The organism is Sphingobacteriales bacterium, from assembly GCA_016711285.1.
Classification (GTDB): domain Bacteria; phylum Bacteroidota; class Bacteroidia; order Chitinophagales; family UBA2359; genus JADJTG01.
This window is the reverse complement of record JADJTG010000002.1, coordinates 1-461,373: the sequence shown is the minus strand read 5'-3', so window position 1 is coordinate 461,373 and position 461,373 is coordinate 1. Positions and strand designations below refer to the sequence as shown.

Here is a 461,373-nt window from a genome sequence, read left to right as displayed (position 1 = left end):
TCAAAAAGCTAAGGCGTGGACAGCGGGCAGAAAAAACTGGCGCAAACAAACAGCACAACAGTTGCCCCCAAAAACCGCCACCCTCCGGCGTGTGTGGGTGCATTGTGCTTCTTTGGGAGAATTTGAACAGGGACGACCCCTCATTGAAAGCCTTACGCAACATTATGGCAGCGATGTAGAAATTATCCTCAGTTTTTTTTCGCCTTCGGGCTACGAAGTGCGCCGCAATTACCCTTTGGCGGCGGCAGTGCTTTATATGCCCGCCGATACTGCCGCCAATGCCCGCGATTTTTACGACCTCGTGCAGCCCGACCTTGTTGTTTTTGTGAAATACGAAATATGGTATTTCTTTTTGCAGGAGGCACACCAACGGCAAATTCCGGCAGTGCTGATTTCGGCTTATTTTGACAGCAGCAAGCCTTATTTTAAATGGTACGGTGTTACTTTGCGCAAGGCATTGCATTTTTTTGATAAAATATTTGTACAAAATGAAAACTCTCTGCGGCTTTTGCAGCATATCGGCATTGCGCATTGCCAAATTGCTCCCGACACCCGCTTCGACCGCGTGGCTGCCACTGCTGTTTCCCACGCTGCCGAGTTGCGCTGGCTCGCCGATTTTAAACAAACTCAACCTTTGATAGTGGCGGGGAGCACCTGGCAAGCCGATGAAGCGGCTTTGGTGCTATGGAGCGCACAAAAGGAAGCTGCATCTTGGAAAATTCTTATCGCTCCGCACGAAATCAATGAAAAAGAAATAGTTGCTTTGTGTGAGGTGTGGCAAAACAGGGGCGTTGTGCGCTATACACAATTGCAGGCAGCCGACCAACCAGAGGCTTTGCTCGCCCGCGCTCAGGTGCTGATATTGGATACTATCGGGCTGCTGTCGCAATGCTACCGCTATGCGGATATAGCGTATATCGGCGGCGGATTTGGCAAGGGAATACACAATATTTTGGAGGCGGCGGTTTTTGGTGTGCCTTTAGTTTTTGGCAAAAAGTACCAATCTTTCAACGAAGCGGTGGAGTTGGTGGCGGCGGGAGGTGCAGTGGCGGCAGCTACTCCCGAAAATGCCGCCGTCCTGCTCGGCGAACTGTGTTGCCACGAACCAAAAAGGCGGCAAAGGGGCAGCATCAATGCCCAATATGTGCAACAACGGCGCGGCGGAACGGCAATTATTATGCACTATATACAGCAATTATTGAAAAAATAAAGGCGGTGTATGTTTGGGAAATTTAATAAACTCCGTACAAAAAAAAGATTTTGTAGTAATATGTTGCTACAAATTTTTCAACAGCTCCGTCAGCAAAATGGATAATTGCGCATCGGCTTGGTTGGCGGTATCTACTATTTCCTGAATATCATTGACGGGTCTGATGCGATCGGGGTCGCAATTGTTGGTGAGTATCGAAATTGCGAGGCAGGGTATTCCTAATTGTTTGGCTACAATGGCTTCGGGAACGGTACTCATTCCTACGGCATCTGCTCCGGTGAGGCGCATAAAACGATATTCTGCTTTGGTTTCAAACTGGGGACCCAATAAAGCTACATAAATGCCCGAAGGGAGTTTTATTCCTTTTTCGGCGGCTATATCGCTTACCTTTTTTCGGAGTACTGCGCTGTATGGCTCGTACATATCCACAAATCGCTCGCCAAAATCATTGATATTGGACAGATTCAAAGGCGAATCGCTCATGAGATTTATATGGTCTTCGATGAGCATCAGGTCGCCTCGGTTGAACGCCGGATTAAGCCCGCCAGCGGCATTGCTGATTAATAAATTATCAATACCAAGTGCGTGCATTACGCGCAAAGGATAGGTGACTTGCGCAGCCGTATAACCTTCGTATAAATGAAAGCGACCTTGCATTACTATCACTTTTTTGCCTGCAACAGTGCCAAATATTAAATTGCCCTCGTGAAAAGTAACCGTAGAAAGTGGAAAATGGGGAATTGATGAGTAGGGGATTATCTGTGCTTGCTCTATTTGTTGCACTATCCTGCCTATTCCGGAGCCTAAGATAATACCGGCAGCAGCACCCTCAAAACCGCGTTCACGCAAATAGGCTGCACTTTCTTGAATGTTTTGTAATGTAATCATGGAAAAATTAAAATAATGTATTGGGTAAGATATTTTTTTTTAAAAACACACCTTACCGCGTTTTTGAATTTAGATTTAAAGCCGCCACTATTGACAGAATCAATGACAATGAATTGATATGCCTTCAACTTTTTCAAAGAATATCTTCTTTTGCTCGGTACTTATTCTATATCACTGCGGCTTTGGGGTATATCGTTTCCGCAACAAAAAATACATCGCCAAACCAGCTGCTACCAAACCAAGTGCAATAATCTGCGACAGCGACAAATGTAGCCCCAACACATCATAGCGTGGATTGACCCGTATGGCTTCGATGCTGAAACGCTCTATGCCGTTGAAGATGAGATACAGCGCAAACAACAGCCCGGGATAAGGCGTGAGTTTTTTGCGCAAACGCCACAAAAGGGCAGCGATAAGCAGACCCAGCGCAAATTCGTATAAAGGGGTAGGAAATACGGGCGGCTGCAACACAAAACAATACTCGCCTTCGCAGTTCGGAATGGGTACGCCCTCTTTGGCTACATTGTGCGGATAATCAAAAGCCCATAACCATTGCGGCAAAAAAGCGGGTTTGGCGGCGGTATTTACAATGCCCCAGTCGCCATCGCCGGCAAAGTGGCAGCCGAGCCGCCCAATGCCATAAGCCAAAATTAAGCCGGGGGCGGTAGCGTCCATAAAGCGCAGCAAAGGAATTTGTTTTTTGCGGGCAAAATAGATGAGGGCGATGGTGGCAAAAATAAGACCGCCGTAAAAGGTAAGCCCCGAAAACGACAAAAGGCTGCCGAGGGGGTCGCGCACGAAATCGTTCCAGTTTTCGAGGCTGGAAAATACCTTGGAACCCAACACGCCAAACAAAGCCGCTATCACTACTATATCCATCACGCGCTGGTGCGGATATACCATTTCCTGTACTTGTTGTGGGCGGGGCAGGGCTTGGCGGTTTTTGTCGTAATAAAAATAAGCTCCCATCGCCACGGCACCGATGATACCCGCCCACAGATTGCCTTGGGTGTTGGCAATAAATTGTTCGGGTGCGCGGGTAAATGCGCTGAGGTGCTGCACTATCCAGCCCAATTTATAAAACAGCACAAAACCCACCACACTTTGGAGCAATACCTCGTGCCATTGCGCCCGCACGCCTATCAGGTGGGTTTCTTTTACGGCTTTGAGCAAACCCGCATCTTCCAAACGCCGAAACTCTACATACAATAAATAGGCAGCCGCCACAAAAGAAAGTGCCATCAGGAAGCCAAACACTTTGAACAGCGACAAAAAAGGCAAATCAATGCCGAAGGTGTATTTGAAAAATTCGTAGAATGATGCGTACATAAGCCGAAACAAGGGTAAATGGAAAGCGCAAAGGTAGCAAAATTAAGCTTATTGGCGTATATTCGGGTGTTGAGAAAGTTGGAAAGCCTGAGCAGTAAAGTTTTTTTTTGCCCTTTGAGTGTTCAGCATATATTTACCTCTGATGAGCCGGATAAAAAATTTTCGTGCGTAGTTTTTACGCTGACTGCTAAGGGTTTTGGGGGGTGGCATTCGGGCGGGTTTTGGAGTGCAAAGCTGACAAACTGCACTGAACTTGAATAGAAGCACAAAGTTCCAATTTTGCATGTCACTCGCCATTGAGCCAAATGTGTATTATCGGCAGAACTTCTTTTTGTCAGTTGAGTATTGGTTCCATAAAACAGTCTAAAAATTCTTCTGTTACTCCTTTTAGTTTTCGTCTTTGGCAAAGTGCATAAAGTTCTTCAACTGCCGAATATGTAAAATATCTTGTGTCCAAGTCTCTAAACTGTGGTTTATTAGCTTCCTTAATTACTTTGTCTCTGTCTTCGTCAGGTGCAACAATTACATATCTTGTCGGGAATGGTGGAAATTTGTCTTTGAAGTTTTTCATTCTGCTAAGTCCACTTGTTACACCTGTTGAATGTTCAACTTCCATAACTGCTGGCATAAGTTTTCCATTCTTAAACCAAATGCAGTCAATCAGTAAAGCTGCTTGAATTGCATCGTCATAAGCTGTCATTAGTTTTTCGTCTTTCAATGAAGCAATAACGCCATCAAATTCTCCAATTCTTTTGTTTTGATATAAAATACCTTTGTCATTTTGAGCAATCCAAGTTCTAAAGTTTAGTTGCTTCCCGATAAAATAAAGTGCTATTTGGATTTGAGCGTGTCGTCTTTGTATATCAAGATTGATTTCTTGTCGCTCAAACGTATCAGGTAAAACAAGAGAGTCATAAAATGCGTCTAATGCTGGAATTTCAGAAATTACAATATCCGTTTCCATTTTGACTAAAACACCAAGTCTGTGCGGTGCGTCAGGATTCCAAATTAAATGCTTGTGTCCGTGTTTGATTGTTGTGTGTCCGCCCTTGTTTTCAATTCTTCCGGGATAGCAAAAATAAAATTCAGGTGTGTGTGCCAAAAGTGCTTCAAAAACACTTCTTGTATTATAACTTGCTCCTAAAATTCTGTCGATATTGATTGGTTGATTAACATTGAAAGCATTTGCAACTCTCCAAATCAATTCACTTGAAATACTCTCAACTTTTTGATTTGCTTCAGTTTCTCCGGCAAAAGGATTCCACCTTTTAATTCTTATCGGACCTTCAGGCAAGTCAGCTCCTTCAATTCTTATTACTCCCTTTGTTTTCGGGCTAACGTAATTGTAAACCTGTTTTTTATCTAACTGGTTTATGTAAGCCACAAGGTTACTTGCTGATAGTTTCCGCATATTTTAATTCTTCTGATTTAATTTTTTCAATAAAAACACTTATCGTTTCTGCAAGTCCTTTTGCAGCAAGATAAGGGACACCATTGCCAATGGTCTTAAACATATTTGATAATGAAATATGCTCTGGTATAATAAAATTCTTTGGTAACGATTGTATAGCTAATGCTTCGGCTGCTGAAATTCTTCTTGGCTTGTATGGGTGTAAATGAACTTCATTGTTTCCGTATGCTGCTGTTGGGGAATATCTCCAACGGTGAAGCCTTTTATATGACTTTTTTAAATCGTCTCCTTCTTGGATTGATAAAAATTTTGAAAGTCCGGCTCTTGGCTGAAAATAGTGTTCAGCGTTTGGGTGATTTTCTACATCATTTTTGTCAAACCAATATTGAACTGTTAGTTTTTTGTCAATTCCTTTTGGGAATGGTTTTTCTTGGTTGTTTAAAAATGGTTCTTGTTTTGGCCAATTTTTGGAAAGTATTTCTTTTGCTGTGTAAATAGTTTTAGCGTTCCAATCAAAAGATTTTAGAATAGGTGAGCCGTTTAATTCCATTCCTAAATCACTCAATACATTTCGTTTGAACCCAATTAGGATTATTCGCTCTCTGTCTTGCGGTGTTCCAAATTCAATTGCGTTGATTAGCTTTTCTGTCAAATAGTAGCCGTTTGAAATAAGTTTTAGTTTTACTTCATCAAAAAATGCTCTATGCTTTTTTGTTCTGTAAAGTCCTTTTACGTTTTCAAACAGGAAAAAGTCTGGTTGGTTTCTTACAATTAATTCTATGTAGGTTTCTGATAGTTTACCATTCTCGCCTGCAATTCCTTTGTTTTTTCCACCAACCGAAAAGTCAGGACAAGGCGGACCACCAATAAAACCAACTAAGTCAAAGTTCTTTTTTGATTCTTGTATGTTTTTTCTTAGTGTCTCAGCTTTTTCATTTTCAAGAAATGCACATATGTCGTCCGTGCTGTGTCCAAATATTGGTTCTTTTATTTTAAGTCCTTTCCTTGAAGCCTTGTAAACTTCCATAAAAGGTTTGTGGTATTCGTTGACAAAAACAGTTTCAAAGCCTTGAGTTGTCTCGAAACCCAAGTCAAGGAAGCCTGCTCCTGCGAAAAAGGAAAAGATTCCAATTTTTGTTTTATCGTTGTCTGTCATAAGGCAAATTTACAATTTATATTCTGTCTTTAGTTCGTTTGCACTGTCGTTTTTTAGTCTTGCTACCCCTCAATATTGCATATATCTTCTTATTATTCTCTGAATTGGGTTTGTTCAAAAAGCCTTTTACCTTTGGCACTTTGTGTAAAAAGGTGCATTAATACCTCAGTTTGCGAAGATACATATACATTCTTATTCTTTAAATGAAAAAATAATCTGTAAAAAAACAAAATGCCCCCAACACCTGCGCCGGTGTCGGGAGCATTTAAGGATTGAGCATTTATTGATAAAAAAAATCAGGCGTGTACGCTGATGCTTACTTCATCGCTCCATTGCCCTACGGGGTGGTCGTTTTGTATATAAATGGCTTTGTATTTCCATACGCCGCCTTTGAGGGGCAGGGGGTGGGCATCTAAATAGTGGGGATTGAGGTCGGTGGCGGCGTATTCGTAGCCTTTGCCCTCGCCTCGGTCGGCGTATATTTGTATGCCCTGATGGTTTTCCTTTTTCCATTGCACCTCCGGCTGTCCGCCTGCGCCGAGCCGCACTTTGAGCAGCGGGCGAAAATCGCTGCTGCCGTTGTCGCTGCTCTGGGTGCCTTCCAAACCCAAGTCGTTGCCATCGGCGATGGTGTAGGCGATATGGCTTTTGATGCGCTTGCCGATGCTGGCGGCGCGTTTGAACACACCCGGCAGCACTACCGGTGGCGCAGCCGTAGTGGGCGGCGGTGTAGGAACAGGCGATGCGCTCGCGCCTGCCGCTATGCCGTCTCGCACTTCATTTTTGTACTCTATCACTTTGCGCACATACTCTTCGGCTTTGTTGCGATAGTCGAGCCAATACGAAAATTGCAGGGCTGCCGCTTGCATATCGCTCACCTCGGCAGCCGTAATGCCGTATTTGGCGGTGTAGCCGTTGAGTTTTTGGGCAAAATTTTTGAGCCAAAGGTCTTTTTCCGAATCAATTCGGGGAATAAATGAAATCTTACTCATAAAAAAATCTTTTAAAAAATAAAAAAATGGTTTTAGTACGGTGTAGAGTAGTGGAATTACCAAACACGCCACTGTATAACGCAAAAAAAACAGGCTGCGTATTTTGTAACGGTTGTTTTTTTTGTTAAAATGTAAAATAACGACATTTGAGGTGCTACTGCCGCTGCCGTGGGTACTCCAACTTTGATAAAATTTGGAATATTGTCAGAGTTAAATACTGCGGCTTATGTCGTGGGCAACCCCAACTTTGACAAAGTTGCAACTTTGTCAAAGTTAAACAGTGCCGCATTTACCATTTGCGGTGCCGCATTTACCATTTGCGGTGCCGCATTTACCATTTGCGGTGCCGCATTTACCATTTGCGGTGCCGCATTTATCATTTGCGGTGCCGCATTTACCATTTGCGGTGCCGCATTTACCTTATGCAGTGCCGCATTTACCTTATGCAGTGCCGCATTTACCTTATGCAGTGCCGCATTTACCATTTGCGGTGCCGCATTTACCATTTGCGGTGCCGCATTTACCATATGCGGTGCCGCATTTACCATTTGCGGTGCCGCATTTACCATTTGCGGTGCCGCATTTATCATTTGCGGTGCCGCATTTACCATTTGCGCTGCCGTATTTACCATTTGCGGTGCCGCATTTACCATTTGCGGTGCCGCATTTACCATTTGCGGTGCCGCATTTACCATTTGCGGTGCCGCATTTACCATTTGCGGTGCCGCATTTACCATTTGCGGTGCCGCATTTATCATTTGCGGTGCCGCATTTACCATTTGCGGTGCCGCATTTACCATTTGCGGTGCCGCATTTATCATTTGCGGTGCCGCATTTGTCGTGGGATACCCCAACTTTGACAAAGTTGCAACTTTGTCAAAGTTAAGCACTGCCGTATTTGGCGTGCTTAGAAACAACATCAATTCGCTTATTATTCCGTTTTTTCATTTACCCTTATATCATCAATATCCGCCGAGTATTGCCAATATAAATGGAACAATAATATGGGTAATGCTGAAATCGGATAAAATATGCGCACCTTTTGGGCAGAGGAAACTCGGAGTAGCGGTATTATTTGGGTATGATAGTTCTGAAAAATTCGATTTTAAAGGTGGAACACCGCAGACGTAAAATCTTTATAGAAAAAATAATACCCAAAATCCGAGAACCCCTTTCGGGACGATGTAGGGGGCTGTATTGGAAAAGGCGTTTTTTATTTTTCTATCTATATATCAGCCCTGACGGGCTTTTTATACCCGCATTATGAATACGCAACAAATAAATTGTTTTTAGTAGAATGTTGGGAGTAGGGATTTATACAATTGCGGCAAACGGTTTGGGGCTTGGCGTTCGGGCGGGGTTTGGAGTGCAAAGTTTCAATTTTGTACTAAAATTCAATAGAATTACGGTTGTTGGATTTAGCACTAAACCCGCCATCTTTAAAAACCCTTATTAGCTGATTGCTCCTTTGTTTTCAAGGTTTATTTCTGTTTTATATTCTGTTCTTGGCTCCTCTATAAGGAATAAATCAAATTCTTTTTTATCGTTGAAACCTCCAATTTTTTGTTTGTATGTTAATGCAGTTTTAGGATCTTCAATTTCAAGTTTTCTATTTTTACTGATTGCCAAAAAATCTTCTTCTTGGTCAATTCCTAAAAATCGCCTATTTGCCAAATTAGCGGCAATACCTGTTGTCGAACTACCTGCAAACGGGTCTAAAATCCAAGCGTGTGGCTTTGTCGAAGCCAAAATTAGTCTTGTCAAAACCGACAAAGGTTTTTGTGTTGGATGTTTTCCGCAAGATTTTTCCCAAGGTGCAATGGCTGGCAATTTCCAAACGTCTTTCATTTGTTTGTCGCCATTGAGTTGTTTCATTAGTTCGTAGTTGAAATAGTGCGGAACTTTTTCGTTTTTTCTTGCCCAAATGATTTGTTCTGTTGAATATGTAAAATAGCGACAAGAAAAATTTGGCGGTGGATTTGTCTTTTCCCAAGTGATTACGTTCAGGATTTTAAAGCCCAATTCATTGAGAATTTGCCCAACCGAAAAAATGTTGTGCATAGTTCCGCTTATCCAAATGGTAGCATCCTCTTTCATTTTGCCACGAACCAATGAAAGCCATTTTCGGTTGAAATCATTAATAAATTCAAAGCCTTCGGATTTGTCCCATTTTCCTTTATTTACACTTACAATTTCTCCGCTTTGAATGGATAAACCATTGTTAGATAGAAAATAGGGTGGATCGGCAAAAACCATATCAAACTTGTGCTCAAATTGAGGTAAAAGTTCCATTGTATCTCCGTGAAGAAGATAAAAGTCTTTGTCGGAGGATTTGAAATAGGGTTTAAGCATTCAGTAATCGAAACATTGATTGAAATTCTTCAAGCGAACTTACTATTATTTTATCATTAAAACCCTCTTGAATGTCAGTCCAGCGAATTAAAGCATCATTTTCTTTAAAATCAAAAGTTGGGTCTAAATTTACAATTAACCCGTAGTATTCCCATGTAGCTGTGTCGTTTATAGAGTCAAAATACTCATAAAGTGATTTGATAGCTGTTGGTTTGTGGTCTGAATATTTTATTTCTATTTTCATGCTAAACATAATTAAGTTACTTTTGCAAATATACGAACAATTTTTTAAAACACACAATAAGTGTTTTTATGGCTGAAAATATTTTAATATCTTTCGGATTGAAGTTAAAGAGTTTGAGGCAAAAAAAATGCCTTACACAGGAGCAATTTGCGCAATTATGTGGCTTACACAAAAACTATATTGGGATGCTTGAAAGGGGGGAGAGAAATCCTTCTTTAATAAATATAGACATCATTGCAAAAGGACTTGAAATTTCTATATCAGAATTGATGAAATTTTAATCTTGTGAATTTTATCCCTACTTGACAAGTAATGTATAGGAAATAATCTCTTAAACCTTGAAAATGACCTGATACTAATATGCTATTCGTCAAGTTTGATTATTTCTTTGATTAATGATTTTCTTGCGTAAAAGGCTCTACTTGTTGAACCATGTCCTGCACCTTTCGTTCGTGCTTGTATCCATTTTCCATCTTTACCTGTCAATGATGAAAAACCTTTTTCTATACATTTATTGCGTATAAACTCATAATCTGCTTCTATTTCTTGAATAAGTGTGTTGCTTTCCAAAAAGTCAAATGATTGCACTTGTAGGAGTACAGACTTTTCATTATGTTTTCCATTCCACGAAACGGCACAATAAACTAGTGCTTTTAATTTCTCCCAACAATGACTTTTAAAAAAGGGTGTTTCCATCAGGTTGATAGGATTTATCATGGTGATTGCAAAGGTTTCTTTTGGAGTCCAAACTCCCTTTATCTTATAAAAAGCACTTGATTTAAGTTCAAAACCAAGTCCATTCGGAGCTTGTTTATTGTCATTTGAAAGTCCAGCTAAATGTTCGAGTGTTAAACCTTTCCACCCTTTATTTTGCTTCCCATTCAAATAAGGAGTAATGTCAAATTTTTTTGCCAATTCGGATAAATCTTGCCCTATATATTTTTCAAGATTTCGAATAGCAATTATTCTGGTAACCATTTGTTTTAATTTTAAATTGTAATAAAGGTTTTTTTTGTTTTGTTGGTAATAAGTAGCTCAGTTAATTCCCCTCTTTTCTCTGGATTTGCATTTATACTTCTCCTTGCATCTACTCGTTGGATATTAAAATCAGCATATAGGTCGTCAAAGAAATTATCATTACTATTTTTTCCTTTAACATCTGAATTACTCAGAATCCAAGTGTGATTTAATGTGTCGAGTTTGTTACAAAAATCTCTCAAACGAATTTGTTCGCTATCGTTAAATTCGTCTTTTGCATACGAATTAAAACTTGATGTTTCACTTAATGGTTTGTATGGTGGATCGAAATAAAATAGCGTATTTTGTTCAGCAAAATCAAGTGTTTGCTCAAAGTCTCCGCATAAAATTTCAACTTTTTGCAATGCTTCGCTTACCGCCAAAATATTTTCTTTGTCGCAAATGGTTGGTTTTTTATAACCGCCCATTGGAACATTGTACAAATTTTTGCTATTCACTCTATACAAACCGTTAAAGCAAGTACGATTAAGAAAAATAAACAAAGCGGCTTGTCCGCTTAGTTCTTCTTTTCTTGTGTTGTACAATTCTCTTTTTTCGTAGTAATAGCGTTTTTTATTGTCCTCGTTTCCTTCCAAAGTGTGATATTGGTTCTGCAAAATTTCGAGTATTGAAATCAGTTCTTTTGGATTTGAAGCGATTGTTTTATATGTATTTATTAAATCTTCGTTGATGTCGTTAATTACTGCTTTTTTTAGGTTTGGAAAGTTATTAATCATCCAAAAAAGAATAGCACCGCTACCAACAAAAGGTTCGATGTATGTGAAATTTTTCTTCGTTATGTTTGTCGGCAAAGTCCGTTCAATGTCGTTAATGAGTTGTGTTTTTCCACCTGCCCATTTCAAAAAAGGTTTTGCTATTTTATTCTCAGCCATTCTAATTTTTATTCAATTAGAGATTTTAAATTTACAATAAAATTTTCGGTTAGCGGTCGGTTTAGAATTTAGATTTTGTTCAAATATTGAATTTTTGCACGGTCGTTTTGGGGTGTCGGCAAACAACCTTCTGTCAGCATTTTGTATGGATTTATTATATCCACAAAAAACAAAAAAAAGAAAGGTGGCTTTTAGGGGCGATGCTTTTATAAAAGAAAACGCTCGCTGTTGCGAGCACCTCGTACAGGTGTCGGGAACAGCAAAATATCAAACAAAAAAAAACAAGGTTACGCCGCGTTTTGTCCTTGCTCGTGTATCACTTTCGCAAATACTTTTACTAATTTTTCGGCGCAATGCTCCCAAGTTAGTTTTTGTAAATCCTTAAAGCTTTCTTCTACAATTTTGTCTTTAAGCGGCTCGTTTTCAATGAGTTCTACAATTTGCTTCGCCATCAGGTTGATGTCCCAAAAATCGGCTTTGAGGGCGTGCGTCATTACTTCTGCCGCACCCGACTGCTTGGAAATTACCGTAGGAATACCAAATTGCGCCGCCTCCAACGCCGACAACCCGAAAGGCTCCGACACCGAAGGCATACAATACACATCAGCCATAGCGAGTAGTTTGTTTACTTTTTCGCGGTCTAAAAATCCGGTAAAATGAAATTTATTGCCCACCTGTTTGTACGCTCCGCCTTCAATGAGGCGTTTGAGGCGGTCGCCGTCTCCTGCCATCACAAAGCGCACCTTGTCGGTTTTGTTGATTACCTTTTCGGCAATTTCCAAAAAAGTTTCGGGTCCTTTTTGTCCGGTAATGCGCCCCAGAAACAACACTAATTTTTCGGGAAAACGCTTCGGCTCATGAAAAACCTTCACCGGATCTACGCCATTGTGAATGGGATAAATTTTGCGCGATTGTATGCCCAAGTATTTGTGAATGATAGTGCCGGTGTAGTAGCTCACGGGCACGATGGCATCGGCAATTTCCATCGCATATTTTTCTACATCGTAGATAAAGCCGCGCCCTTCGGGACCGGCGCGGTCGTACATCAGGGCGTGGGCGTGCCACACGAGGGGTTTGCCACTGATTTTTTTGATTTCTGCCCCCGCCAGCACCGTCATCCAGTCGTGGGCGTGTATTACGTCAAAATCCAAATGTTGGGCGAGTTTGGCGGCGTATTTGGCAAAGGCATACACCCGCTGCTGCACCGACTTGTCGTAGAGTTCGCCCTGCTTAAAAATCTCCAATTCGGCGAGCATCTCCTGCTCATTAATATCCTCAAAGCCGCCGCCGTGGAGCTGCCGGCGTTTGGGGCGACTGCTCTGCTCTATTACAGGCATTTGGCGTTGAGTAGTGCCAAAACGCACCACTTTTTTTTCTTCGCTCCAGTCGTTGTAGGGGTCTATGTTTATCGGAATTTCTTCTACTTTGGCAAAAGTTTCGTAGTGGTCTAAGATGCGTACATATTCAAAATCCTCTTTTTCTTCTACCCAGTGCTGCACCATTTCGCCGCGCAAATCCTGCGGTTTGAGGTTGTTCAAACCGGTGAGGGTGATGTTTTGGAGTTGATATTCGGGGTCGGAGCGCGGAATGATGATGTGCAAATCGGCATATTTTGCCAAGGCTTTCGCCATACCGAAGCAGGCGATACCCAAACCGCCGTTGATGAGGGGCGGAAACTCCCAGCCCAGCATTAAAACTTTTAATCTTTTCATTAAAAAAACGCCATTTTGATGAAAAAGTACGCACAAATAAAAGTATTTTTTATATCAAAAAAATAACTTTTATATCAAAGCACAAAATTAAAAATTAAAAAGGAATTATTTAAAAATCAAAATAATACTTAGCGTATTATTTCAAAACGATTTTGATTGCGCATCTGATAAGAAACATTGTTTTTTTGTTATAGAAGCTATAAATAGCAGCCTCTTTTATTAATAACGAATCGGCGGAGCAGACACATAAAAAAAAGCACCGTGTAAATTAAATAATACACGGTGCTTTTCTTACGGTTATTTTTTTTACCCTTAATTGCCCAAATACGATTTGAGCAATTTGCTGCGGGTCGTTACGCGCAATTTGTTGATGGCTTTGTCTTTAATCTGCCGCACGCGCTCGCGGGTAAGCCCGAAGCGGTCGCCGATGTCTTCCAAGCTCATACTATGCTCCACACCAATACCGAAATACAATTTGATAACGTCTTTCTGGCGTTCGCTCAAAGTGCTCAGGGAGCGTTCTATTTCGAGGCGCAACGACTCCAAATAATCCAAGCCTCTGTCGGTGCGCGGCGTGCCGGTGTTTTCGAGTACATCGAGGAGCGAGTTGTCTTCGCCTTCCTGAAACGGCGCATCTACGCTCACATGGCGCGCGGCAACCCCCAAAGTGGTTTCTACTTCGTCCGATTCAATTTCGAGCACATTCGCCAATTCTTCGGGCGAGGGCTCGCGCTCAAACTCCTGCTCCAATGCCGAAAACGCCTTGTTGATTTTGTTCAGCGAACCCACTTTGTTCAGCGGCAGGCGCACAATACGCGATTGCTCCGCCAAAGCCTGCAAAATGGACTGACGAATCCACCACACCGCATACGAAATAAATTTAAAGCCTCGCGTTTCATCAAAACGCTGCGCCGCCTTAATTAAGCCCAAATTGCCCTCATTGATTAAATCGCTCAACGACAAACCCTGATTCTGATATTGCTTTGCAACCGAAACCACAAAACGCAAATTGGCTTTTGTCAATCGTTCCAACGCATCTTGGTCTCCCGCTTTAATCCGCTTTGCCAACTCCACCTCCTCTTCCGGCGTGAGCAAATCCACCTTCCCAATTTCCTGCAAATATTTTTCCAGCGACTGGCTCTCGCGATTGGTAATGGATTTAGTTATTTTTAGCTGCCTCATAATAAAATCTCAAAAAATAAATAAAAGTGACAAGTAATGAATGTATAATAATAAAAAAAAACACAATCCGGTATTTTTTATATAAAAAACACCTAAAAAAAGTGTTAAATCATAAAAGTTTCGCAAAAGTAACCTACAACTTACAAAAAATTAAAAAAACTTTTACAAAATAAAACCATTTTTGCCTTTTCATGACTGAATAGCAACGTTACAAGGGTATTTTTAGTTGCGAAAATTGATTTTTTTTAAAAAAAATATACTTACTTATACAAAAATACATTTTATTTTATATCATTGCGCTTTGAAAATTGTACTAAGAAATGTCCAGACAAAAAGTAGTTTTTGAGTATTACGTGCGTTCCTCGCCCAGTATTTTATATAGTTTTCTCACCACCCCCGAAGGTTTATCGCAGTGGTTTGCCGATCATGTGGATAGTTTTGAAAATGAATATACCTTTTATTGGGACGGTAGCTCCGAGCAAGCCGAGTTGTTGGATTGTGAAGAAGATGAATTTGTGCGTTATCGTATGGAAGATTGCGAAGACGATGAATATATAGAGTTTCGCATCGGCAAAACCGAAATTGGCAATGATACGATGTTGTACATTACCAAGTTTCTGAACAAAAATGAAGTAGCCGATGAAAAACTTTTTTGGGATATTACCATTGATAAATTAATGGGTAGTATCGGCGGCAAAAATTAATTTTCTCCCGCTTTTTTCTCCACACCACCACGCCATTTTTGTATGTTTTTTGTATGATAATGCCTGCTGATATGCGGGCTTTTGTTGTCGCTGTCATCGTCAGCGTTTTTTTTGATGTGCTTGTTTTTTTATGTGTATTTAATTTCAAAAAAAAGATGAAAGAAATTAATATATCGCTATCCCTGCAAATTTTCGACAAAATCGGAGATTTTAATATACAAGAGCAACAGCTCATTCAAGCAGCGCAGGTCGCTTGTAAAAACGCCTACGCGCCTTACTCCAAATTTCAGGTGGGCTGCGCCGTATTGCTCGCCAATGGTGCCATTGTGAGTGGCAATAACCAAGAAAACGCCGCTTATCCGAGTGGCTTGTGTGCCGAGCGTGTAACCCTGTTTTATGCCTCTGCCAACTATCCCGATGTGCCGATGTTGAGCCTCGCCGTTACCGTAAATTACGAACAACTCCACTTAGAAGATTTTGTGTTTCCGTGCGGAGCTTGCCGGCAAGTAATCGCAGAGTATGAGCATAAATCTCAACAGCCACTGCGCATTATTTTGGTAGGAAAAAACGAATATGGCGTGTTGCGCTCCGGTTTGGATTTATTACCTTTCTTGTTTTCGGGAGATATATTAAAAAAAATAAAGTAAGACACATACTTGTTAAAAATATGGTATTTAATGCTTAATATTGCCTTCATAACATTTTACAACTAAACAGACACTAAAAATAATGAAACTGACTACTTTATTTCTTTCGTGCATTTTTGGTTTGAACACTTATTTTGTTGCCAACGACAAGCCCATTCAGGAGCAAAGCGACGATAAAGTGATAGAGCAAATTTACCATAAAGAGTTGCTTTATGGCAGCAGCTACGAAAACCTCCGCCATCTGTGTAAAAATATCGGACACCGGCTCAGTGGCTCGTCCGGAGCCGCCGCCGCCGAAAAATGGGCGCAACAAACCCTGAGCCGCCTCGCCGATACCGTGTATTTGCAACCTGTGAGCGTGTCGCAGTGGATACGCGGCAGAAAACAAACTGCCGAAGTAGTGTTGCAAAATAATATTATGCGCAGCCTGAAAGTATGCGCTTTGGGCGGCTCGCCCGCTACACCCACACAAGGCGTAAAAGGCGAATTGCTTGTGGTGGAGCAGTTGAGCCAGTTGGCGGCTTTGGGCGAAAAAGGTGTGAAAAACAAAATCGTTTTTTTCAACCGCCCGATGAGTGCCACCAAAATTGACCCTTTTGATGCTTACAGCGAAGCAGTGGAGCAACGTGTAAACGGACCTGCCGAAGCCGCTAAATATGGAGCTGCCGCCGCCATCGTGCGCTCTATGACCCACAAAAAAGACGACTATCCGCATACCGGAATCACGATGTACCAAACCAATTTCTCTATTCCGGCAGTGGCTATCAGCACCGTAGGTGCTGATTTTTTAAACGGAATTGGTACGGATAATAAAACAAATGTGAGTATCAATTTGGAATGTGCCACCAAAGGCGAAGTGACAGCAAATAATGTAGTGGCAGAAATTAAAGGCTCTAAATTTCCCAACGAAATTATTTTGGTGGGTGCGCATTTGGATAGTTGGGATTTGGGCGAAGGCGCACACGATGACGGTGCGGGCGTGGTGCATGTAATGGAAGTGCTGCATTTATATAAAAAGCTGAAAATAAAACCTTTGCGCACGATTCGTGTTGTGTTGTTTACAAATGAAGAAAACGGCGGACGTGGGGCAAAAAAATATGCCGAAGAAAGCAAACGCCGCAAAGAAATGCACATCGCTGCTATAGAATCGGACAGAGGCGGCTTTGCGCCGCGCGGCTTTGAGTTTGATGGCAATGATTTAGTGCGCAACCAATGCCTGAGCAAAGTGCAATCGTGGAAAAACCTATTTTCGCCCTATCGCCTCCACCATTTTGAAGCAGGCGGCGGCGGTGCTGATATTGATGTTTTGCGCGAGCAAAATGTGCCGCTTATCGGTTTTGTTCCCGACCCACAGCGTTATTTTGATTATCATCATTGCGAAACTGATGTATTTGAAGCCGTTAATAAAAGAGAATTGGAATTAGGAGCAGCCAGCATTACATCTTTGGTGTATTTATTGGATAAATATGGACTGAAATAGTATTTTTCAGTTTTTAAAAAACGGCAATAAAAAACGGTAATAAAAAAAGCGGCAACTTTTTTCAGGAAAGTTGCCGCTTTTTATTTTCTTCAATAAGCTGATTAATCAGCTTTCCATTTTGGCAAACGCCCCGGAATATAAGGTGCGCCTTTTTGTTCTAAATTTCCCGCTATGGTATCTATTTGTTGGTCGGTGCTTTGCAAAAGTTTGTAGGCTTCGTTGAATTGCTTTTTCACAATTTTCATTGACTCTACATAAGTGCCGGGCAACTCGCCGCTTACATAAAACAAATTGTACAGCATATTGTCAAAACGACCCTTCAAGCCGGGCAATGTTTCAAACTCGCGTTTTGCCAAAGAGCCGTCTCCGTTGAACTGCATTTCCAGCGTTTGCAAATTGTTTTCCACCTGTTTCAGCCCTTCCAACTCTGCGAGGGCGGGCTGTGCCGAGCGTTGGGCTGCCACTTTGAGGTGTTTTACTTTTTCGCCCAGTTCATTGCGGTAGTTGTCGGCGGCATCAATGGTGCGGCGCAGTTGTGCCAACTCTTTGCTAAATGTTTCGTATTCTTTTTGTTTGGCGGGCAAAGTGCGCTGCATCAAAGGATAAATACGGAAAGGTACGGCTTCGCTCAAAGCCTCGCTTTTGCCGTTTTTAATGAGGAGCATTTGTACGGTGTAGCTGCCCGGTATTGCCAGCATACCGCTTTGCGGCGGGTCGTATTTGTCGGTTTCTGCCGCTTGTAAGGTGGTTGGTGAGGTCATCTCGTGGCGGAAATCCCACGAAACTCTTCCCATTCCTTTTTTTGCAGCACCCCGCAAAGAACGAACGGTATTGCCTGCATCATCTTGTATCACAAACAGCAAATAAGGGGCTTCTTCGTTGTCTTCCAAGCGCAAGCTATCGTTGGTAGGGTAGGAGATAGTGCCATTTTTTTTCAAAATTTCGGCTTCGCGCTCTTTGCGCAATTTTTTAATGCTTTTATAATCATCTTTTACAAAATAAGTAAATACTGCACCTGCCGGCGGATTGGGAGCTACATAAAAAGCATCGCCTTTGTCGCCTTTTCCTTTATCGCCCAAAGGATAACGTTCCAAATACATAGGCGCATCTTTTACAGAAAAAATAGTTCCTTTTTTGTCAAAATCCTCTTTTTTGAGCGTTTGTAAAACAGAATAATCATCTAATACATAAAAACCGCGCCCAAAAGTAGCCAGCACCAAATCATTTTCGCGCTGTTGGATAGCGATGTCTTTAACGGCAATGGTGGGCAAGCCGCCTTTCATTTGCAGCCAGCTTTTGCCGCCGTCTAATGTGAAAAACACCCCAAATTCAGTGCCTGCAAACAACAAATTGGGGTTTTTGTGGTCTTCGGCGATGCAATACACCGAGCCGCGCTCCGGCAGATTGTTTTGTAGTGCCGTCCATGTTTTTCCTTTATCTTTGCTGATAGAAATATAAGGTTTGAAATCGCCGTTTTTGTGGTTGTTGAAAACAGCATATACCGTATTTTCATCATATTGCGAAGCCAGCAAAAAGCTGATATAAGTATTTTCGGGAATACCGCCAAAACGCTCATATTTTGTCCAGTTTTTGCCGCCATCTGTCGTCACTTGAATCAAACCATCATCAGTACCTGCATAGAGGATATTTTCGTTTTTTGGCGATTCGCTGAATGAAACGATATTGCCGTAGTACGAGGTAGATTGGTTTTTTGCTACGGCATCTACGCTCCACACTTTGCCCATAACGGGAAGTTTGTTGCGGTCGGTTTGGCGGGTGAGGTCGCCGCTGATGGCAGTCCACGAGTCGCCGCGATTGTCGGAGCGAAACAGGCGGTTGGCGGCGTAATAAATGCGTTCGGGGTGGTGATGACTGATGGCGAGCGGCGAGTCCCAGTTCCAGCGCAAAGCAGCATCGCCCTCCATTTCCTGCGGTTTGATGTCAATAATTTGACCGCTTTTTTTGTCGTAGCGTATCAAGCCGCCGTATTGCCACTGCGAATACACAATGTCGGGGTTGGTGGGGTCAATGGCGGGCTCAAAACCATCGCCGCCTACGGTAACAAACCAATCCCAATTGGTGATGCCCGATGCGCTGAAAGTGCGCGAAGGTCCGCCGAGTGTGTTATTATCTTGTGTGCCGCCGTAAATGTTGTAAAAAGGTTCGGCATTGTCCACCGCCACACGATAAAATTGTGTAATGGGCAAATTGGTTTTGAAATTCCACGTGGCGGCGGCATCGTAAGTTTCGTATAAGCCGCCATCGCAGCCTACGAGCCAGTGTTGCGGGTTGCGGGGGTCTATCCACATAGCGTGGTTGTCCACGTGTTTGGTTTTTTCGCCTACTTTTTTAAAAGTTTTGCCGCCGTCGTGACTCACTTGCAGCCAGGTATCCATTGAATAGATGCGCTCGGCATTGGTGGGGTCGCATATAATTTCGCAATAATAATTGCCGGCAGTGCTGTGGCTGCTTTGTTTTTCCCAGCTTGCCCCGCGATTGGTGGAGCGATACAAACCTTTACTTTCGTTGTCGGCTTCAATGAGGGCATAGAGCAGGTCGGGATTTCCGGCGGGTATTGCCATAGAAATACGTCCTACATCGCCGGCGGGCAAGCCGCCTTTGAGTTTGTCCCACGTTTCGCCGCCGTTGGTGCTTTTGTAAATGGCAGATTCGGGACCGCCGCTGATATAAGTCCACACATGGCGGCGGCGTTGGTGTGCGGTGGCATACAATACATCGGGGTTGTTGGGGTCAATATGAATTTCATTGAATCCGGTATTTTCGCTCACTTCCAATATTTTTTTCCAGTTTTTACCGCCGTCTGTGCTTTTATAGATACCTCTATCGCCGCCTGCCGACCACAGGGGTCCGTATGCTGCTACATATATAGTATTGGAGTTGCGGGGGTCAATGGCAATTTTGCCGATATGTTCGGAGTTTTTTAAGCCCATATTGGTAAAACTCTTACCGCCGTCTTCTGATTTATAAATACCATCGCCGTAAGCAACAGAGCGTTGGTTGTTGTTTTCGCCACTGCCTACCCACAGCACATTGGGATTGTTGGGGTCGAGGGTGAGGCAGCCGATAGAGAAAGAGCCTTGCTCATCAAAGAGCGGCTCAAAAGTAGTGCCGCCGTTGCTGCTTTTCCATACGCCGCCCGAAGCTGCTGCAACGTACCAGATATGTGGTTGCGTGGGGTGAATGGCGAGGTCGGAGATGCGACCCGAGGTAACTGCAGGACCGATGCTGCGAAAATTGAGTGCGGAGTAGGTGTCTTCATTGACAAAAGGCTCTTTCGGAAGTTTTTCGTCTTTCTTTTCATCTTTTTTTTGTGCCCAAGCCGTTATTGTAGCACCTAACCACAAAAAACATAGTATTTTTTTGTACATAGAAATAGATAGTGAATGATGATAAAATGAATAAAAGCCAAAAATAATAAAAACTTGTATGATGTTTTGTGTTTTGTTACAGTGCAGTACGATGGTACAACCAAGCAATAGGCAATGAATAAAAACCGTTCATCGCCCAGTTGTCGTAAGATGTTTTGATTTCTGCTTGTAAAGCCTCAGAAAGCGGCATATTTTTTTTGATACTTTCGTTTTTTTCTTTGACTGCTTTTCTGAAAACACCCAAAAATTTATCTAAACTTTCATCTTGAAAATCATTGTAGCGCATATTCTGTGATAAATTATGCAGCCATGTAGCGGTCATTTCGTAATCGGCGGCTTCAAAAAATAAAATACATTCTATCAGTTTTAAATAAAATTTTGTGAGCCGGTCTATTTCTTGTGCTTGGATAATTTGTATGGTTTGCAGGACTGTTGTTTTATCTTTTATAAAAATAGCGTACCATATTTGAAAAAAACGAATGCGTAACTGATAAGGATTTTCCGCTAAATGGTTTTGTACGCTTTTTAAAATACGGGCAGCAGTTTCAAATTGAAAACTTTTCAAACAAAAACTCAACATATTCAGCCGCGAAAGTGTGAGCAAGGCTCTGCTTACTGTATTTTCGAGTATATCGGAGAGAGGTAGCAGTTTTTCCAAAATTTCCTGCGCTGTTTGATAATCTTTTTGCAGTATATATAATACAAATAGGTTGGAATAGGTGCTGAATTTATCCGCTTGCAGCATGTAGGAGTGCTGTTCTTCCAAATATGCAATATTTTGCTTTATGTATTCGGTTTTGCCGCTGCGCTCTGTGTTGTCGTATATTTTTCGTTTGCGCTCTATATAGGTCAGATAGGGGTTGGCTTCGCTGCTGCTGCCGTCGTGGTAAGGCGGCAACAAAGGGGATAATTCCAAAGGTGCCAAACGACTTTGAATACCGAAATTGAGGGCGGTGATGATTACATTGCGCTCGGCGATATAACTTTTCAGGGCTGTTTGATAATGTGGTGTTTGTGCTTGGAGGGCTTCATGAGCTTGCTCGTATCGCTTGGCTTCTTCCAGCGAATCCACCATGTGGTAGCGCAACAGGCTATTGCTGAGGTAGAGATAATGCCAATAATCAAAATTTTCTGCACAGGTTTCTAATTCTTCTTTGAGCAGTTGCTCATAAAACTGCCACGAACTGCGCCGATGCAGAGCTTGCAGCAATAAATGCTGGCGCAGCCGCAAACTGTGTGGATTGTCGTGGTGCAGCTGCTTGTCAATTAAAATGACTTTGATTTCATCATTGATTAAGCGGAACAAATTGCGCAAATTGGTGGCGGCTTTGGGGCTATATGGCGTTTTGAATATCTGTAAAACCAATTCTTCGGACGGTGGCAAATCGTTTTGTTTGTCGTGTGCCGTCATTATTTTTTGGAGCAGCAACTCTAATTTTTTATTGCCTTTGTCGGCTATTGTTTTTTTGAGCAGTTTGCGCTCATCGGGCAATAAAATTTCAATGAGTTTGAGTGTTTTCAATTTTTAGTATAAATATTTGATAATGAATTATTTATGTATAAAAAACTGCTTTATTTTTATCACAAAGATACTATTTTTATTTTGTATATGGTGCAGATATGCTGTTACTTTGTAAGCGATAATTAACAAGCAATTTTTTATCACTTTATTTATTTACTTTCAAAACAAAAAAATTTATCATGAGAAACATTTTAAAACTATTTTTTATTCTCGCTTTTTGTGGAATTTATCTGCAGGCGCAACAATACAACATTGTTGTGGATAATGATTACAATTACAACTCAGACATCAGCTACGGTGCCTATATCACTAATACCAAAAATAATACCTACACTACCTACGGCATATATAATTACACATATAATGACGGATCTGGGGATTCTTACGGTATTTACAGCCGCAACTTCTCTTACGGCACTGGCACACCCTATGCAGGGTATTTTACGGGTACTTATAATACCAACGTGCCAACAGGCTATGGTATTTATGCCTCTGCCTCAGGAGCAACTAATAACTGGGCAGGTTATTTTGCAGGCAGGGTGGGTACTTCGGGGCGTTTTATTGTGGATTCAAATTTGGATAACAACAAAGTGATTATTTGGAACGACGGAAACCCTATATCTTCTACCAGCACCAACTGCTATAGCTTGGGCGTAGATGGCGGTAATTTTAAATTTAATGTCCCTATTTCCAGCGATGTATTCACTTTTAACCACGGCGATGTAGCAGGAGGATCACTTACTTATATAAAAAGGTTGCAAGCGGGCGCGGCGGGAACAGTTGGCTCGGCGGCTGTGGGTGTTAATTGGATTAGCTCTGGTTCGGTAACTTACAATATAGATGTAAGCGGTGTCGGTTATATTACAAACGGTGTTTGGACAGCCTCTGACCGCAATTTCAAAAAAGACATCAAAAAGTATAGCAGTGCTTTAGAAACCATCAGCAAACTACAAGCCTACACCTATCAATACGACCGAAGCAAAGCTCCCGAATACAACTTTGACGAGCGCGAACATATCGGTTATTTGGCGCAAGACCTCCAAAAAGTAGTGCCGCAAGCCGTGATGGAAGATGGCAAAGGCAAAGGTTTTTTGGCGGTGAATTACGATATGCTTATTCCTGTAATTTCGGAGGCGGTGAAAGAGTTGGCAAGCGAAAGAGATGCCACCAAAGCTGAAAACAGCGAGTTGAAGGATAAAATAAGCGCGCTTGAAAGTGAAATGACAGAGTTGCGTGCAATGGTGCAAAAAATGAACGCTGCTATGCAAAACTGCTGTCTGAGCGACAAAACCGAAACAGGCTCTTTGATTAACAGCAACGGCAATTACAGCAATGCCGCCCGTTTGGAGCAAAACGCACCCAACCCTTTTTACAACAAAACCATTATTCAGCACTATGTGCCCGAAGAAGCCGGCAATGCACAACTTCAAATTACCGCCCTTGACGGCAAAGTAGTAAAGAGCATCAACCTTAACAAAGGATTTTCTACTACTACCATTAGCGGTAGCGAGTTGGTAGCAGGTACTTATTTTTATACACTCATCATAGATGGCAGCAATGCCGCCACCAAAGAAATGATTTTAACCAAATAAAAATTTTTACTACCTACAAAAGAAAACGGGCACTTCTTTATATATTTAGGAGTGTCCGTACTTTTTTAATGCTATCTTTCTGTTTATAAAAATCCGAACAAGCAATGAAAACCATTTTTTTCTCTTTTCTTTTCTTTATTTCGCAAATTGCCCTTGCCCAAAGCGGCACTACGGGCACAGGTAGCGTATTAGTAGGGGCTACTACTCGCACCTACACTTATTATTTGCCCCTTAATTTTGACCCCGCCTGCTCGTATCCGCTGCTGATTGCGTACCACGGTAGCGGCGGCACCGGCAATAGTATGAAAAACTCCACTGATTTTGAAAGCATCGCCGATGCCGAACGCTTTGTAATAGCTTATCCCAACGGTACTTGCTCCGGCAATCAGTGGAACACCAACTGTGTAGCTTGCGCCAATGATGATATTGCTTTTACGCAACAACTGCGTACCAAATTCAACACTGACTTTAATATTGATTTGAATCGTGTGTATTTGGCGGGACATTCCAACGGCGGCTTTTTTATTAATTATCTCGCTTCGCAAAACAGCACTGGTATTGCAGCGCGTGCCGTGGTAGCGGGTAATTTGTGCGGCTATTGGAATCCTGTACTTACTGCCGGAATCCCGTATTTGCACATTCACGCCATCAACGATCCTGTTGTTCAGTACTATGATGACGAACTTTTGTTTTGGTGGGGGGCGGGGGCTTTTTTGGGGGGGGGGCCCCCTTCCCCCTTCCCCCCCGCCCCCCGGGGGGTAGTTTTTCCAGGGGCATCCCGGTGCTCCCGACGGCGTAATTGATTGGCCCGTGACCTATTTTGCTTATAGTTGGAATTTTGCCGATGTAGCTTGTAGCGGCTATACCATTGCCGCCAATACGCCTGTCACCGGAACGGATAAAATCACCTTTAACAACTGCCAAAACGACAACGAAGTTGTTGTTATCACTTCCAATGCCGCTTCGCACGGCTGGAATATCGGCGTAGCTGCACTCAATACCAATCAGGAAATCTGGGATTTCGTGAAGCAATACGACATCAACGGCTACAACCCTTATACGCCGCCTTCTTGTAGTGCTACGCCGCCTGTGGTGGATTATGACCATATCCGTATTGACCAGTTTGGCTATCGCCCCAATGACGAGAAAATCGCCGTTATTCGCCAAGCTGCCACAGGTTTTGATGCACCCGACAGTTTTGTACCCGATGCCACTTACGAGGTGCGCCGTCAAAGCGATGATGCGGCGGTGTTTTCGGCGGCTATTACTGCTTGGGGCGGCGGCGTTGAGCACACGCAATCGGGCGATTATGTGTGGTGGTTTGATTTTTCCGCACTCACCACCGCCGGCGAATATTATATCTACGATACCGCCAACAACATACGCTCCGAAAGTTTTTGGATACAAGATGAGGTATATAATGATATAATGAAAGAAGCTCTGCGTGTGCTGTATTATCAACGCTGTGGTACGCCCAAAAGCGAGCCACATGTGCCTGCACATTGGAGCGATGCTGCCTGCCATGTCGGAAGCGGGCAAGATTACGAAGCCTTAGATATAAGCAACCCTGTACCTTCTACTGCCAAAGATGTAAGTGGCGGCTGGCACGATGCCGGCGACTACAATAAATATGTACCTTTTGCTTATGCACCTGTGCATCATTTGCTGCTGGCTTATGAACAGAATCCCACTGCATTTGGCGACAACAATGATATTCCCGAATCGGGCAATGGTGTGCCTGATATTTTAGATGAAGTAAAATGGGAATTGGACTGGCTGTTGAAAATGCAAAATACAGGTGGTGGCAGCAATGATGGCGGCGTACATATTAAAGTGTCGGTAGATAATTGGCAAGCCGCTTCGCCGCCGAGTGCCGATGCAGCTGCACATTTTTATGGACCGATTCATTCTGCTTCTACGCGCACCGCTTGCAGTATGCTCGCGCACGCTGCCGTAGTGTTTGCAAGCATTCCTTCTATGACGCAATACGCCGACACTCTCCGTAATCGGGCTATTCGCGCTTGGAACTGGACGGTCGTTAATCCTTCAATACCTATTTACAACAATGCGGGTTTTCAAAGTGCCAACCCTGATTTTTTTACTTGGAATCAAAGTGAACACGATTATTGGCATCAATCCATAAAAACCTGTGCAGCAGTATATTTGTACGCTGCTACTGCCAATACTACTTATCGCACATATTTCAACAGTAACTATACGGCATTGCACCCCTACGCTTGGACCTATTGGTATCCTTTTGAGCCTGTTTTTAATGAAACAATGCTGTATTATTGTAATTTATTGGGAGCAACGAGTACTGTAAAAACCAATATTAAAAACAATTGTATCACTTCGGTGAGTGCCAACAATGCTGATTTGCTGCCCGCTTTTGTCAATCAAACAGATGCTTATCGCGCCTATCTCAAAGACGGCGACTATGTGTGGGGCAGTAATACGTTTAAAGGTCAGGCGGCGCATTTGTTTCAAAATATGAATTATTATGGTTTGGATAGCGGAAATGCTGCAAATTATGATAATGCGGCTGCCGGATTTTTGCATTTCTTCCATGGTATCAATCCGCACGGCTACGCATTTTTGACGAATATGGACGCTTTCGGGGCAGAAAAATCGGTGAATGAAATTTATCACAGTTGGTTTGGCGACGGCACTGATTTTGATAATGCACAAACTTCTTTGTACGGACCGCCGCCTGCTTTTATGCCCGGCGGCATTAATAAAGATTATGCACCCGATGCTGCTTTTTATGGTGCGCCCTACAACGGAACTGTCGCCGACCTCACGCCGCCTTTGAACCAGCCTATACAAAAAAGCTATCGCGATTGGAACACCAGCTATCCCGAAAATTCGTGGGAAATTACTGAAATAGCAATTTATACACAGGCAGCGTATATCAAATTGTTGTCAAAATTCATAGTGCCTTCTGTTTGCTTGCCCGACTACAACGATGGCAGCACTGTTTATACCGGCAGCGGCAGCACCAAAATTGAAACCGCCGACTACATTATTTCGGCGGCGCAAGTGGGCAGCAGCTACATACTTACTTACGATGCCGCTAATTATATTGATTTGGCAGAGGGATTTTTGGCAGAGGAAGGTTGCGATTTTCATGCTTATATAGACGGTTGCGGCGGTGCTAAAAACGGCACTTTTAATAATAATGATAATGCCCAAGACGAAGCCTTAATGAATATAAATGCCGGAAATGCCGCCGCTATTTATCCCAATCCTTTTGAAAATATTTTTGTGCTGCAACTTCGCCAACCTGCTGTTTTGTTGCAGATTTTTGATATACAAGGAAAATTGATACTTCAACGCAATGCACCCCAATGCGGGGAGCGTATAGATGCTGCCGCTTTGAGTGTCGGTTTGTATATGGCAAAAATAAATTTTGAAGATGGCTCTGCATATAATGTAAAAATAATGAAACGCTGAAGAAGTGTATCAATTTACTTGTTTTGATTAGTAAGGCTGCTCCTTTCCATCGGAAAGGAGCAGTTTTTTTTGCGTATTCTGAAACAGCAAATGCGTAATTTTGTGCGCAAATCATATCTGTACTTTTTACAATGCACAATATTTGGAATCCACAACTTGACCAACATAGTCAGGTTTTTGTACAACGTTTCGGTGCGCTCAATGCCGCCCAAATCAACTGGAAGCCCACCCCCGACCAATGGAGTATTGCACAAAATATTCAACATCTCATCATCATCAATGAAAGCTATTATCCGGTGCTGGAGTCCTTGCATCAAAACCGCTACCGAGTGCCTTTTTGGGGTAAAATCGGCTTCTTGACATCGTGGTTGGGCAAGGCGATTTTGAGTAGTGTGCAGCCCGACCGCCGCCGCAAAATGAAAACTTTTACGATATGGCAGCCTTCCGACAGCAATTTGCCCGCCGACATTGTGCAGCAATTTGTGCAACACCACGAACAGCTCAAAAAAAATATCGCCGCAGCCCTGCCTTTTGTTGAAAAAGGTGCTGTTATTGCTTCGCCTGCTAACCGCAATATTGTGTATAAACTCGCAGATGCCTTTGATATTATCACCATCCACGAACAACGGCACTTGCAGCAAGCCTCAGAAATATTGCCTTTGATACCGTCGGTTGCCTGAAAATTGTAGTAATATTTAGAGCGTAAAATAATTGTGTAGAACAAACATAAAAGGTGATTTTTGAGGAATTATTTATATACCGCAGACGTTACAATATATAGAACAAAGACTGAAATTATCATACTTTATTCCTCCGCCATTCCTGCTCTTATTCTTTATTATCGGCTAAAAAGAAAGTCGGTTCATTGCTGTTTGTGCTTTTATAAAAAAAGATACAACAGTCGGTAAAGAAAAATGAGCATCTGAAATTTTAGCAAATTATTATTTTATTTTTTCTTATAAAAACACTTATTATTTTATGTCAAAATTAAAGAGTCAATTACAGCAGTTAGCTAACGAACGCAATCAGCCTTGTGTGAGCATTTCGCTCAATACACATCGCACCCACCCCGAAAATGCACAAGATGCTATCGTATTGAAAAACCTCTTGAAAGAAGCGGAAAACCGTTTGGTGGAAGAATTTGGTAAAAGACCGGTAGCGGATTTACTCGAAAAAATCAATCAGGTGGAAGGCTCTATTGATCATCAGTACAATTTAGACAGCCTACATATTTTTCTTTCCAACGATACGCAGGAAATTATCCGCTCGCCTTGGAATACACACGAAAATATTGTGCATATTTCCGACAGTTTTGCAGTGCGGCCGGTTATCAAAATGTACAATCGCAGCGAAAACTATTTATTGTTATTGCTTTCGCAAAGCGGCGTACACCTTTACGAAGCTCTTGACGATACCATTGTACACGAAATTGCCAACGAAGATTTTCCTTTTTCCGAAAACCGCCACTATACCACCCACTCCGACAAACGCAGCGATAGCAAATATATGGACGACCTCCTGCGCGAGTTTTTTAATAAAGTGGATAAAGCGGTATTAAAAGTGCAGCACGATACAGGTATGGACGTGGTAGTTATCTGCACCGAAGATAATTACAGCCATTTGATGCATGTAGCCGACAAAGCCTCTGTTTATCACGGTTATGCACCTATTAATTATAACCATATTGCGCCGCACCAAATTGCTAAACAAGGCTGGGAACTTATCAGCAATTTGCAACGCCAACGCCGCAGCGAAGCTATCGCCGAAATGAAACAAGCCGTAGCTCACGGAACTGTACTGACCGATTTGCAGGAAATATATCAGGCGGCTTTAGATGGTCGCGGTGATTTGTTGATTGTACATCAGGATTTTATGCAGCCTGTGCTGATGCAAGATGACCGTAGTTTTGAACTCGTTGATGATGTAACTGCTCCTGATGTAATAGACGACATTACGAGTAATATTGCTTGGGAAGTGCTGGAAAAGAAAGGGCGTGTAGTATTTACTCATCAGGACGAAATAAAACAATTGGGCAATATTGCACTCAAAACCCGTTATTAAAATAAATAAATCAGGTTTTTTTGATTTTTAACTTATTTTTGCTGCATTATTATTCTTGTATTATCTCAAAAAATTTTAAAAAAATGAAAAAAAACCTGTTTCTTTTATTATTATTGGTTCTTGTATCGGTAGCGGCTTGCAAAAAAGATGACGATAAATCTCGTACAGAAATGCTTACCGGCACTTGGAAAATGACCGCTTCTACCGTGAGTCCGGGTATTGTTATTGGTGGTACTACTGTTACTGATATCTATGCGCAAAACGATGCCTGCTCCAAAGATGATTTAATGATTTTTAAATCCGACAAAACATTTACTTTTGAAGAAGGTGCTACCAAATGCGATGACACCGACCCGCAGGTAATTGATAGCGGAACGTGGACATTCAATGCCACTGAAACGGTTATTTCTACTAATAGCACAACTTGGGGAATTGCCGAAGCAACTATCATCGAACTCAGCGACAGTAAGTTGGTAACTTCTTCTATTTATAACGATAACGGTATTAACTATACTTATACCGACACTTACCAAAAACAATAATTCGCGATACTTTTCGTGTTGTGAATGATTGAAATAAAAACAAACGCTCCCAATCTGTATAAGATGGGAGCGTTTGTTTTTTATAATAACTGCGCTTCAAACAAATCGGCGAAATGAGTTTTTAGCTGCTGTTTTATTGGCTCGGTTTGCAGTGCCGTACTGCCGAGTTCGTGGTGCAGCGATGCCACGCTTTTGTCGGCGATGCCGCAGGGTACAATACCGCCGAAATACGCCAAATCGGTGTTGATGTTGAAAGCCCAACCGTGCATCGTTATCCAGCGGCTACAGCGCACCCCCATAGCGCATATTTTACGCGCACGAGGCGTATTGGTATCCAACCACACCCCAGTTTCTTTGGCACTGCGCCCGCCCTGCACACCATAGTCGGCGAGGGTGCGGATAATGGTTTCTTCCAGCAGCCGCATATAGCGATGAATATCCGTAAAAAAGTTTTCCAAATCCAAAATCGGGTAGCCCACCACCTGTCCGGGTCCGTGGTAGGTGATGTCGCCGCCGCGATTGCTTTTTACGAAGGTAATACCGCGCTGCTCCAATTCGGTGCTGCCATAGAGCAGATGCTCCATTTTGCCGCTTTTGCCGAGCGTATATACATGGGGGTGGTTGCAGAAAATGAGATAATTGGGAGTAGGGGCTTGTTGGTGCGGCGGCAGCAGACGGTTAGCGGTTTTAATGGCGACAATTTCCTGCAACAGTTGCTCCTGTCGTTGCCAAGCCGTTTCATAATCCGTCAAACCCCAATCCTGAAACTGAATATTTTTGTTGATAATTGCGTTCATATTCTGAAAATATACCAATCAGAAATTTTTTGAGTAGTGTTTAGTTTTGAATGATAAGTGATTAGTTAAGTACATTATTTTCAACGACTTATATCCCTGATTATCATTAAATGTTTAACATTACCGATTTTTGTTTTTTTTAAAATACCGGAAAGAAGCAACCGGATTTTTTAAAAAAACGTATTGACCTATAATAAGTTGCAAAACAAACTGATTCTTGTGCTTTTCATTGATAGTTTTTTTAAAGCAAAGAATATTAATGCTAAAAATAAGGATTACTGTTACATAATTATTTGAAGTGATGAATTTATATATTTCAAAAACAGCCGTACAAGGCAAATTTTTAATTCCTTAACTACAATTATTAGGATACATTTCAAGATTGACCTTGAAATGTACCCTTTCTTTTTATGAGAAGTATTTTATTCTTTATTGTAATAAATATTTTTTTTACCTCACCTACAGAAGCGCAACAAACTTGTCATATAGATGATAACATTCCAACAAACTACTTGGTAGATACTGCTTGTGTAGGCGATACTATTCTATTTGAGTATCTTTATGATGAGACATTGATTATTAACCCTACTTTTAATTGGTCAGGGTTGTTAAGTTGTCTTCCAGAATTAATAAGCATGTCCTCAGATTCTTCCACTATTGTTGTAATGGCTACTCAGCCATACGACTACTTAAATGCTACGGCTCAGGGTTGTTATGGTATATTGGCTATACCTACCGTGGATACTCTTTGTGCCGTATTTCCTGTTATTAGAGTCATTCTCTGCCCCCCAGAAAGTGGCTTTATAGCTATGGACAGGCAGCTATGCAGTGGTGAATGTGTGGAGTTTGTGGCTCAAAGTTTGCACGCACCCGAAGTGTTTTATTGGGAGTTTGAGGGCGGCAATCCTTCGTTTTTCGTAGGTCGTGAGCCACCGCCCATTTGCTACGAGCAGTCGGGGAGCTATGGAGTTTCGTTGGCGGTGGGCAATGGTGCGGGTGGTGATACGATGTATATGGCAGATTATATCGAGGTATTGGAAACACCTGCCATCGCACAAGCGGATACCCTTTATGTTACCGTGGCACAAGGCGATGCTATTACCTTAGCAAGTTGTGGTATTGCTGCTTACAACGCTTGGTATCAGGAGCCGCAGGAAGCCTTGCTGTGCGAAAACTGTGATGTTTTTTCGTGGCAGGTATATCAAAACACCTTATTGCGCTGCGATATTTATGATGACAGCCTTTGCAGGTCATCTTGTTATTATGCACTTCAGTTAGCGGAGGTATTAGATGCCTGTGATGTGCCTACCGGTTTTTCGCCCAATGGAGATGGTATGAACGATACTTTTTATGCTATGTGTCGTTTTGCAAATGTAATCCGCCTGAAGATATACGACCGTTGGGGTAAACTTGTATATGCGGGAGTAGGGAATACTGCTGTATGGCGTGGCAATTATGAAAGTGGCGAAGCGGCAGAAATGGGCGTGTATAGCTGGGTATTGGAATATGAGCAGGTATCGGACAATGCCATCAAAACCAAAGCGGGAGCGGTGACATTGATACGATGAGGGTTTTCTAAGCACTTATAAAAGCTCGATGAAATGTGCCAATGCGGTCGTAATTTCGCGGACATCGGTAGCGTTTTGTACGCCTGCCGCCGCTTTGCCGCCCGCCCTTCAAAGCTCCTGCCTGCTCTAATAATCCCCGCCTTCGGTAACAACAAAACCATTATCTTTTGCGCATAGTTGCTATTTTGAAGTAAATGTATATATCTTTGCACCCGTAATCCATTTTGATTCCTTTTGTTGTACTGTTTTTTATGGGCGAAAGGATGATGAATGTGTTATCTAAGTCACTGGTATTTTAATGATACTGTATTCTTTCGGTATCGGTAAAATATTATTCATTTAACAATTCAAACATCTTTTTTGTATGCTCTTAAAAGAAATTTTACGGCAGCGCATCTTGGTATTAGATGGTGCCATGGGTACAATGATACAACGCTACGGCTTGCAGGAAGCTGATTTTCGTGGCGAGCGTTTTGCACAGCACTCCAAAGACCTCAAAGGCAACAACGACCTCCTCTCGCTCACCCGCCCCGACATTATCGCCGCCATTCACAACGAATACCTCGCCGCCGGTGCCGACATCATCGAAACCAACACCTTCAGCGGCACGCGCATCGCTATGGCAGACTACGCTATGGAAGATGCCGTATATGACATCAACTTCCACAGTGCCCGCATTGCCAAAGAATGTGCCCTCGCTTTTACGCAACAAAATCCCCACAAGCCGCGCTTTGTGGCAGGTGCTATCGGACCCACCAACCGCACCGCCTCCATCAGTCCCGATGTGAACCGCCCGGGCTTTCGCGCTGTCACCTTTGATGAGCTGCGCCACGCCTACTACGAGCAAGCCTGTGCCCTCCTCGATGGCGGTGTGGATATTCTCCTCATTGAAACCGTTTTTGACACCCTCAACTGCAAAGCGGCTCTTTTTGCCGCCGGAGAAGCCCTGCGCCACAAAAATAGCACAGTGCCCATTATGGTCAGCGGCACCATTACCGATGCTTCGGGGCGCACCCTTAGCGGGCAAACTATTGAGGCATTTTACTACTCCGTGCAGCACGCTAATTTGTTGAGTATTGGTATCAACTGCGCTTTGGGAGCTTCCGACATGCGCCCCTATTTGCAGTCTTTGTCCAAAATCGCCGACTGCTACATCAGTTGCTACCCCAATGCGGGCTTGCCCAATGCCTTCGGCGGCTACGACGAAACGCCCGCCCACATGTGCGGCATCATAGAAGAGTTCGGCGAAAGCGGCTTTTTGAACATCGTGGGCGGCTGCTGTGGCACTACCCCCGACCACATCGCCCATATAGCCGAGCATGTGCGCCACTTGCCGCCGCGCTCTATTCCGAAAGTAGCCCCCTATTTGCATTTGAGCGGCTTGGAAGCACTTACGCTTACGCCGCAAACCAATTTTGTAAATATCGGCGAGCGCACCAACGTCACCGGAAGCCGTCAGTTTGCGAAGCTCATCAAAGAAGATAAATACGAAGAAGCCTTAGTAGTAGCACGTCAGCAGGTAGAGGGCGGCGCACAGGTGATAGATATTAATATGGACGAGGCGATGCTCGACAGTGAGCAGGCAATGGTTACTTTCCTCAACCTCATAGCCTCTGAGCCAGATATTTGCAAGCTCCCCATTATGCTGGATTCTTCTAAATGGAGCGTCATTGAGGCGGGCTTAAAATGTTTGCAGGGCAAAGGAATTATCAATTCTATTTCATTAAAAGAAGGCGAAGCCCTTTTTATTGAACACGCTACCAAAGCACGCCAATACGGAGCAGCCGTAGTGGTGATGGCTTTTGATGAGCAAGGACAAGCCGACACCGTAGCCCGCAAAGTGGCAATTTGTGAGCGCAGCTACAAAATATTGACCGAGCAAATAGGTTTTCCGCCGCAGGACATCATCTTTGACCCCAATATTTTTGCCGTTGCCACCGGTATTGAAGAACACAACCCTTATGCCCTCCATTTTATAGAAGCCACGCGCCTCATCAAAGAAAAAATGCCCCTGTGTAAAGTGAGCGGCGGCGTGAGCAATGTTTCTTTTTCGTTTCGCGGCAACGATATAGTGCGCGAAGCCATGCACTCGGCATTTTTGTACTACGCCATCAAAGCGGGTATGGATATGGGCATCGTAAATGCCGGAATGATAGCCGTGTATGACGAAATTCCAAAAGAGTTGCTGGAGCGCGTAGAAGATGTGATTCTCAACCGCCGCCCCGATGCTACCGAGCGTTTGGTGGAATTTGCCGATACGGTGAAGGGGCAGGGTAAAAAACGAGAAACCGACCTTTCGTGGCGCAAGGGCAACGTAGCAGAACGCTTGAAATATGCTTTGGTGAATGGTATTGTGGATTTTATTGAAGAAGACACCGAAGCCGCTCGCCAACAGTACGAAAAACCCCTCCACATCATAGAAGGACCGCTTATGGACGGTATGAACGTGGTAGGCGATTTGTTTGGTTCGGGAAAAATGTTTTTGCCACAGGTGGTGAAAAGTGCGCGGGTGATGAAAAAATCAGTGGCTTATCTGCAACCTTATTTGGAGCAGGAAAAAAACAGCGGCAACAGCACTGCCGGCAAAGTATTGCTCGCTACCGTAAAAGGAGATGTACACGACATCGGCAAAAATATAGTGGGCGTGGTGCTCGCTTGCAACAACTACGAAGTAGTGGATTTGGGCGTGATGGTGCCTTTGCAGAAAATTTTAGATGCTGCCGAGCGGGAAAAAGTAAACGTAATTGGTTTGAGTGGATTGATAACCCCCTCCTTAGATGAAATGGTGGACGTAGCCAAAGAAATGCAACGCCGCCAACTCCATATCCCGCTGCTTATCGGCGGTGCTACTACGAGCAAAACACATACCGCCGTAAAAATAGCTCCGCAATACAGCGCACCCGTTATTCATGTATTAGATGCTTCGCGCTCGGTGCCGGTGGTGAGTAATCTGCTCAACAACGATCCGGTTTTTTTGAAAGACATTGCCGCCGACTATGAGCGTATCCGTGTGCAGCAAAGCGATAAACAGGCATTTAAACAATACCTGAGCCTCGAAGAAGCACGCCGCAACAAATGGGCTTGCGACTGGCAACAGCAGTCTATCATCGCCCCTGCCGCCTTGGGCATACAGGTGCTGAACAATTATGATTTGGCAGAACTCGCGGCTTATATCGATTGGACTCCCTTTTTTGCAAGCTGGCAGCTTTTTGGTAAATATCCCGCTATTTTAGATGATGCCGTGGTGGGTGCAGAAGCTACTCGTCTTTTGGGAGATGCCAAAAAGATGCTGCAACGCATCATGGACGAAAAATGGCTGCAAGCCAACGGAGTGGTCGGCATTTTTCCGGCAAATAGGGTGCAAGATGACGATATTGAGGTGAAAAAAGACGGACAACTCATTCTGCTGCATCATTTGCGCCAGCAAAACAAAAAAGCGGCGGGTTTGCCCAATCTGTGCCTCGCCGACTTCATCGCTCCCGCCGATAGCGGCAGGCAGGATTATATCGGTGCTTTCGCTGTAACGGCGGGCATCGGTATTGAAGCGCACATTGCGCGTTTTGAGGCAGCACACGACGATTACAGTGCCATTATGCTCAAAGCCCTCGCCGACCGCCTCGCCGAAGCCTTTGCCGAGCGACTGCACGAGCGGGTACGCAAAGAATTTTGGGGCTATGCCGCCGCCGAAAATTGGAGCAATGAGGAATTGGTACAGGAAAAATACAGTGGTATTCGTCCGGCTCCTGGTTATCCGGCTTGTCCTGAACACAGCGAAAAACGCAGCCTTTTTGATTTATTGGAAGCCGAAAAACACACGGGTATTCAGCTCACCGAAAATTTTGCGATGTATCCCACTGCCGCCGTCAGCGGCTGGTATTTTGCGCACCCCGAATCCAAATACTTTGGCATCGGAAAAATTACGCAGGAGCAGGTTGGCGATTATGCGCAGCGCAAAGGCATCAGCGAGGCACAGGCAGCGCGTTGGTTGTCGCCTTTATTGGCGGAGTAGTTTTTTTTGATGGAGTAGGGAAGGGGCAACCTTTGTTACCGACTATACCCGCCTTTTGGGTAGCTATACTTAGCTTTTTGGTAGCTGCACCTATCTTTGGGGTAGGTGCAGCTACTACTAAAACAAATTATTGATGGCGTATTTATGATGCGGCTATAAAAAGCCTGTCGGAGTTGCTGTATGGGTAGCGTGCCTGAACAATACATCTACTTCGGATTTCTACCGCCCAAAGTGTACACATATTTTATCTGCTTCTATGCTGAAATGATTTGTTTGTTGCGTATTGATGAAACCTATATGCTGAGGTTCACCTGCTTTTACCCTATAAATAACAAAACACAGATGAAACAGATGGAGCAGATAAGCACAGGTTTTTATCCGTGGAAACCCGTTCAATCCGTCAAATCCGTGTTCAAAAACGAGATTTAAGCACCAACAAGACCAACACCATAAATTATTTGCCGTAAGTAGTGGTTAGTTTTTAGTGATTAGTTTTTAATTGACATAAGTATCTGATTATCAATACTTATTTATTTTGCTTATAGGCATATTTTATGCGATTTTAATATTCGTTATTGCGTTTAGATAGCCTCACTTAGCTTTTTAGTAGCTGCACCTAGCTTTTTGGTAGGTGTACTTAGCTTTTAGGTAGGAAGACCTACCTTTTTGCTAGGTAGTACTTAGCTTTTAGGTAGGAAGACCTACCTTTTTGCTAGGTAGTACCTTGCTTTTAGGTAGGAGGACTTAGCTTTTAGGTAGGTGTACCTACCTTTTTGCTAGGTGGTGCCTACCTTTTTGGTAGCTGCACTTAGCTTTTAGGTAGGAAGACCTACCTTTTTGCTAGGTACTACCTTGCTTTTTGCTAGGAGTACTTAATTGATAGTTAGCTGCACCTATATTTGGGGTGGGTAAGCCTCTATACTTGTTTTATCGGCGTAGAATTGTATAATATTTATCACCCCAGGTGTCTTCTTCCGAAGTAGTATTTACCCTGTATTTTTGCGAAAGTGCTGCTATCCCCAGAGGCGGGTGCGGCTGTTGTTGCCAATACTCCAACCAATCTGCTCGCTCTACTTTTGCACCGCTTAAATCCGCATCGCTTAAATTCACTTCTCTTAAATTCGCATCGCTTAAATCTGCACCGCTTAAATTCGCATCGCTTAAATCCGCACCGCTTAAATCCGCACCGCTTAAATTCGCAAGACTTAAATTCGCCTCTCTTAAATCTGCACGGCTTAAATCTGCACGGCTTAAATACGCACGGCTTAAATACGCACGGCTTAAATTCGCACGGCTTAAATTCGCACGGCTTAAATTCGCCTCGCTTAAATTCGCACCGATTAAATTCGCACCGATTAAATTCGCACCGATTAAATTCGCAAGGCTTAACTTTGCACCGATTAAATTCGCAAGGCTTAAATGCGCACGCATTAAATCCGCACCTCTTAAATCCGCACCTCTTAAATCCGCACCTCTTAAATCCGCACCGCTTAAATCCGCACGGCTTAAATCCGCACCTCTTAAATCCGCACCTCTTAAATCCGCACCGCTTAAATCCTGATGAGAAAGCGATAGAACCCCTGATTTTTGTATTCCGCAAAGCCGCAACAGGTTGGCGTATATTTGTTTGTTTTCTTTGGGTATATAGTTTTTTGCTTCTATCGGCAGGTTGTTGAGGATACTGATATAGCCGTAAAATACAGCGGTGGCGCGGCTCAGGGGTTCGTCCTCCTCTTCGGCTCGGTAAGCAAATAAAAATTGTTTTTTCAGGCAATCGGGCATATAAGCTGCCAGCCTTTGCGCCAAAAGTTCATTTTTTTCTTGTGGAGCTATTGCCATTATTTCCTTTAAATAGTCGAGCATTTCTGCTGTCAGGGGGCGGTCGGCAAAAATGGATTGCAGGGTTTCAAGGGCTTTAAGAGGGGTATCAATAACCGCGTCTCCGCTGCTTTTTTCATCTAAAAATCCTTCTTCACCTATCGCCCGCCATATTTTTTCGGCAGCGAGGTATTCCTGCAAAGATTTATGCAAAAATTCCACCATATAATTTTCCTTGTCTTGTTCGCTGTATTCACTTTCGTGCAGATAAAAAGTCGTCATCAGCCCTTGCAAGCCGTCTGTTATACCTTCCTTGCTCAAGATAACTATCAATTTTTTCAGGCTTTTCGCTTCCCCTTTTTGTATGCAGGCATCTATTTCGCTTTTCAGCAAATAATCGCGCCGTTTTTTAAACATCAGAAAAGCGAGGTCTTGCAGGCTGTGGCGCAGCAAATCTTTTTTATTGCTTATAGCTTTTAGATGCTCTATTTGCCCCTCTCGTGCCCATTTGCGCTCGGTCAGTTGGTCGAATAAAAGGCGATAAATATCGGCGCGTTTTATATTGCTGCCTTGTGGCACTTCTTTCAGGGTGGCTATCAGGTGCAGCAGAATAGGCTGGTCTATGAGCTCGCGGATATGTTCAAATGTTTTTTTGTCTGCGTGGTATTGCTCCAAATGCGCTTCGCTCAGGGCAATTTCGGGGTGGTAGTAGCGATATTTCTGCAACCAAGCGATTTGTTGGTGCTTATCCAAGCGCGTTAATTGCAAAACGATAATAGGGCGTTGGCGCAGTTTTTCCAAATCTACATAGCCGTAGCGCGAAGTGAGCACTAAGCGCAGGTCGCGATTTTCTGCCTCTGTTTGCAGGGTCAGCAGCAATTGAGCGATGTCTTCGTGGCGCAGGTCGTGGCGCATTTGCAGTTCATCTAAGCCGTCTAATATCAAAACGGCTCTTTCTATCTTTGTTTCCTTGATGTCTGTTTGCGACACGTTTTGTACAAAATTTTCAAATACGGCAACGGGGTTGTTTTTGAGTAAAGATATATCGCTGATTTTTCGCAGAGGCACAAAATAAAGTGGCTGGGGCAAAGGCTGTTGCTCGCTGAGAATATCGTGCAGGAGGCGTTTGCAAAAGGAACTTTTACCCTGCCCCGGGTAGCCGAGTAATAGTATTACCCGTGCTGTTTCCATCTCTCGGCTGGCTTTCCAGGTGGGTTTTTTTCCTTGCAGCAGTGTATATACCAACTCATGGAGCGGCTCTTGGGCGGGTTGAAAGGATTCTTTATAAAACTCATTTTCTGAAGCCTTGCTTTGTGCGCAGCAATGTTTAAAAATACCGCAGCGGGGTTCTATATAGAGGTCGGCGAGGCGCAGCCCTTTTGGGTCTTCCAATACCTGTTCGTAGTATTTTTCCCGCCACTTTGCTTCATAGCGTTTGCGTTTATGCCGCTCTAAAGCAACTACCTGTACGGGGTTGTTAAGGTACTTCAATAATTCGCTGTATTGGGTTTCGTGTTCATACAGGAGGTTGTATATATTATAGCGCAGGTTTTTTTGTATAAAGCTCTCAATGCGCTTTCGGGTTTTTTCGTCAATTCCTGAATTTTGCAAAAGCTCGCTGAAATAGGGAGCGCAAAAACTTTTAATAAAATCCTGCTCCTGAATCTTATCCCAATCCCAAGTATCAAGGTCGATGGGTATTTTTTTTAAAGCGGCTTTTTGTGCTTGTGCCTGATATTCAATATCTTTAAAGGTAATTACCTGCTCTGCATCACTGGCAGATACAGCTTCTTCAAAGGTTTTGGTATATGCCAAAGCGAACAAAATTTTTGCAGCTTCTTCGGGGTCGTGTATGATGGCGCTATGCTTGATGGCAAAGGAAATGATTTTGCCGAAAGGGAAGGCACTTAATGGTCCCTCCTCGGCAATCAGCGTTTCCCAGGGTATATTGCCAATGAGACCCTCGTCGGGGTTGGTAAAAATACCGTGTTGTAATCCCAACCAAGCAGAAATGCGGTTGAGTTGCTGTTTTAAAACAGACATATCTATAATTGTTTAAAGGCTATGGTAACGGATTCAAATATTTATACAGACAAATATAGGTATATTTCCTAATAATCCCTCCTACTCCCGCACGGGCAATTGGTGGGTGCGTATAATATTCGTTATTTTGGTGAGCAAGGCGGAGCGTGCGCCGTAGGTTTCCTGCAAAAGTTCTTCGGTAAAAGTCGTTTCTTTTTCGCCCACCGCCACCAAGCGGCGATTGAGGAGCAGCACCCAATCAAAAAACTGATACGCCGACTGCAAGTCGTGGTGTACCACAATCACGGTTTTGCCGCGTTTGCACATATCGGTAATGAGGGCGAGGATAGCCGACTCGCTGCTCGCATCTACGCCGGCGAAGGGTTCGTCCATCAAATACAGATCGGCTTGTTGTGCCAGTGCGCGGGCAATAAATACGCGCTGCTGCTGCCCACCCGACAATTGTGCAATCTGCCGTCCGGCAAAAGGGAGCATATCCACCTCCTCCAAAGCGCGTTTGGCGATGGCGCGGTCGTCGGCATTGTATTGCCACCACCAGTTGCCGCGCCGGTAGCGTCCCATCAGCACAATATCCATCACGCTCGCCGGAAAATCCCAATCTACACTTTCGCGCTGCGGCACATAGCTCACACGGCTGCGCACCTGCTCCAAGTTGCTGCCAAACAGCTTCACATAGCCGCTTTGCAGTGGCACTAAGCCCATCATCGCTTTCAGGAGCGTAGATTTTCCTGCTCCGTTGGGACCAATAATGCCGATGAGCTTGCCCACCGGCAACGAAAAATCAATATTCCACAATACGGGTTTTTCGTGATAATTGACCGTCAGGTCGTGAACTTCTATGCTGGAGTTTTCGGAAAGTATCATATTGAGCAATTGTAAAAAATATTTAATGATAAAGAGTTGTTATAAAATTTCGCAAACTAATACTTTGCGTTTCTGCGGCTTTGCGTGATAATGAACAATAATTTTGTTCTTTTATCTGTATTAGAGTAAAGAAGCAAGGTGAAATGTAAAAATTATGGTATTAATACATTTTTTTTTCATTTTTGCAATCAAAAATACATTCGTTCATCAATATACGCGGTGTTTTTCAACAATTTCCCATAAAAAAAATAAATTCGTACTTTTGCAGCAGGTGTCGTCATCTGATGAATCGGTTTTCAAAAGCATTTCAAATTATTCTTGTCCGCCGCATATTTGTACGATATTTTTACAAAAAAAATGAGTGTTCTGTATCCCTATTTGCTGCAAAGTCGCCGCCAACACAAAAAACATTTGGCGGTACTCATTGACCCCGACAAGGCGGAACTGCCTTTTTTGGATCATTTGTTGAAAGAATCCCTTGCTGCTTCTGTTGATTTTTTCTTTTTGGGCGGCAGCTTGGTGATGCAGCATCAGTCGGAGCATATTGCACGCTACCTCAAAAGCCGTTGTACGATTCCGGTGGTTTTGTTTCCGGGAAGTGTGCTGCAAGTACACGATGCCGCCGATGCTTTGCTGCTGCTGTCGTTGGTGTCGGGGCGCAACCCCGATTTGCTCATCGGGCAGCAAGTAACCGCCGCGCCCTTGCTCAAACAAATGCAGCTTGAAATCCTCTCTACTGCCTATCTGCTCATTGATGGCGGTCGTCCGACAACGGCATCATATATCAGCCACACGCAACCCATTCCGCACGATAAGCCCTCTGTTGCGGCTTGCACGGCGATGGCTGCCGAAATGTTGGGAATGAAATTGGCGTATTTGGATACGGGCAGCGGCGCACAGCGCAGCGTGTCGGCGGAGATGATAGCGGCGGTGCGCCACGCCGTAGATGTACCCCTGATAGTGGGCGGCGGTATTCGCACGGCGGCAATGGCACAAGACCTCTGCCGCGCCGGAGCCGATGTGTTGGTGGTGGGCACCGCCTTTGAGGAGCAGCCGCAACTGATAGGCGAGTTGGCGGCGGCGGTGCACAGTTTCAATCAACAGGGCAGCGAGGTGTGGATATAGCATTTGCCGACAGATTTTTTGCCAGTGCTTGCTGATGAATGGTTGCTTAAATACATCATTATCATTAACTTATGCAATTTTATTTACCTTGAATTTGTGCGAGGAGGGCAGCGCGACACAAATTCCTTAAAAAACAAGTAAACAAATCATGAAATTATTTCAGATTCGTAATTTGCTCTTGGCTTTTATGGCAGGTTTTGCGATAGGTGTGGCGATATATTACACCATCAACTCCAAAAAAAATAATTTATTGACTTCCGAAGAAGCGGCGGCGGTAGAAGCGGACGATACTCAAAAAGCAAAAATGCTCCTGAAATATGCCCAAACACTGTTGGGTACGCCTTACAAAAACACCGGCAACACACCTGCCGGCTTTGATTGTTCGGGATTTACGCATTATGTATTCAAGCAAAACGGTATTCTTATTCCGCAAGGCTCTTCGGAGCAAATCAAAGTGGGAAATTTTGTAGATAAATGCAAGGCACAGGCGGGCGATATTGTGGTATTCACCGGAACAAACCTGAGCCAACGCACCCCCGGACATGTGGGCATCGTGATGAAAAATGAGAATTGCCTGCTCACCTTTATTCATGCTTCGTCCAATGGCGGCGTAAAAATAAGTACCACCGAAGAGGGACATTATCAGGAGCGTTTTTTGCAGGTGCGCCGCGTGATAGGCGTGTTGAAAAAATAAAGCGTTAAAAATTTGTAATGTATGGTATAAGCAGTTATATTCGCTGAACTGTTCAAGTAAAAAAGGGATAGTGAACAGAGTAGTCATTATCCTTTTTTTATTGAGGGGTAAAAAATTTTTTTCACCAAAATAAAACAATACAGATGAAAGCAGTTTTTACATTTCTTTTTGTCGTTTTTGGCTGCACGTTGCAAGCGCAATCACTGTTTAATCGTGAAATACAGGTAGGAGCGCGGGTGCTTGCCGCCGATTTTGATGCGCTTAACAGTTCTTTGGAGACAGCGGGTTATCCTGCCTTGGATAAGGGTATCGGCGAATTTGTAGTAGGGCTGCATTGGAAGGGCAGCAGCAAATTATCTACAAAAATAGAGGCTTTCAGAGGCATTGCCACCACCCGAAACCGCTTCAGCGAGCGCAGCAATACCGTTTTTAACAGCTATGGTATTCAAAATACTTTTTATTATCATATTCCGCTTCAAAAAAACGGCAAACTCACATTAAGCCCCGCTTTGGGTTGGGGATTGCGCTATTATACCTTGCAGGTATCGCCTTCGGGAGCACTTCATTTCAACGCCGCACTCAGTAATCCGCCCGATGCCCTGCATTTTACCAACTTCAGTCATTTTGGCGAAGCGAGCCTCCATCTTCGTATTGCCGAAGTATTGCGGCTTTCTTTTCCGGGTATTTCCGGCAAAACCCTGCATTTCGGCGTAGAAATATCAGGCGGCTACCGCCTCGACAGCAAAGGCAACTGGAAATACCGCCAAGCCACACAAATAGCGATGCCCGCCGCACTGCAAACAGGCGGTATGTATGCCGCATTGAAATGGTTGGTATATTAGTGTTTGTTGTGCTTCCGGCTTTGGCAAAATATCCAACTTTGTCAAAGATAAAAGGCTGAAAAATGCTTTTTGTATAAAAAGTGTATATTTGCCTTAGAAATCAAGACTTTATTTCATGAGTGCGGAAGAACTGAACGAACCCAACCTGAACAATACCCCTAACAGCGAAGATACTTTATTTTCGGATACCAAAGCGGTGTCGGGCTTGTATCAGGATTGGTTTTTGGATTATGCCTCTTATGTGATTTTGGAGCGTGCTGTTCCTGCTTTGGAAGATGGTTTAAAGCCCGTACAACGCCGCTTGCTGCACGCTTTGTATCAAATGGACGATGGTCGCTTTCATAAAGTTGCCAATGTTATCGGTCAGACGATGCAATACCACCCCCACGGCGATGCTTCTATTGAAGAGGCTTTGGTGAATATGGGGCAAAAAGATTTGATGATAGATACACAGGGCAACTGGGGCGACCCGCGCACCGGTGACGGAGCCGCCGCCGCCCGCTACATCGAAGCCAAATTGTCAAAATTTGCCCTTGACGTATCTTTCAATGCCGACATCACCGAGTGGCAGCTCTCCTACGATGGGCGCAAGCGCGAGCCTATCCATTTGCCCGTAAAATTTCCTTTGTTGCTGCATCAGGGCGTAGAGGGTATTGCGGTGGGGCTGGCAACCAAAGTGCTGCCGCACAATTTTTGCGAACTGTTGGAAGGTGCTATTGCCTTGCTCAAAGGCGAAAGTGTACAGATTTACCCCGATTTCGCCACCGGCGGCTCTATTGACGTGAGCAACTACAATGACGGCTTGCGAGGCGGCAAAGTGAAAGTGCGGGCAACTATTGAAGAATTGGACAAAAAAACGCTCGTTATCCGCGATTTGCCCTACGGCATCACCACCGGCGCACTCGTTGAAAGCATTTTAAAAGCCAACGAAAAAGGAAAAATCAAAATAAAACAAGTCGTTGATAATACCGCTAAAGATGTAGAACTCCAAATAAAATTAGCTCCCAACATTTCGCCGAGTGTCACCATTGATGCCCTCTATGCCTTCACCGACTGCGAAACCTCCATTTCGCCCAATGCCTGCGTTATCAGCGACGACAAGCCTTTGTTTTTGGGTGTATGCGAAATGTTGCGCCTCAGCACCGAGCACACCCGCGAACTGCTCCGTCAGGAATTGGAGATAAAACTGCAAGACTTGCGCGAAGCGTGGCATTTTGCTTCTTTGGAAAAAATATTTATAGAAAAACGCATTTACCGCCAGATAGAAGAATGTGAAACGTGGGAGAGTGTGCTTGAAACCATCAAAAAGGGTTTGAGCAAATATGTGGTGCCGCCTTCGGAAAAGCCCCGCTCCAACGACAGCCGCCTGCGTCTGCTGCGCGACATCACCGAGGAGGATTTGGTGCGCCTCACCGAAATAAAAATCAAGCGCATCAGCAAATACGACAGCTTTAAAGCCGATGAAAATATGAAAGCCCTTGAAGCAGAAATGGAAAATATCCGGCACCATTTGGCAAATCTTACGGCTTATACCATCGCTTATTTTAAAAACCTACTCAAAAAATACGGCAAAGGACGCGAGCGGCGCACCAAAATCAAGGGCTTTGATACCATTGCCGTGCAGCAAGTGGCGGCGATTAATCAAAAATTATATGTGGACAGAAAAAACGGCTTCATCGGCTACGGCTTGAAAAAAGACGAATGGGTCTGCGATTGTTCGGATATTGATGACATTATTGTTTTTCGTAAAGACTGCCGCTTTTTGGTGACACGCATCGCCGAAAAAACTTATGTGGGCAAAGATATAGTGCATGTGGCGGTGTGGAAAAAAAATGACGAGCGCACCGTGTATAATATGATGTACGCTGCCCCCGAATTAGGAAAAAACTTTGCCAAACGCTTCGCCGTTACCGCCATCACGCGCAACAGCGAGTACGACCTCGCCATTGGCACCACCAAACCCAAGCTGCTCTATTTTACCGCCAACCCCAACGGCGAAAGCGAAATTGTAAACGTACAATTAACCCCCGAAAGCTCCGCAAAAATCAAAACATTTGATTTCAGCTTCGGCGAAATGGCAATTAAAGGACGGCAAAGCCAAGGGAATTTGGTGAGCAAATACGCCATTCGCAAAGTGGTGCAAAAAGAAGTGGGAAAATCTACGCTCGGCGGGCGCAATATTTGGGTAGATGAAGTATCGGGCAAGCTCAATACCGAAGAGCGCGGCAAGTTTTTGGGCAATTTCAATACCGGCGATTCCGTGCTGCTGCTCTACAAAGACGGTAGCTACGAACTCTCCGACTTTGACCTCAACCGCCGTTTTCCGATGGAGAACCTCCTCGTTATCGAAAAATTTAATCCCGACACCGTTCTTTCGTGCATTTATTGGCATGGCGAGCGCAAAGCCTATTATGTAAAACGATTTAAAATAGAGACTAGCACTTTGGGGCAGCGGTTTGTGTTTATTTCCGAAGAACCCAAATCGGCTTTGGCATTGGTGAGTACGGCGGCAGTGCCGCAGGTGCAATATCACTACAACAGAGGCGCGAAAAACAGCCCCGACGAAAGCGACACTGTGCGTTTGGATAGCTTTATAGAAGTGAAAGGGTGGAAATCTTTGGGCAATAAATTGAGTTTGTATAAAGTAGTAAAAATCAATGAATTAGAGTCTTTGGAAATACCCGAAAGCGAAGAGATTGCGGCAGTGGGCGAAATGCAGCAGCCCGAAACAGGCGAGGAGTTGCTGCCGCACACCGAAGCAGCCGACAAAGACGCAGCCGCGACACCGCCACCCGCCGCCGACAAAAAGAAAGCCTTTAAAGTAGGCGAAAGCGTAGAGTGGGATATAGACAGCAGCGAGCAAGGTTCTTTGTTTCAAAACACCGAACTGAAAGCAGGAATTAAGGCACAGTTTCGCTCTGCATAAGGCAGAGACGGATATTTGTATCATTTACGAACTCTTAGGGCATTTCAGCACTAAGATAACTGAAAGATATACCCATACAAAGGCTTCAAAGCTCTTTAGAGCGTCTGATGAATTCTAAAAATGCGGGGTTTGGGTTGTGTGAGTGGATGGTATTTTAACTCAAAAAACTTCTAAATTTATATCTCAATGAAATTAGTTACTTTAATTATTACGCTTTTGTTTTCGACTTTATGTTTTTCACAAAAAATTACATCAGATAATTATTATGACTTTTATTATGACGTTTATAGTAATATAGAAAATTTGAAGGGAGTGCGCTTAGTAACAGCTTGGCTCAATAAAATTGAAGCCTCTCAAATATTAGTCGAAGAAATGAAAAATGCGGGGTTTGAATCGATTGATGCTTTCTCAATTGTAAAAGTAAGTGAAAACGAATACGTTTTGGCAATTTGTTTTTCTGAAGAATCAAAAATTGGATTTGTTTATGAATCTGTACACGGAGGAACTCCTGAAAAACAAAATAGAAAATTAAAAAGTTTATCCAAAGGATATGACTATATGGAAATAATCGACGATTTGAACGGAGATTCCTATGCTGTGAGAATAAAAGTATTGCCTGAAAACTTACAAATTATAAAAGAAGATATTTATTGGTATCAATATACTGATAATCCTGATGATGATCAATATTTAGTTACTAAAAAAGATATGATAAGTATTTTTCGAGATGACATAAAAAAGCAAATATCAAAATTTAAAAAATAAAAACATCCGCTAACAGCAGTTTGGTAAAAGGCGGGTTCAGTGCAAACCTAAATATTTGTGCTTCGAAACCCGCCCGCCCGCCAAGCCCGAAAACGTTAGGGGCAATACTAGAAAACCATAGCGAAATAGAATTTAAAACAAAAACAAACAAAATAATGAATACACTAAAGTATCTTTTAATCTGCTTGACAATTATAATTCAAATGATAATTATAACTCAAAGTTGTAGCGGACAAACTACACCAAAGAAAGAAATTTATAATGAAGACTTTAACTGGACAATTATAATACCCGAAAACTTTCAAAATGTTAGTGCGGAAGAATGGACAAAAATGCAAAACGAAGGAGCGGATGCAATCGAAAAAACTTATGGTGAAAAAGTTGTAAATCAAACAAAGACAATCTTTGTATTTAAAAGTGACCAGTTAAATTATTTTGAATCTAATTACCAACCTTTTGACATAGAAGTTGATGGCGATTATTTAGAATCTTGTAAAAACGTAAATAATATCTTGTATGAGGCTTTTATAACACAAATGCCTGATATGAAAATTGACTCAATATCTACTATTGAAAAAATTGACAATTTGGAATTTCAGACTTTTAAAATTAAAGTGGAATATCAAAAAAAAATGACATTGAATGTTTTAATGTTTAGCAGACTTTTTGACAAAAAATGGTTTTCAGTAAATATTATGTATGCTGACAACAAAAAAGGAGAACAAATGCTCGAATCTTGGAGAAAATCAAAATTTAGTAAATAATGTAGAAAAGTACTGCCACTAACACGGGCTTTGAAAAAAAGCGGATTCAGTGCTAAATTCAACAACCGTAATTCTATTGAGCTTTAGTACAAAATTAAAACGTTGTGCTCAATTAAAAAAAAGAAAAATGAACAGATTACAAATAGCAATACTTTTGGCTTTGACAATTAGTACTATTGCCTGTGGACAAACGAAAATACCTCCATCAGAAAACCAATCTGAAAAGGCAACAGATTGGTTTTCTATAATGGAAAATAAATACGCAATAAAGTATCCGTCCAATTGGGAAGTTAATAAAAGTGGACAAATGGGAACAAGTTTTATTTTGTTTAGCCCATTATCAAATGAATCAGATAAATTCAAAGAAAATGTAAATTTATTAATTCAAGATTTAACAGGATACGATTTGAATTTAGACCAATATGTAGAAATATCAGAAGGTCAAATCAAAACAATGCTAACAGAAGGTCAAATCATTTCAAGTGAAAGAAAAAAGAAGGATAAGCAAGAATATCAAAAAGTGATTTATACAGGCAAACAAGGCATTTATGATTTGAAATTCGAACAATATTATTGGGTGATTGATAACCAAGCTTTTGTACTTACATTAACAGGTGAAAAAGAGGAATTCGATAAATATCAAGACATAGGTGAAAAAATCCTAAACAGCTTTGAAATAAAATATATACAAGACCGTTAAACGCTATTAAAAAAACGACAGCAAATGAAATCAAGAATAAACATTTTGCTTTTAACCCTTATTGGACTCTTCGGACATCTTGAAAATGCCTATTCGCAGACTGACACGACAAAAAACAAGGTATTTGGTGCCTTTTTAATAATGCCAATTGAATTTCCAGTTATTGATACGAAAGAAATTAACCAACAATTGACTGCAAATGGCTTTCCTCCTGCAAACTATTCTACAGCAAATATTGGTATTGGTTTTCAACTTTATACAAACAGAGTTATTACGACATTTTCATTTAACAAGACAACAAAAAAAGACGACAATGATACATCTTTGACAGAGGTTGAATATCGTTCAACTTCCTTCAATGTGGGTTACGCTCTCACAAAAAGCCAATGGTTTTCCATTTATCCGTACTTGGGTTTTAAAGGCTCAGGGCTTAATTACCTATACAGAGAGAAAGTTCCTAACCCAACAACATTGGGAAAATATTTGCAGACTACGCTCAATTACAAAGAAGTAACAAATTCAAGAGCACATCTTGACTTGGGAATTGGAATATCTCATCAATGGTTTTACTTAGTGAATTTTAGATTTGGATACTTAGTGCCACTTGAAAAATCTAAGTGGAATATTGACAATAATCAAACGACATTGACAAATTCACCAAACTCGAATTACAGCTACTATTTCACCTTGACACTTGGGCTTGGCAACATTGCAAGTGATAAAGATTTAAGGCGACATTACAACAGGCAATGAAAAGAATAACGACCGCACAACACAGGCTTTGCGTCAGGCGGGCTGATGTACAAAATTGAACATTCGTACTTTGATTTTTTTACTTTGGTAAGCCCGAAGCCGTTATTGATTATTAAAAATTTATAACTTTCAAAATAATTGTAATTAAATTCAAATAATAATTACACAGAAAGATTAAAAACACAAAAAAAGCGTTATATTTGCAATGACATTTATCTTATTTTTTTCAAACAAATAAACATTTATTTTAAAATGAAAAACCTTTGTACTTTTTTACTTGCATTTGTATTATTTTCAGTTATGACCGGCTGTGGGAAAGATGATGAAAAATCCGGTTGCAGTGGTGTGCTAAATAATGGCGGAACGCTAGAAATAGATGGCGAAAAGCTTAACCTTTCAGCAGCACAACTTTTAATATCCGGTGGATTTGAAGGAGATATCTACTTGTTCCAAGTCGGAGGACTTACTGATAACTGTGAAACTCTTAAGGTACTTAGTTTCACGGTAGAAATACCTACAAATTCGAATTTTGATGGAAATTACACCATACAAGGTTTCTTTGGTGCCAATCTAAATGACGTTACAAGTGTCAATATAACTACTTCTAATGTAACAAGTGGACAACAGTCTTTAATTGAAGTTAGCTCCGGCTCAATGACTGTAAATAAGCTTGCAACAAGAGAATATGAAGTAGATATGTCGGGCACTTTGACCGGTGGGGGAAGTGTAGATGTATCTTTTAAGTCGAAATTTTAGGTGGTAGTGTAATAAAGAATTGGTGATTTAAAACTATCAGGGTAGTATTTTACGAATTGTATAAGTTAATAAGTTATTCCGAAAAAATTTTTCGGAATAACTTATTTCTATTTTAACCGACCTGAAAGCCCGTACTGTGGAAGATATTATCTTCGAAACTCGCCCGAATGCCAAGCCCAAAACCGTTGGTGGCAATTTTAAAGATTAAACAAACTATTAAGAATTAACTTGAAATAAAATAAATTAAAACTAAATTATATGCTTATGAATGAATTGAGCCCGAAGCAAATGCTTAAAAATACAAGAACTATATTTTTTGTATTAATTGCTGGACAATTACTCTTTCTAACGGTTGTTTTATTTATAAATTTTTTTATATATAAAACTAAGCTACAATTTAACCTTGATTTTACAGATCCCTTAATTCTTATGGCGATTATACTAAGTTGCATTTCAATACCAGCTGGTTATCTACATACTAAATCTTTATTTAAAAAAATCGATAAAAATGAATTACTTGAAGACAAGTTAATTAAATATCAATCAGGGCTAATTATTAGATTTGCCTCCTGTGAAGGAATTGGGTTGCTTTGTATTTCTTTTTTATTACGGGATTCTAATGCCTTCTTTCTAATTATCCTAGTGATTGCATTACTTGTTATGATCCAATATTTCCCAACACCTGAAAAAATTGGAAATGAAATTAACTTGACTCCTTCTGAAATTGACAAATTTTCTGAATGAAAAACTATCCGGTAAGAAGCGATATGTGGGCTGTACGAAGCACGCCCACATATCGCTCTAAACCGATGTATAAAAATCTTCGCTGCGTTCCGTCTTTTTATTTTACCAATAATCCCGCACCAATCAACTTTTAGGCGAAATGGCACGAAAAAGTGTGGCGGCAAATACTATCTTTGCGGCATATCCTCTTTTTTTTATATTTGCAGTGCAATGTCGCTTTCCATTCTGCTCTTAGATAATTTTGATTCTTTTACGCACAATCTGGCGGATTATTTTTGCAGGTGTGGGGCGCAGGTGCGCGTGCAGCGCAACGACTGTACCGTGGCGCAGTTGCAACGCTACGATTTTGATATGTTGGTATTATCGCCCGGTCCTGATGTGCCTTCGCAAGCGGGTTGTATGATGGAGGCTATCGCGGCTTTTAAACAAACGCACCCCATTTTTGGCGTGTGTTTGGGTATGCAAGCCCTCATAGAGGCTTTTGGCGGCACTATCAAAAAAATAAACCCGCGCCACGGTAAAAGCGAATGGATAGAGCACAAGGGCGAAGGTATGTTTGCGAATATCGCCAATCCTATGGAGGTGGGGCGTTATCATTCGTGGGCGGCAGCACAAGTGCCCGAAGCCTTCGAAAAAGTTGCCCACGCCCGCAGCGATGCCGCGCTGATGGCAATTCAGCATCGCCATTTGCCCCTTAGCGGCGTGCAGTTTCACCCCGAATCGGTACTGAGCCAAAAAGACGGCGCAGGCTTACAGCTGATACGCAATATCATCAACCAAAACTACGAATATCCCAAAGTTCCTTTATAAAAACAAAAAAGCAGATTACAACAATAAATCCGTAAAATGAGTAACTTTGCGATGGAAGATAAATACACGGATAAGGCTGATTATCACAGCTTTATTTTATTGGTGAAAACCTGTAAAAATCCGTGTTTCCGAAAAACAACGATACATTAATAAAAAAAAATTGGCAAAGTCGTCTATCAACTTACCCTTAAAGACTTACAATATTTTATGCAGTTTAGCGCACTACAAATCAATCAATTATTGCAAGGCACTATTGAAGGAAACCCCGACAGCGTAGTATATACGGTTTCAAAAATTGAGGAAGGAACAAACGGCAGTTTGTGTTTCTTGGCATCACCGCAATACGAACCTTATTTGTACCAAACTCAGGCGAGCATTGTCATTGTAAGTCAGGATTTTCAGCCCAAACAAGCCGTAGCACCTACACTCATTCGCGTAGCCGACCCGCGCGGCAGTTTTGCCTCTTTGCTCAAATGGTATGAACAACTCCAACAGCCCGCCCCCGAAATCAGCAGCCACGCTACTATTGATGCCACGGCACACATCGGCGAAAATGTATATATCGGTGCAGGTGCTGTGGTGGGCAAAAACGCAAGCGTAGGTGCGGGCAGCCGTATTTATCCCAACGTTTGGCTCGGCGAAGGTGCGCAGGTGGGCAACAATACCATTTTATATGCAGGTGTAAAAGTGTATCATCGCTGTACCATCGGCAACGATTGCATCATACATGCCGGCACGGTTGTCGGCAGCGATGGTTTTGGTTTTACGGTGAACCCTCAGACCGGAGCTTACGAAAAAATGCCCCAAATCGGTAATGTGATAATAGAAAATGACGTAGAAATCGGTGCCAACTGCACCATTGACCGTGCTACGATGGGGGCTACCCGCATACGAAGCGGCGTGAAATTAGACAATTTGATTCAGGTGGGGCACAATGTAGAAATCGGCGAAAACACCGTCATTGCGGCACAAACAGGTATTGCGGGCAGCACCAAATTGGGCAAAAACTGTATGGTGGGCGGACAAGTGGGTTTTGGGGGGCATATTGTAGTTGCCGATGGTTCTAAATTCGGTGCAAAAAGCGGTATTTCAAAATCTATTGAGCAGCCCAATCAGGCGTGGAACGGTGTTCCGGTTCGCGGGCATCGCGATTCACAAAAAGATTTGATTAATATCCGCAAAATTGGGGATTTGGAACAGCGTATCGCTGCTTTGGAAAAACTGATAGCTCAACAGCAATAAAAAAATGTCAATTAGTGGTTTTTAATTCCCCCTCTAACCTGTAATTCAACTTTGTCAAAGTTGAAAAAATTGTCTGAGCCTTGATTTTCATAATTAAATGATTTTTAGGATTTTTTAGAGGTAGCGGGTTCATCATTTGGGTCATACGAAGTTCCAACTTTGTCAAAGTTGAAAAGTCGATAAAACTTCCCTCCTTCAAAAGAGGTGGGAGCCACATAATGCCCCTACCCTCGCCTCCCCTTCCCTCCCCCCCCCCCCTCCCCCCCCCCCCCCTCCTCCCTTTGACCCTCGTTGAGGGTGTCCGCAATTGCTCCTATCTACGGATGCTGCCCCGGACACCCAAGAAGCCCTGGCAAAGGGGAGCAGAAACAAAATTTGGTGAAAGGGGAGAGAAAGAAAATGAAGCACCAAAAATTTTAGAGGCATTGACAAAGACTATTTTTTGAGCAAAGTAGCCAAAGCCTATATGAATTTGGTGGGAGACGGTACAACGGGCATTTTTTGTGAAGATAGTTTAGAGTTGCCTCAAAATTGGCGTTCAGAAACGCGCAATAAAATCCAATTAGAAAGTTTTGACATTCTTTTGACAAATCCGCCTTTTGGTTCGAAAATTCCCGTTGTTGGAGAGGAAAAATTAAAACAGTACAAGTTTGGTTATAAATGGAAATTTAATAAAAAAACTAATCAGTGGGAAAAAACTAACCAAGCCAAAGAAAAAGAAGAACCACAAGTTTTGTTTATAGAAAGATGTTTGGACTTGTTGAAAGACGGTGGAAAAATGGCTATGGTTTTACCCAATGGTATTTTAGGAAACGAACAAGAGGAATATTTGCGTGATTATATTCTGAATAAGGGGAATTTATTTGCGATTGTAGAATTACCTTTTGAAACATTTAGTCCTAATGTTACTATCAAAACAAGTGTGCTTTTTATCCAAAAAGGTAAAAAAAATATCAACGACTTATTTATTTCAATCAATGAAAACTGCGGACACGATAAAAAAGGCAGACCAACAGGCACAGATGACATTCCTAATGTAGCCTCATTTTTCAACCAAAAAACAAGTAATGCGAATAACTTTTTTATCAATCATTCTTTTTTAGAAAAAAGTTTCATTGCAAAACGGTATTTACAAAAGCACGTTAATAATTTGGCTAAAATTTATCAGGGACAATACCCTGTTATTGAGTTAGGAGAAATTATTAAAACAGTACATAATGGGGCTAATATCGAAGGTGCATCTATTTATGTAGAAAAAAAACAGGGTATTCCTTATATTTTAGTAAAAAGCATTACCAAAGAAGGGATTGATTTTGAAAATCTGAAATATATCAATTACGAATGAAAACGAACAGAGATGTTATTAAAAATAGAGTTTCAGAAGACACTATTTTAATGACGAGGGCAGGAAATGCAGGTTGTGCTAATATTCCGCCTGATTTAGTTGGAGGTGTTGCATCGGGTTTTCTTATTAATATTCACGTAGATTTGACAAAGTAAATCCTTATTATTTGGTTTCTTTTCTTAATTCTGATTTTGGACAACTTCAATTAGAACGGGTTTCAAGTGGCTCAATTTTACAAAGTATTCGTTCTTCTGATTTAAGAAAGATTAAAGTGATTTTACCGCCAATTGAAATTCAAAACCAAATTGGCGAAAAAATAAAGAAATCTGTTTTAGCCAAAGCGGAAAGCAGAAAAAACATTGAAGACGCTAATCTTGATATCCAAAAACTTGTGTAATTATGAAAACAGTCGTAAATCAAAAACTTGTAAAGTTGAAAACAAAATGGCGGGGTGTTATTACGCTTTCGTATCACACAACTATTCATTTTACTATGAGTAAAAAATTGGGTTGGCGACAATGGGGTGCACCGACTGAGGATTTGTGGGTATCTCAACCTATTGTGGAAAAAATTTGGCAAGAATATTTAGAGGCGCAAGAAAGTTAATTATTACCATTCTACACTTGCGAGAGGAAAGATTGAAACAAATTGCTATTCCTATTTTAAGCAACGAGTTAGTAAGCAGCATAAGTCAATCTATCAAAACAGCGTTTGAACTAAAAGCAAAACGTAAAAAATTGATTTTAGAAGTGTTGCAAGAAATTGATAATGAGTACGAAAAATACACATAAAAACATCAGGTGACATTATGTTTGCGAAAAGGCGGGCTAAATGTGCGTAGGGCAAGGAAAGTGCTATTAAATCCCGCCCTTCGCAAACATTTTTCCGCAATTTGCTCAATTCTCAATTCTCAATTCTTTATATATCGGCGGCGGCTTCCTGCTCCATTTGCCGCTGATACATTTGTGCATAAATGCCCTGCTGTGCCAAAAGTTCGCTGTGTGTGCCTTGCTCGGCAATTTCACCATTTTCCAGCACCAAAATTTTATCAAAATTCATCAAAGAAAAAATACGGTGCGTGATAAGAATAGTGGTGCGCCCTTCGCTGTACTTTTGCAAATTCTGGATAATCTGCTGCTCGGTTTGCGCATCTACCGCCGACAGCGAATCATCTAACAGTAAAACAGCGGGATTTTTAATCAAAGCCCGCGCCAGTGAAATGCGCTGTTTTTGCCCGCCCGACAAAGTAACTCCTCTTTCGCCCACCATCGTTGTTTCTTTTTCCGGCAAATCCTGTATATCTTTCCACACTACTGCTGCTTCGGCGGCGGCTTGTATGAGCGAGGCGGCGGCTTGCGGCACTCCAAAAGCGATGTTTTCTGCTACCGTATCCGAAAACACAAATACTTCCTGCGGTGTATAGCCGATTTGAGTGCGCAAAAACGGAAGGTCAAAATCGGGCAAAGCGATACCGTCAATGCGGATAGTGCCTACTTGCGGGTCGTAGAGGCGCGCCAATAAGTTGGCAAGGGTGCTTTTGCCGGAGCCGGTGCGCCCCACTATCACCATACGCTCGCCCGCTTTCAGCGAAAAAGAGATGTTTTTCAAGGCTGCTATGCCGGTTTCGGGATAGGTGAAACTCACATTTTTAAATTCAACATCGCCGCGAATGGGAACGGCAATGCTGCCGCCTGTAATTTGCGGGGCTGTTTGCAAAAATTCATTGATGCGTTTTTGCGAAGCGGCAGCCCTTTGCACCAAAGAAGCCACCCAACCCAAAGAAGTAACAGGCCAGGTGAGCATACCTACATACAATACAAATTCGGCGATATTTCCGGCACTGATAGTGCCCTCAATTACCTGCAAGCCGCCTATATAAATGGTGAGTAACGTACTGATGCCCATTAATATCAACATCATCGGTGCATAGAGCGCATCGGCACGCACCAAATCCATTGTTTTTTGGCGGTAGGCGAGGGCTTCGGCAGCGAAGTGCGCCGTGGTAGCTGCTTCTTGCGAGTAGGCTTTCACTACCCGTATTCCCGAATAAGTTTCCTGTGCAATGGAATTGAGCCGTGCTATTTGCTCCTGCATACGCTCGCTGCGGCGATTGATGAGGTTGTTGATAAAATAAATAGAGACCGACAAAAAAGGTAAAGGCAGCAGCACATACATTGTAAGGGTGCTGTTTACGCTGAACATGGTGCCTATCACCATTGTAAATAATACAATGGTATTGGTGAGATATAAAATTGCCGGACCCAAATACATACGCACGCGCCCCACATCTTCGCTCACGCGCGACATTAAATCGCCGGTGCTGTTGATTTTATAAAAAGTGCGGTCGAGTTGTTGATAATGCGCATACATATCGTTGCGCAAATCGCGCTCAATGAGGCGCGACATTACTATCAGCGTTTGGCGCATCAGATACATAAAGCCGCCGCGTACCAATGCCAATACCAACACCGCTACACCAAACAAGCGCAAAATACCACCAAGTGTATCATAAAGCCGACTTTGGAGGTGCATATCGTGAAACTGGCGGTAATACAGCAAATTATCTTTGAGTAAATCAAAGGCGGTGCGGATAATTTGGGGCGGATAGATGGCGGCTATGTTGGAAAGTGCCACAAACAAAATTCCGAAAAAAAACCGCCATTTATATCGCCAAAAATAGTGGTTGAGGGCTGCTAAGTGTTTCAAGACAGGGCGGGAGTGAAATTGTTGGTGCAAAAATAGTTAAAATTACGGACACATAGAGATTGCTGTTTATTTTCGCTTTCTTGGAAAAAGCGGCATTGTTTTCTTTATAAAAAAAATAAAATTGAAAAAGGTTGAGCAGGTTGCTATTTTTTGGGTGGAGAGAGAAATTTAAAGTAAAAATATTTGTATGAAAAATAATCTATATATTATAAATAAAATATATAATAAAAATATAGGTTTTAAAAATTTTGGTATGATTTATGGTTAGGGCTATTCATGTGAAAACGCTGACAAAATCTTTACTACGGCATCAGCCTGTAACTATCAGTTGGATAATGATACTGATATGCAGCCTGATATTGTGGTTATTGCACCTTGAGATGAAGTGTCCAAAAGATGTATCAGGTTTAAAAAATTTGATTGCAAATGAAACCAATGAAGTAAAAAACCGCCTTAATCTTTTAGCCACCAATCATCTTTTTATTGAAAAACTCAGCACCGGTACTTATACTTACGAAGATTTTGTGCAATTACGCAAATTGCCCTTTGATGTATTTATTGCCCGAAACGATAGTATTGTATTTTGGAGCAAAAACCGCAGTGTTATCAGTGCCGAGGACATAACAAAGCTGTCGCCCGAAGGTTTTGTGAAGCTCAAAAACGGTTACTTTTTTATTGCCAAGCACACCATTCCTTCTTTGTCGTTGGGGCATATTGATGTAGTGGGGGTTTTGCCCTTGCAAAATAAGTATATCATAGAAAATCAGTACCTCAAAGAGATTATCAATCCTGAGTTGGCGTATTTAATACCTTGCGCACAATTTACGGAAACGCCAAGCTCCGAAGACTCCAAAGCCTTAGACCCTGAAGAACAACGTATTTATTTGCAGGTATCGTCAGAAGTGCCGCCACCTTCCAAATTTACTTGGTTGGTTTCATTATTGCTCACTTGTACGCTTTTGTACTGTTTTTGGCAAATTATTTTAGTTATTCGCAGACGCTATGGACTGATGCTTTCTTTTACTGTTTGGGTGGGGATTTTATTATTGGGGCTGTATAGTATGGCTCGTTATGATTATCCCATAGTAACTGCCGGTTTGAGCATCTTCAAAACTCCGCTTTTTCAAATAAAAAGTTACGACCTTTCATTCGGGCAGGTTATTTTACTACTGATTACTTTGGGTTTGATGAGCTTGGGCATGAGTAATTTATTTCCCTGGGATTGGATACAACAGCAAAAAACAAACGTTCGCTGGTGGGTGATGTTTGCGGTATGCGCTATATTTTTTGCCTTAACCGCCGTCTATTTGCATTGTTTTTACTACCTGCTCTATTTTTCCGATACTTCGCTTTCAGCCGATAACTTTATATTTTTAAATACATTTTCTTTATCGTTGTTTTTTACCCTTGGTTTTATTATTTACACACAAGGAATACTCACCCATGTGATTTATACGCTGTATTGGATAAACAACAAAAAATGGAATGTTTTACTTACCATCTTGCTTATATCTGCATTGCCTGCTTTGCTAGTATTATTTGTATGCCATAATTATTTATCCGTAGCATATTTGGTGAGTTGGTTGATGATACTAATGATAATAGTGGTGTATCAGCAGCGCAGACTACTTTCGGGAATCAGTAGCTTTTCGCAAAAATTTTTATTGTTTATGTTGGTATTGGCGGTTTTTTGGAGTGGTTTTTTGGTGAGTATCAAATATAAAAAAGACGACAAAAGTTTTAAAGAATATGCACAGGAAGTATTAAGGCAGGAAGACCAGGAAACGGAGTGGCATTTCAGATATGCTACTGCACTCAAAATTATTGACGAAGACACCTTGTTTCATTTGCTGCAAGCCCCCCCCCGAGAAGATACCCTTTTGATGGAATACGTCAAAAACAAATACCTGTCCTCGTATCTCAAAGATTATTATATTAATATGGCGGTATTTGATGCGGCAGGTAAATATATCAGTGGCGATACCATTTATACTTTTAATGAAATCAATGCAAAAATAGCTGCCGGTATTCAAATGCGCTTGGCGGTGGTAGATAACAATAAATCAGGCGATACACAAAGTACGAGTATTTTAGCACCTGTAATTGATGATGAAGGTAAATATAACTATCTTACCAAATTGCCTATTTTTCTTGAAAACGGCATTGGTGGTTTTTTGGTGCTGTTTTTTGAGCGCAACGTAAAATCCAGCCCCAATGTATATCCCGAGCTGCTGATAGCCGAGCGTTTTCGCAATCGCCCCGAATATCTCAATCACGACTATGCCGTTTATCGCAACCGCGCCTTGCTCTTTTCGCGCGACAATTTTAGCTTTTTTCCAAAATGGCTGCCTTCTATGTTTACCAACAAAGACATTAAAGAAGGAGACGTACAAAACGGCGATATTCAATACCACTACCGACACGTTGGCAAAGCCACCACAGTTGTTGTCAGCAAAGCCGCATTCAATTATTTTGATAAGCTCTCTTTTTTCTCCTACACCTTATTTATGTGCTTGTTGGGCTTATCTTTTTTTCTGCTTTTATCGCTTTTGTGGAATGATGATACGGGTAAAAAAATATTCAAACAACTCTTTTTCTCATCATTAACACGCCGTATCAGTGGAGTTACTTTGATGGTGGTGGTATTGTCGTTTGTGGCAATTGTATTTGTAACGGTATTTTATTTTTCCAATCGCTCCCTGCTCATCAGCAAAGAAAAACTGCTGCAAAAGCAAAATACCATCGGCTTGTTGATTGAAGAAGAACTCAATACCAATGCCGACTGGCTCAAAAATGCGGAGAAAGTAGGAAATACGCTTTTTAGAATATCCGAATCGCAAAATGCCGACATCAATCTTTATATGCCGCAGGGCTATTTGATTAATACCTCGCAGCCGATTATATTTGATGTGGGTATCATCAGCAAGCTCATGAATCCCGAAGCATTAGAACGCTTGCGCAAACGCTCCGAGCCGCGTATTGTTATTGACGAAAGCGCGGGCAATTTAAAATATCTTTCTGCCTACAAAATGCTCTACAATGCCGCAGGCAAAGAAGCAGCTATTGTTCATATACCCGATTTTGCACAGGAAAAAAACCTCAAACAAGATATTTCGCGCCTCATAGGTGCATTGATTAATGTGTATTTGTTGGTGTTGGTAGCGGCGGCGGTTTTGGCGGTTTTGGTATCCAGTCGCCTTACATCTTCGTTGAAACTCATCGGCGAAAAACTCAAACATATCCGTATCGGGCAGGAAAACGAAAAATTAGAGTGGCCGCACCACGACGAAATCGGCGATTTGGTGCAGCAATACAACGCCGCCCTCGACCGCTTGGAGCATAGTGCCAACCAATTGGCATACAGCGAGCGGCAGTCGGCGTGGCAATCTATGGCGCGGCAAATTGCTCACGAAATCAAAAATCCGCTTACGCCGATGAAATTAGCCATTCAGCACCTGCAACGTGCCGAGCGCGAAAACCACCCCCAACTCCGCGATATGATTCAGCGCGTGAGCAATAATCTCATTGAACAAATAGACCATTTGGCATATATCGCATCTGAATTTTCTTCTTTTGCTAAAATGCCCCAGCAAAAATTGGAGGTATTTGATTTTAAAGAAGTGCTGCTCGGTGTTATTGATTTGTATAAAGAAAATACTTCTCAGAGAATTTTGCGCATTTTGCCCGAAAGTCCGGTACTCATTGTCGCCGACAAAAACCAACTGCATCGGGTATTTCAAAATTTATTGCGCAATGCCCAGCAAGCTATCCCAGAAAATCGTCAGGGTATCATTATTGTAAAAATGCTCCGCGAGGGCAGCTATGTGGTAGCCAGTGTTACCGACAATGGGGTGGGTATCAACGAGGAGCAAAGCAAGCAGGTGTTTGTGCCCAACTTTACGACCAAAAGTTCGGGAATGGGTTTGGGATTAGCTATGAGTAAAAATATCATAGACAGCCTGAAAGGAAAAATATACTTTGAGTCGGAGGTAGATAAAGGAACTACATTTTTTGTGAAATTACCCCTCTATCACTCCAACGGCGGCAGCAACGGAAAACATTAAAAAAAGCAAGGGCTACAAGAACATCATCAAATCCATTTTTCTTTTATCCAGATATGCGCCTTTAAAATGCCCGCCACGCTGAGGCTGTCGGTGATATATCCGTTCATTACCATATTAAAAACCTCTTCAAAGGGCAGGCGGCGCACTTGCAGCAATTCGGTTTCTTCGGGCTGTGCCGCACCGAATTGCAGGTCTTGGGCAATATACACCGTTCCAAACTCATCAGTGACCGAGTTGGAAGTATGTATATCCAAAAGCGTAGTCCAGCGGTGAGCAGTGATGCCGGTTTCTTCCAAGAGTTCGCGCTGTGCCGTAGCGAGCGGGTCGCTGTGCAAAGGGCAGCCGCCTTCGGGAATTTCCCACGAATACTGCTGCAAAGGATAGCGATATTGCCCCACGAGCCAAGTGTGGTATTCGGCATCTAAAGGAATAACGCCGATTGCCCAGTTTTTGAAATGCACTTTGCCGTAAATACCCGCTCCCCCCGCCGGATTGAGTACCGTTTCGTGGGTTACTTGTATCCAGTTGTTGTCGTACATTTCCTGTACCGAAAGAGTTGTCCAAGGATTGTTCATTGCAGGGGCAAAAATACAGATTTTAATACATAAAAAACAAAGCAAAAGTGAACTGAAAATTATATTTTTTCCCCTCAGAAAAACTCACCTATAAACAGGGATATGGAGCAGATAAATTGATAAAAACAGATGTAAAAAATGTATATATTTTTAAAAAAGTGTTAAAAAACGGGCAAAAAGTGCAATTTTTTCTTCAAAAATTTTGGTGCTATAAAAAATAACACTAATCTTAGCCCTCGCATTTTTGCAGAAAACGAGGAAATTGAATAGAAAATATCATTGACAGTATGCAGAAAAAAAATATGATTCAAACCATTTTACGAATGGTTTTCTTGCTTTTGCCTTTATCAATTTTTTGCCATTCCTTTTACTACCCCTTCTACTTTTTCAAACCCCGCTTCAGCCTCTTCATCATCTATTTATCAGGAACGCATTGCAAGTATTGCGAGTGCAATACCCTTGCAGTACAACGCAGCCGTAAAAGAAGAGATAGAAAAACTCTTACAATACCGTAACGATTTGGCAATTACCATCGGCAGGCGTAATGTGTATGCACCGGTTATAGAGAAAATTTTGGAAGAAAACGGCGTACCCAAAGAATTGTCGGCTATTCCGTTTTTAGAGTCCAAGTACAACCCCGATGCCGTAGGCAGCGGAACGGTGGGGCTGTGGCAATTTGTTGCCGGCACTGCCCAACTGCACGGATTACAAGTAAGCGAAGCCGTAGATGAACGCCGCGACCCGCATTTTTCTACACAAGCTGCCGCCGCATATTTTTCCGAACTCTACGATATATTCGGCGATTGGGAATTGGTGTTGGCAGCCTACAATTGTGGTGCTTATAAAGTAAAACAAATTCTTAAAAGCCACCCTTCTGCCGGTTTTTGGGAAATTCGCCATTTGCTACCTTCCGGCACACAACACTATGTGCCGCGCATCATTGCTTGTATATATGTATCAAAATACTATGCCGAGCACAATATTGAACCGTACTATTATGATGTTAATCTGAAATACGGCGAAGAAATAGAGGTTTATACTAATGGTAATATCAGCGATATTGCACTTTCTTACAATGTAGATGTAGAAGATTTGATGCGTGCCAATCCCGCTTTGATGACGCGCAACATTCCCGACAGCGTGTTGCCTTTGCGTATTAAGTTGCCTTATTATCAGTCGGTGCAAGATTGGTTGCTCTCTGCTACCAAGCCTGTTCCCGAACCCGTCATTATCCCGCGCGAAATGCCCCTGAATGTGAGCAAATTAGACTCCATAGCAGTAGATATTATCAAAACACCCCGCAAAAGCACCGCGCATCTTTTTAAAGATACCAGCACTAAAGGACCGAAACAATAAAAAATTACTTTATTGCTTTTTTTAATACGGAAAACGACTTGTTGCTTTATACAATAAGTCGTTTTTTTGTTTTTTATGGGTAAAATGATGTGTTTTCCTGAACGCTGTTTATAAAATACCCACTTTTAATGTGCCGCTATTTGATATTTTATTGATTTTAAAAATTACTTCAAGCCGCTTTGCTTATCTTTGGGCTTATTTTTTTTAATGGAGTAAAATGAAAAAAAATGCGGCTTTATGGTTGTTTTTGTCGGTGATAGCGTTCTTTTTGCTACATCGCTGCAAAAATGTTGCTGCTCCTCCCGCAACTGCCGCCGCTTCGCCTTATCGCAACCACGCCGACACCGTGCGCTATGTAGGCAACGAAACCTGCCGCACCTGCCACACCGCCCACTACGACAGTTTTGTGCAAACAGGTATGGGGCAGTCCTTTCATTTTGCCACTCCTCAAAAAAGTGCTGCTCAGTTCGGTCAGCATATTCTGGTGCGCGATACGCTCCGCCAACTCAATTATTATCCTTTTTGGCGCAACGATTCTTTGTTTGTGCTGGAGTTTCGTTTGGAGGGCAAAGACACCACACACCGTTTGGAACAATATATTCAATATATTGTGGGTTCGGGACAACATACCAATTCGCATATTTATAATGTAAACGGGTTTTTGCGACAGGCTCCGGTTACTTTTTATACACAAACGCAACGCTGGGATTTAGCCCCGGGTTTTGGAAGCGGTTTTAATTCGCGTTTTAGCCGTATTGTAGGGCAGGAGTGTATGAGTTGCCACAATAGTCACGCTGCTTTTGTGCAGGGCTCTGAAAATAAATTTGATGCAGTGCCTTTGGGTATCGGCTGCGAGCGATGCCACGGTCGCGGTGGTTTGCATGTGCAAGAAAAAATGGCGGGTATTGTGACGGATACCTCCCAAACCCCCGATTACAGCATTGTAAATCCCCGTCGCCTGCCGCGTGAATTGCAAATGGACGTTTGCCGCCGTTGCCACGCACAGGGTGTGACGGTGCTGCAAGACGGAAAAACATTTAGCGATTTTTTGCCCGGAATGGCTTTAAGCTCGTGCCAAGATGTGTATTTGCCGCACTACGATGGTGCACAAACTCAACTGATTATGGCGGCGCACGCCGACCGCCTGCAACTGAGCAACTGCTATCGTAAGTCGGAAATGACCTGCCTCAATTGCCATAATCCGCATATCAGCGTAAAACAAACACCGCGTAGCACGTTTAATACCGCCTGCGAAAAATGCCATAATAGCAGCAGCAAGCCCCTTTGCAGCGCACCCGAATCTGTGCGCCAAACGAGGCAAAACGATTGCTCCGGCTGCCACATGGAGCAAAGTGCTGCCATTGATATTCCGCATGTGCGCATACACGACCATTTTATACGCAAGCCGCTCACCGCCGCCGAAAAAAATAATATCGGGCGTTTTATAGGATTGGCTTGCATCAATAATGCACAGCCGACCGATTTGTCCAAAGCACAGGCGTATTTGCATTTTTACGAGCAATTTAACCACGAAACACAGCATTTGGACAGTGCGGCTTATTATATTCAACGTTTGCAGGTGGGCAAAGCAGAAGAGCGTAGTCGCCGCCAATTATTGCAAATACACGAAGCCTATTTGCGCGGCGATATGAAAAAAATCATCGGTTTTGCCGCCGACCTTTCGCCGGAAATCCTGCAAGATGCGTGGACGGCTTATCGGGTGGGGGAGGCGTTTTTGGAGCAGCAGCAGTGGCAGCGTGCCGAAACTTATTTGCGCCGCGCTGCCGAATTGTTGCCATATCAGTTGGATTTTCAGATAAAATTGGCAGTGGCTCTACAATATATGCAACAATTGGAGGCGGCAGAGGCGATATTATTTCGTGTGATAGCGCAAGACCCTATGCAAGCCGCCGCACACAATAATTTGGGATTTGTGTATTTTAATCTCGGAAAAACCAAACTCGCCAAACAACATTACGAACAAGCTCTGCACCTACAACCCGATTATGTGGCTGCCTTATTGAATTTGGCTGCGTGGTATGCTTATGAGCAGGAAACGCCGGCATTAAAAAAAATTGTTGAGCGCATTTTGCGCATTGAGCCGCACAACGAAAAAGCCTTGGCTTTGAAAGGGAGTTTGCGGTAAATTTAGCATAATCCCCAAAATTAAGGTTTAAATAGCGTGAGTTGTGTTCAGAACTTCCATTGGTCTGAACCCTGATTTTTAGGATTAGGGGATAGACAGGATTTTTTTGTTGCCCACCACTTTGACAAAGTTCAAAAATTTGTCAAGGTTAAAAAGAGGTAAGTTAGCCGAGTTCAGAGGTAAGTTAGCCGAGTTCAGAGGTAAGTTAGCCGAGTTCAGAGGTAGGGGGGGGTACTTATAGGGGTAGGGGGGGGTACCCCCATAGGTACCCCCCCTACCCCTCGACTACCCCCTCCAACAATAGGTGCGAAAATTGCGAGTTATCAATATTTGCTTTATAAATAAGGAGTTTTTGAGAAAATAACTGTTCCCAATCGTCTATTTTTGGGTGGGGTAGCGCACCAATGCCCAAAAAATGCCTCCGCCCCGAAAATTAGGTGCAAAAACAGCGAAATCCTGACATAGCTTTGCGCTTTTGTACATTTTTTAGGTTGTTATCAGCCTCACTTATTAATTTTAAAAAAGTATTCATTCAAGAATGATTTAGTACAGGTTGCTCACCAATGCACGGCTCTGAAAGGATAGTAATTTTGTAATTGCAGTGTTTCGTCGTTGATGTTGAAGATTTTGACCAATGCAGCCACCTCCCACGCCCAATATCCGAAAAAAGAATTTACTTTGGTGCGCAAATGGGTATCGTGCCAAGGGGCATCTTTGTGTCCCTGATACCATTTTTTATCCAAATAATTTCTGATAAAAGCGGCACTCCTGTCTTTTCCGTTGAGGAGCGGAGCTAAGTGGCTATAAGGGCTTTTTTGTATAAAATTGCTTTTGTATGCGCCCATCGTATTAGGCAGTCGGTAATGCACGAGGGTGCTGATGAGCAGGTCGTTGGCGTGGTCTCTTTGCAAAATGGCGATAATTCGGAGGAGGTCGGCATCGCTGATATTGTACAGAATGGCGAAGGAGAGCATCCATATTATTTGGTCGTACATCGCATAGCTTCTGTGGAAGCCCTCCCAGCGAAATCCAATTTCAAAGGCGGTGATACTTTCCAAAAAACTATTGCTGATGTTTTCTTTGCTGTCTCCCGCCGAGTATTGGGCGATGGGTTTCGCGATAGAAGAGTAAAATATCATATCATTGATAGAATCAATCTGCTCTTGAGAGTATTTGCCGCTTGCTATATAGTTTTTTCCGAGCGCAATTGCCTCATCAACCTCATTTATTAATTTTAAAAAAGTATTCATTCAAGAATGATTTAGTATAGGTTGCTCACCAATGCACGGCTCTGAAAGGATAGTAATTTTGTAATTGCAGTGTTTCGTCGTTGATGTTGAAGATTTTGACCAATGCAGCCACCTCCCACGCCCAATATCCGAAAAAAGAATTTACTTTGGTGCGTAAATGGGCTTCGTACCAAGGGGCATCTTTGTGTCCCTGATACCATTTTTTATCCAAATAATTTCTGATAAAAGCGGCACTCCTGTCTTTTCCGTTGAGGAGCGGAGCTAAGTGGCTATAAGGGCTTTTTTGTATAAAATTGCTTTTGTATGCGCCCATCGTGTTGGGCAGTCGGTAATGCACGAGGGTGCTGATGAGTAGGTCGTTGGCGTGGTCTCTTTGCAAAATGGCGATAATTCGGAGGAGGTCGGCATCGCTGATGTTGCACAGAATGGCGAAGGAGAGCATCCATATTATTTGGTCGTACATCGCATAGCTTCTGTGGAAGCCCTCCCAGCGAAATCCAATTTCAAAGGCGGTGATACTTTCCAAAAAACTATTGCTGATGTTTTCTTTGCTGTCTCCCGCTGAGTATTGGGCGATGGGTTTCCTGATAGAGGAATAAAACATCATGCGATTGAAGGAATTGATTTTATCCTGAGAATATTTGCCGCTTGCTATATAGCTTTTTCCAAGCGCAATTGCCTCATCAGCCTCACTTATAAATTTTAAAAAAGTATTCATGGTGTTATTTTTTTTTAAATATATGATGGATAGGTTTTGCATTTTTATCTAATACTTTTAATATGGGTTCATACGTTTTTGATACACCTATTAAAACGCCTATATAATCAGCCCCTATTGCTAGTGCCTTTGCCTGACCAAATTCAATATCTAAATTATAATCAATCCACACATCGGTCATTTGAGAGCTACCGCTGGCGGTTTTGGCGGTATCTACTTTGGGGTTCCATTTGGGGTTTTCTTTGGTGTTCATTTTTACTTCAACGATAACATATTTAGGCGGCTGATTTGAAAATTGATATACACCATCAATACCCTGCCTTATTGGAGTATCTAAATCATTTATTCTATTAATAGAGATATATTTTAGTTTCCCCGTTTGTGTGCCTATCTGAAAAGTATGATTTTCCAAAAACCATCTGGCTTTTATTTCCGAATAGCTGGCATAGCGTGTTTGGTCGTTAGGGTGTCGTTTGCTGCCGTCAGGTTTTTCATCTAGTTTTATTTTACCTTTATCTACATCGTCTAATATTCTTTTTTCCGATGCTAAACCAAAAATCTCTCGTAACCATCTTTTGATAGCGTCATTAAATTCATCAATAAACTTACTTACTTCATCTGCTCCTTTTATCAAGATACCAATAAACCCATTAATGGTTTGGAAAAAGAGTTCTGCAACTTCTTGGCTTTCTTTTTTTATGGGTTTTGTTATTTTGTTAGCATTAGCAATAATCTCTTCCAATAAGTCCACTACTTTTTCTGATTTGGAGGTTTTGCTAAGTTTGGCAATTTTGAGTGGAGGTAATAAAAATTCTACAATATTAAAAACGATATAACCCTCGTAATAATTAAGCTCCGTGGTATTTAGATTTTGTAGTTTTTCATACAATTGCTCCGGCAGCTCATAATAGATATATTGTTTTAGTTCTATAAAACTAATAACACCTTTTTTTATTACAGTTTTCCAATCAAGATTAGCTAATGCTTGTAATACATTGTCCAAATATTCTGAAACTAAAGATTTATAATAACCTTCATTTTTTTGGTAGCTGTTGTGTAGTTTTACCCCCTGAAATAATAAATTAAGCAACGTAAAAATATCACTAATCAAATCCATTAAACCATTCCATAAGCCACATATAAAAGCCCATAAATTTTCTGCTTCTTCTTTTATTTCTACTATTTCGATGATTATATTTTCTATGATTTTGCCAAAACTTTCAATAATATTAATTGCCCAATTCGGTAAAATTGTATTATTATTTTTAACAAAATCTTTAATCTCATTGTGTTTTTGATATAAATAGGCTACAATATTTTTCTCTAAAAATTCTAATGAATATTCACTATGCCCCGAATTCCATGTTTTTTCATCTATTCTGATTTTTTTTGAAAAAAAGTCTGTAATAGTATCAAGTGCTGAAATTCCAATATTAGTAATACTATCAATAACAAAGTTTTCTATTGAATTTATTGTAGAAACAACTTTATCCCAAAAAATTTTTCCTGTTGAGATAGTTTCAAGTAATTCTGTAATTTGCTCTTTGGAAAGAATATATTTATCCTGTGTCCATTTATGTGCTAATATACTTTCTGCATATTGTTTTGCATTTTCTCCTGCTTTTATTAAAAATACATTATCAGAAAAAATATCATTTTTAGGAATTTCAAGAAAAATAGCAATTTCATCTTTATCAATAGCAGTCTTCTCATAATTTTCTAATAGATATGCTCCATCATGCGAAATAAAAAGTCGGATATTTGCTAATTTGGTATCAAAATCTTTTTCATAGTCACCACTCCTATTCTTGTCTTTATAGGCGATACCGTCAAACATTTTTTTTATATAGTTTTCAGTATCATTTTCATTATCGTTTGGAGCACCGACATAAACTATAAAATTTTTTCTAAATTCTACTTCTTTGAAATTGGAGAATTTATTAATTGCTAGTTCCTCTAAGGTGTAAGACGACCACTTAAATTCGCTTTTAAAGTGGGGAAATTTTGGGAAAGAAATTTCTAATAGTTTGTCTGCTAAAGTCATCTTCAAAAAATGGTTTATTCATAAAAGTTATTTTACTGTATTCAAAACAAATATATTCTATGCCCTCTTTATTTGTTTGTTACAAATGTATAAAATAATAGTAAAATAAAAAATGAATTTTCAATATTTTTGTATAATTCCTACAAAAGGAGCTATTTTGCAAGCATCATTATAATAGAGCGATAATTTACAGTATGTTTCATAAAAAACGCCCCAAAGAACGCACTTTTCTGTATGGCAGGCAGCCTTTGGCAGAGGCTCTGCGCGAAGGTAAAAATATTGATAAAATTTTATTAAAAAGCAATATTAGCGGCGAGGGGTGCAGGAGGTATTGCAGTTGGCAAAGCAACAGCAGGTGATTGTGCAGCGCGTACCGGTAGAAAAACTCAATGCCCTCACCGATAAAAATCATCAGGGTATGCTGGCGTTTTTGTCGCCGATACAGGTGTTTCGTTTGGAAGATATTTTGTCGCAGGTGTATGAAGCGGGCGAAATGCCTTTGTTTTTGCTCTTAGACGGCATTACCGATGTGCGTAATTTCGGGGCGATAGCGCGCTCGGCTTTGTGTTTTGGCGCACACGCTATTGTGTTGAGCGAGCGCAACAGTCCTGCTATCAACGAAGATGCGCTCAAAACTTCGGCGGGGGCTTTGTTGCAGTTGCCCGTATGCCGCGAAAAATCCCTGCGCGATGCCATTATGCTGCTGCAAAAAAACGGCGTATTGGTGGCGGCTTCTACGTTGGCGGCTGCCGAGCCTTTGCATCATTTGGATTTAAGCGTGCCGATGGCTTTGATATTGGGTGCAGAAGACAGCGGTGTACAAGAAACTCACCTCAAAATTGCCGATTATTTGGTAAAAATCCCCATTGCGCCGCATTTTGATTCGCTGAATGTAGGTGTGGCGGCAGGTGTGATGCTGTATGAGTGTGCGCGACAGCGCGGTTTTGGCGGTATTTAAAAAATACTAAAAAAAAGCAACACACCTTTTACATATCCAAAAAAGGCAACATCTCTATATTGATTTGCTCGCGTAGTAGTTTCAGTTTTTGGGCATACTCCTCCAATTTCTGTTCGCGCTCGTTTTGTGGTTTCCATTGCTTCACGGGCAAAGGGTTTCCCGCGCCGTCCACCGACACAAATACGATCACGCAGTGCGTCTTTTTTTCATAATTCAGTGTTTGGAAATCTTTTGAATACACATCAACGGCAATATGAATACTCGTGTTGCCCGTATAAATCACATAAGCATCAATTTTTATTACCTCGCCGATATTGATAGGCTTATAAAAACGAATCCCGCCCACATAAACGGTTACGCAGTAGGTCTCTGCCCAAGTGCGGGCGCAGGTATAGGCGGTTTGGTCTATCCACTTCATCACCACGCCGCCGTGAACTTTTCCGCCAAAATTTACATCGCTCGGCTCGCTGATAAACTGAAATGTAATGCTATGATTGTTCATTTTTTGATACAAATAAGAGATTTAACGGTGGTTAATGCTTAAAAAAAGCAAAGGCTTTTTCCGTAAAAAAACAGAAAAAGCCTTTGAAATAGTTTTTTAAAAAAAATATTAAAATCCGAATTGTCTGAGATTTAGCCACGAAGCACCTTCCCACAAAAAGGCAATAATAAACCAAATGAAAAAGAGGGTAGGAGCTAAAAGTGTAATTACCATAGCGCGGGTTTCGTAGCGGACGTGCATAAATTCAGCCACGATAAAATAGGCTTTGAGCAAGGTAGCCGCCACAAAAAATGCGTTCATTACATATTTGTTGCCGCCTGCAAAAACCAAAGCAATCCCTACTTCCAAAATAGTAATGATAGTGAGCCAAAGTGTTGCTCTCCATACGGCACGCACCTGACTTTTGTAATCTGAATCGCTGAGAGTATGTGACATAAAAGGAATAATTTTAAAAGAAAAAATAAAGAGAATTACGGATAAAATAAAAATACTGTAAGGTTATTTTATAAAAGATAGAAAGCTAAGAATACAAATACCCACACTAAATCTACAAAGTGCCAGTATAAGCCTACTTTTTCTATCATTTCATATCCATTGTGGCGGCTTCCAAATTCGCCGTTGGCAGTATTGACGAAAGCCCAAATATTGAGTACCACGCCGCTAAATACGTGAAATCCGTGAAATCCGGTAATCAGAAAAAACAACATACCAAATGCCTGCGGACCGAAAGGATTTTTCCAAATCGTCATACCTTCGTGTATCAAGTGTGTCCACTCCCACGCTTGGCACCCCAAAAACGCTATACCGCCTACAATACCACCAATCATATATTTCATTACACCGGCTTTGTTGTTGCGATGCCCCTCTATCACTGCCAATACCACAAATACTGAACTCAAAATCAGAATAAAGGTCATTACGCTCACAAATCCCAGTGGCACATTGGCGTGTCCCATTCCCGGAAATGCGCTGAACACCTTATTGGGGTCTGCCCAAGTCGGTGAGCTGAAACGCAAAGCTCCGTAAGAAATCAATAAAGAAGCGAACGTAAAAGCATCAGAAAGAAGGAAATACCACATCATCAGCTTTCCATAAGAAATGTTAAAGGGCGAACCGCCACCGTTCCAGTCGGGAGTTTGGTGCTGGTCTTCGTGATGAACGGGGTGTAATGCTGCGTCAGAAGCCATAAAATCTAAAATCGTATTGATTATAAGTTAAATAATAGCTGTATAAAAATTTCTGCAGGTATTTTTTGTGCGAATACCCAGCACAAAGTTAAAAAAATCTGCTTTGGACGTAATACTTTATCCAAATATTTTATCAAAAAAATACCTATGCTGCATTTAACCACAAAAATCCGAATAAATACAGCCACAAAATATCTACAAAATGCCAGTAAGTCATTAATAATTCAATACCCAAAGTGCGTTCGGGGTTATCGTGAACGATGAGTTGTTCCACAGGACCCCACCAAAACGCTCTGAAAATAAAAATCAATAATAATACCAAACCGCCAAGTAAGTGCAGGGCGTGTGCTCCCGAAATAACATAAAAGAACGAACCGGAAGGGTTGCCCCGCAAGCGAATACCATAAGAAACCAACTCTTGCCAGCCCAGATACTGACACAATAAAAATCCCATACCCAACAAGAATGTTCCTACTAACCAATAGCGATAAGTGCCGTAAGATTCTTTTTTAAAATATGTATATGCTACATGAATGGCAATGCTACTCGCAATAATGATGAGCGTGCTTATCCAAAAAACAGGGGGAATTTTGTAAGTAACCCAGTTGCCCTGTGCTTTGCGCACGATGTAGGCACTGGTCAAACCCGCAAACATCATAATCATACTGGCAATACTCACCAATAGTGTGAAGCGTTTGGGGTGAATGCGGCTGTTGTATTCGGTAATTTGATGAGGGTACGACATATTTTTTATAGTATTTAGAATGAGCCGATATTAAATAAAAAAGAACTTATCCAATAGAAGGGCGATTTGTGTAAGGGGCAAATACAACAAAGAGGTGAGCATTACCCGAAGTGCGGCTTTTGCCGTGCAGGTGCGGTATAATTGTATGGCGGCTGCTACAAACAAAAAGCCCAACAGCAGCATACTTATCAAGGAAAACCAACCTGCAAAACCGATATAATACGGTACAAAAGCATAGATGCACAAGGCTATGGTACAAGCCAGAATATTGAATGCCGTGCTGCGGTTGCGGGCATCGTAGTGGGTGGGCAATAACTTGAAACCGGCTTTTTTGTAATCATCGTAGCCCATCCAGCCGATAGCCCAAAAATGCGGAAACTGCCACAAAAACTGAATGCCGAACAAAATGTAGGCTTCGGTGCTGAGGCTACCCGTAGCGGCTGCCCAGGCAATCAGAGGCGGCATGGCCCCGGGGGAATTGCTCCCAAAAATACCGCCACCGGCGACAAACGTTTGAAAGGAGTATAGATAAAAGCGTAGAGTACCAGCGACAAAGCCCCCAATGTGGCGGCGAGTTCGTTGAAAAAAACAGCCAAAATGGAAATACCCACTGCCCCGCAAATGCCCGATACCAAAATAGCTTCGGTGGTGCTCATGCGTCCTGCTGCCAAAGGGCGTATGGCGGTGCGTTTCATGAGGCGGTCGTAGTCTTTTTCCAAAATTTCGTTGAGACCATTGGCGGCGGCAGTGACTAAAAAACCACCCAAACACAAACACCACAAAGCGGCGGCATCTACCTGTGGGCTTGCCATCAGAAAACCGAAAGCCGCCGAGAAAACTACTGTCAAATTCAAACGGAATTTGATAAGCAGTCCATAATCCCGCAACTTTTCAAACAAAAGTGCGAAAAATGAAGAGGTGGGGAGAGAATTTCCTTCGGTACGCATCAAAACAGGGAAAAGCAGTATTTGAAGCGCGAAGGTACACTTTTATCGGCAATTTTTTAAAAAAAGCCGCCTTTTTTATGGTTTGATTATTTTTTTGTGAGAAAAGATAAGGAATGAATATTTGAAAGGAAGTCTTGGTTAGATGTGTATAAATAAAATAAAATCAACTGTTTATATTCAGGTTTTTCAAAAACTCATCTACATACTTCAGGTATTCGGAAACGCCCATTTGGTCAAGATCTTTAGCAGAAAATTTATATTTACCATATTGCCCGATTAATTTTTCGGTAAAATCGTTATAATGACTCCGTATAGCAGAAGCAGGTGACAAAGAATGAATCACTTTTAAGTCAAAAAACCAATTGCGAACTTTAAATACTAAGGTTTCTGCATCGGCTTCGTGACAACGACAATCACAGCCTGCCAAGTCTGAAAGTGCTTTTTGAGTGTCGTAATGTTTTTGTTCTAATACTAAAATTTTTTTCTCCCGATATTTTTTGTCACTATGATAATCTCTGCAACCCATATCCAAACCCAATTCAAACGACATATTGAGCCGAAAATATTCGCCCCTTTGGTTCGCCACTGCGCGGCTCATATCGTGAATACTGTATTGAGAAGCTTCTATGAGTTCTTTGATTTTGGAAAGCCGAAGTTCGGCGGAATCTAAGCGCTCCAAAGCCAAACGCGGACAAAACCCAATATATCTAAGCGTGAATAACAAAACATTAAGCAGAGGTTGGTACTGCTTATCAAAAGGACAGTTGATAAAAATATTTTTTTCAAAAGTTGCCATAAAAGTTTTCTTTTATTGATGCAAAATTGAAAAAGGCAAAATTTTTATAAAATGTCAAAAGTGCAGATTTTCGGTTTTTACAAAAAAACCTTTTTTACTCCTCTGCTTTTATCCACTTTTCTACCCTTCCGTTTTCCTGATGAATGATTACATCATTGCCGCTTTTTAAATAGTCCTTTGCTTCTTTAATTGCTTCGCTTTTTTCATCAAACACTTTTAATACCCTATCTGATATTTCTTTTAATATTGCCCAGCCTTTATTTCTTTTGATAACATGTATGCGTTTGGGGGCAGTTTGCTCAGGAGGGGTTTCGTTGGATAAGACTACCGTACTCATATTGTTTTGTAGGATAGATTTTTAAAAAAAACAAAATTAACTCAATAAAATGAGAACTGCTAAGTTTTCTGTTTTTTCTTTTTGGCTGCCGGAAACAGCACATTGTTGAGGATAAGGCGGTAGCCCGGTGAATTGGGGTAAAGGCTGAGGTCGGTTTCTGGCTCGCCCACAAAGTGCTGATAATCTTCGGGGTCGTGACCGCCGTAGAAAGTCCAAAATCCGTAGCCATATTCGCCGTGAATGTAGCGTGCCTCTTGGTTCATTTTATTTTCGCCCATTACCAAAGAGCTTGATTTTACCACCTTATTTTTGAAAGCAGTGGTTTGTCCCATAAATCCTTTTACTACTTTGGTGTGGCATTGTGTGAGCATGGTAGGTACGGGATCCCATTTTGCCGAAAAATCAAACAAGGTGAAAAAATCTAAATTTTCGGGGATACTGCGATTTTCCGAAACATCTATATTGGAATACTCGTAAGTGAGCGGGTCTTTGACGAGGGTGAAGTTTTCAAAAGCGAAGCAATGTTGAAAATCCAATTTTTCCTGTGCATTGGGGTCGGCACCGTCGCCGTCATAAATACGGTCGCAGATGTCCACCCCCTGTGCCGCCAAAGCAATGTCGTAAGTGTCGGTTGCGGAGCACATCGCAAACATAAAACCGCCGCCCGACACATAATCGCGTATTTTTTGAGCTACGGCTAATTTCATTTGCGATACTTTGTTGTATCCCAAACTTTTAGCTCTTTCTTCTTCATATTTTACCTGCTCCATATACCAAGCCTGATTGCGGTAGGAGCGGTAAAATTTTCCGTATTGTCCGGTAAAGTCTTCGTGGTGCAAGTGCAGCCAGTCGTATAGCGGCAATTTGTCGGCGAGTACCTCGTCATCGTACAATTTATCAAAAGGGATTTCGGCGTAGTTGAGTGCCAGTGTCACAGCATCGTCCCAGGGTAAATCGGGGTGACGCGGTTTTTCGGAAGGCGTATAAACGGCGATTTTAGGGGCTTTTTCTAACTTCACAATATCCATATTTTCCGAAGGGTCGGCGATTTCGAGCAAAATGGACGAATAGGCAGCATCGGGAATTACTTCGGTGCTGATACCGCGAATTTTGCACTCGGCTTCAAACAGACGATTGTAGCCCACCGCAAAACTGCCCCCGCGATAATTGAGCAACCAATCTACTTCCATGCCTTTCGCCAGCAGCCAATACGCCAAACCGTAGGCTTTGAGATGATTGCTCTGGCTGTCGTCCATCGGAATTAACAGATAAGAGGCGCGCGCCTGCACACTCCACAGGAGCACAAATAGGAGAATCCAACTATTTTTTTTCACTTTTCTTTTTAATCAAAAAAATTATCAAAATAAAAAAACTGCTTTTTTAGGCTGTTGCAACAATCCTTTCAGCAGCACTTGTACAACGATTGCAGCACAAAAATAGTGCAATATATTGCACCTTCCCTAATAATCCTGTGTGTTAAAGGTTGTTAAGATAATTTTTGAACCTAAAAAATGTTAAAAAAATAATTTTCAGGAAACTTTTATTTGCTTTATAGTTTCCTAAGTGTATCTTTGCAGCCGCAAAAAAAATATGGATCCTACACGCTCAAAAATTATAGAAGCAGCTACGCAGTTTTTTATGCGCTACGGCATCAGAAATGTAACGATGGACGAATTGGCGCAGTGTATCGGTATTTCCAAAAAAACGCTGTATTTGCATATCAGCGATAAGGAGACGCTGCTGAAAATAGTATTAGATGAGTTTTTGCAGCAGGAGCGTGCAGAAATGCAGCGTATAGAAAACAGCAACGAAAATGCCATTCAACAGATGCTCGCCATTGCCGATTATGTGGTGCGCCAACTGAAAGCTTTGAATTTGAATGTAATGTACGAACTCAGAAAATATTATATAGAATTGGCGGAATCCTTTCAAAAACAACATCATGCTTTCATCAGTCGCCTGATTCAGAATAATATCGTGAAAGGAATAGGGGAGGGCTTGTACAGAAAAAACATCAAACCGAACCTCATTACCCGTTTTTATATTGCCAAAGTACGCAGTATTCTGGAAGATGAAGGCTATGCCGAACAAGGTTTTGCTGCTGCCGATGTATTTGGCGAATTGTTTATTTATCATATAATGGGCATTGCTTCGGAGGCAGGGCTCTTGTATTTAAAAGAAAACAAGCAATGTTTCACTTCTTCTTCTCATCATCATTCAAATCCCGTTCATAATAAATAAATAATGACACGCAATATTGTTTTATCCATCGGCATATCGGTGCTGCTGTGGCTAAGTATGTGGAATGGCGGCGGCAATGCCTTTGCTCAAGGCGGAGCGGTGCGCACTTTTACACTCCCCGAAGCACAAAAATATGCCGTAGAGCGACACCTGACGCTCAAAAACTCCCAACTCGACATTGAAATTGCCCGCAGTCGGGTGCGCGAACTCAAAGCTATCGGTTTGCCGCAGGTCAATGGCACGGCGCGCTATTTGTACAACATCAAGTTGCCCGCACAATTAGTGCCCGCCGATATGTTCGGTTTTCCGTCTGCTTTGCCCGTACTCAACGACTTCGACGGCGACCCCGCCACCTCGGATTATATTTATTTTCCGCAAGATACCACCAACAATTCCGAATTTACAAAGCTCACTTTCGGTACTAAAAACAACCTCAATTTTGGTTTGGAAGCCAGTCAGCTTTTGTTTGACGGCTCTTATTTGTTAGGACTCAAAGCGGCGGAATTGTATGTAGAGCAAGCTGAAAAAAGCGCACTCAAAACCGAAAGTGATATAAAAAATAATGTGCGCGATGCTTATTTGGCTGCTTTGCTGATACAGGAAAATATCGCTATTATAGATAAAAACATAGAGGTATTGAACAAAACGCTCTACGAAGTGAGCGAAATGCAAAAAGCGGGTTTTGTGGAACAATTAGATGTGGACAGGCTGCAACTGACGGCTTCCAATTTGCGAGTACAACGCCAAACTTTGCAGCGCAGTGCCGACCTCTTGATAGATGTGTTGCAATTTCAGATGGGAATGTCGCTGACCGACCCCATTGCGCTGACCGACCGTTTAGAAAGTTTTTTGACAGAAGCCGATGCACTCCTGCTCATGGATTATGCCTCACTTTGGAACGAAGCCGACAAAAAGCGCATCGAATCGCAGTTGTTGCAGTTGCAGAATACTTTCAGGGAGATGGAGATAAAACAAATAAAATTAAAATATTATCCGAGTGTGGCGGCATTTTCGCAAGCCAACCTCTCCTATCAGGGCGACAATTTCAATGTATTTAAAAAAGATAAATGGATTAGTTCTATGTTGGTGGGGCTACAGGTGAATGTACCGATTTATGACGGCGGCTCTAAAAAAGCGCAACTCGCCCAAAAAACCATCATACAACAACAATCTTTTAATCAGGAAAAGTTTTTCAAACAAGGTTTGCAGTTGGAGCTTTCACAAGCGCAAAGCAAATTGAAAACCGCCCGCGAAAGCCTCAAAATCCAAGCAGATAATGTAGTGTTGGCGCAGCGTATTTATGATACCACGCTTATTAAATACAGAACCGGAGTAGGTAGCAGCTTGGAAATAACCGATGCCGAAAGCAAATTATATCAAACACAAGGTTTGTATTTGCAAGCAATGTATGATGTGGGAGCAGCTAAATCTGCTTTGGAAAAAGCTTTAGGAAGATAAAATTAACTTAAAAGTGTCTTTTTAAATTAAAATTAAGTTAAAATAAATATAAAAATATGAACGCATACATAAAGCCGTTTTTAGTGTTGCTGTTGTGCCTGAGTGCGGCATCTTGCGGCAACAATCCTGCCGAAGCTACCGGCGACAACAAATCAGGGCAGCTGGAGGCATTGAAAAAACAACAAGCCGACCTGAATCAGCAAATCAGCAGCCTCGAAAAAGAACTCGGCGTGAGCAGTGCCAACGATGCCGGTGCCGCCAAGCAAAGCTCTATTGAAGTGACGGATTTGCACCCGCAGTCGTTTGTGAGCTATTTGGAGGTGCAAGGCTCGGTAGAAGCCGCCGACAATATCGGAGTTAGTCCGCGTCAGCCCGGCATCATTGAGCAAGTGAGCGTGATAGAAGGGCAGTCGGTGAGCAAAGGACAATTACTCGCCACCTTAGACGATGCTTTGTTTCAGCAGAGCATTCAGGAGTTGCAGACCAATCTGGAATTTGCCCGCACCATTTACGCCAAACAAAAATCGCTGTGGGACAAACAAATCGGTACAGAAGTACAATACCTCACCGCCAAAAATAATGTAGAAACCTTAGAGAAAAAACTCGCCACACTACGCGAGCAGGGCGAATTGTATAAAATATATGCTCCTATCAGTGGTATCATTGACCAAGTGAACGTAAAAAACGGCGAAGGAGCGATGGTAGGAATGCCCGTTTTTCGGATTGTTAATATGAAGGATTTGAGCGTAAAAGCCGACATCGCCGAAAACTACGCCGCCAAAATCAAGCAGGGTGCGGCGGTGGAAGTGTATTTTCCTGATATTCAAAAAAACGTGAGTGGCAAAATTACCCGTGTTTCCAACGTTATCAACGGCATCACGCGCTCATTTGAAGTAGAAGTGAAAATTCCGGCAATGGCGGAAGTGCGCCCCAATATGATAGCCATGCTCAAAGTAAAAGATTATGCAGCCAACGCCGCTATCGTGGTACCCGTGAACACCCTCCAGACCAGCGATGACAAAAGCTATGTGATGGTTGCCGAAAAACAGGCAGACGGTTCTTACCTTGCAAAACGCCGTATGGTGGAAACCGGAACAATTTACGGTAATGGAGCAGAAGTGAAAAAAGGACTGCAAAGCGGCGATTTGCTCATCAGCACCGGTTATCAGGATTTAGCCAACGGACAAGCGGTGAAGTTTTAGGCACGGCAGACAAAAAAACGATGGACACATTTGCTTGAAATATTTTTTAAAAAAAATTACCCCTCGTTTTTTGTTCTGAAAGTTGTACAGCATTACAACAGCATTTTACAATTAAAAAAATCAATCCAATGGACATCAACAAAACCTTCAAAGAGTTTTTACCCACCTCTTGGAGCATAGATAATCATACCACTATTTATATTATTACCATATTTGTTGTGATATTTGGTTTGTCGGCTTACAACAATTTGCCCAAAAACCAATTTCCCGATATTGTTATTCCTACCATGTATGTAAGTACCATTTATCCGGGTACTTCGCCGGCAGATATGGAAAATTTGGTGACACGCCCCATCGAAAAAGAAATTAAATCTATTTCGGGCGTAAAAAAAATTACTTCCAACTCCATACAGGATTTTTCCAATGTGATTGTGGAGTTCAATACAGATGTGGAAGTGGCGGTAGCCAAACAAAAAGTGAAAGATGCAGTGGACAAAGCCGCTTCCAAATTGCCGCAGGATTTGCCCGCCGCCCCCAATGTGCTGGAAATGGACTTTTCCGAAATTCCCATCATGAACATCAATATTTCCGGCGATTACGATTTGGATAAATTAAAACACTATGCCGAAGATATTCAAGATGAAGTAGAGCAATTTAAAGAGATTACCCGCGCCGATATGATTGGTGCTTTGCAGCGCGAAATTCAGGTGAATGTGGATATGTACAAAATGCAGGCGGCGGGGGTATCTTTTCGTGATATAGAAAGTGCTATCGCTTCCGAAAACGTAACCATATCGGGTGGCTTGGTAAATGTGGATAATATGAAACGCGCCATTCGTGTAAAAGGGCAATTCAACGATGCCAATATCATCAACAACTTAATTATAACCTCCGGACAGGGGGCTAAGATTTATTTGCGTGATATTGCCCAGATTAAAGATACTTACGAAGAAAAAGAAAGTTATGCGCGTTTCAACGGAAAAAATGTAATTACGCTCAATGTTATCAAGCGAAGTGGCGAAAACCTCATCAATGCCTCCGACAAAATCCACGCTTTATTGGAAGAAATGCGCGCAACCACGCTGCCGAAAGATTTGGAGGTGCAAGTAACCGCCGATATGTCGGAAAATACCCGCACGACCCTCGCCGACCTCAACAATTCCATCATTATCGGTTTTATTTTGGTAACGTTGGTGCTGATGTTTTTTATGGGTGTCACCAACGCTTTTTTTGTGGCTTTATCAGTGCCTTTGTCGTGTTTTTTGGCATTTATAGTAATGCCCGCCATTGGTTTTGAGCTGAATATGATTGTGTTGTTTGCACTTTTGTTTGCTTTGGGAATCATTGTAGATGATGCCATTGTGGTGATAGAAAACACCTACCGCATCTACGACCACGGCAAAGTACCCGTTGTGAAAGCTGCAAAAGAAGCAGCAGGCGAAATTTTTATCCCCGTTTTTGCAGGCACACTCACCACACTTGCGCCTTTTATTCCTTTGGCATTTTGGGGGGGCATTATCGGCAAGTTTATGTTTTATTTGCCCGTTACGCTCATTCTTACCTTATTGGCATCGCTGATTATCGCTTTTATCATTAATCCGGTATTTGCGGTATCTTTTATGCGCCCCGAAGTGGATATGAACGATGCCGCCGCCCGCCGTCAGCATTGGCGCAGGGTAGCAATGTACGCTATTATTATGCTGTTATTGGCGGTGTTGGCGCAAGTATTTGGTTCGGTAGGTGTGCGCAACTTTGTGATGATGTGCCTGTTGTTGTACATCTCTTATCAGCTGTTTCTCAAAAAAATATTGTCTGCTTTCGAGCACGGCGTTATTCCGGCTTTGGTAAATGTGTATGAGCACGTGCTGCGGTTTACTTTAAAAGGCTGGAGGATTTACGGCGTGATTTTGCTGACGATCTGCTTGTTTTTCTTTTCCATCTTCTTGGTATCGGTGCGTGCGCCGGCGGTAGTGTTTTTTCCACAGGGCGACCCCAATTTCATTTATGTATATCTGAATTTGCCCGTAGGCACCAATCAAGCCTACACGGATTCCATTACTCAAATTGTGGAAAAAGAGGTGGTGAATATTGTAGGAAAAGATAACCCGATTGTAGAAAGCGTAATTGCCAACGTAGCAGTGGGTGCTGCCGACCCGATGAGCGGCGACCGCAGTGCGGCTTCCAACAAAGCGAAGGTGAGTGTGTCTTTTGTGAAATTTGCCGAGCGCGGCGGTCAAAGTACACGCACTTATTTGGATAAGCTCCGCACCCAACTCAAAGATATTCCGGGTGTGCAGATTTCGGTGGATCAGGAGCAAAACGGACCTCCTGTGGGTGCGCCTATCAACATAGAGGTAAGCGGCGAAAATTTGGAAGAACTCCAACAAACCGCCAACCGCCTCAAATATTATTTGGTAGATACCATGCGCATCGGCGGTATTGAAGAACTGAAAAGCGACTTCATCAGCAACAACCCCGAAGTAATCGTTGAAATAGACCGCGAGCGGGCTGCCCGCGAGGGCGTTTCTACCGGACAAATCGGTATGGAATTGCGCACCGCCATTTTTGGTAAAGAAGTTTCCAAATTCAAAGATCAGGAAGATGAATTTCCCATTCAACTGCGCTATGCCTTCGACCAACGCAACAGCTTAGACCGCCTCATCAACCTCAAAATATCTTTCCGCGATATGAACACGGGGCGTTTCAGACAAGTACCACTGTCGGCGGTAGCCAACGTAAAATACAGCAATACCTATGGCGGCATCAAGCGCAAAAACCTCAAACGTGTTATCACGCTGGCTTCCAACGTACTGAGCAGCCACAACGCCAACGATGTCAATGCGCAGATTACGCAGGCGGTAAAAGGGTTTAAAATGCCGCGCAGCGTAGAGATAGACCTCACCGGACAGCAGGAAGAGCAAGCCGAAACCTCTGCCTTTTTGGGTAGAGCATTATTAATTTCTCTGGGATTAATTTTTATTATTCTCGTTACCCAGTTCAATTCTTTCAGCAAAACACTGATTATTTTGAGCGAAATTATTTTCAGCGTTATCGGCGTACTCATTGGTTTTTCGCTCACACGCATGGAAATCTCTATCGTAATGACCGGTATCGGAATTGTCGGTTTGGCGGGTATTGTAGTCAAAAATGGTATTTTGATAGTGGAATTTGCTGATGTACTCCGGCAGCAGGGCTACTCCCTCCTTGAAAGTATAGTAAATGCCGGAAAAACTCGCCTCAAACCCGTATTGCTCACCGCCGCCGCCACTATTTTGGGGTTAGTGCCTTTGGCGGTAGGCTTAAATATTGACTTTGTTTCGCTCTTTACCAAATTAGACCCCAAAATCTTTTTGGGCGGCGACAGCGTAGTATTTTGGGGTCCGCTCTCGTGGACAATTATCTTCGGTTTGAGTTTTGCCACTTTTATCACTTTGGTGGTAGTGCCGGCGATGTATCTTATCAGCGAAGGCATCAAACAAAAATGGAGTAAAACGCCACCCATTGCGCCTGTAGCCAACCCCGAACAATAAAGATATTTTTGCTGCTGCCGTGCAATCATATTAAAATATGTACGGAAAAAAGCGGTGACTGAAAAAATATTCTTGTAAAATAAACTCCTTTGGAAGTTCAAAACTTCCGAAGGAGTTTTGTTTTTATTGAATTGGAGGGTAGGGTGTACACCCGTGGCGCGGCGGTGCCTACGCCTGGCACTGCGAGTTCTACGCCGGTGATGCAAAAGTGCAAGACGGCGTTGCAACAGTGCAATACGGCGTTGCAACAGTGCAATACGGCGTTGCAACAGTGCAATACGGCGTTGCAACAGTGCAATACGGCGTTGCAGCAGTGCAATACGGCGTTGCAGCAGTGCAATACGGCGTTGCAGCAGTGCAATACGGCGTTGCAGCAGTGCAATACGGCGTTGCAGCAGTGCAATACGGCGTTGCAGCAGTGCAATACGGCGTTGCAGCAGTGCAATACGGCGTTGCAGCAGTGCAATACGGCGTTGCAGCAGTGCAATACGGCGTTGCAGCAGTGCAATACGGCGTTGCAACAGTGCAATACGGCGTTGCAGCAGTGCAATACGGCGTTGCAACAGTGCAATACGGCGTTGCAGCAGTGCAATACGGCGTTGCAGCAGTGCAATACGGCGTTGCAGCAGTGCAATACGGCGTTGCAATACGGATTAAGTCCTGCGAGGTATCGAGGATTAGTCGGAAATTGGTCGTTTTAACTTTGTCAAAGTTCGAACTTTGACAAAGTTGAGAAGTTGAGATAAAAAAACTTCCCTCCTGTGAAAATTGGAAAAAATTTATACCTTTCAAAAAAATAATTATATTTGTTATAAACAACGCTCAGGGAAGCGTTGAGGTAAAATGATAGTGCTTAGTGTTGAATGATGAATTGTTAGTTAAGTGGTTTTCATTTTCAATAGATTATATCATTCGTTATTGTTCAATATTAAACACTACTGCGTAAATATTAAAGTATTGTTCCGTCCGTTCCACGATTATTCTAAGGTAATGCAGTGTTTTAAAAAACTATTGCCTTTTAAAAGAAAGAAAAAAACTCAACTGCCGCAAGATGTTGGGACATATATTTATTCATTAACCATTTAATTTTTTCATCATGAGAAAAAACATTGAGCCTGCCGTGCTGCTTTCGGGGAAAGAAGCGGCGAATAAACACATTTGTTTTAGTTTTTATATAGTAAAAAGAACACTGCGTACTTGCTCTGCGGTATGTAATTTGCAAAGACTCATAGCTGCTATGGTTGTGCTGCTGCTGTTTGGGAGAGTGGCTTGGGGGCAAAATGGTTTTTGCGGAGGAGTAGATCCGGTAAATTTTAACCAATCGGGCATTGGTGTTCCTATTAACCATACCTTGCAGAACTTTTATCCTTACAAAGACCATACCCCTATTATTACGCTGAATGTTCGTTTGATAGTAGTACAAGATGAAAACGGCGAAAATAATTTTCAGGAAGATAATGAGGAGCATCTGGCATACCTCAATGCCTTAGTGCCGCACCTGAACAATGTGTATAGCAATTTTGTAGCTCCCCCTGATGCTGCCTGTGGTGAATTTATTACCGGCGATAGCAAAATACGCTTCCATTTAACAGGTATTAATTTTGTGCAAGATACCATCGGCAATACACTCAGTTGGAAAGATGAAAATGGTCATAAAAACAACCTTGATTACCACATGGAAAGTGGATACAGCATTAATAAAGAAACAGAAATTAATGTTTTTTTTGTAGAGAAACCTTGTACGTCTATTCCTAATCTCTGTGGAAGTCATCAAGGCATAGCACCGCGAGATTCTAAACAAAATATTTTTATGGTGATGGAGGGGCAGTTTAAACGAATCAATGAAGACAACGAAGACCCGACTGCATTGGCGCAGGGTTGGACTTTTCCGCACGAATTTGGTCATGTATTAGGCATAAATGATTTAATAGCCGGACAGGGTGAGCCTCTCCACGATTTTTGCAATAATTTTATGATATCTCAAGCTGCCGGAGCACATAATTTTATCACTACGGAGCAACTGGCAAAATGGCACCGAGCCTTGCGATTTCCGAAAAGTAATGTGGGAATAAATGTCAGTAATTTATATAAATATGCACAGTCTTGTATTTACGAAGATAAAGATTTTATAGTAAGTGAAGATGCAATTTGGAACTACCCTGTGATATTATACGAAAATTTAGTGATAAAAACCGGTGCCACGCTCAATATAAGTAATAGTTTGTATATGCCCGAGAACGCAAGAGTGATAGTAGAAAGAGGAGCCAAACTCATCATAGACGGCGGCATTATTACAAAAAACCCGCAATGCAAAAAACCCTGGGAAGGCGTAGAAGTATGGGGCTACGCTTGCGATGATGATTTTTGCAACCCCTTAATCGCACAAAACCCCGCTTATATCACCGACCTGCTCTCTGGCAACCCCAATGCCGGAAATTTTCCAAATGAAGCTGCCGGTATTGTATTGATGAAAAACGGTGCCACCATTGCCAACGCTTTCACGGGCATCAGCACCCAACGCAGGGGAGGCAATTATCCCGACCATTTTGGCGGTATCATCTATGCGCAGGACAGCCACTTTTACGGCAACCAAAAAGCGGTGGAGTTGCTGCGCTATGATTACCCCAATATCAGTAAATTTATCAATTGCGATTTTAGGTCTTATACGCCTTACTTCAATCTGGACGATAATTTAGCGACTATAAGCTGGTCATATCTTGTGAATAATGATAATGATAATTTTTCTTGGTATAGAGGCATCACCATGTGGGCAGTGAAGGGAATAGAAATAATAGATTGTACCTTTGATTTTCTCTGTCCTACAAATAATACAAACAAAGGGGCTATTGTGAGCTATGCCGCTTCTTATACCATGAGAGGTGGTGCCGTGATGTATGCTCAAACAGGTGTATTGGCAGAAGCAGACAACCATTTAGGACTCGAAACCAAAATTTTTGATAAGGTGCGTTTTGTCAATAACCATACAGGCATTTATAATATTGCCGCCAACGATTGGAAAATACAAAACTGCACCTTCGAGCGCGTACCTGAAATAACAGCCGACACCGACCTGCCTTTTCCGTTTGCGATAATTTACTATTTGGGATTTCCCGACTTAAAAGACGACATGCAATATTACTATACCAACGACCCCGTAGGTATTTGTATGCACGGATATAGTTCTTTTAGGCTCGAAAACAATACCCTGAGCAATTTGGAAGAAGGCTGCACCATCAATCATTCCGATGCCCTGCTGTTTAATCAGCAAAAAGACGTTGAACACAATATATTTAATGATTGTAAAGGCGCGCTTTCCTTTTTGGGCAACAACGACTATGCCCAAACCCATTGCAATGTGTTCAATTCCTCCGATTTCGATTTATCGTATTTATACAGCAGTATCCAGCAAAGTGCAGGTAAAATACCTAATCAGGGAATATCAGACGAGAACGACCCTCAAAACTCCCAAGCCGCCGCCAATAAATTCTCGGAAAGTTGCACCAACCCCTCCACACATATTTATACGATGCCCTACCCGCTCACCGAAAAATTTGACTATGTGACATATAGTGAGGTAGAAGGAGTCAATCTGCGCTATGTGCCCACCTGCGATGAGGGCGCGAATTATGCGTTGAAAAATATTGAAGGGCAAACTCATAATCCCGACTGTTTTCCCGAAGATGCCGACCTCATCAATGGCGGCGGCGGTGATGGCGGCGGTTTGCCCCCTCCTTGCGCCGGACTCAGCCGCGACTGCTTAGAGGAACACCTGCATCAAATACAAGAAATCAAGGAACTCATAGACGGCGGCAGCACTGCGCATTATATCCAACAAATAGAACACGAAGCCGCCCACCCCGACACGCACACGGCACTCTTGCATACAAGCTCCTACCTCAGCCCCGCCGTATTACTGGCTTATATCCGGCACCCCGAAGTGAGCCAAGAAAATAAATCCGAATTATTGTTTGCCAATGCCCCTTTGAGCGAGGTGGTATGGCAGGAGGCAGAAAAATATTTGGACGAGCACGATTATAAAACCCTTTATGAGTTACAATATTCGGGTGTTTTTTCGCCTTGGCAAACGCTGCAACAAGCGCTACAACAATTGTCACAGGGCAAAGCGCGGATTTTTGCTGCACTGATGCAGGCGGCAATCGAGAAAAAAGATGTAAACGGCTGCTTAGATCTCATCAAAGCAGACGAACAAAACCCCGATGCGGGCATCTACCGTATAATGGTACTCTTGCATTTTGGCGAATACCAAAAAGCGCGAGATGAGATGGAGCAGTTGCCCGAAGACAATGCGCAGCAAAGAGCCGAAAAAAGTGGTGGAATTGCAGGGCGAATGGGTAGCCTACCAAAAACTCGATAACAACCAGATAGATAACCTCAAAGAATTGTCGGGTACTGCTTTTCGGTACCGCGCCGACGCGCAGGCTTTATTTCGCCATTTGCAAGCCGACAATACCCTCCCTTTGCCCATCTACCCTGAGCGCGGCAAAATTGCGAAAACAGCCATCGGCGGCAGCACGGAAAAAAATACCGCAAACTTGGCAAGCTATCTAAGCCCCAACCCCGCCACCGATAAGCTATTTATCCACAGCCCCGAAGCCCTCACTAATATAGCAATATACAACACACTCGGACAGCAATTCCCCCTCTTAGAGGGGGCAAGGGGGAGTACAAATTCCCCCTCTGAGAGGTGGTTAGGGGCAGTAAATGAAACGCAATTCGGAGCAGAAAACGAGGTCTCCGTTGCGCACCTCACGAGCGGCATCTACTTTGTGGAAGTGCGCACGAAGTCAGGTAAAGTAATGACGCACAAATTTGTGAAGCAATAAGGAGCAGCCGTCTGAACCGTGATTTGCGGAATGAAGAACACTGAGCGCAGCCGAAGTGAGCGCAGCCGAAGTGTAAAAATCACGGTTCAGACAATTTTTATCAAACAATAAAAACAACAGCAATGAACTATAAAAATCAGGGTCATCCGAAAATCCCAAAAATCACAGTACAGGTGCTGCTATTCGTGCTCTTGCTGCTACAAGGTTTGCCGCTTAGGTCACAGAGCAACTACACTTTTTCGGAGCATTATGGTGAGTTCAAAGCCTCCGACCACGGCACCAATATATTTTTAACCGACAGTTCGTATATCATAGAAAACCGCAAAGTATGTTTTGGTTTCAATGGCGCACCCGCTTCCTGTGCTTCCCTGCTGTCGGTGGCACACGATGGCATCTTTGAATGGGAAAATACGCAAGACTATTTTCCGAATGCTTTTAATTTGAGCTACAATTCCATAAGCCCTGCAGAGGGCGGGGGTTATTGGCGTTGCGGCTCCTACTATTTGGCGGCAGATATACAGATAATGCTACAGCGGCTCAATGCAAAAGGCGATACCCTCTGGACGCGGCAATACGGAAAAACGGACAGCACGGAGTCGGGCGATGGTGTGGTAGTAACCCCCGAAGGCAACCTCTTAGTATTTGGCTACAGATATGTACTTGGGGGAGGTGGGGAGTGAGTGTATTGATGAAATTAGATACCTTGGGCAATGTATTGTGGGAGCGCACCTACCACATCAGCAGCGATGATAAAACGAAGGCGAGTCATTAATTCTGATTACATATCGGTCACGACGGCAAATATTATGCGGTAGGCAATATCAATCGCCCTTGGGCGAGTTGCAAAGAAAACTTTGTATTGCGCATCGATACAGCGGGCTATTTGGAGCAGGCAGACTCGGTTTCGTTTCGCCATTCCATTGTACCCGCCCAAGATGGGAACTATTGGTTTGATAGTAGCCGTCGCCACCCTTTAGACAGTATTACGGTATTTATGTCAGTTCGTTATCTTGCCTATTTGGGCAAGCTGAGTGGTGCCAATATGCAGGATACGCTGTGGGTGCTGCAACTCAACAGTTTTGAGGGTTGGGGCACGGGGAGCGAAACGCCGGGTATTGCAGATATGCTGCCCACAGCAGACGGCGGCATCTTATTGGTAGGCAGCCAGCGCAACATAAAAGACCCTCAGGAGATTTCACCGTCAGAAGCGGGCTGGCTGTGCAAATTCAGTGCGAATGGCGAGAAGGAGTGGGAGCGTACCTATATGCCGAAGTTCAACCCTTTTGAAAATTTTTACACGGGTTCCGTATTGATGAAAGCAGTAGCCACACCCGATGGGGGCTATGCGGCTTGTGGGGAGTGTTCGTATTACGATGTAATAGAGGAAAAAATCAGTGCCGATGTATGGCTGCTGAAAGTAGATGCTCAGGGCTGTTTGGAGGATTGGTCCTGCGAGAGCGAGTATTTATATTTGGGTGGTGAAGCAATAGACATTGAGTCGGTGGAGCAAGCGCAACTTTTGAGCATTGCTCCCAACCCCGCCACCGATAAGCTATTTATCCACAGCCCCGAAACCCTCACCAATGTAGCAATATATAACACCCTCGGACAGCAATTCCCCCTCTTAGAGGGGGCAAGGGGGAGTACAAATTCCCCCTCTGAGAGGGGGTCAGGGGCAGTAAATGAAGCGCAAAAGGGAGTAAACGAACTTTCCGTTGCGCATCTTCCGCCGGGCATCTACTTGCTGCGAGCACACACCCAATCGGGTAAAGTAATGACGCACAAATTTGTGAAGCGATAAGGAGCAACTGTCTGAACCGTGATTTGGGGAATGAAGAACACTGAGCGCAGCCGAAGTGTAAAAATCACGGTTCAGACAATTTTTATCAAACAATAAAAACAACAGCAATGAACTATAAAAATCAGGGTCATCCTAAAATTCCAAAAATCACAGTACAGGTGCTGCTATTAGTGCGCTTGCTGCTGCAAGGTTTGCCGCTTTGCGCACAGAGCAACTACACTTTTTCGGAGCATTATGGTGAGTTCAAAGCCTCCGACCACGGCACGAATATATATTTAACCGACAGCTCGTATATCATAGAAAATCGCAAAGTATGTTTTGGTTTCAATGGCGCACCCGTTTCCTGTGCTTCCCTGCTGTCGGTGGCACACGATGGCACCTTTGAATGGGAAAATACGCAACATTATTTTCCCAACGGGTTTGTATTGAGCTACAATTCCATAGCCCCTGCGGAGGGCGGGGGTTATTGGCGTTGCGGCTCCTACTATTTGGCGGCGGATATACAGATAATGCTACAGCGGCTCAATGCAAAAGGCGATACCCTCTGGACGCGGCAATACGGAAAAACGGACAGCACGGAGTCGGGCGATGGTGTGGTAGTAACCCCCGAAGGCAACCTCTTAGTATTTGGCTACCGATATGTACTTGGGGAGGTGGGGAGTGTGAGTGTATTGATGAAATTAGATACCTTGGGCAATGTATTGTGGGAGCGCACCTACCACATCAGCAGCGATGATAAAAACGAAGGCGAGTCATTAATTCGATTACATATCGGTCACGACGGCAAATATTATGCGGTAGGCAATATCAATCGCCCTTGGGGCGAGTTGCAAGAAAACTTTGTATTGCGCATTGATACAGCGGGCTATTTGGAGCAGGCAGACTCGGTTTCGTTTCGCCATTCCATTGTACCCGCCCAAGATGGGAACTATTGGTTCACGGGTAGCCGCCGCCACCCTTTGGACAGCATTACGGTTTTTATGGCAGTTCGTTATCTTGCCTATTTGGGCAAGTTGAGTGGTGCGAATATGCAGGATACGCTGTGGGTATTGCCACTCAACAGTTTTGAGGGTTGGGGCACGGGGAGCGAAACGCCGGGTATTGCAGATATGCTGCCCACAGCAGACGGCGGCATCTTATTGGTAGGCAGTAATTATAATATAAAAGACCCTCAAGAGATTTTTTCATCACGAACGGGTTGGTTGTGCAAATTCAGTGCGAATGGCGAGAAGGAGTGGGAGCGTACCTATTTACCGAAGTTCAACCCTTTTGAGAATATTTACAGCAACTCACGGTTGATGAAAGCAGTAGCCACACCCGATGGGGGCTATGCGGCTTGTGGGGAGTGTTCGTATTACGATGTAATAGAGGAAAAAATCAGTGCCGATGTATGGCTGCTGAAAGTAGATGCTCAGGGCTGTTTGGAGGATTGGTCCTGCGAGAGCGAGTATTTATATTTGGGTGGTGAAGCAATAGACATTGAGTCGGTGGAGCAGGCGCAACTTTTGAGCATCACGCCCAACCCCGCCACCGATAAGCTATTTATCCACAGCCCCGAAGCCCTCACCAATGTAGCAATATACAACACCCTCGGACAGCAATTCCCCCTCTTAGAGGGGGCAAGGGGGAGTACAAATTCCCCCTCTGAGAGGGGGTCAGGGGGAGTAAATGAAGCGCAAAAGGGAGTAAACGAACTTTCCGTTGCGCATCTCGCCAGCGGCATCTACTTTGTGCAAGCATACACCAAGTCCGGCAAAGTATTTACCCAAAAGTTCGTGAAGCGATGAAAAAAATCCCAAAAATCATTTAATCCGATAAATCAGTGGTTCAGACAATAAAAATTTACATAGCACTGAAAAACCTAAAAAAACACCGACACTTGTGAGGTATCGGTGTTTTTTTAGGTTTACTTTTTCGTTTGCTAAAAAACCTTGATAAATTTTCCGTTGTTTTGCTGCATATATCGTATGCTGGTAGCTGTATATTGATACAAACCTGCCGGCAACGCACTGAGGTCAATTTGTATAGTCGGAGTTGCCAATATTTTGCGCTCGTACACCACTTGCCCCAAAGTATTATTGATAGTAAAAATTATTTCTTCCTCGTTCATCGGGGCAGCGATACGCAGGGTATGGTCGTACACCGGATTTTGTAGCACACGCCAGAAAGTCGTAGCTGCCGCCTCATTGATACCCACTGCTGTGGTAAGTTCTATGCTGCGGGTGATGCTGCACCCCCAATCATCAGTAACCGTAAGTGTATAAGTACCCACACCTATATTATTTAGGTCGGCACTCGTGCTGCCGTTGTTCCATTGATAAGTATAACCTGCCGCGCCGCCCGAAACTTCAACCGCAATAGCACCATCGGCAGCAGTGCTGTTGCTGGGATAAGAAGGAACAAAAGCAATTGCCATACCATTGCTCAATTCGCGCAAGCCGTCGAAAAGGTCTTTTCCGGTGAATAAAGAAGGCATCACACAACCGCCGTGGTCGAGGTTGTCGCCCAAGCTCATTTTTACCACATTAGTAGAGCCGTTGGCAATCATTTTGTCATAAGCCACTATGGTATTTTGATAACTCACCTGATCGTCGCCTTTGCAATAGCACAATACCATCGGAGCTTCGGGAGTCCAGTCATACACGTCATTATCGCGCAGGGCTTTGCGGAAAGGGTGGTTGATGTCGTTGATAAATGCTTCCAACTGCTGAGGCTGTATCATATTTTTTGGCACAGGCGTACAAAGGTTGTTGATATAACCCATAGAATGTTCACCGTCAAAAAGAGGGGGCAGCAGCGTATCGTAAGGGCTTACCAAAAAGTCGGATACTTGCTCATATAAATCGCCATACACACTTTGATAGGCAAAAGCCACATAAGGCAAATAGCCAGGGGTGGCATAAGGTGTATCGGCGATGAGGTATTGCGTTTGTGCGCCCGAAATATCGTAAGGTCCCGACATGGGCGCAGAGGCTGTTACCGTAAATTCATCGCCGTAATACAACTGAAGTTCGCGGTGCAAAGCCATAGCAGCGTGCCCGCCCTGCGAGTAGCCGAAAATAAAAAGTTGTTCGTTCATCGGAAAGGCTAAGGTTTCGGACAGGGAACGGGTGGCACGCAACATATCAATGGAGGCGGAGGCTTCGGAGTGGGCGTGTACATAAGGATGCAGCCCGGGCGAATCGCCTAATCCTAAATAATCGGGCATTGCTACTACATTGCCCATCGCCGCAAAAAACATTCCGATATACATTTCGCTAGAACCATAAGAAGGGGCATCTTGGCGGTGCGCAATAGTGCCGTGCAAATATGTTGTTAAAGGTACAGGGCATACATAACCCTGCGGCACTGCCAAAGCACCGCTGGCTTGTGTAATATCAGTACCCTGCGCATTGAGAGTTTCATAATGAATGCGATATATTTTTACCGGATACTGCAAGTTTAAAATAGCAGAGGGCAAGTTCCACTCTTGGGCGATGCTGTCCATATCCGCCAAAGAAAAATCGTGTAGCAATTCATAAGAAATTTCCTGTGCCCGCAGATGCTGTGTTAATAAAAGCACTAAGAAAATATAATAGTTGTAGTGTGTTTTCATGGTATAATTGTGTTGAAGTACAATAAAAGATATATTTAAATTCGGCGTAACAAATAAAATAAAATTGCAGTTTTTAGTAAAATAATAAAAATTATCTACTTATAAAGGAACTTTTTAAGCAATGATTAAAGTTTTTACTATTAAAGTTTTAAAAAACACACAAAATCTTATTATTTCACAAATTACAAATAAAATTTTAACACAACAAAAAAATGGGATTATTTTCATTCATTAAAAATGCCGGAGCAAAAATTTTCGGCTCTAAAGAAAAAGCAACTCCGACTGTTGCTGCACCTACCGCACCTGCTGCTCCCAGTCAGGAAGAGTTGGACTCGCGCAAAGCCGACCAGCTTGTCAATTTGATAAAAGGATTGGGTTTTGAAATTGATAATTTATATGTAGCTGTTGAAGACGATACAGCCACTATCGTGGGCAAAGCGGGTTCGCAAGCCGATAAAGAAAAAGTGATTTTGGCCGTAGGGAATGTAGATGGTATAGCTACCGTTGACGACCGCCTTGAAGTAGAAGTAGAAGAACCGGTTGCTGTGTTTTATACCGTAAAATCCGGCGACTCTTTGTCAAAAATTGCGAAAGCGCACTATGGCGATGCCATGCAATACCCCGCTATTTTTGAAGCCAACAAACCGATGCTCAAACACGCCGATGAAATTTATCCGGGTCAAGTGTTGCGTATCCCTAATTTGGCGTAATTTATTGTAAAATAGTGCTGTATTGCAGCAGTTTTTCTATATAATAAAAACTCCCCTTTGCTAACTACAGTAAAGGGGAGTTTTTTGTTTATCAGGGTGCAGTCTGTTCTACAGATACTGTACCCACCGTGCTGCTGTTCCATTGCACGGTAATTTGGTGAGTGCCCTGCCCCGAAACAATCGTTCCGCCTGTCACCGTCCAGTTATAACTCGTTCCGGCAACGGCAGGAATACTGTAAATAGCACCATTATTGGCACATATATTTTGCAGCCCGCTAATGCTGATGCTCGCAGGAACGTTGGCAGGAAAAGCATTGCAGATTTCCAGAGCCACCCTTGCGCCCGACTCCAATGCGCCATGCACCGTAGAAGGGTGGTTGTTGTTGGTTGCTTCGCCCGCAAAAAATAGTTTATTGCTAACGGCTTGCGCCAAAATCTGGCGTTTGGAAGTGCCTGTCGGCGGTGCTGAACTGGGATAAGTACCAGCTATGGGATAAGAATATGCCCCGCGAATAAAAGGTTCTTGCCACCAATCCATAATGATTCCATCTACATAATTATTGCTCGCCACATTACCGCCAAAGATACTGTTGAGTTCTGCCAAAGCAATATTGATGGCGTTGCTGCCTTGCGCACTCATATATTCGGCACGCTCGCCCATTATAAAACAATTAAGGATATTGTTGGTAGCCCCTGTTTTTAATTTTCCCGAAGCCCAGGCGAGCGTAGTATTACTTTTGCACAATACATCAAACATTTGAGCCGTATTCCAAAATGCCGAACTGAATTTTAACCATATTTTCATACCTGCCCCCATTCCTATACCATTGATAGCTGCTGTTTTATTGGAGGGCAAAGCGGGCGTAAAACTGATGTCGCCGTCTTGCAGAATAGTCAAAGGCACTGCCACCACAGCAGCATTGCCTACATAATTTGCACCATTTTGGTCGGTAACCACCACGCCGTCACTGCTGTAATTTACGGCAACTACCTGCTTGTTATATTGAATATTGGATAGTATGTTATTAAAATACAAGGTATCTAAAATATTCAGATAAGCAGCGTCTAATACATAATCATTTGTGCCGGTGAGCCACAAATAATCCTGAGCAGCATAGCCGCGCATGCTGAGTTGGTCGAGCGAAGTTCCATGCTCTGCACCTATGTATGTTTCATAAAAATGCCAGGTGCGATGCCCGGGTGCTATATTCCAGACATTTTGCAAATATTCTGCTACCGTTATATCCGGACCCGAATAATTCCATACGGCATCTATAATTTCCCACACCTGCAAAATATCGGGGTCATCTGTTTCGGAATCCCAAACAGTGGTATTGTCAATCGTATATAAAGTATCTTGCTGACCTACGGATTTGAGCCAGGAGGAATTATAAGTATTGATGTCTTTGTACAAAAAAGAAGGTGGGTTGCCGTTTTGATTGCCGTTGCCGTGTACAAATTCTGCTCCGAGTTCTACCGGAAAATTTCCAAAGCCGTTGATATGCCGCACACGCCCGCCGTGTCGGTCAGAAGCCTCCAACACAGTAACCGTGCCGCCTGCCTGTACAATACGATACGCCGCATATAAACCTGCTACACCTGCTCCTATCACAATAAAATGTCCGCAACATTGGCTGCTTGTAGTTTGTGGTGCTGCCAACAAACGTGACGGAGCTAAGGCAGCAGCCGGCATCATCAGCGACAAATAGCGCAACAAATCCCTTCTTTTCATTGAAAAAAGCTATTATTTAATATGAATAATACAAGATGTTTTTAATAAAGAATGCTAAAAGCACAGCAAATTTAGTTTAAAAATGTATGATGTGTACTTGTTATAAAGTTTTATAAAACAATGTTTTATCTTTATATACATACTGATTTCATATCAATATTTTTTTGAACACTGATTTGACGGATTGAACGGGTTTTTACGAATAAAAAATGTTTTGCTTTTCGGCTAAGGCGCACTTTCTTCTACCGTCACCGTTCCTGCTGTGCCGCTGTTCCATTGCACAGTAATTTGGTGAGTGCCCTGCCCCGAAACAATCGTTCCGCCTGTTACTGTCCATATATAGGTATGTCCGGCGGTAAACGGAACATTGTATGTTTGTTGCTCGCTGTTGCAAACTTCCAAAGTGCCGCTGATAATAGGATTGGGGCGGTTGGCGATATTATCCAATAAGGCTTGGTATTTGGGTGCGGTGTTCATATAAGGTGGAGCTATATCAATATCGTTGAGTACGCCCCACGAGCCATATACACTTTCTTGCGGGGCAGCAAGGCTGAAATTGGTAGCCAAACGGCAGCCCCAAGTGCGAATGGTATCGTGTACTTCGTTGTACAAATCATACATGGAGGAGGTGTATTGTGCGTCCCACATCGCTTGCTGATAATCGTAAGGAATACCAAATACATTGCCTACAAAATGTTGTCCGCCTTCGTAGGTTACTACTTCTTTTCCAAACAAATGCACCTGATTGTAGTCGTTTTTAAATAAATACAGATTTTGCAGCCAAGCATTGCGGGCATTGATGATGATGTCTTGCGGCGTTGAAGTTGCCGTTAAAACCGGATTTCCTGTGGCTTCGTGGTCAAGCCCGAAATAATGAGTAGGTGCGCCATAATCCCATTCGTCTTGTTTGAGTTGCGACAAAATCTGTTCGTTGAGATAATTAAAAGTTACCTGAATACCCAGCACACGCTTCACGCGGTTTTTTTGAACACCAAATACATTGTGCCATATTTCAAAAGCATTTGTTGCTTTTTCGGCATAAGCACGTCTGTAGTTGAGGTTCGTAGGGCGATTTTGGTCGTTATAGTGCGCCTGCAAAAAAATCCAATTCCATACTTCATTGCTGTATTCCAAATAAATATTCAAATTCGGATTGAGGTTGTCTTTAAAGAAAGTTGCCATTTGTGTAATATAATCGTTGTCGGCGGCGTGTGGCACACAAATCCACACGTCTTTTTGGGTTTGGTTGGCTAATTGTATCATCATTTCGTAAGGTACGCCTGTGTCGGTGGCATAAGTGAAATAATCAACCGAAGAACGATTCGCCCAGGTTGTTACCGGATTATTATTGGTGTGTCCCCAATCCATGAACCGCAGTACGGAAAAAGGCTCAATTTTATCCAAAAAAACCTGATAAAAAGGGGCATTGTTGAGGTCGGCAAATTCATCGGCGAGGCGCAAAAGGCGTATATTGCGAACGTGATTTCCGAGCGTGGAAGATAAAATTTCAATAAAAATATTATTATTTCCCAATAAATTGAATTGTATTCTGCCTGCTGTACTGCTGCTCACACTCACGCCACCACCCACCTGAACCGTTCCTGTGCCGTCATAGAGCAGCACATATTCCTGACCCATCTGTAAGTTAGTACCTGTTTCGCTTTCTGATGAAATAACATAGCGCAGCACCGTATTGTTGCCCGCAGGAGTGGTTTGCGGAATATGAGTAGGGTAGCCGTTGGTATCAAAAATCATATCGTCTAAAATATCGGGAACATACCAGCAAAAACAAGTGGTAGTAAAAGGAATAGGTTCGGGGCGTATCTGTTTGAACAAATTTTTCATAGGTCGCTCTACACCCCAATCTGCAAAACCGCTCATATTCGTTCCGATGTCCATAGCACAGATATTGGGCTGCCAAGTGGTGCAGGTGCTGCTGTCTGTTGCCATATGCAGTTGAAAAGTGTCGGTACAGCCGGCTGCATTGTTTGCCGTAAAAGTATAAATTCCGGTTGCCAGATTCTGATATTGGTTGCCATTGGTAACGGGCATCTGTGTATTGGTTGCATTGTACAACTGAAAATTTACGCCATTAGCGGCATTTACTGTAATGCTGCCATTATTGGTGCTACACGAGGGCATATTTTGTACCGTAAATGAAGTTTGACAGGGATAGGTGTTGTTCTCGTCTAAAATTGTAATTGTTTGATAAGCAGTATGTTGTAGTCCCAAATTATCAGTAACGGTTAAAGAAGCATTGAGCATACCCAAGTTGGTATAAGTATGCGATACATTTACTCCGCTTGCTTCGGGTGAGCCGTCTCCAAAGTTCCAAATATAAGAAAGTGTCTGCCCTTCGGGGTCGGTGGAGGTACTGCCGCTAAAATTTATCGTCAAAGGGGCTTGCCCTGATGAGGGCGTAGCAACGATATCAGCCGTTGGCGGCAGATTTACCGAAATGGTGTTGTCGGGAGCTGCGCAAGCGTAAGAAGTAGCAAAGCGCAACTCATCAGCTGCTCCACTGTTGGCATTATCACCTAAATATACCGCCACGCCTCGGATAATATTATTAGCACCACTGCTTTGGCTTATTGTAGGCGAAGCCGGAATATTATTGCCCAAAGTAGCAGGATTCACAAATAAAGCCACTTGGGTATTGTTGGTAGTAAAAATCAGGCGCAATACCATAAAAGCAGCAGTGCTTATGGTTATCGGCACGGAGGTAGGATAATAATTATCGTTGATGCGCAAAGTCCAGCGGCGTTGTCCGCTTACATCAGATTGTGCACTGCCGAAATATCCCACCGCAATATGTTGTGTGGCGCAACCCGAACACCAGCCAATATTGCCGTCATTGTGCAAATCTATCCAAACCTCTTCGCTGTTATTTTCATTTTTGCGCAACAAAAAACTCGTCCACAAAGTATCACCCTCGCTGAGTGTGCCGATACCATTGTTGTCGGGAGCTACATATTGCCCAAATGCGCCGCCGTCGTCGTCATCTAAGAGCCTGCCGGTGGTGAGGTAGGAATCGCCGCCACTGATAGAGTTGCCCATTGTTTGGAGTGCGCCGAAAGCCAGAGAGCCACTACCACTGATTTGATAGCCGGGTATGGTGTTGTTTTCGTTTTGGGTTAGCCAAGGCATCGCCCAGCCCGTGCCACCGTTGAGTGTGTTCAAAGCGGTATTGGCGTTGTGATGGAAGCCGTCATAAGCTAAGTATGTACAAGTTTGTGCGCAAAGATTTGAACCGACACAACAAAAGACAACTATCCATACATAATAGAAAGAGATAATGAATCTGAACATATTGATTTTGAAAGTTAGTGAAACAATGAAAAAAATTAGATCTTCAGCGAATATAAATAAAACAAACCAATAAATCAAAAGGTAGGGATATGAAAAAGTACAATATTGTTCAAGATAACATACACTTGTAATATGTGAGCGCATGGTAATATTTCATACACTGAATAAATAATATATTTAACAATGATTTTTATTTTATAAATAATTGATTTTTAATCATTTGTGATGTTTTTTTAAAATTTTATTCTTACCTGTCCGTATATTGCTTTGTAGATTAGGCATAGTTTTTACTGAATAACGGGGAAACAAGAATTTTTTGATTAATCAACTCTTGAAATCCTCATGCGAAAATTTACTTATGTACCTATAATATTGGCATTTTTAGTTCATTTTTCTTTGCAGGCTACTAATTATTATGTCAGCCCTTATGGTGATGATTATCTGAATAACGGAACTTCTATTTATACGCCATGGCAAACACTTCAAGTTGCTAATCAGCATAATTTTGAGCCTGGCGATACCTTATTTTTGGAAGCCTATAAAACTTTTTACGGCACGCTCAAACTCAACCTAAATGATAGTGGTACACCCGAAAACCCTGTTGTTGTTACTACTTACAACGGCAGCGATGCCGCAGCGCGTGCTACCATTTTTGCAGGCGACAGTTGCGCTGTTTTAATCAGCGATATGGAGGGTATTCATTTAAAAAATATTATAGCGCAGGGCAATGGTTTATACACTTACAAAATGCCCGGTATTCATGTTTTTAATACTTTGCCCAATAATACCAAATTGAGAAATTTTAGGTTAGAAAACTTGGAAATTTTTGGCTTTAAAGATGCGGGTATTCGCATAGAAGCGGCGGGATACGACAACTCGCGAAGCGGTTTTATAGATTTTGACATCGTAGGTTGTTCTTCGCACGACAACCTGCACGCCGGTATAGAGGTGATTAACCGTTGGAATGTAAATGCAACGGATTGGTGCTCTTCGGATTTTTATATCGGTTATTGCAAAACGTATAACAATCGGGGTATCACCGACTCGTGGCAGCACTCGGGCAGTGGCATACAAATAGGCGGTGTAGATGGCGTTGTAATAGAATATTGCGAATCGTATAACAATGGCGAAAACAACAATTGGCCCTCCGGACCTGTTGGCATTTGGGTGTGGGATACCAACAATGCCCTCATTCAATATTGCGAGTCGCACCACAACAATTCTACTACCATTGACGGCGGCGGCTTTGATTTTGACGGCGGCGTTACCAACTCTGTGCTTCAATACAATTATTCGCACGACAACTATGGACCCGGCTATCTGATAGCACAGTTTTGCGAAGCACGCCCTTTTTACAACAATATTATCCGCTACAATATATCCGAAAACGATGCCGAAAACTCCTATTATTCCAGTATTCATTTGTGGGCTTGCGATGCCGGCACTACCACGGTTCATAATGTGGATATACACAATAATACTGTATATAAAGATGCTGCCACTACTTCGGGTACAGGCGGTGCGATAGAAATTCAAACCGACCATTTTTATGATACCAAAGTATTCAACAATATATTTATTACCAATGGCACTACCGAAACCGTCAAAAGCCGCCTCAATGCCGATGTGAAATTTTGGGGCAATAATTATTGGGCTGCCGATGGCAATTTAGTATTTTATATGCGCTGGGATAAAATTTACCACTCGTTGGAAGAGTGGCGCAACGGTGTTTTTCAGGAGCGTTGGATAGATGGTACAAATACCGGATTTAATGTCAATCCATTGCTCTACGATGCAGGCGGCGGCGGCACAGTGGGCAGTCCGGAACTTTTGAACACCGGCTCCGGTTTGTGGCAATATTATTTGCAGCCGCTATCGCCGCTCATCAATCAAGGAGTCGCTATTTTTGATTATCTCAATATTGACGATGGCAATCAAGATTACTACCGCAATGCCTTACCCACCGACCAAACTTATGATGTAGGAGCGTATGAGCGCGGAGCTATGCAGGAAGCCGAAGCCTTGTTGTTGCAAATCAGCCGCGATAGTGAAATTGTGCCTTTGGAGGGGCAGGTTAATTTGACCTATACGCTCACCAATTTGGGTACAACAGCTGTGGACTCCGTCATTATCAGCGATTTGCTGCCTTTGGGCGTGCAATATTATCTCAAAAATAATCCGCAGGGCATCTATGATGCTGCTACCGACACCTGGACGTTGATGCAGAGTATTGGAGCAGGAGCAGAGGTTACGCTCAACCTCACCGCCGTTGCCAAAACAGAAGGCATACATAGAATAGAAATGGACTCTTTGGAAGTGGGCGGACAGATGTATCAACTCAACAGGCAGGGTACTTGTATTACTACCCCCTACAAAGTATGCAACAATGAAGTAATTTCAATAGAAGTAAGTGCGCCGGACGGAGCTAATCAATATCAGTGGCATCAGCTCAATGAAACCACGCAACAATACGAAACCATTGCCGGAGCTACTGCACAATACTACACTATTACGGCGGTGGGCAGCTACCGTTATACGCTCAATGGTGCTTTTTTAGATACCAACTGTACCGACAGCAGTTGTTGTCCCATAATCGTCAGCGGCGAAAATTGTTGCAACAGTTGCTACAAAATTGACTTTATGCGCGATTAAGAACACTACAAATTATAAATAATAAAGACCATACACCGCTGAACGGGCGAGTATGGTCTTTTGAATGGGAACAAAGAAAAATGTTTTGAAGATTAACTTTGAATCTCTGCTTGATAAAATTCCGAATTTAAAAGAAAAATGTTTTGAAGATTAACTTTAATCCCCCCATTTGATAAAACTTGGATTTAAAAGAAAAATGTTTTGAAGATTAACTTTAAATTCCCATCTAATAAAATTTTGGCTTTAAAAGAAACATCTTGATTATTATTTTTAGCGAAAAATGATATTGTAATAATCATGCTACAAAGTTCATTTTATATTTTTTTTAAAAAAAACGGAATAATATTTAATTTTGATATTTTAAGTAATATATTTTATATTGTAAAGTGTTGATTATTACTAAAATATAATTAATAAATTGAAAATTTCAAATGAACTTTACCGACTTATTCATTCTTTAACACAGAACGAAAAACGACATTTTTCTTTACACGCTTCTTTGCAGACAGGCGGCGAAAAAAACAACTATCTCGCTTTATTTGACGTTTTGGAGCGGCAGCAAAATTTTGAGGCTGCCGCCAAGGTGCTTCAAAAATCAAAAAAAGCAGCATGGAAAAAAAATTTTCCTCTTATACAGCAATATCTCTACAAAAACCTACTCAAATCTTTAGAGCAGAGCAACAGCCACAAATACATAGACCTGCGCCTGAGTCATCTGCTCAATCAGTGCAGAATGTTGTATCATCGCGGGTTGGTACAACAATGCCTGAATTGGCTGCGTAAAACGGCGGCACTGGCACAACGCTACGAGCGATTTTTGATATTGTATCAGGTATATGAGTTGGAAACCTCTCTCCACATTAATTACAGCGTAGAGGGATTAAATGAAACCATACAGGAACTGCACGATAAAAGGCAATATTGCTTGCAGCAACAGGCGATACAGGAGCAACTTTTTTTATTGAAAATGCAGATTTTTACTTTTTCCAAAAAATCATTGCAGGTACGCAATGAGCAGGAACAGGAATATTTGTACCGCCTCAAATTACAAATGGCTGTTTTTGAAGAAGAAAACTCTGAACGTTTCTCTTTTTATGCACGCATTCATTTGCTTTCTTTCAACGGCGTTTATTATTTTTTGATGGGCGACTATCAGTCGTCTTTTCAAGCCAGTCATCAAGCATTGCAGCTATGGCAGCAACAGCCGCATTTTATCACCGAAGATTTGTATTTATATTTGGGTGTTATCAATTCTTTTTTGTTATGCAGTCCTTTTCTGGGAGCTTATCAAGCGATGGAGGAGTGCTTGGAAACCTTACAAAAAATAGAATCGAACCACAATAAAGATTTGCAATTACGCCAATTTTTGATTTATCATATACATAGTTTTGTGCTGCTCACCCAAACCCACCACTACACAAAAGCCCTTGATTTGCTCCATACTACACAAAGCGGCTTGGAGCGCGATGGCGCAAGGTGGGCTTTGAATGGAAATTGCGTTTTAAGGTGATGTTTGCCAATGTATTGTTTATCAACCAACGCTACAACGAAGCCTTAGATGAAGTATCTGATATTTTGGAAATGAATGCCAAAGGATACCGCGAAGATTTGAATGTGAGTACGCGCATGCTACAGTTGTTGTTGCATTTACAATTAGGTAATGAATTGCTCTTGGACTCTTTGCTGCGCAATACCTACGAGGGTTTGCGCAAGCAGGCGCAACTCTACGAATTGGAGCGCACCTTTTTGCGCTATATCAAAAAATACCTTCACGCAAGCCTCAGCAGCGATAAACTCCGCAAAGCAGACGAGCAACTGCTCAAAGCCTTGAAAATTTTGGAGAAAAATCCTTTTTTTGAAAAAGCACTCTACTACTACGATTGGATATATTGGTTGGAGCAGCGTATCGCAGCAATGGCAGCGGTTCATAAAAAATAAAAAAACCGTTTTTTATTATCAGGGGTCAATAGCACCACTGTTGTTGCGGTTGTATTTGAGCAGACGGCTTTTCCATTCGGGGTCGCGGACTTCGCCGTTGGCATCGGAATGAACAAGCCGCATGTCGTTGCGCATCAAATCATCATCACTAAACACAAAAATTACGTTGTTCTGGCTTTTTATTTGGTAATACTGCCAAATTTCGTAAGGCTTTATATCGCGTTCAAAATCAGCGAAATCAACGGAATTGGGCGCACCGTATTGTAAATATACCCTGCCTCTGTCGGTTTCAAAACCATTATAAATGGGTCCGGCATATTTGCTTTCTACATAATCTACTTCTTTTTTGTAGCGTAAAAAAGCAGTTTCGGGATTGTAGGCATCGCGTTGTGTCCAAAAATTATACAAAAAATTGCGCTGATATTGTATGTCGCCGTTTTTTTTGAGGTTGATGATAATGTCGCGCTCATCGGGGCGGGCAATGGGGCGCAGCGAGCGCACATAAAAAGTAACCTGCTCATCGCTGAGGCTGCTCACGAAAGTATGTGCCGTGTTGAGTTCGTTGAGTTGCTCCAAACTCACGCTTTCGTGTGTGTGGTTGCGGTAAAAGGCGGCGCGGCGACTGCACAATACTTCGTTTTGGGCATTGCGTACTTCGAGCAGCAATTCGTTATTGTCAGAGCTGAGGTCGGCAACATTTACCTCGCTCAACAGCGCATTGACAGGTGCTGCTTTTGGCGTTTTGAGCCGCCGATATTATTAATAGCCAAACTGGAATCTTTGCGTACCACCTGATACGTCACCACATAATCCTGCGCATTGGCGGCTTGGTGGCTGTTGTAAATTTCGGCATAAAAACTCAATTTCGTAAAACTGTCGGGATAATACGGAAATACATAAGGCACCATTTCTATGCCATTGCGTACAAAAGATTTTTTGGACTCGGGTGTTTCTTTTTGATACACTTCCAAAAATAAAACATCCGACACCGACACCGCATTGGCAGGATACGCTTCAACGATGAGGTCGCTTTTAAAAGTTCTGCTGTCGGCAGCCGTTCCGTTTTCGTCGCCTACCTGCAAATGCAGCGTATAAACGCAGCGGGCAGGGTGTAGCGTTTGATGTCCACCAAATTGATTGCGACTTATCGGCTTCGGCAAAATTGGGGCTGTACAATATATATTTGTCGTAGGCTTTTATTTGTTCGCCCTGCTCCACCCACAATGCAATGTTGGCGGCTGCCTTTTGCGAGCCGTCCGTTTGGGCGGCGGTATTGAGGCTTTTAGCCGGCACGCTGATATAAATTTCTATATACGAACCCACTTCGGGATTGTAAAAAACATTGTAAGAATACACCACTTCTACGGCTGCTGCCCACTGCGCCGACAAAAAGGCGGCACAAACGAAGATGGCAAAGAATATTTTTTTCATATTGTTGAAAAATTTTTTGAGAAAAAATAAAAACAAACAAAATGTAAAAGCACCCCGTGCTGTTTACAACACGAAATTACACCATCTTGTTGGGAATAAGTGCATATTGCTTAAAATGAAATGTCATGGAAATTTAAAAAAACACATTTTGAGTTATTTCTTGCCTTTGTAATAGCAGCCGCGGCACTAAAAATAGAGATTTTCGTTTGTTTTTTGCCTATCACAATAGCAGGAGTTAAGTGTGACCATTCTCCGCACACTTTGTCTAAACAGCAACTTATTTTTATTTTAAACCAAACTATGTATTATTATGAAAAAATTAACACCACCCTGCCCCCCCGCATTGCGCTATTAGCGAGTTTTTTATTGATGTTGTTATTCGGTGCCTGCCAAAAGCCCGAAAATGACGAACTGTTGTCACCCGAACCCACTACGCAATTTGACAACGGAAAATCAATGGCGACGACAACGACTGCGCCCTCTATCAAAACTTTGAAGCCGAATTTTGCTGGAAATTAGAAATCAACAACGGCGGCAACCTCATCACTTATTTCAACGACCCCAGCAATAGTTGCCGCGATTGCGTGGGCAAACCTTTATCATCAATGGCGGCGGCAAGCAATACACCGTGCAGCCCTACAGCCGCCCCGATGCAGGCGTATTTTTGGTAACAGATGGCTCTACCCGCTATCTCTTATCCAATACCACCTCGGCTATATCAAGCAGGTAAAAAGTAGTACCGCCCCAACAAAAACCTGAGTGTGGTATATCGTGTGGCGCAGGAGGTGCTGAAAAGCAGCTACAATATGTCGCAGATAGGGAGCAAACTCGGCAGTGCGGCGCAGCCTTTTCTGTTGAGCGATGGTACGCTGAAACTCAACGTGAGCAGCAACTTTTCCGGCGACAACCTAAACACCCTGAGCCGCTACGAAATAGGCAATATGTGCGAAAACCAAAAACGCAATGTGGTGAATTTGTATATGGAAAAATTGGGCTTTACGAGTGCGAGCAGTACCTATACTTATGAGTATATGATAAATGTGGCTTTGAGCAATTGCGGATTTAGTTGCAGCGGCAACGGTTTGCTTTCGGTAGCAAGTGCCTGCGCCGACCCAATTTGTGTATTCAACGGTATTATGGGGCAAATAAATGCGGACAATACCACCGACCAACAGAAAGTACAACGCGCTTTTTTGCAGTATGGGTTGGGTAATATAGCTGAAAATGATCCTTTTTAAACAATAATCCTATTTTCGTTGGCGAATTATATGACTATCTGATTGCTAGTTTAAATAGCGAATCTTGTAATTCTAAGGAAATATTTTGTCGCCTTACTATGGTCTTGAAAGAGATAGAAAAAAAACCGACAGCATTAGTACAGAGTTGTTTAAGTAATCCTCTTTATACAGATGATTGGGTAAGTTTGTCTTTATTTAACCCATTAGATGTAGCGGCAGTAAGCGATAAATTAAATTCTATGAATCAAAATACTTGGTTAAATGGTTGGATTCAAACTTTACAAAATGCAACTTATGGACCTATTGTACCTGTAGAAGATGTGGGGATTCGCATTAAAAGAATTGTACCAGTTGTAAATTTGGATTTTTTTGGCATTAAAATTACACAACTCCCAAAAACGATAATGGTATCACAATGACTCCAAGTGAGTTTTTAGAATATATACGAAAAAATTGGAGTACACCTGAAGTAATCGGCGAAAATAATGATTGTTATAATTCTATACCTCCACAAGGGGGCAGTTTTTGTACAACGCAGGTTATGAAACTCAAGAACAAAGTAAATGGTTATCTAATAACCCCTTGGGTACTATTTTTACAATAGAGATGGCAGATGATGGCTCGGTTATAGCATCTGATTATGCTTATGGTTGTTGTTGGGTATTTGCTACCTATGGTGCTCCTGGATTAGCTGCTTGGCAAAATTCTTTAGATGGTTTTCATCCCGTAAGTGGAAATAGGCGTTTTGGTTTGCGAGATAATGGTGATGGAACATATACATTTTTCACACAAGGAGTAGATAGATTGACAGGTTGGTGGCATATTCTTGCTGATGCAACACCTTTTGTTAATGCTTTTGATGATGCTGATCAGTTATGGGTGTGTTTATTGGGGCATATAAAAGAAATTGTAGAGGAACGTCAAGGAAGTGTTTCCAATGTTTATGAAATACAAAAATGCCGACCTCTCCTGCCCGAATACAACGAATTTTTGTATGAAAGATGTAATGATGACCCCGCCGATTTGTTTGAATCTCCTTGCGGAAATTGAATATCCAAATTAAAAAACACTTTTTTATGATGGGGTCAGGATATTTTATAATGATGGCACTCTTTGTTTATCTTATAGAAATTATAGTATTGAGTATCTTTTTTTTCTTTTCAAAAAAAATAAAAACACTTATTCAATTTGTATTTTGGGGTGGTTTTTTACCACAAATACCATTTATAATTTTGATAATATATTCTATATTTTTAGCTTGTCAGCTTTCTATGGGTTTAGAAAGAAAATCCTTATCTAATACTATTGAAGAATTGTTGTTGTATGAAACATTAGCAAACTGGGGAGGTATGTTTTATGGTTTGGTACATTACTTTATTTTTGTAAAAAGATAAAGAATATATGAACTCCCCCCCGCCGCCTGAAAAACACACCTTCGGGCGGCGGTTTTTTTGTTGTAGCAACTCCCCAAAAAAGCCGTGACCACTCCCCCGCGCACTTTGTCTAAACAACAACTTATTTTTAATTTTAATTTTTAAACCAAACTATGTATTCTTATGAAAAAATCAACACCACTCTGCCCCCCGCATTGCGATTGTAGCGAGTTTTTTATTGATGTTCTTATTCGGTGCCTGCCAAAAGCCCGAAAATGACGAACTGTTGTCACCCGAACCCACTACGCAATTTGACAACGGCAAAATCAATGGCGACGACAACGACTGCGCCCTCTATCAAAACTTTGAAGCCGAATTTTGCTGGAAATTAGAAATCAACAACGGCGGCAACCTCATCAGCTATTTCAACGACCCCAGCAATAGTTGCCGCGATTGCGTGGGCAAACCTTTTATCATCAATGGCGGCGGCAAGCAATATACTGTACAGCCCTACAGCCGCCCCGATGCAGGCGTAGATTTTTTGGTAACAGATGGCTCTACCCGCTATCTCTTATCCAATACCACCTCCGGCTATATCAAGCAGCTAAAAAGCAGTACCGCCCCAACAAAAACCTCAGCGTGGTATATCGCGTGGCGCAGGAGGTGCTGAAAAGCAGCTACAATATGTCGCAGATAGGGAGCAAACTCGGCAGTGCGGCGCAGCCTTTCTGTTGAGCGATGGTACGCTGAAACTCAACGTGAGCAGCAACTTTTCCGGCGACAACCTCAAACACCCCTGAGCCGCTACGAAATAGGCAATATGTGCGAAAACCAAAAACCGAATGTGGTGAATTTGTATATGGAAAAATTGGGCTTTACGAGTGCGAGCAGTACTTATACTTATGAGTATATGATAAATGTGGCTTTGAGCAATTGCGGATTTAGTTGCAGCGGCAACGGTTTGCTTTCGGTAGCAAGTGCCTGCGCCGACCCAATTTGTGTATTCAACGGTATTATGGGGCAAATAAATGAAGATAATCCTGACGACCAACAGAAAGTACAACGCGCTTTTTTGCAGTATGGGTTGGGGTTGAGTGCAGAACAAATAATAGAGTTCGCATCTACTCCAAATTATAATCTTTTTTTTGAAATAATAGGTTTAAATATGGATCCGTGCGAAAAAATTAACTTGATGGATAAAATAGCTTTGTATACTTTGAATCCAGAACTTATTCCTGATGTAGATAATTTTATTCTTCCTGATCCTAATATTACTCCAATAGAAGTACCCGTTATTGATAATGGCATAACAATATTAAATATTCAAGGACAACAAGATGTGTGTGTTAAAGCCAAACAAATTGCAGAGACCGTAAATAGGGGGAATACAGAGGATTTATTGTCAGGGTTGAATGGCAACGATACTGGTATCATCTCTTTTGGCAATAATGATTTAGATGCTGCTTATTTAGGGACTGAAATGAAGAGTTTATTTACTATCTTTTCTATGGGACCTTTGCAGACAATAGGTTATGATCTTATAGATTATTTTTAACCAACACAAATAGTAATAATGAGTATGTGAACCTAACATTTTCACAAAGGGTAAGTGAAAGTAATGTAATGAAAACATTCGTTAAGAGGGTAGCAGAGCGGTTTGCTGATGAACTAAGTTCTTGTGATAATAGTACGAGTGATGTATTTTTTATTTGTGATAACGTTAAAAGGAAGACCCTTTATATATACAACGTCCCATATTTAATGGGTATTATCATAGAGCTAAGGGTCTACAGATTTTACTTAACGATACAGAGCAAACCAAAGTATATTTAGACAGTTCGATTGCATAGACAATACGCAATGGCAGGCAACTTTGCTTTGAGGTGGTGGATCATTTTGGCTTAGATAGAAAGGGATAAGCTTGTTTATCAAGGGTATAATGACAGTTTTGCTGCGTGGTGGAGGCTACAGCATACCTTAGGAAAAGTTCCATTTAAAACAAAAGTTATTGTAACAGCTCAAGTACAAGGAGAATGGTAAAAATACTCATTATAAAGATTTGCTTATGGTGGTTTCTATTATTTGCAGTGTCCTTTTTTGCGAGTTGTTGTTCAGAGGTTTCGTCTCCTTTAATAATAGAACCGCTTATAATTAAACACCTTACTCACCGCGACTCTATCAATAATAAAAGTTATATTGATAGGGGAAGGCTGCCATTTAAAACCAGCTATTATTTAGTCAGTAATTTTACTAATAAGCAAGAAGTCGTCTTAGATAGTTTTGCCTGTGCAAACAAACCAAGCGAACAAGACATGAATAGATATCAGAATATTGAAATTCTGTTTTTCGCAAAACAGACATCACCAACAATGTTAATTTAAATGAATTGCCCGGTTATTTTGACGATTATACTGAGCGATATGATTTTTATTTGTTCTTATTATTGGGGTACCAGATCATCTTGTAAACCAGATGTTCATTATAGTGGAAAGAGCAAAAACGGTTATACTTGGTGGAATCTTTGGTTTGTAAAATTAGTAGATAGACTAACTATGCGGATGGGTGGAGGGAGTAAATATGTAGGTGTGCCTTTTGAGTGTTTGTAATACCAAATGAAGTTGTTTAGAGTTTCATAAAACAGGGAATAAGAGCAGAAAAAAAGGCATAATTTAAAAAAAATACACTCATTCTGTTAGATCTTTGTGGTTACTAAATCATAAAAAAATCAACAAAGATGAGTGTACTAAGCAAAGATATTGTAAAAAATGGATAGTTCCGCATTTAATATTGGGTAGTCGGGGTCCAAAATCAAGATTCCTATAGAAGACATCGTTATGGCTATTCTATATCGCTTAAAAACAGGCTGTCAGTGGCGAGAATTACCGATGGGATCCTTTTTTTCTGTTGCTGATTTTAGTTGGAACAGTGTGTTTCAACATTTCAATAATTGGTCAAAGTGGGTTGTTGGCGCAAGGCTTGGGTAAATTTGCTCCGATCTAAGTGCCAATTTTTGGATATGTCTAGTGTTGAATTTGATGGCAACCATACGCCCGTAAAGCGAGGCGGACAAGCGGTGGGGTATCAGGGACGAAAAGCCTGCAAAACAAGCAATAGCTTGTATATGTCAGATAAACAGGGAATTATGTTGGCAATGGCGAGTCCGCAAGAAGGACAACATCACGACTTGTACCAAATAGAAGCCCTTTTTAAAGAAGTATGTGCTATGTTAAAAGAGGCGGGTATCTCTTTAGAAGGGCTGTTTTTAAATGCAGACCCCGGATTTGACAGTCTGTCTTTTTCTAAAGCCTGCGAACAAGAAGGCATCTTTGCCAATGTCAAACCCAACCCGCGCAACGGTGCTAACAAAAACGAAGAACCCTATCAAGACGGAACGCACATCTTTGATGAACAACTTTATAAAAATAGGTCGGTTATTGAACACGCAAACGCTTGGATGGACAGTTTTAAAGCCCTTTTAATCCGTTTTGAAACCTCCTCCCGAAATTGGACTTCACTTTCACTAATTGCTTTTATTGCTATTTTTATTCGCAAATTGGTCAAAAAAAATAAACTCTAAACAACTTCAATAAATATCTAAATGACTCAGTATGTAGAAAAAACCAATCTTGTATATATTAAATGTGATATTATTCCTAATAGGTAATGGTTTTATAACAACTGATTAATTATCTTAGCGCAATAAAAACAGTATATGATAATAGAGATAAAAACTTGCCGTGATTGCAGCCCAAAATATAAGAAAAAACGGACACTGCAAAACAACAAAAAGCAGAAATTTCATTGCAAAGCTTGTAATAAATACGGTACGTTAGAATTAGAGGAAAAATGTAGCGAATCGCGAAAACAAGAGATTATGTCAGCCTATTTAGAGCGTCCGAGTATGCGAGGCATTGCTCGTGTTTTTTCATATATCTCGTAATACGCTGAGAGCTTGGCTGATGGCAGCGGGACAGGAGCAGCGTACCATAGAGGAAACGCTGCACGATGTACCCACCACAGGAGATATTTTGGAGTACGATGAATTACAACATTTTGTAAAAAAAAAACACAAAAAAGGTGGTTATGGACAGTAATTAGCCGTAAAACTCGCAAAATCATTGCATACTTCATTGGAGACCATAGTTTAGAAAGTTGTAAAAAACTTTGGGAAAACATACCTGAGCGTTTTCGTTTCCAGCAAAGTTTTAGTGATTTTTGGGCTGCTTACAACTTTATTTTTGAACAAACAGGACAACATCAACTCGTAGGTAAAGATACTGGACAAACCAATCATATGGAGCGTTGGAACAACACCATTCGGCAGACTTTTGGTAGGCTCACGCGAAAAACATTGTCTTTTCTAAAAGCGATTTTTTCAATGACATTGTTATCAGGCTTTTTCATCAGATACAATATTGCCAAATCACCAACAGTTAATTAAAAACCATTACCCGCAAATTGGTCAAAAAAATAAACTCTAAACAACTTCAATAAATATCTAAATGACTCAGTATGTAGAAAAAACCAATCTTGTATATATTAAATGTGATATTATTCCTAATATTATTGATAATATCAGCCACTTTGAATAAGAGAATTGAGCCTGTGGAACGACTATGTCTAATAGATACTTTAATGGTATAAAAAATAATTCCGCCCCCCGCCGCCCGAAAAACATACCTTCGGGCGGCGTTTTTTTTTAGCTCTGCATATCGGGCAACTGCGCAAAAGTACGGCACTTGCGCACAAAAAACTGCCACAGCACCGAACGGCGATACAACCCCTTTTCGTTGGGTGCAGCCAAAGCGTAGCGGCGGCGCAAGTGGCGGAGTTCCTGCCGTTTGCGCCACTGCTGCGGCAGCGACCCCACCGCCCGCCACACCGCTTTCACAATAGCAAATGCCGCCTTTCCGTTGCCTTTTACCAATTGCTGTATTGCCGCCAACATATCCAATTTTAAGCGCAAAGGCAGCACCCACCACAAACGGCGGACGGACATATTCTTGAGCATCATCGCCCAGTTGTTCCGAAAATTGAGATATGTTTTAAAAGGATTTGCCGCTGCCAAAGTGCCGCCGCCCACATGATACACCACCGATTGCGGACATACCGCAATGCCGTAACCCGCATTTTTGAGCCGCCAGCAAAGGTCTATTTCCTCCATGTGTGCAAAAAAATCGCCGTCAAAACCGCCCCACCGATGATACAACTCGCTCCGAATGAACAAAGCGCAACCGCTTGCCCAAAAAATTTCAACGGCATCATCATATTGCTGCCGGTCGTATTCGCATACTTCAAAAATGCGCCCGCGACAAAAAGGATAAGCCAATATATCCAAAAACCGCCTGCTGCTCCGGCATATTCAAAGTGTTGGGGAGCTTGTTGTGCCAGCACTTTGGGTTGGCAGGCGGCTATATGCGGCTGCGTGTGGAGCATTTCGAGCAAAAGGCTCTAAATAATGGGGGCTTACTTCCACATCGGAGTTGAGCAATAAATAATAAGGCTGTTGAATTTGTTGTAGCGCACGGTTGTAGCCTTCGGCGAAGCCGTAGTTGTTTTCCAAGCATATACATTGCACTTGCGGAAAATACTGACGCAGCCACACCACCGAAGTATCAGTAGAAGCATTGTCGGCAACTACTATGGCGGCATCGCCGCTATGCGCTACTACGGAAGGCAAAAAAGTTTCGAGCCATTTTTGTCCGTTCCAGTTGAGAATAACAACAGCAATATCGGAGAGCGCGGGCATTTTTTTACAAATAAAATTTTTAATAAGTAGTAGTACAAAAATAGTTTGTATTTATAAAATGACATAAATAATTGATAATCATATATTTATGCTAACTAAAAACTAAAAACTAATCACTCACAACTATTTAAATGGTATTCCGCTCAATAATTTTGTGATAGCGGCAAAGCTACTAAAAATAACAAGCACACCGCACAATATCTTTGCACGGCTTATTAGCTTTTAAGCTAAAAAATTAGCATTTTTGCAATTCAATTTGTTGATATATGCTTTCAAAAGACCTTTTGTTGCGTGCGTTTCGCCTGATGGCTACTGCTAAAACACTCTCGCAAGTGTATGAAGATAATTTTAAATTGGTATCAAAATACGTGCACGCCACTTCGCGCGGACACGAAGCTATCCAGATTGCGATGGGCTTGCAGTTGCTACCCAGCGATTATGTATATCCCTACTACCGCGATGATGCGCTTTTGCTTGCTATGGGGTGTAGTCCTCAACAATTGATGCTTCAGATTTTTGCTAAACAGGACGACCCCTTTTCGGGCGGGCGCACTTACTATTGTCACCCCAGTCTCCGAGATACCGACAAACCTCAAATTCCGCATCAGTCATCGGCAACGGGTATGCAGGCAATTCCGGCGACAGGTGCGGCGATGGGCTTGCGCTACAAGCGTGTGCAGGGATTGGAAAAAAACATAGATGCAGCCCCCTTGGTGGTTTGCTCTTTGGGCGATGCTTCTGTTACCGAAGGCGAAGTGGCGGAGGCTTTTCAAATGGCGGTACTCAAAAAACTGCCAATTTTGTATTTGGTGCAGGATAATCAGTGGGATATTTCGGCGTATGCCCCCGAAATTCGCGCTATGAACGCCGCCGAATATGCAGCTGGTTTTAAAGGTTTGGAAGCACGCTCTATTGACGGCACTGACTTTGAATTGTGTTATCGCACCGTAGCCGATATGCTCGCCACCATTCGCCGCGAACAAGTTCCGATGTTGTTGCATGCGCGTGTGCCTTTGCTCAATCATCACACGTCGGGGGTGCGCAAAGAGTGGTATCGCCACGATTTGGAAGAGCAGCAGCAGCAAGATCCTTTTCCAAAAATGAAGGCTTTATTGAAAAAAAATAAAATAAAAACTGCCGACCTCGAAACAATAGAACAAGAAGTATGGACGAGTGTACTGGCACAATTTGAGGCGGCTCAACAAGCTCCCGACCCGCAGCCCGAAACTTTAACACATCATATTTTTGCTCCTACCTCTATTATCCAAGAAAACGGCACGCGCAGCCCCGCCGACAAAAAACCTACCGTGATGGTGGATTGCGCACTTTTTGCCATTGAAGAAATTTTGCAACAGCACCCCGAAAGTCTTTTGTATGGGCAAGATGTGGGCAGACGCTTGGGTGTATTTCGCGAAGCAGCTACTTTGGCTGAAAATTTGGCGATGAACGGGTATTCAACACGCCCATTCAGGAGGCATTTATCGTAGGCAGCACCGTGGGTATGTCGGCGGTGGGATTAAAGCCAATAGTAGAAGTGCAATTTGCCGATTATATTTTTCCGGGTATCAATCAATTATTTACCGAAGTAGCGCGAAGTTGTTATTTGAGCAACGGAAAATATCCGGTGTCGTGCATTATCCGCGTGCCGATAGGTGCGTATGGCAGTGGCGGTCCTTATCATTCGAGCAGTGTAGAGTATTGTTGCCAATATTCGCGGCATTAAAATTGCTTATCCGAGCAATGGAGCCGATTTGAAAGGCTTGCTCAAAGGAGCTTTTTATGACGGTAATCCGGTCGTTATTTTTGAGCATAAAGGTTTGTATTGGAGCAAAGTACGCGGCACTGATGCCGCCAAAACCATAGAACCCGCCGAAGATTATATTATTCCTTTGGGCAAAGCCAATACAGTGTTGTACGCCGATGCGGAGCAGGTGCGCCGCGGCAATTCTTTGGTGGTGATTACTTACGGAATGGGCGTACATTGGGCACTCAATGCTGCCGAGCAGTTTGCAGGGCAGGTGGAGGTGCTGGATTTGCGTACTTTGTGCCCTTTGGACGAAGTTGCTGTTTTGGAGGCGGTGCGCCGACACGGAAAATGTCTGCTACTCACCGAAGAAGCCCGCAACAACAGTTTTGCACAGGCTTTGGCGGGGCGCATTGCCGCCACTTGTTTTGAGTACTTAGATGCAGCTCCTCAAACTTTGGGTGCTGCCGAAGTACCCGCCGTTCCGCTGAATGCTACTTTGGAGGCAACGATGATTCCTTCGGCAGAGAAAGTAGCCGAAAAAATCAAGGAAATGCTGGAGTATTAAACACAAAGTTGTTATTGATTGTTTTAAATGAAAAATGTAATTTTCTGTTTATAAAAAATTGATTTTTAATGCTTTATTATAATATTTATTTGTAATTTTTTAATAGACATACTGTCTTACTTTTCCTGATTTTGGCTAAACCATCAGACATATTATCTCGTATTTTTTCGCTTGGCGGCTTGCTGTATGTGAGCGATAAGGCGGCGTATTTTTTATTTTTCTGTTTGGCTTTTAATGTATGGTTGGTCAATCGTTTGTCTGAAAATACTTATTTTATAGATATTCCGCTCAATACCGATTTAATCAATATTCCCGATACCTTGATATTGAGCCGCACTTTTCCCGAACAATTGGAGGTGCGTGTAAAAGGAAGCGGCTACGATTTGCTGAGAAGTTACTTTAAATTGCGGGGCAAAACGCTCGTGTGGGATTATGCACAATTTAAATCGCGTGCGGCATTTCCGGCGCAGGAGTTGTTGGCATCTCAAGCCGATTATTTGGAAAATTTGGAAGTGATAGCCATATCGCCGCCCGAAATAGAGCTGTCGGCAGAAAGAAAAATATCAAAAATACTGCCCATTGATTTCAGATACCAAGTGCAATTTCGGGGACAGTATCGTATGCGCTACGACCGCCCTTCATTTACACCAACTTCGGTGAAAGTAAGCGGCATAAAAGTATTGCTCGATACCTTGCAAAGCATCGCCACCGATACGGTAATGCTGGCAGATGTGCGCTCTACACAAACAGGGCAGGTATCTTTGATAAAACCCTTAGCAGGCAACCTGCAATTGCAGCAGGAACTTGTGAACTATGAAATAGTAGTAGAAGAATATACCGAAAAAAAATTAGACCTTCCCATTAGCGTAAAAAATTACAAACAAAAAGGAGAATTGGCATTGTTTCCGGCTACTGCTTTGCTCTCTTGCTTAGTGCCTTTGTCGGAATACAACAAAACAACAGCAGCCTTATTTAAAGTAGAAGCCGATTTTTCAAACATACAACCCCAAGACAGCGTCTTGCATTTTAATGTTACCGAATACCCCGCCTTTGCCCGACAGGTCAATATTTATCCGTCCAAATCTCAGTTTTTTATTTTAAATCCCTAAAAAAATAAAACAATATGAAACAAATAGGCATTACCGGCGGTATGGGTAGCGGTAAAAGCTGGATAACTAAAGTATTTGCACAGTGGCGTGTGCCGGTGTATGATGCCGACAGCCGCGCAAAATATGTGATGCAACACGATGCCCTGCTGAAAATACAATTGAAGGAGTATTTTGGTGAGGCGGTATTTGATGCACAGGGAAATTTGCAGCGTGCTTATTTAGCGAATATGGTGTTTAAAGATGCAGCGGCACTCCGACAGCTCAACAGTTGTGTACACCCCGCCGTGCAGCGCGATTATGAAATTTGGGCAGCGATGCAAAGAAAACTCCGAATGCCGTATATTCTTAAGGAAGCGGCTTTGCTTGTAGAAAGCGGCACTTATCGCTATTTAGATGCACTGATTGTAATAACAGCCCCGCTCGATTTGCGCATAGCCAGAGTGCTGCGCCGCGACCCTGCACTTTCGCAAGCCGATGTAGAAGCCCGCATTGCCCGCCAAAGCAGCGATGCCGAAAAAATCGCCCATGCTCAGGCGGTGTTGGTAAATGACGAAACAACGCTGCTGCTGCCGACTATTGTAGAGTTGCACCGACAATACAGCCAATAGTGGCAGTGTTTAGTTTTGAATGATGAGTTCTTAATTAAGCGCATTATTCTCCATTCTCAATTATTTTCTTTTTTTTTACTCCAAAAAAGCCTCTACATAGCCTTCCGGCAATTCAAAATAAATACTTTTGCTGCGGCGGTTAATATCTGCAATCTGGTCGGGGTGCAGCGCAATGGGCAAGAGGTGTTCACTCATACGCACTTGTGCTATTTTTTGCTGCGGCAATTCTTCAATGCTTTCTACCACTCCCAAAAACGTTTCGCCGTTATACGCTTTATAACCTTCTATAAAAACAATTGCGCCTCTATCGCCGCCTTTAAACCGCGCACCGCCGCCACCTCCACCGACACGCTGCACCCTTTCAGGGCATCGGCGGCATTTTTGTCTTTGCTCTCCTCCACCTGCAAAATCGCCCCTTGCGGAATGGCTTGCAGGCGTTGCACCATATAAGGAATAGGCGTACCTTTTTGCTCAATATACACCACTTTTATTTTTGATAAAAAATCCATTATGTATGGTTCAACATACAATTTTAGTTCGCCTTTGAGGGCGTGCGCTTTTTGAATATAGCCGATAGGGTGAAACTGTTCCATATTTTTCAGATAAAATATAAGATTTTCAGATAAAATATAAGATTTTCAGATAAAATATAAGATTTTCAGATAAAATATAAGATTTTCAGATAAAATATAAGATTTTCAGATAAAATATAAGATTTTCAGATAAAATATAAGATTTTCAGATAAAATATAAGATTTTCAGATAAAATATAAGATTTTCAGATAAAATATAAGATTTTCAGATAAAATATAAGATTTTCAGATAAAATATAAGATTTTCAGATAAAATATAAGATTTTCAGATAAAATATAAGATTTTCAGATAAAATATAAGATTTTCAGATAAAAGCGAGGTTCAGATAAAATATAAGATTTTCAGATAAAATATAAGATTGACTGATTATAAAATGCAAAAATAGGATATACATTTGAGCAAAAGCGATATTTTTTGAGCTGTAAAATTGCCATTGCAAAAACTTTTATTATCAAAAATTACTGTATTGGTTTTTATAAAATATCATTGGCTTCCCTCAAATTTGATGGTAGTTTTCTGAAAAAAAATGCCGAATATTGCACTGCTTATTTTACTTCCATTTACTTCTTTGTATCGCTTATGCCTGTATTCTCACATCTTCACTGCCACACTCAATATTCTTTGTTAGATGGTGCCGCGCCCATCAAAGATATGGTTGCCAAAGCCCAAAAAGATGGTATGCCCGCCGTGGCACTCACCGACCACGGCAATATGTTCGGTGCTTTTGAGTTTGTAAATGCTGCACAAAAAGCAGGTATTATTCCGGTGGTGGGCTGCGAATTTTATGTAGTGGAAGACCGTTTTCAGCGCACTTTTACCAAAGAACAAAAAGATAAACGCTATCATCAGCTATTACTCGCCAAAAATCAGGAAGGCTATCGCAATTTGTCAAAATTGTGTTCTTTGGGATTTATTGAGGGTTTGTACGGCAAGTTTCCGCGTGTGGATAAATCGCTTATCAAGCAATACAAAGAGGGTTTAATTGCAACTACCTGCTGCATCGGTGCCGAAGTGCCCCAAGCTATTATATTCAAAGGGGAAGCTGTTGCCGAGCGCGTTTTTTTGGAGTGGTTGGATATTTTTGGCGAAGATTATTTTATTGAATTGCAGCGTCATAATCTGAAAGATATTGACGGAACGGGCATCAGTCAGGAAGATGTGAATCAAGTGTTGTTGAAATGGAGCAAAAAATACAATATTCCCGTCATTGCCACCAACGACTCGCACTATGTTGATGAAGCCAACGCCGATGCGCACGATATTTTGTTGTGTGTGAATACCGGCGACAAACGCAGCACGCCCGTTGGCGAAGGCAAAGGCTACCGTTTTGGGTTTCCCAACAATCAGTTTTTCTTTAAAACACAGGCACAAATGGAAGTCCTTTTTCAAGATGTGCCGCAAGCCTTAGATAATACCAATTTAATTATAGACCGCATCACACCGCCAAAACTCAAACGCGATGTGCTTTTGCCCAATTATATATTGCCCGAAGGTTTTGCTACGCAAGATGATTATTTGCATTATCTGGCTTTTGAAGGGGCAAAGAAAAAATACGGCGAAATAGACAGCACGTTGGAGGAGCGTTTGAATTATGAGTTGAGCGTGATAAAAGAAGTCGGTTTTCCGGGTTATTTTTTGATAGTGCAGGACTTTACGAATGCGGCGCGTGCTATGAATATCGCCGTAGGACCGGGCAGGGGTTCGGCGGCGGGTAGCGCGGTGGCTTATGCCATCGGCATCACCAACATTGACCCCATTCGCTACAATCTGCTCTTTGAGCGTTTTCTGAATCCCGAGCGTGTAACAATGCCCGATATTGACATTGATTTTGACGATGAAGGGCGCGACAAAATTATTGATTATGTGGTGAAAAAATATGGCGAGCGACAAGTGGCGCAAATCATCACCTACGGCACAATGGCTTCAAAATCAAGTATCCGCGATGTAGGGCGCGTGTTGGATTTGCCACTGCCCGAAACCGACCGCATCGCCAAATTAGTACCCACCCATTCCGATTTTGATTTGACCGACTACTTGGAAGGCGACACCGAAAAACTCAAAGAAAAACTCAAAAACGAACAGGCAATGGAGCATATTAAAATGCTGCGCCAAATTGCCGAAGGCAAGGACCTCAGAGCACAGGTGCTGCGCGAAGCCAAAACCCTTGAAGGCTCGGTGCGCTCCACCGGACTGCACGCTTGCGGCATCATCATTTCGCCTTCCGATATTGTAGAGTATATTCCGGTATGCACCAACAAAGAATCTAACTTGTTGGTAACACAATACGACAACTCTTTGGTAGAAAGTGCGGGCTTGCTCAAAATGGACTTCTTGGGCTTAAAAACGCTCACCATTATCCGCGATGCCATTGAGAATATCAGCAAACAACACCAAATTCCGCCCATCAATCCCGATGAAATCCCTTTAACGGACGAAAAAACCTACCAACTCTTTCAAAACGGCGATACCATCGGCATCTTCCAGTTTGAAAGTCCGGGTATGCAAAAATACCTGCGCGACCTCAAACCCAACAATATAGAAGACCTCATCGCCATGAACGCCCTCTACCGCCCCGGACCGATGGAGTTCATTCCTTCTTTCATCAACCGCAAGCACGGCAGAGAAACCGTAGAATACCCGCACCCCTGGCTCGAAGAACTCCTGCAACCCACCTACGGAATTATGGTGTATCAGGAGCAAATTATGCGGGCTGCCCAAATTATGGCAGATTATACACTCGGAGCAGCCGATATTTTGCGCCGCGCCATGGGAAAGAAAAAACCCGAAGAAATGGCAAAACAACGCAGCGTTTTTTTGGAGGGAGCGATGAAAAAAGGGGTGGCAGAAAAAAAAGCCAACGAAATATTTGATATGATGGAGCGTTTTGCGGCCTATGGTTTCAATAGAAGCCACTCGGCGGCTTATTCGCTGCTTGCATTCCAAACCGCCTACCTCAAAGCACATTATCCGGCAGAATTTATGGCGGCGGTGCTCACGCACAATAAAGACAATACCAAAGACCTCAACTTTTTTCTTACCGAATGTAATAATATGAATATCACGGCTCTTGTTCCCGACCTCAACGAGAGTGCTTTGCATTTTACCGTGAATAAAAAGGTCAGATTCGTTTTGGCTTGGCTGCCGTGAAAGGAGTAGGAGAGGCGGCGGTAGAAGAAATTATTTCGGTGCGCAACGAGGGCGGCGCATTTAAAAATGTATTTGATTTTGCAAAGCGGGTGAACTTGCGCACTGTCAATAAAAAAAGTTTTGAAAATCTGTGTGCCGCCGGAGCTTTTGACAGTTTTGGATTGCCGCGTGCTCAATATTTGGCAGACAACAACGGCAGCAACGGCATAGAAACCATTTTGCGTTACGGCAATACCCTACAACAGCAAAAAGAAAGCGCGCAAATATCTTTGTTCGGAGGTGGCAGTGATCAGGATATTCCCGAACCCAAATTGCCGCAAGTGGAGGAGTTCGGCTTGATAGAAAAACTCAACCGTGAAAAAGAAGTAACCGGCATTTATTTGTCAGGACACCCCCTGCAACGCTATCAGCGCGAAATAAACTGCTGCTGTAATTGTACCTTAGACGAATTAGACAATTTTCATCAGAAAGAAGTGCGCTTTGCCGCAATGGTGACAAAGTCACAGCACCGTGTATCGGCGGGCGGTTCAAATTACGGCACTTTTACTGTAGAAGATACCAACAGCACTTTGCACCTGAATTTGTTTAAAGAGGATTATCTCAAATACAAACATTTTTTTGAGGAAGGCACACTCTTGCACATTCGAGGTATGTATCAGGAACAAAGATGGGGGGGCGATGCTGCCAAATACGAAGTAAAAATCAACGAAGTACGGCTTTTAGATGATGTATGGCGCGATATAAAACATCTTACTTTACACATAAATTTGCACGATATACAAGAAAGCTGGCTGCAAACAATGGATAATTTGTTTGAAAAATACGCCGGAAATCTGCAAGTAACGATAGAGATAGTCGACGACCGCCAGCAAATACAACTGAAATCGCCGCAGCGCAAACTCGCCTATCACCCCGAATTATTTGTACAATTAGACCGTATGAAGCAGATAGCTTATGCGGTTAAAGTGAAAGAATAAAAAAAAAGAAAAACACAAAAAACGTATCTTTCTTTTTCATCGCTTCACGAATTTTTATCGTCTGAACCACTGATTTATCGGATTAAATGATTTTTGGGATTTTTTTCATCGCTTCACAAACTTTTGGGTAAATACTCTGCCTGACTTCGTATAGGCTCGCAGCAAGTAGATGCCGCTGGCGAGGTGGGCAACGGAAAGCTCGTTTTCTGCTCCGAATTGTGCTTCATTTACTCCCTTTTGCGCTTCATTTACTCCCCCTGACCCCCTCTCAGAGGGGGAATTTGTACTCCCCCTTGCCCCCTCTAAGAGGGGGAATTGCTGTCCGAGGGTGTTGTATATTGCTATATTAGTGAGGGCTTCGGGGCTGTGGAGCGTGAGGCGGTTGGTGGCGGGGTTGGGGGAGATGCTGAAAGTGCCGTTGTTGTCGTTGTTTATTTCGTCTATGCCTACAGTCCAGGGGACGATGTGGAGGCTGTCGCAGTCGGTGGGGGTGCAGGTATTGCCGAGGCTATCCAACTTGACGACCCAGGCAAATTGTGGCGGCTCATACTGAAAGCCACAGGCTACAAAGCCGCCGTCTGCGGTGCGCTCTATGTCTTTTAAGTATGTCATTTTATCGGCATTTACGGTCAGGAACTTCTGCCACAGCACCTCGCCCCATTGGTTGTGTTTAATAATGCTCGCTATTCTCTCATTCAATTCATTATCTGTAGAGGCTACTCCAATATAATCGTTATTTGCTAACATCAAAGGCTGTCCATGAAAAGAATTTACGCCATATTTTAATTGTGTATCATATTGTGTATCATATACAATGCTGCCGTCATCATAGCGCAGGTGGGCAATGTACATTGTTGAGGGTTTTACCTCAACCAAAGTGCTGTTTCCAAAGCAGCCGTGCAACAGAAAGGTGCTGTCGTTGAGTGGAGCTACTAAGGCACCACAGTCCCAATTATCGGCTTTTCCTATTTTCTTTTCCCATTGCATATTTCCGAGGTTGTCGGTTTTTAGGAGTTGCATATCGGTGTTGCCGTCCCATTCGGGTTCTGTTCGCGTGTTGCCCGAAAGCACATAGCCTCCGTCTGGGCTTTCTATGACGTTGAATGCCTGAGAAAAATACCCTAAATCGTATTGTTTGCGCCACTGTATAAATCCATACTGGTCTGTTTTGATAAGTGACATATCATAACCGTCATAACTCGCCCCTGCTATGGCATAGCCGCCGTCTTTGGTGGCTATCAGTTGCCAAGGAAAGGCGTTAAAATCGTCATAAATTTGCTCCAACAATAGATTAGCTTCGCTGTCGTATTGTGCAAAACGAGTAGTTTGGGTATTACTGGCTCCGTCCACTAATAGAGTATGAACTATGATCAAATTTCCATTACTATCTTGTATCATACAATTAGGTCCGGGTAAACCACTAAGATTAGTGTCTGTATATACATCACGCAACCAAATTTGATTGCCGTTTTTATCTATGTGGGTAAAATATAAACTTCTGTGAAACGCATTAGAGTTGTCCGTCCAGTTTCTTGTACCTGCAAAAATATAGCCTCCTTGTGAGGTTTGTTCTATCGGAAAAGCTAATAAGCTGTTATTGCCGTTTGTATCAGGACTATAAATTTTATTAAAAAACACTGTCGTATCTGCCCCTTCCTGAGCCGGAGCAATCACAGAAAAACAGGTGCTTATAAATAAGGCAAGCGTAATAGCGATATTGTTTTTCATATAGATATCAAAAGAATAAAAAAAGAAATAAAATACTTTGGGAGTAAAACCTCCCAAAGTATTTGTGCAACATTTATCTTACAATACTCAATTTATTAACATGGTTAATGCCTTCTATTTGCAATAGATATATTCCTATGGGTAAAGCACGAATTGAAACAGGGTTGTTGCCTGTTTCTAAACGAACCTTCATCATCGGTTTTTTATTCATATCGTAAATAGTTAAGTTCGTAGCTTCTTTACCATTCCACTCTATATATACTACATCATCGGCGGGGTTGGGCACTATATGGTACTGTGCCGGTGCGGCTGTATCGGTGGCATCGGTGTTTGTATTGCTTTTGCCCGCCGTGCTGGCTGTTTTTTCTACATAGCGCACATATTTGGCAGTGCCGTATTGCACCAAAGCTGCCTCGGCTAAGGCGGTGGCGTAGGAATGGTTGCCGCTTGCCCAGGCTTGCAGTTTTTGGAGTTCCTGCTCGGCAGAGCCGATACCCTGTTCCAATTTCAGCATAGATTGCACCACATTTTTAAATTTGCCGTTGGCGGTGCTGTTGGGCAACTGGTTGAGTTTTTGGTCGCTTTTGGTGTATTCGGTTTTTTCCAAATACTCACCCGCCAGCACTTTTTTGCTCAGGTCGTCGTTTTTGCACTCCAAAGCCAAGCGTGCGGCTTCTTTGTCGCCGCTATTCAGGAGGTAGAGGAGCATGCGGTCGTCAAGTTGGTCGCAGATAAGTTCTTCAAATTCTATTTTGCAATTAGGGATAAAATTATTGCACTGTTCCTCAAAAACTATATTATTCCCTATCTCAACAACATTGTCAGTTTTAGAACCGGTGGCATAGCGAAAAACTAATTTTGCGCCCAAATTTTTGATATGGGGCAGGCTGAGGTCGTTGTGCCAGTCGCAGACGAAAGGAGTGAGTGGTTGAGTAACAGTGATAGCTTCACAACTTCCCTGCGGGGGCAGCACGGCACCTGCTGCGAGATACCAGTCGATGAGGGGGTTTTCTTGGTAGGAGTTGCAATTGAGCTGCACCGATTCGTTGCTGCCTATAAATTGCGTACCTACGCCAAAAGCCCCGCGCACGATGTTGTTGGTAATATAGGCACGCATGGTGCGGTTGGGGTCGGTGTAGGTGCATTCGCGCACAATAATACCCCGGCTGCCTTTGGTATTTATGGGGTCGTCGTCGTTGGCAGTGGGCGAGCCTTGCAATACTATCTCGTTTTCGTGCACCTCTGCACCAAAGGAGTTCCACAGATGAATACCATAGCCGGCATCTACGCTGTTGGTGATGTCGCCGGAGCTTATTTCATATACAGCGGTGGGTACTTCTTGTATCATATTCCTCGTGATGCTGGTCATTGGGGCGGTATTTATGGTAATGCCATGGTGGCAATGGCGCAGGGTATTGGCGGTAAGGGTAGGTGCCAATACAGAAGTAAGCGTACCAAATATATCCATTCCCTGATAAAGATTATTTTGCTCGTTGCCTTCTATCCAAACGGGGGTGTTGAGCGAAAAGATGCCGTGCCTCGCTTATCTTTCCAAAGGGCAGGTCCGGCTTCAAAGGTATTGTTGTTGATTTCAATACCCTCACCGCTGCGGCGCAAAGATACCCCTACATAGTTTGCACTGGTTTGGTTGTTGTTGAAGGGTTCTAAGAACTCAAAAAGGCTGCCGAGTACAAAACTTTGGTTTTGTGCATTGGTTTTGCTGCCGACATACCGGCGCAAATCTACTCCTGTGAGGCAGTTGCGGAAGGTGGAGCCATTTACTTGTACGATGCCGCCGCCGCCATCTTTTATGGCATTAGGTGAAAATTGGACATAGGCAGTTTGTACGCCGGCGATGGCATTTTCTAGGGTGGCATTGTTGAGTATAGCAATACCATGGTTGGGGGTGGTGCCATTGGTGTTATAAGTGAGGGGGTGGGCTATGAGGGGGTCGCCATCTACGATGATGCCGCGCCAAGGTTCGCAGAAACTGGTCAGTAAAGCACCATTTACGTTGAGCCTTCCGCCCTTCATCACCGTAATACCTGATTGTTCGTTGGCGAATACAATGTTGGTGGGTGCGTTGTTATCTCCATTATTTATCGTGAGTACTCTACCCGCAGGTACGGTAATCACTCCTTGCACCAAGTGGTTGCTGTTCCACACTTCATCTTGTTGCAATGTGCGGGTAGTTTGCAAATAATCGCCCAGATAATCTTTTATGGTGATTGCTTCGTTGGTACTCGTAGCGGGATCATCAGGGATAATTGCCGTGCTTAATAAACCTTCGGGCAAGGCGCAGTGGTCTTTTACTCTCAGTGACATAGCAGGGCAGTTGTCGGTAGGGGTAGATTTGCATATGAATTTCCCCATTTCTGCTAGCTCATCAGTATGGAACGTTGCATCCCACTTACAATCGCTGTGTACCATATCAGTATAAAGATTGCAGTAATAATCATAGCCGTAGGAGGGCAAGTTGAGTTGTAGTTCAATAGGGTCTACTTCGCCATACCAGTCGTTTTCTTCAATGCAATTTTTATTCAATATAATAGTATGAATAGTGCCGTCAATATCTCTAAAACGCGGTTCTGATTGCAGAAAAAAGTTAAAATGTACAGGACCTGCATTTGAATAGCCCTCTACATTTTCCGTTTCGCCATCTTTCATTATATCTATCACATAATTACCCTCTCCAAAATGTACACCGCCGTTATCTGTCCATTCTTCTGGAGTGGCTGCAAAAAAACAAATTGCTTGTGGATAATCATTATAATTGGCAGAATTATCTAAAATAAAGGTATTACTATTGATATTTACGGGGATGGAGCAAGCGGGATTGATTATTTTGATACAAGTATGTGGGTCGGCACCGTAACCAGCTTCGCAATCTTCATTAGATCCGCCTAATCGGAAAAGGCAACCGCTAATATTGATACCACAATCAGTGCAGTTGGGCGGCATAATGTATACACTGGTGGTGTTCATCGTAATACCCGTGTAAGCTCCGCATTCAAATACACAATTGGTTATATTAATAGTGGGGTCGTCGTTATCATCAGTGGAAAAATGTTGCCAAGTGGATATGGCTCATCTTTACTGCGCAAGGCAGAAATGGGCAGATTAATTTGAGTAAGGCAATTGTTTTTGAAAATGCAGTTGCTGATGGTGACATTGTCAATTTTATCGGATTCGTCTGTTTCGGGTTCCAAATCAATACCGCCCTGCGAAAAACCAGTAGTGCCTTCAATGATGCAATTGGTGATATTCAAATCATCTACATTTGATGCTCCGATACCGGTTCGGGCAGCACGAAAAATATGACAATTATCAATGGTGATATGTTTAGGCATATAGGGTTTTTCTATAATATCAGGATTGATTGCTGCTATCCAAACAGCGTCGCCCTCCAAATTGCGAATGGTCATATTTTTGATGGTAATGTATTCACACTCATTGGCAATATCAAAAGCAAAACGATTTTCACAAAAATCACTGGCATCAATGGATATCAGGTCTCTTTGCATATCAATAACAGAACTGCCTATTCCTGCTCCCTCAAAGCTAATGTGAGAACATTTGACCAAGTGAAACAAACCATTATTGCAGTCCGATAACATGTAGGCACAGGGCAAACATTTATCGGGGTTATCAACAAGGTAATCATTCATAAAAGGAGTATAGTCTGTTACAAACCAACAAGCATTATATATAGCAGGGAAATTATCTATGTCATTGGCAAGATCTATCATATTGGTACCGCAACCCTTGGCAATTGCTTCCTTAATAAGATTCAAATCAATGGTAATGGGATTTCCGTAAGGGTCAGTGACATCGTGCCAAATTTCGTTTTCTTCATCATAATAAGCAAAATTTTCTAAGATGGGGAGCGGAGACATCGTCAAATCAAAGGCATTTGGAGAAACATCATCTGTATGTGTATGAAGGGGGGAAGCCAAATAATCTAATTTTTCTTCAACCGCTATTAAACAATCCATACCATACATATAAGGATACAACTCGGAACGGTCGTAATAGTAATTGGCATATCTTTTTTTCAATTGTCGTAGCGCGAAATTTGGAAATTCAGGTGTATCCGCAATGGCATTGATGTATGCCAATCCATCGCAATTAGTAGATGTATTGCCTGTTGCACCGTCCTGACACATAGCAACTACAGGGCAATCGGTGCAGGGAATACAATCGTTACCGTCGTCTTCGTCACAGGTAGAAGGGTTGCATTGTCCATTAGTGCAATAAATATCTGCCGCGCAATCTTCGGGGTTTAAAAGTACGTACCAATTCATATTCGGATAAGTGCTGAATACACAATCTAAATAAGCATTGAAACTTTCTATGGTTTTGTTGGGATCAGCTAAAACAGTTTCAAATTGCCCATATCCAGCATAATTAAGACAGGTGTCATCGGGGATAGTAGGGAAAGGATTTGGTTTTTGGTAAGCTCCACAGGTATTGGGCAGAGCATTTAGAAGTGCTACGATACGGTCATATTCGCTACATTCGGAGACAGGCTCTTTGCACATAGCGGGTACGCAGTAATTTGTTGAGTAAAAGATGTCCTGTTGGAGGTAATTGATAAATTGACTACATTTATTAAAATTCTGTAAATAAAAACAGGATCTAAATCCGTAATCACCTCCTATATAGCGTGCTACTTTATAGAGTTCATAAGAAGCGGCAGCATTGAGGGCATCTAATTCGGCATAACTTAAATAGGGGTCTTGCATGCCTTGAAAAACATTTCCATCATAAAAACACAGATCGTTGTATATAATAACACCTGCATCTATTTGTATTATGATGTTATGTTTGTCGTTTAAATGTATGGGCTGAAAGTAAAGATGTTTAGTATCGTTATCAATGTTGGCTACATCTGTTGGGTCAGTAATGCAGGTGTTCTTTTTGCAAGATTTTCCGACGGGTAATCCATCAATCAAAACAGTCCCCCCTCCGGCGGCATTGGCTTCATCAATTAAACTCAAAAAAGATTCTTTTATTTCCGCAGAAGTAATAATGCTAAGGCCTGGATAATCACTTGCTAAACGATTAGATAGCACATAATTGTTCTGCCCCCAAGCCACTTTACCAAATATCAGCAACATAGCCATAGCAGTTATGAGCCTTTGCGGTTTCCATAATGCAGAGCAGGTACGCAGTACCTTCCCCAAATTATGACAAATAAAATGAATGTGTTGCTGCACTATCGCCTTCCTCGAAAGCAGCGCGGCGGGTTGTTTGTTTTTTCTCATAACGAAAAAAAATTAAATGGTTAAGAAATAAATTAATATACGTCCCAATGCCTTGCGGCAATTGAGTTTTTTCTTTCTTTTAAAAGGCAGCAGTTTTCTAAGCACTGCAATTACCTTGTAATAGTCGTGGAACGGACGGAACGATACTTTAATATTTACTCCTCATTACTGCTTACTCACCCTAAGTCTCAACGCTTCCCCGAGCGTTGTTTGCAACAAATATAATCCTTTTTTTGAAAGGTGCAAATTTTTCTTTTAGTTTTTTCACCGCCCAACTTTGTCAAAGTTCGAACTTTGACAAAGTTATGACAGAAGCCAATGACGAACCCGCTACACTTTAAAAAATCCTGTTAATCCTTTAATCCTGAAAATCAAGATTCAGACGATTATTAGGCGCAGCACGATATATACCGAGGGTAGCAATTCTTTAGGTGCAGTACGATACCTATCCTGCCGAGGGTAGCAATTTATTAGGTGAAGCACGATATATATCCCGCCGAGGGTAGCAATTCTTTAGGTGCAGTACGATACCTATCCTGCCGAGGAAGGAGTGTAAAATAAACTGTGCTATTGGTAAAAAATAGGGTTATTTAAATGTGAATTTGAATACGGTCTGGGAACATAATTTTAAATTGAACAATGGCGTACTTAAAACAGGTACTTAATTTGTCCCAGTTTCTTTGTCAGGATTGAGGGGGTATTTGATACCTCATTTTTCTTACAGTTTAGCCAGTTCCAATTCAGCCGATTCTTTATTGGCTGCCTGATAAATGGGTCTTAAATCCTGCATAAATTCTTTATGGTCTTTATTTTATATTACTCTGTGCAAGCGAAAATAGCAGAAAAAATATTTACATACTCCGTTTCTCGTATTGGTTCATCATCTGAACACTATGCACTAAGGCTGCGCCTGCTTTTATCGCCGCCGCCACATGCACTGCCTCCATCATTTCTTCTTTTTCAATGCCGCGCTGTAAGCCGTCGGTGGTGTAGGCATCTATGCAGTAGGGGCATTGCAAAGTGTGTGCCACCGCCAGAGCGATGAGCGATTTTTCGCGCTCGCTCAATGCGCCTTCTTCAAAAACTTCGGCGTAATAATCAAAAAACTTTTTGCCTAAGCTTTCGCTCCATCGCGAAATGGCGGAAAATTTTTTTAAATCTTTCGGGTCGTAATAAGTACTGTTGCTCATGGAGTTGTTTTGGGGTGAAATAAAGTATAAAAACGCTGCAAATATACGGGATGCCGCCATTCTGTGTATAAAAAAGCATATATCAAACCATATTCTAAGGCAATCAGCGGCATATTTTCCGCTACTCCATATTGCCGATATGCCGAATAACTCAAAAAAACCGCCCACGACCACAACAGTGCGAAACGATAGCGCGTAAATAAAGACCACAGCAGCACATTGGCTACATACCAGGGGTGAATAGTGCTGCTCTGAAAAAAATACAGCGACACTGGCCACAGCTGCGCCGATATGAGCAGGGGCAGTGTGCGTGTTCCGCCCCGTGCCGCCGATAGCAGGATAGCCGCCGCCGTGAGTACGGGTAATATTTGACCCACCGTGCCAATGATATTGTAGCCTTTGTACCAATATCCGAGTGTTCTGATGATATAATAAAAACTTGCATTGAACTCAAATTTGACGAACCACAAAGCGAGCGTATGCCAATAGTGTTGCAAGGCAGCGGGGTGCAGAAATGGGAGTGCAAGGGCAACATTGACGAGGAAGATAAGGGCACAAAAAATACCAAATTTACGCCACCGACCGAAATAGGGCGCAAGGAAAGGCAGACAGAGCAGTGGCAACAACTTAACCGAAATCGCTGCTCCCAGCAATGCCGCCGCTTTGCGCCACGCCCCCAACGACAAAGCCCACAGCGCGGCGAGCCACGCACAGAGCATCAGGCTTTCAAAATGGGCGTTGGCGGATATTTCGAGGAGAATGAAGGGATTGAGGAAATACAAAAAAATGGTGTGCGGCGGCAGACGGAGTTGTTGCAGGAGTTTTTTTCCGAAATAATAAATGCCCACATCGCTCAGGAGCAGTATTATTTTCATTGCCAATAGAGAAGGGAGTGTTTGCTGCTTGCCGATATACACACATAGGGCAAAAACATATTGGTGCAAAGGCGGATAATTAGAAAAATTATTGGCACTCAGCGCACCCATTTTGGCGTATAGCTCGTGGGCGGCAGGAAATAAAGCGAGATTTTGCTGTAATAATTGTGCGGGTGTGTGGAGGTAGGGATTGATGCCGCAGAGGAGGAGGTTGCCGTCCCATAAAAAGCGGGCATAATCTTGGGAAAGGGCAGGTAGCGACCTCAGCAGCAGGCAGCGAAACAGCAGCCCCGCCGCCCACAAAAAGCGCGTTTCTGTGATACCCCATTTCCGATAAGCCCAGAGTACCGCACCGAAGAGGGTACTATAAGCCGCCAGCAGCCGCACCCACTGCCAACGCTCCACACCATAGCCCAAATACAGCAGCAGTAGTGTTGCCACCGACAGAAACAGTATTTTTTGGAGCAGGGAAGCGGTGTAGTGCATAGGGTGGCGATATTTATAAATATTACCGCAAATCGGCAAACTGTTGCTTCCCGCTTGCCGATTTTTGAATAATTGCCTCACTTGCGGCGATGCGCTTTTTTACTTCCAAAATACTTCAGATTTAATAAAAAAAACAGTGTCAATCCAATAAAGCATATCGTTGGGCATCAATACAATACATTTTTATCATGTAAATCTTCCAAGATAATTCCCAAATCGCTATGTAAGTTTGGCTCGTTTCTTTGAGCCACTGCACTTGTTGGCGTTCTTTTTCTAAGGTAATCGGCGACTTGCTTGGATAGATTTTCCATAGCAAACTTCGCCCGCTCCGAAAAGTATATTTTGCAGTTTATATTTTAAAACAACACCATCTCACAAAATGAGATGGTCAAAACATACGTATTCATTTTTATCAACAATAAATTATATAAATACATCTTATTCAAAAGTAGTCACAATTTTTTCAATGTTCAAACTATTGGCCATTGCACTGAAAATAAAATAATATTCTGATTTATTTTTATACAATTCTTCATGCGTACCGCTTTCAATACATTCTCCTTGCTTTAAAACAATTATTTTAGAAGCATCAATAATTTGCGAAATGCTGTGCGATATAATAATTACAGTTCTGTCTTTTTTTATGGCATCAATACTTTTTTTAATTTGCTCTGTAGCAATGGCATCTAAATTGGCAGTTGGTTCATCTAAGAATATTATAGGTGGATTTTTTAAGAACAATCTTGCGATTGCTATTCTCTGCTGTTGTCCTCCAGACAGCAAGTGTGCATCTGCATCGTACCCCAAAGGAAGTTCAATGATTTGTGAATGGATATAAGCTTTCTTTGCAGCTTCTATCACCTGTTCTCTTGTTGCGTTTTCAAGACCATAAGCAATGTTTTCATGAATTGTACCTTTGAAGATGTGGTTTTTTTGCAACACCAAACCTATTTTACTTCTCAGGTAATGCGTATCGTACTCGCTCAAATCTATGCCATCTAAATATATATTACCTGATTGCGGTTCATAAAACTTATCCAACAAATTGATGATGGTACTTTTTCCTGCCCCACTTAATCCAACTAATGCAGTAATTTCATTGGGATTTATAGTTACATTAATATTTCTTAATGCCTGATGTCCATTGGGATATATAAAATTGAGGTTTTTTATTTCAAACCATCCATTTACTTTTTCGGGTCTGTATTTTCCTGTTATCTCCTTGTATTGTTCAGATTCTATAATGTCAAAAAATCCTTCGGAATAGATCAGTGCATCATTTACTTCATCATATATTCTATGTAATTGTTTGATAGGAGCGGATACATTGCCAAATAACATAATATGGAACATAATCGCACCCAATGACATTTGGTTATTAAGTACAAAATATGCGGTCAAGACAATTATAATAATTACGCCAAATTGTTCTATAAAACTTTTTATACTATCAAAAACAAAACTGATTTTTCGGGTTTTCATTTGATTCTCTGTCATGTCAAATTGAATTTGTTCGTGTTTTTTGGCTTCCACTTTCTCGTTTACGAAACTTTTTATCACCGTAATAGATTCAATTAAATTGATAATTCTACTGCTTTTACTTTCACGGTATTTACGCATATTTCTGCGAAACCCACTCAGTTTATTGGCTTGAATACTACTTACATAAAAATAAAATGGCACCATGATAAGCCCCACCAAACCAACATATATATTGGCAAAAAACATTACACTAAGTGCTACAATGGCGTTTGCAAACAAAGGCAAAATATCAATAAAAAAATTTTGAACCAATCGTGTTAAACTCGAAATTCCCAGATCTATTCTTGTCTGGAGTTTTCCACTGTCATTTTCAGGGGCATTATAAAAATCCAATTTATAGGTCAATATCTTTTCTACTATGGATTGAGATAAGTCTCTGCTGATAAATATTCTCAGCTTTTCTCCATAGAATTTTTGTCCAAATTGAATTAAAGCGTTCAATATTTCCTTTGAAAACAAAATCAAACTAATAAACAATAATAAGGTAAAGCCAGCTTTCAATGGCTTTTTATCAACCATCAAATTATCAATAGAATCTACGGTATAGCGCAAAATAAAAGCATTGACTTGTGCAGCAAATGACCCCAATAGTGTTAGTAAAAGGGTGAAAATAATGATTGTTTTATAGGGCTTTATAAAAGGTGTTATTTTTCTTAGCAGTTGGAATATAGACATATTTTTTAAAGTCTTTCTGATAATTAAAGGTCAATCGTTCAATCAAAGAACGAAAGCTGAGCCTTGCACAAATATACCCAATCGAAGCCGTTCAACCCCGCTTTAGACATTCCCATTTTTGTAATATTACTATTGGTTCATTATTTCTCCAATTGTGTATGAAAATTTCGGAAAAGGGCCAAAATAGAAATACTTTTGCCCAAATTTACAAAAATGTTCAATAGAATACACATTTTTTAACCTTGCAATTTTGACCCACTTTTGACAAACGCCTATTAGCTGCTGCTTTTTTTCTCAATATCTTTTTTTAATTTTTGTATTGTTGCCTTGATAAACATTTCCTTGTCTTTTTTTATTTCTTTTAAAGCCGCTTTTTTATTTTTGTCTATTTCGTAATATTTATCTGCCCAAAAACCTATTTCTATAATTATAGGAAGTAAGTCTATTCCTTTTTGTGTTAGTTTGTAAAGTACTTTTGCTTTGCTTTCTGGGTGTTCATATTTTGTTATAATTCCGTTATCCTCCAACATTTGCAAACGAGTAGCCAAAATATTGGTAGCTATTTTTTCTTCAGCTTTTAAAAAGTCGCCATAAGTACAGGGTTGGTTTTCTATTAAATCTCTCACTATAAGCAATGACCATTTGTCGCCCCAAATATCAAGAGAACAACTTACCGGACAATTCGATCTTTTTTTTAGTTTCATAAAATAATTTTTAAAAACAACTTGCAAATTAAAAGTTGTTTATATCTTTGTACTTGCAAATTGAAAGCAAAATTAAATACAATAATTTGATAAAAAAAATGAAAGCATTTGCAATAAATCGTTATAACAAAACAGATAAACTTCAATTGGTTGAAGTAGAAATGCCAACAATAAAAGAAAACCAAGTATTAATACAAATTTATTCGGCGAGTATCAATCAGTTGGATTCAAAACTAAAAAGTGGTGAATTTAAAATGATTTTGTCCTACAAATTTCCATTGATTTTAGGGCACGATGTGGCAGGAATTGTTACCAAAGTTGGTTCAAAAGTGACCAAATTCGAAGTTGGTGATGAAGTATTTGCGCGACCAAGAGATTTTTCTATCGGAGCTTTTGCCGAATTTATAGCCATCAATGAAAATGATTTGGCACTGAAACCAAAAAATATTTCAATGGAAGAGGCTGCATCTATTCCATTGGTTGGATTAACCGTTTGGCAAGCATTTGTAGAAAAGGCAAATCTCCAAAAAGGTCAAAAAGTATTTATTCAAGCAGGTTCTGGTGGTGTTGGAACAATTGCTATTCAGTTGGCAAAACATTTGGGTGCAACTGTCGCCACAACTACAAGTGCAGATAATTTTGATTTAGTAAAAAGTTTGGGTGCTGATGTGGTAATTGATTATAAAACACAAGATTTTGAAACTTTGCTGAAGGATTACGATTTGGTGCTAAACAGTCAAGACGAAAAAACATTGGAAAAATCTTTAAATATTTTAAAACCCAAAGGCAAAGTAATTTCAATTTCTGGTCCGCCCGATGTGGTTTATGCCAAAGAAGTTGGCTTGTCGTGGTTAATGAAAATTGCCATACGTTTGTTGAGTTTCAAAATAAAACAAAAAGCAAAAAAATTAAATATAGATTATTCGTTTTTGTTTATGCAAGCGAATGGAAAGCAGTTGTCAGAAATTGGAACATTGATAGAAGCAGGAAAAATTCGCCCAATTATTGACAAAGTGTTTCCATTTGAACAAACCAATGAAGCTTTGACGTATGTAGAATCTGGTCGGGCAAAAGGGAAAGTAGTAATAAAAATCAGATAAAAGTTGTATGTTTTTGGTTGTTTATTAGGCGCGGTTTTGGGCTTGGCAAAGGTGGGGTTTTTGAAATACGAAATGTTCAATAGAATGTACATTCTTTAACCTTGCAATTTTGACCCAATTTAATACCGATGTTGGATGTTCGTTCATTTATTCTGTTCCATTTTTTTTATCACAAAATCCAATTGGCTATCATATTTTGTTTTTAGGTCTTTTGGTTCAATTTGTATTTCAAAAGCAGGTTTAATTCCTTTTAAGTCATTTCCAACCTGTGGTGTTCTCATTTTATATTGAAAAGTAGGAATCCAAACTAATGTTTTAGAATAGGGTAAAACAAATGCTTGTCCACCCGAATTGCTATAATTGCTTCCTTGTGAATATTCTCCATAAAATGTTCCAATTTTATATTCTCTCATCAATGCTAATAAATGTCCTGTCGTAGAAAAACAGCCACCATTTATTAATACACCGATTCTTCCTTTATAATAATTTGGTTTGTTTTCCTGTTTTTCAAACCACCAATAATCAGTAGAGTCCGTTTCAGTGTAACGATGTAATACCAAATAAATATCTAAATGACACAGTGTGTAAAATCTTCTATTTTGTAATGATGTGGCTGATATTATTGCTAATATAAGCCACTTTAAATGGAATTGAATTAGTAAAATAACTATGCCAAATAGATATTTTAATGGTATAAACCGTTTTTTAATGTAGTTTCTGCAATATTGATTTCTTGAATATTGTCAGGATATTGAGCATAATGTTTCCATTCTTTTACGCTAGTAAATTTTGCACCTACATAATCAAAATAGTAGTAAGGCTTATTCACTAAATAGGAAAACAAATAGTTTGCTATTTCAGGTGCGCCACCACTATTATCTCGTAAATCAATAATTAGATTTTGGATTTTTAAACTATCAAGTCGGTTAAAGAAATTATCTAATTGCGTTTCTGCAATTTTTCTATCTGCTTCATTATAGCTATTTTCAAAAGAATGAAATTTTAATATAGCTGTCTCATTGTCTCTAAATTCTGTGGAAAGTGGCTCAATATGTTCATTGATATATTTTGTGAAAGTTTCATAACTGACTCCCTGCAAAGAGATTGTTTTTTTCTTCTTGTTTATATCCAAATATTCAATAGTAAAATGTTCTGTTTGATTGTAAATGAAATAGTAAAAAGGAAAGTTTTTTAATCGTGTGTTTAACCCCGTTTCATTTCTTGCTTCAAGATGAATATACTTTTGAATTTCATTTAGTACAGAATGGATATCCTGTCTATTAATTTTAAGAATTTTTAAACCCAAATAATCTTTCTTTCCTTCAGTTGATTTGCCCAAATAATAGTTGTCCCTAATTTTATAGATACTGAAAGGAAACACTAATCGTTCATTCAGTAAAGAAATAATTTGTGTTCTGTCAACTGCTGTATGTCCATCTTTGATTTTTGCCATTAGTGTGGCAGTTAGTTTAAAATACTCTACAATAGAAAGGTCTGAATTAATTGAATTCTTTAAACTCAAAAAAGTTTTGTCAAATTCATTTTTTGAGCAGAACATAAATTGTCCTGGATGAATGGTATTTGTCAAATTATACAGTTCAGTAAATTCAGCTATAACACTATCTTTTTTCAATGTTTTGTCCAACAAATTGTTCTTTACTTCTGTTTTTTGTCCAAAAGAAAAGTTGTTTGTAAAAAGTAATAATGTCAATAAAAATTTAAATACGACGTTAGCCGTTGTTTTTTTCTCAATTCTCAATTCCATTATTGGTAAATATCTGCTTTTTATCGAACTTTCAAGTCTCCCAATTACTTCAAAGCCAAATTTTTTGTAAAATTTTTCAGCATTTGGCTCTGCATCAAGAGTTATTTTGTTTATACCTAAATGTTTTACTTTTTTTTAAAAGTCGTTCATTAGGATTTTGCCAAATCCTTTTCCTATAAACTCCGGAAGAATAAAAATATTATCAAGTTTTATAGTTTTTTCGTCAATAAAAAAATAGGAATAATATCCAATAATTTGGTCGTTTTGAACAAGTTTAAATACCTTGTTTTTTTCAATATAGTCTTTTGTAATAGTCAATAAATGCTCCCATTTTTTCAAAACTTCTTCAGAAAATCCCCAATAAGCTTTTGACATTTTTGTTATCGTTGTCAATAGCTCATTATCAGCAGGTTCAGCTTTAAGTATATCCATTTTTTATACAGTTTATTGTTCATCTGTTTCCATATTATTTCAATTTCCAAGGCGGGTTTAATCTGTTTTCACCTGCATAGTATAATATCAAATGGTTATTGTCAATGTCTTTCAAATGTGCTTCACGCCATAACCAATTTTTGTCGTTTGGCATTTCGTCAAATTCAACTCCCTTGCCCAATAGTTCGCTAACATATTTGTCAAGATTGTCACACTCAAAATAAATGTGAATTCCGTTTCCTGTTGATAGTTTTTCTACTCGTTGTATTGAAAATGTTGAAGTTCCGTCTGGACATTCAAATCTTGCATAATGAGGTAGCGATTTTACTATTAGTTTCAGTCCAAGTGTTTCATAAAAAGGTATAGATTTTTCGAGGTCTAAGGAAGAAATTGTAATTTGATTTAAGTTCATCTTTGATTACTTTCTGTTTATAAGTGTCAGTTTTCAAAATAACAGCTAACATTTTAGGCTTGCTGAAGGTGAGGAATTAGAAGTACAAATATTCAATTTAGCACCAAAATTCATTAGAAGTACAATACCCTAATTTAGTACAAATGCCCCACTTTTGACAAACTCTTGTTGGTGGCTGGATTTTATTATCTTTAGTCTTGGTGTTCAGAAAATAAATAAATTCGTTGTTTTGCCATTTCCGTTTTAATACTACTATAATATGCTGGTTCGTTGCTCATTTTTGTCACATCATATTTTCTTAAACGAACAATTGCTTCTAATTTTTTTGAATCCATCGTTTTATCTGTTGTTTTATAAAATGAAAGCTGTAGGATAAATCCTTGGGGTCTTTTAATACAAAATTGGCTATGATTGTATGCTTTTTTAAATCTTGTGTACTTGTACTGTCCAAATCTTCAATTGGTATTCCATAATTTTCAAATTGTGGAAAATTTGAACTGTTCAGTCCTAAAAAAACTGTATATAAAATATCATTTGCATTAATATCTACAATATCGTTCTTGTTGCAAAAGCCAAACAATGGAATTTCAATAGTTGCAAGTTTTTGAATACCATAAATATTTTTATAAAGCCTAATTCCTTTAATTGCTTTTTCACTATTTCTATCATAACAATATCTATTGTTTTGTTTGTTTAGAAATAATTGAAACTCTTTATCTGTAACTTTATAGCCAAACTCCAACATAGATTTACCTTTGCTATCGTATGTTTCAGTATCCCAAGTTAAAAAGTAGGCAGTAAAAGAAGTTTTATTTTTTAAAACAATTTTTGCTTTAAAAATTACGGGACTAATACTTGCAGTTACCTTCGTAAATGAAAAAATAGTCAGTAAAAATAGTATGATTATATATTTCATTTTTTAGTACAAAGGTTCAATAAGGTACCAAATGCTCAATTTAGCATTACTGCCTCCATTTTGGCAAATCCGTATTATAGCCAGTGTTTTTTGTTTTTTATTTTACTAATAGTATTTTTCAATTCCCAAATAGTCTATTAATACGAAGAATACTTTATAAAGAACTACACCCAAAATACCTGATAGTCCGATACTAATTAAAATCAAAGTAGCAAAATACGCCAATTTTGGATTGTTGCTTGACCTAAAAATAGGTAAAATCCAAAAGGAACAAAAATCATAAATATTAGAATTCTAAATGCTGGACTTAATGCCCAAACTTTACCTTCAATTAAATATGATAAGCAAATCAGTCCAAAAATTGAAACTAAAATATAAGTCCAAAAATGACTTCCATAGGGGTTATTTCCTTCATTCTATAAAGTTTGAAGCAATTAATCCATGCAAATATTGAAAGTCCAAACGCACCAAGTAAAAAAGGTAAGATGATTATCCCCATAATTTTATTGTTTTGTTAATTAATGTTTAAAGTTCAGTTTGCTGTTCTGTTTTCAGGTTTCAAGATTTTGTTTTTTAAGTCAAGGCTTGAAAAGGTCTTTTTAACCGAAAGGTAAAAATGTAAAGATAAAGACATTTGTGATGAGTTGTTAGTTCAGTGTACATACTACCAAATCAAATTACGCCTTATTAATACCCTTGCCTTTTTGTATTTATTAGTTTCGATAAAATATTATTTTGAAGAAAAAACTCCAAAATCCACGAAGTGTTTGGTCTCAAGTTACATTATGATGATTTTCAAGGCGGTAATTTGTTATTAATTTTTTATAGTTGTTGCTAATAGTTTCGCAGCTTAACATTCGGGGGGGATTATGGGTACAAAAAATCAACAAGCACAGAACTTGAATAGTAGCTCCAAGTTTGCACATCGCCACGCCTAACACAAAAAAAACTTGTTATATGCGGTTTTTCTTCTTATTCGTCTGTTTTTTCGCTATTTTCTGGTCTGTTTTATACTTCTCTCTCGTTTTCACTTTCCAAGGTGCGTCAATTTCCCAATCTCCCGCCATTATGCAACCGAATGGCATAATCTCGTCAAGCACTTCTCCAAGTCCAAATTCTCGCATTTGTCGTTTTACCATATCAGCATTTTTGTAAGCACTTGGTAATTCAGAAATGTCAATATTATTAGAGAAAAAGCGAATGTCTAAACCTTGCGTTTCTTCGTGAAAGATTTGTTCAATTGTCTTATGAGAGTTGTTTTTCTTATGTCGTCCACGACTAATATTTCGACCTGCTCCGTGAGGTGCAAACCCTAAATTGTTGGCTGTTGTGCTGCCTTTTACGATTAAAACGGGTTCGCTCATATTTAATGGAATAAGTCGTAAACCGTCTTTGCTGTCTGGAACAAACTTGTCGTCTAATGGCGTTGCACCTTTGGCGTGATAGAACAAATCATTTTCCTTAAACACAAAATTATGCTCGTTCCAAAACCTGTCGAATGGGTCAATTCTCAACCCTTGAGTTGTTGCATTGTGAATGGTTGTGTGGTTTAGTTTTGTCCACTCTCTAACCAATTGCAATGCTTCCCAATAAGCTTTTCCTTCATCTGTTTCGAAAGGAATCCAAGCATTTTTCTCGGCTGTTTTTGGTGAAATTTCTTTTCTGAAATATTCAGCCACTTTCATTCCTTGTGTATAAAGGTTTGCACCAAAGCCACGACTACCGTGGTGGGTAACCATCACTGTTTCTCCTGTCTTTTTTGAAATACCAACAAAAAGAAAATGATTTCCGTCTCCTTGTGTCGCCAAATGCGACTTGGCAAAACTTAAACTGCGTTCTGAGTTCAGGAATTTGTTTTGTAAAATCTTTTCTTCAAAGTCTTTTGGTAATACTGAATATTCTTCACGTCCGCCACCACCGAAATGGGTTACGGAATGAGCCATATCCAATACAGCCTTTGGCGATAACATTCCAAAATTTGTCATCATCACAGAACAGCAAATATCTGCACTGTGCATTGAAGGGTGAATTGCGTTTTTCGCAATTACAACACCACCAACTGGAATTTGTCCTTCTCCTGTCGGGCAAGCGTCTGGCATAACTGCACCACCAATCAAAGTTGGGGTTTTCATCAGGTCTTGCATGGTGTCAAGAACCATTTTTACATTGTCCACTTCTTCTTCTGTCTCGGCTCTTATGTTTTTATAAAAGTCAATAGGCTCAGAATGTGGGTCAATATACTTAGGTCGAACCGACTCAATGTAGTCCTTCAATCTATCGCCACTAAGATTATTTTGATTAGCATAGTCAATTACGTCTTTGAACCATTTGCTTGGTTTAAATCCTAAGTCTATTATGTCTTTTCCTGTTATCATTTTCTCATTTATTGTCTGTTTGTTGTATTGGGTTGCGGTCTGTTAAAATCGCATATAACGAATCAGTTTCTTGCGATGTGCGGACGTTAGGAGCATTTCCGTAATTCCATTGTTTGAGGAAAGTTTTTTTATTTACCATTAATACTTTATTTGTATATTACAAATGTACAAAGCATTTCATTTTTGGACTAAAATAATTTTTTAATTTCTTATAACGATTTTGGGCTTTGCGAAGGTGGTGATTTACACTACTAAATTTTATACGAAGCACTGAACCCGCCACTTTTGCCCTGAAACTGTTTTTTTCTAAAAGAAGTTTGATTTCATTTGCGTTTCTCTCCGAATACTCCGCTGCATTTTTTATTCTACTTTTAATCGTAACTAAATTTCCAAAGATTAAGCTTATTGTTGCAATGCGTGTTCGGGGCAATCAATTCTCAAATCGCTTTCAACAAGTTGGTTTTCCAATAGTTTACAGTAATGAATACCATTGTTATATTGGTAATTCAAACAAGTAAAACACATTCGTTGAAGGGTAATAATACCCGATTGATTCAAGTCATAAATTATTTTTAGCAATCCATTCAACATTGTGGTTTTCTGCTCTTCCGTCAGCTTTTCTAAGGGTTGCTCAAAAGACGAAGCAAAAAAAGATGCTTTTTTCGCTGTTTTTCTCCCTTCTGACGTTAGCGAAAGAGAATAGCTTCTAGTGTCGGCTGTGTCTATTTCTTTAGCGACAAAACCTTTGGCAAGCAGCACTTTTATGCTATCGCTAATGGTGGCTTTGGTCATATTGAACTCATCTGCCAAATAGCCCACCTTGCATTTTTCTTGAGAATGAAAATGAATAAAAATCAGAATCTGAATTTGTATTGGACTTAGCGAATTTTCTTTACTTTCATTCCAAAGTAATACCCGAAATACTTCTGAAATTCGCTCAAGTGCCACTACAATTCGACTTTCAACCTTTTGGTTTTGCTCGCTTAAATTAAAAGGGGAGTATTTCATTTAATTACAATTTTCCATTTCAATAATAAAGTAACCTTTTTGTTTAATTTCTGTTTCCCATTGAGGTTTGATGTTTTGGATGTGACAAAACCTGCACTCTTTTGATGATAGGGCTTGCCCGTCTTGTCTTTTGGTTTTTAAATATTCTTTGCCATAACCGTAAATAAGGGCAGTGTCATTAATTTCTTGTGGTGCAATGATGTCGAAATGCATCACAGTACCGTCTTTTTTAGTTACATAGGTGTCCCAAACTGCTACTTTCATTGTATTTATGATTTTTGCTGGTAAAAAACAACAAAACAAAACTGCTGTAATTAACCGCTTCAATTATTAAATTAGAATTAAAGCCCTGCAAAGATAGGAATCCTAACAATGCAGGGCAAATTTTTTAACCTTTTACGTCAGCTATAGACGCTCCATAATTGATGTGAAGGACATTTCCGTTTGGAGTAAGCAATGCGGGTACAGATTTCACACCCGCTTTTTCTGCTTCTGCAATTCGATTGCGGTCTTCGCCAATGTGAACGATTTCTACATTATCGGCACCAATTAGGTTTACGATGTCGTGCTCTGCACTGACGCACACAGGGCATCCTGCGTGATAGAAAATTGATTTTGACATTTTTTAATGATTTAAATGGTGGTGTGGCATTATTGCTAAGGTAAATATAGTAAGGATTCCTAACAATAAAAAATACTACGAGCATATTTTTATGATACCCAAAATTCATCTGCCCATTCATTTTGTAAATCTATGGTATGAACCAATGATATTTTTTCCAAATCTTGTGCAGTAGCCACCTTTTGAATCTCATTAAAAAGCACTCTTTCTTCAAAACGAATGTGCTTTTCAAGTTCTTCTTCAATTAGGCTTATTGATTCTAATGACGCTTCAGTACTTTCAAAAAGACCTTTCAGTTTTCGGTGCTCTGCTTTGGCTTGTTTTATAAGCGAGTGATCATTACCCAAAATCGAAAAAACATAAGTTTCTTCCATTTCAAAATGATGGGATAAATGATTTTTCCAGTACCAATCTGTGTAACGCTTTATTCTCTCTATCGCTACGTTTTTCTTAATTCCTGTTCTTATTTTCCAACAAAGCAACAAACCGTAATGGTGTTCTCGACTTAATGGCTTTAGTGCTTCTATTCTTTTAATAGAATTAGGCATTTGATAATTGTTTTTCAAGCTCAATGGCTCTTGGAAACAGAATATTGTTTTCCAAATGAATATGCAAATGTAAATCCTGTTCAAATTCTTTCAACAATGCAAATGTCACTCGATAAGTATTGCAGGCATCCTGCGGTGGCGTGTAATTATTGCTTAATTCTTCAATTTTTCTAAAACGGTCGCCTTCGGTAGTGTGTTCATTCATCATCATTTGAATGGGGTTTTGAATGGTTCCGAAATGTGGAGTTTCAAGTTTTATTTTTTCTTGTTTTGCTTTTGCCATTTTGCGCATATAAGGAAACAAAACCAATTCTTCTTTTTTCATGTGCATCGCCAACTCACCGGCAGTTGCATTAAAATGTTCATTTATTTCAAGCAATTCAGGATGGCGACTGCCGTGTACGCGACAAATTTTTGCAAGGTATGGTTTTATCTCTAGTGTTTTTCTTCCACATAACGATGATGCTTTTTTTCGATGTAATCTGCCAATAAATTAATAGGCCAAGCTTGGTAATCAATATTGCCTTCTGATTGCGATTGCAACAGTGCATTTAAATCTGAAACTACCGATTTTTCATTTAAATTTTTTGCCTCGCAGGCATCATTAATGGTTCTATTTCCTTGACAACAAAAATCGATTCCATATTTTTTGAATACCGATGCGGTACGATAGTCTTGTGCTACCAATTCTCCAATGATGCTATTTTCTTGAATGTTCATACTTTTTTGTTTTGAATGTTATTTCCCCAATTTGTTATTTCTTCAGTAGTCCAAAGCGTTGGGAAAAATTTACGCTGTTGGAATTTTGGATGTAAATATTTTTTCCATTCACTGCCACCTGTGGCAGCTTTACTTTCGCCTTTTGAATCAAGATAATGTTGTGCAGTTTCCAAATGAACTAAAGGCCAAGCCACATTATATAAATGGTCAAATTCTCTTAGTTTATCTTTCAATGTATTAGAGCAATTTGTCATTTTTAGGAATTTATCCTCTAAAGTTATCCCTTTTGTTTTATTTGCTAAACCGATTAAGCATTCCAAATACTTTTCTTCAAACTGACGTAGTGTTAGCGATTTTTCTCCTGTAATTCGATTTAAACCTGCATCTTTCCAATAGATGTGTTCGAAATATTCGTTAATAGAGGGATGCGCTCCAATTCTCTTTTTACCTTCTTCGTTAATTAGGTTTTCTAATCGAGTGCAATAAATTTCTATCAATCGAAAAGTAACTGATTGGAATCCACTTGCAGGAGTAAGCGTGCTTCTGAATGTATTATAGTCCTCATAATTCATTCCGTACTTCATCACATCAAATGAGCCGATGAGCATTTTGGTGTAACGGTTTAATCGTTCCAATTTTTCTAACCAAATTGTCTCTTCAAATGGCTCATAAACCAATTGTTTAATCTCGTGTACCATCATTTTTAAGAATAATTCTGTGACCTGATGGTACATAATAAAAATCTCTTCGTCTTTAAAGTTTGTACGTGGCCTCTGTAAAGAAAGCAGCGTATCTACTTCCACATAATCCCAATAGTTGATGGGTTTAGCGTGTAAAAGACCTTTAAGATAGGTTTCCGAATTTTCTCCTAATTGCTGATATTTTTTTTCAATATCATTGATTAATTTTTCTTTGTTCATATTGATTTATTTTTAAAAAGTGATATTCCAAAAATGGACAAGCAAGCCACCTTGATAATTTCCATACCTACATAGTACAATTGAAGGTTAGGTGCTGCGGGAATTTGCGCTTTAATGTGCCTCTCTGGTCTTGTATCTAGTGCAGGTAACGTCCAAGTTGTTTGAATGATGAGTAAAATCAGTGGAATAAAATAGAGTAGGCTATTTACTGATAAAAAAATGCTTTTTGATAGAATTAAATTTAACAATATAGCAATTGCCAAAACCCATTCTACTTTGTTGAGTGCGCTAAAAACCAATCTGCCAATACCAAGTCCTAATTGAACTGTAATTCCCGGTGCTCTAAACTTGAGCCAAGCTTCCATAAAACTAATAGCACAAACAAATCCTATCCAAAGAAATGTTGCAATAAGTGCTATAGGCATTTTAACTGTTATCATAATAAAGGTATAGTTGGGTTATTTTTATAATATTCAATTTTGGAATGAAACATCTCTGCCATTCGTTGTCCTTGCCACTTAGCTCTTTCCGCTTTTGTGCCGCTAAAATGTTCATCTACTGTTGCATAAAACAATTCGAGCCATTGGTCAAAATGCTCTTTATCCACAGGCAATTTAGCGTGTGGCACAAATGGACTTCCATAATAGGTATGTTCGTCCAACAAAACCGTTTGCCAAAAGCGATACATTTTTTCAAGATGTTGAGGTCAGCGGTCTTGAATTTTATTGTTGAAAATATCTTTTAGTTTTTCGTCATCACGAATTTTTCCGTAAAAGTCATCGACTAAAAGTTTAACGTCTTCTATGTTTGATATGTCTTTTTTCATTTTTTACAGACTAAAATTTGTAATGAAATAATAAGCTGCCCAACCTAAAAATGCAATCAACAAAATCCATAACCAATTAGGGATACTCTGTGGCGTTTCACTGCCTTCAATGATGAATTTTTTAGAATCTCCTTTATCGTAGGCATTTATCATTAAAGGTAAAGTACCATCTACAACAGCATTTTCTGCGATGCCTTCAATGGCGATTGCCGGACCATTGCGTACAATAAACTTTATTTTTCGAATACCTTCTCTTCCAGTTGTTGATTTGCTAACTAATTTCAAAGTATGCTCTCCATCTGTCAGTTTTCTTGTATCCAAATCAAACTGTACCGGAGCCATAAGTTCGGCAATGGGGTGGGAATCCTCATCCACAAACACTACGATTTTACTCTTTTCTTCTTTCATCTTATTGATAACTTAAGATTGATTTTTTAATGTGGTTGGCTTCTTTTTCTCCAGGCTTGATTATATATTTTATAGAATAAATAAATGTAATCACTGTTATTAGAGAGATAATGGCGATTATCACCCAATCCCAATTACTTTGTGGTCCTGCACCGTGGGTTAATCCTTGTGTAATTTTAGGTTGTTGTTTTTCGCAAACAGGACAAGCAAAGGCTGTTACCTGTACCGTTATTAATAGTACACTGACGAGAATATGTTTTATGTTATTTTTCATTTTTCCAAAAATTGTTTGCCTGAGCAATAGTTTGAAATTCAATAGCAATCACATTTGCAGATGCAATGAGTTGGGCTGTGTCATTGGCATAATCATTTCTTAATTCACTATCCGTTTGAATAGCGGCAATACTTTTTCTTGCCATTTTAATAGCCAATTCTCTACCTTCTTGTGGTGTTTTTGTGAGGAGTGTTTCAAGCCAAATTTCTTTCACATCTATAATTTTATTTGTTTGAAGTGATTTTTACAAAGTCCATTATTTTTTTAACTTCTTCAGGTGTAACGGTTTTGGCATTATTGCCCCAGCTTATTTTTTCGTGATTGATGATGGCAGTTACTTCTTCGGGAGTTAGGTTATTATCTGTTCCTACTGCATTCATTACGGCATATTCAGGTCTTGCATCATAGCCAAGCATTATTATGTTTACAAAAAGTTCCAAATTGTCCCCTAAAACGATTGGACTGCCTTTCAATGGTGGGAAAGCACCTTTTAACCCTTCGCCATTGGCTTGGTGGCAGTTCATACAATTGTTGGTGTATAATAATTTGCCGTCAGGTAAATTTGTATTGTTGCTTGTGCTTGCTTCTGGTTTTACATCTTTTTTGTATAAAAATTCCATTGGAGTATTTCCATCGGGTAGGGAAGTTTGTTTCAAGCTTTGCAAATAAGCTACAAGATTCAACGCTTCTTGTGTAGCGACAATTTTTCCATTGATGCCTTTTCGGTATGGGTCAGGTACAACCACTTCCACTTCATTTTTACCTACTTCATTTTTTACATCAAAAAGCCAAGGGTAGGCAGGCATTATTGATTTTTCAACTACAGCCCTTGGTTGATAAAGGTGCAATAAATTCCAAGCCATATTTGCTTGTCGTGTCCCTATGTTAGTCAAATCGGGACCAGTTCTTTCAGTTCCCATTAAGGTGGCAGTGTTTCTCCAAAAATCTGTTCTTGTATTGCCTGCATAATCAGCTGCAATACCGGGTCTGCTACCCCAAACTTTATCCATATCAATATTACGTACTTGTTGGGTATGGCAGGCTACACAACCATTAGCGATAAAACTTTGTTTGCCTAGAATGGCTTCTTGGCTCAATGGCTCATAATTTGGTAGCGTTGCATTATTTTCTTGGTTTCTAATTGCAGGCATTATAGCTACCAAGAAGGTTAAACCAACAAACAAACCTAATGCTGTTCTGAATAGCGTTTTATGATTATTAAAGAATTCCATTTTCTAATCTCGTTAATTTGTAACAGTCTGTTTATCTAATTCTTGTTTAGCTGCCAAAATCTCTATAGGTGATTTTGGTATTTCGATTTCTTCACTTTTACGAACCATAATACAAAAATTGTAGGCAAACAAAATATGAGAAAGCCACATCAAGGAGCCGCCAATCGCACGCCAAAGCCAAAAGGGAGCCATCAACTCTACACTTTCAATAAAAGACTTTGTGCCTTCCATCCACATCAAACCTCTAAGGGTAGAACCGTACATTAGTGGAAATGTGTAGAATAATAAGCCAATTAAAGCCAGCCAAAAGTGTGCTCCCACGGTAATTTGCGGAGGCTCTTTGCGGTGAGTCTTGGCACCACTGTATAGATAATACCAAATATATGTACTAAATAGTCCAATCAAAATATTGAAAAACATAGTCAAAACTGCATATATTCTTAACCTCATTTGAGGTTAGATTTTGACAAGTTTTTGTAATAAAATCACTGACTTGATTTAAAGAACTGCATAAAATATTTGTAAATGATCGTTTAAATTTCCACCATACTTTTTCTGCAGGATTAAGTTCCGGCGAGTATGGAGGAAGAAAAATCATTCCTATATTTTCTGGAATATTTAGTTTTTTAGCCTTGTGAAAGGCAGCATTATCCAAGACTAAAATTTTATATTCCGATGGTCTATGTTTTGATAATTCATTCAGATAAACTTGAAAAGTTTGTGCATTGCATAAAGACATTTCCATCAAGAAATTATCCCCATCCAAAGGGGAAAATGAGCCAAAAAGATAGGTAGATTTAAAAACTTGATGGTAAGGACAGATAGGTTTTATTCCTTTTGAAGTAAGTATTTTCCCATTTCTTGTAAACATTCCAAATCTTGATTCATCTTGAAAATATAGATTCACTGTTTTGTATGGGAAACTTACTGAAAGTAAAAGGTTTATACACTTTTGATGGAAGTTTTTTAAAAGCCTCCACTGCCTTTTCTTCTTTTTGACATAGACTTTTTCGGGCAACTTTTATTTTGGTATTAAAGTTTCGTTGTACATATTTCACCAAAGTAATATACTTCATATCTTTGTGTAATTCAGTATTTACCCAGTTTAGTAGTTCTGTATAACCTACAATTCCATTGCTGGGGTTGGTCAATAATTTTTCTAATTGCTCTCGTTCATTGTCCTTTATAATGGAAGGTTTAAAACCAATTCTTCCATGCTTTAAAAACGCATCTAAGCCTTCTTTTGCATAGATATTTCTCCATTTTAATACGGTGTTATGATTTATTCCTGTTAAATCAGAAACTTCTCTTTTTGAAATTCCGGTATGCTCATGCTTTTTTAACACAATAAGAATATTTATTCTTTTTGCAATAAGTGGAATACTACGCCTTTGTAAAGATTTAAGTTCTTTGATTGTTTCTTTGATTTGAATAATTTTAGGAAAAGACATATATAAATATTTTATAGTTCAAAATTAATAAAAAATCCATTTCGCAAATATTGGACTATATCTGTTTTATAGATGGTATAAACCCCCAAAGCATAAAGCAAATAATACCATACATCGTTAAATGCGAATGAGCAACAGTAAAATCAGTGAAGTGCCAAACCAAATTGGTAAAGCGGAACGCTTCTGCTGTACCTTGAAGTGAGCCTGTGAAATAGAATATGATTCCAATCAAATAAAATGGAAGGGTATAGCTAACTGAAAGTTTATTCCAAGCTCCATTAAAAGTCATCAAGAAATTGGTTGTTCCTGCTACAACAGGGATAATCATTCCTGCGCTTCCTACAATAGCAACTGTTTGAAGCCACCAGGGAATAGCACTAAATATAAAATGATGTGTACCAATTAAAGTATAGAAAAGTATTTGAGCCCAAAAAGCTAATATTCCTAAGCTATATGAGTAAATGGGTTTGTTGAGTTGTTGGGGTAGGAAATAATACATCAATCCAAGATTGAAAAGCATAAACCACATTCCCACGCCTTGATGCATATAATAACCTTGTACAATAGTTTCTCCTAATCCATTTTGCCAACCAGGCCAATAAGCAACAAAGGCTATTACCAATAAGAACATCATTGCCGAAATAATGTACCAGTTGGACACATAGATTTCTTTCGTAGTCCTTTTAGCTATTGTTTTGAAGAAATTTTGTAAGGAAATTATGATACCTATTCCAAATAGTGCCATTACAGGCCAGATGTATTCTCTGTATTCGCCACCGCCATTATTGATGCCGCCATTAAAAATATACTTCCTATAATTACCGAGATATTAATAAGAATAAGAGAATAATAACCTGGTTTTAATACTTACAATGGGTACTTTGCTAACACGTGGAATTACATAATAAGCCAAGCCCATCATTGCTAGTGAAGCCCAACCCCAAAAAACAGCGTTCGTATGCACAGGGCGTAATCTCCCAAAACTCAACCAACTGTAATGGTCAACATCAGGAGCCACGAATTTTATTCCGAGATATTCTCCAATAGTTGTTCCAAGTAATAGCCAAAAAGTGGCACAACCTAAGTGCCATAAGATTAATTTGGACAAATCAGGTTCAATATAGGGTCTGGGCTGACTTTTCTTTTTCAACTCAACAAATCGTAAAGATTCAACTTGGCTAATGTTATTAATTAAACCTCTACTGTCATTAGCTTCTTTGTTTCCAGATAATTCACTATTTGAAAGTGAAAATTCAAGCTCTTTTTTTATTTGTTCAAATTTTTCTAACTCATCAGGTCCTAAGCCTCGTAAATATTCATAAAACTCTTCTAATTCTTTTTTCTTGTGATAATAATTTATTGCCGCATAAGCTTTAATGATGACTATAAATGCAGCGACCAATATTGGAATTAATATAAGAATTATTGTAATGATAATTCCGGACTCGCTAATTATGTTTTTCGTTTCCATTTCTTAATTATACTGGATATTATTGTCCACTATTATTTCAAATTTTTTTACCTTTTCAAAAATGTCAATCCATTTTTATAATCAATCGCTAATAAATTTACTGTAGTTGTTTCAAGCATTTTCTTGAGTTCATCACGAATAACCTTAAATTGGTTATGCACAGGACAAGGTAATTTTTCATTACATTGTTTTAAGCCCAATCCACAACCTTTGTAGATATTGTCTCCATCAATAGCAAACACAATTGTGCTTAGTTTTACGTTATCTAACTCTTGTTTATTCATATAGAAGCCGCCCCTGGGTCCTTTGTCAGAATTAATAATGTTGTTTCGTGTAAGTTGCTGGAGAATTTTTGACGTATAAGCAATCGGAGATTCAATGGCTTCAGCTACTTCTTTTAGGCTTACCTTATTTCCAAGTTTTGACTGTTCAGCAATAAATATGGAAGCCTTAATACCGCATTCACAAGCCTTTGAAAACATATTCTAATTTTTGATGGAGCAAAGATAAACATTTTTTTTAATAGTGGATATATTTGTCCACTATTTTTTTGAGCGGGTTATATAATTACTCAAAGTCGTTCGTTTTTTGTTTCTTAAGTCGCTTTGCTTAATTGATTATTTTGCAAAACTTGGTGGGTCTCTATATAGTCATAATCCAATAACTCGAAAATTGTTTTTGGCTTTTTTGTTTCTAATTGAATTGGTTTTAAAGGATATACACATTTTGGTATGATATTTTCGTTATTAGAAATATGAAACTCCATAAAAATGCAAGCCTGACCCCTAAAAAGCGGCAATAAATCAAGGATTTGTACGCAAGTGGTAATTATACTCAAACAGAATTAGCCACTCAGTTTGGTGTTACCCGAAAAACTATTTCAAAATAGATTCATAGTCCGTCAGTTGAAGATAGTAGTACCATTGTCCTCATCAAGGAATCAATAATTTAACTCCAATGCAAAAAGCTAAAGAACAGCACCCAGTTTGGTATAAAATCGCAATGAGTACAATTTAATAAATTAATTCACTCTACTGACTACAGATATTGTTCAGCAAAGACTGTAGTTTAGGGATCTTGCCTTTGTTTTTTGGTGATTTTTCTCAGATTTCATTGCTTATATATCTTTCATTGACGTTTTCCTTTCATTTTGTACCTTGTAATGTCTTTTGACAATTGAGTATCTTTATTAAATGCAACCAACTCGTTTAAAATACTAGGATTTGTAATAGCCAGTTCTGAAATTATTTCGTAAGCCAGTTCTTTGGTTTGTATAGCTATTAGGGCATCTTTTTTGTGTTCATATTTCAAGGCTTTTAGAAACACTGGTTTATTTCTATCATTGGTTTCATTTCTATAAATTCTATCAATTTCTTTCGACAAAATTTGTATATCTTCAATATTTGCAAAATAATTATTGATACAATTGAAACTATCTTTTTGCGCTCGCCAGCCAGCAAGTAGGGTATCCTGAGCAGATGATTTGTCTTCCATTTTATGACGCAAAAGCAAGGAGGCTTTTACATATTGGCCGGTGGTTTTGTAATTTTCTACAACATAATTATAATGTTCAATGGCTTCTTTTCGGTTATTGATAGACTGGTACAAGTCACCCACTTTTTCGTACATCTTCAAGTCTTTATATAGGCTAATTGCATCAGAAATCATTCTCCCTTTTTCGTAGCAGGAAGCAGCTTTTTCCTTATTATTCATATATTTTAAATACAAAGCAGCTGCTTCGGGATACAGCTTTCCGTCTTCCAGTGTATTTGCCGCCATTTGGTTATTTTTCAACAATTTCATATAAACAAATGCAGCTTTTTCAAAATTTTTATCCTTAATAAAATTGGTTGCTGCTTGGTAATACTGTTGTCGCAATTTAGCCATCGAATCGTCTTGCAAAAGCACGTTTCCACTACCTCTTGCCCCGCTATTGCCAAATAATTTAAACGATTTCCATCGTTGACTCAAACTAAACGTGCCTTTGTCTCCGCCTCTATTTGTGCCTTCGCTATCAATCGGGATGGCATATTTTAATGCCTCTTCGGGGTCGCTATTAAACAATTGCATCAACTTTTCCATTTCTGAAAGATTTCGTTTTTGCAATTCTTCAAAATCATTTTCTAACCTTTCAAACAGCTTACCGCTAGAGGGAAGTATATTGGCCAAATTTAAGACCATAGTTGTAAACCAATTTGATTTTTTGTGTTGCTTTACGCCTGCTCCTGATTCAGAAGATATAAAAACCGATTTTAAAAGACGGTATTTTATCTTTTCTTGCCAATTGAGCGGCTTTTCAATAAAAGATTCCTTCATAGGAAATGAGTTCTTCTCCAGGTTCTGTAATTGTTCTTCTGGAGGTAATGCTTTTAATTCAATTTTCTGAACGATTTGAGGGCGAAAAGCAGTAATATGAGGCTCTGAAATTACATAGTTTTGCGGCACTGGGATTTCTAAAAAAGCTAGCCAATCAATTGGGTTTTCTAGTTCAAATAAACCAAACTCTGGATGAAAAATGTGCTGACATTTTGCAAATAAAATTGCTATTTCGGAAGGATTTAATTTTGGAAATAAGATAGAAAGTTCGGGTATAAATAATCTATCATCAATGCATTGGCAATACTGTACATTCTGTAAATTAAAATTGTTTGAAATGACTTGCTTCATATACACAAAACAACCCCAAATAGAATCTCCACTTGTATCAGCACTCGCAAAAACGGGAAACGTATTTATATCCACCTCTAAAATCCCAAGCTGATAAAGCCATTGTTTCATATCAGTGCCTTTAATCAATATACCTTGTAGAGGATAGGTATTCTTTGAACAAGGGTTAATTCTTAGATTCATTTTGCACTATTTGGGTTATAAATTTTTGAATATAGTTGTCATAAAATTCGTGGGTAGAAATGATTGTTTGCTCTTTTTATTTCCATAAAAAATCTATCTTACAACCAATATCTCGTAGTTCTTTTATCATTTTTTCGGCATCGTCATTTTTCATATACAATGCAAATTGAATCGGTGCGGTATCTATAATTTCTTTTGCATCCTTTGAGCCTATGCCACTATAATTTTTTAGAATTTTAATCGCAGTTGTTTTTTCGAGACCGCTAGACTGGAAACGAAATGTGAAATATGGGATACTATAAAAATAATCATTTCCTGCAAAATATTTTTCTGTAGCTACCCCTAAAGCAATATCTATTGTCGAAGATATATATATTGCAGGAATAGCCGCATTGCTACTTATTAGCGTAAAAAAGCCGTTTTCATTAAAAGATATTTTGGAACCTTCGTTAAATACAAAGGCTTTTTTTGTAGAATCGAATTGAGCCTGCACTTTAGGCTTTATACTTCTTCTATTGTAATGGAAAAATTGCAGGTTTTGTATTTCATACTTTAATTGTAATTGATGAGCGTTGAATACCAGCCTATTCTCTTCAGTTATATATACCTCGGTAAGTTTTTTTAGTACATTCAATACTAACCCTTGAGAAACAGCATTCAAATTGATACGTTGTTTTTGCCTTTCATTATAAGAAGGATAGAAATCAGTACTAATAAATTCTTGGCTTTCAATTTCAATAATATTAGTCATAAAATTTGGGCTAAAGGTATATATATACTGATTTCTAACTAGGAAAGTAAACTGTTCTTTTAAGAATATAAACTCATTGAACTGTGTAGATTTCCATTCACTAAAATAGACTTTGGCATATTGCAATGTTTCTAAATCTGTAATAATAACCTCTCTATTTTGCGGATTGAATGAAAGAAAAAGTATTATTCCTTTATCTGTTTTCCCAAGTTCGTATTTGCTATTTGTGGGTACATTTTTCAAAACCAATTGGCAACCCTTTTTGTTCGAGTTATTTCCAAAATTTACAATCCTAAAGAGGCATCTATTAGAAACAAAGTACACTTCGTTTCCAATAGGAATCGATCTGCCTCTTTTATTAGGTAAAGGGAGCAACAATGGGTAAACTTCATTTAATTCTGGTTCATAGGGAATATGTTTTGGCTCAGAAGGTTTTGGTGATTTTTTCCAAAGTTTTCCTAAATGCAATTTAATGTTTTGCAAATGTTTGAAGGCATTGTTTTTGTTTTTATAAAAGCAAATGTCTCCTTCTATATTAGTTGTAATGATATATTTGAAAAGGGAGTTATTTTCTGCTAATAGTTTAGCTATTTCAGGATATTTAAGACCCTCGGGAGTAGTAATATAAAATATTTCTAATTGCTTGTTTTGTTTATTAGATTCCAAAAAAGTGGCAATCCCTTTATAGGCATTCAAGCCAATAGCAACCTGTTGTAACCCGTCTATAACATTGCTGGCTTTTTCGTACTTCAGTGGTAGAAAAGTATCTCCAACCAAAAACAACTTGCTTTCGCTCTTTGATTTTGGATGTTTGGAAATAGCCAAACTACAGGCGTAGCTTAATATTTTTGGAATGCCCCAAGTTTTCAATGAAATATCTATCAGAATAATTCTTTGCAATTTATCGGTAATCGGTGGCATTTCTCTATGTAAATACAAGGCTTCATTATTGGCCAATCGTGACATAAAAAGCAAGTCATCATTTGCAAATTCAGATACTAAAAGTTTATTGAAATCACCTTTGTTGGATAAATCTGACACTCCGCCCAAAGCTTGTTCGCTAGGATGGGCATTAAAAATAGGAACACTAAATCCTGCCCAAATAGGTTTTATTAATGCGCCTATTTGAAATGTTTGCGAATTGGCCATCAATTCTTCTACAAAATCTTCGTAGATTACATCGGTTGCAGATCAGTATCTAATTGTGGGAATAAGGCTTCTTCAATTTCGGGCAAATCGCCCATTGCATCTATTATAGTCTGAATGCTTGTAAAATTTCGGGAGAGAATCTGTAAAACCTTAATATCTCTTGCATAAATATTTTCAGTCAACGCTTTTGACTTTTGAAAGCTCGTCCTTCTTTTTCTCTCTCTAATAACATTTACTATACCAATTGATGTAGCATAATTGGCTCTATTGTGCGCATTTTCAAAAATGGTTGTTAATAGTATTTGTTTTCTTTTACCTATTTTATATTCATTGGGTAGGGATTGCAAATTGCTAAGAAAGATAAAACTTTCCTTTAAATATAAATCAGTGTACAGCTCTTTAAATTTTGATGAGGATAATAATTTATACACAAAATCTAAAGAATTATCTTCCGTTTTATTGATTGCTATCATCGCCAATAAAATAGCCCCAAAAGAAGGCAATCCTTTTTCGGCAAGGGAGGTTAAAATAGGTATTAGTTCTTCTGTATAAGTAATTGTGCTCCCTCCATTGATAGACAATACTTCGGCTTCATCCTCCCAGAGCCAAAAATATTTCTCATAAGATCGAAAATAATCATTGGCATTCATATCAATTTATTTTAAGGGTTTGTTTCCAGGAGGAGATGGATAATGGCTTAAGCATCATTCTATCAATCAAACAATAACTGTCTTCTGAAGTCCACCAAATCCATTGAGATTGGTTGAGATTGAGTTTTATTTCTATGAATTTTTCCAACAATGGAAATTCAAAATGAAGCCCCACTGGAAAAATGAAATTACCTTTTTGCCAAAATGTTTTGCCGTCAACAGGCAGCATAGGTTCACCAAATATTAATGCATTTTCATTATCGATCAATACCCATTTCAAAGGGTTTAAACGAATAGCCGAAGCATTTACAATGTACTTATTTGAGGTATGAATATTTACCAATAGAACAGTGGCCTTTTGTTCCTGTTCAGTGGATATAAGTTTAATTTCTAATGATTGATGAATTCCAAAAAAATTGTGATTGAAATTAGACAATTCAATGCTCAATGCCCTTTCTATTGGTGTCCATAAAAGATTAGGCATTTTTCTGAAGGGCAAAAGACTTCCCTTAGGAAACAGTAAATTGTCTTTATTTACAAATGTTTTTGTAAATGGAATAGACAGCAATTCGGCTGAGGATAATTGCCATTCTGAAAAATTTTTTATCCAAATATAGTTTCCTTCGGTAGCTATTTTCAAATTGTCCCAATGCCTTATTTGTCCCAAATGTTCCTTATGAACCGACTCAATTTGTACTAAATGGTCTGTAAAATTTTCTGCCATAAATTTTCTATTTCAATTTGAATGTATTGCTTTTGCTCCACATTTTTAATCCAAGCACACCTATTTTGTACGTAACGAAGTTTGTCTTTTATTACATTTTGTTCTTCATAAGTTAAAGTATTGTTTTGCCATTTATCTTTTAAATACTGTACTTCTTTCATTACTTCCTCTGGATTTGGAGCTTTGTTTAAAAGTGCCTGTGGGTGGGATTTTTCCTCCTCCTCTTTGTCAATTATATTATTAATAATGCCTTCCAGAATTTCTATTTGATCTTCGGTATCCCAAATATATTTCAGTACCCACATATCGGTTTTTATTGCTTCAGTTCGGCCACATATTAATGCACTTGCTGCTATTAGATTTTGTAATTTTACAGCTCGCCTGTCCGAAACTTTAATGCCTGTATTTCTCAAAGAATGTACAATATCAATATACAATTTTCGGATAGGAGTTAAATCTATATTACGTGCTTGTAATTGTAGGGATCTTATCTCATTGGATGTAATAGTCTGTATTTCTCTTTGACTATTATTTTCCAAACTCCAACCAGCCAAAAGCACATCGTGCAACTTATCTGGATCTACATAATCACATTTAGCCCTTATTAAAAATCGGTCAAGCAACGCATTCAAGGACTCCTCTTCGGGCAATACATTGCTAGCCCCTACAAACATTAATGTGGGCAACTTCTTTGTTTCTTTACCTCGCCTAAATATTTTTTCGTTCAATGCCATCAACAAACTATTCAAAATAGCACTATTGGCATTAAAGATCTCATCCAAAAAAACCAAAGAAGCCTCAGGCAACATACCTTCAGTATTAGTAATGAGTTCCCCTTCTTTGAGTTTTCCGAATATCAAAGGGTCCAAAAATTTCATTGGGTTCGGTAAATCGTGTCAATAGATATTCAAAGTTTTTTCCATCTTCGATACATTGCGATAGCATTTTTACAATGGCACTTTTAGCCGTTCCAGGAGGACCAAGAAGAAAAGCATTTTCCTTGCAATCAAGGAAATACCTAGCAAGTCAATAATCTCATCTTTACCAATAAATGCATGCTTTACATAATTTAGCACCGCATTGAGTTTATTTAAATTTTCCATTTAATTAATCTGATTTCTTAAATTCATTCCAATATTTATCGGTATAATTACCAAGTGTTGCTCTAACCTTTTCAAGCATTTGAGGCAATTCAGCCCGTTTTCTATCTTTTTTTTCAATCACTCTGTCAATATACAATTGTTCCAAACAAGGATTACTAAAAATCGGATCAAAATCTAAATTGTCAAGCGTTAATATTAATCCAATTCCAGAATAATGCCATTGGTTTAAAATACTTTCAAGAATGGGAATCACCTTATCCTCAGGGTCTATCAGTTTGGCTTCTGATAAAATTTGAGGTAAAAAACGCAAACATAAATCCGCCGAAAGTATAGCTTCTGTAGTAATTGGCTGTGCAAATAAGGGCAATAAATTTGTTAATTCTGCTACTTGATGCTCTCGGTACAATAAAATTTGGCAAGCGGTATAAATTGTTTTTGCTGCCCACAAAGCCGATTCTGCATTGTATTTGGGTGTAGAAAAAGGATGATTTTTAGACTCAACAAAAAATTCAATTTGCAGAAATTCCTTTACCAACGCTTCATCATCTGCATTAATATTAAGCAACTTATCGTACAAAATAATTTCTTCATTTGTTCGAAGTTGATAAATTGTCTCGTAAAAATAGTGAGGCATAATATTCATTTCTTTTACACAATATTAATATCAAACAAAGATCCAACTTTTGATTGCCAATACATAAATTTTTTTGATATTATACCCAATAAAAATTGCTTCAGCAGTTTGTTTTGTGTTTTGTTTCCGTTCCATTTTGTTTGTTGGTAAATGGATCAAACCCATTATTAAGTTCTATATTATCAGGAAAGAGTCGAAGCCCTTTACTGTAAATGTCTGTTGCTGCATCAAATGCACGGATAGTTTCGTGTAAATACTTTCCATAATCAATAAAGTAAATAACTTTAGATGAGTCAATTTCAATTGCCCTTTTATAAAATTTCCAAGCATCTTTTTGTGCAATAAAAGTAAAATTTGCAGTCACGTTTGCGTGTTTCCAATAGACCTCTGCACTGTCTTTATTAGTTTTTAGTTCGCTTTCATATCGGTTTTGTTCGTCATCAAATAGTTTACTGTTTTTTGATAAGTTGTCCACCTGTCCGTTTACTATTTGTCCAACTAAAATGATTAGTAGAATTCCGAAAATTTTGATTGTTTGTGTCATTGTCTGTGTCGTTAATAAATGGCTGAAATAAGTTCTTGACTTGGCGATGTGGCGGAAGTATTACACTAAAATTCAATAGAATTACTGCTGTTGAACCTTGCATAAATGTTTCATAGAAGCACTTCACCGCCATTTTGCCGAATCGATGTTGTGCGTATGTGCTTTTATTCTACTTCCCATTTCCCCGTTTCTTTTGCAATGTCAATTAGTTTTTGTCCAAATTCAGTCATCAAACCTTGTTCGGTCATTCTAATTGCTCTTTCTTTATTCCGTTTTCCCCATTTGCTTTTTGGGTTTCTTGGTGTAAATTTTAAAAAACAACTTTCTTTGTCTCGGCTTTGTGCTTTACTGTCTACCCAACCAAAACAAAGTGCATTCTCAATAGCATCGTGCCAATGTACACTTGGTGTTTTACTTGCTTTGTGGTAAACAATAAGCCAAATTGATTTTTCAGTCTGACAGTTTTCTTTCAACCATTCACGCCATTCAGTTAAAGAAGTTGCATAAAATGTCAGAACTCCGTCTTTAAGCTCCATTCCTTTTCTCTAAAATTTCTAAATAATGTGGATTGGTCATAATTCCCAAAATATTTCCAAAAGGGTCTATAACAGAAGCTGTAACAAAACCGTTTCCTCTGTCAGTAATTGGCTGAAAAATTTTCGCTCCTAAAGATTGTAGTTGGTTAAATATTTCTTGTAAATTGTCAACGTGCCAATAAACTGTTACACCCGCTGGTTTGTCACTAATATTTTGTGGTGCAAATTTACTGTCTATTATTCCAAGTTCTTGCTGATAATCTCCTATACGAAATTCTGCATATCCTGGAACTTTGAAATAAGGCTCTATTCCTAAAAAATTTGTGTACCATTCAATTGCTTCATTATGATTACTTGCATAAAAATTTATTGTCGATATACCTTTTAATTGTTTTTTGTCCATTTGCTTATTTTTTTATTTCTGTTAGGTTCTGTCAGCATTACGCACAACGGTTTGGGGCTTGGCGAAGTGGGGGAAATCGAAGCACAAATGGTCAGTTTTGCACAAAAGTTCTATCGAAGAACTACCGTTGATTTTAGCACTGTGCAGTTAGCAGTAGTGCTTCTTTTATGACTTCTTGTTGTCAATTAAATGATTGCTTAAATTCTAATGGTGTCAAGTCTGTTTTCTTTTTGAAAAGTTTATTGAATGATTGCGGAAATTCAAAGCCTAATTGATACGCTATTTCGCTTACAGACAAGTTGGTTGTTGACAATAATTCCTTTGCTTTTTCAATTAGTTTCTCGTGTATGTGTTGTTGTACGGTAAGTCCTGTTAGATTTTTCAGCAAATCACTTAAATAGGTAGGTGACAAATTAAGCTGGTCAGCAATATTTTGTACAGTTGGTAATTTGGTAGTATTTGCATCAAAATAGTTGTTCAGAATTTCCTCCATTTTTAACAAGGTATCATTGCCTATGTTTTTTCGTGTTAGAAATTGTCGGTTATAGTACCTGTCAATATGCACCAATAACAATTCAATATTTGCTATCAAAACATCTTGGCTAAATTTGTCCAAATTGTTTTGACATTCTTGCTCTATGGATTTGAAAATATTTAAAATGATTTGCTCTTCTTTTTCCGACAGAAATAAGCCTTTATTGTTTGAATAAGAGAAAAATCCGTAATTGTGAATATTTTTCGCAAGCGGATAACCTCGAATAAAATCGGGATGAAAAACAAATTTATATCCTGTTGTCTTTATATATTCAACATTATCCGAACTGAAAACTTGGTTTGGTGCCGTAGCTACTAAAGCTCCACCGTCATAGTCAAAATCTGTTTGTCCATATTTAAACCTGCAATTCATACTTCTTTTAATGGAAACGGTATAAAGATTATCAATATAGTGTTTCCAAAAAGGCGCATACGCTTCTACCAATTTAATTTCTTCTAAATTAATGATGCTGATTAAAGGATGTAATGGTGCAGGTAAACCACACAATTGATGAAAGTGTGCAACAGATTTAATTTTAGCGATATTGTTTTCTTGATTCATTTCTACTTTTCTAATAATTATAATTCAAATTTACTATTTTTTTAATGGAGCTTCAATTCCTGAAATTGCTTGTACAGCAGGCGGAAATCTTTCACCAAATATTTGTATGGTATTTAATTCTTCATTAAACGCTTTCCAATCTGTTGAGAACAATTTCACATTGTCTGCTCCAATATTGTCCATCAAATGAGCCATTTGTGTAGTTCCTGGAATTGGCACTATCCAAGGTTTTGAGCCAACAACCAAGCTAACGAAATTTGTGCAAGTGTTACTTCTTTTGCATCACTCCATTTTTTACCAGATTTATTAATGGCATATTTTTAGCAATATTTTCGGGTGTAAATCGAGTGGTTAAACCTCTAAAATCTCCTTGTGCAAATCGCGTGTTTTCATCAATTGCTCCTGTTAAAAAGCCTACACCAAGTGGACTCCAAGGAACAAATCCAATTCCTAATTCTTCACACATTGGAATAATTGCTTTTTCTGCACCACGCCACAAAAGTGAATATTCATTTTGTATGGCTGTGACTGGATGTTCATTGTGGGCTCTTCTTATGGTTTGTTCGCCAGCTTCAGAAAGTCCGTAATGCAATACTTTCCCTTCTTTTATCAAATCTTTGATTGCCCCAACTACATCTTCAATTGGCACATTTGGGTCAACTCTGTGTTGATATAATAAATCAATTCTGTCGGTACGAAGTCTTTTCAGCATCGCTTCTACAACAGTTTTGATATGCTCGGGTTGGCTATTCTGCTTGCCGGTACGCTTTCCGTCTTCGCCAATTTCAAAACCAAATTTTGTTTCTATTACAATTTTATCTCGAAAAGATGCAGTTGCTTCGCCCAATATTTTCTCACTTTCAAAAGGTCCATACGCTTCAGCCGTGTCAAATAATGTAACACCGTTTTCAAATGCCTTATGAATGATATTGTGCATTTCTTTTCGGTTTGGAATGGTGGTTTGATAAGTTCGCCACATATTTTGTACGCCCAATCCGATAGCTGAAACTTCTAATTTCCCCAATTTTCTTTTACCTGATAAAATTGGTTTTTTATCATTTGCATTTGCTATACTTTCTGTTTTTACATTCTGTGTAAAAGCATTTAGCGGAAGCAATGCACTACCAGCAATTGCCAGTCCTGTCGTTTTTATAAGATCTCTTCTGTTCATAATGTTAGTTGTTTAACTTTCGTTCGCTAATCCATTTTACCATATTTGGGTCTCTGTGGTCAAAAAACAAACTGGTTTTATTGTCCAAAGTTTGAATTGTTTGCATTTCTGTTTCAGAAAGTACAAAATCAAAAATATTAAAATTTTCAGCCATTCTTTCTTTTCTTACCGATTTTGGAATGGCAACCACTCCTCTTTGTGTTAGCCAACGAAGTATAACTTGTGCAACAGATTTATTGTATTTTTCAGCAATAGTTTTTAAAATTTTATTGTTGAAAATATCATTCTTCCCTTCTGCAAAAGGTCCCCAAGATTGAATTTGCACATTGTTTTCTGTCATAAATTGTTGTGCTTCTATTTGTTGATGGAAAGGGTGGGTTTCAATTTGATTAACTGCTGGAACGAAACCACTATTAATAATCAAATCTATTAATCTGTCTGAATGAAAATTGGCAACTCCAATAACTTTAATTTTTCCTGCATTATACAATTCTTGCATTGCTTTCCACGATCCAAAAACATCGCCATAAGGTTGGTGCATAAGGTATAAATCCAAATAATCTAATTGAAGTTTATCTAATGACTTTTGAAAAGCAAGTTTTGTTTTTTCATAACCCATATCTTCAACCCAAAGTTTGGTTGTTATGAAAAGTTCTTCTCTAAAAACTCCACTTTTTTTAATAGCATTTCCAACGGCAACTTCGTTTCCATAAGAAGCCGCAGTATCAATTAATCGGTAACCTGTTTCAATAGCTTCAATAACCGCTAGTTCGCATTCTTTTTGGTCAGGAATTTGGAAAACTCCAAAACCTAATATTGGCATTTCAATTCCGTTGTTTAATGTTATGTTTTGCATTTTTTAATTTGTTTTAAAATTGATAATGCAAATGTCCGACAACTAAATTTTTAAAAGTGTCCAAAATGGGAAATGTTGTATCCAAAATTTATTTTCAATTTATGTCTAACGGTTTTGGGCTAGCCGAAGATGGGGAATTTGAAATACGAATATTCAAATTTACGACAATGTTCAATAGAAATCGAAGATTCAGCGAAGCTAATTCCAAATGCTCAACTCTGCTATTCTGCCCCACTTTTGGCAAACCTATGTTGTGCGTTCGTTCTTTTATTTGATGCTATTTTTTTAATATTTATTTTGAAAATACAACTACCTATGATTCTCTTTATCAAAAGTTAGTTTGGATATTTTGAGTGCTATGAGATTAATTTTTGCTCTAATTCCAATACTTATTTTTTAAAAACTGTTTTACCTTCTTTGATCGATTCTACAATTTTTATTTTATTAATATTCAAAGGATTTACTTTTAGAGGATTTTGATCCAATATCACAAAGTCAGCGAATTTACCTTTTGTTAGTGTTCCTTTTGTATTTTCTTCAAAGTATTGGAAAGCAGCCCAATCTGTCAATGTTTTTAAACCTTCATAGGGTGTAATCCTTTGATCTGGTCCCAATATTGCTCCAGACCTTGTTATTCTGTTTACAGTAGCATCTAATACCCGCATAGAATTTGGAAAAGTAACAGGTGCATCGTGATGTGAAGTTAAGTTAATCCCTGCATCTATGACATCTCTACAAGGTGAAATATAATCGGCTCTCGGCTCTCCCAATACAGAATTTTTGTGCCAATCGCCCCAATAAAATGTGTGCATTGGAAATAGTGATGCAATCATTTTTTGGCGTACCAAATCAGGAATTTGATCTTTTCTTAAAGTTTGACCGTGTATTACTACAGTTCTATGGTTTGGGTAATCAAAATTTTTTTCAGCCAAATCAATCGCCTTAATATATTGATCAATGGCCGCATCACCATTAGTATGACATAATAATTGCCATTTGTTTTTAAAAGCCATTGCTACATAATCATTTGCTTGTTGGTCGGTCATTACGCCTTGTCCTTTATACTCTGCATTTTCGCCTTGTGGTGGTATGTGATATGGGTGCGACAACCAAGCTGTTTTGCCTTGTGGCGAACCATCTAATGTTAATTTTACTCCGCCAATTCTGTATTTATTCTTATATTGATGGGTTGCACTATAATATTGGCTTTTCATTGCTTTTTCTACTCCCAATGCAATATCAGGATAAGAAACTATGTCTAAATAAAATTTATGATTGTTGGCAGCAACTTCCAATTGCTCCATTTGTTGAAGTGTTGTTCTACCATCTTGCACAGTTAAATATCCATTTTGAGCATATTCAATCAAAGCTTTTTCGAGAAATAGGTTATTTACTTCTGCATCACCTTTGCCAAGTATTGGAAATAGTATTTCAAAAGCAGCGGCTTCTTCTAATACGCCATTTGGTGTGCCATCGGTATTTCTACGGTATTTTCCACCAGAAGGGTCTTTGGTGTCTTTATTGATTCCCAACATTTTCATAGCAAAGGAATTAATAACTGCAAGATGACCAGATTGATGTATGATGATAATGGGTTCGGTTGTGCTTACTTTATCCAAATCAGTTGCTTTGGGATGGTCTCCTTCTTTTAGTTGCGAATCATCATAACCGTTGCCCATAATCCAACCGAATTTTTTAATTATCATTTTGCCATCAGGTGTTACTTTATATTGATTCAAAGCATTGATAATGGAATTAAAATCTGCAGATAGACCATCAGGCGGCGGCAGTAAATTTGCAATTGATGCTGTAAACCCAACATTTACAAAATGACCATGCCCATCTATAAAAGCTGGTAATAATGTTTTTCCTTTTAAATCGACCATACTGTGATTAGCACCTGCTAATTTTAAGGCTTCGGCTTTTTTGCCTACATAAACAATTTTTCCGTTTTTGGCAACTACTGCTTCTGCATACTCTGGCATTTTGCCTTCCATAGTTACAATATCACCATTGTAATATATGGTAGCCTTTTGTTGACTAAAACTTTTTATTGAAAAAAGCAGTAAAAAACTAAATAATAATTGTTTTAAATTTAGATGCTTCATTTTAAGGTTTTATTTTTTTTAGTTATTTAATCTTAATGATGTTGGTTTAGAATGACGCACAACGGTTTGGGGCTTGGCGAAGTGGGGAAATCGAAGCACAAATGTTCAATAAACCACTAATGTTGATAGTAGTACGAATGTTCAAATTTAGCACTTCTGCCCCCATTTTTGCAAAACCCTCGTTAGCTGTTTGTTGCTTTTGATTTGTATTCGTGTTATAAGTATCTTTCATTTATAATTTTAATATGGTGTAGAATATGTCCCATCATTATCAAACCTAAAGCTCTTGCACTGAAATTGTGAGTAACACCATTTCTCAGAAATTTACTTTGTTCTTCTGTAATATTCTGAAAGAGCAGATTTGAATTTCTTCTGACTACTTGAAATTCCTCAAGCAAACTTTTCATAGTTCTTGAAGTTACATCAATATTAGAAGCATATAAATTGTCGTCCATACTATGTAAAGGCGTTTTGTTATCTCCTCTCAAACAAACGAGAGCTCTATATGCAAATACTCTTTCTGTGTCAATAATATGCATTAAAACTGCTTTTATTGTCCACTTGTCAGTTCCATATTTATAATTATGCTTTTCAAATGGAATACTATTGAAAAAATCAATTGTAAACTTTGTGTTTTTTATAAAGATTTCTTGAAAATCTCCTAATTCAACCAAGTCAATATAACTTTGAAAATAAGGTTATATTCTATTTCTTTTGGTCTATTCATTTCGGTTTCCTTTTTATAATTTTATGAGGATTATTGTCTTATAATGACAGCTAACGTTTTCGGGCTTTGCGTTCGGGCGGGTTTCTGGACACGAAACCGTCTAACCTACATTGCAAAGCCCTTTACGAGCGATTGGTAGAGAAAGGAAACAACAAAAAAGCAGCCCTCATAGCTGTATGCAACAAGCTCTTAAAATTAGTTTTTGGTGTAGTAAAAATCAAATCCCTTACAGCAAAAATTATTTAGAAATTTCTATGTAATTTTCTTGGTTTTTTGCACAGTTCGTTATGTGGCGTTATTTGATTTATCTTTCAATTTCTTAAGTTTCTGTAATAGATTTTCGTATTGATATACTGCTTTTAGAATTTCTTTTGTAAATTCTAAAGAAACTTCAATTTCATCTTTACCTATTTCTGAAAATGTCTGTGCTTCAATATGAGCCGCATCATTACCTAAAAGTCGCAACTCATTCATTCCACTTAATAATTCTTGAGGAATCAGAATCTTGCTACCTAGTTCTTCTAATTTTTTAAATAAGTTTTTACCTGTTGCACCTCTGTCAATACAAATTTCTTCAAGAGTTTTTCTAATCATTATAGCAGAGGCAATAAAGCAAGAGTTTGAGTGACATTTAATTGCTTCTTCAAATGCGTTCAATACTTTTTTAGGTATATTTTCTTTGTCAAATGGAATTGTTTTAGTTGGAGAAGTAATTAGTACGTTTTTGTTATTGTCAGATATGAAGAATAAATGCCCTTGACATTTTTCATTAGGACATTTTCTTATACCCAAAAAATTTTCAATTATATCAATATTTTTACCTAGGTGTTGTTCGTATTCACTATGATAAGTATGGACATCGTGACCTGCGATAGGGATAAAAGTTCCAAAGTGTCCGCAGTGTGGACATTGTGTAGCAATGTTTGTTGTGCTATCGTTTTTTGTGCTTGTAAAAGTAATTTTCATATAGTTCGGTCTTTATAATGCCACATAACGTTTGGCTTGCTGTCGTGCCGCCGTGCGTTGGGTTTGCGGGCTGGCTGTTCGGCGGTATGGACAGCAAGCCTTTGTTCTGCGATTTGTTAAATTCTACTATTTTTCAAATTTCGGATACTTGAATCTACTCTGTCTAACTCCTTTTGTAGTCCATTATCATAGATTTTTCTCACAATATTGTTCAATGAACTTTCTTCTTCCGTGATTTCCAATTTCTCTTGCTTTGTCAGGTAATTCATAAATAAAAGTACGGTTTCTTTACGTTTTGCCAAATTTCTTTTATCATACCCTTTGTCAATAGGGAAAGCTTGTCGTATCTTGCTATATTCATCGGCATCAAAAATGGGAGTATCTTGAAGAACTAAATCAATGTACCCAAAATTGCACACTAAAACTGTAATGTAATATACTCCTTTATATGAAACACAAATATTTTGTTCTTGCTGTAATTCAATATCAACTTCTCTATCTGATGTGCTATCATCAGTTTCTATCATTCTGTATTTCAGTAAGTCATTGAGTTCGTCAATTATTATACTATTTTTATAACCCATGTTCGTGAACTTTTCGACAAGTTGGCTTACGGGCAATAATTTTTCGGAATAGCCTAAGTGCTCTGCTCTGTCTGAAAGGTATTTTATTATTTTATACTTTAAAAAATGACTTCTACTGCCATAAACAGGATTAAAGATGTTGTTTACTTTGCTACGTTTTTGATTATAGTATTTCTTATTTTCTAATGCAGTGGATTTCAAAAATTCCCAAAAAGGAATAGGGTTGGGAGCATTTGGTGAAACTTTTTGCCTAATCACATACTCGCTAACTTTTGTGTGTCCTGATAATAAGAAGTGTTTGAAAATCTCTAACCCTTCACGTATATTAGGGTATGTAGTTGCTTCAAGGAAATCCAGCATTTTAAAGTTTTCCTCTCCAAACAATGATTGTTTTACACTCAACAAGAAATCTCTAACAGAATCATTATCTATTTCAAGTGTTAGGCTATTGCCAACATTTCCTATTGTCTTGCCTTCAATTTTTAGGCTTTTAAGTGCATAATCTATTCTTTTTGCAAAACTTCTTTGTACGGCGGGGCAGTAACGTGATAGACATTACTAGCGAAAGCATCAAACGGAGGTTGATTACGCCATTGATAATAATACCCCTCACGCAAAGAGATAATTACCCCACATTTTGCCTTTCGATTTATACTTTGAGCAAAAAGAAATGCCTTCCTTTGAATATTAAACTCAAATTGGTCTGCATTGTCAAGCACAAGACACAACCGTAAAGCCCGTTCTCGAAGTAAATATTCAGAAACCTTGATAAAGTGATTTTCTGTATTTTGAATACTTGTTTCTAAAAAACCATTAAGAAGTTGGTTATACCTTTCAGTATTCGCTTTCTTATCATCTACCCAAGTCCCTTCGTCGTTTCTCTTTATCTCTGTTATATAAATCCTTTTCAATACTTTTTGGGTATGCAACTCAAATTCGGGGTAGTTTTCATACAAAGCATTTAAGGCATCCTTTGTTACAACTTGGCTTATCCGAGTAACATCTTCTTCCACATATCTCCTAAAATCAATGTAAACAAATGGTCGTTTCTTCAAAAAATCGGCTGAAAATGATACTTTGAATAAAAAGTTGATGAACGTGGTTTTTCCTGCGCCTTTTGAGCCAACAATAATTATAGGTCGAGGCGGCTCAATATCTCTCAATCCAATCGGATGTGTTTCTAATTCCCTCTTTATTTGTCCAGCCAAGTTTTTAGTATTTCTTACTGGGCTAACTTCGGCAAGTTTGGGTGGTCTATCCCCAAATAATTTTTCAATGTCATCCTTATTTTTTTTAATCTCTTCGTTTTCAATAAAACATTCTTCGATGAGTTCCCTGTTGTCTAAAACTTCATATTTATATATCTCACTAAAAACTTCATTTAGAACAGGATTTAAGTTAGAACTCAGGTCATTTCTGACAAGTTCTTCATCTTTATTTGCAAGAGATGATAATATTGTTTGCCCCTTTGTTTCATTTTCATCAAATAATACTATGCTGCCCTTTTCAACTATTGCAAATTTAGAAAGCAAGTTGTAAAATTCTACGAACCTATTCTCAATATCATCTATCCCGTTAAAAATGATACATTTATTCTTCTGCCAATCTGTTCCGTCAGAATTTATGAATTTAGAAATTATAAATTGCCTACCATTTGAAATTATACCAAACTGCAATCCCACCTCAAATAGATATTGCCTTATTTGCATTACAACATCAGGATTCTGCCCTTTAAAAGTTCCAAGTGATAAGTTTTTGTGTCTGATGGGCAAAATAAATTCTACAAATTGTTTTTTTGCTTCTATTACAAACTGAAAGCCCGGTATAGAAAATAAATAGTCATAATACCCGACCTCAACGAATTTTTCACGGTCAATATCATTTTCAGACCAGCCGAGTACATTTTTACACAAGTCGTCAAGCAACTTAGACCGAGTATCAGCCTCCGTAAGGTCGCTATTTTTATAGCCCTGATACGCGGTTTTAAAAACATCAAAACTTTGTTTTGCTTGGTCGATATTTATCATTTTATCTTTTTTTGATTTGTTGTATTTGAGGGTGTCACATTTTGCCAATAATGCCTTAGTAGAAGGATTCGGATAGGATTTTATGCCTATCTTTTTGCCTTCGTCTTTATAGTGCAATGGAAAAATCTGTAAGCTTTGCATAGTATTGGCTTTACTATGATAAAGGTAGGGAAATATTATTTTATATGTATCTGTTTTTTTTTTAATTTCTGTATTTCTGATTTTTTCCAAAAAAAACCTGACATTGTTTCTTTGTACTTTTCTAATCAAAAAAATGCTGCTTTTCTTTCTTTTTTTTAATAATGTTATTATATACATGACCCTCGGCATATTTACAATACTTATTCTGTTTTTTTGTAATATAAATACTTGGTGAGTGCTGCTCCACGCCCAATCACCCCAACTTTGACAAAGTTATAACTTTGTCAAAGTTAAAAAATGCCTGCATTTGTCGTGGGCATTGTTGCATTTGTCGTGAGCATTGTTGCATTTACCTTTTGCATTGCCGCATTTACCTTTTGCATTGCCGCATTTACCTTTTGCATTGCCGCATTTACCTTTTGCGGTGCCGCATTTACCTTTTGCGGTGCCGCATTTATCATTTGCGGTGCCGCATTTATCATTTGCGGTGCCGCATTTATCATTTGCGGTGCCGCATTTATCATTTGCGGTGCCGCATTTATCATTTGCGGTGCCGCATTTACCTTTTGCGGTGCTGCATTTACCTTTTGCAGTGCCGCATTTACCTTTTGCAGTGCCGCATTTACCTTTTGCAGTGCCGCATTTACCTTTTGCGGTGCCGCATTTACCTTTTGCGGTGCCGCATTTACCTTTTGCGGTGCCGCATTTACCTTTGCGGTGCCGCATTTACCTTTTTGCGGTGCCGCATTTACCTTTTGCGGTGCCGCATTTACCTTTTGCGGTGCCGCATTTACCTTTTGCGGTGCCGCATTTACCTTTTGCGGTGCCGCATTTACCTTTTGCGGTGCCGCATTTACCTTTTGCGGTGCCGCATTTACCTTTTGCGGTGCCGCATTTGCCTTTTGCGGTGCCGCATTTGCCTTTTGCGGTGCCGCATTTACCTTTTGCAGTGCCGCATTTACCTTTTGCAGTGCCGCATTTACCTTTTGCAGTGCCGCATTTACCTTTTGCAGTGCCGCATTTACCTTTTGCAGTGCCGCATTTACCTTTTGCAGTGCCGCATTTACCTTTTGCAGTGCCGCATTTACCTTTTGTAGTGCCGCATTTACCTTTTGTAGTGCCGCATTTACCTTTTGTAGTGCCGCATTTACCTTTTGTAGTGCAACTTTGACAAAGTTCCAACTTTGTCAAAGTTAAAAAACTGTCGCTTATGTCGTGGGCGGTGCAACTTTGACAAAGTTAAAAACTGCTGCCGCCGCAAACACTCCAACTTCATCAAAACTAAAAAACTTTGTGTGCTTTCATTTCCTACAACGATTATTCCTTTGTATAGTGAATTTTAAAAAATCATCTGCTACCTTTGCAGCGATAATTTAATATTTATTTAATACTTCTTTAATTGTACGAATGAATTTGCTTCGCCCTGTAAGAACACGCTACGCGCCTTCGCCTACTGGTTTTCAGCACATCGGAGGTTTGCGCACAGCCTTGTATTGCTATCTTTTTGCCAAAAAGCATCAAGGAACTTTGGTGCTTCGTATTGAAGATACCGACCAAAAACGCTATGTGGCAGGAGCCGAGCAATATATTTTAGATGCGTGCCAGTGGGTAGGCATTGAGTTTGACGAAAGCCCCATTGTAGGCGGTGCTTTTGGTCCGTATCGCCAAAGTGAAAGACGGCATATTTATAAAGAGTACATAGCCATACTCCTGCAAAACGGCGGTGCTTATTATGCCTTTGACAGTGCCGAAAGTTTGGAGCAACTCCGCCAAAGCCACGAGGCAGCGGGCGGCTCTTTTACCTACAACGCCCTCAACCGTCTGCAACTCAACAACAGCCTCACGCGCTCCGCCGATGAAGTGGCTGAACTGCTGCGCAAAGGTGCGGATTATACGGTGCGCCTCAAAACTCCCGAACAGCCCGAAGCCATCACTTTTTATGACCAAGTGCGCGGCGAGGTGACTTTCCAAAGCAGCGAAATTGACGATAAAGTATTATATAAATCTGACGGCTGGCCTACTTATCATCTGGCAAATGTAGTGGACGACCACCTGATGCAGATCAGCCATGTGGTGCGCGGCGAAGAGTGGCTTTCTTCTACGCCTTTGCATGTGTTGCTTTACCGCTATTTTGGGTGGAGCGATACCATGCCGCAATTTGCACACCTGCCTTTGCTGCTCAACCCCGGCGGGCGCGGCAAACTCAGCAAACGCCACGCCGACCAGTTGGGATTTCCGGTATTTCCTTTGGCGTGGAGCAATGCCGCCACCAGCGAAAGTTCCAACGGCTTCCGCGAAATGGGTTTCAGACCCGCCGCTTTCACCAATTTTTTGGCTTTACTCGGCTGGAACGATGGTAGCGAGCGCGAAATTTTTAGTATGGACGAACTCATCGCCGCTTTTGATTTGGAGCGGGTACACAAAGCGGGTGCAAAATTTGATTTTGATAAAGCCAAATGGTTCAATGCCCAATATCTCAAAAATACACCCGACGAAATACTGACAGAAGACCTGCTGCATGACAAGCAGGCGCAGGGCAAAAGCAGAGCTTTTTTGCAGGAAGCTATCGGTATGTATAAAGACCGCCTCACATTTTTGCACGAATTTTGGGAAAATACCACTTTTTTGTTCGAAGCCCCCAAAACCTACGACACCGAAGCCCTGCGCAAATCGTGGAAAGACGATACCGCCGAACATTTGAGCCAACTCAAAAACCGTTTTGAGCAGTTGCCCGTTTTTGATGCCGCTTCTGTGGAGCAATGTATCAAAGATTATGCTGCCGAAAAAAACATTAAAATGGGCGCACTGATGCCGCCTTTGCGCTTGGCACTCACGGGCATAGGCGGCGGAGCTTCTTTGCCGCATATCGCCGCTTTGATAGAGCGTTTTGAGGTGGTGAAGCGTATAGATAACGCGCTGCAAAACTGGCAAAATTTGTTGTAACTGTTTTTAAATATTTATCTAAATAGCTCATTTTAAATACTTTATCCCTTACTTACCGAACTTCTACTTTCATACATGCTCACTTATATTGATTGGATACTCATTGTTGCTTATTTGGTGATTTCTTTGGTCATCGGTTTAAGATACAGCAAGCAGGCAGGTAAAGACCTCTCTTCCTATTTTTTAGGTGGGCGCAATTTGTCGTGGTGGTTGGCGGGTTTGTCGATGGTTGCCACTACTTTTGCCGCCGATACGCCCTTAGCCGTTGCCGAAATTGTAGGCAACAACGGCATTTCGGGCAATTGGCTGTGGTGGTGCTTTTTGTCGGGCGGTATGCTCACTACTTTTTTCTTCGCCAATTTGTGGCGGCGTGCGGAGGTACTCACCGAAGTAGAACTCATAGAGTTGCGCTATGCCGGCAGAGCCGCCGCTTTTTTGCGCGGTTTTAAAGCAATTTATTTGGGGCTTTTTATGAATATGCTCATCATTGCGTGGGTAAATGTGGCATTGATGACGATATTGCAGGGAATTTTCGGCATATCTCAGCAAGCAGCCTTGCTATATTGCGGTGCTGCGATGCTGCTCACCACTTTTTATGCTTCTTTGTCGGGCTTGATGGGCGTTGCCGTTACCGATGCGCTGCAATTTGTGATAGCGATGCTGGGCTGTGTGGTGTTAGCGGTATGGGTGGTGAACTCGCCCGAAATCGGCGGCATTGACGGACTGATAGCAAAAGCTCCGGCAGGCAGCCTCAATTTTTTGCCCGTTTTGGGGAGTAGCGATTCCAATATAATGTCGTTGAGTATGGCAGCTTTTGTGGCTTTTTTCGGTATGATGTGGTGGGCGAGTTGGTATCCGGGGGCAGAGCCGGGTGGGGGCGGTTATGTGGCGCAGCGTTTTATGAGTGCCAAAAACGAACGCCATGCAGTGCTGGCGACTTTGTTTTTTCAGATGGCGCATTATTGTCTGCGCCCTTGGCCCTGGATTTTGGTGGGTTTGTGTGCTATTTCTTTATACAATATTCCCAACAATGTAAAAGATACCGCTTTGCGCAGCGAAATACAACAATTGCAACAAAGCTATCCCGCCGTCAAAGATGAAGTATTTATAAAAGATGCCGCCGCTTTAGATGCTTTGGCGCAGAGCAATCCCGCTATTGCTCCGGCAATTCCGCAAATCAAACAAATCAGCAGTGCCTTACACACACAGGCAGCAAATGACAAAGATTTGCAAGAAGCCCTCACTTTTACCCAAAATAAGCGGCTGGGCTACATTTATGCCATGAAAGATTATTTATCCGCCGGCTGGTTGGGCTTATTGTTGGTGGCATTTTTGGCAGCTTATATGAGCACCATTGCTACACAACTCAATTGGGGAGCGGGCTATTTGGTCAATGATTTTTATCATCGCTTTGTCAATCCCAACGCTTCGCAAGCTGCTTTGATAACGATGTCGCGCTTGGCAACTTTATTGCTGATGGGTTTGGGCTTGCTTACATCTTTATATGTGGAAAGCATTTCGGGAGTATGGCAATTTATGATGGAATGTGGTGCAGGATTGGGTTTGGTATTAATTTTGCGATGGTATTGGTGGCGTATCAATGTATGGAGCGAAATTACGGCAAGTATTGCGCCTTTTGTGGCTTATGCTTTCTCTAAGTTTATCTTAAAATGGGAATTTCCGTACAGTTTTTTCTTTACGGTTTCATTCACCACCATCGCTTGGCTCACGGCTACTTTTCTTACTGCCCCCGAACCCAGCGCACATTTGCTCAATTTTTACAAAAAAGTACGCCCCGATGGAGCTTGGGCTCCGATGCGTGCCCTCACGGGAGCTTCCGGCGAATACTCGCGCAACAATCTGTGGTATTTGGGTATGGCGTGGTTGGCTTCGGTAGTGATGATATACGCTATTTTGTTGCTCACCGGAAAACTGATTTTTAAGCAATGGACGGTCAGTATGCAGTTGGCGGGAGTAGCAGTGGTAGCTTTTATCGTCTTACAATTTGCTTTGGGCAAAACACGCATCTTGAAGTAGGTTACACCATTTGGTTGATATATTGTGCGTAAAAAAATAATATTTCCTCCTTTTGTGCCATATCGCAAAAGGCTTTTTGGAATAGCCCTGCTTTGCTGGTCTGTATGGTTTTATACCGCCTGCAAAGAAGAGATACCCGCGCCGGCAGCAATGATTGCAACTGCCGTTGAAGAAATACCGAGCGATAAAATAAGCTTGGGTAAGTATTTTTTTTACGACAAACGGCTTTCTACCGCCCAAAAAACAGCCTGCTCCACCTGCCACGCTCCGCATTTTGCTTTCACCGATGGCTACCGCCGTTCTTTTACGCCTACCATGGAGCGCACAGCACGCAACAGTTCCACGCTTATCAATAGCGGTGCTATGCAGTTTTTTAATTGGGCAAATCCCGATTTGCAGCGTTTTGAACAACAATTCCGTCACCCGCTTTTTATCAATATTCCTTTGGAAATGTTGGAAAAAGCTGCCGATAGTACCTTCATTTTGAAACGTTTTCAGCAAGATGCCGTATATCAGCAGGCAATCCGTCAATTATATCCCGACAACAAAGACACCCTCTCGTGGGCGATGGTTTTTGATGCTTTGGCGGCGTTTTGCGGCAGTTTGAGCAGCTACGCTTCGCCCTACGACCGCTTTTTGCAAAATGGCGATAGCTCCGTATTGAGTGCGGCGGCGTGGCGCGGCAAGGCTTTGTTTTTTTCGCAGAGGCTGCAATGCGCCACCTGTCATAGCGGCAATAATTTCAGTGCCGCCACCCTTGCCGCCGCCGACCACAACACCGCCTTTGCCAATATCGGAACGGCAGGGGCAGACGATGCGGGCGTGGCAACCAAAAGCGGCAAGCCGCAGGACAAAGGGCGATTTCGGATTCCTACTTTGCGCAACCTTTCTTTTACAAGCCCCTATCTGCACGATGGCAGTGCCGAAACCTTAGAAGCCGCAATAAAGGCGCATCAACCACTTGCACGGCAGCCGTATTTGGATAAACGCCTGCCCGCTTTTGCGCTCACCGATGCAGAACAACAATCTTTGGCAGCCTTTTTGTACGCACTCAATGATAGCACTGTTTTAAATAATCCGGCTTTTCAAAAGCCTTCTTATTTTTCGCAAAAAAACGAACAAAACTATTAGCCGGAGTTTATCTTTTATTTGATTGAAGTTATTTTTTTATTTATATATATCAAAATGTCAGTTCATTATTTTTTCGGTAAAAAAAACACAGCCTGTTTTATTTTTTTAAGTTGTTGTTTTATAATAGCGGCGAGTACGCTATCATGTGAAAATAAAAGCACCTCCGCTGCCACCTATTCGGGTAATTTATTAGAGGCTCGCAAACAGCACGTTGCAGAAGTATTGGCTTCGGAAACACCCATTATTACCTTGGATAAATCTGTAATAGGGGCAGAGGCATATCAGGCACAAACCATTGCGCTCGGCAGCAGCGAGTTTAAAAAGAATTTGTTTGACAGCAAACACACTCCTTATAAAAATGAAATTTTTCAGGTACGCCCTTTGGCAGCTTCCGACCGCGTGAGTGCCAATGTAAATTGTGGCGATGGTACTTGTTACAAAGTGGAAATGTATAATTACGCACTCAATATCACTACGCTTGCCATCATTGACCTCAAAAAAGAACGTGTCTTGCGTACCATTGAGTACCCCGATATGCAGCCTGAGCTACCCGAACACTTAGTAAAATTAGCGGTATATATCGCCAACGAATCGCCGGAAGTGCAGGCGGCGGTGGGCGGCAAACCCAACGAAGACAAAGCCATTATGGAGCGCACCAAAACCGCCCTCAACAACAGCCGTTGTGAGCGTTCGCAGCATTTGTGTGTAGCTCCTACCTATGTGCTCGAACCCAAAGCATTATGGGCTATCGTGGATTTGACCGATGAAAATATGGTGGGTACGCGCTGGACAGAGGTGGGCAATACCGGCTTGCGCATCACAGAACGCCGCTTGCAAAACGATTTTATCACCGAAGAATACTGCGAAAAAGAACATACTTTGGAGCGAGACGGCTGGACACTGAAATATATGATGACCTCCTCTGATGGATTGATGATATATGATGCAGCCTATAAGGGTGCATCTGTCATCAACAGCCTCAAATTGGTGGATTGGCACGTCAATTATTCCAGAACCGAAGGCTTCGGCTACAGCGATGCAGTGGGCTGCCCTTATTTCAGTTCGGCAGCGGTGGTGGCAGTAGAAGCTCCCAACATTCAGCCTTTGGTACAAAAAGGCGACACGGTAGGCTTTGTGATAGTGCAAAGTTATTGGAGCGAAGGTTGGCCCGCGCCGTGCAACTACAATTATCAGCAAAAATTTGAATTTTATAAAGACGGCAGTTTCCGTCCGGCGGCGGCGAGTATAGGCAGAGGCTGCGGCACAGACGGCATTTACCGACCCGTACTCCGTATTGCGCTGAATGGCGCACAGCAGGAATTTTCGGAGTTTGAAAGCGAAAATAAATGGAAAAAATGGCAAAAGGAACAATGGAAATTACAAGATGCCGCCACCCCTTTGTCGGAGCAGGGATTTCAGTATCAGGTGCAGCAAAAAGGAAAATGGCAATACGCCATAGAACCCGGCAGGGGGCAGTTTGATGACGGCGGGCGCGGCGACCAAGCATTTTTATATGTCACCAAAGACAACCCTCAAAAAGAGGAAGGAACTATGGATTTGCCCACCATCGGTCCTTGTTGCAATACCGATTACCGCCAAGGTCCCGAAAAATTCATCAACAACGAATCTGTTGAGCAGCAGCCTCTTGTGATTTGGTATGTACCTGAAATGCACAACGACAATGCACCCGACGAGAGTATTGCTGGGCAGAGCGCGTGCCTGAAAACGGAATTTTGTAAATAAAGTTTATCCCTGCTATTCGGGTGCGAAATTTGTGTATCAACCTTTGTAAAAAAAACTGCCAACTTTTTCTTTTAAAATGTATTATACCAATAATATGAAATGGTTTGTAATGCTGCTCCTATTGGGCTGCAATACTTGGAACGGAACAGTAGCTGTCGCACAACAAGAATGTGCCGGAGTTCCGAAATTTATCACCAAATTTGGTTTCAACCCGCAATCTACGGCATTGAGTACCGATGAAAAAAACATCATCGGTTTTGCCATAAAGGATACCAAAAATCCCCGCCGCCCACCTTTTCAGCACGAAACCTGGGACGATGCCGGCACAATGGCGAATATTGTACGCGACCCCGAAGGCAATTGTTTTTCTTATCCTGTTCCTTCTGTGAATACGCTCACCAATCCGCCCCTCAAACAAAATATATTGTATCGTATTGATAGTAATACAGGCATAATGGAACCTTTTATAGAATTACCCGCCGGAGCAAAAAAATCTGCCGAAAACCCTTTTGGCATTTTGGGTACTACCTACGATTGCCATACAAACTATATATATGTAGCTTCGGTATATCACTCCGACCGCAAAAATGAGCGCGGCGTGATTTATTGTATAGATGTGAAGCAGAGAAAAATTGTGGATAAGTTGGAAAATATAGATGCGATAGGGCTATTGGTGATGACGGGAGGAGGGCTTAAAAAATTACTTTTTGGAAAAGCACGCAGCTCAGAAGTGTGGAGTGTGGATTTGACAATGGACGGTAAATTTGCAGGAAACCTTGCGAGTGAATTTACTTTGGATAATTTGGGACCGCGCGGCGACGACCGTGTTCGCAAAATAAAATTTGACCCGCAAACCAAAGATTTATTGATATTCGGTACAGAATTTTATTATACTCTCATTGCACCCAGCAAAGACCAAGCCGCTATTTATCGTTTTCGCTTGAACACTACCAACGGGCAGTGGCAATTTGCCGGTATTGAACCCTAATAACAACGAACAACTATGCCGATTACACCGCACCACGAATTGGGGAAGCAAGGAGAAGCGGCGGCGGTTGCTTTTTTAGAAAAAAAAGGTTATCGTATCATTGAACGCAACTGGCGACACCAACGCAACGAAATAGATATTATCGCGCAATACGGCGATACACTGTTGGTATTGGTGGAGGTGAAAACACGCGCTACCGATTTTTTCGGTTTTCCTGAAACGATGCTCACCGCCGCCCAGCAAAATCGCCTCGCTCAGGCTGCTGCCGCTTATATAGAACAACAGCAATGGCAACACGAACTTCGCTTTGATATAATGGCAATTACACAATTGCCGCAATATCCTCATTGGCACATTCATCACATAGAAGATGCTTTTTATCCGAATAGTTGGCAATAATCTGCTATCTTTGTACGGTTTGCCGCCTTTTGTGATATGTTGAAAGACCTTGAACGCATTTTTCGTCCTTTATTGCTGCCCGAAAACAAAGCGCAGCGATATACCGCCATTATTATCTGCTTCTTTTTATTGTTGGTAGTATGGCGTGCCTGCAAATTTTGGGATACTCCGCCACCCATTGATCTATACAATGCCCGTGTGGAAACTCTGCTGCACAACCAGCAGGTTTCGGCATTTCGCCGCTTTGAGATGGCGGATAGTCTGGAGCAATTTTACGAAAAAAATAATATCGGTTTCTCTGACAGCGACTTGCTGCCTGTCGTAAAACAAAAACGCAGTCAGATACTCAACAACCAAGTAGATTGGCTCATTGATGCCAACAGCGAACTCACCCGCAATGATACTTCTTCTTTTGAAACACTCTTTCAGCAAGCGCAATATTTGCAGAAAAAAGCTGATTTTTTACACTTAAAAGTAAAAGAGCGCAGCCCCGAAATTGTGCGTATCAAAGAGAGTTTGGGCGTATTGTATCGCAATTTTGAGGTGGAGCGCAGCGAATTTATGCGCCTCACTCATTTGATTGACGCACTGGCAAGTGCCGATGAAAAAATCGCTGCCGCCAACGACTATTTACAAAAATATCCCAATGCCAAAGCCCGCAAAACCGTACTCGACATACGCGGCGAGTGTGCACTCAAAGCTTGCCGCGAATTATTGCTGCAAAACCCGCAGCGTATGGATTATTTCAATCAGGCATTGAGCAAAAGCGAACAACTCAAAACTTATTTTACCCGTTCAAGTCAGGATTCTGCTTTGCAGGTCATCACCGATTCGCTGAAAACACAACAAGGTGTGTTTCTTGTGGAGTGGTGCAGAAAAGGTGATATGGCTCCGGTGCGGCATAGCGTAAAAAATAGTACGGTGGCGCGTTTGTTGGATCAAGCGGCTTTTTGTGGTGAGTTGAAAAAATCGCTGTATGTTGCTTCTTTCGCTGCCGAATTAGACCGCCTCGCCGCCTCCAAAAAATTGCGTGCCGACAGTGTAGCTCTGGTGTATATTCGTCAGTTGGAGCGCACAACAGCCCAGGATTTCAACGAACTGAGCAATACCTTAGCCGATGCCTCCAAGATGTCGCAAAGCCTCAGTGCCGCCCAAGCCCGCCAAGAAGCTCAACAACTCATCAGTCGTTTGGAGCAGCAACGCGAAAATTTGTTGGTGACAGACTGTGAACAAAAGCTCAAAGGAATTGAAAAATTATCTTTGTACAGTATGAATAAGTTGGTGGCAGAATATGAAGATAAAAAGAAAAAAATGCTCACTACCGCCGCCGCCATAGGTCGCTGCGAAACCTGCATTGCCACCATGCGCAATCAGCGCGAAAAACTCTTGGATAAACTGTTAGATGATGAAATTGCGAAGCAAAAGAAAGATTTTAAGCAGGAATGTATTAAATATTTGGAAAAACAATATGCTTCTTGCAAAAATGCTTCAAAATTTGCAGACTTCGTGGGCGAGAATATAGAAAAAGGCAAAGCCATAGAAGTGAGCGGCGGCAGCAAACAAACCTTTAAAGTATTGTACAGCATTGATGCCAAAAACGGCAAATCGTGTCAGGCTGCCCGCCATAAAGCCTTTGTGGAATTTGAGGTATTTTTGGATAATGCCAAGGGCGTGAGCAGCGTACAAAGTGCCAAAAGTTTACCGAAGAAATAAAAAAAGCGTCTGAAACAAAAAATGCTTCAAACGCTTGATAAATTTGCTATAGTGCTATGTTGTGAACCTGAAGGGAGTCGAACCCCTAACCTTTAGATCCGTAGTCTAATGCTCTATCCAATTGAGCTACAGGTCCTACCGTATTATCTCCGAATTACCTTCGTTTTTTTCGGTGGTGCAAAGGTATAATAGTTTTTTTATCTGAGCAAGATTTTACAGAATTATTTTTATTTCTTGTTTAGAGCTATTCATCTTCTTTGTCGCCGGCAATGGCATCGCGCATGTTGGTATCGGCTTTGATGTTTTGGAGGCGGTAATAATCCATCACACCCAAATTGCCGCTTCTGAAAGCATCGGCGATAGCCTGCGGAATTTGCGCTTCTGCCAAAATCACCTTCGCCCGCGACTCCTCTGCCATAGCGCGGTTTTCCTGCTCTGAGGCTATCGCCATGGCGCGGCGTTCTTCGGCTTTGGCTTGTGCGATATTTTTATCGGCATTGGCTTGATCCATCTGCAACTGCGCCCCTATGTTTTTTCCTACATCAATATCTGCAATATCAATGGATAAAATCTGAAAAGCTGTTCCTGCATCTAATCCTTTTTCCAACACTACTTTTGAGATAGAATCGGGATTTTCGAGCACCAATTTATGAGAAAGGGACGAGCCGATAGAACTCACAATACCTTCGCCCACCCGTGCCAGAATAGTAGCTTCGCCCGCACCGCCCACCAAGCGTTTGATGTCGGCTTTCACAGTTACCTGCGCTTTTACAATGAGCTGAATACCGTCTTTTGCCATAGCAGATACATTGGGCGTGTGTATTACTTTGGGATTTACCGACACCTGCACCGCTTCCAGCACATCGCGCCCTGCCAAATCAATGGCTGTCGCCGACTTAAAATCGAGGGGAATATTAGCTTTGTCGGCAGAAATGAGCGCATTGATTACTTTATCCACGCGCCCGCCCGCTAAATAGTGTGCCTCCAAAGCATCGCGGTCAATGTGCAGCCCCGCTTTGGTGGCGTTGATGAGGGCATTGACGATGGTGGTAGGCGGCACTTTGCGCAAACGCATCAAAAAAAGCTGCATCAGTGGCACACGCACCCCCGAAAAAAGAGCAGAAATGTACAATCCCAAAGGGATATAGTGCATAAATACGAAAAAAAGCAAAAATGCACCGATTGCAATAATAAGGGTGAGGATACTCATAGATACTTGTTATTATTTTTTTTGTAAAAATTATGAAAATATCGGGAACACGTTGAAGCAAAAAAACAATGCCTATTTCTCTACTCCGCCACTTCATAAGGCAACTCAAACACAAAAGTAGAGCCTTTGCCCAACTGACTTTTGGCTACAATGCTGCCGCCCTGTAATTCTACTAACTGCTTCACAATGCTCAAGCCGATACCAAAGCCGCGAGTGGCATCGCGAAGCTCGTTCACTTGTTTGAAGGTTTCAAAAATCTGCTGCAAACTCTCCTGCGGAATGCCCACACCGCTGTCGCATACCGTAAATTCTACGATACATTGCTTGCCTTTTTTTCTTTTTAAATTGCTTTTTACCGAAATGGTGCCTTTGGGCGTAAATTTTAGCGCATTATCGAGCAAATTGTATAAAATCTGCGACAATCGCGGCGCATCGCCTTTGAGGAGGCGCGGAATGTCGGAGTCGTATTCGAGGGAGATGGGAACATCGTGTTGTTTGGATTTGTATTCAAATACGGCAAACAGAGAATAAAGGGTTTGTTCCAAAGAAAAAGGGCGCAACTCCAAGCGGAAGCGGTAGCTTTCGGAGCGGGCAAAATGCAACAATTCGTTGAGCATATTGTCCAAGCCGCGCGTGGCATCGTTGAGGGCTTTGAGATAATCTAAGGCTTTGTCGCTGCTGACGTGTTTTTTGAGCAAATAGGCAGTGCCGATAATTTCGGTGAGGGGCAGTTTGATGTCGTGCGCAATTTTGGCGAAATAATCGTGGCGCAGCTCCTGCATTTTTTTCATAAATTCTATTTCTTCTTTATAAGTGGCGGCTTCTTCATCTAAGGAATGGGAGGAGTTTTCGGACTAGCTTTTTTCAAGAAAACAAAAAATGCGGTTGTGGGTTTTTGCGATTTTAATGGTAAAACGCTGTCTTTTTCCGAATTGTGGCAGCAGCACGCGCTCTAAAAAAAGGGATTTTCCTGCCGTCATTTGCTCTATATCGCGGCGCAATGGAGTTAATGGTAATAATACATCGTAAATAGAGGTGAGCATCATCTCCGCCACATTCATCAGCGCATTGTTGGATTCCAACAAATTGCCTTCCGGCGAAGCTACAAATATCTGGGTAGTGCTGTATTGAGCAGCTACTTTATCATCTTGAACAGTAGTAAAAGGGGAGTTTAGTTTAGAAGATGGCACTATACGGTTTTTTTTAAACTTTCAGAAATCAAACAACAACACAATATTAAAGAATTAAACTCAGTTTGTTGCTATTTTTATCAATAAAAAAACTTTTTAAAGCCAAAATTGATATAAAGAATACATCACCGACACCTCTGAGGTGTCGGTGATGTAGGATTTTTTAAAACATTTTCATACCGTCCAATACGTCCATCACGCCTTTTACGGCGTTGGCAGAAGACTGGAGTAATGCTTTTTCGTCATTGTTCAAATCTACTTCAATGATGCGCTCGATACCGTTTTTGCCCAAAACAACAGGCACACCCAAATAGATGTCTTTCAGTCCATATTCGCCCTGCAACCAAGCGCAGCAAGGAAAAATACGGCGTTCGTCTTTGGCGATGGCTTCTGCCATTTGTGCGGCAGCAGAGCCGGGGGCATACCACGCCGAAGTACCCATGAGTTGTACCAATTCGCCGCCGCCTACTTTGGTGCGTTCAATGATGGCGTTGAGGCGGTCGGAGGCGATGAGTTCGGTGACAGGAATACCGGCAACGGTGGTGTAGCGCGGCAGTGGCACCATGGTGTCGCCGTGTCCGCCCATCAGCAGGGCTTGAATGTCTTTGGGCGACACGTTGAGTTCGCTCGCCAAAAAAGCGCGATAGCGGGCGGTGTCCAAAATACCCGCCATACCAAACACGCGGCTGCTGGGCAATCCCGAAGCTAAATAAGCGCAATAGGTCATTACGTCCAAAGGATTGGAAACTACGATAATAACGGTATTGGGCGAGTATTTGACGATTTGCTCTGTCACTGATTTCACGATACCGGCATTGATAGAAATCAAATCATCGCGGCTCATACCGGGTTTGCGTGGCAAGCCGGAAGTGATAACCACAATATCAGAGCCGGCAGTGGCGGTGTAATCGTTGGTAGCACCGGTGATGCGGGTATTGTACATATTGATAGGGGCAGTTTGCCAAAGGTCTAAGCCTTTGCCTTCAGAAATTCCTTCTTTAATATCTAACAAAACTACCTCTTTGGCATAGTCGTTTTGAGCAATTACTTGAGCACAAGTAGCACCCACATTACCCGCACCGATAACAGAAATTTTCATGTTCTTTTTTTATGTTTTTTATGATAAATAGATAATTTATATGTTGAATAAATACAGCACAAAGGTAGGAAAATTTTTGCTGCTTACCTATCAAAAAAAGGACTTTTAATTTGCTGCTCAGAGGGATACAGACTATGAATGAAAATCTGCTTGTTTTTTTGCAGAGCGAGGTAGTATTTTAAACCCAAGAAGCATATAGATGACACAGATTAGGTTGATTCTATCCAATGAAAACAGCAAAAGACCTAAAAAATCTGTGTTCTTATACCATTAAAATATCTATTTGGCATAGTTGTTTTGCAGAGTCGTATCAAAGACAACTCAGAGTCATATCAAAGACAACTCGAGTCATATCAAAGACAACTCGAGTCATATCAAAGACAACTCGAGTCATATCAAAGACAACTCGAGTCGTATAAAAGACAACTCGAGTCGGATAAAAGACAACTCGAGTCGTATAAAAGACAACTCGAGTCGTATCAAAGACAACTCGAGTCGTATCAAAGACAACTCGAGTCGTATCAAAGACAACTCGAGTCGTATCAAAGACAACTCGAGTCGTATCAAAGACAACTCGAGTCGTATCAAAGACAACTCGAGTCGTATCAAAGACAACTCGAGTCGTATCAAAGACAACTCGAGTCGTATCAAAGACAACTCGAGTCGTATCAAAGACAACTCGAGTCGTATCAAAGACAACTCGAGTCGTATCAAAGACAACTCGAGTCGTATCAAAGACAACTCGAGTCGTATCAAAGACAACTCGAGTCGTATCAAAGACAACTCGAGTCGTATCAAAGACAACTCGAGTCGTATCAAAGACAACTCGAGTCGTATCAAAGACAACTCGAGTCGTATCAAAGATAACTCGAGTCGTATCAAAGATAACTCGAGTCGTATAAAAGTAGGCGCAGCCTATTGGTCGTCTGTATTGTCGGGGTGGGATTTTTTGCCGTGTCGGGCGAAGCGCACTCTCAGTTGCTCGTAGAGGGTATCGGTGCCCGGAATGCCCGCTTTAGCCGCTGCTGCCAAAAAGTGGTAGGTGGCGAGGGCTTGTAGGTAGGCTTCGGAGCCGGCGAGCATTTGGGTATCGCGGAGTTTTTCCTGAAGTTGTGAGCAAAGGAGCAGTAATTCATCTAATTGTCGGTAGAGGGTAAAATCTTGCTGCATCTCCTCTACTTTGAGGTAATCAGGCAAGAGATTGGGGTTGTTGTGTGCCACCAATAAGCACTCCTCCACAAAGGCGGCGTTGGTGGTATTTATTTTGGGAAGATTCTTGCGCTCCTGCACGGTGAGGCCGATGAGCTGCAAGAGGCTGTTGAGTTGTTGGAAAGCGTTTTTAGCCGTTGATAAATCGGCTTGGCTGAGGGCAGCGGCATTGAGACGGTTGTTTTGTAAATTGCTCATAGGGCGAAGAAGTGGTTTTTTTGAAAGAATACGTTTATTGGTTTTATAGCGTAAGATTTAAAACCCCACGCTAAGAATGAATGACTATTAAAACCCGAAAATTAGAAAAAAATTGTGGTAATGTTAAGCATTGAATGATAATCTGTGACATAAGTCACTGAAAATAATGCCGCTTGGTTGGGCATTCATCATTCAAAACTAAACACCACCTTAAAACTCCCCACACCTACCAAAAAAACATTTTACAAAACAATGACAAAAAAACTGCTCCGAAATTTGGAGCGTTGAAAAAGATGCGGTTAATTAGTGCCGTTATTATATTTTTAAAAAAAACTTTGCGCCTTAGCGTCTTAGCGGTAAAAAAAAGCTACTAACCGCAAAGATAAATAACAAAAACAACTCTGCGCCTTAGCATCTTAGCGGTAAAAAAAGCTACTAACTGCAAAGATAAATAACAAAAATAACTCTGCGTCTTTGTGTCTTAGCGGTAAAAAAAAGCCACTAACCGCAAAGTCGCAGAGCCGCAAAGAGAAAGAACATAAAAGGCGATATTCTCAATTCTCAATTTTTCCTTATGAATACTCAACAATTTTTATTACTCCCACGTTGGCTGCTGCCGCTTATAGTATGGATATTTACATTATTTACACCGCCGCCCGAAGCCCGCGCCCAAAATACCGCCGAGTTTGCGCCAGTGGGGGCGAAGTGGTGGTATGTACACTACACACAACCTTTTGGACCTTCTTCCTTTAATGATGCTTTTTATGTAGAGTCTCAAAAAGATACCCTTATTAATGGAATTACCTGTCAATACTTAACATCTTCAAATCCTGATGTTTATAGCATTATTTTGCAGGCAGAAAATGGTATAGTGCGTTTTTTTTACGAGGGACAATTTTACGAAATTTATAATTTCAATGCAGAAGTGGGCGATACTATTAATTTGTACAGCTTTCATAACGAAGCCATCTATAAAAATATACTATCTTCAACAGAGTGGGGGCAGCCGCTACAAGGGCAATTTTATGTAGAGAATATTTTTGAAGAAAACGGAGTACCAGCGATGAAAATCAAGTTTCTGAAATGGTTAAATGCTCCCGATAATTATCAATATCCTATTGATTGGAAAGATACAGTTTATTACAATTTCGGTTATTCTTCCTTTATTATACCGACTTATAATATAGATATTGCCGAAAATCATACTTGGTTTGAAATCAATTGTTATGAGTATGATGATATTTTATTGTACAAAAACCCACTATATAATAGCTATCCCTGCGATTATACTGTATCGAATCCGACTGTTTCTGATTTTTATACAAAAATATATTTTATCAATAGAGAAATGTTATGGATAGATACAGACAGACAGGATATGACCTATTACATATATGATACAGAAGGGCAGCACATCAGTAGTGGTATTGTAGAAGATAAACATATTTATATCGCTTTTCCGAATGGATTATATTTTTTGTCATTAAAAGATAAAGAGAATATATCGGTATATTGCACTGAATTTTTTGTATTTTAATATTATTGAAAAACAAAACTTAATTACTCAACCAAGCAAGCAATATGTATATTCCGCGTTTTAACGAGATGAACGATGAAAGTGAGCTTGTAGAATTTATGAAGAAATTTAGTTTTGCCACCATCGTCACCGCCAAACAGCAAGTGCCCACCGCTACGCATTTACCGTTTTATATAGAGCAACGCCCTGAAAATATCGTATTGGTTGCTCATTTTGCAAGAGCGAATACCCAGTGGCAGGATATAGAAAACAATACAGTATTGGTGATATTCAGCGAGCCGCACGCTTATATTTCGCCCACACATTACGAAAAAGAACTGAATGTGCCGACTTGGAATTATGTAGCAGTACACGCTTACGGGCAAGCAAAAATTATTACGGAAACGGAGGCGGTGTTTCAAATACTTGAGAAAACCATACTTACTTACGAAGCCGCCTATCAACAGCAATGGCAGCAGTTACCCGAAGATTATAAGTTGAAATTATCCAAAGGAATTGTAGCCTTTGAAATGACGGTAAATGCACTGGAAGGCAAAAAGAAAATAAGCCAAAACCGAACAGCAGCAGAGCAGGCGAATATTATTGCTTCGCTTTCAAAAAGTGCCGACAGCAACGAAAAACATATCGCGGATTATATGTTGAAAGAACAAAATAAGATACAATAAAGGATATTTATGGTTATCATGATGTGTTTTAATAGACAATAAACTATTTAAAATAAAAACTAATGCTTTAGAATCACCGCTCCGATAGCGGGAATTTGTATAGCGGGTGCATTGCGTTTGCTTAATCCTTTGAGGTTGATTTGTTCGCCTTCTACAATAACGGTGTATTCTTTGTTTTTATAAGTTTCGGGTATCATCACGGTTATTGCCTTTTTGCTGCCGTTGAACAGCACCGAAATATTTTCCCATTCGTCGTTGTTGGCGTGGTTATGCAGCGTATAGGCTACCACCTGAGACGGCATATTTTGCCAAAAACGCAGATGTTTTTGTATCATAGCTTGGTTTTTCAGGCGAAAAGCAGGGTGGGCTTTGCGCAGAGCAATGAGATTTTTGTAAAAAGAAAATACATTTTTGTAAGTGCGCTTGCGACTCCAATCTATTTGGTTCACGCTGTCGGGCGATTGGTAGGAGTTGTGCTCACCGCCTTTGCTACGCAACATTTCTTCGCCGGCATGCAACAACGGCACTCCCTGTGAAGTAAGTACAATAATTTGTGCCAACAAATCCATTTTGATACGTTCTTGTTCGGGGGCATCGGGAGCAGATAGCAATAATTTATCCCAAAGCGTGTGATTATCGTGGCAGGAGCAATAATTGATACATTGATACGGCTCGGCAGCCCAAGCTTTTTTGGAATAATTCACTTGCTCGTAATTAATTTGCTGATGCGTAGTAGCCGCCACGATACCGAATTTCAAACTCTCTTCCAAGCTGTCTTTGCCTTGCACAAAGCCCGGGTCTGTTTCGCTCCACCACCCGCCTTTGATGGCATCGCGCAAATCATCGCTGAAAGCGGCAATGCGCGGCAGCTCGTGGGTATCACTTTTAAGACAACGCTGCTCGGCAGGCAGTGTGCTGTCGCCGCCCGTCCAACCTTCGCCATAAATAAAAATAGTGGGGTCTATTTCGTCCAATGCCGCCCGCACCGCCAACATCGTTTCTTTATCCAACAATCCCATCAAATCAAAACGAAACCCATCTATATGATATTCCTTTGCCCAATACACCACCGACTCCACAATCAGTTGGCGCACCCTAGGCTGCTCGCTGGCAATTTCGTTGCCGCAGCCTGAACCGTTGCTGTAAGTACCATCTTCTTTAAAACGATAATATTGATGAGGAGCTAATTGCTCAAAGAGCGCATCATCGTTGCGGTAGGTATGATTATACACTACGTCCATCACCACCCGTAAGCCGTTTTGATGCAGGGTTTGTACCATTTGTTTCATTTCGTGAATACGCACCGCAGCATCGGCGGGGTCGGTAGAATAAGAGCCTTCGGGAGCATTGTAATTGACAGGGTCGTAGCCCCAGTTGTATTGTGCTTCGTGGAGGCGGCTTTCATCAACAGAGCCGAAATCAAATACCGGAAGCAGATGTAAATGAGTGATGCCCAATTCTTTAAAATGAGCCAATACGGTGCTTTCACCTTCGGGGCTGCGAGTGTCGGCTTCGCATAAGCCGAGAAATTTTCCTTTGTGCTGTACGCCCGAATTGGGGGCGATACTCAAATCGCGTACCTGGGCTTCGTAGAGGATAATGTCGCAAAAATGGGATAAGGGCGGTCGGCGGTCTTGTTCCCAGCCGATGGGGTTGGTGGCGGCGAGGTCAATGATTTGCGCCCGCATACCGTTTGTTCCTACTGCTTTGGCATAGGGGTCGGGTACTGCTTGCCCCCAAGAGCCATCGGCGTATTGAGCTTGAAAGGCATAATATTTTCCTTTCCAGTCGCCTTTCAGTTGCAAGTGCCATACGCCATTTTTTCCTTTTTTTAAATGATGCTCCGCAAATGCTTCTCCGGCTGTTCCTGCTTCGTACAACAACAATTTTAGTGCCCGCACTTCGGGCGACCATACGCTGAATGTGCTTGATTTGACATGGTATTGCAAACCTAAAGGTTCATTTTCTTTGTCAGAAAAATAAGTGTGTAAAAGAGCAGGGAAAGAAATACTTTTTAACATAAACAACGCTGCGAGCAGTAAAATCATCTTATATTTTTATATATTTTGTACAATTCGGGATAAAAGTAAAAATTAGTACGATAAAATCCTTGAAAATTTATTACTTTCGCTTACATTTTAATGATACCCTAAAACCCTAACCCTGTTATTTATGAGAAAAAATTTATACTTTATTATTTATTGTCTGTTTATTGCGTTTTTGAGTAATATCTATTCTCTTCAAGCTCAAAACGGTTCTTGTGCCGGTGCAGCACCTTTTTGCGGCGATGAAGGTGTCACTTATCCTGCCGGCGTAAACAACGGCAATATGCAGCCTTCGGGCAATAGTTATTCGTGTGGCGGCGGCTCTTGGCAAACGCTTTTTACACAGCCCAATGCCGCCTGGTTTTATTTTGAAATTTCGGAATCGGGACCCATCATTGTTACAATGACCAATACCAACAACGTAGATGTAGATTTTGCTTGCTGGGGTCCGTATAGCAATTTGAATAATGCTCTGAGTAATTGCGGTTCTTTGCCCGGTGCCGCAGATTGCAGCTATAATCCTCAAGCCACAGAAGTGGTGAATGTAACCGGACAAGTAGGCGATATATTTTTGTTGATGATTACGAATTTTTCTAATCAGCCCACACAAATAATCGCCGACCAAACCAATTTGGGCGCAGCAGGAGCAGGGGCAACGAATTGCAATATTTTAAATGAATGTAATTTAATTATCAACAACAGCCCCAATATTGAAATATGTAACAATGCAGGAACGGTGCAATTGACTGCCTCTTATACAGGTGTGCCGCAAGATGTAGCCACTTGGCATTGGACGAGCACTTCTGCTGCCGGTACTGCTGCACTTGGCGGCAATGCCAATCAACAGAACCCTACACTTACTATTTCGCCTACTTTTTCGGGTACTATGGGCTTTACAGTTACATTAGATGATGATGTGTGCGACCCTATGACCGATAATTTAATTGTAACCGTGAACCCTACCCCCAATCCGCAGCCGCAATCGCTTACGGCTTGCTCCAATAATCCGGGCGGCGCAAATGCTAATTTTAACCTTTTGCAACTCAATGCCGCACTGACGGCAGGTGTGCCGGGCGGTACGGTGAACTGGTATCAAGGACCGGGTATGAGTAACCCTATCGGTAATCCCGGATCTTATACTACAAGCGGAGGTACTATTGTGGCGCAAGTGAGCAGTGCCGACGGTTGCTCCAAAACCGTAAATGTAACCTTAACCGTCATTCCGAAACCTACCGCCACTAACCAAACTTTGTCAAGTTGCGAAACAAGTCAGGGTTCGGGCGTGGGTACTTATAACCTGAGTAGCCTTAGCGCAAGCATCGGCAACGGGGCAGTGTCCTTTTTTGCCGGACCCGGCACTACTAATCCCATCAATAATCCGGCTGCTTATGTGGGACCGCCGGGGTCAATAGTGGCTATGGTGGCAAGCAGCGACCCCAATTGTTTTAACACCGCCATCATCACTTTAACTTTAACGGCTGCTTTAGATTGCGATGATGGCGTGTGTGCCAATGGTGTGGAAACGTGGAATGCCGCTACTTGCAGTTGTCAGGACGGACCCGACCCTGCTCCCGAAGAGTGTGCACAGTGTCCGCAAGTGACCAATGCCCTTAATGCTACCCAAGACCTTTGCGAAGGCGATGCACCGAGTTTGGCGAGTTTGACCTCGCAAGTGAGTTATACTGATGCTTTTTCGCAGTTTGGTGGTTTTCAATGGTATCTCAACCCCAACCTCTCTACGGCTTTGCCCGCAGGATATACGGTCAGTACCAACGAGAATTGTAATCCGGGTTTAGTGACTTTATATTTAGGGATTAAATGTAATTTGAACAATACCGTAAGTCAGGCGGGTCAGGTAACACTTTCAATTTATCCCGATTTTGATGCTTCGCTCTTGCAACTCGACGATGGTGAACAATGCGTAGTTCCTACACTTACTTCGCTGTGTGCCAATTATGATATTAGTGCCAGCACCGGCAGCAGCTTGCAACCGGGCGATGCCGTGCCGCCGGGTACCAGCGGAACGGTTACATTTACAATTTCCTACAATGGTCAAAATTGTTTTGCGCCACAAACACAGAGTGCCCCTTTTTCTTGCCCTGATTGCCCTACTATCTCCAATCCTTTTATGGGCAGTGTGAGCATCTGTTCCAACGAAGCACCCGTATTGGCTGATTACGAAACACAAGCCTCCGGTAGTATCATTGACCCCGATGATACTTTTTCCGATTTTCAATGGTATAGCGATGCTGCACTTGCCACTCCTGTTAATTTTAGCGCATACCAATACAACGGCAACTATTGCAACCCCGAAGAAACCACCATTTATTTAGGGATTATCTGCACGCTTACACCCGAAGCGATTCCGGCGGGCGAATTACAAATGACCATTTATCCGAGCAGTATTTCTTCGGGAGCCTGGACCAATTTGCTCAATATTACCAACAACGAATGTGAACCGCCCAATATAGAATTTGATTGTGGAGCGGCAGGTACACAATTAGTGGCTACGCCGGTTCCGGGTACGGTGCCGCCGAGTGTGGGACCCGGCGAAAGCGGCACGGCTCAATGGGTTATAACAATGGCAGGCAGCGATTGTTTGGAAGAAACTTATTCGGTAGATTAGAATTGGCCCGAGGAGCCGACTTGTACGGCTTTGTTGAAAGGGATAGAAGAATTTGTAGAAAATTGTAGCGGTAATGTTATTGACTTGTTGCAATATGAAAGTGGTATTCAAATTTATGATAATTGCGTGGAATTGATAGGAGAGCCTTGTTTTAATGGCTTCGCTTGGTTTGAAAATGAAAGCCTTACGATGCCTGTAGATACTTTTGCCGAAGCCCCTTTTAATCCAACCAATAGTTTTACACACCCCAATCCGGGTTCGTGCAGCCCCGAAAATATTACTTTGTATGTCGGGTTTTATTGTACGCTGGACGGTTTTGTGAGTGGTCCTTATTTTGCGGGTACGCTCACTATCAGCACCTTTCCTTCTTATGATGAGTCTTTGATAACTGTACTCAATGAAGGCGATTGCGATAATTTTCCGCCGAATGTGGTGTCGCAATGTTTGGGCTGGACAATAGAGGCAGACGACAGCAATCCTGATGACATTAAACCCGGAGAGTCGGGCGACTATTTATTTAATGTGGTACAATATAATCTAACCGGAGATGAATGTTTTAACGAGCCTTTTTCAGTGCCTTACGAGTGCCCGCCGATATGCGAAGAATTTGATTTGCTCAACAGCGTTCCAGCAACAGCGTGCAACGGCGACACTATTACACTCAAAACTACCGTGAGCACTATTGAAGATACGGCTATCATCAACAGTGATTATTCTGTGCAGTGGTATAAAAACGGTACTGCCATCGCCGGAGCTACGGCTCTGAAATATGTAGCTACTTTCAATGCTGTAGGTTGTGATCCTGTAACAGATTGGTATTCAGTAACATATACTTGTATTAAGCCCGGAAATTCCACCATTACGCTCAACGCCGACACTGTTACTATTTATCCCGAATACGACCCCGACTTTATTGAAGTGGCTCCTTACTTTTTATGCGAAGCTCCCACTATTGAAGTCAATTGCGACAATTATACAGCTACTTTGGTTGCTTCGCCCGATGCCATAGGTGCAGGCGATTATGTGTGGGAAATTTCTTACAGCGACACCACAGGTCAAAGTTGTTGGAATGAGGTATATGAAGTTTCTACTTTTTATACTTGCACTTGCCCCACTATTCCAAATAATTACAATGATGATATAGCCATTTGTGCCGACGATGTTTTAAATTTAGGAGCTATTTCTAATCTCTTGCCCGACCCCATAGGCGGCGATGATGTCACTTATGGCGGTTATGCTTGGTTTTTAGATGCTGCCTATACACAACCTTTTCCAAATAATTACGGATATAACGGCGACAACTGTACGGCTTTTAAAGATACATTATATGTGGCTTACCAATGTGCGGCTGCCGGAATTGATACGCTTTTGTTGCCCGCCGGTGTGTTGCAAGTTACTATTTATCCGCCTTATGATGCAACATTGATGAGCATTGATACTGCCGAATGTGAAGTACCGCAATTATTGAGCAGTTGCAGCGAATACCTCATCGCTCCCGTTGATGTACCCACAAGTGTAGAACCCGGCGATACGGGCGTAGCCGTATTCCAGATTCAATATGGCGATGCACCGACTTGCTGGACAGAAACTTATCCGGTTGATTATTACTGCCCCTATATTCCGGTATGCCCTTTGATAAATACGCCACTTGACGAAACGCTGGCATTGTGCAGCACTTCGGTTTTTGATTTTTCGGATTATGAAGCAATGATAGACAGCAGCGATATTGACAATACAGGCATTGAATATTTGTGGTTTACCAATGCTGCGCTTACACAGGTAGCAGGCAGCGAAAGCAGTTTTCAACATTCGGGAGCAGATAATTGCGAAGCCGAAAGTATCACTTTATATATCGGTTTGCGCTGTAGCTTGCAAAATGAACTCATTCCGGCAGGATCATTGCAATTGGTGATGTACCCCGATTATGATGTCTCTTTTATCACCCCTTCGGCTGCCGGAGAATGTACGGTGCCGAGTATTACGGTTAATTGCGATAATTATATCATTACGCCCGACCCCGCCAACATCACACAATTTGAACCCGGCACTTCGGGTACTAACAGCTGGACGATTTCATTTGACGGCGGACCGAACGACAATCCTTGTTTTTCAAATGTTTATACGCTGCCGTATCAGTGTCCGCCTTGCCCTGAAGTGAGTGTAAGCTCCGTGCCGCAGGATATTTGTAGTGGCGAAAGCATCACCTTACAAGCAACTGTTACACCTGCCAACGCTATTTTTGGCTTGGATTATGAAGTACAATGGTACGATAACGGCGCGCCTATTGCCGGAGCAAATACTTTATTGGAGGTGATTGATTTGGAAAATGAAAATTGTGACCCCGAAACACATATCTATACTTTGCAGTTTACTTGTCTTTTCCCGATTACCGAAACACAAAGTATTGATGTAGGTACGGTACTTGTAAATCCCGCATACAACGATACTTTTGTTACTTTGAGTAATACCGCCGACTGCGAAGCCCCCACACTTACGAGTGCTTGCGACAATTATACCATCACGCCCAATGCTAATAATGTAAATGTTGTATTACCCAATTCTTCGGGTACTAACAGTTGGACGATTACTTACAACGGTAGTAATTGTTTCAGCGAAAATATCAGCGAGGATTATGAATGTCCGGCTTGCCCAACTGCTACGGCGGCAGCCCCTCCTACAACGGTGTGTAGCGGCGAAACAATTACTTTATCTGCCGTCATTAGCCCCGCCGATGCTGTATTGGGGCAAGATTATGCTTTGCAATGGTTGGATAATGGTGTGCCGAGAGCCGGAGCAACCACCGCTGCTTATGATATAAATACGATGAATAATACTTGTGATACCGAAACACACAACTATACTTTGGCATTTAATTGTTTGTTTCCAGAAAATACAACGACCGATATAACAGCCGGAAGCGTGATAGTAACACCTGCTTATAATGCTGATTTTATCAATACAAATAATGCGGTATGTGCAGTACCCACTTTAACAGGCACTTGCGATAATTATTTTATTGTACCACAAAATGTGCCTGCCGCCGTATTGCCCGATGAAAGCGGAACGGCTGTATGGCAGATTTCTTATAGTGGCAGCGATTGTTGGACAGAAGATGTAAGTATAGATTATGCCTGTGCTTGCCCCACTGTCACCACACCTGCCGCCGGAACGCTCACTTTGTGCAATGGCGAACAACCTGATTTAGCAACATTGGCAGCACAGATACAATTCACAGACCCTGCCAACCTCACCACTTCCGTACAGTGGTATTCCGATGCCACTTTAACGACACCGTTCGCGCCCGCTTTATTGGCAAATACCGCCTGCGACCCCTTGCAAGTGACAATATACGCCGGAATTACATGTTTTTCGGCTACACCCACACCCATAGCGGCTGGACAGGTAGCAATTACTGTTTATCCTTCGTTCAATGCGAGTTTTATTCAAAAAAATGCTGGTGATTGTGCCAATCCGATATTGAGCAGCACCTGTAATCAATATGTTCTTACGCCGGATGTCGGCAACAGTAACAATACCACTATACCCGGCAATAGTGGTTTTTGGAACTGGACCATTACTTATAATGGTTCTGATTGTTTTTCGGTGCAGGATTCTGTACCTTTTGTATGCGGTGCGGTTTGTCCTACGGTGTCGTTGGGCAGTATTCCTATTTCTTTGTGCAATGGCGAAATCCTGTCTCTGTCTGCAGAGGTAGTGCCGTCAGGTGCGGTTTTGGGTACTGATTTTGAAGTACAATGGCTGCAAAACGGACAACCTGTTGCCGGAGCTAATGACTTAACTTATCAAGTGCCGCTTACAGCAAGCGGTTGTAATTTTACTGCTTATACTTTTGAATTATTATTTACTTGCCTCAATCCGGGTGCGCCTGCTCAGACTTTTAATGTAGGCACGGTAAATGTTTTTCCTGATTACGACTCCGCATTTATTAATGAATATAATACCGCCTGTACCGTTCCGCAAATTGAAGCTACTTGCAGCAGTTATTCTATTAATGTAGTCAATGTACCTGCACAGGTATTGGCGGGTGATAATGGAACAGCGACTTGGCAAATTACTTACAACAATAATAATTGCTGGACGGAAACGTACAGTGTTGCTTATGATTGTCCTTTTGTTCCGGGTTGTCCGCTTGTCACTAATCCATTAAATGGAAATATAAATTTGTGTATAGGCGAAAGCCCCGATTTTGCGGCATTGAGCAACCAAATCCAATACAACGACCCCGATAATCTGGCGGGTACTATCAATTTTTATACAGATAATGCTTTGACAAACATAGCAACTGCCGCCGCTTATACTTATTCGGGAGATGGCTGTGCACCTCAAAATGTAACGCTGTATGCGGGTTTACAATGCAATGCTACTACACCCACTGTGCTGGCGGCGGGTTCGGTGTTGCTCACTTTATATCCCAATTACAATGCTGATTTTATTTCGGAAAATGCGCCGCTTTGTGCCGTTCCTCAAATTACAAGTTCTTGCAATAATTACAGCATTACTGCCACTAATGTACCCGCACAGGTATTGGCGGGTGATAATGGAACAGCGACTTGGCAAATTACTTACAACAATAATAATTGCTGGACGGAAACGTACAGTGTTGCTTATGATTGTCCTTTTGTTCCGGGTTGTCCGCTTGTCACTAATCCATTAAATGGAAATATAAATTTGTGTATAGGCGAAAGCCCCGATTTTGCGGCATTGAGCAACCAAATCCAATACAACGACCCCGATAATCTGGCGGGTACTATCAATTTTTATACAGATAATGCTTTGACAAACATAGCAACTGCCGCCGCTTATACTTATTCGGGAGATGGCTGTGCGCCTCAAAATGTAACGCTGTATGCGGGTTTAGAATGTAATGTAGCTACGCCAACGGTACTGGCAGCGGGTTCGGTGTTGCTCACTTTATATCCTGATTACAATGCTGATTTCATTTCGGAAAATGCGCCGCTTTGTGCCGTTCCTCAAATTACAAGTTCTTGCAATAATTACAGCATTACTGCCACTAATGTGCCCGCACAGGTATTGGCAGGCGATAATGGAACGGCGACTTGGCAAATTACTTACAACAACAGCACTTGCTGGACGGAAACTTATAATGTAAATTACAGTTGTGCCGCTATTCCGCTTTGCCCTGTTATTACACAATCATTAAACACATCTGTTGAACTTTGCTACGGTGCTGCTCCCGACTTTGCAACATTGAGCAATCAAATTCAATACAATGATCCTGATAATTTAGCCGGAAATATTATTTTTTACAGCGATGCTGCCTTGAATAATGTTGTCACTATTTCCGATTATTTACATTCCGGCAATAATACTTGTAATACAGAGAATATAACTTTGTATGCAGGTTTGGTATGTGAAAATACACCGCAAAGTATTATTCCGGCGGGTTCTGTTACTTGTTTGCTGTTTCCTGAGTACGATGCTTCGCTTTTGACAGCTCAAAGCGGCAATGATTGTGAAGCCCCTACTTTAAATACAACTTGCCCTAATTACATCATTACGCCTTCGCCGAATAACGATGATGACATTCAAAACGGTGAATCGGGGAATTTTAACTGGACTATTACCTACAATGACGGCGTAAACGGACAGAGTTGTTTTGAAGAAAATTATACCGCTCCCTATACCTGTGGCGAAGTATGTCCGGTGGTGAGCATCAGTGTAGCTGCTCCTGCTACAGCGTGTAGCGGCGAAACCATAACGATGACGGCTGCTATTAGTCCGGCAAATGCAATAGCAGGTATAGATTATAGTTTGCAGTGGTATCAGGGTAATTTTCCTATTCCTTTGGCGAATGGTTTGCAATATGCGGCTATTGTCACCAATACCGATTGCGAAACATCGGCATTACAGTTTTCTTTACAATATACTTGTTTGAATCCGGGTGCTCCGCCGCAAACATTAGATGCAGGTACTACAATTATATATCCTGATTACAACCAAAATGTTTTGCAGGAAGTACAAGTTGCTTGTCAAGTGCCGCAATTAAACAGCACTTGCAACAATTATATTATTACGCCCGTTGATGTACCCAGCAGCGTAAACGCCGGAGATAGCGGTACGGCTGTTTGGCAGGTGACTTATGAAAGTTCGGGTTGTTGGTCAGAGAATTACAGCTACGATTATAATATACCCCTCACTTGTGCCACTTGCCCTTCTGTTACTACACCTATCAGCGAAGACGTGTCGCTGTGTAGTGGTACAGCCCCCGATTTGCTTGCCGCCGCCGCTAATCTTGTTTTTGATGACCCCGATAATACGGCGGGAGCAGTGCAGTGGTTTAGCAATGCCGCTTTGACTACACCTGTCACTGCTGCTGACTGGCAACATTCGGGCGGCGATAATTGCGAGGTAGAAACTGTGACACTTTTTGCTGCTTTACCTTGCAGTGTGCCGCCTGCTTCCTTGTTGTCCGCCGGAACAATCACACTTACTTTGTATCCCGATTTTGATGCGGCTCTGCTCACAGAAACAGAAGGCGACTGCGAAGCCTCTTCACTCATCAGCACTTGCGCTAATTATATCCTCACGGCGGCATCTTCCAACATTAGCGGAACAGTACAAGCCGGCGAAAGCGGTATCAACACTTGGACGGTTACTTTTAGCGGCAACAATTGTTTCAGTGAAGAGATAGACGTATTTTACAGTTGCGGCGAGGTGTGTCCTCAGTTAGCCGATATTGATTTACAAAATATTACTTTGTGTTCGGGCGAGGCGATCATTTTAAACGACCTCGTGTCGGTGCTGCCTGCTACGGCGCAATTAGGCACAGATTATAGCCTGCAATGGTATATCAACGGAGTAGAAGTAAGCGGAGCTACTGCTGCTGATTTTAGCTATACACAAACCACCAATACTAATTGTGAGCCGGAAATACTCAATGTTTCTTTGAAATTTACCTGTTTGGTACCGGCGGGCAATGCTCCGCAAACAATATCAGTGGCGCAGGTGTCTGTTTATCCTGCGTTTAACAACGAATTGCTCATCAGTGGAGACGGACAATGCCAACTGCCGCAGTTGTCGTCATCGTGTGCGCAATATCAAATATCTATCGTAGGTACGCCGCCTCAAGTAGCGGCAGGCGATACAGGAGTGGTGCAATACAACATTACCTACGCTGCCAATGCTTGTTTTAATGAAATATTGAGTCTCAATTATTTGTGTCCCGAAATTCCTCCGACTAAGGAAATTTATATCCCTACCGCTTTCAGCCCGAACAACGACAATGTAAATGATATATTCCGTGCTTTGAGCAATTACCCCCTCAGCGAGTTTAATATGATGATATACAATCGTTGGGGTAATTTAGTATTCAGCAGCAACGACATTAGTATCGGCTGGAACGGCTACACAGCAACCGATGAAAACGATATGGAGGTTTTCGTTTATTATTGCAATGTTACTTTTGATGATGGCGAAAAGAAAACCTATAAAGGCAATGTGACTTTGGTACGTTAGCCTTATATTACAGATACACACACATTAATTGTATCCCTTTTGACAATACGTTTTTATTCGATAAAAATGTAGAAAATGCCAAGGGGATACAATTTTTTTTGATATTTAAAGAAAAGATTTTTAAACATATCCCTTATATATACCGATTAATACTAAATCAATATCTCTAAATGACACAGTGTATAAAGTTTTCTATTCTGTAATGATGTGGCTGATATTGTTACGAATATCAGCCACTTTGAATGGGAATGGAGCCTGTAAAAAGACTACGCCAAATTTTAGGGCAGCAGCAGTGAATCAGGATTTTCGTATAAAGTAAGCTTTACAGAGCCTTTTTCAAAATGTTGTACCGCCTTCCATGAATTAAAAAGTATTTCTAATTCTTCATCGCTAAATTCATTGATAACATTGGAGTATAAAATATAACGAAAATGTTGTAGGTTTTTTTCTTTAAAATCGGCATAACGCAGAGTATCCGTTTGTAAATGTGTGGCTTTTTTTGTATTCATCAATGGAAATTGTGTGCCGATGCCTTGCGGTGATATTTTTTTTTGGCGTATAATATAATCATACATTTTTTCTTCTGCGTCAAAAAAAGGTATATACGCCAAATGCCCGTCCCACGCTTTGGATATAGTAGGTGGATATATCCAAAAATGACCACTTAACGGCAATACAACAATGAAAATCAAGAAGAAAGTGCGCAATACCGTATGGCGGATTTGTGGTAAAAAATGTAACATCAGCAGTGCCCACAACAAAAAAAACGGTATAAAATAACGCGGAATAATGGGATTACTGCGGGTGATATTGATAAGTGCAAATAAGAACATAGGAGCGAAAAAAATCCACATCAGAAAGCAAGCGGCAGAGCTGATGTGTAAGCGGCGGCGCAGGAAACGATACAAAAAATACAACCCCAATATCCAGAACGCTATGCGCCCGTAATCCAAAAAACGCCACACTAAAACTACCGACTGCCGCAATATGGTAGCCGCTCCGTTCCATGTATAGTGCCCTCCCCAGGAAGTGGAGGCACTGTTGAATAAAAACCACCCGCGCTGCTGCCAATGATAGGCATTGTACGCAATGGTAGCCGCAGCAGCAGGCAAATAGGGTAATAAAACGCCGAATAAACGCCGCCATTGAAAAGTACGCGACTGGTACAAAAAAATCAACTGGCTCACAAAGAGGAACACACACAAAATTACTCCCCTGAAATTAATCAGTGCCATCAGTAGGCAGGCGACATACAAAGGCGCGTTTTTTTGCCTCAAAATAGCATTTAACCCCCAAAAATAAGCCGCACACAAAGGGATTTCGGTATTAACCATTGCACTTTGAGCCAAAAGTGTAGGTTCGGTGAGTAAAATCAGCAGACCAAAAAATTGTAAATTTTGAGGTAAAAAATATGCCGAAAACCGCAACCACTGTACCGCCAACAACAACAGAAAGGGCAGCACGGCGATATGGCTCACAGCTAAGGTTTTGCCGAAAATTTTCCACCACGCCGCCATGTAATAACCCCAAAACGGCGGGTGTCCGCAGTCTAAATCGGGCGGCAGCAGCAAATACCCGAAACCTTGCTCGTGATACCATTGTCCAAACTTTGAACTCAACAATACATTATCCCAAAAAAAAGGAATATTTAAACACAAAAGCGTCAGCAACACATAAAAAGCAAAGGCTATCGCCAATAGTTTTTTTTGTGTAATATTCCACGATACAGGTATCGGTGAAAATTTGCAACGGACACCGGAAGACACTATATGTAAAGAATTGATTTATTTGAAATGGTATAAAATTTTTATTATCAATTATTTATAAAAAGTTAATTATTTGTTGTCTTCAATATCTCCAAGCAGCGTATCAGTGCATCTTTCCAGTGTGTGGGGTGTATGCCAAAATCTTTGCGCAAGGAATCTAACGACAGCAAACTGAACAAAGGGCGCGTGGCGGCGGTCGGAAACTCGCTGCTTTTGATGGGATTTACCGGACAAGGAATACCGCTTTGGCGCATAATCTCATCGGCGAAATCGTACCACGAAGCCACGCCGGCATTGCTGAAATGCACAATATTTCCCTGCTCGTATAATGCTTTTTTTTCCAACAACTGCAAAAGTGCCACCGCTAAATCGGCAGCATAAGTGGGCGCACTGATTTGGTCGCTTACGATATGGAGGGCGGGGCGTTCTTTGCCCAAGCGGAGCATGCTTTTTACAAAATTATTGCCAAACACCGAATACACCCACGAAGTGCGCACCACCAATGTACACGGATTGTTTTCCAATACAGCCAGTTCGCCGGTTCGCTTGCTGCTGCCATATACGTTCAAAGGGTTGCACACCGAAAAAGGCTCGTTGGCACTGCCGTGTGTGCCGTCAAATACATAATCGGTGGATACATACAACAAAGGAGCAGCCCGCCGCGCACAAGCCCGCGCAATAGCGGCAGATGCTTCGCCGTTGATTCGGTACGCCAATTCGCTTTCGCTTTCTGCTTTATCTACTTGTGTGTAGGCGGCACAATGAATCAGCGCATCAAAAGGAGTGTGATGAAAAAAAGATTCAACGGCTGCCGTATCAGAAAGGTCTATATCGCGGCGTGCCACAAAATGAAAGCGATATTGCGGATATTTTGCAGCGATATTCTGCAACTCCTGACCCAACTGACCATTGGCTCCGGTAACAAGAACAATAGAAGGCATGAGCGTATTTTTTTGCCTTCAAAGGTAAAATTTTTTTTGAAACACAAACTACAAACGCTCCAATGCCGAAGCAATATTGCGGTCGTTGGAAAGATGCGGTACTTTATTTTGTCCGCCCAATTTGCCGATACTTTTCATATAATCCTGAAAAAATCCCTTGCGCACCGCTTTTATTTTTAAAGGTTGTAAAATGCGTCCTTCAATCAAATCGCGGTAATAAATGTTGCGGCGCATCAGGGCGGCATCTAAGTCGGCGGCAAAAGCGGCGGTTTGTGCGGGCGGCGTATCAAATTCTATCCACCACTCGTGATGGGGCAGTTCGCTGTTGCTGCTTTGCACCTGCGGAGCTACCGTAAATTCGGTTATGCGTACTTGATGCTGTGCGGCGGTGCTTGCCAAAGCACTTTCCACTTCTTCGGCAATGACGTGCTCGCCAAAAGCCGAAATAAAATGTTTGGTGCGTCCGGTGACAACAATACGATAAGGATTTTTTGAAACAAATTTTACGGTATCGCCGATATTATACGCCCACAAACCCGCATTGCTACTCAAAATCAGTGCATAATTAACACCTATTTCTACTTCGCCCAAGTGCAGACGCGTAGGATTTTCGTTAAAAATTTCGTCGGCGGGTACAAATTCAAAGAAAATTCCGGAGTAAATATTCAACAACAAACTCTCCTCTTGTTGGCTATCCTGATATGCAATAAAACCCTCCGAAGCCGGATAAGTTTCTATGTAGCTCACTTTGCCGCCTATGCTTTCCTGCATTTTGGCGCGATAAGGCTGAAAATTTACGCCGCCGTGCACAATAACCGACAAGTTCGGAAAAATATCTTTGATACGTTTGCCGTTGCTTACTTCGTGGAGGCGGTCAAAATACATTTGTACCCAAGGCGGAATACCACTGATAAGGCGCATATCCTGATGCAAAGTTTCCTGCACAATGGCATCTAATTTGAGTTCCCAGTCTTCAATGCAGTTGGTAGGATAGGAGGGGAGCTGATTGCGGCGCAAATAAGCGGGAATATGATGATTGACAATGCCCGAAAGCCTTCCGGTAGGAATATCGGCTACAGCGTGCAAAACGGGTGAGCCGGACAGAAAAATCATTTTTCCGTTGATAAAATCGCTGCCTACGCGATGCACCTGAGCCAAAAGCGCATTGCGTGCGCCGTTGATATGATTGCTGATGGAATCGCGGCTGATGGGGATATATTTAGTACCCGAAGTAGTACCCGAAGTTTTGGCAAAATATAAAGGGCGGTCTTCCCATAAAATATCTGCCTCGCCGTTCAACATCATCTCTATATAAGGCTTCAGAGCTTCGTAATCACGAATGGGTACTTGACGTTTGAAATCCTTGTAGGTGCGGATATGGCGAAAATTGTGGTCTTTGCCGAATTGAGTATCGCGTGCGCTGTCGGTGATGTCTTCAAGTACTTCGTGTTGCAAAGCTACGGCTTGTCGGTGGTAGTTTTCCAAGCGGCGTGTAGTGAAAGCGGCAAAAGGTTGTGCCAAAAAAGATTTTATGCCCATAGAAAAAGCGGTACAAAAATATATCAATGGTGTAAAAATAAAAAAACGCAATAATCCCTTAAAAAGTTGCCAATTTTTGCAAATTGCTTTGCGGTATAGCCTTAAAAAATGTTTTTTATACAATAAATGAGGCATAACAATTTGGGGCTATTTTAAAAAAACGTTAAAATTCAGTATCAAATGCACTATAATATGATAAGGCACTATCTTTGTATAAGATTTGAGTAAATGATATCGTTAAATAGGTTATTTATAATAAAATTGATGCTTATTTTTTGATTGGATATAAAAAAATGTCGGGAGTATTAAAATATCAATACCTTTGCGACCGATTTACTGATAAAAAAGTTTTTTTTATTTATATCTAAAAATATCGCGCTTTAATCTGATTACACCGTATGCGGGTTTTGTGGTATATTATATTATTGTTGTTGCAACTGCAATCCGGTTTGATATTTTCCTTTTCAGAAAAGTCAGAGCAGGATTTGTGTGGGGTTCTATCCAATCAGACGCAGCTTTCGGATAGTTCGGAAGAGCAATACCGCGATTTAGTTTCGTTTTTTACTTTTGTTCAAACTACGGACGAGGAAGAAAATGAAGACGATGATAAGGAACAGCATCTTACCTGTGGCAATAATTTGCCACTGTCGGCAGCAGTAATTGATGCTTATCCGTGGTCTTTTGCCAAATGGCAGACTGCCATTTGCTGCTGTATTTTTCCGCCTGATTTTTGCACGGCATTTCTTCTCAATACGCCCATTTATATTTGGTTGCGTAATTTTCGCTTGTGAGGTTTTTTGAGCAGGCTGTTTTTCTTTTATTTTTATGGTAATTTTTTTGTGGCTATTGCATACAATAGCACTTGTATAAAGTTGTGCTATGCCTTTTGCGGAGCATAGCTTCAGGTAGAAAAAATATCAATACCTTAAAGAAAAAAAATAGCCCTTTCTCTCTCTTCTTTTTATTGGCAAATGTATAAGTTGCAGCACCTTTTTGCGAGCAAAAGGGGGCAATTCAGTCGCAATGCTTTGTATTTGCTTTTTTATCTCTTTTTATTTTCAAAAACTTTTTTCAAAGCGTGTGCAATGCTGTTGGACAAAAACGCATGATTCGCTTTCGTGCATTGCGCAATTTTTTTAGTGATTTTTTTATGGCTAATCCTTCTTTAAATAATATATCTTCTGCCAATACTACGCCTAAAATTTTGCCAAAAGATGGCTTGGCGGGCTTGCAGGAAAATTTTTCTACCGATATAGTATCGGGTTTTATTGTGTTTTTATTGGCATTGCCACTGAGTTTGGGTATTGCCAAAGCATCTGATTTTCCGCCTTTGATGGGCTTGGTATCAGCCATTATCGGGGGTATTTTGGTGAGTTTTCTGGCGGGTTCGCGCTTGACCATCAAAGGACCTGCCGCCGGTTTGATTGTAATTGTGGTGGGTGCAGTGAGCGACTTCGGCGGCGGCGAAACTGGCTGGCATTTAGCATTGGGAGCGATGGTTGTAGCGGGCATTATTCAAATTTTATTCGGTGTATTCAAATTTGGAAAATTGGTGGATTTCTTTCCACTTTCTGCCGTACATGGTATGTTGGCGGCTATCGGTATGATTATCATTTTGAAACAAATACCGGTACTTTTAGATGTAGATCCGGCAATGGCAAAAGGTAAAGACCCTTTTGAATTGCTGGCTTCGCTGCCCGAATTTTTTAGTCACTTAGACCCCAAAGCCACCGCTATCGGTGTAGTGAGTTTTTTGGTGATGATGTTTTGGAACGATGTGGCGAAGGGCTTTCTGAAAAAAATTCCCGCTCCTCTCATTGTACTGCTCATCGCCATTCCCGCCGAATTAGCGATGGATTTTCAGCATACCGAGCCGTCTTATGCGTTGGTACATATTGGCAATTTGCTCGAAAATATCAAAATCAATGTGGATTTTTCGGGTATGCAACAAATGGGACTGTTTATTAAATATGTGGTGATGTTTGCTTTGGTGGGTTCTTTGGAGTCTTTGCTCACAGTGAAGGCGATAGATATGATGGATCCTTACAAACGCAAATCCAACGCCAACAAAGACCTCATCGCCATTGGTATCGGCAATACTTTGTCTGCCGTTTTGGGCGGTTTACCTATGATTTCGGAAGTAGCGCGTAGTTCAGCCAATGTAAACAACGGTGCAAAAACACGCTGGGCAAATTTCTTTCACGGCTTTTTTATTTTGGTTTTTGTATTGTTGGCAGCACCGCTTATTGAGTTAATTCCGAACACGGCATTGGCGGCTATGCTTATCAGCGTGGGTATCAAATTGGCGCACCCCAAAGAGTTTATTCATATTTTTGAAATAGGAAAAGAGCAACTTGCTATCTTTTTGGTAACTATTTTCTTTACACTCTATGAAGATTTATTGGTAGGTATAGCGGCAGGTATTTTGCTAGAAATCATCATTCATGTTGCCAATGGAGCACCTTTATCCAATTTATTCAAAGTACCCGCTACGGTATCTTTCAACGATGGTACTTATTTGGTAGAAGTAGATAAATGCGCTATTTTCTCCAATTATCTCGGACTGAAATCAAAATTAGAAGCCATACCTTCCGGTCAGCATATCGTTCTCAATTTCAACAACACCTGCTTAGTGGATCATTCGGTGATGGAGAGTATTCACCATTTTGAACATAACTATCAGGAACATGGCGGCATTTTTGAAATAGTGGGTTTAGAAGAACACGAACCACTTTCCAAACACAAACGTTCGGCACGCAAAAAGAAATTAGTTGTAACCCAATAAAAATATATAAAAAAACATGAAAAAATATATAATAACGGGGTGTCTGATGATAATGTTATTGCTACCTTTGGTGATGAAAGCACAAGCTTCGCCTTTGCACCAGTATTCCGACAACGTGAATGCTTGGCTGATGTATTTCGGCGACCATAAAGTATCGGACAAATGGGGCGTACACATAGAGGCACAATGGCGCAGAAACGACGTGCTTGAATATTGGCAACAATTGTTGTTGCGCACGGGTATCAATTATCATATCAACCCTTCCGTATTTGCTACTGTGGGCTATAGCTATGTAAACACCTATCCTTATGGCGATTTTCCGGTGAAATCAACTTTTCCCGAACATCGGATATGGGAGCAACTTCAGATAAAAACACCACTCAACCGCATAGAGTGGGTGAGTCGTTTTCGTTTGGAGCAACGTTTTTTACATTTGCCCTATCTTAATACATCTACCAATATCTACGAGCCAAATAAAGATGCCACTTACATCAATCGCTTTCGTTTATTCAACCGTTTTTCCTTGCCTTTTAAAGGAAAAACTATCAGCGATAAAAATTTTTATGCTACTGTATATGACGAAATCCTGATTAGTTTCGGTAAAAATGTAGCAGCAAATATGTTTGACCAAAACCGCCTATATGGAGCAATCGGTTACAAAATTCCGAAAATAGGCAAGTTAGAAGTCGGTTATTTGTTACAAACAATTCTGAAAAGCGATGGCATCAAAATGGAAAGAAACCATACGCTTCAGGTGGGTTTATTCTCTAATGTAGATTTTTATAAAAAGAAAAATAATTAAATTGCATGAAACACGAAATGCAAGGGGGAGAAATTTTTGATTTGGAGCAGGTACTGCACGAATTGAAACATTATCTCCCCAGCCAAATGACCCTAAAAGATTTTATTCACCACAATTCGCTGCACGCTTTTCAGCAGAAAAAATTTTATGAAGGCATTTTTCGCTCTTCTAAATTATTCGGCTACAAAGTGACACTGCAATTAGATGATTTTCGCCAGTTGTTCAAATTAGGCAGAATCAAAGAAGGAGTAATTGACCGTATTATTATTGAACGAAAAGGCAGCGAAAACCTGGAACTATGGGCAGAGCGCGTATTGATAAAAAAATATGACGAAAACATAAAACCACGCATCGGATTGCTGCGAAGTAATTGGAAAAAATATTATAAAATTGACTTGGATACTTTGGTTCACTCCCTATTATACAGAATTTTGTGTGGATATTTAGACCAAGGAATTGCACTTTGGGATTTTCCGGTGGAGAAACAGGGATTTTTGGAAAGTGTTTGTTTTATGGAACAACAAAGTGTGAGCAGTTTTTTTAAATGTAAAAAAGTAAGGAATATGTTGCAAGAAAGGTCTTTGGGTATCAAAGACCTCTTGCAGCGTATTGTTGGCGATGAGCGGTATTATGAGCAGTATTTGTTTGATATGGCGTTTAGTCATCGCGGGTGGAGTGGTATGGTGGCAGTAGTGGAAGATAATGACAACGCTCTCCTTATCAAAAAGCCCATTTCTTTGAGCGATTTGATTCATTTTGAATTGTTGTTGGAAATAGACCGTTTGACGATGATATTGGGCGAAAACTGGCAGCCACTCGCTACCAAAGTGCAAGAGCCACCGGTGGATATTTTTGCGCCTACGCCACTCACCGAATTAGACGAAGTGTTTAAAATATGGCAAGATGCTTTTGAGTGGAGCTATTATGATGAAGTAATTCAGGGCATTAAAACCAATATCAACACACCCAAAAACATACCGCCACCCCGTTTTCAAGCCATTTTTTGCATTGATGAGCGCGAGTGTTCCATTCGTCGCCATTTGGAGTATGTAGCCCCGACTGCGAAACGTTGGGCGCACCCGGATTTTTCGGTGTTGAGTTTTATTTCAGACCGCAGGGCGCAAAATTTATGGATAAATTGTGTCCGGCTCCCGTAACTCCGCGCTATCTTATCAAAGAATACGATGTGTCCGCTCACCGCCACAACGATATAATGTTGTCGAGCAGCAGCCACCATTTTCTAAAAAGCTCTTTGGCTACGCTGTCGTTGGGGGTTTTATCTTTGTGGAAATTGTTTCAAGGTACTTTTTTTCCTAAAATGAGTCCTTCTATTTCCGATGCTTTCGCACACATGCACCCACACGGAAAACTTACCGTAGAGAATAAAAGCCTTGATGATGTGGAAGAGGGTTTGCAGGTGGGTTTTACCATCGCTGAAATGGCTGAACGTGTAGAGAACTTTTTGCGTGGCATCGGTTTGATAGGGGCGTTTTCCGAACTAATTTATATGGTATCGCACGGCAGCAGCAGTGCCAATAATCCGCACCACGGCGCACACGACTGTGGGGCGTGTAGCGGTCGTCCGGGCTGTGTCAATGCCCGTGTATTTGCAATCATGGCAAACCACCAGAAAGTGCGTGCCGTATTGCGCGAAAAAGGTATTGATATCCCCGACTCCACCCGCTTTATCAGCTCTATGCACGATACATCGAGCGATTTAATAGCCTACTATGATGACGATATGCTCAGTGCCGCACAAGCCTCCCTGCATCGCGAAGCAAAGGCGGCTTTTGAAGCAGCTTTGGATCTGAACGCCAAAGAACGGTCGCGCCGTTTTGCCTCCATTGATACCAACCAATCCATCAAGGCGGTGCGAAAAGCCATACAAGACCGTTCAGTATCGCTTTTTGAGCCGCGCCCCGAATTAGGACACGGTACCAATACGCTGGCTATCATCGGCAGACGCAGTGTTACGCGGGGTTTGTTTTTAGACCGCCGTGCTTTTTTAAATTCCTACGATTATCGTACCGATCTGGAAGGCAAATATTTGCGCAATGTGATGGCACCTATCGGTGTGGTATGCGGAGGCATCAATCTGGAGTATTATTTTTCGAGAGTGGATAATTTGAAATTGGGCTGCGGAACTAAACTGCCGCACAATGTGATGGGCTTGGTGGGTGTAGCCAACAGCAGCGATGGCGACTTGCGCCCGGGCTTGCCCTGGCAAACGGTAGAACCCCACGATCCTGTGCGCTTGTTGGTGATAGTGGAACATTTTCCGGAGGTGGTATTGCAGGTCATTAAAAGCTCAGATGCCATGTATGAATGGTACAAAAACGAATGGGTACATATTGCAGCCCTGCACCCCGAAACGCAAGAGTTTTTCTATTTTAAAAACGAATATTTTATGCACTATCACGCCGAAGCCGCAGACCTGAAAGCGGTGGAAAATGTGCATCATTTCTTCGAAAAAGCTCCGGCGATGCTCACCAATCATATTGCACACGCCACTTTTGAAAATCTTCCTATTTACCAAATTGATAGTAATATATCCACTACTACAGCACCATGAACTTAATGTTGTCATTGTTTTTAATACTGCCTTTTATGGGCTTTTTGGGCAGTTTATTATTCAAAAATCATCAGGAAAGAGCTATTGCGGGCATTGCCATTGCTATCAGCGGCGCACAGATGCTGCTGGCACTTGTTTATGCCTTTTACTGGTTAGTGCAGGGGATTCCGTTTTACGAGCAGCATTTATTGACCATTTACCAAAATCAGGATTTTAAATTTGGGTTAGATGTTTTTTATGATAAAACAACGGCAGTTTATACCATCGTGGCTGCTGTTATTATATTTATCATCAGTGTATTCAGCAAAACCTACATGCACCGCGAAAGCGGATTTAAGCGTTTTTACAACCATGCTTTGTTGTTCAATATCGGTTTGCATACGCTTTTGCTGGCGGGTAATTTTGAATTTCTGTTTTTGGGTTGGGAAATAATGGGTATCAGTTCTTTTTTATTAATCGCTTTTTACCGCGACCGTTATTTACCGATCACGCTTTTATTTTGGAGGCAGTGGCAGATTATCCCACGCGCACACTCATGGTGGGCTTGCTGTTTTTGGTGGCTGCCTCCGTGAAGTCGGCGCAATTGCCTTTTTCGGCGTGGCTGCCTCGTGCTATGGAGGGTCCCACGGTGTCCAGTGCACTTTTCTACGGTTCTTTGTCGGTGCATATCGGCGTATATTTGCTGTTGCGCGTTTATCCGGTGTGGGAACCTGTGATGTTAGTAAAAGTATTGGTGATTATCATCGGATTGAGCACGGCGATAGTAGGCTCTATGATAAGTCAGGTGCAGGCTACCGCCAAAACACAAATAGCCTACTCCTCATTGGCACAAATCGGGCTGATATTTGTAGAAATTGCTTTGGGTTGGCATTATTTGGCATTGTTGCATTTTGCGGCAAATGCTTTTTTGCGCACCTATCAGTTGTTAGTATCTCCTTCTGTGATGAGCTATTTGATACACGAACAATTTTACAGCTATAATCCCAATAAAGCGCAGCTTTTTTCTTTTTTACCCAAAAAACTGTACTACTCTTTGTATATGTTATCGGTAAAAGAATACAATTTAGATACTTTGTGGTATCAATATATGTGGTTGCCGTTTAAAAAAGCGGGAAGATCGCTACATCCTTTGCGTAGCACCTTTGCCGAAATTATTTTTATTGTATTAATGGTGTTGGGTGTGGTGTTTTATCTGCTATATCCTACCGATGCAGCGTATCAATACACCTTTATTGCGGCAATTTATGGAGCTATCTCCTTGATTTTGGTGCTGATAGCCGCTACTGAGCGTTTTTCGGCTATTCGCGCCTGGATATATGTGGCGATGAATCAGGTGTTTTTTATGCTGTCTATTGTGCAGCAGCACCGTTTTCATTTCACAGATATCGTTTTTTATTTAAGCGGAACGGTCGGTGCTTTTGCGGGTGGGCTTTTGGCGTTGAACTGGGTAAAAACCAAAGAAAATACCATACGCCTCAACGAATTTAACGGACATATTTATGAGCATCCGAATTATGCTTTGTTGTTTTTGGTGAGTGCGCTTACCATTGTCGGTTTTCCTATTTCACCCACTTTTCTGGGTTTCGACATTTTGTTTTCTGAGATAGAGTTCAGCCATCGGTTGTTGTTGGTACTTAACTGTCTCACCTTCGTAATACTTAAGATAGCGGTATTGCGTATTTATGCGCGAGTATTTTTAGGGCAACACGTCAAAACCTATCACGAAGTTGCTTTCAGAAGTTCTTAGAAGATTTTTTATGTTATTGTGCGTTGTTTTTATTGTAAGTTGTTTTTAAGTGAAAAGTGCTGCTTTCGGGCAGCACTTTTTCTTTTTTTTTAGAAAAAATATTTTTTTATACACTGCCCTTGTTTAAATTTATAGAGCTTAGGCAAAAAAACGACCATTTAAAAAAAACAAAACCACATCAGGTTTTTTCAAAAAAACCTGATGTGGTGCGTGAAAATTTTATAAAAATCTATCTAAAAAAATAAAAACGCTTTATTTGATTAAGCCCGCACCTACGGTTTCAAAAGTGCCTTCGTCTATGATAATAAAACTGCCAGTGTAGCGATTGCGGTTGTAGGAGTCGTAAAACAAAGGATTCATGGTACGCAGCGAAATGCGTCCGATGTCGTTTAAGCCGATGATTTTATCATCTTCTATGCGGCTCAAATGGTTGATGTCCATTTTGTATTTAATATCTTTTATCACACAGCGCGTTTCTTTGCTGGTATGTCTTAATATGTATTTTCCGTTGATTTGCAGAGGCTTATCGCTCATCCAGCATATCATGGCTTCTATGTCTTGCCCTTGATGCGGCACATTGCTGGCACGCACAATCATATCGCCGCGACTGATGTCTATTTCATTTTCCAGCGTAATGCTCACCGACATAGGTGCAAAGGCTTCTTGCAGGCTGCCGTCGAGGGTGTCGATGCTTTTGATGCGGCTCGTAAAGCCCGAAGGCAAAGTCATTACTTCGTCGCCTACGCGCAGCGTGCCGCCTTCCATGCGTCCGGCGTAGCCGCGATAATCGTGAAATTCGGTGCGTTGCGGGCGCAGCACATATTGTACCGGAAAACGCGCATCAATGCGGTTGAGGTCGCCCGAAATATGAATAGTTTCGAGCAAATATAAGAGCGTAGGACCTTGATACCAGTTCATGCGTTCCGAACGATTTACTACATTATCGCCCAACAAGGCACTAATAGGCAGGTAGTGAATATCCACAATGCGCAATTTTGACGAAAAATCTTCAAAATCGGTTCTGATGCTGTCATACACTTCCTGACTGTAATCCACCAAATCCATTTTATTGATGCACAATGCCACATGCGGAATGCCCAACAACGAAGCAATAAAAGCGTGGCGTTTGGTTTGTTCAATAATGCCTTTGCGGGCATCTACCAAAATAATCGCTAAGTTGGCAGTAGATGCACCCGTCACCATATTGCGGGTATATTGAATATGTCCGGGTGTGTCGGCGATAATGAATTTGCGGCGTGGCGTGGCAAAATAGCGGTAAGCCACATCAATAGTGATGCCTTGCTCGCGCTCGGCTTTCAGTCCATCGGTGAGCAATGCCAAATTTACATATTCTTCGCCGCGGCGTTCGCTGGCACTTTTAATGGCATCGTATTGGTCTTCAAAAATGGATTTGGTATCGTAAAGCAAACGCCCGATAAGGGTGCTTTTGCCATCGTCCACACTGCCGGCAGAAGTAAAGCGCAGCAGTTCCATATTCATATAAGTATTTTGGCTGTCGGTGAGGGTTGTTTGCGGCATAATAAAATGCAATAATTGCTAAAAAATAAAATAAAAACGACAAAAACTGTGATTTTCAGGCTGCAAAGATGCAACAATTATGGCTTTTATGGAAAAATAAGTGTGGGTGATTTTTATTTCAATGATTAAAAAAGAAATAAATTGTTGAAAATCAATGTTTTATTTTACTTAAACTGTCAAAATAGAAAGGTCTATTGTTTGCACAAAAAAAAGCCCTGCCGATTGGCAGGGCTTTTATAATTAACTATTTATAGCGGACAACACGCTATATTAATCTTTTTTAGCTCCGTCTTTTTTGCAGCAGCCTTTTTTTGCGCCGCCATTGCACGCCGGACCCGCAGGCAATACAGAAGCATCTTGGCTTTTAGCCTCTTTTACTACTTCTTCACCATTTTGCAAAGCCGAAAATTCGGTAGTTTCGGTACTCATTACTTTGCCGGTTTTGCCGCAAGTTTGGGTAGTTATTACTTTGCCGCTGTGTGGGCAAGCCGATACAGTAGTAATATCACCTGTGCCGGCATCTACTTTTTTTGCTGTAATCATTCCTTCATCATCTACAGCAGTTACAAAACCTTTCTTTTGGAGATTTTCTGCTGCTGTGCTGCTACAATATTGCTTGCTGCCACTGTCTGCATTGAGTACGTTTTTACCCATCATTGCAGAATTTTTGGAGCAAGAAGAAGCATCAGCTCCTTTTTTAGAGCAACAAGCCGCTGCCGCGCCAAGTCTTTTTTAGAGCAAGAACTTGCATCGCCTTTTTTAGAACAACAAGCCTTTCCGCTTTGAGCCATCGCCGCTACACTGAACATAACAGTAGCAAGCATCAAGAAAAATAATTTTTTCATTTACTGAATAAAATTTAGAAGTTATTTAAAAATAATAATTTAATCTTTTTAATTACAACACAAAATTACACCACAATATTGAGAATTTGAGTAATAATTAACAACTATTAACGCTTTTTGTTGAAAAACTCATTGGATAAACAGTATTTAACGCTAAATAAACTTTAAACATATTTTTATTATCTTTGCATCTATTAAAAAAATTATACTACTACTCTTTATTATCTTTTATGAACTTACATTTTTCTTTTTTACGCATTTTTTTGTTATTTGCCTTTTTTGTTGTGTATAACATTCACCTGCAAGCACAGGAAGAAGAAAAAGGTATTTATTATTATGACGTGATTTTTTTGAGTAGCGGCGGTTTTCTGAAAGGAGAAATTTTGATTTTTCAGGAAACAGACGGAGATATTACTTTTAAAGATACCAATGGGAATACATATTCTTTCTCACGCAAGGACTACAAATATTTTAAAGAGAAAGAGCGTTTTTATATCAGTGAGAAAAAGAAAAAAAAGGATACACTTTCCATAAAACAACGCAAAATAAATCAGTTTGAGTTTTCTTGCGGGCTGCGACCGTATCAACATTTTTTTGAAACAATAGAGATTCCGTTGGATGCTGTTTATATTAGTAGGAAAAAGGCAACTTATGAGTTTGACCTTCCTTTGTCGGTACATTTTGAGTTTGGTAAATATTTTAACAGGAGGCATTATTTGGGTTTAAGCGCAGATTATGGAATTCTTACTTCAGAGATTGTAACTAATTATTTGTCGTATGGGGTAAAATATAAATATCAGTACGATGCCTATAAACATAATACTTTAACCTATTTGTTTGCACAGTTGAGCAATTCTCGGTTGGAGGGTTTTTTCTCTTCTTATAAGAAAGATGTTTTCAATAATATCTATATTGCATCTAGAAGTACTAAAATGACGATGGAGTACCCTGAAATTTCTTTGGGGCACGGATTTATGCTTATGTTGAAAAACAAAAGAGCCGTGGGTATTGAGCTTTCGATGTTTAGAGCACTTAAGCAAATAGAACCTGTTTATGAACTAGCTCCTCCGTCTGATTTTCCTATTTTACGCAAGCAAATTTTCGGAGTATCCGGCAGTTTAATATTCAATTTGTAATTTGTTTTTCGCAACATCTGAATTTTTTATAAAAAATATTTGCCAAAATTTGCACAAATCAAAAACCTCCGTATCTTTGCAACGCTTTTCAGAAAAAGCACCCCATCACGACCATACAATGGCCCGTTCGTCTAGGGGTTAGGACATCTCCCTTTCACGGAGGAAACAGGGGTTCGATTCCCCTACGGGCTACCAACAATACACAAAAATTCCCCGATATTGCTTCAGCATTCGGGGAATTTGTTTTAAAAACACCGCTTTGGTGTGGGTGGGCAAGGCTCCGTAGTTTAATGGATAGAACGAGGGTTTCCGGTACCCTTGGTGGGGGTTCGATTCCCTCCGGAGCTACTCCTTTTCTTTATATCACTTCTTTTTTTTGTATCAACTGCCGCGATAGGTGCTGTATCCGAAAGGATTGAGCAGCAAAGGGACATGATAATGCTCGTGGTCGGCGATATGAAATATAATTTCTACGCGCGGATAAAAATTGGGAGTGCCACTTTGAGCAAAATAAGTAGCTGTATCAAAAATCATCTTATAATCGCCTGCTGCCAAAAACATAGAAGGCGGCAGCAAATCGGGTATTCTGCCATCGTGATTGGTGCAGCCTTGTGCTAGAGTGCGCCACTGCCGCTTGCTCAGGCAGCCTTGCAGTTGTATGTGCAGATGCGGGGCGGGTTTTCCGATCGCGGTATCTAAAACGTGGGTGGTAAGTTGGCTCACTTTCAAAAAACTCCAGTCGGCGGCGGTCAAGAGTTTTTTCAGGCGTATGACGGTAATTTTGTGCTGCTCGTTGGCGGCAATGTGTATTTCGTTGTCGGGGCTGTTGTGGAGGCGGGCTTCCAAAAGACGGAGCATTTCGTCTGCACTTTTGCCGGTGGCACATACAATAAATATATAGCCAAATTTTTGTTCGTACAATTGATTGGCAGTTGCCAGCTTTTCCAAAACACTCACATCGGCAGCAGCTACCGCCGCTTGTTCTTTGCCCGCAAATTTTTGTTTCAAACTATTGAGGTCGCCGATTTTCGGGTGATGACCAAAGGCTTCCGTATAGTCGTGTTCCGCGCATTGCCCGTACCAAATGTCGGTGGCGTGCTGGAGCAGTCGGGCTTCATCGGCGAAAGGGAAATGCGCCATAAGTTGTTGTACCCAGTGAGCCGAGCCGCAACATTGCCGCAGCAGGTCGGCAGCTTCGGAAGGTGCTAAATTGTTGAATTGCTGCAAATTCATATAAAAAATTGAATATTTTAGAGAAAAAATTGATATAAAAACGTAAAGTGAAACATCTTTAAGCGTATTTCGGCAAAAAGCAAAACTGTAATTATCGTTTTGCATTAATTATGAACTTAAATTCAAAGTGAACATTATTTTATTCCATTTTGATTGATAAAATCGCACAATTTATTAGTTATAAAATATTGATTTTTAATTATTTGTAATGAAAAAATAATACAAAAATATCGCCATAAAAGGAATAATAAAAATTGTGTCCGTTCAGGTGTATTTTATTTGTATTCCGAAAATATTTGTTTTTCAGAGATTTTAAAAAAAACAAACAAACGCCATCGACACGAAATTTTTATAGCAGCAAAAACGACCTTCAAAAATCTGGACTTCTTCTGGGTACAAGATTTGGTTCAATGTTCATATCGTTTCAAAAAAAAGAGGTTGGCGGCGGCGGGTTTCATTTTTCTGCAAATATATCAGTCCTTCTGGGCTTTTTCAATGTTCGATTTTGTACGAATGTAACATAAGTAACAAATCATTCTAAAGATTATAATAACATTTGCAATTAATAAAATACCCGTTTAAAATATAATGCCTGAAAATTTCAAAATTGTGGTAGTCGGTGGCGGTAATGCCGGACTTTCTCTTGCCGCACAATTATTGCTCAAAGATGCTTCGCTGTCGGTAGCAATTATAGAGCCTTCCGAAAAGCACTATTATCAACCGGCTTGGACTTTGGTAGGAGCGGGTGTGTACGACATCAAAAAAACGGAGCGTTTAGAGAAAGATTTTATTCCTAAAAAAGCTACATGGATAAAAGATGCCGTTGTTGCTTTTGAGCCGGAACACAACAAAGTTGTTTGTAAGTCGGGCAAAGAAATCAGCTATGAAATATTGGTGGTATGTCCGGGTATTCAGTTGGATTGGGATAAAATAGCAGGTTTGAAGGAGAATTTGGGCAAAAATAATGTATCCAGCAATTATTCTTTTGACTACGCGCCATATACATGGGAAATGATTAAAAATTTCAAAGGCGGGGTTGCTGTATTTACCAATCCGCCCACACCTATAAAATGTGGCGGCGCACCACACAAAATTATGTACTTAGCCTGCGATTATTGGGCAAAAAACGGAGTTATGGAAAAAACCGAAGTACATTATGTGTCGGGAGCGGGCGTTATTTTCGGGGTGCCTGAATATGCCGCCACTTTGAAAGAAATTTTGGCACGGCACAACATAAAAACACATTTCGGAGCCATAGTAAAATCTATTGACGGCGGCAAGCGCGAAATTACTTTTGAAGCCAAAACCGACAGTATCAAAGAAATACAGTCACAAACCCAGTTTGCCGCTTGTTTTGGTATGGAGCCTGCCGCCGATTCGCCTACAACTTTGGTTAACCTCAAATTTGATTTTTGCCATGCTGTTCCGCCGCAATCAGCTCCCGATTTTATCAAAAAAAGTCCGCTTGCCGATGCCAACAGCCCTTATGGATATGTAGAAGTAGATAAGCACACTTTTCGGCACACGCGCTACCCCAATGTATTTTCGCTCGGCGATGCCAGCAGTGCCCCTTGCAGCAAAACCGGTGCTGCCATACGCAAACAAGTGCCGGTGGTGGTGTCGCATATTTTGGCGCAACTCAACAAAAGCACTTCTACCGCCTCCTACGACGGACAATCGGCTTGCCCGATTCCTACTCAATACGGCAAATTGATGCTGGCAGAATTTGATTATTCCAACAAACCCAAAATGACTTTTCCTTTTGACCAAGCCAAACCCAGACGCTCTATGTGGGTATTGAAGAAATACATATTGCCGTGGTTGTACTGGAATAAAATATTGAGCGGGAAAGCCTGATTTTTAATACAAATGATTGAATTTTAATGATTGAATACAATTAAAATATTATACTAGCACAGAAGAACCCAATCTCTTATTTTAATATTTATACAGCATAGTTGCCGATACTCGCCATGGAGGTAAGTAGAAGCAATTATGCTTTTTTTATGCTTTAGATATCCGATAATTAGGGCTGTTTTTATAATTTAGCTATCTTGAAAGCCTTTAAAAACGGAAATAATTAAAATCATTTTTTTATATGCAACTTAAAAATATAGAATTTAAAGCAAAAGTGGAGGATATAGCCCCTTATGAGCAAAAGCTGTTATTGTTGAATCCCGTTTTTTGTGGCATCGACCACCAAACCGACACCTACTTTCGGGTGCAAGAAGGGCGGCTCAAATTGCGCGAAGGAAACATTGAAAACGCCTTGATTCATTATTATCGCCCTGATGCGGCTGCCGTTAAATTGTCGGATATTGTGCTGTATCCGCACACGCCGCAGGCTGCTTTAAAACAGATTTTATCGCTGCATTTGGGCATTAAAACTATCGTAGAAAAACGGCGTAAAATTTATTTTATCAATAACGTAAAATTTCATTTTGACATAGTGCCGCAATTAGGTCATTTTGTGGAAGTAGAAGCCATTGACGAAGCCGAAAAATATACAATTGCGTATCTGCAACAACAATGCAATTTTTATTTTGATTATTTCGGTTTAAAAAATGATAACCTTATCGCACAATCGTATAGTGATATGATAGAAGAACTTGCTAATTAAGCAATTTTTTATTGATAAATGGGGGCACTACAAATTTTGTTCAATAGCAATAAATTTTTTAAGAGCTGAATTTTAAAAAATTTATTATATATTTGTTATTTTACCATTTAAATACTTTTATCATGTCGTTTTTCAAATGTATTTTCATTGTTTGCGCCGTATTAATGAATATCAATATTGCAGCGCAAAATTATGCCGCTTTGGTTGCCGGTGTAAGCACGGTATATACGAGCGGTTTGCCTTCGTCTATGTTTCCTTATAATAGTGCCGCCGTGCCGATAGTTGCGGGGGCAAGTACGGCTTCTTTTCCTTCCATTTTTGCAATGGCAGCTGCTTATGGCTCAGGAAAAGTGGTAGGCGTGGCGCACGAAGGAGTTTTTGGCAATAGCGATATTGTATTGTATCAAAATAATACTTTTGCGCTCAATATCTGCAACTGGTTAGACCAATCCAATTTGAACACAGTGGCGATTAGTTCGGGACACGGCGAATGGGCAAACTACAATAACCTCACTACTTTTCGCACCAATCTGCAAAATGCGGGCTATACTGTTACAAACCTTGCTACCTCTCTTACAGCTGCTTCGTTGAGTGGTAAAGGCTTGTTGATTATCGGTAATGCGTGGGGTTCTTTTACGGCTGCCGAAATTGCTGCGCTCAACGCATATATCAGTGGCGGCGGCGGTGTGCTGATGATGGGCTTGGGCTGGTCGTGGGAAGCCTACAACAGCGGCGGTGCTGCCACTTATCCGATGAATATTATCGGAAATACGTTTGGGCTGCACTGGACGGCTACCACTATCAGCGATGCCACCAACCAATACAATGGACAACCGCTTTTTACCACACTATATCCTCAGTCTGCCAATTTAATGACAGTGGCATCTGCCTGCGATTATATCAACAATACAACCGCAACCTATCCTGCTACTTTGCCCACCGTGCTGCAAAATGATGCAACGCTGCGCACCAATTATATCAATGCGCACTTATTTATGAAACAAACCATACTCACATTGCCCGCCGGAAATTCCCTGCGGCAGGATATATTTGATTGTTATGAAAATTTAATCAATACCTATCCTTCTTATTTCAAAAAAGGGGTGATATATAATTCAACTACACAAAATAATTTTGCGTGGATACGCGAGCGAGTACAACGCAATTATGCCGATGCACTTGTGCTTACGCCTGCGCTCAAAACACAAATTTCCAATACTTTGGGATTAAGCGGCGAGTATGAGTGGATATGGACCAATTTTTCTACTTTGCTGGCGGATAATTCTGCGTTGGACGCACCGCAAAAAAGTTTTTTGTTTAAGCTCTACTCGGCTATTCCATCTACGCTGCACAATTTGCGTTTGATGTCGTTTGCCGATGAATTGGGTGCGCCGCCTGTGGCATCTTCGGGAGCTATTCCTAATTTTTTAACCGGAGTCAATGCCAGTATTAATTCTTTTTCCAATACTATCGGCACTTATCCCGAAAATCAGTTTCCGAGCGAGGTGCCTGCGGGTAGTACCGATATATTTTGTGCCGCCGCCGCCCACGAAATCAACCATATTGTTGATGCGTATTACATAGAAGGAAATACGGCATTCAAAAATCGCAAAACCCAACTCATTGCACAAGCGGGCAACGACAGCCTCAATTATTTGCGCAGTACGCTTCCGAGTGGTTTTTTTGTAAGCAGCCCGCAGGAGTTTATTGCTTCTATTGCCAATCAATGGTGTACAGATACCAAAAAAGCCCTTGATTTGGCTTTGATACGTTTTAATGCCGGACGCAGCCAACCTTTAAACCAATTTTTATATATGGCAAATATTTATACGCTCGGTTTGTATCACACTGTTTTTTATAGTAATAATACACAGGCAAATTTCAGCAGCAAATATGTGAAAATAGGCAGAGACAGCCAAAACCGCCTCAACAGTATTTGTTATGACGGAGTTTCGTATAATTTTGTATTAGATGCTACCGGAAATGTTACCGCTTACAGCACCACGGCTTGTACGGATTGTCAAATTACGCCTACGATTACAGGTGATGCTGCGGAGTGTAGCAATAATGTGTCGGTGTATAGTATTCCTGCACAAGCGGCGGGCAGTATTTATCAGTGGATAGTAACGGGAGGAATTATTGTATCGGGGCAGGGTACAAACAGTATTCAGGTGCAATGGTATGATGATGCCAATGGCACTGTGAAAGTAAATGTAGTAAAATAGAAGAAAAATGAGGTTATCATGTTAAAATTTTGGTATTATTTGTGTGTCGGCATAAAAAAACATACTTTTGATGTGATGACCACACTGTATAAAAAACTATGGTATGTTGTGATTGGACTGCTTTGTGTTGCTCCTTTTATTAATCTGGAGGCGCAGGCAGATTTTCCCGATAATGGCGTGTTGTATAATGACACATTGCTGCCGCGTGTTGATATTTGGATAGCTGCTGCCGATCTGGAAAATATTTTTGATGATGTTTGGAGCAATACTGAATATCCGGCGACTTTTGCTTTTTCTGACGGCACGCATCAGGATACGGTGCAGCAGGTGGGGTTTCGTTTACGAGGCTCTTCATCGAGGGTAGCTGCCAAAAAATCATTTAAAATTTCTTTCAATACCTTTGAGCAAGGGCGCAAATACAGAGGTGTTGAAAAACTCAATCTCAACGGCGAGCACAATGACCCCTCTGTTATGCGCTCTAAGATTTGCTGGGATATGTTGCGCCGTCTGCGTGTTCCCGCACCGCGTGCCAATCATGTGTTGCTCTATATCAATGATACATTTTATGGTGTATATATTAATGTAGAACATATTGACGAAAATTTTGTCGCTTCGCGCTTCGGCAACAACGATGGCAATTTGTATAAATGCACTTATCCTGCCGCTGCCGAATATTTGGGCAACAACCCACAAAGCTATATGAATGCCGGCTACGAACTCAAAATCAGCGGCGAAACTCCTTTTGAAGATGTGATACAATTTACGAAAACCCTTCAGGACAGCGAAGCGGAAACGATGGAATGTGATTTGAGTGAGCTGTTAAATACAGAAAGCTATTTGCGAGCCGCCGCTTTTGAAGTAATGGCGGCTCACTGGGACGCACCGCTATATAACCGCAATAATTTTTATTTATACCACAATACTCGCAACAACCGCCTCGAATATATTCCCTACGATACCGACAATACTTTTGGTATTGATTGGTTCGGTATTGATTGGGTAGCACGCAATATTTATGATTGGGACAAGCCGAATGACCCGATGCCATTTTATGAGGCTTTGATAAATAATGCGGAGATGAAAGCCAAATACACACAATATATTCGTTTTATTGCCGACAGTTTATTCAATGATACCAATTTTATTGCCGATATTACCCAACGCCGCGATATGATTACACCTTTTATTGAGCAAGATGATTTTTATACCTACGATTATGGATTTACGCCGCAGGATTTTCTCGACAGTTACAGTACGGCTTTGGGGGGACACGTCAAATCGGGGCTTTTTCAATACATTGGTTCGCGGGCTAATTCGGCTTTGGCACAGGCACAAGATTTAGCCTTTGCACCTGTGGTGGAACATATCCTCCACAGTGCGCCCCTGCCCGCCGAATGGTGGGAAATTGCCTTCAATATAACGACTCATCAGGCGGCTTTGCAGAGCGTTCAATTGCAATATCAGATAAATGGTGGTGCGGTTCAGATACTAAATATGTATGATGACGGTATTGCTCCCGACCCAGTTGCTGCCGATGGCGAATATCGTGCACAAGTCCAGATGCCCGCCGCCAATGCTCTTTTTACAGCCCATATTTCGGTGAGCGATGCCGCCGGAAATGTTGCTCTACTGCCCTGCAATAAGGCGATAGAATATGATGTTCAAACACCGCCTTTTACTTTGTATATCAACGAATGGCAGGCGCAAAATAATACTGTTATCAGTGATGAGCAAGGCGAGTACGAGGACTGGATAGAACTCTATAATCCCACAGAAACGGTGCTTTCGTTAGAAAATGTGTATTTGACGGATAATTTCTTCTATCCGAATAAATGGAGGCTGCCGCCAAATTTGCAAATGCAGCCGAAGAGTTTTTCACTGTTTTGGGCAGATGATGAAACTTCGGAAGGCGCACAACATTGTAATTTCAAGTTGAGCAAAGAAGGGGAGGAGTTGGCGATTTTTTTGAAGCAAAACAACAAAATGCTTCCTTTGCACAAAGTCCGCTTTGGCGAGCAAACCGCCGACCACAGCGAAGGGCTGTATCCTGATGCGGCGGATTCGGTGGCGGTATTTGAAGTACCCACACCCGCTGCTTCCAATGTAGGGGCAGTGCTTGCGCTATCGCCTGTAAATACTGACGCAATCGAGTGCGTTTATCCCAATCCCGCTGTTGCCGGAGAAATATTGTATGTGCAACTCAATACAGCCGACACCCAAGCAAATATCACTTTATATGACCTGCAAGGCAAAGCCGTTTGGCGCACTTCTATTCAGAATAAAAACAACGCATTGCGTTTACCTGCCTGTCTTTCGGCGGCACCTTATTGCTTACAAGCAGAAATAAGAGGAGCAAATGGTTTTTATCAAAAAAGCAATTATTTTATTATTTTAAGATAGGCATTGCTTATATTTGCACATAACCTTTATATCTTGTTTTTGAGGTTTTTAAATGTTTTGTTTTTATATATTTTATTCATTGTGTTTTTGTGCTTTGCGGCGGTGTAATCTGACATTGTAGCAGTGTAAATGTGCTTTGCGGCGGTGTAATCTGACATTGTAGCAGTGTAAATGTGCTTTGCGGCGGTGTAATTTGGCATTGTAGCAGTGTAAATGTGCTTTGCGGCGGTGTAATCTGACATTGTAGCAGTGTAAATGTGCTTTGCAGCGGTGTAATCTGACATTGTAGCAGTGTAAATGTGCTTTGCGGCGGTGTAATCTGACATTGTAGCGGTGTAAATGTGCTTTGCGGCGGTGTAATCTGACATTGTAGCGGTGTAAATGTGCTTTGCGGCGGTGTAATTTGGCATTGTAGCAGTGTAAATGTGCTTTGCGGCGGTGTAATTTGGCATTGTAGCAGTGTAAATGTGCTTTGTTTTGTGTTTTTTTTATATTGATTTAAAATGTTTTATATATCTTAATTTATATAAAATGCTTTTATTTTATTAATTTATATCGTTCAAAAAATAAAAAACTTAATTCGTTGTATGAAAAGAAAACTTACCTTTCTTTTTTTTATCGCTTTCAGTAGTTTATGGCTCAGTACAATTTGGGCACAGGGTACTATCAGCGGTGAAATTGCAGATGAAACCGGTGAAACCCTTATCGGTGCTACCGTATTGCTGGAGGGCACTACTCTTGCCACTTCCGCCGACCTAGATGGAACATATACCCTCAAAAATGTAAAAGCGGGTACTTATGTAATGGTTGTTTCTTATTTGGGGTATGCTACACAACGCCTTACTTTGGCGGTGACAGATGGAGCGAACCTTACTCAAAATTTTACGCTCGTTGAAGACGGCATGAATTTAGATGAATTGGTGGTTGTGGGGTACGGCACGAAGCAAAAACGCAACCTCACTGCCTCCATTACACAAATCAATTAAGCAGATTTGCGCAACGGAACGGCAACCAACCCGCTTTCAACCATTCAGGGAAAAGCTCCGGGGGTGTTGATTACCACAGACGGTGCGCAAGCCGGTTCGCCGATTACGGTGCGTGTGCGTGGTACGGCATCTATTAATGGTTCTGAACCTTTGTATGTTATTGATGGTATTCCGGTAGAAAACCGCGACCTCAGCAATGGTGGTGCCGGTTACAACCTCAATACACTTTCAACGCTCAATCCTGCCGATATTGAAAATATCACGATTTTAAAAGATGCTACTGCCACCGCTATCTACGGCTCGCGTGGAGCGGGTGGGGTAGTGCTTATCACCACCAAAAGAGGTAAAAAAGGAAAACCCCGTTTTGATGTGGAAATAAAACAGGGTATTTCTGAAATTACAAAACGCTTGGATTTATTAGATGCCAGAGAGTATGTTATACTATATAAGGAAGCCTATGACAATGACGTAGCACGCGGCTTGACCAACCCCGATACTGAGCCTTTTGCTTTGCCGCGTGGTGTTGATGTATATGAAGGTTTAGAAAACAATACAAATTGGTTGGATAAAGTATTGCAAACAGGTACCTTTACTGATGCCAACGCTACTTTTACAGGTGGTACTAAAATGCTCACTTATAATGCGGGTGCTTCTTATCGCAAGGAGAAAACAATTTTGGTGGGTAATGATTTTCAAAGAGCCAATGTGCGCCTGAATTTGGACTATACACCTTTGAACTGGGTGAAAATGGGAACAAACATAAGCTATGCTTATACGAATACTGCGTTGCCGCCGGCTTCGTATGCGGGGGGCTTCGGTACGGCACAAAGCTCGGCATTGCCGATATATCCGGTATATGACAGCACCGGAGCTTATTTTTATCCTGATGTAAATGTAAATCCGGTGGCGCAATTGGAAAACCGCGACCAAGACCATATCGTTAATCGTATTTTGGGCGGTGTTTTTGCGGAAATCAATTTTACAAAAAACCTCACAGGTCGTGCCGATTTCAGTATTGACCAAAGCAATCAGGAAGAAAATTATTTTGAAAACCATATCATTCGCGGATTACCTGACGACCGCGCTTGGTATCGCACCATCAAATACAGAAGTTGGAATACCAACCAAACTTTGCGCTACAACAAAGTATTCAAAGAAGTACATGATGTGAGCTTGTTGGGTGGTTTTTCGGCACAGCGTGCCCGCGAAGAATATACCTTTACGGAGTGGGAAGGCAATATTATAGAAAGTACAAATATTGATACACTCCAAGACCGAGATGGTGTAGGACGCAATTATGCTTTTGCTTCTTTCTTTGGTCGTGCCAACTATACTTATAATCAACGTTATTTGTTGGACTTTACGATGCGCCGCGATGGTTCTTCACGTTTTGGTCCCGAAAACAGATGGGGTACTTTTCCTGCTGTGTCAGCTGCGTGGATAGTGTCTGAAGAAAATTTCTTACGCGATCATCCGCATCTTACCTATTTGAAACTGAAAGGCGGTTGGGGACAAGCGGGTTATGCCGAAATCGGTGATTTTGAGTATGCTGCTTATTTTTCAGTACCCGACAATATTCTTTATGACGGGCAAAACGGCTCTGCGCCCTCATCTTTGGCAGTACCTGATTTGAGTTGGGAGGTGCAAACTACCACCAACGGCGGTTTGGAATTTGGTTTTTGGGACGGCAGGCTTTCGGGCGAAATCGGTGCATTTTATACCAAAACAACAGAAATGTTGATTAATACGGTGTTGGCAGGAACTACCGGCTTTACGGGAGTGCGTACCAATAATGCTTCTTTGGAAAATAAAGGCTGGGACTTGGGTATCAATAGCCGCAATATCGTGAAGCCTAAGTTTAAATGGAGTACTGATTTCAGTTTTTCTCATTCGCGCAACAAAGTGCTGGATTTGCAAGGACAAGAAGTAAGCGGTACAAATTTTGGCGATAACCGCGCCATTGAAGGGCAGCCTATCGGAGCTTGGTTGTTGGTGCGTTTTTATGGTGTTGACCCTGCCACCGGCGACGAGTTGTGGTTAGATGCAAATGGCAACGTAATCGTAGCGAGTGCGGGTGCTTCTACTACGGAGCGCGTGGTAATAGGCAACCCTTATCCTTTGTATTGGGGCGGTTTGACGAATAATTTTGAATACAAAAACTTTGATTTTTCTTTCCAGTTCAATTACGCGCTTGACTTTAATATTTATGACGACCACGGCAAACGCCAATTGGGAAATATGGCATTCAACTGGAATCAAGATGCACGTACCTTAGACCGTTGGCAACAAGCGGGCGACATTACCGATATTCGCCGTCTGAGCCTCAAACAAAACTGGGACTTCAACTCTTCGCGCCACCTGTATGACGGCGATTATATACGCTTGAAAAATTTGACGGTGGGCTATAATGTACCTTCGGCAACAACCAAAAAACTGAAAATTCAGGCGATGCGCGTATATTTGAATGCTACGAACTTACTCACTTGGACAAAATATCCGGGTTGGGATCCTGAAGTAAATCGCGATAAATCGGGTTCTATTACGCAAAGTGTATCGTATTTATCCAACCCACAGGCAAAAGTGGTTTCAGTGGGTGTGCGGGTAGGTTTTTAAAAAAAAATACAATATTTTTTTGTTGAACCGATTTTTTAATCTTAAAAAATACACAGTTTTAAAAATATGAAATCTTTTAAAATATTCGGCTTTTCGGCGATGATACTCGGATTGTTTTTGTTGAGTTCTTGCGAAAAGTTTTTGGATTTAGAACCTGAAGACCGCATTTCTGTAGAGGAAGCACTTAACTCGCTCGGCGGCTTGGATTCGGCGATGACGGGTGCTTTTGACCGTTTTCAGAGCAGCGGACAAATGTTTTCGGGTGGTTTACTCAGCAACGGCGAACTGTTGTCGGATAATGTATATACTGATGCTATCAGCGATTTTGGTCTGGCGCAACTGCGCGCCCGCGAAATGGTGACGTTCAACGGCGAGTCCACTAATTTGTGGAACGATGGCTACAATCTTATTCATCGTTGCAATACGGTACTGGCATACATGAAAAATGTAAGTATGGGCGATGCCGACAAGGTGCGCTTGGAAGCCGAAGCCCGTTTTTTGCGCGGGGTTACTTATTTTGAGTTGGTAAAACATTTCGGACAACCTTGGGGTTCTTCCAAATACCCCGAATTGGGTGTGCCGCTGATGACAGAGCCGGGCAGCACCACCAACGGCACGAATATTGCCCGAAGTTCAGTGGCTGCTGTTTATGATTTTGCTATTGCCGACCTCACTTATGCTGCTCAAAATTTATCACCCGACAGCCGCCGAGCTTCTAAACAAGCAGCGCAGGCATTTTTGGCGCGTATTTATTTGCAGCAAAGCAACTATGCCGCCGCTGCCGAGCAAGCCGCCGCAGTAGTAAACAGCGGAAAATACACCTTAGCCACTGATTTGATGGAAGTATTTAATTCCGAAAATGGTGTTCTTCACCCCGAAGTAGTATTTGCTATCATCAACCGCACCGGCGACAATAACAACTCTATTCGCGGACGCTATCGCAAAAACAGCGACTTGTTTAAAATGAGTACCGATTTTATGGCTTTGCTCAATGCCGATGTAGCAGAAGGCAGCAATCGCGGGGCGATGTATGTAACTGAAGGCATTGAAACTTTTACGACCAAATGGGACAACAATAAAATCAGTATTCCGGTGATACGCTATGCCGAAATGTTGCTCACTTTGGCAGAATGTGCTGCCAAAAACGGCGATGAAGCAACAGCGCGCACCCACCTCAATACTGTGCGCCAACGCGCCGGATTAGCAGATATGAATGTAAGCGGCGAAGATTTAATCAATGCCATTTACAAAGAGCGCGCTTTAGAATTGGCATTTGAAGGCGACCGTATTCATTTCCTAAAACGCCTCCAAAGAGACATCAAAAGCGGCTCTACTGGCGAAGTAGCAGCGTGGAACGCCGACAATTTGGTATATCCTATACCACAAGGCGATATGGACGCTAACGATGCCATGCAACAAAATCCGGGGTACGAATAATTAAAGTTCTTATTCATAAAAAATACAAAAAGCGCGGAACATATATATAGTTTCGCGCTTTTTGTATGATATAATCACCCGAAAGTAAAATCTAATTGCAATGATAATGCGCTACGATTTTTATTCACCATATTTATGGTGTATTTTTGCATTTTCAACAAAATTCTTTATTTATATGACAAAACATATCAAAATTACACTGCTGCTTTCCTTATTGGTGGTAAGCAGTATGACTTCTTGCGTGAGCAAAAAGAAATTTCGCAACTTGCAGGCGGAGTTGGAGTTTGCCAATGAAGATTTGGGAAAATGTGGCAAACAACTCCACGATTATATGGGAAAATTGGAGGCTTGCGAAATAGAAAAAGACAAAATCGGCAATGAAATGCGCTTACGTCAGGAGCAAATTCAGGATTTGAAAGACCAGATTGCCGACTTCAAAGTGCAGCGCGAACAACAAGTGCAGCAAGTGGGCAACTTGACGGTATTGTCGCAGGCTGCCAATGAAAATATCAAAGAAACTTTGATGCAGTTGGAGAAAAAGGATAAATATATTCACTTGTTGCAAGCCGCCAAAACAAAAGCTGATTCTATCAATTTGGCTTTGTCGGTGAACTTAAAAAGTGCTTTGCGCGATGGCATAGAAGACCAAGATGTGGAGATTAAAGTGGATAAAACAGTGGTTTTTGTGAATTTGTCGGATAAAATGCTCTACGAAAGCGGCAGTTCTAAACTCACTTCGCGGGCTTATTCGGTGTTGGAAAAAATTGCGCAAATCGTGCAGTCGCGCCCCGAAGTGGAAGTGATGGTGGAAGGCTACACCGATGATGTGCCTATCAAAACGGCTTGTATGGACGACAACTGGGATTTGAGCGTAAAACGTTCTACTTCGGTGGTGCGTGTGTTACAGGATAATTTCAATGTAGATCCCAACCGCCTTATTGCCGCCGGTCGCGGAGAGTATAATCGCCTCGCCGACAACAGTACTGCCGAAGGCAGAGCTACTAATCGCCGCACCCGCATCATCATTTTGCCAAAACTCGACCAATTTTACGATTTGCTGAACCCCAACAACGTTCCAAAATAGTTTTTTGAACAGTTTATAATAAATGTAAAAATCCCTGTAAGATGTTTGCTTTCTTACAGGGATTTTTGTTGTGTGAAATTAAATTTTTATTAAAAAAAAACACAACAATCACAACCAATATTTTTCTACCAAATGCCCTACAATTTATTATTGCGATAGCCTTTTATGAGTAAAGGAATCCACCCTAAAATGGGAATGTAATAACATAACACTAAGGGATTTTGAAAAATAATGCGCAGCACCGAAAAAGCCCCCAGCCGCATTTTTACTTCTTCGCCGGCTTTGCGGCGTTTCCACACCCTTTCAAATTCGGCAAAAAGCAGAGGCCAGCCCGGCGGTACGGTGTAGGGAAACAAATAGCGGTTCTTCCACAACACGCTGATATGCTCGCGCAGAGAATAAGGATTTTTCCCGTAGGTAGCTACACCTTCGTCGAGTTCGGCTTGCATTTGGCGGCGCAGGTTTTCTGCTATATCGCGCAGTTCATCGCGGTGCAGCGAGTCGGCGGGGCGGTCGGTCATTTCATATACTTTGATACGTTTGCCGCGAACAAAGGTGAGTTTGGCAGGAAAAGAATAATAAAACATCCACGGCTGAATGAGCAAAAAGGCAAGAGTAAGCCTATCGGAATAAAAGGAATTCCTATTTTTTCGGTGAGGCGGTTGAGCCAGGGAATACTATACGATTGCGGATTGATATACTCCCCATTGACGGTATAAACCGGAACGATGTCGGTTTTGTATTTAATGCTCATATATATAAAAGAAGACGATAAGCGTTGCAGACGGTAGCGGCGGTTGTAGCCTTTGCCGATACCCGGAACTCCTTCGGGATAAATGAACAAATTGCTGTTGGGATAATACATCATTGTTTCAAAATTGGGGAAAGTAGCATCAATGCAGCCCACCCGTTTCCAAAGGTCGGGAATGAGGAAGGGATTCATCAGTGTGGAGCGCGACAGCAGGGGAGCAGAGAGCGGGCGTGTGGCATTTTTGAGTTGATAGTTGTTCATTTTAAGGTATAAAGATGCAAAAATGATACCGTCCCAAGGAAAAGCCATACCCGAATGGTTACCCGCAAATACCAAAGGGCGGTCGGGATTATTGCGCTCTATGGGCAACTCAAAGTTGATGAGGCGGGTGCGAAAATAATATTGTTCCAAAATCTCCAAAACGTGCTTGGAAAGTTGAACGGCAAATTCAATATCAAAATATTCGTCGTAAATACGGCGATTGCTCTCCAAATCGGGCGGCAATGTAGCGGAAGGCGGGTGCGACACAATACTCATAGTCAAACAAAAGGGATAATAATATTGGATTTTTTCACAAAATAACAAATTATGATATATCGTGCAAAAAACATACAAAACCTGCGAATGTGGGTAGCAGGTTTTGTATGTTTATAAAGAACTTTGAGTGTCTGAAAAAAAATCATTGCCTGCACATACCCTACCGCCTGTATATAAAAAGGCTGCCTTGTTATTCAATACAAGACAGCCTTTTTGTTCTGGTAGCTTATTTTATGCAGTTTACTGCGTTGGTGGTATTGCTGGCTGCACCTCATCGGCAGGGTGGTGGTGCTGGCAATGCCCGTATGATGACGAGTGATGATATTTTTTCATATAAGGTGGTTTGCCTACACTCGCAAACAAGGCAGCAATCGTCAGTGCCGCACTCAACAACACGATTAAAAAATTTGATTTACGGTTCATTAGAAACAGTTTTTTTAATATTTACAAGATGATGGATAATTGCTATTGAAGCGGTTGTTCATTTTTTCTTTAAATGATACAAATTCTTCATCACTCATATTTCTGATGTTGTCTGCCATAGCAAAAGGTACAGAAGCCTGCCGCGGGTGTCTGCCAAATCGCTGATACATCATTATTCTGCCCATACCAAAAGGCGTAAAAATGAATTTGAGGAGCAGTACAATAAAGATAAAAGGACCGGTAAAAAACAAAATCGTCCCTAATAAAATACCGCCGATAATAGACTTTATGACATTTTTGTTCATGATTGTGAAATGTTTTAAATTTGTTATATCAGGGAAGACGAATGAGTCGGATTTTTACTTTAAAAATTTTTTAAAAAAATAAAATTATTCGCACCCTGAGCGTTTTTTCCACTCCTGCATCATTTTATTTTTTTCTTCGTCGCTCATATCTAAAAAGCGATTTTGACCTTGCTTTCTGAAAGGAGGGGCGGGTCTGCTGCCAAAACCGAAGTTGCCGAACAATATTCTGCTTAAAACAAATAAACCCATTGCTTGCGGATAAGTGATGCTTTTGATACCGAATATGTCGGTGACAATATTGTTCCATAACAACATAATAACAAGCGGCAATAGCAATAAAATGCTGAGAGGAATAAGAAGGAAAAATTTTTTGGATTTACGATGAGGAATCATAACTTAAGTTTTTAGGAGGTCGTTGTAGAGAGGTTGTAATTTTTTTCTGATATGTTTTACGGCATAACCTTTGCGGCTGATGATGGTTTTGAGGTTTTCGCCCTGCTCGTCGGCTATTTGTTGCAGCGTTTTATCTTCTATTTCGTTGTCAATAAAAACGCGCTTTTGATTTTCAGGTAATTCATCTAATGCCGCCAAAATTTCTTGCCAAAATACATCTTTGAACAGAGCCAACTCGGGGTGGTGGCTGTCGTCTGACAATAAAATATCTTTTATTTCAAAAATGCCGTCCTCATTTTCGTAGGCATAATTTTCGAGGGAGTCGCTGGTTTTTTTGCGATACAAATCCGTGATTTTATTTCTTGAAACTGCATACAACCAAGCACTCATATTTTCTAAATCCTCCAAATTCGTCAGGCGACTCAACTGATACCATACTTCCTGCAAAATATCTTCGGCATCTTCCGGCGTTTTGGTTTTGCCTCTGATAAAAGAAAATAATTGCCGCCCGTATTTTTTTACGGTATCACCAATTGTTGTTGTCTCCGATTTGTTGTTCATTGAAATTGCTGCGTTCATGCACCATAAGACGAAACACCGCGCTTTTTACTTTATTTTAAATTTTATAAAGGAATAAATTTCTATAGATTTTTATAAAAAAACAAAACTGTTTTTAATATTTTTGGAGGGCTGTTCTTGTATAAAGTAAAAAAATAGTTGGAGGAAAAAATTGATTTTCAACATTTTTGGCAATTTAAAGAATATCTTTCATCTTTTATTGTTGTTTTTAGAACTGCCTACTGACAAAAATAGGCTAACTTTGCTCGGGTTTTTATCAAAGTGCTACGGTTATGAACGAAATACAAAAAATATTAAAAACGCATCAATTGCGCCTCACGCCGTGCCGCGAACAAACGCTGGATTTTTTTCTGCAACAACAAATTGCGCTATCGCACGCCGATTTGGAACGTTGGCTTACTGCTTTTGACCGCGTAACGCTGTATCGTACTTTGGAGAGTTTTTTGGAAAAAGGCTTAATTCATCAAGTGCCGGACGACTCCGGTACTACTAAATATGCACTTTGCTCTACACATTGTACCCACCACGCCCACCACGATGAGCATGTTCATTTTCAATGCACACATTGTGGCGAAACCCGTTGCATAGAGCAGGTTGCGATTCCTGATATTCAATTGCCGCAGGGTTTTCGTTTGCAGGAAGCCAAACTGCTCGTAAAAGGTATTTGTAATCGCTGTTAAAAACCTAAAATTGACCTGTAATTGTCGTGCGGTTTCGTTTCTGAAAGATTTTTGTTGAATAATCTGTACAATTTCTCTATATTTGTCTTCGTTTTTGTATCGTTTGTATTTTATCCCTGTGCCATCATTGATGATGGTCGTTGTTTTTACCGCCAAAATTAATTTTTGTCCCGTCATTCAAGAATCGTTTTGCTATGTTTTGTGCCATCAACGGGATTATTCGTTTTAAATATTATTACTTCTTATATTTAGTTCTGTTTTGTTGCAGCAGCCTTTTTCAGTCTGTACAGGCTTGCGACAATTCGGGTTTCTCTATTAATGGCGTGCCTACGCTCAATCCAGACGGCACGGTAAATGTGAGTTTTACGGTAGATATTGGTGTGTGGAGCGATGGTCCCGGCGGCACTGCCGGAGCCAATGGCAATACTTACGGCTTCTTCTTTGAAACCGATGTACCGATTGTATCCGTGTCGCCTACAACATTTACCAATCAGGGCACTACCATCAGTTCTGCAATTTCCGGTATGCGCGTCACTTGGGGGCAGCCTTTTAATTTGAGCGCGCCGATATTTGTTGATATTAATGGTTCTCATCTTACCCTCTCTGCTACGGTGGTGCTGGCTTCGTGGCCTGAGTCGTGGTTTGGCGGCGGCATGGAAGCGGCACAAGGAGGCATCTGTAATACCACACTTACTATGTGCGATGATGCTCCTGCGGGGGTCTGTTATTGTCCCTGCGGCTTTAGCGGACCTAATAACTTACAGCAATTTGAAGGCTCTTTTCCTTTTCCGAATTGTGGTATGCCGCCCAGCGTAACACTTACGATGGATCCATCGCAAATAGCTTGCGAAAATGAGCCTTTGCCACTTACTATTCAGGTAAATGGCGCGGATTATGTACACTGGACGGTGAGCAATCAGCCCGGATTGATGAGCAGCAATACCGCTTTTTTAGATACTCCTTCCAATAGTGTCACCAATCTCGCTCATAATTTTACTTATACCATCACCAACCCCACCACACCCTATTTATCTTCGCTCATTACGGTTTATGCCATCAATGAATGTGGTGCTTCAGCTCCGCAATTTTATAATGTGTTGGTATATAGTAGCTATTATAATTCTGTACAAGTTCCGCTGTGCCCGGGCGAAATTTACACTTATCAGGGCAATCAATATGATCTGTCTGATGTAGGTATTACCCAAAATCTGAACAGTTCAGCAGGTTGCGACTCTACAGTTTTTATTATTTTTGTAGAAAAAAATGCACAAGCCACCGTATTGGATACGGCTTTGTGTGCAGGTGATTTTATGATAGTGCAAGGCGAAATCCTTACACCGGGCACTTATAATCATGCTATTACTTTTACCGGTGATGGTTGTGATTCTACTGTTATTTATAATATATCACCTTTGCCAAACAGTAATCAAAACTTTAACTTTACAGCTTGCGAAGGCGAATATTATACATTTATGGGACATAATATTGCTGCCGGTACTTCGTGGGATACGCTCCTGACTGCCAAAAACGGGTGTGATTCTCTGATACAGGTCGCCGTTGCCGAGCAAGTTGCTTACACTCAAAATATCTCACTCAATACTTGCGAGGGCGAAAATGCAGTGTATAACAATATTCCGTTGAGTGCGGGTAATCATACTTTTAATTTCCAAACGGCGGCGGGCTGCTATTCTGTGGTCAATGTAATGGTCGTGGAATATCCTGCCGATACTACTATTATTGACACAACTTTATGTGGAGGTGGCTCTTTGTGGATAGGCGGGCAGGAAATTATTGCAGGTAATGATGCCACTATCATTTTAAAAAACAAAAATAATTGCGACTCCTTACTTTTAGTTAAAATCACTGCTGCATCTGCTCCTACCGTATATATAGATACCACTATTTGCCAAGGCGATTATATTGTTTTTAATAATATTTCTATAGCATCAGGCAATCATACTTTTACATTTTCTACGCCCGAAGGCTGCGATTCAATAGTAGTAGTGCAGGTAGCAACATTACCAATACATAATATACAAATAGATACAGCCATTTGCAACAGTAGTTTGCAATGGTACGGACAAACTGTTTATACGGGAGAAAGTGCTTCCAAATTATTTACGAATAGCTATGGTTGCGACTCTACCGTCACGCTGCAAGTAAGTGCGCTGCCCAATGCTTATGGCTCGCAAACAGTATCTGCTTGTGCCGGTGATACTTATGAATTTAACGGAGAATCTATAGCTGCCGGTACTTCTAAAATTTTTAATTTGCAGGCTGTTAATGGCTGTGATTCTATTTTTACGCTTACAGTGGCGGAATTGCCCAATAGTAGTGTCTATCAAGAATTGCAATCTTGTGCCGGACAAGGTGTGTGGTTTAATGGTGAATTATTAAATCCCAACAGCACTCAAACTTTTACATTGGTAGCGGCAAACGGCTGCGACTCCCTATTGACGGTATTTGTAGCAGAATTACCTGCTTATGAAAGCGAACAGTCTTTGTCTGTATGCGAAGGCGAAAGCGTAAGTTTTCAGGGCGTTGAATTATTAGGCGGCGACACGCAAGTTTTTCCTTTTGTCGCTTCCAACGGCTGCGACTCGCTCGTGACGGTGACAGTTGTTGAAACAGAAAATTTAAGCGGCACTTTGGAACTCGCCACCTGCGAAGGCGAAAGCGTGAGTTTTCAGGGCGTTGAATTATTTGGCGGCGACACGCAAGTTTTTCCCTTTGTCGCTTCCAACGGTTGCGACTCGCTCGTGACGGTGACGGTTGTTGAGACAGAAAATTTAAGTAGTACCTTAGAACTTGCGACCTGCGAAGGCGAAAGCGTGAGTTTTCAGGGCGTTGAATTATTTGGCGGCGACACGCAAGTTTTTCCCTTTGTCGCTTCCAACGGCTGCGACTCGCTCGTGACGGTGACGGTTGTTGAGACAGAAAATTTAAGCGGCACCTTAGAACTCGCGACCTGCGAAGGCGAAAGCGTGACATTTCAGGGCGTTGAATTATTTGGCGGCGACACACAAGTTTTCCCTTTTGTCGCTTCCAACGGCTGCGACTCGCTCGTGACGGTGACGGTTGTTGAGACAGAAAATTTAAGCGGCACCTTAGAACTCGCGACCTGCGAAGGCGAAAGCGTGACATTTCAGGGCGTTGAATTATCCGGCGGCGACACGCAAGTTTTTCCTTTTGTCGCTTCCAACGGCTGCGACTCGCTCGTGACGGTGACGGTTGTTGAAACAGAAAATTTAAGCGGCATCTTAGAACTCGCGATCTGCGAAGGCGAAAGCGTGACATTTCAAGGACTTGAACTATCCGGCGGTGACACGCAAGTTTTTCCTTTTGTAGCTTCCAACGGCTGCGACTCATTAGTGACGGTGACAGTTGTTGAAACAGAAAATCTGAGCGGCACCTTAGAACTCGCGACCTGCGAAGGCGAAAGCGTGACATTTCAAGGACTTGAACTATCCGGCGGCGACACGCAAGTTTTCCCTTTTGTAGCTTCCAACGGCTGCGACTCGCTCGTGACGGTGACGGTTGTTGAGACAGAAAATTTGAGCGGCATCTTAGAACTCGCGACCTGCGAAGGCGAAAGCGTGAATTTTCAAGGTGTTGAACTATTTGGCGGCGACACGCAAATTTTTCCCTTTGTCGCTTCCAACGGCTGCGACTCGCTCGTGACGGTGACGGTTGTTGAAACAGAAAATTTGAGCGGCACCTTGGAACTCACCACCTGCGAAGGCGAAAGCGTGAATTTTCAAGGTGTTGAACTATTTGGCGGCGACACGCAGGTTTTTCCTTTTGTAGCTTCCAACGGCTGCGACTCGCTCGTGACGGTGACGGTTGTTGAAACAGAAAATTTGAGCGGCACCTTGGAACTCACCACCTGCGAAGGCGAAAGCGTGAATTTTCAAGGTGTTGAACTATTTGGCGGCGACACGCAGGTTTTTCCTTTTGTAGCTTCCAACGGCTGCGACTCATTAGTGACGGTGACGGTTGTTGAGACAGAAAATTTAAGCGGCATCTTAGAACTCGCGACCTGCGAAGGCAAAAGCGTAACATTTCAAGGACTTGAACTATTTGGCGGTGACACGCAAGTTTTTCCTTTTGTAGCTTCCAACGGCTGCGACTCATTAGTGACGGTGACGGTTGTTGAGACAGAAAATTTGAGCGGCACCTTAGAACTCGCGACCTGCGAAGGCAAAAGCGGAACAGTGCAAGGACTTGAACTATTTGGCGGTGACACGCAAGTTTTTCCTTTTGTAGCTTCCAACGGCTGCGACTCATTAGTGACGGTGACGGTTGTTGAGACAGAAAATTTGAGCGGCACCTTAGAACTCGCGACCTGCGAAGGCGAAAGCGTGAATTTTCAGGGCGTTGAATTATTTGGCGGCGACACGCAGGTTTTTCCTTTTGTAGCTTCCAACGGCTGCGACTCGCTCGTGACGGTGACGGTGACATCTTTTTCGCTTGCCGCCACTACTATTGATACCAGCATTTGTATAAATGACGAAATATTTATTGGTAATAAGCTATATCACGCCGGAGATAGCGATACTTTGTATTTAAGTACGAGTGCCGCTTGTGATTCCTTGGTGTATATTCATATCAATGCGGCTTTAAATGTTATTCAATACGCCGATACCGCCATTTGCGAAAACACTACTTTGTTGTATAATAATATAACATATCAAATCGGCGATACTATTTCTGTTGCACAAGGTATTACATTGCAGGGCTGTGATTCACTGACCCGCTTCCGAATCGTCGCTTTGCCTTTGCCGGAATTTGATAGTTCTGTGGAAATACCGCAATGTTTTGGCGATAACAATGCCTCCATCTCAATAGATGTTTTCAATGGAACGCCACCTTATTTATATAGTTTGAATAATGCCGATTGGGTAAGTTCGTCTATATTTGAAAATTTAACGGCGGGAACTTATCATTTAGAGGTAGAAGATGCTCAGGGCTGCCGTAGTATTGCCGATATTACGATTGAAGAGCCGGAAGAAATTTGGCTGAATATAGGAGGAGATGCCACCATACAATTGGGTGAAACGTGGCAGTTTTCGCCGCAAACCAATGCTTCCAATGCTGTATATCAATGGCAGGAGTCGCCGTTTTTGAGTTGTAACGATTGTGCTGCTCCCTTGGTTATCCCCACCGAAACGGCTGAATACTTTTTAACCGTCAGCAATGAAAACGGCTGCTTTACACAAGACAGTGCCGTGGTGGTAGTACACGAGGCTGTGGCAGGGCAATTATATGTTCCCACCGCATTTTCACCCAATTCTGATGGAAATAATGATATATTGTTGCCTTTGGTCAATGGTGCGGTAGATTTAATCAGTTTTTCAATCTTTGACCGTTGGGGTAATCTTATGTTTGAAAGCAATGACCTTACACAAGGTTGGGACGGTACTTATCAGGAAAAATCTTGTGAAATGGAAGTATATATATGGTGGATACGCTACAGCATCACCGATGAAACGGGTACACCGCAAACACTTACACAACAGGGCAATGTGACACTAATCAAATAAAAAAAGAGGCTTTTGCTCAGAAAAACCTCTTTTTTGTGTTATGTTGCCGGAAAAACATTTCCTTTTTTATTACAAATTATACCAAAGCACCTTGCTGCACCTGAATAACTATATCCAAAAAATTGGGTAAAATGGTATTGTGTGTAAGAACAATTTTGTCGGGATCGTCCAAGTGGTCGATGGTATCCAAGTATTTTTTCAAACCGTGCTGCTCAATCACCAATTGTTTTTTGTCTTCACGTTTTAAATAATGGAGCATACCTTCGGGGTCAGCTTCGGGGTGAAATTGTGTGCCGATGATGGCATCATCGAAGCGCATAGACATGACACAACGCTCCAAATCTATGTGTGGGCGTTCTTTTTCAAGGGCTAAAATCGTAGCTCCCATGCTATCCATCTGCTCTTGATTGGGTTGTACCACCTGCCAATCTCTGGAATCCACCACATAAATGGGGTCGGCGAGATTATCAAAAATAGGTTCCATTTTTCCATAATTACTCAGATGCACCGGAAATACACCAAAAGACGTAGAACGGCGTTTGCATACCGTACCCAAACCGTAGTAGCGGCAAAAAAGCTGGAAGGAATGGCAAATCAAAAAAACATATTTTTTGCGATCGGGGGCTTGTACCAAATTATAAGCACGAATGGAATCAACGAGATTAAAATAGCGTTTTTCCCATTCGCTGCCTTCGCTGTCAATGGGGCTGCCCGGACCGCCAGTAGATATGTATATATCATAGCTCAAATCTGCTATTTCTTCGCTGCCGCGCACATCAAATACATCAAATAATACTTTGATGTTGCGTTTTTCGGCATAATCGTGAAGAATTTGTTTAATACAGCGCATACCTTCATTGGGTACATTATCGTACATATCTAAAATGGCAACGCGTGTGGTAGGTTTATACATATAAAAATTGTATCTGTGTGTGTATGGCTAAAAAAAATTATTGAAAGAAATACATCAAAAAAATGATAAAACACTTTCTATAATAAATTATTGACAGTACACAACAAAAATCAGGCTAATATTGTTGTGCATGAACCTGCAAAGGTAAGTGTAATTTTTGATTATGATATAATTTAGTTGTTTCATTTATTTAAAATAACAATGATTATTGAGATAATATTTTTGCGATATTTTTTTATTTTTCAAATTTAAAAGTATGTAAAAAGAGCTTATTTGTCGGTTTTTTAGAACACTTTTTTGATTAAAAAAACAAAGTTGTCCGATTTCAAATTATTTGTCCCCATGATGTACGGTTATCAGTTTGCGGCTTATCAGGAAGCAGTGAAGGTGGGTTCGGTTTTTGACCAACTGCTGGAATTATTTAAAGAATTATTGGTTCATACTTCGGGTGATGCGGCGGAGGCTTTGTCGTGGCTCACGGAATTAGACCGTCAGTATCGCATCAGCACCTCCGGCTACGGTATGGGCGATTTTATTGAGGATTTGAAAAAAAACGGCTACTTGCAGGAAAATAATGAGACGGGGCTGTTCCAAATTACGTCAAAAACGGAGGCTTCCATCAGGCGGCAATCTTTGGAGCATATTTTTGGTAAAATGAAGAAAGGACGGCGCGGCGGACACAAAAGCACTTTCAGCGGGCAGGGCGACGAAATCAATCCTGAGCGACGACCTTATCAGTTTGGCGATACGCTGGAGCAAATAGCCATGAGCGACTCGCTGCGCAATGCGCAGATTCGGCAAGGAATGGAGCATTTTTATTTGGAAGAAAGCGATTTGGAAGTACAGGAAAATGATTTTAAAACGCAAAGTTCGGTGGTGTTGATGATAGATATTTCGCACTCGATGATATTGTACGGCGAAGACCGCATCACGCCCGCCAAACAGGTGGCAATGGCTCTTGCCGAATATATGCGCCTCACTTATCCCAAAGATACTTTGGATATTTTGGTGTTCGGAAATGATGCGTGGCAGATAGCAGTGAAAGATTTACCGTATTTGCAAGTGGGACCTTACCATACCAACACGGTGGCGGGTTTGGAGTTGGCGATAAATCTATTGCAACGCCGCAAAAACCCCAACAAACATATTTTTATGATTACGGACGGTAAACCTACCTGCCTGAAAGAAGGCAACCGTTATTATAAAAACAGTTTTGGTTTGGATTCCAAAATTTTGAATAAATGTTATACGTTGGCAGCTCATTGCCGCAAACTTCGTATTCCTGTCACTACTTTTATGATAGCTCAAGACAGTTATTTACAGGAATTTGTACAAGAATTCACCGAAATCAATCAAGGGAAAGCCTTTTACAGCGATTTGCAAGGTTTGGGTTCTTATATTTTTGAGGATTACAGCCGCAACAAACGCCGCCGTGTGCGCTGAAAATATTTATACCAAATGGCTGAATTTGTTTTTAAGGCGTAAAAAATAGCTTTCAAAATAATAATACGAAATAAAAGCAGCCAGCACACTCAGTGCAAGAGCCAGCAAGGGGAATGCAAAATTGAACAACAATACAGGAAATGGTAAAAATGTAGCAACTTTACCTACGAGGCGCAGTGCGATATGGCAAAAAATGGGGTGCATTACATAAATACCGTAAGAAACCTTGCCTAATTCGCGGAGTTGGCGGTTTTCTAAAGATAAAATGCTATTTTCGAGGGTGGCGGTGAGGATAAGATATGCGAATAAAATACCCGAAAAACAATTAATCCATACATTATTGTAAAAAATATTGTCTACTCCAAAAACTGCCGCCGCATATAGCATAATCGTAATAATAACAGCAATTTGCAGGGGTTTTTGTTGTAAAAAATTGAATATTTTGGGGATATGTGCGCGTTTGTGCAGTGCGTAAGCGGCGATGGCTCCGTAGGCGAACATATCAAAGCGGCACAAAGTAAAATAATACGAAGCCATATTCCAGGCGTGATGCTCCTCGCCCCAAATCATCACTAAGCGCGATGCAAAACCAATGCTGATAATCACTGCCATCAGCACCCAGAAATTGCGCCACAATTGTCGCCAGCACCAGGGCCACAGCAAATAAAAATGCTCCTCAATACACACCGACCACAATATTTCCATAATGCCTCGATTATAGGGCATAAATATCAATTGGAGGTTGATGCCAAAGAAAAGTAAAAATAGAAAATTTTGTCCTATATCATTCATATTGATTTCAGCAATACCGAATATTTGCAGCACAAAAGGAGCTAAAACCGTACCGAGCAAACCCCAAGCAAAATAAAGTGGCCAGATGCGTAAAATACGCCGTATAATGAAATCTTTAATGGATAGCCGACCTGTTTTTTCTATCTCTTTCAGCATCAGGTAAGTGATTAAAAAACCACTCAACACAAAAAACAAGCCCACACCAAATCCGCCCAAATAACGAAATTTTTCATAAAAAAAACTGGTAGTCCCGTTATATTCTTTCAAAAACAGCACACAATGTTGTAATAATACCATCAGTGCTGCTATAAAGCGCAATCCGTCTAAGTTTTTAAGATAGGGTTTCATATAGCGGGTTCAAAAACGACCAATATGATAAACGAAACACAAATTACTTTTCAAATAAGTAAAAAGTATTGTTGTTAAATAAAAATATACATACGATAAGATATAAAAAAAGAGTGCCCGAAGGCACCCTATATGCATGTAATGATGGTATTATCGTATCATTTTACCATTATAAAAAATAACCACTAATGAAATTATGGTTTATTTTTTCTTTTTATGACGGTTTTTTCTGAGGCGTTTTTTACGCTTGTGCGTAGCAATTTTATGTCTTTTTCTTTTTTTACCGCAAGGCATAATGTTGAATAATTTTACTTGTTATTAAATAATGTTTTAATATAATTGTCTAATTCTTTATCAAAGGCGGGGTCTTTTATCAAGGCTCTGCATTTTTCAAAAGCCGCCATTGCCTCTTCGCGCCTGCCCAATTTGGCGAAAGTATCGCCCAAATAATAGTACGCCTCCGAGTTGTTGGCATCGCCGCCGATAGCCGTTTGAAAGCGAAGCAGGGCTTTATCCATTTGCCCCGACATAATCGCCAATCTGCCCAACACCAAATTAGCTCGCACATTCATAGAGTCTTTTTCTACTACTTCGCGCAATTTGAGTACACCGGGCATCACGGCATTTTTGCCTTCAATCAAACAGAGTGCAAAATTAATCTTGTTTTCTGAATTTTCAGGCTCTAAATCCAAAGATTTTTCAAAAGATTGTAGTGCCATGTCCACCAAAGCGGGGCGTGTAGTGCTGTCGCCTTGCAATGTGAAAGCATCGTAGGCAGCTTTGCCCGCTTGTGTGTGCGTGTGTGCCGAAGGGTATTGTTGTGCAATTTGTTGTTCGTAATAAGCAGAGGCAGCCAAATTTTTTTGTCCGTACCAAAAACGTTGTAAACGACGCAGGGCGGTGCTGTCTTTGGTTTCGTTGCTTACTGCTTGTAACAAAGGTTTCAGGGTATCTTGCACAGGTGCTGTCAATTGCGATTTCCAGGTTTCCAGCAAATCGGTTATTTGCATACCTGTATCGGTATTTTCCTGTTGTTGTTTTGCTGCTCTGTTATTGGCGAGCATTTCCGCTTTCGCCATCTCTATGGGCATTTTGCGGCTGCCGAGCAAATAAGTGAGCAATAACAAAACTGCACAAATGCTAATCCAGATAATTTGAGTACGATTTAACACTATTTGATACAAAAATGAAATTCAGGGGCTAAGATACACAAAAAAATAGCCTGTTTCAAGGAAATTTTTGTTTTTTTCCTTAAAACAGGTCATTTCATTGGTAATTCTACACCATCTCTTTTCTCAAAAGTCGCCTCTTTTTTTATTCGGTGGCTTTTGCAGAGCTGGATTTTTTAGAAGCATTCTTCGGTTTGATGATCGAATTTTTCTTCTTTACAACCTCTGTGAAGGTTTTTGCTGGCTTAAAGGAAGGTATATAATGCTCAGGAATTTCAACAGCTACATTTTTTTTGATGTTTCTGCCTAATTTACGGGCGCGTTTTTTAGTAACAAAACTGCCAAAACCTCGAATATAAACGTTGTCGCCTCTACTCAAAGCCTCTTTGGTTTCTTTAAAAAACGCTTCTACCGATACCAATACATCTACTTTGGCCAAAACGGTTTTTTCAGCGATAATAGAAATTAAATCCGCCTTTCTCATGATAAAAATTGAAATAGGGTTAGTTAAAAGGTTAAATAAATTTAAGCGTATAATTTGGTTTTATGTCTTAACATGATTTTAAGATATTATCACCTTTTTTTCATCTATATCGGCGGAAAAATAAGGTTGCAGATACTCAATGGTTCTTGTATCAAGCGTATCTTTTTTGGTACTTTTTTGGGCATTGAGGTGGTCGCGTATCCATTCGGCGGCGGGGGCAATGCCGCTTTTGCGCAAAAACGGCAATATGAAATGAAGATTGCGGCGATGCAAAAAATGTCTTACGCTGTCAATACTGCGGTTGAGTGCCTTGAAGCGCGGTGTTTTGGTTTCGTTGGATTTTTGGCTAATAACAGGCGGATAATATTCGTCAAGTTCTAAAAAATCCAATATTTTTTTATAAAATAGTTGTGCATCGGCTTTCATATCTTCATAAAAAAACACACCGATTTGCGATTTTGGAAACAGTGTATAATAGCGGCTCAAATGTTCGGCATAGAGTCCGTGTTTTAAAAATGAAGGCTGTCGCTGCACGGCTTTCTCAAAGGGCGGATACTGCACATGGTGGCGGTGACGATTGTAGTTGTAGTGCGAAAAAGCCCGTTCCAAAGGCTGTCGCAATACTGCCAGCAGTTTAATATTCGGATTATATTGATAAATGGCTTGCGCAGCCGCTGCATCGCTCAAATACGGATTGCAGATTTCGCCGCATCGCTGTTGTGCTTGAGCTTCATCAAAAAAAGCCTGATACCACGAAAGCGGTTTTTTATTCCACACATTTTCTACTACTTCTTCATATTCTTCGTTGAGGCGGTTGAAATAAAAAAGTTCTTTTTTTGCGGGAATAAATACTTGCGGGTGCTGGCGCAGGGCATCGGCGAGCCAGGTAGTGCCGGCTTTGGCAGCACCAATGCCTATAAAATCTAAACGAAAATCGGCATTATGAGAGGCTTTCAAGTAGCTCATGCAGTTTTTGGGTTTGTACTGAAATATCGTGGTGTTGTTCAACAAAAGTGCGTGCGCCTTCTTGCATAAGTTTCAAATCATTCTCATTTTGTAAAGCTGCCGACAGTTCATTCTTCATTTGTTCAAAATTTCCGCCAAAATGTCTGCCGCCGCTGTAAGTATCTATGAGATGTGCATAATTGAGGCGATACGAAAAAACGGCAACTCCGCAGGCAGCCGCTTCGAGTACCGTCATCGGCCAGTCGCCTTCCAAATCGGAGGTAAGACAAAAAATGCGGCTTTCCTGCAGCAAACCCACCACGGCGGTATTTTCCATGCGTTCGTAAAAAACGAGATTGTGCAGCGATTGTGCTTTTTGACGCACCTGCTCAAAATAAATAACTTGGTCGGTGGCGGGCGGGCATACCATTGCAAAGCGGTATTGTGGCAGCGCGGCACAGAGTTGCAAAAATATTTCGGGGTTTTTCCATGCCTCACAACGCCCCACCCACACAGCATCGTATTGTGCCGGCGGGCGCAACGATAAAGCGGGTAATATCAAGCCTTTTTTCAGTATTGCCAAAGGCAGATTTGGATATTTCTTTTTCAGACAATCATATTCATATTCGTTCTGTACGATGGTCAAATGCGCCCAACGATATACCAATTTTGCCATAAAACCACCTGTTTTTTTATTAAAAACGGGGTGTGTGCCATCGGCTTCGGCATCGTGTGCTACCATAAAAACCATTTTTTTTCCGTTTTTTCTGCAATAGCCGGCAATGATACCGGAAAAAGGACTCAAAGTGCGTTGTATATACACTTGTGCGTTGATTTGACGGAATGCTTTGAAAAAAGCCGTTATTTGTTTTGGTAGGGCATCATCAAAACAAATAGATTTCCATAAAGTAACGCCCTCGCGCACTTCGGTGGCGGCTTGTCCGTAGTCGGCAACCATAGCGTGTACCTGCGCGGGCGGATATTGCTTCGCCCATTGCTTGGCGAGCAGGCTCATTTGTACTTCTGCGCCCCCAAAAGTAACCCGCACCGCCGGATTGAAAAGCGGGTAGGATTTGGGGGAAATGAAGCAAATTCGTTGGAATTTCATAATTAATTCGGCAGACAAAGCTAACGGAAAATTTTGGAAGCTGCATAATGTGCTATTTCGTAGGTATGGAACAGCATCAGTAGCAAAGCCGCCAATGACGAAACAGAAAATAATTCGGGGTAGCGGCGCACAAAATAAAAATAACGCTGGGCTTGTGTTTTTTTGCCCTGCCAAAATGGAGTGTATTTATTGTGCAGTTTGCCGGATTTTATCACATAACGCGCAAAAAGCAAACGCCGGAAATGCAGCGGTATATCTGCTTTATATTGCGCCGACCATTCCAAAAGATGTTCGAAGTGCTGGAGGGAGTGGGTAAATATTTTTTTTTGAGAGGCGGGGTCGCTGTAAGTGTTGGATAAATGCACCCGCCGCAGGGCTACCGCTTCTTTGATGTTTCCGCCGTAGAGTTTTCCTATCATTGCCAAGCGCAGGTGGAGGTGGGTGTCTTCTCCGATGGTGGAGTGTGCATAATAACCCACTTTTTCCAGCAGCGACTTGCGCACTGTGAGCGCATCGCCCGAAAAATGTCCGTTCATACCTTTTATCATCAAAGGAAAAAGCTGTTCGGGGCTTACTTCTTTTTCAATAGTAGTCAAAACGCTTTTGTTGAATTTACGTTGCCAAATATCGCGGGCTTCGGGTACTTCAAAATGAGTACCCAGTGCTTCATACACACCTTCGGCATCAGGATATTGCTCTATTACGGTGCGGGTGGCGGCAAAACGCTGTGGCAAATAAAAATCATCGGAATCCAAAAAGGCTATCCATTCGTTGCGAGCCGCTTTGATGCCCACGTTGCGCGTAGCTCCGGTGCCACAATTTTGGCGGTTGGGGTGTGTGAGCAGGCGAATACGTTGGGGGTATTGTTGTTGAAGTGTAGCAGCAAGTTCATAAGAGCCATCTTTTGAGCCGTCATCTACCAGCAGTATTTCATCAACTTCGGGCTGTATAAGTACTGATTGGACACATTTTTCTAAATAAGGTGCGGCATTATATAAAGGAATGACAACAGAAATTTGCAACATAGCAGCGTTTTTGTTGAATATGCCAAAGGTAGCAGTTATTTATGGTTTTGACAATGATACTTCATATAATTTGCTCATTTTTTATAGATTTGCTTGGCTGATAAAGAATCAGACAAATACTATTTTTTTGTTCTGGAAATATTGTGCTGTACAGTAAGATTTTTATGTACTTTTGGGCATCTTTTATTTCAATACAGCAGGTTCTCATTTTTTATAAGCTATGTCTACGAATTTATTTGAAGAAATCATCAAAGCCGGACAACTTTTAAAAAAGGTTATTTCTCAAACACCTCTGAGCTACAATGCTAATTTTTCGGAGGAGCAGCAAGCAAATATTTATTTTAAAAGAGAAGATTTACAGGTGGTGCGCTCCTACAAAATTCGGGGGGCTTATAATAAAATGATTGCTTTTAATGCCGAAGAACGCGCCAAAGGGGTGGTATGTGCCAGCGCAGGCAACCACGCACAGGGAGTGGCATATTCGTGTAATTTATTGCATATTCATGGCAAAATTTATATGCCCAAAACCACGCCTCAACAAAAAATAAAACAAGTAAAATTATTCGGAAAATCGTTTGTAGAAATTGTACTCATCGGCGATACCTTTGATGATGCCTATCAACAGGCAGTACACGATGCTCAAGAAAGCGGAAAAATTTTTGTGCACCCTTTTGATGACGAAAAAGTGATTGCGGGACAGGGTACGGCGGCGTTGGAAATTCTCAATGATGCCACGGTTCCTATTGATTATATTTTTATTCCCATCGGCGGCGGCGGCTTGGCTTCGGGTGTGGCTACCGTGTTCAAAAAACTCAGCCCCACTACCAAAATTATCGGCGTAGAGCCTTTGGGCGCACCTGCTATGAAAGTTTCCATAGAAAACGGCATCAATACGCCTTTGGAAAAAATAGATAAATTTGTGGACGGCGCAGCAGTGAAACGTGTGGGCGACCTTACTTTTGAAATATGCCGCCACACTTTGGACGATGTGATTTTAGTACCCGAAGGAAAGGTGTGTACTTGTATTTTACGCCTTTACAACGAAGAGGCGATGGTCGTAGAGCCTGCCGGAGCGTTGAGCATTGCGGCATTGGACTATTACAAAGAGCAGATTGCAGGTAAAAATGTAGTATGTATAGTAAGTGGCAGCAACAACGACATTTTGCGCACCGAAGAAATCAAAGAGCGTTCTTTGCTGTTTGAAGGATTAAAACATTATTTTATTATTGAATTTCCGCAGCGTCCGGGTGCTTTTCGCGAGTTTGTAAATGAAGTGCTGGGCAGCGATGACGATATTACTTATTTTCAGTTTGCCAAAAAGAACAACCGCGAGTTGGGACCGGCAGTGGTGGGCATAGAACTCAAAGAACGCGATGATTTTGAAGTACTCATCAGCAAGTTAGAAGAAAAACAAATCCCATATCGCTACCTCAACGATAAAGGCGATTTATTTACACAATTGATAGGATAAAAAAATTAGCTACTCTTTTGCCGATACCTGTGAGCGAAAAATATTTATATTGCGTTAAGCAGGCGTATCATATCCCCATTTTACATAAGTAGAACCCCACGTAAAACCACCTCCGAAAGAAGCCAAAATAATATTGTCGCCTTTGTGGAGTTGTTGTTCCCATTCGTAGAGGCACAAAGGGATAGTGGCTGCCGTAGTATTGCCGTATTTATGGATATTGACCATCACTTTTTCTATTGAAAGTCCCATGCGGTGGGCAGTGGCTTCGATAATGCGCATATTGGCTTGATGCGGCACTAACCAAGATACCTCTTCGCTGCCGAGTTGGTTGCGCTCCATGATTTCTGCCGACACATCAGCCATGCGTGTTACCGCAAATTTGAATACATTTTTTCCTTCTTGATACACATAATGTTCGCGGGCATCTACGGTGGCGTGGCTGGCGGGTTTGGCAGAGCCGCCGGCTTTTTGGTGCAAAAATACGCGTCCACTGCCATCAGAGCGCGAGATGCTGTCTAAAATTCCTATGTTTTCGTGGGTGGGTTCGAGGAGTACGGCGGCGGCGGCATCACCAAACAAAATACAGGTGCTGCGGTCTTGATAATCAACAATAGAGGACATCTTATCTGCACCCACTACCACTACTTTTTTGTATTTTCCGGCTTTGATGAGTTGGGTTGCTGTTTCAAGGGCAAATAAAAAGCCCGAACACGCCGCCGCAATATCAAAACTCACAATATGTCCGCAGCCGACTTTATCGCATATAATATTGGCAGTAGCCGGAAATTGCATATCGGGTGTAACGGTAGCACAAATGAGGGCATCTATTTCGGTGGCGGCGATGCCGCGTTTGCGCAGCAAGTCAGCAACTGCTTTGGCAGCCATATCCGAAGTTGCCAATCCTTCGCCTTTTAATATGCGCCGTTCCAAAATGCCGGTACGCGAAAAAATCCATTCGCTGTCGGTATCCACTATTTTTTCCAAATCGGCATTGCTCAAAATAGTTTCGGGAACATAAGCTCCTAACGCACTGATCTACGCATTGAAAGACATGAGTATCTATATAAAAAAAACACAAAAAATAAGCAGCAACCGAAGATATACTGCAAAAAAAGAAGCAAGAAGTCAAGTATTTCGCAACCTTTCAGGGCTGTTCAAAATTCCTGCTTCTCGCTTTTTATATCTGTATTGAGATTAAGAAAGAATAAAAAATTCAGTTTTTAGTTCTGTTCTGCTTTGGCAGATTTTTCGTAATTCTCAATCATTTTTTTCCCTTTGTAGTACAAGTCGCCATCTACTACATAGGCGCGATGCCACAAATGAGGTGTTTGTGTAACGGGACAAATAGACACATTAGGTAATTCCGCTTTGTAGTGCGTTCTGCGTTTGTCGCGGCGCACGACGGAGTGTCGTCTTTTGGGATGAGGCATATTATAGTATTATTTTATAGAGTTATTAAATATTTTTACTTTATTGTTTATTATTTTGCTGTTTTAATGCTAATAATGATTGCCAGCGCGGGTCTGTTTCATTATCGGAAGAAGGTACAGTATTTTTTTGTTCGTTTTTTTGAAGATGTTGAATGATAGTTGCATCGCAGCCCATTTTTCCTTCGGCAGTATCAGGGTGCACTCTGCGCACCGGAATACTCAATATTATAAATTCATAAATCAATTGTGTTACATTGATGCTTATATCCTGATTTGCGATATACACTACATCTATAGTATCATCAGAAGCCGCAGCGTCATCGCTGTATTTTGCCAAAACGCGGTACCTGCCGTTAATTCCTATGTCAAATATTTCCAAGCAACGGTCACATTCCGTAGGCACAGTACCTTCTATTGAAAAATCCAATACAAAAAAATTGTTCTTTTTCTCAAAATCCAAATATACCTCTACATTGGATTGCTGGACAGGCGAATCGGGAAAATGTTGAAAAAATTCCCTATCAATATGATATTGAAATGTATGATGCCCAACTTTTAAGCCGACAAAAGGGATAGTATATTTATCGTTTGCCTTCAAAACTGCATGCTTAGTTTACGAATTAGGGCGCAAATATAGGCAAATTTTAATAAAATTATCAAAAAAAATAATGATAATTTTTAATGGTAAATGGGATATTTCTGCGGATAATAGTATTGTAGGAACCACTCGGCGTATTGTTGAATACCTTTGCTAAGTGGGGTGGTGGGTTTAAAGCCGCAATAATGGAATATTTTATTGGTGTCAGCCCAAGTATTGCTTACTTCGCCGGCTTGCATCGGTAAGTATTTTATGTCGGCTTTTTGCTCCAGCACATTTTCAAGTAAATCAATGAGCGATTTAATCAATATAGGTTGTGTGTTGCCTATATTCATCAAAGTATAATTCGGAGTGGTTTTTTCTTCCGGCATTATACATTGATGCTGCTCCAAATTTGCAAGAGCTTTTTGCATTAAATTTACGATACCTGTAACTACATCATCAATATATGTAAAATCACGATATAGATTGCCTTGGTTGTATAGTTCTATGGTTTGGTGTTCGCATATAGCCTTGCAAAAACGATACATTGCCATATCGGGTCGTCCCCACGGACCGTACACCGTGAAAAAGCGCAATCCCATTGTAGGCAGGTTATACAGATGGCTGTAGGTATAAGCTAAGATTTCGTTGCTTTTTTTGGTAGCGGCATAAATGCTAATAGGGTGTTCGGTGTCGTCAGTTTCGGCAAAGGGTTTTTGTTGTTGTTCGCCATAAACACTGGAACTGCTGGCATACATCAACAAGCGAATATTATGCGCAGCGGCGGTATTGATGACGTTGAAAAAACCTCTGATGTTTGTATCAATATAAGTAGCCGGATTTTGAAGACTGTAGCGCACTCCGGCTTGTGCCGCCAAATGACAAACTACGGCGATGTTTTGTTCTTCCTGAAAAAGTCTGCGGATAAGAATTTCATCACATATATCATAGCGGTAAAAAGTGAACGATGGGTGTGTTTTGCTATGATATACGCTATTATTGTCGGCTTGCAGATGTATTCCGAGCGATTGAAGACGGTCTTTTTTCAGACTTATATCATAATAGTCATTAAGATTATCTATTCCTGCGACTTGATAGCCTAATTCCAATAGTTTTTTACTGATGTGAAAGCCGATAAAACCCGCAGCACCACTCACTAATATTTTCATCAAAAACTGGGTTCTTATTGATTCAGAAAAAAATAAATAATAGGCGAAGGATTATAAAAGCATTGTTTAGGTATAAAGTATGAATTATACAGTTTAATAAAAATAATTCAGTACAAAATACCTAACAATGAGATAATCTTGTTTTATTTCTTTTTAGGCTGTGTTTCTGTGTCAGGTTTCTGCGGATTTTGTGCCGTTTGTGGTGCGCCGCCGCCTTTGCCTTTTCTGCCTTTGCCGCCCATTCCTTTGGGGTTGTTGATTTGACGACCGCTGCGGTCAAAACGTGTCGTTTCGCCAATGGGGCTTCCATTTACATAAACGGTTTCGGCAGCCACCATACCATTTTCGTGCCATTCAATTTCTTTTCCTTCCTTATCGCCATTAATATAGTGGATTTCTGTTTTTTTGGCACCATTCATATACCATTCGGTATAAGTACCTACGGTGATACCGTCTTTTACCATAAATTCTTTCTTTTTAGCTCCTGAAGGGTACATTTCAAGGCTTACGCCGTCAATGATACCATTTTTGTATCCGATTTGAGATTTGGCTTTACCGTCTTCGTACCACTCGGTAGCCAAGCCGTGTAAATTGCCACTAATATATGTCGCATCTGATTTGGGTGTGCCATCAGGATACCAAGAATTAGATTTTCCGTTGAGTTGTCCGTTGCTGTAATATTGTTCTTTTGCTTTTTTTCCGGTGTCATAAAATTCTACACGAACACTATCCAACTGATAATCTTTATACCTTTCAAATAACTTTACACTTCCGTTCGGAAACCATTCGGTGCGTGTGCCGCTTACATCGCCAGTTTGTTCAGCTTTTTTTGCTCCATTTTCATAATAGGTAGTTTTTAAGCCTGCTTCTACACCGTTTTTATACGTTTGAACAGTTTTTAACTGTTTTGTATTTGGAAACCACTCCTTTTGTTCGCCGTCTAATTTTCCGACCAGATAGTTTTCTTCTTTAACCATGTGTCCGTTGCGATTAAAAATTTGGGAAGTACCTTCTTTAAAACCATTGACAAAACTAATTTTTTCTTTTATAAAACCCGGCTCAAAAAGAGTATATGCTTTTCCGGTATAGGGGGTACTGCCCTGATAATACACACCACCTTTAAAGTTTAAATCTTTAATAGGTAAACCCTCTACTTCTACTTTTACAGAAGGTAAATTATTATCTACTACAGCTTTAGTATCTTCAGATGATGCTTCGTTATTTCTGCAAGCCGTAAACAACAACAGAATAAATGTAAATAAAGAGAAGTAAGTATGGATATATTTCATAATTAATCTGTATTAAATGTAAGAATAGAACAACTGTTTTGGATGAAAATAACCAGTTGCAAGGGCAAAGTTATTTTTATTTTAAATATCTGCGAAGTGTTTATTTGAATAAATTTCTGCCTAAACCTTTCTTTTTTTGGTTAGATTTTTTGTTGGGTGTATAATCTTCAATGGCTACGATTTTTCCGTTTCTGTATTCGGTTTCCATTTTTTTCTTTCCGCTTTGATACCATTCGGCGTGTAACCCGTGTTTTTTTCCTTCTTCATATCTCATCACCGACTTCACCGTACCGATAGGATACCACTCGGTAAATGTGCCGTCTATTTGGTCTTGGGCGTTGAAATACATTTCTAATTTTTTCTTTCCGTTAGAATACCAGTCTTTGCGTTCTTTTTTTGTGCCGTCGCTGCGATACAAAATTTCGTAGCTTTTTTGTTTTTCCTCAGATTTACTGTTGTAGTAGCCTGTTTTCTGAAACGGAATACCATCTTCTAAATACATAATTAATTTGGGGCTTCCGTTGTCGTAGTATTCCACGGCGCGTCCGGTATAACGCACCTCACCAAAAGAATACAACTCGGTGGTGTCATTCAGCTTAGATAATTGCGTGGTACGCACTGTTTGTCCTTTAAATTCATTTTTGCACGAAATAGTACCTATCCACAGCGAAGCTGCACATAATAGGGGCAGCCATGATTTCCTTATCATTTTTAAAGACAAATAAAAGACGGGTTTTTTAAAGATTCTTTGTTATACACTAATTTCTCCTTATATTCAAAATCTATAATTTTTTTTCCTGCTCCCAAAGCAATGGCGTGTCCGGCGGCGATATCCCATTCCATAGTAGGAGCTAAACGCGGGTATTCGTCAGCTACACCTTCTGCTACTAAACATATTTTCAAAGAACTACCCCGCGATACCAAACTAAGAGTGCCTTTGCTTTGCTGCAATTGTTCTAAATAAATTTGTGTATCTGTATTCAAATGCGAACGGCTTGCTACCACTGTATAGTTTCTGTCTGTTTGGGGCTTGGGCAAAGGTATTTTTTGAGCCTGCAAATATATATCATTTTGCACGATTTCATCTTTTTTATTTTCAAAAATCCCTATATTGGCAGCCGCATTTTCCAATTTAAAAGATCCCATATCCATACCTCCAAAATACAACGTATCGTTTACAGGAATATAAATAACGCCGAAAACAGGTGTCCCTGCTTCCAACAAAGCAATATTGACGGTGAAGTCGCCGTTTTTTTTGATAAATTCTTTAGTGCCGTCTAAGGGATCTACCAACCACCAACGCTGCCAAGTGGCACGTTCGGTAAAGGGTATATCTTTGCCTTCTTCACTCAATATAGGAATACCCGTATCCTCCAAATGGTGTATAATAACCTGATGGGCGCGGCGGTCGGCGAGTGTAAGCGGCGAGTCGTCACTTTTGTAATCTACGCCAAAGTCCTGCGCATATATTTCCAATATTTCTTTTCCGGCTTCAACGGCGGCATACAAAGCCCTGACGTATATGTCTTTCACGATTGATTTTGATGGTATTTAAAGTGTATTTATAAAATGACGACAGGCAAAATTACTTGAAAAAAATGAAATTTTGTCAGTTTTTCAGTATTCGCCCCTGTTTTTTATGTTTAAAATGCAATACTAACTCCGAAAAGATGTTTAAAAATAACTTGTATTTATTTTTTAATAATTGAATTCTTTATTAATCAATTATTTGTCAATAAATTTATTTTAAAATATTTTAATTTATATATTTATGTATGCTTTTATTTTGTAATAAAAAAAATCATTGCTGTATCGGAAAAAGCCCGCGTTGGGCGGCGGCAGACAACATAAACTCGTGGGCTGCATTTTTTTCGTTGGCAATTGCGCCATCTAAGATAGCCTCGCGAATGAGCGTTTTCAATTCGCCTACCAATTTGCCCGGACGCAGTCCAAACATTTGCATAATTTCATCGCCGCTGACGGGAGGCTGCCAGTTGCGCATGCGGTCTTTTTCTTCCACTTCGCGTAATTTCAGTTGCACCATTTCGTAATTTTCCAAAAAACGGGCAACCTTTTCGCGGTTTTTGGAGGTAATGTCGGCTTTGCACAGCAACATCAAATCTTCCAAGTCGTCGCCGGCATCAAATAATAGACGGCGAATAGCGGAGTCGGTTACATTTTCTTTGGTGAGCGAAATAGGGCGCAGGTGCAGTGCCACCAATTTTTGCACTTTTTTCATCGTTTCGTTCATCGGCAGTTTGAGCGAACGAAAGATTTTAGGCACCATTGCTGCACCTACGGCATCGTGCCCATGAAATGTCCAGCCGCCGCCTTCAAAACGTTTGGTGCGCGGCTTGCCGATGTCGTGCAAAATAGCCGCCCAGCGTAACCACAAATCGCCGGAATATTTGGCTACATTATCCAGCACTTGCAGGGTATGAAAAAAATTGTCTTTGTGACCCACTCCGTCAATATATTCTGCACCTTGCAGGGCTACCATTTCAGGAAAAATGTGGTTCAACAAGCCGGTATTGTACAATATTTTAAAGCCCACCGAAGGCTGCGGCGACAATACTATTTTGTTCAGCTCGTCAATAACGCGCTCTTGTGATACGATATGAATACGCTCGGCTTGTTCAGCCATGGCTTGCAAGGCGCGTGGGTCTATCTGAAAATGAAGCTGCGAAGCAAAGCGGGCGGCACGCATCATGCGCAGGGGGTCATCAGAGAATGTAACAGCGGGGTCGAGAGGGGTTCGGAGTACTTTGCGCTCCAAATCCTCCAAACCGCCGAAGGGGTCTAAGAGTTCGCCAAAATCGGCTTGATTGAGGCTCACAGCCAGCGCATTGATGGTAAAATCGCGGCGGCGTTGGTCGTCTTGCAGGGTGCCGTTTTCAACAATGGGCTTGCGCGAATGGCGGTCGTAGCTTTCTTTGCGTGCGCCTACAAATTCCCAGTCCACACCTTTATATATAAATTGAGCTGTGCCGAAATTTTTAAAAAAATTGACTTTGGGCGCAGGTTGAAGGCGTTGAGCCACAGCCTGTGCCACCTCAATACCATTGCCCACGCACAATACATCTGCATCTTTGCAGGGGCGTTGCAACAGCAAATCGCGCACTAAGCCGCCAATGACGTACAAAGGTACATTTTCTTCATTTGCCACTTGTGCCAGCACAGCGAGCGGCTTTTGGTAGGCGGCGGGTAATGCGGAAATCAGAGATTTTGTAGGAAACATGAAAGCGCAAAATTAACACAAAAATTGGTATGGTAAAACGGCAAGCGTGGCTTTTACGGCAAGTATGGCAATATTTATCCGGTTTTTACCTGCTTTATCTATTTATCGTGTGTGGGACAAATTGCAGTTGTATATTTGTTTTCCTTATTTTTTAGCTCTATCCTGAAAAAGATTTGTGCTATTTTTGTTGTTTGTTTTATTTTTTTAAAAAAATCATATCCGCTTTTATTTCTATGACAACAAAACTTTTGCAAGGCAAGCGCGGCATTATCTTTGGCGCACTCGACGAACAATCTATTGCCTGGCAGGTGGCACTCCAATGCCATGCGCAGGGTGCAAAATTTACACTCACCAATGCGCCGGTGGCGTTGCGTATGGGAAAAATCAATGAGTTGGCGGAGCATTGCGGCAGCGAACTCATCGGTGCAGATGCCACTGTGGTAGAAGATTTAGAACATTTATTACAACACTCCGAAGTGGTTTTGGGCGGAAAAATTGATTTTATCCTGCACTCCATCGGTATGTCGCTCAATGTGCGCAAAAAAAAGGACTACACCGACCTCAATTACGAGTGGATGCTCAAAACGCTGGATATTTCGGCGATTTCTTTTCATAAACTCATGCAAAGCGCGTATCGTTTGGATAGCATGAACGAGGGCGGCAGTATTGTGGCACTTACTTATATTGCGGCGCAGCGCACTTTTCCTGATTACAGCGAGATGGCGGAAGCCAAAGCTTTATTGGAGTCTTTTGCGCGGAGTTTCGGCTATCATTTCGGTGTAAAGAAAAAAGTGCGCGTGAATACCATTTCGCAGTCGCCAACGTGGACAACGGCGGGCAGCGGCGTGAAAGGATTTAAAGAATTTTTTGACTATGCCGACAAAATGTCGCCTTTGGGCAATGCTCCGGCGGTGGCTTGTGCCGATTATTGCGTGGCTTTGTTTTCGGATTTAACGCGCTTCGTAACCATGCAAAACCTCTATCACGATGGCGGTTTCAGCAGCATGGGTATGTCGCCTGCTTTATTGCCTGAATAAGAAAAGAGGTAAAAAAATATTATAACTTATTGTTTTGATGTTTTGTATTTAGTGTTTAATAATCAAATATTTATGATATGCAGATAAAACTAAAGCATTGTTTTTTTATGATTAAAAGCATCTTTTAATGTTTTTATTTCGTTGTATGGATAATTTATAGCAAACGTAACCATTCTTATATATTTATTTAACTCAACAAAAACAATGAAAAAGAAATTTTTACTATCTCTGATTTGTGCATCAATAAGCCTCGCTGCTCAGGCGCAGTCGGTAGCCGTAAAACTCAACGCTACGAGTTTGGCTCTCAAAAGTATCGTACCTTCGGTAGAATTTAAGTTAGGAGCCGAGTCGCCTTTTACGGCGGGTTTAGGGGTATCGTATGCTTTGGAGCGCGACATTAAATTAGATGCACTTGCCGAGCAAACCAATGGCGAAAAATTTGAATACGAAGGTTCTTTGTCGCTTTCAGGTTTCAGCATTACTCCTTTTGCACGTTGGTATCCGGGAGCCGAATCTATGAAAGGTTTTTATGTGGGCGTTTTTGCTCGTTATCTCAAATATGATGATTTGGGCTTGCCTTATGCCTATACCAAAGACGGCGAAAAATTTACCGGTATTGCTACCGGCTATGCCAAAGGTTTTGGCGGCGGCTTGGATTTGGGTGCGCAGTTTCCGATAGGTCCTGTTATTTTAGACGTATTTTTTGGTGCGGGCTATGCCGCCGGAAAATCGTGGATAAACGTATATGATCCCGAAAACTTAACTGCCGAAGATTATGCCGAAATCAAACAAAAAATTGACGAGAACAAAACCGCCGAAGTATTTGGTTTGGGGCGTATTATAGAAAATATAGAAGCCGGCTCCAACGAAACTTCGGCTTGGGCTGAGAGCAAAGGTATTCCTATTTTGCGCGGCGGTATTCAGGTGGGTATTGCTTTTTAATAAAATTATTTTTAAAGATGATTTGAAAATAAAAAAACGAGGCTGTCAGCCTCGTTTTTTTATTTTCTCAAGGAAATATCCACCCCTGTTCCTGACAAGAAGAAAGCGTAAAATTTTTATTTACTATTGTTGGATAAAAAACGTAGCCACTTACTTGCTCCGCTTTAGCCGTATGTACCCCTTTTTCTAATTCATATACAATTTCAGTATTTCCCGACATCTGTTTTTTGAATGTCCCGTCTATGAACAAATTATAGGGATTGTCGGAGGTGTTTGTGAACCGCATTGGAACAAGAGTACACCCTGAATTATTAGTACCCCCATTGTCATCATCATCTTTATTACAACCAAAATTAAACGTTGTTGCCACTAAAAAAAGAAATAAAATAATTGTTTTTTGCATATCAAATAACCTTTTTAAGAATTAAAAAATGTAATAAATTGTAAAAATGCTTATTGCTTAATAGTGATTCAATTACACTTTTTTGAAATTTCTTAATTAATAATGATATGCATACGCATATATATATATATATATATATATACGTATAATTCTGAATTAAAACAATTTGTATTTATTTTTTTACTTACAAAAAATAATATTTTTCATGAAAATTTTATAGATAAATTTATTGAAAAAAATAAAATCAAATGAGTTTTAAAAGATAAAGCTATGGTCATCAGTTAAATCCATTTTATCGGTGTTCTGTTATTGTTTAAATATCTTATTTTGTTAATTCTTTGTAAAGCCTACGCCGTATATTCAACAGTGTGGTAATATTTACCTATCTTTGTATCCCGTATTCTAAAAAAAATAGACTGGAACAATGACCAAATATATTTTTGTTACGGGCGGGGTTACTTCTTCTCTCGGCAAAGGCATTTTCGCTTCTTCCTTGGCTTTGTTGCTCCAAGCACGCGGCTTGCGGGTAACTATCCAAAAATTTGACCCTTATTTGAATGTAGATCCCGGCACGCTCAATCCTTACGAGCACGGTGAATGTTTTGTGACCGAAGACGGAGCCGAATGTGATTTGGACTTGGGGCATTATGAGCGTTTTTTGAGCAGTAATACTGCTCAGGAAAATAACGTAACCACCGGCAGAATTTATCAAACCGTGATTGAAAAAGAACGGCGCGGTGATTATTTGGGCAAAACCGTACAAATTGTGCCGCATATCACCGACGAAATCCAACGCCGTATGTTGCTTTTGGGCGGCAAAGGCAACTTCGACATCGTCATTACAGAATTGGGCGGCACCGTGGGCGATATAGAGTCGCTGCCTTATATAGAAGCGGTGCGCCAGCTCAAATGGAGTTTGGGCGCAAATAATTGTTTGGTGCTGCACCTCACTTTGATACCTTTTCTGAACGCCGCCCAAGAACTCAAAACCAAACCTACGCAGCACTCCGTGAAGGAACTCGCCAAAGACGGCGTAATTCCTGATGTGTTAGTTTGCCGCACCGAGTACCACCTCAGCGAAGATATTCGCCGCAAATTGGCTTTGTTTTGCAATGTGGATCAAAATGCGGTCATTGAAGCCATTGATGCCGACAGCATTTATCATGTGCCTTTGCTGATGCTGGAAGAAAAATTGGATAATTTGGTACTGGAAAAATTGCGTCTGCCCAACCGCCAAAAACCCGACCTCAATAATTGGCAAGCCTTTTTAAAACGCCTCAAAAACCCGAAAAACGAAGTGCGCATCGGTTTGGTAGGAAAATACATTGAACTGCAAGATGCGTATAAATCAATTTTGGAAGCATTTATACACGCTTCGGCACACTTGCAAATCAAAGTACAGGTAGTGCCTATTCATTCGGAGCAGGTAAATGAAGATAATGTAGCCGACCTGTTAAAAGATTTGCACGGCGTATTGGTAGCACCGGGTTTTGGAAATCGTGGCATTGAAGGAAAAATTGCCGCTATACGCTATGTGCGCGAACAGAAAATTCCGTTTTTTGGTATTTGTTTGGGCATGCAATGTGCCGTGATAGAGTTTGCCCGCCATGTGCTGCACCTCTCCGCCGCCCACTCCACCGAAATGCAACCCGATACCGAACACCCGATTATTGATTTGATGGAAGGACAAAAAAACGTGGCGATGAAAGGCGGCACGATGCGACTGGGTGCTTATAGCTGCGTGCTGGAAAAAAACTCCTTAGCGGCGCAAAGCTACGGCACTCTTACGATTTCGGAACGCCACCGCCACCGCTACGAACTCAACAATGCCTATTTGGAGGCATTGGAACAAAATGGTCTCAGAGCCACCGGTATCAACCCCGACAACAATTTGGTAGAAGTGGTAGAACTCGCCGGACACCCCTGGTTTGTGGGCGTACAGTTTCACCCTGAGTTCAAAAGCCGCGTCACCCAAGCACACCCCCTGTTTGCAGCATTTGTAGAAGCAGCGTTGAAATATAAAAATACACGGCAGTAATGCCAAATTTTATCGTATTTTTGTACGATTTCAAATGCCCTGTAATAAAAAAGCAACGAAAAATATTTTAATTAAAATACATAGAAAAGAATTGAATCATTTGAAAAAACTGATGAGTGATTTTGATTTTTATTATGAAATGATATAGAAAATCAAAGGGCAGTTGCTTTTTTAGTACTTGAAATATTGTACAGCACATAGCGGGTAAAAATATTGAATGGCTTTTTATTGATAAAAAAATAATAATTTTCGGTTGCTAACAAAATTATGCGCAGTATCATCACTTTATTATCCATTATAATATTTTTGTGCTCACTGCAAGCGGCGGCGCAGGGGCAGCAGCGCGATATTTATTGGCTGCATTTGAGCGATAAGCAAGCATCGCCTTATTCGGTGCTGCACCCGCAGACGTTTTTATCAACTGCTGCTTTGGAACGCCGTCGTCAGGCGGGTATTGCCGTCACCGAACAGGATATGCCTGTCAATCCTGCCTACATCGCTGCTATCCGACAAAGCAACGTTGAAATACATAGCGTTTCCAAATGGTTCAACGCCGTTGCTGTATATGCCGATGCCGACCAAATCGCCGCCCTCGCACGGTTGCCTTTTGTGCGCCGTACTCAATTATTACACCGCAGCAACAGCCGTACTGCCAACAACAATGCCCAACACAAATGGAGCGAAACTTTTGATTTGGACACTTGGTATGGCGGCGCACGCACACAAATAGAAATGCTCAATTTGCATCAGTTTCACCGCATTGGCTTGCAGGGGCAAGGTATGTTGATAGCAGTAATAGATGCCGGATTTCCGAAATATAAAACATCGGCGGCATTGCAGCATTTGATTCAGGAGCAGCGCATCAAACATGTTTGGAACTATGTCAATAATAGTGCCGATATTGAAAATACCGGCTCTACACACGGTGCTAATGTGCTTTCTATATTGGCGGGTAATTATCCCGACAAATACTATGGCAGTGCCCCTGCTGCGGACTATATGCTGTTTGTGAGCGAAGATGTATCGTCAGAAACACCCATAGAAGAAGTAAACTGGACACTCGCCGCCGAATTTGCCGACAGTGCCGGAGCTGATATTTTTTCTACTTCGCTCGGCTATTATTTATTTGATGACGGATATGAAGATTATACCTACAACGATATGAACGGCGACTACACCATCATTACCCGCGCTGCCGATATAGCGGCTTCCAAAGGAATTTTGGTGATAAACGCTGCCGGCAACGAAGGCAACAGCCCTTGGAATTATATCATTGCGCCCGCCGATGGCGATAGTGTACTGTCAGTGGGTGCAGTGGATAAAGAGCGTCAGTACGCAGGTTTCAGTTCAAGAGGACCTTCGTATGATGGACGCATAAAGCCCAATGTAGCCACAATGGGGCAAGCAACGGCACTTATCAGCGATACTTCGGTGTATAACGGCAGTGGCACTTCTTACGCCTGTCCTTTGATGTCGGGTGCTGCCGCTTGCCTGTGGCAAAGTTTGCGCTATAAAAGCAGTATGGAGCTTTTTGCTGCCATTCAGCAAAGTGCTTCGCAATACACTGCGCCCGATGATAGGCTCGGTTATGGGATTCCTGATATGGTGAAAGCCCACGAAATCTTAGCAAGCGGCGAAGTTTTTTCTGCCAACTTATGGACGACAGAAAATGTACCCCGCTATGTTTTTCACGCCGCCGACTCGCAGGCAGTTCGTTATTATATTTGCGACCTCGCAGGAAGGGTTGTAATGGAAAGCGACGATACAAAAACATTATACGAATTACAAACCATATCTGCCGGCAGTTCTTTATCGGCGGGTATGTATATTGTGCAGGTGCAAGGCGAAAAAGGAACTTTAACGCATAGTTTTAAATTAGTGGTGCAGTGATATAAATGAATATAATGTACACGAAGAGTTTGCCTAAATTACCGGATTGGGAAGCTCAATACCTCTGAAAAATATCAGTTTTAAATCAAATTACCAATTTTTATAGTTAAAAAAGTATGAAAAATTTTGAACAACTTTCCGAACAACAACAAAATGTGATGTATGATGCGCTTCCGCTCATCACTATTTTGATAGCAGGTGCAGATGACGACATTGAACTCGACGAAACCCACTGGGCAAAAAGGGTTATTCATTTTCGCGAATTTACAACTGCCGAAATTTTACAGGATTTTTACAAGGAGTTAGCCGAAAATCGTTTTGAAGCCCGCCTGCGGGATCTCATTGAAATGTTGCCCGAAAATACGCCCATCAGACAAGGGATTATATCCTCTCAATTAGAAAAATTAAATCCGGTATTAGCCGATTTGAACCCTGAATTTTCAGTGCCTTACTACCAAAGTTTATTGTCTTTTGCCAAGCAAGTAGCAAGAGCAGATGGCGGTGTACTGGGATTTTTCAGCGTATCAAAAGAAGAAGAGCAGTATCTTGATTTACCGATGATACAGCCGATATAATAAGCTGAACCGATAATATTTTAATTATTTTTTTGCAACGCTTCGGAGATTCAAGAACCTTCGGAGCGTTGTATTTTTATTGATGATCAGTTTAACAAAGCTGTTACATCTTCTTCTTCATCTGCATCATCTTGTTCATCAATAGCGGAGGGGTTTTTATTGTCAAAACGAATCAACAAACCTTTAATAATAAAGAACTGCGCTGTTAAATAGGTGAGCATTACCCAAAAATTATATTCTCCGCTGCCTTTTTGTACAAATTTTGACTCTGCCAACAGCGAATCAGATGCTACCAACAATACCGCTCCTACAAAAACAAACAAAAAACTGTAGGGTCTGCTGCGGCGAAAAAAAGCAGTAATCATCATGGTAGTTAATACCACAGCATACACGCCTACCGGAAGTTTCATATCGCCCAAATGGGGGTATAAGTGATAAAAAAACAACAAGCCGTATAAGACAGAGAAAGGTACGATGAGTTTGTTCCAACGAATGGTTGTGCCACCTTGCTTATGAAACAACCAAATATAGCTCAGATGTGCCAATAAAAAAGAACCTAAACCCGCCATAAAAAACAAAGGTTCATTGCCCCACAGCAACAGCGTATCTCCTATTCCTGAAAAGAAAAGTGCCAACAAAATAGCATAGCGCAATTTTTCGTACTCCGTGTTGCTGATGTAGTGTGCTATGAGCAAGGGCATAAACAAAGGCTTGATAAACATTGCCATTTGTGGGTGCTGAAAAAACAGCGTATTGAGCAAGTAAAGTACTGCCAATACAATATATAAGATGCTGAATATCTTTTCTTTATGCAAAGGACGCTTTTTTAGTTGGTTATTTGGAAATGCAATGTAGCGATTATTTTAAAATTACATATAATGTTGTGGCAATAAATAATTTTGTACATAGTCTTGTACGGCATTTTCCAAACTGTAAAAAGGTTGCGTAAAGCCGGCTGCCCGCAATTTATCCATATTTGCTTCGGTAAAATATTGGTATTTGTCGCGAATGTCGGCGGGAGTATCTATAAAAATGATGTGTTCGGGCAATTTCATCGCCGCAAATACGGCACGCGCCAAATCCAAAAAAGAGCGCGCCTGTCCGGTACCCGCATTGTAAATACCCGAAGGCACGCGCTGCGTATTTTGCATCAAAAATAAAATAATGGAGATGAGGTCTTTTATATAGATAAAATCGCGCAACTGCCCGCCGTCTGCATAATCGGGGCGGTGGGAGCGAAACAACTGCATACTGCCTTGCGCCTGTATTTGGCGGAAAGCGTGAAAAATCACCGAAGCCATACGCCCTTTGTGGTATTCGTTGGGACCAAATACATTAAAAAATTTCAGCCCCGCCCAAAAAGGAGGTTTTTCGTTTTGTTGTAAGCACCAGAGGTCAAAGATTTGTTTGGACTCGCCGTAAATATTCAAAGGGTGCAGTGCGGGTATGCGTGTTTCGTCATCATCAAAGCCTTGTGCGCCATCGCCGTAGGTGGCGGCACTGGAAGCATAAATCAGCGGAATACGATGACGGGTGCAATAATGCCATACGGCTTTTGAATACGACACATTGAGTTGTTCAAAAACAGCCCAATTGGTTTCGGTGGTGTCGGTGCGTGCGCCGATATGCAAAAAGAAAGCAACGGGAAGTTGTTCTTTTTCCAAAAACTCCAACAAACGGCTGCGCTCTACCAAATGGGCATATTGCTGGTGTATATAATTGGCTTTCTTTTGTTCTGCCGAAAAATCATCACTCAAAACTAAAGCGCGATAGCCCGCCTCATTCAGAGCAGCCGCCACACAAGAGCCGATAAATCCGGCAGCTCCGCTGATGATGATGTAAGAAGCATCGTTGTTCATAAATGTAAGGTTGGAGATGAATTTTTTTTGATGTATTAAATACTCAGATTTCGGTAAGCACCTTTTACCTGAACGACCGCCTGTTTGCCTGTGCCGCAAAAAATCATTTTATTACCCTTAAAAAAACGCACTTCAAATTGTTGCCCGAACTGCTGCTGCGAAGAGTTTTCCTGTATTTTTACTATCAGCAAATAATCTTTTTGTACAAAATTGATTTCTGCCGCTTCGCCTTGTATGGTGGCTTTTTTTATGTCTGTATCATTGTATGGCGTAAAAGAATACACATCGCCCTCGTGATACAAAACGCCGATAAAGTTGGATAATTCGTTTTGGTTTTCTTTGGCAGGAAACATCGCCAACATAAAAGACACTTCTTCATCGTAGCGAAATTGTGTGCTTTGCAAATACAAATAATGCGGCGGAAAAGTATGCCCCCACAATTTGTCGCTGTAGCCCACGCCGCCGTCCCAGTTGATGGTTTCATTGTCGAGGTGCAAAGTGCCTTGCAGGGTGTGGCGCATACTCAACACCTCCTGACAATACGGAAAAGGGCGCACCAAACGGCTCAATGTGCTGCGGTTTTCGGACAACTGCTCTGCTACCGGCGACAACTGCTGCATTTCAACAGTGCCGCTGATATGAGGCAATGCCAAACGGATCTGATGAAGCGAAAAAAAATTGTCGCCAATGCTGATTTCAACATTTTTGTGCGAGGCTTGCCACGCTTCCAAAGGAAAAGTTTGGTAAAAAAGCGGTCGTTTGTTGTCTTTTATCTCAATAAAAGCTGCGGCTGTGTTGTTGGGGGTGTCCCAAGCAATGCCCGCCGTCACCAAAAAGGAGCGAGCGGAGGCGGCATCATTCAGGCGGTAGCTCCATTGTTCAAAGTGACATTGCTTTTTGCCCCAGCCCTGATACATCGCCGTGTTGCGCCAAGCCCGCCATTTGGATACTATCATGTTTTTTAAGTAGCGTGTATTTTATATATTATTCTTGTTGGCTGCAAAGGTAAAGAAATGCCCGTAAAACCATACACAATAAAGATTTTTTTGAAAAAACAGGGAGAAAATTTTTGAACCTCTAAATTTTGAACTTTGATAAAGTTGGGATATACCCACGCAAAATGCGGCACCGCAAAAGGTAAATGCGACAGTGTTTAACTTTGACAAAGTTCCAACTTTGTCAAAGTTGGGATTGCCCACGACAAACGCAACAGTGCAAAAGGTAAATGCAACAGTGTTTAACTTTGACAAAGTTCCAACTTTGTCAAAGTTGGGATTGCCCACGCCAAATGCAACAGTGCAAAAGGTAAATGCAACAGTGTTTAACTTTGACAAAGTTCCAACTTTGTCAAAGTTGGGATTGCCCACGCCATAAGCAGCAATGCCCACGCCATAAGCAGCAATGCCCACGCAAAATGCGGCACCGCAAAAGGTAAATGCGGCACCGCAAAAGGTAAATGCGGCACCGCAAAAGGTAAATGCGGCACCGCAAAAGGTAAATGCGGCACCGCAAAAGGTAAATGCGGCACCGCAAAAGGTAAATGCGGCACCGCAAAGGTAAATGCGGCACCGCAAAAGGTAAAATGCGGCACCGCAAAAGGTAAATGCGGCACCGCAAAGGTAAATGCGGCACCGCAAAAGGTAAATGCGGCACCGCAAAGGTAAATGCGGCACCGCAAAAGGTAAATGCGGCACCGCAAAAGGTAAATGCGGCACCGCAAAAGGTAAATGCGGCACCGCAAAAGGTAAATGCGGCACCGCAAAAGGTAAATGCGGCACCGCAAAAGGTAAATGCGGCACCGCAAAAGGTAAATGCGGCACTGCAAAAGGTAAATGCGGCACCGCAAAAGGTAAATGCGGCACCGCAAAAGGTAAATGCGGCACCGCAAAAGGTAAATGCGGCACTGCAAAAGGTAAATGCGGCACTGCAAAAGGTAAATGCGGCACTGCATAAGGTAAATGCAGCACTGCAAAAGGTAAATGCAGGCGTTTTTTACTTTGACAAAGTTATAACTTTGTCAAAGTTGGAACATAAGCCCGAAAGAACAGCCGTTTAACTTTATAGAACTTATCAGAGAATTTCTTATATTTGTATGATATTTTACTGATAAGTATTCAGCCGTTTTGTATGAGTGCTGAAAACAAAAATAAAACAACTGCCAAATGATAGATACTCCATTACTATTGGCTTGGGGAGCTTCCATTAAGGTTTTTGAGAAAGGGGAGTTTATTTTTTATGAGGGTAATATACCTAAGTCGTATTTCCAGATTTTGAGTGGAGCAGTGAAAATGGTGAGCCTCAACGAGGAGGGCAAAGAGTTTATCCAGGGTGTTTTTAAAGACGGTGAAAGTTTTGGCGAACCGCCTTTATTTATCGACCTGCCTTATCCGGCGAGTGCCCGAGCCACCCGACATACAGAGTTGATACGGCTACCCAAAGAAGTGTTTTTTCAGTTGTTGGAGGCGCACCGCAGTATTGAAAAAGATTTTTTGAAACTCTTGTCACAGCGCATTTTTTATAAATCCAGAAAAACCAGCGAAAACATCAATCATAATCCCGAGCATCGCATCATCGCTTTTTTGGAAGATCACAAAAAAAGCATCGGTGCAGATCCCTGTCTCCGTGTGATAATCCCCTACACCCGCCAAGAAATTGCTGATTCTACGGGCTTGCGCGTAGAAACCGTCATCAGAACCCTGTCTGCCCTCAAACAAAAACAGAAGGTAGAAATTATCAACAGAAAATTGTATTATTAATTTTTATTTTTTCATTTTTGCCCGACAAATAGATTTGGCTCATTTTTTTTAAAAAACATTAGATATGCTGCCATTGTAATTAAAAAAAATGCCCGTTTTTGCATCGTTTATTTGTTCGCAATTATAATTGTTTTTGAAAATTTAAAAATTTTTTACAAAAAAAATGTACACCCGCAGACGATACGGTTTTTGGATGACGTTTCTCTGGAGCAAAGCTCCCTTTATTTATGGGGGTTGTTTATGCCACAGTATTAGCCTTTATATTTGAATTTTTTTATCATCAGCTCAATTTTGATTTATCAATCAGCTGGCAACCGATTAGTATTTTGGGGATAGCAGTAGCTTTTTATTTGGGATTTAAAAACAATGCCAGCTACGACAGAACTTGGGAGGCAAGAAAAATCTGGGGCGGCATCGTGAATAATTCAAGAACTTTCGGGGTGGCAGTGAGTAGCTTTATACAAGGCGAAAACAACAAAAAAATAAAAGAAGAAATGATATATCGCCATATAGCGTGGCTCACCGCCTTGCGCTATCAGTTGCGGCTTTCGCGCGAATGGGAACATAGCGAAATGAGAATTAAGGGGCGATATATACCCAATATCAGCGAAACTTATTTTGATAATTTGGAAAATGAAATCAATGAAATACTGTGTGAAGAAGAATTTAACCTTTATAAAGGTAAAGCGAATATGGCGGTTCAAATTCTGCACAAACAAGCCAATCGTTTGCAAGAACTGAAAGACAGCAATTATTTTGACGATTTTCGGCACATGGAATTTCACAAGCTCATTACAGAGTTTTATGCCGATCAGGGCAGAAGCGAGCGGATTAAAAATTTTCCTTTTCCACGTCAGTACGCCTCAGTAGCATTTTGGATGACTTTAATATTTTCTGTGCTTGCGCCTTTTGGCTTATTAAATATTTTTCATGACCTCAAAAGCCATACAATATGGCTCACTATTCCTTTTTCAGGTTTAATTATCTGGGTGTTTTTTTTGATGGAAATGATAGGCGATTATTCAGAAAATCCCTTTGAAGGAACTTACAACGATGTGCCCATTACTGCCATTGCACGGGGCATAGAAATAGACCTGAGAGAAATGCTCGGCGAAACTGATATTCCAAAACCTATAACGGCGGAAAACGGATTTTTGATGTAATTTCTTTACGGAAACAAGCTCAAAATTTTTTACTGTAAAAAAAATAAAAAATGCGGCTGCGCTTATGATTTTAATCATAAATAAGCGCAAAGAGAGGTGGTATCTTTGCGAAAAGATTTTTTAAGTATATGAAATATTTTCATTGGCTCATAATAGGCGGTATGATGAGTATTGCCGCCTGCCAAAGCAACGCCACCACCGAAGTTGCACCATCATCATCATCTGCTACCACCGAAGGTGCTGCTCCGACAGCCACCGGACAATCGGGCGTAAAAGACGACGTATCTAAGCCCAATATCGTGCAGGTAGCAGTAGGCAGCAAAGACCACAGCACGCTCGTAGCTGCCGTGCAAGCCGCCGGCTTGGTAGATGCCCTCAGCAATGCCGGACCCTTTACGGTATTTGCACCTACCAACGCCGCTTTTGAAAAACTGCCACCGGGTACAGTGGAGGGGCTTCTCAAACCCGAAAAGAAAGGCGATTTAGAAAATATTTTGGGATATCATACTTATGTGGGCGTGCTCGACGGAGCTTTGCTGCAAGATGGGGCTGTGTATGATATGGTATATGGAGGAAAAGTGAAGATTACGAAAAAAGACAACAAAACATATATAAACGACAAAGAAATCGTTGCTACAATTAAAACCTCCAATGGCGTAATACACGTTATCAATGACGTGCTGTTGCCGCCCACCGTATCGCAATAAATAAAATATTTTTTTTAAAGATTGTGCTTATAGGTTTTTTGAAAAATGAATGCAAGCCTCTCCGACAGGCTTGCATTTTTTTTGTATATAATCCAAACACAAAAACTCAATTTGTATTTTATCCGTGCCTCTTTCCTTATCAAAAAGCAGAGGTGTTTTGTATGATCTTTATTTGCATCACCGTAGCAATTTGTTCGGCACGCTGTTTAATGGTGTCGGCGTATTTGCCGGCATACATTTCATCAACGGTAGTGGTAAACAGTAGCAACCACCGCTCAAAATCGGCAGCACACAAAGCACTTTTTTCGTGCAGGGCGCGGTGCTTGAGCATCGGGTTTCCGCTATAGTTTCCACTGTAAAAAAGTACGTTTTCCCAAAAGTCGTACATCACAGGGAGGTGTTTGTCCCACTGTACAGGCACTACTTCCGTAAAAAAACGGGCAATTTGCGCATCATCTTTTACTTTGTCGTAGAACCGATCTATCAACCGCACAATATCTTTTCTGTCGCGAATATCGCTTGCCATATTTCTTGGTTCTTTTTATGAATAATAAAAAAAATAACACACTTGTTCAAAATCAGCCTTGAATCAAAAGACACAAGGTATCTTGCAAACGCAGCGTTTGGGCGGGAATATTTTGTTGTTGGTAAGGCTGCAACGTATATATTTCATCGCCTTGCCGATATTCCACTTCACCTTGCAATACCATCAAACGCGCCGCCACCGGACTCACATGCTCTTTGAGCAAAACACTCGACCGCAGCCCGATGACGATTACTTTGCTGTCCGAACACCGATGCAGCACGGCAGTTAAGGGTTTTGTTGCACTACCTATTTGCGCCCATAATTCCTGTATCATTTTGTTGTTGTTATTTAAATATCTTTATGTTGAAATATTTTTAACGAAATAAAAAAAGGCACTGCCACCCACAAACTTAAACACACAAATGCCAGCACCAATCCGCCACCCGACCCAAACGATGCTTTGAATATCGCCCCTGTATAGCCCAGTAAAGCGGCATTATCCAAGCGCAGCAGCACCAAAATTCGCGCTAAGTCCAAAGGGCTGCTGGCGGATAGCCACACCATCATTTTTTCAATTGGATACTCCGAAAACTGAAACAATAAAAACAGCACCAATCCATCGAACAACAGTGCGAAATACAACCACAACAATACGGCGATACCGATGCCTTTGGCTTTGTCGCGGCTGGTGGTGGCGGCAAAAAACGCAATAGACACAAACACCATCGTCACCACACTGCCCACACCGAGCAACAAAAGAGCCAAATCGGTGCTCACAAACAACAACAAAGGCAAAGCGGCAGCCAAAATATAAGCACACACCAAACTAATGCACAAACCCGCAAACAAACTAATCCAAATGCGGCTGCGTGGAATAGGCTGGCTCAACAACAACTCAATAAATTCGGAGCGGTTGTATATATATATAGTAGAAAACAACACCGATACCAAAGGCACTGCCAGCAACATAATATTGAGCAACGTAAGCACCCCTTTATTGCTGCTGTCTTCCAAACTAAAAATGCTCCACGCAAATACCGCCAAAAAAAGCGTATAAGCGAGAACAATTTTATTTCTGACAATATCAGCTAAAATTAAATAAATCAGGCGCATCATTGTGCAATAAAAGAAATACTTTGTTGTTGTTGGCGTAATATATTTGAAATGGCTTTGGATAATTTTTGTTCGCCACTGGCAGCTTTCAGTGCTTCAATATTTTGATGCAATACTACTTTCCTTCCTGCATCAATACAATCTGAGATACCAAATCATCTAATTCGCTGAGTTGGTGCGAGGTAATCAAAATCAATTTCCCTTTTTCTTTTTCGGCAATAATTTTTTCTTTCAACAATTCGGCAGCCAAAGGGTCTAAGCCGGCTGTTGGTTCATCTAAAATCAGAATATCGGGGTTGAATAAAAAAGCCAAAGCCGCGCTCACTTTTTGCACCGTGCCGCCACTCAGCGTGTGCATATACTGTTCAAAAATAGTATGTAAATGATAAGTATGCAACAACTCTTCATCTGTAGCCTGTGCAGCTCTGATGTGTTTAATGGTACTCAATACTTGCGCCACCTTCATATTGTCGGGATAACGACCGATTTGAGGCATATAACCGATATGGCAACGATAGGCGACATCATTTTTTATGTTTTTTTCGTGTACTAATATTTCCCCTTCGTCGGGCAGCACCATTCCCAAAATTGATTTAATGAGCGTAGTTTTGCCGCAGCCGTTCGGACCAATCAAAGCAATGCACTGCCCCATTTCACAATCCATATTGAGATGTTGGAGTACATTTAATTTGCCGAATTTTTTTGAAAGGTTGCGAATACGAATCATAAGGGTAATGCTTGCATAAGAGGTTCTTTGTCAATAAAATGGTCGGGTGTGAGCGAAGGAAACATTTTTTCGGATTTATCCAATAAACTAATCATAAAACTGCGGTATAACAGCATCGCTGCCGGCTGATTTTCAACAATAATAGAAAATAAACTCAAGGGGTGAAAAGGCACATCGCCGAGTCGGTCTTTGTTGAGGTCGTAGCCTTCGTATTTGTCCCAGTAATTATTGTTCAAGGTATTGAGTAGGAGTGTTCCATTGGTGGAGATGTCAAAGGTGTTGGCAATAAAATTGTTGTTGCTGACGTGGTTATCCATACAACTCGCCTGTATCTGCATAGCCCAGCCGTTGTTTGAAAATACATTTTTTTCTAAGGTAATGCGGTTGGTGCCCTCCATACGAATACCCGAAGTATTTTGTTCAAAATGGTTGCCGCCGATATAGCTGTCGCTGATTTCTTTGAGCAGCAAGCCGTAAGCGGCATCGCCCCAGTTTTGGTCAAAGGTATTATTCATCATTGTCACATTTTTGGTAAACATCACCGCCACACCTGCACCGTTTTGCCTGAACAAATTGCTGAAATAAGCATCATCATTGGAAAACATAAAATGCAGACCATAGCGGAGATTTTTTTCTACAATATTGCGCCATATCAGCGATTGTGTCACAAACTCAAAATAAATGCCGTCTCGATGCCCGCTGATATGATTGCCGATAATTTGGAGGCTGTCGCTTTTCCAGCAATGAATACCATTGCCGATTTGTTGTTCTGCGCCACCCAAGGCAACAATTTCATTGTTTTTTACTACGCAATGTGTTCCGTATTGAATGTATATACCAAAAAAATTGTCGTACAAAATATTTCCTATAATATTGATATAATGACTGTTATAGGTTTTGATACCGCCCGGGTCGTCTAAGGCGGCAAAGCCGGAATGTTGCACTTTAAATCCTTCTATCCACACACTGTCGGAGTAAATCGAAAGAATTTCATATTTTTTGCTGCCCTCCAATATGGGAAAATTTTCGCCGATTAAGCAAAGCGGCTTTTCAATGCGGATATTTCCTTCTTCGTACACACCCTGCTTTACCAACAAAGTATCGCCCGCCTGTGCCGCCGCAATTGCTGCTTTGAGGTGGGTGTAAACTTTGTTGTTTGGGGCTGTTTTATCTACGGTGAGTACTGCTCCAGAGAGTGTGGGCAGGGTAAGCATCGCCGCCGATATGTACCACAACAAAATATGCCAAAAGAAGGAAATATTATTCATTAAGGGATTTCCAGTTAAGTACCTGAGTGTTGTATTGCTGCGCCAGTTTTTCGGCATCAGCTTTGTTGGCAAAGGCAGCTATACCGCCGCCCATCGGGGTTTTCAGGTCGGGCGAGCGCACAAATGGGCTTGCTCCATCGCCACAAAATGAGATGCTTGGGCGTAGTCGGATATCCAAAGAGCCTTGTAATTTACCTCATTATGTTCTTTGCGATAAGATTGTAAACAAAATATATCGTCAAATTTATAATAGCGACCTTTTTCGGTTTTTAATTGCGCCGCAAATTGTTGGTCGGATATTTTCATTTTGCAATAATCGCACATATCTCGATTAAGAGCGATGTCGGCGGGTGTGTCTTCGCTGGAGCAGGCGGCACTCGCCATCAATACAGACCAACCCAGCGACCAATACAACATTTTTACATAAGCACTTTTTTTGCTTGAAAAACGATTGAAGAAACCCGACTCTTTACCCACCAATGCAAGTAAAATGATACCGCATATAATAAAAAAATAACCACCTATGTCCGGCATGGAGTAAGCTCCGAAATTCAGCAGTTGTTTGAAGCCGATAAGCGGCGGCTGATACGCCATACCCGGAACAATAATCGGTGCGTTGGGGTCTAAGTGGTGTCCGTAGTTATATTCCCACCGCCAAAAATCGGCAATGGCGATTACGCCAAAAGCAGCAAAAGCGATAAAAGTTGCGTAGAGCAATTTGCGTTTGCCGATGATGGCGGTAATGACGAATAATAATGCAAATGCCCCAATAATATATTGGAGAACGGTAAATTCAATAAAATTTTCGGCGTGCAGGGTTTGCATTCCGATATAATGATTTAGACCATTGATAATGTCCACGTTGCCGGCTATTTTATTGGCATAAATTAATAGGTTTAAACCTTCGGGATATTGAGGTGCTTCTAAATCAATGCGCCACAGAGGTACAAATAAAGAGCCGATTAATAAAATGGCTGCTATTATTAAAAATATTTTGGATAAAGTGGATATTTTCATAATATTAAAAAAAATAAAAATGCGCTTCAGTAAATGATAATTTTTAATTGTAGATGTAAAAAGGATTGATAATAATTGTACATATCAATATTTTACAATAAAAAAAATACGATACATCGGCTGCAAGCGATTTCCTATAAAAAGAAAAGGAAACAAAACCGTTTCCTTTTCTTTTATATTAAAATTTATACTGACTATTGTTGTTTGGGTGCGGCTTCGGCGGGTGCGGCAGCATCGGCAGGCGGCGGAGTAGTTTTTCCTACGCTGAAAGTAAGAGGCACATTGCTACCCGCAGGCGACACGCGCACATATCCTTGCATTTCCTGATGCAAAGCACTGCAAAAGTCGGTGCAATATATCGGAAAAATACCTACTCTGTCCGGCACCCATTTCAGGGTAGTAGTTTCGCCGGGCATAATGAGCAATTCGGCGTTGGCAGCACCTTTTACGGCAAAGCCGTGTGGCACGTCCCAGTCTTGTTCCAAATTGGTAACGTGGAAATACACCTCATCGCCCATTTTTACGCCTTCTATATTGTCGGGTGCAAAGTGCGAACGGATAGAAGTTATATATACATGTACTTTATTGCCTTCGCGTACTACTTTGGATTCTGCCTCGCCCTTGGCGGCATAAGGGTGCTTATTCTCGTCTATTTTATAGATTTTTAGTTGACCGTTGTTTTGGATAATATCCGCCGAAACTGCCTGCGCATAGTGCGGTTCACCTATAGTCGGGAAATCGAGAATCATCTGCATTTTTTCGCCGCTGATATCGTATAATTGGGCACTTTGCGACAATTCGGGACCAGTAGGCAAGTAGCGATCTTTGGTAATTTTGTTGTAAGCAATCAAATATTTAGGGTTGGGTTTGCGTGTATTGCCACCGGGCACACACAAGTGTCCTACCGAATAATAAGTGGGAACTCTATCTATTACAGTCAAATCTTTGATATTCCATTTCACCACTTCCGAAGACACAAAGAAAGAGGTATAAGCGTTGCCTTTGCCGTCAAATTCGGTGTGTAAAGGACCTAAGCCGGGTTTTTTTACCTCGCCGTATAATGCCGATTCGTATTTGATTACCGGAATGCCTTCATATTCTCCTTCATATTCTTTGTTGGCGATGGCTTTCTGGATTTTGTCGAAGCTGAAAACCGGAATCAGGGCTGCCAATTTACCACTGCCCACTATATATTCGCCGGTGGGATCAACATCGCAGCCGTGCGGCGATTTTGGGCAGGGAATCATATAACAAATATCCTTTAATTCTGCTACATCTAATACCAATACCTCATTTTTGATTTCGGAAGCGGCACTTTGGGTAGATTCATTATATTTATTGTGAGCATATTTCACTTTTACGGTTTTTCCTTTTCCGGCTTTAATGTACTCTTCCGCTTTTTTCCAATTAACCGCCATAATGAAATCTTTGTCTTTTTGAGATGCGTTCACCTCCAGCAGGGTGTTTGCCTGTTCGGTATTGTAGCAACTGAAGAAAAACCAACCATGCGATTTATCTCTTCCGCAGCGTGCCAGGTCAAAATTAACACCCGGAGTTTTTAGCTGAAAAGCGATATTCATTTCGCCGCTTTCGGGATTTACGCTCACAAAGCTGATATGTCCTTTAAAGTTTTGTTTGTAAGTATTGATAGGAACATCACCGTTGGCATCGTCGGGCGGTACGCTGAAACGTGTGCCTGCTACGATATACTCTGAGTTTTCAGTGCCAAAAGGCGAACTGTGATTACCGCCACTATTGGGCAATTCTATGATTTCCATAGTACGGAATGTTTTTAGGTCAATGCGTGCCAAACGTGGTGTATTGTTGCCGTTGACAAATATCCATTTTCCGTTAATTTCGCCTTTGGTTTGGGAAAGTTCGGTGTGGTGGAGGTCGTCCCAAGGTACAAAACCGTGTGAGGTATTCAGCATGGGTTTAGTTTCTTCGCTGTAGCCCCAACCTTTTTCGGGATCTACCGAAAATACAGGAATTACACGCAACAATCTGCCACTCGGCAGACCATATACCGACAATTGCCCACTAAAACCGCCGGATACAAAATTATAAAATTCATCGTATTTACCCGGAGCTACATAGGCTTTGTTGGCGGCATCGCCTACAATGGCAGTAGCAGCATTTTTAGGTTTACAAGAAGAACTCATACTTATTGCCCATATTGATAGCAATAAAATAGAAGCCGTTATGATGTGTTTGTTTTTCATTTATATATAAAAATTTTAATTCTTTTATTGCACTCCATCGTTTTTGCGCATATATTCCAATACATTTCTGGCATCATCATCTGTCAAACTTTGGTTGGGCATACGCACCAAACACAGTTCTAATTGCGCTTGTACGGCAGGATCTTTGTTAATCATCGGGTCGGGATTGGTGATGAAATTCATAATCCAAAACGGCTGCCGGCGAGTAGTAACACCCTTCCAGCCGGGACCTACCAATCTTTCATCTGTCATTTTATGACACGACAAGCATTTGGTTTTTGAAATACCTTCACCTTTACTCGCCATTGTTGCATCTAATGCTCCAATTTTTACATTTTCTGCATTAAATTTTCCTTCGCCGCGCACAGGGTCATAAGAAGGAGCTTCTTCTACCATACTTTTAGGCGTAGTGGCAGGTGTGGCAGTACCACCTGAAGCGTTGTCCTTTGAAGCACCGCCGCAGGCTTCCATTACCAAAAATAAAATGCTAAAAAATAGCAATAGGGGTGTTGTTTTCATATTTTTGATATAAAAGATTGAGATAATAAATGAATGTGCAAAGTTACCCGCTATTAAAGCAAGGAATTATGACTGAAATCATAAATGATAAAAATGTAGAGTGTGTGTGTGATATTTGTATAGATATAAACACTGAATAAATAGCAGAAAACACTTTCATATTATTGCGTTTCTTAGTATATTTACAGTTTGAAATTTCACATAATTTTTATAAAAAAATAATACAATGGCAAAGAAAAATCTTATAGAAGAGGCGGAGGTTTTGAAAACCAGAGTGAGAAAGGTAGCAGAGGGAGATGTGCTGGCAGGGGATACACCGCAAGAAGCACGCAACAATACAGTAAAACGAAGAATTAGGGCACGGCTCAATAGTGATGCCACCGTATTGAATGGAAAAATCCAAAATGCACCCACCGAAGCCGAAAAAAAAGCTGCAGCGAAGTCTTTTCTTGACAACTATCCGAAAGATGAGCGTCAGTATCTGTTAAGAATACTTTTGAGCGAAACAGATGAAAATAAAAACAGCATTGTGCCGTCTATTGACCCCGATGCAGAATTGGCGGAGGATTGGCACAATGGCGGCTATCCTTACAAAAATTTGATGTCGCGCAAAAACTATGAACGCCAAAAATACAATTTGCAGGTAGAGTTGCTCAAATTACAGGCTTGGGTAAAAGAAACAGGCGCACGGGTGATTATTTTGTTTGAAGGCAGAGATGCCGCCGGCAAAGGAGGAACGATTAAGCGGGTAATGGAGAACCTCAATCCGCGCGGAGCCAGAGTGGTTGCCCTTGAAAAACCCACCGAAGAAGAAAAAGGTCAGTGGTATTTTCAACGCTATGTAAAACACCTGCCCACGCGCGGCGAAATAGTTCTCTTTGACCGCTCTTGGTACAATCGCGCCGGCGTAGAAAAAGTAATGGGATTTTGCAGCCGCGAAGAATATATGGAATTTATGCGCCAAGTACCCGAATTTGAACGCAATTTGGTGCGCAGTGGCATTTATTTGTTTAAGTTTTGGTTTTCGGTGAGCCAAGAAGAGCAAAAACGCCGTTTTAAAGACCGCGAAACACACCCTTTGAAACAATGGAAATTATCGCCTGTTGATAAAGCGTCTTTGGACAAATGGAATGACTATACCGAAGCCAAAGAAAAAATGTTTTTTATACTGATACCTCCGACTCACCCTGGATTGTGGTAAAATCCAATTGTAAAAAACGCGCCCGCCTCAATGCGATGCGCTATATTTTACATAAACTGCCTTACAGCAAAAAAAATCAGGATACAATAGGAAAAGTAGATCCTTTAATTGTCGGACGCTCCAATGTGATTTATGAAAAAGGCGAGGGGCGTATGTAAAAAACAAAACACGGTTTTCTCAATTTTAAATATACCCAGAATCAAAATTTATAGCACGACAAATCATATAAATTTTTGCCTGTGTTGAAAAAAATAAAAAAAAGCGGCTCTTATACTAAGAGCCGCTTTTTTTATAAAAATAAAATATATGTGCCGTGTCTTTCTAATAGCTTGCTGGTGCTGCTTCGGCGGCATTGTTGCGCCAATCTAAGTTGTAGCCGATGCCTATTTCGTGCGAACCTTTGCTCACTGCATTCAAACCCGAAGTGATAATATCATACGAGTAGGTAGCATTGAAGCCATTGTTCAGATTTAAGCCGAGCAACAAAGCAAAAGCATCTTTGGAACGATAAGAAATACCTGCCCAATATTGCTGACGGAAAATAACACGGGCGTTCAAATCCAACTGCGGCTTTACCGGAGCTACCGATTTGAGTAAAATAGAGGGTTCTACGGCAAAATCTTCGTTAATATCAAAACGATAACCCGCCGATACAAACAAGTGACGCGCCAATTTTACGGTTTCTACATCTAAGGAGTCGGAGCGGCGGCTCAATTGCAACTCGCGTGCTGCCAACTGCGCCACAGATACACCTACCCAATAATTTTCGTCATAAAAATAAGCACCTGTGTTGAAGTCAATAGTTGTTTTGGAAGCTACATTTTCAATAACGGCAGGGTCGCTTTCTGTCACCAACTCCAATTTGTCAAAATCCAAGCCGTAGTTCAAAATCAAAGCACCCAAACCCAATGCCAAGTGTTGGTCGCCACCGTTGATGGGCAAATGATAGGCATAAGAAAACTGAAAACCGGTGCGGCGAGTAGGTCCGGTGCGGTCGGCAAAAATCAAAGCACCCAATCCCACCGAGCGGCTTTCGTTTACGCTGCTGTGCCCACTGATGGTAAAAGTACTCGGTTCATCACCGCCAAAGCCGCCCGCCCATTGCTTGCGATACGAAGCCTTAAGGATAGCGAGTTGCCCTTTGCTGCCCGATATTGCCGGATTATACGCCAAATCGTTAATCATATATTGTGAAAGCTGATACAACTGTTGCGATTGTGCCGTTCCACAGGCAAATATCAACAAAATTGTAGAGAGCAATATTTTTTTCATGATTGATTATTTTATAAAAAAGAGTCGTTTTGTAAATAAAAAATGATGCGTATTTTTTTCCGTTTTTGTTATTAAAAGTTATTTTTCGGTAAAATGATACCGAAAAATAACTTTACTTTATTTTTTTAACGGATAATTGTAATCGTTCCGGTTTGGCTTTCTCCGCCGCGTGTGAGTTTTAAAATATAATAATAAGTACCATCGGGGAGTGGCTCATTTTCATATTCACCTGTCCAGTTGTTACCATAGGGGGCGGCTTCGTACAGCAGTTGCCCCCAACGATTGTAAATAGTAACACTCACCTCCGGATACGCAGCTAAACCTTCAATAAACCAAACATCATTGCTATTGTCGCCATTGGGCGTAATTGCATTCGGAATAAATAATTTGGTAGTAACGGTATGCTCACATTCACAATTTTCAGGGTTATAAGCATCAACGGTAGTCGGGTCGTTGTCGTCACAGGAAGGCAGCACAATAGGCGAATGTTCGCAAGCACCGGTTTGCGGATTATAAATATCTGTGGTATTGCAATCTCCGTCATCGCAGAGGCAGAGGTCATCATTAATCGTAAAAAAGATAGAACCGGTTTTAGCACAACCGTTTTCATCGGCAGCCGCTACAGTGAGCGTAAAACTGCTGTCTGCTGCAAATACGCTCGGATTGGGCGAAGTGGCATCGGATACGGCAGTTGCCGGCGACCACGCAAAAGAAACAGCTCCGGCAGCAAAAACCTGAATCGTATCGCCTGTACAAATTGTTGTATCATTGCTCAGAGTGAGCGGTGTTACTGCATATACATCAACGGCAACACTATCTGTTTTTGAACAGTTGTTTTCGCCGCTTACAGTAACAATATATGTTTCGGGAGCAGATAGAGCAGCATTCACTTCCAAACCTATGGTTGTGCTTAAGCCATCACCCTGCCAGATGGCATTGCCCTGAGTGCCTTCTAATTGTAAAACGAAAGACTCATTCGGACATACACTCTGCGGAGCATCTATTTCAAAGTTTGGTGATGCTGTTACAGAAATTATATTTTCCAAAACTATTTCATCACTGGTATTTCCGCAGCCCTGAACTGTTAATTTTACATCATATACGCCTGCTTCTTCAAAAGCTACTGAAGGCGCATTGTCAGAAAAAGTAGAAACCTGACCGGAAGGATAAATTACTTCCCAAGTACTGGATTCATCATTTTGCGAATCATTGATAAATTCAACTATTTCGCCACTGCATATTGCATAGTCCGATAAAGAGAAATCGGCAGTAGGTAAAGCACTCTCGTTGATGATAATCGTAATTTGTGCTTCTTTGGTACAACCGTTGAAATCGGTGGTAGTAGCGGTGTAGGTAGTATTGGCTTCGGGGGCTGCTACTAAGGTAGAGCCATTTTGCGAAATAATATTCGGGCCTGTCCAAACAATATTGCTTTCGTCAGCAGCCGTAATCGTTACTTCTTCGCCCGGACAAATTTGTAAATCACTTGCTGTCAAGGCAATCGGAGCAGGCTGTGTGATGGTAAATGTTTGTGGTGCGGACACATAGCTGCATAAGGTGGCAGGGTCGGCATAAAAATATTGTAATACGTGGTTGCCTGCATTCAGTGTAGCGGGGTCTAACATAGTTACGGTATTGCCGTCTATTTGGAAATAACCGCCGGCGGGTTGTCCGCTTAAAGCAACAGCAGCCCCACCTTTACAAAATTGAGCAGGTACAGCTGTAAATGTAGCCTGTTCGCTCGGACAGGCGGTAATCGTACATACAGTTGCTGCTACATCACTATTGCTACATTCAAATCCGCCTTGCCCAACGGCATACACCTGAAACGTCACCGATTGTCCGAATGACAAATCACTGATTAAAAAGGAGTTGCCATATACCACTTGGCTGTTTCCATTGTAGGTAATCACATATCCATTTGCGCCTGACACACTGCTCCATGCCATTTCTACGCTGGAATCGGTGCTGTTGGTGCAATATACCTGCGGCGTTTGCAATTTAGGCAATACATTTACGGTAACAGTTTTATAAGCTGTACAACCCGAAGCATTTTGAACCGTCAATACTACATTTTTAGTACCGGGCGTATTATACACGATACTGATATAGCCCTGATCTTCTACAATATTTTGAGAAGCACCTTCGCCAAAGTTCCAACTTAAATTCCAGTCTGGTTCGTTGCCGGTATAATCAAAAATAGCAGCTTGACCGTACATACATTTTGGATATAATCAAAAGTAGCAACCGGCGGTGCAGCGATGCTCACGGTTTGTTGTACTGAATAGGCACAGCCGCCTCCATCTACATAATTGTAGGCGATGGTATGTGTGCCTGCGCTGATTTGCGAAGGATATAATACATAGCTTTGTACACCGTCAATAGTAAAAGTACCGCCCCAAGGGCTGCCTTGCAATGTAACTGCACCTGCATCGGAACAATAAGAATTTTGCAAACCTACGATTTGCAAACTTTGAGAGCCTGTTCCTGAAGATACTAAATTTACATTGTCAATAAAGAATTGGTTATTGTTGTAGCAATCTTCGGTTACAGCACCGTTTTGATTGATGGAAATAATAAAATCATTGACACCCAAACCGCCTTGGTCAGTACGCGAAGGTAAATTGAAAGTTAAAGTTTGCGAGCGGTCGGGAGAGTTAATTACCTGATTTATTTCTTCTATTTGAGAGCCATCAGGCATTACGCGTATTACTTTTACCTGCACTGTTCCTTGCACTTTTCCTAAATTATCAATATTTACATTGAGTTGAATACCGGAGCAGGCAACATCTACGGTGGTATTGCTTTGCAAATTCGGGTAGCTGGTAACGCCGGAAATCAGGTATTCGGGGTTTTTCCAGAGATAAGGGCGCACGGCGGGGTCGCCGCAAAACGTAAATTCAGTGCTCGTAACGGCTACGTCTTCCCAGTTAGAAGCACCCATCGGAATAAAGATTTCTTTAATGGTATGTACGATATTTTCTCCCACGCTTTCGCCATAGTGGTCGATGTAGAGATTATGAAAAAGCGGGTCGGTAAATTCGTTCATCAAAGCCGGCGAACTCAATGCCAATGTTGCCAGCATACAAATAAAACCGCCTTGCTCGTCCATTACATATTCTTCCGAAATAGATTTGGATTGTGTGTCGTGAATTTGTCCGGCAAAACAAGATTGCGAAAATACAATCGGATATTTGCCTTGATTGCTGTATTGGTCGGGATTGCGGGCAATATCAAAATCCCAGTACCCTTCGTCATTAATGGTAGAGTGACCTGAATATTCTATCACATTGAGTCCCGATTCAAATAATTGTTTAAACTGCGGCTCCGGCTCAATAGCTGCCGTTGAACTTGAAAAAGTCTGTGCCAAATTCATCGAAGCAGGCGGCGAAGTGGCGTATTGCTCATAATTCACAAAATGGCTCAGGTAAGTGTTCATCTCAAAACTGTTGGCACCACTGGCAATATGCACCAAGCGGTTCATCCAATAGCGATTGGATAAATCGTTGCAGTTGGTGATGTACAGCGATTCGTATTGTTTGAGTTTGTCTAAATAATTTTTTACATCATCAGAGGTACGTGCCGGCACACGACCAACGGCACACAGCGGGCGGTAGTCGTGCATCAGTTTGGGGCATACCAATAAATTATCCGAAGGCTGATGACCGAAAGTAGGCACTAAACATTGTTCAAAGTTGATGATACTTGGGTTGGTAGAATTTTCTATCAAATACTGATATTGAATAGATTTTCCCAAAAGCAATACAAATTTCGGGTCAAGTCCCCATTTATCAATGGCAAAATTGACAAAATTGCGAATAGCCATCGGGTGTTTGCGAATACCGTTGGAAAATTGGTCGTAGAGTTCTTCTATATTCACAGCAACAGCATTGAAAGCACCGCCTTCTGCCGAAGCGCGATACTGGCGATATTGCTCCACTTGGTCAACGGCTCCGGTGCGCAAATCGGGGTGCGAAATAAGCAGATAATTGCCCTGATTGGAAGCGGATTGATAGTTAGTAAAATTGATTGTTTTAAAATCATTAAAAGGTATTTGTTTTACTAAATTAGAGGTAGAGTTGACGATGTACAATTTGTGTTTGGTAGCACCACCGGGTTGCAGTTTGAATTTATATACGCCGTTGCTCACCACCGGAATAAGGCGGCGTTGTGCGGTGAGGTCGTACAAAATAGGGCTGCTGCCACCTTCAAAGCCCACTACCTCTATGTATTTTTCATTAGGCACTTCTACATTGAACAAAAATGATTTTTGATTATCAAAATTGAACAAACGAGGATAATCTACGCGGATATATGCTAATTTTACTTTGGTGGTTAAATCAAAAGTAATATTGGTGTTGGGTACGGCATACACAGAGTCGCGCGGCTGAATGTAAAAAGACGTTTTATCAGTGCCCAACGTAGCCGTTTGCATATTGAAGAGTATATTTTTTACGTCCCAGCGAAAAATAGACTCATTTGCATACGTTTGGTTATTTACTTTTATTTTGAAAAAGTGGTTGGTGATAGCAGGAATAGCTTGTCCGGCTCCGCACATACGCACGCGCACCGAAGCGTCCATCGCCGCACCCGTATATTTATACTTGGTATCCACATCAAATGTGCTTTGAGCGGCGGTTTGCAGGCTGGTTTCGATGGTGGTGCTGGCGCGTCCTTCTCCTTTTTCAAAAAAAGCATAATGGCTGATAACGCCAGTGGCATCGCGGTGTCCTTCGCCCGGATTAAAGAGCGTAGTCACCTGCTTAATGGATTCGTGGATAAAATACGGCTCAGGGCTGCCCGCATTGCTCACATCGTTGGACGTAGGAGCCATACGTTTGTTAGAGCCGCCGCTATAAGTGAGGTAATAGGCGGTTTTGGTAGAAAAGAAACTGCGATACGGATTAAAATGATAATCGGGATTGATAAACATTTGTGTATCAAAATAACCATCATTGGCTTCGCCGTAAAATTCTATGTAGTCTTGCGCTCCAAAAGTGCCATCGGTACTCACATAAATAGGGATCTCTTCGCCACGGGCATACATTTTTAAATTGGAACCTTGCAAAGGAATGCCAAGTTGCGACAGGGTAGAATAATCAATACGGATTAAGCCGGTATGGTCAGACAAAAAACGGTGATACGTTTTTGTATAGTCAATCCATTCGTTGCCGTATTGCTGGGCAGTTGCACTCAAAGAAGTAAGCACTACTGCCAAGTACAATAATAAAATACGTTTCATAATTAGCTGAATAAAACTAGGTTTTCGTTTTTATAAGAAATGGCAAAGGTAATTATATTTTGCCTTATCTTTATAATTAATTCTGTGTTTGGCTATTTTAAGACAGGATAAAAAAAGTATAAAAGGCGGTAGTTTAATATCCGAATTTGAATATCGGGCTTTAATTATCGCTTAGAACAAATTTATTATCGTCAAATTTTTGAAACTAAAATGCCGTAGGTGTGCTGTTTACTGTGTGATGCTTTCGCAATGCCATATATTTAATTTTTCGGCGGCTTCCAATTCTTTTGTCAAGATGTATTTATAGCCTTTTTTGTCTTTTTCAAAGTTGTTCTCTATCAATCCCTTTTTGCCGCTTAATATACTCGGATTATTCATATCGCCACGCAGCGAATAATACAAATTAAAACCGCCTCTTGTGTTCAGTTCGGGGGTTTCGTTGTAGTTGATTTTGTTGGATTTTATTTTTTTTGCCAGTGTATTTAAAGCATCTACGCGAATGTTGTACATCAGATAATTCTGAAACGTATGTTTTCCTGAAAAATCTATATTGAAAATATTGCTTTCAATGTTCATCGGGTAAAAATGCAATACACGGTTTCCTATTTCAAAATGGTTGCTTAAAGTATTGAATTGTACACGCTGCAATTCGTCTATGCGGGCATATTTTGCCAAAGTAAGCATCGGCTGAAAATTGACGAGCTCGCCGCGCTCCACCGCTATATCTGCCGTTGCCCACAGTGTTTCTTTGTCCAAAGTATTGTCGGACAGCAAATTGGCTCGCAGCAACATATTAAGTTGTAGTGTGCCTTTGATATTTTCGGCTTTCAGCACGTCCATTCCAAAATTCTCACATTGCGTAAAAAGTGTTTCCAAATCGGCATTTTGCATAATGATGTGGTTTTGTGTGCGCCAAGTGCTGTCGGGCAGCATACCTATATTGGATCGCAGCGTTATATCGCCGCCGAAGGCTTTGCCGCTCAGTGCCATTATTTTGATGCTGCGGTCTTCAAAGCACAACAAACCCTGCAAATTTTCTATTTTCAGTGCTTTGTTTTCAATAGTTCCTTCCTGAATTTGCATAGTGCCACCCAAGCGGTGCCAGCCGTTTTCGGCAGTCCACGCCCACGAAAAATGGTTGAGTGCTGCTGCTCCCTGCGCATCTATGTGCGGAAAACGGTCTCTGAAAATGCGCAACAGCGACAAGGCACAATTACCGTGCAAAATACCCTCCATTTGCGGATTGTCAAAGTTTTTGTATTGCATTTCCATCGTCATTTCCTGTTTGTCGGCAGTAAATTTCAATGGTCTGATATTGATTTCGTAGCGGTCGGCGGTGAGGGAGGCTTTGTTGTCAAAAGTAAAATCGGCGGTGATATTATCTAAGGGCAGTTCCCATTTTTTGAGCATCAGTGCTGCATTTTTTGTAGTCATTTGCGCCACCAAACGCGGCATTTCCGTTTCCGACCAGTTGCCTCTGATATTGATGGTGCAGGCGGCTGTTCCGGCTTCCAACTCCACCGAATCGGCGTAGGCGTTGTACTCTTGCGGCAACAATATTGCCAGTTTTTCAACCGGTAGTTGATCGGCTTTGATGCTCAAATCCAGCACATTGGAGGCAGTTTTGCTGCTGATATTGCCCTTGATGTCAAATTCCAAATCGCCAAGAGCAATTTGAGTATTTTGAAAATCGTAGTGGTTTTTTTGCCAGTCTATAGAAATGTCGCTGTTGCACTGCAAAGGAATTTTGCTAAAATAATGCAAAGAATCGGCATAATATTGCTGCACGATACCTTGCACTTGCATATTGAAACGGGCATTTTTGTCGTTGTAGCTGCCTTTGATATTGCCCTGCTGCACCATCGCCTGCATGAGCACCGAAGCATCAGCATTTTTATATTCCAACTCCATATTTTCCAGCAGAATTTCGTTCAACTGAAGATTTTTTGAAGAGGACGAAGATGTTTTATTTTCTTTAAAAATATCAAAATTGTAATTTCCCTTTGCATCGCTGCGAATGTGCAAAAAACCTTCCGAAAAAACGAGGGTATTTACTTCATAGTTTTCGGAGAGCAAACTGGAAATATCAAATACAAAACGCAATTCTTCGGCTTTGAGTAAATACACATCGGCGGCAAAAGCATCGGGGAGCACCACATCGTTATACACAAAAGAAACACGCGGAAAATCTTTGAGCAAAGACATATCGCTGTCGCCGCGTGCTTCTGCTTTTACGCGCAAAGCGGCGTTGAACTGCTGCAATAGCAAACGACTCAACTGTTCGCTGTACAGGGCTTCTATGAGCAAAGAAGCCACAGCAAAAAGAAGGAGCAAAATAATGCCCAAAAAAAAGAACCTTTTTATCCAAAGCATGGCGGCAGGTGCGGGGATAAAAATATATCAACAGAAAATCGTAGAAAATTGGGTTGTTTTTCTACGGCAACTGCTCTATTTTTTTGATTAAATCCAAGGTGTTTTGGTGATATTTTCCCTGCGATTGGGCAATTTCTACGGCTTTTTGTGCATACACGAGTGCTTCTTGTTTGCGTTTGAGTTTGTACAAAATAGCCGCCATAGTATCGTTGTTGTTGTAGGTGCTGTTGAAAGTAACGGAGAGTTTTGCCCAGTTGAGGGCTTTTTCCAAATAGGCGGTTTGGTCGGTATTTTCAAATACTATCCAGGCGATGCTGTTCAAAAATTCGGCATCGCGAATGTCGTATTTATCCATTTCGGTAGCTGCTGTTCTCAAAAAATCGTTCCAGCGTTTAGTCAGGCGGTAGTATTCCAAATCAATACGCATACCCAACATATCGGCATCGGTGCGCCCCAAAGCTTTGATAGCTTCTTTGCAACGCCCCACCAAAGCATCATCGCCGCGTTCGGAAGCTGCCTTCAAACTATACGCTACGGCGATGTTGGTTTTTCCGGCAATCCACGTTTCGCCGAAACGCTCACTGTAAGCGGGCAGATTCTGCAACATTTTCCACAACAAAGGCGATTCCACATTTTGCGTGTTGGTATAGGCAAATACCATATTTTCCTCTTTCAGCCAGTCGCTGCTGTCATTTTGTGTAGTAATGTATTCGTTTACAACGGCGGTGGCATCTTTATTTTGTAATTTTAATACCTCTACATATTCCATCAAAAATTCGGGCTTGCGCTCGCCGGAGATATATTTTTGTTCCATTTCTGCCATTTTGGCGGGGCTGTAAAGTCCTCTTTTACCCAAAGTCAAAAAGGTCATACTATTTTGATAGCCTTTGGTTTTGGAAACCATCTCGCCCTTGCTGTCGAAAAATATCAAAGTAGGAAAAGCATCTACGCCCCAGATGGCATCTAAAGCAGGACCTTCGCCGGTTTGCATATCTACTTTGAAATTGATGAAATTTTTGTTGTAAAAACTACCCACTGCGGGGTCGGTAAATACTTCATTTGCCATGCGTTTGCACGGACCACACCACGAAGCATAAGCATCTACAAAAATAGCTTTGTTTTGTTTTTTTGCTTCTTGTTTTACCTGCTCCCAAGTGCCGTGAAAAAACTCAATGCCCTGCGAGCCGCCGTGTTTGACGGCTGCTGCTCCTTGTGCCCACAAATTAAGTGTTGTGGCATAACAGCAGACTACTATCCAAAGAAGATGTTTCATAAAAATCAATGAAAAAGATAAAATTTTGTCCTAAAAAATGAACCCCTTACCTTTATTGCACACGAACAACAGCAAGGCGACAAATGTTTTAAAAAATTAAATTGCTGCAAAGTTCGTATTTTTCTACAAACATGCAGCAATTCGTTTTATAAAAAGAAAGGTTAAAAAAGATTAAGGCGTACTTTGATTGACCTGAATGTTGCCGTTGCCGCCGTTGTTCCATTGTACGGTGCAGGAAGTGTCGTTGTTGCCGCCGCCATTTGTTATTGTGCCGCCGCTTATTATCCATTCGTAGGGAATTCCGGCAGTGCCGCCGCTTACGGTGTAGGTATATGTGTCGTTGGTGCAGACATTTGCTGCTCCACTGAGCGTGAGCGTGTTGGTATTGATGCCGCTTTTGGCATAATTGGAAGCCGTTTGCCAGGCGATTTGCTGAAAAATAGCCGCCTGTGTGGGTGTGGGTACAGGGTTGGCTTCGGTGGTGTAGGTAGAATAGGGGGTGTTCCAGGGATCGGTGAGTGCATTGGGCAACCCTTCAGGCGAAGTTTTGTTAAGACAACTGTACATCACGCAGGCAATAAAATAAGCCCCGCGCAACGAAACGTGAATATTATCTACAAATAAATCGCTCAAACTGCTGATACCCGGCACTGCTCCAGCATCAATGCTGTCGCTGAGTACCAACAAGGCTTGCCCCGCAGGAACTACAAAGGCATTGCAAACGCCGTATTTTTCGTTGATGGAGTCGGCAATGGATTCCCACTTGGGCAAGTCTTGAATGATACGGTCTTTGAAGGCTATCAGGGTGTCAGGGTCCCATTCCCACGAAGTGCAGCCACTCCCCGTACCCGAATAGATGCAATGCCAGGTTTCATATACATACAATTTTACATCAGGATTATATGCGCGTGCGTATATAAAAAACGAGTCGGCATATTCGTGGGTATTCCACTCTAAATAAGCATCTAAAGGCAAAGCTTCGGTGAGCAAAAATTTATCAAAACCGCCTTGCGGCAGCGTAGTTGTCCATGTGTCGCCCTGTCCGGTATCGGGGCTGGTATAATGCCAGTACAAAGAAGCACCATTGCCGATATTGGCGTTGTAAGGAAAAGAAATTCCGGCAGCGTCCGACAATTTTTTCACCATATTGGGCGTATGAAAATTAACCAGACTGTGCCCCAGAAAAAATGTTTTGTTGTTGGTTTGGGCGTTGAGCAAAAAAGGCAGCAGTAGGCAATAAATCAGAAAATATTTCATGGTATTGTATCGGATTTTGAAGATGTATAATAAAAATGTAATGTAAAATTTAATGGTTTATAATCAATATTCATATCATTATAAAAAATACAAAAAAGGACTTTTGCTTATAACTGATTAATATTTTTTGTTCTCCCATATCAACTGTCAATGCAAAAGCCCTTTTCTGAATCTACAGAAATTTTTATCACTATCTATCTTTATCCTATCTTTCACTTTGTTTTTTGTTATTGTTTTTGAGCTTCATAAGAGCCGTTGCATTGCGTGGTGGCGTTGTTGCCCTGTATTTTGAGCAAGCCGCCGCTGCTCAACGAATAAGTGCCTTCTAAGCAGTTGGTGGCATTGTTGCCGCTGCCGCAAATTTTGATGCTGTTGTTGCCCGAGATTGTGTAGTAGGTAGTTATTTCGGTTGTTTGTGGAGGCAAACCGTCCATTTGCATTGTAGCAGTGGTAATAAATTTGCCGTCTGCCTGAATTTTTAGTATATAATCCATACAAATTGTGATACCACCTTCATCTACACAGCCGTTGTCTTGCAGTTCATTATACAATAAATCAAGATTATCATCTGTACAGATAAAATCAATTTTATTTACTTTATAAGTGCCCACCAAATTGGTATCACTGCTATTGCTGTTATCATCATCATCTTTGTTGCAAGCCACAGAACACATTGACACTAAAAGCAACAATAAGGAAAATGAGAAGTGTTTCATGATATTTTTTATTTTGTTTTTTTTAAAATATGAAGGAAAAAAGGAATTAAAGGTTATCCAAAATAGGGTGTAAAGTTTGAAAAAGAGGCAAAAGCGATTCTCTGTGTAGAGCTTAAAAAATCGCTTTTGCGAGTATTGAATTGGTTTAACTTTTACTTTACTTTACTTTACTTTCATCTATAATATAAGTATCCTGTTGATACTGCACATATTTTGAGTAGAAGAGTACAAAAGCGGCGCATCACGCTACCGCTTTTGCGGTGATTTAATTCTTCTTCTTATGTGCTGTATTTAGGTTTTATTTGGTTAAAATCATTTCTTTAGCGGCTACTTTTTCGCCATTCACATAGAGTGTATAAACGTAAGTGCCTGCCGCTAATTCGTTGCCGCTGATATTGACAGTACCTGTACCTTTATTGGTGATATTGATGTTTTTTGCCACTTTACCGTCCAAAGTCACCACTTGCAGTGCTGCATTTTGCGCATTTTCGGGAACAAAGTAGCTGATGCGAGTGCTGTGATAAAAGGGATTGGGTACGTTTTGTTCCAAACGGCTTTCTTCTATCATTTCTACATGGAGCGAAGGTGTAGTTTTGTTGCTGTTGCTTTGCAGGCAGGGGAGTTCTTTTGACAAGAGATTTTCAAGGGCGGTTAGGCGTGCTTCGAGCGATTCGTTTTCACGACTCAGCCGTTCTACTTCATTTTTTAAATCCGATTTATCTTCTTGTAAATCCTCGATCATTGCTTGTTGTTCCTGAATGGCATTTACCATTGCATAACGCAGCGCATCAATATTGATACTCAAAAACTTGCCGCTTTTAATAATTTCACCTTTGTCGTTGGTTTCGCTCAATTCCGTTTCTTCCACCATATAAGGAGCTATTTTTTGCAGGTCTTGTGCTAATACACCTACTATTTTTTTACTGGAAGGCAAACCGTATTCACCTGTATAGTTGTATCTATAAGGGCGAATTTTTTTAATCAATTCCAACCCGTCGCTATAATTTTCTATATTTTCTTTTAAGCGACTATCAGAAACGACAGTCCACACACTACTACCATCGGTTTTAGCAGCGGTGCCAGTTCCAGATACAGTTAGCTTATAAGCACCGTAACTACCACTTCCAAGTTGAGCATTTCCGTTATCTTTCAAGGTAAACAGGCCCCCCGTTGTTTGTAAAGCCACATTGTATAGTGTTCCGGTGCCGGGACCTTGCATATTATTAATCAAAAGACTTCCAAGACCAGTAGTGATGCTTCCAGTTATTGTACCATCGTTATTTTTAAAATTCAGAACCGATCCAAGAGTATTCGGACCCGATAAAATATCCACCGTTCCTTTGAATCGTGCGGCATAATCGCTACCCGCTAAATAAGCCGAATTTGAAATATCTCCGGCATCATTTTCCTGATAAGTAGCAGCCAAACCTACCGCAGTACCAGGATTTCCATTGTAGCCATTTACATTTGCCCAAAGCCCAAAATCGCGATTAGTTGCATCTATGGCTCCATATCCATTTATTTTAGTTGTGCTTAAAGGTAAAGTACCGCTCATTCCCTTGGAAATAATAGCATTGCCTATACCGTAAGTATATTGAGTAGCCTCAATCGCGCCGCCACCTGCACCTGTAGCAACGTAATTATTTTCTATAACTTCCAATTTCGCACGGGTACTTTGCGCCTGTGCGCCCAAGTTTATCATTAAACCCAAGGCAGCGATAAAAATTTTTGTTTTCATTGTTGTCAATTTTTTTTTTGAGAAATGATGTAAAAAATGTATGTAATTATGATAAATGCTTGCTTGTTATTTATCATAGCACAAAATTATCTCTCTCTACAGCCTTTAAGAAGTACATTTTTTGCGGTTTGTAGCTTCTAAAAATATTGTTTTTTATACAATAAAAACACATAAAAAATTGATTATCAATATTTTGTGTACTTAATTTTGCTCCATTTTATAATTGAGCCAGCAACCACGTTTTATCGGCAACTTGTTTGCTGTTTTCAATTTGCAGGCGTAGGGCAGCACGTTTTTTGCGGTCGCGCGGGTTGATGAGTACCAAGCGATTGATAAAGCGCAGCATATTCAGATAATTGGTGCGCTGAATGGCGGAGATGAGTTTGTTGCGGTGCAGGAATTTCCTAAAACTGTCTATCAACGAAAACAAAGCATCGGTTTCGTCGAGGTGGTAGTAGGTTTTGATGAGCAGCGACTTGCTATCTAAGGCATAAAAAACATCCTGATATTCCACACCGTGCAGCAACTGAATGGTTTTTTTGTAGGCTTTGGTATAAAAATGGTAGCGCGCCAGATTGTAGGTATAGGCATTGTCGGCAAATTCTTCGCTTAGATGCTGTCGGTAGGTCTTTATAAAATCTTTCACCCAATCAAATTCGCCGAGCAGCAGAGCCACTGTGCTGATATTTTTGTAATGCCAAGGCGACAAGTATTTATCTTGAAAAATCAGTCGGTTGTTGAGTGTAATTTGGTACAATCCGAAAATTTCCCGCAGATACTCCCGTCGTCCTGCATTGATTTGTCGGGTACAAAAATTCATCATATAAAAATACATATCGCGTAGCTCATAAGCCCCGATACTGCCGCTTGCTGCTTGCAGCATATCTTTGAGTATGGTAAAATAATGATCTTGTTGCCCGGTGTCGGTGAGCATTTGGTAGATGTGATAATAAATATTGACGATAGGAAACTGCAAATAATCGCCCTGAAGATGGAGTTCTTTGAGGAGTGCATCAAGCAGCCATATTGTATTGTCTCCGGCTATAATTTGGTGGTGGTTGATGATTTCGCAGGCAAACTGCATTTTTTTGAGGATATAATGAACATCTAAAAAAAACAAAGCCGCTTTAAAATTTTCTTGCTCGCGCACAAAGGTTTTTTCTAAATAAAGCCGATACTCATCTTCTAGTTCAAAAGTATTTTTATAATAAGCCGCATCTTGAATTATTTGATTTTTTTGCAGTTCGCGCTCGTGCTGATACATTTGTTTGTATTCTTTATCTGTATTTTTCGTTCTGAAAAAGCGCAATTTTAATTGAGCGCGGGTATGCGTTTCGTATTTGAGTTGCTCGAAGGCGGCAAAGGTTTCAAGGGTTTTGACGGCATCGCTTAAAAGCAAACGAAAAGTGCTGTCGTGAAAAGGGCGTTGGGGATAAATATGGGCAAATATTGCGCTTTTGTTCAAAAAATGTTCTTCTTTTTTTTGAAAACCGACCTTTAAATATTCTAATAAATTTTGCACTTCGGGGCGCGTATAGTGGTAATTGCTATGGATAAAATACAATAAATTACTCCATTCGTCGGCAGAAAGTTGCGCTAATAAACGAAAAAGTTTAGGTGTATTGTTGTTGATCATTTTTTTGTAAAACGAAGATAAAAATGTTAAAATCTGTATAATGAAAATATCATTTTCGTTTGTAAAATAAAAATACTATAATTTTGTGTTTTATAAGTGCTAATCCTTCATTACCGTATTAAAATTTTTCTATGTTATTTCTTCGAAACTTATTTGTGTTTTTGTGTTTGCAGGGCTTTTTTGTTCAGCAACTCTATGCACAATGCGAAGAACTCTCCGCCGACTGTGTGTTTCCGGGTGATTCTAACCACGATGGCATTATAAATAAATATGACGTATTTAATATAGGTATCGGCTACGGCAGCAGTGGAGTGCCGCGTGCTGAGGTCAGTACCGTTTTTCAGGGTTACGAAGCCACCGACTGGACGCAAAATTTTGCAGACGGCACCAACTACAAACACGCCGACTGCAACGGAGATGGTATTATTGACATAAACGAAGATGCGCTCGCCATTGCCATCAATTACAACTACACCGTGGGCAAAAACAGCGAAGCGGCATACGCCACCGCCGATGGTGCGCCGCCGATATGTATCGATGCCATTGAAAATCCACAGGCAGCCACACATTATTTTGTAGATGTAAAAATCGGTACGGCAGCTTTGCCCGCTAATGATATTTACGGCTTCGCTTTTAATGTGTATTACGACAATACCAAATTTGAAAGCATCAACTTTTACCCTTATGAGGAAGGCTGGTTTTTTAACGGCATTTCTATTCCCGACCAATTGAAGTTTGTAAAATATTTTGATGACGAAGGACGTATAGAAGTCGCTTATGTGCGCACCGACCAAAATGGAACAGGCGGCTTCGGCAATGTGGCGTATTTAGATGTGGTGACGATTGACAATATCAGTGGCGAGGCTTTATTGTTTGAGATAGATCAAGTGCGCGGCATTAATGCGCAGGGGCAGGAAATTCCGTTGGATATATGCGATGCCAACACCACCGAAATAGATGCGTTATCTGCCCTTGTTCAGCACCCCGATTATGTATTTTCCAATCCGGTTGTGGGCAAGCAGCACCTTTTGCAGTGTCCGGCGGCGGCAACGGGCAAGGTGTTGCGATTGACGGATATGCAGGGAAAAACGGCATTGCAACAAAATATCTCTGCGCCTTATATCAATATTGAGTTGCTGAATACAGGCTTATATCTATTGGAAATTGCAAGCTCCGAATACCCCGAAAAAATTTTACACCGTCAGAAGTTGCTCATTCACCAATAAATCCGAACATAAAAAATATGTGATATTCAAAAAGTTCGGTAAAAATCGAATGATACCTTTCGGAGAAAATAAAAATTTGCTCAGTACCTAATTATTGGAGCTACCTTTCTACCTTTGCTCCCGTTTTTAAATTGTTTTTATCTGCTGTTTAATTTTGTTTTTTCTTTGAAAATTTTAGATTTATACATCATCAAAAAATTTTTGGGCACTTTCTTTTTCACGGTGTTGCTCTTTGCTGCTATTTCGGTGGTAGTAGATGTTTCGGAAAAAATTGATGATTTCATTGATAAAGGGGCTTCTATGCAAGAGATAATTTTTCAGTATTACCTCAATTTTATCCCCAATATCGTGTTTATGCTGTCGCCGCTTTTTATTTTTATAGCGGTGATATTTTTTACTTCGCAAATGGCTTCGCGCTCCGAAATCATTTCTGTTACCAACGGCGGCGTGAGTTTTTACAGAGTACTTTTTGTGCCTTATATGATAGCCGCTGCCTTGTTGTTTGCGTTGCAAATGTATGCCAATCACTATTTAGTGCCACAAGCCAATACCCGCGCCAATGAGTTTATTTTTAAATACCTCAAAAGCAAATACAGCGAAAACGAGCGTAATGTGCATCTCAAAATAGACAAAAACACCTACATCTATGTCAGTGGCTTCACGGTGCAGGATAGTACGGCACGCCGCTTCGCACTCGAAAAATTCAACGACAACAAAGAACTTACCTACAAATTGATGGCAGACCGCATCAAATACCACGAAGATAAAGGCACTTGGACACTCTATAATTGGTTTTCGCGCAGCATCAACGGTTTGGAGGAGCAACTGCTGTCGGGCGACAAAAAAGACACCACCCTGCTGCTGAAACCGGAAGATTTCGGGCAGAAAAAATACCTCAAAGAAACGATGAGTACGCCCGAACTCAACGAATACATCGTGAGCGAACAGGAAAAAGGTGCGAAAAATTTAGAACTCTTTATAGTAGAACGCTACCGCCGCACTGCCACACCTTTGGCTACTTTTATCCTTACTATTATGGGCTATTCCATTGCTTCGCGCAAGGTACGCGGCGGCTTGGGTGTACATTTATTTACAGGCATTGCATTGAGCAGCCTCTATGTAATTATGCTTCAGTTCAGCACCACCTTCTCTACCCACGCCGGCTTGCCGCCCCTGATTGCCGTGTATGTGCCCAATATCTTTTTTGGTATTATTAGCCTGTATTTAGTGTGGCGAGCGCAAAAATAATTTGGGAACACATATATTTCTTTTTTATAAAAAAAAACTTAAAAAAAGGAAATATCTTCCTGATACATTAAAAAGTACAATTATTGCTGTACCTTCGCGCTTGGAAAACAAGGTAAATAACCAATATTTATCCGAAATATTTATGTTCTGCATACAAGCAATCTATACATTATAAAAACGATGAAAGAAAAATATCAACATCATTTTTTATTTCACCGCCAAAATTTTTATTTGGTGATAGCAGGCGTTGTACTGATGCTGCTCGGCTTTTTGGTAATGAACGTTCCCGTCAATCCCGACCCCAATGTGTATGATGCCGAAAATCTCTACGGTTTTCGCGCTACGGTATTAGCTCCTTTTTTGGTACTTTTGGGCTTGGGTGTACAAATTGTAGCTATTTTATACCACCCGAAAGACCGCTAAAGAGGTTCTCTTTTTTTTTAGCTTAATCTTTTTTATGGCTGCTCCCTTTGTGTTGCGGCGTTTTTTTTACAAAATCCCCTTTGATGAGCAATTTAGAAGCAATTGTTATTGGATTAATACAAGGCATTACCGAATTTATCCCTATCAGCAGCGACGGACATTTGGAGTTGGCAAAAATTTTTCTCGGCTTAGATGCCTCCAACGACTTGACACTTACTTTATTGGTGCATTTTGCTACTTTACTGAGCATTTTTGTAGTAATGCGCCGCGATATTGCTTATCTACTGCAAGGTATTTTTGACAAACCTTTGAGTTCGCGGCAATATTATATGCTGCTGCTGTTGCTGTCGGCTGTGCCGGTGGGTGTGGTGGGCTTGCTCTACGAAGAGCAAATCAATGCGCTGTTTCAGGGCAGGCTGATGCTGGTGGGTTTGTTGCTTTTTGTCAATGGATTTATTTTGCTCTTGTCGCGCCTCAACAAACACGGCAACGGAAGTGTAACGCCGATAAAATCTTTTTTGATGGGCATAGCGCAAACGGTGGCGGTGCTGCCGGGTATTTCGCGCTCGGGCAGTACTATTTCTTTGGCACTGGCAATGGGCATAGAGCGCGAGCAAGCCGCAAGGTTTTCTTTTTTGATGTTGCTCATTCCTTTGTCGGGGGCTGCTTTGCTCAAAGGCATCAAGGCATTTACCGCCGAACAATCGCTCACCGCCTCCGTAAATTTTGTGCCCTATACCATCAGTTTTGTAGTAGCATTTATTACGGGTATGTGGGCGTGCAAGGTGATGTTTAAGTTGGTAAAAGCCGCCAAAATTGATTATTTCGCCTACTATTGTTTTGCTGTCGGTGCGCTGGCAATGCTGTATGCGTGGTGGAGTCCTGCTTATTAAAAAATTTTTCTTCAAAAATTTCATTTTTCATCAATTATTCGGAAGCTCAAAATCTCCGAAAAAGTGGATATAAGGAAGTGAATGTTAAGTATATATCGCACATTGTTCGCATTTTTTTATAAAAAATATAATATGATACGAATGAAAAAAATCTGCTGCTGCCTTTTTGCACGTTCATTTATTTGTGGGCAAGTACCGCCTGCGAACACAAAGATACACCCGACCCCAATTCGGGGACTTTTAATGTGAGCAGTGGCGTACTCATCGCCAACGAAGGAAATTTCGGAGCAGGTACTGCATCTATTTCTCATTATAATCCCAATACCGCTACCGCCACCGAAGATGTTTTTGCCGCCGCCAACGACAATCGTCCGCTCGGCGATGTATGCCAGTCGGTGACAAAATTCAATAATAAAATTTATGCAGTGGTCAATAATTCGTCCAAAATAGAAGTATTAGATCCACTCACTGCCGTTTCTGTCGCCACCATCAGCGGTGTGGCTGCGCCGCGCTACTTACAGGGTTTCGGCAACGCCAAAGCCTTGGTGAGCAGCAACAGCAACCATCTATCTTTGTTGGATTTAAACAACAACAGCATCATTAAAACCATTCCCACACAAGGAAGCACCGAAAAAATGTTGCTTCACGACGGCAAAATCTATATCGCCAACTATGGCGGCAACAAAGTGTATGTATTTGATACCGCCACTGAAAACCTCAGCGACAGCCTTACTGTGGGGGCGGGTGCAGCACAACTACAAATAGATAAAAACGGAAAATTGTGGGTGCTCTGCGCTTATAATTATTTTTTGGAAAATGTACCCCTCCTCCAACGTGTAGATTTAAACACGAAGCAAATACTAAACTTTGGGTTTTCCGACAACTCCTATCCTGATGAGCTGGCTATCAATGCCGCAGGCGATAAATTGTATTTTATCAATGATGCAGTATATGAAGTGCATGTAGATAGCACCTCCGCCAATACACCTTTCTTTTCCTCCGCCGGCGGCACACTCTACTCGCTGGCTTGCAATGCTGCCAACGGCGAAATATATGTGAGCGATGCACTTGATTTTCAGCAAAAAGGAAAAGTATATCGTTTGTCGGCACAGGGAGTACCTATCGATACTTTTCAGGTGGGCATTATTCCGGGTGATATTTATTTTTTGCCTTAATTATCAACAACTTATCATTCAAAAACCCTCACTCATCACTCCTGTATGAGCCGTATTCGTCATTTTCTTTTTGATTTGGGAAATACCCTTTTTGCCATTGATATGCAGAAACCGCTGGCTTACTGGGCAGAGCGCAAAGGCGTAGCAGTGGAGGATTTGCGCCAACGCTATCGTTTGGGGGAGGAGCACCGCCGTTTTGAGCGCGGAGCTTGCAGCGAAGACGAATTCAGGGCATCATTGAGCGATATGTTGCAAATCAGTCTGTCGCGGCACGAGTTTTTTTGGGGCTGGAATGCCATTTACGGCGATGCTTTTCCTTTTGTGGAGAGCGGGCTTCGCCAACTCAAACGGCAGGGAGCCGTATTGGGCGCACTCAGCAATACCAACATCACCCACGAAAAAATATTTATGGGAGCTTACCGCCATTTAATGGAATATTTTGACGATATATTTTGCTCACATCATTTAGGAATGATAAAACCCGACCCTGCTATTTTTAAGCAAGTTGCCGAACAATGGAAAGTGCCGCCGCAACAAATATTGTATTTTGACGATTTGCCTCAAAATATCAAGGGTGCGCGTATGGCAGGTATGGTGGCGGTGTGGGTACAAACACCCGAAGTTATCAGCGATTATATGGAAAAAATGAGCATCAGCGCGCCGAATTTTAATGAGTAGCCGCACCTGATGTTAATATATTAAAAGTGTCAGAAATTGGGTATTCACCAACTAATTGCGTTTTTTGGGATTGAGTTAATCTTAAATCACTCAATAAAGAACGTGTTTTTTGTAAAAAAAACAGCACTTTACAGGAAAATAGCTACAAAAAATTAGATATATTTCGCACCAAAAGTATTTTTTTCTAAAAAAAAACAACACTTTTGGTGCTTATTCTTTTGGGGGATTTGTATCAAATGTCTTAATTTTTAAAATTTTTCAAATACATTTAATTTTTCATACATTTATACCAAATATTTTTAACCAAAAAAGCAAAGACAATGATGCCGACATTAAAATTTTTTTTGTTTCTTATTTTTATTTCTGCCGCCACTTATGCACAAGATTGTAATTGCGAACAGACTTTTGAGTGGGTGAAAAAAACTTTTGAAGAAAACGATGCCGGTTTTCAGTATGTAATTGACAAAAAAGGCAAACAGGAATACAATAGCTACAATGCTTTGTTTTTGCCGAAAATAAAATCGGCAAACAGCAATAAACAAGATTGCGCTCAGGTACTCAATGAGTGGTTATGGTTTTTCAGAAAAGGGCATCTCGGCGTTATATTAACAAATAACGATGAAAACGGAGCAACAGCAAATACAGAAAAACCCGAAAGCAAAGCCGACCAATGGGAAACTCTGAATGTTGATTTGCCGGAATTTGAAAAATATTTGAATGGCAAAAAAGAATTGGATTATGAAGGTATTTGGGAGGCAAAACCCTATAAAATAGGCATTAAAAAAGAAGGAAACTCATATATCGGATTTATTGTGGAATCGGAGGTGGAATCTTGGAAAAAAGGACAAGTAAAATTGAAAATTGTTAAGGAAGAACAACAAATAAACGCCACCTATTATTTGCGCGACAAATCATCAAAAAAAATTAATTCGGCAGAACTCTTAGACGACAACTATCTTCAAATCGGTGAATTTATCTATAAAAGATTAAGTCCGGCTATACCGACCAATAAACAATTAGACGATTATTTCAGATTATTGACCTCCGAAGAACCTCTTGTTGAAACATTCAACGAAAATACGCTGATTTTGAGAATACCAACTTTTGATATGGCGGCTAAAAAGGATATTGACAGCGTAATTTTAAAGAACAAAGAAAAAATATTACAAACCGAAAATTTAATCATTGACATACGCAATAACGGCGGCGGCAGTGATGACAGCTATGAGGAAATTCTTCCATTTATTTACACAAACCCTATCCGAACGGTCGGTGCAGCATTTTATTCTACCAAGTTGAACAACCAAAGAATGTTGGATTTTATCAACAAACCCGAATATGGATTTGATGAAGTAGGCAAAAAATGGGCAAAAGAATCATACGATAAATTAGAAAAGCAACTCGGACAATTTGTTAATTTAAACGAAACCATCGTTGGCATTGATACCCTGAAAACAATTTATGATTATCCGAAAAATGTCGGTATTATTATTAATGAAAAAAATGGGAGTACGGCAGAGCAATTTTTATTGGCAGCAAAACAAAGTAAAAAAGTAAAATTGTTTGGCACTACAACCGCAGGTGTTCTGGATATTTCTAATATGCACATCGTGGATTCACCCTGCAAAGGATTTAAGCTGGCATATTCAATTTCAAAAAGTATGCGAATTCCTGAAATGACTATTGATGAAAAAGGAATACAGCCCGATTATTATATAGACAAAAGTATTCCTCAACACAAGTGGGTGGAGTTTGTAAATGGAATATTGAATCAGCATTGAGAAGCAGCGAGTCCTGAGTATAAAAAAATCTTAGAAAATAGAACGTAAAAAAATATGATTATAATCAAAAGAATCTCATTCAGAACCATACTCAACTGGACAGGTTTTCATCTTATATGGATTGGAGTGTGGGCAATAGTGGCGGTTGCAATATACAGATTTACAGGGTGGAGGTGGATGGCAATGCCGTGGTTGCCCTTGTCTATTGTAGGTACGGCGGTTGCTTTTTATGTGGGTTTTAAAAACAATTCTGCTTATGACCGTATGTGGGAATCCCGTAAAATTTGGGGGGCAATTACCAACGATAGCCGCACTTGGGGAATTTTTGTAAAATCATATATCAGTAATCAGTTTCGGACCAATAAAACGAGTGAAGAACACTTACGCTCCATCAAAAAAAATTAATAAAAAACCATATTGCTTGGCTCTACCAATTGCGAAGACAACTTTTGGAGGTTACTCATTGGGAACGCGCAAATCAAAACGGGCATTATAGGCGTTTGGCAGAAAAATACAGGCGTGCCGGTATCGGACAGTTTACTGACGAAAATACCGAAACCGAACTGGATAAATACTTAGAACCGGAAATACACAATAAAATCACACACTTCGCTAATCCGGCTGTGCAAATTATAGATTTACAATCTACTATTTTGGCAGATTTGCGTAAAGATGACATTATTGACGACTTCAGGCATATAGAGCTTCAAAATTTGCTGCGTTCATTTTATGAGCATCAGGGCAAAGCCGAGTGTATCAAAAAATACCCCTTGCCCAGACAATACGCCAATATGAGCAGCACTTTTGTGGGTATTCTTATTTTTTTATTGCCCTTTGGAATGGTAGGCGAAATGAGTAAACTTGGCGAATGGGGAATTTGGATGAGTATTCCGTTTACAATTTTGGTAGGTTGGATTTATATTACGATGGAGTTGGTTGGTGATTATTCCGAAAATCCTTTTCAGGGTATGGCAAATGATACTCCGATGTTTTCTATCTGCCGTAATATAGAAATAGATTTATTGCAAATGATGGGCGAAAATGATATTCCGAAGCCTATTGCAGCCAAAAACGGGGTGCTTATATAAAAAAAAGAATACTCCGTGTATGATTAAATAAGAGCAATATATATGTGCGTTAATTGAAGTGCCGTTGCTCCCACACTTTAAGCCAGAAGTTGATTTTTTAAACAAAGGTTATAAGTTTTTTGTCTTTATTTTTATGTAAAATATAAATCTTGATTTATATCAATGATGTATTGATATTTACAGTATATTTTTGCAATAAATATATGTTAAATAAGTAAAACTATGAGTACAAAAACAGTAGAATTTGTTGTTGCTCCGAGCGAATATCATTGGGTTGGCGATGGATTCAGGGTACATAATTTCATTCCGAGCACCTACGGATTAAGTATGAAAAGAATGAATCCTATTATTTTGTTGGATTATAATCCGAAATACAATTTTGCTCCGAGCGAAATTCCCAAAGGAGTAGGAGTACACCCTCATAGAGGTTTTGAAACCGTCACAATCGCTTATAAAGGCAGGGTAGAACACCACGACAGCAGCGGCGGCGGAGGCATTATCGGCGAAGGCGATGTGCAGTGGATGACGGCGGCAAGCGGTGTTTTGCACAAAGAATTTCACGAGAAGGAGTGGAGTAAAAAAGGCGGAGTATTTCAAATGGTACAACTTTGGGTAAACCTGCCCGCAAAAGATAAAATGAGCAGCCCCAAATATCAATCGCTCGAAAATGCCCAAATAAAACGCTTTATATTTGATGATAACATCGGAGAAATGGAAATTATTGCAGGAGAATATAAAGGCATAAAAGGAAGCGCAAACACCTTTTCTCCTTTAAATTTATTCAATGCCAAACTAAAAAAAGGGGCTGTCATATCTTTGAGCTTTCCTGCAAATTACAACACCGCATTGTTGGTAATAAACGGAGAAATTGTTGTGAATGACAAACAAAATGCAGCCAGCGACCAATTTGTATTAATGGCGAATGATGGCGAAATATTCACTGTTGAGGCTACAGCCGACACGATAGTTTTGATTTTAAGCGGAGAACCCATTGAAGAGCCAATAGCAGCGCAAGGTCCTTTTGTAATGAATACAAGAAAAGAGCTAATGGAAGCCTTTGATGATTTCAGCAAAGGTAAATTTGGATATTTGGAAGAATAAAAAATAAAGAAAAAATGGAAAATAAAGAATACAGCAACGGCGAAATTACCATCTTGTGGCAACCCCAAAAATGTGTACATTCGGGCATCTGCGTAAAAACGCTTCCACAAGTGTATAATCCAAAAGAAAAACCTTGGATAAAAGCGGAAAATGCCACTTCTCAAGAACTGATACATCAAGTGGCACAATGCCCTTCGGGCGCATTAAGTATTATAAAAAACTCCATTAATATAGAAAGGGAAGACAATGGAATAAAGGGAAGATTTGCGGCATACGAAAACGGCATACTTGCCGGCGAAATGACTTATACTTGGGCAGGAACAACAAAATTTATCATTGACCATACGAGCGTGGAAGAAAATTTTGAAGGAAAAGGAATTGGTAAAAAACTTCTTTTAAAAGCCGTTGAACTGGCAAGAGAACAACAACTAAAAATAATTCCTTTGTGTCCGTTTGCAAAAGCCCAGTTTGATAGAAACAAGGATATTGCAGATGTAAAATTTTAGGTTTTGAAGCAAATAATATTCATTAACTGTAAAAAAAAGAGCGCGGATCTGTATGAGATGCCGCGCTCTTTTTCTTTTATTTAATACCAAATATATGTACTAAATAGCCCAATCAAAATATTGAAAAATATAGTCAAAACTGCATATATTTTTATCTAAGTTAATAGAAAAACATTTATCAGTATTGGACTATATTTTTTATGTAAATGGTATAAAATAAAATTTATTTAAAAGCATTGTAGCCGGTTACGTCCATACCTGTAATGAGCAAATGCACATCGTGTGTACCTTCGTAGGTAATCACCGACTCCAAATTCATCATGTGGCGCATAATAGAATATTCGCCGGTGATGCCCATTGCTCCATGAATTTGTCGTGCTTCGCGGGCAATGTGCAAAGCCATATCCACGCTGTTGCGTTTTGCCATAGATATTTGAGCCGGTGTGGCTTTGTGCTGATTTTTCAACACCCCCAAACGCCAAACAAGTAATTGCGCTTTGGTAATTTCGGTAATCATTTCCGCCAATTTCTTTTGCGTCAGCTGAAATCCTCCTATTGGTTTATCAAATTGAATGCGCTCCTGCGAGTAGCGCAATGCCGAGTCGTAGCAATCCAAGGCTGCACCGATAGCACCCCACGCAATGCCGTAGCGAGCCGATGAGAGGCAGCTCAAAGGACCGCGCAGCCCTTTTATGGTCGGAAATATGTTTTCTTTGGGTAGGCGCACGTCATTGAACAATAATTCGCCGGTAGCCGAAGCGCGCAACGACCATTTGCCGTGCATTTCGGGCGTGCTGAAACCCTCCATACCGCGCTCTACCACCATACCGCGAATATCGCCGGCTTCATCTTTTGCCCACACTACCGCAATATCCGCAAAAGGTGCGTTGGAAATCCACATTTTTGAGCCGTTGAGTAAATAATAATCGCCCTGATCTTTGATGTTGGTGGTCATTCCCGCCGGATTGCTGCCGTGGTTGGGTTCGGTAAGTCCAAAACAACCCATCATTTCGCCAGTGGCTAATTTGGGCAAATATTTACGGCGTTGTTCCTCCGAACCGAATTCATAAATCGGAAACATCACCAAAGAACCCTGCACCGATGCCGTAGAACGGATACCGCTGTCGCCGCGCTCCAATTCCTGCATCAAAATACCATAAGAGATGTAATCCAAACCTTGCCCGCCGTATTCCACCGGAATCGTAGGTCCGAAAGCTCCTATTTCACCCAAGCCTTTCAAAATATGTTTAGGAAAATAGCAGCGTTGGGCGCAATCTTCTATAATAGGAGAAATTTCGCGTTTTACCCAGTCGCGGGCAGCTTCGCGGATAATTTTATGTTCTTCGCTCAACAATTCGTCCACGCCGTAGTAGTCGTGGTATTGATACAAGTCGGGCTTTACGGCACGTTGGAGCTGCACTTCGCTGTCGTTTAAAAAAGTATCCATTGAAAAAAAATATATTTTTGATAAGATATGAATGGCAAAGATAGCAAAAAACGCTCAATCGGAATAGGAGGCGGTCGGTTTTATTTGTTTTAAAAAGCGAGTGCTTTTCCGGCGTAAAAATCCAAGATTTTCATTCTGAAAATATACTCATACTTTGCCGTATTTTGGTTAATTTCGGCAATGGAAAGCTGATTTTTGGCGTTGTTGTAATCAAAAACAGTGGCAGCTCCTACCTGAAATCGTTTTTCTATATTGGCTAATGCCAATTGGGCGGCGGCGATGCTTTTTTGGGTGGCTTCGTACTGGGCGGCAGCAGCTACCGCCTGACGATAGGCAATTTCAATGTTGTTGTATAGCTGATTTTTGGCGTTTTCCAGTTGTATTTCGCTGTTTTCTATGTTCAAGCGGGCGCGGCTCACATTGGTGCGCGTATTGTAGGCATCAAAAATGGGTACAGCAAGGCTCACTCCGATATTGTAATTGAAATTGTTTGAAAATTGTTTGAAATAAGGAGTGCGGCGTGTGTCGGTAGAAATGGGTATTTCTGTTTGTGTAAAAACGGGAGTACCGCCGATGCTGCCCACAAAACCAATGGGAATAATAGCGGTTTGTTTTTCGCTGTTGATAAGTTCGCGGGCAATGCTGGCATAATTGCTTCCAAACCCCGAAAACAGCGATACCGAAGGCAATTTTCCGGCTTTTGCCAAATCTATTCCTTTTTGCGAAGCCTGCACATTCAAGTCGGCGGCTTTGATTTCGGGCATACGGCGCAGCGCATCTTCGTAAATATTTTGCGGTTGCATACTTTTTAAGACGGCAGTTTCTGGAACAGCCACCGCCGGAATTTCAATGCGGAAGGGTTTGAAATAATTGAGCAACTGCGACAAGTTCAGATAAGCATTATCGGCGGCGGTGCGTGCCTGTACGAGTGTAAGCTGGTCGTTGGCAATTTGCGCTTCTATTTGCAGGGAGTCGCCCGCCGGCACAGTGCCGGAGCGAATAAGTTTTTGTGTGCGCTCCAACTGTTGCAAGGTATTATCGGCTTGGTGTTGTACAATACTGATTTGCTGTTCGGCTTGCACCACCGCCAAATACGCCGCCGCAATATTGGTTGCCAAATCGTTGAAGGCTTTGCTGCCGTCCCATTGCCGCGACTGGGCGATGAGGCGATTTTGTTCAATGGAGTTTTTGATTCTGCCACCATTATACAAAGGCACAGAAGCACTTACGTTGATGGAGTTGGATACAATATTGGAGGTTTCGAAGCTGTAAGTGGTCGGGTTGAGGGAGCGTCCGAAATTGGTACTGAGATTGGTGTTGCCGTTTACGTTGGGTAAGCGGGCGTTTTTGCTTTGTACAACATCTAATTCTGCCGAGCGGCGGTTGATGTCCAACTGACGGAGTTGCAGATTATGATCTTTGGCATATTGAATACAACGCTCCAGCGACCAAACTTCGTTTTCTTGTGCGGCAAGCTGAAATGAAAAGATAATATAAAAAATAAAACAAGTAGAAATACGGAACAAAAATGTCATATACACAAAACTAAATAATGAACCATATCAACGATAAAAAGCAATACTAAGTTTTCAAAGTATTATTTTTTTGTATAAAAAAATTATCATTCCGCTTTTTTTCTGTTTCAAAAGAAAAGCAGCAGAGTGATAAATCGTATGTTTAAGTGCCGCAGGTGTAAAATTTTGTAGCAAATATACCCGTTTCGTAGAGAAAACACCTCCAACGTAGCATAAAATTCTAGTATTTCCGAACAAATATCAGCCATATATAAACTACTATATTTCTTCCATTTCCAACTCTTTCAGATAGCTGCTTAATTCCTTCATCGGTTTGGTGACGGCAACCCTGCCCGAGCGTGCAAATTCCAGAACACCATACAGTTGCAGTTTTTCAAACAGTGCCTGTGTTTCGTAAGCGTGTCCGGTTTTTTCAATCACCATAAAGTCGTTTTCTACGGTAAGAATACGGGCGTGATTTTCGCGGATAATTTTTTCTACTTCGCCGTTGATGAGCGAAGCAGTGCGGATTTTATACAAAGCTATTTCCTGATGTACAATTTCCTGTTCGGTGTGTACGAATACTTTGAGCACATCTATTTGTTTTTCTATCTGATTCACCACTTTGCAGGCTTGTTCGTAGGTGGTTTTGATCACGATGGTGTAGCGATACACATCTTTTACTTCCGACTCTGAAGTGTTGAGGCTTTCGATGTTGATGTGGCGGCGCGTAAAAATGAGTGTGATGCGGCTCAAAATGCCGATATGATTTTCGGTAAATACGGATAAGGTATATAATTGCTCCATGTGTGTGCGAGGGTATTTTTTGTTTTGAAATAAAAAAAATCAACTTAAACGGATTTCTGAAATAGACGCTCCTGTGGGCACCATCGGAAATACATTGTCTTCTTTTGCTACCATCACTTCCAGCAAATAAGTGCCTTTATGCTGCAGCAGCGTATCCAAAGCCGCACTCAAATCTCTTCGTTCGCTCACGCGCTGCGCCTCAATGCGGTAGGCTTTTGCCAACTGCACAAAATCGGGGTTGATGAGGTCGGTGAATGAATAGCGTTTGTCAAAAAAAAGTTGCTGCCATTGGCGCACCATTCCCAAAAAGTTATTGTTTAAAATCAAAATTTTTACGTCAATCTGCTCTTGCAAAATTGTTCCTAACTCCTGTAAGGTCATCTGAAAACCGCCATCGCCGATAATAGCGACTACGGTGTCGCAGGGGCTGCCAAATTTTGCGCCCAAAGCCGCCGGCAAAGCAAAGCCCATCGTACCCAGTCCGCCCGAAGTAATATTGCCGTTGCTGTCTTGTTTTTGATATTTATAATAGCGCGAAGTAATCATTTGATGCTGCCCTACATCGGTGACAATAACTGCTTTGCCCTGTGTTTTTTCCGACAACAGATGCACCACTTCCGCCATTTTTAGTTCGCCCTGTTCCAAACTCAATTCGTGCCGTATTACTTGTTCGTACTCCTGCTGTGCCAATTCTTTAAAAGAATCTATCCACGTTTGATGGTTGCGTTCTGTTATCGTCTGCGACAAAGCCGTCAGGGCTTCTTTGGCATCGGCGTGTATGGCTACTGTAGCCGGAATAATTTTGTTGATTTCGGCGCGGTCAATATCAATATGAATAATTTTGGCTTGTTTGGCATAGCGCGATACATCGCCCGTAACACGGTCGTCGAAACGCATACCCACCGCCACCAACACATCACATTCGTTTGTTTTGATGTTGGGAGCATAGTTGCCGTGCATACCCAGGTAGCCCACATATTGCGGGTGCGTCGTTGAGAAAGCCCCCAATCCGAGGAGTGTAGAAGCTACGGGCATACCGCTTTTTTCGGCAAATGCCAGCAGTTCTTTTTCGGCGCGGCTCAAAATTGCGCCTTGCCCTACGAGCAAATAAGGTTTTTGGGCAGCATTGATGAGTGCAGCAGCCTGTTCTATTGCTTGTACATCTAATTTGGGAATCGGCTGAAAACTGCGTATTTTTTTGTAATGAACTGCTTCGTATTGCATTTCGCCGAATTGTGCATCTTTGGTAATGTCAATGAGTACGGGACCGGGTCGTCCGGAGGCGGCGATAAAAAAGCCTTTGGCAATGGCGGCGGGAATTTCTTCGGCACGGCTTACCTGAATATTCCATTTGGTGACGGGCATTGAAATACCAATTACATCGGTTTCCTGAAAAGCATCAGTGCCGAGTAACTTTGAAGATACCTGCCCTGTAATGCACACCAAGGGCGTAGAATCGATGAGGGCATCAGCCAAGCCGGTGATAAGGTTGGTAGCACCGGGTCCCGAAGTAGCAAAACAAACACCCACTTTGCGGGCGGTTCGGGCATAGCCTTGTGCGGCGTGGATAGCTCCCTGCTCGTGGCGCACCAATATATGGCGTACCTGTTCTGAATAATGATAGAGTGCATCATAGATGGGCATAATAGCTCCGCCCGGATAGCCAAAAATCAGTTCTGTGCCTTCGGCAATCAAAGCACGAAGCACCGCCTCTGCTCCGGTGATGGTATCTTTTTTTATCATTGTATGTTTTTTTATTGGTGAGAATGGTAAATTGATGATAGAAACATGCTGTTTTTTACAAATGAATTTTAAATTTAATTATCTGTTAAAAGCAAAAAATTAAATTTAGATATTGATAATTTGCAGTATTCAACCTTTTACTTATCTGTCAAACAACCCGTAGAGGCATTGCTCACAGTGCGGGCGTATTTGTATAAAATACCTTTGCTCGCTTTGAGAGCGGGCTGCTGCCAAGCGGCGCGGCGGTTTTGGAGTTCTTCATCTGTTACCTGCAAACTGATGCGATTGTTGCGGGCATCTACCGAAATTATATCGCCGTTGCGTACTAAAGCAATTGTTCCGCCCAAATGTGCTTCGGGACAAATGTGTCCTACCACAAAACCATGCGTGCCGCCCGAAAACCGCCCGTCGGTGATGAGTGCCACACTTTTGCCCAAACCCGCCCCCATAATTGCGGAGGTTGGCTTTAGCATTTCGGGCATACCGGGTGCGCCGCGCGGACCACAATAACGAATTACTACCACATCGCCTGCCTGCACCGCCTGTTGTTGTACGCCTTTGATAGCTTCAAATTCATCGTCAAATACCACTGCTTTTCCTTCAAAATACTCGCCTTCGTTGCCGCTGATTTTGGCAACTGCGCCCTCTTCGGCTAAGTTTCCGTACAAAATCTGAATATGTCCCTTGTTTTTGAGTGGTTTTTCTACACTGTGGATAATCGTTTGCGTGTCGCCGACAGCCATTATTTCTTCCAAATTTTCGGCGAGCGTATTGCCCGTCACAGTACGGCAATCGCCCTGCAACAATCCTTTATCCAGCAAATATTTCATCACTGCCGGCATACCGCCCGCGTGGTGCAAATCTTCCATTAAATACTTGCCGCTTGGCTTTAAATCTGCCAGCACCGGTACGCGGTTGCTCACGCGCTGAAAATCGTCGAGCGTAAGCGTAAGGTCCACCGAATGAGCCATCGCTATTAAATGCAGTACGGCGTTGGTAGAGCCGCCCAATATTGTCACCATTGTTATGGCATTTTCAAAAGCGGCGCGGCTCATAATATCTTTGGGTTTGATGTCTTTTTCGAGCAGGGTGCGTATAGCTTTTCCGGCATCAAAGCACTCGCGGAGTTTGTGTTCGCCGGTGGCGGGATTGGAGGCACTGTACGGCAAACTCATTCCCAAAGCCTCAATCGCTGCTGCCATGGTATTGGCGGTGTACATACCGCCGCAGGCACCCGCTCCCGGGCAGGCGTTTTGTACAATGCCTTTAAAATCTTCGGGCGTGATGCTGTCACTGAATTTTTTGCCCAAAGCCTCAAACGCCGACACGATATTAAGGGCTTCGCCTTTCCAGTTCCCTGCGCGGATAGTGCCGCCATATACCATCAGTGCGGGGCGGTTGATTCGTCCCATTGCCATCAGCACACCTGGCATATTTTTGTCGCAGCCTGCCAAAGCGATGAGGGCATCATACCATTGTGCGTTCATCACGGTTTCGACGGAGTCGGCGATGAGGTCGCGCGAGAGCAAAGAAAAACGCATACCTTCCGTTCCGTTGGAAATACCGTCACTTACACCGATGGTATGAAAAATCAAACCCACCAAATCCGCCGCTTGTACGCCTTGTTTGATATGTTTTGCCAAATCGTTGAGGTGCATATTACAGGTGTTGCCCTCGTAGCCCGTACTGACAATACCCACTTGCGCTTTTTGCAAATCAACTTCGCTGAGTCCCACACCATAGAGCATCGCCTGTGCAGCAGGTTGGGTGGGGTCTTGTGTAATGGTTTTGCTGTATTTATTTAATTCCATCTTCTTTTTTTTGAGAATAAATCTTTTTTATATAAGAAATCATAAACCCCTGAATATCAATATTCTTGTGATTCGTTATCTCACCAAGAAAAAAATTTGTTTTAATATTCCACCACACGCGCTTTGTATTTTTTTTGCAATACAGTACCCAAAGAATTTTGCCAAGCGAGCGGAAACACATAATCGTTGAGAGAGGCAATACCCGCAATTTCGGCGGCAGTTCCGCAGAAAAAAGCACTATCGGCTTGCAACACTTCTTCGGGGGTGAAGTGTTTTTCCACTATTTGAATACCTTCGGCAGCAGCCAACTCCAATACGGTGGCGCGGGTGATGCCCGCCAAAATATTGCCCAAAGGTGCTGTGTAGAGGGTTTTATTTTTTTCAAAAAAGAAATTTGCGCCCGAACCTTCTGCTACAAACCCGTTCATATCGCAGAGCAATGCTTCATCATACCCTTTGCTTTTGGCTTCGGTGGTGGCTAAAATACTGTTGGTATAATGCCCTACCGTTTTGGCTTCTACATGGCAGGATTTGGGGTGTGGGCGACAATAGGAGGAAAGATATACGCGAGTGAGTTGGTCGCCGAGATATTTGCCCCATTCCCAAGCCATCATCGTAAAATGAACTTCGGTGGTGGGTGTGAGCGACATATTCGCTCCTAAATATGCCAAGGGGCGCAGGTAAGCATCAGATAGGTTGTTTTTTGCCAGTACTTCGTAGGCGATGCTTTCGAGGTCGGCAGCGGTGTAGGGCAAGGTGATGTGCATCATACGTGCCGAATACAACAGCCTTTCAAAATGTTCTTTGGCTTTGAAAATGCGTGTACCACCGCCGGTGTTGTAGGCTCTGATTCCTTCAAAAACACCATTGCCGTAGTGCAGTGTTTGGCTGTACAGGTCGGTATGTGCTTCGGAGGCTTTGATATACTGACCATCTAAAAATAAAAGGGTGTTGGCGTGATAATACATCATTTTGCAGTTTGTTTTTAAAAAGATGATATAAATAAAAAAAGCCCCCTCATTGTGATAAGGGGGCTTTTGTGTGTCAATAAAATACTATTTTTTCTTAAAACATTTTTATTGCCATATAATACCCCCTGTATGATCGGTAATGACCACATTGCTAATCGTAATGGTAATAATGACCATTACGATTTGGGTGATAATATGATAAGTATTGCTTTGCACAATAAATAATTTATGTAAGTGATGTAACAAATATACATGTATATTTTTTAAATAAACAATACATACATCGTGCCGAAGGCGATTTTTTGTGGTTTTAGGAATAATTTTTTTGAATTTTTAAAATAAATAATTAATTATAAGTTAATGATTATTAATAACTTATAATTAATTGAATTTGTTGTAAAAAGCCGAAAAGCATTTTAGTCTTTTTTGTCGCAGAGCAAAAAGCGTTTAGTTTTCCTACTTTGGCAAAGTTTAAAACCATATATCGCTCCGAAAGGGGATTTGAGATTTTCGGTATTAATTTTTTCTATAAAGATTTCGTACCTGCCGTGTTAAGAATCTTAAAATACACATAAAAAATCCTTAGCAGCAGTAATGATTGCTGTGCCAAGGATTAGCCAAATGAATCGGTGAATTATTAATTAAAATTAAACAGTTCTTCTCTTTTTTTTAGGTAGAATATAAAAACCTGCGCCCGCAAATTTTTATCTGGGGGCTATTATAAATTACCGCGCAGGGCTTGTTCGCGCTCAATAGACTCAAATAAGGCTTTGAAATTACCTTTTCCAAAAGATTTTGCTCCTTTGCGTTGGATAATTTCATAAAACAAAGTCGGGCGGTCTTCTACGGGTTTGGTGAATATTTGCAACAAATATCCTTCTTCATCTCTGTCCACCAAAATATTCAGTCGGCGCAAAGGCTCAATATCTTCGTCTATTTTGCCCACGCGCTCCAATAAATCCTCATAATAAACGTCAGGAACGTGCAAAAACTCCACACCGCGACGGCGCAATTCGGTTACGGTGTGTATGATGTCGTATGTGATGACGGCAATATGTTGTACGCCGGCACCCTGATAAAAATCTAAGTATTCTTCAATTTGTGATTTCTTTTTACCGGTTGCAGGTTCGTTGATAGGAAATTTGATGTAGCCGTTGCCGTTGCTCACCACTTTGCTCATCAGTGCCGAGTATTCGGTAGATATATCTTTATCGTCGAAGGTAAGGAGCAATTTGAAGCCCATCACATTTTCATAAAAATTCACCCAGCGATCCATACCGCCCAATTCCACATTGCCCACGCAATGATCTACATATTGCAAACCAACGGGCGTACCTGCAATTTCGGCAGAGGAAGTACGCGGCTGATAGCCCGGCAAAAACACGCCGCTATAATTAGTACGTTCTACAAATTTATGAATCGTGTCGCCGTAGGTTTTTATTGCCGAAATGCGCACTTCGCCCCATTCATCGCTCACGGTATAAGGTTCAATGGCGGGCACAGCCCCGCGCTGCACCGTTTCTTCAAAAGACTGATAAGCATCATCTACCCATAAAGCGAGTACTTTTACGCCGTCGCCATGCAAATGACAATGCTGCGCAATTTCGTGATGAGGCGTAAGTGCGGTGGTGAATACTAAACGAATTTTATTTTGCTGCAACACATACGAAGCGCGGTCGCGTAGTCCTGTTTCGGGACCGGCATAGCCTACCAACGTATATCCGAAAGCGTACTGATAGTATAAGGCGGCTTGTTTGGCATTGCCTACATAAAATTCAATATGATCGGTGCCTTTAATGGGCAAAAAATCTGCTGTTGATGCAGACTGCGGAATAGTGTGGATAAGCGTATTCATTTTTGATATATTTTATATAAATGATGGTGCAAAATTACGACAATTTTTTGTGCTGCCGAACAGCATTTTTAAAATATTTTTTATGAATTGTCCTTTGTTAAAAAGCCTTATCTGCTAATTTGTCCTTCGCTAAGTATATTTGCTGTTCTCATTTTTGTTGTCGGATACTTACAAAATTCAATAGATGTATTATCTTGCTGCTTAGTTCTTTATATTGTACCAAAAAAATACCGCAATACGCCATGCTAAATATTCAAAAACAATTAAACAACGCATTTTATGCACTGATGAGTTTGCCCGCCACAGCGATGGGTTTTGCTTTGTGTGTTCAAATTTCGGCATTGAGTTGGATTTTATCCACGCAGTATAAACTCAATATAGAGCAGGTGAGTTATGTGTGGGCTGCCGGTCCTTTGGCGGGTATTATCGGGCAATTGCTGGTAGGGAAAATCAGTGATGGGGTGTGGTTTTGGAACGGTCGCCGCCGCCCTTTTATCCTTATTGGCGGCACGCTGGCAGCTTTGATGTTGTTGTGTTTGCCGAATTTGGACAGCATCGCCGCCGGACTGGGTACTACGAACCTGTTGGCAGTAGCTTTGTTGGTGGCTCTTACGTTGGATTTAGCCATTAATATCAGTTTCAACCCCACGCGCAGCCTCATCGCCGACCTCACTCCCGAAGGTACAGCCCGCACCAAAGGCTACACGATTATGCAAACGGTGTCGGGGAGTTTGGGCGTACTGGCGTATTTTATCGGCACGATGTGGGGCAACTACGCACTTATTTATATCGGTGTGGCAGTAGTGCTGTTGTTTTCGTGGCTGCCTACTTTGTTGATCGAAGAGCCGCGCCAACTCATAAGTACCGCCGCCGTATCAGATACTTCAACAGATACAAAGCCCGAAAAACCCGCTCAGAATATGTGGGCAATTTTGATAGCACACGGATTTACGTGGTTGGGTGTGCAAACGATGTTTGTGTTTATTTTTGCTTATCTCAAACATGTATTGGGTTTAGATGACGCTACTAACGGCAAAACAATAGCAATGGCTTTTCTTATTCTCAACAGTGTAGGTTTTATATTGCCCGCTACCGTTCTCAATCCTTTGGCACAGCGCATCGGGCGTGTAAAAACGCATACCCTTTGCTTGGTGGTGATGGCATTGGCATATTGGGGTATTTTGTTTGCCGGAAAAAGCACTGCCATGCTGTATTTGTTTATGGCGGTGGCAGGTGTGGGCTGGGCATCGGTGGTGAGCCTCCCTTCGCCATTGTTGCCGACCGCGTGGACAGCCGCAAGATGGGCTGGTTTATGGGGATTTTTAATTTGTCGGTGGTGATACCTCAGTTGATAGTGAGTGCACTGATAGGCTCAATTATTGAAAAAACACACGATAAAAACATCATTTTTATCATTTGCGCCATTGCTCTTAGTATATCATCTGTATTGTGGTTATTGGTAAAAAATGATAAAGAATAGTTTTTTATTAAAAAAATCACGTTTTTTATTAAATTAAAATACAAAAACAAGGCGTTTTTCTTGGAAAAAGAAAAAAAACATTTATTTTTGTAAAAATATAACACATTGATAATCAATAATTTATGTAAATAAAAAAACTATGTAAACAAAAAAAACTTTTATTTAAAGTTCGGATAAGCAATAAATATGTCGCTTTTTTTATAAAAAAATCATCGGAATTTTCCACTGTTATAAACAAAAGATATAATATCTATTTTTTTATTTAAAGCGTCTTTTTATGTCCATTGCTATTTCCAACTATAAACCCTCCATAGGTGTAGTGGAGTTTTTGAACAACGAACCCAATAGTTTGGATAGTTCGGTTGTTACTCGTAATGTGCAACGTGGCGAGTATTTTTATTTGCCCAATTCTACCACCGAAAAAGTATATTATTTAGAATCGGGCAGAATAAAGTTGGGGTTTATTGATGAAGAAGGAAAAGAAGTATTGCAAGATATGTTGAGCAGTGGTCAGATTTTTGGGGAGCAGGGGCTGAGTAACGAAACCCACCGCAAAGAGTTTGCAAAAGCTTTGGATAATGCCACCGTAAGAATTATTCGTTTAAGTTATTTGCGCGAGTTGATGGCACAGAAGCCCGATTTAACACAAAAAATCATTGCCCTTATCAATGAAAAACATTATAAAATGCAGGAACGCTGGCGTAGTCAAACCCGTACTCACTCTAAGGTACGTATTATTTATTTTATGATAGATTTGGCGAAGCAACACGGCAGAAAAGTAGGAACTGAAATGTTGGTGCTTAATTTTTTCACACATCAGGAACTCGCCGATTTGGTAGGCTCTTCGCGCCAAACCGTAACCATGTTGCTCAATGACTTAAAAAGCCGCAATCTTATTTATTTTGACCGCAAGCGTTTGCTGATACGAAATATGGAATTGCTCGCCAAAGAATGTTATAGTGTATAAAAAATAACTGCTATGTTTCGTGTTTTACGAACAAAAACAGACTATGCGATTACATCGTTATAAAATTGGTTTTGTGTTAATAATATAAATACGGATAGAGTCATTTGCTTCGTGCGATGGCTCTATTCTATTTTTATCAGATATTTGTTGCTTGTAAGCGGCAAGCGGGCAACAGTTTGGATTTCAGCAGTCGCACCGACTCCGAAAATTCTTCGTTCAGAGGTTGTTCTGTATATACGATGAGGCGCAGGGTGGGCATTGTTGCCAAAAATGGCGGCAAAACACGCAAAGGATTTCCGCTTATTACTAAAGTTTGGAGCTGTTCGAGCATTGCCACAGCGGGCGGCAATTCGGTCAAGGCATTGTTTGCTACCTGCAAAGTTCGCAGGGCGGGCGGCAGTGAGTCGGGCAAGCAGTTGATTTGTTGGTTTTTTAAATGGAGATAGTGCAGTTTTTTCAGTTGCTGCCAAGCATCGGGCAGGCGACAGATGCCTTCGGCGTGGCGCGGCAGGGCTTGCGGCAAACGGAGCATTTCCAAATGTTCCAAGCACTCCAAAAACGCAGGAGCTTCAGAGAGGCAGGCATCGTGGAGCAGCAAATGGCGCAGATGCTTCAATTCGGCAAGGGTAGGCGGCAGCATTTCGGTATAGCCGTATATTTCTAAGGTTTCCAAATATTTAATTTTCGCCACAGCTTCAAAAAAAATTCCACGCAAAGCCAAATAACGAATTTGCTGCAATGCCACTATACCACTTGCGGGCTGCTCTATATATAAATAACTTCCATCTTGTATATCCGACTCCAACACAGCAGCCTGTTGAGTTTCATTTCCATATATTAAAATATAACGTTTGAAAAAGGATTTTAAAGTGTTATTGCAAAATTTAAAATAATAGACGCAATTGTAAATTAAAACCTGAATATCAATACCGATTTGTTGGGCAAAATTTACAAAATTTCCGTTTTCATCCATCGCTTCAAGTGAGATACGGGGAACAGCAATTTGCGGCAGCAGTAGTGTTTCTATTTTGAGGCGCAAAGGAGCATTTGCCTCATAATAACGTATATACAAAGCACTTTTTACGGCTTCGCTGAGGTGATAATTGTGTAGCATTGCAAGGGCGAGCAAAGCATCAGCCTCGTTGTGGCTCAATAAGGCTTTGCAGGTATATGTTGCTATTGCCTCGGGCAAAGGCAAGCAAGCGGGTGCTTGCAATCGGGCATACAACAAAGGCAGTTGGGCGGCTTCTATCTGCGGAATTTGTGCAAATTTGTCGGTGATAAAATCATTTTTGTCAATTTTTAATACATAATCAGGTGCAGCCGCGCGAAGTGTGGTCAGCCGCACACCCTGTGTTTGCAGGAGTTCCAACCAATGCAGCACAATCCCTTCGGGTTTTGCAGTTGTGTATATTTTTATCATCGTGCCGTTTTTTTTTATGCTTTGTATTATACCAAAATCTCTGTTTGTGGCAACAAACATTTCAGGTCTTCGGCGTATTGCTCCGCAGGCGATGCGCCGATGTCTAATTTTTTCAAATGCGGCAACCCCAACAAAAAAAACGGAAAAAACCGATACGGCAGCCCCCGCCACGACAGATATTGCAAAGTAGGCATTTTTTGCAGCAACTCAAAAGACTTTTGAAGGTCATTTGGCGTTATAAAATCTATATGTAATTCCTTTAATTGCGGCAATTCTTTTATCCACAGAGGAATTTCGTGCAAAGGGTTGCGGCTGATATGTAAAGTTTCCAATTTTTGAAGCTGCTGAAAAACGGGTGGCAGATAATCAATTGCGTTGCCGCTGAGGTGGAGTGAGCGCAAATACACACATTGAGCCAAAGCGGTGGGCAGGGTATTGAGTGCGCCATAATTGAGGTTTAAATGTGTTGTTTCCAAAGGCGTGGCGAGTGCAGCCGCCAAGCGGTTTTCGGGGGTATCGTGCAGCCATTGTCGGCGTTGGAGGCGTTGTTGCTCCTGATATGTCGGGCTGCCGAGCACAATAGCCGTACATTTTTTTTCTCCTTCTGTTTCTACATATTGTATATTGCCCCAAACTTCCCGTAAATGCGTTTTCACACGCTGTGTTTGTTGCTTAAAAACCTGCCACCCTACCGCTCGCAAAGGCAAAGGCGCACACAAGCGCATCGCTATCAACCGTTGCGATTGCCGATGAAAAAAGCACTCAATCAGTCCTTGCTCAAAAGAAAGTAGGGCGGATTGCGGCGCAGCAGCATCGCTCCTCGTTTTTGCTCCGAAAAAAGCCTCCGTTTGCGCCATCGTAGCACCGAGCGAAATACTTTTGCGCCCGCGCCGCAGCGTGTCGGGTGCAATCAGTTGCCACAGGCTACCCTCTATTTTTGATGTTTCCATACTCTGAAATAGCGCAACCACAACCACGCCACCTCCCAAAACCATAAAACAAACCATTCCCCATTGCGGCGTTGAGCATCGAAGTGGTCGTGAATTTTTTGTTCTACTTCGCCGGCGCGGTCTATTTTTTTCACAAATACATAATATACGCGCCGCACATTGCCATTATTGATAGCGGTGAGGCGTTGTTCCAGATTGTTGGTGATGCCGATTTTATAAATGCCATACACCCACGTTGAAAACCACCACAACACAATAGCCGCCGCCGGAGCGATGAACATAATATAAATTTCTTCGCTCAACAAATAAGCGAGGTAGGCGGTTTCAATGAGCAGCAGCAGTAGCAGCACCCGCATACTCACGCCCACCGACTCTTTGATAAGATATAGATAACGCCGCGATTGAAAATTTAATTCTTCTGCCAAAATAGATAAATGAAATGATGAATAAGGGTAAATATAAAATGGTACATTGAAAATCAGGGGCAAATTTCAGAAAAAAATAAAAATTCAGCCCTTGATGATAAAAGATTAATAAAAGAAAATATTTTTGTGTGATGCTAAAAAACAAACAAAAACGCAACACCGCCTATGAAAAAACTGCATTTTCATTCTTTTGATGCCCTGCGTTTTTTTGCTTTTCTGAAAGTATATTTTTTGCATGTGCCCCTGCAAGGCAGTTTTCCGGTGTTTTCTTATCTCAAAAAAGGCGGCGGCATCGGTGTTTCTTTCTTTTTTGTGCTGAGTGGCTTTTTGATTTCATATTTGTTGTTGTTTGAAAAGCAGCGTCAAGCCAATATTTCGGTAAAAAAATTTCTGCTGCGGCGTGCTTTCAGGATATTTCCTTTGTTTTATGCGGTGCTTGTGTTGGTGTATTTGCTACCCTACGAATGGAAAGCCTACTACGGCTTGCACATGATTGGCGGCGGCTACGAGGCAGACGGGCGTTTTTCTTTTACTTTCACCGAAAACTATAAAATGCTCGCCGAAGATAATTTTCCCAAAACAACGCCGCTTTCGGTATTCTGGTCTTTGTGTATTGAGGAGCATTTTTATATCGTGTGGGTGTTGCTGATGTCGCTGTTGCCACTGCGCTATTTGTTGTATTTTTTTGTAGCGTGCTTCCCTTTGGCGTGGGCAGCCCGCTACGCCGAGCCTTTTTTTTGGCACAACACCAACATTACCCAAAACGACTTATTCACGAACATAGATTATTTTGCCGCCGGCGGACTGTTGGCGTATATCGTAGTTACGAACTACGAAGGTCTTTTTCGGCGCATACAAGCTCTGACGCTACGCGGGCAGTGGGCAATTATAGCGGCATTGCTGCTGCTGATAATTTTTCAAAATGATGTGTTGCCCAATACCACGCGCTACAATTTTTATATCGTGCGTCCTTCGTGTATCGGGCTTTTTTTCGCGCTGTGCCTTGGTTTATTCATTCCGCACACCACGCCTTTGCGCATCAAAAGTCGCCTTTTACATTATTTAGGCAGCATCAGCTATGGCTTGTATGTGTTTCATATTCTTTTTATACACCTCGCTTTTCAGTATTGTATCCGCCATCAGATTTTGTTGGACAATACGCTGCATGTGAGCATTTTTATCGTTGTTACGCTCTTGTTGTCGCTGGCAACGGCGGCGGTATCGTACCGTTTTTTGGAGCAGCCCTTTTTGCCCTTGCGGGAACGGTGGGGTTGAAAAGAAAATAGCACAGAAAATATTTTGATTTGTGATAGTTTATAATTTGTTTTTAGATTGAATCTGTTTCTATTTTTAGATTTTTACAGAATAAATAAAATTTAAAGTACTCCACAATTGTTTATTTAATGGCAATAACTATGGTCAACATATACTTTATTGCCATTCGAATTAATATAATAACAACCTCCTCTCGGGCCTGTTATATAACCACTTGTTCCTGAAGTATAGCTATTACCATATCCATTGTTTTTGTTTTTTGTTTTTTTTGGTTTTCTTGAAGGGGTTTTATTATACTTATATTCTGTTTTGGTACTGATTAAGAATGTATGCTGGTGATTTTTGCAAAAAGTTGTCATATTGACAACCCAAAAGGGCAAAACCAACTTAAATTAGTATGTCTGAAATACTGGTTCAAGTGGTTTGCCCTCATTGTGAGGATACAAATGTAAAAAAAAATGGCAAAAAAGCCAATGGTACTCAAAATTTCTATTGTTATAAGTGCAAAAAACAATTTCAATTTGCCTACAAATACAAAGGAGCAGATCCTCGTATTAAACGGCAGGTTCGCTGTATGACCTTCAATGGCAGTGGTATCAGAGATATTCAAAGGGTCTGTGGAATAAGCATCGCGGGCATCTTATTGATCTTGCGCAAGTGGTTCAGACAAATACAAGAGCCTATTGTTCAAGGACATTTTAAGAAGGTCCAAATTGATGAAATGTGGACTTTTGTCAAACATCGCAAACAAGGCAAACGCTGGCTTTGGTATGCTTATGACGCAGATTCTGGTCAAATTTTAGCTTTTTACATCGGAAAACGCAATAATTCGGCTTGCAAAGCTCTGATGAGAAAACTCGCTCATTTACAAATTGATTCCTACCGAACCGATGATTGGAAGTCTTATAAAAAGTACATTGCTCCTCAAAAGCATATTATCGCAAAGGCTAAAACTACCCATATTGAAAGGCGAAACCGAGATTTCAGAACACATTTAAAAAGGCTCTGTCGCCAAACCGTTTGTTTTTCTAAGAAAGATGATATGCACTACGGTATCATTAAAACTTATATCTTTCTTAGAAACAAGTTCCGTACCCCTCTTAATATTCAGCATACATTTTAAATCACTACCTAACTTTGAGTTTTTTCTAATTTTTTGACAATTTCTTGATTTCTATTTTCTGACCTACTACTTGTTATGGTTTTATCTTGAGATTCTATTGGGAAATTTTCGTTATATATATATTCTGTTTTCTTATTTGATTTCTGTTTTGGTAAATAACTTTGAGTTTTTTCTGATTTTTTGACAATTTCTTGATTTCTATTTTCTGAAACACTACTTGTTATGATTGTATCTTTTGAAACAGTTGTTACATTTTCTTCCGATGAAGAAAGAACAAGGGTATTTATAGAATTTTCAGAAGAAGTAGTAGGCTTTAAAAGAATACTAATAGAAAACCAACCAAATATTATTGCAATATATTTAATAGGTTTACTGAATCGAAAATTAAACTTCTGCTCTATTAATTGTCTCGTTTTTGGAATGCAAATTAGCCCAATAATAATCATAAATAAAGAGCCAATAATTCCTTTATTTCCTTCGGCAAGCATTATGAGCGAGCAAAATAAAAGAAGAATTCCAAAAATGTATTGTAAAATTAATTTTGTTTTTGTCGCCATTTATAAATAGATAAATAATTGTGTTATTAATTTTGATTGAGCGAAAATTGTAGCCAAATATTTCATATACGCCGTATATAACCGCAAAAATAACACAAATACACGCAATCTGTATCAAAAAATATCTGATAATTACACTTCATTCCACAATAAATTGTTTTTAGCAAAAACTATGTTTTTATGATGATAAATTAATCAATAACTTAATTTTTTATGTATTATTTTTTATTTGGCTGTAAAAAAGTTTTAAAATACTTATAGATGCAGCCATACAGCGTGCAAATTTTACAAAGTATTGAAAATTTAACAAAGGCATGACAAAATAAGGCGGCTAAATTGACCGAAACTTATAACTTTGCCCATACAATTTTTTTGCGATGAGATTTTTAAACTATTTTTTAGCCTTTTTGATAGGTAGCCTCGGTTTGATGGCACAGAAATACGGTGATGTGCGAGGCTTTGTGTACGATGCCGAAAGCGGTGAACCGATGATGTTTACGCCCGTATTGCTGGAAGGTACTGCTTTTGGCGGCAGCACCGATGTCAATGGTTTTTACTCCATCAATAAAGTTCCGGTGGGAGCGTACAACTTGTTGAGCAGCTCGGTGGGCTACGACACCACCCGCATCGCTATTCAGGTAGAAGCTGGACAAATGGTGAATCAAAAATTGCAGTTGCAAAAAAAGTCGGTGGAACTCGGCTCGGTGGAAATTTCCTCCAAACGCGAAGAAGCGCGTACCGAAGTGCGTACTTCTATGGTAAAAATTACCCCGAAACAAATCAACCGTATTCCTGCCATCGGCGGCGAACCCGATTTGGCGCAATACCTCCAAGTATTACCCGGCGTTACTTTTACCGGCGACCAGGGCGGTCAGTTGTATATTCGCGGCGGCGCACCCATTCAGACGCGGGTGCTGCTGGACGGACTTACGGTGTATAATCCTTTTCATTCCATCGGTTTGTTTTCTGTTTTTGATACAGATATTATCCGCAATGTAGAAGTTTATACGGGTGGTTTCAATGCCTACTACGGCGGGCGTGTGAGTGCGGTGGTAGATGTGGTGAGCAAAGACGGCAACAAAAAAGAGCATCGCGGTAAAGTGAGCGTAGGTCCTTTTTTGGCAAAAGCACAATTGGAGGGTCCTCTGATGCGTGCCAAAGACGGCGGCTCTGCCATCACCTATATATTATCTTACAAAAATTCGTATTTGGACAAAACCTCTCCCAAACTGTACCCTTATGTAAATGAAAAGCAAAACGCACAAATTACGAGTTTGCCGTATCGTTTTGATGATATATTTGCCAAAATTACCGTAAGTGCCGACAACGGCAGCAAAGTGAGTTTGTTTGGTTTTAATTTTAATGATGCCGTTGATTACAACAACTCTGCATTTTTCAACTGGAACTCCTATGGCGCAGGCGGCAATTTTGTGATTGTTCCCGGACAAACTAAAACCATCATTGGCGGCAAACTGGCATATTCCAAATACAACATTGAGTTACAGGAAGAAGGATCCGATAAACCGCGCAACAGCAGCATCGGCGGTTTTGATTTTAAATTGGACAACAAATATTTTTTGCCCAAAGGAATGTTGCAATATGGCTTTGATTTGAGTGGTTTCAGTACGGAATATTATTTTTACAACAGTTTGGGTATCAAAAACGAACAAAATCAGAACACCACCGAAATAGGTGCGTTTTTCGTGTATCGCACCACCGCCGGACGCTGGATTATAGAGCCGAGTGTGCGCTTCACCTATTATGCCTCTTTGACCAACGGACAAATAGAGCCGCGCCTGGGCTTGAAATACAACGCTTCGGAGAGATTGCGTTTTAAATTTGCTGCCGGACGCTACACACAAAATTTCATCAGCACCAAATCCGACCGCGATGTAGTGAACCTCTTCACCGGATTTTTATCGGCTCCCGAAGAAGGTATCACCGACCGCAACGGCAACGATGCTTCTTCCAGCCTGCAAACTGCTTTTCATTATATCGGCGGCGTAGAAATTGATGTAAATAAGTATTTTGAACTCAACATTGAACCCTACTACAAGGATTTTACACAATTGGTCAATATCAACCGCGCCAAATTATTCAATTCCGACCCCGACTTTATTGTAGAAACAGGCAATGCCTATGGTATTGATTTTTTGGGTAAATTTGAAAAAAACCGCTGGTATTTGTGGCTCACTTATTCTTTGGGTTACATCAAGCGGCAAGACGGCGACCTGAATTATTATCCGCACTTCGACCGCCGCCACAATGCCAACGTAGTGAGTTCCTACACAATGGGACGGCGCAAAGACTGGGAACTGAGCGCGCGTTGGAATTTGGGTAGTGGTTTTCCGTTTACCAAAACGCAGGGCTTTTATGAAGAGGTGGATTTTTCGGACGGTATCAGCACCGATTATATTTCGCAAAACGGCAACGTGGGCATTATTTACGAAGACAAACTCAACGCCGGACGCTTGCCCTACTATCACCGCTTAGATTTGGCACTGAAAAAACGCTTCAATTTGAGCGAGCGTTCTATATTAGAGGCTACTTTCAGCCTCACCAATACCTACAACCGCGACAATATTTTTTATGTCAATCGCCTTACTTTAGAAAAAATATACCAATTGCCCATTTTGCCCGCGCTCAATGTGGCGTGGAGTTTTTAGACAAAAAGATACCACACATTTTTTTATTGTATATGAATCAAGAGCAGAGCCTGCTGAGTTTGCGCTCCGACCTCAAAAAAGTGGGCGAATATCTGAAAGAAATTGCAGAAGCAATATTAGACAATGAAATTTCGGAATTTCCTTTGTTCATTGCGCACCGCGAGCGAGCCATTTCATTGGGGCGGGCGGTGGTGCTGGCGGAAAAATCAGGCACTTACTGGTCGTTCAACGCTTCTATGCTGGAAGAATTGGTGGGACGCGGCATTATCCAAGCCGACAAGGTAGAGGAATTCAGAACTTTATATAAAGATGCCCGCTACTACGCCTGTATTTTTATGCTGACTCCCGAAACGATGAATGTTGTATTTTCTCCTTTTTTATTTCACGAAGAAGAGGAAGGTGAATACAATGATAATGATGACGCAGTGACCGACAACGATTTTTGGCAATAAAGTGGGCATATTGTTTTTAGGGCATTAATCAATAAAAGCAAAATACCAATAAAAAACGCATTGAATTGATTTTTTTATCCGTAAAAAATCTGTTCAATTTTTCTTAAATCGGTGTTAAAAAAAATAACAGACAGCGTGCTTGATTAAAATCAGTCTTTACGCAATTTTCAGTATATTTGTACAATGAAATTGATTGCGCATCATTTGCTTGAAGATATGCTGTCGTGGGCATACCCGCGTGTGTGTGCCGCCTGCTCCACGCGCTTGCAAGGCGAAGAAGATTTGCTGTGTCTCCACTGCCGCTACGGATTGCCGCGTACCGAATTTGAGCAGCACGCCGCCGACAATCCGATGTTTCGGCTTTTGGCGGGGCGTATTCACTATTTGCAAGCCGCCGCCGCTTATTACTACTTCGCCAAAGGCTCTAAAGTACAACATTTAGTGCATCAGCTCAAATATGGCGGTGTTGCCGACATTGGTTTGCAATTGGGGGCGGCTCTCGGAAAAAGTATTGCTCCGTATCCCGCGTTTGCCGCCGCCGATGCCCTGCTGCCCGTGCCGCTGCACCCTGCCAAGTTGAGGCGGCGCGGCTACAATCAGGCACAAATCCTCGCCGAAGGCATAGCGCAGGTGCTGCATATTCCTGTAGATACTGCCTTTTTGCAACGCGCTTTTTTTACCAATACCCAAACCCACAAAGACAAAATAGAACGCTGGCAAAATGTGGGCGAAGTATTTACTGCACAGCAAACACAAAACAACTTCAAACACATCATACTCGTGGACGATGTGCTCACCACCGGCTCTACGCTCGAAGCCTGCGCCGCCGCCCTGCAAAGCAAATACCCCCAACTGCGCATCAGCGTATGTACTTTGGCAATAGCAACTGCTTAATTTTTTTTAAAACATCTGTGTGTTGTTGCAGCCGGAAAAAACGGATTAAAAGTTGGAAAATGATTTTCGTTGATACTATTCGTATTTTCCCAATACTACAAGATAACAAACTAATGTTACACAGCCAAATTATGATGTGGTGTATAGGAGCAAATTGCAGGTCAGAGCGAGGGCGTTGCAGGTAGATAGGAGCAAATTGCAGGAAGACGAAAAATAAGTTGCTATCCTTAAATTATAAAATTTATAATTACTTCTCTGTCATTTACTATGTCGTCAATGGTTTGGTTTAGGATTTCTTTGAGTTGTTTGGCTGTTTTGTCAAGTTCATAAATTCCTGCTTGTTGGTTATATTCGTTGTCTTTGTCTAAAAAGTTAGCCAATATAAAAGTGTCTGCTTTGTAGTCAATTTCTACATTATGATAAAGTCTTGCAATTTCGTCTTGTTTAGTTTTGTCAAATTTTGGAAAGGGTATAATTTCCCAATATTTCTGTGCTAAACTACCACCGTTTCCACCAACTGCATAAAGGTCAATTAGTCCTTTGTTACGCAAATAGTCTAAACAACATTTTACAAATATTGCTTTGTTTACATCGTGTTCTTTTTGTTGAATTGTAATACCGTGAATATTTGTAATTACTCTGCTTTGTTCTTCAATTATTACAATGGAACGACCTTTTTCAAAACCTTCTGCTCCAAAAATCAAGTCGCCTTTTTGCAATGTTTTTAAGTCATTTTGATTGCCTAAATATTCAATTTTATCAACTGTTCCATATTTTGAAAGGAACTTTGGTAACATTAAAGTATAGAAATTAGAATATTGTTTTTTGGAATATACACTTTCACCAATGTTTGAAACTTGTAAATTTTGTCCACGAGAAAGTGAAAAACCTAAATCGGAAATAGTTTGAAAACCATTTTTATAGTTTTGTATTTCAAAAACAACATTTTTAAAATGTTCTCTGTAAAGATTTGTATCTAATCTGCCAACTTCTTCTAATTCATTAATTCTCGGCAACGCAAAACTAAACTTGTTTGGTTTTTGATTTTCCAAAAGTTCGGTTTCTATTGCTTTTAAAATGGCTTCGTGACGTTCTTTTATTAATTTTTCTTTGTTGATTATGGCTTGTGTTAATAGTTCAACAAAGTTTATTACATTTTCTGCATCACTATTTGGCATTGGGATTTTGCAGTCCAAAAACATAGTTTTAGCGTGGCGAATGGTTGCACCTTTGGGAACCATAAAATCCAATTGTTCTCTAAAAATATTGTGCTTTATGAATGCTAATAAATAATATTTCTTTTCTGTTACTGGCAATTTGTAAATTGCACCTGAAAGCATAAAATTTGGATAATCTTTATCTAAAATTACTACTTCGCCAATATTACTATCTTTTGAAATTAGCAAATCGCCTTGTTTTAAATTCATTTTTACAAACGAATTTGGCATAATTGGTAAAGCAGTTTCGCTTGTAATTTCAGGTAAAAACGAATGAGCTTGTAATGCTTTTGTTCTTACAAAATAATGGGTTGATTGTCCGATATAATTAAGAGAACCAACTTCTACGCCTAAATCTTTTCTTTGTAAATCTCTTTTTAGAAAGTCTTTTACAAATAGGAAATTTTCGTTTGGCATTATCAAGTCCATATATTGAGAAGAAGACAAAGTATAGTCCTTTTCAACAATGGAATTGAAAGAAATTGAATTAGGTATTTTTATATATGCGTTGCTCATAATTACTTTATTTTTATAAAAATGTCCTGTAATGATTTTTCTTGATTCAAACACCATTTCTTAAAATCAGAAATAGTTTCTGTAAATTCTTCATCAAGCAAAGCACGACCTTCGTTGTCAATTTCTATCTCAAAGTTTTCGTAATTAATTTTATAATTTGGTGAGAAGAATTTTACTCTCTTACTTGTTTTTACTTCGTAACCAACTCTTTCAATACCTTTAAAATACACTTCATAATTCTGTGCTTTTAATTTTGTTAGTTCTTTTTCGTTGGGTTTGTATGCAACAATGATTGAAGTATTTACGCCTGTTTCAGCAAATACATTGGCTGGCAAGTCAAAAATGGCAACAATACGCATTTTATCCATCAGCCATTTTCTTGCAATTTTGTGGCTGTCAATACTTGCAATAGAATTAGAAATTACAATTCCCATTCTTCCGTTTTCTTTCAAAATGCGGTACGCATTTTCAAGAAAAACAATTCCTAAATCTATTTTGCTGGCTTGTTTTTCGGCTTTTTTCTTTTTGCCTTCGGCATTCCGAAAATATTGTTGTCGTCTAACTTGCTATTTGAGTTTACATAAGAAACAGAAAGGAAGTCAGCAATACCTACAGTTGGATCAATTACTGTTTCGCCATTTCTCGGGTTTACAATGCTTACTAAAAAATCAATTAAAGGCAAAGGCGTTACAAATTGTGCATTTGCATCTTTAGAAAATGGTGTTGCAAACTTGTAAAATACTAATTGGTAAAGGTCGGTTTTGTGGGAACGCACAAATGAGTAATCTTGAAATTGATACACAACTTCAATAAGGACTTTTATATGATTTTCATTTTTTGAGTTTAAGGGATTGTCCTTTAAAATACGATAATATGTTCCTGACGCTTCGTCTCTTAAATCGTTATTTCTTTTGATAAATTCTTGTAATGGTTTGTCTGCAAGAGATTTAAAATTTCTTTCTTCATCTGTAATGTAAAAATCGAGAAAACGGCTTGCCGTTTTTTCGTTTCTTTTTTCATCATAGATTTTTAAAGAAAGAATTTGAATTAAAATCTCAAATCCCTTTTGGTTTACCATTCCCACTTTGTCCATTGTTCGCAAAATGCTACTCATTGCATCATTAATTTGCGTTGAATGAACTCCTGAAATAATATCTAATTCCTTTATTCCACGTTTGGAACGGTCAATAGTTTTGGCTTCTGTCCATTCTAAAACATCATCAAAACTTGGAATATTTATGTATGGGTCGGGCAAATGTAAAGCCAATTCTTTGCTTTTACTTTCTTCACCTTTTGTGTTAAATTCTTCGCTATAACGTAAAAATTTATTGTTGTGTTTACGGAATAAATAAAGTCTTTCTGTATCATATAAAACAGCTAAACAAAACGGTCTTCTACTTTCGTTTAGATATGCTTTGAGTTGTTTGTCCCAAACATCAGCAACATTTTTGTTGTCTTCTTTTTTGAACTCTAACGAAACTATTAAATGTTCTCGTAACCATTCCAAACTTTCATTATTTCCGTTTTCGTGGTAATCTTTATACTTATCAAACCAAGTAATGTCATCAAAGATTGCTCCGTCCAATTTTAATGGTGCAGAAGATTTGTTCCCTTTTGGAAAGTGTACTTCTGTACCAATGTAGTCTTTTGTAAAAAGTCCTGATTGAATGATAGCATATAAAAACTGCCACTTGTAATATTGCTCGTTTTTTGTTCCGTTCTTCTTTTTGAAGTTGGTCTTACGTCCAAATGTCAAATGTTCGGTTAGGAAACAGTCATATTCTGTTGCCGTTCCGTATTTAGTGTCAAACTCGTGTTTTGCTTCTGTGAAAGTCATTTTAGAAGTATCTGCTTTTTTCAAAGCCCAAATTTATAATTTTTCCTGTACTTACTATTATAAATAATATAGTATTATACAACAAAAAAACTACCGACACCTTTGAGATGTCGGTAGTTCAACATAAAGCCTATACCTCCGGCTCTTCGGTTGGCGGCGGTGCGGGAGCCTCTTCGTTGAGACCTCTACCCGAAAAACGCTTCGCCAAATCTTCGTAAATGCTGTCTGTACCTGCGATGTTCATCATTTTCGCCATCTTCACCGCCTGATAAAAAATCAGAGCCGCCGAATAGCTTTCGCTGCCCGCCAGCATCACGGTATCGTCTATACTTTCCACAATTGCCGTGAGCGGGCGCAGCAAACGCCGCAAATCATTTACGAGGAGCATGTCTTTTTCAAACTCCGTCACGTTCAAAAAAGGCGGCAGCAATTGCGGATTTTCTTTGGCATAGTCCAAAGATTTTTCAACAAAAGCCAGCGATTTATCGCCCATACGCGCATAAGACTGTCGCTCTTCGGGGGTGAGGTTCACCAAGAAGGGCAGTTTTTCTTTGATAACTGCTACGGCTTTGAGCAGTTCCGTCAGGTCGGCAGCATTCAGCGAAGCCGAAATCTGATTATGTTGTGCCATACAACAAATAAAAATTTTAAGAAGTGGTTACAAGGCAACCAATTCGGTTGCAAAAGTATAAACGTGATTAACTGCATTGTATTGTGTGAGTCGGGAATTAATTTTAAAAATTGAAAATTAAAAAGGGAGCAATTTGCAGGTAGATAGGAGCAAATTGCAGGTACGCACCCCCAACGGCGAGGGTCAGAGGGAGCAATTTGCAGGTCAAAGGGAGGACGTTGGAGGTAGATAGGAGCAAATTGCAGGTATGCACCCACAATGCCGAGGGTCAAAGGGAGCAAATTGCAGGTCAGAGGGAGGACGTTGGAGGTAGAGGGGAGCAAATTGCAGGTCTGCACCCCCAATGCCGAGGGTAAGGAGGAGGAAATTGCAGGTCAGAGGGAGGACGTTGGAGGTAGAGGGGAGCAAATTGCAGGTATGCACCCACAATGCCGAGGGTCAAAGGGAGCAAATTGCAGGTCAAAGGGAGGACGTTGGAGGTAGAGGGGAGCAAATTGCAGGTCTGCACCCACAATGCCGAGGGTCAAAGGGAGCAAATTGCAGGTCAAAGGGAGGACGGCGAGGGTTGAAGGGAGGACGATGCAGGCAGGCACCAGTCTGTAAAATAAACAGTGTCAATTTTTTTAACTTTCTGATTATCAATATCAAAATTTGACTTTAGCACAGTTTAATTTACGCGCTTGTGTTCAGTTTTTTTGCAAAAAATACAATGAAAAAACAAATATTTTGTAATTAATTATTGATTATAATGTATTGATTATCAACAAGTAATGCTTGTTAATGATGTTATTTTATATGTTATTATATATTTTAATTTAAAAAAAATGTATTTTGTTACAAGCAAAGTTGAAGCTAATTTTGAAGCAGAACTCATAACGGGACATTTAAAGGCTCAGTTAGTTTTCTTCAAAACCTACTTCTTCTTTCTTACTCGTTTTGTACATTTATCAACGAGTTAAATAGAGTCTTGTTTTTTTATATAAAAACAGACTCTATTTTGTTTTTTATACAAAGTTTCACCTTGTCAATATCCAATTTAGCGTATCTTTGCCGAAATTTTATCAATTTTTTCAATGCAAACATTTTTTTCTAAAAACGGGCTATTGTTGCTGTGCTGTATGATGCTTGCCACTGTTGCCTGCAAACAAAAAGATACAAAAAGCGACACTGATACCACTGTTGCCGACAGTACTCATACTATCGAACCTGCTGCCGAAAGCACAGTTGCAGAAACAACGCCTGCTTCCACTTCGGAGACGACCGCTGCCTCTGTGCCACCGCCTGCCGGTGTCAAATACGGCTATATCAACTCTATGGAATTGTTGTCGCTGATGCCCGACGTAAAAGCCGCCGACAAAAAACTCGAAACCTTCGCCCGCCAAAGCGAGGGAGCTTTGCAAACGGCTTTTTTAGATTATCAGAATAAACTGAAAGATGCACAGGAAAAAGCCGGCGATATGACTCCGGTGCAGCAAGAGGCAAAAATGAAAGAACTCGCCGAAATAGAGCAGCGATTGCAGCAAATGCAAGGCAACTCGCAAAACGATTTTTTGAAAGAAAAAGAGCGTTTGTATGCGCCGATTTTGGATAAAGCCAATAAAGCTATCAAAAGAGTGGGCGAAAAAAACGGCTACATATTTATTTATGATGCTCCCGCTTTGCTCTATGCCGATACTACGCTCAATGTAATGCCTTTGGTAAAAGCAGAATTGGGTTTGAAATAAAAACACTCTTCTTTTTTTGCTCCACACCAACACAAAAAAACCGCGAAGGCAGCCGATAAAATATAATTTGTTGGCTGCTTTTTTTTACATAAAAAAAACATCAATCAGTATAAAATAAAATTATGGCACAAATCAATTTTGGCGGCGTTTTAGAAAATGTCGTTACGCGTGAAGAATTTCCGTTGTCAAAAGCATTGGCAACCTTACAAAATGAGTGCATTGCCATTATCGGTTATGGTGTGCAAGGTCCCGGGCAAGCGATGAACCTGCGCGACAATGGTTTTCGGGTGATTGTGGGGCAGCGCAAAGGTGGCAACAGCTGGGCAAAAGCACTTGCTGACGGCTGGGTAGAAGGTGAGACACTTTTTGAAGTAGAAGAAGCCTGCCGCCGCGCTACTATCATTCAATATCTGCTTTCCGATGCCGGACAAATTGCTTCGTGGGAAACCGTAAAAAAACAGCTCAACGCCGGAAAAACACTCTATTTTTCTCACGGTTTCGGTATCACTTTCAACGAACAAACGGGCATTGTGCCGCCTGCCGATATTGATGTGGTATTGGTAGCACCCAAAGGTTCGGGTACTTCATTGCGCCGTCTTTTTGTAAAGGGCGAAGGTTTAAATTCCAGCTACGCCATTTATCAGGATTACAGTGGCAATGCCCGCGAAAAAGTACTGGCATTGGGCATTGGTATTGGTTCGGGCTATTTGTTTGAAACCGATTTTAGAAAAGAAGTATATTCTGACCTCACGGGCGAGCGCGGTATTTTGATGGGTGCGCTGGCAGGTTTGTTTGAGGCGCAATACAATGTGCTGCGTGCCAAAGGACATTCGCCTTCGGAGGCTTTCAATGAAACGGTGGAAGAACTCACACAAAGCCTGATGCCTTTGGTAGCGGAAAATGGTATGGATTGGATGTATGCCAATACTTCGGTGACGGCACAGCGCGGCGCATTGGACTGGAAAGGAAGATTTCGGGAGGCAACCACTCCGCTGTTTGAAGAACTCTACGACAGTGTGGCGAGCGGCAAAGAAGCGGCGCGTGTAATAGCCGAAGGCAGCAAAGCTGATTATCGCGAGCGTTTGGAGGAGGAACTCAAAGAAATACGTCAGTCGGAACTGTGGCAAACCGGTGCCGAAGTGCGCAAATTGCGCCCGAAAGGTTAATGAAGTATTATTTTTTATTAAATGACAATTTTTTTATTGGCAAAGAGGGGCTTTTTTGCAAGTTCCTCTTTACTGATTTTTACCGCACTTTTTTTACGAACAAAAACGCAGTTACACATACTTCAACAAAGTATCTGCTTTCCATTCGGTTTCGCGCCATTCGGCTTGGGCATCGCTGCCGGCGGTGATACCTGCCCCTACAAAAAGAGCCAGTTCTTGATCCAACACACGCATACAGCGCAGATTAACAAATAAATGCGCTTCGTTTTTTTTGACCTCACCTATATAGCCGCAATAATACATTCTTTCGTACTTTTCGTGGCGGCGAATGAGTTGCAAAGCTGCCGATTGCGGCAATCCTGCTACTGCTGGTGTGGGGTGTAGTTTTTCTATTAATTTCCAATAATTGAGTGCGGCAGGCAAAGTAGCACAATACTGCGTTTTTAAATGCAATAAAGTACCGGCGCGGCTTGTTTGTAAAGATTTTTTTTCAAAAACACAGTGCGTTTCTCTAAAAATATCTTCGATAAAATCACCCACCAAAGTCTGTTCTTCGCGCTCTTTATCACCCCATTGTATATCGTTCAAAGCGGTGCTGCCGTCCCATTTTTGTGTGCCTGCCAATGCCATTGTTTCAAGTGTTTTTTCTTGAATATGTACTAACGTTTCGGGGCTTGCACCTATCCATGTTCCGGTAAATGGGGTATAAGCGCAATACGCAAAAGCGGTGGGATATTGTGAACAGATACAGGCAAAAAAATCAATTTCATCAAAGGTGTCGGGTTTGGCAACTTTTTTAATGCGCGAAGCCACTACTTTTTGTGCCGTTCCTTGTGTAAAAGCCGCCTGAAAATCATTGACCAATTGTTCAAAATCTTCGGTGGCTGCTGCATACAGGTCATTATTCAAAAAAGAGGGTGGACAGGCTGAACCTTCAGGCACTGTTATATTTACAAGATAAGCGGCTTCATCGGCTTGCGGCAGGCTCGTTGTTGCCCGCACAAAAACATTCGGACAAGTGGTGCTCGCCTGAAAAGCCGCCATTACAAAACCCTCTTCGGGATACGCTTCGCGGCGGTGCTGCTCCCATATTTCGGCAGTGCCGATGATGAGGCGGCTGTACATCTGCTGTGGCAAACGATACAATATAAAGGCGGCATTGCGCACACGACATTTTTGTAATAGCTGCCGTAAAATAGCGATGGATTCAGGCTGCATATAGAGTGCGGATAATAGATAAAAGTTATAATTTATTTTTTTTAAAAAAACAGAAAAATATGCGATTTGAGCGATAAAACCGAATGATCGGCTCAATGAATGAAAAAAATAAAACGGCGAGTAAAATTCGGAATTTTTATGAAAAAAACTATTTTCTTTCAAAAATGTTGTTTGGGAATATAATATACATTCCGCCTTTTATAAAATAAAGTATAAATGAGGTTGAAGATGAAAAGAACCCATTTTTTAAAATTTATGGCAATTAGTCCTTTTTTATTGACACACGAATTGAGTGAATTGGAGCGTATCGGCAACACTTGGAGCAATACCGAAAAAATGCCGCTTTTGTTTTTGGGACATGGCAGCCCAATGAATGCCATTGAAGACAATGAATTTGTACAGGGTTTCAAAAAAATAGCCGCCACATTGCCGCACCCGCGCGCTATTTTGTGCATATCGGCACATTGGTTCACCGAAGGCACAAAAGTAACAGCGATGGAAAATCCGCGTACTATTTACGATTTTTACGGTTTTCCTAAGAGTCTGTATGAAGTGCAATATCCGGCGAAAGGCTCGCCTGCCTTAGCGGAAGAAACCCGACAGCTATTGCAAACAACAACAAAAGTAGAAGCAGATACCGCCTGGGGCTTAGACCACGGGGCGTGGTCGGTTATCAAACATTTGTATCCCAATGCCGACATTCCCGTTATACAGTTGAGCATTGATTATACCAAAGATGCCGCCTATCATTATGAACTGGCAAAACAACTGCAAATTTTGCGTCACAAAGGCGTTTTGATTATCGGAAGCGGAAATATCATACACAACCTGCGTTTGGTAGATTTTCAAAATTTTCATAAAGATAATTACGGCTATGACTGGGCGATAGAAGCACGCACTTTGATAAACAACAGCTTATTGGGCGGCGACTATACGCCATTGATACAATACACCCGACAAGGCAAGGCTTTTGATTTGGCAATTCCTTCGCCCGACCATTTTTTGCCACTTTTATATGTATTGGGTTTGCAACAAAAAGGAGATACTTTATCTTTGTTCAACGATAAATTATTGGCGGGTTCTTTGAGTATGACCTCCGTAAGAATAGGATAAAGATACAATTATTCTTTTCCCGCACTATACACTTCAGCCGTTCAGGTGCTGCATCAACAAAGGGCGCAATTGCTCAACACCTGTTGTAGCAGCTTCTGCTATCATAGTGATGCCTCTGAGGCGGCTGAAATCATCTGTATTCGGATTGATGAGGTATTTGGGTATGTTGGGGCGTGTGTAGTGCAACAACGAAGCGGCAGGATACACCACCAACGAAGTGCCTATGACGAGCATAATATCGGCGTTTTCGGCGATGAGGGCGGCTGACTCCATAGCGGGTACCATTTCGCCGAACCACACAATATTCGGGCGCAACTGATAGCCTTTTTCGCAGGTATCGCCCCAGTTGAGGTCTTTGTAGCCGATGTCGCGAATGTCGTTGATATTGTGTGTACTGCGCACCTGCGTCAGTTGTCCGTGCAGATGCAGTATTTTGGAAGAGCCGGCGCGCTCGTGCAAATCATCTACATTTTGTGTAATAACCTGCACCTCAAAATAATTTTCCATTTCTTTGAGAAAATGATGGGCGGCATTGGGCTGCACGGTTGCCAACTGACGGCGGCGTTGGTTATAAAAGTCAAGCACTAATTTCGGATTTTTGTGCCAGCCCTGCGGCGAAGCAACCTCCATTACATCGTGTCCTTCCCACAAACCACCCGCATCGCGGAAAGTTTTTACGCCGCTTTCGGCACTGATGCCCGCCCCTGTAAGCACTACTAAAAAAGGTTTTCTTTTCATGAAATATGAGTCTGTAAAATAAACTGTGCCTATTGAAAAAACAATAATACAAAAAATACAATATCATCAGCATTAAGATGCTTGTTCCGTGCCCTGCATCTGCAACAATTCCTCTTTTAAAAATTGCCCTGTATAGCTTTCTGCACATTCAGCGAGGGCTTCGGGTGTACCCGCAAACAAAATTTCGCCGCCGCCTTTGCCACCTTCTTTGCCCATATCCACCACATAATCCGCCACTTTAATAATGTCTAAATTATGCTCAATCACCACTACTGTATTGCCTTTGTCTGCCAATTTTTGCAATACTTCCAGCAGCATACGGACATCTTCAAAGTGCAAGCCGGTGCTGGGTTCATCTAAAATATACAGCGTTTTGCCGCTTGCCCGTTTGCTCAGTTCTGCTGCCAATTTGATGCGTTGCGCTTCGCCGCCGGAAAGGGTAGTAGCTGCCTGTCCCAAAGTGATATAACCCAAACCCACCTCCTGCAACGTTTTTATCTTTTGGGCAATTTTCGGAAAATGTTCAAAAAAATCTAGTGCTTCGTGTACATTCATATTCAGCACATCGTTGATGGATTTTCCTTTGTAGCGCACTTCCAAGGTTTCGCGGTTGTAGCGTTTGCCTAAGCAGGTTTCGCACAATACGCTCACATCGGGCAAAAAATTCATAGCGATGATGCGCATACCGCCGCCTTCGCAGGTTTCGCAGCGTCCGCCTTTCATATTAAACGAAAAACGCCCTGCTTTATAGCCGCGCACTTGCGCTTCGGGTAGTTTGGCGTATATATTGCGTATTTCATCAAACAATTTGATATAAGTAGCCGGATTGGAGCGCGGTGTTCTGCCGATAGGCGATTGGTCTATTTCAATAATTTTATCCAAATGCTCCAGACCTTCTATGCTGTCGTAATTCAAAGCTGCTCTTTTGGAACGGTAAAAATGCTGCATCAGTACCGGATACAGCGTGTCGGTAATGAGCGAAGATTTTCCGCTGCCCGATACACCCGTAATGGCGATGAAAGTGCCAAGCGGCAAATGCAAATCTATGTTTTTGAGATTATGACCGCGTGCGCCCCGCAATATCAGGGTTTTGCCGTTGCCGTTTCGTCTTTCGTGGGGTAGCTCAATGTCTTTGCGGCGGCTCAGATAGTCGGCGGTGAGGCTGTGTTGCTGCCGAAATTGTGCTGCTGTGCCTTCATTCACCACTTTTCCGCCCAAAATTCCCGCACCCGGTCCCAAATCCACGATATGGTCGGCAGCGAGCATAATGTCGCGGTCGTGTTCTACCACCAAAACCGTATTGCCGCTGTCGCGGAGGTTTTTGAGCGAATGAATGAGGCGGTGGTTGTCGCGCTGATGCAAACCAATACTCGGCTCGTCGAGGATATAAGTGATGCCCACCAACTGCGAGCCGATTTGTGTGGCGAGGCGAATACGCTGGCTTTCGCCGCCCGACAAAGAAGCGGTGGGGCGGTTGAGGCTCAGATAATCCAAACCCACATTGAGCAAAAACTCTAAACGGGCGCGTATTTCTTTGAGCAAATCGTGAGCAATGCTGCGCTGGCGTTCGCTGAGGCGCGGTTCTATGTCTTTGAACCATTCATACAAAACCGACAAATCCATCTCTACCAGTTCGGCAATATTTTTACCGTCTATTTTATAATAACGCGCTTCTTGCTTGAGGCGCGTGCCGCCGCAATCATCACAGCGCAAATGGCGAATATATTGCTCCGCCCACCGTTGCAAAGATTGAGCGTCATTATCCTGCGAGCAGCGCAACACTATATTGCAAAGCCCTTCAAACTCCAAATCGTACCAGCGTTTTGTGCCATATCCGATGGTTTCTGTAACAGGCTGTCCTTTTTCAGAGCCGTATAAAATCAAATCCAAAGCCGCTTTTGGCAGTTGTTCAATGGGCTGTTTGAGGCTGAATTGATATTTGGCGGCTAATGCCTTGATTTTTGCATAGGTATAAGTGTCGCGCTCTTCGCCCAAAGGAGCTAAACCGCCAACTTCGATGGAAAGGGTGGGGTCGGGGATAATCAAATCCAAATCTGCTTTTGGAATACGCCCCAGACCTTTGCATACAGGGCAAGCACCATAAGGCGAGTTGAAAGAAAAGGTATTGGGCGAAGGTTCTTCGTAGGCGATGCCGCTATCGGCACACATGAGGTTTTTGGAAAGTGTTTTTAAGTCGCCGCCCTGATGTGTCTGTACCATTACAATATCTTTACCCGAATGCAAAGCTCTTTGCAGCGATTCGCGCAAGCGCAGATGATTTTTTTCTTCTACCGTAAAACGGTCTATCACCACTTCAATGTCGTGAACTTTGTAACGGTCGAGTTGCATTTTGGGGACAATTTCCAGCATTTCGCCGTCCACGCGCACCCGCACATAGCCTTGTTTGCGAATTTGCTCAAACAATTCGCGGTAGTGTCCTTTGCGTCCTTTTACCAAGGGTGCTAATAATACAATGGCTTGTTGTGCATAGTGTGTGGAGATAAATTCTATCATTTGCGCTTCGCTGAAACGCACCATTGGCTTGTTGGTGATGTAGGAATAGGCATCGGCGGTGCGGGCATACAGGAGGCGCAGAAAATCGTAGAGTTCGGTGACAGTACCTACTGTTGAGCGCGGATTGCGGTTGGTGCTTTTTTGTTCAATGGACACCACCGGCGTAAGTCCGTTGATTTTTTCTACGTCAGGACGCTCAAAGCCACCTACAAACTGACGGGCATAAGCCGAAAAGCTTTCCATATAGCGGCGTTGTCCTTCGGCGAAGATGGTATCGAAGGCGAGAGACGACTTGCCGCTGCCACTAATGCCGGTAATGACACACAAACTATTGCGCGGCAGTTGTACATTGATGTTTTTGAGGTTATGCACCTTTGCGCCCACCACTTCTATGGCTTCTATTTCTTGTTTGGTGGCGGTAGGAGCTGACGTATTTTTTTTAGCCACTGTTGATTTTTAATAAAAATGATATTGCTCTGCCATCATAACAACAAGTACAGAGCTAATGTTTTTTTAACAAAAAAACTATATGCCTGCAAATTGTTTTAAGAAGCGCAAATCATTCTCAAAAAAGTGGCGTATGTCGTTGATGCGATATTTCAGCATAGCAATGCGCTCGATGCCCATACCAAAGGCGAAACCTGTATAGCGATTGGAGTCAATGCCGCAGTTGTCGAACACATTGGGATCTACCATACCGCAGCCGAGAATTTCTACCCAGCCGCTGTGTTTGCACACATTGCAACCTTTTTGGTGGCAGATAAAACAGCTTACGTCCATTTCTGCCGAAATTTCGGTGAAGGGAAAATAACTCGGACGGAAACGGATTTTGGTGTCTTTGCCAAACATTTCCTGTGCGAAATAAAACAAAGTTTGTTTGAGGTCGGCGAGGGACACGTTTTCGGCAACGAACAAGCCCTCTACTTGATGAAATTGGCAATGAGAGCGTGCAGAGATGGTTTCGTTGCGATATACGCGTCCGGGCATAATAGCGCGGATAGGCGGTTGGCTTTTTTCCATCAGGCGCACCTGCACCGATGAGGTATGTGTGCGCAATGCCATTTGCTCGTCAATAAAAAAGGTGTCTTGCATATCGCGGGCGGGGTGCTCCGGCGGAAAGTTGAGTGCTGTGAAGTTGTGCCAGTCGTCTTCTATTTCGCGGTCTTCTTCAATGACAAAACCCAAACGGCGGAAAATATTGCAGACTTCGTTGCGCACCGCCGAAATGGGGTGGCGGGTGCCCATACTGAAAGCGGCGGGCAGCGAAAGGTCGGGAATGTCGGTTTGGCGTTTTGCCGAAGCGAGTTTTTTCTTTTCCGTTTCGTGGCGTTGTTCGGCGTTTTGTTTGGCGGTATTGAGCAGTTGCCCGAATTCTTTTTTGAGGTCGGGGCTTACGTTGCGCATTTCACCGAATAAATCTTTTAGTTCGTTTTTACTACCCAAATAGGCAATACGAAACTGTTCTAAAGAGGCGGCATCGCTGATGGGATATTGTGCAATTTCGGCAATTTTTTGATGTACGGCTGCTAAGAGTTCCTGACTCATGAGGGTATTTTTGTGTTAAAAAAAACAGAATCCAAACTATTTTTAGAAAGGGTAAAATTAGTGATAAAAGTAAGATAGTTAGCTTTTTTAAGCTGCTGTATTGTTTTTATATTGTTTTGGCTTGCAATCCGGCGAGTCTGGCAGGTTTTATACCTAAATTCTAATATTTTATAATAATGTCTTGATTACAAAATATTACTTTATTTATATAAAAAACTTTACGCTTGCTTTTTGTTTTAAAACACAGGATAAAGTCCGGTTTTTTTTCATTTTATTGATAAAATTAACTGTATCGTATCAGGGCTTTTACCTATCTTTGCACGAACAGGATTTATTTTTCTTTCATTAAAAAGCGCACATTTACCTTTGGAACGCCCCATTAAACACATCGGTATTTCCGGTAATATAGGAGCCGGAAAAACAACTTTAGCCGAACTGCTGGCAAAACATTTCGGGTGGGAGACCCACTTTGAAGATGTAGAAATTAATCCGTATTTGCAGGATTTTTATAACGATATGCCGCGCTGGTCGTTCAATTTGCAGGTGTATTTTCTGAACAGCCGCTTTCGGCAGGTATGCGATATTAATACGGGGGATAAAACGGTGGTGCAAGACCGTACTATCTATGAAGATGCGCTTATTTTTGCGCCCAACCTGCACCACATGGGACTGATGAGCAGCCGCGATTTCAATAATTATACGTCTTTGTTTCTGCTCATGACGCAGTTTATTACACCTCCCGATTTGCTCATTTATATCCGCGCTTCGGTGCCCAAATTGGTGAGCCAAATTCAAAAAAGAGGTCGTGCTTATGAAGAAAACCTGCGTATGGATTATCTCAAACGCCTCAACGAATACTACGAACAATGGATAGGCAATTATAAAGAGGGCGAATTGCTGATTGTAGATATTGATGAATTGGATTTTGCCGAAAATCAAGAGGATTTAGGCAAAATAATTAATATGGTGTCGGCTAAATTGTTTGGTTTGTTTTAAACTACATTTTTTGGCGTTATTTTTTTACTTTAATTTTTTCTCTAAGTCCGGCATGTTTTTATATTTTCGCTTTTTGCTGCTTTGCGAATGTATTTTTTTGTTGTTGATAAATATGTCGGCACTGGCTCAAAGCCCCCGCAGCCCTTATGTATTAGACCGCCGCAAAGATTTGTGGGTATATGGCGGCAGTGCTGTGGGGTTTGGTGTGGCGCAATGGATAAAATATGTGATGCCGCCTTTGAGCGAAACTGATGTGGAGGCTCTTGACCCCAACAAAGTATGGAAACCTGACCAAAGAGCTTTGGATAATTTGTCGCCGACTTACAAAAAACGCAGCGACTATTTGGCGGCTTCGGCTTTTGTGCTGTCGCCGGCTTTGCTGTTGTCGCCGCGTGTGCGCGAAGATGTGCTCACGGTAGCTACTTTGGGTTTGGAGGCGGTATTTGTCACCAATGCCCTCACCCATCTTTCCAAAAGCATCGCCAAGCGTCCGCGTCCTTTTGCTTATAATGAGTGGGTGGCGATGAGCCGCAAAACCACCAAATATGCGCGGTGGTCTTTTTTTTCGGGGCATACTTCCAATGCGGCGGCGATAAGTTTTTTCTGTGCCCGCGTATATGCCGATTATCACCCACGCTCTATTCATCGTCCTTTTGTGTATTTGGCGGCAGCCGCTTTGCCGGCGGCAGTGGGCACTTATCGTTATTTGTCGGGAGAGCATTTTGCCTCCGATGTAGTAGTGGGCTATGTGGTAGGAGCAGCTTGCGGTTATCTGATTCCGGCTTTGCATCACCGCGACAGTCGTTGGCAACTGTTCAGCATTGCCCCTGCTTATGAAGGAAAAGGTGTGGTCTGTCAATTATCTTTTTAACTTTGCCGTCCACAATTTTTGTTTATACCTGTCGTTATTTGCATTTCAACAGAAAAAATACATTTTATTTATAAAAAAATACCCAATCATTATTTTATCCTCCAACCAACAAACATGAATTTAAAAACAATATTATTGACAGGCGGATTGTGGCTGAGTGCTTGCAGCACCGCACTTTTTGCTCAACAAAACACATCAAACATGAACGATACCCAAAAAGCGAGCTATGCTTATGGCGTAAATTTGGCACGCGGACTGAAAAGTCAAGGAGCAACCGACATCGACAGCGAGCAATTATTGCGCGGATTTGTAGATGCGCAAGGCGGCAAATCTTTGCAATTTTCCGAAGCAGAAATGAATACATTTTTGCAGACCTATTTTACGGCGGCACAGGCACGTCTCAAAGAAATCAACAAGCAAGAAGGTATGGCTTTCTTAGCTGAAAACGGCAAAAAAGTAGGCGTGGTGACCACCGCCAGTGGCTTGCAGTATCAAATTTTGAAGGAGGGTAATGGACCTAAACCTTCGGCTACAAGTACGGTTTCTACGCACTATCACGGCACTTTGATTGACGGCACTGTATTCGACAGCTCGGTGGAACGTGGACAGCCCGCTTCTTTTCCGGTGAATCGTGTGATAGCAGGCTGGACAGAAGCCTTGCAACTGATGCCCGTTGGTTCAAAATGGCGTTTGTTTATTCCGTCAAATTTGGCGTATGGCGAGCGCGGCGCAGGTGACGACATCGGACCCAACACTGCCCTTATTTTTGATGTAGAATTATTGGCTATCGAAAAGCCTTAATGAGATAATAATACAGAGGTATCAATGATTTGATACGATATGCTGCTGCTTTGTGTAAATAACAGAGCAGCAGTTTTTTATTTGCCAAAAACGACCTAATTTTGGTAAGAAAAAAATACTTGAAAATATTTTTTAAAATTTCTATTCCTTCTTTTTCCAAATAAATTGTAACTTGCTCGGCAACAGCTATTTTACTCAAAATATATTGTATGAATACACTCATATCTATTGCCTATCTGATAGCCTCCGTATTATTTATTGCAGGTATCAAAAAATTAGGAAAAACCAACACCGCCCGCGAAGGAAATTTTTATTCTATGTTGGCAATGCTCATAGCGATTGTTGCTACGATGGTGCAGGTGGGATTGGCGAGTGTTCCTGAAATTTTAGTGGCGATGCTCATTGGCAGTGTGGTGGGAGTTATTGCAGGGCAGCGGATACAAATGACCAAAATGCCGGAGATGGTGGCACTTTTTAATGGTTTTGGCGGCTTGGCTTCGGTATTGGTGGCACTTTCGGATTATTGGCTGCGGGTGATGGAGGTGCATAATCCACCGGATACTATTACTTTAATCAGTATTATTTTGAGTATTTTTATCGGTGCTCTTACACTGACAGGCTCTTTGGTGGCTTTTGGCAAACTCAACGGCAGTATTTACGGCGGTTCGGTGCAATTCAAGGGGCAGCATTTGCTGAATTTATTGCTGTTTATCGGCAGTATTGCCGCTTCTGTATTGCTGGTGCTGCAAGTGGAGCAAAGCCTGTGGCTGTGGATTATTTTGGCTGTTTCTTTATTGTTGGGCATACTCACCGTCATTCCTATCGGCGGGGCGGATATGCCGGTGGTTATTTCTTTGCTCAACTCGTATTCGGGTATGGCGGCTTGCGCCACAGGATTTGTACTCAGTAATAATGTACTCATTATTGCGGGTGCATTGGTCGGTACTTCGGGAATTATCCTCACCGATATTATGTGCAAAGCGATGAACCGCTCGCTGATTAGTGTGCTTTTGGGAGGTTTCGGGCAAACAACAGGTACGGATACGGGCGGCGGCAAAGGCAGTGATATTGCAGTAAAAGAAGTGGGCATAGAAGAAACCGCTTTGATTTTAGATGCTGCTTCGTCGGTGCTGATAGTACCGGGCTACGGAATGGCGGTGGCGCAAGCACAACATGTAATGCGCGAATTGATGGAATTATTGGAAAAACGCAATATCAGTGTCAAATTCGCCATTCATCCGGTGGCAGGACGTATGCCGGGTCATATGAACGTATTACTCGCAGAAGCCAATGTGCCTTATGATAAACTCATGGAAATGGAGCTGATTAACGATGAATTTTCCAATACCGATGTAGCCATTGTAATAGGAGCAAATGATGTGGTCAATCCGGCGGCACGCACTAATCCCAACAGCCCTATTTACGGAATGCCCATCTTAAATGCCGACAAAGCGCGCACCGTTATTGTGAGCAAACGCAGTATGGCGGCAGGCTATGCCGGTATTGAAAACGAACTCTTCGGCTATCCCAATTGCTTGATGCTTTTCGGCGATGCAAAAGCGACTTTTACAAAAGTTGTAAATGAATTGAAAGAGATGAAATAAAATAAATATTCTACTTTTGTACCTTCTTTCATTAATTTGTTTTTAATAAATATGAAATTTTATAATAAAATTTTATTATTTACGGCTTTCTTTTTGCTCCATCATTACGCTACCTACAGTCAGGGCTGTATAGCTATACGGGCTTGTGGCGGCTCATTGGGTACTGCCCCCAATTTGGCTAAAGGCGATTTTGCTGTACAAACCAATTACCGCTATTTTAAGTCATTTCGTCATTTTCGCGGCGACCACGAAGAGGCTGAACGAGTAGAAGCGGGGACGATAATCAATAAGTCGCATTTTGGACACTTTTAGGTTCCCGCCCGCTGCTGTACCTTGTCAATCCCACCGTTCCAACCCGGCAATCCTCCCAACGGATTGGGCGAACGGCATACAACTCAATCGCAGGGATTGGCAGATATTCGTCTTGCGGGAGGCTATTGGCTTTTTAATCCACAGACACACCCTTTTAATTATTCGGTAGCGGTGGGCATAAAGTTACCGACAGGGAAATATGATTATACAGATACTTTTTATAATCAGGGTACCAATAAAGACCAAGATATAGAAGCTGTGGTAGACCAATCTATTCAACCGGGTGATGGTGCTTATGGTTTTACGATAGATGTGCAAGGATTTCATCCTCTATCCCAACATTTTGTGTGGAGCAGTAATTTATATTATATGTTAAGCCCACAAGAAAGCAATGGTATGCTTACCCGCACCGGAACGAGTGAATACTCCTGTCCTGATCAGTTTTCGGTACGTACCGGTATTTTTTATAATGCTTTTTCTAATTGGAATGCCTTTTTGGGAATGCGTTGTGAAGGAGTCCCTTCTAAAGATATAATCGGTGGCAGCGACGGTTTCAGAAGACCCGGCTATGCAGTATCGGCAGAACCGAGCATCGGCTACAACAAAAATAGATTAGCTCTACAATTAAGTGTTCCGTTTGCCCTGTATCGCAACCGCACACAGAGCTATTTGGATAAACAAAGAACGGAAGAAACCGGTGTTTATACACAGGGCGATGCTGCCTTTGCAGATTATTTAATTAATGTCAATGCAGCTTATCGGTTTAGTAAAAATCATAAAAAAATGAAATTACTTCCGACAAAAACAGAAAATGAATAATAAATAAATATTTTTTCGGTATCAGATAACATTGCGCAGGCTGCGGTAGCTCAAAATGGAGCAATACGCCAACCAAGCCGTGATGCCGAAAAATTTATTCACATCTTCCAATAAATATGCTCCTCGGCTATTATTACAAAAGCCGGTGTCGAAGCACAGCGACATTGCAAAAAAACTGATAGATAAAAGCAGCAAGCCGTAGGGTGTAAAATTCCATAGCGTGCGGTATGCAAAAATGATAATAACAAAAATAGCGGCATAAGCACAATACAACACTTCCTGCGGAATGTGCAGGTAGTTCGGAAATACATCTTCGTGGATTTGAAACAAATCATCAAAGCATAATATCAACGAGAATACAGACAAAGTTGCCAGCATTTTTGTTAAAAGACCTTGTGTATGATTGTTGCGGTTGAGTACGATTGATGCTAAAGCACTTACGGCGGCGGCGGCACTCCACATCAAAATACCGATATTGGAAATAAATCCTACATAAAAGGGTTGTTTACATAGCGCATTGCTATCCAACAACAATTGCCAGCGCGGTACTTTATTTTGCCACAGTGCTATCAGTATGATGAATAAGGCGGGTAACAAAAAATAAAGTGCAGGCAACAGGGAAAATGAGTAGCGGCGTTTCATAGAAAAAGTAAATCTATAAAAAAAAACAGACTATTCGGGTAATAATTTTTTATAACCCGAATAGTTTTTCTACACAAAAATAAAAGAGATTTTTATTTTACTTCTTCCAATTTTACGCCAATCAACTCTTCCAAATTCAATTTGGCGATGGCTACATCGGTTTCGGCACGGATTTTTGCTTCTTGGGCATCGTTGTAAATATCGGCAGACTGATTGTATTCTTCCAAAGTGGCATCACCTTGTTTGAATTTTTGCGACAATAAAGTGTAGGTATTGTAAGTATCATCTACGGCTTGCAGGCGCACTTTCAAAATATCCATCGCCCCCAAATACAGGCGGTAGCGGCGGAGGGTTTCGGCACGAACGAACAATTTTTGTTCATTGATATCATTTTTGGCAATGTCAATATGTTCTTTGGCAATTTTGAGTTCGCGTTTTCTGCCTACTATCGTTCCCAAATCCACGCCCAAAGATACCGTTACCAAAGGAAAGAAAATATTTTCCTGTGAGTTGGAATGCAAAAGGCGGTCGGTGAGATTGACACTCGCTTTAAAATCTTTCGCCCAATCCCATTTTGCCAATTCGCGGCGTTCTTGTTCCATGCGCAATTTGCTTTCAAAATTTCTGTTTTCCGGATAATTTTTCCAAGCCAATTGCACCAATTGTTCTTCAAATTCGCGCGGTTTTTGGTTAATGGGCGCAACAATGCGGTCGTAGTCAATGCTTTGTGCTTGTAGGCTATTGCAGTACAAAATGCCCACTAAACCACACAATAAGACACTTACAAAAATATTTTTTATCATTTAACGTGGTTTGAAAGTGTAATCTTTCACCGGAAAGAGATAGCCGTAGATACGCCCCAGCTGCCCCGATACGCGGCGCAGGAAAGCGACACTCAAACTGCCGTCTTCGAGGAGGCGGCGGTCGGTTGTCCATACCCAAGCCCCTTGGTCGTTGATGCGTTTAATATTGCCTACTTGCTTGAGCAGCATACCCATCCAGCCGTCTTCCCACACTTTGCGTTTGGTATTGTAGCCGCCTACCTGAATGCCATCGGCACGGCGAAACGAAAAATTGAAGCCCATTACATTAAAATATTCTTTGTGCGGCATACGCATACGAAATATTACTTCCGCCATCATTTCATAAAAACCCAAAGAAATACGATTATTTTGGGTAGGAATAAAAGAGTATCTGCCATAAGAACAGGAAACAGTTTTATCTTGCAGCATCGCAACGTGTGCATCTACCCAAGTTTCGGGGTAAATGGAGTCGGAGTCGGCATTGACGATATACTCGCCCCGCGCCCGCTCCAAACCGCTTTGGCGTGCAAAACTGACCCCCTGCAATTTTTCCAAATAGCTGTTTACCTCCAACAAGTCCAATATTTCTTGTGTGGCATCGGTGGAGTTGTTGTTGATGACGAATAGCTCGGTGGGAAAATTGGTTTTTATTTTAGATATTGATGAAAGTGTTTTCATCAAATACCCTTCTTCGTTATAAGCGGGTATAATAATAGACACGACCGGATTTTCAACGTTTTTAAAACGTTTCAATCCTTCTTTAATTTCTTGTATGCGCTCAATCGGAGTTTCTCTCCAATTATCGGGCAGACTGTAGTGATATTTCACCCAGCCGGGTATTAGAAAACGGCTCATCATAGGTTGTTCATTTTCTTCTATGTCATGCAAGGGTTGTGCCATTTTACTCCTGATTGTAAAGTTTTTGACAATGGTAGCCGAATATTCTGATAGTATTGTATTTCAACGACATATATAGTAGTATTGACCTCAATTATTTTTTTAGTCACACCCTATCAAAGTCTTTTAAACGCACCAATGCAGCGACGGCTATAAAATAGATTAAGCTATTTGGCACCAAAATTACGGCTTCTTGTGGATAATTTGCTATAGTAAGTGTAAAAATTAGACATAAAAAGGCTTGATAGAGGTTTTTTATTTCAGGATTGCGCACACGCATGTAATTATAGATGCCTACTTGCAGCACTAAAAAGAACATTAAGCAATAAATTAGTAGCCCTAACCAGCCCAATTCTACGGCGATGCGCACAAAGCCGCTGTCGGGCGGAAACTTTGCTAAGATAAAATCGGGAGCAAAGCGTTTGCCCCATTCGCCGCTACTGCCCAAGCCGCCGCCCATAACGTGTTCCTGTATAAAAGGTTGTATTCTTTTCTGGTTATTGAGACGCAGCTCAAAAGATTTGTCTTCTGAGCCTTTGAAAGCCGACTGAAAACGATATAGCTCAACATTGCCCGTAGGCACTAAAATTAAAGCCACAAAACCCAATGCGCCAATGGCAGTGAGCAGCACGTTGCGAAAATTAGGGTTGAGGAGTACATAAAACAATGCACCGACGGGCAGCATAGCATAAGCGGTGCGTGTTCCTGAAAATACCATCGCCGCCAACAACAGCATAATAACGGGAATGAGCCATATTTTGTAGCGCAGCCGATAAGTACCCATCACCAATACGGTGCAGAAAACAGCCATAGCAGCGCACATAATACCAAAAGTGGTAGGGTCGGAGAGGAAAGAGAAACGACGGAAGCGTCCCCATTGAAAAATCAATTCCATGCGGTCGGGCACTTGATAGAGCCACGCCATTTCTGCCGCATTAAAACCGAAAATTTCTTGCCAGATGCCATAGCAAGCTGCCAGAGCTGCCCACACAATCAGCACGACCACGATGGTGCGCACCTGCCTCAACCCCGAAAAAGCGTAGGCAGCCACATAGTACATCATTACAATTGCCGCCAAACGGCGCACCGTATAGAGCCACGCCAACCGCGAAGGGGCAGTGGGATTGATAACTTCAATGACGTTGTAGCTGATCCATACCAAAATGATGAGGCTTGCCCAGGATTTCATAAAACGCCAATCGCGCTCCAATACCAAACGCAGCAACAAACCCACCAAGAGCAATAAAATGAGTGTATCCAACAAAATGCCCACCGGCGGGTCGCCGATATATTTGCCGACACCCAGTAAAAAGAAAGAAATGGATAAAGTAGCAGCAATACCGAAATTGAGGTGATACGCCGTGAGTAAGCCTATCGGTAAGCCCAATAGCCCCAGCACTATGAGCATAGAAACCGTTGTGCCGCCGCTGCCCATCACTAATGCCACCGCCAAACCCAACAGCAACAATAGTATCAAGCCCGCCATATTGTTCATTTTTTCTACAATCAGCAGACGATAGAGGCGGTTGCTCCACGATTCTTTATGTGAGTTTTTATAGATGATGCTCATAGCAACAAATAGATGAAATGATGCGGCAAAAGAAATACAATTTGTGTTTCTTTTTTATAAAAATACAATTTTTACAAAAAATGCGAAGCATACCAATAAGCAAAATATAATCAGGTAGGCTTCTATAAATTTTTCTTTCGCGCTTAATTCTTTTCCACGAAAATCTTTAGTGCTGTATTTCATTTTGATTAGGGTCTGATAATGAAGATACTTGAGTTTTTATTTTTATCCATTGTTTGCTGTCAATATCGTAGGCTTTGACAGGTTTTGCCGGATTGCCCGCTACAATGGTATAAGACGGTACATTTTTAGTGACCACGCTGCCTGCCGCCACTACCGAGTGTTTGCCGATATGTACACCGGCGGTTATAACTGCATTTGCACCAATCCAGCAGGCATCATCAATCCGAATTGCCTGCACCTGACAGGGTTGTTTGGAAATTGCCGTCATCACATCTTCGTAGCCGTGATTAAGTGCAGATACTACAACGTGTTGTGCCATAATTACTTCTTTGCCAATGTTCAGCGGTCCGATGAGTACACTTGAAATACCGATAAAAGTATGGTCGCCGATGTGCAAGCCGCCTAAACCATTGTTGAGTACGGCAAAATCTTCTACAATAGCTGCTTCGCCTAAGCTAAACGGCTGAAAAGGTACTACATCTAAACGCACGCTGCTTCGTATTTTGCTGCCTTTGCCGCGTTCGTGAATCCAAGGATTTACCAACCAAGCCACCCAACGGCGCGGGCGTGCTTCGTGTGGGCGTATCAAGCACCAATGCAAATATTTTTTGAGTTTCGGATTACTTTTTATTTTTTCTTTTAGCTGATGCAGCATAACCGGTTGAAGTTGAGGCGGAATGATATAAAATCAATAAGGAAACAAACCGCAAAGTTAGCGGCTCTTTTGCAAGAAATTACACCAATTTTTTGCAGTACTATTTTTGCCCTGCTTGTTTTTTATCTCGTTTCGGATTGATTAATCACCACACCCAGCATTTTATCTTCTTGTGTTTCTAAATAAGCCAAATTCTGGCGGTCGTTGTCGTTGAGGCTGCGCTGTGCCGACACCACCACCAATAGTTTATCTGCATATTCAAATAATTCGGCTGCATCGGGATATTCGTTAAAAGCGGGTGCTTCCATCAATATATAATCATAAAAACCGCCGATTTCCGCGAAAAAACCTTTCATATCTTTACCCGAAAATAACTCCACGGGCGACAATAAACCGCCGTTGCAACCTACTATATCCACATGCGACTCTGTGCCGCAATCGCTGATGCGCGATGATACAAATATATCGCTGAGTTTGTATTTTCTTATCAGTTCGGTATTGGCAATGGCTTGTTGCTGATGTTCGTTCATGAGCATTTGCGTCAGCGCATTATTTTTTAAATTCATATCAAAGATGAGCGTTTTTTTACCGCTCAGGCACAGTGAGTATGCCAAATTGACGATATAAAAAGTTTTTCCTTCACCTTCGTTGAGGCTCATTACTAAAATTATTCTGCCGTTGCTGTTTTCTACATGAAAGCGCGTTTTTCGGATAAACTGCTTAAATATTTCCAACTGCGTATTGGGGCTTACGCTGTGGTACAGTTTTTCTAAATCAATATTTTTGAATTTGATAGGGTTGAGCGAAGCGAGTACGGGCAAGTTACTGAATTTTTTAAATTCATTGGCATTGCGGAGGCGTTGGTCGAGCAGGATACTCAACAGTACCAATAAAGCTCCTAAAAGCAGCACTCCGATGAAGGTAAGCAGTACGATAAACCACTGTTTGTTGGGTTCGGGGGTAAACGGATATTTGCCTTCTTCTATGAACAAGAGCGTATTGACGGCACTACCCATTGATACGCGGGCATTTTCCATTTTATCTACAATTTTGCTGTATTCGTCAGAGGATACCTGCACTTGTTGTTCTAAGGTAGCTACGCGAGCTTCTTGCGAGAGCAGCGCGCCCAATTTGGTTTCTAAACGGGTGATTTCGGCATTGCTGAGGCGCGAGGCGGTGGCGGCTTCTTCGTAATCTATTTCGGCTTCTACTTTGCGCATGAGCAACTCCTGTTCGGTGGTGGCGCGGGTGCGCGTGTCGCCGGTATTGAGGGCAGCATCGCGGATTTTATCCTCCAATTGAGAGCGTATTTCGTCTAATTGGGTTTTTATTTTGGCATCTTTGGAGCCGCTTGCCACATAGCGGTTGAGGAGCGAGTCGCGGCGGCTGCGCATTTGGTCAATGGCGCGGTTTTTGGCTTGCTGCTCGGCGGTGGCGTTGTCGCCTTTTTTCATATATTTTTGATAGCTGCGCACGGCGGCTTCGCTGCTTTCGCGTTGTTTGGTGCTTTCGTCGCGGCGCACTTCCAAATCGCTCACCTGCCGCATAATAAGGTTGCGCTGCTCCTGAATATCCACAATATTATTGCGGATCTTAAAATCGTTGAGTTCTTTTACTTTGGCATCTAAAAATATTTTTTTCTCTTCGGCTTGCTTGCGAAAGAAATCGATGGATTTTTGTACACGCTGCAATTTGAGGCTGCCATAATAGCGGATAAAATCTTTTATGGCATAATTGACCACAAACTGCGACATTTCCGGATTGGGAGTAATGGCGATAACTGTTACGTTGTCGGTTTCTTTGTAGCGTTGGGCATTGATGTAGGGTTTGAGCTGCTCAGGGTGAAAACCCGCCAATTTGAGCATTTCGCCTAATACTTTATCTTGTTCTTTGTTGTAATCAAGCGGCTGCAGGGAGTCTAAGCGCATTTGCATCAATTCGGCGGCTTTGCTTACATTATGTTTCTCACGCACTTTATTAATGTTGCCAAATTGTGATTTTGGGGTGGCTACATCGTGCAAAAACAAGCGGTACGCCAAAAACGACAAGTTATTAGGCGATTTAATTTCTTCTACCAAGCTAGTAAATTTATTGTCAACGGTGTATTCCTGCACATAAGGGCGCGAAAAACCGTAATCATCTATCAGCGTAGATTTTACCTCATCAATAACGCCGGTAGCTAAGGTTGCCTCCGACTTATAAATTTTGGGTTGTTGTTGTAAAATATACCAAGCGACGAGCGCACCCAAAAGTGCAGGCAACAACATAAGCCATCGTCTGCGCCACAGCGTTTCAAAAATATATCTCACATCCATATCGTTATCGGCTGCAAATTTCTTTTAAAAAAGCGAGATTTATTTTACATCACTCGGACATACGCTGTCAAAAAGCTAAAAAGCGTGTTGAACAGGTGTGTAAATAATTACCCTTATCGGTGCAACAGCGATAATTATACCAAATTATATAAAGAGATATAAGCACAGGCAGTGCTTGGGCTTTTTCGGTAGTAAAAGAAATAATTAGAGCAAAAATAATTTTTTTATTTTATGATTTAATGGCGTGTATAATCAGTCGCTCTGCCGTAGCCGCCTGATAAGTAGTCAAGGAGTAATTTCCCCAAAGGTGTATAATTTTAAAAAAGGGCTGCAATAATTCATAAAAGTCGTTGAGTTGGAGTAACTGTACTTTTTCTTCAAAATGATATTGCTTCGTGCCATCTTCTATATCTATGGTTTTTATCACTTTATCTCCATCAATATAGCGGCGTATATAAAATATGACATTATCCAGAATTTTTGTTTCCTGCGGCACTAAATTATTGCGCACATATTCTGCATTTAGAAAATCAATGACTAAGGTGCCTTTTTCTTTCAAGTTGCAGTGTATTGCTTCTATGGTAGCCCGATTGTCGGATTTTTTATCAAAATAACCAAAACTTGTAAACAAATTGAATACGGCATCAAAAGCAGCGGCGCGGTAGGGCTGGCGCATATCGTGTATATCGAAATGGAGTTGCTCGTTTTGAAGGCGGCGGGCTTGTGCGATGCTCTGTGCCGAAAGATCAATACCGGTGACGTGATAGCCCAAGCGGTGCAGGGCGTAAGCGTGGCGACCGCTACCGCAGGCAAGGTCTAAAATATGCGCTTGCGGCTGCAAATGCAGGGCGGTGGTGAGGTGTTGCATAAAGTCGGCGGCTTCCTCTTGGCTGCGCTGCCGATACAGTAAGTGATAATAAGGCGAATCGAACCAAACACCGAACCATTCGTCAGAAGCAGGGGTAGGAGTATGGGGCATTGTGTGGCGGATATGAAACATTAATATCTTCTTTTTTTATTAGAAAAAACATACAAAAAAAGAAGCGGTTAAATTGCTGATTTTTAAAAACAAATGCCTTTATTGTCCTTTTAATAAATTATTGTAGGCGGCTTTGTCTTTGAGCAAGCGCAGTGCCTCTTTAATATATGGATTTTGGCGTAGTGTACTCTCTATGCGACCTTTGCGGAAATAATAGCGCGATACGATTTCTTCTTTCAGATAGCGTTTGATTTCTTCTTTGTTGAGTTGCAAATCTTTGGCTTTATCGTGGCGCACTTTGCTTTCCAGCGTTTGAATATCGCTTTCCAAGGAGGCGTAATATTTTTCTTTTTGCAATTTTTCTTTCAAACTTTTCAACAATAATTCACTTTCGCTGGAATAATCATATTCTTTATCCGCCAAAAAATTCATAAAATCCTGATAATCGCTATCGGTAAATTCAAATTGCGCTGCCGGTGCTATGTTGGGGTGTTTTTGGGTATAAAGGGTGGCGTATTGAAAAATGAGTTGTTTGGTATATAAACCGGCGGTAATATCGGCGAGCATACCTACATCTACTTTCATGTCGGGGTCTATGCCGCCTGCATCAAATACTTTGCGCCCTTTTTGAGTTTTGTAAGCGGTGCGCAAGGAGTCGGGAACGTGTTCTTCGGTGCCATCTTTATACTTTCCCGAATAATCAATAGCCTGTATGCAACGTCCGCTGGGCAAATAATATTTGGCATTGGTGATTTTCATTTGCGCATTGTAGCCCAAACCTTTGGTAGATTGGACCAAACCTTTTCCAAATGATTTTTCGCCGATAATGACACCTCTGTCGTAGTCTTGTATGGTGCCGGCAACAATTTCGGAAGCCGAAGCCGAGCCGCGACTGATAATTACTGCCAGTGGGAGGTCGGTGCTGAACGGGTTTTCGCGGGTGTTGTAGTTGCTTTCCCACTCGCTTTGCCTGCCTTTGGTATTCACTACTTTTGCGCCTTTATTCAAAAACAAAGCACTCATTCCCACGGCTTCGTCGAGTAAGCCGCCGGGGTTATCGCGCAAATCTAAAACAATACCATTGATGGCGTTTTTGGCTTTGAGTTCGTCGAGTGCATTGCGCACATCTTCGGCGCAGTTTTCGGTAAAGTTGGTCAGGCGCACATAGGCTACGTCGTTTTCTATCATACCGTAATACGGGATACTGCCGATTTCTACTTCTTCGCGCACGAGTGTCACGGTCATATCCTGTGGTTGTCCGGCGCGGCGAATGGTGAGGGTGATGGTAGTGCCGGGTGCGCCGCGCAGGTTTTCGCTCACTTGGTCGGTATCGCCCGATTTGATGGGTTTTCCATTAACAGCAACAATGATGTCGCCGGCGAGCAAACCGGCTTTGGCGGCAGGAAAACCATCATAAGGTTCGGCGATGATGATATAGTCGTCCATTTTTTGAATAACTGCGCCAATACCGCCATATTTACCCGTAATTTGCATTTTGTAGCCTTCTTGGTCTTCTTCGGGATAATACACCGTGTAGGGGTCGAGCGAACCGAGCATAGCGTTGATGCCGTCAGCCACGAGGCGGTTGTGGTCTAAGTTGTCCACAAACATCGCATTGAGTTCGCGGTAGAGGTCGGTGAACAAACGCAAATTTTTATTCACTTCAAAATTTTGTTCGCCCAAATTGATAAAAGAAAAAGCGGCAAAAAGGCTGCCCAAACCTATCAGTGGCACAAGACGGCGTAAATTCAACATATTTTTATTTTGCAATAAATACGAAGTAAAAAAAAACGAATGATAATAACAAAGGTATGAAAATTGGAAAAGTTTAAAACTTTTTTGTTTTCAGGTCAAATAATTTTTATAATATCTGCTGATTTTTAAAATCTAAAACGCAAATATTTTTTATTTATTGTTATAAAAAAGTTATAAAAAAAATTAAAATAGAATTAGTCTAAATAAAAATAACAATATATCTTTGCAAACAATATTTGAAGTGCAAAGAAAAATGTATAGAATACTTACTATAATCAACGTATTTATGTGTTTAAATTTAAACACATTTGCCCAAATTGACAGTCTTAGTTCAAATAAGAGGCTTGAAAAAATTGATGATGTTCTCTCAAAGTTTCAACTCAAGGGGTATGGTGCCGTAAATTACTATGCTTTTGATTGGGAAACACTTCCCGACAAACGGAACATTATTGACCCTGAGCGATTAAACCTTTATCTATATTATAAATTCACGGAAAAAATTCAGTTTAAATCCGAAATTGAATTTGAACATGGCGGAACAGGCACTACTATGGCGTTTGACCCTTTGGAGGAGTTCGGCGAATTTGAACAAGAGGTAGAGAAAGGCGGAGAAGTAGTAGTGGAGCAAATAAACCTCCTTTTTAAAATCAAAAAAGCATTTAATGTAAGGGTAGGAAAAATGCGTTTTTATATGGGCAATGCTTCCAAGCAAGACCAACCCCGAGAATATTTTACGGCATACAGGTCGGAGGTAGAAAATACCATTTTGCCTTTGGGCTGGTATGAAACAGGGTTAGAATTTAGCGGAGCTATTGCGCTTGCACCCCATCGTGAATATCCATACATTGAATATAATCTATATGTAGTCAGCGGGCTTGACAATAGCGGTTTCTCATCTCAAAACTGGATTAGAAGGGGGTATCAAACTCGTTTTTTAACCATCAATGCCAACAATTTAGCGTATGCGCTCAGGCTGGATTATATGTTTAAAAAAGATAGTTGGCTCGGCTTTAATATTTATGCAGGCAATGCCACCGGAAACAGACCCAAAAAAGATTTTACTGCCGACTCTTGGGTTACCTACGGCGATGTGCATTTTGCTTATGATGGACAGCCCTGGAGAATGAGAGCTTTCGGTATGTTGGGGCATATCCAAAACAGCGAGGCATTGAGTAAAGCAAATCAAAATTTATCCAATAATCTCAATGTAAAACGCACCCCCATTGCCAAAACCGCCGGCGGTGCATATATAGAAGCCGCCTATGATTTGCTGCACCTACTAATGCCCCAACAACAGCAAGCACCGCAATTATATGCTTTCGGGCGTGCCGAATGGTACGATGCTATGTTGAGTACCGAAGGTGTTGTTTTTGATAATCCGAGATACGAGCGAACCGTTTATACAGCCGGACTCAATTACTACCCTCACCCCAATATTGTTTTTAAAACACACTATGCGTGGCGTTTATTAGGTTCTGGAGAGAAAGAGAATACCTATACGCTGGGTTTTGGATTTGATTTTTAATTTTATCATCATCACTTGAATAAATAAAAAATGAAAAAATTTAATTTAATCTGTGCTTTTTTAGTAGTAGCCTTATTGGTTACATCTTGTAAAAAAGATGAAACGATTACGCCTACGGCTGATTATAAGGATATTCTCTCCAATATTGGAGAAAACGTAATCCTCCAAACATACGAGGACTTAGCAGCAAAAGCGCAGAATTTGTATATCGCCGCTCAAACCCTCAAAAACAACCCCACCTCGGCTAATCTTGAAGGGGCTAAAGCAGCTTGGGTAGAAACTCGTCTGCCTTGGGAGCAGTCGGAGGGCTTTTTGTTTGGTCCGGTGGAGCAGGAGGGTTTGGACCCTTCTTTAGACTCCTGGCCTGTAAATGTTACAGATTTGAATAATGTTTTATTGAGCAACAATGCGCTCACAGCAGAGTTTCTGGACCAACAAGAAGGAACATTAAAGGGATTTCATACGATTGAATTTTTGCTGTGGAGTGAAAGCAGTAATAAACAAATTGCTGATTTTACATCGCGCGAATTTGAATACCTTGTGGCGGCGGCAGAAGTATTGAGTATAGATGCGCAGGAATTATACTATTTATGGAAACCCGATGGCGAAAATTTTATAAAGAACATTTTAGATGCCGGCAACGGCAGCCAAGTGTATATCAGCCAAAAATCTGCTCTTGAAGAAATCACTAATGCTTTAATCATTATTTCCGATGAGGTTGCCAATGGAAAAATAAATGATCCTTTCAGCCAGCAGGATTTGTCTTTGGAAGAATCACGTTTTAGTGCTAATTCCAAAGCCGATTTTACCGATAATATGCGCAGCATACAAAATATTTATACCGGTAAATTCAGTACCTTCGGCAACGGAAAATCGCTCTCCACTATTGTTGGCGAAAAAAACAGTTCGGTGAATACAGAGGTTTTACAGCAAATAAATGTGGCAATTGCAGCCATAGAGAATATTCCGGGTACATTTTCAGATGCCGTGTTCAATAATCCCACTTCTGTACAAGCGGCTCAAACTGCCGTAAGAAATTTACAGAAAACATTGGAAGAAAAGGTTTTGCCGATTATCTCTAATCTTTAAACTGTTTTTTTTTATGGATAAATTACTTAAAAGTTGCTTTATTGCACTGCTACTGTTTGGTTTGGGTTGTCGTAAAGAAGACGAAAAAACTATGATTCCCGAGTCGGTTATGGCAGGAGGAGATTGTACGGTTTTCAGTACGGGTCCTGATGCTTTTACGTTTCCTTTGCCTAATTTAGATGCGTTCGGAGTGGAGCGTCATTTCTTGGCTGATGGGATATTTGGTCAGCAGTTTGTAAGTGCGCCTGCTGTTCAGTTTGGAGGGCTGGGTCCTCTTTTTAATCAAAATTCCTGTGAATCCTGCCATGTTCGCAATGGGCGCGGTATGATTCCGCAAATGGATAACGACCCGAATAGCGGACTCTTACTGCGTATTAGCTTGACCGGACAAAATGCTAATGGCGGAATTATTGCTGTTCCGGAGTTTGGCGGACAACTGCAAAATAAAGCTATTTTCGGCACAGCACCGGAAGGCAAGGTATCTAAGTCGGAAATTACACAGATTGTCAGTTTTCTTGATGGGCAGCAAGTTACTTTGCACAAACCTGCTTATACCATCACAGATACCTATTTGCCTTTATCCGGAAATGTACTTATATCACCGAGAAATGCGCCTCCTGTACATGGTTTGGGGCTTTTGGAGGCAATACCGTCATCAAGTATTATGGCACTCGCCGATGAAACCGACACTAATGGAGATGGCATCACTGGAAAACCCAACATGGTATGGGATATTTTGGAGCAAACCTTTAAATTGGGGCGTTTTGGGTGGAAAGCGGAGCAACCGACAGCCGCACAGCAAGCCGCAGGTGCTGCCCACAACGATATGGGATTGACTAGTTTTTATTTTCCCGATGAACATTGTGAAGGGCAAACGAACTGCATAGACGGAACGCAAGCCACACTTGATGTTGATGATGAAACTATATCGTTATTTGCTTTTTACTTCCAATCTTTGGCGGTGCCTGCGCAAAGAAATTATTCTGATTCGCAGGTAATACGAGGACGGGAATTGTTTAGTCAGATTGAATGTGAGAGCTGCCACACACCCAAACATACGACGGGTGTACACGAGATAGCAGCCTTATCCAATCAAACTATTTATCCTTATACGGATTTGCTTTTGCATGATATGGGCGAAGGTTTGGCAGATAATCGCCCGACATTTTTAGCTGACGGGCAAGAATGGCGGACACCCCCGCTTTGGGGAATTGGTCTCACGCACGTTATTAATCCCAATGCTACTTTTTTGCACGATGGCAGGGCAAAAACGATGGAGGAAGCTATTTTGTGGCACGGCGGAGAAGCGGAATCCAGTCAAAAAAAATATAAAAACCTGTCAAAAACGGATAGGGATAATTTGATTAAGTTTTTAAACGCATTATAAACTGAATTTATTAATAAGAAAGAAAATTTTGTTTTGACAGAAAAACAAATTGTTTAAAGTCTTAATGTTTATTTTAATCTTTTTATAGCACACCGCCTCAAAAATCAATTTTGGGGCGGTGTGGTTTTTTATAAAAAAAATCCTCATTTATTGGTAGTGTTAAATATTGAATGATAATCAATGATATAATAAATTGGAAATAATGCAATTAACTAATAACTAATCATTCAAAACTAAACACTATCCATTTATTTATCCCAACCAAGAGCGGTAATAGTCGGGATTTTCAATAGCCAAAGCAGCTTCGGTGAGCAGCAAAGGTCGGAAGGTATCCACCATCACCGCCAACTCGCGGGTTTCTTTGGCTCCGATGCTTTTTTCTATGGTGCCCGGGTGTGGTCCGTGCGGAATACCGCCCGGGTGCAGCGTAATCATACCTTTTTCAACGTGTTTGCGGCTCATAAAATCGCCATCTACATAATACAGTACCTCGTCGCTGTCGATATTGCTGTGGTTGTAGGGTGCAGGAATGGCTTGCGGGTGATAATCGTAGAGGCGCGGCACAAAGCTGCACACCACAAAAGCACGAGTATCGAAGGTTTGGTGTACGGGCGGCGGCTGATGCACTCTGCCCGTGATGGGTTCAAAATCGTGGATAGAGAGTGCATACGGATAGCTGTAGCCGTCCCAGCCTACGATATTGAACGGATGAAACGCATAATAATACGGATAGATATTGCCTTGTTTTTTTACTTTAATCAAAAATTCGCCGCTTTCGTCGTGGGTTTCGAGGGTATGTGGCGGACGAATGTCGCGCTCACAGAAAGGAGCGTGTTCTTGCAGTTGTCCGTATTTGCTCAGGTAGCGTTTCGGAAATTCTATCGGGTGAAACGACTCCACGATAAACAGGCGGTTGTCGGCGGTATGAAAATCTATTTGATAAATAGTGCCGCGCGGAATAATGAGATAATCGCCATAAGAGAAATCAATGTTGCCATACATCGTGCGCAATACGCCCGAGCCCACGTGCACAAAAATCATTTCATCAGCATCAGCATTTTTATAAAAATAATTGCGCAGCGACTGTTGCGGTGCTGCCAAAATAATATGGCAGTCGTTATTCACTAATACAGGGGTGCGGCTTTCCAAATAATCGGCTCGGGGAGCAATCTGAAAGCCGTTTAAATTGACCTGTTTCAGTTGTTTGCTGAAAGCAGTTTTAGGGGCTACGCTATACGCATCGCCTACGTTTGTAATGGCAGTAGGCGGCTGACAACTGTATAATAAGGAGTAGTTGTCGGAGAAACCTTCGGTAGAAAACAACTCTTCGGAGTAAAGTGAGCCGTCGGCTTTGCGGAATTGAGTGTGCCTTTTGTGCGGGATATTTCCCAAACGATGATAGTAGGGCATAATATGGAGATGTACGGTTGATGTGCAAGCAAAATTAAGGTTTTTTGTTGAAAGTTACCATAAAAAAATATGAACTTTGTCCCTTTCATAACCATAAAAACAGCATACTCGCGAAGTATGTTGATTATCATTAAAATATAATAAATTATGAAATTAGATATAAAAGAAATTTTGCGTGTAAGCCTTACTTTGTTTGCCGTAATTGATGTATTGGGTGCTATTCCTATTTTTTTGGATTTACGCAGTAAAACGGGCAATATCAATTCTTTGCGTGCCACTTTGGTATCGGGAGGCATTATGTTTGCATTTTTGTTTTTGGGAGCGAGTATGTTGTCGTTTTTTGGTGTCGATGTGCCTTCTTTTGCTTTGGCGGGTTCATTTATATTGTTTTTAATGGCGCTGGAAATGATTTTGGGTATTAATTTATTCCGCAGCAAAGAAGCCAGTCCCCGCACCGTGTCAGTGATGCCTATTGCTTTTCCGCTCATTGCCGGAGCCGGTACACTCACCACTATCATCACGCTCAAATCCCAATACGACCCCTACACCATTGCCATCGGCATATTGCTCAATCTTATTATTGTATATATAGTATTGCGTTTTTTGCCCCTCATTGAACGTCTGCTCGGCAATAGCGGCATTGAAGTACTGCGCCGTATTTTTGGTGTTATTTTATTGGCAATGGCGATTAAAATATTCAAAACAAATTTGCTGTGGAATGGGGTATAAAGGCTGATTTTTAGGCAACTTTATCTTATTGTTGTATAAAAGGTGTGTATATCTGCCAAATATTGTTTTTTTCTCAATGATGCCATTCACGGCAAAAATATCCTCATACTTTTTGAGCTAATCAAAAATATTCGCTTTTTTTTAGTATTTTTGGGCGTGGGCGTAGGTAAAAGCGAGGAATACGACAATTTTTTCTTTTAAAAATATCTTTTCTAATATGGGCATTGCGTTGGTTATTTTTTTATTGCTTGCGGCGGTGTTGTTGTTTTCGTGGGAGCGCATACCGCCAGATGTAGTGGCAATAGGTTTATTGACCGTGCTCCTGATGTTTCATATTCTAACGCCTAAAGAAGCGTTTGCTGCCTTCGGAAGTGATTTTGTAGTGATGCTGGCGTGTATTTTTATCATCAGCACCGCATTACAACACAATGGAGTTATGGACTGGATAGCACAGCGGATTACTTTTTTGGGTAAAATGCCGCCGCAAATGCTATTGATAAGTTTAATGCTGTTGGCGGGTGCGGTGTCGGCGTTTATGAACAATACCACCGTAGCCGCTATTTTTTTGGCTCCTACGGTGAGCGTGTGCCGCCAGCTCAAGATCAGTAGTTCCAAACTCCTGATGCCGATGGCTTTCGCCTCTTTGCTCGGCGGCACTTGCACCCTTATCGGCACTTCTACCAATATTGCGGGCAGCGAACTGATGGCGCGCAGCGGGCTGTCTCCCGTTGCTATGTTTGAGTTTTTGCCCGTAGGCATTATACTCATGTTGGTAGGCGTACTGTTTATGAGCACTATCGGCTATCGTTTGTTGCCTGCCCACGCCGACAAAAGCGTCGCAGATGAATACAATATCCGCTCTTACCTGAGCGAAATAGTAGTACTGCCTAACTCGCCCCTCATCGGCAAACGCTTACAAGATACCGCCAAACAATTGGGTAATTTTAATTTTAATATCTTAAAAGTCATTCGCAACAAAGAAGCTATTTTTCCGGAGGCAGTATTTACTTTGCAAAAAGATGACGTATTGTTAGTAGAGTGCAATAGAGACGAATTGATGCGCATTCGTCAGCAACAAGGCATTGATATTTTGGGAAAAATCATCAACGACAGCGATTTGATGGGCGACAATTTATCGTTGGCGGAGGTGGTGGTTACGCCGCAGTCGCCCTTGGTGGGTAGCACTATTAAGAGTATTAATTTGCGCAATCGCTACGGACTCACCGCTTTGGCAATGCACCACCGCAACGAAAACGTAATAGAAAAAATTGCACACATGCCTATCCGTGCCGGCGATGTATTGTTGTTGCAAGGGCAAAAAGACAGCATAGAACGCCTGCGCAGCAATGTGGAATTTATTGTTCTGGAAGAAATTCAAACTGCCAATTTTCCTACTTTGCGCAAAGGCTGGCTGAGTTTGTTGTTTTTCGGAATAGCCATTGTATGCGGCTCTTTGGAACTGCTACCTTTGAGTGGTTCTTTTTTGATGGCTACTTTGGGCATACTCGCCATCAAAGCCATTGATATAAAAAAAATCTATCAATATATAGACTGGGGTTTGTTGGTGCTGATAGGCTCAATGAGTGCTTTTGGCGCAGCTATGAGCAATACCGGTGCAGACAGCTTTTTGGCAGATGGAATAATGAAAATATTAGCTCCTTTTGGTACGCTGACAATATTGGGCGGATTTATGTTGCTCACGATGCTGCTCACGCAACCGATGTCAAATGCCGCCGCTGCTTTGGTGGTGCTGCCCGTAGCCATTCAGGTGGCGCATACTTTGGGTGCTAATGAACGCACCTTTGCTATTGGTATTATTTTGGCGGCATCGGTATCTATGATTACGCCTTTTGAGCCGGCTTGTATCATCATTTTCAGTCCGGGGAAATATCGCATTATAGATTTTTTAAAAGTAGGAGGTTTGCTTACTTTTATCCTTTGGATAATATTGATGATTCTTGTTCCTTATTACTGGGGATTATAAAAAAAAACACCATAAGACTTTTGCAGCCTTATAGTGTTTTTTTAATATGCTTCTGAAAAAGAACTTTTACCCCTCCGCCAACATTTCATCGCGCCATTTGGTACGGTCTTGCGGTGCAAACTGCCATACAGCACCGTTGTTTTCGGTATTGGTAAACATCAAATTCCACTCGGCGGGCGAGTCGCTTTGCTCCATAATTTTATAGCGGCGCAACTCCAAAATAATAGATAAAGGATTAATCAGTACCGGACACGCCTCCACACAGGCATTGCAAGTGGTACAGGCGTTGATTTCTTCGCGCGAGATGCGGTCGTGGAGGCTTTTGCCGTCATCGTAGCCCGCACCGTGTTGTTTTTCCAACGCTGTCTTTTCTTCTAAGCGGTCGCGCACGTCCATCATTATTTTTCGCGGCGACAATTTTTTACCCGTTTGGTTGGCAGGACACTCGGCGGTGCAGCGTCCGCACTCGGTACACGTATATGCCGACAACAGTTGTTGGCGGGTCAAATCTTCTACATCTTTGGCTCCGAAGCGCGGGGCGGCATCGGAAGGAGGCGGTGCTGCTGCCGAAGGGTTCAGCATCAAGGCTACTTCTTGCGCCACCGCCGGCATATTATTCATCTTACCTTTGGGCTGCAAAGGGGCAAAGTAAGTATTGAAAAAAGCGAGGATAATATGTAAATGTTTGGAAAACGGCAGATATGTTAAAAAAGCAAGCACCACCGTCAGGTGTCCCCACCAACCCAAGCGTTCTATAAAATGCAGTGTATTTTCGCCCAAACCACCGAACAAAGCAGGTCCCAACCACGAACTGATTGCCAGATTGCCCGTAGAAGGGTAGTGGGCAGGGTCGAGTTGTTGTAATACAGTATCAGCTCCGTTCATCATAAATATAAACGTAATGAGGAGTATTTCGAGCAACAAAATAATATTACCGTCCAACTGCGGAAAACCCTTCATTTCGGCTTTCCAAAAGCGCGGCACTTTGAGCAGATTGCGCCGCGCCAAAAATACAAAAGTTGCTACCAACGCCAAGACCGACAATATTTCGATGCTACTGATAACAGCAGTATAAAGCCCGCCCAAAGGCTTTGCGAAAATGCGGTGTTTGCCGAGCAAGCCATCTGCTACAATTTCAATCATTTCTATTTGTGTAAACAGAAAAGCGACATAAATAAACAGGTGAAACACGGCAGGAATCCAGTTTTTAAACATTTTTTTCTGTCCCAATGCCACCAACAACACATTATTCCAACGCTCACCCGTAGTGCCTACGTCTATATGTGTTTCTTTACCGCGCCGTATGTTGCGTATTACATCGCCAAACCGCCGCGATGCCATATATGCTGCGCCGCCGCCGAGTGCTACGAATGCCACTTGTTGTAGAATTGATGCCATAAAATATTGAATAATGAATGATAAAGATAAAAACGTTTGATGCACAACACCGCGTAAAAATATTACATTTTTGAGAGCTTCGCTAATTTTTCTTTCTATTGAACCTATTAAAATTTTTGGAACAGGTTTTAAAAAAGAATCTAAAACAGTATCTAAATGTCTGAACCTTGATTTTCAGGATTCAATGATTTTTAGGATTTTTAGAGTGCATCGGGGTCGTTATCGGCTGCGAGGGTAACTTTGTCAAAGTTCGAACTTTGACAAAGTTGAGAAGTTGAGATAAAAAAACCTCCCTCCTGTGAAATGGAAGGATTGAGAGAGGTAAAATGGCTGCACCTAAAGAATTGCTACCCTCAGCAGGATATACATCGTGCTGCACCTAAAGAATTGCTACCCTCAGCAGGATATACATCGTGCTGCACCTAAAGAATTGCTACCCTCAGCAGGATATACATCGTGCTGCACCTAAAGAATTGCTACCCTCAGCAGGATATACATCGTGCTGCACCTAAAGAATTGCTACCCTCGGCGGGATATATATCGTGGTTCACCTAAAGAACTGCTACCCTCGGCAGGATAGGTATCGTGGTTCACCTAATAAATTACTACCCTCGGCAGGATAGGTATCGTGGTTCACCTAATAAATTGCTACCCTCGGCGGGATATACATCGTGCTACACCTAAAGAATTGCTACCCTCGGCGGGATAGGTATCGTGCTGCACCTAAAGAATTGCTACCCTCGGCGGGATAGGTATCGTGGTTCACCTAATAAATTGCTACCCTCGGCAGGATAGGTATCGTGCTGCACCTAAAGAATTGCTACCCTCAGCAGGATAGGTATCGTGGTTCACCTAATAAATTGCTACCCTCGGCGGGATAGGTATCGTGCTGCACCTAATAAATTGCTACCCTCGGCGGGATAGGTATCGTGGTTCACCTAATAAATTGCTACCCTCGGCGGGATAGGTATCGTGGTTCACCTAAAGAATTGCTACCCTCGGCGGGATAGGTATCGCACTGCACCTAAGAAAGTGCTACCCTCGCTGATAACTTTGTCAAAGTTCGAACTTTGTCAAAGTTGGATAAAATATTTCTTGATGACCTACGTTATAAAAACGGCGATTTTGCCAATCACTCATAAAAAACATTTTTTTCCACGATGAGTATCAAACGATTTTTAGACCTCTCGCGCCGCCTGAGTGCCGCCGAGATGGAAAATGCCGTTGCCGCCCTGCGCGACTGCAAAAATCACCTGAGCCGTTTTGCCGTAAGCCTGAGCGATGAAGAACGCAAAGGCAAACGCACCGTTGCCGAAGGGCGCGAAGGTTATGTGCGCGAACTCTGGCGCATCAGCCACGAATACGAAAGCGAGTTGCCGCGCAGTTTTGCACTCACCGACTACACCGCCCTCTTGGAGCTGTACGACGAATGGAAACGCCTCAAAGTGCTGGCGGAAGAAACGGCAGAACTCATAGATGACACCGTGCTGGCTTTGGGGGTGGAGTTGATGAGCCACACCGATTTGGCGCACCGCTCTTTGCAGAACGCCCGCGACCTGAATGCGAGTTTAGACCGCGCCTTGGAAAGTATTGACGACTACAACCGCCGTTATGTGACCGATGCCCCCGCACCGCCGCCTGTAGCACCGCCCGCCGAGCCGGAAGTATAGGCGAAAAGCACGAAAGATGCCAACTGACGAGTTGCCGATACCTACCAGAGGTATCGGCAACTTTTATTTTATTGCGTGTTTTATTTTCTGTTTTTTCCTAAAAAAAACTTGCACGCTTTTTATTAAAGCGTTATATTTGCCGTTAGGGAGTGCGGTTTTGTCTTTTTATCACTGAAAAAAACTTACTTGTCTCCCTGTTTTTTATCATTTATCACTAAAAAATGTTTTTAACCCATGAAACAAAAAAATTCCCTCGCGCGTAGTGTTACGCACATGATGTACCCCCCCTCATCGTTTCATCTTTTAAAATATGCGGCGATGCTTCTATTCGTAATCTTTTGTAACAAGGGCAGGCTGCACGGGCAGGATATATATGTAGATGCTGCGTTAGGCAATGATGCTAATGTGGGTACGCTTGTTTCGCCTATTCAAAGCCTAGCAGAAGCCTCCCAGCGTATTAATGACCTTATTCTTAGTAAATTTTCTTCTACCAACTGCGACAACCTCGCTACCACCACTTATAACAATACTACGCCTATCCGCTTGTTTTTAAATACAGCAAACCCACACACAGGGCAAATTCATATTCGTAATTTACACCCTTGTCTGAATGCAGCCAATGCAAATGATGCAAATATAGGCAATGCTACGCCTCAAGATGCCAATGTAGAAATACTTCCTTATGGCGGCGGCACTACCGCCCAAATTCTGGCGTTTCCTTCTACTAATTATAATATTTCTGCTGCCATTTTAGTGGAAGGAGTAGGGGGCGTACATATACAGAACTTAGACCTACAGCCTGCCGACAATGCGGAGGTGCGCTATGGTGTGTATTTTTTTGGCAACTACATAGCTGCCGATTTGCAGAATTGTAGTGTAGAAGATAGCGAAATTCACAGTTTTGACGAAACAGGGATTTTGGTATCAAGTTATAACAGTTTTCCAACCGAAGCAACCTTTGGTTATGATAATATCTATATTGCTGATTGCGAGATACACAACAACCCCCACTATGGCATTAGTATAGAGGGCAATATGCGGGCATATAATGAAAATCTTACTTATCCGAACAGCAATGTAATGATAGAACGCTGCTTAACCTACGATGCGAACGGCGTATTTAATACCTCACCTGACCCTGATGCTGAAAAATACAGCCATTCGGGAGTGGTATTAAAGGTACTCGGCACACAAAGCGGCACTATACAGCGTTGCGTATCCTGTGACAACGGCGACAATAACAATGGTCCTTCGGGTCCGGTGGGCATCTGGACTTGTTTTTCGGACGGCATTACCATACAACATTGCGAGTCGTATAACAATAAATCTATGACACGAGACGGCGGCGGCTTTGATTTTGATTACAGTGTCACGAACTCCACACTTCAATACAATTATTCGCACGATAATATAGGTCCGGGCATACTGATTGCGCAGGGTTATGATTGCGGTATGCTGGCTGCGGGTATGCCGAATATCAACCATAATGGCAATGTCATTCGCTACAATGTAAGTCAAAATGATGCGCAATATGCTTATGTGCCGGGTGGAGAGAATGGTTTATTACCTGCCGTTATTAATGTCCCACAAACCGACCCCTTGTGGCCCATTAACGGGGCTTTGTTGGAATCGGCGAGTTTGTATATGTGGACAGCGGGAGTAATTCCTTGCGAGAGTGGGGACTTAGATATTTCGGTGAACAATACACAAATCTACAACAATGTTTTTTATAGAGCACACAGAGGAACAGAGCACGACTATCCTGTTTTTTGGATAGCGGGCAGCAGTTTTTATGAAGTAAGTCTTGAAAATAATATTTTTGCTAGCACCACCGAAAATGAACGATTGGGTTATTTGACTTGTACTGCTACCGATATGGTATTTGAACACAATAATTACTGGCGTGGCGGTGAAGCCCCTTTATTTTTTGCAGATGAGGGTTGCTTTGCGCCGTCCATTTCCTTTGAAGACCTGCAAGGGCAGTATAATGCCGGAAATGCGAATAATTTTGAAACCTCAACAATGAACAATACCCCTACTTTTACGCTTGCCGACCCGCAATTATTAGATGCCGGAAATGCGGGTACGGCTTATGACGGAGCGGGCGTGCAGAATTTGGGGAATTTTGAAAATACGCTACGCGACCATTTACAAAATTTTTATCAAATAGAAAGCACCTCGCTTTTGAGAAACAACGGCACCGATACGCCCTTGAATTTAACGGACTTTTTTGGCACGGAAGTAGCGCAAGAGACGATGCCCGAAATAGGCATACACGAATTGTTGTCCTGTACGCCTCCCCTGCCTGATATGCAAGTGAGCATCTGCCCCACCGATGCACTTTTCAATTTGGCACAATTTATAAAAGACAACAACCTGCCCGAAAACGGTAACTGGACTTTGAACGGCGCACCTTTAACCAACCTCAACATCAACCCCGCCGTATCCGCCACCTACGCCAACCAATATGTATATACTTTGGAAGAAAACGGCTGCACCCCCAACAGTTTTACGCTTACCTTTGCGGTAGATGCGGGTTGCACCGCCGCTTTTTGTGATGTGGGTATCACTTACCAACTCACCACTCCCAAAACCCTCAATGGCACTGCCTATAACTGGAACACCGCCACCGGAGACGAAAGCCTCATCAACGCCGATATTATCGTACCCAACGGCTGCACCCTCACCATTAGCGGGCAAACACTGAACTTCGGACCTTTGGGGCGCATCGTGGTGCAGGCGGGCGGCAACCTGATTATCAACGGCGGCTCAGTGCTACAAAGTGCAGGCGATTGTATGTGGCAGGGAATACGGGTAGAGGGCAACAACGGTGCCGCACCTTTCGGCAGTATTTTTATACAAGTGGCTACTATCCGCGATGCCCTCATTGGGGTAGCTTTGCAGGGAACACCCGTGTATGATTGGGCACAATTAGACGCTACCCTCCCTTTGAGTAGCATCAATAATCCCGACCCTTTGGGCAATAACAACGGCGGCGGGCAATTTAATTTGGGCGGCAGCATAGCTTTAATGAGCAGAGCCGTTTTTATCAATTGCTACAAGGGTATTCAGGCGGTGGGAAATATATGGTTGCCTACTGATGTTTCCGAAATTTATCAATCTAGTTTTTCACACACCGGACTATTCAAATATCCCTTTAACTATGCTGCTTCTTGGGGCATAGGCATACAGGGGCTTACGGTGGCTACATTAGATATTGGCGGGCAAAATACTTTTAATAATTTGCGTATAGCAGTGGATTCTTACGCCAATCGGTTTTTACATGTTGAGAACAGTTTCTTTAATGATTGCCAAAGAGGTATTTACGACCGCGCTTTTCAGGGGGTAGCATTTGAAAACAACGAGGGGGCAGTGATAGAAAACAATACCTTCAACCGTTGCACCCGCAGCATCTATCTGCAAGGGCAAAATGGCGGTATTTTTGGCAATACCATCGACGATAACGGCAATATCGGCGGCGATTTGGGTATTACGCTCGTGGGAACAGATATACAGGTAGAAAACACCAACCGCATCAATCGTCAGACGCAGGGCTTGTATTGTGTAAATGGCGCAGCCCACCTGAACCAAGTGCGCAACAATGAATTTAGCAACAGCACTTCTGCCGCCATACGCACCTACGGCGACAACAGCAATATGGACATCTGGTGCAATAATATACAAGGCTACGGCGGCGGCATACGCGCCACAGGCACCCTGAAAATACAGGGTGATTGTGCCGGATTAGTTGATGACAACTTCGTACCGCTCAATGTATTCGGCTGCCATAGCAATGTATTGGGCAATACCCTCACCTGCGGTGTCAGTTTTTCCGACATCAACAGCAATACCAATGCCGCCTTTACTTATTGGTATCGCGACGACGAGAACCTGCCCAACAATATACCCCCTATTGTCACCTACCCCAATGAGTGGGTCGGCTCGGTAACTGTAGCACCTTGTGAACCAAATTTGAACCCGCAAGACCGTTGCGGCAGGTTGCCGCTATTGAGCGAAGCGCAAATCTGTAACCTGCCCACCCTGCAAGAGCAAGTAGAGGGGGCTGCGCAACAAATTGTTTTATCTGCGCCGCCACCAACAGTGGCAAGGGCTGCACACGCTGGTGGCTTGTGTGCCCGACCGCCTGAGCAGCCGCCTTTTGGTATCGCATTACCTCAAAAAAGGCGAATACAACACCGCCCGCAGCACCCTCAATACCTTGCCGGCGGGTTCGGCGGCAGCAGCCCCGCATAGCGAAGCCTTAGACGACTACTATTTTCGCAGCTACTACCACACGCTATTGGATATAGCAGAAATCGGCAAAACACCTGCCGAAATGAGTACGGCGCAGCAAACTACCTTTGAATACATCGCCGACACCCCTACCTTTATAGCAGCCAAAGCCAAAAGCCTCTTGGAAACTTTCCGTCAGGCGCATTATGAGATGGCAGAGCCGCCCGCCGAGGATAGTTTGGCTTATTTGCCCTCCGGCTGCCAAGCCGCCGACCCCGACAGCGATGCAGACGGTATTTGCGATGCCTTTGATGTATGCAGTAGTGGCGACGACCTGCAAGATGCAGACGGCGACTTTATCCCCGATGCCTGCGATGCGTACCCCGCTTGCGCACGATTTTACGACCTGCGCCGCAGCTACCTGAGCGGCGACAGCCTGCACTACCACGCCACGCACCATATTCGGAGTGCCGACAGCGTGGCAGCGGGTGCGAGTGCCGAGTACCGAGCAGGAACATTTATAGAATTGCTACCCGGCTTTATAGCGACCCAAGGTAGCTATGCTTTGGCAACTATTGAGCCTTGCGAGGCGGCAGCCAAAACTACAAGTAGCACCAAACTCAATGATACAAAATCCGATAAAACCCTTAGTGTATATCCCAATCCGAGTATAGGTATTTATACCTTTGAGTTGCCTCCAACCAAAAATACTACTATATGGCAACTAAGTATTAAAAACATACAGGGAAATATTGTATATCAGGCTTCTATTAACGGAACACGCTATATTTGCAATATAGCTCATTTGCCTGCGGGTATGTATGTATATGAGTGTGCTAATGGAACGGATTGGTGGAGCGGTAAAATAGTGTTGATGAAGTAATATTTTTTATAAAAGCAGAACTACCCTTGCGGTAGTTCTGCTTTTTCATTTTCTTAAAATTATAAATATCATGAAAAAGATAATATTACTTGTATTGCTCTTATGCAATCATTGCTGCATAGCTCAAAGTTTTTTTCAAAAAAATTTTGCCATAACAGATATTCAAAATGGAAAAGGAATAATAATGCTGTCTGATGGTCAATACTTGGCTTATGGTTCAAATTTTGACTGGTCAGATAAGAACTGGCAAGGTTTTATTATATCATTGAGTGCAGAAGGCGACACTTCTAATAGAATTGCTATCAATCCTTGTGATACGCTTGTTTATGAAAGTGCAGGACTGCAAAGTATAGCAAACAACAATGAGGGCATCTATTGTTTTGTGGGAGCAGAGCTAAGTTACAGTGAAGCAGACCAATCTAGAATAATTACCTGTTTTTATAAAAATAATGAATTATTATCTATTAAAGCCATAGGTGATAATTCTAAGGTGACTTACCCCTACACAATTATATCAACGGAAGATGGAGGCTTTTTGATAGGGGGCTATATGTATGAATACGGCTTGGAGGAGTATTTTTGGCAACCCTACTTAGTAAAAATAGACCACAATGGAAATCTACTCTGGGATAAGGTCATAGAGGGGTATATAGGGAATAATCGTATTGCACAATTAATAACATTGCCTAATGGTAATTATTTAGCTACTTGTACAATAAATTGGTTTGTACAAGAAAGCTCAGATATAGCTTTGATAGAATTTGACTCTCAGGGAAATATCATCCATCAACATGTTATTGATTGGGAAACTTTTGAATCTATGCAATCCATTACTATTGATAGTTTGGGCTATGTATATGGAATGTATGCTGATTTAAATGCAGATACTGCCTGTATTGTAAAACTTGCTCCTTCGACTTATGATATAATTTGGAAGAGTAAAAATTTAATGAAAGATTGCAGTCTGACGACTCCAACAATTTTGCCCAATGGCGATATAGTTATGTCAGGTTGTACCTATATTGAAAATAGTATTACCATACAAACGACTATCAGTAAATTAGACAAGGAGGGAAATCTGCTTTGGCAGCGTCTGTACGGCGGCGAGAAAGACGACTACGGCTATGCCCTCTTGCGCGATACAGACGGCACACTCTGGGTAACGGGCAGATACGAAAGTGGTTTAGAGAGTGTGCCCGTGTATGATGAGCAGGGTAATTTTATGTTCAACGGCGGTCGTGCCAATGTATATTTGCTGCATACCAATTGCTTGGGCTTGTTGGAAAATCCCAACATTACCTTCCAAAGCACCCAAAACGGCACTGATGTCACTTTCACCGCCGACACCTTGGGCTTTCGGGGCGAGCCGTATAGTTTGTGGTGGGACTTCGGCGATGGCAGCGAACCAGAGCCTACCTTGGCAGGCACTACACAGCAGCACGTTTATGCCCAAGACGGCGTATATTGGGCAACGCTCACCGCCTACTTCTGTGATACCCTGAGCGTGGGTCAGTGCATACGCATCGGCACCACCGAGCAATGCCCCGAAGAATGGACAGTGGGCAACGAAACGATGCCGCCGCTCACAGGCAACCACATCGCCGCCACCTACACCGCCGCCGACCATACCCTCCACTTTTGGGCGGAGCTACCGCCTTGCGAGGCACAACTCTACGATGTAAGCGGCAAAATGGTGGAGCAAGCGCAGTTTTCGGGCAGTCGCTGGCAGTTGCCGAGTTTGCCGCAGGGGGTGTATTTTTACCGTATTTTCACCCAACACTCCAAAACCCCCTCGCCGATGGAAAATTTGTCGCTCCTTAAATGCTTGCTGCCTTCAAAAGGCTAAGAGGGACTGAGGGAGGTGAAATTCACACAATGTAACTTTTATCACCGAATCTCAACAAAAATCGCAACATCTTTGCACCATAAAACAACAGTAATGGATTTTTTAGGTTATTTATCTGCGGTACTCATCGGTGTTTCGCTCGGACTTATCGGAAGCGGTGGCAGTATTCTCACAGTGCCGGTGTTGGTGTATTTGTTTGGAGTTGATGCAGTGCCTGCTACGGCGTATTCTCTTTTTATTGTGGGGCTTACGAGTGCAGTAGGTGCAGTTTCTTATTTCAAAAAAGGATTGGTAAATATAAAAACAGCAGTTATTTTTGGTATTCCTTCCATTATCGCCGTATTTCTTACTCGTGCTTACTTAGTACCTGCTTTGCCAAAAGAATTATTTCGTGTAGGAGATTTTGTGATGAGCAAATCTATTTTTTTGCTTATTTTATTTGCGGTGCTGATGGTGGCTGCGGCGTTTAGTATGATAAAAAAAGGAAAAACACCTGCCGCCGACACTGATACCACACAGCAGCAATTCAACTATCCGCTTATATTTACAGAAGGAGCAGTGGTGGGTACGCTCACCGGATTAGTGGGGGCAGGCGGTGGTTTTTTAATCATTCCGGCTTTGGTGCTGTTGAGCAAACTGCCGATGAAAGAAGCCATCGGTACTTCTTTGGTGATTATCGCCGCCAAGTCGTTGTTGGGATTTTTGGGCGAAAGCGACCTGCAAGCTATGAACTGGTACTTGCTGCTGGGAGTATCACTTTTTGCAATAGCGGGGATTTTTATTGGCAGTGCCCTCTCCAAAAAAATAGACGGCACACAACTAAAACCCGCTTTCGGTTATTTTGTATTGGCAATGGGCGTTTATATTATTATTAAAGAATTGTTTTTTCATTAAATACACCGTCTGCAATATTGATTTATCAATACCATCATTTCAATTTAAAAAAAGATTACAAACTACATTATTAACTATTTCCATATTATACAAGTATGACAGTAGAACAAATTTATACCGGTTGTTTGGCACAAGGTGCTTATTACATTGTGTCCAACGGCGAAGCCGCCATCGTTGATCCTTTGCGCGAGGTGCAACCTTATTTGAACCGTTTAGAGCGCGACGGTGTGCGCCTGAAATACATTTTTGAAACCCATTTTCACGCCGATTTCGTGAGCGGGCACTTGGATTTGAGCCGCAAAACCGGCGCACCCATCGTTTATGGTCCTACCGCCGTTCCTGCTTTTGATGCCATCATTGCCACAGACGGACAGGTTTTTGACCTCGGAAACGTGAAAATAAAAGTGTTGCATACCCCCGGTCACACGATGGAAAGCAGTACCTTTTTGCTCATTGACGAAAACGGCAAAGACCACGCTATTTTTAGTGGTGATACACTCTTTTTGGGCGATGTGGGTCGCCCTGATTTGGCACAAAAAGCCGCCAATCTCACACAAGAGCAATTAGCAGGATTATTGTATGACAGTTTGATGAATAAAATAATGCCTTTGGCTGACGATGTTATCGTATATCCGGCGCACGGAGCAGGTAGTGCTTGCGGCAAAAATATGATGAAAGAAACCGTAGATACATTAGGACATCAAAAAGAAATGAACTACGCTCTCAATCAGCCCAACAAAGATGCTTTTATAGCAGCAGTGATTGAAGGACTTACACCGCCACCCGCCTATTTTGGTATGAATGTGGCTATGAACAAAGGCGGCTACACCAACTTTGATACGGTACTGTTGCAAGGTATGCGTGCGCTGAATGTAGAAGAATTTGAAGTAGCTGCCGAGCACGGCGATGCCCTCATTTTGGATACGCGCAACCAAAACGATTTTGCCAAAGGATTTATTCCTCAGTCTATCAATATCGGTTTAGACGGCGACTTTGCGCCTTGGGTAGGTGCTTTGATTATGGACGTAAAACAACCTTTGTTGTTGGTGACACCGGAAGGCAAAGAAGAAGAAACCATTACCCGCCTGAGCCGTATTGGTTTTGATAATGCGCTGGGCTACCTAAAAGGAGGTTTTGAGGCGTGGCAAGCTGCCCAAAAAGAAAGCGACACCATTGACCGCATTACGCCGCAACAATTTGCCGAGCGCGTAAAAATCGGCGAAAGCGTAGTAGTAGATGTACGCAAAGAAAGCGAATATGCCGCCGAACACATCGAAGAGGCATACAGCAAGCCTTTAGCCTACATCAACGACTGGATAAAAGACATCAACCCGCAACAACATTTCTTTTTGCATTGTGCCGGCGGCTACCGCAGTATGATAGCAGCGAGTATTTTGCAGGCACGCGGTTACCGCAACTTTACCGAAGTACAGGGTGGTTATAATGCCGTTGCCAAAGAAACTAATATTCCTACCACCGACTTTGTGTGCCAAAGTAAGGTGATGAAATAAAACATTGTCAGGTTGATTTATAGTTAAGAAAGATAGGTATTTCATTGATAAGAAAAGAAGAAGTCTCGTAAACAAAAAGGCTGCGAAGCAGTAATTTCTATTACACACTTGGCAGTCTTTTTTGTGTTGTAATGAGATGATAAATAATAGGCTTATTTTTGTGCTAATTATTATAGCATCTAAAAAAAATACTAATCATCATGAGCGAAATACAATGCTGTATTACCGACTGCAACAATCCTTTTGACCAACAATATTGGGATAATTTATGGCAGCAGCAACAAACCGGCTGGGATTTGGGCGCGGTATCGCCGCCTATCCAACATTTTATAGACGGCTACCCGCATAAAGATGCCGCTATCCTCATTCCGGGCTGCGGGGCTGCTTACGAAGCCGAATATCTGGCGCAACAGGGCTTTACGAATATCACTCTGTTGGATATTTCGCCTACGGCGGCAGCATTGTTGCAACAAAAATTTGTCGGTTTTCCGACGGTGCGCGTGTTGCAGGGCGATTTTTTTGCTCATACCGACACTTACGACCTCATCATTGAGCAAACTTTCTTTTGTGCATTGCCGCCAGTGATGCGGCAGCGATATGTGTGGCAAATGCACCGCCTTTTGAATAAAAACGGTTTGCTGGTGGGGCTTTGGTTTGACAGGGATTTTGAAAACAGCCCTCCTTTTGGCGGCAGTCGCGCCGAGTACGAGGCTTTATTTCAAGGGGCGTTTATACCGCAAAAATGGAATACTAGCGAACATTCCGTTAAAGCGCGGGCAACCTTTGAATTATGGGGCGAGTGGCGCAAAAACGACACCCTTTCCGTGCAATTATTTGAAATAAAAGGCATCACTTGTGTAGGCTGTAAAAATACGGTGAGCCAACATATCGCGGCACTATCGGGCGTACATTCGGTGAGTATGAGCAGTAATTTTTTGGATATACTCACTGTCAGCAATGCGCCGCTACCCATAACGCAGGTGCGCGAAAGTATCGCTTATGAACCCCAATACACAATAGAAGAAATAAGGTTTTAATACCACAACAAAATCGTTTTTTGTATTTTAAAAAGAAAGTAAATAAACATATAAAACTTGTTGATTTGCAACAGCAACTTATGACGACTCTATTAGAAATTATCCGCCAACCTTGGTCCTGGTATGTAGCAGGTCCCCTTATCGGGCTTATTGTACCTACTTTATTGCTCATCGGCAACAAATCTTTTGGTATCAGTTCATCTATGCGCCACATTTGTGCGGCTTGTTTGCCTGCCAATATTCCGTTTTTTCAGTACGACTGGAAAAAAGAAATATGGAATTTGTTTTTTGTAGCAGGTATTTTAATAGGTGGTTTTATCAGTATGCAATGGTTGTCCAATCCCGAAAGCATCATCATAGACCCGCGCTTGTCGGCAGAACTCAGCACTTATGGCATTACAAAAATTGAAGGATTAGTACCCGAACAATTATTTAATTGGAGCGATGTATGGACAGTGCGCGGTTTTATAATGACGGTAATCGGCGGCTTATTGGTAGGTTTTGGCACACGCTATGCCGGAGGTTGTACCAGCGGGCACGCTATTATGGGGCTTTCTACCTTGCAACTACCTTCTTTAATCGCCACTATTTGTTTTATGGTAGGCGGTTTTATCAGTGCCAATTATATCTTGCCTTTTATTCTTTCTTTATAAAAAATAGCACTTAATCTCGTTTTTATATTGTAAAAAAAGCGTCCCGCGATGAGCAGAGACGCTTTTTTTTATTTAAAAATCAATAAAAAAATACACTTCAACCGAATTATTTATTATCGCTGTAATTCTATCATTCCTGAGAAACGCTCTTTTTTACCATTCATTATATATTCTACCACATAGAAATAAGTGCCTTCGGCAACAACTTCCCCTTTATTTTGCAAAGTACCGTTCCACGAAAGCGAATGTTGATTGGCGATTTCGTCTTCTTCCAATATAACTTTTCCGAAGCGGTCGAATACAATCCATTTTACTGCTTGCATAGCAGGTACAGTATTGATAAAGAAGCGGTCATTTGCGCCGTCACCATTAGGCGAAAAACCGGTAGCTACTTGGCGTTGTATATCTTCTATCGGCGAAAAACCAATCACTTCATCGCGTACTTCAATACCCACTGCGGCACGGTGTACAACTTCGCCTTGCCGTGAAATGGAATAAGTAAAATAATCTTCGCCTATGAAGTCATTAGCGGGCTGATACACAAATTGCTGGTTGGCATTAAATTCCAAAGTACCGTGCTGTGGCATCGTGAAATAAGCAACGAAAGTGCCTTCGGGCATTGCATCGTTAGCAAATACATCTAATACGGCAGGAGCATTTTTATATATACTCAAATGGTCGTCGGCAGGCATTGCTCCCAATTTTGGGCAGTCGCCGATGCTGATATACACAAAGTTAGAGGCACATTCGCCGGCGGTGTTGCAACTGATAATTTCGAGTGTATCTACCGAAGCAGTAGTATTTTCGGGAACGGTATATAAAATGCAGCCACTTGGCAACAATTGAGTGCTTGCACCGATAACACTGATAATTTGGCTCACCGAAGCGTCTTCAATTTCGCATACTTGCGGGCATACTACAGCTGTTTCGCCGGGTTCTAAACATACTTCACTGGGCAAACTACATATTTCGGTTTGGTTCAATACAGTAATGGTTACTAAAGCTACATCACAAACACCGGTATTGGTGCAGCAAACGGTATATTCAAAAGTGGCGACTCCCGTAAAATTGAAACTCGGCGAATAAATCACCAAATTATTAAGAATAACCGCCGAACCCGAACTGGGGGTGCTGATATTGGTAATCACCGCCGAACCGCAGTCAGCAGGCAATAAATCATTTGCCAATACATTGATACCGATAGAAATATTGTAAGGCGTTTGTACAAAATCATCTACCGCAAAAATAAATGAGCCGTCACAATTACCGATTTGAATATCCAAAGCAATGGTTTGAGTAGTACCTGTATTGTCGGTAGCAGTGAGCGTAAGCACATCGTTGGTGAGGGTAGTAGCCAAAGGCGCATACAACAAGCAATTGTTTTGAATTTGTACCACTGCACCCAAGGCACTGTGAATAGAGTTATAAGTAAAATTGTCGGTTAAATCGCAAAAAGTAGGACAAATAGCGATGGAATGACCAATTTCTACACAATAATCATTAGGCTCGGAGCAGGGATTTGGCAAACAAGGAACATCAAAAGAAACGGTTTGTGAGCAGCCTGCTCCATAGTGCAATGTAGCCTCATAGCTGCCGCATACCAAACCCGTAAAATGAACCGTATTGTTATTGATGGTAGTAGTGGCATAAGGATAATTAAAATCCACACTGTATTGCGAAATACCCGTCGGCAAATCTACTGTGAGCGTAGCCGTACCATTGTAAGTACCGATAATTGTACCTTGAGTGGTAATTTGTGTGTCGGCATTGCAATCTTCTTGTAAACAAGGAATATATACTACTACATTTTGGCTGCAACCGTTGCCGAAATTTACAGTGAGTGTGCGCGAACCACAGCACAAGCCGCTCAATGACAGAGTATTGCCGTTTTGTGTAACAGCGCCGCCTTCGGAGTAATTATAGGTATAGGTGCTTACACCTTCGGGTAAGGTTAAAGTCACTTGCGCGCTGCCATTGCAAGCAGCAGTGGGCGTACCGATTGTATTTAATGTGTTAAACGTCAAATTACAGGAAGTCTGGCAAGCGGTATAAAAAGAGATGTCTTTGGTACAATTGCCGTATTGTACCTGAATACTATGGCTGCCGCAGCATAATCCGCTCAACGACAACACATTTCCATTTTTAGATACTGTTCCGCTTTCATTGAAAGTATAGCTGTAATCGCCGCCGGAGGGCAAAGACAAGGTAACTTGGGCAGAAGCATTGCAAGTACCCACCGTTCCATCGTTGGTAGCAACGCTGTATGTAAAATCGCTGCCTCCGCTTGGCGCAATACTAAACGGAAACTGCTGCGAAGTTCCATCTTGATAATATACATAAAACGTGTAATTACCCGCACACAAACCGGTTACTGTCAAATTGCTGCCACTGGCACTCACATTGCCTGCCGAAGGCGACAACATATAGTTGAATGTGCCAAAAGCCGCCGGAACACTAAGGGTATAAGCTCCACTGCAAGGCGAGCAAAAATCTATGTTAATATCGCCGCGACTTTGTACCACCGCTGTTCCTTGTGCATCGTGCCCGACATAGGTAAACCAAGTGGACATACCATACTCTGTATTGAAGTCGTTGGCGGCAGTACCTACCTGAGTGGTATATTTATTACCATCAGTATCTTGTGTGAGATAAAGCTCCCAGCCATCAAAATAAGAACCTGCGCCACCAGTGAGGCGGCTTTTTTTGCCGTCATTGCCCGAGTCCATTGTATAATACGTCCAGTTCAAATAATTCAAACCGACATTGGAAGGGTCGCCTTTATAATGTGGCGGATTCGACATAGCTTCCCAAGTGGCATAGTCCATTTTATTTTTAAACCACACATCGGCTGCCCACATTTTGGAGGGGTCGTCTTTATTGACCAACACACCTGTCAAATGAGCAGTACCATCGGGAAATTCTTCAAATTTTCCCGAATTACTGTCAAAAAAATATTGTGGGCTTCCGGCAATATCTGCCAAATAAAAAGCGTGGTTATCAATGCCCGTATAAGCCTCTATACATTGCTCATTAGAGCAATTTTGCGCCCATACTACGGACTGCATCAGCGAAAGAATCGCAAAAAACAATACAAATTTTCTCATTATTTGTAACAATTTTAAAATAAATAATATCTACTTAGCTTAGAAAGAAAATCATGTGGGCAATAAATTTTAACCCACATGATATATCCTTCAGATAAATAAAGTAGTAGTTATTCAATCATAGTTCTGGTATGTTTCTAAGTAAGGTTGAAAACAAAGTTCAACGATTTATTTGGTATCAGCAACACTTAGTATTGGCACAAAATGTCTAAAAAGCACCATTTGTCTCTTTATCAATGAGTTATCATATTGATTTTATATAGTAAAATAAGGAAGATACTTATCATTTTATTTTAAAATCTCTTTAAATGATATAAATCACTTTTAGACAAAAGATGTCTGCTAATATATGTATAATTTTTATTTATTAAAGTATTATTTAAAAAAACAATAAAAAAAACTATAATGTTTTTTTACTGGCAACTAATTTACTTGAATATTTATTTGAAAATAAATGCCTGTTATTATAGTTTTGTCGTCAAACAATAATAAAAATATCTTTCTTGAGATGCCTGATTTTATAGATACTCCTTTGTCGGTTTTGGTACAAAACTACCATCTGCAGGCACAACCCGAAACAGCCATAGGTATGGCTAAATATATGAAAAATCATTTTCTGTTTTTGGGTATTACTTCGCCGCAAAGAGCCTCGTTGAATAAGACATACTTTGACCAATATGGCGTACCTTCGGCATCGGCAGCTTTGTCGGCGGCAGTGCAGCTATGGCAATTGCCGCAGCGTGAATTTCAATACTTGGCGGTAGATGTGATGAAAAAAGCCAAAAGTGCGCACTTGGAAGAAAGTATAGGAATTATAGAGCAACTTATTACAGAAAAATCGTGGTGGGACTCTGTTGATCACCTGTCGGGTGCGCTGATAGGCGATTATTTTAAACGCTATCCGCAGCATATAGAGCCGATAATACTGGAGCACTGGAACAAAAGCTCTAATATTTGGTTGCAGCGGGTTTCGCTTATTTTTCAATTGTCATACAAAGAAAAAACACATTATGAGGTGCTGGAAGAATGTATTGCGCATTGCCAATATTCAAAGGAGTTTTTTGTACAAAAAGCCATTGGTTGGGCATTGCGCAATGTAGCCCGCCACGACCCCGCTTTTGTGCGTGCTGTGGTTGCCAAATATCACCTTGCGCCTTTGAGCCGCCGCGAAGCCCTCAAACATATCGGCGAGATATAAGCGGTGAGAAAAATTTATTTACCTAAAAAAACAGGCGGGCGTTTTTCTAAAAAAGCCGTTACGCCTTCCTGATAATCATAAGTTTGTGCAGCCTGTGTCTGGAGGCGGTCTTCAAGCACCAATTGCTGCTCCAAATTTTGGGTAAGTGAAGCATTGAGAGCTGCTTTGGTAAATGCCAAAGCGCGGGTGGGCATTGCTGCGAGTTGTTCGGTAATGCTGCGAGTTTCGCTGTCAAAAGAGTCGTCTTCTGCTACTTTGTAAATCATTCCGAGCCGCTCCGCCTCCTGCGCACTTACGCGCTCGCCGAGCATCATAAAAGCAGCAGCTTTGGCAAAACCCACCAAACGCGGCAAAAAATAAGTGCCGCCACTGTCGGGTATCAAGCCGATTTTGCTGAACGCCTGTATGAAAGAAGCCGAGCGGCGTGCTATTACTATATCGCAAGCCAAAGCCAAATTAGCACCGGGCTCCGGCAGCTACGCCGTTTACGCCGCACACCACTGGTTTGGGCAATGCCCGCAAGCGGCTCACTATCGGGTTGTAATGCTCCTGCAAAATGGTGGGCAAAGGCACTTCATTGACCTCCGCCAAATCCTGCCCCGCACTGAAAGCCTTCCCGCTTCCTGTAATATATACCGCCCGTACAGCATCATTGGCAGCACATTCATCTAAGGCAGCTTGCAGGGCAAATGCCATTTCGCGGTTGAAACTGTTGAGTACTGCCGGACGATTCAGTGTGATGGCAGCATATTTTTTTTCTTCGTCAATGGTAAAAAGGAGCGTATCAGACATATTTTTTTGCAAAGAAATAATCAAAAATAAAAAAAAAATGAATGTACAAAATTACTGTTTTTTTTGTTATTACAACAATTTAAGCACATATTACCTACACGGCAAAAGAAGCGATAGCATAAAAAATAAAAAAGCAAGATGAAGAAAATAGAGAATAAATCAGCTTTTTATAAACTTATTGCCCAATACACACCATAATCTATGGTAGATTTTATACCTTTGCGGGTTAGAACGTTAATTAAAGTCGAGTGATTGCATATATAGAAGGAAAACTTGCCCACATTAGCCCTACTACCGCTATCATAGAATGTAGCGGTATAGGCTATACTTTGCATATCAGTTTATATACATACGAGAAAATACGCTCTGCCACCACTTGCCGCCTTTATGCACATTATTATATTAGTGCAGAGCAAATTCCAACGCTGTATGGTTTTGCTGATGAAGCGGAGCGTATGCTGTTTTTGGAGCTGACCTCTGTATCGGGGGTGGGTACGGCAACGGCGCGTATGATATTGTCCACCTACTCACCCGACGAGGTGCAGCGTGCCATTGTAGGCAATAACCTCAAAATGTTGCAAGCCGTGAAAGGGGTGGGACCCAAAGCCGCACAGCGTTTGGTATTAGAACTCAAAGACCGCCTTGCCAAAACTGCGCTGCCCGAAGAAAATAATTTTTCCGCCACACACAATACTTTTGCCGATGATGCGTTACAAGCATTATCCGCTCTTGGAATTTCTAAAAATCAGGCGGTTCGTGCAGTAAACAGAGCCTTGAAAGACAACCCTTCAGGCATTAACAGCGTACAAACATTAATAAAAGAAGCCCTTAAAATTGTAAGTAGTTTATAATAAGCGGCAAAATGTTATTTGTGTCGTGATGTATTTGTGGAAATAAAATAGATTTCAATTTTACCTGAGAATACCCTAAAAAGCTAAAACAACCGTCAATAACGTGCACTTTACTAAAAAAAGACCCTTTTGGCTCACTTTCTTGCCTATTTTTATAGCGGGCATTGCTATTGCTAATAATGAGCAAAGAAACTATTTATATGAATGGGTAGCTCCCGAAACGGAAAAAGAAAACAGAAGTATGGCACCTGCCGATACCAATGATTTATTGTTTCCGATAGAAGACCGCTACGAAAATTTTTTCTATGATGAAAATCAATGGGAAAATGAAAATTCCTTTGATTTGCAAGATCCGCCCGCCATTCAGCAGCAAGTAGAGTACAATCCAGAAACCAACTCCTACGAAGTAGAAGAAAACGTAGGTGGTTTGCCTTACCGTCCGGGAGCGGATATTCAGTTCAATGATTTTTTGGAGCAATCTAAAAACAAATCACTGTCGGATTATTGGCAAAACCCCAGCAACTCCCTCATTGAAGGCGACAATACAGGCGCGGGAGCAGGCTCTATTTTTGGCAACGGCTTATCCATGAAAAGCGGAGCTTTGGGGCGCGTGTTTGGCGAAGGTTGCGAAGTATCCATCAAACCTACCGGAAATATTGAAGTAGAGATGGGCTTTTCCAAGCAACGTTTGGAGAACCCCACTTTACCGGAGCGCGTGCGCAATCGTCCGGCGCAATTTATGTTTGACGAGAACATCAATATGAGTGCCACGGGCGATGTGTGCGGAAAAATAAAACTCACCACCAACTACAATACAAAATCCACTTTCAAATTCGACCGTCAAATCGGATTGGCATATACCGGCGATGAAGACGACATCATTCAACGCTTAGAAGCGGGCAATATCAACTTTCCTTTGCCCACCACGCTCATTCAGGGCAGCCAGTCGTTGATGGGCTTGAAGTCGGAACTGAAATTCGGGCGTCTGACGGTAAGAAATGTAATTTCACAACAAAACTCCAAACCCAATCAGCTTCGTATAGAAAACGGTGCTTTGGAGCGTGAATTTGAAATTTCTGGATATGATTACGAAGAAGACCGCAACTTTTTTCTCGCACATTATTTTCGCAACCACTTCAACGAAGCATTAGCTTATTTACCTTATATCAATTCGCGGGTAGAAATTACGGATATAGAAGTGTGGATAACGAACCGCAGTGGAGCTACCGAGCGCACCCGAGACATTGTGGCTTTTATGGAATTGGGCGAAAGCGACGTGCGTCCGCTTTGGAATCAGAATGCCATTCAGGTAACCCCCGGCTCCGAATTGCCGGGCAACTACGATGATCCCAAAGTTCCCGGCTACGACTATCAAGCCAACGACCTGCACCGCAAACTCATCGCCTCGCCGGTGGATATTCGCAAAATGGACAGAGCCGCCATTTATCTCGATGCACTCGGCTTGAAAGACGGCGACGACTATCGCATCGCCGAAGCACGTTTGTTGCAGCCCAACGAATACACTTTTGACCCCAAATTGGGTTTTATCTCCCTGAACGTAACCCCACAGGACAATGATATTGTGGCGGTTTCTTTTCGCTATCGCGACAATCTGACGGGAAAAGTATTTCAGGTGGGCGAACTCTCCACCGACATCACGCCCAATTCCAGCAATACATCTTCCACCGAAAACGGACGTGAAAAGCTCATTTTTGCCAAAATGCTCAAAAATGTACAGCAAAAACCCTCCTTGCCGATTTGGGATTTGATGATGAAAAATATATATCGTTTGGGTACTTTTGGCTTAAGTAAAGAAGATTTTCAATTAAATGTATATTATGAAAATCCGGGCAAAGGAACTACGCGCTATTTGTCGGAAGGTAGTTCCACTGAAAAACGCTCCTTGATTAATTTACTCAATTTAGACCGCCTCAATTTACAAAACGACCCCTATCCCGATGGTATTTTTGACTTTATCGACAACATCACCATTTTTACCCGCAATGGTCGTTTGATGTTTCCGGTGATAGAGCCTTTCGGAGCGGATTTACGCACTAAATTTACCGAAAATGAACAGGAAATAGCCGAAAAATACGCATTTGAACAATTATACGTTGATACCAAAATACGCGCTTTGCAAGTGCCCGAAAAAAATCGTTTTGTGATAAAAGGTTCTTATAAATCTTCACAGAGCAATGAATTTACGGTGGGTGCATTTAATTTGCCGCCCGGCTCTATTAAAGTTACTTCGGGCGGTCTCACTTTGACGGAAGGTGTGGATTATACGGTCAATTACAGTTTGGGACGTGTCACGATTATCAATCAGGCTTATCTCAACTCTGCCTTGCCGATAAATATTTCTTTTGAAGACAATACTTTGTTTGGTATTCAGACCAAAACCTTTGCGGGTACGCGTTTAGATTATTGGATTAATAAAGATTTCACGCTCGGAGCTACACATGTTTGGTTGTCGGAGCGACCTTTTACCCCCAAAACCAACTACGGCGACGACCCCATCTCCAACCAAATGGTGGGTTTTGATATGAATTATTTTGCCGAAACGCCCTGGCTCACAAAAGCCCTCGATAAATTGCCACTTATCAGCACCAAAGAACCTTCGAGTGTGAAGATGTACGGCGAGGTGGCGCGTTTTATTCCGGGACACGCCCGCGCCATCGGCAAAGAAGGCACGGTATTTATTGACGACTTTGAAGGCTCGGCAAATGCGATTTCGATGGAATTTCCGCTGACGCGCTGGACGCTGGCAGCCACGCCGCGCACGACCAACAACAGATTTCCCGAAGCCGAACGCCTCAACGACCGTTCTTACGGCTACAACCGCGCTTTATTCAACTGGTACTCCATTGAGCAGGGCAATTTGCAAGGTACAGGCTTTGGCAACAATGTACAGGCAGATGATATTCCGGCTGCGGATAAAGTTTCGCCGTTTTATCGCCGTATCAACATCACCGATTTGTTTCCCACACGTCAGGTGAATGCACAACAGGCTTCTTATTTACGCACTTTAAACTTAGCCTTCTTTCCTCAAAAACGTGGACCCTACAATTTTGACACCGCACCTTCCGATGTGTCGGCGGGTTTAGATGGAGACGGTTTATTGCTTGACCCTGCCAGTCGCTGGGGAGGCATGCAACGCGCTTTGGACATCACCGACTTTGAGCAAGCCAATGTGGAATTTATAGAATTTTGGATGTTAGACCCTTTTATTGAAAAACCGGATAATTCGGGTGAGTTGTATTTGAATCTGGGAAATGTTTCGGAAGATATTTTGAAAGATGCAGGTCGTCCTTTTGCCGAAAACGCTTTGCCACGTCCGGGTGGTGTGGCTTATGTGGATACCACTGCTTGGGCACGCCGTCCTTTGAACAGCCCCATCACCAATTTCTTTGACAACGAATTGTCGGTGCGCACTGCGCAGGACGTAGGTTTTGACGGGGTAGATAATAATGGCGAAAACGCATTATTCGCCGACTATTTGAGTGCGGTGCAAAGCATTGTCACCAACCCTGATGCCCGTGCCATTATTTTAGGCGATCCCTCGAATGACGACTTTTACCATTTTTCCGATGACAACCACTATGTCGGTACAGTAGCGATGGCAGAGCGTTATTCGCATTTTAACCACCAGCAAGGAAATGCGGCAGAATCGCAGGGGCAACAAATCAATTCTTCCACCAATTTGCCCGATGCAGAAGATTTAAACAACGACAACTCTTTGCAACTGAGCGAAGAATATTTTGAATATAAAATTAATTTGAGCAAAGAAAGCCTTGAAGACGGCGCAGCCAATAACAGCAATTTTATTATCGGCAAAAGGGTAGTAAATGAAGGAACAAGCAATGCCCAAACGTGGTATCAGTTCCGTGTTCCTATTTATAATTATACGGATAAATACGGCAGCATTGAAAATTTTCGCGCCATACAATTTATGCGCGTATATTTAACCGGCTTTGAAGATACGGTGGTTTGTCGTATGACAGAATTTAATTTGGTGCGCAATCAATGGCGTAAATATCTGACATCATTGGTAGAAGAAGGTGAGTATTTGCCAGATGATAACGGACAATTCAGCGAATTTAACCTGGGTTCGGTGGGTATTGAAGAAAGTTCGGCGCGTGTACCTATTCCATATTTGTTGCCGCCGGGTGTAGAGCGCGAACAATTTTTTAATCAAAGTACTACGCCTTTGCGCCAAAATGAGCAGTCTTTATCGGTTCAAGTGTGCGATATACCCGATGGCTATGCGCGTGCCGCTTTCAAAACGGAGCGTTTTGACATGCGCTTTTTCAAACGCCTGCGTATGTTTATCCACGCCGAAGAGCGCAACGGACAAACCCTCAAAGACGGCGATATTACGGCATTTATCCGCATTGGTAACGACTTTACCGAAAACTATTACGAGTACGAAATTCCTTTAAAAATTACGCGCCTCATCGCCGATGGCACGCCCTTAGACCAACGCCGCCAACTCACTTGGCCTACCGAAAATAATTTGGATATTAATTTAGATGATTTGGTAGATGTGAAAAAACGCCGTAATTATCAAGACTTTATCCCGCGCGACAGTTGGCTGCGCCCCTATACCGAAATAGACGACAAAGGCAATAAAATTACGGTGGTAGGCAGCCCCGACATCGGGAAAGCAAAAGTAATAATGCTCGGTGTGCGCAACCCCAAACAAAAAGAACTCGGCAGCAGCGATGATGGTTTTTCAAAATGTGCGGAGATGTGGTTTAATGAATTGCGCCTGTCGGATTTTGACGAAAGCGGCGGCTGGGCGGCGATAGCAAGTGCCAATGCCAAATTGGCTGATTTGGGTTCGGTAGCTGTGACAGGAAATATGCACACACCGGGTTTTGGTTCGCTGGAACAAAAAGTGACACAGCGCACCCGCGACACCTATTATCAGTATGATGTCACTTCTAATCTGAATTTAGATAAATTGCTGCCCAAAAGCTGGGGCTTGGTAATACCGATGTATGCCGGTGTTTCAGAATCTATCAGCAATCCGAAGTACGACCCCTACGATACCGATGTAGAAATGGAGGACAAATTGGATATGGTAAAATTGAAAAAAGGAGAAGAATATGCCGATTCCATCAAAAAAGTAGCACAAACCTACGAGTCGGTGAAAAGCCTGAACTTTACCAACGTGCGCAAAGTGAAAACAGCCGGTGGCAACAAACCCGCCGCCAACCCTGTGCCGGCAGCAGGTGCGGGAGCACTACCACCACCGGTCAATAATAAACCTGCCAAGCCACATTTTTACGACATAGAGAATTGGAATCTTACTTACATTTATACCGAAAAAGACCGCCGCGACCCGATTGTTGAAATAGAAAACGACAAGCAGCATACAGGTATTTTGGCATATACTTTTCCGGGTAAGGCAACATACATTCAACCATTTAATAAAATCATCACCTCTAAGAACAAATATCTGGCAATTATCAAAGACATTAATTTCAACTTAGTGCCTTCTAATGTATCCTTCCGCAACAAAGTGGACAGGTCTATTTTTAAGATAAAAATGCGAAATTTAGAAAATGACGGCTTTGAAGCACCCACTTCTTATAATAAAGATTTTATCTGGACGCGCGAATACGGTTTAAAACACAACCTGACTAAATCTATTACGCTGGATTTTAATGCTATGAACCGCTCGCGCATTGATGAGCCGATGGACTCGCTGACGGGAGCATTGATACCCACCCCCAATAAAGAACAGCGAAAAGTGTTTTATGATAACATAAAAACGGGCGGTCGTGATTTGGATTATAACCACAATGCCTCCTTATCGTATAACGTGCCTTTGAATAAATTCCCGATTTTGGACTGGATAACCTTGCGCACCCGCTTAGATGCGGACTTCACATGGACAACCGCCCCGCGCCCACCGCGTAAGTTGGTGTATCCGTTTAGCACTTTGGATTCCTTGAGCAATGGTAATTTTATTCAAAACGGACGCAGCGAACAAATCAATGCCGAATTTAATGTGCGCAAATTTGTGACCAAGATTAAATATTTTGACCGTTTGTACAACGCAAAATCTACCAATACTCCGCCAAAAGATAAAAATAAAGACAAAAAAGATAAAGATGCCAAAGAAGAGGAAAAAGATAAGGATAAAAAAGAAAAGAAAAGTGTGGCAGCAGCACCATCTTTGGCAGAAAAAATATTCCTGAAACCCCTATTCAGTTTAAATCGTGTGGCAATTACTTATAATCGCAAACGCAGCACGCAAATAGCGGGTTTTGGCTTTATCGGCGAAAATCGTCCCGACGTATTGGGGCAAAATTTGAGTGTGCAAGCTCCGGGCTGGGATTTTGTAAGCGGTTGGCAGCCCGACACTTCATGGTTGAGCGATATTGCCGAAAAAGGTTGGATTATTGACAATAAATTACTGAATCAGGAGTTTCGGCAAACCTACGAAAGACGTTTGGAAGCAAGAGCCGCATTTGAACCTTTCCGCGATTTTAAAATTGATTTGATTTGGAACAAAACCTATCGCGACACTTATAATGAGTTGTTTAAAATGAACGAAGAAGACCGTTTTGCGCACCTCACTCCGCGAAAAACCGGAAATTATTCGGTTACATTTTTGCCCATCAATACCACCTTCGACAAATTAGACACCGCACGCATTTCAGAAACCTTTAAACAATTTGAAATCAACCGGAAAATTATTTCGCAACGTTTGCAAGCCATTAACCCCGAATCGCAGGGCGAAATTTATTTTAATCCTTTGGACAGCTTGTATAATTCCGACTATGCAAAAGGCTATGGTCCTTTTTCGCAGGAAGTAATTATTCCGGCATTTTTGGCGGCATATACCAAGCAAGATGCCAATAAAGTTTCTATCAACAATGCCCTGAATGTATTGCCGCGCCCGAACTGGACTTTGCAGTACAATGGTTTGGCAAAATTGCCCAAACTGCGTGATATATTCACCACTATCAATATCGGACACAGTTATTCGGCAACTTACACAGTCAATACTTTTACCTCTAATTTGTATTTTGAAGGGCAGGTTTTTGAATACGACCCGAATTATATTGCACCGGTGGTAATAGATACGATGAGCGGAAACTTTCAGGTACAATATCGTATTCCCGACTTGACGGTCAATGAGCAATTCAGCCCTTTATTGGGTAGAGAGGCAACAATGAAAAATGGATTTACCGGAAAATTTGAATATAAAAAACAACGCAGTATCTCCTTGTTGTTTGTGGACAGGCAACTGAGCGAAATGCGCACTTCAGAAATTACGGTAGGAGCGGGTTATCGTTTTAAAGGATTAAAATTGCCGATAAAAAATCGCAGAGGCAATCCCGTTACACTCAAAAACGACATCAATGTGAAGATGGACTTTTCGGTACGCGACAGCCGCACTTTAAATTACCAACTTGACCAAAAAACGGCACAACCTACGGCGGGCAGCAAAACCATTCGTATTTCGCCGAGCGTGGATTATGTAGTGAACAACCGTATAAAAGTGGCTCTTTTCTACGACCGCACCCGCACCGTACCTTATACTTCGGCTTCCTTCCCGATTACCAACAGTCGTGGCGGTATCCGTATTACTTTCTCTTTGGCGAATTAAAAAAAGCTAAAAATAAATACCAAAAAAAGCGGGTTGTTTTTTTAAAAAAAACAACCCGCTTTTTTATCGGCTCTCTTTATAAACAAAGAAAGAACCTTGTTCATCGCATTGTCGATTATGCTGTTTTTGTATCGCCTTTTTCTAAGGTAATGACGGTGATTTCCGGCATCACGCCCACACGACCTTTATAGCCCAACACACCAAAACCCCTGTTTACATACAAATACTGCTTGCCTTCCTGATATAAGCCCGCCCATTGTTTATACACATATTGCGCCGGACTCCACCGCAGCGAACCTATTTCTATACCGAATTGCATACCGTGAGTATGCCCCGAAAGAGTAAGGTCAATGTCGGGTTTTTGGGTGCGCACTTCTCCGTCCCAGTGGGTGGGGTCGTGCGACAATAAAATTTTCACATCGGCATCGCCGCAGCCTGTACAAGCACGATTAAGGTCGCCGTATTTCGGAAAATAAGGTTTGCTGCTCCAGTTTTCTACCCCGATAACCGCCAATTTGCTGCCTTCTTTTTCAATGGTTTCGAACTCATTGAGGAGCAATCGCCAGCCCATTTTTTTGTGCAAATCTTTGATGTTGCTCTGGTTTTGTATTTTTTCCGAAGTAGATGCCCAACGCACATAATCGCCGTAGTCGTGGTTGCCGAGCGAAGAAAAAATACCGTGTTTGGATTTTATTTCTTTAAAAATATTTATCCATTGGCTGTCCATTTCGTCTGCTTTGGCATTCACGAGGTCGCCCGTAAACATCACCACATCGGCTTCTTGTGCATTGATGAGGTCAATGCCGCGTTTTACTTTGTCGCGGTCGCTCAGGCTGCCGATGTGTATGTCGGAAATTTGCAAAATTTTAAAGCCTTTAAAAGCATCAGGCAGGTTGGGCAGGGCGATGTTTACATTACGAACTTTATAGTTGTAAGTATTGCGCAACATACCGTGTAAAAAAGTGGCTGCCGGAAATATTCCGGCGATAATAGCTAATTGATTCACGAAAGTAGCCCGCGAAGCCCAGCGGGTTGGGTGTTGTTGTCGTTGATAATAAGAAACTATCCAGCGCACTATGCGTGTGCCGTCTTCTATTAATAAAAATAAAAAATAACGATTTTAGCCAGCACTATCATTAAAATAGCAGGAGCTATTATATTGCGAAACCAAGGCGTATGACGCGAAATATAGCCCATCTCCATCGCTACCATAATACCGATGATGAATAAACTGATGATTATAAACAAAATGCGTATGGTATATTTCAGTGCAGGAGAAGACGCAAGTGTGGCTGTGCGAAAAGCGTTGTAGATATAAAGATCAAATAAAAATACTCCGATAATAGTAAGAAAAAGCTGTATCACAGGTCTTGTTTTTTTACAATCAATTTTTATTACAACAACAACAAGATATTGCCGAATATAGTTGAGCAATTCGCTCGGTTTTTAACTAATACCATTAAAATATCTATTTGGCATAGTTATTTTACTAATTCAATTCCATTTAAAGTGGCTTATATTAGCAATAATATCAGCCACATCATTACAAAATAGAAGATTTTACACACTGTGTCATTTAGATATTTATTTGGTATAAAATTTACTTATTGTATATTTGTACGGCAACTTATACCAAATAAATATCTAAATGACATAGTGTATAAAGGCTGCTATTCTGTAATGATGTGGGCTGATATTGTTGCTAATATCAGCCAATACAAATGAAAATTGAGTCTGTAAAACAACTATGCCAAATAGCTATTTTAATGGTATTACCTTATATTAAGGAATTACAATTATTCTTTGCTCAATGATAAGGTTGCCGCTTTCAAGGCGCACATCATAGATGCCTCCTTTATCCAAATTATCAATTTTAAAACTCAGGGAGTGTTCGCCTTTATTTTTTTCTCTGAAATTGCTTTGATGAAGTGGTTTTTTTGTTGCATCGCTGATATAAATATCAAGCGGTGCGGTTTCGGGCATTTGGAAAGTGATTTGTAATAATTTTTTATCCAATAGCGGCAATATTTGCAGCTGAAAGGGGTGTGTGCTGTGTGTATTGAGCCTGTGTGCTCCCAAAATATCGTTTTTCAAAACATAAACTTTATACCATTGAGTGCTGGCGGTGCTGTGCTCGCCTTCATTATCCCAAAAAATATTACCTGCAGTGCTGTTGATACCGCCATATAAATAGCCGATTAAATTCACTTTTTCGCGGAGTTGGTGCAATTTGATAACGCCATTGTTGTATTGAGGCACTTGCGGGGCAGGCAAAAATTCGGCGGCAGCCCCCAAAAGCGCAGGCATTTTATTGGGTAGCAGATATTCTTGCAAGGTGCCGTCTTCGGCGTAGGCGATGCGGGCAATGCTGCGCACAAAAGGAACATTATAGTCGTGTATCAGCACGCCGCTGCTGTCGTAGTATTCGGCAATGCCGCCAAACAAGAGGCTGTGCGAAATTTGGGTACTGCTGTCGTAGAGCGAAGTGGTAGCGCAATGATAGTGATTGTAGTGCTGTAAAAAATTTTCCTGTTGTCGGTAGCCGGTGCTGTCGATATAAACGGCGGTTAGAAAAGGGACATCGGCTTGTTTTTGAAAAACACCCGAAAACGCAAGGAGGCTCTCTTGGTTATGATGAATTTGCGGCACTAAATTGTAGTCGCGGCGGTGCAGTATGAGGCTATCGTTCCATTCGGGCAGGTGTTTGATAAAAATAAAACTGCCATCATCTCGTAAAGTGAAGCGGCGCACGGCATTGGTATATTCCTGCACAAAACCTGGTCCGTGGTCGGGTCCCATCGGATTATAGCGACCCATAAATTTTTGTCCGCCCACCAAATAATACACCTCATCAATTTTTCTTAAACGACCGCCTGTTACGGCAAAGTTGTCGTCTGTCATTTGGCGAAAATGCGACTGAATCGGTTTTTTTTGAATAATGGCGTTTATCAGTGCAGGTACATCAACGGCGGTGAGGCGGTTGTGAGTAACGTGGTCATCGGCGGTGGGGCTGTAGCCGTAGCCTCCGATGAGGTACAGATAGTTTCCTTCCTGATAAAATTCCATATTGGTGGAGCTTAATTGCTCGCGCAACGAAGCCGACAGTCCGTCCAAAGAAACCGACCATTTTTCGCGGGTAGCAGGATTTACCACAAAAATTTGCGTGTTATGCCCCGCTACATCAAAAGTTGCAAAAGGCTGTCGGCGGTGCAATCCGTCCAAGCGACCTCCGACAATCAAGTACTTATCCTCGTGCTGCCCGAAAGCAAAGGATTGCAAGCCTCCTAATTCGGGAATTTGAAGCGGCTCCAATACAATACTGAAAGGCGTGGAAACGGAATTTTGAGCAAAGGTTTGAAAATAAGCAGAGATAAAAAACAGAAAGAAAAACAAATAAATCCGCGAACTGAACATATTCTATAAAATTTAAAACAGAAAAATATCTACACAACAGGCTCTTAATCAACCATAAAATTGATAAACATATCCGTGAGCACTCCTATAAATGATAATACCAACCCGATAATAAAAATCGTCAATGAAAAACTGTAATAAATTTCTCCTTTCTCACGCGGATAATCAAAGCGCAACAAGCGATACAAGGTGGTAATTAAACAACCCACACCCAACAAAATACAGATTGCCACGAAATAGGCATAAGAGTCGGGTAGGGGGCTTTCGGTTTTTACCCAAGTGGCGGCAAAGTTGAGAATAAACCCTAAAATAATACCCGTAGCAGTGACCAAAGGTTGCCGAAAAGATTGTATTTTATCTTCCATGTAGGTGATAGGTTCATAAAAAAATTAAAGCACAGGGCGCAACAATAAAGAAAGTGTGTAGCGATTGAGCGCGGTACGAAAGCGGTATTTAAAAGGAATATTTCGTTTTTGTGCGGGACGATTGTTGGGTAAAATTTGTACGGCATTGCTCAAATTGTGCTGCATTACGCGCTGGTGTTCTTTGGCGATGTCCGGCTCAAAAGCAACGGCTGCCACTTCGGTGTTCCAACGGTCGGAAACGGCATGCACGTTATAGCTGCTGATAACGGAAATGCTGTCGTCTATGATAAACGTTTTCATGTGTACCATCTTTGGTCCTTTATATTCCCACAATTCCAAGCCCATATTTAGTAGGCGGCGGCGCATATTCAAGTACACGCCCTGCATCAGCAATATATCATTGGTTGCCGCCGAATTGGTGAGTACCCTTATATGTACGCCTCTTTCAGTGGCGGCTTTGAGGGCTTTGCGCCAACGTCTGCCCGGTGCAAAATAAGGATTTTCTATACAAATAGACTTTTGCGCCCTACTTACCAAATACAAGAGAGAATCTGATACAGCACCGTCTTTTTTTGCAAAATATTTATTGACATTATTGAGTGAGTTGAAATAAAAATCAATTTGAGAACTGCTGTATTCTTGTGGGTTTTCCCAATAAGAGAGTTGGTTTTGAGCATCGGTAAGCGTGCCAATTGCTTGCAATTTTTCGCGGGCTTCTTGTATTTGTTGTTGTATGTTGTTCCGATAGGTGTCGTCAATGGGGCGGCGGCGGTTGAAACTGCTCACGCGGTTATTGTTCCACATAGCATAAAAATGTGTTTGTGCCGCGCTCGTTATTTGGGCATTGCGTATATATACATCGCAATCTACAAAGTTGCGCTCATCTAAGGAATAATAAGCATTTTTGATATTTCTGCCTCCGGTTATCAGATGTGTTTGGTCGGTAAGAAATATTTTATCGTGCAGACGGTTGGTAAAAGTAGAAATATAAGGCAGTTTCCCGCGATTGTAAATACACACTTCTATTTGGTGTTCGTATAAAAACTGCGCCATTTCCTGTGTAAAACGTTTATTTCCGTCTATCAGCATTTTAACTTTAACCCCGCGTGCTGCTGCTTCTAACAGTGCCTCCATCACTACCAAACCTACATAGTCGGGTTCAAAGATATAATACGACAATAAAATTTCTTTTTCGGCGTGAGCTATCAAATCCAAACGACAGCGTAAAGCATCTTTTTCTTCATTTAAAATATGATAAATACCATTTCCTTCGCTACGACACCATTGGGGTAGCAGCAGGGGTAGCAGCAGTAAGCAAATACTGATATTTTTTCTGAAATGTAAATTCACTTTTACCAGGGGGCTTTTTAGAAAAGAAAAGAAAAATAACCCGCAAAATTACGCTTATCTTGATTTATTTTTTATAAAAAATCATTTATAATCTCACAACCTATTGATAATTATATATTTATACAATTTAACTTCTATCTGACATTGCTATTTTTAATGACTTTTTTAAAAAAAACCTTACTTTTGATGCTATTATTTTAATTTTTCTTTATTTTTTTGATTATACCATGCGTTTTTCTATAAAAAACCTTTTACCGCATTTAGTGGCAGTAGGCATTTTATTGTTGTTGTGCGCTGTTTATTTTTATCCGATGCTGGGCGGCAAAGTTCTCGAACAGCACGATACGGTGTCGGCGTTGGGCTGGCAGGCAGAAACAAAAGCATTTTATGAAAAAGATGGAAAAGCCCCTTTGTGGAGCAATGGTATGTTTTCGGGAATGCCCACCTATCAAACCTGGGGGCATCATTTCGGCAACTGGTTTGTACCGCTTTACCGCATTTTTACGGGCTACTACGCCGGTGTGAGTAATCCTTTGGGTACGGTGCTGCTGTGTATGCTGAGTATGTACATTTTGTTGTCGGTGTTGGGAGCGCGGCGTTGGTGGAGTTTGGCAGGGGCGGCAGTGTTTGGTTTATCTACCATCAATGCTATTTTGATAGATGCCGGACATATCAATAAAATTATTGCTTTGGGCTTTGTTCCGGCATTTATGGCGGGGCTGATACTCATTTATAGAGGAAAATACGCTTGGGGCGCATTGCTGACAGCAGTGTCGTTTTGCTGCGAAATTATCGCCAATCACTATCAAATTACCTTGTATTTGCTGCTGCTTACGCTTGTTTTCGGGGTGTCGGAGTTGATACAGGCAGCTCGCTTGGGGCGGTTTTTAGAATTTTTGCGCGCTACGGCGGTGGCTTTTCTTGCTGTTGTTATCGGTTTAGCTCCCAATATTGGCTCTTTGCTCACCAACTACGAATATGCCGAAGCTACCATTCGCGGCAAAGCTATTCTGAGCAAAGCAGAGGTAGGGCAGGAAGCAGGAACAAGTGGTTTGGATAAAGAATATGCCTATCACTGGAGCTATGGCGTAGGCGAAAGTATCAATTTACTCATTCCCAATGCTTATGGCGGTTCTTCTACCGAAAATATAGGCGAAAATTCGGCTACTTACAAAGCCATCAAACAACAAAATCCGCAGCAGGCACGGTCATTTGTAAAGCAAGCCCCTACTTATTGGGGCGAACAACCCGGTGTGTCAGGTCCTTTTTACTTCGGAGCAATTGTGTTGTTTTTGGCAGTTTTGGGTGTTATCGTTTCTCGCCATTACAGCAAATGGTGGTTGCTGGCGGGTATGCTCTTATTTGTGATGATAGCGTGGGGTAAAAATTTTGCCGCTTTTAATTATTTCTTATTTGACCATTTTCCTACTTTCAACAAATTCCGCGCTTTTACTTCCTCCTTGTCTATGGCGCATTTGTGTGCAGTAGCTTTGGCGGCTTTGGCTTTGCGCGAACTTTTTTATACCGCCGATGACCATAAACAATTAGCGAAAAAAACGCTCTATGTCGGCGGTGCAATGGCTGCCTTTTGTTTGTTGCTGGCTTTATTAGGCGGTGCTGTTTTTGATTTTTCGGGGGCTACCGATGCCAATTTTAAACAATACGCTTGGTTATTACAAGCTCTTGAAGAAGACCGCGCCGCTATGTTGCGCAACGATGCCTTGCGCTCGGCAGTGCTGATAGCTTTGTCGGCGGGTGCTTTGTGGTTGTATTTAAAAGGAAAAATGCGCAGCGATTATGTAATAGCTGCAGTAGTTGTGTTGATGCTGGGCGATATGTGGCAGGTGAGCAAACGCTACCAAAATGCCGATGATTTCAAAAGTGCCAAAAAATCGGAAGTGCGCCCCACTGCCGCCGATGAACAAATTATGAAAGACAAAGCCTTATCGTACCGTGTACTCGACCTCACAAGCAGTCCTTTTAATGATTCGCGTGGTGCTAATTTTCACAAACTTATCGGGGGTTATCACGCCGCCAAGTTGCGCCGCTATCAGGATATTATAGAAGAACATATTTCACAAAATAATCAGTCGGTGCTGAATATGCTCAATACGAAGTATATCATCACACAAGACGGAAAAATAGTGCCTAATCCGGCGGCAGCAGGCAATGCGTGGTTGGTAGGCAGCTACGAAATAGTGCCCGATGCCGATACAGAAATCAGCCGTTTGAAAGACTTTAATCCGCAGGAAAAAGCCTTTATTCACAAAGAATTTGAAGCGCAACTGGCAGGTTTAAATTTACAAAAAGACAGCACCGGCAGCGTTGCCCTCACACAATATCACCCCGACCGACTCACTTATCAATTCAAAGCCAACAGCGAACAATTGGTGTTGTTTTCGGAGATGTGGTATGATAAAGGCTGGAAAGCATATATAGATGATAAAGAAACGCCGCTGATTCGTGCCAATTATGTGCTGCGTGCTTTGCGCGTACCCGCAGGCGAGCATCGCATTGAGTTAAAGTTTGAGCCGGAAAATGTAGCCAAAGGCACGATGTATGCCACGGTGGGGTCGGTGTTTTTGTTGCTCCTGATTTTGGGTACTGCCGTACAACTTTGGCGAGAGAAGGTGTAGGTGGTAAATAATTTTAAGGGGTATAAAATTTGAGTCTGTAATTTAAACTGTACTAAAACTGATTTTTGTTCATCTTCGCAAAGAATACTTTACCCCTTTAATAATTGCGCGCCGATGATACACTCCAAACAACGTTTGGTATCGCAATAGTGCTTGCGCAATTGCAACAGTGCCTGACTTTGATGAGCATCGGCGGCTTTCCAGCCCAAAGCTGCCCAATCGCTGATAATACTGTTTTTTTCGGCGGGCAAAGCTGTCAGATAATTCAGGGCTTTATCCTCTAAATGGTCTTGTGCCTGTATGCGTCCATATACAAAAATCGCCGGAACAACGGTATTGATGAGCAAAGTATTCAAAAACTGTTCGCCTATTTGGTGGGTGGAGGCTTTGATGCTTTTTCTTATCATATAATGCGTATCCCAATACACCGAAGGTTTACTTTTTAGTAGAGATTTAAGGCTTTTTAGGTCGGGGGCGGCTATTATTTTTGAAAAAAGCCCTTCATTTTTTTGTAAAATAGCCGCTAACTGCGCCAAACGAAGGGTAGGAAAATGGGCAGGGCGCAAACGCAGAAATTTCCATTGCGATACCGCAATTGGCTGTAATTGATGTTTGTGTTGTAAAAAAAGATAATGCTCGCGCAGGTGCAACGCATAGGTGTCGTCGGGTGGTACCGTTTCTAAAAAACCGCTTTGCCCCAGCAATAAGGCTTCAGCACTGTGAGGTTGATGTGCCTCTTTGCGCAGCACCAGCAAAGGCAAAGAACGAGCCACTTGTTCAAAAACATCGCTGTTGAGTGGCGCACCGAAAGCTCTTGCCAATGCCCAATAAAAAGCACTTTCCCAATCATTATCCAAATAGCTCAAATACGACTGAAAAAGGGCGGTTTTTTGCTCTAAACGCTCCGCCAGCAAACGGTCGAGCCAAAAAGAAAGGCGCAAAATATCGTTTTTCGGAAAAATAGCTGCACAAGGAACAGGTTGTGTGGGGGCGTGTTGCAAAAGACGATACCGCTCTACCACCGAAAGAGGCAAATACGATTTGAGTTCTAAGGTGGGTATGCAAGTGCCATCGGTTCGGTGCAGGGGCGGCGCATCGTTTTCGTACACCACGTGCAAAATCACCGAATCGTAGGCGCAGTCGTTTTGATGTCGGTGTTGCAGCCAGTGAGAGGCTTTGGTATGAATTTCCACGTTGCCTGCCCAGAGTGTATCTCCGATTTTGATATGTGCATTGAAAAAATCAGGACCTGCGTGGTTGTGTTTGGTTCCGGTTTGTAATATTGTAATACTTTCACCCTCACTGCTGCACAAGTTTTTTTCGGCAATATCATACAAACGATATTGCCAAATGTGCGACAGCAATGCTTCATTTATCATTTTTTCTGCAATTAATAAATTATTTTTTTACGAAGAAAATACAATATCCAAACAGTCGCACAGCACTTGTGCCGCCGTTTGTAATACATCGTAGCTGTGTGCCTGCGAAACAAAACCGACCTCGTAGCCCGAAGGACCTAAATAAATACCACGCTCCAATAACAAAGGATACAAACGCTTGAAATACACCATTTTATCAGCATCAATGGAGTGGGCATCAGCAATATGGTCGGCGGAAGTGAAGGCAATCCAAAAAATAGAATCTATATGAAATAAATGAGCCGGATAGCCTTTTTGACGGCAATGTGTGTTGATTATATCGCAGAAAAATGCCGTTTTTTTGTGCAATTCTTCGTAAAATCCTTCTTGTAAGCAGGCTTGCAATTGTGCCCAACCCGCCGCCATTGCCACCGGATTGCCCGACAAAGTGCCTGCCTGATATACTGCACCTTCGGGAGCGATGAGTTTCATAATATCGGCTCTGCCACCGAAAGCTCCCACAGGCATACCGCCGCCGATGATTTTACCGAAGGTGAGTAGGTCGGGGGTGATATTATAGTGGGCGGCTGCTCCTTCAAAGCCCACACGAAACCCTGAAATTACTTCGTCAAAAATCAAGAGGCTGCCGTATTGCGTACACAAGCGGCGTAGGGCTTGCAGAAAGGTTTTGTCTTGCAGCAATAAGCCATTATTGGCAGGTATAGGTTCTATCAAAATAGCGGCTATTTCGTTACCGATGCGTTGCATTGTTTGCTCCAAAGCGTCGAGGTCGTTGAGGGGTAGCACAATAGTTTGTGCTGCAAATACTTCAGGCACACCCGCCGATGACGACTCGCCGAAAGTCACCAGTCCTGAGCCGGCTTTTACCATCAGATAATCCACATGTCCGTGATAGCAACCTTCAAATTTAATGATTTTATCGCGTTGGGTGAAGCCTCTTGCCAGCCGCACTGCACTCATCACCGCCTCTGTACCCGAACTCACAAAACGCACTCGCTCCACGCAACGATGATGTGTGACGAGCAACTCCGCCAATGCTACTTCGTAAGGATTTACCGTTCCGAAAGTTGTTCCTTTGCTGAGGGCTTCCTGGATTTTTTCCATTACCTGCGGCGGGCGATGCCCTAAAATAAGCGGTCCCCACGAGCAGCAGAAATCAATATAGCGGTTGCCGTCCACATCGTGCATATAACAGCCTTCGCCGCGCTCCATGTAAACAGGCGTGCCGCCCACCGACTTGAAGGCGCGTACCGGCGAATTAACACCGCCGGGCATCAGTTGTTTGGCTCTTTGAAATAATTGTTCGGATTGGGTGATATTCATAAATTTTATTAATTAAATAATCGGGTACAAAAAAACGATTAATTTTTTAAGGTACAAAAAAAACGGCGGACTTTAAAAAAAGTCCGCCGTTTTTATAAATTTAAATGTAAAAATATTTATATCTGTTTAGATTTTTTAGATGAGAGGAAAATAAAGAATGATTACAGATTAATCCACTTTTGAAAAACGTTTAGTTCCTAAAACTCTGCCATTGCGATCTACAATATTTACCAAATACATACCTTCGGAGAGATCGTAAGCGGGGTATTGGAACACATCGCTGAGGTTTTGCGGATAAATTACATCAATTTTTTTACCCACTAAACTATAAATTTCAATAGCGTTGATTTCATCAAAATCATAGCCGCTAAATTCCAAATTTAAAGTAAAAGTAACCGGATTTGGGAAAATACGAAAATCTTTACGTGTACTTATTACCGTGTTAAAACCAGTAGCATCTGCACACATATTGAAAATAATTATATCATTGATGTCGGGATTTACAGCATTTTTTACTTTCAATTCTATTATTGCACAGCCTTCTGTAGGTGCACCGCTGACAATTTGTACACCCATTTTCATTTTTGCTTTTGACCCGCCATTAAGTTGGAATTGATTGGAACTCACTTGTGATAAATAACACAAGTTGGGGTCACAAATTTGAACTTCCCAACCGTTAGGCATATTAATAATGGTACGTTCCCATACTACATTTATCTTACCCGTAGAGGAGTTAAGTACCTCTACTTCAGGCGAAAAAGTGAGCGAAGTGCTGGGCATAAAACCCACATTAATCGGACCTTCCTCTATAAACTGCAGACTTTGCGCTTTTACCGCTATACTTAGTAATAAAATCGCTAAAAAGTATATTTTCCTCATAAATAAAACAACAAATGCTGAAAAGTTAAAAAAATAATCTAAACCGATTATAAATGTGCGTGTGTATAAAACTTGTTATTGCTTGATTAACAAACGAGTATCAAAAATTGTTCCTGAATGTTTCATTTGACACCAATAAACACCTTTGGTTAAATGTGCCAAAGAAATTTTTTGTGTATCGGCAGCCAGATTGCTTTGGAACACTACTTTTCCGAGCGCATCACTGATTACAATTTCGTACTGATTGTCTTGAACTGAAGACAAATATAAATCATTTATGCATGGGTTGGGAAATAAATTGAATTTTTTGTCGTTAATTGTCGTAACACCGTCAATAATTACTTCTTCATAGAACCAATCGTGTGTGATATTCATAAATTCATTGCGCACGGCTTCGTTTTCAATCATTTCAATACCGATACCCAAATACGAGGTTTTGTAGTTAGGCGTGTGGTTTCGGATACCTGCTATTTTTGTGCCATTGTTGTATTTAAAAGTGGCAGTGGCAGTGCTTACACCACTTGCAAGGGTTAATTCGTCGGGATAGAAAAAGTCGTCGCTACCATCTACATATACGTGGGCGATAGCGGAATTTCCTAAGCTGCCGTATATTTCGTCATCAGCAACAGGGGTTAGCTGGCTGTTGGCAGTGCTGCCATCGTTAGAAAAATCTACACCCATATAATTTTTCAAAAACTCACGCTGTGCGGCTGTACCGTTGGCAGAGCCGGAGGCGGTGTCGAATACGTCCCACGCCACATCTTGACCACAAACAAGCAAATTGCCGCCGCCTGCTAGGTGCGCTACCAAATTACCGATAGTTTCATCGGTAAAAGCAGGGAAAGTCCAACCGATATTATAATAAATATTTTTTATACCATCTAATACATCGTATTGCAGAGCTTGATTATAAGCTAGTACATCTAAATTGCCGTATGTAGTATTGCCAGCGGCTGCCAAACCATCTGAATAGTATTTGCCGTTGAATATATCGGTATTGGTTGTTCCGTTTCCGCTCAAGGCATTATTCAGCACTAAGTCGCGTACATTAGCAATGGCATAAAACTGATTACTGTTGGGCGAATACTCTGTATTTTGCTGTTTGAGCGATACCGAAAAACGATGAATGCCTCCCGCCGGACCTACGAGTACTTTCAATTTGTAGGGAGTGGTGGAGTTGGCAGGCAAGCTCACTACATTTGTAGCATTGGCATCGTAAGTAGTACCGTTGATTTCCATAGTAGCGAGCCAATCTTGTGTAGGAGAAAGAAGCTGTACTTCAAAATCATCAGCTTCGCCCTCATTAACCAACACTCCGTTAAATTCAGATACTTGCAGAGCAGTTCCTTTTTTAAAAGGTTGATCGTTGGTATCAATATGCCATTTTGGGTCGTAGGTAGCTCCCGAATTAATCACTTCTTTGGTATCATCGTTTTGCACCCAAGCTACTACATATATATTGTCAGGATTCCAAACTTCGTTCATAGTGTAAGTATAGTTAAAAGAGAGGCTTTGACCTACAGGAGCCGGCGTGACACTTTCGCCCAAAGAAGTAGCATCGGTGTCGGTGAGCATATCGCGGAATACATTTGGAAATTCTTTTTCGCCGTTGCTGCCGGGTGCCGTAACATATTCCACCAATTTTTCTACAATGGCTACACGCAATTTCAGGTTGTTGCCAAACTCTGCTGCTGCTGCTGTTTCTATGGTGACGGTTGCATGGTGCATATCGCCCATAATCATGTCACTTACTTTAACACCCAACGGACTTTTGCCGCGACTCAAGTCATTCACTACTTCTTGTGTCACTGCTACCGGACTACCGTAGTCAGTGCCGTTGCCGCGTATATTGGGTACGCCCTGTATGGCATAATAATTTTGCCGCGCCAATGCCTCCGGTTTATTGAATAAATGCATGGGATCGGTATCGGGAGCAGGAAAATTCGTGTGATAAGCAATGTGGTGGATAGTTCCATAATTTTTTGAAAGAACATTTTCTTGAAAAATTGGGTTTTGCTGTGCACAAGGACCGCAATTACTCGAAGTAAAATGTTCAAAAATAGGAAATCGGCGTACTCCAGCTTCCTGAGCCTGTGCCGAAAAAGTTCCCAATAAAATTGCAAGTAAAAAGTAATGCTTCATGTGTATGTAAGGTGTTATAAAATAAGTGTTAAAAAAGTTAATAATAACAAATTTACACATAAAATGTTATTTTTGATAAAAAACGGACAGGGTAAGTAAAATTTTTACATTTATTATACATAGGGTTAAATAAATTTTGTCATTGAATGATAAAATTATAATTTTACCTCAAACAAAAAATCTCTTAATCAAAATCAAATGAAAAGAATTACACATTTATTATGTAGTGCTTTTTTGCTGTTGGGTTTAAGTACCCAATCGTCTCAAGCACAATTAGCACCCGGTACTATTGCCCCTGATTTCACATTGACTGATTTAGACGGTAATCAACATCATCTGTATGAGTACCTTGACCAAGGAAAAATCGTGGTTTTAGATGTATTTGCTGTGTGGTGTGGACCTTGTTGGGCGTATGCTCCTATTTTGGAACAGGCGTATGAAGAACACGGACCCAACGGCGATAATACGATGGTGTTTTTGGCATTGGAAGGTGATGACCAAACAACCGATGATTTGCAACACCCCGACGGCGAGGCGGGTGACTGGGCTTCAGCAATTGCTTACCCTATTATTAACCAAACCGGCTCTATGCCCGATAATTACAATATTGCTTATTTCCCGACTCTTTATATGATTTGTCCGGGGTCTAAGGAAACCTATGAATTAAATCAGCCCGAAGCCAGCGAATATGCTGCTTTAGCCTCTTTAAACTGCCCTTCACAATCCGGTGTTAATAATGCACGCGCTGTGAGCTATACCGGCGATGCAGAGTTCCAGAATTGCGAGTCTTTTACACCGAAAGTTATGCTTCAGAACTTAGGAAGCACTAACCTTACGAGCGCGAAATTGGATTTGTACTTTGGCGGTGAACTCAAAGAAACCAAAAACTGGACAGGTAATTTGGAAACTTTTGATGCCGAAACAGTAATATTTGCTGCTATCGGCGACAAAAAAAGTGCTGAAGTAAAAGTGGAGGTTTCTTTGCCGAATGGTGCTATTGATGATGATAACAGCAACAATGAAGCATCAAAAGATATTACTTTCCGCCAATCTTCCAAAAATTTAACGATGACTTTGCATACCGACAAATGGCCTGAAGAAATTCACTGGAAAGTAAAAAGTCCCAGTGGTACTCTTATTTCCCAAAACGGCACTTTGCAATGCGAAACTACTTATACCGACAACATTACCATCAGCGATGACGGCTGCTATACTTTGGAGCTCACAGATGATTATGGCGATGGTATTTTATCAGGTCCTATCAATCCAACTTCTCATTCTTGCACCAATGGCGATGCAGGCGTTACGGAAGGCAGTGTTGAACTGAAAGATGATGCTGGTAATATTATTTGGAACAGTGTTTCTTACGGAGAAGGTATTAGTGTGAAATTTTATGCAGGTGTTGTTGCACTGCAAGCTGATTTTACCGTGTCAGTTAATCAGGATAATAATACGGTTTCTGTTACGAATACTTCACAAGGAGCTACCAATTATCTTTGGAGTTGGGGCGACAACACAACTTCTTTGCAACAAAATCCGGAGCCACACTTGTACCCAACTGCGGGCATTTACACCGTTACCCTTACCGCTTTTGACTCCGATGGCAACAACAATGTATATACTACCAATGTTACTATCAATGAAACTGTGGGTTTGGAGCAACTCAATATCCGTCAGTTGAGCGTATCGCCGGTGCCTGCCAGCGATATGTTGAACGTACAATTTGCCACTGCCACAGCTCAGGAACTTACTTTTGAGGTAGTAAATATTTTAGGACAAAGTGTGATGCAGTTCAGCAAACAATATGGCAATGGCAACAACAATGAACAAATTGCTGTAGCTCAATTACTCAACGGTTCTTATACTTTGAATGTAAAAGATGTGCAAGGTAATAAAGCAACGGTTCGTTTTGTAGTAGCACGCTAAATTTTTTAGCTGTGAGATTTTATCCTTAAAAAAAGAGGGGCGGCTCTATATAGAGCCGCCCCTCTTTTTTTATACAGAAAAACTTTTTTGATAGAAGTTTTTAAAAAATCAAGCATCTAATTCGCCGGCAATGACATTGAGACTGCTCATTGTAACGATAGCATCGCTGAGTTGAGAGCCTACCGCCATTTCGGGAAATGCCTGATAATAAATGAAGCACGGACGGCGGAAATGCAAACGATACGGTGTTCTGCCGCCATCGCTGATAAGGTAGTAGCCCAACTCGCCATTGCCACCTTCTACGGCATGATACACTTCGCCCACAGGTGCATCTATTTCTCCCATAATAATTTTGAAATGATAAATCAGTGCCTCCATACTTTGATATACCAATTGTTTTGGAGGAAGATAATAGCGCGCATCGTTGGCATAATACGCTCCTTCGGGTAAATTATTAAGAGCCTGTTCAATGATGCGGAGGCTTTGCCAGATTTCTTCATTGCGCACCATAAAGCGGTCGTAAGTATCGCCCGACTCGCCGATGGGAATATCAAAATCAAAATCCTGATAGCTGCAGTAAGGCTCCATCACGCGCACGTCATAATCTACGCCGGCGGCACGCAAATTGGGTCCGGTAAAGCCGTAGTTCAATGCACGCTCGGCACTGATAGCTCCCACATTGACGATTCTGTCCATAAAAATACGGTTGCGGTTGAACATTTTTTCAAACTCGCGCATCACGGGCGGAAAATCCTTCAGAAATTGTTTTATTTTCTGAATGGCTATGGGCGAAAAATCACGTTCCATACCGCCGATACGCCCCATATTGGTAGTGAGGCGTGCGCCGCATACTTCTTCGTAAATTTCGTAAATGAGTTCGCGCTGCTGAAATACATACAAAAATCCGGTAAAAGCACCTGTATCTACGCCCAAAATAGAATTGCATATCAGGTGGTCGGCAATGCGTGCCAGTTCCATCATAATTACGCGCATATACTGAGCGCGTTTGGGGACTTCTACGCCGAGCAGTTTTTCCACCGTCATCCACCAACCCATATTATTGATAGGAGAGGAGCAATAATTGAGGCGGTCGGTGAGGGGTGTAATTTGATAAAAGGGGCGTTGTTCGGCAATTTTTTCAAAAGCGCGGTGGATATAACCGATAGTTGCTTCGCCGGCGACGATTTTTTCGCCGTCCATCAGCAAAATATTCTGAAACACGCCGTGTGTAGCGGGGTGGGTAGGACCCAAATTGAGTGTCACCAACTCATTCATATAAATCGCATCATCGGGCTGCACTTGGCGGCTGCCCATATAATCGGGGCGTTCGATGAGTTGTTTGGAAAGAGGGCTGCGAGGTTGGAGTTCCATTTTTTTAGACTTTTTTTGTGCGATGAATCCTTATTTGATAATCCTTTTTTTACCTGCCAAAATATTTATCTTCTTTATCGCGGCGGGTGCGGTCTTCCAAAGGATATTCTTTGCGAAGCGGGAAATAATCCATTTCATCAACATTCAGAATACGCTTTAAATTGGGGTGATTATTGAAAATAATACCGTAAAAATCATAAGTTTCGCGCTCTTGCCAATTGGCGGAGGCAAACAAAGACGTAGCAGAAGGCACTTTCGGTTGGTCGGAAGGCACATACACTTTGATGCGCAGGCGCAGATTATTGGTAAGGCTGTGTAAATGATATACCACGCCTAATTCTTTGCCTTTTTGGTCGGGATAATGCACGCCGCACAAGTCGGTAAGAAACTGAAACTTAAATTGCGGGTGAAAATAGAGGTATTCCAAAATATCCAATATGCGCTCGGCGGAGGTGCTGAACGTAGGCAGTGCGTGCGGCTCGGCATAGTCGTAAATATCGCCGCCGAAGCGACTCACGAGGTCGTCTATAACAATTTGGTGGGTGAGTTGTGCCATATAATAAAATGCAATGCTTGAATACTAAATAAAAAGCTGCTGATGGGGGGAGTGTGTATGTTGAAAATTATTTCTTTTTTCTTTTATTGAATATTGTACGATGCCAATAATTGTTGGTATTCGGCACTGTTGCGGCGGCGCAGCGACTCGTTGGCGGCGAGTTCTTGAATTTTCATCAAGCCTTCGATAATTTGTTCGGGACGCGGCGGGCAGCCGGGTACATACACATCCACCGGAATAATTCGGTCTATGCCCTGCAAAACACTGTAAGTATCAAATATGCCGCCACTGGAGGCACAAGCTCCTACGGCAATCACCCAGCGCGGCTCTGCCATTTGTTCATATACCTGCTTTACGATGGGAGCCATTTTTTTTGCAATCGTACCCATCACCATCAACAGGTCTGATTGGCGCGGCGAAAAACTCGGACGCTCTGCACCGAAGCGGGCGATGTCGTAGTGTGCGCCCATGGTTGCCATAAATTCAATGCCGCAGCACGAAGTAGCAAAGGGCAGTGGCCAAAGCGAATTGGCGCGCGCTATACCGATGACCTCATCAAAGGAGGTGGCGAAAAATCCTTGTCCGCTATGCCCTTTCGGGGCTTCTACGATATTGGTCATATATAATAAAGGTGGTTGTGTTTTTTAAATATTTTGCCTCAGATTTTTTCAAAAAAATTGTATATTTCAAAAATATCTTAGAAAAAGATAAAGGCAATATTATTTTTCTTTAATAAAAATATTTCGTTTTTTACTCTATCCAATTCAATACACCTTTTTTGATGATATAATAAAAACCTGCCAGCAGCAAGCCCAAAAAAGTGAGCATCTCCACAAAACCAAACCAGCCCAGCTCTTTAAAATTAACCGCCCAGGGATACATAAAAATAATTTCTACATCAAACAACACAAACAAAATGGCGATGAGGAAATATTTTACCGAAATAGGAGTGCGGGCATCACCGACAGCATCAATACCACATTCCCAGGCTTGGTCTTTGGTTTTGCTGTGGCGGCTCGGACCTAAATAGTGCGTTGCCACCATAGTGCCGCCTATAAAAAGCAATGCCAAAGTGAGCTGGATAAAAATGGGCGTGTAGTCGGAGGGAATATAGCTTGCTTGCATAGCTGAAAATTACAAATTGATGGTTGAATTGAAACGTAAACAGATAAACCGCAAAGTTAAGAATAATATTTGTGTATAAGAAGGTATTGTGCTGCCATTTGCCTAAGAGCTTTTTTATTTGCATTTACTTTTTTATAATTTCAGATGATATACTTTTTATTTTTTCTCAACAATATCCTGTTGCCGAATTTCTGCCACAACGACTCCTTGCAACATTTCCCAGCGCAAAGCACCGATAGCACAGCGAAAAAGCCGCAAAGTTGGCAATCCTACGGCTGCCGTCATACGGCGTACTTGTCGGTTTTTGCCTTCAGTGAGGCTCATTTCTATCCAGGAGTCGGGCACGCTTTGACGATAGCGCACCGGCGGTATGCGCGGCGGCAAAGGCGGGGCTTCGGGCAAAATCCTCGCTTGAAAAGCAGCGCAATGATATGTTTTTTTGTCGATACGAAGGGTTACACCTTGCAGCAAAGCGGCGATATGATCAGCAGTTGCCGTTCCTTCTACCTGTGCCCAATACGTTTTGGAAATATGCTGTTCGGGGAGCAATAGTTGTGCATTGAGGCGGCGGTCGTTGGTGAGCAGCAGCAAACCCTCGCTGTCTTTATCCAAACGCCCCACCGGATATACATCTTTCGGAAAATCAAAACCCAACTGTGCCAAAGTAGCTGCGCCACTGCCCTCATCGCTGAATTGCGACAGCATATTGTAGGGTTTGTTGATTAAAAAATAGCGCGATTTCATAGCGTGCTGAAAAATGATTTTTTATGGTTGATGCTTTTTGAGTTTTTGGGCATCATAGTAGCGGGTGGCAATTCTGCCAAAAATAACGGCGGTAACAAATGAAATAGCGGCGTACAAAATAGCCGGTTTTACCATTTCGGGGTTGGCGAGCAGTGTGCCGGCAATCAAAAATGCCAAAGTGGTGTTGTGTACACCCGATTCAATGGCGGCGGTAATTTGGTCGGCGTGCGGCAGCCGCAGGATTTTTAAAAAGAAATAACCAAAACACAAACAAGCCACATTGAGCAGCAACACCGGCGGAAGATATTGTATGATTTCGCTAATACTAAAGTCGGTGCCGCCTTCACTTTTATCGCCCAGCAACATAATAACAAAAATACCCGCCATCAGCAGCATCATAATATAGCGCAAATATTTTTCGGCACGAAAGGCAAACACGGGAAACCTCCGGTGAATCCACATACCCAATACTGCCGGAATAATGGTAACGATAAAAATATGCTGAAAGGTTGCCCAAAAAGGCAAATGAATACTTGATTGTGTACCCATAAATGTTTGCAATGCAAAATTTACCACTATCGGAATAGAAAAAAGCGTGAGCAAACTATTGACAGTGGTGAGCGAAATAGATAGAGCTACATTTCCTTTAAATAAATACGTCAGAAAACCCGAAGAGGCACCCCCCGGGCTCGCCGCCAAAATTACCAAACCCACTTTTATTTCGGGCGGCAAATTCCATGAAGAAGCAATCAGAAAAGCAATAACAGGCAATGCCAGCATCTGCGAGGCAAGGGCAGCAGCAAAGGCTTTGGGATATAAAAATATATTTCTGAAATCTTTTGGCGACAGCGACAAACCAATTCCCAGCATTATCAGCCCTAAAAGTGTGCTAATCAGCAAATCAAGTAAATGGAATGAGGGCATGTGAGTTTATTTTCGTGATATATAAGCACTCGTTTTGAAAAGGTTTGTAAAAAATCGCTTATATTTTATGTTAATAATTTTTAAAAAAGAAAAATCATGTCGGCAGCAAAAAGTACATTTTTTACCTGTTTCACAACTTATTTCAACTCAAAAATCTGCACCGACATTTTTGGTATATTCAACGTTTGAAGGTTACTTAAAGTTTCGCCGCTTACTACGTTTCGTGCGCTGTGGTAGCTTTTCAAACACTCAGCAAAACGGCTCATTGTTACGGAAGCAGTTTGCTCGTTGCTGTTGGCTACTACCATTACACTTTCGGTGTCGGTATGGCGAAAATATACATAAACGCCGTTTTCCGGCACGAAGTGGGTCAGTTTTCCCGTTTGCACCGCCCGCGACCCTTTGCGCCACTGCCCTAATTTCTGAATATAATCAAAGACTTCATTTTCCTGCGCCGTTCTGCCGCCTGCCGTAAATTGGTTGCGGGCATCGCCCTGCCAGCCGCCCGACACATCGGTACGCACATTATCCATCGGAAAAGTTTTGCCCTGCATCAGCAGCTCTGTGCCGTAATACAAACAAGGAATACCGCGCAAAGTGTATAGCAGCGCAATACCCATTTTAAAACGGTTCATATCGCCATTCACTTCACTGAAAAAACGGCTCACATCGTGATTATCCAAAAAAATAACGTGTGCATTCGGGTTATCGTATAAAAAGTCGTAGGTGAGGGTATAATACAATCGTGTCAGTCCTTCCGTCCAGCCCGTCGGTTGTTTTACGGCTTCCAAGATGGCAAAATGCAGTTGAAAATCCGTCATTCCCGCCACACCGGAGCGAAAAAATTGAGGATTGTCGGTAGTATTCAGTTTGTTTTTGCTAAAATACATCTGTATCGGCGTGCCATGATCCCACACTTCGGCAAAAATGCTCAAAGTGGGCAGTTCACGCTGTACGGCATCTGCCCATTGCTCCAGAAATTCGGGAGCAGAATAAGTATAAGTATCCATACGCAGGGCATCAATGCCGGCTTCTTTTACCCACCAGATATTGTTTGGTATCACATATGGCGCTAAATAAGGATTGAGCAAATTGAGGTCGTGCATGTGTGTATCAAACCAGCCATTCTGAAAACGGTCGCGGTCGGCATTGGCGGCGTGCGGGTCGAGTAGGGTAGTGGCACGATAGGTGGTTTGTGTGTAGGTGTCGTGCTGATGAATCCAATCGGGAGCGGGCAAATCCCGAATGAACCAATGCTGGTCGCCTACGTGATTGTGTACAATATCCATCACCATTTTAATACCTCTTTGTTTGGCTTCGCGGCTCAGTTGTTGGTAGAGTTCCAAAGTTCCGTGGCGCGGGTCAATGCGGTAGCTGTCGGTGCAGGCATAGCCGTGATAAGAAGCAAAAGGCTGGTCGTTTTCCAGCACCGGATTGAGCCACAACGCCGTTGCACCCAAATTTTGTATATAATCCAAATGTTGCAACACACCCTGCAAATCGCCGCCGTGCCGCTTGATGAGTTCTTTGCGGTTGATGTCGCGCTCGCGCACTTCGGCGGGTGCATCGTTGTGGGGGTCGCCGTTGGCAAAGCGGTCAGGCATAATGAGATAAATGAGGTCGGCGGGCGACAGCCCTTGCGGTGCGGTGGGCGGTGCGGCTTTAATGCTATAATTGAAAGTTTCCTTACTGCCGCCACAGCAATACAGCGTAAAAGTATAAACACCTGCCGCCGCATCATCAGCTAATAATACATCGGCAAAAAGATAATTGGGATTTTGAAGGCGGTGTAGGGCTTGTACCTTCAATCCTCTGCCACTGACCGTTAAACTGTCGGCTTGCAAATTTTTACCGTATATCAACAACTGAAATTGCCTGTTTTGTACATCTGCCCACCAATGGGGCGGCTCTACGCGCTCAATGATATTTTGAGCGATAGCCGAAAGATGGGTCGCATAAAACGCTGACACCAACAACAGAAAATGTATAAAAAAACGAAGTGTTTTCATCTGATACACCATGTGAAAAGCTATGAAAGGGCTAAAATAAGTTTTTTTACTAACTATACGACAGTTTAGAATAAAAGAAATCAAATTGTCCAAAATTAGTAATAAAAACGGCTTTGAGAGCTTTAAGCATCATTTCAATGTTCTACCTTTTGGCATATAGACAAAGGGGGTGTTGTGTGGTATTTAAAGGAAGCCACGATAAGTAGTTCCTTTTTTTATCTTCATTGATGAATAAAGTGGCACTCAAGAGGCTATGACAATTTTATATTGTGTGTCACAAGTAAAGGGGGTGTGATGACTCCTCTAATAAATTAATAATTGTAGTAAAGGAATAAAAAACTTTGGGAGTAAAACCTCCCAAAGTTTTTTGCTCAATATTTATCTTACAATACTCAATTTACTTACTTGAGCAGTGCCTTCTATTTGCAATAGATATATTCCTATGGGTAAAGCACGAATTGAAACAGGGTTGTTGCCTGTTTCTAAACGAACTTTCATCATCGGTTTTTTATTCATATCGTAAATAGTTAAGTTCGTCCCTTCTTTACCATTCCACTCTATATATACTACATCATCGGCGGGGTTGGGGGCGATGCTTACCCCCCCTTGCGCCCCCAAAGGGGGGAATGTTTCGTCTATGCCTACTGTCCAGGGGACGAGGTGGAGGCTGTCGCAGCCGGCGGTGTAGTAGGGGTTGCCTTCGGGGTCGGTGGCTTCCTCCCATTGCGGCGGCTTGTTGAACCAGCAAGTATTGCCGAGGCTATCTACTTTGGCTTCCCAAGCGTAGCCCTCCATACTCAAGCCCGTGAGCAGGTAGCCGCCGTCTTGGGTGGGCAGCATACCGCGCGTGTAGTGGTCGCGCTCTTTGTTGGTGCAATAGCCCTTGCGCCACAGCAGGTTGTAGTCGGTATCAAAGCACATCAGGTTGCCCTGCACATTGGAGTTGGCAAAAAAGGGTTGTTTTTCCAAGCCCCTGCCTACAAAAGTAGTGGGATTGATAAAATGAATTGCACTCTGGAAGGAATGCACATTGGGTACTTCTTTTATTGCAATATCAAACAGGTTACCCTGCTCATCTATTTTGGCAAAGTATATTTTGCCATAGCTATAAGCTCCCTGTGCGGTAAGTAAATAAGTATTGGCAGCACTGCCGTCGGGGTTAGGAATGGGGACATAAAACAACCGCTATCCTCCTCCTCATCATCTTTGGGATATACCGTCCAGACTTCGTTGCCGAAGTAGTCTATTTTCATTACAAACATTTTGTTGACAAAATCAAGAAGCGACTCGCCAATCGTTTTGATATGTATGCCTGACAGCATATAGCCCCCGTCGCTGCTTTCGCAAATACTTAAAATTTTATCTGCAAAGTAGGCAGGTTGTTCCGGTATTATTTTTTTTTCCCATTCTTTATTGCCATTTAAATCTAACTTTAATATATATAACCCTCCATCAGCTACACCAATAAACTCTCCTGCCAATATATAACCGCCGTCTTTTGTGCGCTGTGTCACCACGATAAATTCATCTACTTCCTGCAGTCCGTATTTCCATTCTTTTGCAATGTTGCCTTTTTTGTCTATCCATATCATTTTTATGTCTCTATACCCATAAGTGTAATCGTTCATTGTAATCATAAAAGTATCGGGTGCTGTTTGGAGCAATAAGTTGTCGTAGTAGTTAGTGCAACGGTCTTGGTGCAAATCCTTTTTCCACAACAAAGAACCATTTTCTTTGTCAATGGCTCTCAGCTCTAATCCGCGTAAATTGCGGTTGTAATTGGTGATGAGCAGGTATGCTTCATCTGTTTCAAAAGCTCCTCCATTAAAAACTTCTAAGGTATCTATGGCGTAGGCTTTATGAAAAAAAGTAGTGAGCGTATCGTACTGTGCCTGAGCGGCAGGGTAGCAAATACCCAACACTAATATGAGATAAATTGCATATTTAAAATAAATCTGCCACATTGTGTATTGTTTTTTAAAAGAGAGGTAAATAAAAGCCGCCCCATACCCGCGCAGGGGGTACGGAGCGGCTGAAAAAAGGGCTTAAGGATGCACTACATTGAGTTGATGTGTAAAACGGTTTCCTTGCTTGTCGTAGATTTGCAACATATACAAACCGGCAGGCAAGTGGGCGGTAGGCACACGATTTTGAGCCTGCTGGAGCAGTAAGCGTCCGTTGAGGTCGTAGAGATACCACTTTTGCAATTGCGGCAGTGTTATCCAAGCCTCAACATCGGCGGGGTTGGGGGAGATGCTTACCCCCCCTTGCCCCCCCAAAGTGGGGAATGTTTCGTCTATGCCTACTGTCCAGGGGACGAGGTGGAGGCTATCGCAGCCGGCGGTGTAGTAGGTGTTGCCTTCGGGGTCGGTGGCTTGCTCCCATTGCGGCGGGGCATTGAACCAACAAGTGTTGCCGAGGCTATCTACTTTGAGTTCCCAGGCGTAGCCCTCCATACTCAAGCCCGTGAGTAAGAAACCACCGTCTTGGGTGGGCAGCATACCGCGAAAATAGTGGTCTATTTGGGGATTGGTGGTATAACGCCGACTCCACAACAACTCAAAATTGGCACTGAAACGCCCCAACCAAGCCTCTGTATTCTTGTACTCGTTGAGATATACTGCTGCACCGATAAAACCATCATTGGGATAAAAATGTAACATACCTTGTATAGCACTTACCTGAGGGATATTTACAATAACTTCTTCTCCCATTTGCCCGTCTTTGCTGATGAGTGCAAAATAGTTTTTGCCATATTCATTATCTTCTTTTCTGTCAACTCTGGCATTAATCAAATAAAATCCTCCCATATTATACATTCCGCATCCACCATCATTTTCATCATCATCACCTTTTGGGTAGAGTGTCCAGATTTCATTTCCGAGGCTGTCGGTTTTGGTGACATACATCTTAAAAATGGGGTCGTAGCCTCCTGTAGGGCTTTCTTTGGTGACCCAGCCCGAAAAGATAAACCCCTTGTCGCTGGTAGGATAGACATTGAGTGCGGTGCGTGTTTGCTGAATGCTGTCGTAGGGATTGACATAGTGCCGCTGCCAGAGTTTATGTCCGTTTTTATCCAAACGCAACAGATAGGCGTGCCACTCGTAAGTGCCCCCTACAATATAACCTGCACCATTGCCGAGGTTAACTATACATTTTGACATTTCAAAAGTTGCACTATCTCCTATAATTGATTTGGATAATACTTGACCTTCCTTATCAAAACTCATCAGTAACACATCTTTCTTGTTCGTATTATTGTAGTGTCTTGTGTTAGCCGTTAAGATATAGTTCCCTTCATCAGTCAGGGTGAGTTCGCGGTCATAATAGGTGGTATTGAGCCGCAAAGTATCACGAAGTATTTTGCGCCAAATAGTATTGCCATTTTCCTTATTAATCTTTCTCAAAGAAAATCCGGAAATATTAGTTGTATCATCAGAGAAATGATTGGTTACGATTAAATAGGCATCATCGGTTTCTAAGGCACCGGCGTTGAAAGTAAAATCATTGCCTTTTTTGTAGGTATGATTAAAGAAATGGGTGCTGTCGGCTTGGCTGTGGGCGTTGAGCAAATTCAGGAGCAGCCAGCAGCAGCATATACAGATATTTTTCATTTTTCGGGCAGATTTTAAAAATAAATAAACAAACAAATAAATTAATCAATCAATCAATCAATCAATAAAAACAGCCGCTTATCGGAATAGCTATTCCGATAAGCGACTGTTGTATTGAATTAATGATGCAGCACGGATATTTTATGGTGTTCTGCTTTACCATCATCTGAGCGCAGTGTGGCGATATAGGTGCCGTTAGCCCATTGGTGTAGGTAGCGGGGGGCGGGAGCTTGGCTGACTTGTTGCAAAGCGGCGGTTTGCTTACCGCTGCCGAGTGTGTGTTGTTGTGTTGTTTTCACGATATGAGTATTTTATGCGTGGTAAAGCAATGCTACAAATATAAACCTTTTTTATTTCAACTTTGTCAAAGTTTGAACTTTGACAAAGTTATCCCCGAAGCCGATGACGAACCCGCTACACTTTAAAAAATCCTGTTAATCCTTTAATCCTGAAAATCAAGGTTCAGACGATTATTAGGTGCAGCACGATACCTATCCCGCCAAGGGTAGCAATTTATTAGGTGCAGCACGATACTTATCCCGCCGAGGGTAGCAATTCTTTAGGTGAACCACGATGTATATCCTGCCGAGGGTAGCAATTCTTTAGGAGAACCACGATACAAACCCGCCGAGGGTAGCAATTCTTTAGGAGAACCACGATACAAACCCGCCGAGGGTAGCAATTCTTTAGGAGAACCACGATACAAACCCGCCGAGGGTAGCAATTTGTTAGGTGAACCACGATATATATCCCGCCGAGGGTAGCGTTTCTTTAGGTGCAGCACGATATATATCCCGCCGAGGGTAGCGTTTCTTTAGGTGCAGCACGATATATATCCCGCCGAGGGTAGCATTTCTTTAGGTGTAGCACGATACCTATCCCGCCGAGGGTAGCATTTCTTTAGGTGTAGCACGATACCTATCCCGCCGAGGGTAGCATTTCTTTAGGTGCAGCACGATACCTATCCCGCCAAGGGTAGCAATTCTTTAGGTGGAGCACGATACCTAGCCCGCTGAGGGTAGCATTTCTTTAGGTAAGATAGCTTTAATAACTGCCCCAGTATTTTCGCAAAAACCACTCTATAAATAATAAAAACGCCAATGCCGCGAAAATCCATCTGAAATTAATGGCGGCTTGTGTTTTGTAAGAGCTGTAAATAACAGGTTTGATGGCGGGATTTGTTTTAATGCTGTCTGCCAATGCCGATAGTTGGTCGGGTGTAAAGCTGCTGCCGCCGTTTTTTTCGCTCCAAGCGTATAGAAGTTGGTGGTTGGCGGTGAGGTTGGCGGTTTCTAATTGCAAAGGCTTGATGCTGAAATTGCCGCTTGCTTCATAGTTTTTGCCGTTGAGGGCGGTGCGTCCAGGTAGCTGTAATCGTCGGCGGGCAACAAACCGGGCTTCCAAAGTATAGGCATTGCCCGTTTTGCTGAATATATAGGAATACTCTTTGCCTTCGCTGTTGCGCACCGATAACGATACATCGGAGGTATTGATGAGTTCGTAGCTGTCGTTATACAATTCGGCACTGAATGTAATAGTTTCGTTTTCCGAAAACAACTTTTTCGCCACATTCACGCGAAATTGCCGTTTGTCATTTTTTACCGCTAAATATTGTACTGTTTTTGCAAAAAGCTCATCTACTGCGTCAGCATTTTTATTTTTAGCATAATCATACATACGCCATCGCCACAATCCTTCGCCGCTCAATACTGCCGTTTTTTGTTGTTGGGCATTTTGCAAAAGCGTCATCAAGGGATACTTCGTGCTGACCGTTCCTATTTTTTGCACCAATAAATGCTGGGCGGCGGGTGCTGCGCTGTATTCGCCATAAGGCGCACTCAAAGGCGGCAATTGTTCAATGGCTTGCAGCAACGGTTCGGGAAAGGTAAATAAATTGAAATCGCGCTGCGCAAGGGCTTTTACATCATTGGCAGCCGCATTGCCCCCGCTGATTTGCAAAACATCTTGCGCTTTATTGAAACGCGCCACCGAAGTTTGTGACGACAGAATATAAAATGTAGGAATACGTTCATTGCGGCATTGACTGATGATATTTTCCACGCCGTTGCTTTCTGAAGGTAAGCCGTGCAGTATCACCAAATTAAAATCTTTGAGCGAAGGCGGCAGGGCGGCAGGGTAGGCGAGGGTAGTTTCGTAATTTTTATTGCGCTCTATGGCTTTTTTGATAGCCGCCAAATCGGGGTGAGGGCTGTTGGCGAGCAGCAAAATCTTTTGTTTGCCTTCCAGCACTTCCACAAATACACTGCGGCAATTGTTGTCGGTATTATCTTCGTTGGGTAAGTTGCCCACACATACGGTATATTCGCGGATACCTGTGTTTTCTGCCGACAAAGTGACCTCTTCCGACACAAAAAAGCGATTTTTATTAATGGGTATTGTTTTTCCGAATACTTTATTGCCTCCCACTTTGCCGCTATATACGCTCATATTCAAATTATTGCCTTGAGCGTTGAAGGCGGCGGCATCTATGCGCAACAAAAATTTATCGCCGCGATACACAATTTCGTTGCACAGCACGCGGTCAATGCGGGCATCTTTGCGCACGCTTGTATCGCCCAAAGCCACTGTATAAAGCGGCGCATTGAGTTGCAGGGGAGTATAAAGCGGGTTGCTGCCCTGATTATAAATGCCATCGGAAGCCAGCACCACTGCACCCACATTTTGATTGGCATAGCGGTTGTTGAGTTCAAGAACGGCGGCAGAGAGGTCGGTAATTTTTTCGTCTAATGAAAGTTGCAGTCCTTCGCGGAGGTTTTCGCCGAAATGGTAGGTTTCTACTTCATATTGCTCGCCCAACTGCGCGGCTAATTGGCGCAGGGCGGCGGCATACTGTGCCGTATCGCCGTTTGTAAAGCCCTTCGCTACCGACTCCGAATTGTCGGCGGCAATGATAATATACGGTTTGCGTACATCGGTAAGTTTGCGGCGCAGCAAAGGCGTGAGCAGCAAAACAGCAATGGCGGTGACGCTGATAAAACGAAGCAAGGACAGCAAAGGCAGCCCCCAACGGCGCGTAGCAGTGCTGCTGTCGGCAAAAGAAACGTCTTTGTAGTATAAAACGGCGGCATACAACAAACCCGCCAGCATACAAAAGAAAAGATACCAAAGCGGATATTGAAAAGTCAGTGATGCTCCCAAAACAGTATTAATCAGGATTTAATATTTTTTTGATAAAAAGATGCTTAATGTGCCAATGACACAATCTTTGCTTATAACAGCTGAAACGCAAAAAAGATGTATAATATTGCCTGTTCCAAAAACCATTCCATAAGTGCAGAGCAACTAAAAAACAGTTTCAATGAAAAGAATATCAATAATAAGCAATAAAAATAACGATAATCAGAGCATACCGCCGCAAACGCTGATGGTTTGCCCATTGACATAAGACGACAAATCTGAAGCCAAAAACAAAGCTACTTTGGCTACATCTTCGCCGGTGCCGAAACGCTGTAAAGGTACGCTTTGCAAATATGATTTTTTGGTGTCTTCGTTCAAAGCGGCGGTCATGTCGGTTTCAATAAACCCGGGAGCGATGACATTGCAACGGATATTGCGGCTGCCCATTTCCTGCGCCACCGACTTGCTAAACGCCACCACACCCGCTTTGGAAGCGGCATAATTGGCTTGTCCGGCTTGCCCGCGTATGCCCACAATAGAACTCAGATTAATAATACTGCCGCTTCTTTGTTTCATCATCGTGCGAATCACATGTTTGGTGAGATTAAACACCGATTTCAGGTTGTTTTCCATCACCGTATCCCAGTCGTTTTCGCTCATGCGCAGCAGCAGATTGTCGCGGGTGATGCCGGCATTATTTACCAAAATATCAATCGTACCAAAATCGCTCAATACCTGCTGTACCAACTGTTCGGCTTCGGTAAAAGAAGCGGCATTGGAACAATATCCTTTGGCTTTTACGCCCAAATCCGACATTTTCGCTTCTAAAGCGGCGGCTTTGTCGGCAGAGCTGCGGTAAGTAAAAGCCACCTGAGCACCCTGTTGCGCAAAAAGAAGGGCGATAGCTTCACCGATGCCGCGCGAAGCACCGGTAATGAGGGCAGTTTTGCCGGATAAAAGAGGCATTTGCATATTTTTTACCCGCAAAGCTACAAATAGAAGTGCAGAGTAAAGATAAAAATTTGTGATTTTACGCCCACAAGGTTTTGTAAAGCGTAAAAGCAGAAGTAAGGATAATTACGATACCTACCATTATCAGCAAAGGACGTTTGCTGATTTTTTGTGATAAATAAGCCCCGAAAGGAGCAGCTATCACACCACCGATAATTAAGCCCAGCACGAGCTTCCAGCTATCAACGCCCACGAAAAACAAAAATACACCCGTTCCGAAAAATGCCACAAAAAACTCGGCAGTATTGACCGTTCCAATGGTTTCGGCGGGGTTTTTTCCTTGATTGATGATGTTGGAAGTAACGATAGGTCCCCAACCGCCGCCGCCGATGGCATCTAAAAAGCCGCCCGCCAATGCCAAAATTTCGGCGTGTTTTACTTCGGTATGCACTTTGGGACGATTGCGGATACCTTTTACCAAAATTACCGCACCCAATATCAACAAATATAGCGCAATGTAAGGTTTGATGATTTTTCCGTCAAAAATTTCCGATACCAAATAAGCACCAACCACCGCACCCGCTACTCCTGTGATAACAATGCGGAAAAAAAGTTTTTTGTCTAAATTATTGAATTTGATATGAGACAAACCCGATACACCCGTTGTAAATACTTCGGCAGTATGCACCGCCGCCGATGCCAATTTGGGAGCTACGCCCAAGTTGAGCAAAAAAGTAGTGCAACTTACGCCATACGCCATTCCCAAAGTGCCATCAATGATTTGTGCAATAAAACCCACGACCACAAACCCCAGAAAACTAAAATCAGGCTGCACATCGTGCCATTGCAGTGTGGGCAATACCGTCCATATTAAATACGAAATGAGTAAAAATTTTAATACTAAAATCGCGATGCCGATATGTTTGAGTGAAATATTTTGAAGCATAAATGAAAAGAAATTTAGGAGTGAATAGTTTTGGAATGGAGTGATAATTTTTGGCTGATGCCGAAACGAATAATATGACGATTATAAAAATCGCTGCCCGAAGCACGCTGCTGATACCAATTCAGATAGCCCGCTTCTATGCTTAAATTCTTTAAAACATCAAATGATAAAGCAGCATAAATACGATTTTGGTCAAAAACATTCTTGACGATATTTTTGCCGGCATTGCACAAAATTTCGTCATTTACTTTGATTTTTAGCATTTTACCATTTTTGAGTTGCCACAAAGGATAAGCGACTTGAATGCGATAGCGCAGACGAAAATTTCCAAAATCGTAGCCTTTATCCAAAGCCGTGTGGTCGGTATTGGTATTATGAAAAAACCGCCCTTCAAATTTATAGCGGTGGTCAATCGCTAATTTTTTAATTTTTTGTTTGAGGTTAAACTCCACATGTGGGCGCAATTCAGGCACTACCAATTTTTGAGTAGCGGTCGGTTCTTGGGGGCTTTGCCAAAATGCACAAGCACCAACTCCAACCGTCCAGCCACCCTCTAAAACACGGTTCAATGTTTCGCGGATAAGAAACTGATGCTGTGCCGCCGGATTATAAAAACGCCGCTCTTGTACATCGCTGTTGAGCGACCATTTTTCGTTGATTTTCAGGTCGTTATTATAAGCTACCCAAATTAATTGTTGTTGGGTTGTTGTTTTTTGGGCAAATACATTTTGATAACATATTGCCGTAAAAAACACAGATAAAAGCAGTAGTTTTTGTAGCATGTTCAATAGAATTTTTGTTTGGAATTGCAATATTACTACTAATTCTATAAAGTTAGTAGATTTTAAATAAAAATTTTTCTATAATACTCAAATATCAGGTCGTAGAGAAAGTAAAAAATTTTATTGAGGGTGAAAATTGTAAAATTTCACCCCTTAACATTTAAGTAAATAGGATTGATTTTTTTATTTCAAAACACCCAATAAATATGTTTATATAAAAGGATTCTTACTCTACGCTTACCTGCAACGACACTGCGCCCTCTGTACCATTATTCCATTGTACATTTATCGTGTTTGTTCCTTGCCCATTAATAATAGTGCCGCCTGTAATTGTCCATAAATAGCTATGTCCATTGACAAAAGGTACGGAGTAAGTATATATGCCATTTTCACAAACATTGGCAAAAGACACAACAGTTCCGTTTTGTGCAATTATCGGATTGGGGGGCTGCTGTACGGTAACAAATAATTGAGCATAGCCGCCTGCTCCATAATTATTTATTCCACGCACTATAATATTTCCTGATATAGCTTCTGCTCCGAAATTTACCAAAATTGTATTGTCTGTACTTGTTCCCGTAGCTCCCGAGGGCAAAGTCCAACTATAAGAGGTAGCATTAGGAATAGACGGCACGGAATATACCACCCCCTCAGTACCCGAACAAATTGAAGTTGTGCCGTTGATTGCACCGCTACAGCCGGGAATATGATTTTTGACAACGCGATATAACAAAAAAGTAACCGCATCTATACCTGCCGGAAAAGAATTGGCTAAACCACATACCGATACGCCCAAGCAAGAGTCCTGCATCATTTTGCTTTTATAGCCCCAAGTTGCTCCACCGTGCCCCCAATATGTTTTTCCCTGAACAGTTTCGCGGGATAGCCCCAACCCATATTGATAAGTAGGGCTGTTTGTGGGAATAAAGGTTGTCATTTGGTTCAGCGATGCCTGACTTATCAGTCCTCCGTTAAACAAGGCTTGATACCATTGTGCCATATCTGCTGATGTAGAAAAAACGGCTCCCGCACAGCCTCCGGCAGTATTCAATCCTACCCTTGAAGTATCATTATAATCTACATTATTCCACCAACGATGCGCAATCGTTCCGTTTTCGGGTTCTTGTATATCATAAAAGGTAGTATTCATATTTAAAGGATTCAAAATACGGTCGCGTATCAGCTGCGAAATAGGATAGCTGGTCGCTTGTTGAGCAATCATTCCCGCCAAAATATAATTGATATTGGAATATCCGAAGTTTGTTCCTGCCGTAAAAAGCGGCGCACCTACCCAACCTATCACTTCTTCGGGCGTAAATATGCGTGTGGGGTGAGCCATAATAGTATCCATCCAAGGCGACACAAAAAGAGGGTCGGAGATGCCGCTGCTATGGTTTAATAATTGTTTGATGGTAATATTGGGGTCAATATTGGGATAAGTCGGTAGCCAATCGCTCAAAGAATCGTCTAAACTCAATACATTTTCTTCGGCGAGCATCAGCATCACCGTAGCTACCAATAATTTGGTATTGCTGGCAATTCCCATTCGCATATCGGGTGTAATGGGTTGTCCTGTATATGAATTGCCTGTTACACTCGTCCACATACCTTGTCCGGGTATATAGACAGAGGCTTCCATACCCTTAATATTAGTAATTTGGCTTACATAAGTATTCAGCGTATCCTGAAGCATAGTAGCCAATGCTGCATTAAAAGTCTGAGAATTAACCTGTTGTGTAACAATTATACAAAAAAATAGGGTTATAATCCTTTTCATTAAAAAGAAAAAATAATAAACGGGGGGGTGGAATAATCTCAATATTTCAAAAACATATAACTTTTATATGGCATCTTAGCAAGCATACTTGCTATTACTATGCGATAAAAGTAGGATTTTTTTGATAAAAAATTATTTCTCTACTAATTCTGCAATAGAGATTTGTGCCAAAGCGTTGAGGGTTTGGTAATGCACTTTTTGAGCGGCTTTTTTGATGGCACAGTGCTGTTCGTCGGTGCAGTCGGTGCAGGATTCGTAGCGGGTTTCGGAGGCACAGGGCAGCAGCGCAATAGGTCCTTCAAAGAGGCGGTATAATTCGGCGAGATTGATGAGAGCCGCATCTTTGATAAGATAATACCCACCCACATTGCCTTGTTTGCTGTTTACCAAACGGGCTTTTTTGAGTTCCAGTAAAATCTGTTCCAAAAATTTTTTGGGGATATTTTCAGATTCTGCTATTTCAATGGTGCGCACCATTGTTTCTTTGTTGCTGTTTTTTGTCAAATAGCACAAAGCTTTTACGGCATATTTCATTTTTTTTGAAATCATATACCTTTTTTTATAAAGCGGCAGAAAGAAAGTTATTATTTGCCAAATTGTTGGCGATACAACTCAATGCTGTGCTGTATGCTTGCAAAAGCGGCATCGCGCCCTTGAAACTCATCAACAACTACCGTTTTATTTTCCAATTTTTTATAGTCTTCAAAAAAGTTTTTCAGTTCCATTTTATAGTGCAGCGGAATATCGTCAATATGCTCAATATGGCTCACACTTGCATCGTTGAGGGCTACGGCGATGATTTTATCGTCTAATTTTCCGCAGTCTATCATCTGCATCAATCCAATAACTTTGCAGCGCACCAAACACAAAGGTACAGTAGCCACTTGCGAAAGCACCAATATATCCAAAGGATCGCCGTCGTCGCCGAGCGTTTGTGGGATAAAACCGTAATTGATAGGATAATGCACCGCCGAAAACATCACACGGTCTAATTTTATCAGCCCCGAAGCCTTATCTATTTCGTATTTGGCAACAGAGCCGCGTGGTATTTCAATAATGGCGTTGAGTATTTCGGGTACTTGTTCGCCGCTTGCTATTTCGTGCCAGGGATGCATTATCATAATCAAACAAAAATAAAAGATAAAAAACAAAAAAAGCCTTTCAAGTGTTTTGAAAGGCTTTTTTAAAGTTGCCCAACCAGGATTCGAACCTAGACAGACAGTACCAAAAACTGTAGTGCTACCGTTACACCATTGAGCAATCCGTTAATTGCGGTGCAAATTTATACCGTAATTTTTATTTGCAAAAATTTTTTTTACTTTTTTAGACATAATTTTATCCGACCACTTCATAAATTTGAATTTTATAGCATATTTACAACAAAATTTTGTGATTTTATGCTCAAAAATGTGTTCTTTTGCTGTGTTAAAATAAAAATAATATCGCCATGCTACTTGAAGTGAACCCTAATGCAGAAGCATTTAAAAAGAAAATTACACGCACTGTCACCTATAAATTATTTTTGCTCACACAATTGCCAATGGCTTTTTTGGCTGGTTTGCGGGTGGAGCAATTTGATGAAATGCAAACCGTAGTGACAGTGCCTTATAAATTTTTGAATAAAAATCCTTTTCAGTCCGTTTATTTTGCAGTATTGGCGATGGCAGCAGAATTATCTACCGGTATTCCTGCATTTGCGGCAGTGTATAATAATCCGAAACCGGCTTCTATGTTAGTAACAGGAATGAGTGCTCAGTTCAGCAAAAAAGCAAAGGGGGTGATACGTTTTACTTGCCGCGACAGTCATAAAATCTGGCATGCCATTGCTACTGCGCAGCAGCACGGCAACTGGGAAGCGGTGCGCGTAGCTACCATCGGCATTGATGCGCAGGGCGAGGAGGTGGCACATTTTGAATTTGAATGGTCGTTTCGCAGCCGTATAATGGACGCTAAGTAATTCGCAATTTTTAGATTATTTCGGGCATTTTTTTTATATTTGTGCGCTAAAATCATACACAAAAAGATATTTTATGCGCCCTTCTATTCTTTATTTTGACAATGCAGCCACCACACCTTTGGACGAGGAAGTATTCGAAGCAATGTTGCCTTATTTAAAGGAACATTTCGGTAATCCTTCTGCTATTCATTCTTTGGGTCGCCAGACACGCAGTGCTATTGAAAAAGTTCGCAAAGTTATCGCACAACATCTCAACGTGTCGCCTTCCGAAATATTTTTTACTTCGGGAGCTACTGAAGCCAATAATATGGCATTGTTGGGAGCAGTGCGCGATTTGGGCGTAAAACGTATTATATCTTCGCCGACAGAGCATCATTGTGTGTTGCACACATTAGAGCATTTGGCGCAGGCGTGGAATGTGGAGGTAAAAACCCTGCCACTCACCGAATGGGGGCGAGTGGATTTGGCAGTATTGGAAGAATGGATTACGACTGATGAAAACCGTGTTCCCACTTTGGTATCCCTGATGCACGCCAACAACGAAATAGGGGCGATGCTGCCCTTTAAAAAAATATCGCAACTCTGCACCGAAAACGGCATTTACTTACACTCCGATACTGTACAGACTTTCGGGCATTATACCTTTGATTTGCAACGTACTCCGGTTGATTTTTTGAGTGCTTCGGCGCATAAATTTCACGGACCCAAAGGTGTAGGATTTTTGTATATCAACAGCCGCCTCCACATCTCGCCGATGATTTTTGGCGGCTCGCAGGAGCGCAACATGCGGGCAGGCACCGAAAATGTAGCAGGTATTGTGGGCTTGGGCAAAGCCGTAGAAGTGGCTTATACACACTTGGAAGAAGACCGCGAATATGTTACGGCTTTGCGAAATTATTTGGCGGAACAGTTGGAACAAAAATTTCCGCAACTTATCTTTAATACCGACTGGAGAAACAGTAGCCTCTATACTGTATTAAATGTCGCATTTCCGCCGGTATATAAAACCGACCTTTTGCTGATGAATTTGGATATTGCGGGCATCTGTGCCTCGGGCGGCAGTGCTTGCAGTTCGGGTGTAGAGCAACGCTCTCATGTGCTGCAAGCCATCAATGTGCCGACAGATTGCGTGGCAGTGCGTTTTTCTTTTTCCAAAAAGAATACCCGCGAGCAGGTAGATGAGCTTTTGCAACGCTTGGAAAATATTTTGCAATAGAAAAACTAAACAATTTTGCATTTTTTTGTTATTTTTACACAATAAAGAATGCCTAATCCATTCTTCATATTTTTTTATGAGCAACGTCATCAATCCCGAACAAATATTCAACGATAAAATCGCTGCCGATATAAAAATAGAGCCGAAAGATTATATGCCGGAGCGGTATCGCAAGCAATTGCTGCGCATGATGTCGCAACACGCCCATTCCGAAGTTATCGGTATGCAGCCCGAAGGCAACTGGATTACTCGTGCTCCTTCGTTGCGCCGCAAAGCCGCTTTGTTGGCAAAAATTCAAGATGAAGCCGGACACGGTTTGTATTTGTACAGTGCCGCCGAAACTTTGGGTATGTCGCGCGAAGAAATGGAACAACAACTCTTGGACGGCAAAGCCAAATATTCCAGTATTTTTAACTATCCCACTTTGTCGTGGGCAGATATAGGAGCTATTGGCTGGTTGGTAGATGGTGCGGCAATTATCAATCAGGTGATGTTGCAGCGCACATCTTATGGTCCTTACAGCCGTGCCATGATACGCATTTGTAAAGAAGAGAGTTTTCATCAGCGACAAGGTTATGAAATTGTGATGACTTTGGCATTGGGTACACCCGAACAAAAAGCAATGGCGCAAGATGCCATCAATCGCTGGTGGTGGCCTTCTTTGATGATGTTTGGACCGAGCGACACCCACTCGCCCAACAGTGCCGAGTTGATGGGGTGGCGTGTAAAATGGGAAAGCAACGACACGCTGCGGCAACGTTTTGTGGACAGGGTAGTGCCACAAGCCCATTATTTAGGGCTTACCATTCCCGATGAAAAATTGCACCACAATCCCGAAACCGGACATTATGAGTATGGCGAAATTAACTGGGCAGAGTTTTATGATGTAATCAGCGGCAATGGAATATGCAATCAGCAACGAATGGAACACCGCCGCCGCGCTACCGCCGAGGGAGCTTGGGTACAAGAAGCCGCCACCGCCTACGCCGAAAAGCAACGCGCTAAGGAGCAAGCGGCTTAATAGATTGTTTTTTTAAAAAAATGACTTTAATCTATGTATGTTTTTTTGTAAACATGCATAGATTTTATTTATTTACAACTGATATTAAAATACATAGTTTCATTTTTTTATTTTTCAAACAAAAAGAGGATGAAAAAAATACTATTCCTTTCGCTACTTTTGCTGGCAGCCACTTCCACTATTTTTGCACAATCCAAAAAAGAACAAAAGCAAAAAGAAAAAGAGCAGAAACTCCAACAAATGGAATTAGAACAACATTTGGCTTTGGTGGAGGCTTCTAAAAAACAAGGCACCGTAGTGCGGAGCAGAGACACCGTTTATAAAGCAGGTACACCTTACTGCTTGCTCAAAGCCCGTAAAAAGTTTTTGGTGAGCGAATATACTGTATGTAATTTGGCAGGCAAACCTCTGATAGATGTTCCGTATGATTGTATTGAAAATATGAAAGGAGGCGATGATTTATGTTATTACCGTTTTTTGTTTTTGGAGTCGGGTGCGCAAGCCGAATTACAGATGTATTTAGGTTTGAAAATAGAGCGTTTGGTGGCAGAATATGAATTGGTGCTTCCTGATGGCTCTGTTAATCCCGAAGGCGAAAAACGGTTTTTGATGAATTATCCGCCGCGTTATTCCAAAGTGATGGAAAAGGCATTGCTCAATTCGGTGAGCAACGGCAGCCACACTAAAATCATATTGATACAGCGCGATACCGATGAAGACATACATATATCCGACAACAATATCCGGCAAGATAATGTGCTGATAGGCAGGTATCAAAGAGGAAAAATTACACAAGATATAGAGGAACTGAACAACTTTTTGTTTTATACACCTGCGGGTGTATTAGTTGCAGAAGCGGTACAGCAACACGATGATTTATCTTCGCAGTATCGTATTCATACGATATCGGATAATGCCGACTTCAATATTACATTGGACGATCTTGAAGATGAAGCCGAGCAATTAGCAGATTATTTGGTACAAAAAGGTTATTTGTAGCATTGATAAAAAACAGATACTTCTCTGTTTAAGGCTGCGGCACTGTAATCACCTCCACCAAAGCACTGAAGGTAAATTTGCGCCCGCTTACAATTTCTGTACACAAATAACGGCTGCGGCGTTTTTCCTCCAAACGATACATTTTTCGCCTGTACAAAAACAGGGTCTGCGGAGCTATATCTTCTATATGGATTTCCCCTTTTTCTGTCGGCGGCTGAAAATTATATTGTTTCATCGCACGGAGCAGGGCGGTATCGCTGCAAGAGGCGGCGGCAGGGCTGCGCAAATGTGCCTGAATAAAAGGGACTAAATCGGGCGCAAAAAATTGTTGTTCTAAACAATGTTGCATCAAAGCCACATACTGTTGTTTCCACTCGTTGCCGTGCGGTGCTACACTTTGCCGATATTGTTGCCAAGTGAGCAGGTGCGCAATTTCGTGTACGAGGGTTTGAAGAAAGGCGTAGGGGTTGAGGTCGCCATTGACCGAAATGCGGTGCTGCTGACGGATACCACGCGGCACACGATAATCGCCTAATTTACTGTGTCGCGAGCGACTGATAGTCAGATGAAAATCTAAATTTTCTACCCACTCCACTACCTGTGCAAGGGCGGCGGCGGGAACATGCTGTGCTAATAACTGTCGTTCTTGTGGACTTAAAAGGCGATGTTGGGTCATACAGAAGCGGAGGAGGAAGCACGGCGGCTCAACTGTATCAGTTGATACACATCAAAAACAGTATAGAGCGTATAAAGCAAAAAAAACGGCACTACAAACCATTTGTCGGTAGGGTGTGCCAAAGAAATATACAAGAGTATCAAAATTGCCGACAGAAAAAATTTGGCAAATAAAACTACCAACATATAGTGTGTGAAATATTTGCTTTGCGGAGTCAGTTTTAAGAATGAAGGTATCATAAAGACAGCAACGCTATACAGCCACAAAAACAACAAAGCAGCCCAAGCAAAAAACGCTGTTGCGCCTTGCAACCACCCTGCATATTCTGTAGCCGACAGCAATAGCATTACACCCACCGACACAAAAAAAAGATTACGCTGTATAGAAAGCCACATGGAAAAATATAATCAAACGTGCGTATTTGTTTGAAATTAGTTTGTATTTGTAAGTTGATAAAAATTATTGATAATCAGATATTTGTATTAATTTATAACTGATAATTAATTATTCATTCCTGATTACTTACTTAAAGTATATTATTATAAAAATTATTGAGATATATCGGCGGGAGGGTCGTCGTCTATATCCTGCTTATAATCTATCACTTCTTTCATTACCACTCCCAATGCCAAAATAACGCCCACCAACGCCAATGCTGCTGTATAGTAGTGTTTTTTGCATTGCATATATTCATTGAGCTTCATTCCGGCATAAGTAAATACCAAAATAATACCGAACATTTGAGTGCCGAGAGCCGAAAAACGAAAAAATTTATCTATACCTTTTTTAGGTATAGGCTTGCGGAATTTTTTAGGAGTTTGCTGCAAGAGGCGTAGTATTATAGGTATTGGAAGATTTATCATTCATATTACAAGTGCCGTTAAAGATGGCTCCTGGTTCTATCACCAATTTTCCGTAAGTCAAATCACCTTTTACATTAGCGGTACTTTTGAGGGTTAAAATACCGCTGGCATTGAGTGTACCCTCATAAGTGCCTTCAATATCAACAGATTCGCATATAATATCGCCTTTAATATAACCGGAATCGCCGATAATTACTTTTGATTTGGAATCCAATTTACCCAAAAAGGTACCTTCGATGCGAATAGCCCCGTCAGATGTAATAGTACCTTCTATGTTAGTTCCTTTGGATATGAGATTTCGGTTGGCAGCCGAGGCAGGATTACTGCTCATATATGCAGTATTTTCGCCATTGGCAGAAGTTGTTTTTTTAGAGCCGAACATAAAAAAGAGTGAGGTGGTGAATAAAAAAAATCAATAAATAAACCAATAATATTGGTATTAATGAAGGGGTAAAGATAATACAATAAAGAAATATTACAAGTATTCAGTTTATTTCAAATGATTAAAAATTGAAATATTCTGCCGGATTTTGGGGTTTGCCGTTGTGCCACATTTCAAAATGCAGGTGAGGCCCGCTTGATAGTTCGCCGCTATTTCCGATAATGGCAATGGCATCGCCCGCTTTCACCGTAGCCCCGCTTTTTTTGAGCAACTCCGAATTATGCTTATAAAAAGTAATCCAATTGCTGTCGTGTTGTATGGCAATTACATTTCCGGTATCCAAAGTCCACGCCGAAAATATCACACGTCCGTCTGCCACTGCTCTGATGGGTTCTTTTTCTTTTGCCACCATATCAATACCCCAGTGATTGCCGCCTATATTGTAGGTATTCGTAACAAGCCCTTCCACGGGCGGTGTCCAACTGAGTTGTTTCATCAGCGAAGCCGGCGACACCCCCTGCTGCTGTGTGATGGCATAAATTTCCTCCTTTTCCATTTTATCGCGCAAAATAGAGTCGTCTTTAGATGTTTTATGCGACAACTGAACATCTTTATGAGCGACTTTCTTGCTTTTGGCGGTTTCCTCCTGATCCATATCCTGTGCCAGCATCTGCAACTGCACGCTATCCATATCTTCACCATTGAGTACCATCTGCAAATTATTGATAAACTGATTTTGCATCTGAATTACTTCACTCAAAGAATCGGCGGTGCTGTTGAGTTGTAGAATATCTTTGCGCATACCCACATCGGCATAGCCCGGAATGTACTCGCGCAATGGCGTAAATGCCAGCAACGAAAAAATAAGCCCGAACAATACTACAAAAATGGTGCTGGCAACAATATACACATTCATACGAGTGAGCTGAAAAGAAATCTTTTCTTCCAAAGTTTCTTTATCCAAAATCAGTAAATGATATTTGGTATGTAGGCGTTTGGTAAAAAACTCACGATTTAGTTTGATATTGGGAAATAGTTTCATAACTGCCTGCAAATAGAATAATGATGAATTTATTAATGATGATGAGTATTATTTTAAGGTATTTTATTTTGTGATAAAAAAAATAACACCTCCCCAAAAAAAACAACATCAATTATTGGATAACGAAAGAGCAAATATAATAGTATAATGAAATGATGCACATCATTTTACAAACAATCTCAATCATTGCTGCAAAGTTTCTTCTATAATCGCGTGTTCATACAGCCATTGCTCCCATTGTTGGCGTTGTTTGGGTTTATACAACAACAAAGGCTGCGGTACTCCTGCCACTTGTATTTCATATCCTTTGGATACGGCTTGTAAGTGTGTAATGGCTTTGATGTTGATAATGGCAGTGTCCATCAGCAACATTTGCTTTAAATGCCGGACATCTTCTACCGCTTGTTCAAATGCAAGTGGTAAAACTGTATTGCTAATGCCAAAAAAATCCAATATGTATATGTTGCAGGTTGCTTGATTTTCTCGGATAATAGCTACCAACTGATTGGGCAGCACCGAAAATAATTCGCCGTTTTTTTGGCGCAACGACAATACCGTACCGCCTTCTGCCACGGAGGTTTCGAGTGTTTGTAAGCGACTTTTGTTGGTTTCAAATTGTTGTGCAATACGACTGCGGGCAGCCAAGCGGCGGCGCGGCAAACGCACGAGTATTACATAGCCTACAAATATGAAAAAAAACAACAGCAACAAAAAGAAAAACTGTACTTTTGGGGTCATAAGAATATCGTATTATTTGCACAAAAATACGCATAAGCAGCACCTTATACAAAACGTTGTAGATTTTTTCAATAATTTATATTTTCAATTTATGACTAAATTTTTTGTTGCCTTTTTCTTTCTGTGCCTTTCTTATACAGAAACCTTTGCGCAAGGAAGCCCCAAACAACTCATGCAAGTAACCACCGTAGAGTCTATTATTCCGGGCGGATTGGGACGTTCGCGTATGATTGTCACATTGCCCGATGGCACTCAGCAAGAACAGGATTTGGAAAATTTTTATAGCTTAGTAGGTATCAACTTCGGCAATATCAAACAAAACGACAATGCTATTTTGAACAAACTCAATGCTCTTATTACCGAGGGCTGGGAAATAGAAAATATAGCCACAGGCGTTCAAAGCCCCAGCGAAGGTGTAGCACAAGGCATCTTTATCACCCGCTATTTATTGAGTCGCGCCAAATAAACAGGCAACCATAAAAACAGTCTTTCTTTTTAAGGATATTAAAAAAAAGCGCACATTTTAATTGATAAAATGTGCGCTTTTTTATTTTTATTAAAAATACTAAAAAAACAAACGAGAAAATAAACCCGGAGCTATGCCTAATGCCAAAGTGAGCAAAGTAAGAATAGCTAAACTCCATTGTACAGAGGCATCTAACGAAAGTGCCGAACTCTGAGAAGGACTGGCTTTTTTGAAGAAAGCAGCAAACAAAACCCTGAAATAATAATAAATGCCCATCGCCGACATCAATACGGCAAAAACCAATATAATAATGGTGTGCTGCTCCAATACATTCATAAACACAAACAACTTACCCATAAAACCTGCCGTGAGCGGAATACCCGCCAACGACAGCATCGCCACTGCCAGCACTATTGCCAAAAAAGGATTGCGCTCCATCAGCCCGTTGAAATCGTCATAAGTTTCTACACGATGATTGCCCAACGTGCTGATAAGTACGCCGAAAGCCGCTATACTCGCCAAGCTGTATGCCAACGTATAAAATAAAATGCTGTATTGCGAATGAGTGCCCAAAGCACACAACGCCAACAACAAATAGCCCGCATGCGAAATACTCGAATACGCCAACATGCGTTTAAAACTATTCTGAAACACCGCCGTAACATTACCGACAAACAAAGTGAGCAAGCTCACCGCCATCAGCAAGGGCTGCCACTCTGCCGAAATGCTGCCAAAAGTACCCGCAAATAATTTATAAAATGCCGCAAAACTCGCCGTTTTTACCACCGTACTCATAAATGCGGTGAATACCGTAGGCGCACCTTCGTACACGTCGGGAGTCCAGAAATGGAAAGGAGCCGCCGATACTTTGAACAGCAACGCCACTGCCAACAACAATACACCCACTGCCAGCAGGTGCGTTTCTGCCGCCCCCGCCGCAATGCTCGCTTGGATACCCGAAAGCGAAAAACTCCCCGTAGCTCCGTAGAGCATCGCCACGCCAAACAAAAAGATGCCCGTACTGAAAGAACCTGTTAAAAAATATTTCAAAGCCGCTTCGTTGGAAAGCAGATTGCGTTTGTCGCAGCCCGCCAGCACATACGCCGAAATAGACAGCGTTTCAACACCCAAAAACAGCATCAGCAAATGCTCATACGAACACATCATCAAAGCCCCCACCAACGAAAACAGCATAATACTATAATATTCCGCCGCTTGGGATTCATGAAATTGCGCAAAGCGTTTTACAAAAGGAAAAATAAAAAAAGCCGACAACAAAATAACCGCACTAAATAAATTAGCTGCCGTGTTCATAGACAACATATTGTTGTTGAAAGCACTGAAAAATGGCAATATCCCCTGCCACTCTATTGCCAAAGCACCCAATCCCAGCAGGGAGGCTATGAGCGCAAAGGGCAGAAGGAGTTTTTTATTGACAAAACCGATAAAAAGCGAAAGAATGCCACAAATAGATAAAACGACAAGTGCTAACATATTTTTTGTATGGTATGGCTAGGGTTGTTTTTCAGAAGCACAAAGGTAATTCTTTTTATTTTTGCTTGAAAAATTTTGTAGATTTTCCTGTGGCAAAAATGCAATAAAGCGAAAAAAAGTATTAAAATACAATTTGATAAAATAATATATGTGGAAAGGAAAAAAAATAGTCGTAATCATTCCGGCTTTCAACGAAGCAGCAGCTATCGGCAAAGTGCTCGCTGCCGTACCCGCTTGGGTAGATTGCCGGATAGTTGCCAACAACGGCTCTACTGATGCCACCGCCGCCGAAGCCGCCGCACAGGGAGCAGTGGTCATATACGAAGCTCGCAAATGCTACGGTTATGCTTGTATGGCTGCTTTGAAATATGTGGAGCAATGGCACAATGAGGCGGATATTATTGTTTTTTTAGACGGCGATTTTTCGGATTTTCCCGAAGATATGGAGGAGTTGGTTGCGCCCATAGCAGAAAATACGGCAGATTTTGTAGTAGGTGCACGCGCCGCACACCTCCGCGAAGCCGCTTCGCTCACGCCACAGCAAATATTTGGCAACTGGCTCGCCACTTCGCTGATGCGCCTCCTTTTTCATTCATCTCCTTTCACCGATTTAGGACCTTTTCGGGCTATATTGTATCGCTCGCTGCTGCAACTGCACATGCAAGACCGCACCTACGGCTGGACGATAGAAATGCAACTTAAAGCACTGCGCCATGCTCTGCGTTGCCGCGAAGTGCCTGTACGTTACAAAAGACGCATAGGAGTTTCCAAAGTGTCGGGTACGTTCAAAGGCAGTCTGCTGGCAGGTATCAAAATTATAGCTTGGATAGCGAGATACGGATTAAAGAAAGATTAAAGAAAGAGAATATAAGCACAACATCTGCACAAAACACGAAAAAAGCACATTTACACCCTCGCAAAGCCGCGTTGCACTGAAACAATGTCAGGTTACACTGAAACAATGTCAGGTTACACACCTCGCAAAGCACATTTACACCCTCGCAAAGCCATCTCGCACCCTCGCAAAGCCGCGTTACACTGAAACAATGTCAGGTTGCACTGAAACAATGTCAGGTTACACACCTCGCAAAGCACATTTACACCCTCGCAAAGCCATCTCGCACCCTCGCAAAGCCGCGTTACACTGAAACAATGTCAGGTTGCACTGAAACAATGTCAGGTTACACACCTCGCAAAGCACATTTACACCCTCGCAAAGCCATCTCGCACCCTCGCAAAGCCGCGTTGCACTGAAACAATGTCAGGTTGCACTGAAACAATGTCAGGTTGCACTGAAACAATGTCAGGTTACACACCTCGCAAAGCACATTTACACCCTCGCAAAGCCGCGTTACACTGAAACAATGTCAGGTTACACTGAAACAATGTCAGGTTACACACATCGCAAAGCACATTTACACCCTCGCAAAGCACATTTACACCCTCGCAAAGCCGCGTTTCACTGAAACAATGTCAGGTTACACCTTTGCAAAGCCACCTTACACCCTCGCAAAGCAAAGAAACAAAATGAATAAAATACACAAAAACAGAACATTTAAAACCTTCAAAAAAAAACAGGATATAAAATATAAATAAGTACTCCGTCAAAATTGACCTGATGCCCTTTGCATATAATGATATGCGTTGCTTTTTTAGATTCTTAAAAAAAAACACATATCAAAAGCCCATTGCTCTGCACCCTTCCAATCCACTTTTTCTTCTATTATCTTTTAATTTTTTGCAACCCAAAAATCATACTTTTTTGACATATTACTTATAAAAAAATCAATCAACGGCTTTTGTCTGATAAAAAAGCAAAAGCCATTTTTTTATGAGGTAAAAAAGAGTAAGTTATCACCAAAACAGGGTTTATTTACAAAGAATGTCGCAAGGAGTAATGAAGGTTGCAAAATCATAAATAATTGATTATCATTATTTTGTGTTTTAATTTTAAAAAACACTTTGAAAAACACTCACAATAGTTATCTGACGTTGCAAAGTTTTAAGGTTTTAATTTTGTTCATATCACTCATTATATAAATAATAAATATATTAATTATAACTGATTAATTCACACCAAAAAATACAAATATATATATTATAGTGAGTTGGGTTTTGAACCCTTAATTTTTACCCTAATTCATTAAAATACCCACCCTATTTGCTCAACAACATGATTAAAGTATTAAAATCTGTATTATTGCTGCTGTACTGTTGTAGTAGCACAGCAATATTATTTGCCTGCGACCAAAGTTCAGTTAGTATTTTGGATATGCAAACCAATGCCAATGGAACAATTACCTATACCATACAATTTACGGTAGATTATGGTAGCAATGATGATGCGTGGGGATATGTAGGTAGTGCTTTTCAGTTTACTTCTTCTGCTAACACGCCAACCATTGTGGCAGGTGGTTTTACATCCTCCATTGCACAAGGTGGTGGTTTATCGGAAGATTTGACTGCACTTACGGGTAGTGCAGTAAATTCATTGGCGGGGAGTTCCAGCTGGACTTTTTTAGATAATAAAACCAATGTCGTAACCTACGAATATGGCGGTTTTGGTAATGCAGCCTTTGGCGATTTTACCCGCACAGTATCCATTACTGTATCGGGTTGTGTGGAAAATATTACATTTTATGCCAATCCTGAATATACAGGAGGCAATGCTTGTACCTTTAGTGCTTCAACAGGGGTGAATTGCTCCAACCCCTGCACCACACCCACTACACCCATTATTGCCGGTAATGCCAACCCTACAGCCAACCAACAAAATGTAGTGTATTCGGTAATACCACAAAGCGGTGTCAGCTACAACTGGACAGTTCCGGCGGGAGCAACCATTGTTTCAGGACAAGGAACTTCTTCCATCACCGTAAACTGGGGTACTTCCGGTGGCACTGTAAGTGTATTAATGACAAATACCACCAACAGCTCCTGCACCGCCACCGATGATTTAACAGTGACCATCAGCAACAGTTGCACAAGCCCTACCACGCCTACGGTCAGTGGTAATGCCACCCCCACCGTCAATCAAACGGGCGTTGTATATTCAATAACACCCCAATCCGGCGTTTCTTATGTATGGACAGTTCCGGCAGGAGCCACCATTGTATCCGGTCAGGGAACAGCATCTATTACAGTCAATTGGGGAAATACATCAGGAAATGTATCAGTTACGCTTACCAATACTACCAATACTACTTGTACGGCAAATGATGTATTAGCCATTACATTGACGAGCAACAGTTCTTGTGGCGATACCTCAGCACCTTGCTCATCGGCAGGTACTTTTAGTTTTAATGTAGATGGTGCTGCTCAAAGCGGGAATGGACCTTTCAATCTGCAATCGGGGCAAACACTCAATATCATCACCAACGGTGATTATATTCTGCCGCCACCCGGAACTTCCATTTATAATGCCGGTCTTGCTTACGCTATTTTTGACTGCAATCCCTCTTCTTTTGATTTAACCGACCCTAATACATATTCCGGCTCCAATGCTTGCTACCTTGATGTGGATCCCAATTCCGATGGCAATTTCAACGGTTCAGAAACCAATTGTTCTGGTCATTCCACATCTGATGTAAACTGGCCATCTACGGTGTGGGTAGTACCTGTAACCTATGATGCTTATCAGGTAGGTTTTGGCGGTGGTGTAATTTATGATTTCGATGGGGACGGCTGTGTGAATTATAGTTGCCCTTTTCAGATAAATTATCAAACTACGACACAAACCATTGCCTGTGGCGGTACTTTTACAGATTCTAACGGCTCTAATAATTATTGTAGTAATGCTGATGATGCTTGGGTGATATGTGCAGGTGCGGGGCAGCAGGTAACACTTACTTTTAATTCATTCCAAACAGAAGGCGGTGGTGGTTGCTCTTATGATTTTATGAAAATTCACAATGGAAATTCCGCCGCTGCTCCTTTAATCGGTACTTATTGTGGCTCAAGCAGTCCGGGCACTGTTACTTCGAGTAATGCTTCGGGGTGTTTATATGTTACTTTTCAATCCGATGAATTTAATAACCAAGCCGGTTGGTCAGCTACAGTTTCTTGCTCTTGTGTAGCCCCTACTATGAATGACCCCGCTAATCAAACACCTTGTGCTGGAGATGCCGTTAGTGTAACTTTTTCGGGTGCACCGGCAGGAGCTACCTATAATTGGACAAACAGCAATCCGTCTATTGGTTTAGCTGCGAGTGGAAGCGGAAATCTCTCTTTTAATGCAGCAAACGTTACTTCTGTACAAACAGCCACTATTATTGTCACTCCTTCTACTTCTCCCGCCTGCATAGGTACGCCACAATCCTTTACCATTACCGTAAATCCTGATGGAAATGCGGGGACTGCTGCTACTACTTCAGCTTGTAGCAATAGCAGCAATTCTATTAATTTATTCAATCAATTGACGGGGGAAAATACGGGTGGAATCTGGAGTGCTTCCGCCGCAAACCCAAGCGGCGGAACATTTAATGCGGCTGCCGGAACATTTGTACCAAATGGAGCAAGTGCAGGAACTTTTTCTTTTACCTACACACAAGGAACGGCTCCTTGCCAAGACACTGAAACAGTCAATATTACAATTAATGCACCGACAACCCCGACATTCTCACCGATAATGGCAATTTGCTCGGGGGGTAGTATTACTTTACCTACGACCTCAACGAATAGTATAGGAGGCAGTTGGAGTCCTGCGGTGAACAATACAGCGACGACAACCTATACATTCACCCCAAGTGCGGGACAATGTGCGAGTACAGCGACGATGACGGTGAATGTAAACAATGCAACGACTCCTACATTCACACCGATCGCGGCGATCTGTTCGGGGGGCAGCATTACCTTACCTGCTACCTCAACGAACAGCATAGGAGGCAGTTGGAGTCCTGCGGTGAACAATACAGCCACGACAACCTATACATTCACCCCAAGTGCGGGACAATGTGCGACCACAGCGACCTTGACGGTGAATGTAAATAATCAGACGACTCCGACGTTTTCACCGATCGCGGCGATTTGCTCGGGGGGTAGTATTACTTTACTGACGACCTCAACAAACAGTATAGGCGGTACTTGGAGTCCTGCGGTGAACAATACAGCGACGACAACCTATACATTCACCCCAAGTGCGGGACAATGTGCGAGTACAGCGACGATGACGGTGACAGTAAACAATGCAACGACCCCTACATTCACACCGATTGCGGCGATCTGTTCGGGGGGCAGCATTACCTTACCTGCTACCTCAACGAACAGCATAGGGGGTAGCTGGAGTCCTGCGGTAAATAACACAGCAACGACAACCTATACGTTCACTCCTGCTGCGGGACAATGCGCGACTACAGCGACGATGACGGTGACGGTGAATGCCCCTGTGACTCCTACATTCAGTCCGATCGCGGCGATCTGTTCGGGCGGTTCCTTTACCTTGTCGACGAGTTCTACCAATAGTATTAATGGCAGTTGGAGTCCTGCGGTAAATAACACGGCTACAACGACTTATACCTTTACCCCGAGTGCAGGACAATGTGCGACTACGGCAACCTTGACGGTGAATGTAAACAATGCAACGACTCCTACATTTACACCGATCGCGGCGATTTGCTCGGGTGGTAGTATCACCTTACCTGCTACCTCAACAAACAGCATAGGAGGCAGTTGGAGTCCTGCGGTGAACACTACGGCTACGACGACTTACACCTTTACACCGGATGCGGGACAATGTGCGACTACGGCGACTTTGACGGTGACTGTAAACAATGCAACAACCCCTACGTTCAGTCCGATCGCGGCGATTTGTTCGGGGGGCAGCATTACCTTACCGACGACCTCAACAAATAGTATAGGAGGTAGTTGGAGTCCTGCGGTGAACAACACCGCTACAACGACTTATACTTTCACCCCAAGTGCGGGACAATGTGCTACCACAGCAACCTTGACGGTGAATGTAAACAATCAGACGACTCCGACGTTTTCACCGATTGCGGCGATTTGTTCAGGCGGTTCCTTTACCTTGCCGACGAGTTCTACTAATAGTATTAATGGTAGTTGGAGTCCTGCGGTGAACAATACCGCTACGACGACTTATACCTTTACCCCAAGTACGGGACAATGTGCGACCACTGCGACCTTGACGGTGACTGTAAACAATGCAACGACTCCTACGTTCAGTCCGATTGCGGCGATTTGTTCGGGTGGCAGCATTACTTTACCTACGACCTCAACGAATAGTATAGGTGGTAGTTGGAGTCCTGCGGTGAACAATACCGCTACGACGACTTATACCTTTACCCCGAGTGCGGGACAATGTGCGACCACAGCGACCTTGACGGTGACGGTGAATAATCAGACGACTCCGACATTCTCACCGATTGCGGCGATTTGTTCGGGTGGCAGCATTACCTTACCTGCTACCTCAACAAACAGCATAGGAGGTAGTTGGAGTCCTGCGGTGAATACTACGGCAACAACGACTTACACCTTTACCCCAAGTGCGGGACAATGTGCGACCACAGCGACCTTGACGGTGACGGTGAATAATCAGACGACTCCGACATTCTCACCGATTGCGGCGATTTGTTCGGGTGGCAGCATTACCTTACCTGCTACCTCAACAAACAGCATAGGAGGTAGTTGGAGTCCTGCGGTGAATACTACGGCAACAACGACTTACACCTTTACCCCAAGTGCGGGACAATGTGCGAGTACGGCGACGATGACGGTGACAGTAAACAATGCAACGACCCCTACATTCACACCGATCGCGGCGATTTGTTCGGGCGGCAGCATTACTTTACCTGCTACCTCAACGAATAGTATAGGAGGTAGTTGGAGTCCTGCGGTGAACACTACAGCGACAACGACCTATACTTTCACCCCAAGTGCGGGACAATGTGTGAGTACAGCGACCTTGACGGTGACGGTGAATAATGCAACGACTCCTACGTTCAGTCCGATTGCGGCGATTTGTTCAGGGGGCAGCATTACCTTACCGACGACCTCAACGAACAGCATAGGAGGCAGTTGGAGTCCTGCGGTGAACAACACAGCAACAACAACCTATACTTTTACCCCTGCTGCGGGACAATGCGCGAATACAGCAACTTTAACGGTGACGGTGAATGCCCCTGTTACACCTACGTTCTCACCGATTGCGGCGATTTGTTCGGGTGGTAGTATCACCTTACCTGCTACCTCAACGAACAGCATAGGAGGCAGTTGGAGTCCTGCGGTGAACAACACAGCAACAACAACCTATACTTTTACCCCTGCTGCGGGACAATGCGCGAATACAGCGACGATGACGGTGACAGTGAATGTACAACCGCCACCTCCGAATGGTTTAGCCTGTTATGAAACGGCCACCTTCAATGCAAGCACCTGTGCTTGGGAGGTGAGTGGTGTTGAGCCACCTGCTCCGACGAATCTGGCTTGTTATGAAACGGCTACTTTTGATGGGGTTGCTTGTGTGTGGGTTGTGAGCGGCGTTCCACCGATATGCGATGACAACGATTGTGGTACACAAGACAGCTACAATACAACAACTTGTGCTTGTGTGCATACTCCGATACCACCGCCGAATTGCGATGACAATGATTGCAGTACGCAGGACAGCTACGATACAACAACTTGTGCCTGTGAGCATACTCCGGTTCTGCCGCCGAATTGCGATGACAATGATTGCGGTACGCAAGACAGCTACAACACGGCTAGCTGCACCTGTGAGCATACTCCGGTTCCGCCGCCGATATGCGATGACAATGATTGCAGCACCGATGACAGCTATGACAGCATTACGTGTCAATGCGTTTATACACCCAATGGTTTGAGTATTTTACCGGTGTTTACTGCACTTTCGCCGATCTGTTCGGGCGGCAACATTACGTTACCGACTACCTCAACAAACAGCATAGGAGGCAGTTGGAGTCCTGCGGTGAATAACACAGCGACCACGACTTATACCTTCACGCCGAGTGGTGGACAATGTGCGAGTACGGCGACCTTGACGGTGACGGTGAACAATCAAACGCCCCCTACGTTTTCACCGATTGCTGCAATTTGTTCGGGTGGCAGTATTACTTTACCGACTACTTCAACGAATGGCATCGGGGCAGCTGGATTCCTGCGGTGAACAATACCGCTACGACGACTTATACGTTTACCCCGAGTGGGGGCAATGTGCGAGTACGGCAACGATGACGGTGGTGATTCAAAATGCAGTTTTGCCACAGTTCAGCATAGAGAATACGTATTGCAACGGAGCGGTGACGGACTTGTTGCCTTCGGTATCGGACAATGGAATAACGGGAGTTTGGAGTCCGGGGGTGATATCAAACAGCACTTCAGGCAGCTACACCTTCACGCCGCAGGCGAACAGTTGTGCGCTGCCATATATATTGGATGTGACGATTACGTCGGGAGCCGTGCCGGAGTTTTCTCTGACAGACAGCTATTGTTCGGGCGAAGTGGTAGCTGTGCTGCCGTCGGTATCGGACAACGGAATAGCGGGTACTTGGGTACCGGGAGTGATTTCGAATACGGCGAGTTTTGATTATACGTTTACTCCTGCTGCGGGGGTATGCGGTCAGCCCTATATCCTGAGTGTAACGGTGAGTCCTGCGGTGACACCGACGTTTACGCCGATAGATCCTTTGTGCAGCAGTTCGGGGGTATTGGTGTTGCCGGTCACATCGAACAACGGAGTAACGGGGACGTGGAGTCCTGCGAGTATCAATCCGGCTACGGCCAACTCCCCTGTCCTTGCCACCTTCACTCCGAGCAGCAATCCTTGTGCGCAAAGCACTACAATGACCATAGAAATTACCGATGTCGTGACGGCGAGTTTCACGGATTTTCCAAGTTTATGTCCGGGCGATGCGGTATTTACGCTACCGATCATCTCATCGAACGGGATTGTAGGGAGTTGGGCACCGACGAGTGTGAATCCATCTACGATGCCGCCAGTGGTGAATGCGATGTTTACACCGGCGGGAGCCTGTGCCCAGAGTTTGGTGGTACCGATCGCATTGGGGATAGAGGGCTGTACGAATCCGACGGCGGAGAATTACAATCCGAATGCGAGTTGTGAAGACGGGTCGTGTATCTTTATCTGTCCGGATCCGGGTTGTGATGACGGTCAATGTTCGAACGGTGCAGAGTGGTGGAATGCTACTTTGTGTGTATGTATGCCCGGAGAACCCGTTATTCCGGCGAATTGTGATGATGGGAACTGTTACAACGGCTTGGAGGTTTGGGATGATTTGAGTTGTTCCTGTTTGGCGGGCGAACCTCCGGTGATACCGAATTGCAACGACAATATCTGTGGTACATTAGATGTCTATGATCCATTTATATGTGAATGTACGCACGAGTTCATAGACCCGCCGAGTTGTGATGACGGGGATTGCAATACTTTAGACAGCTATATAGCGTCACAATGCACCTGTGTTCATACGGTCATCGTACCATTGTGCAATGACGGGGACTGTACGACCGAAGACACCTACGATGCCCAGATTTGCCTATGCATCAATACGCCAATCCTCCCTCCGAGTTGTGATGATGGGGATTGTCAGACGGCAGATACCTACAACTCATCTATCTGTGAATGCGAACACGAACCGATCGCATTACCGGTATGCGATGACAATTTGTGCAGCACGACAGACACCTACGACAGTGCGAGCTGTTCTTGTGTGTTTACGCCGCTACCGCCTCCGAGTTGTGATGACGGGGATTGTCAGACGGCAGATGTGTATAACTTTTTGACTTGCGAATGTGAGTACAGCCCTATAGAGCCTGGAGCCTGCGATGACAACAATTGCGGGACAGCAGACAGCTATGATGAGGGACTGTGTCAGTGTGTGAACACGCCGCTACCGCCTTTGAATTGTGATGACGGAGATTGCAGCACGGCAGACAGCTACAGCAGTTTGACTTGTACCTGTGAGAACACGCCGCTACCGCCTTCGAATTGCGATGACAACGACTGCGGTACGGTGGACAGCTACGATGCGGCTACGTGCAGTTGCAGCCATAGCATCATACCGCCTTTGAATTGTGATGACGGAGATTGCAGCACGACAGACAGCTACAACAGTTTGACTTGTACCTGTGTGCATACGCCGCTGCCGCCACCAAATTGTGATGACAATGACTGTGGTACGACAGACAGCTACGATGCGGCTACGTGCAGTTGCAGCCATACTATCATACCTCCGCCGAATTGTGATGACAATAACTGCAATACAGCAGATGTTTATAATACGCAAACGTGTCAGTGTGAGCACAATGCGATAACACCGGGAGCTTGCGAGGACAATGATTGCAGCACGGCGGACAGCTATGATGCAGCTGCGTGTGCCTGTGTACATACGCCGATACCACCATTGGTTTGCGATGACGGGGATTGTAATACAGCCGACAGCTACGACAGCAATACGTGTACCTGTATCTACGTCCCTGTACTGCCGCCAAATTGCGATGATGGGGATTGCGGGACGATAGACAGCTACAACAGCAGCACTTGCAGTTGCGAGCACACGGTGGTTACACCGGGCAGTTGTGATGACGGTGACTGCAACACGGCAGACAGTTACGACAGCAGTCTGTGTGCGTGTGTAAACACGCTCATACCGCCGCCGAATTGTGATGACGGAGATTGCCAGACGGCAGACAGCTACGATGGTGCTATGTGCAGTTGCAGCCATACCATCATACCACCGCCAAGTTGTGATGATGGGGATTGTAATACGGCAGATGTGTATAATACCCAGACTTGCCTGTGAAAATAACCCGATAGAACCGGGAGCTTGCGATGATCAGGATTGCACGACAGCAGACAGCTATGATGTGGCGGCTTGTGCCTGTGTAAACACGCCGATACCGCCGCCGGATTGTGATGACAACGATTGTAATACGGCAGACAGCTACGACAGTGGGACTTGTACTTGTGTAAACACGCCGATACCACCACCAAGTTGTGATGACAATGATTGTAATACGGCAGATAGCTACGACAGTGCTACTTGTACTTGTGTAAACACGCTGATACCGCCACCGGATTGTGATGACAACGATTGCAACACGGCGGACAGCTATGACAGTACAACCTGTACTTGTGTAAACACCCAAATACCGCCACCGATTGTGATGACAATGATTGCAACACGGCAGATGTGTATAATATACAGACTTGTGTCTGTGAGCACAACCCGATAACACCGGGTGCTTGTGATGATGGGAACTGCGGCACGGCGGACAGCTATGATGCAGTGCTTTGTGAATGTGTAAACACGCCGATACCGCCACCGGATTGCGATGACAATGATTGCAACACGGCAGATAGCTACGATGCGGCTACTTGCAGTTGTATAAACACGCTGCTACCGCCGCCGGATTGTGATGACAATGATTGCAACACGGCAGATGTGTATAATATACAGACTTGTGTCTGTGAACACAACCCGATAACACCGGGAGCTTGCGATGATGGGAACTGCGGCACAGCGGACAGCTATGATGCGGTGCTATGCGAATGTGTAAACACTCAAATACCGCCGCCGGATTGCGATGACAATGATTGCAATACGGCAGACAGCTACGACAGCACGACGTGTACCTGCGTAAATACTTTGATACCACCGCCAAGTTGTGATGACAACGATTGTGGCACTGCGGACAGCTATGACGACAATACTTGTACCTGCGAGCATACGCCGATAGCGGTTCCTGATTGCGATGACAATGATTGCACGACAGCAGACAGCTACGACAGCAACACCTGTATCTGTGTACACACGGTGGTTTCGGGTCAGCCGAATGCGGGGATCAACAGCAGTGGGGAGCATTGCATAGAGTCGGGCGAAGTGAGTTTGTTGGCGTTGATGGACGGCACCCCTGACAGTGGGGCGTATGGACGGACGGCAGTGGCGCGGTGGTGAGCGGTTTGTTCACGGCGGCGGCAGTGGGGAACTACAATTTACCTACACCTTTGACAGACGGGGATTGCAGCGATGTGGCGCAATTGAGCCTGACGGTGATGCAATGCAACAATATAGCACCGAGATACCGGAGTTATATATACCGACTGCTTTTAGTCCGAATGGTGATGGAGTGAATGATGTATGGCAGTTGAGTGACAAGAAGGATATTGCGAAGATCCACGTATCGGTGTTCAACCGTTGGGGGAATGAGGTATATGAGAGCGATGAGATAGACTTTCAGTGGGACGGATTTTACAAAGACACCGAACAGGAAATGGAGGTTTATACTTTTTATATTGAAGTTACTTTTGATGACGGAAGTGATAAATTCTACAAAGGAAACCTCACTTTAGTGCGTTAAACTGCTTTATTACTGTGAATAAAAAAGGCTCTTTCAACAAAGAAAGAGCCTTTTTTTATTTTAAAACTTCATTTAAAATCTGTATTGTATTTTAGATAAAAACGAAGAAAAGCAATACCATTCAAATATTTATTTGGCATAGTTATTTTACAGATTCAATTCCATTCAGAGTGGCTGATATTCGCAATATAGAAGATTTTACACACTGTGTCATTTAGATATTTATTTGGTATTATACCAAACTTAGATAAAATATGCATACACTTTGAGCATGCAAATCCACATAAGACCTGCATAATAAACATACATTAAATAAATGTTTTTAGTATTGTTTAATGCATAAAAATACGAAATTTTATTTTATTAGGTGTTAAAATCTGGATATTAAAAGAATAAAAAAATTAGGATGAAAATAGATTTTGAGAAATTTTTTTTTAAATGTCCTATTGTTTAATAAAAAGTTTTTACTTAATATTGTAAGTTATAAACCTTTTCAAATTGGTTTTGAACTTGGATAAAAGTTTAATTTATTGATATTTGCATATATTACGTATATAATTTTTTTATATTAAAAAAAGATAAAAAAATATATTTTAAAACCTAAATCAGGCTTTTTGGTATTTGTAATTTTTTAGTACTTAAAAATTTATACGATATTTATTTTAAAATATGGTATGAAAGAAACAAATTATTAACATCAAAAATAAGGATTTTAATACATAATTTGTAGTATGATTGTATATTTTTATCAGCAACGATGAAGAAAAACCTGTATATAATTTCTTTTTTTGGAAGGTGCTGCGGTGATGGCTACCGAGTTGATAGGTGCTAAATTATTGGCTCCTTATTTTGGCACATCTATTTATGTGTGGGCGGCAGTACTGGGTGTTACGCTTGGAGGTTTGATGTGTGGTTATTTTGCAGGTGGCTTTTTATCAAAAAATAATCCGAACAATATCAAATCCTTACTTCTCGTATTATTATTAGGTGGCTTTTTTCTGTTGTTGATGCCTTTTAGTTCGGCGTGGATTATGGCACATTGTCTACATTTGAGTTTACAGATGGGCAGTATATTATCGCTGTTATTTTTTCTTTTTCCGCCTTTGATTTGTTTCGGTTCTACCTCCCCGCTTATTATTAACCTTATTTCAGCTCTGAATAATGGCAATAATGCGGGCGAAAGTGCTGGTACCATCTACGCTGTTTCTACATTGGGCGGTATTATCGGTACGTTTCTGTTGGGCTTTTATTTGATACCCGAATGGGGGCTGAAAATTCCGGCTTTTATGTTTTCGGGAGCACTGATGGCGGCGGCTTTGCCTCTGCTGCCGCAAATAAAGCAACGCTTGGCGGGTGCAGTTGTAGTGATAGGTGTTTTAGTAGGATTCGGATATGCAGCCACTCACACCAAATCTTCCCAAAAATTTAAAGTGATTTATGAGTCGGAAGGAATATTAGGGCAACTGAAAGTGATAGACCACAGCTCGGAGTGGTACACGCAAGACGGCAGAATGGGGCGTGGTTTACTGGTAAATAATACACTTCAAACCTTTATGGACTTATCCAATCCCGATAATTCAAGCATTTGGGCGTGGTCGTCTATTATTCCTACTGCGCTGAGTGTGTATCCGCCCCAATCCAAAGTGCTGTTATTAGGGCTGGGTGGCGGTACGATTGCCAAGCAACTCAAACGCCTTCAATTTGATTTTGAAGTGGTGGAAATAGATGCCCGTATTAACGATGTGGCAAAAAATTATTTCTTTTTGGACAAAGATGTAAAGGTAACTATCGACGATGCACGCCATTTTTTAAAAATATGCAATAAAAAATATGATATTGTCATTTTTGATACTTTTTTGAGCGAGTCGGCACCAGAGCATCTGCTTACGCAGGAAGCCTTCGGCGATGTAAAAAATGTGCTCAACGAAGATGGTATGTTTATAGCAAATTTTTACGGCTACTTGCGCGGCAATACAGGAAAAGCAGCACGTTCCGTATTTCGTACTATTGAAACGGCAGGTTTTATTCCCAAATTGCTTGCCACGCCCGGAGCAGAAGAGAATCGCAATTTACTGTTTATGGGACTGACGAAAGAAAAAGACTTCACACAGCTTAACTATCAAGAACCGGGGGCAGAATCTATCAGAGATTTAACGCCTTTTTTTGTTAATACTGACCATATTCGTCAAGAAGATGCCATTATACTCACCGATGCCTCGCCAAAATTATCCTTGCTTTATGCCAAAGCAGCTATGGCATGGAAACAAGCTTATAATGGCTATTATACCGCAGGTTTTATACAGTAAAATAATAAGAAATATTGTAAAATTTTTATCATCAATAATAAATAAATAAACTAATTATTTTTAAACATATAAAGATATAGTAAAAATTAATTATCATCTGATAAATGTAAACGCTAAAAACTATTGCAAAACCAAGTTGTATAGAAAGTATTTGATAAAAAATTTAGAGAAAAAGTAACTTTTAGGTAATAAAACGCTGAATTCAATAGACTTTCTAAAAACAGAATATACTTGGTATAAAATAATAGATTCTGAATAAGTATTTAATTTATAAACGCTAAAAAATCGGATTATTTGAATAAAACTATCTACATATTAGCCTTTGTGGAGGGAATGTTGGTGATGGCGGTGGAACTAATTACAGTGCGTTTATTATCTCCGTATTACGGAAATTCTTTGCACGTCATTACTACGGTTTTGGGTATTACCATGCTCTCACTGTTATCAGGCTATTATTTGGGCGCGCGTTTGGTGGCAGCCGATAAACATCGGACTTTGCCCCTTGTTTTTATTGTCATCGCTGCTGCCCTGCTATGTGCGGTTCCCACTTACAGCCCCTATATAGCGCAATGGAGCGTAAAATTGGGTCTGCTGAATGGTACTTTAGTGTCGGTTCTGTCGGTGTTGGGTTTGCCTTTATTACTGCTCGGAGCCGTTTCACCGCAATTTATCCAGCAAATTTCCGAAAGCCAAGAACGAGCCGGCACCGCTTCCGGTAATATTTACGCCATATCCACACTGGGGGGTGTAATGGGTACATTTGTACTCGGTCTTTATTGTATTCCGCAAATAGGTTTAAAAAAATCGGCACTGATTTTCGGATTGGGTAGCATCATTTTTTCCTTAGCTTTGGTAGTGTTGTCCAAAATGAAGTTCAACGCCAAAAACCCTTTGCTATTGGCAGTTCCACTTTTTGTGCTGATGAGTTTTCTTATTCCCGATAAAATGAGCACCCCGCGTAAAAATTTCAACCTGTTGTATTCCTCCGATGGTTTGTTGGGAAAGTTGGAAGTATTAGATAATGAAAACTCGGATATGCGTATTTTGGCAAACAACGTAATGAGCCAAAGCATGGTAAATAAAAATACGGGCGTATCGGCTATGAGCTACACACACGTTATTGCTACTGTGGCAAGTTTTATACCCCCCGAACGGCGCAATAAAGCAGCAGTAGTGGGAATGGCGGCAGGCAGTTTAGTACGCGAATTACAGCAATTGGGCTTCAAAGCCATTACCGCCGTGGATATAGATAAAAGAACCGAAAAAGTTGCCGACACCTATTTTAACATAAAAAAAAGGTACTTATAATACCAAATAAACATCTAAAAGGCACAGTTTGTAAAAAGTTTCAAACCTGTAATGGATTGAATGATAACGTTACTCATATCGTTGATAATATCAGTGACTTTGGCGGAGAGTTCTTCCAGATCTTTGCAAATAATGTTAGCAGTTTTGCCCTTGATGAATCGCCATATCATCTCTGCGGGGTTTAATTCGGGAGAGTAAGGAGGAATAAACAACAGATGAATATTTTTAGGAATTACCAATTGTCGGCTGTGGTGAAAAGCACCATTGTCAAGTAGAATTATCTTGAATTCTTCAGGCTTTTGTACGGGAGAGTTTATCTATAAATATTTGAAAGCAGACCGTATTACAGTAAGGCATTTCTAAGGTAAGATTGTCTCCGTTGATGGGGAATAGGCACCAAAGAGATAGAAGTTTTGGAAGCGATGTTGGTAAGCTACGATGGGTTTTACGCCCTTTGCGGAAAGGCATCGTCTTATATTGGGCAATAACCCGACCCTGCTTTCGTCAGCAACATAAATATTTATACACTGGCAGCCTGAAAGACGAAACTCCTTATTTTTAATGCCTTCTGTGCGTGTTTGATAAGTTTTTTTAAAAGAATCAACCGCCGCTTCGTCCTTTTGATATGGCTTTTTCTACCCACCTTGAGTTTTGTGCCAAAGTTTCGCTTCAGATACATCCTTACCGTATTGTATTGTTTTTCAATACCCAACTCCGACTTCAGCCACTGCTGTGCTTCTTTGTAGCTGCGCAACCCATTCTTGGGATCTTTAGCTTTTGCGATATCCGCTCCTTGTCTGCTGTCTCGAGTTGGCTACGGAAATCACCACCCCTCTATTGTCCCTGAGCAATCCATCAAGTCCTTGCGATTGGTAGTAGATTTCCACCTGTTTATCGAACGCACAGAAGCCCCTGACTTGATGGCAAGAAGATGATTGTGGTGGATACCGCTTTGGATATTCATCAACATCTTTATTTTAGAAACGCCCTTCCTTTTGGCTTTTTTATGTAGCTGTTTTAGGTAATCTGCTGACTCTTTTATGATAAGTTCTATGGGTAATGACATAATTACCATACCATAATAACTATGCCAAATAGTTGTTTTAATGGTATAATTTTGTAGAAGACGATGGGCGGCACTTTTTTCAAACCAACGAAGAAAAATTTGATATTATTATTATAGATGTGTCTGCTGCCGAACAGCAACCCCATCATATTTATACACAAGAAGCACTGGCACTCTACAAATCAAAAATGACAGAAAACAGCCTGCTTATATTTAATGTAATTGATTTTGTAGATACGTCCAAAAGCAAAATATTGGAGCGTATCGGTGACGGCTTGGTGGTTAATGGCTTTCAAACACATTTAGTACACGATTTTTATGATGCCAACCTCTTAAAAGAAAAAAAACGCATCGAAGCCTTTGCCCACGAGTGGATTATTGTGGCACTCAACGGAGTACCGAATGAGTTTTCGGTTTCTATTGACGAGATGAACCCTTGCTGTAAAAGTAGCGTATTCAACCAAGCAATGAAACAAAATTTCATGGCTTTTTCTTATCAAAAACCTGCCGTTTCCACAGCTCCTTTTATAGACGATTGTCCTACGATGGAACAATTAAGTTATGAAAGAATACACCTACTGCGAACCCAGTTTTTAACGCAATAAACAATCTAAGTTTTAATTTTTTAACTAAAAATACCCTGACCTATGACCCAACGATTACAATTTTTATTAATGCTCGTATCATTCTGCTTTCTATTGTTTTTCCCTGATGATACTCGAGCACAACAAACTTATGAATTTGAAATTTTGCGAATGCCGCAAGAAAATTATTTACAGTCTTGCCTGTCTGTTGATATGTATCGCGAAAATTTTCTACTTCCGATAGAGGGTAGCGAAGGCAGGATAAAGAAACCTGATTATAAAGATTCAATGCCTCACCGATTAGTAGCCGTCAAAGGAGCTAAATGGATAAATGAGGAGTGTATTTTATTTCCGGTAGCAGATTTAAGTGATACCGAAATAAAAGAAATGCTTTTTCAAATCATGAATCTGAAAGAAAAAGATATTATTATTTTAAATAAAAAATGAGCGGGCCATGAAAAAGAAATTTATACTTAATAGATTGGTCATTGCCTCCTTTTTCTTATTTGTCGCTTTAATCAACTGGCAAATAGGTTGGGCAATGGGAGGTCCGGGCGGCAGCGGTTGTCCTGGTACCGGTTCTTGTGGGCAAACCAATACACTGGGACAAATTATTTCTGTAACCAACGGTACCGCTGTTACCAGCACGTCAGGTGGTAGTATTGCCGGCGCACCGGGTAGTGGTGCTAATCCGCCTTTGGTAATAAATGCTACTTCTTGTGGTCCGGTTAGCTTAACAGTTCGTTATTCATTTACATGGAATCAGGGAAGTACCTATAACTGGATACACGGCGTTTCTTTCTCCAATACTGCCAGTAATGCAGGTACAGGAAGTTGGATAGCAGCATCTCCCACAGTACCTGCAGGCTGGGTGTATATGCCCAGTGGTGTAACGGGTATATGCAGCGGCAACCAATATGGTCCGGGCTACTATTATGATGCTAGTTCGGCTTCCAGTGCACCTTCACAATTTCAATTAGATTTTGCAGGACCCGGCATGTGTACTGCCATTTATTCAAATACTGATTGTGACGCTGTTTGTAATTCAGATGAAACACAAGTAGGGACGAATGGCTATCCGACGGGTGGCGATTGCGGAATTGGTATGTCAGGTCCTTTTTTGGTACTTATGTCAATCTAAATCCTGTTGGCGGCTATGCTACCACCTCCAATGATGGCAATCCCGGAAATAACTGGGGGGTAGATTGTTGTTCCGGTTCTGCTGCCTGCCCCACTTTTGATTTTACGCTCACTTATTGCCCGGGTAATAGTGCCGGTACTTTTAATGGCACCATTGTATTCCAAACCAGTGCCGATGGCGAATCGGGCGGTTGGTGTCAAGGCGGTAATTGTGATGTAGCCAATACTTTAAATGTACAAATTAATGGTGTATGTGCGGTGGAATCAGGCACTGCTACTACCATACCGGCGGTGTGTAATTCTACAGGTACCCCTATAGTCGATTTATTTACTTTACTGAATGGTGAGTCTCCAATCGGTACTTGGACAGCCTCTGGTTCTAATCCTTCAGGGGGTACATTTAATGCTTCCGCAGGCACTTTTAATCCGGTGGGTGCTACAGCAGGTAATTATACCTTTACCTACCAAGCTGGCGTAGCTGGTTGTATGGACAGCCCCGTTAATGTGACGCTTACCATACAAAACTGTGTAGTATGTGTTCCTCCTACCAGCCTTACTACACCAAATGCCTGTGTAGGAGGAGGTACTGTAACATTTACACAAACGGGCGGCACTGCAGGCGGTACTTGGACAATATCAGGAGGAGGTACAGTTGTAGCATCAACCGGAATCTTTACTCCTTCTACCCCTGGCTGTTACACAGCAACATATACAGTGGGGGTGACTTGCACTTTATCCCGAAGTTTTCTTGTATATCCGGCAGAGCCAACGATATCTCCCCCTGCGAATACTTGTAATGCGGCTTTCACGCTGCCGTCAGTAACAGTAGTTAGCGGATTTACGACACAATTCAGCATAGATGGTGGAGCGTGGGCAAGTTCTCCAAGTATTCCAACCACTCCGGGTTGTCATACCATTCAAGCACGCTATGTCAATACTGCTGCTTGTGGGAGTACTGCCGCCAATACAGTAAGTGCCAGTGCCGCCTGTGATGTGAGTAATACGGTTAGTGTATTGATATATCCGGCAGAGCCAATGATATCTCCCCCTGCGAATACTTGTAATGCGGCTTTCACGCTGCCGTCAGTAACAGTAGTTAGCGGATTTACGACACAATTCAGCATAGATGGTGGAGCGTGGGCAAGTTCTCCAAGTATTCCAACCACTCCGGGTTGTCATACCATTCAAGCACGCTATGTCAATACTGCTGCTTGTGGAAGCACTGCCGCCAATACAGTAAGTGCCAGTGCCGCCTGTGATGTGAGTAATACGGTTAGTGTATTGATATATCCGGCAGAGCCAACGATATCTCCCCCTGCGAATATTTGTAATGCGGCTTTCACGCTGCCGTCAGTAACAGTAGTTAGCGGATTTACGACACAATTCAGCATAGATGGTGGAGCGTGGGCAAGTTCTCCAAGTATTCCAACTACTCCGGGTTGTCATACCATTCAAGCACGCTATGTCAATACTGCTGCTTGTGGAAGCACTGCCGCCAATACAGCAAGTGCCAGTGCCGCCTGTGATGTGAGTAATACGGTTAACATTGTTATATTTCCTCCTGCACCAAGCACTCCTGTTGTTGCGAATCAATGTGGTGGTACACTAACTATCCCTATACCTACAACTTATGCAGGTTTTACACCTCAATATAGCTTTGATAATGGGAGTACTTGGGGAACTACCAACACCACAAGTGTAACTGGATGCTATAATTTAATGATACGTTATGTGCTTACCGCCGCTTGCGGTAGTACACCTGCTAATACATCTATAGCTTGTGCTTCAAGTGCGGCTGATCCTGCTTGTATTAACGTCCCTGTCACGCCTACATTCAGTCCGATCGCAGCGATCTGTTCGGGTGGCAGCATCACCTTGCCGACGAGTTCTACCAATAGTATTAATGGTAGTTGGAGTCCTGCGGTGAACAATACAGCTACAACGACTTATACATTCACCCCAAGTGCGGGACAATGTGCGACTACGGCGACTTTGACGGTGACGGTGAATGCCCCTGTCACTCCTACATTCAGTCCGATCGCAGCGATTTGTTCGGGCGGCAGCATTACTTTACCTGCTACCTCAACGAACAGTATAGGGGTAGCTGGAGTCCTGCGGTGAACAATACAGCGACAACGACTTATACATTCACCCCGAGTGCGGGACAATGTGCGACTACAGCGACGATGACGGTGACGGTGAATGCCCCTGTGACTCCTACATTCAGCCCGATCGCAGCGATTTGTTCGGGTGGTAGCATTACTTTACCTGCTACCTCAACGAACAGCATAGGAGGTAGTTGGAGTCCTGCGGTGAACAATACAGCGACAACGACTTATACATTCACCCCAAGTGCGGGACAATGTGCGACTACGGCGACCTTGACGGTGACAGTGAATGCCCCTGTGACTCCTACATTCAGTCCGATCGCAGCGATTTGTTCGGGTGGCAGCATTACTTTACCTGCTACCTCAACAAACAGCATAGGTGGCAGTTGGAGTCCTGCGGTGAACAATACAGCTACAACGACTTATACATTCACTCCTGCTGCGGGACAATGTGCGACCACAGCGACAATGACGGTGACAGTGAATGCCCCTGTCACTCCTACATTCACACCGATCGCAGCGATTTGTTCGGGTGGGAGCATCACCTTACCTGCTACCTCAACAAACAGCATAGGAGGTAGTTGGAGTCCTGCGGTGAATAACACGGCTACGACGACTTACACCTTTACCCCGAGTGCGGGACAATGTGCGACCACAGCGACGATGACGGTGACAGTGAATGCCCCTGTGACTCCTACATTCAGTCCGATCGCAGCGATTTGTTCGGGTGGCAGCATTACCTTACCTGCTACCTCAACAAACAGCATAGGAGGTAGTTGGAGTCCTGCGGTGAACAATACAGCTACAACGACTTATACATTCACCCCAAGTGCAGGACAATGTGCGACTACAGCAACGATGACGGTGACAGTGAATGCCCCTGTGACTCCTACATTCAGTCCGATCGCAGCGATTTGTTCGGGCGGCAGTATTACCTTACCTGCTACCTCAACAAACAGCATAGGTGGCAGTTGGAGTCCTGCGGTGAATACTACGGCTACGACGACTTATACCTTTACGCCGAGTGCGGGACAATGTGCGACTACAGCGACCTTGACGGTGACGGTGAATGCCCCTGTTACACCTACATTCAGTCCGATCGCAGCGATTTGTTCGGGGGTAGCATTACTTTACCTGCTACCTCAACAAACAGTATAGGAGGTAGTTGGAGTCCTGTGGTGAACACTACGGCAACGACGACTTATACCTTTACGCCGAGTGCGGGACAATGCGCGAGTACAGCGACCTTGACGGTGACGGTGAATGCCCCTGTTACACCTACATTCAGTCCGATTGCGGCGATTTGTTCGGGTGGGAGCATTACTTTACCTGCTACCTCAACAAACAGCATAGGAGGTAGTTGGAGTCCTGCGGTGAATAACACAGCAACGACAACCTATACGTTCACTCCTGCTGCGGGACAATGCGCGAGTACAGCGACGATGACGGTGACGGTGAATGCCCCTGTGACTCCTACATTCAGCCCGATCGCAGCGATTTGTTCGGGTGGCAGCATTACCTTACCTGCTACCTCAACGAATAGTATAGGTGGCAGTTGGAGTCCTGCGGTGAACAATACAGCAACGACAACCTATACGTTCACTCCTGCTGCGGGACAATGCGCGACTACAGCGACGATGACGGTGACGGTGAATGCCCCTGTTACGCCTACATTCAGCCCGATAGCAGCGATTTGTTCGGGTGGCAGCATTACCTTACCTGCTACCTCAACGAATAGTATAGGTGGCAGTTGGAGTCCTGCGGTAAATAACACAGCAACGACAACCTATACGTTCACTCCTGCTGCGGGACAATGCGCGACTACAGCGACGATGACGGTGACGGTGAATGCCCCTGTGACTCCTACATTCAGCCCGATCGCAGCGATTTGTTCGGGTGGCAGCATTACCTTACCTGCTACCTCAACAAACAGTATAGGTGGCAGTTGGAGTCCTGCGGTAAATAACACAGCAACGACAACCTATACGTTCACTCCTGCTGCGGGACAATGCGCGACTACAGCGACGATGACGGTGACGGTGAATGCCCCTGTCACGCCTACATTCAGCCCGATCGCAGCGATTTGTTCGGGTGGTAGCATTACTTTACCTGCTACCTCAACAAATAGCATAGGTGGCAGTTGGAGTCCTGCGGTAAATAACACAGCAACGACAACCTATACGTTCACTCCTGCTGCGGGACAATGTGCGACTACAGCGACGATGACGGTGACGGTGAATGCCCCTGTGACTCCTACATTCAGTCCGATCGCGGCGATCTGTTCGGGGGGCAGCATTACTTTACCTGCTACCTCAACAAACAGCATAGGAGGTAGTTGGAGTCCTGCGGTGAACAATACAGCAACGACAACCTATACGTTCACTCCTGCTGCGGGACAATGCGCGACTACAGCGACGATGACGGTGACGGTGAATGCCCCTGTTACGCCTACATTCAGTCCGATCGCAGCGATTTGTTCGGGCGGCAGCATTCCCTTACCTGCTACCTCAACGAACAGCATAGGAGGTAGTTGGAGTCCTGCGGTGAACAATACAGCAACGACAACCTATACGTTCACTCCTGCTGCGGGACAATGCGCGACTACAGCGACGATGACGGTGACGGTGAATGCCCCTGTTACGCCTACATTCAGTCCGATCGCAGCGATTTGTTCGGGCGGCAGCATTCCCTTACCTGCTACCTCAACAAACAGCATAGGTGGTAGTTGGAGTCCTGCGGTGAACAATACCGCTACGACGACTTACACCTTTACACCGGATGCAGGACAATGTGCGACTACGGCGACCTTGACGGTGACGGTGAATGCCCCTGTTACGCCAACGTTCACACCGATCGCGGCGATTTGTTCAGGCGGCAGTATTACCTTGCCGACGAGTTCTACTAATAGTATTAATGGCAGTTGGAGTCCTGCGGTGAACAATACAGCCACGACAACCTATACATTCACCCCTGCTGTGGGACAATGTGCGACTACGGCGACCTTGACGGTGACGGTGAATGCCCCTGTGACTCCTACATTCAGCCCGATAGCAGCGATTTGTTCGGGCGGCAGCATTACCTTACCTGCTACCTCAACAAACAGCATAGGTGGTAGTTGGAGTCCTGCGGTGAACAATACCGCTACGACGACTTACACCTTTACACCGGATGCAGGACAATGTGCGACTACGGCGACCTTGACGGTGACAGTGAACAATACAGCAACGCCTACGTTCAGTCCGATTGCGGCAATTTGTTCGGGCGGCAGCATTACCTTACCTGCTACCTCAACAAACAGCATAGGAGGTAGTTGGAGTCCTGCGGTAAATAACACAGCAACGACAACCTATACGTTCACTCCTGCTGCGGGACAATGCGCGACTACAGCGACAATGACGGTGACAGTGAATGCCCCTGTCACTCCTACATTCACACCGATCGCAGCGATTTGTTCGGGCGGCAGCATTACCTTACCTGCTACCTCAACAAACAGCATAGGAGGTAGTTGGAGTCCTGCGGTGAATAACACGGCTACGACGACTTACACCTTTACCCCGAGTGCGGGACAATGTGCGACTACGGCGACGATGACGGTGACGGTGAATGCCCCTGTGACTCCTACATTCAGCCCGATAGCAGCGATTTGTTCGGGCGGCAGCATTACCTTACCTGCTACCTCAACAAACAGCATAGGAGGTAGTTGGAGTCCTGCGGTGAACAATACAGCAACGACAACCTATACGTTCACTCCTGCTGCGGGACAATGCGCGACTACAGCGACAATGACGGTGACAGTGAATGCCCCTGTCA

Annotated in this window: 358 protein-coding genes, 4 tRNA genes and 24 pseudogenes (1 of these 386 only partly in view); 170 read left to right on the top strand and 216 right to left on the bottom strand. The window is 41.9% G+C overall.

Annotated features, from left to right (window positions below; translation table 11 throughout):
- Window positions 1–1,210, top strand: partial view of a 3-deoxy-D-manno-octulosonic acid transferase gene (locus IPL35_02180; protein ID MBK8442277.1) — the 3' portion only. 77 nt of this gene lie to the left of the window's left edge; the window shows 1,210 of its 1,287 coding nt (coding positions 78–1,287); its start codon lies off the left edge, out of view; it ends in the stop codon at window positions 1,208–1,210.
- Between the two features lie 66 nt (window positions 1,211–1,276).
- Here IPL35_02180 and IPL35_02175 read toward each other — a convergent pair whose 3' ends face one another.
- The 5 genes from IPL35_02175 to IPL35_02155 all read right to left on the bottom strand — a co-directional run bounded on the left by IPL35_02175 (window position 1,277) and on the right by IPL35_02155 (window position 6,986).
- On the bottom strand, window positions 1,277–2,098 hold the full coding sequence (locus tag IPL35_02175; protein MBK8442276.1) for a purine-nucleoside phosphorylase: 822 nt from the start codon (window positions 2,096–2,098) through the stop codon (window positions 1,277–1,279).
- Between the two features lie 171 nt (window positions 2,099–2,269).
- Window positions 2,270–3,427 (bottom strand): prolipoprotein diacylglyceryl transferase, encoded by a 1,158-nt coding sequence (locus IPL35_02170; GenBank protein MBK8442275.1) that lies wholly within the window; start codon window positions 3,425–3,427, stop codon window positions 2,270–2,272.
- A gap of 334 nt (window positions 3,428–3,761) precedes the next feature.
- On the bottom strand, window positions 3,762–4,838 hold the full coding sequence (locus tag IPL35_02165; GenBank protein MBK8442274.1) for a restriction endonuclease: 1,077 nt from the start codon (window positions 4,836–4,838) through the stop codon (window positions 3,762–3,764).
- Window positions 4,816–5,994: a DNA cytosine methyltransferase gene (locus tag IPL35_02160; GenBank protein MBK8442273.1), complete on the bottom strand. Its 1,179-nt coding sequence runs from the start codon at window positions 5,992–5,994 to the stop codon at window positions 4,816–4,818. Before IPL35_02160 ends, IPL35_02165 begins: the two co-directional genes overlap by 23 nt.
- Before the next feature lie 296 nt (window positions 5,995–6,290).
- A complete protein-coding gene (locus IPL35_02155; protein MBK8442272.1) occupies window positions 6,291–6,986 on the bottom strand; it encodes a hypothetical protein in 696 nt (231 codons plus the stop codon).
- A 280-nt stretch (window positions 6,987–7,266) separates the two neighbouring features.
- Between IPL35_02155 and IPL35_02150 the strand changes: the two genes are divergently transcribed.
- On the top strand, window positions 7,267–7,872 hold the full coding sequence (locus IPL35_02150) for a hypothetical protein (protein MBK8442271.1): 606 nt from the start codon (window positions 7,267–7,269) through the stop codon (window positions 7,870–7,872).
- Entirely contained in the window at window positions 7,860–8,117 is a 258-nt protein-coding gene (locus IPL35_02145; GenBank protein ID MBK8442270.1) for a hypothetical protein, read from the top strand. The genes IPL35_02150 and IPL35_02145 overlap by 13 nt, the downstream gene beginning before the upstream one ends.
- Window positions 8,118–8,438: 321 nt before the next feature.
- Here the strand turns inward: IPL35_02145 and IPL35_02140 are convergent, their stop codons facing one another.
- On the bottom strand, window positions 8,439–9,338 hold the full coding sequence (locus IPL35_02140; protein ID MBK8442269.1) for a site-specific DNA-methyltransferase: 900 nt from the start codon (window positions 9,336–9,338) through the stop codon (window positions 8,439–8,441).
- Window positions 9,331–9,582, bottom strand: coding sequence for a hypothetical protein (locus IPL35_02135; GenBank protein MBK8442268.1), 252 nt, complete (start codon window positions 9,580–9,582; stop codon window positions 9,331–9,333). The genes IPL35_02140 and IPL35_02135 overlap by 8 nt, the downstream gene beginning before the upstream one ends.
- A 68-nt stretch (window positions 9,583–9,650) precedes the next feature.
- Between IPL35_02135 and IPL35_02130 the strand changes: the two genes are divergently transcribed.
- A complete protein-coding gene (locus IPL35_02130) occupies window positions 9,651–9,863 on the top strand; it encodes a helix-turn-helix transcriptional regulator (GenBank protein MBK8442267.1) in 213 nt (70 codons plus the stop codon).
- 82 nt (window positions 9,864–9,945) lie between these two features.
- Here IPL35_02130 and IPL35_02125 read toward each other — a convergent pair whose 3' ends face one another.
- The 4 genes from IPL35_02125 to IPL35_02110 all read right to left on the bottom strand — a co-directional run bounded on the left by IPL35_02125 (window position 9,946) and on the right by IPL35_02110 (window position 14,386).
- Window positions 9,946–10,560 (bottom strand): hypothetical protein, encoded by a 615-nt coding sequence (locus IPL35_02125; protein MBK8442266.1) that lies wholly within the window; start codon window positions 10,558–10,560, stop codon window positions 9,946–9,948.
- Window positions 10,561–10,571: 11 nt separating this feature from the next.
- Window positions 10,572–11,492, bottom strand: a complete 921-nt coding sequence (locus IPL35_02120; GenBank protein MBK8442265.1) for a DNA adenine methylase — start codon at window positions 11,490–11,492, stop codon at window positions 10,572–10,574.
- A 287-nt stretch (window positions 11,493–11,779) separates the two neighbouring features.
- Window positions 11,780–13,204: a glycosyltransferase gene (locus IPL35_02115; GenBank protein ID MBK8442264.1), complete on the bottom strand. Its 1,425-nt coding sequence runs from the start codon at window positions 13,202–13,204 to the stop codon at window positions 11,780–11,782.
- Between the two features lie 312 nt (window positions 13,205–13,516).
- The gene (locus IPL35_02110; GenBank protein ID MBK8442263.1) at window positions 13,517–14,386 is read right to left on the bottom strand and encodes a sigma-70 family RNA polymerase sigma factor; all 870 of its coding nucleotides are present in this window, start codon (window positions 14,384–14,386) and stop codon (window positions 13,517–13,519) included.
- Between the two features lie 320 nt (window positions 14,387–14,706).
- Here IPL35_02110 and IPL35_02105 point away from each other — a divergent pair, with 320 nt between their 5' ends.
- The 3 genes from IPL35_02105 (at window position 14,707) to IPL35_02095 (ending at window position 17,217) form a co-directional block, all read left to right on the top strand.
- A complete protein-coding gene (locus IPL35_02105; protein MBK8442262.1) occupies window positions 14,707–15,090 on the top strand; it encodes a hypothetical protein in 384 nt (127 codons plus the stop codon).
- Between the two features lie 155 nt (window positions 15,091–15,245).
- Window positions 15,246–15,737, top strand: a complete 492-nt coding sequence (locus IPL35_02100) for a cytidine deaminase (protein MBK8442261.1) — start codon at window positions 15,246–15,248, stop codon at window positions 15,735–15,737.
- 82 nt (window positions 15,738–15,819) lie between these two features.
- A complete protein-coding gene (locus IPL35_02095) occupies window positions 15,820–17,217 on the top strand; it encodes a M20/M25/M40 family metallo-hydrolase (protein ID MBK8442260.1) in 1,398 nt (465 codons plus the stop codon).
- Window positions 17,218–17,318: 101 nt separating this feature from the next.
- On the opposite strand, the gene IPL35_02090 is transcribed toward IPL35_02095, so the two are convergent.
- Both IPL35_02090 and IPL35_02085 read right to left on the bottom strand, forming a co-directional pair.
- Window positions 17,319–20,606, bottom strand: a complete 3,288-nt coding sequence (locus IPL35_02090) for a glycosyl hydrolase (protein MBK8442259.1) — start codon at window positions 20,604–20,606, stop codon at window positions 17,319–17,321.
- Window positions 20,607–20,682: 76 nt separating this feature from the next.
- Complete coding sequence (locus IPL35_02085; GenBank protein MBK8442258.1) at window positions 20,683–22,128, bottom strand: hypothetical protein; 1,446 nt, start codon at window positions 22,126–22,128, stop codon at window positions 20,683–20,685.
- Between the two features lie 179 nt (window positions 22,129–22,307).
- Here IPL35_02085 and IPL35_02080 point away from each other — a divergent pair, with 179 nt between their 5' ends.
- From IPL35_02080 to IPL35_02055, 6 genes are all read left to right on the top strand, one after another.
- Window positions 22,308–23,720 (top strand): tail fiber domain-containing protein, encoded by a 1,413-nt coding sequence (locus IPL35_02080; GenBank protein ID MBK8442257.1) that lies wholly within the window; start codon window positions 22,308–22,310, stop codon window positions 23,718–23,720.
- A 104-nt stretch (window positions 23,721–23,824) separates the two neighbouring features.
- Window positions 23,825–24,523, top strand: a complete 699-nt coding sequence (locus IPL35_02075; protein ID MBK8442256.1) for a hypothetical protein — start codon at window positions 23,825–23,827, stop codon at window positions 24,521–24,523.
- Window positions 24,524–24,530: 7 nt separating this feature from the next.
- The gene (locus IPL35_02070) at window positions 24,531–27,173 is read left to right on the top strand and encodes a glycoside hydrolase family 9 protein (GenBank protein ID MBK8442255.1); all 2,643 of its coding nucleotides are present in this window, start codon (window positions 24,531–24,533) and stop codon (window positions 27,171–27,173) included.
- A 131-nt stretch (window positions 27,174–27,304) separates the two neighbouring features.
- Window positions 27,305–27,853 (top strand): DinB family protein, encoded by a 549-nt coding sequence (locus IPL35_02065; GenBank protein MBK8442254.1) that lies wholly within the window; start codon window positions 27,305–27,307, stop codon window positions 27,851–27,853.
- Window positions 27,854–28,151: 298 nt separating this feature from the next.
- A complete protein-coding gene (locus tag IPL35_02060) occupies window positions 28,152–29,234 on the top strand; it encodes a hypothetical protein (GenBank protein ID MBK8442253.1) in 1,083 nt (360 codons plus the stop codon).
- 83 nt (window positions 29,235–29,317) lie between these two features.
- A complete protein-coding gene (locus IPL35_02055) occupies window positions 29,318–29,776 on the top strand; it encodes a lipocalin family protein (protein ID MBK8442252.1) in 459 nt (152 codons plus the stop codon).
- 80 nt (window positions 29,777–29,856) lie between these two features.
- Here the strand turns inward: IPL35_02055 and lipB are convergent, their stop codons facing one another.
- On the bottom strand, window positions 29,857–30,573 hold the full coding sequence (gene lipB, locus IPL35_02050) for a lipoyl(octanoyl) transferase LipB (GenBank protein MBK8442251.1): 717 nt from the start codon (window positions 30,571–30,573) through the stop codon (window positions 29,857–29,859).
- Between the two features lie 410 nt (window positions 30,574–30,983).
- Between lipB and IPL35_02045 the strand changes: the two genes are divergently transcribed.
- Together IPL35_02045 and metH are read left to right on the top strand one after the other, a co-directional pair.
- A complete protein-coding gene (locus tag IPL35_02045; GenBank protein MBK8442250.1) occupies window positions 30,984–32,141 on the top strand; it encodes a gliding motility-associated C-terminal domain-containing protein in 1,158 nt (385 codons plus the stop codon).
- 364 nt (window positions 32,142–32,505) lie between these two features.
- Window positions 32,506–36,150: a methionine synthase gene (gene metH / locus IPL35_02040; GenBank protein ID MBK8442249.1), complete on the top strand. Its 3,645-nt coding sequence runs from the start codon at window positions 32,506–32,508 to the stop codon at window positions 36,148–36,150.
- Window positions 36,151–37,077: 927 nt separating this feature from the next.
- Here metH and IPL35_02035 read toward each other — a convergent pair.
- The gene (locus tag IPL35_02035; protein MBK8442248.1) at window positions 37,078–40,011 is read right to left on the bottom strand and encodes a pentapeptide repeat-containing protein; all 2,934 of its coding nucleotides are present in this window, start codon (window positions 40,009–40,011) and stop codon (window positions 37,078–37,080) included.
- A gap of 81 nt (window positions 40,012–40,092) precedes the next feature.
- Window positions 40,093–40,875, bottom strand: a complete 783-nt coding sequence (locus tag IPL35_02030; protein MBK8442247.1) for a metal ABC transporter ATP-binding protein — start codon at window positions 40,873–40,875, stop codon at window positions 40,093–40,095.
- A gap of 357 nt (window positions 40,876–41,232) precedes the next feature.
- Between IPL35_02030 and IPL35_02025 the strand changes: the two genes are divergently transcribed.
- From IPL35_02025 to IPL35_01950, 16 genes are all read left to right on the top strand, one after another.
- The gene (locus IPL35_02025; GenBank protein MBK8442246.1) at window positions 41,233–42,000 is read left to right on the top strand and encodes a geranylgeranylglyceryl/heptaprenylglyceryl phosphate synthase; all 768 of its coding nucleotides are present in this window, start codon (window positions 41,233–41,235) and stop codon (window positions 41,998–42,000) included.
- Between the two features lie 148 nt (window positions 42,001–42,148).
- The gene (locus IPL35_02020) at window positions 42,149–42,694 is read left to right on the top strand and encodes a C40 family peptidase (GenBank protein MBK8442245.1); all 546 of its coding nucleotides are present in this window, start codon (window positions 42,149–42,151) and stop codon (window positions 42,692–42,694) included.
- Between the two features lie 143 nt (window positions 42,695–42,837).
- Window positions 42,838–43,536 carry a hypothetical protein gene (locus IPL35_02015; protein ID MBK8442244.1) on the top strand — a complete coding sequence of 233 codons (699 nt, stop codon included), beginning with the start codon at window positions 42,838–42,840 and terminating at the stop codon, window positions 43,534–43,536.
- A 115-nt stretch (window positions 43,537–43,651) separates the two neighbouring features.
- On the top strand, window positions 43,652–46,462 hold the full coding sequence (locus IPL35_02010) for a DNA gyrase/topoisomerase IV subunit A (protein ID MBK8442243.1): 2,811 nt from the start codon (window positions 43,652–43,654) through the stop codon (window positions 46,460–46,462).
- A gap of 186 nt (window positions 46,463–46,648) precedes the next feature.
- On the top strand, window positions 46,649–47,227 hold the full coding sequence (locus IPL35_02005) for a hypothetical protein (GenBank protein ID MBK8442242.1): 579 nt from the start codon (window positions 46,649–46,651) through the stop codon (window positions 47,225–47,227).
- Between the two features lie 203 nt (window positions 47,228–47,430).
- Window positions 47,431–47,991, top strand: coding sequence for a hypothetical protein (locus tag IPL35_02000; GenBank protein ID MBK8442241.1), 561 nt, complete (start codon window positions 47,431–47,433; stop codon window positions 47,989–47,991).
- A gap of 127 nt (window positions 47,992–48,118) precedes the next feature.
- Window positions 48,119–48,691, top strand: coding sequence for a hypothetical protein (locus IPL35_01995; GenBank protein MBK8442240.1), 573 nt, complete (start codon window positions 48,119–48,121; stop codon window positions 48,689–48,691).
- A 24-nt stretch (window positions 48,692–48,715) separates the two neighbouring features.
- Window positions 48,716–49,444: a hypothetical protein gene (locus IPL35_01990; protein ID MBK8442239.1), complete on the top strand. Its 729-nt coding sequence runs from the start codon at window positions 48,716–48,718 to the stop codon at window positions 49,442–49,444.
- 252 nt (window positions 49,445–49,696) lie between these two features.
- Complete coding sequence (locus tag IPL35_01985; GenBank protein ID MBK8442238.1) at window positions 49,697–50,200, top strand: hypothetical protein; 504 nt, start codon at window positions 49,697–49,699, stop codon at window positions 50,198–50,200.
- A 264-nt stretch (window positions 50,201–50,464) separates the two neighbouring features.
- Window positions 50,465–50,944 carry a hypothetical protein gene (locus IPL35_01980; GenBank protein ID MBK8442237.1) on the top strand — a complete coding sequence of 160 codons (480 nt, stop codon included), beginning with the start codon at window positions 50,465–50,467 and terminating at the stop codon, window positions 50,942–50,944.
- Between the two features lie 210 nt (window positions 50,945–51,154).
- Window positions 51,155–51,754: an aminodeoxychorismate/anthranilate synthase component II gene (locus tag IPL35_01975; protein MBK8442236.1), complete on the top strand. Its 600-nt coding sequence runs from the start codon at window positions 51,155–51,157 to the stop codon at window positions 51,752–51,754.
- A 207-nt stretch (window positions 51,755–51,961) separates the two neighbouring features.
- Entirely contained in the window at window positions 51,962–52,996 is a 1,035-nt protein-coding gene (lpxD, locus tag IPL35_01970) for a UDP-3-O-(3-hydroxymyristoyl)glucosamine N-acyltransferase (GenBank protein MBK8442235.1), read from the top strand.
- A gap of 442 nt (window positions 52,997–53,438) precedes the next feature.
- Entirely contained in the window at window positions 53,439–54,341 is a 903-nt protein-coding gene (locus IPL35_01965; protein MBK8442234.1) for an N-6 DNA methylase, read from the top strand.
- On the top strand, window positions 54,338–54,496 hold the full coding sequence (locus IPL35_01960; GenBank protein ID MBK8442233.1) for a hypothetical protein: 159 nt from the start codon (window positions 54,338–54,340) through the stop codon (window positions 54,494–54,496). Before IPL35_01965 ends, IPL35_01960 begins: the two co-directional genes overlap by 4 nt.
- A gap of 11 nt (window positions 54,497–54,507) precedes the next feature.
- A complete protein-coding gene (locus tag IPL35_01955; GenBank protein ID MBK8442232.1) occupies window positions 54,508–54,738 on the top strand; it encodes a restriction endonuclease subunit S in 231 nt (76 codons plus the stop codon).
- 175 nt (window positions 54,739–54,913) lie between these two features.
- Window positions 54,914–55,132 (top strand): hypothetical protein, encoded by a 219-nt coding sequence (locus tag IPL35_01950; GenBank protein ID MBK8442231.1) that lies wholly within the window; start codon window positions 54,914–54,916, stop codon window positions 55,130–55,132.
- Between the two features lie 127 nt (window positions 55,133–55,259).
- Here IPL35_01950 and IPL35_01945 read toward each other — a convergent pair whose 3' ends face one another.
- Window positions 55,260–57,047, bottom strand: a complete 1,788-nt coding sequence (locus IPL35_01945) for an ABC transporter ATP-binding protein (GenBank protein MBK8442230.1) — start codon at window positions 57,045–57,047, stop codon at window positions 55,260–55,262.
- 260 nt (window positions 57,048–57,307) lie between these two features.
- Here IPL35_01945 and IPL35_01940 point away from each other — a divergent pair, with 260 nt between their 5' ends.
- On the top strand, window positions 57,308–61,111 hold the full coding sequence (locus IPL35_01940; protein MBK8442229.1) for a hypothetical protein: 3,804 nt from the start codon (window positions 57,308–57,310) through the stop codon (window positions 61,109–61,111).
- Window positions 61,112–61,137: 26 nt separating this feature from the next.
- Here the strand turns inward: IPL35_01940 and IPL35_01935 are convergent, their stop codons facing one another.
- Window positions 61,138–61,686, bottom strand: a complete 549-nt coding sequence (locus tag IPL35_01935; protein ID MBK8442228.1) for an NUDIX hydrolase — start codon at window positions 61,684–61,686, stop codon at window positions 61,138–61,140.
- A 459-nt stretch (window positions 61,687–62,145) separates the two neighbouring features.
- Between IPL35_01935 and IPL35_01930 the strand changes: the two genes are divergently transcribed.
- Together IPL35_01930 and IPL35_01925 are read left to right on the top strand one after the other, a co-directional pair.
- Window positions 62,146–63,042, top strand: a complete 897-nt coding sequence (locus IPL35_01930) for a lytic transglycosylase domain-containing protein (protein MBK8442227.1) — start codon at window positions 62,146–62,148, stop codon at window positions 63,040–63,042.
- 217 nt (window positions 63,043–63,259) lie between these two features.
- Window positions 63,260–65,188, top strand: a complete 1,929-nt coding sequence (locus tag IPL35_01925) for a tetratricopeptide repeat protein (protein ID MBK8442226.1) — start codon at window positions 63,260–63,262, stop codon at window positions 65,186–65,188.
- A gap of 557 nt (window positions 65,189–65,745) precedes the next feature.
- Here the strand turns inward: IPL35_01925 and IPL35_01920 are convergent.
- From IPL35_01920 to IPL35_01910, 3 genes are read right to left on the bottom strand one after another with little or no spacing between them, the layout of a single operon-like run.
- Complete coding sequence (locus IPL35_01920; protein MBK8442225.1) at window positions 65,746–66,438, bottom strand: DUF1911 domain-containing protein; 693 nt, start codon at window positions 66,436–66,438, stop codon at window positions 65,746–65,748.
- Between the two features lie 25 nt (window positions 66,439–66,463).
- Window positions 66,464–67,156: a DUF1911 domain-containing protein gene (locus IPL35_01915; GenBank protein ID MBK8442224.1), complete on the bottom strand. Its 693-nt coding sequence runs from the start codon at window positions 67,154–67,156 to the stop codon at window positions 66,464–66,466.
- A gap of 4 nt (window positions 67,157–67,160) precedes the next feature.
- Window positions 67,161–69,200, bottom strand: coding sequence for a hypothetical protein (locus IPL35_01910; protein MBK8442223.1), 2,040 nt, complete (start codon window positions 69,198–69,200; stop codon window positions 67,161–67,163).
- Between the two features lie 194 nt (window positions 69,201–69,394).
- Here IPL35_01910 and rlmB point away from each other — a divergent pair.
- Window positions 69,395–70,158 (top strand): annotated as a pseudogene (gene rlmB, locus IPL35_01905) (23S rRNA (guanosine(2251)-2'-O)-methyltransferase RlmB).
- A 28-nt stretch (window positions 70,159–70,186) separates the two neighbouring features.
- Here rlmB and IPL35_01900 read toward each other — a convergent pair.
- The 8 genes and pseudogenes from IPL35_01900 to IPL35_01865 form a co-directional block, all read right to left on the bottom strand.
- Window positions 70,187–70,660: an acyl-CoA thioesterase gene (locus tag IPL35_01900; protein ID MBK8442222.1), complete on the bottom strand. Its 474-nt coding sequence runs from the start codon at window positions 70,658–70,660 to the stop codon at window positions 70,187–70,189.
- A gap of 108 nt (window positions 70,661–70,768) precedes the next feature.
- Window positions 70,769–71,095 (bottom strand): cytochrome C oxidase subunit IV family protein, encoded by a 327-nt coding sequence (locus IPL35_01895; protein ID MBK8442221.1) that lies wholly within the window; start codon window positions 71,093–71,095, stop codon window positions 70,769–70,771.
- Between the two features lie 68 nt (window positions 71,096–71,163).
- Window positions 71,164–71,847 (bottom strand): cytochrome c oxidase subunit 3, encoded by a 684-nt coding sequence (locus tag IPL35_01890; GenBank protein ID MBK8442220.1) that lies wholly within the window; start codon window positions 71,845–71,847, stop codon window positions 71,164–71,166.
- A 145-nt stretch (window positions 71,848–71,992) separates the two neighbouring features.
- Entirely contained in the window at window positions 71,993–72,592 is a 600-nt protein-coding gene (locus IPL35_01885) for a cytochrome c oxidase subunit 3 (protein MBK8442219.1), read from the bottom strand.
- Between the two features lie 30 nt (window positions 72,593–72,622).
- Window positions 72,623–73,539: pseudogene (gene cyoE, locus IPL35_01880) on the bottom strand (protoheme IX farnesyltransferase).
- A gap of 163 nt (window positions 73,540–73,702) precedes the next feature.
- Complete coding sequence (locus IPL35_01875) at window positions 73,703–74,218, bottom strand: hypothetical protein (GenBank protein ID MBK8442218.1); 516 nt, start codon at window positions 74,216–74,218, stop codon at window positions 73,703–73,705.
- A gap of 211 nt (window positions 74,219–74,429) precedes the next feature.
- The gene (locus IPL35_01870) at window positions 74,430–74,672 is read right to left on the bottom strand and encodes a DUF2188 domain-containing protein (GenBank protein MBK8442217.1); all 243 of its coding nucleotides are present in this window, start codon (window positions 74,670–74,672) and stop codon (window positions 74,430–74,432) included.
- A 59-nt stretch (window positions 74,673–74,731) separates the two neighbouring features.
- Complete coding sequence (locus IPL35_01865; GenBank protein ID MBK8442216.1) at window positions 74,732–76,006, bottom strand: asparagine synthetase B; 1,275 nt, start codon at window positions 76,004–76,006, stop codon at window positions 74,732–74,734.
- A 256-nt stretch (window positions 76,007–76,262) separates the two neighbouring features.
- On the opposite strand from IPL35_01865, the gene IPL35_01860 reads away from it, so the two are divergent.
- The 10 genes from IPL35_01860 to IPL35_01815 all read left to right on the top strand — a co-directional run bounded on the left by IPL35_01860 (window position 76,263) and on the right by IPL35_01815 (window position 91,535).
- Complete coding sequence (locus tag IPL35_01860) at window positions 76,263–76,913, top strand: TetR/AcrR family transcriptional regulator (protein ID MBK8442215.1); 651 nt, start codon at window positions 76,263–76,265, stop codon at window positions 76,911–76,913.
- 3 nt (window positions 76,914–76,916) lie between these two features.
- A complete protein-coding gene (locus IPL35_01855; GenBank protein ID MBK8442214.1) occupies window positions 76,917–78,371 on the top strand; it encodes a TolC family protein in 1,455 nt (484 codons plus the stop codon).
- Window positions 78,372–78,427: 56 nt separating this feature from the next.
- Window positions 78,428–79,573, top strand: coding sequence for an efflux RND transporter periplasmic adaptor subunit (locus IPL35_01850; GenBank protein ID MBK8442213.1), 1,146 nt, complete (start codon window positions 78,428–78,430; stop codon window positions 79,571–79,573).
- Between the two features lie 128 nt (window positions 79,574–79,701).
- Window positions 79,702–83,103, top strand: coding sequence for an efflux RND transporter permease subunit (locus IPL35_01845; protein ID MBK8442212.1), 3,402 nt, complete (start codon window positions 79,702–79,704; stop codon window positions 83,101–83,103).
- A gap of 208 nt (window positions 83,104–83,311) precedes the next feature.
- On the top strand, window positions 83,312–83,827 hold the full coding sequence (locus IPL35_01840) for a hypothetical protein (GenBank protein ID MBK8442211.1): 516 nt from the start codon (window positions 83,312–83,314) through the stop codon (window positions 83,825–83,827).
- 372 nt (window positions 83,828–84,199) lie between these two features.
- Window positions 84,200–87,478, top strand: coding sequence for a hypothetical protein (locus IPL35_01835; GenBank protein MBK8442210.1), 3,279 nt, complete (start codon window positions 84,200–84,202; stop codon window positions 87,476–87,478).
- The gene (locus IPL35_01830) at window positions 87,408–87,947 is read left to right on the top strand and encodes a T9SS type A sorting domain-containing protein (protein MBK8442209.1); all 540 of its coding nucleotides are present in this window, start codon (window positions 87,408–87,410) and stop codon (window positions 87,945–87,947) included. Before IPL35_01835 ends, IPL35_01830 begins: the two co-directional genes overlap by 71 nt.
- A gap of 122 nt (window positions 87,948–88,069) precedes the next feature.
- Window positions 88,070–88,627 (top strand): hypothetical protein, encoded by a 558-nt coding sequence (locus tag IPL35_01825; protein ID MBK8442208.1) that lies wholly within the window; start codon window positions 88,070–88,072, stop codon window positions 88,625–88,627.
- A gap of 179 nt (window positions 88,628–88,806) precedes the next feature.
- Window positions 88,807–89,748: a T9SS type A sorting domain-containing protein gene (locus IPL35_01820; GenBank protein MBK8442207.1), complete on the top strand. Its 942-nt coding sequence runs from the start codon at window positions 88,807–88,809 to the stop codon at window positions 89,746–89,748.
- Window positions 89,749–89,855: 107 nt separating this feature from the next.
- On the top strand, window positions 89,856–91,535 hold the full coding sequence (locus IPL35_01815; GenBank protein ID MBK8442206.1) for a T9SS type A sorting domain-containing protein: 1,680 nt from the start codon (window positions 89,856–89,858) through the stop codon (window positions 91,533–91,535).
- A gap of 134 nt (window positions 91,536–91,669) precedes the next feature.
- Here IPL35_01815 and IPL35_01810 read toward each other — a convergent pair whose 3' ends face one another.
- Complete coding sequence (locus IPL35_01810; protein MBK8442205.1) at window positions 91,670–93,310, bottom strand: hypothetical protein; 1,641 nt, start codon at window positions 93,308–93,310, stop codon at window positions 91,670–91,672.
- Window positions 93,311–93,555: 245 nt separating this feature from the next.
- Between IPL35_01810 and lysM the strand changes: the two genes are divergently transcribed.
- On the top strand, window positions 93,556–94,053 hold the full coding sequence (gene lysM / locus IPL35_01805) for a peptidoglycan-binding protein LysM (GenBank protein ID MBK8442204.1): 498 nt from the start codon (window positions 93,556–93,558) through the stop codon (window positions 94,051–94,053).
- Window positions 94,054–94,144: 91 nt separating this feature from the next.
- Here lysM and IPL35_01800 read toward each other — a convergent pair whose 3' ends face one another.
- Window positions 94,145–95,785 (bottom strand): FAD-dependent oxidoreductase, encoded by a 1,641-nt coding sequence (locus IPL35_01800; GenBank protein MBK8442203.1) that lies wholly within the window; start codon window positions 95,783–95,785, stop codon window positions 94,145–94,147.
- Between the two features lie 225 nt (window positions 95,786–96,010).
- The gene (locus tag IPL35_01795) at window positions 96,011–99,094 is read right to left on the bottom strand and encodes a PKD domain-containing protein (protein ID MBK8442202.1); all 3,084 of its coding nucleotides are present in this window, start codon (window positions 99,092–99,094) and stop codon (window positions 96,011–96,013) included.
- A 342-nt stretch (window positions 99,095–99,436) separates the two neighbouring features.
- Between IPL35_01795 and IPL35_01790 the strand changes: the two genes are divergently transcribed.
- From IPL35_01790 to IPL35_01780, 3 genes are all read left to right on the top strand, one after another.
- On the top strand, window positions 99,437–101,746 hold the full coding sequence (locus IPL35_01790; GenBank protein MBK8442201.1) for a DUF11 domain-containing protein: 2,310 nt from the start codon (window positions 99,437–99,439) through the stop codon (window positions 101,744–101,746).
- 418 nt (window positions 101,747–102,164) lie between these two features.
- Window positions 102,165–103,256, top strand: a complete 1,092-nt coding sequence (locus IPL35_01785) for a hypothetical protein (GenBank protein ID MBK8442200.1) — start codon at window positions 102,165–102,167, stop codon at window positions 103,254–103,256.
- Window positions 103,253–103,684: a hypothetical protein gene (locus tag IPL35_01780; GenBank protein ID MBK8442199.1), complete on the top strand. Its 432-nt coding sequence runs from the start codon at window positions 103,253–103,255 to the stop codon at window positions 103,682–103,684. The genes IPL35_01785 and IPL35_01780 overlap by 4 nt, the downstream gene beginning before the upstream one ends.
- Before the next feature lie 18 nt (window positions 103,685–103,702).
- Here IPL35_01780 and IPL35_01775 read toward each other — a convergent pair whose 3' ends face one another.
- From IPL35_01775 to IPL35_01765, 3 genes are read right to left on the bottom strand one after another with little or no spacing between them, the layout of a single operon-like run.
- Window positions 103,703–104,395, bottom strand: coding sequence for a GWxTD domain-containing protein (locus tag IPL35_01775; GenBank protein ID MBK8442198.1), 693 nt, complete (start codon window positions 104,393–104,395; stop codon window positions 103,703–103,705).
- The gene (locus tag IPL35_01770; GenBank protein MBK8442197.1) at window positions 104,392–104,766 is read right to left on the bottom strand and encodes a hypothetical protein; all 375 of its coding nucleotides are present in this window, start codon (window positions 104,764–104,766) and stop codon (window positions 104,392–104,394) included. Before IPL35_01770 ends, IPL35_01775 begins: the two co-directional genes overlap by 4 nt.
- Window positions 104,717–105,115, bottom strand: a complete 399-nt coding sequence (locus tag IPL35_01765) for a hypothetical protein (GenBank protein MBK8442196.1) — start codon at window positions 105,113–105,115, stop codon at window positions 104,717–104,719. Before IPL35_01765 ends, IPL35_01770 begins: the two co-directional genes overlap by 50 nt.
- A 300-nt stretch (window positions 105,116–105,415) precedes the next feature.
- Between IPL35_01765 and IPL35_01760 the strand changes: the two genes are divergently transcribed.
- The 11 genes and pseudogenes from IPL35_01760 to IPL35_01710 all read left to right on the top strand — a co-directional run bounded on the left by IPL35_01760 (window position 105,416) and on the right by IPL35_01710 (window position 112,167).
- On the top strand, window positions 105,416–105,634 hold the full coding sequence (locus IPL35_01760) for a hypothetical protein (GenBank protein ID MBK8442195.1): 219 nt from the start codon (window positions 105,416–105,418) through the stop codon (window positions 105,632–105,634).
- A 52-nt stretch (window positions 105,635–105,686) separates the two neighbouring features.
- Window positions 105,687–105,845 (top strand): hypothetical protein, encoded by a 159-nt coding sequence (locus tag IPL35_01755; GenBank protein MBK8442194.1) that lies wholly within the window; start codon window positions 105,687–105,689, stop codon window positions 105,843–105,845.
- 31 nt (window positions 105,846–105,876) lie between these two features.
- The gene (locus tag IPL35_01750; GenBank protein ID MBK8442193.1) at window positions 105,877–106,353 is read left to right on the top strand and encodes a hypothetical protein; all 477 of its coding nucleotides are present in this window, start codon (window positions 105,877–105,879) and stop codon (window positions 106,351–106,353) included.
- A 98-nt stretch (window positions 106,354–106,451) separates the two neighbouring features.
- The gene (locus tag IPL35_01745; GenBank protein ID MBK8442192.1) at window positions 106,452–106,772 is read left to right on the top strand and encodes a hypothetical protein; all 321 of its coding nucleotides are present in this window, start codon (window positions 106,452–106,454) and stop codon (window positions 106,770–106,772) included.
- A 106-nt stretch (window positions 106,773–106,878) separates the two neighbouring features.
- Entirely contained in the window at window positions 106,879–107,403 is a 525-nt protein-coding gene (locus tag IPL35_01740; protein ID MBK8442191.1) for a hypothetical protein, read from the top strand.
- 26 nt (window positions 107,404–107,429) lie between these two features.
- Complete coding sequence (locus IPL35_01735; protein MBK8442190.1) at window positions 107,430–107,747, top strand: hypothetical protein; 318 nt, start codon at window positions 107,430–107,432, stop codon at window positions 107,745–107,747.
- 220 nt (window positions 107,748–107,967) lie between these two features.
- Complete coding sequence (locus IPL35_01730; GenBank protein MBK8442189.1) at window positions 107,968–108,396, top strand: hypothetical protein; 429 nt, start codon at window positions 107,968–107,970, stop codon at window positions 108,394–108,396.
- A gap of 42 nt (window positions 108,397–108,438) precedes the next feature.
- The gene (locus IPL35_01725; protein ID MBK8442188.1) at window positions 108,439–109,281 is read left to right on the top strand and encodes a hypothetical protein; all 843 of its coding nucleotides are present in this window, start codon (window positions 108,439–108,441) and stop codon (window positions 109,279–109,281) included.
- A gap of 1,169 nt (window positions 109,282–110,450) precedes the next feature.
- Window positions 110,451–111,303, top strand: a pseudogene (locus IPL35_01720) (transposase).
- 340 nt (window positions 111,304–111,643) lie between these two features.
- Window positions 111,644–111,820 (top strand): hypothetical protein, encoded by a 177-nt coding sequence (locus IPL35_01715; GenBank protein ID MBK8442187.1) that lies wholly within the window; start codon window positions 111,644–111,646, stop codon window positions 111,818–111,820.
- A complete protein-coding gene (locus IPL35_01710) occupies window positions 111,769–112,167 on the top strand; it encodes an IS1 family transposase (GenBank protein ID MBK8442186.1) in 399 nt (132 codons plus the stop codon). Before IPL35_01715 ends, IPL35_01710 begins: the two co-directional genes overlap by 52 nt.
- Before the next feature lie 258 nt (window positions 112,168–112,425).
- Here IPL35_01710 and IPL35_01705 read toward each other — a convergent pair.
- Window positions 112,426–113,475, bottom strand: a pseudogene (locus IPL35_01705) (glycosyltransferase family 2 protein).
- A 266-nt stretch (window positions 113,476–113,741) separates the two neighbouring features.
- Here IPL35_01705 and IPL35_01700 point away from each other — a divergent pair.
- The 3 genes and pseudogenes from IPL35_01700 to IPL35_01690 all read left to right on the top strand — a co-directional run bounded on the left by IPL35_01700 (window position 113,742) and on the right by IPL35_01690 (window position 117,504).
- A pseudogene (locus IPL35_01700) lies at window positions 113,742–115,787 on the top strand (tungsten formylmethanofuran dehydrogenase).
- Window positions 115,788–115,918: 131 nt separating this feature from the next.
- Window positions 115,919–116,896 carry a hypothetical protein gene (locus IPL35_01695; protein MBK8442185.1) on the top strand — a complete coding sequence of 326 codons (978 nt, stop codon included), beginning with the start codon at window positions 115,919–115,921 and terminating at the stop codon, window positions 116,894–116,896.
- A 14-nt stretch (window positions 116,897–116,910) separates the two neighbouring features.
- Window positions 116,911–117,504 (top strand): dephospho-CoA kinase, encoded by a 594-nt coding sequence (locus tag IPL35_01690; protein MBK8442184.1) that lies wholly within the window; start codon window positions 116,911–116,913, stop codon window positions 117,502–117,504.
- A 75-nt stretch (window positions 117,505–117,579) separates the two neighbouring features.
- Here IPL35_01690 and IPL35_01685 read toward each other — a convergent pair whose 3' ends face one another.
- Window positions 117,580–117,756, bottom strand: coding sequence for a hypothetical protein (locus IPL35_01685; GenBank protein MBK8442183.1), 177 nt, complete (start codon window positions 117,754–117,756; stop codon window positions 117,580–117,582).
- A gap of 32 nt (window positions 117,757–117,788) precedes the next feature.
- Window positions 117,789–118,097: a hypothetical protein gene (locus IPL35_01680; GenBank protein ID MBK8442182.1), complete on the bottom strand. Its 309-nt coding sequence runs from the start codon at window positions 118,095–118,097 to the stop codon at window positions 117,789–117,791.
- A 580-nt stretch (window positions 118,098–118,677) separates the two neighbouring features.
- Between IPL35_01680 and dnaE the strand changes: the two are divergent.
- Window positions 118,678–122,222: pseudogene (dnaE, locus tag IPL35_01675) on the top strand (DNA polymerase III subunit alpha).
- Between the two features lie 105 nt (window positions 122,223–122,327).
- Here the strand turns inward: dnaE and IPL35_01670 are convergent.
- The 9 genes from IPL35_01670 to IPL35_01630 all read right to left on the bottom strand — a co-directional run bounded on the left by IPL35_01670 (window position 122,328) and on the right by IPL35_01630 (window position 134,689).
- The gene (locus tag IPL35_01670; protein MBK8442181.1) at window positions 122,328–123,950 is read right to left on the bottom strand and encodes a T9SS type A sorting domain-containing protein; all 1,623 of its coding nucleotides are present in this window, start codon (window positions 123,948–123,950) and stop codon (window positions 122,328–122,330) included.
- Window positions 123,951–124,023: 73 nt separating this feature from the next.
- Complete coding sequence (locus IPL35_01665; protein MBK8442180.1) at window positions 124,024–125,418, bottom strand: T9SS type A sorting domain-containing protein; 1,395 nt, start codon at window positions 125,416–125,418, stop codon at window positions 124,024–124,026.
- 32 nt (window positions 125,419–125,450) lie between these two features.
- A complete protein-coding gene (locus tag IPL35_01660; protein MBK8442179.1) occupies window positions 125,451–126,911 on the bottom strand; it encodes a hypothetical protein in 1,461 nt (486 codons plus the stop codon).
- A 65-nt stretch (window positions 126,912–126,976) separates the two neighbouring features.
- The gene (locus IPL35_01655) at window positions 126,977–129,217 is read right to left on the bottom strand and encodes a right-handed parallel beta-helix repeat-containing protein (GenBank protein ID MBK8442178.1); all 2,241 of its coding nucleotides are present in this window, start codon (window positions 129,215–129,217) and stop codon (window positions 126,977–126,979) included.
- Window positions 129,218–130,068: 851 nt separating this feature from the next.
- On the bottom strand, window positions 130,069–130,407 hold the full coding sequence (locus IPL35_01650; GenBank protein ID MBK8442177.1) for a carboxymuconolactone decarboxylase family protein: 339 nt from the start codon (window positions 130,405–130,407) through the stop codon (window positions 130,069–130,071).
- Complete coding sequence (locus IPL35_01645; GenBank protein ID MBK8442176.1) at window positions 130,404–131,849, bottom strand: mannosyltransferase; 1,446 nt, start codon at window positions 131,847–131,849, stop codon at window positions 130,404–130,406. The genes IPL35_01650 and IPL35_01645 overlap by 4 nt, the downstream gene beginning before the upstream one ends.
- A 58-nt stretch (window positions 131,850–131,907) precedes the next feature.
- Window positions 131,908–132,084: a hypothetical protein gene (locus IPL35_01640; protein MBK8442175.1), complete on the bottom strand. Its 177-nt coding sequence runs from the start codon at window positions 132,082–132,084 to the stop codon at window positions 131,908–131,910.
- Window positions 132,085–132,206: 122 nt separating this feature from the next.
- A complete protein-coding gene (locus IPL35_01635; protein ID MBK8442174.1) occupies window positions 132,207–133,985 on the bottom strand; it encodes an ABC transporter ATP-binding protein in 1,779 nt (592 codons plus the stop codon).
- Between the two features lie 275 nt (window positions 133,986–134,260).
- Complete coding sequence (locus IPL35_01630; protein ID MBK8442173.1) at window positions 134,261–134,689, bottom strand: helix-turn-helix transcriptional regulator; 429 nt, start codon at window positions 134,687–134,689, stop codon at window positions 134,261–134,263.
- Between the two features lie 98 nt (window positions 134,690–134,787).
- Between IPL35_01630 and IPL35_01625 the strand changes: the two genes are divergently transcribed.
- Window positions 134,788–135,789: an NADP-dependent oxidoreductase gene (locus IPL35_01625; protein ID MBK8442172.1), complete on the top strand. Its 1,002-nt coding sequence runs from the start codon at window positions 134,788–134,790 to the stop codon at window positions 135,787–135,789.
- A gap of 143 nt (window positions 135,790–135,932) precedes the next feature.
- Here IPL35_01625 and IPL35_01620 read toward each other — a convergent pair whose 3' ends face one another.
- From IPL35_01620 to IPL35_01425, 40 genes and pseudogenes are all read right to left on the bottom strand, one after another.
- Window positions 135,933–136,499, bottom strand: coding sequence for a hypothetical protein (locus IPL35_01620; GenBank protein ID MBK8442171.1), 567 nt, complete (start codon window positions 136,497–136,499; stop codon window positions 135,933–135,935).
- Window positions 136,475–137,554, bottom strand: coding sequence for a peptidase S41 (locus IPL35_01615; GenBank protein ID MBK8442170.1), 1,080 nt, complete (start codon window positions 137,552–137,554; stop codon window positions 136,475–136,477). The genes IPL35_01620 and IPL35_01615 overlap by 25 nt, the downstream gene beginning before the upstream one ends.
- A 135-nt stretch (window positions 137,555–137,689) precedes the next feature.
- A complete protein-coding gene (locus IPL35_01610) occupies window positions 137,690–137,986 on the bottom strand; it encodes a GNAT family N-acetyltransferase (GenBank protein ID MBK8442169.1) in 297 nt (98 codons plus the stop codon).
- A 34-nt stretch (window positions 137,987–138,020) separates the two neighbouring features.
- Window positions 138,021–138,398: a VOC family protein gene (locus IPL35_01605; protein MBK8442168.1), complete on the bottom strand. Its 378-nt coding sequence runs from the start codon at window positions 138,396–138,398 to the stop codon at window positions 138,021–138,023.
- Window positions 138,399–138,714: 316 nt separating this feature from the next.
- The gene (locus IPL35_01600; protein MBK8442167.1) at window positions 138,715–139,314 is read right to left on the bottom strand and encodes a hypothetical protein; all 600 of its coding nucleotides are present in this window, start codon (window positions 139,312–139,314) and stop codon (window positions 138,715–138,717) included.
- Between the two features lie 953 nt (window positions 139,315–140,267).
- Window positions 140,268–141,689: an RtcB family protein gene (locus IPL35_01595; protein MBK8442166.1), complete on the bottom strand. Its 1,422-nt coding sequence runs from the start codon at window positions 141,687–141,689 to the stop codon at window positions 140,268–140,270.
- 402 nt (window positions 141,690–142,091) lie between these two features.
- Window positions 142,092–142,697 (bottom strand): winged helix-turn-helix transcriptional regulator, encoded by a 606-nt coding sequence (locus IPL35_01590; GenBank protein ID MBK8442165.1) that lies wholly within the window; start codon window positions 142,695–142,697, stop codon window positions 142,092–142,094.
- A complete protein-coding gene (locus IPL35_01585) occupies window positions 142,698–142,961 on the bottom strand; it encodes a DUF2024 family protein (protein MBK8442164.1) in 264 nt (87 codons plus the stop codon).
- 124 nt (window positions 142,962–143,085) lie between these two features.
- On the bottom strand, window positions 143,086–143,319 hold the full coding sequence (locus tag IPL35_01580; protein ID MBK8442163.1) for a thioredoxin family protein: 234 nt from the start codon (window positions 143,317–143,319) through the stop codon (window positions 143,086–143,088).
- An 89-nt stretch (window positions 143,320–143,408) separates the two neighbouring features.
- Window positions 143,409–143,867, bottom strand: coding sequence for a hemerythrin domain-containing protein (locus IPL35_01575; GenBank protein ID MBK8442162.1), 459 nt, complete (start codon window positions 143,865–143,867; stop codon window positions 143,409–143,411).
- Window positions 143,860–144,587, bottom strand: a pseudogene (ric, locus tag IPL35_01570) (iron-sulfur cluster repair di-iron protein). Before ric ends, IPL35_01575 begins: the two are co-directional and overlap by 8 nt.
- A complete protein-coding gene (locus IPL35_01565; protein ID MBK8442161.1) occupies window positions 144,584–145,507 on the bottom strand; it encodes a tryptophan 2,3-dioxygenase in 924 nt (307 codons plus the stop codon). Before IPL35_01565 ends, ric begins: the two are co-directional and overlap by 4 nt.
- The gene (locus tag IPL35_01560) at window positions 145,504–145,947 is read right to left on the bottom strand and encodes a hypothetical protein (protein ID MBK8442160.1); all 444 of its coding nucleotides are present in this window, start codon (window positions 145,945–145,947) and stop codon (window positions 145,504–145,506) included. Before IPL35_01560 ends, IPL35_01565 begins: the two co-directional genes overlap by 4 nt.
- Window positions 145,944–146,333: pseudogene (locus IPL35_01555) on the bottom strand (group III truncated hemoglobin). Before IPL35_01555 ends, IPL35_01560 begins: the two are co-directional and overlap by 4 nt.
- Before the next feature lie 3 nt (window positions 146,334–146,336).
- On the bottom strand, window positions 146,337–146,741 hold the full coding sequence (locus IPL35_01550) for a cytochrome C (GenBank protein ID MBK8442159.1): 405 nt from the start codon (window positions 146,739–146,741) through the stop codon (window positions 146,337–146,339).
- A 1-nt stretch (window position 146,742) separates the two neighbouring features.
- On the bottom strand, window positions 146,743–147,015 hold the full coding sequence (locus tag IPL35_01545; protein MBK8442158.1) for a hypothetical protein: 273 nt from the start codon (window positions 147,013–147,015) through the stop codon (window positions 146,743–146,745).
- Entirely contained in the window at window positions 147,005–147,229 is a 225-nt protein-coding gene (locus tag IPL35_01540) for a hexameric tyrosine-coordinated heme protein (GenBank protein MBK8442157.1), read from the bottom strand. Before IPL35_01540 ends, IPL35_01545 begins: the two co-directional genes overlap by 11 nt.
- A 10-nt stretch (window positions 147,230–147,239) precedes the next feature.
- Window positions 147,240–148,247 (bottom strand): cytochrome c, encoded by a 1,008-nt coding sequence (locus IPL35_01535; protein MBK8442156.1) that lies wholly within the window; start codon window positions 148,245–148,247, stop codon window positions 147,240–147,242.
- Between the two features lie 12 nt (window positions 148,248–148,259).
- Window positions 148,260–148,630: pseudogene (locus tag IPL35_01530) on the bottom strand (cbb3-type cytochrome c oxidase subunit I).
- 5 nt (window positions 148,631–148,635) lie between these two features.
- On the bottom strand, window positions 148,636–149,154 hold the full coding sequence (locus IPL35_01525; GenBank protein MBK8442155.1) for an IS630 family transposase: 519 nt from the start codon (window positions 149,152–149,154) through the stop codon (window positions 148,636–148,638).
- Window positions 149,132–149,698: a helix-turn-helix domain-containing protein gene (locus IPL35_01520; GenBank protein ID MBK8442154.1), complete on the bottom strand. Its 567-nt coding sequence runs from the start codon at window positions 149,696–149,698 to the stop codon at window positions 149,132–149,134. The genes IPL35_01525 and IPL35_01520 overlap by 23 nt, the downstream gene beginning before the upstream one ends.
- A 67-nt stretch (window positions 149,699–149,765) precedes the next feature.
- Window positions 149,766–151,169 (bottom strand): annotated as a pseudogene (locus IPL35_01515) (cbb3-type cytochrome c oxidase subunit I).
- Between the two features lie 47 nt (window positions 151,170–151,216).
- The gene (locus IPL35_01510) at window positions 151,217–151,651 is read right to left on the bottom strand and encodes an Rrf2 family transcriptional regulator (protein MBK8442153.1); all 435 of its coding nucleotides are present in this window, start codon (window positions 151,649–151,651) and stop codon (window positions 151,217–151,219) included.
- Window positions 151,652–152,297: 646 nt separating this feature from the next.
- Window positions 152,298–154,019, bottom strand: coding sequence for a hypothetical protein (locus IPL35_01505; protein ID MBK8442152.1), 1,722 nt, complete (start codon window positions 154,017–154,019; stop codon window positions 152,298–152,300).
- A 76-nt stretch (window positions 154,020–154,095) separates the two neighbouring features.
- Window positions 154,096–155,922 carry a ribosomal protein L7/L12 gene (locus IPL35_01500; GenBank protein MBK8442151.1) on the bottom strand — a complete coding sequence of 609 codons (1,827 nt, stop codon included), beginning with the start codon at window positions 155,920–155,922 and terminating at the stop codon, window positions 154,096–154,098.
- Between the two features lie 23 nt (window positions 155,923–155,945).
- Window positions 155,946–156,569, bottom strand: coding sequence for a hypothetical protein (locus IPL35_01495; protein MBK8442150.1), 624 nt, complete (start codon window positions 156,567–156,569; stop codon window positions 155,946–155,948).
- Window position 156,570: 1 nt separating this feature from the next.
- Complete coding sequence (locus tag IPL35_01490) at window positions 156,571–157,293, bottom strand: hypothetical protein (protein ID MBK8442149.1); 723 nt, start codon at window positions 157,291–157,293, stop codon at window positions 156,571–156,573.
- Window positions 157,266–158,396 (bottom strand): annotated as a pseudogene (locus IPL35_01485) (AAA family ATPase). The gene IPL35_01490 and the pseudogene IPL35_01485 overlap by 28 nt, the downstream one beginning before the upstream one ends.
- A gap of 4 nt (window positions 158,397–158,400) precedes the next feature.
- Window positions 158,401–159,039: a hypothetical protein gene (locus tag IPL35_01480; protein MBK8442148.1), complete on the bottom strand. Its 639-nt coding sequence runs from the start codon at window positions 159,037–159,039 to the stop codon at window positions 158,401–158,403.
- Between the two features lie 91 nt (window positions 159,040–159,130).
- Window positions 159,131–159,574: a hypothetical protein gene (locus IPL35_01475; protein ID MBK8442147.1), complete on the bottom strand. Its 444-nt coding sequence runs from the start codon at window positions 159,572–159,574 to the stop codon at window positions 159,131–159,133.
- 164 nt (window positions 159,575–159,738) lie between these two features.
- Window positions 159,739–160,110 carry a hypothetical protein gene (locus IPL35_01470; GenBank protein MBK8442146.1) on the bottom strand — a complete coding sequence of 124 codons (372 nt, stop codon included), beginning with the start codon at window positions 160,108–160,110 and terminating at the stop codon, window positions 159,739–159,741.
- On the bottom strand, window positions 160,100–160,513 hold the full coding sequence (locus IPL35_01465; GenBank protein MBK8442145.1) for a VOC family protein: 414 nt from the start codon (window positions 160,511–160,513) through the stop codon (window positions 160,100–160,102). Before IPL35_01465 ends, IPL35_01470 begins: the two co-directional genes overlap by 11 nt.
- Before the next feature lie 181 nt (window positions 160,514–160,694).
- Window positions 160,695–161,609, bottom strand: coding sequence for a helix-turn-helix transcriptional regulator (locus IPL35_01460; protein ID MBK8442144.1), 915 nt, complete (start codon window positions 161,607–161,609; stop codon window positions 160,695–160,697).
- Window positions 161,610–161,642: 33 nt separating this feature from the next.
- Window positions 161,643–162,780: pseudogene (locus IPL35_01455) on the bottom strand (aldo/keto reductase).
- Window positions 162,781–162,784: 4 nt separating this feature from the next.
- Window positions 162,785–163,636 (bottom strand): aldo/keto reductase, encoded by an 852-nt coding sequence (locus tag IPL35_01450; protein MBK8442143.1) that lies wholly within the window; start codon window positions 163,634–163,636, stop codon window positions 162,785–162,787.
- A 389-nt stretch (window positions 163,637–164,025) separates the two neighbouring features.
- Entirely contained in the window at window positions 164,026–165,744 is a 1,719-nt protein-coding gene (locus IPL35_01445; protein ID MBK8442142.1) for an amidohydrolase, read from the bottom strand.
- Between the two features lie 215 nt (window positions 165,745–165,959).
- Window positions 165,960–166,418: a DinB family protein gene (locus IPL35_01440; GenBank protein MBK8442141.1), complete on the bottom strand. Its 459-nt coding sequence runs from the start codon at window positions 166,416–166,418 to the stop codon at window positions 165,960–165,962.
- 338 nt (window positions 166,419–166,756) lie between these two features.
- Window positions 166,757–167,437: a DUF4145 domain-containing protein gene (locus tag IPL35_01435; GenBank protein ID MBK8442140.1), complete on the bottom strand. Its 681-nt coding sequence runs from the start codon at window positions 167,435–167,437 to the stop codon at window positions 166,757–166,759.
- Between the two features lie 116 nt (window positions 167,438–167,553).
- Window positions 167,554–168,405 carry a hypothetical protein gene (locus IPL35_01430; GenBank protein MBK8442139.1) on the bottom strand — a complete coding sequence of 284 codons (852 nt, stop codon included), beginning with the start codon at window positions 168,403–168,405 and terminating at the stop codon, window positions 167,554–167,556.
- Window positions 168,406–168,524: 119 nt separating this feature from the next.
- Complete coding sequence (locus tag IPL35_01425) at window positions 168,525–170,279, bottom strand: hypothetical protein (GenBank protein MBK8442138.1); 1,755 nt, start codon at window positions 170,277–170,279, stop codon at window positions 168,525–168,527.
- Window positions 170,280–170,529: 250 nt separating this feature from the next.
- Here IPL35_01425 and IPL35_01420 point away from each other — a divergent pair, with 250 nt between their 5' ends.
- The 8 genes from IPL35_01420 (at window position 170,530) to IPL35_01385 (ending at window position 181,143) form a co-directional block, all read left to right on the top strand.
- Window positions 170,530–171,360 (top strand): hypothetical protein, encoded by an 831-nt coding sequence (locus tag IPL35_01420; GenBank protein MBK8442137.1) that lies wholly within the window; start codon window positions 170,530–170,532, stop codon window positions 171,358–171,360.
- 242 nt (window positions 171,361–171,602) lie between these two features.
- Window positions 171,603–173,132 carry a glutamate--tRNA ligase gene (locus IPL35_01415; GenBank protein ID MBK8442136.1) on the top strand — a complete coding sequence of 510 codons (1,530 nt, stop codon included), beginning with the start codon at window positions 171,603–171,605 and terminating at the stop codon, window positions 173,130–173,132.
- 75 nt (window positions 173,133–173,207) lie between these two features.
- Entirely contained in the window at window positions 173,208–175,169 is a 1,962-nt protein-coding gene (locus IPL35_01410; GenBank protein MBK8442135.1) for a Na+:solute symporter, read from the top strand.
- 54 nt (window positions 175,170–175,223) lie between these two features.
- Window positions 175,224–176,300: a hypothetical protein gene (locus tag IPL35_01405; protein ID MBK8442134.1), complete on the top strand. Its 1,077-nt coding sequence runs from the start codon at window positions 175,224–175,226 to the stop codon at window positions 176,298–176,300.
- Between the two features lie 54 nt (window positions 176,301–176,354).
- A complete protein-coding gene (locus IPL35_01400; GenBank protein MBK8442133.1) occupies window positions 176,355–178,043 on the top strand; it encodes a hypothetical protein in 1,689 nt (562 codons plus the stop codon).
- A 94-nt stretch (window positions 178,044–178,137) separates the two neighbouring features.
- Window positions 178,138–179,031 (top strand): hypothetical protein, encoded by an 894-nt coding sequence (locus tag IPL35_01395; GenBank protein ID MBK8442132.1) that lies wholly within the window; start codon window positions 178,138–178,140, stop codon window positions 179,029–179,031.
- A 21-nt stretch (window positions 179,032–179,052) separates the two neighbouring features.
- Window positions 179,053–179,430, top strand: a complete 378-nt coding sequence (locus IPL35_01390) for a YraN family protein (protein MBK8442131.1) — start codon at window positions 179,053–179,055, stop codon at window positions 179,428–179,430.
- A gap of 36 nt (window positions 179,431–179,466) precedes the next feature.
- Complete coding sequence (locus tag IPL35_01385) at window positions 179,467–181,143, top strand: hypothetical protein (protein ID MBK8442130.1); 1,677 nt, start codon at window positions 179,467–179,469, stop codon at window positions 181,141–181,143.
- Between the two features lie 62 nt (window positions 181,144–181,205).
- Here the strand turns inward: IPL35_01385 and IPL35_01380 are convergent.
- The 6 genes from IPL35_01380 to IPL35_01355 all read right to left on the bottom strand — a co-directional run bounded on the left by IPL35_01380 (window position 181,206) and on the right by IPL35_01355 (window position 186,049).
- Window positions 181,206–181,279: transfer RNA gene (locus IPL35_01380), tRNA-Arg, on the bottom strand.
- 108 nt (window positions 181,280–181,387) lie between these two features.
- Window positions 181,388–182,353: a flotillin-like protein FloA gene (gene floA / locus IPL35_01375; GenBank protein ID MBK8442129.1), complete on the bottom strand. Its 966-nt coding sequence runs from the start codon at window positions 182,351–182,353 to the stop codon at window positions 181,388–181,390.
- An 80-nt stretch (window positions 182,354–182,433) separates the two neighbouring features.
- Window positions 182,434–183,144, bottom strand: coding sequence for a HAMP domain-containing histidine kinase (locus tag IPL35_01370; GenBank protein ID MBK8442128.1), 711 nt, complete (start codon window positions 183,142–183,144; stop codon window positions 182,434–182,436).
- Window positions 183,145–183,207: 63 nt separating this feature from the next.
- The gene (locus IPL35_01365) at window positions 183,208–183,543 is read right to left on the bottom strand and encodes a hypothetical protein (GenBank protein MBK8442127.1); all 336 of its coding nucleotides are present in this window, start codon (window positions 183,541–183,543) and stop codon (window positions 183,208–183,210) included.
- A 163-nt stretch (window positions 183,544–183,706) separates the two neighbouring features.
- The gene (mdh, locus tag IPL35_01360) at window positions 183,707–184,642 is read right to left on the bottom strand and encodes a malate dehydrogenase (GenBank protein MBK8442126.1); all 936 of its coding nucleotides are present in this window, start codon (window positions 184,640–184,642) and stop codon (window positions 183,707–183,709) included.
- Window positions 184,643–185,557: 915 nt separating this feature from the next.
- A complete protein-coding gene (locus tag IPL35_01355) occupies window positions 185,558–186,049 on the bottom strand; it encodes a hypothetical protein (protein MBK8442125.1) in 492 nt (163 codons plus the stop codon).
- A gap of 574 nt (window positions 186,050–186,623) precedes the next feature.
- On the opposite strand from IPL35_01355, the gene IPL35_01350 reads away from it, so the two are divergent.
- Window positions 186,624–187,586 carry a hypothetical protein gene (locus IPL35_01350; protein MBK8442124.1) on the top strand — a complete coding sequence of 321 codons (963 nt, stop codon included), beginning with the start codon at window positions 186,624–186,626 and terminating at the stop codon, window positions 187,584–187,586.
- Between the two features lie 44 nt (window positions 187,587–187,630).
- A complete protein-coding gene (locus IPL35_01345; GenBank protein ID MBK8442123.1) occupies window positions 187,631–188,251 on the top strand; it encodes an FMN-binding negative transcriptional regulator in 621 nt (206 codons plus the stop codon).
- A 59-nt stretch (window positions 188,252–188,310) separates the two neighbouring features.
- On the opposite strand, the gene pulA is transcribed toward IPL35_01345, so the two are convergent.
- Complete coding sequence (gene pulA, locus IPL35_01340; GenBank protein ID MBK8442122.1) at window positions 188,311–190,299, bottom strand: type I pullulanase; 1,989 nt, start codon at window positions 190,297–190,299, stop codon at window positions 188,311–188,313.
- A gap of 124 nt (window positions 190,300–190,423) precedes the next feature.
- Here pulA and IPL35_01335 point away from each other — a divergent pair, with 124 nt between their 5' ends.
- Window positions 190,424–192,922: a hypothetical protein gene (locus IPL35_01335; protein ID MBK8442121.1), complete on the top strand. Its 2,499-nt coding sequence runs from the start codon at window positions 190,424–190,426 to the stop codon at window positions 192,920–192,922.
- Between the two features lie 30 nt (window positions 192,923–192,952).
- On the top strand, window positions 192,953–200,419 hold the full coding sequence (locus IPL35_01330; protein ID MBK8442120.1) for a gliding motility-associated C-terminal domain-containing protein: 7,467 nt from the start codon (window positions 192,953–192,955) through the stop codon (window positions 200,417–200,419).
- A 278-nt stretch (window positions 200,420–200,697) separates the two neighbouring features.
- On the opposite strand, the gene IPL35_01325 is transcribed toward IPL35_01330, so the two are convergent.
- The 3 genes from IPL35_01325 to IPL35_01315 all read right to left on the bottom strand — a co-directional run bounded on the left by IPL35_01325 (window position 200,698) and on the right by IPL35_01315 (window position 204,665).
- Window positions 200,698–202,185 carry a hypothetical protein gene (locus IPL35_01325; GenBank protein ID MBK8442119.1) on the bottom strand — a complete coding sequence of 496 codons (1,488 nt, stop codon included), beginning with the start codon at window positions 202,183–202,185 and terminating at the stop codon, window positions 200,698–200,700.
- Between the two features lie 65 nt (window positions 202,186–202,250).
- A complete protein-coding gene (rfbD, locus tag IPL35_01320; GenBank protein MBK8442118.1) occupies window positions 202,251–203,126 on the bottom strand; it encodes a dTDP-4-dehydrorhamnose reductase in 876 nt (291 codons plus the stop codon).
- A gap of 48 nt (window positions 203,127–203,174) precedes the next feature.
- Window positions 203,175–204,665 carry a GH3 auxin-responsive promoter family protein gene (locus IPL35_01315; protein ID MBK8442117.1) on the bottom strand — a complete coding sequence of 497 codons (1,491 nt, stop codon included), beginning with the start codon at window positions 204,663–204,665 and terminating at the stop codon, window positions 203,175–203,177.
- A gap of 407 nt (window positions 204,666–205,072) precedes the next feature.
- On the opposite strand from IPL35_01315, the gene IPL35_01310 reads away from it, so the two are divergent.
- The 6 genes and pseudogenes from IPL35_01310 (at window position 205,073) to IPL35_01285 (ending at window position 212,571) form a co-directional block, all read left to right on the top strand.
- Complete coding sequence (locus tag IPL35_01310) at window positions 205,073–205,456, top strand: hypothetical protein (GenBank protein MBK8442116.1); 384 nt, start codon at window positions 205,073–205,075, stop codon at window positions 205,454–205,456.
- A gap of 359 nt (window positions 205,457–205,815) precedes the next feature.
- A complete protein-coding gene (locus IPL35_01305) occupies window positions 205,816–207,450 on the top strand; it encodes a SulP family inorganic anion transporter (protein ID MBK8442115.1) in 1,635 nt (544 codons plus the stop codon).
- A gap of 16 nt (window positions 207,451–207,466) precedes the next feature.
- Window positions 207,467–208,252, top strand: coding sequence for a DUF2490 domain-containing protein (locus IPL35_01300; GenBank protein MBK8442114.1), 786 nt, complete (start codon window positions 207,467–207,469; stop codon window positions 208,250–208,252).
- A gap of 5 nt (window positions 208,253–208,257) precedes the next feature.
- Window positions 208,258–210,824: pseudogene (locus IPL35_01295) on the top strand (DUF2309 domain-containing protein).
- Between the two features lie 5 nt (window positions 210,825–210,829).
- On the top strand, window positions 210,830–211,396 hold the full coding sequence (locus IPL35_01290) for a hypothetical protein (protein ID MBK8442113.1): 567 nt from the start codon (window positions 210,830–210,832) through the stop codon (window positions 211,394–211,396).
- Window positions 211,324–212,571, top strand: a complete 1,248-nt coding sequence (locus IPL35_01285) for a hypothetical protein (GenBank protein ID MBK8442112.1) — start codon at window positions 211,324–211,326, stop codon at window positions 212,569–212,571. The genes IPL35_01290 and IPL35_01285 overlap by 73 nt, the downstream gene beginning before the upstream one ends.
- Before the next feature lie 252 nt (window positions 212,572–212,823).
- Here the strand turns inward: IPL35_01285 and cysN are convergent, their stop codons facing one another.
- The 3 genes from cysN to IPL35_01270 all read right to left on the bottom strand — a co-directional run bounded on the left by cysN (window position 212,824) and on the right by IPL35_01270 (window position 214,934).
- Window positions 212,824–214,110: a sulfate adenylyltransferase subunit CysN gene (gene cysN / locus IPL35_01280; protein ID MBK8442111.1), complete on the bottom strand. Its 1,287-nt coding sequence runs from the start codon at window positions 214,108–214,110 to the stop codon at window positions 212,824–212,826.
- Between the two features lie 270 nt (window positions 214,111–214,380).
- Window positions 214,381–214,767 carry a hypothetical protein gene (locus IPL35_01275; protein MBK8442110.1) on the bottom strand — a complete coding sequence of 129 codons (387 nt, stop codon included), beginning with the start codon at window positions 214,765–214,767 and terminating at the stop codon, window positions 214,381–214,383.
- Window positions 214,764–214,934 carry a hypothetical protein gene (locus IPL35_01270; GenBank protein ID MBK8442109.1) on the bottom strand — a complete coding sequence of 57 codons (171 nt, stop codon included), beginning with the start codon at window positions 214,932–214,934 and terminating at the stop codon, window positions 214,764–214,766. Before IPL35_01270 ends, IPL35_01275 begins: the two co-directional genes overlap by 4 nt.
- A 404-nt stretch (window positions 214,935–215,338) precedes the next feature.
- On the opposite strand from IPL35_01270, the gene IPL35_01265 reads away from it, so the two are divergent.
- The 3 genes from IPL35_01265 (at window position 215,339) to IPL35_01255 (ending at window position 216,439) form a co-directional block, all read left to right on the top strand.
- Window positions 215,339–216,091 carry a hypothetical protein gene (locus IPL35_01265; GenBank protein MBK8442108.1) on the top strand — a complete coding sequence of 251 codons (753 nt, stop codon included), beginning with the start codon at window positions 215,339–215,341 and terminating at the stop codon, window positions 216,089–216,091.
- A gap of 120 nt (window positions 216,092–216,211) precedes the next feature.
- A tRNA-Glu gene (locus IPL35_01260) sits at window positions 216,212–216,286 on the top strand.
- Between the two features lie 81 nt (window positions 216,287–216,367).
- A tRNA-Arg gene (locus IPL35_01255) sits at window positions 216,368–216,439 on the top strand.
- A 33-nt stretch (window positions 216,440–216,472) separates the two neighbouring features.
- Here the strand turns inward: IPL35_01255 and uraH are convergent.
- Both uraH and uraD read right to left on the bottom strand, forming a co-directional pair.
- Window positions 216,473–216,814, bottom strand: a complete 342-nt coding sequence (gene uraH / locus IPL35_01250; GenBank protein ID MBK8442107.1) for a hydroxyisourate hydrolase — start codon at window positions 216,812–216,814, stop codon at window positions 216,473–216,475.
- A 30-nt stretch (window positions 216,815–216,844) separates the two neighbouring features.
- Window positions 216,845–217,324: pseudogene (gene uraD / locus IPL35_01245) on the bottom strand (2-oxo-4-hydroxy-4-carboxy-5-ureidoimidazoline decarboxylase).
- A gap of 588 nt (window positions 217,325–217,912) precedes the next feature.
- Between uraD and IPL35_01240 the strand changes: the two are divergent.
- From IPL35_01240 to IPL35_01225, 4 genes are all read left to right on the top strand, one after another.
- Window positions 217,913–219,181 (top strand): NAD(P)/FAD-dependent oxidoreductase, encoded by a 1,269-nt coding sequence (locus IPL35_01240; protein ID MBK8442106.1) that lies wholly within the window; start codon window positions 217,913–217,915, stop codon window positions 219,179–219,181.
- Window positions 219,182–219,422: 241 nt separating this feature from the next.
- Window positions 219,423–219,944, top strand: coding sequence for a class IV adenylate cyclase (locus IPL35_01235; GenBank protein MBK8442105.1), 522 nt, complete (start codon window positions 219,423–219,425; stop codon window positions 219,942–219,944).
- A gap of 164 nt (window positions 219,945–220,108) precedes the next feature.
- The gene (locus tag IPL35_01230) at window positions 220,109–222,169 is read left to right on the top strand and encodes a hypothetical protein (protein ID MBK8442104.1); all 2,061 of its coding nucleotides are present in this window, start codon (window positions 220,109–220,111) and stop codon (window positions 222,167–222,169) included.
- Between the two features lie 72 nt (window positions 222,170–222,241).
- Complete coding sequence (locus tag IPL35_01225; GenBank protein ID MBK8442103.1) at window positions 222,242–224,569, top strand: CotH kinase family protein; 2,328 nt, start codon at window positions 222,242–222,244, stop codon at window positions 224,567–224,569.
- A 26-nt stretch (window positions 224,570–224,595) separates the two neighbouring features.
- Here IPL35_01225 and IPL35_01220 read toward each other — a convergent pair whose 3' ends face one another.
- The gene (locus IPL35_01220) at window positions 224,596–225,021 is read right to left on the bottom strand and encodes a hypothetical protein (protein MBK8442102.1); all 426 of its coding nucleotides are present in this window, start codon (window positions 225,019–225,021) and stop codon (window positions 224,596–224,598) included.
- 135 nt (window positions 225,022–225,156) lie between these two features.
- Here IPL35_01220 and IPL35_01215 point away from each other — a divergent pair, with 135 nt between their 5' ends.
- The 4 genes from IPL35_01215 to IPL35_01200 all read left to right on the top strand — a co-directional run bounded on the left by IPL35_01215 (window position 225,157) and on the right by IPL35_01200 (window position 230,689).
- Window positions 225,157–225,555 carry a carboxypeptidase-like regulatory domain-containing protein gene (locus IPL35_01215; GenBank protein ID MBK8442101.1) on the top strand — a complete coding sequence of 133 codons (399 nt, stop codon included), beginning with the start codon at window positions 225,157–225,159 and terminating at the stop codon, window positions 225,553–225,555.
- Between the two features lie 6 nt (window positions 225,556–225,561).
- Complete coding sequence (locus IPL35_01210; GenBank protein MBK8442100.1) at window positions 225,562–228,168, top strand: SusC/RagA family TonB-linked outer membrane protein; 2,607 nt, start codon at window positions 225,562–225,564, stop codon at window positions 228,166–228,168.
- A 66-nt stretch (window positions 228,169–228,234) separates the two neighbouring features.
- Window positions 228,235–229,605: a RagB/SusD family nutrient uptake outer membrane protein gene (locus IPL35_01205; protein ID MBK8442099.1), complete on the top strand. Its 1,371-nt coding sequence runs from the start codon at window positions 228,235–228,237 to the stop codon at window positions 229,603–229,605.
- A gap of 175 nt (window positions 229,606–229,780) precedes the next feature.
- A complete protein-coding gene (locus tag IPL35_01200) occupies window positions 229,781–230,689 on the top strand; it encodes an OmpA family protein (GenBank protein ID MBK8442098.1) in 909 nt (302 codons plus the stop codon).
- Window positions 230,690–230,826: 137 nt separating this feature from the next.
- Here IPL35_01200 and IPL35_01195 read toward each other — a convergent pair whose 3' ends face one another.
- From IPL35_01195 to IPL35_01170, 6 genes are all read right to left on the bottom strand, one after another.
- Window positions 230,827–231,276 carry a hypothetical protein gene (locus IPL35_01195; GenBank protein ID MBK8442097.1) on the bottom strand — a complete coding sequence of 150 codons (450 nt, stop codon included), beginning with the start codon at window positions 231,274–231,276 and terminating at the stop codon, window positions 230,827–230,829.
- Window positions 231,207–231,983 carry a hypothetical protein gene (locus tag IPL35_01190; protein MBK8442096.1) on the bottom strand — a complete coding sequence of 259 codons (777 nt, stop codon included), beginning with the start codon at window positions 231,981–231,983 and terminating at the stop codon, window positions 231,207–231,209. The genes IPL35_01195 and IPL35_01190 overlap by 70 nt, the downstream gene beginning before the upstream one ends.
- Window positions 231,984–232,217: 234 nt before the next feature.
- Window positions 232,218–232,400, bottom strand: a complete 183-nt coding sequence (locus IPL35_01185) for a hypothetical protein (GenBank protein MBK8442095.1) — start codon at window positions 232,398–232,400, stop codon at window positions 232,218–232,220.
- 14 nt (window positions 232,401–232,414) lie between these two features.
- Window positions 232,415–232,705, bottom strand: coding sequence for a hypothetical protein (locus IPL35_01180; protein MBK8442094.1), 291 nt, complete (start codon window positions 232,703–232,705; stop codon window positions 232,415–232,417).
- 84 nt (window positions 232,706–232,789) lie between these two features.
- Window positions 232,790–233,098: a hypothetical protein gene (locus IPL35_01175; GenBank protein ID MBK8442093.1), complete on the bottom strand. Its 309-nt coding sequence runs from the start codon at window positions 233,096–233,098 to the stop codon at window positions 232,790–232,792.
- Window positions 233,099–233,101: 3 nt separating this feature from the next.
- Window positions 233,102–233,659 (bottom strand): sigma-70 family RNA polymerase sigma factor, encoded by a 558-nt coding sequence (locus IPL35_01170; protein MBK8442092.1) that lies wholly within the window; start codon window positions 233,657–233,659, stop codon window positions 233,102–233,104.
- Between the two features lie 290 nt (window positions 233,660–233,949).
- On the opposite strand from IPL35_01170, the gene IPL35_01165 reads away from it, so the two are divergent.
- Together IPL35_01165 and IPL35_01160 are read left to right on the top strand one after the other, a co-directional pair.
- On the top strand, window positions 233,950–234,357 hold the full coding sequence (locus IPL35_01165; protein ID MBK8442091.1) for a transcriptional repressor: 408 nt from the start codon (window positions 233,950–233,952) through the stop codon (window positions 234,355–234,357).
- A gap of 194 nt (window positions 234,358–234,551) precedes the next feature.
- Entirely contained in the window at window positions 234,552–239,900 is a 5,349-nt protein-coding gene (locus IPL35_01160) for a gliding motility-associated C-terminal domain-containing protein (GenBank protein MBK8442090.1), read from the top strand.
- Between the two features lie 76 nt (window positions 239,901–239,976).
- Here the strand turns inward: IPL35_01160 and IPL35_01155 are convergent, their stop codons facing one another.
- Window positions 239,977–240,813 (bottom strand): GMP synthase, encoded by an 837-nt coding sequence (locus IPL35_01155; GenBank protein ID MBK8442089.1) that lies wholly within the window; start codon window positions 240,811–240,813, stop codon window positions 239,977–239,979.
- A 345-nt stretch (window positions 240,814–241,158) separates the two neighbouring features.
- Here IPL35_01155 and IPL35_01150 point away from each other — a divergent pair, with 345 nt between their 5' ends.
- Complete coding sequence (locus IPL35_01150; GenBank protein MBK8442088.1) at window positions 241,159–242,256, top strand: hypothetical protein; 1,098 nt, start codon at window positions 241,159–241,161, stop codon at window positions 242,254–242,256.
- A 6-nt stretch (window positions 242,257–242,262) separates the two neighbouring features.
- Here IPL35_01150 and IPL35_01145 read toward each other — a convergent pair whose 3' ends face one another.
- The 6 genes from IPL35_01145 to IPL35_01120 all read right to left on the bottom strand — a co-directional run bounded on the left by IPL35_01145 (window position 242,263) and on the right by IPL35_01120 (window position 248,127).
- Window positions 242,263–243,396: an acyltransferase gene (locus IPL35_01145; GenBank protein MBK8442087.1), complete on the bottom strand. Its 1,134-nt coding sequence runs from the start codon at window positions 243,394–243,396 to the stop codon at window positions 242,263–242,265.
- A gap of 308 nt (window positions 243,397–243,704) precedes the next feature.
- Window positions 243,705–244,568, bottom strand: coding sequence for a tetratricopeptide repeat protein (locus IPL35_01140; GenBank protein ID MBK8442086.1), 864 nt, complete (start codon window positions 244,566–244,568; stop codon window positions 243,705–243,707).
- Between the two features lie 142 nt (window positions 244,569–244,710).
- A complete protein-coding gene (locus IPL35_01135; GenBank protein ID MBK8442085.1) occupies window positions 244,711–245,049 on the bottom strand; it encodes an integration host factor subunit beta in 339 nt (112 codons plus the stop codon).
- A 78-nt stretch (window positions 245,050–245,127) separates the two neighbouring features.
- Window positions 245,128–246,006 (bottom strand): sulfotransferase domain-containing protein, encoded by an 879-nt coding sequence (locus IPL35_01130; GenBank protein ID MBK8442084.1) that lies wholly within the window; start codon window positions 246,004–246,006, stop codon window positions 245,128–245,130.
- Window positions 245,990–247,120: a glycosyltransferase family 4 protein gene (locus IPL35_01125; protein MBK8442083.1), complete on the bottom strand. Its 1,131-nt coding sequence runs from the start codon at window positions 247,118–247,120 to the stop codon at window positions 245,990–245,992. The genes IPL35_01130 and IPL35_01125 overlap by 17 nt, the downstream gene beginning before the upstream one ends.
- Before the next feature lie 2 nt (window positions 247,121–247,122).
- Entirely contained in the window at window positions 247,123–248,127 is a 1,005-nt protein-coding gene (locus IPL35_01120) for a glycosyltransferase family 2 protein (protein ID MBK8442082.1), read from the bottom strand.
- A gap of 220 nt (window positions 248,128–248,347) precedes the next feature.
- Between IPL35_01120 and ilvA the strand changes: the two genes are divergently transcribed.
- Complete coding sequence (ilvA, locus tag IPL35_01115) at window positions 248,348–249,598, top strand: threonine ammonia-lyase IlvA (GenBank protein MBK8442081.1); 1,251 nt, start codon at window positions 248,348–248,350, stop codon at window positions 249,596–249,598.
- Window positions 249,599–249,652: 54 nt separating this feature from the next.
- On the opposite strand, the pseudogene IPL35_01110 reads toward ilvA, so the two are convergent.
- The 8 genes and pseudogenes from IPL35_01110 to IPL35_01075 form a co-directional block, all read right to left on the bottom strand.
- Window positions 249,653–250,651, bottom strand: a pseudogene (locus IPL35_01110) (ketoacyl-ACP synthase III).
- A 167-nt stretch (window positions 250,652–250,818) separates the two neighbouring features.
- A complete protein-coding gene (gene rpmF, locus IPL35_01105; GenBank protein MBK8442080.1) occupies window positions 250,819–251,028 on the bottom strand; it encodes a 50S ribosomal protein L32 in 210 nt (69 codons plus the stop codon).
- A 40-nt stretch (window positions 251,029–251,068) separates the two neighbouring features.
- Window positions 251,069–251,626, bottom strand: a complete 558-nt coding sequence (locus IPL35_01100; GenBank protein MBK8442079.1) for a DUF177 domain-containing protein — start codon at window positions 251,624–251,626, stop codon at window positions 251,069–251,071.
- A gap of 80 nt (window positions 251,627–251,706) precedes the next feature.
- Entirely contained in the window at window positions 251,707–252,777 is a 1,071-nt protein-coding gene (locus IPL35_01095) for a GDP-mannose 4,6-dehydratase (protein MBK8442078.1), read from the bottom strand.
- Between the two features lie 143 nt (window positions 252,778–252,920).
- The gene (locus tag IPL35_01090) at window positions 252,921–254,066 is read right to left on the bottom strand and encodes a toxin-antitoxin system YwqK family antitoxin (protein MBK8442077.1); all 1,146 of its coding nucleotides are present in this window, start codon (window positions 254,064–254,066) and stop codon (window positions 252,921–252,923) included.
- Window positions 254,067–254,166: 100 nt separating this feature from the next.
- Complete coding sequence (locus IPL35_01085) at window positions 254,167–254,775, bottom strand: hypothetical protein (GenBank protein ID MBK8442076.1); 609 nt, start codon at window positions 254,773–254,775, stop codon at window positions 254,167–254,169.
- Between the two features lie 2 nt (window positions 254,776–254,777).
- Window positions 254,778–255,602, bottom strand: a complete 825-nt coding sequence (gene cysQ / locus IPL35_01080) for a 3'(2'),5'-bisphosphate nucleotidase CysQ (protein ID MBK8442075.1) — start codon at window positions 255,600–255,602, stop codon at window positions 254,778–254,780.
- Between the two features lie 265 nt (window positions 255,603–255,867).
- The gene (locus IPL35_01075) at window positions 255,868–257,304 is read right to left on the bottom strand and encodes an HD domain-containing protein (protein ID MBK8442074.1); all 1,437 of its coding nucleotides are present in this window, start codon (window positions 257,302–257,304) and stop codon (window positions 255,868–255,870) included.
- A 233-nt stretch (window positions 257,305–257,537) separates the two neighbouring features.
- On the opposite strand from IPL35_01075, the gene IPL35_01070 reads away from it, so the two are divergent.
- The gene (locus IPL35_01070; GenBank protein ID MBK8442073.1) at window positions 257,538–258,341 is read left to right on the top strand and encodes an SDR family oxidoreductase; all 804 of its coding nucleotides are present in this window, start codon (window positions 257,538–257,540) and stop codon (window positions 258,339–258,341) included.
- Window positions 258,342–258,545: 204 nt separating this feature from the next.
- Window positions 258,546–259,283 carry a DUF3575 domain-containing protein gene (locus tag IPL35_01065; GenBank protein ID MBK8442072.1) on the top strand — a complete coding sequence of 246 codons (738 nt, stop codon included), beginning with the start codon at window positions 258,546–258,548 and terminating at the stop codon, window positions 259,281–259,283.
- Between the two features lie 67 nt (window positions 259,284–259,350).
- Here the strand turns inward: IPL35_01065 and IPL35_01060 are convergent, their stop codons facing one another.
- Window positions 259,351–259,686, bottom strand: a complete 336-nt coding sequence (locus IPL35_01060) for a hypothetical protein (GenBank protein MBK8442071.1) — start codon at window positions 259,684–259,686, stop codon at window positions 259,351–259,353.
- Between the two features lie 424 nt (window positions 259,687–260,110).
- Between IPL35_01060 and IPL35_01055 the strand changes: the two genes are divergently transcribed.
- From IPL35_01055 to IPL35_01045, 3 genes are all read left to right on the top strand, one after another.
- Complete coding sequence (locus IPL35_01055; protein MBK8442070.1) at window positions 260,111–261,724, top strand: CTP synthase; 1,614 nt, start codon at window positions 260,111–260,113, stop codon at window positions 261,722–261,724.
- Between the two features lie 267 nt (window positions 261,725–261,991).
- Window positions 261,992–263,614, top strand: a complete 1,623-nt coding sequence (locus IPL35_01050) for a S8 family serine peptidase (GenBank protein ID MBK8442069.1) — start codon at window positions 261,992–261,994, stop codon at window positions 263,612–263,614.
- A 116-nt stretch (window positions 263,615–263,730) separates the two neighbouring features.
- Window positions 263,731–264,189, top strand: coding sequence for a hypothetical protein (locus tag IPL35_01045; protein ID MBK8442068.1), 459 nt, complete (start codon window positions 263,731–263,733; stop codon window positions 264,187–264,189).
- Window positions 264,190–264,275: 86 nt separating this feature from the next.
- Here the strand turns inward: IPL35_01045 and IPL35_01040 are convergent, their stop codons facing one another.
- The 4 genes from IPL35_01040 to IPL35_01025 form a co-directional block, all read right to left on the bottom strand.
- The gene (locus IPL35_01040) at window positions 264,276–264,965 is read right to left on the bottom strand and encodes a lysoplasmalogenase (GenBank protein MBK8442067.1); all 690 of its coding nucleotides are present in this window, start codon (window positions 264,963–264,965) and stop codon (window positions 264,276–264,278) included.
- A gap of 93 nt (window positions 264,966–265,058) precedes the next feature.
- Window positions 265,059–266,048 carry an ADP-glyceromanno-heptose 6-epimerase gene (gene rfaD / locus IPL35_01035; GenBank protein MBK8442066.1) on the bottom strand — a complete coding sequence of 330 codons (990 nt, stop codon included), beginning with the start codon at window positions 266,046–266,048 and terminating at the stop codon, window positions 265,059–265,061.
- Window positions 266,049–266,083: 35 nt separating this feature from the next.
- A complete protein-coding gene (locus IPL35_01030; GenBank protein MBK8442065.1) occupies window positions 266,084–267,004 on the bottom strand; it encodes a hypothetical protein in 921 nt (306 codons plus the stop codon).
- A 21-nt stretch (window positions 267,005–267,025) separates the two neighbouring features.
- Entirely contained in the window at window positions 267,026–268,015 is a 990-nt protein-coding gene (locus tag IPL35_01025) for a hypothetical protein (GenBank protein MBK8442064.1), read from the bottom strand.
- A gap of 195 nt (window positions 268,016–268,210) precedes the next feature.
- Between IPL35_01025 and IPL35_01020 the strand changes: the two genes are divergently transcribed.
- From IPL35_01020 to IPL35_01010, 3 genes and pseudogenes are all read left to right on the top strand, one after another.
- Window positions 268,211–268,804, top strand: coding sequence for a Crp/Fnr family transcriptional regulator (locus IPL35_01020; protein ID MBK8442063.1), 594 nt, complete (start codon window positions 268,211–268,213; stop codon window positions 268,802–268,804).
- A gap of 163 nt (window positions 268,805–268,967) precedes the next feature.
- Window positions 268,968–269,967, top strand: a pseudogene (locus IPL35_01015) (hypothetical protein).
- Between the two features lie 128 nt (window positions 269,968–270,095).
- Window positions 270,096–270,674: a fasciclin domain-containing protein gene (locus tag IPL35_01010; protein ID MBK8442062.1), complete on the top strand. Its 579-nt coding sequence runs from the start codon at window positions 270,096–270,098 to the stop codon at window positions 270,672–270,674.
- Between the two features lie 139 nt (window positions 270,675–270,813).
- On the opposite strand, the gene IPL35_01005 is transcribed toward IPL35_01010, so the two are convergent.
- The 8 genes and pseudogenes from IPL35_01005 to IPL35_00970 all read right to left on the bottom strand — a co-directional run bounded on the left by IPL35_01005 (window position 270,814) and on the right by IPL35_00970 (window position 278,066).
- Window positions 270,814–271,200 (bottom strand): group III truncated hemoglobin, encoded by a 387-nt coding sequence (locus IPL35_01005; protein MBK8442061.1) that lies wholly within the window; start codon window positions 271,198–271,200, stop codon window positions 270,814–270,816.
- Window positions 271,201–271,252: 52 nt separating this feature from the next.
- Window positions 271,253–271,534: a hypothetical protein gene (locus tag IPL35_01000; GenBank protein MBK8442060.1), complete on the bottom strand. Its 282-nt coding sequence runs from the start codon at window positions 271,532–271,534 to the stop codon at window positions 271,253–271,255.
- Window positions 271,535–271,548: 14 nt separating this feature from the next.
- Complete coding sequence (locus tag IPL35_00995) at window positions 271,549–272,316, bottom strand: ABC transporter permease subunit (protein MBK8442059.1); 768 nt, start codon at window positions 272,314–272,316, stop codon at window positions 271,549–271,551.
- Window positions 272,313–273,040 (bottom strand): annotated as a pseudogene (locus IPL35_00990) (ATP-binding cassette domain-containing protein). Before IPL35_00990 ends, IPL35_00995 begins: the two are co-directional and overlap by 4 nt.
- Window positions 273,037–274,254 (bottom strand): nitrous oxide reductase family maturation protein NosD, encoded by a 1,218-nt coding sequence (gene nosD / locus IPL35_00985; protein ID MBK8442058.1) that lies wholly within the window; start codon window positions 274,252–274,254, stop codon window positions 273,037–273,039. The pseudogene IPL35_00990 and the gene nosD overlap by 4 nt, the downstream one beginning before the upstream one ends.
- A 46-nt stretch (window positions 274,255–274,300) precedes the next feature.
- Window positions 274,301–275,325, bottom strand: a pseudogene (locus IPL35_00980) (nitrous oxide reductase accessory protein NosL).
- Between the two features lie 194 nt (window positions 275,326–275,519).
- The gene (gene nosZ / locus IPL35_00975; GenBank protein MBK8442057.1) at window positions 275,520–277,547 is read right to left on the bottom strand and encodes a Sec-dependent nitrous-oxide reductase; all 2,028 of its coding nucleotides are present in this window, start codon (window positions 277,545–277,547) and stop codon (window positions 275,520–275,522) included.
- A gap of 24 nt (window positions 277,548–277,571) precedes the next feature.
- Complete coding sequence (locus IPL35_00970) at window positions 277,572–278,066, bottom strand: cytochrome c (protein ID MBK8442056.1); 495 nt, start codon at window positions 278,064–278,066, stop codon at window positions 277,572–277,574.
- Between the two features lie 226 nt (window positions 278,067–278,292).
- Here IPL35_00970 and ppk2 point away from each other — a divergent pair.
- Window positions 278,293–279,425 (top strand): annotated as a pseudogene (gene ppk2 / locus IPL35_00965) (polyphosphate kinase 2).
- A gap of 163 nt (window positions 279,426–279,588) precedes the next feature.
- Here ppk2 and IPL35_00960 read toward each other — a convergent pair.
- From IPL35_00960 to IPL35_00920, 9 genes are all read right to left on the bottom strand, one after another.
- Window positions 279,589–280,539: a PorP/SprF family type IX secretion system membrane protein gene (locus IPL35_00960; GenBank protein ID MBK8442055.1), complete on the bottom strand. Its 951-nt coding sequence runs from the start codon at window positions 280,537–280,539 to the stop codon at window positions 279,589–279,591.
- 125 nt (window positions 280,540–280,664) lie between these two features.
- Window positions 280,665–282,758, bottom strand: coding sequence for a gliding motility-associated C-terminal domain-containing protein (locus tag IPL35_00955; protein ID MBK8442054.1), 2,094 nt, complete (start codon window positions 282,756–282,758; stop codon window positions 280,665–280,667).
- Entirely contained in the window at window positions 282,701–285,781 is a 3,081-nt protein-coding gene (locus tag IPL35_00950; GenBank protein ID MBK8442053.1) for a hypothetical protein, read from the bottom strand. The genes IPL35_00955 and IPL35_00950 overlap by 58 nt, the downstream gene beginning before the upstream one ends.
- 228 nt (window positions 285,782–286,009) lie before the next feature.
- Window positions 286,010–288,154: a hypothetical protein gene (locus IPL35_00945; GenBank protein ID MBK8442052.1), complete on the bottom strand. Its 2,145-nt coding sequence runs from the start codon at window positions 288,152–288,154 to the stop codon at window positions 286,010–286,012.
- Between the two features lie 61 nt (window positions 288,155–288,215).
- Window positions 288,216–289,427: a thioredoxin family protein gene (locus IPL35_00940; protein MBK8442051.1), complete on the bottom strand. Its 1,212-nt coding sequence runs from the start codon at window positions 289,425–289,427 to the stop codon at window positions 288,216–288,218.
- 171 nt (window positions 289,428–289,598) lie between these two features.
- Window positions 289,599–290,684, bottom strand: coding sequence for a hypothetical protein (locus IPL35_00935; protein ID MBK8442050.1), 1,086 nt, complete (start codon window positions 290,682–290,684; stop codon window positions 289,599–289,601).
- A 227-nt stretch (window positions 290,685–290,911) separates the two neighbouring features.
- Entirely contained in the window at window positions 290,912–291,400 is a 489-nt protein-coding gene (locus IPL35_00930) for a hypothetical protein (protein MBK8442049.1), read from the bottom strand.
- 298 nt (window positions 291,401–291,698) lie between these two features.
- Window positions 291,699–293,138, bottom strand: a complete 1,440-nt coding sequence (locus IPL35_00925; protein ID MBK8442048.1) for a tail fiber domain-containing protein — start codon at window positions 293,136–293,138, stop codon at window positions 291,699–291,701.
- 217 nt (window positions 293,139–293,355) lie between these two features.
- A complete protein-coding gene (locus tag IPL35_00920) occupies window positions 293,356–294,774 on the bottom strand; it encodes a hypothetical protein (protein MBK8442047.1) in 1,419 nt (472 codons plus the stop codon).
- 167 nt (window positions 294,775–294,941) lie between these two features.
- On the opposite strand from IPL35_00920, the gene IPL35_00915 reads away from it, so the two are divergent.
- The 11 genes and pseudogenes from IPL35_00915 to IPL35_00865 all read left to right on the top strand — a co-directional run bounded on the left by IPL35_00915 (window position 294,942) and on the right by IPL35_00865 (window position 304,893).
- The gene (locus IPL35_00915; GenBank protein ID MBK8442046.1) at window positions 294,942–296,000 is read left to right on the top strand and encodes a T9SS type A sorting domain-containing protein; all 1,059 of its coding nucleotides are present in this window, start codon (window positions 294,942–294,944) and stop codon (window positions 295,998–296,000) included.
- Window positions 296,001–296,165: 165 nt separating this feature from the next.
- Window positions 296,166–297,248 carry an LptF/LptG family permease gene (locus IPL35_00910; GenBank protein MBK8442045.1) on the top strand — a complete coding sequence of 361 codons (1,083 nt, stop codon included), beginning with the start codon at window positions 296,166–296,168 and terminating at the stop codon, window positions 297,246–297,248.
- 180 nt (window positions 297,249–297,428) lie between these two features.
- On the top strand, window positions 297,429–297,671 hold the full coding sequence (locus tag IPL35_00905; GenBank protein MBK8442044.1) for a DUF3098 domain-containing protein: 243 nt from the start codon (window positions 297,429–297,431) through the stop codon (window positions 297,669–297,671).
- Window positions 297,672–297,754: 83 nt separating this feature from the next.
- Window positions 297,755–298,564, top strand: a complete 810-nt coding sequence (locus IPL35_00900; protein ID MBK8442043.1) for an undecaprenyl-diphosphate phosphatase — start codon at window positions 297,755–297,757, stop codon at window positions 298,562–298,564.
- A gap of 182 nt (window positions 298,565–298,746) precedes the next feature.
- Window positions 298,747–299,739 carry a hypothetical protein gene (locus IPL35_00895; protein MBK8442042.1) on the top strand — a complete coding sequence of 331 codons (993 nt, stop codon included), beginning with the start codon at window positions 298,747–298,749 and terminating at the stop codon, window positions 299,737–299,739.
- A gap of 45 nt (window positions 299,740–299,784) precedes the next feature.
- Window positions 299,785–300,417 carry an HAD family phosphatase gene (locus tag IPL35_00890; GenBank protein ID MBK8442041.1) on the top strand — a complete coding sequence of 211 codons (633 nt, stop codon included), beginning with the start codon at window positions 299,785–299,787 and terminating at the stop codon, window positions 300,415–300,417.
- Between the two features lie 323 nt (window positions 300,418–300,740).
- Complete coding sequence (locus tag IPL35_00885) at window positions 300,741–302,198, top strand: peptidase S41 (GenBank protein ID MBK8442040.1); 1,458 nt, start codon at window positions 300,741–300,743, stop codon at window positions 302,196–302,198.
- 54 nt (window positions 302,199–302,252) lie between these two features.
- A pseudogene (locus tag IPL35_00880) lies at window positions 302,253–303,286 on the top strand (hypothetical protein).
- A gap of 222 nt (window positions 303,287–303,508) precedes the next feature.
- Window positions 303,509–304,387, top strand: a complete 879-nt coding sequence (locus IPL35_00875) for a pirin family protein (protein MBK8442039.1) — start codon at window positions 303,509–303,511, stop codon at window positions 304,385–304,387.
- A 14-nt stretch (window positions 304,388–304,401) separates the two neighbouring features.
- Window positions 304,402–304,605 (top strand): annotated as a pseudogene (locus IPL35_00870) ((4Fe-4S)-binding protein).
- 6 nt (window positions 304,606–304,611) lie between these two features.
- A complete protein-coding gene (locus IPL35_00865; protein MBK8442038.1) occupies window positions 304,612–304,893 on the top strand; it encodes an N-acetyltransferase in 282 nt (93 codons plus the stop codon).
- 223 nt (window positions 304,894–305,116) lie between these two features.
- On the opposite strand, the gene IPL35_00860 is transcribed toward IPL35_00865, so the two are convergent.
- From IPL35_00860 to hppD, 8 genes are all read right to left on the bottom strand, one after another.
- On the bottom strand, window positions 305,117–306,340 hold the full coding sequence (locus tag IPL35_00860; protein MBK8442037.1) for an acyl-CoA dehydrogenase family protein: 1,224 nt from the start codon (window positions 306,338–306,340) through the stop codon (window positions 305,117–305,119).
- 89 nt (window positions 306,341–306,429) lie between these two features.
- Window positions 306,430–307,875, bottom strand: a complete 1,446-nt coding sequence (locus tag IPL35_00855; protein ID MBK8442036.1) for a TolC family protein — start codon at window positions 307,873–307,875, stop codon at window positions 306,430–306,432.
- Between the two features lie 258 nt (window positions 307,876–308,133).
- Window positions 308,134–308,661, bottom strand: coding sequence for an acetolactate synthase small subunit (gene ilvN, locus IPL35_00850; GenBank protein ID MBK8442035.1), 528 nt, complete (start codon window positions 308,659–308,661; stop codon window positions 308,134–308,136).
- 39 nt (window positions 308,662–308,700) lie between these two features.
- Window positions 308,701–310,404 carry a biosynthetic-type acetolactate synthase large subunit gene (gene ilvB / locus IPL35_00845; GenBank protein MBK8442034.1) on the bottom strand — a complete coding sequence of 568 codons (1,704 nt, stop codon included), beginning with the start codon at window positions 310,402–310,404 and terminating at the stop codon, window positions 308,701–308,703.
- A 137-nt stretch (window positions 310,405–310,541) separates the two neighbouring features.
- The gene (gene ilvD / locus IPL35_00840) at window positions 310,542–312,215 is read right to left on the bottom strand and encodes a dihydroxy-acid dehydratase (GenBank protein ID MBK8442033.1); all 1,674 of its coding nucleotides are present in this window, start codon (window positions 312,213–312,215) and stop codon (window positions 310,542–310,544) included.
- Between the two features lie 101 nt (window positions 312,216–312,316).
- Window positions 312,317–313,183, bottom strand: a complete 867-nt coding sequence (locus IPL35_00835) for a branched-chain amino acid transaminase (GenBank protein MBK8442032.1) — start codon at window positions 313,181–313,183, stop codon at window positions 312,317–312,319.
- 108 nt (window positions 313,184–313,291) lie between these two features.
- Complete coding sequence (locus IPL35_00830; protein ID MBK8442031.1) at window positions 313,292–313,432, bottom strand: hypothetical protein; 141 nt, start codon at window positions 313,430–313,432, stop codon at window positions 313,292–313,294.
- Between the two features lie 472 nt (window positions 313,433–313,904).
- Window positions 313,905–315,041, bottom strand: coding sequence for a 4-hydroxyphenylpyruvate dioxygenase (gene hppD / locus IPL35_00825; GenBank protein MBK8442030.1), 1,137 nt, complete (start codon window positions 315,039–315,041; stop codon window positions 313,905–313,907).
- 242 nt (window positions 315,042–315,283) lie between these two features.
- Between hppD and IPL35_00820 the strand changes: the two are divergent.
- A pseudogene (locus IPL35_00820) lies at window positions 315,284–316,521 on the top strand (MFS transporter).
- Between the two features lie 277 nt (window positions 316,522–316,798).
- Window positions 316,799–317,488, top strand: coding sequence for a Crp/Fnr family transcriptional regulator (locus IPL35_00815; protein MBK8442029.1), 690 nt, complete (start codon window positions 316,799–316,801; stop codon window positions 317,486–317,488).
- 136 nt (window positions 317,489–317,624) lie between these two features.
- Here the strand turns inward: IPL35_00815 and IPL35_00810 are convergent, their stop codons facing one another.
- From IPL35_00810 to IPL35_00800, 3 genes are read right to left on the bottom strand one after another with little or no spacing between them, the layout of a single operon-like run.
- Window positions 317,625–318,911 carry a hypothetical protein gene (locus IPL35_00810; protein ID MBK8442028.1) on the bottom strand — a complete coding sequence of 429 codons (1,287 nt, stop codon included), beginning with the start codon at window positions 318,909–318,911 and terminating at the stop codon, window positions 317,625–317,627.
- A gap of 26 nt (window positions 318,912–318,937) precedes the next feature.
- Window positions 318,938–319,861: a leucine-rich repeat domain-containing protein gene (locus IPL35_00805; GenBank protein MBK8442027.1), complete on the bottom strand. Its 924-nt coding sequence runs from the start codon at window positions 319,859–319,861 to the stop codon at window positions 318,938–318,940.
- Window positions 319,843–320,286 (bottom strand): GIY-YIG nuclease family protein, encoded by a 444-nt coding sequence (locus tag IPL35_00800; GenBank protein MBK8442026.1) that lies wholly within the window; start codon window positions 320,284–320,286, stop codon window positions 319,843–319,845. The genes IPL35_00805 and IPL35_00800 overlap by 19 nt, the downstream gene beginning before the upstream one ends.
- 165 nt (window positions 320,287–320,451) lie before the next feature.
- Here IPL35_00800 and IPL35_00795 point away from each other — a divergent pair, with 165 nt between their 5' ends.
- Together IPL35_00795 and IPL35_00790 are read left to right on the top strand one after the other, a co-directional pair.
- Entirely contained in the window at window positions 320,452–321,561 is a 1,110-nt protein-coding gene (locus IPL35_00795) for an acyltransferase (GenBank protein ID MBK8442025.1), read from the top strand.
- A gap of 397 nt (window positions 321,562–321,958) precedes the next feature.
- Window positions 321,959–322,684, top strand: coding sequence for an IS1 family transposase (locus tag IPL35_00790; protein MBK8442024.1), 726 nt, complete (start codon window positions 321,959–321,961; stop codon window positions 322,682–322,684).
- Window positions 322,685–322,692: 8 nt separating this feature from the next.
- On the opposite strand, the gene IPL35_00785 is transcribed toward IPL35_00790, so the two are convergent.
- On the bottom strand, window positions 322,693–323,172 hold the full coding sequence (locus IPL35_00785; protein ID MBK8442023.1) for a hypothetical protein: 480 nt from the start codon (window positions 323,170–323,172) through the stop codon (window positions 322,693–322,695).
- Between the two features lie 476 nt (window positions 323,173–323,648).
- Between IPL35_00785 and IPL35_00780 the strand changes: the two genes are divergently transcribed.
- From IPL35_00780 to IPL35_00770, 3 genes are all read left to right on the top strand, one after another.
- The gene (locus tag IPL35_00780) at window positions 323,649–325,907 is read left to right on the top strand and encodes a TonB-dependent receptor (GenBank protein MBK8442022.1); all 2,259 of its coding nucleotides are present in this window, start codon (window positions 323,649–323,651) and stop codon (window positions 325,905–325,907) included.
- Between the two features lie 32 nt (window positions 325,908–325,939).
- Complete coding sequence (locus IPL35_00775) at window positions 325,940–326,359, top strand: hypothetical protein (GenBank protein MBK8442021.1); 420 nt, start codon at window positions 325,940–325,942, stop codon at window positions 326,357–326,359.
- A gap of 183 nt (window positions 326,360–326,542) precedes the next feature.
- Window positions 326,543–327,253 carry a ComF family protein gene (locus tag IPL35_00770; protein MBK8442020.1) on the top strand — a complete coding sequence of 237 codons (711 nt, stop codon included), beginning with the start codon at window positions 326,543–326,545 and terminating at the stop codon, window positions 327,251–327,253.
- A 227-nt stretch (window positions 327,254–327,480) separates the two neighbouring features.
- Here IPL35_00770 and IPL35_00765 read toward each other — a convergent pair whose 3' ends face one another.
- From IPL35_00765 to IPL35_00755, 3 genes and pseudogenes are all read right to left on the bottom strand, one after another.
- A complete protein-coding gene (locus IPL35_00765) occupies window positions 327,481–329,043 on the bottom strand; it encodes a restriction endonuclease subunit S (protein ID MBK8442019.1) in 1,563 nt (520 codons plus the stop codon).
- Window positions 328,989–330,823: pseudogene (locus IPL35_00760) on the bottom strand (N-6 DNA methylase). The gene IPL35_00765 and the pseudogene IPL35_00760 overlap by 55 nt, the downstream one beginning before the upstream one ends.
- 130 nt (window positions 330,824–330,953) lie before the next feature.
- Window positions 330,954–331,454 carry a hypothetical protein gene (locus IPL35_00755; GenBank protein ID MBK8442018.1) on the bottom strand — a complete coding sequence of 167 codons (501 nt, stop codon included), beginning with the start codon at window positions 331,452–331,454 and terminating at the stop codon, window positions 330,954–330,956.
- Between the two features lie 428 nt (window positions 331,455–331,882).
- On the opposite strand from IPL35_00755, the gene IPL35_00750 reads away from it, so the two are divergent.
- The 3 genes from IPL35_00750 to ilvC all read left to right on the top strand — a co-directional run bounded on the left by IPL35_00750 (window position 331,883) and on the right by ilvC (window position 334,344).
- Window positions 331,883–332,023: a hypothetical protein gene (locus IPL35_00750; protein ID MBK8442017.1), complete on the top strand. Its 141-nt coding sequence runs from the start codon at window positions 331,883–331,885 to the stop codon at window positions 332,021–332,023.
- Between the two features lie 504 nt (window positions 332,024–332,527).
- Window positions 332,528–333,178, top strand: coding sequence for an OmpH family outer membrane protein (locus IPL35_00745; protein MBK8442016.1), 651 nt, complete (start codon window positions 332,528–332,530; stop codon window positions 333,176–333,178).
- Window positions 333,179–333,300: 122 nt separating this feature from the next.
- The gene (gene ilvC / locus IPL35_00740; GenBank protein ID MBK8442015.1) at window positions 333,301–334,344 is read left to right on the top strand and encodes a ketol-acid reductoisomerase; all 1,044 of its coding nucleotides are present in this window, start codon (window positions 333,301–333,303) and stop codon (window positions 334,342–334,344) included.
- 111 nt (window positions 334,345–334,455) lie between these two features.
- Here ilvC and IPL35_00735 read toward each other — a convergent pair whose 3' ends face one another.
- The gene (locus IPL35_00735) at window positions 334,456–335,562 is read right to left on the bottom strand and encodes an isochorismate synthase (protein MBK8442014.1); all 1,107 of its coding nucleotides are present in this window, start codon (window positions 335,560–335,562) and stop codon (window positions 334,456–334,458) included.
- Window positions 335,563–335,790: 228 nt separating this feature from the next.
- Here IPL35_00735 and ygiD point away from each other — a divergent pair, with 228 nt between their 5' ends.
- On the top strand, window positions 335,791–336,675 hold the full coding sequence (gene ygiD, locus IPL35_00730) for a 4,5-DOPA dioxygenase extradiol (GenBank protein ID MBK8442013.1): 885 nt from the start codon (window positions 335,791–335,793) through the stop codon (window positions 336,673–336,675).
- 33 nt (window positions 336,676–336,708) lie between these two features.
- Here the strand turns inward: ygiD and IPL35_00725 are convergent, their stop codons facing one another.
- The 3 genes from IPL35_00725 to pheS all read right to left on the bottom strand — a co-directional run bounded on the left by IPL35_00725 (window position 336,709) and on the right by pheS (window position 341,472).
- Window positions 336,709–337,413, bottom strand: coding sequence for an NAD-dependent deacylase (locus IPL35_00725; GenBank protein ID MBK8442012.1), 705 nt, complete (start codon window positions 337,411–337,413; stop codon window positions 336,709–336,711).
- A 72-nt stretch (window positions 337,414–337,485) separates the two neighbouring features.
- On the bottom strand, window positions 337,486–340,374 hold the full coding sequence (gene uvrA / locus IPL35_00720; GenBank protein ID MBK8442011.1) for an excinuclease ABC subunit UvrA: 2,889 nt from the start codon (window positions 340,372–340,374) through the stop codon (window positions 337,486–337,488).
- 78 nt (window positions 340,375–340,452) lie between these two features.
- Window positions 340,453–341,472, bottom strand: coding sequence for a phenylalanine--tRNA ligase subunit alpha (gene pheS / locus IPL35_00715; GenBank protein ID MBK8442010.1), 1,020 nt, complete (start codon window positions 341,470–341,472; stop codon window positions 340,453–340,455).
- Between the two features lie 366 nt (window positions 341,473–341,838).
- Here pheS and IPL35_00710 point away from each other — a divergent pair, with 366 nt between their 5' ends.
- The 6 genes from IPL35_00710 to IPL35_00685 all read left to right on the top strand — a co-directional run bounded on the left by IPL35_00710 (window position 341,839) and on the right by IPL35_00685 (window position 346,875).
- Window positions 341,839–342,468, top strand: a complete 630-nt coding sequence (locus IPL35_00710) for a deoxynucleoside kinase (GenBank protein MBK8442009.1) — start codon at window positions 341,839–341,841, stop codon at window positions 342,466–342,468.
- A gap of 112 nt (window positions 342,469–342,580) precedes the next feature.
- Window positions 342,581–343,339 carry a phosphatase PAP2 family protein gene (locus IPL35_00705; GenBank protein MBK8442008.1) on the top strand — a complete coding sequence of 253 codons (759 nt, stop codon included), beginning with the start codon at window positions 342,581–342,583 and terminating at the stop codon, window positions 343,337–343,339.
- A 114-nt stretch (window positions 343,340–343,453) separates the two neighbouring features.
- Window positions 343,454–344,140, top strand: a complete 687-nt coding sequence (locus IPL35_00700) for an FKBP-type peptidyl-prolyl cis-trans isomerase (protein ID MBK8442007.1) — start codon at window positions 343,454–343,456, stop codon at window positions 344,138–344,140.
- A gap of 209 nt (window positions 344,141–344,349) precedes the next feature.
- Complete coding sequence (locus IPL35_00695; protein ID MBK8442006.1) at window positions 344,350–345,744, top strand: NAD(P)(+) transhydrogenase (Re/Si-specific) subunit beta; 1,395 nt, start codon at window positions 344,350–344,352, stop codon at window positions 345,742–345,744.
- 51 nt (window positions 345,745–345,795) lie between these two features.
- Complete coding sequence (locus IPL35_00690; protein ID MBK8442005.1) at window positions 345,796–346,056, top strand: hypothetical protein; 261 nt, start codon at window positions 345,796–345,798, stop codon at window positions 346,054–346,056.
- A 21-nt stretch (window positions 346,057–346,077) separates the two neighbouring features.
- Window positions 346,078–346,875 carry a transporter gene (locus IPL35_00685; GenBank protein MBK8442004.1) on the top strand — a complete coding sequence of 266 codons (798 nt, stop codon included), beginning with the start codon at window positions 346,078–346,080 and terminating at the stop codon, window positions 346,873–346,875.
- Between the two features lie 21 nt (window positions 346,876–346,896).
- Here the strand turns inward: IPL35_00685 and IPL35_00680 are convergent, their stop codons facing one another.
- The 8 genes from IPL35_00680 to IPL35_00645 all read right to left on the bottom strand — a co-directional run bounded on the left by IPL35_00680 (window position 346,897) and on the right by IPL35_00645 (window position 356,674).
- Complete coding sequence (locus tag IPL35_00680; protein MBK8442003.1) at window positions 346,897–347,517, bottom strand: hypothetical protein; 621 nt, start codon at window positions 347,515–347,517, stop codon at window positions 346,897–346,899.
- Window positions 347,518–347,609: 92 nt separating this feature from the next.
- A complete protein-coding gene (locus IPL35_00675) occupies window positions 347,610–348,320 on the bottom strand; it encodes a TolC family protein (GenBank protein MBK8442002.1) in 711 nt (236 codons plus the stop codon).
- Window positions 348,321–349,220, bottom strand: coding sequence for a glycosyltransferase family 2 protein (locus tag IPL35_00670; GenBank protein MBK8442001.1), 900 nt, complete (start codon window positions 349,218–349,220; stop codon window positions 348,321–348,323).
- A gap of 103 nt (window positions 349,221–349,323) precedes the next feature.
- Complete coding sequence (locus tag IPL35_00665) at window positions 349,324–350,787, bottom strand: O-antigen ligase family protein (GenBank protein ID MBK8442000.1); 1,464 nt, start codon at window positions 350,785–350,787, stop codon at window positions 349,324–349,326.
- A 166-nt stretch (window positions 350,788–350,953) separates the two neighbouring features.
- Window positions 350,954–351,625 (bottom strand): acyltransferase, encoded by a 672-nt coding sequence (locus IPL35_00660; GenBank protein MBK8441999.1) that lies wholly within the window; start codon window positions 351,623–351,625, stop codon window positions 350,954–350,956.
- A gap of 122 nt (window positions 351,626–351,747) precedes the next feature.
- Complete coding sequence (locus IPL35_00655) at window positions 351,748–353,940, bottom strand: AAA family ATPase (protein MBK8441998.1); 2,193 nt, start codon at window positions 353,938–353,940, stop codon at window positions 351,748–351,750.
- Window positions 353,941–354,169: 229 nt separating this feature from the next.
- Window positions 354,170–354,919 carry a class I SAM-dependent methyltransferase gene (locus tag IPL35_00650; GenBank protein ID MBK8441997.1) on the bottom strand — a complete coding sequence of 250 codons (750 nt, stop codon included), beginning with the start codon at window positions 354,917–354,919 and terminating at the stop codon, window positions 354,170–354,172.
- A gap of 99 nt (window positions 354,920–355,018) precedes the next feature.
- Window positions 355,019–356,674: a S41 family peptidase gene (locus IPL35_00645; GenBank protein ID MBK8441996.1), complete on the bottom strand. Its 1,656-nt coding sequence runs from the start codon at window positions 356,672–356,674 to the stop codon at window positions 355,019–355,021.
- A gap of 286 nt (window positions 356,675–356,960) precedes the next feature.
- Between IPL35_00645 and IPL35_00640 the strand changes: the two genes are divergently transcribed.
- The 3 genes from IPL35_00640 to IPL35_00630 are packed head-to-tail and all read left to right on the top strand — an operon-like array spanning window position 356,961 to window position 360,675.
- Window positions 356,961–358,199, top strand: coding sequence for an autotransporter outer membrane beta-barrel domain-containing protein (locus tag IPL35_00640; protein MBK8441995.1), 1,239 nt, complete (start codon window positions 356,961–356,963; stop codon window positions 358,197–358,199).
- A gap of 30 nt (window positions 358,200–358,229) precedes the next feature.
- Window positions 358,230–359,288, top strand: coding sequence for an imelysin (locus IPL35_00635; GenBank protein ID MBK8441994.1), 1,059 nt, complete (start codon window positions 358,230–358,232; stop codon window positions 359,286–359,288).
- A 13-nt stretch (window positions 359,289–359,301) separates the two neighbouring features.
- On the top strand, window positions 359,302–360,675 hold the full coding sequence (locus IPL35_00630; GenBank protein ID MBK8441993.1) for a thiol oxidoreductase: 1,374 nt from the start codon (window positions 359,302–359,304) through the stop codon (window positions 360,673–360,675).
- A 252-nt stretch (window positions 360,676–360,927) separates the two neighbouring features.
- On the opposite strand, the gene IPL35_00625 is transcribed toward IPL35_00630, so the two are convergent.
- Window positions 360,928–362,085, bottom strand: coding sequence for a homogentisate 1,2-dioxygenase (locus tag IPL35_00625; protein ID MBK8441992.1), 1,158 nt, complete (start codon window positions 362,083–362,085; stop codon window positions 360,928–360,930).
- A 147-nt stretch (window positions 362,086–362,232) separates the two neighbouring features.
- Between IPL35_00625 and IPL35_00620 the strand changes: the two genes are divergently transcribed.
- Window positions 362,233–362,814, top strand: a complete 582-nt coding sequence (locus IPL35_00620; protein ID MBK8441991.1) for a MarC family protein — start codon at window positions 362,233–362,235, stop codon at window positions 362,812–362,814.
- Between the two features lie 217 nt (window positions 362,815–363,031).
- On the top strand, window positions 363,032–364,798 hold the full coding sequence (locus tag IPL35_00615; GenBank protein ID MBK8441990.1) for an SLC13 family permease: 1,767 nt from the start codon (window positions 363,032–363,034) through the stop codon (window positions 364,796–364,798).
- A gap of 66 nt (window positions 364,799–364,864) precedes the next feature.
- Here the strand turns inward: IPL35_00615 and IPL35_00610 are convergent, their stop codons facing one another.
- A complete protein-coding gene (locus IPL35_00610; protein MBK8441989.1) occupies window positions 364,865–366,196 on the bottom strand; it encodes a (Fe-S)-binding protein in 1,332 nt (443 codons plus the stop codon).
- A gap of 1,160 nt (window positions 366,197–367,356) precedes the next feature.
- On the opposite strand from IPL35_00610, the gene IPL35_00605 reads away from it, so the two are divergent.
- From IPL35_00605 to IPL35_00575, 7 genes are all read left to right on the top strand, one after another.
- Window positions 367,357–367,866 (top strand): hypothetical protein, encoded by a 510-nt coding sequence (locus tag IPL35_00605; protein ID MBK8441988.1) that lies wholly within the window; start codon window positions 367,357–367,359, stop codon window positions 367,864–367,866.
- Between the two features lie 234 nt (window positions 367,867–368,100).
- Window positions 368,101–372,120 carry a right-handed parallel beta-helix repeat-containing protein gene (locus IPL35_00600; protein MBK8441987.1) on the top strand — a complete coding sequence of 1,340 codons (4,020 nt, stop codon included), beginning with the start codon at window positions 368,101–368,103 and terminating at the stop codon, window positions 372,118–372,120.
- Window positions 372,121–373,166: 1,046 nt separating this feature from the next.
- On the top strand, window positions 373,167–374,828 hold the full coding sequence (locus IPL35_00595; GenBank protein ID MBK8441986.1) for a T9SS type A sorting domain-containing protein: 1,662 nt from the start codon (window positions 373,167–373,169) through the stop codon (window positions 374,826–374,828).
- Between the two features lie 93 nt (window positions 374,829–374,921).
- The gene (locus IPL35_00590; GenBank protein ID MBK8441985.1) at window positions 374,922–375,722 is read left to right on the top strand and encodes a sulfite exporter TauE/SafE family protein; all 801 of its coding nucleotides are present in this window, start codon (window positions 374,922–374,924) and stop codon (window positions 375,720–375,722) included.
- Window positions 375,723–375,817: 95 nt separating this feature from the next.
- Complete coding sequence (locus IPL35_00585; protein ID MBK8441984.1) at window positions 375,818–377,233, top strand: MBL fold metallo-hydrolase; 1,416 nt, start codon at window positions 375,818–375,820, stop codon at window positions 377,231–377,233.
- A gap of 200 nt (window positions 377,234–377,433) precedes the next feature.
- Window positions 377,434–378,270, top strand: a complete 837-nt coding sequence (locus IPL35_00580) for a methyltransferase domain-containing protein (GenBank protein MBK8441983.1) — start codon at window positions 377,434–377,436, stop codon at window positions 378,268–378,270.
- 80 nt (window positions 378,271–378,350) lie between these two features.
- Complete coding sequence (locus IPL35_00575) at window positions 378,351–378,923, top strand: YeeE/YedE family protein (protein ID MBK8441982.1); 573 nt, start codon at window positions 378,351–378,353, stop codon at window positions 378,921–378,923.
- A gap of 113 nt (window positions 378,924–379,036) precedes the next feature.
- Here IPL35_00575 and IPL35_00570 read toward each other — a convergent pair whose 3' ends face one another.
- A complete protein-coding gene (locus IPL35_00570; protein ID MBK8441981.1) occupies window positions 379,037–382,027 on the bottom strand; it encodes a gliding motility-associated C-terminal domain-containing protein in 2,991 nt (996 codons plus the stop codon).
- 508 nt (window positions 382,028–382,535) lie between these two features.
- Here IPL35_00570 and IPL35_00565 point away from each other — a divergent pair.
- Entirely contained in the window at window positions 382,536–383,225 is a 690-nt protein-coding gene (locus IPL35_00565) for a DNA alkylation repair protein (protein ID MBK8441980.1), read from the top strand.
- 14 nt (window positions 383,226–383,239) lie between these two features.
- Here IPL35_00565 and IPL35_00560 read toward each other — a convergent pair.
- Window positions 383,240–384,017 (bottom strand): annotated as a pseudogene (locus IPL35_00560) (enoyl-CoA hydratase/isomerase family protein).
- 248 nt (window positions 384,018–384,265) lie between these two features.
- On the opposite strand from IPL35_00560, the gene ruvA reads away from it, so the two are divergent.
- Together ruvA and sprA are read left to right on the top strand one after the other, a co-directional pair.
- On the top strand, window positions 384,266–384,868 hold the full coding sequence (gene ruvA / locus IPL35_00555; GenBank protein ID MBK8441979.1) for a Holliday junction branch migration protein RuvA: 603 nt from the start codon (window positions 384,266–384,268) through the stop codon (window positions 384,866–384,868).
- Between the two features lie 103 nt (window positions 384,869–384,971).
- Window positions 384,972–392,492 (top strand): cell surface protein SprA, encoded by a 7,521-nt coding sequence (gene sprA, locus IPL35_00550; protein MBK8441978.1) that lies wholly within the window; start codon window positions 384,972–384,974, stop codon window positions 392,490–392,492.
- Window positions 392,493–392,607: 115 nt separating this feature from the next.
- Here sprA and IPL35_00545 read toward each other — a convergent pair whose 3' ends face one another.
- The 5 genes from IPL35_00545 to IPL35_00525 all read right to left on the bottom strand — a co-directional run bounded on the left by IPL35_00545 (window position 392,608) and on the right by IPL35_00525 (window position 397,621).
- Window positions 392,608–393,567 (bottom strand): metallophosphoesterase, encoded by a 960-nt coding sequence (locus tag IPL35_00545; GenBank protein ID MBK8441977.1) that lies wholly within the window; start codon window positions 393,565–393,567, stop codon window positions 392,608–392,610.
- Between the two features lie 20 nt (window positions 393,568–393,587).
- Entirely contained in the window at window positions 393,588–393,857 is a 270-nt protein-coding gene (locus IPL35_00540; GenBank protein ID MBK8441976.1) for a hypothetical protein, read from the bottom strand.
- Window positions 393,858–394,274: 417 nt separating this feature from the next.
- A complete protein-coding gene (locus IPL35_00535) occupies window positions 394,275–395,906 on the bottom strand; it encodes a T9SS C-terminal target domain-containing protein (GenBank protein MBK8441975.1) in 1,632 nt (543 codons plus the stop codon).
- Window positions 395,907–395,950: 44 nt separating this feature from the next.
- On the bottom strand, window positions 395,951–396,271 hold the full coding sequence (locus IPL35_00530; GenBank protein MBK8441974.1) for a hypothetical protein: 321 nt from the start codon (window positions 396,269–396,271) through the stop codon (window positions 395,951–395,953).
- Between the two features lie 24 nt (window positions 396,272–396,295).
- A complete protein-coding gene (locus tag IPL35_00525; protein MBK8441973.1) occupies window positions 396,296–397,621 on the bottom strand; it encodes a phosphatidylserine/phosphatidylglycerophosphate/cardiolipin synthase family protein in 1,326 nt (441 codons plus the stop codon).
- Window positions 397,622–397,884: 263 nt separating this feature from the next.
- Here IPL35_00525 and IPL35_00520 point away from each other — a divergent pair, with 263 nt between their 5' ends.
- On the top strand, window positions 397,885–400,257 hold the full coding sequence (locus IPL35_00520) for a YfhO family protein (GenBank protein ID MBK8441972.1): 2,373 nt from the start codon (window positions 397,885–397,887) through the stop codon (window positions 400,255–400,257).
- An 89-nt stretch (window positions 400,258–400,346) separates the two neighbouring features.
- Here IPL35_00520 and IPL35_00515 read toward each other — a convergent pair whose 3' ends face one another.
- The 4 genes from IPL35_00515 to IPL35_00500 all read right to left on the bottom strand — a co-directional run bounded on the left by IPL35_00515 (window position 400,347) and on the right by IPL35_00500 (window position 405,980).
- On the bottom strand, window positions 400,347–401,636 hold the full coding sequence (locus IPL35_00515; GenBank protein ID MBK8441971.1) for a DUF2851 family protein: 1,290 nt from the start codon (window positions 401,634–401,636) through the stop codon (window positions 400,347–400,349).
- Window positions 401,637–401,663: 27 nt separating this feature from the next.
- A complete protein-coding gene (hemL, locus tag IPL35_00510; GenBank protein MBK8441970.1) occupies window positions 401,664–402,959 on the bottom strand; it encodes a glutamate-1-semialdehyde 2,1-aminomutase in 1,296 nt (431 codons plus the stop codon).
- 168 nt (window positions 402,960–403,127) lie between these two features.
- A complete protein-coding gene (locus IPL35_00505) occupies window positions 403,128–403,838 on the bottom strand; it encodes a T9SS type A sorting domain-containing protein (GenBank protein MBK8441969.1) in 711 nt (236 codons plus the stop codon).
- A 75-nt stretch (window positions 403,839–403,913) separates the two neighbouring features.
- Window positions 403,914–405,980 (bottom strand): Omp28-related outer membrane protein, encoded by a 2,067-nt coding sequence (locus IPL35_00500; GenBank protein ID MBK8441968.1) that lies wholly within the window; start codon window positions 405,978–405,980, stop codon window positions 403,914–403,916.
- A gap of 198 nt (window positions 405,981–406,178) precedes the next feature.
- On the opposite strand from IPL35_00500, the gene IPL35_00495 reads away from it, so the two are divergent.
- Complete coding sequence (locus tag IPL35_00495; protein ID MBK8441967.1) at window positions 406,179–407,906, top strand: redoxin domain-containing protein; 1,728 nt, start codon at window positions 406,179–406,181, stop codon at window positions 407,904–407,906.
- A 108-nt stretch (window positions 407,907–408,014) separates the two neighbouring features.
- On the opposite strand, the gene IPL35_00490 is transcribed toward IPL35_00495, so the two are convergent.
- The 20 genes from IPL35_00490 to IPL35_00395 form a co-directional block, all read right to left on the bottom strand.
- On the bottom strand, window positions 408,015–409,220 hold the full coding sequence (locus IPL35_00490; GenBank protein ID MBK8441966.1) for an NADH-quinone oxidoreductase subunit D: 1,206 nt from the start codon (window positions 409,218–409,220) through the stop codon (window positions 408,015–408,017).
- A 106-nt stretch (window positions 409,221–409,326) separates the two neighbouring features.
- Window positions 409,327–409,833 carry an NADH-quinone oxidoreductase subunit C gene (locus IPL35_00485; GenBank protein ID MBK8441965.1) on the bottom strand — a complete coding sequence of 169 codons (507 nt, stop codon included), beginning with the start codon at window positions 409,831–409,833 and terminating at the stop codon, window positions 409,327–409,329.
- An 83-nt stretch (window positions 409,834–409,916) separates the two neighbouring features.
- Window positions 409,917–410,453, bottom strand: coding sequence for an NADH-quinone oxidoreductase subunit B (locus IPL35_00480; GenBank protein MBK8441964.1), 537 nt, complete (start codon window positions 410,451–410,453; stop codon window positions 409,917–409,919).
- Window positions 410,454–410,583: 130 nt separating this feature from the next.
- Entirely contained in the window at window positions 410,584–410,958 is a 375-nt protein-coding gene (locus IPL35_00475; GenBank protein ID MBK8441963.1) for an NADH-quinone oxidoreductase subunit A, read from the bottom strand.
- 156 nt (window positions 410,959–411,114) lie between these two features.
- On the bottom strand, window positions 411,115–411,702 hold the full coding sequence (locus IPL35_00470; GenBank protein MBK8441962.1) for a pseudouridine synthase: 588 nt from the start codon (window positions 411,700–411,702) through the stop codon (window positions 411,115–411,117).
- A gap of 21 nt (window positions 411,703–411,723) precedes the next feature.
- Entirely contained in the window at window positions 411,724–412,626 is a 903-nt protein-coding gene (locus tag IPL35_00465; GenBank protein ID MBK8441961.1) for a bile acid:sodium symporter family protein, read from the bottom strand.
- Window positions 412,627–412,763: 137 nt separating this feature from the next.
- Window positions 412,764–414,635 carry a glycoside hydrolase family 13 protein gene (locus IPL35_00460; protein MBK8441960.1) on the bottom strand — a complete coding sequence of 624 codons (1,872 nt, stop codon included), beginning with the start codon at window positions 414,633–414,635 and terminating at the stop codon, window positions 412,764–412,766.
- Window positions 414,636–415,013: 378 nt separating this feature from the next.
- A complete protein-coding gene (locus tag IPL35_00455; protein ID MBK8441959.1) occupies window positions 415,014–415,817 on the bottom strand; it encodes a T9SS type A sorting domain-containing protein in 804 nt (267 codons plus the stop codon).
- Window positions 415,712–416,599 (bottom strand): hypothetical protein, encoded by an 888-nt coding sequence (locus IPL35_00450; protein MBK8441958.1) that lies wholly within the window; start codon window positions 416,597–416,599, stop codon window positions 415,712–415,714. Before IPL35_00450 ends, IPL35_00455 begins: the two co-directional genes overlap by 106 nt.
- 81 nt (window positions 416,600–416,680) lie before the next feature.
- Window positions 416,681–418,249 (bottom strand): T9SS type A sorting domain-containing protein, encoded by a 1,569-nt coding sequence (locus IPL35_00445; GenBank protein MBK8441957.1) that lies wholly within the window; start codon window positions 418,247–418,249, stop codon window positions 416,681–416,683.
- 119 nt (window positions 418,250–418,368) lie between these two features.
- The gene (locus IPL35_00440) at window positions 418,369–418,548 is read right to left on the bottom strand and encodes a hypothetical protein (GenBank protein MBK8441956.1); all 180 of its coding nucleotides are present in this window, start codon (window positions 418,546–418,548) and stop codon (window positions 418,369–418,371) included.
- 260 nt (window positions 418,549–418,808) lie between these two features.
- Window positions 418,809–418,973 (bottom strand): hypothetical protein, encoded by a 165-nt coding sequence (locus tag IPL35_00435; GenBank protein MBK8441955.1) that lies wholly within the window; start codon window positions 418,971–418,973, stop codon window positions 418,809–418,811.
- A 320-nt stretch (window positions 418,974–419,293) separates the two neighbouring features.
- Complete coding sequence (locus IPL35_00430; protein ID MBK8441954.1) at window positions 419,294–421,408, bottom strand: hypothetical protein; 2,115 nt, start codon at window positions 421,406–421,408, stop codon at window positions 419,294–419,296.
- Between the two features lie 201 nt (window positions 421,409–421,609).
- Entirely contained in the window at window positions 421,610–422,353 is a 744-nt protein-coding gene (fabG, locus tag IPL35_00425) for a 3-oxoacyl-[acyl-carrier-protein] reductase (protein MBK8441953.1), read from the bottom strand.
- A gap of 64 nt (window positions 422,354–422,417) precedes the next feature.
- Window positions 422,418–423,284: a sulfite exporter TauE/SafE family protein gene (locus tag IPL35_00420; GenBank protein ID MBK8441952.1), complete on the bottom strand. Its 867-nt coding sequence runs from the start codon at window positions 423,282–423,284 to the stop codon at window positions 422,418–422,420.
- A 14-nt stretch (window positions 423,285–423,298) separates the two neighbouring features.
- Window positions 423,299–424,066, bottom strand: coding sequence for a DUF2490 domain-containing protein (locus IPL35_00415; protein ID MBK8441951.1), 768 nt, complete (start codon window positions 424,064–424,066; stop codon window positions 423,299–423,301).
- A gap of 226 nt (window positions 424,067–424,292) precedes the next feature.
- A complete protein-coding gene (locus IPL35_00410; protein ID MBK8441950.1) occupies window positions 424,293–425,768 on the bottom strand; it encodes a beta-lactamase family protein in 1,476 nt (491 codons plus the stop codon).
- Window positions 425,769–425,975: 207 nt separating this feature from the next.
- Window positions 425,976–426,392 (bottom strand): Rrf2 family transcriptional regulator, encoded by a 417-nt coding sequence (locus tag IPL35_00405; GenBank protein MBK8441949.1) that lies wholly within the window; start codon window positions 426,390–426,392, stop codon window positions 425,976–425,978.
- 35 nt (window positions 426,393–426,427) lie between these two features.
- Window positions 426,428–426,961, bottom strand: coding sequence for an inorganic diphosphatase (locus IPL35_00400; GenBank protein ID MBK8441948.1), 534 nt, complete (start codon window positions 426,959–426,961; stop codon window positions 426,428–426,430).
- Window positions 426,962–427,032: 71 nt separating this feature from the next.
- A tRNA-Gln gene (locus IPL35_00395) sits at window positions 427,033–427,103 on the bottom strand.
- A 187-nt stretch (window positions 427,104–427,290) separates the two neighbouring features.
- Between IPL35_00395 and IPL35_00390 the strand changes: the two genes are divergently transcribed.
- From IPL35_00390 to IPL35_00375, 4 genes are all read left to right on the top strand, one after another.
- Window positions 427,291–427,800 carry a DUF4442 domain-containing protein gene (locus IPL35_00390; protein ID MBK8441947.1) on the top strand — a complete coding sequence of 170 codons (510 nt, stop codon included), beginning with the start codon at window positions 427,291–427,293 and terminating at the stop codon, window positions 427,798–427,800.
- Between the two features lie 73 nt (window positions 427,801–427,873).
- Complete coding sequence (locus tag IPL35_00385; GenBank protein ID MBK8441946.1) at window positions 427,874–429,016, top strand: cysteine desulfurase; 1,143 nt, start codon at window positions 427,874–427,876, stop codon at window positions 429,014–429,016.
- A 76-nt stretch (window positions 429,017–429,092) separates the two neighbouring features.
- Window positions 429,093–430,037 (top strand): 1,2-phenylacetyl-CoA epoxidase subunit A, encoded by a 945-nt coding sequence (gene paaA, locus IPL35_00380; protein MBK8441945.1) that lies wholly within the window; start codon window positions 429,093–429,095, stop codon window positions 430,035–430,037.
- Between the two features lie 129 nt (window positions 430,038–430,166).
- Complete coding sequence (locus IPL35_00375; protein ID MBK8441944.1) at window positions 430,167–431,036, top strand: hypothetical protein; 870 nt, start codon at window positions 430,167–430,169, stop codon at window positions 431,034–431,036.
- A gap of 28 nt (window positions 431,037–431,064) precedes the next feature.
- Here the strand turns inward: IPL35_00375 and IPL35_00370 are convergent, their stop codons facing one another.
- The 6 genes from IPL35_00370 to IPL35_00345 form a co-directional block, all read right to left on the bottom strand.
- A complete protein-coding gene (locus IPL35_00370) occupies window positions 431,065–431,712 on the bottom strand; it encodes a SprT-like domain-containing protein (GenBank protein MBK8441943.1) in 648 nt (215 codons plus the stop codon).
- Window positions 431,709–432,107, bottom strand: a complete 399-nt coding sequence (locus IPL35_00365) for a hypothetical protein (GenBank protein MBK8441942.1) — start codon at window positions 432,105–432,107, stop codon at window positions 431,709–431,711. The genes IPL35_00370 and IPL35_00365 overlap by 4 nt, the downstream gene beginning before the upstream one ends.
- A 153-nt stretch (window positions 432,108–432,260) precedes the next feature.
- Complete coding sequence (locus IPL35_00360) at window positions 432,261–432,539, bottom strand: AtpZ/AtpI family protein (GenBank protein ID MBK8441941.1); 279 nt, start codon at window positions 432,537–432,539, stop codon at window positions 432,261–432,263.
- A complete protein-coding gene (locus tag IPL35_00355; GenBank protein ID MBK8441940.1) occupies window positions 432,523–432,906 on the bottom strand; it encodes a polymer-forming cytoskeletal protein in 384 nt (127 codons plus the stop codon). Before IPL35_00355 ends, IPL35_00360 begins: the two co-directional genes overlap by 17 nt.
- 172 nt (window positions 432,907–433,078) lie before the next feature.
- Window positions 433,079–433,999, bottom strand: a complete 921-nt coding sequence (locus IPL35_00350) for a M23 family metallopeptidase (protein ID MBK8441939.1) — start codon at window positions 433,997–433,999, stop codon at window positions 433,079–433,081.
- Window positions 434,000–434,182: 183 nt separating this feature from the next.
- On the bottom strand, window positions 434,183–434,737 hold the full coding sequence (locus tag IPL35_00345) for a hypothetical protein (protein ID MBK8441938.1): 555 nt from the start codon (window positions 434,735–434,737) through the stop codon (window positions 434,183–434,185).
- A gap of 91 nt (window positions 434,738–434,828) precedes the next feature.
- On the opposite strand from IPL35_00345, the gene IPL35_00340 reads away from it, so the two are divergent.
- A complete protein-coding gene (locus tag IPL35_00340) occupies window positions 434,829–435,203 on the top strand; it encodes a hypothetical protein (GenBank protein ID MBK8441937.1) in 375 nt (124 codons plus the stop codon).
- Between the two features lie 99 nt (window positions 435,204–435,302).
- Here IPL35_00340 and IPL35_00335 read toward each other — a convergent pair whose 3' ends face one another.
- Window positions 435,303–436,697, bottom strand: a complete 1,395-nt coding sequence (locus tag IPL35_00335) for an NADH-quinone oxidoreductase subunit N (protein ID MBK8441936.1) — start codon at window positions 436,695–436,697, stop codon at window positions 435,303–435,305.
- Between the two features lie 148 nt (window positions 436,698–436,845).
- Here IPL35_00335 and IPL35_00330 point away from each other — a divergent pair, with 148 nt between their 5' ends.
- From IPL35_00330 to IPL35_00295, 8 genes are all read left to right on the top strand, one after another.
- Entirely contained in the window at window positions 436,846–437,553 is a 708-nt protein-coding gene (locus IPL35_00330) for a glycosyltransferase family 2 protein (protein MBK8441935.1), read from the top strand.
- A 1,317-nt stretch (window positions 437,554–438,870) separates the two neighbouring features.
- Entirely contained in the window at window positions 438,871–444,837 is a 5,967-nt protein-coding gene (locus tag IPL35_00325) for a CUB domain-containing protein (GenBank protein ID MBK8441934.1), read from the top strand.
- Window positions 444,773–447,493 (top strand): hypothetical protein, encoded by a 2,721-nt coding sequence (locus IPL35_00320; protein MBK8441933.1) that lies wholly within the window; start codon window positions 444,773–444,775, stop codon window positions 447,491–447,493. Before IPL35_00325 ends, IPL35_00320 begins: the two co-directional genes overlap by 65 nt.
- Window positions 447,465–447,926, top strand: a complete 462-nt coding sequence (locus IPL35_00315; protein MBK8441932.1) for a hypothetical protein — start codon at window positions 447,465–447,467, stop codon at window positions 447,924–447,926. Before IPL35_00320 ends, IPL35_00315 begins: the two co-directional genes overlap by 29 nt.
- Window positions 447,824–448,648: a hypothetical protein gene (locus tag IPL35_00310; GenBank protein ID MBK8441931.1), complete on the top strand. Its 825-nt coding sequence runs from the start codon at window positions 447,824–447,826 to the stop codon at window positions 448,646–448,648. The genes IPL35_00315 and IPL35_00310 overlap by 103 nt, the downstream gene beginning before the upstream one ends.
- Window positions 448,611–449,051, top strand: a complete 441-nt coding sequence (locus IPL35_00305; protein MBK8441930.1) for a gliding motility-associated C-terminal domain-containing protein — start codon at window positions 448,611–448,613, stop codon at window positions 449,049–449,051. Before IPL35_00310 ends, IPL35_00305 begins: the two co-directional genes overlap by 38 nt.
- 788 nt (window positions 449,052–449,839) lie before the next feature.
- Complete coding sequence (locus tag IPL35_00300) at window positions 449,840–451,357, top strand: fused MFS/spermidine synthase (protein MBK8441929.1); 1,518 nt, start codon at window positions 449,840–449,842, stop codon at window positions 451,355–451,357.
- A gap of 294 nt (window positions 451,358–451,651) precedes the next feature.
- The gene (locus tag IPL35_00295) at window positions 451,652–452,665 is read left to right on the top strand and encodes a fused MFS/spermidine synthase (GenBank protein ID MBK8441928.1); all 1,014 of its coding nucleotides are present in this window, start codon (window positions 451,652–451,654) and stop codon (window positions 452,663–452,665) included.
- Between the two features lie 14 nt (window positions 452,666–452,679).
- Here the strand turns inward: IPL35_00295 and IPL35_00290 are convergent, their stop codons facing one another.
- The 3 genes from IPL35_00290 to IPL35_00280 all read right to left on the bottom strand — a co-directional run bounded on the left by IPL35_00290 (window position 452,680) and on the right by IPL35_00280 (window position 453,731).
- Complete coding sequence (locus tag IPL35_00290; GenBank protein ID MBK8441927.1) at window positions 452,680–452,982, bottom strand: transposase; 303 nt, start codon at window positions 452,980–452,982, stop codon at window positions 452,680–452,682.
- Between the two features lie 203 nt (window positions 452,983–453,185).
- Window positions 453,186–453,419 (bottom strand): hypothetical protein, encoded by a 234-nt coding sequence (locus tag IPL35_00285; protein MBK8441926.1) that lies wholly within the window; start codon window positions 453,417–453,419, stop codon window positions 453,186–453,188.
- 69 nt (window positions 453,420–453,488) lie between these two features.
- A complete protein-coding gene (locus IPL35_00280; protein ID MBK8441925.1) occupies window positions 453,489–453,731 on the bottom strand; it encodes a hypothetical protein in 243 nt (80 codons plus the stop codon).
- Between the two features lie 119 nt (window positions 453,732–453,850).
- Between IPL35_00280 and IPL35_00275 the strand changes: the two genes are divergently transcribed.
- From IPL35_00275 to IPL35_00255, 5 genes are all read left to right on the top strand, one after another.
- Window positions 453,851–454,336 (top strand): hypothetical protein, encoded by a 486-nt coding sequence (locus tag IPL35_00275; protein MBK8441924.1) that lies wholly within the window; start codon window positions 453,851–453,853, stop codon window positions 454,334–454,336.
- A 42-nt stretch (window positions 454,337–454,378) separates the two neighbouring features.
- Window positions 454,379–454,762 (top strand): hypothetical protein, encoded by a 384-nt coding sequence (locus IPL35_00270; GenBank protein MBK8441923.1) that lies wholly within the window; start codon window positions 454,379–454,381, stop codon window positions 454,760–454,762.
- Between the two features lie 7 nt (window positions 454,763–454,769).
- Complete coding sequence (locus IPL35_00265) at window positions 454,770–455,456, top strand: hypothetical protein (protein MBK8441922.1); 687 nt, start codon at window positions 454,770–454,772, stop codon at window positions 455,454–455,456.
- Window positions 455,408–457,576, top strand: coding sequence for a hypothetical protein (locus IPL35_00260; protein MBK8441921.1), 2,169 nt, complete (start codon window positions 455,408–455,410; stop codon window positions 457,574–457,576). The genes IPL35_00265 and IPL35_00260 overlap by 49 nt, the downstream gene beginning before the upstream one ends.
- A 958-nt stretch (window positions 457,577–458,534) precedes the next feature.
- Window positions 458,535–461,373: gliding motility-associated C-terminal domain-containing protein (locus IPL35_00255; GenBank protein ID MBK8441920.1), on the top strand; the 2,839-nt coding region annotated here is incomplete at its 3' end.

Coding starts and splice junctions, on each gene's coding strand:
- IPL35_02175 (MBK8442276.1), bottom strand. CDS start 2,098: ATGATTACATTACAAAACATTCAAGAAAGTGCAGCCTATTTGCGTGAA.
- IPL35_02170 (MBK8442275.1), bottom strand. CDS start 3,427: ATGTACGCATCATTCTACGAATTTTTCAAATACACCTTCGGCATTGAT.
- IPL35_02165 (MBK8442274.1), bottom strand. CDS start 4,838: ATGCGGAAACTATCAGCAAGTAACCTTGTGGCTTACATAAACCAGTTA.
- IPL35_02160 (MBK8442273.1), bottom strand. CDS start 5,994: ATGACAGACAACGATAAAACAAAAATTGGAATCTTTTCCTTTTTCGCA.
- IPL35_02155 (MBK8442272.1), bottom strand. CDS start 6,986: ATGAGTAAGATTTCATTTATTCCCCGAATTGATTCGGAAAAAGACCTT.
- IPL35_02140 (MBK8442269.1), bottom strand. CDS start 9,338: ATGCTTAAACCCTATTTCAAATCCTCCGACAAAGACTTTTATCTTCTT.
- IPL35_02135 (MBK8442268.1), bottom strand. CDS start 9,582: ATGAAAATAGAAATAAAATATTCAGACCACAAACCAACAGCTATCAAA.
- IPL35_02130 (MBK8442267.1), top strand. CDS start 9,651: ATGGCTGAAAATATTTTAATATCTTTCGGATTGAAGTTAAAGAGTTTG.
- IPL35_02125 (MBK8442266.1), bottom strand. CDS start 10,560: ATGGTTACCAGAATAATTGCTATTCGAAATCTTGAAAAATATATAGGG.
- IPL35_02120 (MBK8442265.1), bottom strand. CDS start 11,492: ATGGCTGAGAATAAAATAGCAAAACCTTTTTTGAAATGGGCAGGTGGA.
- IPL35_02115 (MBK8442264.1), bottom strand. CDS start 13,204: ATGAAAAGATTAAAAGTTTTAATGCTGGGCTGGGAGTTTCCGCCCCTC.
- IPL35_02110 (MBK8442263.1), bottom strand. CDS start 14,386: ATGAGGCAGCTAAAAATAACTAAATCCATTACCAATCGCGAGAGCCAG.
- IPL35_02105 (MBK8442262.1), top strand. CDS start 14,707: ATGTCCAGACAAAAAGTAGTTTTTGAGTATTACGTGCGTTCCTCGCCC.
- IPL35_02100 (MBK8442261.1), top strand. CDS start 15,246: ATGAAAGAAATTAATATATCGCTATCCCTGCAAATTTTCGACAAAATC.
- IPL35_02095 (MBK8442260.1), top strand. CDS start 15,820: ATGAAACTGACTACTTTATTTCTTTCGTGCATTTTTGGTTTGAACACT.
- IPL35_02090 (MBK8442259.1), bottom strand. CDS start 20,606: ATGTACAAAAAAATACTATGTTTTTTGTGGTTAGGTGCTACAATAACG.
- IPL35_02080 (MBK8442257.1), top strand. CDS start 22,308: ATGAGAAACATTTTAAAACTATTTTTTATTCTCGCTTTTTGTGGAATT.
- IPL35_02075 (MBK8442256.1), top strand. CDS start 23,825: ATGAAAACCATTTTTTTCTCTTTTCTTTTCTTTATTTCGCAAATTGCC.
- IPL35_02065 (MBK8442254.1), top strand. CDS start 27,305: ATGCACAATATTTGGAATCCACAACTTGACCAACATAGTCAGGTTTTT.
- IPL35_02060 (MBK8442253.1), top strand. CDS start 28,152: ATGTCAAAATTAAAGAGTCAATTACAGCAGTTAGCTAACGAACGCAAT.
- IPL35_02055 (MBK8442252.1), top strand. CDS start 29,318: ATGAAAAAAAACCTGTTTCTTTTATTATTATTGGTTCTTGTATCGGTA.
- lipB (MBK8442251.1), bottom strand. CDS start 30,573: ATGAACGCAATTATCAACAAAAATATTCAGTTTCAGGATTGGGGTTTG.
- IPL35_02045 (MBK8442250.1), top strand. CDS start 30,984: ATGAGAAGTATTTTATTCTTTATTGTAATAAATATTTTTTTTACCTCA.
- metH (MBK8442249.1), top strand. CDS start 32,506: ATGCTCTTAAAAGAAATTTTACGGCAGCGCATCTTGGTATTAGATGGT.
- IPL35_02035 (MBK8442248.1), bottom strand. CDS start 40,011: ATGTCTGTTTTAAAACAGCAACTCAACCGCATTTCTGCTTGGTTGGGA.
- IPL35_02030 (MBK8442247.1), bottom strand. CDS start 40,875: ATGATACTTTCCGAAAACTCCAGCATAGAAGTTCACGACCTGACGGTC.
- IPL35_02025 (MBK8442246.1), top strand. CDS start 41,233: ATGAGTGTTCTGTATCCCTATTTGCTGCAAAGTCGCCGCCAACACAAA.
- IPL35_02020 (MBK8442245.1), top strand. CDS start 42,149: ATGAAATTATTTCAGATTCGTAATTTGCTCTTGGCTTTTATGGCAGGT.
- IPL35_02015 (MBK8442244.1), top strand. CDS start 42,838: ATGAAAGCAGTTTTTACATTTCTTTTTGTCGTTTTTGGCTGCACGTTG.
- IPL35_02010 (MBK8442243.1), top strand. CDS start 43,652: ATGAGTGCGGAAGAACTGAACGAACCCAACCTGAACAATACCCCTAAC.
- IPL35_02005 (MBK8442242.1), top strand. CDS start 46,649: ATGAAATTAGTTACTTTAATTATTACGCTTTTGTTTTCGACTTTATGT.
- IPL35_02000 (MBK8442241.1), top strand. CDS start 47,431: ATGATAATTATAACTCAAAGTTGTAGCGGACAAACTACACCAAAGAAA.
- IPL35_01995 (MBK8442240.1), top strand. CDS start 48,119: ATGAACAGATTACAAATAGCAATACTTTTGGCTTTGACAATTAGTACT.
- IPL35_01990 (MBK8442239.1), top strand. CDS start 48,716: ATGAAATCAAGAATAAACATTTTGCTTTTAACCCTTATTGGACTCTTC.
- IPL35_01985 (MBK8442238.1), top strand. CDS start 49,697: ATGAAAAACCTTTGTACTTTTTTACTTGCATTTGTATTATTTTCAGTT.
- IPL35_01980 (MBK8442237.1), top strand. CDS start 50,465: ATGAATGAATTGAGCCCGAAGCAAATGCTTAAAAATACAAGAACTATA.
- IPL35_01975 (MBK8442236.1), top strand. CDS start 51,155: ATGTCGCTTTCCATTCTGCTCTTAGATAATTTTGATTCTTTTACGCAC.
- lpxD (MBK8442235.1), top strand. CDS start 51,962: ATGCAGTTTAGCGCACTACAAATCAATCAATTATTGCAAGGCACTATT.
- IPL35_01960 (MBK8442233.1), top strand. CDS start 54,338: ATGAAAACGAACAGAGATGTTATTAAAAATAGAGTTTCAGAAGACACT.
- IPL35_01940 (MBK8442229.1), top strand. CDS start 57,308: ATGGTTAGGGCTATTCATGTGAAAACGCTGACAAAATCTTTACTACGG.
- IPL35_01935 (MBK8442228.1), bottom strand. CDS start 61,686: ATGAACAATCCTTGGACAACTCTTTCGGTACAGGAAATGTACGACAAC.
- IPL35_01925 (MBK8442226.1), top strand. CDS start 63,260: ATGAAAAAAAATGCGGCTTTATGGTTGTTTTTGTCGGTGATAGCGTTC.
- IPL35_01920 (MBK8442225.1), bottom strand. CDS start 66,438: ATGAATACTTTTTTAAAATTAATAAATGAGGTTGATGAGGCAATTGCG.
- IPL35_01915 (MBK8442224.1), bottom strand. CDS start 67,156: ATGAATACTTTTTTAAAATTTATAAGTGAGGCTGATGAGGCAATTGCG.
- IPL35_01910 (MBK8442223.1), bottom strand. CDS start 69,200: ATGACTTTAGCAGACAAACTATTAGAAATTTCTTTCCCAAAATTTCCC.
- IPL35_01900 (MBK8442222.1), bottom strand. CDS start 70,660: ATGAACAATCATAGCATTACATTTCAGTTTATCAGCGAGCCGAGCGAT.
- IPL35_01895 (MBK8442221.1), bottom strand. CDS start 71,095: ATGTCACATACTCTCAGCGATTCAGATTACAAAAGTCAGGTGCGTGCC.
- IPL35_01890 (MBK8442220.1), bottom strand. CDS start 71,847: ATGGCTTCTGACGCAGCATTACACCCCGTTCATCACGAAGACCAGCAC.
- IPL35_01885 (MBK8442219.1), bottom strand. CDS start 72,592: ATGTCGTACCCTCATCAAATTACCGAATACAACAGCCGCATTCACCCC.
- IPL35_01870 (MBK8442217.1), bottom strand. CDS start 74,672: ATGAGTACGGTAGTCTTATCCAACGAAACCCCTCCTGAGCAAACTGCC.
- IPL35_01860 (MBK8442215.1), top strand. CDS start 76,263: ATGGATCCTACACGCTCAAAAATTATAGAAGCAGCTACGCAGTTTTTT.
- IPL35_01855 (MBK8442214.1), top strand. CDS start 76,917: ATGACACGCAATATTGTTTTATCCATCGGCATATCGGTGCTGCTGTGG.
- IPL35_01850 (MBK8442213.1), top strand. CDS start 78,428: ATGAACGCATACATAAAGCCGTTTTTAGTGTTGCTGTTGTGCCTGAGT.
- IPL35_01845 (MBK8442212.1), top strand. CDS start 79,702: ATGGACATCAACAAAACCTTCAAAGAGTTTTTACCCACCTCTTGGAGC.
- IPL35_01835 (MBK8442210.1), top strand. CDS start 84,200: ATGAGAAAAAACATTGAGCCTGCCGTGCTGCTTTCGGGGAAAGAAGCG.
- IPL35_01830 (MBK8442209.1), top strand. CDS start 87,408: ATGCGCAGCAAAGAGCCGAAAAAAGTGGTGGAATTGCAGGGCGAATGG.
- IPL35_01825 (MBK8442208.1), top strand. CDS start 88,070: ATGAACTATAAAAATCAGGGTCATCCGAAAATCCCAAAAATCACAGTA.
- IPL35_01815 (MBK8442206.1), top strand. CDS start 89,856: ATGAACTATAAAAATCAGGGTCATCCTAAAATTCCAAAAATCACAGTA.
- lysM (MBK8442204.1), top strand. CDS start 93,556: ATGGGATTATTTTCATTCATTAAAAATGCCGGAGCAAAAATTTTCGGC.
- IPL35_01800 (MBK8442203.1), bottom strand. CDS start 95,785: ATGAAAAGAAGGGATTTGTTGCGCTATTTGTCGCTGATGATGCCGGCT.
- IPL35_01795 (MBK8442202.1), bottom strand. CDS start 99,094: ATGTTCAGATTCATTATCTCTTTCTATTATGTATGGATAGTTGTCTTT.
- IPL35_01790 (MBK8442201.1), top strand. CDS start 99,437: ATGCGAAAATTTACTTATGTACCTATAATATTGGCATTTTTAGTTCAT.
- IPL35_01765 (MBK8442196.1), bottom strand. CDS start 105,115: ATGAAAAAAATATTCTTTGCCATCTTCGTTTGTGCCGCCTTTTTGTCG.
- IPL35_01760 (MBK8442195.1), top strand. CDS start 105,416: ATGTATTATTATGAAAAAATTAACACCACCCTGCCCCCCCGCATTGCG.
- IPL35_01745 (MBK8442192.1), top strand. CDS start 106,452: ATGGTCTTGAAAGAGATAGAAAAAAAACCGACAGCATTAGTACAGAGT.
- IPL35_01735 (MBK8442190.1), top strand. CDS start 107,430: ATGATGGGGTCAGGATATTTTATAATGATGGCACTCTTTGTTTATCTT.
- IPL35_01730 (MBK8442189.1), top strand. CDS start 107,968: ATGTTCTTATTCGGTGCCTGCCAAAAGCCCGAAAATGACGAACTGTTG.
- IPL35_01690 (MBK8442184.1), top strand. CDS start 116,911: ATGAAACAAATAGGCATTACCGGCGGTATGGGTAGCGGTAAAAGCTGG.
- IPL35_01680 (MBK8442182.1), bottom strand. CDS start 118,097: ATGGAACAGTTTCACCCTATCGGCTATATTCAAAAAGCGCACGCCCTC.
- IPL35_01670 (MBK8442181.1), bottom strand. CDS start 123,950: ATGAAAAACAATATCGCTATTACGCTTGCCTTATTTATAAGCACCTGT.
- IPL35_01665 (MBK8442180.1), bottom strand. CDS start 125,418: ATGGATATATTTGGTACGCTTACTTCTGTATTGGCACCTACCCTTACC.
- IPL35_01660 (MBK8442179.1), bottom strand. CDS start 126,911: ATGCCGCCCAACTGCACTGATTGTGGTATCAATATTAGCGGTTGCCTT.
- IPL35_01655 (MBK8442178.1), bottom strand. CDS start 129,217: ATGAGAAAAAACAAACAACCCGCCGCGCTGCTTTCGAGGAAGGCGATA.
- IPL35_01650 (MBK8442177.1), bottom strand. CDS start 130,407: ATGAGCAACAGTACTTATTACGACCCGAAAGATTTAAAAAAATTTTCC.
- IPL35_01635 (MBK8442174.1), bottom strand. CDS start 133,985: ATGTCTATATTCCAACTGCTAAGAAAAATAACACCTTTTATAAAGCCC.
- IPL35_01630 (MBK8442173.1), bottom strand. CDS start 134,689: ATGAAACTAAAAAAAAGATCGAATTGTCCGGTAAGTTGTTCTCTTGAT.
- IPL35_01625 (MBK8442172.1), top strand. CDS start 134,788: ATGAAAGCATTTGCAATAAATCGTTATAACAAAACAGATAAACTTCAA.
- IPL35_01615 (MBK8442170.1), bottom strand. CDS start 137,554: ATGGAATTGAGAATTGAGAAAAAAACAACGGCTAACGTCGTATTTAAA.
- IPL35_01610 (MBK8442169.1), bottom strand. CDS start 137,986: ATGGATATACTTAAAGCTGAACCTGCTGATAATGAGCTATTGACAACG.
- IPL35_01605 (MBK8442168.1), bottom strand. CDS start 138,398: ATGAACTTAAATCAAATTACAATTTCTTCCTTAGACCTCGAAAAATCT.
- IPL35_01600 (MBK8442167.1), bottom strand. CDS start 139,314: ATGAAATATATAATCATACTATTTTTACTGACTATTTTTTCATTTACG.
- IPL35_01595 (MBK8442166.1), bottom strand. CDS start 141,689: ATGATAACAGGAAAAGACATAATAGACTTAGGATTTAAACCAAGCAAA.
- IPL35_01590 (MBK8442165.1), bottom strand. CDS start 142,697: ATGAAATACTCCCCTTTTAATTTAAGCGAGCAAAACCAAAAGGTTGAA.
- IPL35_01585 (MBK8442164.1), bottom strand. CDS start 142,961: ATGAAAGTAGCAGTTTGGGACACCTATGTAACTAAAAAAGACGGTACT.
- IPL35_01580 (MBK8442163.1), bottom strand. CDS start 143,319: ATGTCAAAATCAATTTTCTATCACGCAGGATGCCCTGTGTGCGTCAGT.
- IPL35_01575 (MBK8442162.1), bottom strand. CDS start 143,867: ATGCCTAATTCTATTAAAAGAATAGAAGCACTAAAGCCATTAAGTCGA.
- IPL35_01565 (MBK8442161.1), bottom strand. CDS start 145,507: ATGAACAAAGAAAAATTAATCAATGATATTGAAAAAAAATATCAGCAA.
- IPL35_01560 (MBK8442160.1), bottom strand. CDS start 145,947: ATGATAACAGTTAAAATGCCTATAGCACTTATTGCAACATTTCTTTGG.
- IPL35_01550 (MBK8442159.1), bottom strand. CDS start 146,741: ATGAAAGAAGAAAAGAGTAAAATCGTAGTGTTTGTGGATGAGGATTCC.
- IPL35_01545 (MBK8442158.1), bottom strand. CDS start 147,015: ATGAAAAATAACATAAAACATATTCTCGTCAGTGTACTATTAATAACG.
- IPL35_01535 (MBK8442156.1), bottom strand. CDS start 148,247: ATGGAATTCTTTAATAATCATAAAACGCTATTCAGAACAGCATTAGGT.
- IPL35_01520 (MBK8442154.1), bottom strand. CDS start 149,698: ATGTCTTTTCCTAAAATTATTCAAATCAAAGAAACAATCAAAGAACTT.
- IPL35_01510 (MBK8442153.1), bottom strand. CDS start 151,651: ATGTTTTCAAAGGCTTGTGAATGCGGTATTAAGGCTTCCATATTTATT.
- IPL35_01505 (MBK8442152.1), bottom strand. CDS start 154,019: ATGAATCTAAGAATTAACCCTTGTTCAAAGAATACCTATCCTCTACAA.
- IPL35_01495 (MBK8442150.1), bottom strand. CDS start 156,569: ATGAATGCCAATGATTATTTTCGATCTTATGAGAAATATTTTTGGCTC.
- IPL35_01490 (MBK8442149.1), bottom strand. CDS start 157,293: ATGGCAGAAAATTTTACAGACCATTTAGTACAAATTGAGTCGGTTCAT.
- IPL35_01480 (MBK8442148.1), bottom strand. CDS start 159,039: ATGAATATTATGCCTCACTATTTTTACGAGACAATTTATCAACTTCGA.
- IPL35_01475 (MBK8442147.1), bottom strand. CDS start 159,574: ATGACACAAACAATCAAAATTTTCGGAATTCTACTAATCATTTTAGTT.
- IPL35_01470 (MBK8442146.1), bottom strand. CDS start 160,110: ATGGAGCTTAAAGACGGAGTTCTGACATTTTATGCAACTTCTTTAACT.
- IPL35_01465 (MBK8442145.1), bottom strand. CDS start 160,513: ATGGACAAAAAACAATTAAAAGGTATATCGACAATAAATTTTTATGCA.
- IPL35_01460 (MBK8442144.1), bottom strand. CDS start 161,609: ATGAATCAAGAAAACAATATCGCTAAAATTAAATCTGTTGCACACTTT.
- IPL35_01450 (MBK8442143.1), bottom strand. CDS start 163,636: ATGCAAAACATAACATTAAACAACGGAATTGAAATGCCAATATTAGGT.
- IPL35_01445 (MBK8442142.1), bottom strand. CDS start 165,744: ATGAAGCATCTAAATTTAAAACAATTATTATTTAGTTTTTTACTGCTT.
- IPL35_01435 (MBK8442140.1), bottom strand. CDS start 167,437: ATGAAAATTACTTTTACAAGCACAAAAAACGATAGCACAACAAACATT.
- IPL35_01410 (MBK8442135.1), top strand. CDS start 173,208: ATGCTCACTTATATTGATTGGATACTCATTGTTGCTTATTTGGTGATT.
- IPL35_01400 (MBK8442133.1), top strand. CDS start 176,355: ATGTCAGTTCATTATTTTTTCGGTAAAAAAAACACAGCCTGTTTTATT.
- IPL35_01395 (MBK8442132.1), top strand. CDS start 178,138: ATGAAATGGTTTGTAATGCTGCTCCTATTGGGCTGCAATACTTGGAAC.
- IPL35_01385 (MBK8442130.1), top strand. CDS start 179,467: ATGTTGAAAGACCTTGAACGCATTTTTCGTCCTTTATTGCTGCCCGAA.
- floA (MBK8442129.1), bottom strand. CDS start 182,353: ATGAGTATCCTCACCCTTATTATTGCAATCGGTGCATTTTTGCTTTTT.
- IPL35_01370 (MBK8442128.1), bottom strand. CDS start 183,144: ATGAAAAAAATGCAGGAGCTGCGCCACGATTATTTCGCCAAAATTGCG.
- mdh (MBK8442126.1), bottom strand. CDS start 184,642: ATGAAAATTTCTGTTATCGGTGCGGGTAATGTGGGTGCTACTTGTGCT.
- IPL35_01355 (MBK8442125.1), bottom strand. CDS start 186,049: ATGAGCAATTTACAAAACAACCGTCTCAATGCCGCTGCCCTCAGCCAA.
- IPL35_01350 (MBK8442124.1), top strand. CDS start 186,624: ATGAATACTCAACAATTTTTATTACTCCCACGTTGGCTGCTGCCGCTT.
- IPL35_01345 (MBK8442123.1), top strand. CDS start 187,631: ATGTATATTCCGCGTTTTAACGAGATGAACGATGAAAGTGAGCTTGTA.
- pulA (MBK8442122.1), bottom strand. CDS start 190,299: ATGATTTTACTGCTCGCAGCGTTGTTTATGTTAAAAAGTATTTCTTTC.
- IPL35_01335 (MBK8442121.1), top strand. CDS start 190,424: ATGAGAAAAAATTTATACTTTATTATTTATTGTCTGTTTATTGCGTTT.
- rfbD (MBK8442118.1), bottom strand. CDS start 203,126: ATGCCTTCTATTGTTCTTGTTACCGGAGCCAATGGTCAGTTGGGTCAG.
- IPL35_01315 (MBK8442117.1), bottom strand. CDS start 204,665: ATGGGCATAAAATCTTTTTTGGCACAACCTTTTGCCGCTTTCACTACA.
- IPL35_01305 (MBK8442115.1), top strand. CDS start 205,816: ATGGCTAATCCTTCTTTAAATAATATATCTTCTGCCAATACTACGCCT.
- IPL35_01300 (MBK8442114.1), top strand. CDS start 207,467: ATGAAAAAATATATAATAACGGGGTGTCTGATGATAATGTTATTGCTA.
- IPL35_01290 (MBK8442113.1), top strand. CDS start 210,830: ATGTTGTCATTGTTTTTAATACTGCCTTTTATGGGCTTTTTGGGCAGT.
- cysN (MBK8442111.1), bottom strand. CDS start 214,110: ATGCCGCAAACAACCCTCACCGACAGCCAAAATACTTATATGAATATG.
- IPL35_01275 (MBK8442110.1), bottom strand. CDS start 214,767: ATGATGGGTAAAAACGTACTCAATGCAGACAGTGGCAGCAAGCAATAT.
- IPL35_01270 (MBK8442109.1), bottom strand. CDS start 214,934: ATGCTTGCTACTGTTATGTTCAGTGTAGCGGCGATGGCTCAAAGCGGA.
- IPL35_01240 (MBK8442106.1), top strand. CDS start 217,913: ATGCCTGAAAATTTCAAAATTGTGGTAGTCGGTGGCGGTAATGCCGGA.
- IPL35_01235 (MBK8442105.1), top strand. CDS start 219,423: ATGCAACTTAAAAATATAGAATTTAAAGCAAAAGTGGAGGATATAGCC.
- IPL35_01230 (MBK8442104.1), top strand. CDS start 220,109: ATGAATATCAATATTGCAGCGCAAAATTATGCCGCTTTGGTTGCCGGT.
- IPL35_01220 (MBK8442102.1), bottom strand. CDS start 225,021: ATGCCAAATTACACCGCCGCAAAGCACATTTACACTGCTACAATGCCA.
- IPL35_01215 (MBK8442101.1), top strand. CDS start 225,157: ATGAAAAGAAAACTTACCTTTCTTTTTTTTATCGCTTTCAGTAGTTTA.
- IPL35_01205 (MBK8442099.1), top strand. CDS start 228,235: ATGAAATCTTTTAAAATATTCGGCTTTTCGGCGATGATACTCGGATTG.
- IPL35_01200 (MBK8442098.1), top strand. CDS start 229,781: ATGACAAAACATATCAAAATTACACTGCTGCTTTCCTTATTGGTGGTA.
- IPL35_01195 (MBK8442097.1), bottom strand. CDS start 231,276: ATGTTTTATTATTCTTTTCCTGCCAAACTCACCTTTGTTCGCGGCAAA.
- IPL35_01185 (MBK8442095.1), bottom strand. CDS start 232,400: ATGAACCGTAAATCAAATTTTTTAATCGTGTTGTTGAGTGCGGCACTG.
- IPL35_01180 (MBK8442094.1), bottom strand. CDS start 232,705: ATGAACAAAAATGTCATAAAGTCTATTATCGGCGGTATTTTATTAGGG.
- IPL35_01175 (MBK8442093.1), bottom strand. CDS start 233,098: ATGATTCCTCATCGTAAATCCAAAAAATTTTTCCTTCTTATTCCTCTC.
- IPL35_01170 (MBK8442092.1), bottom strand. CDS start 233,659: ATGAACAACAAATCGGAGACAACAACAATTGGTGATACCGTAAAAAAA.
- IPL35_01165 (MBK8442091.1), top strand. CDS start 233,950: ATGAACGAAATACAAAAAATATTAAAAACGCATCAATTGCGCCTCACG.
- IPL35_01160 (MBK8442090.1), top strand. CDS start 234,552: ATGTTTTGTGCCATCAACGGGATTATTCGTTTTAAATATTATTACTTC.
- IPL35_01155 (MBK8442089.1), bottom strand. CDS start 240,813: ATGTATAAACCTACCACACGCGTTGCCATTTTAGATATGTACGATAAT.
- IPL35_01150 (MBK8442088.1), top strand. CDS start 241,159: ATGTACGGTTATCAGTTTGCGGCTTATCAGGAAGCAGTGAAGGTGGGT.
- IPL35_01145 (MBK8442087.1), bottom strand. CDS start 243,396: ATGAAACCCTATCTTAAAAACTTAGACGGATTGCGCTTTATAGCAGCA.
- IPL35_01135 (MBK8442085.1), bottom strand. CDS start 245,049: ATGAGAAAGGCGGATTTAATTTCTATTATCGCTGAAAAAACCGTTTTG.
- IPL35_01120 (MBK8442082.1), bottom strand. CDS start 248,127: ATGTTGCAAATTTCTGTTGTCATTCCTTTATATAATGCCGCACCTTAT.
- ilvA (MBK8442081.1), top strand. CDS start 248,348: ATGTCTACGAATTTATTTGAAGAAATCATCAAAGCCGGACAACTTTTA.
- rpmF (MBK8442080.1), bottom strand. CDS start 251,028: ATGCCTCATCCCAAAAGACGACACTCCGTCGTGCGCCGCGACAAACGC.
- IPL35_01095 (MBK8442078.1), bottom strand. CDS start 252,777: ATGAAAATATTAGTGAGTGGTGCTGCGGGTTTTATCGGCTTTCACATC.
- IPL35_01090 (MBK8442077.1), bottom strand. CDS start 254,066: ATGAAATATATCCATACTTACTTCTCTTTATTTACATTTATTCTGTTG.
- IPL35_01085 (MBK8442076.1), bottom strand. CDS start 254,775: ATGATAAGGAAATCATGGCTGCCCCTATTATGTGCAGCTTCGCTGTGG.
- IPL35_01075 (MBK8442074.1), bottom strand. CDS start 257,304: ATGTTTCCTACAAAATCTCTGATTTCCGCATTACCCGCCGCCTACCAA.
- IPL35_01070 (MBK8442073.1), top strand. CDS start 257,538: ATGACAACAAAACTTTTGCAAGGCAAGCGCGGCATTATCTTTGGCGCA.
- IPL35_01065 (MBK8442072.1), top strand. CDS start 258,546: ATGAAAAAGAAATTTTTACTATCTCTGATTTGTGCATCAATAAGCCTC.
- IPL35_01060 (MBK8442071.1), bottom strand. CDS start 259,686: ATGCAAAAAACAATTATTTTATTTCTTTTTTTAGTGGCAACAACGTTT.
- IPL35_01055 (MBK8442070.1), top strand. CDS start 260,111: ATGACCAAATATATTTTTGTTACGGGCGGGGTTACTTCTTCTCTCGGC.
- IPL35_01050 (MBK8442069.1), top strand. CDS start 261,992: ATGCGCAGTATCATCACTTTATTATCCATTATAATATTTTTGTGCTCA.
- IPL35_01045 (MBK8442068.1), top strand. CDS start 263,731: ATGAAAAATTTTGAACAACTTTCCGAACAACAACAAAATGTGATGTAT.
- rfaD (MBK8442066.1), bottom strand. CDS start 266,048: ATGAACAACGATGCTTCTTACATCATCATCAGCGGAGCTGCCGGATTT.
- IPL35_01030 (MBK8442065.1), bottom strand. CDS start 267,004: ATGATAGTATCCAAATGGCGGGCTTGGCGCAACACGGCGATGTATCAG.
- IPL35_01020 (MBK8442063.1), top strand. CDS start 268,211: ATGATAGATACTCCATTACTATTGGCTTGGGGAGCTTCCATTAAGGTT.
- IPL35_01010 (MBK8442062.1), top strand. CDS start 270,096: ATGAAATATTTTCATTGGCTCATAATAGGCGGTATGATGAGTATTGCC.
- IPL35_01005 (MBK8442061.1), bottom strand. CDS start 271,200: ATGGCAAGCGATATTCGCGACAGAAAAGATATTGTGCGGTTGATAGAT.
- IPL35_01000 (MBK8442060.1), bottom strand. CDS start 271,534: ATGATACAGGAATTATGGGCGCAAATAGGTAGTGCAACAAAACCCTTA.
- IPL35_00995 (MBK8442059.1), bottom strand. CDS start 272,316: ATGATGCGCCTGATTTATTTAATTTTAGCTGATATTGTCAGAAATAAA.
- nosD (MBK8442058.1), bottom strand. CDS start 274,254: ATGCTTACCCTGCCCACACTCTCTGGAGCAGTACTCACCGTAGATAAA.
- nosZ (MBK8442057.1), bottom strand. CDS start 277,547: ATGAAAAACAAACACATCATAACGGCTTCTATTTTATTGCTATCAATA.
- IPL35_00970 (MBK8442056.1), bottom strand. CDS start 278,066: ATGAAAACAACACCCCTATTGCTATTTTTTAGCATTTTATTTTTGGTA.
- IPL35_00960 (MBK8442055.1), bottom strand. CDS start 280,539: ATGAAAAAAATATTGCTCTCTACAATTTTGTTGATATTTGCCTGTGGA.
- IPL35_00955 (MBK8442054.1), bottom strand. CDS start 282,758: ATGTACGGTCAAGCTGCTATTTTTGATTATACCGGCAACGAACCAGAC.
- IPL35_00950 (MBK8442053.1), bottom strand. CDS start 285,781: ATGAAACGTATTTTATTATTGTACTTGGCAGTAGTGCTTACTTCTTTG.
- IPL35_00945 (MBK8442052.1), bottom strand. CDS start 288,154: ATGCTTTGGATAAAAAGGTTCTTTTTTTTGGGCATTATTTTGCTCCTT.
- IPL35_00940 (MBK8442051.1), bottom strand. CDS start 289,427: ATGAAACATCTTCTTTGGATAGTAGTCTGCTGTTATGCCACAACACTT.
- IPL35_00935 (MBK8442050.1), bottom strand. CDS start 290,684: ATGAAATATTTTCTGATTTATTGCCTACTGCTGCCTTTTTTGCTCAAC.
- IPL35_00930 (MBK8442049.1), bottom strand. CDS start 291,400: ATGAAACACTTCTCATTTTCCTTATTGTTGCTTTTAGTGTCAATGTGT.
- IPL35_00925 (MBK8442048.1), bottom strand. CDS start 293,138: ATGAAAACAAAAATTTTTATCGCTGCCTTGGGTTTAATGATAAACTTG.
- IPL35_00920 (MBK8442047.1), bottom strand. CDS start 294,774: ATGATCAACAACAATACACCTAAACTTTTTCGTTTATTAGCGCAACTT.
- IPL35_00905 (MBK8442044.1), top strand. CDS start 297,429: ATGAAAGAAAAATATCAACATCATTTTTTATTTCACCGCCAAAATTTT.
- IPL35_00900 (MBK8442043.1), top strand. CDS start 297,755: ATGAGCAATTTAGAAGCAATTGTTATTGGATTAATACAAGGCATTACC.
- IPL35_00890 (MBK8442041.1), top strand. CDS start 299,785: ATGAGCCGTATTCGTCATTTTCTTTTTGATTTGGGAAATACCCTTTTT.
- IPL35_00885 (MBK8442040.1), top strand. CDS start 300,741: ATGCCGACATTAAAATTTTTTTTGTTTCTTATTTTTATTTCTGCCGCC.
- IPL35_00875 (MBK8442039.1), top strand. CDS start 303,509: ATGAGTACAAAAACAGTAGAATTTGTTGTTGCTCCGAGCGAATATCAT.
- IPL35_00860 (MBK8442037.1), bottom strand. CDS start 306,340: ATGGATACTTTTTTAAACGACAGCGAAGTGCAGCTCCAACGTGCCGTA.
- IPL35_00855 (MBK8442036.1), bottom strand. CDS start 307,875: ATGACATTTTTGTTCCGTATTTCTACTTGTTTTATTTTTTATATTATC.
- ilvN (MBK8442035.1), bottom strand. CDS start 308,661: ATGGAGCAATTATATACCTTATCCGTATTTACCGAAAATCATATCGGC.
- ilvB (MBK8442034.1), bottom strand. CDS start 310,404: ATGATAAAAAAAGATACCATCACCGGAGCAGAGGCGGTGCTTCGTGCT.
- ilvD (MBK8442033.1), bottom strand. CDS start 312,215: ATGGAATTAAATAAATACAGCAAAACCATTACACAAGACCCCACCCAA.
- IPL35_00835 (MBK8442032.1), bottom strand. CDS start 313,183: ATGTATTATCACGCCAACACCCTTTTATTTTTAGATGGTCAGTATATC.
- hppD (MBK8442030.1), bottom strand. CDS start 315,041: ATGAATACGCTTATCCACACTATTCCGCAGTCTGCATCAACAGCAGAT.
- IPL35_00815 (MBK8442029.1), top strand. CDS start 316,799: ATGTCCATTGCTATTTCCAACTATAAACCCTCCATAGGTGTAGTGGAG.
- IPL35_00810 (MBK8442028.1), bottom strand. CDS start 318,911: ATGATAAAAATATACACAACTGCAAAACCCGAAGGGATTGTGCTGCAT.
- IPL35_00805 (MBK8442027.1), bottom strand. CDS start 319,861: ATGGAAACATCAAAAATAGAGGGTAGCCTGTGGCAACTGATTGCACCC.
- IPL35_00795 (MBK8442025.1), top strand. CDS start 320,452: ATGAAAAAACTGCATTTTCATTCTTTTGATGCCCTGCGTTTTTTTGCT.
- IPL35_00790 (MBK8442024.1), top strand. CDS start 321,959: ATGTCTGAAATACTGGTTCAAGTGGTTTGCCCTCATTGTGAGGATACA.
- IPL35_00785 (MBK8442023.1), bottom strand. CDS start 323,172: ATGCTTGCCGAAGGAAATAAAGGAATTATTGGCTCTTTATTTATGATT.
- IPL35_00775 (MBK8442021.1), top strand. CDS start 325,940: ATGAATCAAGAGCAGAGCCTGCTGAGTTTGCGCTCCGACCTCAAAAAA.
- IPL35_00770 (MBK8442020.1), top strand. CDS start 326,543: ATGAAATTGATTGCGCATCATTTGCTTGAAGATATGCTGTCGTGGGCA.
- IPL35_00765 (MBK8442019.1), bottom strand. CDS start 329,043: ATGGTGTTTGAATCAAGAAAAATCATTACAGGACATTTTTATAAAAAT.
- IPL35_00755 (MBK8442018.1), bottom strand. CDS start 331,454: ATGGCACAACATAATCAGATTTCGGCTTCGCTGAATGCTGCCGACCTG.
- IPL35_00750 (MBK8442017.1), top strand. CDS start 331,883: ATGCCGAGGGTCAAAGGGAGCAAATTGCAGGTCAAAGGGAGGACGTTG.
- IPL35_00745 (MBK8442016.1), top strand. CDS start 332,528: ATGCAAACATTTTTTTCTAAAAACGGGCTATTGTTGCTGTGCTGTATG.
- ilvC (MBK8442015.1), top strand. CDS start 333,301: ATGGCACAAATCAATTTTGGCGGCGTTTTAGAAAATGTCGTTACGCGT.
- IPL35_00735 (MBK8442014.1), bottom strand. CDS start 335,562: ATGCAGCCTGAATCCATCGCTATTTTACGGCAGCTATTACAAAAATGT.
- ygiD (MBK8442013.1), top strand. CDS start 335,791: ATGAAAAGAACCCATTTTTTAAAATTTATGGCAATTAGTCCTTTTTTA.
- IPL35_00725 (MBK8442012.1), bottom strand. CDS start 337,413: ATGAAAAGAAAACCTTTTTTAGTAGTGCTTACAGGGGCGGGCATCAGT.
- pheS (MBK8442010.1), bottom strand. CDS start 341,472: ATGAGTCAGGAACTCTTAGCAGCCGTACATCAAAAAATTGCCGAAATT.
- IPL35_00705 (MBK8442008.1), top strand. CDS start 342,581: ATGTCGGCACTGGCTCAAAGCCCCCGCAGCCCTTATGTATTAGACCGC.
- IPL35_00700 (MBK8442007.1), top strand. CDS start 343,454: ATGAATTTAAAAACAATATTATTGACAGGCGGATTGTGGCTGAGTGCT.
- IPL35_00695 (MBK8442006.1), top strand. CDS start 344,350: ATGAATACACTCATATCTATTGCCTATCTGATAGCCTCCGTATTATTT.
- IPL35_00690 (MBK8442005.1), top strand. CDS start 345,796: ATGAAATTTTATAATAAAATTTTATTATTTACGGCTTTCTTTTTGCTC.
- IPL35_00680 (MBK8442003.1), bottom strand. CDS start 347,517: ATGAAACGCCGCTACTCATTTTCCCTGTTGCCTGCACTTTATTTTTTG.
- IPL35_00675 (MBK8442002.1), bottom strand. CDS start 348,320: ATGATAAAAAATATTTTTGTAAGTGTCTTATTGTGTGGTTTAGTGGGC.
- IPL35_00670 (MBK8442001.1), bottom strand. CDS start 349,220: ATGGCACAACCCTTGCATGACATAGAAGAAAATGAACAACCTATGATG.
- IPL35_00665 (MBK8442000.1), bottom strand. CDS start 350,787: ATGAGCATCATCTATAAAAACTCACATAAAGAATCGTGGAGCAACCGC.
- IPL35_00660 (MBK8441999.1), bottom strand. CDS start 351,625: ATGCTGCATCAGCTAAAAGAAAAAATAAAAAGTAATCCGAAACTCAAA.
- IPL35_00655 (MBK8441998.1), bottom strand. CDS start 353,940: ATGGATGTGAGATATATTTTTGAAACGCTGTGGCGCAGACGATGGCTT.
- IPL35_00650 (MBK8441997.1), bottom strand. CDS start 354,919: ATGCCCCATACTCCTACCCCTGCTTCTGACGAATGGTTCGGTGTTTGG.
- IPL35_00645 (MBK8441996.1), bottom strand. CDS start 356,674: ATGTTGAATTTACGCCGTCTTGTGCCACTGATAGGTTTGGGCAGCCTT.
- IPL35_00640 (MBK8441995.1), top strand. CDS start 356,961: ATGTGTTTAAATTTAAACACATTTGCCCAAATTGACAGTCTTAGTTCA.
- IPL35_00635 (MBK8441994.1), top strand. CDS start 358,230: ATGAAAAAATTTAATTTAATCTGTGCTTTTTTAGTAGTAGCCTTATTG.
- IPL35_00630 (MBK8441993.1), top strand. CDS start 359,302: ATGGATAAATTACTTAAAAGTTGCTTTATTGCACTGCTACTGTTTGGT.
- IPL35_00625 (MBK8441992.1), bottom strand. CDS start 362,085: ATGCCCTACTATCATCGTTTGGGAAATATCCCGCACAAAAGGCACACT.
- IPL35_00620 (MBK8441991.1), top strand. CDS start 362,233: ATGAAATTAGATATAAAAGAAATTTTGCGTGTAAGCCTTACTTTGTTT.
- IPL35_00615 (MBK8441990.1), top strand. CDS start 363,032: ATGGGCATTGCGTTGGTTATTTTTTTATTGCTTGCGGCGGTGTTGTTG.
- IPL35_00610 (MBK8441989.1), bottom strand. CDS start 366,196: ATGGCATCAATTCTACAACAAGTGGCATTCGTAGCACTCGGCGGCGGC.
- IPL35_00605 (MBK8441988.1), top strand. CDS start 367,357: ATGAGTATCAAACGATTTTTAGACCTCTCGCGCCGCCTGAGTGCCGCC.
- IPL35_00600 (MBK8441987.1), top strand. CDS start 368,101: ATGAAACAAAAAAATTCCCTCGCGCGTAGTGTTACGCACATGATGTAC.
- IPL35_00595 (MBK8441986.1), top strand. CDS start 373,167: ATGCTGTCTGATGGTCAATACTTGGCTTATGGTTCAAATTTTGACTGG.
- IPL35_00590 (MBK8441985.1), top strand. CDS start 374,922: ATGGATTTTTTAGGTTATTTATCTGCGGTACTCATCGGTGTTTCGCTC.
- IPL35_00585 (MBK8441984.1), top strand. CDS start 375,818: ATGACAGTAGAACAAATTTATACCGGTTGTTTGGCACAAGGTGCTTAT.
- IPL35_00580 (MBK8441983.1), top strand. CDS start 377,434: ATGAGCGAAATACAATGCTGTATTACCGACTGCAACAATCCTTTTGAC.
- IPL35_00575 (MBK8441982.1), top strand. CDS start 378,351: ATGACGACTCTATTAGAAATTATCCGCCAACCTTGGTCCTGGTATGTA.
- IPL35_00570 (MBK8441981.1), bottom strand. CDS start 382,027: ATGAGAAAATTTGTATTGTTTTTTGCGATTCTTTCGCTGATGCAGTCC.
- IPL35_00565 (MBK8441980.1), top strand. CDS start 382,536: ATGCCTGATTTTATAGATACTCCTTTGTCGGTTTTGGTACAAAACTAC.
- IPL35_00535 (MBK8441975.1), bottom strand. CDS start 395,906: ATGTTCAGTTCGCGGATTTATTTGTTTTTCTTTCTGTTTTTTATCTCT.
- IPL35_00530 (MBK8441974.1), bottom strand. CDS start 396,271: ATGGAAGATAAAATACAATCTTTTCGGCAACCTTTGGTCACTGCTACG.
- IPL35_00515 (MBK8441971.1), bottom strand. CDS start 401,636: ATGATAAATGAAGCATTGCTGTCGCACATTTGGCAATATCGTTTGTAT.
- hemL (MBK8441970.1), bottom strand. CDS start 402,959: ATGAATATCACCCAATCCGAACAATTATTTCAAAGAGCCAAACAACTG.
- IPL35_00505 (MBK8441969.1), bottom strand. CDS start 403,838: ATGAGGAAAATATACTTTTTAGCGATTTTATTACTAAGTATAGCGGTA.
- IPL35_00500 (MBK8441968.1), bottom strand. CDS start 405,980: ATGAAGCATTACTTTTTACTTGCAATTTTATTGGGAACTTTTTCGGCA.
- IPL35_00495 (MBK8441967.1), top strand. CDS start 406,179: ATGAAAAGAATTACACATTTATTATGTAGTGCTTTTTTGCTGTTGGGT.
- IPL35_00490 (MBK8441966.1), bottom strand. CDS start 409,220: ATGGGCAGCCGCCAAGTGCAGCCCGATGATGCGATTTATATGAATGAG.
- IPL35_00485 (MBK8441965.1), bottom strand. CDS start 409,833: ATGGCACAACTCACCCACCAAATTGTTATAGACGACCTCGTGAGTCGC.
- IPL35_00480 (MBK8441964.1), bottom strand. CDS start 410,453: ATGACCAATATCGTAGAAGCCCCGAAAGGGCATAGCGGACAAGGATTT.
- IPL35_00475 (MBK8441963.1), bottom strand. CDS start 410,958: ATGCAAGCAAGCTATATTCCCTCCGACTACACGCCCATTTTTATCCAG.
- IPL35_00470 (MBK8441962.1), bottom strand. CDS start 411,702: ATGAAATCGCGCTATTTTTTAATCAACAAACCCTACAATATGCTGTCG.
- IPL35_00465 (MBK8441961.1), bottom strand. CDS start 412,626: ATGCCCTCATTCCATTTACTTGATTTGCTGATTAGCACACTTTTAGGG.
- IPL35_00460 (MBK8441960.1), bottom strand. CDS start 414,635: ATGAAAACACTTCGTTTTTTTATACATTTTCTGTTGTTGGTGTCAGCG.
- IPL35_00450 (MBK8441958.1), bottom strand. CDS start 416,599: ATGTGGCAGATTTATTTTAAATATGCAATTTATCTCATATTAGTGTTG.
- IPL35_00445 (MBK8441957.1), bottom strand. CDS start 418,249: ATGAAAAATATCTGTATATGCTGCTGCTGGCTGCTCCTGAATTTGCTC.
- fabG (MBK8441953.1), bottom strand. CDS start 422,353: ATGCCTCTTTTATCCGGCAAAACTGCCCTCATTACCGGTGCTTCGCGC.
- IPL35_00420 (MBK8441952.1), bottom strand. CDS start 423,284: ATGCTTCAAAATATTTCACTCAAACATATCGGCATCGCGATTTTAGTA.
- IPL35_00415 (MBK8441951.1), bottom strand. CDS start 424,066: ATGCTACAAAAACTACTGCTTTTATCTGTGTTTTTTACGGCAATATGT.
- IPL35_00405 (MBK8441949.1), bottom strand. CDS start 426,392: ATGATTTCAAAAAAAATGAAATATGCCGTAAAAGCTTTGTGCTATTTG.
- IPL35_00390 (MBK8441947.1), top strand. CDS start 427,291: ATGCTACTTGAAGTGAACCCTAATGCAGAAGCATTTAAAAAGAAAATT.
- IPL35_00385 (MBK8441946.1), top strand. CDS start 427,874: ATGCGCCCTTCTATTCTTTATTTTGACAATGCAGCCACCACACCTTTG.
- paaA (MBK8441945.1), top strand. CDS start 429,093: ATGAGCAACGTCATCAATCCCGAACAAATATTCAACGATAAAATCGCT.
- IPL35_00375 (MBK8441944.1), top strand. CDS start 430,167: ATGAAAAAAATACTATTCCTTTCGCTACTTTTGCTGGCAGCCACTTCC.
- IPL35_00370 (MBK8441943.1), bottom strand. CDS start 431,712: ATGACCCAACATCGCCTTTTAAGTCCACAAGAACGACAGTTATTAGCA.
- IPL35_00365 (MBK8441942.1), bottom strand. CDS start 432,107: ATGTGGCTTTCTATACAGCGTAATCTTTTTTTTGTGTCGGTGGGTGTA.
- IPL35_00355 (MBK8441940.1), bottom strand. CDS start 432,906: ATGAGCAGTAATCCTGCCTCGGCTGCCAACCGAAATCTCATATCCAAA.
- IPL35_00350 (MBK8441939.1), bottom strand. CDS start 433,999: ATGAAACTATTTCCCAATATCAAACTAAATCGTGAGTTTTTTACCAAA.
- IPL35_00345 (MBK8441938.1), bottom strand. CDS start 434,737: ATGACCCCAAAAGTACAGTTTTTCTTTTTGTTGCTGTTGTTTTTTTTC.
- IPL35_00340 (MBK8441937.1), top strand. CDS start 434,829: ATGACTAAATTTTTTGTTGCCTTTTTCTTTCTGTGCCTTTCTTATACA.
- IPL35_00335 (MBK8441936.1), bottom strand. CDS start 436,697: ATGTTAGCACTTGTCGTTTTATCTATTTGTGGCATTCTTTCGCTTTTT.
- IPL35_00330 (MBK8441935.1), top strand. CDS start 436,846: ATGTGGAAAGGAAAAAAAATAGTCGTAATCATTCCGGCTTTCAACGAA.
- IPL35_00325 (MBK8441934.1), top strand. CDS start 438,871: ATGATTAAAGTATTAAAATCTGTATTATTGCTGCTGTACTGTTGTAGT.
- IPL35_00315 (MBK8441932.1), top strand. CDS start 447,465: ATGTGTATAATACCCAGACTTGCCTGTGAAAATAACCCGATAGAACCG.
- IPL35_00280 (MBK8441925.1), bottom strand. CDS start 453,731: ATGTCATTACCCATAGAACTTATCATAAAAGAGTCAGCAGATTACCTA.
- IPL35_00270 (MBK8441923.1), top strand. CDS start 454,379: ATGACCCAACGATTACAATTTTTATTAATGCTCGTATCATTCTGCTTT.
- IPL35_00265 (MBK8441922.1), top strand. CDS start 454,770: ATGAAAAAGAAATTTATACTTAATAGATTGGTCATTGCCTCCTTTTTC.